Raw genomic sequence first — 461373 nt, 5'->3', positions numbered from 1 at the left:
TCGCCGTTGTGCAGCACCGCGACCACGCCGGTTCCGCCGACGCCCCGGGTGACCGCCCAGGCGGTACCGAGGCGCTTGGCGATCAGGTCGGCCGTGCGGTGCTCGTGAAAGGAGAGTTCGGGGTGTGCGTGCAGGTCCCGGTACACCTCGGCGAGGCCGGGCAGGACACCGTCCACTCCCGTCGGCATGTTCCCCATGTGACAACTCCTTTCGCGACCCGCGCGCCGTGCGCGCGTCGTTCCGCAGCGTGGTCGGACAAAGGATGTACGCGGCAACGGTCTCAACATACTGTGACCCCCGTAGCGGTCGTCGGAAGCGATCGACAAGCATTCGGAGGGGCCATATGAGCGGGATCTGCGAGGGACGCGTCGTCGTCGTGACCGGTGCGGGCAACGGCATCGGCCGGGCACACGCACTGGCGTTCGCGGCCGAGGGCGCCAAGGTCGTGGTGAACGACCTCGGCGGCGCGCGCGACGGTACCGGCGCGTCGGCGGGTCCGGCGCAAGCCGTGGTGGCGGAGATCGTCGCGGCCGGCGGCGAGGCGGTGGCCAACACCTCCGACATCTCCGACTTCGCCGGCGCGGAGGCGCTGATCGGGCAGGCGATCGAGACGTTCGGCCGGCTCGACGTGCTGGTCAACAACGCGGGCATCCTGCGCGACCGGATGTTGACCAACATGTCCGAGGCCGAGTGGGACGCGGTGATCAAGGTCCACCTCAAGGGCACCTTCGCGCCCGCGCACCACGCGGCGGCGTACTGGCGCGGCCTGGCCAAGGCGGGCGAACAGGTCGACGCCCGGATCATCAACACCAGTTCGCCGTCCGGCATCTTCGGCAACGTCGGCCAGACCAACTACGGCGCGGCCAAGGCCGGCATCGCGGGCTTCACCATCATCGCCGCGCAGGAACTGGGCCGCTACGGCGTCACGGTCAACGCGATCGCCCCTACCGCCCTCACCCGGCTGACCGAGGACCTGGCCGGGTTCGCCGACGAGGCCGCCGCCGCGAAGCTCGCCGAACAGCTCGCCCCCGAGCACATCTCGCCGCTCGTGGTCTGGCTCGGCAGCCCCGCCTCCGCCGGCGTCACCGGCCGGGTCTTCTCCGTCACCGGCAGCTCGATCAGCGTCGCCGAGGGCTGGTCCAACGGCCCGACGGTCGACAAGGGCGCCCGCTGGACCCCCGCCGAACTCACCGACGTCATCCCCGACCTGGTCGCCAAGGCAGCCGGCAACGCCGACATGAGCGGCACCCGCAAGTAGCCCTCGGCGACCCGACTCCGCCCGGGCCGCCGCCGACCCCCGTCAGGCGGCGGCCCTTGCCGCACCGAACGGGTCGAGCGGAATGCCCCGGACTTCGACCGCATCGCCGCCGTCACCGGGCAGGCCCTCCAGTGGTACGGCCCCGCACTCGGCAAGTAGTCCCGGACGGGTGTTCGTCCCGTACCTTCTCGCCGTCGTGGAACGTGCGGCGACCCCGCGACCGGTCGTGCCGGTGCGGGGTCGCCGCGTGTGCGGGAGAGGGCCGCCCTGGGCCCGTCCACCGCTACTTGCGCTTGTTGATTTCCGCCTCGAGTTGCGGCATCACCTTGAACAGGTCGCCGACCACGCCGTAGTCGACCAGGTCGAAGATCGGTGCGTCCTCGTCCTTGTTGATCGCGACGATGGTCTTCGAGGTCTGCATGCCCGCGCGGTGCTGGATCGCGCCGGAGATGCCCACCGCGATGTACAGCTGCGGCGAGACCTGGGTGCCGGTCTGGCCGACCTGGTGGCTGTGCGGGTACCAACCGGCGTCGACCGCCGCGCGGGAGGCGCCCACGGCCGCGCCGAGCGCGTCCGCGACCGACTCGATCACGTGGAAGTTCTCCGCGCCGTTGACGCCGCGGCCACCCGAGACGACGATGTCGGCCTCGGTCAGCTCGGGGCGGTCGGACTTCTCGCGCGGGGCGCGCGAGACGACCCTGGTGCCGGTGGCGAGGGCGGTGAAGTCCACCGTCACGGCCTCCACGGCGGGGGTGGCCGGGGCCTCCTCCGGGGTGGCGGCGTTGGGCTTGACCGTGATGATCGGGGTGCCCTTGGTGACGTGCGCCTTGACCTGGTAGGTCGCGGCGAACACCGACTGCTCGGTGACCGGGCCGTCGGCGCCGGCCTCGATGTCCACCGCGTCGGTGATCAGGCCCGACTCCAGGCGCACCGCGACGCGCGCCGCGATCTCGCGGCCCTCGGCGGAGGAGGCGACCAGGATCGCGCCCGGCTCGCCGTTCCCGGCGATCTGGGTCAGCGCGTCGACGGCCGGGGCGACGAGGAAGTCGTCCACCTCGGGGGCGTCCACGACGTAGACCTTCTGCGCGCCGTACTTGCCCAGCGTCTCGGTGGCGCCCTCGGCGCCCTTGCCCAGGAAGACCGCGGACGGCTCACCGAGGCGGCGGGCCAGGGTCAGCAGCTCCAGGGTCGGCTTGCGGACCGCGCCGTCGGCGTGGTCGACGAGAACGAGAATCTCGGCCATGTGGGGTTCTCTCCTTGTCCGGTACAGCCCGGATTTCTCCGGCCGGGTTGCGATGCTCGGTCGCCCCGGGGGCGACCTCCACAAACGTGTCGAAACAGTCCGGTGCTGCTGACCGACTCAGATGAACTTCTTGGCGGCGAGGAACCCGGCCAGCTGCACGCCGCCCTCGCCCTCGTCCTCGACGACCTCGCCCTTGGCGCGCGGCGGGCGCTTGGTCGCGGTGTCCACGATCGACCACGCTGCGGACAGGCCGACCTGGTCCGACTCGATGCCCAGGTCGTCCAGGTCCAGCGACTCCACGTTCTTCTTCTTGGCCGCCATGATGCCCTTGAAGGACGGGTAGCGGGCTTCGCCGGTGCGGTCGGTGACCGACACGACGGCGGGCAGCGTGGCCTCGATCAGCTCGGTGGCCACATCGCCCTCGCGACGGCCCTTGACGGTGCCGTTCTCGACCGTGACCTCGTCCAGGTAGGTGACCTGCGGGACGCCCAGGCGCTCGGCCAGCATGGCCGGCACGACGCCCATCGAGGCGTCGGTGGAGGCCATGCCGCAGACGACCAGGTCGAAGCCGGCCCGCTCGATGGCCTTGGCCAGGATCAGCGAGGTGCCCAGTGCGTCGGTGCCCGCGATGTCGTCGTCGTTGACGTGGATGGCGTTGTCGCCGCCCATCGCCAGCGCCTTGCGCAGCGCGTCCTTGGCGTCGTCCGGACCGACCGTCAGGAACGTGATCTCGGCCTCGACGCCGGACTCCACGATCTTGAGCGCCTGCTCGATCGCGTACTCGTCCAGCTCCGACAGCAGGGAGTCGACCGACTCGCGATCGGTGGTGCCATCGTCGTTGAAGCCCCGGTCCCCGGTCGCGTCGGGTACGTACTTCACGCAGACAACGATTTTCACAACAGTTCTCCTGTGGTCGTCCGGTCACCCAGGTGCCGGTCCGAGGGTGTCATGCCCGTCGACGGGGGCGGCGACAGGCCCACGGTTCCGGCCCCAAGATCCATCAATCTCCGCGCCACGATGCCACGCCCGCGCGAAGGCGCACGCGTGACACAGGGCACATTCAGTTCTGACGGTCCGTCAACTTCTGCTTCGAGAGTACGCGGTCTTGGTAAAGCCGCTGACCACCGACCCGGCCTCGATTCCTCGACACCTCGCGAAGCACCTCTCGGAGCACTCCTCGAATCGATCTTCGAATCGCTCCTCGAGTCACCCTCGGACCGCTATGTTACCGGAGAGTAATACGAGCCTAGTACGGGCTGCTCGCACTTGTCACCGGTGCGCGGACCGAACGAGAGCAAGGTCACCGGGGCACCCAGCTCGGCGGCGACGAATTCCGGCCACTGCGTGGGCTCCGGCGCCGGCCGCAACACCGGCCGCGCGGCGAACATGTGCCCGGTCAGCCGTTCGGCATGCACCAGGTCGGACGACGGGCCCACCGAGGGCTCGACGCCCTCGTACGACCCGGCCACCGCCACACCCGCCCGCCCGAGTACGTCCGCGTGTGTGAGCGCGAGCCCGTGCACTCCCCCGCACACCGCGACCGCGTACCGATGCGCCGGCACGTCGAAGTGTCCGACCCGGAACGCGCCCTGCCAACGCCCGGTCCCGTTGTGCGGGTCCGGCAGCGCGGCGGTCAGCGCCGCGTCCTCGGTGGGCAGCGGCCCCGCACCGTGCCGGGTCGTGTAGGTGCGCAGCACGCCGAGCCGGTACAGCTCCTCGCCCGCCTCGGCGGCCAGCGTCTCGGCGTTCGCGAAGGTCGTGGTCGACCACGTCGTGTACGGATGGAATCCGTGCCATTCGTCCAGCAGCACGCCCTGCGCACCCTCGAAGACCACCGGTCCACGGCGCAGCAGCTCGCGCGCGTACGCGCGATCCACCATCCGCACGGCCCGTCCGAAGCCCAGGAACGCCTCCACACAGGCCGACACGTCCGGACCCAGGGGTGTCCCGAATTCGTCGCTCAGCGCCTCCCGTATGGCCGTCAACCGGCGGCGCAGCAGCCCCGGCGAGGCGCAGTCCCCCACCCGCGGCGCGTCCTGCGGGTGGGCCAGCGCGAACGCCGCGGTCTCGCCCACCCCCATCCCGCACGACCCGTGCCGCGCCGCCCCGCGCGCCAGCTCCCGGGCCCGGTTGGCCGCCGCGTGGTACGGCGTGGTCAACAGCGCCTCCCGGTCCACGGTGAGCAGCGCGAGCGGCTCGGGCACGCCGAGCGCGCGCAGGTGCTCGGCCTCGGCGGCCAGCGCGAGCGGGTCCACCAGCATGAACCGGGACAGGTGGGTGCGGGTGCCCGGGGTGAAGGTGCCCGAGCCGAACTGGGCGAACGTGTGGTGCCGCCCGTCGTCGGTGACCACGTTGTGCGCGGCCTGCGCACCACCGTTGAAGCGCACCACGGCGTGCACCGGCCGCCCCTCCTCGCGCGCTCGCGCGCACAGCCGGTCCACCGTGGTGCCCTTGCCCGCGTCGCCGAACCCCAGGTCGACGACCGCGATATGACGTGCCGTCACAGACGCGTGGTGCCCGCGTCGCCGGTGCCGTCCAGTCCGGGCAGCGAGCCGGAGACGGCCACCGCGCCGCCGGTGCGGGCGTAGGAGGCGAGCGCCTTGGACACGTTGGCGACCTGCGCCGTGGCGCCGACCTCGCGCAGGTGCTCCAGGCCCTCGTCCAGGTCGATCGCGTCCTCGGCGAGGCCGATGGTCAGCGCGATCGTCTCGCAGACGCCGTCCGGGTCGTCGAGTTCGATCACGTTCTGCCGCAGCAGGCCCTTCCACTCGCCGAGCACCTCCGTGTCGCCCACGTACGACGAGCCGGCCGGAAGGATGTAGTAGACCTCGTACATGCGCTGGAGTTCGGCCAGGATCCGCTCGATCGGGATGTCCTCGGCGAGGTCGTCGCCGATGAACTCCTTCACCTCGGCCCGGCGCACCCTGCGGTAGGGCATCTCGTCGCCGATCACGAACAGGTAGCCGCGCTTGCCGCGCTTCTCGTGACAGTCGATCGAGGTGTGCCGGGCCATGAAGTACAGGGCCAGTTCGTACGATTCGCGCTTCTGCCCGCCGCCGCCACCCTCCAGGAGGATGTTGCCGAGCTGGTCGTCCATCCGGTTGTCCGACTCGAACTGGCCTATCTGCAACGGGACTCGGTCGCAGGTGGCGTCGCCGATCGCGCCGAACATGATCTGCGGGTCCTGCACGTAACCCTTGCGCAGCAGCAGGCCGAACAGCTCGGGCAGCTTGGTCTGCAGGGTCTTCGGGACCCGCAACATCGAACCGGTCACGTCGAACAGCACCGAGATGGCCAGCGACGTGGGGTGCTCGTCGCTGTCCCGGCTCTCCCGCACACCCGCCAGGCGCGGGTCCAGGTCGTCGTGCGCCTTCCAGGCGCTGCGCGGTGTGCTGCGCTTGGTGACGTGGTCGTAGTGGAACGCGCTGCGGCCCGAGGCCGCGTTGTAGCTCTGTGCCGCTTCGTAGACGTTGGTGGACCAGTTGCCACTGCCCATGGTGCTCACTCCCCGATCGATCAAGGCGTTGGGATCTGTGCGCGCGAAATCGGCCGGAAGGCCGGCCTCGCGCCGTGCGGAATCGACCGGACTCCGCGCGGTGCGGAGTCGGGTCGAGTCGGCGTCATACCGAATCGACCGGCCGGTTCCGGTCGCGGCGCTGGTCGCCGGTGCGGGCGGTCCCGGCGCCGGCTGCCGGGTCCTTGCTCTCGCGGCGCGTGGGCATCGCGAACGGCCGGAAGCGGCGCGGGCCGTAGAGCTTGCCGAGCAGTTCGTCCAGCTCGCCGAGCAGCTTCCAGGCGTCGTGCGGACGCCGGGCGGGTGCGGGCAGCGAGCAGCCGCGGGCGAAGCGCAGCAGCGGCTTGGGCGCGTCCGCGGCGAGCAGGTCGGTGATGCACCGGGTCGCCATGTACACGTCGGCGGCGGTCTCCGGCGGCTGCTTGCCGGGGATCTCCGGCGGATACAGGTCCGCGTGCCGGTCGATCATCGCCGGCACGTGCTCGACCGCCTTGGCGCGCAGGACCGCCTCCGGCCGGTCGGCGTCGCCCGGGCCGTCGAGCAGCACCGAGTAGCACCAGTCGACCAGGACCAGGCCGTGGTCGCGCGGGTGGATCAGCACGTGGTCGGGGGTGATCGCGCCGTGCACTACGCCGGCCCGGTGCGCGTACCCGATCGCGACCAGCAGGCGACGCCACATCCAGGCCACGTCGCGCGCGTCCAGGCCGTCCGGGTACGCCTCGCGCACCTCGGTCAACGAGCGGAAGCCGCGCACCCGTTCGATGACGTTGGCACGCCGTTCGACGCCGCTCTTGGCGTCCCGGTGCCGAAACGTCTCGATCAGCCGGGGCACGTAGTTCGCGTACTCGGGATCGCCCTCGCGGGCGATCCGCTCCAGCGCGGTGGCCTCGCGCTCCATCAGGTCGTTGTCGCTCACCGACCGCGGCAGCTTGAGCAACGCCCGTGCCTCGCCGTCGTCCTCGGCCCGGTAGCCGACCTTGTACAGCGTGGCTATGTCGCCCCGCGTACGCTCCTCGCCGACCGAGTAGACCCGGCGCTTGGTGGTGATCACCACCTGACGGCCGGTCACGCCGGTGATGTCCTGCTGATAGCGGCTCCACAGCTCGCCCAGGTCGGTGAACGCGCGGGCGGCCTCGGCCCGTCGGTCGGCGGGCGCGGTGTCCGGGTGGAGCAGCCGGGCGAGTTGTCGGTAGGTGCGGTTGCCGGCCCGCAGACAGGCCTCCGGGGTGCCGTCGTAGGGCCCGAAGACGCCTTGCGGGTCCGGCGCCTCGCTCAGCAGGTCGAGCGCGGCCGTGAAGGTCGCGGGGGTGGTCGAGGTGGTGCCGGGCGTCCTTGTCATCGGGAGTCCTCCTCCGGGGACGGGCGCAGCAGCGCCGGGTGCAGCAGACGTGCGGGGCCCGCGCGGTACAGCCGGGCGCGGCGACCGCCGCGAGCCCCGCCGCGCGCGGTGGTGGCGCCGGTGTCCTCGACGAAGCCGGGCACCGACAGCACCTTGCGGTGGAAATTGCCGGCGTGCATGGGCTGTCCCCACACCGCCTGGTAGACCTCGCGCAGCTCGGTGACGGTGAACTCCTCACCCGCGAACGCGGTGGCCAGTGGCGAGTATTCGAGTTTGGCGCGGGCGCGCTCCAGGCCGTCGGCGAGGATGCGCGCGTGGTCGAAGGCCAGCGTGTCCGGATCGACCTCGGCGACCGGCACCCACAGCGCGTGGGCGGCGTCGCCGCCGGCGGTCGGGTCGGGCAGGTCCGGCGCGAAGGCCAGGTGGGCGACCGAGACGATCCGCATCCGCGGGTCGCGCCCGGGCGCACCGTAGGTGCCCAGTTGTTCGAGGTGCACCCGGGCCGGCCGGGCGCCGGCGGCGAGCCCGGTCTCCTCGGCCAGTTCGCGCTCGGCGGCCTCGCCCAGGTCCTCCTCCCGTCGGGTGCCGTCCGCGCCGACCACCGGCCGCACGAAGCCGCCGGGCAGCGCGAGCCGCCCGGCGAAGGGCATCTCGCCGCGCCGCACGAGCAGGACGTGCAGCGCCTTGGCCGGATCCTCGCCGGTACCGTCCGGGTCGGTGCCCGCCCGGCCGGCGCCGCCGAGGGGGCGGATCGTCAGCGCGACGATGTCGACGGTCACCGCGATCGGATCCCAGTCCCTGGGGTCGTAGGACGCGAGCCAGTCGCGTTCGGTGGTGGCGGTGTCGGCCATGTCGCACTTCCCTTCGATGTGCCCGCTGCAACGCAGGTCCGACGCAGCCCCGGCGGTTCACGTTCCCGACACCGACTCGACGGTTGTTCTCCGGTTGAGATGTTCTTACGCTGAGAACAACATACACCGCGACCCGAACACGGGCGAGGGGGTTATCCCTCGAAGAGTCGCCTCCCTCTGGTAGGCATGGGCGATCCATTCGCCGCCCGCGTGCGGGCCACCGGCGGCGGCCCCGAACACCCGAGCAGATGCGGAGAAGGTGGCATGTCCGATATGACCGGTCCCGACATGAACGCCGTCGTGGGCGAGCAGGACCTACTGCTCGTCACGCTCGACGCGCTGCGCTACGACGTGGCCGTCGAGCTAGCCGCCGGCGGCCGACTGCCCAACCTCTCCCGGGTCCTGCCCGAGGGCGGCTGGCAGCGCCGCTACACCCCGGCCAACCTCGCCTTCGCCGCGCACACCGCGTTCCTGGCGGGCTACCTGCCCACCCCGGAGGGCCCCGGCCCGCACCCGCGCCTGTTCGCCGCCCGGCACGGCGACACCGAGTCCACGAACGCGCACACGTGGCTGTTCGACACCCCGGACCTGCCCAGCGCGCTGACCAAGGCGGGCTACCACACCGCCTGCATCGGCGGGGTCGGCTGCTTCGACAAGCAGGGCGCGCTCGACTCGGTGCTGCCGGGGATGTTCGCCGAGAGCCACTGGGACCCCGAACTCGGCGTCACCTCACCGATCTCGTTCGAGGCCCAGGTCGCCCGCGCCGAACTGGTGGTCGGCGGCCTGGACCCGGACCGCCGGCTCTTCCTGCTCGTCGACGTCGCCGCCATCGGCCGGCCGAACTGGTTCCACACCCCGGGCGCCACGGCCGCCGACGGCGACAACCGCGACACCCACGCCGCCGCCCTGGAGTACGTGGACCGGCACATCGGCCGGCTGTTTCGCGCGATGAGCTGCCGCAGGCCCTGCTTCGCGATCGTCACCGGCGACCACGGCACCGCCTACGACGAACGCGCGCAGGCCGCCCGCGAGGTGGAGTGGACGGTCCCGTATGCGCACTTCACGATGAACCCCGGCGAGTGGTGAGCGCCGCCCGGTGCGGGCGCCCCGGAGCCGCTCGTGGATCAAGTTGGCGAACCGAACGCGGATCCGGTAAGTTTTCGCCGCGCAGGCCCCAATAGCTCAGTCGGTAGAGCGTCTCCATGGTAAGGAGAAGGTCTACGGTTCGATTCCGTATTGGGGCTCCAGGCACAGCGAGAGGCCCCCCGGTTCGCCGGGGGGCCTCTCGTGTTTCGCCGATCCGCCCCTCGGGCCGGCCGGGCCGGATCTTTCGCCGACCTTTCACCGGCGCGCGACCGCGAAGCGGCCGCCGAACGGCGGGCTCAGCCGAACCGGGCCGTCAATCGCGCGTCCAGGCCCGCGAGATGGTCCCGCCCGTACGGGCCGTTCTCCAGGCCCGCCAGCAGGGCGGGCGGCAGGTCCTGGGTGTACTGCGCCGAGCAACTCGCCGCCGCCAGCGCGATGGTGGCCACCGTGTCCACGTCGCCGGTGTACGCCACGCATGCCTTCAGCAACGCGGCCGTACCGGTGTGCGCGGCCAGCGCGGTGATCGCCGCCCGGGTGCTGTCCATGCCCGGCGAGCCGACCTTGCCGCGCCACGGCTGCGCCCACACGGCCGGGCCCGTCGAGGCCGGCAGCGTCGCCACCAGCCACATCGGCAGCTCGGCGACCGGGCCCAGGTCGTAGCGGCAGTAGTGCACCGCGAGCGCCGCGGCGGTCGCCGAGGTCATCCCGCCGAGCGTGCGGTGGGTGATCCGGGCCTGGAGGGCGGCGGTGCGGCGCACCTCGGCGAGATCCGGCAGCAGGCCCAGCACGCCCGCACGCATCGCCGCGCCGCTCTTGTCGCTCTCCGGCCGCAACACCTCCAGCAACTCCGTGCCGTCGGCGACTTCCTCCAATACGCCCCGAAATCCCCGCGCGTATCCGGCGCGCGCGTCGCGCTTGTACGCCCGCACGAACAGGTCCGCGAGCGCCGGTATCCCGTGATCGTCGCCGAGCAACCATTCGGCGACCGCGATACTCATCTGCGTGTCGTCGGTGTATCGGCCGGGCAGCACGTCACGATGACGAGGATGCTGCACATAACCGGCGAGTGTGTTGCCTCGCACGACGAACGCGCGATCCGCGTACTCGAACCCGGCTCCGTACGCGTCCGCGACCGCGAGTTCGACCAACATCGAGACCACACCCTCCACTCGGGCGGCCCGCCGTGCACCCGCGGCGACGGCGCCCCACCTCGCCGACTCAAGCCGGTAGAGCGTACCGTGGCCCAGGGGCGGCAACCTGATGGTCCGTCAGCCATCGGGTGGGGAGCCCTGCGTGCGCCGGAGCGCGAGGGCGTACGCCACAATTCGGTACGGACCCGCGCGCACCACCTGTCCCTCTCCGGAGTGATGCTCCTCGCGCCGTGTCCAACTACAAGACGTTTCCGCGCCGCGGCGGATACCGTCAACGATGATCACGCGATCGTCGGGACACACCGGAGGTACCAACCGGCTCGTCCGAACGGGTGATAACGGGTGATGTGGCTCGTTCACACGGCCGCTGGGGATTGCGGCCGGCTCGTCCGAGCGGCGACCGCACCGACATTGCGCGGTGACGGATCGCCCCCGAGGAGGAAAGGTGGGGCGGTGGATCGACCATCGTGGGCGCCGGGCACAGCGTGGGTCCAGGCGTGCCGGGGGGACGGCATGTGCGCCCGGACCACCGTGGGGAGCGCAGGGTGAACGGCGGTACGGACGACGCGCGGGCCGACGGGGCCAGGGCGTCGCTGAGCCGATTCGCCCGCGACTGGGCCCGCACCATCGAGGGCACCAGCTTCGTCCCGTTGAGCGGTGCCGAGATCGAGCAATACCTGCGCGAGCAGGCCGTGCGCCTGGCGCAGGCGCTGCGCACCGAGCCGTTCGACCCGGCCATCGCGCGCGAGGTCGGCGCGTCCCTCGTCGGCGAACACTTCACCGGCAGCGGCACGCTGGAGCGCACGCTGGGCCTGGTCGGCCCCTGGTGGCCCATCCTGCGCCGCGACGCGGTCGGCCGCGGCGAGGACCCCGACGCATACCTGGAGCGGATCGCCGCGCTGATGGGCGCCCTCGCCGCGGGCTACGCGGAGGCGCTGCGCCGGCGCACCCTGGACGAGCAGGAGGCCATCCACGCCGCCGTCCTGGTCGCCCGGGACAGCGCCGAGCACGCACTGCACACGAGTGAAGCGCGCTTTCGAGCGGTTTTCGATCAGGCCGCGATCGGCATCGGGATCGGCGACGTCGACGGCAACGTGATCGACGTCAACCAGGCGATGACCACGATGTTCGCGGCCAGCGTCGAGGAGATGTGCAAGCGGCAGGTCCGCGACTTCATGCACGACGGCGACACCGACCACATGTGGAAGCTCTACGACGAGTTGATCACCGGCGAACGCGACCACTTCGCCCTGGAGAAGCAGTTCGAGAAGGCCGACGGCGAGACGCTGTGGACACACCTGTCGTTGTCCCTGGTCCGCGACTCCAAGGGCAACCCCGAGTACCAGGTCTGCATGCTGGAGGACGTCACCGACCGGCATCGCCTGCACACCCGCCTCCGCCATCAGGCGATGCACGACCAGCTCACCGGGCTGCCCAACCGGGCGCTGTTCGTCGAGCGACTGACCGCCGCGTTCGAACACCCGGGCCCCGGTGACCGGGTCGGCCTGTGCTACCTGGACCTGGACGGGTTCAAGGTGGTCAACGACAGCCTCGGGCACGACGTGGGCGACCAATTGCTGGTCGCGGTCGCCCGACGGCTGAGCCGCTACGCGGGCCAGGCCGGCCACCTGATGGCCCGGATGGGCGGCGACGAGTTCGTCATCCTGGTCGAGCACTCCACCGGCACCGGGCAGGTCGTGGCGCTGGCGGACGGCGTGTTCGCCGCACTGCGCGAGCCGTTCCGGATCCGCGGCCACGACCTGACGGTGACCGCCAGCATCGGCATCGTCGAGCGGCCGGTGGCCGGCACCAGCCCGGCGGACACGCTGCGTGCGGCCGACATAACGCTCTACTGGGCCAAGTCCGACGGCCGCGGGCGCTGGACGGTGTTCGACACCGACCGCAACGACCGCGAGGTGGCCCGCTACACGCTGTCCGCGGAGATGCCCGCCGCACTGCACCACGGCGAGTTCTACGTCGACTACCAGCCGCTCGTCTCGCTCGCCGACGGCGGTGTGCTCGGCGTCGAGGCGCTGGTGCGCTGGCGCCATCCGCGCAACGGCCTGGTCGGCCCGGACCGCTTCATCGGCCTGGCCGAGGAGACCGGGCTGATCGTGCCGCTGGGCATGCACGTGCTGGAGCAGGCCTGCCGCGAGGCGCGCCGCTGGCAGGACCTGGAGCCGGACGGCGCGCCGTTCATCAGCGTCAACCTGGCCGAACGCCAGTGCCGCGAACCGGGCCTGGTCCGCCAGGTGGAGCGGGTGCTGGCCGAGACGGGTCTGGATCCGGGCCGGCTGCAATTCGAGCTGACCGAAAGTCAGATCATGTCCACCGACGGTGGCCCGCTGGAACGACTGCGCGAACTGGCCGCGATGGGCATCCGGATCGCGATCGACGACTTCGGCACCGGCTACTCGAACCTGGCCTATCTGCGCCGACTGCCGGTCTGCGAGCTGAAGATCGCCGGCTCCTTCGTCGAGGGCCTGCGCCAACCCGGCGACTCCGATCCGGTGGACGGCAGGATCGTGGCCTCACTGGTCGAACTGGCGCACGCGATCGGGCTGACGGTGACCGCCGAGGGCATCGAGACGGCGGTCCAGGCGGAGCGGCTGCGGGCGATCGGCTGCGACGCCGGGCAGGGCTGGTATTTCTCCCGGCCCGGGCCGCCGGATCGCATCGAGGGCATGTTGGCGGGGGTCAAGGAGCGCAGTTGACGGTGGGGCCCGCCGACCGGCTCGGCCGGCGGTCCCTGTCGGCGGTGCGGGTGGGTCGGTCGGCGGTGCGGTGTGGGCCGGCGGCGCGCGGTTGCCGGGCGCGGGTCGGGCTGCCCCGGGTGGCGTGGGCGGGTCGAGCCGCTCGAATCGGGCGCGGGTGGGTAGGGGGCGCGCGGGTCGAGCCGCTCGGGCGGGGCGCGTGTGGGTAGGGGGCGCGCGGGTCGAGCCGCTCGGGCGGGGCGCGTGTGGGTAAGGCGCGCGGGTCGAGCCGCTCGGGTGGGGCGTGGGCGGGTGGCGCGCACGGGTCGGCGGCCTGATACCCGTAGTACTTCGGAGCCACTCGGCGGGTGAGCCCCCGGGCGGGACGTCGGCGGGTGGGGACGGCGCCTAGCGTCGGTGTCGGGGGCGCGCTCGGAGCCCGCCCGGACGGCGGAGGTGCGGCGTGCCTAGGGTTGATCTTGTGCGAGGGGAGGGTGGGGGCCGGATCGGGGGCGTGGCGGGCGCGGTGGCGCGCACGCTGCGTACGGACCTGTGGACGGCCACACCCGACCCGCTGCCGCGCGGCTGGCGGGACTGGCAGCCCGCGTCCGCGGTGTTGTTGGTCGTCCTCGCCGTCCCGGTCGGGGTGATCAACATCAACCAGTTGATCTGGCAGTACGGGCTGGGCCTCTGGGCCGGCGTACTGCTCGGCGCGATCCCGCCGGTGGCGGTCGTGGCCGCGATGTTCCGGCCGGTGCAGGCCTGGTGGGCGGTGACCGCGGCGATGGCCGTGGTCGCGTTGGTGGCGAACCCGCACAGCCCGCAGATGTTCCCGTGGACCGGAGCGGGGATCGTGCTGCACGCCGCCGCGGTGTTCCTGGTCGCGCTGCGGGCGCGGCCGCGCGTCACGGTCGAGGTGCTGGCGATCAGCGTGCTGGTCGGGCTGCTGGTCCACGTCGCGTTCCTCTCCCCCATGCACAACCTCGACCTGTATTCGGCCGGGCTGACCCTGACCGTCGCCGCGGTGGTCGGCGCCTCGCTGCGCGGGCGGCGGCAGGCCCGGACCGAGTTGGTGGTCCAGGCCGAACTCACCGCCGAGGAACGGGCCCGGCGCACGCTGCTGGAGGAACGCACCCGGATCGCCCGCGAGTTGCACGACGTGGTCGCACACCACATGTCGGTGATCTCGATCCAGGCCCAGGTCGCGCCACACCTGGTGGACAACCCCTCCGACGCGCTCAAGGAGAACCTGACCGGCATCCGGGCGAACGCGATCGACGCGCTCGTCGAACTGCGCCGGGTGCTGGGCGTGCTGCGCTCCGAGGACGAGTTGTCCGATGCCACGCGGCACACGCCGCAGCCCACCCTGGACCGGCTGGACGAATTGGTCGACAACGTGCGCGGCGCGGGTCTGCGGGTCGACACCCGGATCACCGGCGAGCGACGGGCGCTGCCGCCCGGGGTCGAGCTGTCCGCGTTCCGGATCGTGCAGGAGGCGCTCAGCAACGTGTTGCGGCACGCGCCGGGAGCGGCGACTCGGGTGGAGCTGGGATATCAGGCGACCGGCCTGGCCATCCGGATCGCCAACACCGCGACCGAACCGGCCGACCGGCCCGAGCGGCCGACCCCGCCGGGCGGCGGACACGGGGTGCTCGGGATGCGCGAGCGAGTCGCCATGCTGGGCGGCGAGTTCGCCGACGGGCCGATCCCCGGCGGCGGTTACGAGGTAGTGGCCAGACTTCCGTTGGGGGACGATTCGTGACCATCCGGGTGTTGATCGCCGACGACCAGGTGATGGTCCGGCAGGGCTTCACCGTACTGCTGAACGCGGAGCCCGACATCGAGGTGGTCGGTCAGGCCGTGGACGGCCTCGACGCGGTCGAGCAGGTGGCCGAACTGGCGCCCGACGTGGTGCTGATGGACATCCGGATGCCTCGGCTCGGCGGCATCGAGGCCACCGGGCGGATCACCGGCTCCGCCGACGCGGTGGCCAAGGTACTTGTGCTGACCACGTTCGACCTGGACGAATACGTGTACGAGGCGCTGCGCGCGGGCGCGTCCGGCTTCCTGCTCAAGGACGCCTCGGCCGGGGAACTCGCCCACGCGGTACGGGTGGTGGCGGCCGGCGACGCGCTGCTCGCGCCGAACCTGACCAAGCGGCTGATCGGCGAGTTCTCCCGCCTGGCCGGCGCCCCGCGGGCCCCGCTCAAGGACCGCGTCGGCGACCTCACCGAACGCGAGACCGAGGTCCTGTCCCTGATCGCCCAGGGCCTGTCCAACGCCGAGATCGCCGCCCGCCTGGTGGTGGCCGAGCAGACGGTGAAGACCCACGTCGGCCGCATCCTGGTCAAACTGGGCCTCCGCGACCGAACCCAGGCCGCGGTCTACGCCTACGAAACCGGCCTGGTGCGCCCGGCGGGCTACTGAGCGTGCGCCTGGCGAGGGGTCGAGCGCTCAGCGACTTCGGGGTCGGCGTGCCGAAGTCGGGGGCGCGTGGTGGGCTTCGCGGGTGGGCGTGGGTTGTCGGTCGAGGTGGTTAGCGTGTGCGGCGGTGGAGTTGAGCCACCGTCAATTCGACTATCCCGATGGAGGTTCGCCGTGTTCCGTCAAGGCGACATCCTGTTGCAGCCGATCGGCGAGCGGGCCGTGCCGACCGGCGTCGAGGCGCTGCCGACCAAGCCCCGGGACGCGCGCGGCCGGCTGGTGCTGGCGCTCGGTGAGGGCACCGGGCACGCCCACGCGGTCGTCGGCGAGGGCACCCTCTACCTGGCCCCGGAACCGATGCTGATCGGCCACCTGCACCTGGACGAGGCCACCCGGATCGTGCACGAGGAACACGCCACGATCGACCTCCCCAAGGGCTGGTACCGCGTGGTCCGCCAACGCGAGTACATCCCGGGCGCGGTCCGGATGGTCGCCGACTAGCCGTGTCCGGCGGAACTCGGCGGGGTCGCGCCGCCCGGGCACCCGTCCTTTGGGCTCATCGCTGCACTCGTCTCGCCGCGGCAAGTGCGGCAGGGAGCCCGAAACGCGCATGCCGGGCGTCGTGGTGCTCGGCCCGGGGGGACGCCCCGGAAGGCAGCCCGCGGCCATCCGCCCGTGGGACCCGGCAAGCCGGGCGTGGTGGCGGCCCCCGCCGCGAGCGCGCCGGCGGATCGCCCCCGCCCGCGTGGGTCGGCGTGCCCGTGCATCGGTAGCCTCCGTTGCCCCTTCGCCCGCCGGCGCCGGCCCGAGCACCGGGCGTACGCATCCCGACCCGCCCCAGACGCAACCGCAAGCCATGGGAGACACGATGGCCACGCCGCCCCGCAAGTTGCCCGGGATCGCGCTGCCCCGCAAGGCGGCCGCGCCGCGCCCGCCGGCCCCGCCCGCCGCACCCGCCAACCCGGCGGCCGCCGCCTGGGCGGCACTGCGGGCCCGCGAGGCCGAGGCCGCCCGCGCGGCCGCGCCGGCGCCCGCTCCCCCGCGCCCACGCGTCGCCGCCCCGACCCCGACCTCCGCTCCCGCCGGGACGGCCGCCGACTCGGCGCAGCCTGCCGCCCGAGCAGCGGCACCGGCCACCGCCCGGGCGCATCGCACCCCGCTGCACGCCCCGGCCCGCGCGACCGACGAGCCCGTCCGGATGGTTCCGGAGGGCGCGCGGTCGGCCCCGGCCGGCGAGCGCGGGAGGCCCACCCCGCACCACGCCCCGGCTCCGCGGCACGCTGCCGTGCTCGGCCTGGCCGACCGGTTGGCGCTGGCGGAGGCCACCACGGATTGGGCGCACGTCGCCGCCGCCACCGGCCCCGCCGATCGGCCCGCCGCCGAGGAGGCCATCCGGGCCGTGTACCGGGCCGCGGGATTGCCCGAACCGGAGCGGGTGGTCTGGTACGACTCGCCGCTCGGGGCGGCGGTGGCCGCGGCCGTGGCGGCGGGGAGTTGCAAGCCCGCCGATCTGGCCGCCACCCGGCTGTCGGTGAAGGTGCCCGGCCGCCCGGGCCGTCCCGTGCAGGAACGGCTCTGGAGCGGCCCCTGGACGGCCGCCAAGGCCGAGGCCACCGCGTTGCTGGGCACGGCCGGCTGGGATCTCGCCTGGGCCGAGGGCGCCGATCGGCTGTGGGAGCCCACCCGGCAGCTCACCGAGCGGATCCGCGAGGCCGTGCACTCCGGTGTGGGCGCGTGGGATCCCTCCGTGCGCACCCCCGCCTCGCGCGGTCGGTGGGACGTCGCGGACAAGGTCCGCGCGACCACGCACAGCGCCCTGGGCGGCCAGCACGACGCGGCCTGGCTCGCGGTCTTCGACGGGCTCAAGGAGCGCTTCCCGCAGTTCGACTTCCCGGTCCTGGCCGAACTCGGCGAGGTGGCCCGGCACGTCGGCTGGTGGTGGCCGTACGAGCGGGTCGTGCTGGTCAGCGAGCGGCCCACCACGATGCACCGGGACGACCAGTCGCGGCTGCACAACGGCGACGGCCCGGCACTGACCTACGCCGACGGCTTCGCGTTGCACGCGTGGCGCGGCATGCCCGTCCCGGCCGACTTCGTCGGCGGCCTGGGCCCCGGCGGCAGCCGACTGACCGTGCGCGCGATCCACAACGAGGACAACGCCGAACTGCGCCGGGTGATGCTGGAGATCTACGGCTACGACCGCTACCTGCGCGAGGTCGGCGCCCAGCCGCTGGACCGGGACGAGACCGGCGTGTTGTGGGAGATCGAACTCGACGACGACGAACCGATCGTGATGGTCGAGGTGCTCAACTCCACCCCCGAACCCGACGGCAGCACCCGCACGTACTGGCTGCGCGTACCCCCGGACACCCGAACCGCCCGCGAGGGCGTGGCCTGGACCTTCGGCCTCAGCCCGGAGAACTACCGCCCACTGCGCGAGACCTGACGCCCGATCATCCCGGCCGCACGGTCCGCCGTCGTGCCCGGCACCGCGCCCGCTCACCCCTCAGTGCGGAATCGCCTGCCGCGGCCGGGTGAACGCCAACTCGTCCCGGAAGTCCGCGATCCGGCGCGCGACGTCCCAGATGCTCGCGCTGCCCTCCAACCGCGACAGGTACAACGAGCGTTCGGCCAGGCCGACCAGGTCGACGGTGAAGTACATGCTCATCAACGGGTTGATGAACAGCTCGCTGTTGTCCGTGCGTTCGGTGAAATGCGCGTCGCCGAACCGTCCGTGCAACGCCGAGGCGACCGACCCCTGGACGATGCTCGGGCGCAACGGGGTGATGCGATTCGCATACGCCACCGCGTCCAGGAACAGCGCGCCCTCCCGCGATTCGCGCGGGATCGACAACGCGCCCAGGTAGTGCCCCTCCCGGGTGAGCGCCGCCAGGTTCTCCAGCACCTGCGCATGGCAGATGCCGTGGTAGGCGTCGATGCCGAAGCCGAGCGAGGCGACCAGTCGGGTCGGCACCCGTACGCCGGCCACCGCGGCGAGGCTGGTCATGTCCTCCTCCGGGGTGCCCAACGACGCCTCGTCGCCGCGCATCAGGATGTCGGTGCCGCCGTCCACGAGCACGATCGCGTCCAGGTCCAAGTCCTTGACCAGCCGCCGATACGCGGCCCGCAGCGGTACGACCCCGGTCTTCGCGAACGCGTACACGGTGTCCGTGAAGCCGTTGCGGCCGAGCCAACTCGCCAGGGTGCGCTCCGGGAAGTAGTCGTCGTTGCCGGGCGTGTCCGGCCGCACCGCGGCGAGTCCGGGCAACAGCCGACTCGACGACGGCAACCGGTCCACGGTCACGAACGACAGGTTCGCGTAGTGCACCCGCTTGCCCTGCTCGGCCAGTGCGAAGCCCAGCGGCAGTCCGGAGAACACGTCGAATCCGCCACCCGCCCCCGCGATCAACACGGAGCGGGCGTCCCGTAGGCGGGCGAAGACCGGAGGTTCGGCGAGGGTGAACACGCGCGGACCGTACCAAGGTGATCACGCCGTGCGTCAAGGCGGTTTCGGGGGTTCAGGCCGGACCGCGCGCCGCCGCCCGGTACTCGTCGACGAGCAGGCGTTTGTACAGCTTTCCGGTCGGGTGCCGGGGCAACTCGGCGCGGAAGTCCACCGAGCGGGGGCATTTGTAGTGCGCGATCCGCGCCCGGCAGTAGGCGATCAGCTCGTGCGCCAACTCCGGCCCCGCCGCAGTGCCTTCGGCCGGCTGCACGACCGCCTTGACCTGTTCGCCCAGTTCCGCGTCCGGGACGCCGAACACCGCGACGTCGGCGATCGCGGGATGCAGCGCGAGCAGGTTCTCAACCTCCTGCGGATAGACGTTCACCCCGCCGCTGATGATCGTGTGTGATTGGCGATCCGTCAGATACAGGTAGCCGTCCGCGTCCAGGTGGCCGATGTCGCCCAGGGTGGTCCACCCCCGGCCCGCCGGGTCGCGGCCGGCCTCGGTCTTGGCCGGATCGCGGTGATACGAGAACTGCGGCCCGTCGGCGAAGTAGACGATGCCGTCCCGACCCACCGGCAGTTCGCGGCCCGCGTCGTCGCAGATGTGCGGCGTGCCCAGGATCGCCCTCCCCACCGTGCCCCGGTGCGCGAGCCATTCCTCGGGGGTGCAACCGATGTAGCCGTTGCCCTCGGTGCCGGCGTAGTACTCGTACAACACCGGTCCCCACCAGTCCAGCATGCGTTCCTTGACCTCGGGCGGACACGGCGCGGCGGCGTGCACCGCGTAGCGCAGCGACGAGAGGTCGTAGCGCTCGCGCACCTCGGCGGGCAGCTTGAGCATCCGGACGAACATCGTCGGCACCCACTGGCTGTGCGTCACCCGGTGGCGCTCGATCGCGGCCAGCGCGGCCTCCGGGTCGAAGCGGTCCAGGACGACCACGGTGTGCCCGCCGCGCAGGAACTGCATGCAGTAGCGCAGCGGCGCCGCGTGGTAGAGCGGCGCGGGACACAGGTAGACGTCGCCGCCCTGGCCCGAGGTGTTCATTCCGTACAGCGCACCGATCAGGTGATACAGCGTCAGGGCCGGGCCGGTGCCCAGCGGGTGGTGTGCGCGGTCGGGCAGTACGCCCTTGGGCCGGCCGGTGGTGCCGGAGGAGTAGAGCATGTCCGCGCCCTCGACCTCGGTGGCGATCGGCGTGCTCGAACAGTTGCGGACCGCCACCTCGTACGGTTCGAATCCGGGTGCAGCGCCGTCCAGCATCAGCCACCGCTCCACCCGGGGCGCCCGGTCGCGGATGGCGCTCGCCAGGTCGGCCAGCGCGGCCGAGGAGACGAACACGCGGGCTCCGCAGTTGTCCACGACGTAGGCCAGTTCGTCGGGGTGCAGCCGTACGCCGACCGGCGTGTAGATCAGCCCGGAACGCTGCGCGGCCCACGTGAGCGCGAGGTAGAGCGGATGGTTCTCCAGCGCGATGGCGAGGTGGTCCCCGGGGCGCAGCCCGGCGTCGTACAGCAGGTGGGCGAAGCGGTTGGATTCCGCGTCCAGTTCGGCATAGCGGACGACCCGGCCGGTGCCGGCCATGATCACGGCGGGGCGGTGGGGGTGCGCGGCGGCGATGACACCGGGATGCATGGCGATCCTCGTCTCGGTGCGACGGTGTCCCGCCCCCGAGCCGGGCGCGGGCTCCTGAGCTTCCGTTCGGATGGCGCCGCAGAAGTCTCGCACCGTGCTTGCCCGTATTGAAGAGATCGACCGGTCGGAGCCGGCCGCGCCGGGCTCGCCGTCGGGCGCGGCGCACGCTCAGTGCAGCGGTCGGCCGCCCGTGAAGGCCGGTCCGCGCACCTCGCCGCCCGGTGCCGTGGCCAACTCGCGCCCCAGCCACTCGAACGCGGCCGGCAGGCCCCTGGCCCAGGTGCCGAAGTTGTGCCCGCCGGACGGCTCTATCTGCACCTTCACGGTGTCCGTCGGCCGCATCTTGCGGGCGAACTCGCGCGCCTCCCGGGCCGTCTTGCCCTCGCCCTTGGCCGCGAACAAGTACATCCGTACCGGCGGCCTGCGCGCGTCGTCGATGGTGTGCAGCGGGCTGTTCGCCCGGCGCAGCGCCTCGTCACCCCGGTACAGGTCGCCGGTGGTCATGTCGGTGATCGCCTTGAAGTAGCCGGAGAGGCTGGCCGCTGCGACGTAGCGGTCGGGGTGGCGCAGGGCCAGGTTCACCGAGCAGAAGCCGCCGGTGGAGTAGCCCATCAGGCCCCACCCGGCCGGCGCGGGCGCGGTGCGGAAGTTGGCCGCTATCGCGTCCGGCACGTCCTGGCCGAGATAGGTGTCGGCCCGGGCCCCGCCGGGGGCGTCCACACACTCGCTGTCCCGGCCGGCGATCGGGTTCTGCGCGGCGATCACCACGATCGTCGGCGGCATCCGGCCCGATTCCATCAGCCCGGAGAGCATCTGGTGCACCTTCATCCGGCGCAGCCACGTGTCGGGAGTGCCGGGGAAGCCGGAGGTCAGCTGGATCACCGGAAAGCGGGTGCGGGCGTTCTCCTGGGTGAAGTAGGCGGCGGGCAGGTAGACGAAGGTGTCCAGCTTGTAGCCGGTGCGGGTGCCCTGGATGGTGGTGTTGACCAGCACCCCGTGTTTGGGGTCCGCGCCGCGCCGCCGCGGGTGCGGGGTCCTGGGCTGGTCGGTCAGCGGGGGTTTGGTGACCATGAACGGCAGTCCCTTGCCGTTGTCGTCGGAGAACGGGACGGCCGGTCTGGGGTCGAGGTGCTTGACCTTGACCGTGGACACCGACACGTCCGGCACCGGCGGCCCGTCCGCGATGTGCATCAGGTCGGACAGGGTCGAGTAGAAGTACATCTGTGCGTTGACCGCGGCCAGGATGGTGCAGGTGACCATGAGCTGGGTGAACAGCAGCGTGCAGATCCGGCGGGTGCGCTGGAGCGTGGGGCGGTTCCAGAACCAGATGGTGGCGAAGGCGGTACCGGCGGTGGCCACCGCCATGCCTATGACGAACCACACGCTCGTGATGTCCACGTCCCAGAAGGGGCGCCCCGCCAATACTTGATCCACGCTCCCACTGCCTTCTTCGCCGAGCCCGACCGATGGCGCCGGTCCCGGCGAGCACCCGCACAGTCGCGCCGGGAGCGGAGCAGCCTGCCTGTCTATTTTGTGCCCGGCCACGTCCTGCCGCGTCGATCCCGAGTCCCGAACCGGGTCATTCACAAGTCGCACGCAAGCGGGCCGAGTCCTCCGTGGCCGCAGGGGTGACGGGTACGCGGGTAGGGGCGGCGACGGGTACGCGGGTAGGGGGTGACCACCGCGAACCCTCCCCGTGCGGGGCGATCAGTACGAACGCGGCAATCCGAGGGTGTGCTGCGCCACGTGATTGAGGATCATCTCCCGGCTCACCGGCGCGATTCGCAGCGTCCGGGCCATGCCCCACAGCGGGATCAGGCCGTAGTCGCGGCTCATGCCGTTGCCGCCGTGGGTCTGGATGGCGGCGTCCACCGCGTGGATGGCGGCCTCGGCGGCGGCGTACTTGGCCATGTTGGCGGCCTCCCCGGCGGCCTTGGCCATCGCCGCGCCCGCGTCGTGCAGCCGGGCCGCCCGGGCCGTCATCAACGCGGCCAGTTCGACCTCGATGGCGGCCTCGGCGAGCGGGTGGGCGATCGCCTGGTGGGTGCCGATCGGGCGGCCCCACACCTCGCGGGTGCGGGCGTAGTCGACGGCTCGGCCGAGCGCGTACCGGGCGATGCCCACTCCCAGTGCCGCGCCGGTCACCCGCTCCGGGTTGAGGCCGTGGAAGACCTGGCGCAGCCCGTCGCCCTCGGTGCCGATCAACCGGTCGGCGGACACCGGTACGTCGTCGAGGAAGAGCGTGAACTGCCGCTCGGGCGCCGAGCCTTCGATCGCCAGCGGGGTTGCGCTCAGCCGTGGGTCGGCGGCGTCGACCAGGAACAGCGAGAGCCGGCCGCGACCGGAGCCGGGGTCGGTGCCGGTTCGGGCGACCACCAGGATGGCGTCGGCCTCGTCGACTCCGGAGATGAACTGCTTGGTGCCGCGCAACAACCAGCGGTCGCCGTCCCGGGTGGCCGTGGTGGCCAGGCGGTGGGTGTTGGAGCCGGCGTCCGGTTCGGTGATCGCGAACACGATCTTGCCCAGGCCCGCCGCCAGGCGCGGCAGCCAGGTGCCCTTCTGCTCGGCGGTGCCGAACCGGGTGAGCACCTCGCCGGCGATCGCGCCGGAGACCAGGAGCAGCAGCAACGGGCAGCCGTGCGCGGCCACCTCTTCGCACACGATCGCCAGTTCCACCAGCCCGCCGCCGCCACCGCCGTACTCCTCGGGCAGATTGACGCCGATGTAGCCGTGTCTGCCGAGCGCCTGCCACAACTCGGTGGTGGGTGTGCGGTCGCGGCTGTGCTCGGCGAAGTAGCCGGGGCCGAATCCGTCGGTGATCGCGCCCACCGCCGCGCGCAGGGCCCGGTGTTCGTCGCTCTCCTCGAAGTGCATGGCTCACCCGTCCAACAGCGTCGTGGGGATGTCGGTGTGCCGGGACCGGATGTACTCGGCCAGGCCCTTGGCCTGCGGGTCCGGGCGGGTGGAGGCCGCGACACCCTCGCCGAGCAGGCCCACGATCACGAAGTTGAGCGCGCGCAGGTTCGCCAGCACGTGGCGCTCGATCGGCAGAGCGGCCGCCTCCGGGAGCAGCTCGCGCAGCCGATCCACCGTCAGGTGTCCGCGCAGCCAACGGAATCCGGCATCGTCGCGGGCCCACAGGCCCAGGTTGGCGTCGCCGCCCTTGTCACCGGAGCGGGCGCCGCAGACCAGCCCGAGCGGGACCCGGCGGGTCGGTTCCCCGGTGTGCACGGGTGGTTCGGGCGGCGGGGTCGAATCGGGCAGCGGCGCGGTGTGTTCGGGCGGCGCGATCGGGCGGGACGTGCCGTCCGGCAGCACCACGGTGTGCTCGACCTCGGTCGCCGGGATCCACGCGGCGCGAAAGACGCCGTACGCGGTCTCGGCGGTGGGCGGGGTGGTGGTGTGAAAGCCCGGGTAGCCGGCCAGCGCGAGTTCGACCACCGCGCCGGAGAAGGCCCGGCCGACCTTGCCGGGATCGGGATCCTTGACGGTGACCCGCAGATGCGCGGTGGCCTGCTCGTTGGTCGGCGCGTCGGGTCGGTCGTAGCGCAGCAGCCGCACGTCGACCTCGGCGAACCGGTCCCGGCCCCCGAGCGTGTCGAAGAGCATGCGTTCGGCGTGTGCGGCCTTGGCCTCGATGTCCAGGCCGGTGAGCACCATGGTCATGGTGTTGCGGTAGCCGCCGTGTTCGTTCACGGCGACCTTGAGCGTGGGCGGCGGCGGCAGCCCGCGCACCCCGTGGATCCGCACCCGGTCGGGGCCGGCCCGGTCGAGCGTGATCGTGTCGAAGCGGGCCACCGCGTCGGGGTTCGCGTAGGCGGGTCCGGCGATCTCGTACAGGAGTTGCGCGGTGACCGTGCCGATCGACACCAGGCCGCCGGTGCCGTGGTGCTTGGTGATCACCGACGAACCGTCGGCGGCCACCTCCGCGATCGGGAAGCCGGGACGGCGGGTGTCCAGCGCGAAGTCGGTGGTACGGCCCGGGCGTTGCCGCTGCGGGGGTTCGCCGAACGGGTAGTTGCCGCCGGTGGCCTGGGGGCCGCACTCGATCACGTGGCCCGCGACGATCGCGCCGGCGAGCCGGTCGTAATCGGTGCGCCGCCAGCCGTGCCACCAGGCGGCGGGGCCGACCACCAGGGAGGCGTCGGTCACGCGCGGGCAGACCACGATGTCGGCGCCCTCGGCGAGCGCCTCGGCGATGCCCCAGCCGCCGAGGTAGGCGTTGGCGGTCACCGCGCGCGGCCCGGCGTCGATCCGGTCCAGCACGTCGTCGCCGGTCACGTGGGCGATCCGCGGGGTCAGGCCCAGGCGCTCGGCACTCGCCCGCAATCGCTCGGCCAGGCCCGCCGGGTTGAGTCCGCCGGCGTTGGAGACGATCCGGATGCCGCGGTCCAGGCAGGTGCCCATGACCTCTTCCAGCTGGGACACGAAGGTGCGCGCGTAGCCGGCGGTCGGGTCCTTGGCGCGGGCCTTCCACAGGATGGACATGGTCAGTTCGGCCAGGTAGTCGCCGGTGAGCACGTCGATCGGGCCGCCCTCGACCATCTCGCGCGCGGCGGCCCGGCGATCGCCGTAGAAGCCCGAGCAGTTCGCGATCCGGACCGGGCGGCGGGGGGCGGGCGCGTCGGTCGGGGTGTCGTTCGTCGGCTCGTTCATCGGTTCGCTCGTCGGTTCGCTCGTGGGCATGTTCGTCGGCTCGTGGTTCGGCCCCTCGGTGGGCTCGTTCGTGGGCTCGTTCGTCTGCTCGGCCGTCCTCTCGTTCATCCGGCCGCCTCCGCGTCGGCGGTCACGATGGCCAACACCGCTCCGGCGTCCACCGGTTCGCCGGGGCCGACCGGCAGTCGGCGAACGATGCCCGAGTGTGGTGCGGTCACCTCGTGTTCCATCTTCATCGCCTCCACGGCCAGCACGAGTTGTCCGGCCGTCACGTGTTCGCCCTCGGCCACCGCCACCCGGACCACCGTGCCGGGCATCGCGGCCAACAGCGAACCGGCGGGTTCGGCGGCGGGTTCGGCCGGTTCCGGCAGCCGTGGCAGCTCGGTCAGTTCGCTCGCGCCCAGCGGGCTGTCCAGGTGGATCGTGTCGCCGACCCGATGTACCTCGATCGTGCGCCGCACGCCGTCCGCCGTCAGGTCCACCCGATCCGCGTGGGCGGCGTGAACGACCAGGCCGGGCAGCGGCTTTCCGTCGATCGCGACATGGTCGGGGAGGCGGTAGCACACGACCGCGCGGCCGCCGCCTGCGTCTGCGTAGGTCACCTGCTGGTCGGCGCTGCGGACGTTGCGCCAGCCGCTTGGGATACCGCCCAGGACCGGGGCCGCCGCGCGTCGTTCGGCCTGCCCCGCGAGCGCCGCGGCGGCGGCGTGGATCGCCGGCGCCGCCGGGTCCCCGGCGCACAGTTCGGCGGCGGGATGCCGGTCCAGGAAGCCGGTGTCCGCGTCGCCGGCGACGAATTCGGGCGAGCGCAGGATGCCCACGAGCAGGTCGCGGTTGGTGCGGACGCCGTGCAGCCGGGCCCGGGAGAGCGCGTGGGCGAGCCTGCGACACGCCTCGTCACGGGTCGGCGCGTACGCGATCACCTTGGCCAGCAGTGCGTCGTAGTGCGATCCGACCCGGCTGCCGTCGGCCACCCCGGCGTCCACCCGGATGCCGTCCCGCTCGGCGATGTGGAAGCGGTGCAGCGTGCCGACCGAGGGCGCGTAGTCGCGGATCGGGTCCTCCGCGTACAGCCGGGCCTCGATCGCGTGGCCCGTGGCGACCGGTTCGGTGGGCAGCGGATGGCCCTGGGCGACCAGGAGTTGCAGCCGCACCAGGTCCAGGCCGGTGGTCAGTTCGGTGACCGGGTGCTCGACCTGGAGTCGGGTGTTGACCTCCAAAAGGTGGAACGCGCCGGCCGGGTCGAGCACGAACTCCACGGTGCCCGCCCCGACATAGCCGATCGCCCGACCGGCGGCCACCGCAGCCGCGCACAACCGCTCGCGCAGCGCCGGGTCGACGGCCGGCGACGGGCTCTCCTCGATCAGCTTCTGGTGCCGGCGCTGGATCGAGCAGTCCCGTTCGAAGAGTGCGAGCACCTTCCCGTGGGTGTCCCCGAAGATCTGCACCTCGACGTGCCGGGGGCGCTCCACCAGGCGCTCCAGGAAGACGGTGTCGTCGCCGAACGCGGCGCCCGCCTCGCGCCGCGCGGCGGCCACCGCCTCGGCCAGTGCGGCCGGTTCGTGTACCGCGCGCATGCCTCGGCCTCCACCGCCGAAGGCGGCCTTGACCAGGAGCGGGAAGCCTATCCGGGCGGCCAGTTCGGGTGCGTCGCCGTCCTCGCGGACGATCCCGCCGGGCAGCACCGGCACGCCGGCCGCGCCGAGCAGTTCCTTCGCGGCGAGCTTGTCGCCCATCGCGGCGACGGTCTCCGCCGCGGGTCCCACGAAGACGAGCCCGGTGGCCTCGACCCGCCGCACGAAGTCGGCGTTCTCGGAGAGGAATCCGTAGCCCGGGTGCACCGCGTCGGCGCCGGTGGTGCGGGCCGCCTCGATCAGCAGATCGCCGCGCAGGTAGGTGTCCGCGGCGGCGGCGCCGGGCAGCCGGACCGCCTGATCGGCCGCCGCGACGTGTGGCGAGTCGGTGTCCGGATCGGAGTACACGGCCACGGTGTCGATGCCCATGGCGTGCGCGGTGCGGGCGATCCGGACCGCGATCTCGCCGCGGTTGGCGATCAACAGCCTGCGGATGAGCGGCATACGATCCCCTCGGGGTGCGGGTTCCGGGTCGGTGCGGGGGGGCGCTTGCGCGCCGGGTCGGGTCGGGTCGGGTCGGGTCGGGAACGGATTGGGCTTCTCGGTGGGCGGGTTGCGTGCGGTGCTGTTTGGTCGGGTCCCCAGCGGTGGGTCGTGTGCCGTGCTCTTCGGCCGGGTTCCGGGCGCTCGGGTTGCGCGCGGTGTCTTCGGGCGGCATCACATCGGGCGGCGTCACATGCGGAAGACCCCGTATCCGGTGGTGCCCGCGACCGGTGCCGAGTGGGCCGCGGACAGTGCGATACCGAGCACGGTGCGGGTGTCGCGCGGATCGATCACACCGTCGTCGTAGAGCCGCGCGGTGACGAAGAACGCGTGCGACTCGCGCTCGATCTGCGCCTCGATCGCACTCCGGCGCAGTTCGTCCACCTCCTCGTCGAAGGCGATCCCGCGCGCCGCGGCGGCCTGTCGGCCGACGATGGACAACACACCGGCCAGCTGCGCGGCGCCCATCACCGCAAGCTTCGCGGTCGGCCAGGCGAACAGCAGCCGCGGGTCGAAGGCGCGGCCCGACATGCCGTAGTTGCCCGCGCCGAAGGACGCACCGATGTTCAGGGTCAGGTGCGGCACGGTCGAGTTGGTCACCGCGTTGATCATCTTGGCGCCGTCCTTGACGATGCCGCCCTGCTCGTACGCGGTGCCCACCATGTAGCCGGTGGTGTTCTGCAGGAACAGCAGCGGGGTGTCCGACCGGTTGGCCAACTGGATGAACTCGGCGGCCTTCCTGGACTCCTCGCCGAACAGCACACCGCGCGCGTTGGCCAACACCCCGACCGGGAAACCGTGCACCGACGCCCACCCGGTGACCAGGCTGGTCCCGTAGCCGGGCTTGTACTCGCCGAACCGCGAACCGTCCACCACCCGGGCCAACACCTCGCGCGGATCGAACGGGACGCGCAGGTCCGCCGAGACCAGGCCGAGCACCTCGTCGATGTCGTACAGCGGATCGTCCGCCGGCCGGCTCGGCCCGGGGCCGTGCTTGCGCCAGTTCAGCTCGGAGACGATCCGCCGGCCGATCCGCAGGCAGTCGTACTCGTCCACGGCGTAGTGGTCGGCCAGACCGGACACCCGCGCGTGCATCGCGGCGCCGCCCAGTTCCTCGTCGTCGGCCTCCTCACCCGTGGCCATCCGCACCAGCGGCGGGCCGCCCAGGAACACCTTGGCCTGTCCCGCCACGAGCACCGAGTGGTCGCACAGGCCCGGGATGTACGCACCGCCCGCCGTCGAGTTGCCGAACACCAGGGCAATGGTGGGAATGCCCAGCGCGGACAGCTCGGTCAGGTCGTGGAAGACCCGCCCGCCGGGCACGAACAGCTCGGCCTGGGTGGGCAGATCGGCCCCGCCGGACTCGACCAGGCTGATCACCGGCAGCCGGTTGCGGCGGGCGATCTCCAGCGCGCGCAGGTTCTTGCGCAGCGCGTACGGGTTGAGCGAACCGCCGCGCACCGTCGGGTCGTTGGCGATCAGCACGCACTCCACGCCGGAAACCGGACCGATTCCGGTGACCAGGCCCGCGCCGACGGTGAACTCGGTGCCCCACGCGGCGAGCGAGGACAGTTCGAGGAAGGGCGCGTCCTGGTCGAGCAGCAGTTCGATCCGCTGACGCGCGGTCAGCCGACCCCGCGCCAGGTGCCGTTCGACGTAGCGCTCGCCACCGCCGGCGCGGGCCAGGTCGAGCTGTTCGTGCAGCGCCGCGAGCGCGGCGAGCTGTGCCGTGCGGTTGTCCCGGTAGGTGTCCGACCGGGGATCGAGCCGGGAACGAAGAACGGGCACGAACTCGCCTCCTCGCCTGACGAAGCATGTCGCCGAATCGCGACGGATCGCGACGGTTCTCCATGCATCTCGTGCATCTCCACGCGTGCGACGCATCTCGACGCGTGTCCAAGGCAACTTCCGGATGTTAACGGCCGGTCACTTGGCTACGGAAGGGTCGGTCGATATGCCGCGCGCCGGGCGTCCGCGGTCCCCGGGGCGTGCCGAAGGGGCGAGCCGGACCGGGTGAACCACCTGGACCGAGTGGCCCGGACGAGCCGGATGGGCCGTTCGGGTGGTGGCTCGGGCCGGTTGCGGCCGGTCGTCGGCCATGTGCGTCCTCCGGGCGGGGCGGGTCGGGTGGCGGGCATCGCTCCGGTACCCCCTGGCCGGGAAAACACGACACCGACGCGGCCCGGGAATGCCGCGGGCCGCGTCGGTGCGGAGGTCGAGGTCCGTGTCGGGGTCGAGGTCGAGGTCCGTGTCGGGGTCGAGGTCGAGGTCCGTGTCGGGGTCGAGGTCGGTGTCGGTGTCGGTGTCGAATCCGGATCACCCGTGGTGGTGGCCGTGGTGCCCGTGCCGGCCCGCGTGCGGGTCCGCGGTCTCGGGCTGCCCGTGTCCGGGCCCGCCGGCCGTTGCGGCGGGCTTGCCGGCCTCGACGGTGAACTCGGCGGTCCGCACCACCCCGCCGTGCTTGAAGTCGAGGAAGAACCGGTACGTGCCGACGCTGGGCAGCTCGGTGTGGAAGGCGATCTCCGGGCCGGCCGGGGTCACCCCGTCGCCGGGCGCGCCGCCCGGGTGCACATGCAGGTAGGCGAGGTCGCCCTCGCGCAGCACCACGAGGTGGCCGAACGCGGCGAGGTAGGGCTCCAGGTCCGTGACGGGCCGGCCGTCCCGGGCGACCGAGAGGGTGATGTGCGCACCCTGCCCGGCGGCCGGCGCACCGGCCAGGGTCACCGTGTAGCCGTCCACCTCGGCGGTCGGGGCGGGCGCGGGCAGCGGCACCGGCCGGAAGTCGCCGGCCACGTGCACGTCCACGCCGAGGGTGAGCGGGGTCCCGGTCGCGGCCGGGGCGAAGTCGGTGAAGACCCGGTACGTACCGGCTCGGTCGAGGGTCAGCTCCTGCGTCCAGACGCCGTCCTCGCCCAGTACCGGGTGCACGTGGCGGAAGCCGCTCAGGTCGCGGCGGACCACGATCAGGTGCAGGTCCTTGTCGTGCTGCGGTAGGTATTCGCGCACCGGGGCTCCGTCCGGACCGTCGATGCGGAACGCGAAGGTGCCGGCGGGGGCGGCGACCGGGACCAGCGTGTAGCCGTCACGGGAGACCTGGAGGCCCTCGGGGGTGGTGGCGGCGGCGGCGTGGTGGGCGTGGACGGTCATGGCGATCTCCCGGGCATCGAGCGGTGCGTCCGAGCGGGCCCCGGTCGGGCCGCTCGGTGGCCTTGGTGGCGGCCACATCGGAAATCTATACCCCCATGGGGTATGTCGCAACTGCTGGGAGCGTGATCGGGACCACTTGACGGCTGACACCGTCAGCCGCAGTCGAGCACCGGCTCCGGCCCCGGCTGCCTGCCCCTGAGCACCGCACTCGCGCAGTTCGCTCTGCTCTCCCCGCCGCTGCCGCCGATCCGGCTGGTCGCCCTGGGTGGGGCACCGTCCCGACGCGGCGACCGGGCGGGAAAACGGGATTCGCATCGCACCCGCGATGTCGGATACTGCGGACTCGGCGCCAGGACCACGGGGAAGCGAGGATCGGCGAGATGCACACACTGCTGATGGGGGTGGTCGGCTCGACCGCCTACGGGCTGGCCACGGCAGAGTCGGACGAGGACCTGCTCGGCGTGTACATCGCCGACTCGCGCAAGGTCCTCGGGCTGGACGGCGCCAACGTGACGAGCGGCTCGCGGGTGACCACGAAGCCCGACGTGACGATGCACGAACTGGGCAAGTACTGCGGGCTGGCCCTCAAGTGCAACCCGACGGTGACCGAGTTGCTCTGGCTCCCCGAGTACCGGGTCGAGACCGAGGCCGGCCGCCGACTCCGGGCGCTGCGTGGTGCGTTCCTGTCCACGGAGTACGTACGGTCCGCCTACGGCGGCTACGCCGTCCAGCAGGCCAAGCGGCTGCTCGGCCGGCACGAGGCGGGCAAGGTGGGCTTCTCCGCGGACACGGCCAAGCGCACCGCCAAACACGGCCGACACTGCCTGCGGCTGCTGCTCCAGGCGCGACAGCTGCTGCGCACAGGCGAGTTGCTCCTCGACGTGAGCGCCCACCGCGAAAACCTGTTCGCCGTGGGCCGCTTGGCCGCCGAGGATCCCGCCGCCTTCACGCTGCGCTTCGAACAGGAGAAGGCCACCCTCGACGCCATCGACTCGGTCCTCCCCGACCGCCCGGACCGCGAGGCGATCGACACCCTGATCGTCGACCTCCGCCTGGCCGCGCTCGCGGGCTGAACCCGGCGAGCCTGTTCGCGCTGCACCCCGCGATCACGACGTCGCGGTGTTCGGTGGCCTTCCCACCGGTACGCACCCGCCGGCCGTCCCGATGGGACCATCCGCCCCGTGACCCGGATCACTCTCGCTCGCATGTCACGTTCTCGTGTCCCCTCCCGTTGACGGGGGCGAAGGTTCACGACGATCGAGGGGACCGTGATGAGCGAGCGGATTTTGGTGATCGGGGCCGGTTACACGGGGATGCAGGCGGCCATCGGTACGGCGCGGGCGACCCGCAAGCGGGATGTCGAGGTGACTCTGGTCAACCCCATCGCGCGGTTCACCGAGCGGCTGCGGCTGCACCAGACGGCTTCGGGGCAGGAGCCGGCGGACCTGCGGATCCCCGAGATGTTGGACGGCAGCGGCGTGCGGTTCGTGCTCGGTCTGGTGACCGGCATCGAGCCCGACGCCCGCGAGGTCCGCGTGGACGGGACCCGGGTGCTCGGCTACGACAAGCTGGTCTATGCGCTGGGCGGCATCACCGACACCGGGACGGTGCCGGGTGTGGCCGAGCACGCGTACACCCTCGATACCGCGGCCGAGGCCCGGCGCCTGGCCGAAAGGCTCGCCGAACTGGATGCGACCGGCGGAACCGTGGTCGTCGTCGGCGGCGGTCTGACCGGTGTCGAGGCGGCCGCCGAGATCGCCGAGCGCCACCCGGGGTCGCGGGTGGTCCTGCTGAGCCGGGGCGTACCCGGTTCGATGATGGGCGAGAAGGCACGCGCCTACCTGCACGCCGCGCTGGCTCGTCTCGGCGTCGAGGTGCGCACCGGCGTGTCGATCGACAAGGTGCTGCCGGACACGGTCGAACTGGAGGGCGGCGAGAGCGTGTTCGCCGACGCCTGCCTGTGGACGGCCGGGGTGCGGGTGTCGCCACTGGCCGAGAACGCCGGGTTCACGGTGGACGACCGGGGCCGCATCGTCGTCGACGCGACCCTGCGGTCGGTGTCGCACCCGGACGTGTACGCGATCGGCGACGCCGCCGCCGTCCGGCAGACCTACGGCGTCATCCACGGCACCTGCCAGAGCGGCATCCCGACCGCGCAGCACGCCGCCGACTCGATCGCCCGGCAGGTGCGCGGCAAGGAGCCCGAGCCGTTCCGGTTCGGCTACATCCACCAGCCGGTGAGCCTGGGCCGCAACGACGCGGTGATCCAGTTCACCCGGCCGGACGACACCCCGCGCGGCTTCGTCCTGACCGGCAGGCCGGCGGTCGCCTACAAGGAGTTCGTCAGCAGCAGCCCGTGGAAGGGTCTGCGACTGAACAAGAAGTACGGTGTCCGGGCCGTGTGGTCGCACGGCGGCAAGATCACCCGCAACGCGGAATGATCCCGGCGCATGGGAAGTCACGTGGAAGCGACGAGCATTTTCGAGGAGCACCGGAGCCTGCTGTTCTCGGTGGCCTATCGGATGCTGGGCAGCGCGGCCGATGCGGAGGACGTCGTCCAGGACGCGTGGCTGCGCTGGTCCGCCGCGGACCGTTCACAGCTCACCCAGCCGAAGGCGTACCTGGTACGGATCGTCACCAATCTGGCGGTCGACACGCTGCGCTCGGCGCGGGTGCAGCGGGAGAGCTATGTCGGCCCTTGGCTGCCCGAGCCGATCCTGACCGGCCCGGATATCGCGGAGGACGCGGCCCGGGCCGAGTCCGTGTCTTTGGCCATGCTCGTCGTGCTCGAATCGCTGACCGAGTTGGAACGGGCGGTGCTCATCCTCAAGGAGGTCTTCGGATTTCCCTACGGCGAGATCGCCGAGGCGATCGACCGGTCCGAGGCGACCGTCCGGCAGTTGGGACATCGGGCCCGTTCACACGTCCAGGCCAGGCGGCCCCGGTTCTCCGCCGACCGCGAATCCCGCAGAGTCGTCACCGAGAGATTCTTCGCTGCCTCGATGGGCGGCGACCTGAACGAGTTGATGCAGGTGCTCGCCCCCGATGTGACGATCTGGACCGACGGCGGCGGCAAGGTACGCGCCGCGCTCCGCCCCATCCACGGCGCCGAGAAGGTGGCGGCCTGGCTGATCGGCATCGGCAAGCGCCCCTACCAGGGGGTGGCGCCGGCGGACATGCGCGCCGAGGTGGTGCAGATCAACGGCGAGCCCGCCGTCCTGGCCGTGGGCAACGGACGGCCCATCACGGTGGTCGCGGTCGAGCCGGACGCGGACGGCCGGATCGTGGGGATCCGGGTGATCGCCAACCCCGACAAGCTCGTTCCGGTCGCCGGAGGCATCCGGCACGCACTCTGACTCTGCGTCACCACCCGGAAACCGCGTCGTGAACCCCGGAGCCTGCGCCGCGACCTCCGGTCGGCGAGTTCGCGCGGGTGCGCCGAACACGAATGCGCAACGAGGAGCGAGCGCTCGAAATCTCGGCTGCCCATGTCGTTCGAACACCTGTAGGTTGTGCGCTTCCGGCGGACAGATTCGCCAACGCTCCGTTTTCCTGGGGGATCCCGCACGTCATGACCATGCCGTTCCAGAACGAAACACAGCTGATCATCCGCCAGAACTTCCGCCCGATCGTGAACCAGTACGTGGTGCACCTGGTCGGTCCGGACGGGAAGCACGGACCGGTGATCGCGTTCGCGCAGCAAAAGCGCGGCAAGCTCAAGGAAGAGGTCATCCTCTACACGGATGACACCAAGACCACCGAACTCGCCCGGTTCAAGGCGCGCCAGATGCTCGACGTCCGTGCCCAGCACGACGTGATCGGCGTCGAGGGCAGCAACCTCGGCATGTTCTCGAAGGACTTCAAGAAGTCCCTCCTGCGCTCCACCTGGAACCTGGAACGTCCGGACGCGGCCAAGGCGGTGGGCCAGGAGCGCAGCCTGTTCGGCGCGATACTGCGCCGCGTGTGGGGCTTCATACCCGTGGTCGGCGCGTGGCTGCCGGCGCCGACCTACCACTTCGACTTCGTCGACGAGGGCGGCAACGCGGTGCTGACCGTCGAGCGGCAGATGAAGCTGCGCGACCAGTACCTGGTGAAGCTGCCCGACCCGACCATGGACCGCCGCCTGGCGATCTGCGTCGCGGTCGCGATGGACGCCATCCAGAACCGCTAGGTCCTGTCCGGGACCGGGCGAGGGCCGCGTGGTCGCGCACACACCCCGTGGCGTGCGCGACCGACGACGATGTCTCAGCCCTCGTCCGGCACCAGTACGGGTGTGTCCCGCTTGAGGATCTCGCCGCGGAAGAACGCCGGGCTCACGATCCGACGGATCTCCATCAGTACCGCGCCGAGGACCAACAGGCCGACACCGATGATGAACACGCTGCCCACCCCGGCCACCCGGTTGCCGTCGCCGTAGTTCGGGTCGGCCACGTCCACCAGCGTCTTCATGAAGATCGCGCCCAGCATCAGCCCGCCGAGCGCCGGCATGACGCCCTTGACCATCAGGTCCTCGAAGCTGCGCGAGAGGTCCTTGCGGAAGTACCACACGCAGGAGAACGCGGTCAGCGAGTAGTAGAAGCAGATCATCAGGCCGAGCGCATAGATGGTGTCGGTGAGCACGTTCTCCGACAGGATCGTCATGATCGTGTAGAACGCGCCCGTCGCGACCCCGGCCGAGATGGTCGCGAAGCCCGGCGTCTTGAAGGTGGGATGCACCCGGGAGAACACCTTGGGCACCGCCTCGTACGCACTCATCGACAACAGCGTGCGGGCGACCGGGATGAAGGTGGTCTGCAGGCTGGCGACCGAACTGGCGAGCACCGCGACGAACATCAGGATGCCCAGCCCCGACCCCATCACCGGGTCGGCCAGTTTCGCGAAGATGTTGTCGTCCTCGTCGTTGTTCAGGCCCAGCCCGGTGGTTCCGGTACCCGCGTACATCAGCGTGGCGACGCCGGTCGTCAGGTAGGCCACCACGATGAACAGCACCGAGATGATCGCGGCCCGACCCGGGACCTTGGGGCCGCCGGCGGTCTCCTCGTTGATGCTCAGGGCCGTGTCCCAGCCCCAGTACATGAAGATCGACAACGACAGCCCCGCGGTCAGCGCGGTGAAGCCGCCGTCGATCCCGAACGGGTTGAACCAGTCCCACGAGAACGGGATCGACGTGGGTACGTCGCCGGCCGTGGCCTTGCCGATCGCCATCACGACGAACAGGGCGAGCACCGCGAGTTGCAGTGCGACGAGCACGTACTGGACCCGCTTGGTCACCGTCATGCCGCGATAGCTGATCGCGGTGGCGATCGCGATGAAGACCAGGCACGTGGGCACGTGCACCAGCTTGTTGTCGTCCAGGTCCTTGACCCAGTCGCTGCCGAACGCCTCGCCGAGGGCGAGATAGAAGAACGACGTGCCGATGCCGGCCAGGTTGGACAACACGATGACGGTGGCCATCACCAGGCCCCAGCCGCACATCCAGCCCACCCGCGGGCCGAACGCCTTGACTGTCCAGGTGAACGAGGTACCCGCGTCCGGCACCGCCTTGCTGAGCTCGCGGTAGGCGAAGGCGACGAGCAACATCGGGACGAAGCCGACCAGGAAGATCGCCGGGGCGTGGGTGCCGACCTTGTTGACCGTGGGCCCGAGCGCGCCGGTGAGGGTGTACACCGGCGCCACCGTGGAGATGGCGACGACCACACTCCCCAGCAGGCCGATGGAATTTCGGTTCAGCCCCTTGTCCTTGAGATCGGACTCCGGGAGGTAGTGCGACTCGCCTACCCGGTGGTGCCTATCGCCCTTTTGGCGCACGTGCTCATTGCTCACAAGCGAACAGACTAAGTCAGGATGAAACGACATTTGACCAAGGGGGTCACGAACGATCCGGTGAGTCGCTCATGTCACTCGTTGGCGCTTTTCCGCCCGGCGGACCGGGAGCCGAAGGGGCCGCATCGACGAGCATCCCGGCCGGCAGTTCGGTGACCCCGACCCGGTTGGCGACCGCCGGTGGGCTTCGCCTGACATGCCTTGGCCTCGAACCGGGCGGGGCGCATCCCGACTCGTCCTCGGGATCGGTCCGACCCACCCGTGTCTGCCCGCCTCGCCCGCATCGGTCCCGGTGGCGTCGGGCCCTCAATGGCAACGGGTGGGCTTTGCCGGTTCCTCCGGGAAGGGATGCGTCGTACATTCCGTACCGGCCGGTATGTGGGTGACGGAGAGGGAACACGGTGTCGATCGATCCGCAGCTCGTGGAGTTGTTGAGTGTCATGCCGGAGGATCTGTTCGTGGGCGACGCGGCCACCGCGCGGGCGACCATCGACGCCGGGATCGGCCTGCTTCCGGTGATGACCGAGCTGGCTCGGGTGCACGATCGCACCATCCCGGGCGCCGTCGACGCGCTGCCCGTTCGGGTGTACCGGCCCTCGATGGAGCCCGATCTGCCGGTGACCGTGTTCTTCCACGGCGGCGGGTTCGTGATCGGCGGCCTGGACAGTCACGATGCGCTGGCTCGGCGGATCGCCCGGCACGCCGCGTGTGTGGTGCTCTCGGTGGACTATCGACTCGCCCCGGAACACCCGTTCCCGGCCGCGATCGAGGACGCGCTCGCCGCGTACCGGTGGGTGCTCGACAACGCCGCAGAACTCGGTGCCGATCCGAGCCGGATCGCGCTGGCCGGCGACAGCGCGGGCGCCACGCTGTCCGCGACCACATGCCTGCTGGCTCGCGAACACGGACTTCCGCAACCGGCGTTGCAGATGTTGTGGTACCCGGCGACCGGCGTCGAGGGCACCGCGTCCCGGATCGAGAACGCGAACGCGCCGCTGCTCACCGCCGAGTCGATCGCGTGGTTCATGGAGCACTACCTCGGCGGACGCGGGCTCGACGAACTGGGCCCGTACGCCTCGATCGGCACCATCGCGGACCTGTCCGGCCTGGCGCCGGCGCATGTGGTCCTGGCCGGCCACGATCCACTGCGCGACGAGGGTGCGGACTTCGCCGAGCGGCTGCGCGAGGCGGGCGGCGCGGTCGAGTGCGAACTGTTCGACGACATGGTGCACGGCTTCATGAGCTTCGTGGACCTGGTGCCGCGCTGCGCGGAGTGCGCCTCGGGCTCCTTCGCCGCACTGCACAAGGCGCTGCACCCCTGAGCCGTAGGGCGGCCTCAGCGCGACGGCAGGATCAGCAACTCGTCCGTGCCGGGTCGGCGCAGCACCTCCACGGGATGGCCGTACAGCTCGGACAACACCGGTGCGGTGCAGACCTGTTCGGGCGGGCCGCAGGCGACCAGTCGGCCCCGGGCGAGCAGGGCGATCCGATCCGCGTAGGCGGCGGCCAGGTTGAGGTCGTGCAGCACGATCACCACCGCGTCGCCCCGGCGGGCCCGGTCCCGGGCCAACCGCAGCACGTCCTCGGTGTGCTTGAGGTCCAGGGCGGCGGTGGGTTCGTCGAGGAAGAGTACGGGCGCACCCTGCGCGAGCACCCGGGCGAGCGAGACCCGGGCCCGCTCGCCGCCGGACAGCGAGGGGTACGCCCGGTCGGCCAGGTGCGCCACGTCGGTCTCGGCCAGGGCGCGGGCCACGATCGTGTCCTCGGACTCCTCGCTCGGCAGCCCCGCGTGCGGCGCGCGGCCCATCCGCACCACCTCGTCCACGGTGAACGGGAAGGACAGCGTGACGCTCTGCGGCAACACCCCGCGACGCAGCGCCAGTTCGCGCTGCGAGTAGTCGGACGACGCCCGACCTGCGATCCGCACGGTGCCGTGATGCGGCGTCAGGTCGCCGGTGAGCAGGCCGAGCAGGGTGGACTTGCCCGCGCCGTTGGGGCCGAGCACCGCGACGATCTCGCCGTGGCGCACCGTCAACGAGACACCGTCGACCAGGTTGCGGCCGGCGATGGCGTAGCCGACGTCCTCGGCCTCGACGCCGACCGTGCCGACTTCGGGCGCCGGCGCGAGGGCCGCGATCCGGTTCCGGGCGAGCAGCCTCATCAGGCCCAACCTCCTTGCCGGGAACGGGTCCTGCGCAGCAGCCACAGGAAGAACGGGGCCCCGATCAGCGCGGTGAGCACACCGAGCGGGACCTCCTTGGGCATCGCGACGGTGCGCGCCGCAAGGTCGGCGCCGACGGTGACCAGCGCGCCGAGCACGGCGCTCGCGGGCAGCAACAGCCGGTGTCGCGGGCCGGCGATCAGCCGGATGATGTGCGGCACGACCAGGCCGACGAAGGTGATCACGCCGGCCGCGGCGACGGCCGCGCCGACCAGGGTGGCGCTGAGCACGACCACCACGATGCGCACCCGTTCGGTGTCCACGCCCAGGTGCCGGGCGCCGCGTTCGCCGAGCGCCATGATGTCCAGCGCCCGGGCGTACCGGGGCAGGATCAGCAGGCCGACGATCGCGAACGGGGCGAGCGCGCCGATGATCTTCCAGCTCGCCCCGCCGACGCTGCCCAGGTTCCAGAAGGTGATGCTGCGCAGTTCGGCATCGTCGGCGACGAAGGTGAACAGCCCGATCGCGGCGCCGGCCAGCGCGTTGATCGCGATGCCGGTCAGGACCAGGGTGACCACTTCGGTGCGGCCGTCGGAGCGGGAGAGCAGGTAGACGAAGAGCGTGGTGAGCAGGCCGCCGGCGAAGGCGAACGCGGTCACCGTCCAGGAGCCGAAGGTGGACACGCCCAGCACGATCGCGCCGACCGCGCCGAGCGCCGCACCGGAGGACACCCCGATCACGCCGGGCTCGGCGAGCGGGTTGCCGAACACGCCCTGCATGGCGGCCCCGGCGCAGCCCAGGCACGCGCCGACCATGATGCCGAGCACGATGCGCGGGAAGCGGATGTTCCACAACACGGCCTCGTTGGCTTGCGACACGTGGCCGACGTCCAGGCCGAGATGGTGCAGCACCGAGGAGAGCACCTGGTCGGAGGGAATGTCGAAGGCGCCCATGCCGGCCGAGACGACACTCGTGGCCAGGAGCAGCGACACCAGGGTCGGGATCAGCCAACGGCCGTGTCGACGCGGCGCCGCCGACACCACGACGGTCGCCTTGCCGAGTTCGACCGCCGGCGCCGGTGAACCCGGTTCGTCCGTGGGTTCCTGACGCTCCGTCACCGTGGCCACGGTCTCCCCCGCATCTTCCCGTCGGGTGTCCTCGCGGTCCGGACGAGCCGATTCGGCCCGTCCGACGCTTGCGGACGGCCGACCCGGCCGACCCTAGCCATGCAGCAGATCGACGAGCTTGTTCAGCGCGACACCGGCCGTCGGCCCGCCGCCGCCCAGCTCCAGGTCGTCCATCGCGACGACCTTGCGGTTCTGGCCGGCAGGCGTCTGGGCGACGCCGGGCAGTTTGAGCACGCCGTCGACGCCGCCGACCGACTCCAGGCCCTTCTGGAAGACGAGGATGACGTCGGGCTTGGCCGAGACCATCGCCTCGGGGGTCAGCGCGGCGGACATCTGCACGCCGAGCTCGGTGCCGGTGTCGATGCCGCCGGCGGCGGTGATCATGCTGTCCGGGCCCAGGCCCTTGCCGCCGATCTGGTACAGGTTGGCCTGCCCGCGGATGTAGAGGAACGCCACGCGCGGCTTGGTGGCGGCCTGGGCGCCCTTGGCCTTGGCCGTGGCGATCTCGCCGGCGGTCCGGTCGGCGAGTGTCCTGCCCTTGTCCGGCACGCCCAGCGCGGTGGCGATGGTGGTGATCCGGGTGACCGCGTCCTCGGGCTTGCCGCTGTCCGGGATCAGCACAATCGGCACGCCGGCCGCCTTGAGTTGGTCGATCGCGGTGCGCGGGCCGACCGAGGCGCTGCCGATGGCGACCGTGGGCCGCTGGGCGAGGATGCCCTCGGGGTTGAGGCCGCGCGAGTTGCCGAAGGTCGGCTTGCCCTTGCTCTCCGGCAGGACCGCACCGGAGGTGTCCACGCCGACGACGTTCGAGGCCAGGCCCAGTGCGTAAACGGTCTGCGCGACGTCGCCGCCGAGCGGCACGATCCGGCTCGCGTCCTTGACGGTGACCTTGCCCATCGTGGTGTCCACGGTGGCGGGGAGCACCGAACCCGCCGGGGCCTTGTCGGACTTGCCGTCGGACTTCTTGTCGTCGTCGCCGCACGCCGTGGCGAACGCGGTGACGGCGAGGACGGCCGCGGCCACCTTCAAGCTTGTTCGACGCAGACGCATCAGGCGGCCTTTCGAGCTGTGGAGTGAGCGGACGAGGAGGTTCCGTTCTTAGGCAAGCCTTGCCTTGTCCCACTCCGCAACCTAAAGGTGAGGCTTGCCTAACTTCAAGTCCGGACCGGGTGGACAACGTCACACGCGGGCGGCGGCGCGCTCCCCCGGCGGCGGGCGGGACCAAGCACCCCGCAGCAGGGGGCTCGGCCCTTCGCCCCACGTCCGTCCCGCGTCCGTCCGGCGTTCCCTCCCGCGTCGGTCGATCCAGGTCAGCGCTCGCGCCAGGCGCGGCTGTGCCGGCGGATCTCGGCCGCGGAGAAGTTCTCGTGGTCCTCGCCCCACGCGGTGACGCCGTCGAAGGTCCACTCGGTGAGGCCGTTGACGGTGAACAGGTTCGGATTCAGGAAGAAGCCGAGCCGGTTGCGCATGCGCCCTTCGGCGTGCAGTTCGCGGCCGAGTTCGTCGATTCCCTCCAGCACGATCCGGGTGGCCCAGCCGGTGGCGTCCTCGCGTTCGACCACCTCGCGGCGCCCCTTGGCCAGCTTGGCCCAGGTGCCGTCGCGGAGCAGGTAGCCGTGGATGGACACGCAGCCCGAGCCGAAGTCCATGGTGATGCTGTGGAAGGCGTCCCGCTCCGAGGCGGTCGCGTAGCTGTAGCCGCCTCGCTTGGCCGGCGACTGCATCAGGCCCGGACCGAACTGCGAGCGCGGTCCCCACGAGCGGTCCCGGAAGCCGTACGAGTCGACCCGGATCTCCTCGCCGCGCAGCACCACCGTGCCGGTGTACCGACCGGGCTGATCCACGTGCTTGTCGCCGAGGTAGTGCGGCGGCAGCACGGCGGTGAAGGTCAGGTCGACGTGGATCTCGTCGCCGCCGTCCGGGTCGTCGTAGCCGACCTCGTACACCGCCTGCGGCTGCACACAGCGCACCCGGAACCCGTTCGGCAGCCGCAGGTCGGTCAGGTCCTGGTCGGGGATCGGCAGATGCCAGAAGTTCTTGGCGTAGACCGCCTCGTGCGGGTGCTGTCCGCTGTCGTCCCAGAAGTACGCGCCGCCCGCCGCAACCCCCTGGTTCGCCCGGAAGAACGGATACAGCTGCCCGGACAGCCGCCTTTCCGGAACCGTGAAGGTGAACCAGGAGGTCTCCGACCAGTACGGGTCGTCGCTGGTCGGCGGGTGGAAGCGATCGTCGGGGTGGTGCTCGACATGGTCAGTGGTCATGGCCAACGGGTACTACGGGTACTTGGCCGAGTCAATGATTATTGCCCTCGATCCCCGGCCGTCGATCCCCGGCGAGCGCTCCCGACCGTCGATGCGGCCGGGCGATCCCGCCCGACGATCGCGGCCGGGGACCCCGGCCGGCGATCATTGCGCGAGGTCGACCTCCACGGTGAGCGGACCGTCCGCCGGCACCAGGTCGATGCGGGCGATGTGTCCGGCCGCGCGCAGGTCCGTCTCGACCAGGGCCACCCGGGCCAGTTCGGCCGGGTCGCCGGTGATGGTGACACCCGCGACGGCGGCGCGCATCGAGAGCTGCGCGGCGGACTTGGCCTTGCGCACCGCGGCGATCAGCTCGGACGCGACACCCGGCAGGGCCCGGTCCGCCGCCGGCGGCTGCGGGGCCGGCCACACCGCCCGGTGCACCGATCCGTCCTGCCACCACGACCACACCTCCTCGGTCGCGAACGGCAACACCGGCGCGAGCAGTCGCAGCAGTACCGACAGCGCACTCGCGAGCGCGGCCCGGGCCGACTCGGCACCCGCCGCGGTGCCCGCCTCGCCGTAGGCGCGGGCCTTGACCAACTCGACGTAGTCGTCGCAGAAGTACCAGAAGAACCGCTCGGTCCGGGCCAGCGCCCGGGCGTAGTCGTAGTCCTCGAATGCCTCGGTCGCCGCGCGGGCCACCTCCGCCACCTCGGCGAGCAGGGCCAGGTCCAGCGGTTCGCACACCGCGTCGGGCGCCTCGGCCGCGCCGATCGAGAGCACGAACCGGCCGACGTTGAGCAGCTTGATCGCCAACCGGCGGCCGACCTTCATCTGCCCGACGTCGAACGCGGTGTCCACGCCCGGCCGGCCACTCGCCGCCCAGTAGCGCACCGCATCCGAACCGTGCTGCGCGAGCAGGTCCACCGGAGTGACCACGTTGCCCTTGGACTTGGACATCTTCTTGCGGTCCGGGTCCAGGATCCAGCCGGAGATCGCCGCGTGTGCGAACGGCAGGCTGTGGTTCTCCGCGTCCGCACGCACCACGGCGGAGAACAACCAGGTACGGATGATCTCGTGCGCCTGCGGACGCAGATCCATCGGGAAGACCCGGGCGAACAGGTCGTCGTCGCGACACCAGCCGCCCGCGATCTGCGGCGTGAGCGAGGAGGTCGCCCACGTGTCCATCACGTCCGCGTCGCCGACGAACCCGCCCGGCTCGCCGCGCTGTTCGGCCCGGTAGCCGGGCGGCACGTCGGTGTACGGGTCGATCGGCAGATCCGCCTCGGCCGGGCGCAACGGCGCGTCGTGGCGCGGCTGTCCGGCCTCGTCCAGCGGATACCACAGCGGCACCGGGACCCCGAAGAAGCGCTGCCGGCTGATCAACCAGTCGCCGTTGAGGCCCTCGACCCAATTGTCGTAGCGGACCTTCATGTGCGCGGGATGCCAGGCCAACTCCGCGCCCCGGGCGAGCAGTCGGGCCCGCAGGTCGGCATCGCGCCCGCCGTTGCGCAGGTACCACTGTCGGGTGGTGACGATTTCGAGCGGCTTGTCGCCCTTCTCGTAGAACTTGACCGCGTGCGTGATCGGCTTGGGCTCGCCGACGAGTTCGCCGCTCTCCCGCAACATCGCCACGATCCGCTCGCGCGCGGTGAACACGGTCGCGCCGGCCAGGCGGGCGTACGCCTCGACCGCCTCGGGGGTGTCCAGCCCGGCCGGCGAATCGCTCAGGAAGCGGCCGTCCCGGCCGAGCACGGCCCGGGTGTCCAGGCGCAGTTCACGCCACCAGGTGACGTCGGTGGTGTCACCGAAGGTGCACACCATGGCGATCCCGGAGCCCTTCTCCGGGTCGGCCAGCGGGTGTGCGTACACCGGCACCGGCACGCGGAACAGCGGTGTGCGCACGCTGCTTCCGAACAGGTGCGTGTAGCGCGTGTCGTCGGGATGCGCCACCAGTGCGACGCACGCGGGCAACAACTCCGGCCGGGTGGTCGCGATTTCCAGCGCGTCGCCGGACGGCCCGCGAAACACCAGTCGGTGGAAGGCGCCGGGACGCTCCCGGTCCTCCAACTCGGCCTGCGCGACCGCGGTGCGGAAGCTGACGTCCCACAGCGTGGGCGCCTCGGCCGGGTAGGCCTCGCCGCGCTCCAGGTTGCGCAGGAAGGCCCGTTGCGAGGCGGTACGCGAGACCGCGTCGATGGTCTGGTAGGTCATCGTCCAGTCGACGGACAGGCCGAGCAGGCGCCACAATTCCTCGAACGCCTTCTCGTCCTCGTGCGTCAGTTGTTCGCACAGTTCGATGAAGTTCCGCCGGGAGACCGGGATCTGCTGTTTGCCCGGCTGCTCGGGCGGCACGAAGTCGGCGTCGTACGGCAGCGCCGGGTCGCAGCGCACGCCGAAGTGGTTCTGCACCCGCCGCTCGGTGGGCAGACCGTTGTCGTCCCAGCCCATCGGATAGAAGACCTCGCGTCCGCACATCCGCCGGTAGCGGGCGACGGCGTCGGTGTGGGTGTACGAGAACACGTGTCCCACGTGCAGCGATCCACTGACCGTGGGCGGCGGGGTGTCGATGGAGTAGACCTCGTCGCGGGTCCGGCTCCGGTCGAAGCGGTATACGCCCGTCTCTTCCCAGACGCGCGACCATTTCGCTTCCAGCCCGTCGAGGGTGGGCTTGTCGGGCATGCGGGGGGAACCAGCGGGGGCAACCATGCCCCCGGAGCGTACCGGGAGCCGCGGCCCGACTCGACCCGATTCCCGCGCGGCGGCGTGGCGGCCCGGCGTGGCGGCGTGCACGTGGGTCGGGGGCGACGCGGTGGTGAGGCGGGTCGGCGGAGCGTGCGGCGGGTCGGCGGGCCGCCCTTCGGGGGGTGGGGCGGCCCGCGGACCTCGGTCGGGGTGATCGGCTGGAGCGGTCGATCGGCGGTGGTCGGTCAGGCGTTCGTGCGCAGGGTGCCGACGAACGTGGTCCAGGGGGTACGGGCGATGGTCAACCGGCCCACGGCCGGGTCCTTGCTGTCCCGGACGTCGACGGTGCCGTCCGGGTGCGGACGGATCTCGGTGCAGTCGCCGTTCTGCATGCTGTAGGAGCTCTTGACCCAACGGGACGAGCTGTTCCGGGGCGAGGAGTTCGCGGGCAAGGTGTTCTGGGGCATGGCGTTCTTCCTACTCAGTCGGCGAGTCGCTCCGGTCGAGTGACTCGGTCTGCGAGTTGCTGGGCACTGGCCGCGATGAAGGCCTCGGACTCGACGGGACTGAGTGCGATGCCCCGCAAGTCGGCGAAGACCTTGCCGTAGTGAGCGGTGTCCTGGGCTCTTTCCAGGTACGCGTGGCTGGTGATGTTCTCCAGCGAGACCACTTCCATCCCCGACGGGGGAGGGAATCCGTAGATCGAGAACGGCGTGGGGCCGCCCGGATAGGCGCCTGCCGAAAAGGGTAGTACTTGCACGGTCACGTTCGATAGTTGTGCAATTTCGATCAAGCGCACGAGTTGCTCACGCAGCACCCGTGGGCCGCCTATTTCCTGGCGCAGCGCGGCCTCGCCGATCACCATCAACACCTCCAGCGGCGCGGGTTCCTCGCGGGTGAGCACGCGCTGTCGATCCAGGCGCACCCGGACCCGGGTACGGCACTGTTCGTCGACCGGTCCCACCGTGCCGCCGCGGATCACCGCCGTGGCGTACTCCTCGGTCTGGAACAACCCCGGGACGATGCTGGGCTGGAATCCCAGACAGGACGCCACCTCGGCCTCCAGTCCGATCAAGTCCAGGAAGTCCTGCGGCAGTCGGTCGGCCAGATCGCGCCACCAGCGCTGCCGGCGACCCTCGCGGGCGAGGGCCAGCCAGCCCTCGCGCGCGGCCGGGTCGTGCACCTCGTACAGGTCGAGCAGCGCCTTCAGGTCGAGCGCCCGGATCCCGCTGCGGCCGGACTCGATCCGGCTCACCTTCGCGGGATGGCAGGAGAGGGCGTCGGCGGCATCCTCGAGCAGCAGCGAGGCGTCCTCGCGCAGCCGACGCAGGTTGGCGCCCAGAACGCGCCTGCGCACCGTCGGATATTGCTCGGCGCCCATGTTTCCTCCCGATCCCGCACCGCTCGCGCCGCGGTTCTCCAGGTCGTTCGAGCTTTCTTTCGAGTCGCGTTCGAACTGCGCCGAACTTCTCCGGAACTGCGTTCGAGCTTTTCTTGGGCCTGCTTCGAACCTTTTCGAGCTTCCGCTTTTTCGAGTCTTCGGGGATTCGACCCCGCGAGCCGCCGTCATGGTACTCATATCCGACACGTTGCAAGTCGAGTGAGTTGTTTGACTTGCACTTATTACGCCCACCGAGGACGCTACTTACAGCGACCCCTCGACCACCTGCCGGGGCGCTCGCGAGCGACCGGTCGCGCCTTTTCCCGACCGTTGGGAGGCGAGGGAACATGCTGCAGGAGCAAGACGCCGGCGTGAACCGGGAAGGCATCGCATGGATCAGCGCCGCCACCCGCGATCCGCGCGACACGCGGTACACCTGGCTGACCAACCCCGGAGCACGCCGCGCGGCGGACACGGGCCGGCTGTTCGACGCCGTCGTGATGCGGGCCGAACTGGGTGCCGCCGTACTCGACCTGCTCACCGCCGCGGCCGAACCCACCGGCGCGGTGATCGCCGAGGAGCACGCGGGCAAGTGGGCCTACCTGGTCGGCCCCGGCAGCGCCGAGGTGTGGCTCGCCGCGGTCGGCCCGTCCGACGGCACGCGGTACCACTACGTCGGGCACGGCGGCTGCCTCACCCTGCCCGGCCCGCACCCCCCTCCCGACTCGTCGATGACCTGGATCGTCCGCCCGGGCCTGGGCACCAACCTGACCTGCGTCACCACGTTGGCCGCCGCCTACCTGCACGCCGAATCCACCCACCCCGGCCCCGCCGCCTGACCACCTCCCGGGGGTCACGGGCGCATCCGGACCCACCGCTGCCGCATGCGCTCATCCGGCCCCGGACCACGCGCGGGTTCCGGGACGAACGAAGCGCCGGTCCGCAGCGGCCAGGTCGGCTCCGGGACCGGCAGCGGCCAGGACGGTATCGAGACACCGGGCGGGATCGGCGGCGTAGATGTCGCTGAACCACGCCATGTTGGCCTCCACCACGACCCAGTGCTCCTCGGCGGTGTCGGCCGTACCGGCCAGACCGATGTCCACGACCACCGCGCCGGGCAGGTCGGCATCCGGTCGGTCGAGCAACTCGGCGGCGAAGGACAGGAGTTCGCCGGACCTGGCGTCCTCGGCGAGCGGCAGCGGGTCGAGCCGACCGAAGGTCGCGTAGCGCGAACCGGTGTGCACGGCACCGTCGAGCACGAACAGCCGGTACTCGGCGACGAATGTCCGGATCTCACTGACCAGGACCGGCGTTCCTCCGGGCACGGCCCGCGGCAACCGGGTGCCGTCGGCGTACACAGCCGCCTCGAAGGACTTGTCGCTCGGCGGCTTGACGAACGCCGGCGTGCGCAGCCGGCGTGCCTCGGCCATGGTCGTCGCGACGATCTCGCGCCGCGTCCAGCGCTGGGGCAGCGTGATCAGCCAGTCGTCGGCCGGCTCCAGCAGGGCCACGTCCAGCGAGTCGGCGACCGTGTCGGCGAATCGTGGTCCGCCGTAGTAGGCCGCGGATCCGGCCAGGTCGGGACGCGGGCCGGCGAGCACCGCGACCGACATCCCGCGGGCCGTGGCGGCGCGGGCCAACAGGTCGGCGGTTGTGGTGGGTTGCCGGGACAGGGCCAGGGTCTGGATCACGGTGGCACGTTAGGGCGTGTCGCGCAGTGGGGCGACCGGGTTTCGGACAGGAATCGGGCCAGGGCTCGGTCGGGGGGACGGTGTGTGGGACACGATCGTGGAGGTGGTCGGTCGCCGGCGCGTCCTGCCGCGCTTCGCCGAGGCGGGGTCGGGACCTCGGCCGGGTGAATCGAGTCGGCGACAGTCGCGTTACGGGGAGGTCCGGGGGCGGTGGGTGGGGTGGCGTGGGCGGTAGCGTTTCGGGTCGGGGACGGATGTAGGACGAGAGGGGCGGCGTGAGCAGCGTCGACACGGTGTCGTTGCAGGATCTGTGGGACCGGGTGGTCGGGACCCAACCGGATCCGCCGAGTTGGCTCGCGCTCGTGACCGGGGCGGTCGCGGTCGTGGTGGTGCTGTATCGCCCGACCTGGCGGCCGTTGCGGTCGGTGGTGACGATCGCGCACGAGGGCGGCCACGCGATGGTCGCGCTGCTCAGCGGGCGCCGATTGTCCGGCATCCGGCTGCACTCGGACACCTCGGGCGTGACCGTGTCCGTGGGCAGGCCGACCGGCCCGGGCATGGTGCTCACCGCGATGGCCGGTTACATCACGCCGTCCATCCTGGGTGCGGGCGGCGCGGCGCTGCTGGCGGGCGCGCACATAACGATGGTGTTGTGGGTGGCGCTGGTGCTGCTCGGGCTGATGTTCATCGCGATACGCAACTGGTTCGGCGCGCTGGTGCTGCTGGTGACCGGCGGGGTGATCTTCGCGATCTCCTGGTTGGCCAGTGCGCGGATCCAGGCGGCGTTCGCCTACCTGCTGGTGTGGTTCCTGTTGGTGTCCGGGGTGCGGCCGGTGTTCGAACTCCAGCAGATGCGCAGTCGCGGCCGGGCGCCGTGGTCGGACGCGGATCAGCTCGCCGACCTGACCCGGATCCCCGGCGCGGTGTGGGTCGGCTTCTTCGGGCTGGTCTCGGCCGCGGCCCTGGGCATCGGCGCGGGGTCGCTGCTCACCTGACCCGATCGGCCCGACGCCGGCCGGCTCCACCCGGTGGTGGGGACGGCCGGCGTCGTGCTTCGTGCGGTCGAGGTCTGCTCAGAGCGCGTCGGGCAGCTTCGCGAGCACGCCGTCGTAGATCCGCTTGAGCCCGGCCGGCGCGAAGGTCTTCTCGAAGAAGCCCCCGATGCCCCCGGCTCCGTTCCACACCGTGACGATCTCGACCCGGCTGCCCGCACCGGCCGCGGACACGGTCCAGGTGGTGACCATCGACGAGTTGGCGTCGGTCTCCACCAGCGTCAGGGCGGCCGGCTCGGTGACCGTCACCAGGCAGTCGCGCGAACGCTTGCTGGTGGCCTGCAACCGCCAGTGCGCCACCGTGCCGGCACCCTTGCCGCCCTCGCGCACGTCGTACTCCGAGAAGTGCTCGGTGAGCAGCTTGGGCCGCACGACCGCGTAATCCGCGACGGCCGCGAAAACCGCCTCCGGTTCCGCCGCCACAGTCGTGTGTGCGGTTGCCCTGACCTGCGCCATGACCACTCCTTGCCCTCGATTGCTGTCGGCCGGGTCAAGCAAACCACTCCGCCGCCCGGGCACCGAATCGCACCCGGGTTACCCGCCGGTCCGTACCGGGTCTCAGGCGATCTCCACGCCGAACGAACCGGCCAGCCCGGCCAGGTCGAACTCGTAGCCCTGGCCCTCGGTACGGAACTTCCAACCGGCGCCGTGGCGGTAGAACGTGCCGAGCAGCAACACCCGTTCGACCGTGGCGGCGTCCAGCACCGAGCGGACGAACGAGGTGCCCTGGAACGGTGCCACGTCGATCTCGATCGGCCCGACCGCCGCGAACGTGCTCGTCCCGTCGACCGAGGCCGCGATCGCGACGCGACGTACATCACGTGGCAGCGCATCCAGTTCGAGCGTGACGGTCTGTTCGGCGGGGCCGGATGCGTCCAGGGCGACCACGTCCAGTGGAGCGACCGGCTGGTTCCAGAACACGAAATCGGAATCGCCACGGACCCGTTCGTGCTCGTCCAGCAGGAACGCCACGATGTCGATGTCCTCGTCGGGGCGCTCCCAGGCCCAGGAGGCGTTCAGCGTCCACCGACCGGGCTCGGCGCCGCCGGGCAGTTGCACCGTGCCACCGCGCGGAAGGTTGCCCGCGCTCGTGCCCGCCTCGGTGCCCGAATCCGCGCCGGCCCGCTCCGGCGCCGGCGCCTCGGCCAGTGCGGCATGCCACTGTGCCTCGGTCAGGCAGACCGCGCCGAACGCCTGGGCTCGGGCGATCCGGGGGTCGGCCGCCGCGCCGGGCAACACCACCACGGTGTCCACCGTCGAGGTCAGGTTGATCCGCAGCCGGGCACCCGATTCGAGCACGAGTTGGCGCACCCGGCCGCCCTCGCCGTGCTCGTCCCGACCCTGGAGAACCAGGACCTGACGCACCGTCGGGCGGGCGGACGGCGGGGCCGGGTCGGCGGCGGGCGCGGGTGTGTTCGGCGGGACGACGGCCTCGACCGACGCGGCCGCCGGCGCCGACGGGGCCTCGCCGTCCCGGGAGTCCGGCGCCGGCTCGGTGCGCGGCGCCGGCAACTGCACGACCGTCGCCGATGCGTCGACCGGCGTGCCCGGCCGCACCCGGGCCAACAGCCGCGTGTAGGTGGCCTCGTCGATCACCGGCGTGCCCAGTCGGGCGGCCGCACGGTTCTTGCCGCTGCCGCTGCCCGGGTCGTCGGTCACCAGGACCGAGGTCTTGCCGCTGACCGAAGTCGCCACGTACAGACCGGCCTCGGCCGCCTGCCGCTCCAACTCCGCGCGCGCGTGGCCCGCGCCGCCGGTGAAGGCCACCCGCATGCCCTGGAGCAGGCCGACCGCGAGGTCGAGCCGGCCCGGATTCGTCCACGGGCAGGGCGCCTTCGCCGCGGCGGCCCGCTCCGGGAAGCGCTTGCGCGCGGCGGCCCCGCGACGCAGCCCGGACCCGGTGTCGGGCACGGTCAGCGGCAGCGGCAGACCGGCTCCGGCCGCCTCGTGCAGGCTGTGGCGGAAGATCTCGCCGAGCACCCGGGCGTCGTCCACCGCGTCGTGCGCGCGCAGTTGGCGGACCCGATAGTGCGCCGCGAGGGTGGCCAGCCTGTAGTCGCCGATCGGCAGTTCCAGGTGCCGCGCCAGCGCCATCGTGCACAACCGCCGCTGCATCGGCCACGGCGCGTCCAGGCGGCGGTACTCCGAGGTCAGCATCCCCCAGTCGAACGGCGCGTTGTGCGCGACCAGCACCCGCCCGTCCAGGTACTCGGCCAGGTCGTCCGCGATCCGGTCGAACGTGGGTGCGCCCGCGAGCCGTTCCGGGGTCAGCCCGTGGATGTGCACGGGCCCGGGATCGCGCTGCGGATCCACCAGCGTCGACCACCGGTCGGTCACCGTACCGGCCCGATCGAGCAACTCCACGGCGACCGAGACGATCCGATCCGAACTGCGGAGCCCGGTGGTCTCCACGTCCACCACGGCGTAGTCGCTCGGGTAGTCGGCGGGCCAGTGGGCAAGCGGTGTGACTGTCACTCACGGACCGTACAACGCGCGGGTGGAGGCCGGCGGACGAGGCCCGCAATCCGGGGATGGATCCGGTTTGCCCGCCTCGTCCCGAGGTGCCGCCGGAACCGGCCTACGACTGCGGGGTGGGCTGGTACTTCTCCAGTTCCGGGATGACCTCCTTGCCGAGGATCTCGATCGTCCGCAGGATGTCCCGGTGTTCCAGGAAGCCCCACTGGACGTAGCAGATCAGTTCGTCCACGCCCAGGTCCGCGTAGCGCTTCATCTTGCGGATACAGGTCTCCACGTCGCCGATCACGATCATGTCCGCCGCGTCGAAGGTCTCCACCGGGACGTTGCCCTCGAACATCGGCTTCAGCAGCGGGAAGGTCTTGTCCTGCTCCTCGGGGGACAGGTGCGGCAGTTCCCATTCGAGGGTGAACATCGCGAGGTTCTTGTACCACCACGCAACGGAGTCCCAGACCCGCCGGTCGATCTGCTTGCGCCCGGTCGTGTGCACCAAGGTGTAGGCCGCGACCTTGTTCGTGGTCACGTCGGTGAGCGGTGTCGGGGCCGCCGCCGCGGCGCGGTAGGCGGCGACCTGGGCCGCCATGGTCTCCAGCGGCTGCATGATCGAGAAGGACAACATGCCCAGCCCGTTGCGGCCGGCGATCTCCGCCGAGCCCTGCGAAGTGGCGGCCATCCAGCACGGCGGGTGCGGGTCCTGGAACGGCTTGGGGGTGACCATCCGGCGCGGGAAGGAGAAGCGCTCCGACTCGTACTCGAAGTACTCCTCGCGCCACATGCCGGTGACGATCTCGATCGCCTCGCGCCAGTCGTCCCGCGACCGCGCGATGTCCACGCCGAACGCGGTCTGCTCCATCGGGGTGGATCGGCCGGTCCCCCACTCGACCCGGCCGCCGGACAGGATGTCCACCGTCGCGACCTTCTCCGCGATCCGCTGCGGCGGGGTGAAGCCGAACGGGGTCAGCGTGACGCCGAAGCCCATCCGGATGCGCTCGGTGATCCCGGCCAGGTGACCCAGGAAGACCTCGGAGGCGGGCATGTGCGAGCGGCCCTCGCGGAAGTGGTGCTCCACCGCCCAGACGGTGTGGAAGCCCATCCGGTCGGCCAGCCGGATCTGCTCGACCGCCTCGCGATACGCGCGCTGCTCCTCGCGCCGCTGGCCGTGCGGGTGTTCGCCGTGCCACGGGCGCGGCACGTCCACTTCGTAGAGCACGTCGAGCTTCATCGAGCCACTCCATTTTCGGTATATTGAAAAATGTTTTCGAATCCCGTATTCGTGGTCCCGAGTGTGACCCGCCGAGGTACCGGCCACAAGGTGCCCGCAGGGTCGGAGAGTCGCCGACATGGTTCGTCCCGCCCTCGCCGCCGGTCGTGCGGTCGAGATCCTGAACTTCTTCGCCGCGCACCCGGGCGGCGCATACACGCTCTCCGAGCTGCACACCGCGCTCGGCATCAACCTCGCGTCCGCGCTGTCGGTGCTCCAGGCCCTGGAGGACGCCGGCTACCTGGTGCGGCATCCGCGCCGCAAGACCTACGAGCTGGGTCCGGCCCTGGTCGCGCTCGGCGACGCGGCGCTGCGCGGCAACCCGGCGGTGGACCTGGCCCGGGCCCACCTGCGCGAGTTGGCCGACGAGTTCGACACCGAGCTGATCGCCAGCGTCGCGGTGGGCGACGAGATCGTCATCCTGGCCGTGGAGGGCCGGCCGCAGTTGGCCTCCGCCGACGTCCGGGTGGGTCAGCGGTTGCGCATGGTGCCGCCGCTCGGCCAGGTCTTCCACGCGTGGTCCCCGCCGGCGGAGGTGGACGCGTGGCTGGACCGGCTGGACGAGCGGGTGCGCGGCACGGCCCGGATCCACCTGCCGCCGACGCTGGCGGCGGTCCGCGAACGCGGGTACTCGATCACCCTGGACAGTCCGACCCGCACCCGGATCGGCGACACGCTGGAGCGCATGGCCGAACACCCGCGCGAGGCGACGCTGTTGCGCGACCGATTGGCCGAGTTGGCCGCCGCGCTCGGGGAGGAGGAGTACGAGCTGATCGCGGTGGACCCGGACACCGTCTACGACATCTCGACCCTGGTCGCCCCGGTCTTCGACGCCGCCGGTCGGGTCGCCGTCGCCCTCACCCTCAACGGGCTCAAGGGCGTGACCGGCCGCCGGGTGACGACCCACGGCGAGCGGTTGGCCTCGGTCGCCCGCCTGGTGACCCGACGCTCGGGCGGACGAGCACCGGAGTAGCCCGGGGGGCGCGGCGCCGCGACACGGGTGGCCCCCGGACGTGTGTTTCGTGAGCGTGTCGGGGCGCTCACCGCGTGAGCACTCGCTTATCGTCGGGCAATCCGCACGTAACACGGGGCGGGTTCCTTAACCCGCGCGTAACACCGAGGTATACGCCAGGAAACCCGGGCTGCCCACCCTGACCTGAAACCCCATCAGGCCCACGAGGGAGCCGCATGACCGTCGCGACCGACGCCCTGAACGCCGGAGACACCGCGTGGCTGCTCGTGGCCACCGCGCTCGTGCTGCTGATGACCCCCGCCCTGGCGATCTTCTACGGCGGCATGGTCCGGGCCAAGAGCGTGCTCAACATGCTGATGATGAGCTTCGTGGCGATCGCGGTGGTGACCGTGGTCTGGATCGCCTTCGGCTACAGCCTGGCCTTCGGCGGCGACGTGGGCGGCGGGCTGCTCGGCGATCTCGGCTCCGTGTTCATGGCCGGCACCAAGCCCACCGACCTGCATGGCACGGTGCCCGAGCTACTGTTCATGGCGTTCCAGTTGACCTTCGCGATCCTGACCGTGGCGCTGATCTCCGGGGCGATCGCGGACCGCACCCGGTTCAAGGCGTGGGTGCTCTTCTGCGCGGTGTGGGTCGTCTGCGTGTACGTACCTCTGGCGCACTGGGTGTGGGGGCCGGACGGCTGGATCGCGCACCGGCTCGGCGCGCTCGACTTCGCGGGCGGCCTGGTGGTCGAGATCAACTGCGGCGCGGCGGGCATGGCGGTGGCCCTGGTGCTCGGCCCGCGGATCGGCTTCAAGCGCGACCCGATGCGGCCGCACAACCTGCCGCTCGTGGTGCTCGGCGCGGGCCTGCTGTGGTTCGGCTGGTTCGGCTTCAACGGCGGCTCGGCCCTGGGGGCGAACGGCCTGGCCGCACAGGCGCTGGTGAACACCCAGGCGGCCGGGTGTACCGCGCTGATCGGCTGGCTCGCGGTGGAGAAGCGCCGGGACGGGCACGCCACCACGCTCGGCGCGGCCTCCGGCGCGGTCGCGGGCCTGGTCGCGATCACCCCGGCCTGCGGCGTGGTGGACCTGCCCGGCGCACTGGTGATCGGCCTGGTCGCGGGCGTGCTGTGCAGCTTCGCGGTGGGCTGGAAGCACCGCTTCGGCTACGACGACTCGCTCGACGTGGTCGGCGTGCACTATGTCGGCGGGGTGGTCGGCACGCTGCTGATCGGCCTGTTCGCCGCCGGGGACGTCACCGGCGGGCCGGAGGGTCTGCTGCACGGCGGCGGCCTCGCACTGCTCGGCAAGCAGCTCGTGGCGATCGTGGTGGTGTCCGCGTTCTCCTTCGGCGTCACGTACACGATCGCGAAGGTGATCGACCGCACCATCGGCTTCCGCGCCCACTCCGACCACGAACAGCTGGGCCTGGACCTGGCGGTACACGCGGAAACCGCCTACGACCTCACCGCCTTCGCCGGCACCAAACGCACCCCCGGCCCCACCTTCCGCCCCGCCCCCAAACCCTCCGACGACCTGGACCTGGGCTGAGCCCACCCCCTCCGCCGACACATCACCCGTGCGGGTGGAGATCACCCCTGCCCCCGGGATGATCCAGGACGACGTGCCACGATGCCGCTGTGAAAGGTCATTTTCAGAGGCACTGAAAGCCGGTTCGAGTATTCTATGAAACAGCGCGACCTCCTCAAGAAGATCCGGGAGGCGGCCGCCGGGGCAGGCTTGTCCTACGAGACTGGCCACGGCGGCAACCACGACTGGTTGTCCGTCGACGGCAAGAAGGTCGCCTTTCCCCGCCAAAGCGAGATCAACGAGCTGACGGCGCGGAGCATCCTCAAGTTCTTCGAGGACAAGTTCGGGAAGGATTGGTGGAAGTGACCACATACACCGTGACCGTGCGGCGGTCGGGTGACTGGTGGGCTCTGTTGGTCCCCGAGGCAGGACTGTTCAGCCAGGTCAAGAGCCTGGACCAGGTCGAGGCCATGGTGCGTGACGGGCTGCACGCCCTCGGCTTGGATGTCGACGCGGACTTGACGATCACGTACGACCTTCCGAACGAACTCCAGGCCGCCGTGGACACCTACCACCGCGCCGCGCGAGAAGCCGCTGCGGCCCAGGAGCGCAGCCGGAAAGCCCTGCGCATGGCTGCCGCAAAACTGTCCGATGCCCACGTGACCAAGAAGGATACGGGGCGGCTACTGGGCGTCACGGGCCAACGCATCGGCCAAGTCGTCTGAGCGTGGTCCGACGACCCGTCCGGGGCCCGGCGCGTCAGTTCGACTTGCGCGTCAGGATCGCGGCGGCGAGCACGCAGGTGAGCGCGGCGCTCGCCGGGAGGGCTGCGCGGCGGGCGAGCTGTCGGGTGTTGCGGTGGTCGAGGATGCCGCCGCTGGACTGGATCGAGAAGGCGGACCACACCGACTGGGCCGAGAACGCCGATGCCGCGCTCAGGTAGGAGCCGATCGACGCGGCCGACAGGGCCGAGCCGATCGACCCGAACGACAGCGCGGAGCCGACCGAGCCGATCGACAACACCGAGCCCACCGAGCCGATCGAGAGCACCGAGCCCTCCGACGCGATCGACAACACCGAGTTGTGCGAGCGGCAGGACAGGATCGAACCGTGGGCGTCGACCGTGGAGCGCTTCTTCGTCATCGGCCCAGTCTGCCCGACCCGCCGCGTCCCGGGCGGAAGGTCACATCCGGTCGACCGCGACCACCCGCAGGACCGCGCGTCCGGTCTCGTCCGACTCGGTCAAATCGACCTCGGCGGTGATGCCCCAGTCGTGGTCCTGGGCCGGGTCGTCGAACACCTGACGGACCCGCCATGCGGAGTCCTCCTTGGTGATCTGCATGAGCTTGGGGCCGCGCGCGTCGGGGCCGGTGCCGATCGAGTCGTGCTCGTCCCAGTACTCCTCCAGCGCGTCCTGCCAGCGCTCCGCGTCCCAGTTGCCGTCGCCCTCCTGCTCGGACAGCTCGCCGAGCTGGAAGTAGCGTCGCAGCGCCGCGAGTTCCACCCGACGAAACAGCGCGTTGCGCACCAGCACCCGGAACGCCCGCTCGTTCGCGGTGACCGGCGTGGTGCGGCCCTCGATGTCGTCGAGTTCCTCCTGCGTCGCGTCCGGGTTGGCCAGCTTCTCCCACTCGTCGAGCAGGCTGGAGTCGACCTGGCGGACCAACTCGCCCAGCCACGCGATCAGATCGTGCAGATCCTCGTTCTTCGCGTCGTCCGGCACGGTCTGGTTGAGCGCCTTGTACGCGCTCGCCAGGTAACGCAGCACGATGCCCTCGGTGCGCGCGAGTTCGTACCAGCCGACGTAGTCGCCGAAGGTCATCGCCCGCTCGTACATGTCCCGCACGATCGACTTGGGCGAAAGCGGGTGGTCACCGACCCACGGGTGGCTGCGCATGTAGATCGTGTAGGCGTGTTCGAGCAACTCTTCGAGCGGGCGCGGGTATTGGATGTCGGCGAGCCGCTCCATCCGCTCCTCGTACTCGATCCCGTCCGCCTTCATCTGCCCGACCGCCTCGCCCTTGGCCTTGTTCAACTGCGCGGCGAGGATCTGGCGCGGGTCGTCGAGCGTGGCCTCGACCACCGAGAGCACATCCAACGCGTAGGTCGGCGCCTCCGGGTCGAGCAGATCGAACGCGGCCAGGGCGAACGTGGACAGCGGCTGGTTGAGCGCGAAGTCGGCCTGCAGGTCCACGGTGAGCCGGACGATCCGGCCCTCCTCGTCCGGCTCGGCGAGCTTCTCCACCACGCCGCCGTCCAGCAGCGAGCGATAGATCGCGATCGCCTGCCGAATGTGCCGCAGTTGCTGCGCGCGCGGCTCGTCGTTGTCGGTGAGCAGGTGCCGCATCGCCTCGAACGCGTTGCCGGGCCGGTTGATCACCGCGAGCAGCATCGCGTGGGTGACCCGGAAGCGGGACGCCAGCGGCTCCGGCTCGGCCTCCTGGAGCTTGGTGTAGGTCTCGTCGTTCCAGCCGACGAAGCCCTCCGGCGCCTTCTTGCGGACCACCTTGCGGCGCTTCTTCGGGTCGTCGCCGGCCTTGGCCAACGCCTTGATGTTCTCGATCTCGTACTCGGGGGCCTGCGCGACCACGTTGCCCACGGTGTCGAAGCCGGCCCGCCCGGCCCGCCCGGCGATCTGGTGGAACTCGCGCGCCCGCAGCCGGCGCACCCGCTGGCCGTCGTACTTGGACAGCGCGGTGAACAGCACGGTGCGGATCGGCACGTTGACCCCGACGCCGAGCGTGTCGGTACCGCAGATCACCTTGAGCAGCCCGGCCTGGGCCAGCCGCTCCACCAGCCGGCGGTACTTGGGCAACATGCCCGCGTGGTGCACGCCGATCCCGTGCCGCACCCAGCGCGAGAGCTGCCGGCCGAACTTGGTGGTGAACCGGAACCCGCCGATCACCGACGAGATCTGATCCTTCTCCTCGCGCGTGCACATGTTGATGCTCATCAGCGACTGGGCCCGCTCGACCGCCGACGCCTGGGTGAAGTGCACGATGTAGATCGGCGCCTCACGCGTGGTCAGCAGTTCCTCGATGGTCTCGTGCAGCGGAGTGACCCGGTAGGTGAAGTACAGCGGGACCGGACGCGTGGCCGACTTGACGATCGCGGTGGACCGGCCGGTGCGCCGCTTCAGGTCGCGCTGGAAGTGGTCCATGTCGCCGAGCGTCGCGGACATCAGCAGGAACTGCGCCTTCGGCAGCTCGATCAGCGGGATCTGCCAGGCCCAGCCCCGGTCCGGGTCGCCGTAGTAGTGGAACTCGTCCATCACCACGAAACCGACGTCCGCGTCCGCGCCGTCGCGCAGCGCGATGTTGGCCAGCACCTCGGCGGTACAGCAGATGATCGGCGCGGTCGCGTTGACCGACGCGTCGCCGGTCATCATCCCGACGTTCTCGGTGCCGAACTGGGCGACCAGGTCGAAGAACTTCTCCGAGACCAGCGCCTTGATCGGCGCGGTGTAGAAGCTGCGCTCCTTGCGCGCCATCGCGGCGAAGTGCCCGCCGGCGGCGACCAGGCTCTTCCCCGAGCCGGTCGGCGTGTTGAGGATGACGTTGTTGCCCGAGACCAACTCGATCAGCGCCTCGTCCTGCGCGGGATACAGGGTGAGACCGCGCTCCTCCGCGTACGACGCGAAGGCTTCGTACAGGGCGTCGGGGTCGGCCTCGGCGGGGAGCAGATCGATGAGAGTCACCCGTCTATCCTGCCTGCTCGCGAGCCCGCCCCCGGACGCAACCCGGATTCCGCCGGTACGCGCGCGTCCCGTACACCGCAGCACACCGCAGCCGGAGCACTTCCGGTGACGCGTGTCACATCCGTAGGGTCACCGGGACCGTTGCCGTCGGGGACAGGGGTGCGCGTGAGGCCGGTACGACGAGCGGGTCGGATGGGTCTCGTGGTTCTCCTGGGCCTGGCGTCGACCGGGAGCCTCCTCGGGTGCGCGGCAAGCACCTCGCGGCCGACCACGTTGACCGCGGTCGCGCCGCCGCACAACCCGGAAGCGGATCCCGAAGGAATCAGCTGGACGGTCCGTCTGGGCGGCCGGATCCACCCGCAGCGCACCTACCGCCTGGTCGTCTCGACCGACCCGCACGCGGTCGACACGGTGACCGACGGCGGCGTGGACCCCAACACCTGGGACAGCGGCGTGGTGCACTCCACCGAACACATCGGCCTCCGCCCCTCCGGCCTCCGCGTCGAGCAGGGCATGACCTACTACTGGAGCGTCCGAGTCCAGGACGCCCAAGGCCACGACTCGGGCTGGAGCGCCAGAGAGCAGTGGACGGTCATGCGCCCCTGAAACAATCCGGACCGCCCGGCATTCGAGAACAACCGCAGCCGACAAGCCCAGGCACCCCAAACCCAGCCCGCCCGGCGCTTGAAACAACCGCAGCCCGCAAACCCGGGCACACCAAATCCAGCCCGTCCGGCGCTTGAGGACACGCGAGCCGCAAGCCACCCGACCACCGCAGCCAACGAACTCTGCCGACCCCATCCAGCCCATCCGGCGTCAGCGGCCCAGGGCCCCGGCAGCCGCCCGCAGGGCCTAGCAGACGACCTTGGCCGCTCGCAGCTCCGCCACCTGCTCCGGGTCGAGGCCCAGGTCGGCGAGGATCGCATCCGTGTCGGCTCCGAGCGTGGGAGCCGGCGCGCCCAGCCGCCCGGGCGTCCCGCCGAACAACGTCGGGTGCCGCGGCTGCCGCAGCCGCCCCGCGGTCGGGTGCACGTCGTCCTCGCAGCGCTTGCCGCGGTTGCACATCTGGTAGAGCGCGCTGATGCCCCCGGTCGCCGTGCCGATCCAGCGGGAGATGTCGCCGATCCCGGGTCGCTCGACCTTGATCACGTCGGCGCCCTGATCGGCGAGCAGGGTCACCGCGTACGGACCGGTCGCGGCCGTGGACAGGTCCACGATGCGCAGGCCGGCAAGGGGTCCGTCGATCGGAACACGTTCCATGCTGCCGCTCCCCCTCCGGTGTCGCTCGCGCGACGGCATCCGACGGCTCGGCTGCCCGGATGACGAAAACAGGTTCTCTGTCACAGGTCAAGGCTCTGGTCTGTTGGCGAGGGTCGGCGGAGAATCCGGCAGCGTCCCGGTACTCGGGGCTCGACGCCGATCGACGGAGGATTCGTGACCAACCCGATCGGGCCGCTCACCGCGGCCGACGAAGGCTTTCATCACCAGGTCGCCGAGACGTTCGCGACGGTGGCCACCACCGACCCGTCGTGGACCGAGAAGGTCTGTGCGATGGCCGCGGCCCGGGACGGCAGTCTGCAACTGGGCTTCGGGCTGGGCAAGTACACGAACCGCAACGTGATGGACGGCTACGCGGGCGTCTCGCGCGGGGTCGAGCAGCTCACCGTGCGCGCCTCGCGCCGGTTGTCGCCCGCACCGCACACCACGACGGTGGGGCCGATCCGCTACGAGGTGGTCGAGCCGCTCCGGGTGGTGCGCTTCGTGCTGGAGGCGAACGAGGCCCAGCCGATCGCCTTCGACTGGACCTTCGAGGCGGTCGTCCCGGCGGTCTGCGAGGACCGCACGCACAACCGGCGCGCCTATCGCACCACCGCCGACCTGGTGCGTTATCACCAGACCGGGGTGGCGTCGGGCTGGGTCGAAGTGGACGGCGAGCGCACCGAGATCACCCCCGACACGTGGGTGTCCACGCGGGACCACTCGTGGGGCACCCGCTACGACGTGGGTGCGCCTGCGGCCGACCTGGAGCCGGCCGGGATGCCCGCGTCGATGTCGTTCCGGATGATCTGGGCGCCCATCCTGATGGAGCGTCGGGACGGCAGCCGATACGCGCTGTTCCTGCACTACCAGATCACCAGTGGGCCCGGCTTCGCGCAGAAGCGGGTGATGGGCGGGGTCGAGCACCCAGACGGCCGGGTGGACGAATGGGCGGACCTGGTACCGGACTTGAGCTACGACCCGGTCAACCGGCGGCTGCGCGGAGGGAAGTTGCACGCCACGATGGCGGACGGTTCGGCCCGGCCGCTGGAGGTGGAGGTGGTCTCGGCGACCGGCTTCCACCTCGGCGCGGGACTGTACTTCGGTCTGGACGGCCGACACCACGGCGAGTGGCGGGGCGACCTGCACGTGGAGGGTGAGCGGATCGCGGACTGCTCGACCCCCGAACAGGCCCGCCGGCTGCACCAGATCCGGGACACGGTGGTCCGAGTGACCGACCCGGTCGGCGGCGGGGTCGGCTGGGGGAACTGCCAGCCGATCGTGACGGGCGCGGACCCGGCACTGGGGCTCACCGCGGAGTCCTCGTTCATGTAGGGCGTGGGCGGCGGCCCTCGCGTGGTTGTCGGGTGCGCCGCCTCGGGCGCACGGTGGAGCGGGTGCACGGTGGAGCGGGTGCGCGGTGGTTGGGTGCACGGTGCTGCGGGCGCACGGTTGTCGGGTGGCGCGGTGGCGTGGGTGCCCGGTGTCGAACACGCCGCGGTGGGCCGCGGCTTCTTTCTCGGTCGGTACACCGCTGAACACGCAGCGCGAGCCATACGATGCTGTCGACCTTGATCAGGGGAAGGGACGTCAGCCATGCGCAGGATCCTCATCGTCGGTGCCGGCCAATCCGGGCTCCAACTCGGCCTGGGGTTGCTGGCCCACGGCTACGACGTGACCGTGATGACCGAGCGGACGCCCGACGAGATCCGCGCCGGGCGGGTGACCTCGACGCAGATCATGATGCCGTCGACGATCGCGCTGGAGCAGCCGCACGGCCTGGACCTGTGGTCCGGTCGGGTACCGCCGATTCCCCGGGCCGGGTTCACCATCCCCGGCCCGGACGGCACGCCGGTGGTGAACTGGCTGGGCGACCTGGGTGGCGCGCAGTCGGTCGACCAGCGGATGAAGATGCCAGCGTGGATGGACCTGTTCGTGGCCCGCGGCGGCAACCTGGTGGTGCACCCGGTCGCGGTCTCCGACATCGACTGGTACACCCGCAACTACGACCTGGTCGTGGTCGCCGCCGGCAAGGGCGAACTGGTGTCGATGTTCGACCGGGATCACGACCGGTCCCAATTCACCACCCCACAGCGGCAGTTGGCCGTCGCGTACTTCCACGGCGCGACACCGCGCCCCGAGGTCGGCTACGACGCGCTGCACGTCAACGCGATACCCGGAATCGGCGAGATCATCATGTTCCCGGGCCTGACGCTGACCGGCCCGTGCGACATCATCCTGCTCGAAGCCGTGCCCGGCGGCCCGCTCGACGTGTTCCGCGACGTGCGCGACCCGGACACCCACTGGGCGGTGATGCGGGACCTGGTCCGGCAGTTCGCGCCGTGGGATCACGACCGGATCAGCCGCGCCGAACTCACCGACCCGATGTGCGTGCTCAGCGGCGGCTTCTCCCCCATCGTGCGCAAGCCGATCGCCGAACTCCCCTCGGGTGGGATCGCTTTGGGCATCGGCGACGTCCTGGTCACCAACGACCCGATCAGCGGCCAGGGTTCCAACAACGCCGCGCGGGCCGCAGACCTGTATCTGAACGAGATCGTCGCGCGTGGCGATCGCCCGTTCGACGCCGCCTGGATGCAATCGGTGTTCGACGCGTTCTGGTCCCGCGCCCGACACGGCGTCAAGTTCTCCACCTTGCTCCTGGGCGTGCCCCCGGAGCACGTGCAGATGTTGATGGGCGCGGGCAACACCTGCCCGGCCGTATGCGACGCGGTGATGAGCGCCTTCGACAACCCGGTGGAGTTCGAGGAGTTCATGTACGACCCGGAGAAGACGATGGCGTTCCTGACGAAGGTGGGCGCGCTGTAGGCCGGCCTCTCCGCGCCGACCCGTCGACCACACGCCGAGCGGCGACCGGGCGACGGTACGGCCGGTGACCCCTCGCGCGCCGCGTCGGCCGAGGTGTCACCGGCCGCTCCGCGGCGTGCCCGCCCCACCGGCTCGCCCGGCCCCCAGCAGGCCGCCGGCCGCGTGCGGCGGCCCCGCTCATCCACCCGACGATCAAGAATCGGTAACGGGTCCGAACCGATGTTGGGGCTCCGTTCACCCACCGAAAACCCTGCCGTCGAGTCGTGCACGCCGGCTCCGGACAGGCTCTACGGATCGCCGAAGCCCTGGAGAGCCGTCCCATGCACCCTGACCGCGAAGCCCGATCGCTCCCGATGCCCACCCCGGCGCACCCCGGGCCGGGCCTGGCCGTGACGTCCGTCACCGGCAAGGCGAGCGAACTCGGCCGCCCCGACGGCCAGGGCCCGTGGTGGGCCACCGCGACCGCCGAGATCACCAGCACGAGCGGCAACCCGGTCGCCGGCGCCTGGGTCACCGCCGAGGTCCGCTCCGACGGCCACACCCTGAAACACTTCGGCCTCACCCGCCGCGACGGCACGGTCGACTTCGGCATCCCCGTGCTGTGGAGCAACGACGCAACGGTGACCGTCACCACGGTCCGCCACCTCGAACTCCCCTACCACCCGGCCCTGTCCACCGCCCACGAGGTTCGCATCCAACGCCCCCGACACAACGCCTGACGCCCGACCCGACCCTCGGGAAGCATCCGAACCCGCGTTCCGGGTCGTCATCCACGACTGCGGCAGCCCCCGCGAGTCCGGCGACGAAGTCGCCCGGCACAAAAAAGCCCGACCCGAGAGTTTTCGCTCTCGGGTCGGGATGCCGTCGTGCCCCGGGTGGGGGTGGGGACACGAGCGGCCGGGGATGCGAGATCCCCGAACGGCTACAGACCCTGGGGGGGATTGGGCTGCGCCTGGGCCACTCGGAAAGGGGGGAGTCCCGTTGGTTCCGAATGGACCGTCGTTCTGAAGGCTAGTGAAAACCGTGGCCGAAGAACACCTGTCGACCCGACCGGATTCGTCCCGAGGCAAGGGTTTAAGGCGCACTTAAGGGTCGATCGGGGTCGTGATACCGGGCGGCACATGCACGGTGACTCACAGTGAGAAGATCCCCGCATCCGAGCACTCTCCCCCGCGATCGAACCGAGGTCGGACCGCCCGCAAATCGGGACCCGAACCGAACAACGAACCAGTCGGCAGGCCGACTCCGAACCGGCCGCCGACCACCGACCGAGCGACCCCGAACCGTCGCCGAACCACCCCCGGCCCCGCCCCCGTGCCACTCCCGAACCAACCCCCCGCCCACTCACCCGACCCCCATCCGTCGCCGACCCCGCCCGCCCTTCCCCGCCCGCCGACTGCGCCGGACGACCGCCTCCGTGCGCCCGCCGCCCAGTCGCACGCTGATCTCCGCGCCCCCCAGCACCGACCGACCCAACCCGACCTCCCCGCCCGTGGCCTCGGCAAGGCGCCGGACGATGTCCAGCCCCAGTCCCGTGGAGCCGTCGCCGCCCTGCCCGTGCCCGCGCCGCAGCGCGCTCTCCGGGTCGGCGATCCCCGGGCCGCCGTCGGCCACGAGCAGGATCACCGCGTCCCGACCCGAGTGCAGGGTGACCGAGAACGGCACGCCCTCCTCCGTATGCCGGAACACGTTGCCCAGCATCGCGTCGAGCCCGGCCGCCAGGTCGCCCCGGGGCACCGGAACCCGCACCGGCTGGTCCGCGCCCACCAGTTGCCACGGTCGGTCCTCGTCCTCGGCCAGCGCCGACCAGAAGTCCATCCGCTCGCGCACCACTTCGGCCGCGTCGCAACCCACCGCCTCGATGCTCGCGCTCGATCGCCGTGCCGTTCGGATCAGTTCGTCGACCTCGCGCTCCAACTGCGCCACCGCGTTCCGGGTCTGTTCCGCCACCGGGTCCTCGCCCAGCGCCGCCGCGTTCAACCGCAGCGCGGTCAGCGGGGTGCGCAGCCGATGCGACAGGTCGGCGGCCATCTCCCGCTCGTTGGCCAGCAGTTGCTCCACCCGATCCGCCATCGTGTTGAACGAGGTGGCGGCTTCCTGGAGTTCGGAGGGGCCCTGCGGCGCGATCCTGGCCGCCAGGTCGCCCGTACCCAGCGAACGGGCCGCCGAGGCCAGACCCCGCGCCGAGCGCACCACCTGCGCACCGAGCCGGTCGGCGACCACCACGGAGCCGCCCACCAGCACCACCGCCACGCCGGTGAGCACCATCCAGGCGGTGTTGACGCCGTTCTCCAGATCGCCGTCCGGGACGTACACCTCGATCACGGTGATCCGCCCCTGGTCCAACAGCAGCGGTTGCAACAGCGCCCATCCGCCGCCCGCCCGGACCCGGAACGAACGCGCCGACTCACGCGCGGTGGCCACACTGCGCTCGCCGGCCCGCGGACGACCCAGCACCGAACCGTCCGGCAGGTGGATCGCGATCCGGCCGCCGGAACCGGCCGGCACGCTCGCGATCGCCGGTTCCAGCGCCGCCCGGTCGGTGGTGATCACCAGCGCCGGCTGCAACGCGGCGGCCTGCCGCTCGGCGTCGGTGAACGTACGGTCCGCGGCGATCTCCCGGATCACCAGGACCAGCGGGATCAAGAACGCCAGCGCGACCATCGTGGTGACCGCCAGCGAGACCCGCACCAGCGTTCCCCGCACCCCCTTCGGCGCCCGGGGCGGCTTGCCCTCCCGGCCCCCCGAAGCCTGCGCCCGGCCGCCCGTACGCGAACCCGCCGACCCGTCCCCGCCCGACCCGACCCCCGCGCCCGAGCCCGACGTCGGCCTCACGCCGGCGGCTCCAGTCTCACCCCGACACCCCGCACGGTATGCAGATACCTCGGCTCCCGCGCCTTCTCGCCGAGCTTGCGACGCAGCCAGGACAGGTGCACGTCGATGGTCTGGTCGTCACCGTACGACTGGCCCCACACCTCGGCAAGAATCTCCCGCCGCGGCACCACCGTCCCGGCCCGCGCGGCCAGGAACGCCAACAGGTCGAACTCGCGCCGGGTCAGCTCCAGCTCTTGCCCGTCCAGGTGTGCCTCACGGCGCCTGGTGTCGATCAGCAACCCACCGACCGTGAACACGTCCGGCGTGGTCCGCCCCCTCGCGCGGCGCAGCACGGCCGACAGGCGCGCGCCCAGGTGTTCGCCGGAGAACGGCTTCGTCACGTAGTCGTCGGCACCCGCGTTGAGCAGCCGGACCACCTCGGCCTCGTCGTCCCGTGCGGTCGCGATGATCACCGGGACATCGGATATGCCACGCAACATCTTCAATGCCTCGGAACCGTCCAGATCCGGCAGACCGAGGTCCAGGATGACCACATCGAAGGGGTATTGGGCGACTTCGCGCAACGCTTCGAGAGCCGTTCCGACGCTGCGAACGGCGTGTGAGGACGACGTGAGATAGCGGATCAGCGCCGAACGTACGAATTGGTCGTCCTCGACCACGAGCACCTGTGCCATGGTTCGGAACCGTACCCGTAGTCTCCGATCCGGCCGGCCCGGGAGGCGAACACCGGGGCTGGAACGAAGGCTGGAGGACAGGGCTCGTGCGGAGAACCATCACATCGGTCTCGGTGTGGCTCGCGGTCACCGCGATGGCCGTCGCGCTGTCCTGGTGGGGCGTGCGCAGTGTGTTGCGCGACACCGTGTTCCAGCCGCCGCGGGCACCGACCCTGGTCGCCGGGGACGAACCGCCGCCGACGATGAGTTCTCCGCCGCCGACGTCGGTCGCACCGCCGGCCGGCGAGGCGCCCGACCTGATCTCCGCCATCAACCGCACGCCGCCGCCGACCTCGGCGCCCCCGTCGCCGTCCGCGTCCACCGCCACGCCGTCGCCGAAGCCCGCGACGACGCCGGTCGTACCGCCGGCACAACTTCGGGAGGATCCGCCGGCTCCGGCGGTGCAGAGCTTCGAGGTGCGGGGCGGGCGGGCCTCGTTCCGGTATCAGGCCACGAGCGTGACGCTGATCGCCGCGACCCCGAACCCGGGGTGGTCGGTGAAGGTGTGGCCCGGCGACAAGTGGATCCGAGTGGACTTCGTCAGCAACCGGCGGACCTCGTCCGTGTTCGTGGTCTGGAACGGACACCAGCCGATCGCGTCGACCTACGAGGGTTGAGCCACGAGGACCCGGGTCGCCACCACGGGGCGGATCGGCCGCGCTACCGGTTCTTCCCGACCCTGACGAACTCGGCGAATTCGGCGACGATCGCCTTGTCGAAGGCCGGCAGGTCGTCCGGCTTGCGGCTGGTGATCAGCGTGTTGGTGCCCGCCGTACACACCACCACCGCCTCGTCGACCCAGGTCGCGCCCGCGTTCTCCAGGTCGGTGCGCAGGCTCGGCCACGAGGTGAGCTGCCGTCCGCGCACCACGTCGGCCTCCACCAGGATCCACAACGCGTGGCAGATCGCCGCGACCGGCTTGCCCTCGGCGAAGAACCGCCGGACGAACTCCACGGCCTTCGGCTGCGTGCGCAGGAAATCCGGGTTGGCCAGACCGCCGGGCAGGACGAGCGCGTCGAAGTCGCCGGATCCCACCGCGTCGATCCCGGCGTCCACGTGGAACGCGTCGGCCCGGTCGAGGTGGTCGAAGCCCCGCGCCTCGCCGGCCTTGGTGGAGATCAGTTTCGGCAGGCCGCCGGCCCGTTCCACAGCCTGCCACGGCTCCGTCAGCTCCACCTGCTCGAAGCCCTCGGGGGCGACGAGAAACGCCACGCTCAGACCCTGAAGCTCGGATGCCATGCGGCACATCCCTCCGTGCGGTGCGGCGGCAACGGTTGCCTCGGACCGCCTGCCCTACCGGGCGCACGACAAACGCGGCACGGGCACGACACCGGCGCGGCACGGGCACGGGCACGGCACCGGTCCGGTCCGGTCCGGTCATCGGGCCCGACCACATCCGCAGCCGGGTCGCACCCGGACCGGGCCGGACCGATCCGACCGACCCGGCCTGGGCCATCCGACCCGGCGCCCGACCCCCACCCCGGCGTTCGAGCGCGCTCCGAACCCGCGGCCCGACCGGCTACAGGTCCTCGAGCACCTCGGCCGCCGTCGCCCGCAGCCCCCGAGCAGCCCGGGTCGCGGTGTTGTACGCCTCGTCGCCGCGTCCGTCGGTGAACGCGTTGGCCGCCTGGATCAGGCCCTGTGCGCCCTTGAGTACGTCGACCGCCGCCGCGAGCAGCGCCTCGCCGCGCGCGTCCTGGCCGGCCTCGCCCGCCAGGTGGGCGAGCTGCTGGGTGAGCACGGTCAGCCGCATGTCCACGCCGCGGGCGCCGGACAGCGGGGCCGGCCGCGGATCGCGCACGCTCGGCACGCCCTGGCGCGGGGTCGGCACGCCCTCCGGCGTCCCGCACAGCGGGCACACCTCGCCGAGCGCGAGCAGACCGCGCTCCGGGTGTCTGGGGCACGGCGCCGAACGCGGACGCGCGTCCGCCGCGTCCCGGGCCCGACCGCGCCGCCGCCGGTTCTCGCAGAACAGGCACTTGTCCCGGGCGTCCTCATCGACCGGGCCGTACGGGTGCTCGTTGCACAGCGTGGTCGGCGCGGGCGCGGCCAACTGGCCGAGGAGTCGGCGCGTGTTCGCCAGTTGTTCGGCGATCGCGTCGTATGCCTCGGGCGGACTGGTGTTGCCCAGGAGGTCGACCATCTCCATCAGGTTCTTGGTCGAGCGGACGAGTGCCTTCGTATCAGGTGCCACGCCTATGGACTGTAAATGATCGGCGGGACATCACCGCACGATCAGGACTTCGAGGGTGCGCGGCCCGTGCACCCCCTCGACCCGGTTCAGCTCGATGTCGCTGGTCGCGGACGGGCCGGAGATCCAGGTCAGCGGTCGCCCCGGGGCCAGCCGCTCCAGCGCCTGCGGCACGGACGCGACCACGTCCCGGGCCCGGACCACGCACAGGTGCCAGTCCGGCACCAGGGTCAACGCCCGGCGGCCCTGTCCCGGTCCCGCGTCGAGCACGATCGTGCCGGTCTCGGCGATGGCAACGGCGGCGCCGGTGAGCACGCCGTCCGCGGCGTCCAGGTCGGCGGTCGTGAGATGCGGGAGAGGGTGCTCAGGCCTGTTATTAATAGGATCATCGGACAAATCACCGATCGATCCATACGTCCAGCCGTCCGGTACACACACCCCCGCCGCGAGCCCCGCAGTCCATGCCGCCGGCAGCCCGGCCGGTGTCACCACCCGTCGCGCCCCGCGCCGTTCGACCGCCTCGGCGACCGTGTCCGCGAGCCCGTTCTCGGCGACCTCGTGGACGACCGCCCGGTAGTCGCGCAGATGTTCGGCGAACAGTTCGAGCACGCCCTCGACCGCGTGCGCCCGCGCGTAGTCGCGCGGGACCGGGAACACCTCGTCCCGCGGCACGTCCACCAGCGCCCGCCGCACCCGGTTCAGGATCACGTCGCGCGAACTCATCGCCCGCCCCCCTCGATCTCGTCGGCGCCGCCGTCCTGGATCCGGTCGGCCTTGATCTCGATGCCGTTCGCCTCGATCCCGTCCGTGATCCCGTCGGCTCCGATCCCCTCCGACTCGCCGACCGGGGCCGCGGGCGCCGGACCCGTCGGGTGTACGCCCGCCTGCGACGCGTCCGCGGGGCCGCTCCGCTCCCGCACCCACCAGTCCCGGAACGATTCCGCCGGCACCGGCGGGATCGACCGGCTGTCCGTCCAGGCCGCGCCCGGGCCGGGTGCCCGCTTGGGGATCAGCTTGCGCGAGCGGGCCGCGACCCGCTGTACCCGGCGCAGTCGCCCGGGGTCGTCGAGCACCCACTCGGCCGCCCGCATCGCCGCCTTCTCCGCCCGATGACCGCCGCCCTCGACCACCTTTTCGCGCAGATGCACCAGCACCTCGGGGATGTCGATCGCGACCGGGCACACCTCGTAGCACGCGCCGCACAGCGAGGACGCGTACGGCAGCGACGCGGTCTGCGCGTCCACGTTCCCGGTCGCGATGCCGCCCAGTTGCGGCACCAGGATCGCGCCGATCGGCCCGGGATACACCGACCCGTACGCGTGGCCGCCGGTGCGCTCGTACACCGGGCAGACGTTCAGGCAGGCCGAGCAGCGGATGCAGCGCAGCGCCTGCCGGCCGGTTCGATCCGCCAGCACGTCGGTCCGGCCGTTGTCGAGCAGCACCAGGTGGAAGTCCTGCGGGCCGTCGCCGGGCGTGACCCCCGTCCACATCGAGGTGTAGGGGTTCATCCGCTCGCCGGTCGAACTCCTGGGCAGCAGTTGCAGGAACACCTCCAGGTCGGCCCAGGTCGGCACCACCTTCTCGATCCCGACCACCGAGATCAGCGTGTCCGGGAGGGTCAGACACATCCGCCCGTTGCCCTCCGACTCGACCACCACGAGCGTGCCGGTCTCGGCGACGACGAAGTTGGCGCCGGAGACCGCGACCTTCGCGGACAGGAAGCGCTCGCGCAGGTGTCGGCGCGCGGCCTCGGCCAGCGCGGCCGGTTCGTCGGTCAGGCCGGCCGGTGCCGGCACGCCCCATTCGCCCATCTCGCGGACGAAGATCTCCCGGATCTCGGCCCGATTGCGATGGATCGCGGGCACCAGGATGTGCGACGGCAGGTCCTCGCCCAACTGCACGATCAACTCGGCCAGATCGGTCTCGTAGGCCCGGATGCCCTCGGCGGCGAGCGCCTCGTTGAGCCCGATCTCCTGGGTGACCATCGACTTGACCTTGACCACCTCGGTCTCGCCGGTGGCCCGGACCAGGTCGGCGACGATCCGGTTCGCCTCGGCCGCGTCGGCGGCCCAGTGCACGGTGCCGCCGGCGGCGGTGACCGCGGCCTCGACCGCGAGCAGGTGTTCGTCGAGGCGGCGCAGCGTCCGGTCCTTGATCGCCGCGCCGGCCGCGCGCAGTTCGGCCCAGTCGGCGAGTTCGTCGACCACCAGGGCCCGCTTGTCCCGGATGGTGTGGGTGGCCTTGCGCAGGTTGTGCCGCAGTTGGGCGTCGCCGACCGCGGCCCGGGCCGCCTGCGGGAACGGGGGCATGCCGACGAAGGTGGCGCCCGTCGGCGGGACGGCCTTGCTCATGCCGGCTCCTTCTCGGTGGAGGCGAGGATCTCCGCGAGGTGCAGGACGCGCATCCCGGTGCGTTGACGGTCCATCAGGCCGCCGATGTGCATCAGGCACGAGTTGTCCGCCGCGCACAGCACCTCGGCTCCGGTACCGGCCGCGTGCCGGACCTTGTCGGCGCCCATCGCGGTGGACACGTCCGGGTTCTTGACCGCGAAGGTGCCGCCGAAGCCGCAGCACTCCTCCTCGCCGGGCAGGTCGAGCAGTTCCAGGCCGCGCACCTCGCGCAGCAGCGCGCTCGGCCGGTCGCCGAGCTTCATCAGGCGGCGTGAGTGGCACGTGGGGTGATAGGCGACCCGGTGCGGGAAGTAGGCGCCGACGTCGGTGACGCCGAGCACGTCGACGATGAACTCGGTGAGGTCGTACACCTTCGGGACCACCGCCGCGACGTCGGCGGCGAGGGTGGGGTCCTGGGCTCGGGCGGCGGCACGCGGGTGGTTGTCCCGGATCATCGCGCCGCACGACCCGGACGGAGTGACCACCGCGTCGTAGCCGGCGAAGGTGTCCGCGAACCGGCGGACCATCGGCTCGATCCGCGGGCCGTAGCCGGTGTTCCAGTGCATCTGTCCGCAGCAGGTCTGGGCGAGCGGGAAGTCGACCTCGCAGCCCAGTCGCTCCAGGAGGCGGACGACGGCCTGCCCCGTGCGGGGGTAGAGCGTGTCGTTCACGCAGGTGATGAACAGCCCGACGCGCATGCGGCGGCCTCCTCGTGGTGGGTGGGCGCGGATCGGGAGTCCGGGCCCGGCCTTGTGGCCCCGGTCTGGACTCGGAGTCGGAGTCGGAGTCGGGGTCGGAGTCGGGGTCGGAGTCGGGAAACGTGTGGTCGGACCACAGTGTGGTGTGCACACGGTAAGGGCATGTCATGCTGTGCCACAAGACGCGGGCCCCCGGCCCGCACCCGGAATCGCTCCCGAGGAGCCCCTGTGAACGACGGCCCGGACTGGCGCCCGGTCAAGCGCGTGCGCGCGTTCGAGGAGGTCGTCGCGCAGATCGAGGAGCAGATCTCCACCGGCCGGCTGCGCGCGGGCGACAAGCTCCCGGGCGAGCGGGCACTGGCCGCCGCGCTCGGGGTCAGCCGCCCGTCGGTCCGCGAGGCGATGCGCGTCCTGGAGGCCATGGGCGTCCTGGTCGCCAACACCGGCAGCGGCCCCGAGGCGGGCGCGATCCTGGCCGGATCGGCGGGCCCGGCGCTGACCGGCGTGCTGGGACTGCACCTGGGCCTGGCCAACTTCGCGGTGGACGACGTCGTGGAGACCCGACTGTTGATCGAATCCTGGGCGGTCGAGGCCGCCGCACGGCACGCGAGCGAGGCCGACCTCGACCGGCTGCGCGCGATCGTGGCCGGGATGGACGCGCCGGATGTGTCGGCGGAGCGGTTCAACGAGCAGGACACCGAATTCCACACCGCGATCGCGGAGTTGTCCGGCAATGCGCTGGTCGCCACGTTCATGCGCGCACTGCGCGACACGGTACGTCGGCACCAACAGCGCGCGGTGGCCGAACTGGGCCCGGACACCGGCGCGTTGCGTGCGGATCACCGGGCGATCCTGGCCGCGATCGAGGCCCACGACCCGCACGCGGCCGCCGCGGCGCTGGCCGCCCACCTGCGCCGCGCGTATCCACGGGTGGCACGGATTCGTGCGGACCGACCGGCGGATGGGGATTCGGACTGACGGGGCGTCATGTGCCTTGTGGGGTAAGGCGATCCGTTTTATGAGTGGGTGGGGCGGGCGGGAATCGCCCGTCCTGTGGTTCGGTTCCGGGGAAAGCTTGGAACGGTCTGGTAACCCACCGCGTTCGCCCGGCATACTGCGCGGCAACGTACAGCGCAGGAGGTCGCGAGGATGCTCGGGCACGACCGGATCGACGCGGAGACGTACCACCGGGACATCGTCCCGGGATTGCTCATCGGGGAGCCCGGCAAACGGGCCGAGGCGGGATTGCGCGGGCTCGATCCGCTCGGCATGCGGATCGGCGAAGGTGCGTGGACGTATCGCGCGCACGGCGCACGGCTGCGGATCGTGGAGGGGATCGACCCGGACGCCACGTGTGTGGTGCGGTTGTCCCCCGACGCGTGGACCGACCTGGTCACCCTGCTGCGCACCGCGGCGGCGCTCGCCATCGCGGGCGACGTGCACACCGAACGCGGGAGTGTGCACGAGTTGTTCCGCTGGGAGCCGGTGCTGCGCGCGCTCTATCAGGGCATCGAGATCTATCTTCCGCACGGCAGGGAGGTGTTCGATCGGCACGGTCGACCCGTGGACCCCGCCGCCGAACTGACGCTCGATCACTCGGATCGCGAACTCGCCGACCACTTCGAGGCGACCGGGGTGATGCGGGTGCGCGGGGTGTTCTCTCCCGCCGAGATCGCCGTGTTCGAGGCCGAGGTGGATCGGCTCGCCGCCGAGGCCCGACCGGACGACGACCGGTCCTGGTGGGCGGAGCGCGAGAACGGCGAACAGGTGTTGTGCCGGATCGTCTACGCGAGCGAGCGCTCGGCGCCGATCGGCGCGCTGGCCCACGATCCGCGTCTGGTCCGACTGGCCACGCTGGTGCACGAGGACCTCGCGGCGTCCACCGACCGGATGGAGGGGATCTCGGTCCTGCTCAAGCCGCCCGGTCGGCTCAAGGGCCTGGCCAACATCCCGTGGCACACCGACTGCGGGCTCGGCGGCCATCACATCATGTGCCCGTCGGTGGCCATCGGCATCCAACTGACCGGCTCCTCCGCCGAGAACGGCTACCTGGAGGCGATCCCGGGCTCCCAGGGCCGCACCTGTCCGCAGCCGAGCGCCGCCGAACTCGCCGAGTTGCCGCACCTGGCTGTGCCCACCGATCCGGGCGACGTGACGGTGCACATGACCGACGTGCTGCACGCCTCCCCCGCACCGAGGGGGGTGGGCGGGCGACGCACGATGTACGTCACCTTCCATCCGCCGACCCTGTTCGAGCACGTCGGTCCGGGCGAGGCGGTCAACGACCTGATCCGCAGTCGCAGTGCGGGCGAATTGGAGGCCGGGCTGGGGCGTTGAGCCGGCGGTCGGTCGCGCCGCGGCCGGATCCGCGGCCGGGCTCGGCTCAGCGGTGCGGTGCGGCCGGGACGGCCGCGGATTCCACACTGAGGATGCGGTCCAAATGGGTGATCCGCAGCACCCGCGCGGGCTGCGGGCCGACGCCGCACACCACGACGTCGCCGTCGCGGTCGCGCAAACGGCGGTAGCCGTACACCAGGCTGCCCAGGCCGGACGAGTCGATGAAGGGCACGCCCGACAGGTCGATCCGCAGACTGCGCGCGCCCTCGTCCACGAGCCGGTCCACCGCCCGCCGGAACACCGGCGCGGCCGTCATGTCCATGTCGCCCTGCACGGACACCGTGCCGCCGAGGTCGGCTTCCATCGTGGTGTGCACGATGCACGGCCTGGCCGAGAACGATGTGTGATCGACGTCGTCCGGTGGGAGATCGTCAAGGCTCATGTGGAGCACTCCACCTGATCATGTGTCGGTTCGGTCGCGTACCGCGCGACCGCTCGGTACGGTTCGCACGTCTCGGGAGGAATCTCCGCATCCCTCCCGGAAACGACAGGACCGCATCGGCACCCTACTCGTCGCATCGGCCCCTCGTGGACCGTCTTCCCCTATAGGTGTGATTCCGGCGGAACCCACACCCGCGCGACGTTTCCGGTCGTACGGTGAAGGTTGCGCGAGCGCCGGCGCGAGCCGGCTCGAAACGCACGGACGCAAGGGATTCCCCAGCCATGACCGGACAACGCCCCTCCGGGGACGAGCGCGGCGGCGACACTCGGGAGCCGGCCGCCGAGCGGCGGACCAACGGCTTCAAGCCGCCACGCGTCCCGGACGAGCCCGCGCCGCCCACGTGGTCGCTCGGCGACGTGCTCGACCGGAGCGACACCGGCGTGGTCGTCTTCACGCCCGAGGGCACCGTGTGCTACCTCAACGCCGCGGCCGGGCGACTGTTGCCGGATTGCGCCGTGGGCAGCGCCCTTTCGATGTTGCCCGCGACCGGAACCACGTGGCAGGGCGAGATCTTCGACCGGCGCGTGCGCGGTCGGCGGGCGGTGTTGGCCGACGGTCACTACGCCTGGTACGTACTGGACACCACCGCCGAACGGCGGCGCGAGGACGCACTGTTGGCCGAGCGCAGGCGCAAGGTCTTCCTCGCCGAGGCGGGCCGCATGTTGTCCGCGACCACCCATCCGCGCCGGCTCACCGATCTGGTGACCACGCTGCCGGCGCGCGAACTGGCCGACTGGGTCGCGCTGTCCGTGCCGAGCATGGAGGACGGCCGGCTGCGCACCACCTACGCACCCGCCACCGGCAGCCCGATCGCCCGGGTGACCACGGGTCTGGGCGCCGCGTGGACCGCCCCGGCGGGGGTCGGCCGGGTGCTCCGCACCCGGCGGCAGGAACTGCACCCGCTGATGGACCAGGCGTTGCTCGCCCGACTGGTACCGGACGAGGCGGTCGCCGATCTGGTCGCGGTGGACGCCCGCTGCGCGCTGGTGGTCCCGGTGCACACCGACGACGACGCGCCCTCCGTACTGACGTTCGTGCGCTCGGCGACCTCGGACCCGTTCACCGAGGAGGAGATCACCCTCGCCGTCGACTACGCCGAGCGGGTGGGTGTCGCGCTGCGCACGTCGCGGTTGTACGTCGAACAGGACCGGCGCACCATGCTGTTGGCCCAGGCGCTCGTGCCCGGCCCACTGCCGGAGGTACCCGGTGCCCGGATCGCCGCCCGCTATCGGCCGGTCGCGCTGACCGACGGCCTGGGCGGCGACTTCTACGCCGTGCACCCGACCCCGGTCGACGGCACCTGGGCGTTCTCGATCGGCGACGTGTGCGGACGCGGCACGCCGGTGGGCATGTTCAGCTCGCGGTCGCTGCTGATCCTGCGCACCGCGGCGAGCGCCGGCTGCGCGCCCGCGCACCGCATGGCGCTCCTGGACGCCGAGTTGACCCTCGGCGACCCCTCCCTCGTGCTCACCGCGATCACCGGCGACTGCTCGGTGCACCCGGACGGCTCGGCGCTGATCCGACTGACCTGCGCCGGGCATCCGCCGCCGCTGTGGATGGATCCGGCGGGTCGGGTGCAGGCGATGGCGTTCACCGATCCGCTCGTGGCAGGCATCCCGGGCACCGTGTTCGGCGAGCGGGAATTACCGCTGGCACCGGGCTCGACGCTGCTCCTGTACAGCGACGGGGTCACCGAGGCGCGCGACGCGGACGGCGAGGCGTACGGCGTGCGGGCGCTGCGGCACGACTTGGCGTCCTGCGCGGGCATGCCGGTGGACGCGCTCGTGGAACGCCTGGAACAGCGGCTGATGGTGCACCTGGGCGACGCCCCGGTCGTGGACGACGTGGTCCTGCTGGCCGTTCACATCCCCTACCGGGACGACGACGAGGCGCTGCCGAATCTGGCGGAGCTCGGCCGCCCGGTTCCCGACGAGCATCCGGACGGCGCATGACGCACGTGGTCTCCGACGAACTCGACCTCTTCCTCGCGCACATCGGACGGGCGGACGAGGTCGAGGCACTGACCCTGGTCCGCGACCTGCTCGGCAGGGGGGTGCCCGGCGAACGGGTGTTGACCGACCTGGTGATCCCGGCGCTGCGCACGGTGGGCGAGCGGTGGGCGACCGGCGAATGGACCGTGGCGCGCGAACACGGCGCCTCGCACATCACCGGTCGGGTGGTGCACCTGATCGCGGACGCGACGCCGCGGCCACGCTGCGCGGCCCGGGTCGTGGTGTGTTGCGCGCAGGGCGACTGGCACGGGCTGGCGTCCACGATCCTGGCCGCGCTGTTGCGGGCGCGCGGCATCGAGGCGATGGTCCTGCCGCCGGGCACCGGCGCGGGCGAACTGGCCCGCGTACTGCCCGATGCGGGAGCGGATTCGGTCGCGATCGGCTGCACGGTCTCCACCGCGCTGCCGGGCGCGCGGGCGATGGTCGAGGTGGCCCGGCGGGTCGGCGTACCGGTCCTGGTCGGCGGCCCGGGCTTCGGTCCGGACGGCCGCTGGGCGGGCCTGGTCGGCGCGAACGGCTGGGCGCGGGACGCCCGGCAGGCCGCCGACGTGCTGGCGAGCCCGGACTGGCCCACGATCACCACGCCGGCCCCGCGGCTGCGCCACCTCCCGGACGCCGCCCACGACGGTGTCGGCCTGCTGCGCACCCCGCTGGTCGCCGCGGGCATGGCCGCCCTGGTCCCGATCGAGGGCGAACGCTCGGACAGCACGATGCGGGACGGCCTGGTGACCGCCGTCGACGCGCTCGCGGTCTCGCTCTTCCTCGACGACCATGTGCTCTTCGTCGACTTCACCCGCTGGTTCGCCGACGTCCTGGAGCACCGCCAGGTCAAGCGGGAGGCTCTCGCCGCGGCCTACCGCGCCTTCGCCACGCAACTGGCCCACATGCCGCGAGCGGGCAGCACCCTGACGGCGGCGGGGGCGGTGTTGTAGGAGCGAGGGCGGGGCTCGGCCGGCGGCACGGCCCCGGCGGGTCAGCCCGCGGCGCTCAGGTCCTCGTCCGTGGGGGTGTCCTCGCACAGGGCCTCGTCCAGGTCCGGGTGGACGTCGAAGAGGCGGCGCAGGCCGAGGGCGGTGAAGACACGGTTGACGTGGTGGTCGTTGTTGCTGGGCATGACCAGTCGCAGGGTGCCGCCGGTGGAGCGGAGCAGGCGACGCGCGGCGACCAGGGTGCCGATGCCGGTGGAGTCGAGGAATTCCACCCCGGTGAGTTCGAGGACGATCCGGTGGTCGCCGTCGGCGACCGCGCGTCTGACGTGCTCGCGCAGTTCGGGGACGACCGCGTAGTCGACCTCCCCGAGCACGTGCAGCACGGTCCAGCCCTGGAGATCGTCCTTGATCACCTGAAGAGTCACGCGCCGGCAGTCCCCTCGCCCATGGTGTCCTGAGCCGCGCGACGCAGGATGCCCGCAACGATCGGCGACCCGCCCCCATCGGATGCGCCGACGGATCCGGGGAGGCCCTGGACACGTGGCTCGGGAGCCGGGTGGTCGGCCCGGCCTGTGACCTACCGTAGTGGGCCCCGGGAGCCGGGGCAGTGACGATCCGGTCACGTACGGGTCTCGGTTGCAGCGTACACGGATCGTCGGACGCCGCTCCGGAGCGGCATCCTCCACTTTGCCGACCCACTCGATGACACAACGTCACATCGGACGACGCGCCGAAAAAGTGGGCGATCGGATCGGGAAAGCGCTGCTCAGCGCGTCGTCCACGGCACGTCCGCGACCACCGTGCACGAACCCGGCGCGATCTCGGTGAATCCCGCGTCGCGCACGACCGGCCGACCGCTCGTCGTCAATGCCGGCCACGCGGCCGGTTCGGCGACCCGGACCGCGAGATCGAAGTCACGCTCCGCCCATTCCTTGCGCCCGGCCGGACCCATGCCCAGCCACGCGAGGTGACTGCCGTGCCCCACCTGCGCCATGGCCTTGCCGGCGGTCATCTCCAGCGTCGGGTTCAGCCACAACACGGGCTGCCCGGGCGCGGCGGCGGGCGGCGCGGCCGGTTCGTCCAGGTCGGTGCCCGAGACCTGCAGTTTGGCCAGGTCCTTGGGCCATCCGTCGAGCGGGATCGGCGGGTACACCCGAACCTCCGCCGTACGGTGGGCCACCGTGATGCCCTGCAGCGTGTTCGCCCGCCGCCACTCGCCGCCGCGGGCGCGCCGGACCACCTTGCGGATGCGGTGGCCCTGCCAGGCCTCGACCACGTCGTGCCATTCGCCGTCGGGGTCGGTGGAGCGCGGGTCGGCCAACAGGACCAGGACCGCGCGTGCGGCGGCCTCCAGGGCGTCGGTTCGGGCCGGCGGGTCGTCCTTCTCGATGTGCGCCACGAGGGGCAGGACGTATTCGATGGTGCTCACGGGTCGATCATGCCTTGCTCGTGGCCGCGTGGCCCCGTGGGGAGTCCTGGGCTTCCTGGCCCGGTTGCCGTTGCGGTTCGGTGGGGATTGTTTTGCCCGCCCGCCCACCCGTTGCCTTGGGGGCGGAGGGCTGGGGATTCAGGGCCTCGGGGTTGGCTGTCGGCGCCCCGAGGCCCTTGGCGGCTTCTAGGCTTCCATGGCTCTTGTGGTCAGGAAGCGGGCGATGGTGCCGATGGCTTCCTGGGATTCGGGCATGGTCGGGTCGATCGCGGGCCAGGCGTGCGGGACGTCGGGGACCAGATGGGCCTGGACCGCGACGCCCGCCGTGGCGGCCCGGGCGGCGAACGCGGTGCTGTCGCCGAGCAGGGCCTCGTGGCAGGAGGCCAGGAGCAGGACCGGCGGCAGGCCGGACAGGTCGGCGAACAGCGGGGACGCCAACGGATCACCCGGATCGTGCAGTTGCAGGTAGATCTCGGCGGCCTCGCGCAGCGACTTCTTCGAGATCAGTTGGTCGGTGGCCGCGTTCGAATCGTACGTGGGCTTGGTCACGGTCAGGTCCAGCCACGGCGACAGCAGCACCATGCCGGACGGCAACGGCACCCGGGCGCCCCGGGCCGCGATGGTCAACGCCGCCGCCAGCCCGCCGCCCGCCGAGTCGCCGCCCACGAACGGAGCCGGATGCGTGTCCCCGCTCGTGTCCACGATCGTGTCGTACACGTTCGCCACGTCGTGCAGCGCGGCCGGATACGGCGCCTCCGGCGCGAGGCGGTATTCGACCAGTACCACCCGGGCCCGCGCGGCCAGCGCGAGCCGCGAACCGATGCCCAACCAGCCAGTTGCATCGCCCATCCGGTAGCCGCCGCCATGGAAGTAGAGCAGCGTCAGCGCCGGGTCCGGCACCTCCAAAAACGTGCACGGCACGCCGCCCACCAACTCCTGACGCACCGTCACGCCGGCTTCCGGCTCCTGGCGATACGCCGCGGTGCCTCGCCGCCGCGCGTCCAGTTCGTCCGACGCGGGCCGCCCTTCGCGTACCGGCGGCAGATTCCAACCATCCAGGCCCATCCGTGCCCCTCCCCAACCGAAACCCGAGTGTCCACACACCCGATGCCCACCCGACGGCTGCCCCGATACCGGATCCCACACGCCCGGCAACGGACCGACTGTCCGGGTCCTCACCCGACGGTGCCGTGCGGCCGACAGCCTCGGGGAAACCCGAGTACGGATCAAGTGATTGGCCGGGTTGTGACATGGGGCCGGCGCAATTGGCCGCCGGGTGCACCGTTCGGTTCGTACCATGTGGCGCGCGGGGTCCTTCGAACCGCTCCCGGACCGGCGCCGGGGAATCGGTTGTCGCGAAGACGACAGCAGGAGGGGGGTCCGTCACATGGTGGTCCGGGTGCGTGTTCTCGGCCATGTCTGCGTAGACGGCCCCGCGGGGCGCGCCGCGGAGGATCTCCTGGGCGGCCCGCAGGCCCAACTCGTGTTCGCCGCGCTGGCGCTGGGGCGCCGGCATCCGGTGCCGCGCGAGGAACTGGCCGCCCTGCTGTGGCCCGAGCAGGCGCCCAAGTCCTGGGAGGGTGCGCTGCGCGGCGTGCTCAGCCGGGTGCGCGGCTTCCTGGGCCACGCCGGGTACGACGCCTCGTCGGTGCTGCGCCACCGGGCCGGCTGCTACGTGTTGTCCCTGCCCGAGGGCACCGAGGTCGACGTGGAGGCGGCCGAGAGCGCGCTGATCGAGGCCGAGGCACTCGCGGTGCACGGCGCCTTCGCCCAGGCCCGTTCCCGGGCCCACGACGCGCACGAGATCCTCGCCCTGCCGTTTCTGCCCGGCCAGGACGGCGACTGGGTCAACGAGCGGCGCACCCGCTGGCGCTCGGCCCGGCTGCGCGCGCTCGCCGTGTCGGTGACCACCGAATTGCACCTGGGCCGGGCCGACGCGGCGGTGACCCGCGCGGGCCAACTCGTCGATCTGGATCCGTTCCGGGAGAGCAGCCACCGCCTGCTGATGACCGCACACGCGGCCGGCGGCGACCGGGCGGCGGCGCTGCGTGCGTACGAGCGATGTCGGCGCCTGTTGGCCACCGAGTTGGGTGTGGGACCGTCCCCCGAGACCGAGTCGGCCTTCCTGCGCCTGCTCGGCGACGCCGCGCCGCAACCGCTGCCGGTGCCCGCACCCGCCGCGCGGTTCGCCTCGCCCACGCCCGGCGGGGACGCCCCGCCCGCCCCGGCGCCCACCCGCTCGGCGCACGACGTGTTCCCGCACGGTGCCCCGGGGCCGATCGTCGGCCGCTCCGCCGAACTGCGCCTGCTGGAGGAATCCACCGGGGCCGACGTCGGTTCGCGCGTGGTGCTGGTCAGCGGCGACGCCGGCATCGGCAAGTCCTTCCTGCTGAGTGAATTCGCCACCCGCGCCGGCCGCGACGCACTGGTGCTGACCGGCCGCAGCGACGAGGGCGTGGCGGCGCCGTTCCAACCCTTCGTGACGATGCTGCGCGCGCACCTCGCCGACGTCGCGGCCGACGAGTTGCGCGAGCGCGTCGGCGACCTGGGCGGGGAGTTGCACCGGCTGCTGCCCGAACTGCCCCTGGCGCCGGCCGGCCTGACCCAGCCTCAGGGGCCGCCCGACTCGAACACCGAGCGCTACCGGCTGTTCGAGGCGGTGGCCGGGGTGTTCCGGCACGCGGCCGGCCGGGGCGACCTGGTCCTGCTGCTCGACGACGTGCACTGGTCCTCGACCTCGACCATGCTGATGCTGCGCCATGTGGCCCGGGCCCTGGTCGGCACCCGCGCGGTGCTGGTGATCGCCTACCGCGACACCGGGCTCGGCCCGGTCCACCCGATGACCAGGCTGATCGCCGACCTCTACCGCGACCTGCATCCGCTGCACGTGCCGCTCGGCGGCCTGGACGTGGCAGCCCTGGTCGAACTCGCGCACGTACTGGCCGGCCCGCTGCCGCCGCGCGCGGAGGGCGTCCGGGCGCACGTCCTGCGCGAACTCAGCGACGGCAACCCGTTGCTGGCGACCGAACTGCTGCGCCAGTGGGCGGACGTCAGCGACTGGTCGGCACTGGGCAAGAGCGTGCCTGCGGACGTCCCGCGCCGGGTGCGCAACGTGCTCCGCCAGCGGCTGCTGGGCCTGCCGCAGTCCACCCTGGAGGCGCTCACGGTGGCCGCCGTGGTCGGCCCGGCGTTCGACATCGACCTGGTCGCCGCGGTGCATCCGGGCGGCTTCGACACCGTCGTGGACGCCCTCGACGACGCCGAACGCGCACACGTGGTGCGGGCCGAGGAGACCGACCGCCCGGGCCGCTTCACCTTCGTCCACGCCCTGGTCCGCTCCACGCTCTACCAGGAGTTGCCCACCGCCCGCCGGCTGCAACTGCACCGCAAGGTCGGCCTGGCCCTGGAGGCGCGCGGCGACCGGGACGCGCACCTGCCCGAACTGGCCCACCACTTCCGGCTGGCCTGCCGGTTCGGCGAGGCCCGCCGCGCCCTGGACTACGCCTGGCGGGCGGGCGACGAGGCGCGCGACGGCGGCGCGTTCGAGGTGGCCGCCGAACACTACCGGCAGGCCCTGGAGGTGCTGCCGATGGTGAGCGATCCGGCCCCGGAGACCCGCTGCGACCTGCTGCTCTCGCGCGGCGCCGCGCTGGACCGGTGCGGCGATCGGCGCTGCCGGGAGGTGCTGCGCCGGGCCGCCGAGGAGGCCCGGGCGTTGTCCGACCCGCGCCGGTTGGGCCGGGTCGCGCTCGCCATGGTGCGCCTGGGGCAGGTCTACCAGGTGGGCGTGGACCTGGAGTTGGTCGCGTTGCTGCGCGAGGCGCTGGCGGCGCTGCCGATCGCGTCCGGCCTGCCCGCGGACGTCGCCCTGCGTTCGCTGCTGCTGGCCGCGCTCGCGGTGGCGCTCACCTTCGGGCACGACCGCGAGGCACGGCTGACCATGCTCTACGAAGCGCTGGACACGGCCCGCGAATCGGGCTCGCACGATGCGCTGGCACAGGGCCTGGAGGCGCACCACCTGGCCGCGTCCGGCCCGGATCTGGTCGACGAACGGCTGCGGATGAGCAGCGAGTTGACCGTGCTCTCCGGGCTGACCGGTGATCAGGAATCGTTGTTCCGCAGCCACTTGAACCAGGCCTACGACCTGGTCGTGCGCGGCGCGATCCCGGCCGCCGAGCGCGAGTACGCCCAGGCGCAGCGGGTGGCCCGGCGGCTGCGGCATCCGTGGTTCACCTGGGAGGTGTTGATCTACCGCTGCGGCCTGGAACTGCTGCGCGGGCGAACCGCACGGGCGGCCGACGTCCTGGCCGACGCGCTGCGGTTGGCCCGCCGATCGGGGCTGCCGCGCGAGGCGGTGCGCTCGTTCAACCTCGCGCAGATCCTGGCGGTGCGCTGGGAGCAGGGCCGGTTGGGCATGATGGCGCGCCGGGCCGCGGTGGCCGCGGACTGGTCGCGGGACGTGTCCTGGTGGCGGATCCAGGCGTGCTGGGCGGCGTCCGCGTCGACGGATCCCAAGGCGGCGCGCGAGGAGTTCCACACGTTGTGCGTGCCGGGCTTCGCGGGCATCCCGATGGACCTGCTGTGGACCGGTTCGCTGATGCGGCTGGGCGAGGTCGCGATCGAACTGGGCGATGTGGAACGCGGTCTGCTCGTGAGCGAGGCGCTGACCCCGTACGCTGAGCACCTGGACTGGACCGGCTCCTCGCTCGGCCCGGTGCGCCGGGTGCTCGGCGGGTTGGCCGCGCTCGTCGGCGACGGGGCCGCGGCGCGCACGCAGTTCGAGGCCGCGTACGCCCGGTGCGTCGAGTTGGGGTTGCCCGGACACGCCGAGCGCACGCTCGGGGACGCTGTGCGTCTGCTCGGCGAACCGCTGGACACCGGCGTCTCCTCGCTCCGCTGACTGGCTGTCACCTTGCGCTTTCGCGCTGCTCTGACGCTGTTCTGACGCTGTTTGCCTACCGTTGGTGACGACCCGGTCGGTGTATCGGGTGCGGAACGGGGAGGACGGGGCACATGGGGATTGCGGGCGCCGGATCGGCGGTGGCACACGACGCCGAACGTGGCACGTTCAGTGTGTTGGGTTGGCCGGTGGTGTGCTTCGAATCGTTCCATCGGGTGGAGTTGCCGCGCCGCCTGGAGGGCGGACTGGGCGAACGGGTCGCCTGGGACGTGGCCGGCAAGGCCCCGATCGCGCTGTGCATGCCCAACGGACAGGCGTACAGCTATGTCGAGGACCGCGGCGAGGTGCGGATCGTGCCCGGGGTGAGCGCGGACGCCGAACTGGTGGTCGAGCTCGAATCCGGCGCGTGGCAGGACTACCTCTACGAACTGCGCACCAGCCGGGGGCTGGTCGAGTCGCACGCGGTGCGGTTCGTGCGCGGCGGGTTCGACGACTGGGACGTGTGGGAGCCGGCGATCCGCTGCATGTACTCCGGCACGCCGATCTACCACCCCGAGGCACTGGACCTGCGCGACCTCGCGGATCGGCCGATCGACCTGCACCGGGACTTCACCACCCACGACGACCCCGACGAGATGGCGCATTTCCTGCGGGCCACCGGCTACCTGGTGGTGCGTCAGGTCTTCGACGCGGACCGGGTCGAGGAGTTGGCGGGAGAGGTGGACCGGATCCGGGGTCTGTGCCGCGAGGGCGACCGGGGATCGTTGTGGGCGGACGGGCCCGGCGGGCTGCGCGCACCCTACCGGTTGACCTATCTGGGCATGCGCTCGCCGCGGATCGCCGCGCTGGCCGACGACCCGACCGTACGCATGTTGTGCGGCCTGGCCGGGCAGGACGTGGTCGCGGTGACCGACCGCGACTCCGGACAGATCGCCGTGCTCAAGGAGTTCGGCACCACGCCCGAACCGCTGTCCGTTCCGGACCTGCCCTGGCACAAGGACTGTGCGCTCGGCGGTTGTCCGATCACGTGTCCGCGCGTGCACGTGGGCATCCGGCTGGACGCGGTGAGCCAGGACAGTTCCCAGCTCTACGCGCTGGCCGGCTCGTGGGGCACGGTCGCGCACGAGCGGTACACGCCGGCCCAGTGGGCGGAGTTGCCGGTGGTCGGGATCACCACCGAACCCGGCGATGTGACCGTACACATGGGCTGCGGCCTGCATGCGGGACCCGCGGCGACCGGCCCGGCCCGCCGCCGCACGCTGTACGTGCAGTTCGACAATCCGCGCATCTTCGACGTGACGAACCCGTACGAGACGTACGAGCAGGTGATCCCGGGCTACGGGAACGGCGATCTGCTGACCATGTCGCGGATGTGAGCGGGGCGCGGAGCGGCGGGTAATCGGGCCCGGGTGCGGCGCGGGGCGGTGCGCGGCTCCGGGTCGGTAACGTATCCGGCCTCACGGGGAGGCGTGGATGCGGCGAATCTTGGTGGTCGTGTTATCGGTCCTTGCCGGGCTGCTCGTCGGCGGTGTCGCGGTGGCCGCCGACGGGTCCGGCGGTGTGGCCCCGATGCGTGACTCGGTCAGGGCGGATGCCGGCGCGCAGCCGGTGGTGACCGTCCCGGCCGTGGCGCGGGCCGATGCGCCGGTGAACGTCTACGGCGCCGGCGCACGCGAGTGCACCAGGCGTGGTTGGCGGGTCCAGGTGGGCGTTGCCGTCGGGGACGACCCGAACTTCTGGTCGGTGATCGCGGAGACGTCCGGCGACCGGTGGGCGGCCGGGTTCTGGCAGGACGCGCGGGCGGGCTTCCCGAACGGCACGCATCGGGTGAACGCGGTGTGTCAGAGCACGGACGGCACCGAGCGCGGCGTCGAGATCGGCTCGGGCACCATCGAGGTGTCCACCGAACGTGCGGCCGCCGACGCGGGGTTGGCCATGCCGCCGGTGGTGCGGCAGGGCGATCCGGGCACGATGTTCCTGGTCACGCTCTCCCGTACGTGTGCCGATCCGGTGCTGCGGGTCGGGTCGCACCCGGTCGAGGTGCGTTCGGTGGCCACCCCGCCGCGACCGCTGCGGCCGAGCACGGCCAAGTCCCGGATCGAATACACGCTGCCCGCGGGTCTCGACGTCGGCTCGTACGAACTCGCGGTGTCCTGCGGCGGCACCCCGCTCGCGACCCGGCCGCTGTCGGTGTTCCCGCCCAAGGGCACCCCGGAGCCGGCCGAATCCTCCGACCTGGGCGACCGATCCGCGGTCACCGACGCGGTCCCGCTGCCCTCGGACATCCCCACCGACCCGGGCGCGATCGGGCGCACCGGCCTGCTCGGCGTGCTCCTGGTGCTGCTCGTCGGCCTGCCGACCGAACTGGTCAACAAGACCTGGGAGCACCACCGCGACCGGATCGCCGCGTGGTGGCGCCGGCGCACGAACCGCCCGGCGGGCGCCGGGCCGGGTCCGCTGTCCTGGCCGGCGGGTTCGAGCCCGTGGCATGTCAGCGGGTACGTGCTGATCACCGCCGTGTTGTCGACCGGCGTGGATCCGGGCGCCGGGTGGTCGGTGCGCAGCGGGCTGCTGGCGGTCGCGTTCCTGATCGCCATCCCGGTGATCCTGGTCGCCTACCAGTGGCCGACGGAACGGCTCACCCGTCGGGTCACCCGGGTGCCGGCCACGTTCCGCACCGTCCCGGCCGCACTGGGCCTGGCGGTCGTGTGCACGGCGATCTCGCGCCTGGCCGGCTTCGTCCCCGGCCTGGTCTTCGGCTTGGTCGCGGGCTTCGTCGCGCTGCGCGAACGGCGGGTGGGCCGCAACCAGGACGGCCAGGCCGTGTTGGCGGGCACACTGAGCTGCCTGGTGGTCAGCCTGCTCGCCTGGGGCGGCCTGGAACTCGTGCACGACCGGGCGAGCGCGGCCGACGCCGGGACGGGATGGGTGCTGCTGGACGCGATCGCGGCCACGGTGTTCGTCCTGGGCGTGGAAACCCTGGTGTTCGGCCTGATCCCGCTGCGCGGAACGGACGGCGGACGACTGCGCGCCTGGAACCCGGTCGTGTGGATGGCGGTCTACACGATCGTGGTGTTGTGCTTCGTGCACGTCCTGGTGCTCAACCCCGGCGGCGACGCCTCCGGCCCGGGCGGCCTGATCGCAACCCTGGTGGTGTTCGGCCTGGCCTCCCTCGGCGGCTTCGCCTTCTGGGCCTGGTTCAGCTACGGCCCGACGCCGGCCCCGGTGTCCCCACCGCCGCCGCTACCACCGATCCCGGCCCCACCGGGACCCGCACACCTCCCGATCCCGGCACCGCCGAACACACCGCCGATCCCGGCACCACCGTCGTACCCGCCGGGGCCGCCGACGGGTTCTGGATTCGCGGGCGACAGGTAGGGGCGGCTCGGTCGGGTTCGATCCGGCGTGGGCGCACGAGCCGAGCCCCCGGCCCTACGACACCGCGCCCGCCTGGTGCGACTGTCCTGGCCGAACCCATCCCGACGTGGCGGCCCGGAGGGACCTCAGCGGGGGTTGCGTTTGGTGATCTTGCCCTGGGCGTCGGCTTCGAGGGATGCCTTGCCGGCGGCGTCCGTGACGGTGACCCGGATGGTGAGCGTGCCGGTCGCGGCGTTGGGGTCGAAGGTGATCCGCCACGAGGTGGGGTCGGTGATGCCCAGTTCGGTCTGTGCCTCGCGGACCAGGGCGGGGAGGCGTTCGTAGGGCAGGGCGTTCAGGTCGATCACCGCACCGGGTTGCGGCGGGGTGCCCCGGATGCCGCGGACCGCCATCACGTGTGCGTCGATGCTGAATTCGCCGGCGATGCCCGTGTGCATCCCGGTGATCAGCGAACCGGCGGCGCGTCGCATCTCGCCGTTGTCGAGCATCGATTGCGAGGTCGCCGTCCCGGTGACCGTCGAGGTCGTGGACGAGGACGAGGACGAGTGGCTGCTGGTGGTCGTCGTCGAGGACGAGGAGGACGTCGTGGTGGGGCGGTCGTCCTTGTCGAACAGGTCCGCGCGGAAGAACAGGACCACGGCCGCGGCGCCGAGCAGCAGGCCCGCGGTGGCGAGCAGGCAGAACGCGCCTTCCGCCTCCTTAGGGCCCGCCACGAGGGCGGACTCCGGGGCGGAATCCACCGATTCGGTCACCGCTCGACGGGCCCACTCGCCGGGCGGCGAGGTGAGGATCTTGACGTCCCACGGCTCGTCGCGGCGGTACTCGACCACGATCACGCCGCGCGGCCGGTAGTCGGGGATGTCCACCAGGTTGATGTCCTGGCTCGTCTCGACCCGGTACGCGGGCCGCTCGTCCGGCGCGACGGTCAGTACGAACTCGACCGGCACGTTGGCGGATTCGCCGCCGATGGCCCGGCGGCTCTCGATCACGGCCAGTGCGGGCAGGGCCGGGCTGCGCGGGTTGCGCGCGCGATGGATGCGTCCCGCGACGCTCACGACGACGACGTCGAGTACGAAGAGCCCGACGCCGATCGCGACCACGAGCGGGCGTTCGAGAATGCCCCCGACCACGAAGGCGGCCACCGCGACGCCGATCACGCCCCCGCCGAGAAGTCCACCCGCGGCGGCCTTGAACCGCGTGCCGGCGGAACTCCTACGGGTTTCGATGATCGCCATGGCGGCGATTGTGCCGGGCGCGGATGGACGGCGAAAGGCGCCCGGGCGAAATGCGGATTCCGGCTCCCGGGACGTGGGGAGATCCCCCGAATCATCGCCGCACACCACCCGCCGACAGGCGATCCCCCCACCCCGACGCCACGGCCCCGCCGACGCCACCCCACCCGCGCAGAGGGTCGGGCCGACCCGCTCCGACCCGCCTCAGTGGCGGATCGCGTGGCCGATTTCGGCCTTGGTCGCGTCGGTCAGCTTTCGGTTGCTCTTCGCGGTGCCCTTGGCCTGCTTGCCGGTCTCGACGTTGTCGATGTTCAGCACGATCGCGTCCAGCAGCTTGCCGCCGGCGTCGCGGAACTCGACCGCGATGGTGTAGTCGGCGGTCTTGGTGGTCTTGTTCTCGACGGTGACCTCGGCGGTGGTGCGATCGCCCTCGGTGCGGATCGGGCCGACCGAGACGTCGGCTGTCGCGTCGAGGCCGCCCTTGATCTCGGCCAGTTTCGAAGCCGCCGCCGCGCTCGCCGAGGACAACGCGTCCTTCGCCTCCGATCCGGCCGACTCCAGCGCGGATGCGATCGAGGTGGGCGCCGAGTCGTCGGCACCGCTGCCGTCGTTGTCGTCGCCGCAGGCCGCCGAGGTCAGGGCCAGAGCGGCGGCGATCGACAGCGCGCCGACGGTACGGCCGTACTTGCTCGCCATGGTCGTTGCTCCTCGCCTGGGGCCACGGGGCAAAAGGGGTGCCCGCATACGAAAGGCACGAATGTCCACGCGCCGGCCGGTTAAACGCCCCGCTCGGCCGCCGGGCCGCCGATACGGCCGATGAGCTGGATGCTTACCTCTATGTCAGTACCTGACAAATTAGTAGGTACTTGTGGGAGGGAGAGTGTCGATCAAGCATGGTGCCGGTGGCGGACGCCGCCGCCTCCCCCACCCCACCGACGCTTGGAGAACCCCCGTGAGCGAGCAGCACCCGACCCCCGTGAGCGTCCTCGGCCTCGGTGCGATGGGCCGCGCGATCGCCGACGCGATCCACCGGGGCGGCCACCCCACCACCGTCTGGAACCGCACCGCCGGCCGCGCCGAATCCCTGGTCGCCAAGGGCCTCGCGCTCGCCCCCACCGCGACCGCCGCGATCGAGGCGTCGCCCGTGATCGTGGTGTGCCTGCTCGACGACGCGTCGGTACGCGCCACGCTGACCCCCCTGGCCGACTCGCTGGCCAGCCGCCTGGTGATCAACGTGACCACGATGACTCCGAAGCAGGCCCGGGAGGCCGCCGCCTGGGCCGCCGAGCACGGCATCGAGTACCTTGCCGGCGCGATCATGGCCATCCCGCAGATGATCGGTCTGCCGGTCGCCTCACTGCTCTACAGCGGCTCGACGGCGGCCTTCGACACACATCGTCCGCTGCTCGAACTGCTCGGCGGCGCACGCTTTTTCGGCAGCGACGCGGGGCGCGCCGCGCTGTACGACCTGGCGCTGCTCGGGTCGATGTACGCGATGTTCGCCGGCGTCGCGCACGGCGCCGCGATGGTGGCCTCAGAGGGGTTGCCGACGGCCGAGTTCGTGGCCATGGCCGGGCCCTGGATCAGCGCGATGACCACGGGCCTGCCCAGGCACGCGGAGTACTTCGACAGCGGCGACTACGCCGCCGAGGTACAGAGCCTGGACTTCAACAAGGCGGCCCTCGACACCATCGCCGAGGCGAGCCGAGAGCAGGGTGTCGGCACCGACGTGATCGCCGCCATACAGGCCCTGATCGACCGTCAGGTGGCGGCCGGCCACGGCAAGGACAGCTTCGCCCGGATCTTCGAGAGCATCCGCCGCCCGGCCGACGCACCCTGACCCGAAGCCCGCACGGCTCCCGCCCCAATCCCCGACCCGCGCCCCCCGCCCCGACTCGACTCGACTCGACCCCACTCCGGCCCGATCCCCCGCACCCAACCACGCGGCGGAATCGGGCCTCACCACATCCGGGCCGAAGTCCAACGCACCACGCCCCTTGAATAGTTCACCAGGTTAAGTTACAACACGTAACGTAAATCCCGAGGAGCGCACCCGGCCCCGAGACTCGCCGTCGGATCGAAGCCGCCCACGTCGGCACCCGCGATCCGGCACAAGTAATAGGGAGAACAGCCCATGGCCGATCTGCTGGTACGCGGAGGAACCGTCGTGGACGGAACGGGGGCGGCCCCGATCCGAGCCGACGTGCGCGTCAAGGACGGCGTGATCGTCGAGGTCGGGCCCGACCTGGCCCCGAGCGGCGGCGACGAGCGGGTCGTCGAGGCCGCCGGCGCCTACGTCGCACCCGGCTTCATCGAGGCGCACACCCACGTTGACGGTGCCATGTGGTGGAACCCGGACCTGGACCCGCTGCCCGCCTACGGCACCACCACGGTCGTCTTCGGCAACTGCGGCATGTCGGTGGCGCCGCTCCAGGAGAGCGCACGCGGACCCGTGCTCGACCTGTTCTGCTTCCTGGAGGACCTCCCGCTGTCCGCCTTCCAGGACAAGGTGCCGTGGACGTGGGAGCGCTGGCCCGAGTACAGCAACGCGGTCAAGGGTCAGGCCGTCTCGGTCAACGTGGCCGGCTTTGTCGGGCACCTGACCCTGCGCACCACGGTGATGGGCGCCGAGGCGTCCTGGTCCCGCGCGGCGACACCCGAGGAGATCGCGGAGATGGCCGCACTGCTCGACGAATCGTTGACTCATGGAGCAATCGGTTTGTCGACCAATGTGTTCGACAAGGATCGCTACCTCAAGCCGGTGCCGACCCGGCTGGCCGAGGACGCCGAGTTCGAGGCGCTCGCCGACGTGCTCGCCCGGCACCCCGGCGCGACGCTCCAGATGATCACCAGGTTCAACGAGCCGGAGAGCATCGACGCCGATGTGGAGCGATTCGCCCGAATCTGCAAGCCGCGCGGGATCCGCGCCCAGTGGACCGCGATTCCGTCCACCGTGCGGGAGGACCACCTGCGCGAACAGACGATCGCACTGCATCGACGGCTGCGTGCCGACGGCGTGGACTTCTGGCCCAATGTCCCGCATAAGCCGCTGGAGCCGTTCTTCAACTTCGAGCGCGCGCTCACCTTCCAGCGGGTGGCCGCCTGGAACCACTGGATCAACGGTCCGGCCGAGACCAAGCTCGCCACGCTCGCCGATCCGCAGTGGCGGGCGCAGGCCCGCGAGGACTGGGACAACCGGGTCTCGTCGTCGACATCTCGACTGGATCGCCCCGAGTCGCTGATCTTCGCGATCTCCGAGACCGGCCACGGCCCACTGGACATCTCGCTCAAGGAGTACGCGGACCGGGAGGGACTGCACATCTCCGACGCACTGGCCACCTGGATCGGCAACAACGGCATCCTGTCCTGCCTGCGCGGCATCCCGGACGAGTTCGACGAGCCGGTCGTGGCCGGCCTGTTCAACGAGCCGCACACGCTGACCAACATCAACGACTCGGGCGCGCACCTGCAGCTGTTCTGCGGCTCGGGCGAGAACGTCTACCTGCTCACCCGCTACGTGCGCGACACCGGCCTGATGACGGTCGAGGAGGCCGTGCACAACCTGACCGGCAAGCTCGCCGGCTTCTTCGGTCTGAACGACCGGGGCGTGATCGCCCCGGGCCGGGCGGGCGACCTGGTGGTGTTCGCCCTCGACGAGATCGAGGTGCGGCCCGAGGAGAAGCGGTACGACAACCCCGACGGCTCGTGGCGCTTCACCCGCGGCCCGGCCGGCGTCCGGGCCACCATCGTGCGCGGCGTGCCCACGGTGCTGGACACCGAGCCCACCGGGGAGCGGCCGGGCACGATGGTGGGGCTTGTTTCGTTGCAGAACTGACGGAACGTCACATAAGCGCGTTTACCCTTGGGGTACGGCGGTGGGTCGACCGACCTGCCGCCGTGTCACATTTTTGTGACGATCCACCATAGGCACCGTCAAGGGACGCGAGTCGAAGGGACGCTACGGCCAACGTGATCGATGCCACGGACCGCGTACGGGGAGCGGGACCTGCGGCCTCTTCACAGCAGGCATGCGCGGAGGGCAACCTTGTGGATACGGGCAACCGGGTCCACGGCTGAAATAGACTCGAACAGCGTCCGAATTACGCCGGTTCGAGCAGGACCGGTTCGCCGTGAGTGATCACCGCCGGAAGCGCGATGGCCCTCCGTCTAGGTAGCATCCGCCGAGTGCCGCCCGTTACCGACGGGCACGCCCCCCGACAAAGGTTCTCGATGAGTGACGATTCCCCCTCGCCGGCTTCGGCGGGGTTCGCGCCGAGGCAACAGCCGCGCCTGGCCAAGGGAGCTTCTCCCTGGCTCGTGCCGACGGCTGTGACCGGCGCGTTGACCGGCTTGGCCGCACTGCGCAACCGGCGCTGGGCCTTCGCGGCCGTGCCGACGCTGGCGCTGACCGGTGGCATGTTGTGGTTCTTCCGTGACCCGGAGCGCACCATCCCCGCCGACGGCGTGATCGCCTCGGCCGATGGCGTGGTCCAGAGCATCGACGCCTGGCCCGACGGCCGCACCCGGATCGCGACCTTCATGAGCCCGTTGAACGTGCACGTGAACCGTGCGCCGCTCGACGGCGTCGTGAAGTCCGTGGAGCACAAGGCCGGCGGTTTCGTCCCGGCATTCAACAAGGAAAGCGAGCACAACGAACGCGTTGTGTGGATCTTCGACACCGCGATCGGCGATGTGGAGCTCGTGCAGATCGCCGGCACCGTGGCGCGGCGCATCGTGCCGTATCTGGAGCCGGGTACCGAGGTCGCCTGTGGCGACCGGATCGGGCTGATCCGGTTCGGTTCGCGCGTGGACGTGTATCTGCCGCCGGGCATCGAGCCCGCGGTGACCGTGGGACAACGGACGACGGCGGGAGAGACACGTCTTGACCGGGACTGATTACGACGATACGACCGACCTGGACGCCTCCGAACTGAACATTCTGGGCACCCCGGTCGAGGACGATCCGCAGGCGTGCCTGTCCGCGCGGATCTCGGTCGCCGACGTGCTCACGCTGGGCAACGCGGCGAGTGGCTTCATGGCGATCTACTTCCTCGCCTGTTCGGTCATGGCCGCGCGCGGTGGCGACGTGGGCGTCTCGGCCGAGCGCAGCCTGGCCGCGGCGGTGGTGCTGATGCTGGTCGGCGCGCTGTGCGACCTGTGTGACGGCATGGTGGCGCGCAAGCTGCGGATGTCCTCGCTGGGCGCGCAGCTGGACAACCTCGCGGACGTGATCACCTTCGGCGTCGCACCGGCGTTCTTCGTGGTCACCTGGGCGGCGGTACCGATGAACACCGGGCAGGCGCCCGCCGCCGTCCTGGTGGCGCTGTCGGTGCTGATCGGCGGCGTGTTGCGGCTGGCCAGATTCGCGACCACGCCGGGACGCCCGGGGGTGTTCCAGGGCATGCCGATCCCGATGGCCGCGATGACGGTCGTCTCGATCGTGCTGCTCGACCTGCCGTTCACACCCGCGGCGGTGCTGATCGTGGCCGTGTCCGGACTGATGGTGAGCCGGATCGAATACCCGAAGCCGCAGGGCAACATGGCGATTGTGGTGATGGCCGGGATCGGCCTGAGCATGAGCTGCCTGATCGCCTGGGCCGCCGACGCACCGGGCAGCGAGTGGATGCTCAACATGGGCGCCACGACCCAGGTCACCCTGGCGCTGCTCGTGCCCGCGATGGCGATGGCCCGCAAGGGCGTCGAGCGCATCGGCCTGCGGATGATCCGCTAGCCGAGGCACACCCCGCGTCACCGAAACGCCGTCACCCACCGGGTGGCGGCGTTTCGCGTCGTCCGCGCGAGGCGGGCGGGCGCCGAGCATGCCCTCCCCGGGGCGCGGCGGGCCCCAGCGGGCCCTCCCGGGGCCACAGCGGCCCCGGGCGCGCCCTACCGCATCCGGTGCGCCAGTCCGGTGAAGCGCTTGCCCGTCGAGGCGGTGCGCACCGCCTGGCCCAGCGCACGCCGCGAGCCGACCAGCACCACCAGGCGCTTCGCGCGCGTGATCGCCGTGTAGAGCAGATTGCGCTGGAGCATCATCCAGGCACCCATGGTGACCGGGACCACCACCGCCGGATACTCGCTGCCCTGCGAGCGGTGGATGGTGACCGCGTACGCGTGCGAGAGCTCGTCGAGTTCGGCGAAGTCGTAGTCGACCTCCTCGTCCTCCTCGGTGCGCACGACCAGCTTCTGGTCCTCGGGAGACAGCGCGATCACCACACCGCCGGTGCCGTTGAAGACGCCGTTCGCGCCCTTGTCGTAGTTGTTGCGGATCTGGGTGACCTTGTCGCCGACCCGGAAGGTGCGCCCGCCGAAGCGCTTCTCCGGCAGACCCTCGCGGCCGGGCGTGAGCGCCTGTTGGAGCAGCAGGTTGAGCGCGCCGGCGCCGGCCGGGCCGCGGTGCATCGGGGCCAGCACCTGGATGTCGCGGCGCGGGTCCAGGCCGAACTTGCGCGGGATGCGGCGGGCGACCACGTCGACGGTGAGCGTGGCCGCGTCCTCGGTCTCCTCGGCGGGGAAGAGGAAGAAGTCGGCCAGGCCGTCGGTGATCGGCGGACGGCCCGCGTTGATCCGGTGTGCGTTGGTGACCACGCCGGACTGCTGCGCCTGACGGAAGATCTGGGTCAGCCGTACCCGGGGCACCCGCTCGGCCGCGAGCAGGTCGCGCAGCACCTCGCCGGCGCCCACGCTGGGCAGCTGGTCCACGTCGCCGACGAACAGCACGTGTGCGCCGGCGGGTATCGCCTTGATCAGCTTGTTGGCCAGCAGCAGGTCGAGCATCGATGCCTCGTCGACGACGACCAGGTCCGCGTCCAGCGGCCGGTCCTGGTCGTAGGCCGCGTTGCCGCCGGGCTGGAGCTGGAGCAGCCGGTGCACGGTGGCCGCCTCGCATCCGGTCAGCTCGGCCAGCCGCTTGGCCGCCCGGCCGGTGGGCGCGGCCAGGATCACCTTCGCCCCGCGTGCGCGGGCGAGTTCCACCACGGAGCGCACGGTGAAGCTCTTGCCGCAGCCGGGGCCGCCGGTGAGCACGGCGACCTTGGCGGTCAGCGCCAGTCGTACGGCCTGTTCCTGTTCGGGGGCCAGCGCGGTGCCGGTGCGGGCGCGCAGCCAGTCCAGGGCCCGGGTCCAGTCCAGGTCGGCGAACGCGGCCAGTCGGTCCTCGCGGGCGCCCAGCAGGGTGCGCACCCGGCCGGCGAGGGAGAGTTCGGCGCGGTGGAAGGGCACCAGGTAGACGGCCTGGACGGGATCGCCCTGGGTGCCGGATACGGTGACCGGTCCGGGCAGTTCCTCGCACACCACCCCCTCCTCGCCGACCAACTCGTTCAGGCAGCGCACCACGTCCACGGAGGGCACGTCCAGGATCTTGACCGCCTCGGCGACCAGGACGTCCGCGGGCAGGTAGCAGTGGCCGCTGTCGGTGCCCTCGGACAGCGTGTACTGCAGGCCCGCCTTGATCCGCTGCGGCGCGTCGTGCGGTATCCCCACGGCCTTGGCGATCGCGTCGGCGGTCTTGAAGCCGATCCCCCACACGTCGGCGGCCAGCCGGTACGGCTCGGTGCGCACCACGGTGATCGACGCGTCGCCGTACTCCTTGAAGATGCGCACCGCCGGCGACGTGGAGATGCCGATGCCCTGGAGGAAGACCATCACCTCCTTGATCGCCTTCTGTTCCTCCCACGCGGCGGCGATCAGCTTGGTGCGCTTGGGGCCCAGGCCCGGGACCTGGATGAGTTGGGTGGCGTCCTCGTCGATCACGTCCAGCGAGCGCACCCCGAAGTGCTCGACGATCCGGTCGGCGGTCTTGGGGCCGATGCCCTTGATCAGTCCCGAGCCGAGGTAGCGCCGGATGCCCTGCACGGTGGCCGGCAGCACGGTGCTGAACGACTCGACCTGGAACTGTTTGCCGAACTGCGGGTGGCTGCCCCAGCGACCGCGCATCCGGATCGACTCGCCGGGTTGGGCACCCAGCAGCGCGCCGACCACGGTGAGCAGTTCGGTGCCGTGTCGGCCGGTGTCCACGCGGGCGACGGTCCAGCCGTTCTCGTCGTTCTGGTAGGTGATGCGCTCCAGGACGGCTTCGAGAACGGCGCCTGTCCCGCCCCCCGTTTCGGCGCCGGGCGGCATCCCCGGCAGCGTGCCTGTCATGCCGCCCGAGACTAGCCAACCGCGGTGACAGCAGAACTAGAACACGTTCTCTTTCTGCTCGTCGACACCATTGACTGTGTCACATATCGGCGGTACGTTCCGGGGACTCCATGCTCCGAGCCGCAGGTTCACCGCAGCTCAAAAACCGTGAGGACACACGCATGCCCGTCATCAACGAGCAGGTCGAGATCGCTGCCGCCCCCGAGGCCGTGTGGGCCAAGCTGACCGACTACAGCGTCTTCGGCGAGTGGATGGTCCCGCACGTCGAGTTCCCGGGCGGCGCGCCGGAGAAGCTCGAGGCCGGCGTGACCTACGACGAGAAGATGAAGCTCATGGGCTTCCCGGCGGACATCAAGTGGACGATCAAGGACGTCGAGGCGGGCAAGTCGCTGGCGCTCGACGGCAAGGGCCCGATGGGCGTCATCATGACCGAGGTCTTCATCGTCGAGGCCGCGGGCGAGGGTTCGGTGCTGCGGATCGAGTCCGAGGTCAAGGGCGGCGCGGTGCAGATGATGGCCGGCAAGGTCACCAAGGCCACCCAGGAGGCGCTGATCGAGTCGCTGGCCAAGTTCGCCGCGCTCGTCAAGTAGCCCGCCCGGTCACCCGCACACCCGTCGCCGCCCACCCGGCGACACCCCCACGACGACCATCCACCCGGTGTACCCGCCCGGGCGGGTGGTCGTCGTGCGTACCGGGTCCGCCCACCCGTCGCGCGCGCCTGGAACAATGGCGATCCATCGTCGAGCGCCGCGACCCCTCGGAGGGACCTGACGTGCCGTCAACTTCCGCCCACTTCCCGTGGGCCCTGCACCGGACCAGGCTCGACAACGGTCTGCGTGTGGTGGTCTGCCCCGACGCCACGGTGCCGCTCGCCGCGGTCAACCTCTGGTACGACGTGGGATCACGGCACGAGGTCGAGGGCAAGCACGGCTTCGCCCACCTCTTCGAGCACCTGATGTTCGAGGGCTCCGCGCACGTGGAAAAGGGCGGCCACTTCGCCGCGATCGAGGGGTGCGGCGGCGACGGCATCAACGCCTCGACCAGCCCGGACCGGACCAACTACTACCAGACGGTGCCCTCCGGACAGCTGAACCTCGCGCTGTGGCTGGAGGCCGACCGGATGGGCTCGCTCGCGCTGACCCGGGAGACCCTGGACAACCAGCGCGAGGTGGTCAAGAACGAGCGCCGGCAGCGCTACGACAACGTGCCCTACGGGACCTGGAGCGAGGAGATGATGGCCCTCGCCTACCCCGAGGGCCACCCCTACGCCACCTCCACGATCGGCTCGATGGCCGAACTGGACGGCGCCGAACTCGCCGACTTCACCGCGTTCCACGAGACCTACTACGCGCCGGACAACGCGGTGCTCACCGTGGTCGGCGACGTGCAGCCCGAGCAGGTGGTGGCGCTGGCCGAGAAGTACTTCGGCGGCATCGCCCCGCGCGGTTCCTTCCCGCAGCCCACCCCCGCGCCGCTGCCGCCGCGCTTCGGGGCCGGCCGGCATGTGACGGTGTACCGGGACGTGCCCGCGCCGCGCCTGTTCCTGTGCCACCGCGCGCCGCGCTTCGGCACCCCGGACGCGGCCGCCGCGAGCGTGTTGGCGACCGCCGTCGGCCGAGGTCGGGGCAGCCGGCTGTACCGGGAGTTGGTCACCGCACGCAATCTGGCCCAGGCCTCCGGCGCGTTCCTGTCCGCCTGGAACCACCTGCACTTCGAATCGGTCCTGATGGGCTCGTGCGCACCCAGCGAGGGCGTCGAACCGGACGAACTGCTCGACGCCTACGTCGGGGTCTGCGACGAGGTCGCGCGCGAGGGGGTGACCGAGGCCGAACTCGACCGGGTGCGGGCGGTGTTGTCCGGCGAATGGCTGCGCGAGGTGGCGACCGCCGCCGGCCGGGCCGACGCGATCGGCCGATTCACCACCCGCTTCGGCGACGCGGAGTCGATCCGCGGCCACCTCGACGAGTTGCTCGCGGTCACCGCCGAGGACGTGCACCGGGTCGCCCGCGACCTGCTGCACCCGGACAACCGGATCGTGCTGGAGTTCCGCCCGCAAGCCGCCGAGGCCGGCGCCGACATCGAGACCACCGAGCCGGAGGCCGCCGCATGAGCGAGCACATCGCGACCCGCCACACCCTGGTCGCCGAGCGACCGGTCGGCGCGGCGCCGCGCCCGTACCGCTTCCCCGAGGTCCGCCGGGTCACGGTGGACGGCGGCGAGGTGATCGGCGCACACGTGCCCGGACGCAGCCTGGCCTGGATCAAGTTGGTGATGGAAAGCGGCGCGCTGCACGAGCCGGTCGGCCTGGACGGCCTGGCCCGGATCACCTGCTCGCTGCTCGACGAGGGCAGCCTGGACCGCGACGCGGACGCCTTCGGCCTGGCCATCGAGGCGCTGGGGGCGAACTGGCGGCTGGCCTGCGGGTGGGAGACCCAGGAGGTCGGGCTCGACCTGCCCGCCGATCGACTCGGCGCGGGCCTGGACCTGGTCGCCGAGGCGGTCCGTCGGCCGGCCTTCGCCGACGGCGACGTCGAGCGCTTCCTCGCCGACCACGTGCGCTCGCTGAAGACCTCCTGGGCCCAGCCCGGCACCCGCGCCGGACTCGCCTTCCGGCGGGCCCTGTTCGGCCCGGACAGCCGGCTCGGCGGACTCCTCGGCGGCACCCCCGACACGGCGGTCGCGCTGAACGCCGACGCGATCCGCGGCTTCCACGCGGAGCGGATGACCGCGCCCGGCACCCTGGCGGTGGTCGGCGACCTGGACACGATCGACCTCGCCGCGCTGGGCCGGACCGTCTTCGCGGGCGCGACGGGCACCGCGACGCGGGCCGAGCTCACCGGAACCGCCGACACCCCCTCGACCGGGCGCGCGATCGTGGTGGACCGCCCCGGCGCCGTGCAGTCGGTGCTGCGGATCGGCCACACCGCGCCGCCGCGCTCGACCCCGGACCTGATCCCCATCGAGCTGTTCGCCGACGTGCTCGGCGGCGCCTTCGGCTCCCGGCTCAACCACCTGTTGCGCGAGGTCAAGGGCTACACCTACGGCGCACACGCGAGCTTCGGCCACGGCCGCCGCTCCGGCTCGTTCACCGTCTCCGCGTCCGTGCACACCGAGGTGACCGCCGCCGCGGTCGTGGACACGATCGGCGAGATCCGCCGGATGCACGCCGACGGCGTCACGCCCGACGAACTCGCCGCCACGCGCGCCCACTCGCTCGGCAGCATGCCGATCAACCTGCAAACCCCCGGAGGCATCGGCGGCCGACTGGTCGAGGCGATCGTGCACGGCCTGCCGGACGACCACGTCACCGCCGAATACGCGGAGATCCTGGCCACCGACCCGGAATCGGTCGACCGCGCCGCACACACGCACCTGCGCCCGGACGAACTCGCCGTGATCGTGGAGGGCGACGCGTCCCGCATCGTGCCCGACCTGCGCGCGGCAGGCTTCGAGGTGGTGCTGTCCGAGCTCTGACCCTCCTTCACTCACCCGCCACGTAGACCTGCCGGTATCCGCTCCACACCGCCGGTCCCAAGTCCTGTGGCACATGCGGGGGGAGCGGCCACATCGGGCCGCTCACCTCGCACAGGACCACATGCAGTCCCTCGCCCGCGTCGAACCAGCGCAGGCCCACCGCCCCGGGTGAGCGCAGCAGTTCGGCGACCGCCTCCTCGTGCAGCCAGCGTCCCATCGCCGCGCCCGAGCCGTGCGCGGTCAGGTGCAGCAGCTTGTCGCCCGCCGGGAAGAGCCGACTCGCCGACACGTTGGGCCAGCGGCGGATCTCCCGGCAGTCCAGCCGCGAGGAGGTGACCGCGCCCATCAGTTCGGGCGGCAGCCGCGTGCCGGCGGTGTCGTGCAGCTCGCCGGCGGCGGCGAGCACCCCGACGTGCTTGAGGTCGTACACGGTCAGGTAGCGCGCCGCCGGCGGCCCGGCCTCGGCCTCACCGTTGCCGAACGCCCCGCACAGCACGAAGCGGCGGGCCCGCCGGAAACCGGGCATCCGCAACAGGTCGTCGTGGTGCCGGTCACACCACGGGGAAAAGGTGCCGTCGAGCGCCTCGGGCAGATCCGACCGCAGGTGCAGCAGACCCGCGCCGGTGGGAAAACCGTCCAGGTCCAGACGCGGTATCGCGGGTTGGTCGGACATTGTTTGCGCCTCCCCCGGGTCCCTCACGCTTGGCTGTCCCTGGCGCAGGCGGGCACTGACGGAGGGTCGTAGCCTTGTTACCCACCGGTCGGGGAAAGCATGTCCTCTTTGCCGAACATCCGGGCCGCCTCACGGGCGCTCGGCGTGCCCGCGTCGGGATCGGCGCCCGCGCCCACGAGCGCCGCGACCACTTCGCGCTCGCTCTTGAACACGGCGCCCGCCAGCGGGGTCTGCCCGCGGTCGTTGGCCCGGTCCGGGTCCGCGCCGCGGGTGAGCAACGCGCGGACCGCGTCGGCGTGTCCGTGGTAGGCGGCGAGCATCAGCAGGGTGTCGCCCCGGTCGTTGGCCAGGTTCACCGGCAGGCCCGCGTCCACGTAGCGGCCGAGGGTCTCGGCGTCACCGGTGCGCGCGGCCTCGAACAGTCGCCCGGCCAGCTCCTGGATCGCCTGCTCGTCCGGTTCGGACCGGTGTTCCGGCTGCTGCTCCGGCTGCTGCTCGCTCATGGTCGACCTCCGAGAACACGACGACGTACGGGTGTGGCGGTCGAGCCGACACCGGGCCCGACCGGATCCGAACCTATCGGGTGGCGCGCCGCGGCAACGGCGCCGCCGACCGAGGCGCGCGTGTGAGAATCGGTGCGATCGTGGCCCCCGGATCCCAAGGAGACGGCTCGTGCGCCATCCGCACCACCTCGACCTCGACGCCTACTTCGCCCGCACCGGCTGGTCGGGCGAGCGGGCTCCCACCTGGGCGACACTGCGTTCGCTGCACTTGGCGCACGTGGTCGGCATCCCGTTCGAGAACGTCGAGGTCCTCCTGGGCGGGGTGCCCTCGCTGGAGCCGGCCGACCTGGAGGACAAGCTGGTCCGTCAGGGCCGGGGCGGTTACTGCTTCGAACACAACCTGCTCTTCGCCCGCGTGCTGGAGGAGTTGGGCTTCGGCGTCACCCGGCTGGCCGCCCGGGTGCGGATGGGCTCGGACGAGATCCGCCCGATGACCCACATGCTGCTCTCGGTCGAGGTGCCCGGCGAGGCGCACCCCTATATCGCCGACGTCGGCTTCGGCAGCGGCGGTCTGTTGGAGCCGCTGCCGCTGCTGCCGGGCGTGGCCAGTCCGCAGGGGGCCTGGCGCTACCGGCTGGTGCGCGAGCAGGACCTGTGGCTGCTGCAGACCGTGTACGGCGAGGACGGCTGGTTCACCGTGTACGCGTTCACCCTGGAGCGCCGGGAGTTGGTCGACTTCGAACTGGCCAACTGGTACATCGCGACGCACCCGCGCTCGCCGTTCCGCAATACGCTGCGGGTCCAGTGCAGCGGTCTCCATCGGCGTGCGTACATCGACGGCCGGCGGCTGACCGTGGTGCACAGCGACGGGTCCCGGGAGGAACGCGAGTTGGCGAACGATCACGAGGTGCTGCGGCTCCTGGTCCGCGACTTCGGGTTGCTGCTGCCCTGGGACACCGCCTTCCCCGCGCCGTCGGCGCCGTCCGAGCCATCCGCGCGCGGCGAAGGGCCCCGACGCCCCGAATCCGCCGCGCGAACCGAGGAGAGCTGAGCCATGTCCTTCGACAAGCAGGTGCAGGTCACCGCCGAGCTGTACGACTACATCCTGGACCACTCGCTCGCGCCGGACGAGGTCCAGCGCGGGGTGATCGAACGCACCCGGGAGATGGGCCGGTTCGCCGGCTTGCAGGTACCGGCCGAGCAGGGCGCGCTGTTGACCCTGCTGGCGGGCGTGATCCGGCCGAAGGTCGCGGTCGAGGTCGGCACGTTCACCGGCTATTCGGCACTGTGCATCGCCAAGGGCCTGGCCGAGGGCGGCCGGCTGCTGTGTTGCGACGTGTCCGAGGAGTGGACCGCGATCGCCCGCGAGGCGTGGCGCGAGGCGGGCGTGGACGACCGGATCGACCTGCGGATCGCCCCGGCCCTGGAGACGCTGGACGCGCTGCCCTCGCACCCGCACATCGACCTGGCGTTCCTGGACGCGAACAAGGACGGCTACATCTCCTACTGGGAGGCGCTGGTCCCCCGGATGCGCCCGAACGGACTGCTGATCGTCGACAACGTGCTCTACGGCGGCCTGGTCCTCAAGCCGAGCGGCGACCCGACGCCGGAGGCGGTGGCCGCGTTCAACGCACACGTCAAGGCCGACCCGAGGGTCGAGCCGGTGATGCTTCCGGTCGCGGACGGGATCACCCTGGCCCGGGTGAAGGACCTGAACGAGCTGTGATCCGAGGGCCGGACGGGCCGTCGCCGGCCCGTCCGGTCCCTTCGACCCGTCCGGCGTCTGCGGCCCGTCCGGTGCGCGTGTGCCGTGCGCACACCGCCGGTTCAGCCGCGATCGGCCAGGATCCGGCGCAACCGCTTCGCCTCGCCGACCGCCCGTGAACTCCCCTTCCGGTCGGCCAGCGCGTCCAGCCCCGGGATCGACCCGGCCCGCCCGCCGCCGCTCGCGGCGGTCTCCGCGGCCACCGCCAGGGCGTCCGCGAGGCCGGTCTGCTTCGTACCGGCGAGCAGATCGGGCAGGAAGCCGCTCAGCACGCCCCACACCGCCCGCCCCGCGCCCGCCCGGGCCGCCTCCTGCAACGAGGTGACGACCCGGGTGGTCTTCAGGCCCCGGGTACGCACCGCCTCGCCGATGTCGCGGCCCAGCGCCGCGGTGTCCCACACCTCGCCCCGCGCCGCCAGGGTCACCATCGCGTCCACCGCGGCGGCGCGATCCTCGGCCGTCTGCGCGCCGAGCGCGTAGGCCAGCGCGAGCGACATGCCCGGTCCGAGCGGGCCGTGCGACTCGGCCAGGGCGGGCAGGATCTCCGCGCCTCGGCAGATCCCGTCGATCCCGTGCTGGGTACGGATCGCCACGTGCGCGGCGAGCGCGTCCCGGTCCCGGGGCAACACCAGCGGCCAGCAGTGCAGGTCCGGCTCGATGTTCTCGGACCGTCCGCCGCCGCGCGCGGCGGCCCCCGGGTCGGCCAGGTCGTACAGGATCAGCGCGCTCTCGGGCAGCAGCTCACGATCGCCGGGGGCAACCGAGGCCAGCGGGCCGTCGAAGTACACCCAGCCCCGGTCGCCGTAGGAGAACTCGCGGTGGATCCGGTCGCAGCGCCGCCGCCCGACGACCGCGGCCGGCGGTCCGCCGGCGGCCAGTACCGCGGCCACCCGCAGACCGGCGGGCGAGCCGAGCAGGCCGGCCCGGGCGACCACGGCGGGATCGACGTCGGCGGGCAGCCGCAGCAGCGCCTGGTCGACGTCCCGACGCCACGGGGTGTATCCGGAGGCTTCCCACTGTTCCAGGCCCGCCACGAGGGCCTGGGGGTCCACGAAACCGGTCGCGTCGGCGATTTCGGCCAGGTGCGGGCCGCTGCGTGGCAGACGCAGCCGGGTGCCCACCTCGTACAGGCGCGCGAGCAGGAAGCGTTGGGTGGGTTCGAGTCGCTCGACGTCGACCTTGGCGCCGGGGATCAGTTGGTGGTCGGAGGACTCGGTGCCCTTGCCGAACAGGCTGCGGAACCAGCCCGATCGGGAGCCACCGTAGCCGGTGGCCGCGGCCACCATCGCCCCGATCGCGCCCTGCACCTGGTGGATGAACCACTGCTGCTCGATGATGTGTGCGTGCCGTTCGGTGAGCGGCAGCAGCGCGGTGTGCAACGCCTCGCGGTCGCGGGCGTGTTCCCGCAGCATCGCGGAGACGATCCGCTCCACCGCGAGCGGATCGGTGGCCCGGCCACGCGTGCTCACCCACGGGTTCGGGGTGCCGGCGAACAACACCGCGAGTTCCTCGACCAGTTCGTCGAGCGAGCCGATCGGCGGTGGCAGCTCGCGCACCGGCGGCGGCGCGAGCGGCGGTGCCGAATCCGGCTCGGCGGCCACGCTCTCGCCGATCAGGGCCGCCGCCTCCTGGCGCAATGCCTCGGCCAGCAGCGGCAGTTGTTCGCGCACCTCGTCGAACACCAGGGCGGCCTGGTCCGGGGCCAACCTGCCGACCTGCTTGGCGATCAGGGTGAGTGCGCGCTCCTGGAGGTCGACCGCGGCCGATCCGAACGCGGTGCAGGCACAGGCGAGCAGGGTGCCCGCGTGCTCCGGGTGACGCTTGATCGCCTGGCCGAGCCAGGTGAGTTGGTTGCGGACCAGCTTCTTCTCGCTGCGGAACAGCACCGACCGGCTCGCCTCGGCGAGGCGTTCCGGGTCCAGCCGGCCTGCGGCGTCCAGCCGGCGCAGCACCTCCTGGGCGGTCCCGGCCACCGGTGACGGTGCGTCCGGGAGCAGCCGCAGGTAGGAGTCCACGCGGGCGGCGAGTTCGTCGTCGGTGGGCGCCATCGCATCGTGCACGCGGACGAACGCGCGCAGCGCATTCGGGCGTTCGCCGCGCAGCAGGCGGGAGAGACAGCCGTCCAGGACGGCGTCCCGCTCGATCACCTTCGCGTCGGCGAGTTCGGCCAGCGCGGCGCCCCAGCCGGGCTGCCCGGCCTGCTTCCAGGACTCGTGGTTCTCCAGGTGTGCACCGACGCCGGGAGCCTCGAACAGCGCGGGCAGCAGGTCGGTGAAGTAGGGGTCCTCGCGCAGGCGTTCGGTGAGGGTGCGCCCGACGCTCTCCTGTCCCACCTTCGCCACCCAGCGGACCACGAAGCCGGTCGTGGTCGGCGTGGGCAGACCGCTGCCGCGCACCAGGGCGTCCACCACGTCCCAGTGGTTGCCCCACGTGTCCACGGGCATCTTCGCGGCGAGCCGCTGCACGATGTCCGGTATCCAGGCCGGGTTGCGTTCGGCGAGCAGCGTGTGCACGGCCCGTTCGGCGCCGGGGTCGGTGGTGGTCCAGCTCATGTCCTCGCGGGAGAGCCACTGGGCGATCCCGGCAGGTCCGCCCAGGCAGGCGACGCCGACGTAGCGCAGCGGGCGCATGCCGTGCGAGGTCTCCCGGAACGAGCGGACCGCCTCCTTGTAGTCCGGCAGCAGCTTGCGGCGCTCGGCCTCGGTGCGTCCGGCGAACAGGGCGACGATCGGCGCCGGGTCCTCGCCCGCCCGATCCTGTTCGAGCAGTGCCACGCGCACCTGTGCCCACGTGAGCGGTGGCCGGGCCGGCGGTTCGGTCCCGGCGGGAGCTTGGCTCCCGGTCGTCCTCGGTTCGGTCCCGGTCGTCGGTTCGGTCCCGGTCATCGGTTCGCCTCCTGCGCTGCGGGGGCCGTCGCGGCCGGGTCGACGGCGGCCCGCCCGCGCACGATCTGCGTGGCGAGCAGATGCTTGCAGGGCCCGCGTCCGCCGCGGTACTCGGCCCACCACTGGCACGTGCAACTGCCCGCCCCGGCCAGTCGCAGGCCGTAGGTGTGGTCGCCGCTGCGCACGCTCGCGCTCTCACCGGTCCCGGTCAGTGTCACGGCGCCGGCGGCCACCAGGGCGTGGGCGTCCCGCAGGCGCGGGTTCATCCGCTCCACGCTGCCGGTGTCATAGGGGAGCTCGCGGTGGTAGTAGGCCGCCTCGGCGACGTCGTAGCCGATCCGGCCGCCGGTGCCCAGCCGGACCAGTGCGGCCCGCACCCGGTCGGCGGCGAGCCCGGAGCGGGCGGCCAACTCGCCCACCTCGACCCGGGGTTCCCAGGCCAGCAGCGCCGAGATCAGGTCGGCGTCCGCGGCGCCGGAGTCGGCGGCCAGGCCGGTGAGCACCGCGCCCTCGCCGGAGAAGCCCCGCGCCGGGTCCGGCGAGAGGGTCAGGGTCAGCCGCATGCCCGGCAGTTCGATCTCCCAGGCGGAGGACACCGCGGTGCTGCGGGCGTGCACGGCGGGTCCGTACACGCGCAGCGCGAGGGCGTGGCGCAGCAGCCGGGTCAGCGCCTGGAGCCGGTCCGGGCCGGGCAGGCACACCGCGCCGGGCAGCGGGCGGGCGGTCAGCCGCAGCGAGCGCCCGGCCGGGACCGCCCACAGCGGCTGCCTGGCGCCGCGTGGCAGCGCACGCAGGAAGCGCACCGCCTCACCCGCCGCAAGCTCGGCGCGCAGGTCGAACCCGGCCGAGATCACCTGGACTTCGGCGAATCCGCGCAACCAGCGCTCGGGCAGCGGGACCTTCTTCTCCACGATCGGTCCGTCGAACGTGGTGACGGTGACGTCGTCGGGCCCGACCGCCAGGTGCAGCGGATCGGCGCCGCCGACCTTCGCCAGCGCCTCGCGCAGCGGCGCGTTGACGTCCACATTGGTGGTGCCGGTGCCGAACATCTCGCCGTCGATGCCGGCGGGCAGGACGTCCAGCCGGGCGTGCACGCCGCAACAGGCGGAGAAGGACTCGAAACGCAGGCGGTCGCCGTTGCCGGTGACCACCGGGTCGAGCAGGCCCGGCCGCATCGGCTGGTGGTAGCGGGCCGCCGCGACGTCGGCGACCGCGAGCAGCCCGCCCGCGGCTGCCTCCGGGGCGGTAAGGAAGCCGTCGAAGAAGCGCGGGAAGGGGTTCAGGCCGTGCGAACTCAGGCCGCCGCAGGTCTGCAGGCCGAGCGAGCGTTCGCCGTCGGTGGCGGCCAGGGTGGACGACCGCAGGTAAGTGAAGGAGTGCACCGGGGAGGACATGCGGAAAACGTAGACACCCCGTCCGACAGCGGAGTCGGCCCGGGACGGCGCCTGTTCGGCCGATCGCCCGCCCGGACCGGGACGCGTGCGGAGGGCCTGCGCCACCGACTTCGGGGCGCCGGGCGTCCGTCCGGCCGGTGGCGGGTTCCGGCGCTCCCCGGGTCGCCCGCGCGGCGGCGGATGCGACACGAGTCACGAGGTGCGCGCGTAGCGTGCCCATCGGCTCGTTCGTTCGTCGGAAACATCCGGATTACCCGATGGTAGAGGGGGATTCGGCGTGCCGCGGCATCGATTAGGTGGTATCACCTGTGCGAGCATGGGCGGCTGGGGCCCGGGGCCCGAACATGAGCAGCGAAACTGCGGCACGTGGACGACTCGGGTGGGTGGTGGCACATCGTCAAGAGAGTGCTGTTGTAACCATGATCCGAGGACGCGTGGCAACGCGCCGGCATACTATGCGCTGGTCCATTCAGCCGGAGGTAGCAGATGCCCGCAACGCAGCCGGGGAGCGGCTCGACGGTTCGCCGTATTCTCCTCGGTTCCCAGCTTCGCCGTCTGCACGAAGCGAAGGGGATTTCGCGGGAGGAGGCCGGATACGAGATCCGCGCCTCCGAATCGAAGATCAGTCGAATGGAACTGGGGCGCGTCAGCTTCAAGGAGCGCGACGTGGCTGATCTCCTCACGATGTACGGCGTCGGCGACGAGACCGAGCGGGCGGCGCTCCTGGGCCTCGCGGCGGAGGCGAACGCCCAGGGCTGGTGGCACAACTACAACGACATCCTGCCGAGTTGGTTCCAGGTCTACGTGGGCCTGGAGGAGGCCGCCTCGGTGATCCGCACCTACGAGGTGCAGTTCGTGCCCGGCCTGCTCCAGACGCCGGAGTACGCGCGGGCCGTGGTGATCGCCGGTCAGCCCTCCGCGTCGGCGGCCGAGGTCGACCGCCGGGTGGGCCTGCGGATGCAGCGGCAGTCGATCCTGTACCGCGACAAGCCGCCCAGGTTGTGGGTCGTGCTGGACGAGGCGGCGCTGCGGCGGCCGATCGGCGGTCGGGACGTGATGCGCGATCAGGTCCGGCACCTGATCGAGATGGCCGCCCTGCCGAACGTCACGATCCAGATCATGCCGTTCCGGTTCGGCGCGCACGCGGCCGAGGGCGGCCCGTTCCTGCTGTTGCGCTTCCCGGAGAGCGACCTGCCGGACGTGGTCTACCTGGAGCAGCTCACGAGCGCGCTCTATCTGGACAAGCGCGACGAGGTCGACGCGTACACCGAGGTCATGGACCGGTTGAGCGTGGACGGCATGCCGCCGGACAAGAGTGTGGATCTGCTTCAGCGGATCCTGAAGGAGAACTGACCCGGGTCGCGTGTGGACCCACCCGGGCGGAGCGTCCCGGGCGGGCTTTCACGCGAGCAGGTTGTCGAAGTCCCCGTCCTTGACCCCGAGGATGAGCGCCTCGATCTCGGCGCGCGTATAGATCAACGCCGGCCCGTCGGGGTGGCGCGAATTGCGCACCGCGACGTCGCCGTCCGGCAACGCCGCCATTTCGACGCAATTGCCTTGCGAGTTGCTACGGCGACTCTTCTGCCAGGTGACCCCGTCGAGCGCGGTCGCCGATACCCCGTTGTGCGTTGCCTGCATGACGCTTCTCCTGGACCTCTCGCCGAGCGACCCGACGGCGGTCGCCCGCCCCCCGGTTGCGGCACGTGTCGTTCCTTCGTCCCGGTCCGTCGCAATTTCTTCCAGAACCGGTCCGACTTACGCATGCACGTGCATCTGACCATGCATATGCAGCGTACAACGGTGATGATAGCGCAGCCCGACTTCACTCACACGGGAGGGCTCATGCATTCCTCAAGGTTTCAAAGGAAGCGTAAAAGCTGCTTAAGCGGTGGGGGACGAAACGGGCGTAAGAATGCAGAAAACCCGTCGACGGATCGACGGGTAAACGCTTCGTGGCCCTAACTCGAATACCGCTGCACCGGATACCGCTGGATTCGGTCCGCACCGGATTCGGTTGCCGCTACCGAATGTGAATTAGAACTCTCCGCAAAGCTGCAACGCGAACACCGCGACGCCATGCGGTCCATGCATTGCGGAACGTGTTTGTCAGGCCGGTATCTCGAACATCGCCCAGACGACCTTCCCGGTGCGTCGGCCCATCCCGTCGAGCGGGAACCAGCCCCACGAGTCGCTGAAGCAGCCGACCAGATACAGGCCACGACCGGATTCCTCGTCCTCGCCGCCGGCCTGGGTCTCCGGGAGGCTCTCGCCGGGATCCTGAACCGCACACATCACTCGCTCACCCTTGCGCAGGAGCGCGAGTTGGATGTTGTGCGCGACATCGCCCGCATCATCGCGGCCGGCGCCGAGGCCGTGACACAGCGCGTTGGTGACCAGCTCGGACACGACCAGTGCGAGGTCGTCCTCCAGGCACGCCGCGCCCCAGCCGGCGAGCACCGACTGGGTGAAGTCCCGAGCGGCCTTGACCGACTCGCGGCGGGCGGCGAGGGCTTGTATCGCGATATCGGATGTTGGGCCCATATCCCCGGCCAGAGGCTCCATCCACTGAAACGTCGACGTCCGGAACCCTGCGGGACTCGCGACGGTCATCCGTGCCTCCGAGCGGGTACTGGTCCCCGGCCTGTTGGGAACGCCGCCAGAGGACTCGCCTCACAGAGCGTCCATGCACATGCGCGTGCACATGCACACACTTCATTATGAGGATGCCGACCCCAACTGCAAGACCGGATGCACGTGCATCGACGATTTCTGCGTCTGCACCGCGCCGATGCACGTGCATTTCGATCGACCAAGAGACGCTTTCCGCCCGGTTCCCGGACATATCAGGGAACCGGGCTTTTCCTTCTTTTGGCCATACCTCGGGAATAATCCGGACAAGCTACGCACGCGGTGGCCGGTCGACTCCCGACCGTGCCCGATCGAGCACTCAGGCCGAGGCGCCCGACGGCTCCCTGGGGGCCTCCCGAGCCGGGTCGGGCGTGTCGTTGCCGCGACCTGTGAATTGGATCACCAGGGCGGCACCGGCGAGCAGGAAGACCGCCAGACCGGGACCGAACAGCAGCCACGGCATGACCGAGACCTCGGTGTCCTCGTCCGGAATGCTGTCCGCGTCCTTGAAGGTGTCGATGTTCGCGCCGATGTTCTCCACCAGGGCGTTGAACTTGGCCAGGATGCGGTCCGTCTCGACCAGGCCCTTGCCGACCTTGGGGTACTGCGTGGACAGTTCGGCGGTGAACTGCGGAAGGGGCTTGCGCAGCAGCGCGGCCATCGACGGAAGCGACTTGGTCTTCATCCCGGCCGCCATCTTGCCCAGCGTGTCCAGGTCGTTGTGCGCCTGCTGGTATCCGGCGTCGGTGAAGGTGGGCCGGAACGCGGTGAACATCTTCTCGGACGCCTTGGTCTTGCCGATCACCCCGGTGGCGAAGACGCCGATCACCATGCCCAGACCGACCACCGCCGCCAGCGACAGGCACACCGTGCTCAGCACGAGCCGGTTGCCGATCAGGGAGAACAGCAGGCCGCCCGCGCCGACCACGAGCAACACGATGCCCGGCACCAGATAGAGATAGGTGACCGCGGTGTTGGGTGCGTCCGCCGTCGGGATGTCGTCGGCCTGGCGGAAGTTGCCGGCCTGCGCGTCCATGGTGCCCGCGAGCTTGTTGAACCGGGGCATGATCGTGGGCAGTTCCTTGAGCCCCTTGCCCACCTCGGGTGCGGTCACGCCCATCAGGTTGATCAGCGCCGGCGTCTCGATCCCGGCCTGCTTCGCCAGGCCCGGCAGCGTCTCCGCCTGGAGCTGCGCGAGCATCTGGTTCATCGTGTCCAGATCGGTCCGGCTCTGCGCGATCGCGGCCGGGGTGAAGGCTGGGCGGAAGTCGTTGGTCAGATCGTCGACAGCCTGCGTCTTCTTCGGCAGGCCGGCGGCCAGCGGGAAGATGATCAGGGCCGCACCCAGCAGGGCGATCAGCACCAGCGCCACGTGGCGGTATGCACGCACAGCGGGTTCTCCCTTCGCTTTCCGTTATTCCTCGGATCGTATGGGTGATCGGCTCGATCGCCCCGGACCCGCACGGCGGAAAGCACCTGTTCTCGTTGTTTGTCACTCGGGCAGCCGATCCTCGCAAAGAGCAACCCGCCAGTCAGCTACTGGCAAGTAATGTCATGGGATCGAGATCTCCGGCACATCGCCCGCCCGGCCGGGCGATGCCATGGATCACGCCACCGCCAGGGGCTACGTTTGCGCCGGCCGGCTCGTGCGAGCGGCGAGGTGTGAACGGAGGTCGCCGGTGGATCTTGAACCGACGGAAGATCAAAAGGCGGTACGAGCCGCCTTTTCGGAGTTCTTCGCGGACCGATGCCCCATTTCCGTGGTCCGCGCGGCCGAGCCGCTGGGATTCGCGGCGGACCTGTGGCGGCGGCTCGCCGCGATGGGCGCGCCCGGCATGGCGCTGCCCGAACGGGCCGGCGGTGGTGGAGCCGGCCACTCGGATCTGACCCCGCTGCTGCACGAGGCCGGCCGGGTCCTGGCACCCGTGCCGCTGAGCGGGCACCTGGCCGCGTCCCCGCTGCTGATCGACACACCGTGGTGCGCGGAGGCGGCCGAGGGCACGGTGATCGCGGCGCCCGCGCTGCGGCCGACCGTGGACGGACTGGCCCGCCTGGTGCCCGGCGGCGCGGTCGCGCACGTCGTGGTGGCCCTGGACGAGGACGAACTGGTCGCCGTGCGCGGCGAACCGCCGACGACCGCACCGGTCAACCACGCGTGCGCGCCGCTCGCCGACCGCTACGTGCGCGACGACCGCGGTGGTCGGGTGGTGCTGGCCCGCGGGGACGAGGCGGCACGGCGTTTCGCGATCCTGCGCCGCGAGTGGCAGTTGTATACGGCGGCCACACTGGCCGGACTGGCCGAGCGGGCGTTGGAGCTGGCGGTGGCGTACACGCTGGAGCGCGAGCAGTTCGGCAAGCCGATCGGCGCGTTCCAGGCGATCCAGCAGGGGCTGGCCGACCTGGTCGGGCCGGTGGACGGGATCCGACTGCTGGCCGCGCGGGCCGCGTGGTGCGCCGACGAGGGCGATCCCGCGGAGGCCGGCCGGCTCGCGGTGATGGCGTTCCTGGCCGCGAGCGAGGTGGCCCGCACCACGACGTATCGCGCGGTGCACTTCCACGGCGGATACGGGGTGACCCTGGAATACGACATCCAGCTCTACTTCCGCCGTGCGCGGGGTTGGCCGCTGGTCCTGGGTGACCCGGACGAGGAGTACCAGCGGTTGGCCGACGACCTCTTCGGACCCGTGGGGAGCATCTGATGGACTTTCGACCGAAGGAATCGGTGGAGGAGTTCCGGCGCTGGATCCGGGCGTTCGTCGCGGAGCACCTGACCGAGGACATGGTCGAGCGGGCCCGGCGCACCGGCACGTTCCACGACTGGGAGTTCCATCGCGCGCTCGCCGCGACCGGGGTGATCGCCGAGGGCATGGCCGGCCCCGGGCGCAGCACCGGCCGCGATCCGTTGGAGTTGTACGTCCTGTTCGACGAACTCGGGCTGGCCGACGCACCGTTCTTCGGGCTGGCCAACACGATGCTGGTGGCGGGCATCGTCGAACAGATCGGCAGCGCGTTCCATCTGGCCGAGGTGTTGCCCCGGTTCCACCGCGGCGAGGCGATCGCGGCACTCGGCTACAGCGAGCCGGGATCGGGCTCGGACGTGGCCGCGGCGGCCACCCGCGCGGAGCGCGTCCTGGGCCATCCCGAGGACGAGCCGGTGTGGCTGGTGAACGGGCAGAAGATGTTCACCACGCTCGTGCACGAGGCCGGTTACGTGATCCTGTTGACCCGCACCGACCCGGACGTGGCCAAGCATCGCGGACTGACCATGTTCCTGGTGCCGATGGACCTGCCGGGCATCTCCTTCCAGCCGGTCGAGACGATGGGCGGAGACCGTACCAACATCACCTACTTCACCGACGTCCGGGTGCCCGACCGCTGGCGGCTGGGCGAGATCGACGGCGGGTGGGGCGTGATGAAGGTGGCGCTGGCGTACGAGCGCGGCGTGTTCGGCAACATGAACCAGGGTGTGTCGCTGCTGCGGCGGTTCACCCGGTGGGCGGCCGAGACCGGGGCGATGGACGACACCTCGGTGCGCAAGCGGCTGGCCCGAATCGCGATCGACAACGAGATCACCGGGCTGCTGGCCCTGCGACCGGCGCTGATCGCGAGCGCGGGCGGGCTGCCGACGACCGAGGGCTCGATCGCGAAGTTGTTCGCGAGCGAGGCGTACAACCGCGCCGCCGAGGCATGCCTGGACATGGCCGGGCCCGAAGGACTGCTCGGCGAGCCCGGCGACGCGTGGTTCGTCGACCATGCCGCCCGGGACGCTCCGGTGACCACGATCTACGGCGGCACCAGCGAGATCCAGCGCAACAACATCGCCGAGCACCGATTGGGGCTGCCGCGGGCTCGCTAGGGCCTGTCCGGCGGATCCTGGTGGGGTCGCGGCCGGAAAACGTTCTCCGGTTCCCGGTGCCCGGCACCGGGGGCGTGTCCTCGGTCCCGCGCCGGACACCGCGGCGCGGGATCGAGGACTCGCCCGGGGCCGGGGCCGGCGGATCTCGGGTGTCGGGGGGCGTGTCCCGGCGGTGCGATGCCCGGCGTCCACCGATATGACGGACTCGGATGGCGGGCGGCCGAACGGGTGGCCGGATCGCGGGCCGCTTCATGGCAGACTTCGGCACCGTTCACACCGGTGAGCGAAACGGAGTTTCTGCCATGCGGCCGCTGCACGACGAGGACCCTTCGAGCGTTGGCGCCTACCGACTGGTGAGCCGGCTCGGCGAAGGGACCACGGCTCGGACCTATCTGGGGGCCGCGCCCGACGACACACCCGTCGTCGTGCGGGTGATCCGGGCCGACCTCGGGCGTGATCCCGCCTTCCGGGCCCGTTTCGGCGAAGAGGTGGACGCCGCCCGGCGGTTGCCCGGCCTGGGCACGGCGGTGATCCTGGACGCCGACGTCACCGGGCGCCAGCTCTGGTACGCCACCACGCACATCCCGGGCCCGACTCTGGCGGAGACGGTGCGCCGGCACGGCCCGCTGCCCGGCCATTCGCTGCGCGTGCTCGCCGGCGAACTCGCCGCCGCCCTGGGTCGGTTGCACGCCCTCGGGCTGCACCACGGCGGCCTGGACCCGAGTTCGGTGCTGCTCGGCCCGGACGGGCCCTGGTTGCCCGGGCTGGGGATCGCACACGGGTCGGCCGGCTCGTCGGTGACCGCCGACGGCGTGGTGATCGGCACCGTGCTCGACTCCCCCGGTTTCCGTTCGCCGGAGCAGGTCCGGGATCTGACGGTGGGTCCGCCGAGCGACGTGTTCTCGCTCGGGTCCGTGCTCGCGTTCGCCGCGACCGGCGCGGGCCCGTTCGACCGAGGCGGCGCGGCCGGCTCGGTAGCCGATCGGGTCGCCGAGGGTGACCCCGAACTCGGCGACGTACCCGCGTCGTTGCGCACCCTGATCGCCGCGTGCCTGGTCAAGGACCCCGCCCTCCGGCCCGCGCCGGAGGAGATGGTGCGGGTCGCGGCCGGCACCCCCGGGCCGACCTGGCTGCCCGCGGCAGCCGCCGCGTGGGTGGCCGAACGGGTGGCCAACCCGTGGGAGCCGCCCGAGCCGATGCCCGGCAGCGAGCCGTACGCGCCGGGCACGGTACCGGCCCCGCCACCCGGCAGCGCGCCCACGCCCGCGGCCGGCGCCGAACCCGCCCCGACACCGACTCCGGCGCCGATCCCGACCGAGGCCGCGACCCCGGCGGAGCCGCCGGCCGCGCCCGAGGGCACCGCGCCGTCCGCCCGGCCGGATGCCCCCTCCCACGCCCACCGGTCCGGCCCCCGGGGCAAGCCCCGCCGCGGCTTCCTGGCGGTCGCGGCCGGCGCCGCGGTGCTCGGCGGCGCGGTGGCGGCCTGGGCGCTGAGCCGAGGCGGCGACTCGCCCAAGGCCGCGCCGAAGCCGCCCGTGCCGCCGCCGACGCCGGTCGCCTCGGCCGGCCCGAGCACGCCCTCCTCGGTGCAGGAACTGACCGTGTGGACCACCGAGAACCTGGTGCCCACCGCGCTGCTCGGCGACTTGGGCCTGGAGTTCGGGAAGCGCGGCGCGGGGATCCGGCTGGGCAGCCGGCTCCAGTCCAGGGCCGGCTACACCCAGGCCCTGGAACAGGCGTTGCGCGCCGGGCGCGGGCCGGACGTGTTCGAGTTGGACCTGTCGGCCGTGGCCCGGTTCAAGGCGGCCGACCTGATCATGGACCTGACGCCGCATCAGAGCCGCTTCGACACCAACACCTGGTTCCCCGCCGTGCGCGCCTCGGTCACCTCCGCCGGCCGGATCATGGCGCTGCCGCTGGCCGCCAACGTGCCGGTGGTGCTGTACGACCGGGGGCTGTTCCAGGCCGCTCAGGTGGGCGTGCCCACCGACCGGGTGACCTGGGTCGCGGACCTGGAGAAGTTGCGCCTGGCCAACGCGAGCAACCCCGACTACCGCGCGCTGTACGTACCCGGCGGCGCGTGGCCGATCCTGGCCTCGTGCGTGTGGGAGGACGACGGCACGATCGCCGTCCAGGAGGGCGACGCGTGGCGCGGCACGCTCGACCTGCCCGGCTCGGTCGAGGGGGCCAGGTTCTTCCGTCACCTGCAGTCCTACGCGCCGGACGCGATCGGCGTGGGCAACGACGACCCGTCGATCGTCACCCGGGTGGCCAAGGGCAACGTCGCGTCCGCGATCGCCGACTCGGCGCTGTACGACGCGGTGGTGACGGCCAATCCGGCGCTGCGCGCGGTGCTGGGCGCGTTCCCGATCCCGGGCCGGACGGGCGGCAAACCGGCCGCCGTCGGAGTGCGCGGCACGGTGCTCGCGGTGTCCGCCGGCAGCCTGTTCAAGGAGGCCGCGATGGACCTGCTCGCGCTGATCGCCACCGAGCGCTGGCGCTCACGGATCGCGACCGACGGCCGGCTGGTCCCGGTGCGCACCGGCCTGGACCGGGCGGTGCCGCCGGACAATCCGATGATCCCGGCCTCGATCGCCGCGCTGCCGGTGGGCGGGCGGGCGTTTCCGGTCGCCCCCGGCTGGTCCGAGCGCCCGCTGACCGAGCTTTCCAAGCAGACCTTGGCCGGCGCCGATCCGCTGGCCGCGGCGGCCGCGGCGAACACGATCGTGGCCCGCGAGTTCGGTGTGTCGCCGGCTTGACGGATCTCCCGACCGAGGCGGGTGGGCAGTACACCCAGGGTTTGGGCAAGTTCCACATCCCGCCGATCGAAGGAGCCGCACAGTGCCGTCGTGGAACGACGACCCGCGGGCGTCGGCAGAGCAGGTGACATCGGAGGACGGCGCATCGGCCTACCCACCCCCTCGGCCCACCCATGCGCCGATGGCCGTGCCGCCACCCCCGCAGCCCGTGGACGGATCGCCTGCGCAGCACCCGGCCGGGCGGCGACAGCAAGACCCGGGCGGTGTGCCGCCGCAGCAACGCCCGGGCGATATGCCGCAGCCGCACCATCAGGGCGGGCCCCCGCAGCAGCAGTACCCGGGCGGTGCACCGGGCCCTGTCCCGGCGGTGCGCCGCAGCGGTATCCGGCCGGCCCGCCGCAGTACCCGAACGTGCCGCCCCCGCCGGGCTGCGGACCCGCCCCGCCGCCGCCCGGCGGCGGTTCGTCCCGGGGCAAGATGATCGTGGCCGGTTCGGTCGCGGCGGTCGTCGCGGCCGGTGGCGGTGTCGCCGCGTGGTTGCTCACGCGCGGCGACGACAAGGCCGCCGCGCCCACCCCCGCGCCGAAGCCGACCACATCGGCGCCGCCGCCCCCGTCCCCGCCCACCCCGGAGCCGCCCTCCGGCGAGAGCGCCCGACTGGATCTTCCCGGAACTGTTGCGCTCCTCCCCCGAGACGGCGCGCGATCCGGGCGCGTTCCCGATGCCCGGCCGCAGTGCGGACAAGCCCGGCGTGGTCGGCGTGTGGGGCGGGGCGGTGGCGGTGTCGGCGAAGGGGCTCGCCCCGGACGGGGCCGAGCGCAGCGCGGACGCCGTGATCGGTGCCACCTTCGACAAGGACACCCGGCTCTGATCCCGGCCGGGTAACCCGCCGCCCCGTGTCACCCACACGGCGCAAGAAATCCTCAAGCGTAAGCCCGCCGCGGTGCACCGCGGCGGGCTTCCCGCATTACCCACCCTCCGCGATCGCACCGCCGCCTACCGTCGGGTCACTTCCCCTTCGGGTGACCGGCGGTTTCCGGATTCGGCAGTACATGTCCCGCCGTCGAGTCGCTCTCCGAGCACACGAGGATGCGGTCCGTCATGTCCGGAAGTCCCGATCCCTCCCGGGCCGATCTGCTTCGCGGCAGCCTCACCGCCGTCGCTCCCGCCGCGCACGATCTGGTCTCGCACTTCTACGCCCTGCTCTTCCTGCGCCGGCCCGACCTGCGCGATCTGTTCCCGCCGGCCATGGATCTCCAGCGCGACCGACTGCTCGCCGCGCTGCTGCGGCTGGGCACGGGCGGCGACGAACCGCACGAGTTGCGCCGCTTCCTGCGCCAGTTGGGCCGGGACCACCGCAAGTACGGCGTACTCGACGAGCACTACGACGCGGTCGGCTCCGCGCTGATCGGCGCACTGGCCCGCTACCTGGGCGCCCGCTGGACACCCGAACTCCAGGCCGCCTGGCTGGAGGTGTACACGTGGGCGGCGGCGGTGATGATCGAGGCCGCCGCGGACGACGCCGAGGAGGCCCCGCCCTGGTGGGACGCGGTGATCACCGGCCACGAGCCGCGCGGGCGGGACATCGCGGTGATCACCGTGCAGCCGGATCACCCGCTGCCCTATCACCCCGGCCAGCACGTCACGGTGGAGACCCCGTGGTGGCCGAGGGTGTGGCGGCACTACTCGATCGCCAACGCCCCGCGTGTGGACGGCCGGCTCGAACTGCACGTGCGCGCGGTGCCCGCGGGTTGGGTGAGCAACGCGCTGGTGCACCGTGCCCGGGTCGGCGACCACATCCGGCTCGGGCCCGCACGCGGTGGCCTGGTGCTGCGCGGCGAGACGCTGCGCCGCACGTTGTGCGTCGCCTCCGGGACCGGTCTGGCGCCGATCAAGGCGCTGGTCCAGCACATGGCGCAGCGGCAGTTGGCCAACCGGGCGCACGTGTTCATCGGCGCGAAGTACGGGGTGGACCTGTACGACCTGAACGCGCTGTCCGCGATGGCGGAGGTGTACCCGTGGCTGAACGTGATCCCGGCCGTCACCCACGACCACTCGTTCGCCGGTGATCGGGGCGCACTGCCCGACGTACTGGCCCGGTACGGCCACTGGCACGACCACGACGTGTTCGTCAGCGGGTCGGCGGCGATGGTTCGGGCCACCGCACACCGGCTGACCGGCGAGTTGGGCGTCGCCCCGCAGCGGCTGCACACCGAGAGTCTGGACGAGATCGCCCAGGGTCCGCGGCTGCTCCAGGGCTGCTGAGCTGCGGACATCCGACCGTGGGGGCGTAACGTACGGGGCACCAGGGTCGCGTCCGAGCGACCGGTTCGAACAGCAGCAGGAGCGCCCGCATGGTCAGCAAGCCGCCCGTGGACGACGTCGGCGACGAGGGCCTCGTGGTCGGCCCGCCCAAGGAGTACGCGGCCGGACTGCCGGCCGTCGCCTGGTCGCTGCGCCACGCCGGCCGCCAGATGGGGGTCAAGCGCAGCCTGCTGACCCTGGTTCAGGTCAACCAGAAGCAGGGCTTCGACTGCCCCGGGTGCGCGTGGCCGGAGCCGGACCATCGCAGCATCGCCGAGTTCTGCGAGAACGGCGCGAAGGCGGTCGCCGAGGAGGCCACCGTGCGCCGGGTGGGCGCGGACTTCTTCGCCGCGCACCCGGTCGCCGAATTGGCCGAAAAGTCGGACTACTGGCTGGGCCAGCAGGGCCGGCTGACCGAGCCGATGTACCTCGCCGAGGGCGCCACGCACTACGCGCCGATCTCGTGGGAGGACGCGTTCGGGGTGGTCGCCGAGGAGTTGACGGCGCTGGACTCGCCGGATCGGGCGGCGTTCTACACGTCCGGCCGCACCGGCAACGAGGCCGCGTTCGTGTACCAGTTGTTCGTGCGCGCGTTCGGCACGAACAACCTGCCGGACTGCTCCAACATGTGTCACGAGTCGAGTGGCTCGGCGCTGACCCAGACGCTCGGGGTCGGCAAGGGCAGCGTGTCGCTGGAGGACCTGTATCAGGCCGACCTGATCTTCGTGGTGGGCCAGAACCCGGGCACCAACCACCCGCGGATGTTGTCCGCGCTGGAGAAGGCCAAGCAGGCGGGCGCCTCGATCGTGGCGGTCAACCCGTTGCCCGAGGCCGGCCTGCTGCGGTTCAAGAATCCGCAGAAGGTCTCCGGCATGCTCGGCTCGGGCACCACGTTGACCGACGAGTTCGCGCAGATCCGGCTGAACGGCGACCTGGCGCTGTTCCGGGCGCTGAACCGGCTGCTGCTCGAAGCCGAGGACGCCGCGCCGGGCACCGTGCTCGATCGGGCGTTCATCGACGAATACGCGCACGGCTTCGAGGAGTTCGCGGCGGACGTGCGGACCACGCCGTGGGCCGACGTACTGGAGGCGACCGGGCTCCCCCGCGAGCAGATCGAGCGCATCCATCGGCGGGTGCTCGACTCGCGGCGAATCGTGGTGTGTTGGGCGATGGGCCTGACCCAGCACAAGAACTCGGTGCCGACCATCCGCGAGGTGGTCAACTTCCTGCTCCTGCGCGGCAACGTCGGGCGGCCGGGCGCCGGGGTGTGCCCGGTGCGCGGGCACAGCAACGTGCAGGGCGACCGGACGATGGGCATCTACGAGAAGCCCTCGGCGGCGTTCCTGGACGCGCTGGAGAAGGAGTTCGGCTTCGCCCCGCCGCGCGAGCACGGGCACGACGTGGTGGACGCGATCCGGGCGATGCGCGACGGCCGGGTCGAGGTGTTCGTCGCGCTGGGCGGCAACTTCGTCTCGGCGACCCCGGACACCGCCGCGACCGAGGCCGCGTTGCGGGCCACCCGACTGACCGTGCAGGTGTCCACCAAGCTCAATCGTTCGCATGCGGTCACCGGCCGGCGGGCGCTGATCCTGCCCACGCTCGGTCGCACCGAGCGGGACCAGTTCGTCACCGTCGAGGACTCGATGAGCGCGGTGCACATGTCGCGCGGCAAGCTGCCGCCGGCCTCGCCGCACCTGCGCTCCGAGGTGGCGATCGTCTGCGGGCTCGCCGAGCGGGTGCTGGGTGATCGCGGGCGGGGCGATCGGGTGTCGGTGCCCTGGCGCGACTTCGCGCGCGACTACGACCTGATCCGGGATCGCATCGAGCGGGTGATCCCGGGCTTCACCGACTTCAATCGGCGGGTGCGCGAGCCCGGCGGCTTCGTCCTGCCGCACGGGCCGCGCGACGCGCGGACGTTCCCGACCACGACCGGCAAGGCGAACTTCTCCCGCAACGATCTCGTGGTGCTGCGGGTGCCCGAGGGGCGGCTGATCCTGCAGACGGTTCGCTCGCACGACCAGTACAACACCACGATCTACGGCCTGGACGACCGTTATCGCGGGATCAAGCAGGGCCGCCGGGTGGTCTTCGTGAACCCGGCCGACCTGGCCGCACTCGGCATCGCGGACGGCTCGCTGGTCGACCTGGTGGGCGAGTGGAGCGACGGCACCGAGCGCCGGGCGCCGTCGTTCAAGGTGGTGTCCTACGACACCGCGGTGGGCTGCTGTGCGGCCTACTTCCCGGAGACCAACGTGCTGGTGCCGCTGGACAGCACGGCGGACGAAAGCAACACGCCGACCTCGAAGTCGATCGTGATCCGGCTGGAGCACTCGCGCTGACGCGGCGGCTGGGGTTGTCCTCAAGCGCCGGACGGGCTGAATTCCTGCTCGGCCGGAGCTTGAGGGCTGCGGACTCGGGTGTCCTCAAACGCCGGACCGGCCGGATTCCCGCTCGATCGGGGCCTGAAGGCTGCGGACTCGGGTGTCCTCAAACGCCGGACCGGCCGGATTCCCGCTCGATCGGGGCCTGAAGGCTGCGGACTGCGGGTGTCCTCAAGCGCCGGACGGGCCGGATTGGGGTGTCCGGCGCTTGAGGTCGTGCCACGAAGCCCGTTCTCGGTGGCTCGCTAGCCCTGGAAGCGGGCTGCGAGGACGGCGGCCAGGCGGCGGGAGGCGAAGCCGGTGCCGTGTACGAAGCGGACCACCGGGCCGAAGGTCGCCGCGGCCGGCGGGCCGGTGACGTACAGGCCCGGCACGGTCGTCTCGAAGGCCGCGTCCAGCGCGGGCAGTCCGCCGACCGTGGCGATCCGCCGCCGCACGTGCGGTGCGAGGAAGCCGAGCGCGGCCAGGTCGACCCGGTAGCCGGTCGCCGCCAGCACATGGTCCGTGTGCACCTCGCGCTGGTACCCGGTCCGGTCCCGGAGCAACATCCGGGCCCGTCCGTCCGGCTCGCGGCGGGCCCCGGTGATCGTCTGCGCGTCCCGCACCGGGACCCGCCCGTCCAGCCGATCCCGCAACCACCACGCGGCCGAGGGGCCGAGGATGCGCCGGGCCAGATCGACCCGCACACACGCGGGCAACAGCCGGAAGGCGGCCGGTCCGCGCGCGGCGGCGGCGACCGACCACCCGGCGCCCAGCGGCGAGTCCGGGGTGAGCCGCCGGGCCCGGCCCGGCTCGGGCGGCGCGGCGAAGCGCACCCGCTCGGCCCGGCCGAACACGCGCACCCGCGCGGCGCCGCCCTCGTGCAGCAACGCCGCGCTCTCCAGCGCGGATTGACCCGAGCCGATCACCACGATGTCCCGGTCCGCGCCGAGTTCGGCCAGGTCCGGGTGCTCGGCGGAGTGCGAGACCAGGTCGGCGCCCAGGCGTTCCAGCACGGGCGGCACGTAGCGGTGCGCGGCCAGTCCGGTGGCCAGCACGACCGCGTCGACCTCGACCTCGGTGCCGTCCTCGCGGCCGAGCGCGAAGCCGTGTCCGGCCGGTTCGACGCCGGTGATCCGCACCCGTTCCACACCCGGCACCAACCGGTCGGCGTACCAGCGGCCGTAGGCCGCGAACGTCTCCCGGGGCACCGGCTGATCACCCGTCAGCGGCCGTTCGTCCCGGGCGCGTTGGTAGCAGGCCAGGTCGAATCCCGGCCTCGGTGCGGCGATCGAGGATGCGTCCGGTCGGGATTTGAGCAGCATGCCGACCGGCATATGGCGTCGCCAGCTCTCCATGGGCTCGCCGAACACCCGTGTGGTCACCCCGAGTTGGCGCAGGTGGGCGGCAAGCGAGAGACCGTAGGGGCCGGCTCCGACGATGGCGACGGTCATGGTGTGCGTCCTTCGGGTATTCGGCACGAATTGTTGGCTTATCCGGTGAAAGGTCGGTTCGTGCTGCTAGAAAGGTCCGGACGGGGAGGCAACGACATGGGTGGGCGAGGGGTCGAGCTGGATCGTTCGGTGCCGGCGCTGCTGTTCAAGGTCGGCCGCTATCCGCTGCATCAGGGCTCGGTCGGCGCGGTGCGCTCGCTCGGCCGGGCGGGCATCGCGGTGCACGCGGTGGTCGAGGACGCGTACACCCCGACCGCGCTCTCCCGGCACCTGAGGAGGCGACACGTCTGGCCCACCACCGGTCTGGAGGCCCCGGCGGCCCTGCTGGATCGGTTGTTGCGGATCGGTCGTCGCCTGCCCGCCCGCGCGGTGCTGGTGCCCACCGACGACGAGGCGGCGCTGCTGGCCGCCGGCGCGCAGGACCGGTTGGCCGAGTGCTTCCTGCTGCCGAAGGTCGATCCGGACCTGCCCGCGGGACTGGCCGGCAAGCGCGGTCTCTACCAGCGCTGCCTGGCCCACGGGGTGCCCGCGCCGGACACCCGGTTCCCGGCGGACCTGGACCGACTCGTGTACCACGCGCGGGAGTTGGGGTACCCGGTCGTGGTCAAGAACCTCGCGCCGTGGGATCGACTGCGCGCCCCGGTGGTGGCCGGCACCACGCTCGTGCCCGACGAGCGCGCCCTGCTCGCCCTGGTCGGCGCCCCCCGCGCGGTGTTGTTGCAGGCGTACGTGCCGCGGGCGGTGGCACAGGACTGGATCGTGCATCTGTACGCCGCGCCCGACGGCCGATGCGCGCCGGTGTTCACCGGGCTCAAGCTCCGATCCTGGCCGCCGCACGCCGGAGTGACCACGTACGCACGCGCGTTGGCCAATCCGGGGCTGGCGCGCCGCTCGGCCCGGTTGTGTCGGGCGATCGGTTATCGCGGGCCGGCCGATCTGGACTGGCGGCTGGATCTGCGCGACGGCCGGTACAAGCTGGTCGACTTCAACCCGCGGGTGGGCGCCCAGTTCCGCATGTTCGAGACCGAGCGCGGGCTGGACGTGGTGCGCGCGCTGCATCTGGATCTGACCGGTCGGGCGATCCCGGCGGGCGCCCAGCGCGAGGGCCGGCGCTACGTCGCCGAGCACCTGGACGTCGCGGCGCTGCTCGCCTACCGGGGCCGGACGGGCGTGGCGCGGCCACCCGGATACCCGCCGGTCCGGGGCGGCCTGGAGAGCGCGTGGCTGGCCTGGGACGACCCGCTGCCCGCCGCGGCGGCCGCGGTTCGGGCGCTCGCGACGGCCGTGCGTCGGTACGGGCGCTGAGGGCGGGCGATGACGGCGCCCGGGCGGCTGCGACGCGCGACGGCGGTGCTGCGGGCCGTGCTCCGACGCGCGGTTGCGGCACTCCCGGCCGTGCCGCGACGCGCGGTGGCGCCGGTCCTGCCGCTCGTGCTGCTCGCGGCCTGCGGGACCGGGCCGCCCGGCGGACCGCGGCTGTTGTTCGCCGACGACTTCGCCGGTTCGACGTTGGCCGCCGGGCGCTGGGTGACCTGCTACGACTGGAACGTGGACGGCTGCACCAACGCGGGCAACCGCGAGCAGCAGTGGTACCGGCCCGAGCAGGTCCGGGTGAGCGGCGACCAGGCGATCCTGAGCGCGCGGCGCCGACCCACGCGCGGCTCGGACCACGTCGTGTACCCGTGGGTGTCGGGCATGTTGTCGACCGGGCGGCCGAGTTGGTCCGGCCGTCCGCGGTTCACCTTCACGTACGGCCGGGTCGAGGCCGAGTTGCTGATGCCACGCGTGCCGAACGCGTTTCCGGCGTTCTGGCTGATGCCCGCCTCCCGGTACACGCCGCCCGAGCTGGACGTGGTCGAGTTGATCGGCGCGGACGATCGGGCCCGGTCCACGGTGCACTGGCGCGATGCGAACGGCCGCGCGCAGGCGTGGGTGCACGAGTCGCCGGCGCGCGACTGGTCGGACCGGTTCCACCACTTCGCACTCGACTGGGCGGCGGATCAGCTGACCTGGTCGATCGACGGCGAGCGGGTGTTCACGGTCAGCGATCCGGACCGCATCCCGAACGAGCCGATGGAGGTGCTGTTCACGCTCGCGATGGGTTACCCCGAACCGGTGCCGGAGCACGTGTACGAGGCCGAGCTGCGGATCCGGTCGGTGCGGGTGTGGGCGGCGCCCTGAGGGCGGCCCCGCCGGCGACGGGTCGGTCACCGGGTCACCGGGTCCGGCCGGCCGCCGGATCGCGGTGTCCCTGCCAGGGATCGGGGTGTCCGCGCCGGCGCGCCCGGGTCCGCCGCCAGGCCCGCCAGCCCAGGGTGGGCAGCCCGTCGCGAAACGGCGCGACCCGGGTGCCGGCGCCGGCCAGCCAGGCGTCCAGGCGCCTCGCGTCGGTGTTCGCGCGCACGAGCAGTCGGGAGATCCGCCACGGGTCGTCCTCGCGTGAGCTGTGCGCGTCGCGCACGGCCATCGCGGTGCGATAGCCGGCATGCCGCACCGCCTCCCGCACGGCCGCGTTGTTGTAGCCGAACGGATAGGCGAACGAGGTGACCGGGCGCTCCAGTTCGGCTTCCAGCCGCTCGCGCGAGTCGGTGATCTCGCGGTGCATCAGCTCGACCGGCAGGGTGTCCAACTCGCGGTGCGTACAGCCGTGTGCGCCGATGGTCAGACCCGGCGCGTCGGCGATCCCGCGCAGTTCGTCCCAGGTCAGCATCGCGGCGGGCGGCAGCGCCGGCCGCAGGGTGGGCCACAGCGCGTCGGTGGTGACGTAGAGCGTCGCGGGCAGATTCCGCTCGACCAGTCGCGGCAGCGCGTACCGGGCGAAGTCGGCGTAGCCGTCGTCGAAGGTGATCAGCACGCTGTGTCGGGGCAGATCGCGTCCGCCGTGCAGAGCCTCGGTGAAGCGGTCCAGGTCGACCGGAACGCGGCCGCTGGCCAGGACCCGGTCGAGTTGCCGGCCGAACTCGGCCGGGCCGACCGTGAACGGGGCGATCCACGGCGGCGGGTCGTCGCGCACCGAGTGGTAGAGCAGTACCGGAACCGCGGTCTCGGATCTCATCGCATTTCCCTTCGCGAGCCGTACGTGTGCGCGACGGTGCGGATCAGCGCCGCGGTGGTGGTCAGCGCCGCGAGCGTGCCGAGCACGCGGGGGCCGGAGAAGGCGCCGGCGAGCAGGTACGCCTCGGCGGTCAGCGCGCACAGCGCGGCGCTGCCGGCGATCGAGGTCACCGCCGTCGCGAGCGCCGTGCCGGCGTCCCCGGCGATCGCGTAGCCGGGTCCGACCGCCAGGAAGGCGGCCACCACGAGCGCTCGCAGCGGCTGTCCGGCGGGCAGTGCCGTCGCGCCGAACGCAAGCCAGCCGGCCGCGGTGGGCAGCGCCGCGCGGATCGCACCGGTCACCGCCGGGGCCCGCTTCGGGCCGGGGTGATCCGGATCGGTGCTTCCCGGATCGGGGCGGCCTGTGGCGGTGCGGACCCGATCGGCTCGGCGCGCGGGTCGATCCGGTAGATCACCGCGTCCCGATCGCGCAGGAGCAGGGTGAAGCGCGGCGCCGTGGAGAGCGTGCGATCCATCCGCTCCAGCGCACCGGCCGGCAGCAGCCCGGTCTGTTCGCACTCGGCCCGCTGACCGGCGGTCAGGAACAGGTACGCGGTGCTGCCGGCGTATTCGTCGGCCAGCGCGGTGAGTCCGGCGACCGGGTCGCGCACGACGCCCTCGCGCAGGGTCGGCGTCTCCATCGCGAACCAGCGGTGCTGTTGTCGCTCGTGGTCGGCGTAGGCGCCGGGGAAGTTGTTGGTGGCCGCGACGATCAGATCGCCGGGGGCGGACACCGTGGCCAGCCACCGCCGGGCGGCGATCTCGCCGTCGCCGAAGTGGTTCTGCCGCTCCTTGCCGTAGTAGCCGAACACGAACCCGGTGAGCAGCAGCGCGAACACCACCGGCAGCAGCACCGCGCGCGGGCGCGGGCGACCCCGATCGCCGAACGGTGGCACCAGCCACGAGGCGATCAGGAACGCGACCGCCGGGAGTGCGAACAGGTAGACGCGGAAGATGATTTCGCCGCCGTACGCGCCGGCCGCGAGCAACGGCAGCGGCGCGATCGCCAGCAGCGTGGCGGGCGAGCGACGCAGCCGCGGGCGGCGGATCAGCGCGGCGGCGGCCAGCAGCAGCACGCCGGCGGTCAGCGCCCGATCCACCCGGGCGACCAGCACCTGCCCGGGCTCGGCGCTGCCCAGATCGACCATCCCGGCATGCGCGTTCGCCTCGAAGTCGCCGAACTGGGACCAGGAGGCGCCGAATTGCTCGAAGACGAAGGGCCGGGCCACGGTCAGGTCCCAGACCAGGACGGCGACCGCGGTCAGCGCGAACAGGGGCAGCGCGACCCGGCGATGCACGCGCGAGCAGGCCAGCGCGCCGAAGGCGACCACGAGCATCAGCGGGGTGAGCTGATGCGCCGTCACCACCGCGAGCACGAGCGGCGTGCACAGGGCGAGCGTGCCGAGCGGACGGCGGTCGCGGTCCAGGACCAGCGCCAGGATGCTCACGTAGAGCACGAACGCGAAGGTCTGCGGCGCGAAGTAGTCCTGGCCGACCCACGCGGTGCCGAAGTAGATCCACACCGCCGCCCAGACGGTCCGCCGGTTGCGGGTGAAGGTGCGATAGAGCAGGACCAGCGGGCCGATCAGCAGCAGGTCGAAGGCGAGCGGCGACCAGGTCGCGATGGCCAGCGCGTCGTGCCCGCCGCTGCCGCGGACCACCGCGGCCGCGGCGGCGAAGAAGCCCGGCCACTGGTGATAGGGCGCCAATTCTCCGGCGTGCGACAGGGTTTCGCCGGTGCGCAGGAACTGGTCCACCACCTCGACGTGCTTCCACGCCCACGCGTAGCGCAGATGCTCGTACAGCACCGCGGGGGTCGCATGCAGCATGGTCACCAACGCTGCGGTGTGGAACGCGTATCGGGGCGCCCGGGCGGCGCGGTCGAGCAGGGTCGCGGCGAAGCCCGCGGTGAGCAGGCCCAGCGCGCACCAGTACAGGACCGGCAGCACGTCAAGCAGGCCCAGGCCGCCCATGTGTTCCACCGCGACCGGCATGCGCATCGCGAGCACCCACAGCAGCACCGCGACCGGCAGCGCGAGCAGCCCGAACGCGCGGAAGGCGAGCGCCGCGGCGGTCGCCGGCCGGTCGTTGCCCAGGCCGCGCAGCCGGCCGGTCGCGTAGCCGAGCGCGGTGGTGAGCACGCCCAGGACCAGGGCGGGGATGGTGGCCTTGGGTGGTGCGGCGTCCGGCGCGAACGGCCGGACCAGGGCCCGCGGGATCGTGGAGGCCAGGTAGGAACGCTCGGATGCGAGCGCGGTGTCGGTGCCGGTGTGCCGGCTGACCGCGGCCTTGGACAGGCCCTCGGCCCAGCAGCGGGCCCGGAAGTAGCGCCACGTGGTGCGCGCGGCCGGGACCCGGTGGCGGACCACGGCGGCGGGTTCGTAGCCGAGTGTGCCGCCGCGGTGCCGGGCCGCCGCACGGATGCACAGCTCGGTCTCCTCGCAGCCCAGCGGGCGGGTGCCGACCCGGCCCAGGTCGGTGCGGAAGCCGCCGACGTCGAGCAGCACGCTGCGCCGGAAGGACATGTTGGCGCCGATCAGATTGCGTACCGGCGCGGCGTGTTCGGGCATGCCCCGGTAGGTGCAGCCGACCACCCAGTCGAACTCGGCCGGGAACCAGGCCGGGCGCCCGGTGTCCCAGTTCGGCCGGATCCGGCCGCCGACGCCGAGCACGTTCGGGTCGGTGTAGCCGTCGAGCAGGCGCATGGTCCAGTCGGGTTCGGCCACCGCGTCGTCGTCGAGGAAGGCCACGATGTCGCCGCGGGCGCCCTCGACGCCGGTGTTGCGGGCGCCGGAGAGGCCGCGCCGGCCGCGGTTGCGCAGCACGGTGATGTCGGTGAACTCGCGGGCCGCGCGGGCGGCGAGTTCGTGGCAGTGGTCGGCGACCAGGATCGTCTGGGCCGGTGGTTCGTCCTGGGCCCGGATCGAGGCGAGGGCCGCGCTCAGGTCGTCCCAGCGGTCCATCGTGTAGGCGCAGACGATCACGGTCAGGGTGGGTCGGGGCGGTGTGTGCGCCGCCGGTGGCACCGCCTGCCGGATCGCCGCCGCCCGGGCCCGCCGGACGGCGGCCTCCTCGGCCCGGATGGCGACCCAGGCCAGGCGTCTGGTGCGCGGTGGGGTCTCCGTCATGCGGGCCTCCCGGGGGCGGTGGGCAGCCAGACCCGGCGGGCGGTCAGCAGCGCGAGCGCGGTCGCGGTCTGCGCGCCGAGCCACGCGACGCCGGCGCCGAGCACGCCGAGCACGGGCAGCAGGACGACGGTCAGGGTCAGTACGGCCGTCGCGAGCGCGGCCTGGATGGCGACGACCACGCGCATCCGGCCGAGCACGCGGCATGCGCTGATCGCGGTCGCGACCACCAGGTGCGGCAGGGCGGACAGGGCCAGGAGTTGCAGCAGGGTCGAGCCGTTGCGGGCATAGCCGGGACCGAACACGCGCAGGACCAGCGGCGCGCCGGCGACGAGAGCGGTGATCGCGAGTACGAGCAGTGCTCCGGTGTGGCGGAGTACCCGGCGGCAGGCCGCGGCGAGTCCGACGCCCTCGCCGGCCGCCTCGACCAGCAGCGACGCACCCATGTTGAGGCTGATCAGGTAGAGCGTGTTGGCCACCACCCAGGCGAGCGAGAAGTAGGCGCTCTCCCGGGCACCGGCGTGCTCCAGCACGATGATCGGCGGCAGCGTGGTCGCGGCCAGCCAGCACAGCGTGCCGAGGTAGTCGGCACCGGCGTAGCGCAGGACGGAACGGCCGGGCAGGAACCCGGTACCGTCCCGGGCGGGCGCGGGGCGGCGGCCCGGGAGCAGCCGGGCGAACACCCATGCGTCCACCACAACCAGGGTCGCGACCAGGGCGAGCGTCCAGGACATCAGGATCCCGAGCGTGGGCACGAGTGCGGCGAGCGCGGCGACGAGGACGATCTTGGCGAACGCGAAGCCGCTGTTCTTGCCCACCACCAGCCCCGGGCGGCGCAGTCCGGTGAGCGCGCCGTCCTGGAGCGCGAAGAGCGCGTACGCCACGGTGGTGGCCGTGAAGCAGCAGCCGGCCGCCGGTTCGCGCAGGAAGCCCAGGCCCGGCGCGCACACCGGGATCAGCGCCAGGAAGCCGAGCGCCGCGACCAGCGTGGCGCCGCACGCGGCGGTGTAGGCGGCCAGGATCAGCCCACGCCGATCCTGCCCCGCCCGCGGCAGGAAGCGCACGAGCACATTGCCCAGGCCGAGTTGGCCCAGTCCGGAGAGCAGCATCAGCGCGGACACGGCGGCGTAGCTGCGGCCCACCGTCGCGTCGCCGTACCAGCGGGTGGCAAGTGCCCAGTAGCCGGCGCCGAATGCCGAGGTGACCAGCGAGCCGACGGTCAGCACATGGCCGTTGCGCAGCAGCGGATCCACCCCGAGCTTGCTCGGCCGGCGGAGCTGAGCCTGCGTCACCGGGCCTGCTCCGGTTGCTCCCAGGGCGTGTGCACGCCGTGCATGCGCACGCGTGCGTGCAGGTAGGCGAGCGGACCGGCGGCCAGCGCACGACGTTCGAGCCCGGCCAGGCGGGCGGGCCAGGGGGCCTCGGGCCGGCCGGGCGCGCGGGTGCGGGCCAGCGCGTATCGGATGCCGCCGGGCACGCGGCGGGCGAGCGCGCCGAGGGTGCGCGGCTCGCGCAGCACGGCGGCGGTCAGGTAGGCGCCGAGTCCGGTGCCGTAGCCGCGGACCTGGTGTGCCACCGCGGCGCGATCGGCGCGATGCCGGTGCCAGATCAGCGCACCGGGTTCGTAGCCGATCCGGTGGCCGCGCACGATGGTGCGAAAGAACGCGAGCAGGTCGTCGCCGCCGCGCGCGGGCGTGCCGACCCCGGTCGCCGGGTCGAAGCCGCCCATCGCGCGCAGCACGTCGGCGCGAAAGGCCATGTTCGCGCCCGAGCCGAAGCGGCCGGCGGTGAACGGGAACAGCGGGTCCGCCGGCGGCGCCTTGGCGTCGTACAGCACGGGCTCGAATCCTTTGGCGAAGCCGCCGTGCCGATGCAGCATCAGCTGCGCGGGGGTGCGCAGTTCGGCGGGCAGGATCAGCCCGGTGACACACGCGGGCCGGCCCGCCCGGGCGAAGCCGGCGACCAGCCCGGCGACCCAGCCGGGGTCGGCCAGGACGTCGTCGTCGGTGAAGGCGAGCAGTTCGCCGGTGGCGGCGGCGATGCCCCGGTTGTGCGCGAGCGCCAGGCCGGCGCGGGGTTCGCGGACGTAGCGCACCAGGCCGGCGCAGCCGCCGCGGACCACGCTCGCGGTGCGGTTGGTGGTGGGCGCGTTGTCCACCACGATCAGTTCGATGTCGGGATAGGTCTGCCACAGCAGGGTGCGCAGGCATGCGGCGAGCAGTTCGGGGCGCTCCCGGGTCGCCACGATCACGCTGACCCGCGGCGTTTCCCGGCGTCCGGGCGGTTCGGGGCCGTGGTCGGGCGGGGCGGGAGCACCGAACCGGGTGCAGGCTGCGGCGACGAGCCGGTCCGGGTCGGCGCCGTACGATGCCGGGTCGAGCAGGCCCACGGGGACGCCGTTGTGCCGGACCAGGGCGAGTACGGCGCCGGCGGGGCAGTTCGCCGGCCGGCCGTCGGGGGTGGTGAGCCGGGCGGCGCCGGGGGCGCTCAGGTCGAGCACGCGCACGTGCACCAGGTCGGGCGGGTCGGCGGCGGGCTCGGGATCCGGGTCGGGCGGGTCGGCGGCGGGCTCGGGATCCGGGTCGGGCGGGTCGGCGGCGGGCTCGGGGTCGAACCGGTCGGCCGCGGGTTCGGGTTCGAGCCGGGCGGCGCCGGGTTCGGGGTCGGCGGCCGAGCGACTCGGCGCGGCCGGGCGTGGGATGCACACCGGGGGCGGCTCGGCGGCCGGGTCCGGGCTCGACGTCGGGTCGGTGTGCTCGGCCGGGCGCTGCCTGGGAATCAGCGGCGTCGGGTTCGGGTCCGGGTCGGGTCGCGGGGTCAACCGTCCTCCCCTGTCCGGATCGCCCGCACGCCGCCGCCGTGCTCGCGCAGCACGGTGCGCAGTACCCGGTGTCCGTCGCGCAAGGCGTTGAGGTTGGATCGACCGCTGCGGCGCGGGAGTTCGAGGCTGGGCACCTCGGCGATGCGCAGCCCGGCGCGGAGCGCGCGGACGATCATCTCGGCCTCGATCTCGAAGCCGGTCGAGCGCAGGTCGAGGTGGTCGAGGAAGCATCGGCGGAACGCGCAGAAGCCGTAGCACAGATCGGTGAGCCGGTAGCGGTAGAGCCGGCTCACCAGTGCCATCAGCGCGTGGTTGCCCACGCTGCGCAGCGTGGTCAGGTCGAGCGATCCGCCGCCGCCGACGAACCGGGAGCCCTTGACGAAGTCGTAGCCGTTGGTCAGGAAGTGCACGTAGTGCGGGATCTCCTGCGGCGACATGCTGCCGTCGGCGTCGATGGTGACGATGATGTCGCCGGTGGCGTGCCGGAATCCGGTCCGCAGCGCGCTGCCCTTGCCGGGGGCGGACTGCGGGATGACCCGGGCCGCGGGCAGATAGCGGCGGGTGATCAGCGAGGTGGCGTCGGTGGAGTCGCCGTCGATCAGCAGGACCTCGTCGACGCCTTCGGGTATCTGTTGGAGCACCCAGGGCAGGTTGCGCGCCTCGTTGCGGGCCGGCACGACCAGCGTGACCCGGTCGCGCGGCACCGGGTCCGGTACCGACTGCCCGGCGCGCAGCGGTGTGCTGCCGGGCAGTTCGGCGATCCGGGGCAATGGACGTGTCGCGTGTGCCGTGTGCGTCGTGTCGTGCATGACCGGCCCCCTCCCGTCTGCCGCGCACCCCGGGAGGCACACGGCATCGGGCCGGCGAACCGGCCCGAGATCGGTGACGCCGGGTGCCGATGGCACGACACCCGGTCATCGCTGATCGTGGTTGGGCGGCGAAAGCAGGGTCAATCGGACCGAAGATGCTTTGCCAAGACGTTACGGTTGGGCGTTTTTACCGTCGAATGCCAGTTCGGGGAACTTCTGCGCCTTTCAGGGGGATACAAGTGCTTTTCAGCAGGAGCAGTCGCACGAACAACACTCCCCGCATTCACAACAGTTGCCACAGCAGTCGCAACCGTCGCAGCAGTCCCCGCAGTCGCACTTGTGGCAGCAGCCCTGCCGCTGCTGCCCGGTGCACGGATCCTCGAACGACTCCCGGCAGCACCACTGGCACGTGCAGCACAGCCCGGCCCAGATCGCGCACGCGACGAACACGTTGTGCCCACCGGGCGGCGGAGGCGGCGGGGTCGGCCCACCGGGCGGACCCCACGGGCTGTTCGGGTCGTAGGGGCTGCCGGGCGGTTGCTGGTTCGGCGGCTGCGGGTAGGGCGGCTGCTGGTTCGGCCAGGAGCCCTCCGGCCGCGCGGCCAGGCGCCGTTCGGGCCGCTCGCCGTGCTTGGCACAGCCGTTGCCGTGTTTGCCGCCGACCGAGCAGGACGGCGACTCGACCGGGAAGCCCGCGTGCCGGAAGGACCGGTCGATCGCCTCGTCGATCTCGTGCACGAGCAACCGGTGCACGAGCACGCCGTCGACGAACTCGACCTCGGCCAGCGCGAGTCTGATCCCGGTCGCGGCGTCGCGGCACAACCGGTGCGCCTCGTCCGGCCCGGTCCCGGTGGCGAGCAACGGATTCCACGCCCCGGCCGCCCGGTCGGCGTGGATGTCCTCGACCGCGTCGAGCAGGTGCGCGAGCCGCCCGAACAACCGGCCCGCCTCGGCCAACGACTCGGCGTTGTCCGGGCGTTCGGCCAGCACCGCGGTATGCGCGAACGCGGCGCCGGTCGCGGTCTCGGTGGGTTCGGTCACGGTCAGCACGGACACACCCGGTCCGGCCAGCGCCTCGACCTCGACCTGCCGATCCACCGCCTCGACCATCACGGCCGTGTCGAAGCCGACCTCCAGCGCGGCGTCCGCGCCCTGGCGGGCCCAGCGCTCGGCGACCCGGCGCGCGCCACCGGCCACCGCACGCCGCTTGTACACGCCGTCGCCGTCGTCGATGTGGTCGCGCATCTTCGCCGACGCGAGCACCAGGGACACCGCGCCGGCCAACCGGGCGCCCTCGCCCATCGCGACGTCGGCCCGGCGCATCGCGCGCAGCGGGCACGGGCCCGCCTTGCGCCGGCCGTCCGCCGTGGGGCGCGCGGACTGCGCCTCGACCAGGACCGAGATGATCAGCCCGTCGTAGTTGGTGGCGACCCGAGCCGCCTGTCCGTGGTCGTCCCGCAGCGCGAGACACATGCCGCACAGGTGCGCCATCCACTCGCTCTGCAGCTTCTCCGACAGTCGGTGCCGGCACGGCCGGATGATCCCGAACAACCCCTCGCCCCATTTCACTGCGCCGTTCCGGTCCTCCACAGACGGCTCAGCCTACTGATCACCCGTCACCCCCGTTCGGGATCCGCGCCCGGGCCGGCCGGGGGCCGACGACCGCCCCACCCGTAGGATCCGCAGCGTGAGCGCATCGGTACTGGTCGTCTGCAGCGGGAACATCTGCCGCTCCCCCCTGGTCGAGGCGATGTTGCGCCACCGGCTCGCCGAATCGGCGCTGCCCGCCGAGGTCTCCTCCGCGGGCACCATCGACTGGAACGCCCGGCCGATGGCGGACAACAGCGCGCTGGTGCTGCACGAGTACGGCATCGACCCGGGCCCGCACCGCAGCCGCAAACTCTCCGCCGACCTGCTGCGCGCCGCCGACCTGGTGATCGGCATGTCGCGCGAACACCACTGGGCGATCGACGCACTCGCCGCCGATGCCCTGCCCCGCACCTTCCTGCTCGGCGAACTCGTGCGGCTGGGCGAGCGCTTCGGCCCGCGCGGCGAACTGCCGCTCGCCGACTGGGTGGCCGGGGTCGACGCCCTGCGACCGGCGAACCGGCTGGCCCGGCCGACCGACGAACTCGACGACCCGATGGGCGAACCGCTCGAATCGTTCCGGGTTATGGGCGCCCGCGCGGACGGACTCACCGCACGGCTGGTGGGCCTGCTCGTGGGGTGATGCCCACCCGGCGACGAGCCGAGATCATTCGAACAAATGATCTTTCCTCGCGGCGCGGCAAGGCCCCTGGACCCACCGACCTTTTGGCCTCCCCGTACACTCGCTGTTCCGCCGTGGGGATCGGCGGTACCGGGTGGGGTGGCCATGCGCGACGCAGAGCACGACCGGAACTACCAGGACGACGGCGAGCACGGCGGCTACGCCGACCACGTCCACGGCGGCGACTACGACCGAGACGGCGACTACGAGAGCGAGCACCGGCGCCGGAACGGCTGGGTGTTCCTCGTGTTGGCCCTCTTACTGGTGGTCGGCACGGGTTACGGGGCCTACTCGTTCCTGAAGCAGGACGACCCCTCGCCGACCACGAACGCGGGATCCACGGCGTCCGCGGCGGCCGGCGCCGTGGAGCGGAGTCCGCGCAACGCCGCACGGCGCTTCCTCGGCGAATGGCAGGCGGGCAACTGGACCGCCGCCGGCGCGCTCACCACCGATCCGTCCGCGGCGGGTGCGGCGCTGGTGAGTCTCGACGACGGGCTCCGGGTGGGCAGTCGGCAGCTGACCGTGGGCGAGGCGCAACCCGAACGGCCGGACGGCAACGTCCCGGTGCCGTTCGAGGCCCGACTGACCCTCAAGGGCGCCGGCGAATGGACGTACACCGGCTCGCTCACCGTCGCCAAGGCACCGGGCCGGGGCTACCTGGTCGGCTGGACGCCGAGCGTGCTGCATCCACAACTGACCGCGACCACCCGGCTCAAGCTGGCACCCAACCAGAGCGGCGCCGGCGGCGACGTGTTGCGGGCCAAGGGCGGAGCGGCGCTGTCGCCGACCGAATACCCCTCGCTGGCCGCGATCCGAACCGGCCTGGCGAGCAAGGCCCGGCCCGCCGAGCAGGCCGCGACCGGCGGCACGGTGCTGCTGGTCGACGCGGCCACGAGCGCCACGGTCGGACAACTCGCCACGATCGGCGAGGTGCAGACCGCACCGCCCGCGGACGGCGGCGTGCGGACCACGCTCGACGCCAAGCTGCAGGCGGCGGCCGAGCAGGCGGTCAAGGGCGAGTCGCGGACCACCTCGCTCGCGGCGGTGCGGATCAGTACCGGCGAGATCGTCGCGGTCGCGAACAACCCGGCGGGCGGCCCGAACAACGCGTTCCTGGGCACCACCCCGCCCGGCTCGACGCTGAAGATCGTCTCGGCGGCGACGCTGCTGACCAAGGGCGCGGTCGACCTGGACGACAAGGTCGGCTGTCCCGAATCGGCGAACGCGGGCGGCATGCGGTTCACCAACTCCGAGGGCCGCGCCTTCCCCGAGGGCACCTTCAAGCTCGCCTTCGCCCAGTCGTGCAACACCACGATGGCGAACCTGTCCGGCAAGCTCACCGGCGCCGACCTGTCCACGATCGCGCACGACTGCTTCGGCATCGGCGGCAACTGGAAGACCGGCATCGTCTCGTTCGACGGCCGGGTGCCCGCGGCGACCGACGACACCATGAAGGCCGCGAACATGATCGGCCAGGGCCAGGTGCAGATGAACCCGCTCACCATGGCCTCGGTGGTCGCCACCGCGAAGTCCGGTACGTTCCGCCAACCGCATCTGCTCGTCGACCAGGAGGGCCTGTGGCGGGCCCCGCGCGAACTCGCGCCCGCGGTGAGCAGCCGGCTGCGCACGCTGATGCGGTCCGTGGTCACCGAGGGCACCGCACGCGAGTCGCTCGGCGGGCTCGGCGGCGACGTGGGCGCCAAGACCGGCACCGCCGAGGTCGGCGGCGGCAGGCCGAACAACGGCTGGATGGTCGCCTACCGCGGCGACATCGCGGTCGCGGTCTGGGTCGAGGGCGGCATCACCGGCGGCCGGTCGGCCGGGCCGATCGTCAAGTCGTTCCTGGGTGCGGCGGGCTGAGCGGCCGTAGTCCATCATGGGCAGCGTGAGCGAACACGATCTTGCCGACGAGGGCCCTGGCCGGGCCGAGACCTTCCTCGACCTGCTGCGCTTGGAGCAGATCGAGGAGAACATCTTCCGGGGCTGGTGCCACGCCGGCGCGCCGCTACGCGCGTTCGGCGGTCAGGTGGCCGCCCAGGCCCTGGTGGCGGCGGGCCGCACGGTGGTGCCGGACCGGCACGTGCACTCGCTGCACAGCTACTTCCTGCGCCCCGGCAGCACCACGGCGCCCATCGTGTACCAGGTCGACCGGGTCCGGGACGGGCGCTCGTTCGCGACCCGGCGGGTGACCGGCGTCCAGCACGGCGCGGTGATCTTCACGCTGTCGGCGTCCTTCAAGGTGGCCGAGGAGACCCCCGGGCACCGCCGCGCGATGCCGGACGTCCCGCTTCCGGAGGAGCTCCCGGATCCGTACGAGAAGTTGTCCGCCGAGGAGCGCGCGCACTACGAGGAGTCGCAGACCCGGCTGCTGATGGACCTGCGCTTCGTCCCGGAGGACCGGTCGCCGGGCACCCACATCGTCGACGGCATCCCGCATCAGAGGGTGTGGATGCGGGCCGCCAAGCAGCTTCCGGACGACCCGCTGCTGCACGTGTGCGGGCTGACGTACATGTCCGACCTGACGCTGGCGGGCACCGCGGCCAAGCCGTACATCACCGATCCGTCGAAGCTGCAGATGGCCTCGCTCGACCACGCGGTGTGGTTCCTGCGTCCGTTCCGCGCCGACGAGTGGCTGCTGTTCGCCCAGGCCTCGCCGTCCGCCCAGGACGCACGCGGGCTGGCGATGGGCGAGTTCTACAACCACGACGGAGTGTTGGTGGCGTCGGTGGTGCAGGAGGCGGTGATCCGCCAGCGGTAGCGGCGGGCCCGCCGCGATCTCGGCGGCGTTTCGCTCCTCGCGTGGACGGTCGCGGGCGGGGCGGATCCACCCGGGCGTGGCTCGACCGCACCGCGGCACCGATCACCGCGGCCGGCGTCCGGCATCCGGCGTTCGGCCGGGTGGGCCGGTCACGTCGGCGGGGCGGGCTTTCGGGCCGGGTTCGCACGAGGCCGGGCGAGCGCGCTCACGCCGTGCCGCACACCCGCGCGCACGCCGCCCGCCGAGCCAAGTTGGCGCAGCGCGTACAGCAGCACCGCGATGTCGTCGATCAGGATCGGGTCGGGCAGCAGGTCCACCGGGCTGATCGCATAGATCAGCGCGCCCAGGAACAACGCCCGGTCGCGTGCGCTTGCGTCCGGGCCGCGCACCAGCCGCCAGGTCCGCAGCAGCCTGCGGACCAGGACGACCACGATCACCAGCGTCACGACGAACACGAGCGCCGCGACGCCGATCAAAATCCAGAGCCAGGTGTCCACGTCGGACGTCTGCCCCGTCAGCCGCCGCCCACCCAGACCGTCTTGGCATTGCAGAACTCGCGGATGCCCAGGTGGGCGAGCTCGCGTCCGTAGCCGCTGGTCTTGATACCGCCGAAGGGCAGTTCGGGGTGCGAGGTGACCATGCCGTTCACGAAGACCGCGCCCGCCTCCAACTCCGCCGCGCAGCGCTGCTGTTCGGCCTCGTCGTCGGTCCAGGCGTTCGCGCCCAGGCCGAACGGCGTCGCGTTGGCCAGCGCGATCGCCTCGTCCAGGTCGGCGACCCGGTACAGCCCGGCGACCGGGCCGAACACCTCCTCGCGGTACATCCGCATGTCCGGGGTGAGGTCGGTGACCACGGTCGGCGGGTAGTACCAGCCGGGGCCGGTGGGCCGCTCGCCGCCGCACAGGATCCGGGCGCCCTTGGCCCGGGCGTCCTCGACCTGCTCGGTGACGTCGCGCACGCCCTGCTCCTGGGCGAGCGGGCCCACGTCGGTGCCCTCGGCGGTCGGGTCGCCGACCCGGAGCGCGGCCATGTTCGCGGTGAATGCCTCGGCGAACGCGTCGTGGACATCGGTGTGCACGATGAAGCGTTTGGCCGCGATACAGCTCTGTCCGTTGTTCTGGGTGCGGGCCGTGGTGGCGGTCCTGGCGGCGGCCTCGATGTCGGCGGAGGGCAGCACCAGGAAGGGGTCCGAGCCGCCGAGTTCGAGCACGGTCTTCTTCAGCTCGCGCCCGGCGATGGCCGCGATCGAGCGCCCGGCGCCCTCGCTGCCGGTGAGCGTGGCGGCCACCACGCGCGGGTTGGAGAGCACCCGCTCGACCAGCTTCGACCCGATCAGCAGGGTCTGGAAGGCCCCCTCCGGGAAGCCGGCCCGGGTGAACAGTTCGCCCAGATACAGCGCGGTCCGCGGCACGTTCGACGCGTGCTTGAGCAGACCGGTGTTGCCCGCCATCAGCGCGGGCGCGGCGAACCGCATCGCCTGCCACAGCGGGAAGTTCCACGGCATCACGGCCAGCACCGGCCCCAGCGGCTCGTACCGTACGTACGCCTTCCGGGCGCCGACCGCGTCCGCGTCGGCCGGCTCGTCGGCCAGGAAGTCCGCCGCCCGATCGGCGTAGAACCGACACAGCCGGGCGCACTTGACCACCTCGGCCTCGGCGGCGGCGAGCGTCTTGCCCATCTCCGCCGTCATCATCGCCGCGACCTCGCCCTTCTCCGCGTCGAGCAGATCCGCCGCCCGCCGCATCGCTCGGGCGCGGACGTCGTACGAGTCCCGCCGGTGCGCCCGGAACACCTCGTCGGACCGCGCGATGCGGGCCTCGATCTCCTGTTCGCCGATCTCGGCGAACTCCTCGATCGTCTCCCCGGTCGCCGGATTGACGGACGCGATGGCCATGGACCCTCCAGATACGGCTGATGACTGCGAGGGGCGCGGGCATCGATCGGTGCACCCCGCCGACCCGTTACCCACGCCGCGCCGGCTGACACAACGCCGGGCGGCTGTCGTACCCGGCTGGGATCATCCGCGCCATGAAGGAACAAGTCATCCCGATCCTGCGCGTGGCCGACGCCGCCGCCTCCGTCCGCTGGTACGCCCGCCTGGGCTTCGTCCAGGAGTGGGAACACCGTTTCGAACCGGACCTCCCCGCCTTCGTGGACGTCGCACGCGGCGATGTGCACCTCTTCCTGAGCGAGCACGCGGGCGACGCGACTCCGGACACGCTGGTCTACCTGCGGGTCGGGGACGTGGACGCGGTGGCCCGGGAATTCGGTCTGCCGGTCGAGGAGGCGCCGTGGGCCCGGGAGGTGCATGTGACGGACCCGGATGGGAATCGGGTGCGGGTGGGGACGCCGAGGGAGGAGTGAGCGGGGGTATGGCCGACGATCGGGACCTGGTCCCGAAGCCTCACCCCTCTTCGTCAACGCGAAACGGCAACGCCGGCCCCGGCTTGAGCGCCCGCCAGACGGACAGATCGACGGGGCCTCCGTCGCGAAGCCGGAACATGCCGGCGGTGATTCGCGCGTCCCCGTGCGCCGTCGCCGCGCGGGCGAATCCGGCGCGATCGTCCAGCAGGTGCTCCGCTTCCGCGAACGCCGCCCGGGTGGCCGCCTCGACGGCCTCGGCCTCCCCCGTCAGCCGGTCCGCGACCTTGCGCACCCACGCGTCGAACTCGTCCGGAACCAGGTCGAGAAGCGCGTCGAAGGGGGCGGTCTGCTCGGTGACCTCCGACTCCGCGCAGGCGAGGGCGTACGCGACGTGCGCGGGATCGCGGTCGGCGAAGCGTTGCATGCCCAGATAGCGCCAGATGTCGCGTTCGCTCACCCCGGTGAGAATGCGATGCAGCCGGACGTAGTCCGTGAGCTTGACCTTCACCCGCAGCCCGGACGCGTGGCGCAGCACCCAGCCCTCGGCCGCCGCACCCCCGACCGGCACACCGTCGAGCCGACGATTGTCCTGCGCCGCGCGCACCACCTCGGCCAACGAAGTGGCCGGCCACGAGCGGACGACCCGACCACCCAGGCGGATCCAGGTGTCGGCGTGCGCGGCGAGCGGCTGTTCGATGCCGTCCCGACCCACCACGGCCAACAGGACCAGGGTGTGCTCGGCGCCGTTGTCCACGACGATGCGGTTGTCCGGGTGGATGATCTCGGTGACGTAGCCGACCTCGGGATCGAGCATTGCGCCGGCTCGCTCGTCCAGCCATGCCTGGGCCCAGCCGGCCTGCCGGGACGTGAAGGTCCCCTTGGACGCGGCCCGCCACCGACCGGCGTAGTAAAACACCAGGCCCAGCGAGCCGTCCTCCTTGTCGAAGACCTCGAAGCCGTCGTCCGGCAGCGGCGGCGCGTACGCCTCGCCTCGTTCGTGCTCGGTGTGGCTGAAGAACTTGGGCAGGCTGGGGCCGACGACTCGCCCGGTCGTGTCCTCCAGGATCAGCCCGCGGCAGCGCAGGGTCACCGGCGTCCACCGACGCCCGAACACGCACGTGCGGGTATAGGTGTAGATGGACAACGGGAGTTCCGGATGCCGGCGGCGCACCACCAGGCCGTGGTCGAGGGCCCGGATCAGGTCCTCGTGCCGGAACAGGTCGTCCGACGTGGCGAATTCGGTCATGCGGCGGCAGCGTAACGACGGGGCGTCGGCGGGTTCATCCGATTATTCGGGTGCCTTCGGCTCGTTGCCGGCCAGGACGCCTCGGGCCAGGGCCGCCAAGGCACTCTTGATGCGGTCGGGGGAGATGCCCTGGTCGCGCTGGCGTCGGTAGACCTCCGGTGCCAGTGGCGCGAGCAGGGTGTCGGCGAGTGCCTCGGGGTCCGGGCGGTCCGCCGCCAGGACGCGCACGTGCGTGCACCAGAAGCCGTACGCGCCGGTGCGGTAGCGCGCGCTGCCCGTCTCCGCACCCAGGAGCAGGTGTACGTGCCGCTCCAGCAGGTCGACCATCGCCGCGTAGAAGGCCGCCAGGCGCTCCGCCGGATCGTGCTCGTCCGGGCCCAACGGCGGCGTGCCGCGCAGGATTTCGTGTTGCAACGCGCGCTCGTGCTCGTCCAGCAGGGCGCGCGCGATGGAGGCGCGGTCGGGGTAGCGCCGATACAGCGTGCCGCGGCCGATGCCCGCGGCCTTGGCGATGTCCTCCATGGTGACCTCGGCCGGGTCGCCGGCCGCGAACAGTTCCTCGGCCGCGGCCAGCACGCGAGCCCGATTGCGCGCGGCGTCCGCCCGTTCCCGCGGCGGCCCGGCCCCGTCCGCGGCGACCGCAAGGCCGGTGAGCAAGTCGGTGCGTTTCGTCATGTCCCCACCCTAACCAGCAAGTGGACACGTCGTCCACTTACCCGTTACAGTCGAGCAGACAAGCGGACAGCCCGTCCACTTATTCTCTCGGGAGCACCCATGCCGCACCTCCTGCACCTCGACTCCAGCGCCCGCGCCGACTCCTTCTCCCGGACCCTGGGCGCGGCCTTCGCCGACGCGTGGCGCGCCGCCCGGCCGGACGCCGAGTACACCCACCGCGACCTCACCGCCCGCCCCGTGCCGCCGATCGACCAGGCCTGGACCGAGATCTGCGACACGATGCTGCGCGAGGGGATCACCGAGATCGCGGACTACCCGCAGGCGGTCCGCACGCCCGAGCAGCGCAAGGCGTGGGACACGGTCGAGCCGCTGTTGGCCGAACTGGTCGCCGCGGACGTCGTGTTGATCGGCGCGCCGATGTACAACTTCGGCGTGCCCGCCCAGCTCAAGAGCTGGATCGACCAGGTCACCTTTCCCAAGATGTCGCTGGTGCCGCGCCGCTTCGTGGTGGCCTCCGCGCGCGGCGGCTCGTACCTGCCCGGCACGCCGCGGGCGCCGTTCGACCACCAGACGCGCTACCTCGTCGACTTCTTCACCGGGCACTACGCGATCTCGGACGCGATCGTGCTCGGTACCGAACTGACCAACTCGCTCGTGGACCCCGGGCTCGCCGAGCGCCGGGACCAGCACCTGTCCTCGCACGCGGACGCGCTCGGCCGCGCCGCGGAACTGGGGCGCTCACTCGCGGAGGCGTACTGATGGCCTGGTTGATCCTGCTCGGCGCGGGCCTCGTCGAGGTCGTGTGGTCGCAGAGCATCAAGCCCACCGAGGGCTTCACCAAACCGCTGCCGACGGTGATCTGCGTCCTGCTCGGCGCGACGGCCGTATACCTGCTCTCGGTCGCCATGCGCGACCTGCCGGTGGGGACGGCGTATGCGGCGTTCACCGGAATCGGCACGGTCGGCGCGATCACGCTGGGCATCACGCTCCAGCACGACGCACTGAGCGCGGGCCGGATCGCGGCGCTCGCGCTGATCGTGGGCGGGCTGGTGCTGGCCCGGCTGACCTCGACGGCGTGAGGCCCGGCCCCACAACCCCGGCCCCACAACAAAGGAGGAACAGGATGCAACTTTAGTGACAGCGCTGGGCACGTTCGCGGCTATCGAGCCCACCCGCCCGAGCCGGAGGCTGAGGAGGTGTCAGGATCCCCAGTCAAGGAGCACACCCGCATGTCTCCCGGAAACCGCCGGCGCCCCCCGACCACGACTCCCCCGGCGAACCCGCTCGCCGGGCCGGACGCGTACGAGCGCATCGATCACGACGATCGGGCCAAGGGCAGCGCGGCGAGTTCCCGGGCCCTGACCAAGTGCTACGGCGAGGGCGAGACCCGGGTGGTCGCGCTGGACGAGGTCGACGTGGAGATCGGCCGCGGTCGGTTCACCGCGATCATGGGTCCGTCCGGGTCCGGCAAGTCCACCCTCATGCACTGCCTCGCGGGGCTGGACTCCGTCACCTCCGGGCACAGCTGGATCGGCGACACCGAGATCACCGGGCTCAAGGACAAGGACCTGACCCGGCTGCGCCGGGACGAGATCGGTTTCATCTTCCAGGCGTTCAATCTGCTGCCGACGCTGACCGCGCTGGAGAACATCACGCTCCCGATGGACATCGCGGGCGTCAAGCCGGACCCGGCCTGGCTGGACACCGTGATCGACACGGTCGGTCTGCGCGACCGGCTCAAGCACCGGCCCAGCGAGCTCTCCGGCGGTCAGCAGCAGCGCGTGGCGTGCGCCCGCGCGCTGGCGAGCAAGCCGCAGATCATCTTCGGCGACGAACCGACCGGCAACCTCGACTCGCGCTCCGGCGCCGAGGTGCTCGGCTTCCTCCGCAGCAGTGTGTACGACCTGGGCCAGACCATCGTGATGGTCACCCACGACCCGAACGCGGCGTCCTACGCCGACCGGGTGTTGTTCCTGGCCGACGGCCGGGTCGTGGACGAGATGTTGTCGCCGACCGCGGACACGGTGCTCGCGCGCATGCAGCGCTTCGCCCGCTCCGCGAACTGAGGCGCCGCCATGCTCAAGGCAACGTTTCGCAGTTTCCTCGCGCACAAGGCGCGAATGGTCCTGTCCGCGCTCGCGATCCTGCTGTCGGTCGCATTCGTCGCGGGCACCCTGATGTTCACGGACACGATCGGCAAGACCTTCCACGAGCTCTCCCGCACGGCGGCGGCCGACGTCACGGTCAAACCCGCGTCGGAGTTCCGCGAGGACCGGCTCGGCCGCACCGGCCGGCAGCCGACGGTGCCCGAGAGCACGGTGGCCGCCGTGCGCACGGTGCCCGGGGTCGCCGACGCGCATCCCGACGTCACGGTCACCAACGTGATCATCGTCGACGGCAAGGGCAGGAAGGTCGGCCTGACCTCGGAGCCCCATGTGCAGGCCGCCGATTGGTTCCCCAACAAGCAGTCCCCGGTCCGGCTCGAAAAGGGCCGCGCACCACAGGGCCCGAACGAGATCGTGCTGGACAGCGACGCGGCCGGCCACAACAAGGTCCGGATCGGCGACAGGGTGCACGTGATCGCCGCACCGGGCGCGTTCGACCCGACCGTGGTCGGGCTGGCCGACTACAAGACCATCAACCCGGGCGTGACCCTGCTCTTCCTGGACGGCACCGCCGCCCGCGACCGGCTCCTGGGCAAGCCCGGCGTGGTCACCTCGGTGTCGCTCACCGCGCAGTCCGGCGTCGACCAGAAGGAGCTCAAGGCTCGGGTCGCCGCCAAGCTCGGCCCGGGCTTCGACGTCAGGACCCGGGAGGAGGAGGCCGACGCCGCCTCCGCCGACCTGGGCCAGGCGCTCGACGTGACCAAGTACGCGCTGCTCGGCTTCGCGGGCATCTCGCTTCTGGTCGGCACGTTCCTGATCTTCAACACCTTCTCCATGCTCGTCGCCCAACGCACGCGCGAACTGGGCCTGTTGCGCGCGATCGGCGCCGGTCGGGCCGATGTGAACCGCTCGGTGCTCGTGGAGGCGCTGCTGCTCGCGGTGGTCGGTTCCACGCTGGGCCTGCTCGCCGGCTTCGCACTCGGGCAGGGACTCCTGGCGCTGATGAGCGCGGTCGGCGTCGACCTCAAGGGCACCCCGCTGGAGATCAAGCCCGCGACGCCGATCATCGCGTACACGGTGGGCGTGCTGGTCACCGTGGTCGCCGCCTACCTGCCCGCTCGCCGGGCGGCCCGGGTGAGCCCGATGGCCGCACTGCGCGAGGCCGGCGCCCCGCCGGCGAAGTCGCTGCGCCCACGGGCAATCGGGGGCACCGTGGTCACCGTGCTCGGCGCGATCGCGCTGGCGATCGGCGCCTCCGCGACCAAGCTGGACCCGGCCCACGGGCTGGCCCTGGGAGGCGGCCTGATCGGCACCCTGGTCGGCTTCATCGTGCTCGGGCCGGTGCTGGCCCGCCTGGTGATCCCGTGGCTGGCGGGCACGTTCCCGCGCCTGTTCGGCACGGTCGGCCGGCTCAGCCGGGAGAACGCGCTGCGCAACCCGCGCCGTACCGGCGCCACGGCCGCCGCGCTGATGATCGGCGTCGCGCTGGTCGCCTCGCTGTCGGTGGTGGCCACGTCGATGAAGGACTCGGTGGGCAGGCAGATCGACCAGCGCCTGGGCGCCGACTTCACCCTGGAGAGCAGCGGCGGCCTCGACTTCGCCCCGGACGTGGCGGAGACGGTGCGCAGGGTGCCGGGCGTGAGCGACGTGGTGCGCCGGCGCGAGACCGAGGCGAAGGTCGTCTTCGACGGGTCGAGCGAGACCATCTCGGTGACCGGGGCCGACCCGGGCATCGACGCGATGATGAAACAGAAGTACACCGCGGGCAGCGCCGCCGACGCACTGGCCGCGGGCAGGATCGCACTACCCAGGTCGTACGTGAAGGGTCGTCACCTCGGCGTCGGCGGCACGGTGACACTGCGCACGCCCAACGGGAAGAGTGCCGAGTTGCGCGTCGGCGCGGTGATCGACGACGAAGGCATCGGCCTGGGCAACGCGGGAACCGGCATGGTCGGCCTGGACACGCTGAGCAAGCTGGTCCCGGAGCTGTTCGACTCGGTGATCATGGCCAACACCGCCGACGGATCGAAGAGTTCGCAGGCGCGGGCAGCCCTGGAGGCCGCCCTCAAACCCTTCCCACAGGTGCAACTGCGCGACCAGGCCGACTACAAGCAGACCGTGCAGGACCAGACCAACCTGCTGCTCCAGATGGTCTACGGCCTGCTCGGGCTCGCGATCGTCATCGCGATCCTGGGCGTGGTGAACACGCTGGCCCTGTCCGTGATCGAGCGCACGCGCGAGATCGGTCTGCTGCGGGCGATCGGCATGTCGCGCGTGCAACTGCGGCGGATGATCCGGCTGGAATCGGCGGTGATCGCGGTGTTCGGCGCGGTGCTCGGGCTCGCCCTCGGGGTGGGCTGGGGCGTCGCGGCGCAGCGCATGCTGGCCTCGCAGGGCCTGGACGTGCTGACCATCCCGTGGTCGACCATCGCCGCGGTCGTCATCGGCGCGGGCGCCGTGGGCCTGCTCGCCGCCCTGCTGCCGGCCCTGCGGGCCTCACGGATGAACGTGCTGGCCGCGATCTCCACGGAATGACCACCCTTCGATGATCGACACCACCGCGACCGCCGACGGTCCGCCGGCCCTGCTCGCCGGCGCACCGTCGGCGGTGGTACCGCGATCGCCGGCCGGGCCCGGCTACCGTGGCCGGGTGAGGTTCCGTGCCTGGTCGGCGTCCCGCCGTTCGTTCGGGTTCGACGTACTGGTCGCGGCAATCGCCATCGCACTGGGACTGGCCCTGCGGATGGGACCTCACCCGGGCCCGGTCGACTGGCCGTACGTGCACGAGGCGAGCGCGGTGGTGGCCGGCGCACTGCTCCTGAACCGCAGGCGCGCGGCGTTCGGCTCGGGAATGGCTGTCTGTGCCGTGTCCCTCGTGCATCCGACGCACGCGCTCTTCTTCGCGGCCTACGCCGTCGGGGCCCACGTCGAGGACCGGCGGCGTGCGCTCGCGCTGATCGCCGCTCTGGTGTTGACGACCGCCCGCCCGTGGAGCCACCCGGCCCCGCCGGACATCGTCGGCGGCATGAGCGTCGCACTGGTGCCGGCGCTGCTCGGCCTCCATGTCGCCGCCCGCCGCCGGTTGCACCTGGATCGAGCCGCCCGGGCGGAGCGCGAACGCGAGTTGCTCGTCGAGCGGGTGCGGATGGAGGAACGGGCCCGGATCGCCGGGGAGATGCACGACGTGATCACCCACCGGGTCAGCCTGATGGTGCTCCAGGCGGGCGCCCTGCGCACCCGGGCCCGGGAGGACGACGTGCGCGCGACGGCGGAGGAACTGCGCCTGGTGGGCTGCAAGGCGCTGGAGGAGTTGCGCGGTCTGGTCGCGGTGACCCGATCGGAGCAGCAGGTGGGTTCGGTCGTGGCCGCGCCGCGCGCGGTGCTCGACGTGTCCGATCTGGTGGCCGACTCGCGCTCGGCGGGCGTGTCCGTGGACGTGATCACCCTCGGCGAGCCGCACGCCACCTCGCCGGTGATCGGTCGGGCCGCCTATCGGGTCGTCCAGGAGGCACTGACCAACGTACACAAACACGCGCCGGGCGCAGTGGTGGACGTACGCCTGCACTACGTGGGCGACGAGGTGCAGATCACCGTGCGAAACTCGGCTCCCACCCGGGCCGCCGACATCGCCCTGGGCACCGGTGGCAGCGGTCTGCTCGGCCTGCGCAAGCGGGTCGAGCTGGTGGCCGGCACGCTGCACACCGGACCGCTGCCCGACGGCGGCTACGAACTGCTCGCCGTACTCCCGGCCGGCGCATCGACCACGACCACCGGAGACCCCGCATGATCCGCGTCCTGCTCGTCGACGACGAACGCATGGTGTGTGCGCACCTGCGCACGATTCTCGGCGTGGCCGACGACATCGAGGTGATCGGCGAGGCGTACGACGGCGCGGAGGCGGTCGAGTCGGTGCTGCGCCACCGACCCGACCTGGTGCTGATGGACCTGCACATGCCGGGCGTGGACGGGCTGACCGCGATCGAGCAGATCGTCGACCTGCCGAACGCACCCCGGGTGATCGTGTTGACCACGTTCGGCCTGGAGCAGTACATCCTGCGCGTGTTGCACGCGGGCGCGGCCGGGTTCCTGCTCAAGGACACCCCTCCGGAGGACCTGATCGGCCTGGTCCGGGTCGCGATGGACGGGCACACCGTGCTCTCGCCGGCGGTGACGCGCGATCTGGTCACCGCGTCCTCGGGGCGCAACGCGGCCCGCGAGCGCGCGGCGCTGGCCGTCGCGTCGTTGACCGAGCGCGAGATCGAGGTACTCACCTGCATCGGCGAGGGGCTGTCCAATGCCCAGACCGCCGACCGGCTGTTCCTGAGCGAGACCACCGTCAAGAGCTACGTCTCCCGCATGCTCACCAAACTGGACTGCGCGAACCGCACCCAGGCGGGTTTGCTGGCCTACGACGCGGGCTTGATCCGCCGCTGACCCAAGCACACGGGCCGGCGGGCCGCCGGAGCCGGGCCGGCTCGGTGCGGCAGGGCGGCCTGCTCGGTAACCTCGGAGGCGTCCGGCCCCGGTCGGATCCGTGAACCGAAGGGGTGCGCATGTCGGTGACGCTCACGAAGGGTGGCAACTGCCCCTTGGCGGTGGCCGCCGTGCTGGTGGAGGTCGCCTCCAAGGCGCCCGTGGACGTCTCGGCGCTGCTGCTCGCCGGTTCCGGAAAGGTGCGCTCGGACGCCGACTTCGTCTTCTATAACCAGCCGACCGGCCCCGGCGTGCGGCTTCGCGAGGGCGCACCGGGCCGACCGGCGGCGGTGCAGGTGGACACCGCGGCGGTGCCCGCGGACGTACAGACCATCGTGGTGACGCTGAGCCTGGACGACGGCCCCGGCACGCCGGTCACCTTCGGCGGGACGGCAGCGCCCACCGCGACCGTGCGCGACGCCTCCGGCGAGGCACTGGTCACCTTCACCCCGCACGGGCTGGGCCGGGAAACCGCGCTGGTGATGCTGGAGTTGTACCGACGCGGCGGCGCGTGGAAGGTGCGCGCGGTCGGCCAGGGCTACGCCAACGGACTCGCGGGCATCGCGACCGACTTCGGCGTCGCGGTCGACGACGAACCGACCCCGCCTCCCGGTCGCCCCACGCAACCGCAACCGCAACCGCAGGACCAGCCCCCGCGGCAGGACCGGCCGCAGACCGCGCCGGCAGCCGCGGCACCGACCCAGGCCCCGACGCGCCCGCAGACCCCGGCGCCCGACAATCCACCGCCGACGCCCGATGCCCCGCTGCTTCCGCACGAACCGCCCAGGCCCGCGCCGATCCCACCGCCGGTGCCCCGCCGCCCGGTGACCGTGCAGCCCACCCCGCCGCCGCCGACTCCGGTCCCGCCGCCGACACCTCCGGCTCCGACGCCTGCCGCCGCCCCTGCCCCTGCCCCTGCCCCGACGGTGGCGGCCACCGCCCCGCTCCCGGTGGGCGACACCCACACCGGTGGGCCGATCAACCTCGACAAGGGCCGGGTCAGCCTGCGCAAGGACCAGTCGGTCTCGCTGGTCAAGACCGGCGCACCGCCGTTGACCCGGATCCGGATGGGCCTGGGCTGGGACCCGGCCAAGGCCGGCAGCAGCATCGACCTCGACGCGTCCTGTATCGCGTTCGACGCGCAGGGCAAGAAGATCGTCACCGTCTGGTTCATGAAGCTGTCCGGTCTGGACGGCGCGATCGTGCACTCCGGCGACAACCTGACCGGCGAGGGCGAGGGCGACGACGAGTCGATCGTGGTCCGGCTGGACGCGCTGCCGCCCCAGGTCACCGGACTCGTGTTCACCGTGAACTCGTTCCTGGGACAGAAGTTCACCGAGGTCTCCCGAGCCTTCTGCCGCCTGGTCGACGACACCACCGACGCCGAACTGGTGCGCTTCGACCTGTCCGCCACCGAGCCGCGCACGGGCGTGCTGATGTGCAAGCTGGTCCGCGAGGGCTCGGCCTGGTCGATGACGGCACTGGGCCGTTTCGCCGACGGCCGCACCGTGCGCAAGCTGGTGGACCCGGCCCGCGAGGCGCTCGGCCACTGACCACCATCCGGCACGGATGCGGCGAGCCGGGCGGGGTCACGGACAGCGCTCGCCGTACTTGACCACGCCCACGGTCACCGTGTCCGCGACGGGTTGCCCCTCGGGCGGGCGCTGGGTGCAGACGACCCAGTGCGTCTCGATCAGCACGAGCCGACTCCCGCCCAGGTCCTCCGTCTTGACGTGCGCGTCACCGCGCAACGCCCGGCGCACGACGGTGACGCTGCGGCCGACCAGCTCGGGCATCCGACCGTCGACCACCTTGGGGGCGTCGGTCGGCACGGTGCCGGCCGGGCACTTCTCGTCGTGCCGGACCACGCCCAGCTCGACCGGGAGTTCCTTGGCCAGCGGCCCCGGCCCGGGAGTCTGGTCGCACACCTTCCAGTTGCTGTACACGAACTGCCGTCGGCCGCGCCCGCTCACGTCGTGCGATGTGACGAATCGGTAGCCGGCCCGGCGGGCGCCGTCCCACGCCTGTTGCAGGTCGACACCGACCACGTCCGGCAGCACGTTCTTCGGCACCGGTGCCGGCTTGGGCCGCCGGGTCGGCGGCGCTGCCGACGCCGGCCCGGTGGGTGCCGCCGCGGTGGCCGCGACCCGTACCCCGTCGGCCGCCGCCGATCCGCTGTCGTCCGGGCGGCCCCGGTGCACCAGCCCCACGATCACCAGCACCGCGACGACCGCGCAGATCACCCCGAGCCGCTGCCGCGGGTTCCGCCACCACTTCATGCCCCCACGATGCAGCCGACGGCCGCGAAACGGGGACGATTCACCCCTTGATCACCGGTTCGTGTGGTTCGCACCCGAGTCCGCGCCCGCACCCGAATCCACACCCGAATCCACACTCGAATCCGCGGTCGCCTCCGTGCCCGAATCCGCAGACTCGTCCGCGCCCTCCACACCACCCGCGCCGCTCGGGACCGAACCCGCGCACCCCGCCCGGCCCTCCGCCACGAACAGCTCCCGCAACGCGAACTCGGTCGCCTGCCGCACCATCTCGGCCCGGGACGGACCGGGCGAGCCGATCACGATCCGCGTGGCCAGCCCGTCCAGCAAGGCGTGCAGCCGCAGCACGTACCCGTCCGGGTCCGGGTGCGGCCCGATCATCGCGCGCAGGTCCGCCATCCACGGGCCCTCGATCTCCGCGCTCGCGGCCAGTACCTCCGGGTCGGCCAGCGAGCGTGTCCACACCTCCAGCCACAACGTCCACCGCGAGTCGGCCCGCTCGTCGGGCAGGTAGAGGTCGATGTAGCCGGCGAGCCGTTCGGCGATCGGGACGTCCACGGCGGCGAGCAGTGCCCGGCGGCGCTCGGCGAAGCCCTGTTCGCTCCAGCGCAGCGTCTCCACGAGGAGTTGCTCCTTGGACCCGAAGTAGTACGCGACGTGGCCGCCGCTGATCCCGATCCGCTTGCCCAGGCCGGCCATGGTCAGCTGCGCCAGGCCATGCTCGGCGATCGCGTCCATGGCCGCCTGGAGCACCACCTCCCTGGGCTGTTCCAGCCGCTTGCGCCGTGTCCCCGCCATGCTCAGCACCCCTGGTTCGTTCGACGGCGGACCTCGCCTGCCGCCATGTTAGAACGTCGTTCAATACCGCGCCCGGCGAACCGGCGCCGCCATACTTGCGAGAGGCCCGTCCACCCCGACGAGAGGACCCACCGTGGCACCCCAGCCGCTCACCGACGCCGAATTGACCGAGGCCCTCGCCGATCTGCCGGGCTGGCAGGTCACCGACGGCGAGCTGACCGCGACCTACAAGTGCGCTCGGGCCGACGTGCCCGCGTTCTACGCGACCGTCGCCGCCGCCGAGGACCAGGCGAACCACCACGCCCGGATCACCATCCTGTACGGCACCCTGACGTTCGCCCTGACCACCCACGACGCGGGCAATCGGATCACCGCCACCGACGTCGAGTTCGCCACCCGGGTGGCGTCCTTCGCCGCCGCCCACGACGCACAGAGCGTCACCGCCCAGGGCTGAGCCGACCCCGTCCGCACCCCGCCGCCGCCGATCCGAGCACCCGGGAGCGGCGGCGACGCGGCCGGGACGCACGGGCGCCGACCGTCGTCGGCCCCGTGCCCGCCCAAGCCCGCCCCCGGCCCGCCCGCCGGGCCACACAGCCTTCACTCGGCGCTTCCTGGCCGTTCATCCGGGCGACCCGCGCGCCGCCTAGCCTCCGACCATGAGCACCGACGCATCGGCGTCCCACCCCGTCTCGGCCACCGTCCGCGGCCGGCTTCTCCCGATCGCCGGCGCCGGCGCGGCCGGTTGGCTGATCGGGACGTACGCGATCCGCGCCGCCGCCCAGGGTTCGTGCGACGACTTCGGGCAACGCCGCTGCACGGGAGACGACTTCGGTCCGTCCCTGATCGGCCTGGCCGGCCTGGTGTTGCTGCTCGTCCTGGTCGCCGGCGCGGTTGCGACCATCGCCGGTCGGCGCGGCATACCCGCGTTCGCCGGCGCCCTGCTGTTCGCGGGCACCACAGCCGTCCTGGCCGCGTTCACCGAACCCATCGTCGACGCCGGTTGGTACGTCCCGACCGCGACCGCCGTCGCGCTCGTCGTCCTGCTGCTCACGCTCGCCGCCTTCGGCACGAGCGAACGCGGACCGGCCCCGGGCCCCGCCCCGAACACCACCGACACCGCACAGCCGACCGCGCCGCTGCGCGCCGGGCACCCCGGCACCGGCACCGACGCCCCCGCCGAGCGCCGCTGACCATTCGGCGCCGTGGCGCCGGCGCCATGGTGCCGCTCCGCCCGGATACCCGACCGACCACGGGCGTACGGCTCGCGCGCCCGACCGGCGGACGCGGCCCGGGCGCCCGTCGGCGCAGGCGGTGACGGGGCGGGCGGGGCCGCCCCGCCCGCCCTCACACCTTCGGCTGCTGCTGGGTGATGCAGTGGATGCCGCCGCCGTTGGCGAAGATGTCGCGGGCGTCCACGAGTTCGATCGTGCGGCCGGGGAAGAGCTTGCCGAAGGTCGCGGCGTTCTCCTCGTCGCGCGGGTCGTCGAACGCGCACAGGATCACCGCGCCGTTGGCGACGTAGTGGTTGATGTAGCTGAAGTCGACCCAGTCGTCGTGCGCTTCGAGCACGGTCGGCGCCGGGATCTCGACCACTTCGAGCGCCCGGCCGCGGGCGTCGGTGGAGGCGCGCAGCAGCGCCACGTTCTCCTTGCCGACCTCGTGGTCCGGGTGCGCCGGGTCGGGCTGTACGTGGGCCAGGACCAGGCCCGGGCGGGCGAAGGACGCGACGATGTCGATGTGCCCCCGGGTGCCGTACAGCCCGTAGTCGCGGGTCAGTCCGCGCGGCAGCCAGATCACCTTCCGCACGCCGAGGAACGCCTTCAGTTCATCCTCGACCTGCTCCCTGGTCCAGCCGGGGTTGCGGCCCTCGTCGAGTTGCACGGTCTCGGTGATCAACACCGTGCCCTCGCCGTCGACATGGATGCCACCGCCCTCGTTGACCATCCGCGACGCGTAGCGCCGGGCGCGGGCCGCCTCGATCACCTGCTCGGCGATGTTTCGGTCGTGCTCCCAGGAGGCCCACTCCTGGGCGCCCCAGCCGTTGAAGATCCAGTCGGCGGCGGCCAGTTCGCCCGGCCCGCCGGTCAGGAACGTCGGTCCGATGTCGCGCATCCACGCGTCGTCGAGCGGGCGCTCCAGCACGGTGAGCGGCCGGCCGACGTACCGCGCCACGGTGTCCGACTCGCCGATGTCGGTGATCAGCGTCACCGGCTCGTAGCGGGCGATCGTCTCGGCCACCCTGCCCCACGCGGTCCGCGCCGTGTGCAGGTCCTCCTCGCCGAAGGTCTCGTTGCGGCTGGGCCAGGCCATCCAGGTGCGCTCGTGCGGAACCCACTCCGCCGGCATCGAGAAGCCGTCTGCGGCCGGGGTGTTCGTCATCTCGGAAATCCTTCGGACTCGAATCCGCGGCGGGCCTGCCGGCGGGCGACCGGGGGCCGACCGGGGAGTGCGGGAGACCCGCCGCGCGGACTACGGGACGTGCCCGGGCGCATCGTGGGCGCGCGGGCACAGCGGGAAATGGACCGGTATCACGGGAGGTTCGCGAGCTTCACGAAAGTGCGCAAGACCCACGAAAGTTGCAGGTGTCACGAAAATTCCCAGGTGCTACGAAAATGCGCGAGTATCACGGAAATTCGCGAGCGTCACAGGAAGTACAGGCGGTTCAGCAACACCGATTCGGCGGCCTGCGACATGACCGGTTCGCCGTCCATCGTCACCATTCCGGTGTCCGCGGCGACCCGGACCTCCGCCAGGCGGTTGTTGTGGATCATCGCCGCGGGGCCGATCCCCCTGGTGCCGCGAACGCCCACCCGGCGTCGGCGGGTCGGCATCAGGTCGCCGCCGGTGGCTGCCGCCGCCTGCGAGGTGAAGGCCACCGACAGTTCCGCCGGCGCCGCGCCGTGGGAGCCGAACTGCGGGCCCAGGACCAGCGGTTCGCAGTTGTCGGTGGATGCGTTCGGGTCGCCCACCACGCCGTAGGCCGGGAACCCGCTCTTGAGCACGAGTTGCGGCTTGGCGCCGAACCACTGCGGGTGCCACAACACCAGGTCGGCCATCTTGCCGACCTCGATCGAGCCGACCTCGTGCGCCAGACCGTGCGCGATCGCCGGGTTGATGGTGAGCTTGGCGATGTAGCGCTTGACCCGTTCGTTGTCGTGTCGTTCGTGCTCGGCGCCGCGTTCGAGCTTCATCTTCCCGGCCATCGCGAAGGTGCGTCGCACGGTCTCGCCCGCGCGGCCCATGCCCTGCGCGTCGGAGGACGTGATCGGGATGACCCCGAGGTCGTGCAGCACGTCCTCGGCACCCATCGTGCCCGCCCGGATCCGGTCGCGCGCCATCGCGGCGTCGCCCGGCAGGTCGGTCTTGAGGCCGTGTGCGGACACGATCATGCCGTAGTGCTCGCCCAGGGCGTCGCGGCCGAACGGCAGCGTGGGGTTGGTCGAGGAGCCGATCACGTTGGCCACCCCGGCCATCCGCATCACGTTCGGCACGTGCCCGCCGCCGCACCCCTCGATGTGGTACGCGTGGATGGTCCGCCCGTCCAGCACGGACAGCGTGTCGTCCACGGACAGGCACTCGTTGAGGCCGTCGGTGTGCAACGCGACCTGGACGTCGTGGTCTTCGGCCACCCGCAGTGCGGTGTCCAGGGCCCGGGCGTGCGCGCCCATGTCCTCGTGCACCTTGAAGCCGGACGCACCGCCCTCGATCAGCGCCTCGTCCAGCGGCCCGCGGCCCGAGGACGAACCCCGGGCCAGGAAGGCGATGTTGACCGGCCACGCGTCGAACGCGGAGAACGCGTGCCGCAGCGCCCAGGGCGAGTTCACCCCGACGCCCCACACCGGTCCGAACTCCTGGCCGACGATCGTGGTCACCCCGGAGGCCAGCGACGCCTCCATGATCCGCGGCGACAGCAGGTGCACGTGGGTGTCGATGGCACCGGCCGTGGCGATCAGCCCCTCGCCGCTGACGATCGTGGTCCCGGTGCCGACCACCACCTCGACGCCGTCCTGCGTATCGGGGTTGCCCGCGCGGCCGATCGAGGCGATCCGGCCCTCGCGGATGCCGATCGAGACCTTGCGGATGCCCTGGATCGCGTCGATCACCACGACGTTGGAGATCACCACGTCGCACGTGTCGCGGACCGGGATCGCCTTCAGGTGCAGCCCGTCCCGGGCGGTCTTGCCGAAGCCCGCGAGGAACTCGTCGCCGGGCAGCGCCGAGTCGTGCTCGATCTCGATCACCAGCCCCGAGTCGCCGAGCCGCATCCGGTCGCCGGCCCTGGGGCCGTACGTGGACGCGTAGTCGCGCGGGTCCATCACATCACCACTGCCGCCGCTCACCGGGCGCCACCTTCCTTGCCGTTCCCCGAATCCGACGCCGCGTCGGCGGCGACCGCCGACCCGCCCGGCTCCGCGCCCAGGTATCCGCACGCATGCGCCTTGCGCAGCGCCTCCTCCAGCGCGCCCGGCGCGTCCAGCGGCCCGTCCACGAGCCCCGCGAAGCCGATCGCCACGCGCGCCCCGCCGATCGGCACCAACCGCACCTCGACCGTCGCACCCGGGTCGAAGCGCACCGTGGAGCCGGCCGGGATGGCCAGTCGGCGCCCGTACCCGATCGCCCGGTCGAAGCGCAGCCTCGGGTTGGTCTCGAAGAAGTGGAAGTGCGACGTGACGCTGATCGGCACCTCGGAGGTGTTGGTGACCGGGATCCTGGCCAGGTCGGCGTGCGCGTACGGATCCATCGCCGGCCCGCCGGGGATCACCGCACCCGGCGCGTCGTCGCCCAGCGAGCCGGGGCCGGACACGGGCGCCGCGACCGCGCCGGAGCGCGAACCGTGCCCGTGGCAATGCACCTCGCCCGCCCCCGCCGGCAGCCCCTCGCCGGAGCGGAACGGGTCGGTCACCACCGCCAACCGGGTCGCGTCGTCGAACACCGCCTCGACCTTGACGTCGGCCAGTACGTCCACGACCCCCGGCAGCACGTCGGTCACCCCGAGCACCGAGCGCCCGGCATCGATCGCGTCGGCCAGCCGGGCCCCGTCCCGAGCCGCCTCGCACACGGTGTCCGCGATCAGCGCGGCGGCCTCGGGCACGTTCAGGAGCAGCCCCCGGGCGCGCCGCGCGCGGGCCAGCTCGGCGGCTGTGAAGATCAGCAACCGGTCCCGCTCGGTGGGCGTCAGCCGCATGCGTACCTCCGTATTGAATGGCGTTCAAATCGCATTGAACGCCATTCAATACCACCTGTCAACGCTCGCGCGAGGTGTCGGCCGGCCCGTCCCCCGGCCGCGACGAGGCCCGTCCGAGCCGGGCCGGGTCCGGCGGCTCAGCGGGCCAGGCGCGCCGCCAACCCGTCCAGGAGCAGCCGCAGGCCGGCCTCGAAACCGCGCTCGTCGAGCGTCTCGGGATCGCTCGCGGCCAGCGATTCGGCAAGCGAAGGGTAGTCGGCCCGGTAGTCCTCGACCGGCCGGGCGAAGCCCTCCACGTAGGTCTCGATCACCGAGCCGACCACGAGGTAGTCCAGCGCCGCGGAGACCTCGGCCGCCTCGGCGGGGCTCAGTCCGATCCGGATCAGGGTGCGCGCGGTGGCGTCGTACGCGCCCAGCGCCTGCTCGGTGGACACCGGGCGGCGCGCGATCACCGGCAGCGCCTCGGGGTGGCGCAGGTAGGCCGCCCGGTAGCCGCGGGCGAACGCGGCGATGCCGACCCGCCAGTCCGGGTCCTCCAGCGGCGCACGATCGATCTCCCGGGTTATCACCACGGTGATCGCGTCGAGCAGCTCGTCCTTGGACGCCACGTGGTTGTAGAGCGAGGGCCCCCGGACATCCAGCCGAGTGGCCAGCGCCCGCATGGTCAGCGCACCCATACCCTTCTCGTCGACCAGCTCGACCGCGGCCCTGGCGATCAGTTCGCGGTCGAGTTTGGGGCGGCTGGGTCGACCCATCGTGCGTTCACCTCTGTGCCGTTCGCGAGCACCGCCGTCGGTCACTCTGCGTCGCCAACCTAGCCCGAAGTCGCCTCTTCCCCTACACCCGGTCGGCGGTTAAGGTCCTCAAACTAACTAAGTAAGTTTAACGTCCCCGTTGCGAGGTCCCGATGAACCACGGCACTTCTCGCCCACCGGCGCCGCCCGCGTCGGTGCCGCCCGGATCGACCCCGGTGGTCGATCACGACGCCGAACAACTCGGCGAACTGGGCTACGAGCAGGAGCTCAAGCGCAGTCTCGGCGTGCTGGGCAACCTCGCCATCGGCTTCGCGACCGTCTCGCCCGTCGTGGGCCTGTACGCCGTCGCGCAGGTGGGCACCACCATCGCCGGACCGGCGTGGGTGTGGGTCCTGCCGATCTGCCTGCTCGGCCAGGCGCTGCTGATGTGCGTGTACTCCGAGCTGGCCTCGCAGTACCCGATCGCCGGCGGCGCCTACCAGTGGGCCCGCCGCCTGGTCGGCCCCACCTACGCGTGGCTCGCCGGCTGGGTGGGCATGTGCGCGGTCGTGTTCGCCAACACCACGATCGTCTACCTGGGCGCACCGTGGTTCTTCGCCCTGTTCGACGCCCGGCCCACCCCGGGCCGGATCGTCGTGGTGGCCGCGATCTTCCTGATCTGCTGCACCGCGATCAACGCGTTCGGCATCGACGTGCTGCGCTGGGTGCTCGCGGCCGGCATCGCGGCCGAGGCGCTCGCCTCGCTCGGGGTGGGCCTGGCGCTGCTGCTGCTCTTCCGGGAGAACGGCCTCGGCATCCTCACCGACACGATGGGCGCCGAGGCGCTCTCCGGCGGCTCGACCTTCTCCGCCATGCTGGCCGCGCTCGCGGTCGGCGGCTGGGCGTTCTTCGGCTTCGACGCGTGCGTGTCCTCCTCCGAGGAGACCAGGGACGCCGCCCGGCACGTGCCCAAGGCGATCTGGTGGACGTTGATCAGCGTCGGCGGGCTGGTCGTGCTGAACGCGGTCGCCGCCGAACTGGCCCACCCCGACCCGGCGAAGGTCGTCGCCGGCGAGGACCTCGACCCGGTCACCACCGCCGTGGTGAACTCGTTCGGCTCGTGGTCGGCCAAACCCTTCGTGGTCGTGGTGATCATCGCGTTCGTCGCCTGCGCGCTCGCCTCCCAGGCCGCCGCCGCCCGCTCGGTCTACTCGGTCTCCCGGGACGACGTACTGCCCGGCTCCCGCGCGCTGCGCCGGGTGAGCCGCCGGCAGGCACCCATCGGCGCCCTGGTGATCACCGCCGCGATCAGCTGCCTGGCCCTGCTGCTCGCCCTGAACAGCGCCGCGATCGGCAGCCTGATCACCTTCGGCAGCGCCGCGATGTACCTCCAGTTCCTGCTGATCGCGCTCGCCGCGCTGATCGCCCGGCTGCGCGGCACCTGGACGCCCGGCGGCCTGGTGCGTTTCGGCCGCTGGGGCACCCCGCTGAACGTGCTCGCGGTGGCCTGGCTGGCCTTCGAGTTCGTCAACATCGCCTGGCCGCGCAAGATCCTCGCCCCGCCCGGCGCACCCGCCTACCAGGTCTGGGCCGCGGTGCTCGGCATCGCCGTCGTGGTCGCCAGTGGCGTGCTGTACCTGCTGCTCGCGCGCCCGCAGGACAAGGTGCGGGTGAGCGAGAGCTTCGGCGACCGCGGCATCGAAGCGCAGACCTCCGTTCCGGTAAGGAGCAATGTATGAGCACCGCCGACCTCGTCGTGCTGGACGCACACGTCCTGACGATGGATCGGGACCGACCGCACACCGACGCGGTCGCCGCGCGGGACGGGCGGATCGTCGCCCTCGGCGCCGACGCGCGGGCGCTGATCGGGCCGCGCACCGAGGTGATCGAGGCGAACGGGGACACCCTCACGCCCGGGCTGACCGACTGCCACCAGCACCCGGTGATGGGCGCGGACACCACCCGCGGCGCGAACCTGGTCGGCGCGGTCACCCTGGACGAGGTGCTGCGCCGACTGACCGAACACGCCGCACCGTGCGGGTCGAACGACTGGGTGATCGGATTCGGCGGCGAGTACGCGGCGTTCGCCGGCCGCACCATGCACCGCGACCTGATCGACGCCGCCGTGGGCGGACGACCGGCGTTCGTGTGGATGTCGGACAGCCACACCGCGCTGCTGAGCACGGCGGCACTGCGGCTCGCCGGACTGACCGGGCCGCGCGAGTTCGCCGACCGCAGCGAGATCGTCTGCGACGAGCGCGGCCCCACCGGCGAGTTGCACGAGATGACCGCGTGCCTCCTGGGCTACCGCGCGGTCCCGCCGATGCCGCGCGCCGAACTCCTGTCCCGGGTCGAGGCGTTGTTCGCCGAGCAGAACCGGCACGGGGTCACCGGCGTACACATCCCGGACGACGCGCCGCGCACGGTCGACACCCTGACCGGGTTGGCCGACGCACGGCGGCTGAGCATGCGGATACACCTCGCACCGTGGTGCCCGCCCGGCGACGTGGACGACCTCGCCGAGCGGATCGGCGAACTGCGCTCCTTGGACGGGCTGGTCCGCCTCGCCGCGGTCAAGTTCTTCGTGGACGGCGCAATAGACGGCGGCGGCGCGTGGCTGCACGAGCCGGACTGCTGCGGCCAGTCGCACAGCTCACAGTGGAAGAACTTCGACCGGTACGCCGAGGCGGTCGCGATCGCGGGCCGCGCCGGGCTGCCGGCCTGGACGCACGCCATCGGCGACCGGGCGGTGGCCCGCGCCCTGGACGTGTACGCCCGGCACGGCGCACCGTCCGGCACCCGACACCGGGTCGAGCACGCCGAGTTGCTGAGCGACATCGACGTACCCCGCTTCGCCGCGCTCGACGTGGTCGCCTCGATGCAGCCGACCCACATGGACTGGTCGCTGCCCGACGGTTCGGACAACTGGTCGCGGCGGGTCGGCCCGGAGCGTGCCGAACGGGCCTGGCGCTACGCCGACATCCTGGCCACCGGCGGCCACGTCGCACTCGGTTCGGACTGGCCGGTCGCCGCGTTCGACCCCAGGCGCACCCTGGCCGGCGCGCAACTGCGGCGCCCGGCGGGCGAGATCGGCCGCGCGGCGTACGGCGCCTCGGCCGGCATCTCGGCCCGACGCGCACTGGCCGGGTACACCACGGAAGCGGCGTACTCGGTGGGCGAGGAGACCGTGGCCGGCCGGATCGCGGTGGGCTGCCACGCCGACCTGGCCGTGTTCGGCGGCGACCCGCTCACCTGCCCGCCGGACGACCTGCCGCAGCTCCCGGTCACCGCAACGGTGGTGGCGGGACGGGTGGTACACCGGGCCTGACCGCACGCACGGGACCGCGTCCACCCGGCGCGGTCCCGGCGGGGTCCCGATGCGATCCCGGCGGGGTCCCGATGCGGGACCTGCGCGGGACCGGCCCGGTCCGGGCGCCGTCCCGTACCGACGCGATCTCCCCATGTCGTCCCGGCGCGGGCTCAGGCCCCACCCGTGCGCAGCAATTCCGGCAGGGCACGCATGTCGTCGAAGAGCACCGCACCCGAATCCGCCAGCCGCTCCGCCGTGGTCAATCCGCCGATGTAGCCGAACGCCCGCATCCCGGCCGCCCGCGCCGCGCGCACGCCGTAGGCGCTGTCCTCGACCACCGCGCACCGGGCCGGGTCGGCTCCCATCTCCCGGGCCGCATGCAGGAACAGATCCGGTGCGGGCTTGCCCTCGGCGACATCGTTCGCGCTGAACACCCGGCCCGCGAAGTGGTCGTGCAGCCCGACCAGTTTCAGATTGCGCTCGACGCCCTCGCGCGAGCTGTTCGAGGCGACACACCAGGGCCCGGGTATCTGCTCCAGAGCCTCGACGATGCCGTCCACGGCGGTCAGTTCGGCGTCGAAGGCGGCCAGGTACCGAGGTCGGAACTCGTCGTGCCAGTCCGGGGCCAGTGGGCGGCCCAGGCGTGCCTCGACCAGCGCCGTGTGTTGCTCGCGCGAACACCCGACGAACTGCTCGACGATCTCGGCCTCGGTGAACGTGCAGCCCAACTCGCTCAACACCTGCGCGTCCACCCGAACCGCGATCCGCTCGCTGTCCACGAGCACGCCGTCACAATCGAAGATCACCAAATCGAACCCGGTCAGCGTCATACCCGGCAGCCTACGAGGACCGACCACCGAGCGCGGGAGGGCAGTTGGCGGGCCCGCCCTCCGCTACTCGGCCGACGGCTGCTCCGGAAACAACCGCGCGCTCTGCACCTAGGTCATCGCCGCAACGAAATCGGGGTCCACCAGCCGCCGTTTTATCTCCTCCGGAGTGACCTCCTCGATCCGGGACCGGATCCACCACAGGTTGCCGAACGGGTCCCGAACCCGTCCGACCCGGTCGCCGAAGAACAGGTGGGTGACCTCGGTGACCGAGGTGCCGCCGGCCGCCACCGTGCGGCGGTGCACCTCGTCGGCGTCCTCGACACACAGCCGCAGGAACGCGGGCGGCGCGGGGATCGTGGGGTCGATGTCGAACATGATCACGATCGCGTCGCCGATCCGGACCTCGGCGTGTCCGATCCGGCCGTCCGCACCGACGAACCGGGAGCCCGGCCGCCTGCTCGGCCCGCTGTCCCTGCTCCAGACCCCGCGCGAGTGGCCCGGGAGCGAGTTGTCCGCCCGCCTGGGTGTCAGCGCGCGCACCATTCGGCGCGACATCGAGCGGCGGCGCGAGTTCGGCTATCCGGTCGAGGCCACCCGGGGCACCGACGGCGGCTACCGGCTGGTCGCGGGCACGGCGATGCCGCCGCTGCTGCTCGACGACAAGGAGGCGGTGGCGATCGCGGTCGGCCGGCGGACGGCGGCCGGGGGCGCCGTGGCCGGAATCGAGGAGGCGTCCGTACGCGCGCCGGCCAAGCTCGAACAAGTGCTGCCGTCCCGGCTGCGCGCACGGGTGCGGACCGCCCGAGCTGCGCGAGCACCCGCGTGCGCTGGGCGGTCGGGTCACCCGCGCGGCGGGTGACCCGACGGCCCGAACCCACCCGGCCGCGGCGCGTTCAGCGCCTCGCCCGGATGCTCACCGGCCCTCGAACGGCCAATCGCCACCGTCGAGTTCGCGCCGTTCGTAAGCCGCCACGATCTCCTTCTCGGCGGCGTCCCGACCCTCCCAGTGCGAGCCGTCCACCGACTTGCCGCGTTCCAGGTCCTTGTACACCTCGAAGAAGTGCGCAATCTCGTTGAGTTGGAACGCGGGGACATCGCCGATGTCCTGGATCGGCTGCTTGCGCGGATCGCGGGCGGGCACGCACAGGACCTTCTCGTCCGGCCCCTTCTCGTCGCTCATCACGAACATCCCGACGGTGCGACAACGAATCAGGCAGCCGGGAAAGGTCGGCTCGTCCAGCAACACGAGCACATCGAGCGGGCCGCCGTCGCCGCCCAGGGTGCGATGCACGAATCCGTAGTCGGCGGGATAGGCGGTGGACGTGAACAACATGCGGTCGAGCCTGATGCGTCCCGTGCGGCGGTCCATCTCGTACTTGTTCCGACTGCCCGCGGGAATTTCCACGACGACGTCGAACTCCACGACGGCTCCTTAACGGCCTATGGATCAAGACCCGATATGCGCGGCATTCCGTATTCCTGACGTACCGTCGAGGACCTTCCCATGTCACCGGGCCGTTACGCACGTGAAGCACGGGACAACCGGACCATCGACCCCCCGCGACCACCCGATCGCCTCGACCCTTGACTCGGTCAACTAAGTAAGGTTTCCTGTCCATCGACCCACTCCCGCCTTGCGGGCGCGCCCGAGCCGCGCTCCCCGCGTCCGCACCCTCAGGAGCAGCCGTGATCCGGATCGAGGACGTCGACCGCGTCAGGACCATCACCCTCGACCGCCCCGAAGCGCTCAACGCGTTCAACGAGGCGCTGTACGACGCGACCACCGAGGCGCTGATCGACGCGGCGGCCGACCCGAAGGTGGCCGTGGTGGTGCTGACCGGGGCCGGGCGAGCGTTCTCGGCGGGCACCGACCTGATCGAGATGGCCCAGCTCAACAGCGGGACCAAGATCCGCGGCAAACACGGCTTCGGCGGCATGGTCGACCGGGTCCAGGAGTTCCCCAAGCCGCTGTTGATCGCGGTCAACGGCCTCGGCCTGGGTATCGGCGCGACCATCCTGGGCTTCGCCGACCTCGCCTTCATGGCCGACACCGCCCGGCTGAAGTGCCCGTTCACCTCGCTCGCGGTGGCGCCGGAGGCGGCCAGCAGCGTGACCTTCCCGCAGTTGCTCGGCCGGCAGAACGCGATGTGGGCGCTGCTGAGCAGCGAGTGGCTCAGCGCCGCCGAGTGCCTGGAGATGGGCCTGGTGTTCAAGGTGTGCCCGGCCGACGAACTGCTCGACGTGACGATGCGGCACGCCCGGATCCTGGCCGCCAAGTCGATCCCGTCGCTGATCGAGTCCAAGCGGGCGGTCCTGGAGGGACTCGGCGACCAGGTCGCCCGGGCCCGCCGGCGCGAGGACGCGGCCTTCGGCCGACTGCTCGGCAAGCCAGCCAACATCGAGGCCCTGACCGCCTTCGCCGAACGGCGCGAACCCGACTTCGCGGCGATCGACGCCCGCGAGGGGTGAGGCCGGGAGGGGACGGGCGGGCCCAGGCAAGGACGCGACCGAGGCGGATCGGGCCGGGGCCGGCGCGCCCGAGGCGCCCAGCCGGCTCGAACACCCACGGGTTGTCCGGGTTTGCCGGATGCCTCCGGGACTGCGGAATACTGTCTGCTCCGCACGACCGTCCCAGTCCCCAGGATCAGCGCCACCCATGAGCAGCCCCCAGACCCCAGACAGCGCCGCCGACAACAACAGAGACGCCGGCCCAGGCCCAGGTCCCGGCTCCCATCCAGGTCCCGGCTCCGGCCCTGACTCCGGCCGGGCCCACCCCGGCCCCGAGGGCACCCACCACCTCGGTCACACCCTCAAGCCCCGACACATGACCATGCTCGCGCTCGGCGGCGCGATCGGCGCGGGGCTGTTCGTCAGCACCGGCGCCGGCATCCACAGCGCCGGGCCGGGCATCCTGATCTCCTACGCGCTCGCCTCGGTGCTGGTGCTCCTGGTGATGCGGATGCTCGGCGAGATGGCGGCGGCCGTACCGCGCAGCGGTTCGTTCTCGGAGTACGCGGGGGCCGCCTTCGGGCGGTGGGCCGGCTTCACCGTGGGCTGGCTGTACTGGTGGATGGTCACCATCGTGCTGGCCGTCGAGGCCTCCGGCGCCGCGGCCATCGCGCACGGGTGGGTGCCGGGCATCCCGATCTGGGTGTTCTCGCTGGTGATCATGCTCGTGTTCACCGGCGCGAACCTGCTCACCGTGCGCTCGTTCGGCGAGTCCGAGTTCTGGTTCGCCACCGTCAAGATCCTGGCCATCGTCGGGTTCCTGGTGCTCGGCGTGCTGGCGATCGTGGGATGGCTGCCGGACGTCGATGCCCCCGGACTGAGCAACCTCACCGGCAACGGCGGCTTCCTGCCCCACGGGTGGGACGGGGTGATCACCGGCCTGCTCGCGGTCGCCTTCTCCTTCGGCGGCCTGGAGATCGTCACCATCGCCGCCGCCGAGTCGAACGACCCGACCCGCAACGTGACCCGCGCGGTGCGCACCGCGGTATGGCGGATCCTGCTCTTCTACATCGGTTCGGTCGCGATCATCGCGACCCTGCTGCCGTGGGATTCCGACCGACTCGGCAGCCCGTACGTCTCGGTCCTGGAGGACATCGGCATCCCGGGCGCCGCACACGTGATGGACGTGGTCGTCTTCACCGCGCTGCTCTCCGCGCTGAACTCGATGCTGTACGGCGCGTCCCGGATGGCGTTCTCGCTGTCCCGGCGCGGCGAGGGCCCCCGGCAACTGTCCCGGGTGGCGGGCAACGGCGTCCCGCGGACCGCCGTACTGGCGTCCTCGGCATTCGGCTTCCTGGCCGCGCTGCTCAACGTGTGGTGGCCCGAGCAGGTGTTCAAGCACCTGCTGAACTCGGTCGGCGCGATGCTGCTCTTCGTCTGGTTCGCGATCGCCGCATCGCAGCTGGTGCTGCGCCGCCGGATCGAGCGCGAGGACCCGGGCCGCCTGCTGGTGCGGATGTGGGGCTTCCCGTACCTGACCTGGTTCGTGATGCTCGCCCTCGCGGCGGTGTCGATCCTGATGTTGTTCGACGCCACCGCCCGCCCCCAGTTGCTCTCCTCGGTCGTCGTGGTGGCCGTCGTGCTGGGCTTCGCCCTGGTCCGCGAGGCCCGCCGGCGCGACCTGCGCAGGCGGGCCGGCGGCCGGTTCTGACCCGATGTCGCGCCCGGCCCGCTCCGGCGCTCACAGCCCGGCGCGGGCCAGGGCCTGGAGCTGCTCACTGGTCGGACACCAGTTGGACCGCATCTCGTCGGTCGGCCAGCCCGCCAGGGACGCGCTCGCGGCGAAGTTGGACTGGAGGTAGCCCAGCAGGGTGCGACGCGGGTCCTCGGCCAGCCGAACCGCGTCGTAGGGCAGCGTCGACCGCGAGCCGTCCGGCAGCCAGACCGCCTCGCGCGGCGACAGCGGCTGCTTCTCGACGCCGTCCGGCTTGGGCGCGGCATAGGAGTAGTAGGCCGGATAGGTGACGTTCGGGTCGCCGGCCCAGAAGCCGAACGAGATCACCTCGTGCGAATACGCCTCGGCGGTCACCGGATCCACGCCGCTCATCGGCGGCTCGACCCGCTTGCCGGAGAACCGGGTCAGCGCGAGGTCGAACGAGTGCCAGAACAGCTGTACGGGCGAGGTCTTGCCGTCGAACCAGCCCATGAACTCCTCGAACACGTCCGCCGACCAGGTCAGGATCCGCCAGAAGCGCTGCGCGTACTCGGCCTGGTAGCTCGCGTGCTCGGTGTCCTCACGAAACGGCGTGCTCAGGTGCGGAATGCCGAACGGCTGCTCCAGCAACGGCACGTCGATGCCCAGCTCGGCCAACACCCCGTGCACCGCGACATCGAACTCGGTCACGCTCAGCCCGTCCACGAGGGCGATCTCGCGCACGTCGCCGCGGTCGGTGCGAAAGACCACGCGGTGGTCGATGAAGTCGAACGCGATGTCGAACGCAACGCCCGCCACGGCCATCCGGCGTGTGGTGAAGCCTCGGGCGTCCACCGTGAAGGTGATGTTCCACCAGTGGTTCTGCGGATGACTCGCGGCGAGCTTGACCTTGCCGACGATCTGCGCGAACAGGTGCAGCGTGTCGAGGGTGTCCGCCCACGCGTCGTAAGGGAGTTCGGGAAGCGCAGGCGGCTCGGCGGCCGGCGCCCGATTGCTCGAAGGGATGCCCATGCGCCGATTCTCCCCTCCCGACACCCCATCCGCCCGGTTTTGCTCCGCCGTCCGAGCCGACCCGGGCGATTGCACACCACCCCCCGAACGGGTGAGCGCAGCCGGCGCGTACCCTGCGTGCGACAACATCCCAACCACCTGTACAGGGGCCCTCGTGCGCATTGTCGTCGGTGGAGCCGGCATCGGCGGGCTGGCCACAGCCCTGAGTCTGCACGCGGCGGGTATCACCGACGTGACCGTGTACGAGGCGGTCGAGGAGATCCGCCCGCTCGGCGTCGGCATCGACCTGCTGCCGTACGCGGTACGCGAACTGACCGAACTGGGCCTGTACGACGACGTCGCCGAGATCTCGGTGGCGACGACCGAGTCGGTCCACCACGACCGCTTCGGCAAACGCACACGATCCGAACCGCGCGGGCTGGCCGCAGGCTACGCGTGGCCGCAATTCTCGGTGCATCGTGGCGAGTTGCAAATGCTCCTGCTGCGCGCCCAACTGGCCTGGCTGGGCGCCGAGTCGCTGCGCACGGGCCTGCGGCTGAGCGGATACGCCCAGACCGCCGACGGAGTCACCGTCGAGTTCACCGACCCCGCGGGCAACATTGTCACCGACGAGGCCGACGTACTGATCGCCGCCGACGGCATCGACTCGGCGGGCCGCGCCCTGATGTACCCGAGCGAGGGCCCGCCCACCCCACACGCCCGGGTCCTGTGGCGCGGCGTGTCACCCGCACCGGCCCTGCTCACCGGCCACACCACGATCGTGGCGGGAGACGGCGACCAGACGTTCGTCGCCCACCCCCTGCGAGCAGCCGAGGGCGAACGCCCCGCCCTCCTGAACTGGCTCGCCGAACGCCCCCACCCGGGGCCGCCCACCGAACCCCGCGACTGGCAACAACCGGCCGAACTCGACACGATCCTGGCACACTTCGCCGACTGGGAGTTCGACTGGCTGGACGTCCCGGCGCTGATCGCAAACGCCGACGTCGCGTACGAGTACCCGATGGTCCACCGCGCCCCCCTACCGAGCTGGTCCGACGGCCGCGTGACCCTCCTCGGTGACGCCGCCCACGCCACCTTCCCGACCGGCACCGACGGCGCCTCCCAAGCCATCCTGGACGCCCGCGTCCTGGCCCACGCCCTGGCCACCCACCCCGACCCCCTCGACGCCCTCGCCCACTACGAGGAAGTCCGCCGCCCGGCAACGACACCCCCCACGCCCGACCCAGACGCAAACTCCCTGAACAACCGAGCGTCCTACTCGACAACCACCTCCTGACCGTCCGCACCGACCAGGCCGGCCGAACTCACGTCGAGCCCGTGAGCCCATCGAGCCCGGGCACCAAACATCAGCGAGCCGGCCGCGCCCACATCGCGCTGCGTACACCTCCCGCCCCCGAACACCCCTCCCACCCACCGGCCGCGTAGCGGACGGGCAACCCGGCGCGGAGCGACCGGCCCGACCCGAACGCGGAGCGGACGAGCAACAGGTCGCCAAACCGCCCCCGCCCCCACGACCGACAGTTCGATCAGGTCGAGCCGGCCAAGCAGCCCGAGCCGCCCCAGCAGCCCGACCCAACTACCCCCGCAACGCCTGCCACGCAACTCGAGGCCACCAACCTGGGTTCGCAAGCAGCGCACCCCGCCCGCCACCGCCCCACCGCCCCGCCATCACGGCAGCAAAACGACCTTCCCCACCGTCTTCCGAGCGGTCAACGCCGCATGGGCGTCGGCTGCGTCGGACAGAGCGAACGTCGTCACGGCCGGGCGGAGTTCCCCCGCCGCGGCAGCGGCGAGTGCGGCTTCGGCGAGGGCCTTGATGCCACCCGGCCGGTTCGTCATCCGCGGGCCCAGCGGGTTCTCCACGGTCACGTCGGCGGCGGCCGCGACCTCCGCGAGGTCGGCGATGGGCGTGCCCGAGGACCAGCCGAACGTGACCAACCGCCCACCCCGGCCGAGCAGATCCAGCGCGTCCCGGCCGATCTCGCCGCCGACGCTCTCCAAGACAACCGTGACCGACCGTCCGGCGAGTTCCTCGCGGACCCATCCGGCCCAGTCGGCGGCCGTGTAGTCCACCGCGAGGTCGGCGCCGGACCCACGCACCGCCTCGACCTTGGCCGCACCGCCGGCCGCCCCCACCACCACCGCGCCGACCCGCCGGGCCGCCTGCACCAACAGCGTGCCCAGGCCGCCCGCCGCGGCGGTGATCAGCACGATGTCGTCGGCGGTGATCGCGGCCACCTCCAGGATGCCGAGCGCGGTCCGCCCGGTGCCCACCATCGCCACCGCGACCTCGGCGGAAAGACCGTCCGGCAGCTCCAGCAACGCCTGGTCGTCGATGATCGCGAACTCCGCGTAGCCGCCGTTCCCGTTGCCCAGATGCGCCACCACCCGCCGGCCGACCAGGGTCGGGTCCACGCCGGCCCCGACCGCGTCCACGGTCCCGGCCACCTCACGGCCGAGCGTTGCGGGCAAGTCCGGCTGTGGGAAGGGACCCATCACCTCACCCGAGCGCAACATCACGTCGACAAGGTGAACTCCCGCCGCGGCCACCGCAATCCGCACCTCTCCGGGCCCGGGCTCCGGGGTCGCCACCTCCTCGTATCGCAGGTTCTCGGCCGGACCGAACTCGTTCAAACGAATCGCGCGCATCGAAACACTCCGGGACTTGGTCACAGAACAACGGGAGAACGAAGGAACACGGGAAGAGCAAAAAAGCAGAAGAACAAAGGAACCAAAAATAAAAATCGGGACGAACAACAAAACAGCACCACGACCGAAGGACCACCACCACACCCTCCGATCGAACCCGTAAGCCGAGCCCCCGCTCCACCCTTGCCTCGCCTTGCCTCGCCCCTACCCCCGCCTCGTCACATGCGAACAGTCTCAAACCTCAAGTCCACTTGATGTCAAGCATCCCGCCCGGCAACACGTCGATTCGACCAACCGGCCCCACACCACCCACGTCGCCCCGAACCATCTCCCACCCCGGCCCCGTACCGCCGGCTCGCCATACCGGCATACCGGCATACCGGCATACCGCGATACCGCCGTACCGTGGGCCAATGTTCGATGCCGAGGAAGCCGCCGCCACACTCGTCGCCGCGCTCGCCGCACTGGGCACACCCGAGCGCGCCGAGGCGGAGAAGGCGTACCTGAAGAGCGATCTGACCTTCCTCGGCGTCACCGTCCCGGTGCTGCGCAAGGCGGTGACCTCGGCGGCCCGCGCCCGTCCGGAGCCGTCCCGAGTCGAACTCCTCGCCTGGATCGACGCGTTGTGGTCCCGACCGGTACACGAGAGCCGGTTCGCCGCGATCGAGTTGATGCGGATCCACGTGCGCGTGCTCACCCGCGCGGACCTGCCGCTCGTCGAGCGGCTGATTCGGGACGCGGCGGGCTGGGTGTACGTGGACACCCTCGCGGAGAAGATCGCCGGAGTACTCATGCGCCGGACGCCCGCGGACTTCGGCACCGCCGACGCATGGGCCGCCGACCGGGACTTCTGGGTCCGCCGCGCAGCCCTGCTCAGCCTGCTCCCGGGCGTCCGGGCGGGCGATCCCGACCTGGTCCGGTTCGACCGCTACGCGGACGCGATGCTGGACGAACGGGAATTCTTCATCCGCAAGGCGATCGGCTGGCTGCTCCGGGAGATCTCCAGGCGCGACCCGGCCTACGTGATCGCCTGGACCACCGCACATCGGGCCCGGATGTCCGGGGTGACCTTCCGCGAGGCGGTCCGCCGACTCCCCGCCGCCGACGCGGACCGGTTGCGGGCGGCCGGTTGATCCGCGCCGCCGGGGCGGGCGGCAGGGCAGGATGTGCCGATGACGACTCATCTGGTGGCCATGGGCGGCGGCGGTTTCTCGATGAACGAGGGCCCCTCCGCCCTCGACCGATACGTGCTCGGCCTCGCCGGTCGGGCCCACCCCCGCGTGTGCTTCATACCGACCGCCTCCGGCGACTCGGCCGCCTACGTGGACCGGTTCCTCCGCTCGTTCGGGGAACTCGACTGTACGGCGGCCGAATTGAGCCTGTTCCAGCGCACCGACGTCGATCTCGCGGACGCGCTCGCCGATCAGGACGTGATCTACGTGGGCGGCGGATCCACCGCGAACCTGCTCGCGCTCTGGCGCCTGCACGGTCTCGACGTCGCGCTCGCGGCCCGGGCCGCCGCGGGCGACCTGGTGGTCTGCGGCCTGAGCGCGGGTGCGCTGTGCTGGTTCGAGGGCGGCATCACCGACTCGTTCGGCCCGGACCTACGCCCGCTCGCGGACGGCCTGGGCTGGGTCGCGGGCAGCGTCTGTCCGCACTACGACGGCGAGGCGGGTCGCCGCCCGGCGTATCACGCGGCCCTCGCGGCAGGCGTCCTGCCGCCCGGCTACGCGCTGGACGACGGGGCCGCGATCCACCTCGTCGACGGCGCGGTACACGGCTTCGTCGCCGAGCGGGCCGAGGCGCACGCGTACCGGGTCGAGTGCGACATGAACGGCGTACGCGAGTCCTCCCTGCCGATGATCAGGCTGTGACCTGGATACTTACCATTACTCCGGTACCTGAATTCCAAGTAGGTACTTGAGCAGAAGGCAGCGTGGGAGCAGCATCGATACCGCGAGCCGATCACCCACCACGGCCCCTCCGGGCCTCGGCGCCCCCAGGCTCCCGGTGTCCCGATACACCGCACGCGTCACGTCGTGTCGTGTCGTGTCGTGTCGTGCCACACGTGGCCACATCGCGTCGCACCACGTCGCGTCGCGCGTTCCGGACCATCCCGACAAGGCCCGGACGTGCCCGGCTCGCGCTCCCACCCCTGCCACGGAACGAGTTCGACATGCCTGTCTCCCCTCACCGGCCCGACACCTCCGTGACCGTTCTCGGCCTGGGTGCGATGGGCACCGCACTGGCCGACGCGCTCCTTGCCGCCGGCCATCCCGTCACGGTCTGGAACCGGTCCCCGGCCCGCGCGGACGACCTGGTCGCGCGCGGCGCCATGCGTGCCGACTCGGCTGCCCAGGCCGTCGCCGCGAGTGCGCTGGTGATCGTGTGCGTCACCGACTACGACATCGCGAACGCGATCCTGACCGACGCGAGCACCACCGGCGACGCCGACCCGTGGGCCGGCCGCACCCTGGTCAACCTGACGTCGGACACCCCCGAGCGGGCCCGGGAGGCCGCCGCCTGGGCCGCGAAGCGAGACATCGCCTACCTCGACGGCGCGGTCATGGTGCCCACTTCGGTCGTGGGCACCCCCAACGGCCTTGTGCTCTACAGCGGTTCCCGCGCCGCATTCGAGGCGCACGAGGCGACGCTACGGGCGTTCGGCCCCAACACACCGTTCCTGGGCGAGGATCACGGCCTGGCCTCGGTCTACGACCTCGGCATGCTGGACTTCTTCTACACCTCGATGGCGGGCCTGACCCACGCATTCGGCCTGGTCGGCGCGGACGGCGTGTCCGCACGCGAGTTCCTGCCGTTCGCCGACATCATCTTCGGCATCCTGCCGAACATCATGACCGGCATGGCCGCCGCCATCGACGCCGGCACCCACCCCGGCGACCAGGGCAACCTGACCATGGAAGCCGCGGGCATCGACCACATCCTCACCGCCGCCAAGACCCGCGGCCTCGACGTCGGCGTCCTGGAAGCCGTCCAACACCTCACCACCCGCACCATCACCCGAGGCCACGGAACCAACGGCTTCACCGCCACCATCGAAACAATCCGCAACCCCTGACACCACCACCCCCACCCACATCCCCACCCCGCCCCGCCCCAGCCCCGGCCCCGGCGCGTCAGCGCCCCCGACCCGCGCCGCCCCCGGTGATCGACGCGCGAAGCGCGGAGAGCGGCGGAGCCGCAAAACCAAGACTTCGTGACCCGGAGCGAAGCGGAGGGACACGAAGTCACGAGCGAGGGGCCACTTTTTTCTCGGAGGAGCGAAGCGGAGGAGAGAAAAAAGTGGTGCCTCGCGAGCCGGCGCCGAAGGCGCCCAACAAGCAGCAACGCCACACCCCCGACTCCGGCCGCCCCACCCCTGCACCCCCGACTCAGCCAATGCGACTCGCCACACCCGCGACCCGCCCAGCCCCCCGCACCCCCGCACCCCCGCACCCGCCCGCACCCGCCCGCACCCGCACCCGCACCCGCACCCACCATCAGCCCCCCGCCCCCCGGTCCCGTGCCAGCAGGTCCTCGAAGGTCTCGCGGCGGAGCAGGATGCGCGTACCGCCGTCGCGTACCGCCACCACCGGGGGCCGGCCGACCAGGTTGTACGTGGAGGCCATCGACTGCTGGTAGGCACCGGCGGCAGGCATCGCGACGAGGTCGCCGGGGTGGATGTCCTCGGGCAGATCGACGTCGGCGGTCAGTACGTCGCCGGACTCGCAGTAGCGACCCACGACGGTGACCCGCCGGGTGCGCGCCGCGCCCCGTCGGCCGACCAGGCGCACGGTGGTGCGCGCGCCGTACAGGGCCGGCCTCGGGTTGTCCGCCATGCCGCCGTCCACCGCCACGAAGACCCGGCGTGCGGTGCGCTTGACCACGAGTACCCGGTACAGCGCCACACCGGCGGGACCGGTGATCGCCCGGCCCGGCTCGATGATCAGACGCGGCACGGGCAGTTGGTACAGCGCACACTGGCGGGCCAGTTGCCGGCGCACGTCGACCCCGAACGACTCGATGTCCAAAGCGTGTTCGCCGGGCCGGTAGGCAATCCCGTGACCGCCGCCCAGGTTCAGTTCGGGCAGCACCATGCCGTGTCGGTCGCGCAGCCCGGCCAGGAATCTCACAAGCGTGGCGATCGCCGCCAACCATGGCCGCACCGAGCCGATCTGCGAGCCCAAGTGGCAGTGCAGGCCGCTCAGTTCCAGGTGCGGCTGGGCGACGGCGCGGAGCACGGCGTCCTCCGCGTCGCCCCGGGCGATGGAGAGGCCGAACTTCTGGCCCTCGCCGCCGGTACGGATCGCGTGGTGCGCGCCGGCCTCGATCCCGGGCACCACCCGCACCATCACCCGCTGCCGCTCCCTCGGCGCCACCAGCGCGGCCAACCGGGCGACCTCGGCCGGGTTGTCCAGCACGATCCGACCCACGCCCAGGCGCAGCGCCGCGCGCAGTTCGTCCGGCGACTTGGCGTTGCCGTGCAGGATGATCCGCTCGCCGGGCATCCCGGCTAGCGCGGCGAGCGCCAATTCGCCGGCCGAGCACACGTCGAGCCCGAAGCCCTCCTCGCACAGCGGGCCGACCAGGCCGCGACACAGGAACGCCTTTGCCGCGTAGGCGATTTCGACGCCAGGCAGCGCGCGGCGGTAGGCCCGGCAGGTGTCCCGTACGTGCTGTTCGTCCAGAACGTAGAGCGGCGTCCCGAACCGCTCCGCGAGTTCGGCCATGGGCAGGCCGCCGACAGCGAGATCGGCGCCGTGCGCCCGGGTCGAACGCGGCCAGACAGCCGCGTCCACAACCGGCTCGGCAAACGTGACGGACATGGCACTCCCTTGTACACGAGCGGTAACAGATCATCCGAAAAGGAACAGCACCACAAAAAGCACCGCAACCCCGGCGGAAATCCGCAACATGCCCAGCAACTGCGGGTCCCTCAAGACCCCGGACGACCCGGCTGCCCGGGGCAAGTCGAACGCCCCGGAAGCCGCGGAGGCCCCAAGCGCCCCGGAAACCCTGCACTCCCTGAAAGCCCCGGCACTCGCCTCAAGGCCGCCGATACCACCGATGTCACCGCCGACACCGCCAACACCGGCACCGCCCGCACCGCCCCGATGCGCCCCCGCAGACCCACCCGCAGACGCATCCACAGGCACATCCGCCCGCGAACGCCCCGCCCCGACACGGGCCGCCGGCCGCGCGGCCTCGGCAAGCGCGCCCCCGACCGCGACCGACACCACCGCTTCCCCCGCCACTCCCGACGCACCCGACGCACCCGATCCCCCCGGCACAGCGGCCGCGCGCCCCGCTCCCACCGACGCCTCCCGCCGCACCGGCGGCGCCGAGAGCCCGGGGTCGACCAGCAGGCGTTCACCGCCGACCTCGTCCACGAGCGTGCGCACCGCGCCCGCCCCGAGTCGGATCCACTCCTGCCCGACGCCCAGCACCGCGCGCAACCGCGCCACCGACGTGAACGCGACCACGACCCGGGCGCCCAGGGGATCCCGGCACAGCCGGACCACCCGAGCCCCGTCCACCGACCGCACCGGCACGATCAACACGCGCCGGGCGGTGTTCGTAGTGGCGGGTTCCCCATCGGTGATCAACACATCCGACACGACAGCCTCCGAAGTCCGGCTCCGCGGCCGACCGCGAGCCCCACTTCAGACGCTACGACGCCCCATACCGGGCAACCCCGCCCCTACCGCGCCCTTGACCATCCCCACCCCGTTGTTGACGCCCCCCTGACGCGCCCCCTGACGCCCCCGAACAAAACCCGGGAAATCACCGCACATCAACCTCCGGAAACCGCACTGCCCGTCCGCCCGCCTCCCCTGTGCCGACCTCGACTCGCACAAGCCGACACCCGGCAGCGAAAGGACGGCGCAGATACACGACGGACGAGCCGCACTCCGAACCGGCCACTTCATCCTCCGCGGCCGGCTCGCCCTGGCGGTACCGCCTGTGGTCCCCACCGACCGCACTCCTGTGGATCACGGCGATGATCGTGTACCCATTCCTCGTCATCCGCCGCGAACTCCACGGATCCCGAACCGAAGCCCACGCCGTCCCGAAGCACTGACCCACAGCCTCCCCACCCAAGGCAACAACCGGGCGGGCCGCCGGACGTGCGGATCGACGGACGGGCGAACGCCGGAGCGGGCGGGGCGGGCGAACGCCCGGACATGCGAACCGGCTCGCGAGCGAACGCCCAGGCAGGCGCACTGCCGGGTGAGCGCCGGGCAGGCGGGCCGGTGAGCGGGCGAGCACCCGGGACGGGCGGGCCTGCCGAGTCAGCGCCCGGGCGGGTGGACTGCCGGACGGGTCAACGCCCGGGCCGGGGCTGAGGGCGAGCCACGCCGGGCGAGCCAACACCGGGCGAGCCAACACCGGACGGGCGGCCCTTGGACGGGCGGCCTGCCGGGTTGGTGAGCCCTGAGCAGGCAGTTTGCCAATCGAGTAGGGGCGGGCCGCGGGTCGCGGACGGTCGGCCGTCGCAGTCGCCAGACGGCAGACGGCAGACGGCAGACGGCAGACGGCAAATGCCAGATGCCAGACGGCCAACGAAACCCGCCCTTCCCCGACGAACTACGCCGTCTCCGTCTCCGTCTCTGTCTCCGTCTTTGTCTCCGTCCCCGCCCCCACCCACGTCCAACTCGTCGTCGCCACCAGCGGATCCCCCGGCCGCACCAGCTGCTGCGTCGGGCCGACCAGGCCGTTCGGTGGGCCGGTTTGTGGCTCCACGCACACGTGCTCGGGGGGCAGGTCGTATACCACCATGTAGTCGCAGTCCGAGGTCATCCGCAGCCGCAGCGCACCCGGCCACACCAGCGTCGCGTCCACCCCGCCGGGGGTCCCGTAGCAGTCGTCCCGAGGCCCCGGCAGCGGGGGTATCCGGCGTCCCGTCGGCAGGTAGTCGGCGCCGCGCTCCTCCTGCCACGCGGGCGTGAAGGACAGCTCCAGCTCACCACCGACCGCCAACTGCCGCCGGAACCACGGGTGCCAGCCGGCCTGCGCGGGAAACGTCGCGTCCTCCGACTCGATCCGCAACACCGTGATCAGCCCGTCGGGTATCAAGGTGAAAGTCTGCTCGACTCGGCCCGCGAACGGCCACGGGTCGGTCAGCACGAACTCGAAAGCCGCCGAAGTCGTGTCCCCGTCCACCTGCTTCCAGGACCCCCGATAGCCGAGCCCGTGCAGCGCATGCGGCGCCGCGTCGGCCGGGAACTCGTGGACCGCGCCGTCGAATTCGAACCGGGCGTCGCCCATCCGGCCCACCCACGGCACCATCGGGTAACTGCCCCACTCGGCCGGCCGCTCGCCCTCGGTCCGCAACAGTTCCAGCCCACGCACCCGCAGCGAGCCGAGCCGGCACCCGGCGTCCGGCAGAATCCGCGCCTCGGCACCTTCGGAACGCAACCACACTTCGCCGTCGATCATGGTCGGCAGATTACGCGTAGCGTTCCCGAAGCTGCTTCTTGAGCACCTTTCCGGACGGATTCCGCGGCAGTGCGGAGACGATCTCGATACGCTCCGGAAACTTCTGCCGCATCACTTCCCGAGTGTCCAGGAAATCCCGCACCGTACCCAGATCCGGCAAAATCGCCGGATCCGTCGGCACGATCACCGCGCACACCAATTCACCCCGTTCGGCGTCGGGTAGGCCGATCACGGTGACCTCCGCAATGGCCGGGTGTGCGTCGAGCAGGTCCTCGACCTCCTTGGCGCTGATCGTCTCGCCCTTGCGCAGGATGACGTCCTTGAGCCGCCCGGTGATGTACACGTTGCCGTGCTCGTCCACCCGGCCCAGGTCGCCCGTGCGCACCCGCCCGACCTCGTCGAACACCTCGGCGTCCAGCCTCTTGTCCACGTAGCCGCGCATCACCTGCGGCCCGCGTACCCGCAACTCGCCCTCCACGCCAACCGGCACCTCCGCGCCGTCCGGTCCGACCACGGCGACCTCCACCCCGCGGGTGGGCCGGCCCTCGGCCCGGGCCAGCGCGTCGTCCGGGTCGTCCGGGCCCGCCATGGTCAGGATCGGCGCCTCGGTCATCCCCCATCCGGCCAGGATGCCCACGCCGCCCAGTTCGTTCTTGATCTCCTGGTGCAACCCCGGCGGCTTGGGCGCGCCGCCGCCCGGGCAACTGCGCAGTTCCGGAAACAACGGGTCGCCGGCCGGCCGGCGGCGCTGCGCGGCCAGCCACGCCTGGTGGAAGACGGTGCCCGCGCCGGCCAGCGTGACCCGCTCGCGGCGCAGCAGTTCGGGCGTCTCCTCGGGGTGGAATGCCTCGGTCAGGATCATCGTGACGCCGTGGGTGAGCGCCGCGGTCAACCACGTCGTACAGCCGCCGATGTGCGCGAACGGGAAGACCAGGGCGACCCGGTCCCGCTCGTTCGCGCCGATCCGGTCCGCCATGCCGACGCCCGCGGCCATGATCGTCGCGTCGGTGTGCCGGGCGCCCTTGGGGTCGGCGGTGGTTCCGGACGTGTAGAAGTACCAGCGCACCGGGGCGTCCTCGGGCGTGCCGGGCACGGCCGGCGGGGGCGGCAGTACGGCCGGGTCGCCGGTGGGCAGCGGGTCGTCCAAAACCAGCAGTTCCAGGCCCGGGACCCGGTCGCGCACCCGGCGGGCCAGTTCCGGGTAGTCGTAGCCGCGCCACACCGGCGGCACGATCAGCATCGAGGCGCCGGTCTGCCGGGTGACGAAGACGAGTTCGCGTTCGCGCTGGACGGGCATCACCGGGTTCTGGATCACGCCGAGCCGGGACAGCGCGCCGACCAGGACGACGGATTCGAGCCGGGTGGGCAACTGCCAGGTGACCGTGTCGCCCGCGCCGAGACCCTGAGTGTGCAGGAACGCCGCGGTGGCCTCGGCCGCGTCCCGGAAATCGCGGTGGGTCAGCCGTCGGCCGCGCTCGTCGACCAGCAGTTCACCGTCGGGCGACCGGGCCGCCCGCGCCTCGATGGCCGCCCAGAGGCTCGTATGTGTCACCGTCGTGCCCTCCTCGCCCCGCCCGTCCCGAATACCTATCAGGAACGGTCGCGACCCGACAGAGCACCAACGCCGGGCCCGGCCGGCACCCGCACCCGCACCCGCACTTCAACCCTCGCACCAGCCCGACCAGCACACCAGTTCCGGCTTCCCCGGCCGAGACGGATACTGCGCACAGGCCACACATGCCGCAGAGGCCACACATGCCTCAGGGATCACACAAGTCGCAAGCTCGCACAGATTGGCACAGGCGGCACAGGCGCACCCGCCTCACAAGTACAGAAAATGAGGCGACACCACGATCGCCGAAGGCACCAGCAGCGCCGCCGCGGTCAGCAGCCGCAGCCCGGCGGAGGCAACCGGTGCGCCCACCCGGACGCCGGCGACGGCCAACTCGGGGTGTGCGGTCGCCTGCACCTGATGCACCGTGAGCTCCTCCTGGCGCTGTTGCGGCCACGCGAAGCAGGGACAGAACGGCCCGCCCGCCTGCCCGGGCCCGGACAGCTTGACGATCGCCCGGCGCAGGTTGACCCGGGCGATCGAGCCGCGCACGTCCGCGTCCGCCGCCTTCTCCGACAGTTCCGCCGCGTGGTCGGCCCATTCACCGAAGAACCGCAGCGTCGGATAGGCGTCGGCCAGCGTCTCGGCACAGACCATCCACTGTGCGTCGCGCCGGCGCAGGTGCCCCGCCATGTGGGTGAGCACCGCGTTCAGTTCCTCCGGGCGAAGCAGGTCCAGGGCCCGCGTGGTGGCCTCCACGCGCGGTGGCCGGGACGGCAGCAGCACCAGGCGCGGCGCCTCGTCCTCGACGATCACCAGACGCGGTCGACCGCCGGCCTCCTCGTCCAGGAGCGGCGCGCAGTTCTCCAGCCGGTCCAATTGCACGCGCAGCGCCCGTCGGTAGTCGCGGGTGGCGCCCGCGCCCCGGCGCCAGCCGAGCGCGAGGACCACCAGCGCCAGCACGGCGACCACGATCTGCACGACCAGCGGCACGTGCGGCATGCCGATCCGCGGGTCGAAGCCGGCCGCCCGCATCGGGGCGATCCACAGGTCGGGCGTGTAGACCGGCACGGCCAGCGCGAACGAGGCGAGTACGCCGCCGGCGGCGGCCCGCCAGGCACGTTGCACGTGGCGCGGGCTGAAGCCGCTGCGTTCGGCCCGGCGCAGGACGCGGGGGGCGGTCACCAGGATGGCCGCCGCGAAAGCCGTCAGCACAAGTCCGTACAACACGTCCTCGCCGCCCCTTTCTGGCCTCGTCACCGCCGTGCCCGTTCGGCCCTGCAACGGTTCTAGGCGCCAAGTGGTTTCCGCGTCCAGGAGACAGGCCACATCGGGCGGGTGATTTATTCGGCGGATACCAACCACCCGGTGGTATTGCGGACCCGATGCGAACCCGGATCGAATCGGTGTGGAAACCGAATCGAATTGCATCGTCCCATCTCCACGCGCGTAATTTCGAACCCTTGGGAGTGCCTTCATGCACGAGATCTCACGTTCTGCTGTGATCGCTGCCACACCGGACAAGGTCTGGGCGGTAATCGGCGACTTCGGCGCCCTGGGCGACTGGCACCCGGTGGTGCCGCCCAGCACGATCGAGGGCGGCGGCGACGCCAATACCCCGGGTGCGGTACGGGCGTTCGCAATCGACGGTGACGTGATCTCGCGCGAGGAGCTGCTCAGCCACGACGCTGACGCGCACCGAATGACATATCGCCTGATCCAGGCGCCGTTGGCGGTGAGCGACTACGTCGGCTCCCTCGTGGTGCACCCGCACCCGGACGGCAGCGAAGTGGTCTGGTCGGCCACCTACGAGGCCGACGACGACCTGGTGGAGACCATCGACGCGGTGTTCGCCGACGGCACCTACGGCGCGGGCCTGACCGCCTTGCAGGAGCGCTTCGCGTAGGGCGTGCCCCGGCGCATCCCGGCGGGTCCACGTCCGGCAAGTCCGGACTGGCCCACGTCCCGGTGGATGGCGGGCCCGTCCCGGCGGGCCCGCCTCGGGCGGAGGTGACCCCACCTCGGCCGACGCTCGTCCCGGCAGTTCCCGGCAGCAGCTCCCGCATGATCCCGGCCGGCCCCGACCGGCCCACCGGGATCCCTCAAACCAGGCCGTCCCACCCCGCCTTGCTCCGCCGCGCCGTGCCTCGCCCGCCCCGCCCCGGACCCGCCCGGGACGGCCCCTCGGGCACTCCCGCCCCGGGAGTCGGGAGCGCCCGAGCAGGCGTCACATCCGAGCCTGGCCCACCACCCGCACCCCCTCGTCCGCCGCGCGCCAGGCGACCCGCAGGCATCCGCTCCCGTCGAGCACCGGCACCGGCTCGGACACCGGCACCGGCACCGGGCCGCTCGCCGAGCCCGCGGCGAGTGAGACGAACTCGTTCCACCCGTCGTCCTCCGGCCCGGTCTGATCCCTGACCCACAACCGGCCGTCAGTGCCGCCGACGACGACCACAACCCGACCATCACCCGCGCCGATGGCCCGCACCCCGCCGACGCCGCCGACGTCCCCACCGGTGCTGCCGTCCTCACCGGCCCCACCGGTGCCGCCGGCCCCGCCGTCCCCACCGGGCAGCGGCTCGGGCCCGCTCCAGCCGTCCTTGCCCCGGGTCGAGGCCCACAGCGCTCCGTCGTTGCCGACGACCACGACCTGCACGCGCCCGTCCGCACGCACCGCGAGGGTCGGCGCGCGGTCCCCCCTCGCGCCGTCGAAGGCGTGCTCGAAGTCCTCCCAATAGCCGTCCGGCCCCTGTTGCCGGATCGACCACACCCGGCCCGACGTGGTCACGTGCACGACCACCTGCCGCCCCTCACCGTCCCGGACGCCGGCAATCCCGGCGATCGACCCGCCACCGAGGCGTTCGGCATCGGACCAGCGACCTTCCGGGTCGGCGGTTTCCGACCACACGTGCCACAACGCGCCGTCGGTGCCCTCGTAGAAGACCTCCGGCCGACCCGACGCACCGAAACCGACGATCGGATCGCCGACCAGATTTTCCGCGAGGGTCTGCCCCGCAAGCCAGGTCACGTCGTCGGCGGCCCGGCGCAGCAGGCGCAGCGCGTGTTCCTCGGCGCGGAAGAAGACCATGATCCGTCCGTCGAGGGAACGGGCCGCGACCGGAGCGCCGTCGATCGGCTCCCCCAGGTCGACCCACGGCGTCCATTTCCCGTCCGGCTGCTCGGTGCGCGACCACACGTGGTGCCCACCGGCGTCGTGCACGAAGACCGAGGCCCGCCCGTGTCGATCGATCGCAATGCCGGGAGGCCCCACGATCGTGCCGCCGAGATCGGCCGGCCCGGCCCAACTCGCCGCCCGGGCCACCGGCAGCGCCCCCGCCGACCCGACGAACGCCTGCCGAAACGAACGCCGCCCGAGCGGTACCACGGACGGAACCGCGTCGCCCGCCCCAACACCGGACGTAACCCCGTCCCCAACACCGGACATAACCCCGGACCCGTCGCCGGACGTAACCCCGGCCCCGTCGCCGGTCGTAACCCCGGCCCCGTCACCGACCGCACCGCCGCTCCCATCGCCGGCCGCAACGTCAACGGCACCGACGCCCCCTCCACCGGCCGCATCACCAGCCATGTCGCCGGCCCCATCACCGGCCACATCACCGGCCATGTCGCCCGCCAAATCGACCATCGACACGACGACACCATCCCCCGCCGCCGTGCCGATCACCACCGCACGGGTTCCCCCCGAAGTGACCGCGACCGCCCCGGCGTTCGGCATGTCCACGCTGCCGATCACCGCGCGCGCGATCGGGTCCACGATCCGCAGGTCGCGGGCGCCGCCGGGCACCACGTACAGCCGGGAGCCGTCCGGTGCGACCACCACGTCGGTGGCGCCGCCGTCGATCGTGATCGTGCCGAGGGAGCCCAGCGTGGCCGCGTCCAGGATGTGTACGCCGGCCGCGCCGGCGACGTAGACGGCCGCGCCGTCCGGCGAGCACGCCACGCCCCGAGGCGCCTTGGTCGTGCCGACGACCGTGGCACCGGTGTCGAGATCCAGCCCGATGATCGCATCCACGTCGCACACGCCCAGATAGACCCTGCCCCCACCAGGAGCCACCGCCACCGACGTCACCGAAGTTACCGAAGCCCACGGCGCCACCAAAGAAACCGAAGCCACCGAAGCCGACCGCGCCACCGAAGAAACCGGAGCCACCGGAGCCGACGGCGCCACCGAAGCCACCGAAGCCACCGAAGCCACCGAAGCGGCCAACGGATAACTGCGCACCACCGTGTTCAACGTGGGACTGAGCACCTCGACCGTGCTCGACCCCGAACCCCCTCCGTCGACGGCCGAATGGGACACGAAGTAGACGGCGCTCCCGTCCGGTGCCACGACCGGCAGGTGCGGGCGATCCGCGGCGATCCGGCCCAGCACCACCGGCATCTCGGTGTCGATCACGGTGATCACGCCGTGCTCCGGGGAGGTGACGTACACGGATCCGCCCGGGACCGCGGCCACCCCATGTGCGCCGGGCACGTCGATGGTCGCGAGTGCCGTGCCGGTGACCACGTCCAGGACGGTGACCGTGTCGGATCGGTGGTCGGTGACGTACGACTTGAGCGTCGCGAACGGCGGCGGTCCGCCGGGTATCGCGATCGAGTGGGCCATGGCATGCCTCCGCAGGCGTCGTGGCGGTCCATCGGGTACGTGCTGCCGGCGCTCGGGACAGACCAACAGCACGCGGACGCACTGTCAATGGACCGCCACCGACAGCGACCTCGGTCGGCCGCGCGTATCGCATGGTGAGACGATCGCCGTATGCTTCGGCCACCCCGAACCGATCTTGAGGTAACCATGCATCGCAGCGACACGGACCACGCCGCGGCCGCGCTCGGCATCGACCTGCCCGTCCTGGAGGCGGTCCAGCGCCGGATCCTGTGGCTCGCCACGCGCATCGTCGACTCCGCCAACCACGACCGGCCGAACGCGGACGGCATCAAGGTCGGCGGCCACCAGGCGTCCTCCGCGTCGCTGGTGTCCGCGATGACCGCGCTGTGGTTCGCGCACCTCGACGGCCCGGACCGGATCAGCGTCAAGCCGCACGCGTCGCCGGTCTTCCACGCGATCCAGTACCTGCTCGGCAATCTGGACCGGTCCTACCTGACCACGCTGCGCGCCAAGGGCGGGCTCCAGTCGTACCCCTCCCGGACCAAGGACCCGGACCGCGAATGGGTGGACTTCTCCACCGGCTCGGTCGGCCTGGGCGCGGCGGCCCCGCTGTTCGGCGCGGCCACCCGACGCTACGTGGACGCGCACTTCGGAGCCCGCCCCGCGTCCCGCTTCGTCGCTCTCCTCGGCGATGCCGAGCTGGACGAGGGCAACATCTGGGAGGCCATCGCGGACCCGGCCACCCAGGGCCTGGGCAACGTGATGTGGCTGGTCGACTTCAACCGGCAGTCGCTGGACCGGGTGGTGCCCGGGGTGCGGATCGACCAGTGGCGCGGCCAGTTCGAGGCGGCCGGCTGGCACGTGGTCGAGGTCAAGTACGGCCGCCGGCTCCAGGCCGCGTTCGAGCGACCCGGCGGTGCGGCGCTCAAGGCGTGGATCGACGCGATGCCCAACGAGCAGTACCAGGCCCTGTTCGGCCTCGCCGACAAGGACGTGCGCGCACACTTCCTGGACGGCGCCCCGGCCGACGTCGCGGACACCGTCGCGGACGTGCCCGACGCCGAACTGCACGCGCTGGTCACCGACCTCGGCGGGCACGACATCGCCGCGCTGCTGGACGCCTACCGGCGCTGCGACCAGGTCACCGACCGGCCCAGCGTGGTCTTCGCCTACACCGTCAAGGGCTGGGGCCTGCCGATCGCGGGCAACCCGCGCAACCACTCGGCGCTGCTGAGCACCGATCAGATCGCCACGCTGCGCGCCGGGTTCGGGCTGACCGAGCGCACCGAGTGGGACCGCTTCGACGCCGCCACCCCCGAGGGCATCCTGGCCGGGCAGCGCCGCGAACACCTGGCACGTGCGCCCAAGCCGGGCCCGCTCGGCGTCCCGGTCGCCGCCGCCACCGGTCAGCGGATGACCAAGCCGGTCTCCACCCAGGAGACCTTCGGCCGGGTCCTGGTCGACCTCTCCCGTGACCCGGCGTTGGCGCCCTACCTGGTGACCACCGCACCCGACGTGGCCACCTCCACGAACCTGGCCGGCTTCATCAACCGCACCGGCGTCTTCGCGCCCACCGATCGCCGCGCATGGTCCGGCGAGGGCGCGCTGAAGTGGATCGAGGGCCCGAGCGGGCAGCACATCGAACTGGGCATCTCCGAGATGAACCTGTTCCTGCTGCTCGAACAGCTCGGCCTGGCGGGCGACTTGTCCGGGCAGCCGCTGATCCCGATCGGCACGGTCTACGACCCGTTCGTGTGCCGCGGCCTGGACGCGTTCATCCACGCCGTCTACTCCGGCTCGCGGTTCATCGTGGCCGGCACCCCCTCCGGCGTCACGCTCGCCCCCGAGGGCGGCGCGCACCAGTCCACGATCACCGCGTCGATCGGGCTCGAACTGCCCGGCACCACGCTGATCGAGCCCGCGTACGGCACCGCGCTGGACTGGCTGCTGTGCGACGCGGTGGGCCGGATCGCCGGCGGCCCGGACCACGGCGTCGAACCGGACAACGGCGCCTACTACTTCCGGCTCACCACCCGGCCGATCGATCAGGCGCCGTTCGAGGCCGCCCGGACCCGACTCGGCGACGCGCTGCTGCGCCGCCAGGTGCTCGCGGGGGCGTATCGGCTTCTGGAGGCGCCCGATCTGCCGGGCGCGCCGAGCGTGTACCTGGCCGCCTCCGGCGCGGTGTTGCCCGAGGTGCTGACCGCCGCCCACGAGCTGCGCGACGAGGGCATCGCCGCGCACGTGGTGGACATCACCTCGGCCGACCGGCTCTACGGCGCCTGGCAGCGCACCCTGCGTCAGGGGGTGCGCACCGCGACCACGCCGTCCGCGCCGGGGGCGCTGCGCACCGCGTTCCCGCATCGGGCGCCGGTGGTCACCGTGCACGACTCGTCCTCGCACACGCTCGCCTGGCTCGGCTCGGCGCTCGGCGTGCCGAGCGTGCCGCTGGGTGTGGACCAGTTCGGCCAGACCGGCCGAATCGAGGACCTGTACGAACTGCACGACCTGCTGCCCGGTTCGATCGTCAACGCCGCGCTGGCCGCGCTCTCGCTCGCCTGACCGCACCCTCACCCGACCGAACCGCCGCCTGCCCGGCCGGACCCTCGCCCGGCCGGGCCGCCGCCCGACCGAATCGCCGTCCGACCCCCGCCCGCCCGAACCGCCGCCGGCCGCCGACCCGGGGCCGGCGGCCGCCCCGCCCGCCCCGGCTCGCTCACGCGTACGGTATGCCTGCTGACGGAGCGTCCGACGATTCGAGGAGCTGTGCATGCGACGCGGGGGCATGGGACGACGGTGGAGCACCCGGGCGGCGGCGGGCCTGATCGCCGCCGTCGTCCTGACGGGGTGCTCGTCCGACTCCGGCGACAAGAACGACAAGGGCGACCAGGACAAGAAGGCGGGCGGCACGGGCGCGCCGTCCGGCGGCGCCGCCGCGCCCGGCGGGAAGGGCGACCAGGATCCGAAGGCGGTCTGGGCCGCGCTGCTGGCCGCGACCACCACGCAGCAGGTGGTCGAGTACCACGGGGTGCGGACCTCGACCGGTGACACCGCCAAGGAGCAGACGGTCCGCGAGGACCTGTGGTCCTGGTACGACGCCGCCGGCAAGGCGGCGTTCACCGACCGCGCGTACCAGGTCGCCGCGGACGCGCCGGTCAAGCGCGCCTCGTGCGAGGCGGGCCGGGAGTGGAGCTACAACAACGCGCTCAAGCAGTGGACGGACACCAAGCGGCCGTGCGTCGTGGACTGGCCCGCGAGGGCAAGTACGTCGGTGACGGCATCCTGCCGACCGGGCTGACCGCCGAGCAGGCCAAGACCTTCGCCGGCCAACTCGACGCCACGCCGGGCTGGTTGACTCCCTCGGCGGTGGAACCGGCGCAGCAGAACGGCAAGTCCTACCTGCGGCTGACCGTGGACCTCAAGCCGCAGCCGAGCGGCTCCGGTTCGAGTGTGAACACCGAGCTGCTGCTCAAGGCGTTCCGCGCCACCGTCGCCGACTTCACCAAGGGGCCCTACCAGATCGAGAACTTCGGTCGGCAGAGCGGTTCGCCGGTGCGCGCGGTGTTCTGGCTCGACCCGGCCACGCACCTGCCCGCGTACTCGGAGGTGAGCACGACGGTGGTGGACAAGGGCGTGGCCACCGGCGCGGTTCGGCATCTGCGCACGGAGTACCTCTTCGGCGCGCCGGCGCCCAAGCCGGATCGCGGCACGCTGGTCCCGGTGCCCGCCCCGAGTTGGCCGGAACAGGGCACGAAGCCGCCGCAGGTCTGAGCGCCGGCACGACGCGCGAAGGGCGGGTCCGGGATCCGGACCCGCCCTTCGCGGTGTGCTCGGCGTGCGGTGTGCTCAGCGTGCGGCGAGCGCCGCGAGCGGTTCCCGAACCGGGTCGAGCACCGCGCTCAGCCACGCGGTGTGTTCGTGCGCGGCCAGCCACGCGTCCAGCTCGGCCAACGGCACGTACGCGACGTCGTCGACCTCCTCCGGGTTGAGCCCGAGGTCGTCACCGGCCAGGCCGACGAAGAGGTGATTGAACTCCTTCTCGACCAGGCCCGAGACCTCGTCGGTGACGTCGTAGGTCACCAGGCCGGCCGATTCGAGCACGGTGGGCTTGACGCCCAGCTCCTCGGTCAGTCTGCGCAGCACCGCCTCCCTGGGCTCTTCGCCCGGGAAGGGGTGGCTGCAACACGTGTTGGACCATCGGCCCGGCGAGTGATACTTCGTCAGCGCCCGACGCTGCATCAACACCCGGCCCTCGTCGTCGAGGAGGAAGACCGAGAACGCGCGGTGCAGTTGGCCCGGCGGCTGGTGAGCCTCCAGTTTCTCCGCGAGGCCGATCGTGTTCCCTTGTGGGTCCACCAACTCGACCATGACCCGACCGTCCGGCTGCTCCTGCGCCATGTGCTCTCCCTGCTGTTCGGCATTGCCTGCACAGTATCCGGCGGGCGAGTCACGGGTCCGCGATACCGCGCCGACGCCCGCCCCATCGTTGTCCGGCCCACTACATCGTTGTCTGTACGGCGGAATCCCACCTGCCGACGATCCCCCGGCGGCCTGCGCGGGACAGGCTGGTGGGGGTCCGTTCGCCGGCGCCCTCGTCCCACCGGGGCGTCCGGCCGGGCGCCCGCTCCCGCTCCCACTCCCGAGGAGGAGATCGCCGTGGTCGTCGCCATGATCGTGGCCTGCGAGGTGGGCTTTTGGGTGTTGATCGCCCTGGGCCTGCTGAGCCGCTACGCACTGCGTCGCCGTCGGCTGAGCAACGTGTTCCTGTACGGCACGCCGCTGCTGGAGGTGATCCTGCTCGTGGTCGCCGTGGTGGACCTGCGCGGCGGCGCCACCGCCGGGGCGCGGCACGGGATCGCCGCGTTGTACATCGGGACCACCGTGATGTTCGGTCACCGGGCGATCCGGTGGGTGGACCAGCGGGTGGGCTATCACTTCCTCGGCGGACCGCTGCCGTGGCGACCGCCGAGGCGCGGCATGGACCGGGTCCGCTACGAGGCGACCGAGTTCGCCCGCACGCTGGGCGCGATGGCGATCGCCGGTGCGCTGCTGGGCCTGCTGATCCTGATCACCGGCGACGCGGAGCGGACCGAGGCGCTGACCGGATTCTTCGGCGCACTCGGCGCGATCACCGCGATCTCCCTGGTGATCGCGGTGGTGGGCGTGTTCGAGGCCTTCGGCAAGCCGCCCAAGCCCAAGCCCGCGCCGCGCAGGCTGCGCGATCGCGTACACGCCTGACCCGCCCGGCGCACGGGTCCCGGTGCCGGTCCGGATCCCGGTCGCGCAGCCCGGACAGACCTCGGCCCCGGAACACGTGGGAGATGTTCCGGGGCCGAGGCACAAACGGTGGTGGGCGTTCAGCCCATCATCGCACCGGCCATGTTCGCCGCACCGGCAAGGAAGTCGGCCGGCGCCGCGGAGTCGCCGCCCCGGGCGTGGTGCGACTGCTCCTCCGGGCCGCAGTCGTCGCTCGGCGCGTGGTGCGGCGGCGGCGGGAGCTCGGGCGGACAGTCGTCGACCGGGGGAGCGTGGTGCGGCGGCGTGGGGTTGCCCGGGTGCCCATGGGGCGTCGGGGTGACGTGGTCGCTACCGTCGGCGTTGATGCAGGTGTTGCCGAAGGTCGGGTTCAGCGCCGCGATGATGTTGACGCTGTTGCCGCACACGTTGATCGGAATGTGCACCGGCACCTGGATGTTGTTGCCGGAGAGCACGCCGGGCGAGTCCACGGCGGCGCCGTCCGCCTCGGCCGACGCGAACGCCTGGCCCCCCATCGCAACCGAACCGCCGAGAATGGCGGCGGTGACGACCGCACCCTTGGTGAGCTTGTTCACTGGTAGTTATTCCCATCGATCGATAGACGGTGGAACCGAAGTTCCGGGACGTCCAACGCCCGAGGGGGCGGACCGGTGACGGGGGGCGCGCGAACTTCCCCCGTACGTAGCAACCCGCGCGTGACGAGAGGTCGAAACGCGCTACCGACGGGGGAATCCGGGCACCGCACGCAATCGGCTCAACGAGCCGGGTGTCGCTCGATCACGCGCGGGCGATTGCCTCGTGATGGTGAATCACCTCGGCGACCAGGAAGTTGAGGAACTTCTCCGCGAAATCGGGGTCCAGCTTGGCGCTCTCGGCCAGTGCGCGCAGGCGACGGATCTGCACCGCCTCGCGGGCCGGATCGGCCGGCGGCAGCTTGTGCTCGGCCTTGAGCACGCCCACCCGCTTGGTGCACTTGAACCGCTCGGCCAGCAGATGGATCAGGGCGGCGTCGATGTTGTCGATGCTGTCCCGCAGGTCGAGCAGCTCGGCGGGCTTGTCGGGCGCCTCGCCCGACGTTTCGTCAGTGGTTCCGTTGGCCATAACGGGTGACCCTACCCGGCGACGTCACACCGGCGAACGGACGGCGTTCCGGAGCCGCGGGCGAGCCTCCCGAGGCGCTCGCCGTCGTCGCCTCATCGCGTGATCGGGGGAAATGTCACCACCTGTCATCTCTCGTTCTGCCAGGTGTCACATCGCCACCTGCGGGGGACCCTCTGAGTACGGTCCGCGCCGTCGGCTGTCCCTGCTCCGGCGCAACGATCGTTCGGCGGTGCTCAAGGGGATGCGGCCGGGGCTGCGGTAGGGGGCGAGCGACATGATGGAGGAAGTGCGTCTGACGCCGAGCGAGCGGCGGATGCTGGAGGAGATCGAGTACGAACTGCGCAAGGACCAGGAACTGGATCTCGCGCTGCGTACCATGCGCCCTTCCCGCAACCGCCGACGGACCGGCGCACGCGGCCGTGTCGTTCCGGGCGCGGGCTCGATGCCGGCCTCGAAGCGGGCCCGCCGCGGGCTGCGTCGACCGACGCTCTCCGGCACCTGGCACGTGCTGCTGGTGGTGGTGCTGTGCGCGGCGGTCTTCGCGGCCCTGGCCACCACGTCCGGCGTCTACCTGCTGGTGATCGCGTTCGCGCTGATCATCATGGGCTGCACCACCACGCTGGTCTGGCTGTGCGTGACCTTCCTGTTGCGGCGCGGCGGCAAGACCTGACCGCACCTCGTTCGACCCGGGCCCGGTCCAGGCATGGGTGACGACACCGGTCAGCGGGCCCGGTGGTTGCGGCTGCCGGTCACCCGGCTGAGCCCGCGCCCGCGTGCCGCGACCATCAGCGTGCCCGCCGGGGCCGCGACGCCGAGCATCAGGGCCGCGTCCAGCGCGCCCATGCCCCCCTGGCCGATCGAGTAGAACACCAGCGCCAGCGCCGCGAACATGCACATCAGCACCGCGGCGGTCATCCGCTCGGCGCGGCGCCCCCGGGTGAGCAGCCACAGGCAACCGACCAGACCGACGCACAGCGTGACCAATGCGGCGATAGCGGTGGTGGTCATCGCGCCTCCTCGTCGTGCTTGCGACCCCGGACGGGCCCTGTCCGACCGATTACCCCAGGTGATCGCGTCGAAGCCGCAATCCCACCGGAATCGAATCCTAACCGGCACCTACCCCCATGGGGTATATGATCGGCGACGTGACACTTACCGCACCCCCATGCGGGGGCATCGCCCGACTGGAACTGCTCAGGCGCCTGGGCACCGCGACCGTCCGGATGACGCTCGTCATGGAGCGCTGCTGCCGCGCCTGCCCCCGCCACCCTGCGTAATGCCGCCGTGACACCTGCGTCGAACGCGGGGGACGGCCGCGCGGTCCACTCCGGGCGGCATCGCCTCCGGCCACCACGGGCGGCCGCCGCGGGCCGGCCGCCGCGCCGCGGCGGGCCCCGACCAAGTGTTCGCATCCGGGCGGGAGTTCGATCTCGGCCGGGGCTTCCGACCCCGGCCGGCGGTTCGGCTGCGATCGACGGGCTCCGATCGCGGTGTCAGCCCCGATCGGGCGTGAAGAACGGCAACACCCGCTCCTCGCCCGTCGGCCGCAGGTCCACCCGTACCCGCATGCCCGAGTGGATCTCGGTCGGTTCCACCTCGACCAGATTGGTGAGCATGCGATAGCCCTCGTCCAGGTCCACGATCGCCACCGCGTACGGGTCGCCGACTTCGCGCGCGGCGGGCCGGCGCACCACGGTCCAGCTGTACACGCTGCCGCGCCCGGCGCTGGTGGCCCACTGCAACGCGCGCGACGAGCAGCCGCGGCACATCTCGGTGGGGGCGAAGTTCGCCGTCTCGCACGCGCTGCAACGCTGATAGCGCAACTCCCCCGATTCCGGGGGCACCCGCATCGACGCGGCGGGGGTCACGGGTACACCGATCTGCGGTCCCAACACGGGTGTCACGGCCTTTCCGTTCGGTCGTACTTGCTCCGGCCCGTCGATGTTCGAAACGAGCGTCGCTGCATGCTCGCGCACCAAGCACGCGGTTGCCGAATCGGCCGCGACCCGGTTCCCGTTCGCCGCTCGCACCCCCCGTGGGGAGGACGTCGACAGGACTTCTCGGCCAAGTCGGGGACAGCGCTTGCGTGATTGGCGCAGGATGGGTAGCGCAAGTGATCCGCCACGGCGCGTAATCGTTCCGCGCGGGCTCGGGGTGGGGACGCACGGCAGAGAGGTTGCGCGATGAGGGCACCACGCATGGCACCGCGCCCGGGTGACCTGGGGCGCGAGAACACACCCGACCCCGTTGTCCGGACGGAGCCCATGCCTCTCGTCGAGCGCGATTTCATCCAACGCGAACTCCGCGAGCATCTGGCCGCGGTCCGCGACACCGGCGAGGGTCGGGTCGCGGTGGTCACCGGCCAGGCGGGCATGGGCAAGTCCGCCGTACTCGAATGGGCCCGGTACACGGCCGAGTCCGAGGGCTTCACCGCGCTCCACGTGATCGGCTACGACCTGGAGAAGGTCCGGGTCTACGGCCTGGTGAAGCGGCTGTTCAAGGACCTGTCCGCGCTCACCCTCGAGGCCCGGAAGGAACGGCTCGGCGAATGGTACGGCATCCTCGGGCCGATCTTCGGCGGTCCGCGCCAACCCGGGGAGGCGCCGGACACCGAGGACGTGCTGTCCGCCCTCGACGCCGTCGTCCACGGCTACGTGAGGGAGCGTTCGCCGCTGATCATGGTCATCGACGACGCGCATTGGGGCGACCCCTCGTCGATGGAGTGGCTTGCTCAATTCGCCATCAAGGTGCGCGATTTCCCGATCCTGATCGTGGTGTCCTACCGTCCGGACGAGTACGTCCCCGCTCTGGAGCCATCGCTGCGCGCGCTCGACGACGTCGCCGGTCGAACGGCGACCAAGTTGAAGCCGTTGGGCCTCGAGAGCACCGCGGCGGTGGTCCGGCACCGTTTCCCCGACCGGCCGGTCGACGACGCGTTCGCCGAGCACTGCCATCTCTGTTGCGGCGGAGAGCCGCAGACCCTGCGGGAACTGCTGCGGTTCGTCGAGTCGTCCCGGATCGAGCCGCTCGCGTCCTCGCTGCCCCGGCACGGCGTCGCGATGGAGCAGCACGCGGCCCTCGCGTACGTCGACAAGCACTTCAGGAAGCGATTCTCCCGGCTCGCGGCGGACTCCCGCACGCTGGCGCGGGCCGCCGCGATCCTGACGCCGCACGTGACGATCGATCGCGCGGCCCGGCTCACCGGGTTGAGCCGGGAGGCGATCATCGCCGCCGCCGAGGACCTGTACCGGCAGGAGATCCTCACGTCGGTCGACGACCCGCGCTCGAACTGGGGTTTCACCCACCCGCTGGTCCGACTCGCGGTCTACCGCCACTGCTTCGAGGCGAACGAGCGCAGCGCGATGCACCACGAGGCGGCCCGGCTGTTGCGCGCGGACCGCTTCTCCGCGCAGACCGCGGCCACACACGCGCTGAAGGTGTTCGGCGTCCGGGACGAGTGGGCGACGAACGTGATGGTGGACGCGGCCCGCGAGTGTCTGGCCTCCGGTGTGCCGAAGGCCGGCGTGACCTACCTCGAACACGCGTTGACGCAGCTCGCGCCGAAGCACATGCACGCCTGGCTCTACTACAACATCGGCCGCGCGCTCTTCGTCAACGACCCCACCGCCAGCCTCGAACCGCTGACCAAGGCGCTCCAGGCGGCCGACGAACCGGGCTCGGAGCTGCGCACCCACATCGTCGTCGAACTCGGCCGCTCGTACGCGTTCAGCGGACAACTACCCAAGAGCATCGCGCTCTTGGAGCGAGAGATCCAGATCACCCCGGTCGGGAAACGGCCGAGGCTGTACGCCGACCTGTTCATGTGGGCCGCGTTCTGGGAGGACGACGCCGGCTTCGCCTCACGCGCGCACAACCTGCAGCGCTTGACCGTACGCCTGAACACCGAGGGCGCCACGACCCGGACGAACTACTCGCTGTTCGCTCTGGTCGCCTGGTACGGAGTGCTCACGGGACGGCGGTTGCAGACGACCACCAAGTTCGCCCGCGCGGCGCTGGGACCGGAGGCGGCGAACAAGGAGCGCCCCGGATTCAGTTGGGTCGAGGACGGCTGGGGCTTCGAGATCCCGATGGTGCTCACCCTGACGTTCATCTACTGCGACCTGTTCAAGGAGGCACACGAACTCCTGGAGAGCGGCATGGCCGAACTCCGGGACAACGGTCGCCAACGCGCGCACCTGTCCTACGGCCACGCCTTTCGGGCGATGTTGTCCTACCGGATGGGCAAGCTCAAGGAGGCCCGCAAGCAGGCCGAGACCGGTTTGGACATGGCCCTCAAACTGGGCGAGGGCACGCCGTCGCGGTGGTACGCGGCCGGTGTGCTGATCCAGACCCTGATCGCGCTGGGCGATCTCGACGAGGCCGAGAAGATCGCGCACCGGATCGGCTTCGACGATCCGGCGAAGGCCGAACAGGCCACCCGCGTCCTGCCGGTCCCGGCCATCGTGCTCGCCGAACTGCGGATCGCCCAGGGCAGGCACGACGAGGTGATCCAGCCGCTGACCGAACTCGGCGCCCGGCTGCGCGCCCGCGGCATGGACAACCCGGCGTGGTGTCCGTGGGGCCTGCTGCTGGCCGAGGCGTTGAACGCCGAGGGGCCACAGCAGGACAAGAAGCTGGCTCGCGAGGTGGCCAAGCAGGCCGTCGCCCGGGCGGACACGTTCTACGCCCCGGTGGCCGCCGGCCAGGCCAAACGGGTGGCCGGGATGATCGAGGACAACGTCGACGCCCAACAGGCGCTGTGGGACGCGGCGGTCGCCCTGGAGGGCGTCGGCGCCAACTACGAATACGCCAAGGCGCTGCTCGCCTACGGCGACCGGCTGCGCAAGGACGGCCACAAGCCGGATGCCATCGGCGAGTTGGAGCGGGCCCGGGACACCGCGATGGCCTGTGGCGCGATCCCGGTGCAGACCCGGGCCGCGGCGATGGTGGAGGCCCTGGTCGGTGCCACCGCGCTGCCGCCGGTCGACCACGAGCGCGCGGATGCGGACGAGTGGGTGGACGAGTACACCGGCGGATACAGCCCGTTCGGAATCCCGCATCGCGAGGAGGCCCGCCCCGACGCGGACGGCGATCGTTCCGAGACCTGGCCGTTCCGCGAGGGCCCGACCCGTCGGCCGGAGCCGGAGTAGCCGCGCGCGGACCCGGCCGCGCACCGGCGACGGGGAAACCGGATCGGGACGCGAACGCACCGGCGATCGGCGGCGGCGCGCGGTCCCGGTACGGTAGCGGGGTGATCGACACTGCTGCTTCCTCCCCCGTTGGTGCCGTCGCCGCTGGTCTCGCGACGATCGCCGCAGACGGCACCGTCCTGGACACCTGGTACCCCGCACCCGAGCTGACCTCGGGCGACGTCGATGGCAAGGCCGAGACCGTTCGCCTGTCCGCCGACGAGGCGATCGAGGCGCTCGGCGCCGACGCCGCGGCCGGCCTGGGCACCGACGCGGTGCGCGGGGTCGAGGTCGTCGCCGTGCGCACGGTGATCGCGTCCCTGGCCGTCGGCCCGGTGGACACCCACGACGCGTACCTGCGGCTGCACCTGCTCAGCCACCGCCTGGTCCGCCCGCACGGGCAGAGCCTGGACGGGCTCTTCGGCGTGCTCCCGAACGTCGCGTGGACCAACCTGGGCGCGGTCCCGGTCGACGGCGTGGACGCCGCCCGGCTGCGGGCCCGGGCCGCGCGGGTGCCGTTCGAGGTGGCCGGCGTGGACAAGTTCCCCCGGATGACCGAGTTCGTGGTGCCCAGCGGCGTGCGCATCGCCGACACCACCCGGGTCCGCCTGGGCGCGCACCTGGCGCCCGGCACCACCGTGATGCACGAGGGCTTCTGCAACTTCAACGCGGGCACCCTGGGCGCGTCGATGGTCGAGGGCCGGATCAGCGCGGGCGTCGTGGTGGGCGACCACAGCGACATCGGCGGCGGCTCGTCGATCATGGGCACGCTCTCCGGCGGCGGCAAGGAGACCATCTCGGTCGGCGAGCGCTGCCTGCTCGGCGCCAACGCGGGCATCGGCATCTCGCTCGGCGACGACTGTGTGGTCGAGGCGGGCTGCTACATCACCGCCGGCACCCGGGTGACCACCCCGGACGGCAAGGTGGTCAAGGCCGCCGAGCTCTCCGGCCGGGACGGCCTGCTCTTTCGCCGCAACTCGGTCACCGGCACGATCGAGGCGATCGCCCGGACCAAGTCGTGGGGCGCGCTGAACGAGGAACTGCACAAGAACGACTGACCCGCTCCCGGGCGGGGCCGGCGGAATCTCCGCCGTCCCGCCCGGGGTTGCTCACTCGCCGGTCGGGTCCGGGGCTGCCCGGGTGCCCCCTCCCCGGTCGGGGCGGGAGCCGCCCACTCGCCGGCTCACTCCTCGACCAGGTCGGCCGGCTTGGCACCGGTGGCCACGGCGCGGATCACCTTGCCGGTCGGCGTGCGCGGCAGCGGGTCGGTGCGCAGTTCCCAGTGCGCGGGCACCTTGAAGTGCGCCAGGCGCTCCGCGACGTAGGCGCCGAGCAGTTCGGCGGTGAGCGCCGCACCGGGCGCGGGCACCACGATCGCCTTGACCTCCTCGCCCCACTCCGGATGCGGCACGCCGACCACCACCGACTCGGCCACGTCGGGGTGTGCGTCCAGGCAGTGTTCGATCTCCGCCGGGTAGACGTTCTCCCCGCCGCGCAGGATCAGGTCGCTGCGCCGGGTGGCCAGGTAGAACCGGCCGTTCCGGGTGTAGCCGAGGTCGCCGGTGCGCAGCCGGCGGTCCGGCGTGAGCGCCTTGGCGGTGGCCTCGTCGTTGCCCCAATAGCCGAGCATCACCAGCGGGCTACGGATCCACAGCTCGCCCTCCACGCCCTCCGGCTGCCGCCGACCGTCCCGGTCGTGGACGGTCACCTCCACGGTCGGCACGGCCGCCCCGATCGCGCCCGGCTCGTCCTGGAGTTGCGCGGCGCCCGCGGTGGTGGCCACCCCGCCGGACTCGGTCAGCCCGTATCCGACGCCGAGCGCGCCCTTCGCGTTCGGGAACACCTCCTGGAGCCGGCGCACCAGTTCGGGGGAGAAGGCCGCACTGCCGCCGCCCAGCCGGGTGATCGAGGACAGGTCGTACGTCGGGGTGTCCGGGTGATTGGCGACCCGCCAGCCCAGCGTGGGCACCAGCGACCACGTGGTGCAGCGCTCGCGCTCGATCAGGTCGAGCAGTCGGGGCACCTCGAACCGGCCGCTGTAGAGCACCATGGTCTGCCCGCCGGCCAGTGCGGCCACCGCGCCCGCGAGCAGGCCCGAGACGTGGAAGAACGGGCTGTTCACCAGCCACCGTCCGGGCGGCGCCTGGGCGAGCGCTTCGGCGGGTACGTGTGCGGTCGCCCGGGCGGCGAGCAGCGCCTGGAGGTTCTGCATCGCGACCACGTTGCGGTGGGTGAGCACGGCGCCCTTGGGCCGGCCGGTGGTGCCGGAGGTGTACAGGATCAGTGCGGGGTCGTCCTCGTCGGCGGCGCCCGGCGGCAGCTCGGCATCGGGCGCGTAGGCGGCCAGGGCGGCGCACTGGGCCTCGATCTCCAGTACCGGCACACCCAGGCTCCGCTCGGCCTCCGACGCCCCGCCCAGGCGCTCCAGCCGACGCCGGTCGGCGATCAGCAGCGCGGGGGTGCAGTCGCGTACGCCGTGGCGGATCTCGTCGGCGGCCCACCATCCGTTCATGCCGACGGTGATCGCGCCCAGCGCCGCGGCGGCCTGAAACACCGTCAGCCACTCGGGCCGGTTCGCGGCCAGGATCGCGACCCGATCCCCCGGGCCGATCCCGTATCGCTCGCGCAGCGCGAGTGCGGTCGAGGCGATGTCACGCACGTGTTCGGCGAAGCCGATCCGGCGGTCCTCGTACACGAGGTACTCGCGGTCGCCGAACCGACGGGCCCGCTCGACGAACGCGGTGATCGACCGTGGTCGATCGGCCAGAACGCGCAACGGCACGCCGAGCACGTCCTCTTCGACGAGCGCGAACGGTCCGCCGGGGGCGGTCAGGGCGAGAAGGGCGGCGTCGGGTGCGGGCGCGGCGGAGTTGGTGGTGGCCATGGGGCGGACCCTAGAACTGCTTGACCGAGTCATTCAAGTGAGCGGGGGTGTGATCTGACACGTGTTCAGGTGGCAGGTGCGTGGGGGCGAGGTGCGGCCGACCCACCCGACGGCGGCACACCACACCGGTGGCCACGGGACCCGAGCAGGTCGCCCCGGGGCCCGGGAAACCGCGACCTCCGCACCGAACGCAACGGGTGAAGCGGGTGGGCACACACCTGGACCGGGCCGAATCGCGACCGCAGCCGCACCGCGGAGGCGGCCGACGGCACACCCGCGCTCGGGTCAGTCCCTGGGCGCCATCATCGGCATCAGCGCGTTGTCGACCAGGGATTCGATCTCGACCCGGGACATCGGCACGCCGGTGAGGGTGAACCGCTGGCACAGCACGGAGGGCCCGGCGAGCACGCATTCGGGGGCGAGCGCGCCCGTGCGGGCCTCGCCGCGGGCGATCGCGTCGGTGATCAGCTCCACGAGGAGGGACTGCCAGGGCCCGATCACCCGGTGCTCCCACATCTCGGCGAACTCGTGGTGTCGGCACATCTCACCGCTGAGCACCCGCATGCCCAGGCCGAGCGCTCCGTGCATGCCGTGGGCGACGGTCTCCAGGTAGATCACCAGGTCGGCGCGCAATTCGCCGGGCAGCGTCAACGATTGCGGATCGGGCAGCGCGGCGGAGAGTGCGTCGGCGACCATGCCCATCTTGTCCGCCCAGCGGCGATACAGGGCCGACTTGCCGGTTCCGGCTCGGGTCGCGACACCTTCGAAGGTCAGCGCGCCGTAGCCGCGCTCACCGAGCTCGGCGAGCACCGCCTCGGTGATCGCTCGCTCCAGCGTGACGCCGCGCTTTCGGGGCCGCTGTCTGTAGTCGGTGACCAGCAGGGCTGTCTCGACTTGACCCGCGCGTACTCCTGTGCTCACTCTCGCCTCCGCTCGCCATGGTACAGAAAACGTTTGCGTTCTCTAAGGCGAAAGCCCTAGATTCGCGTAGAGAACGCTCACGTCCACTAGTAATGCGAGGCAATCCATGACGACGGCACCTTCCGAGGTCGCCGGCTCGACCGGATCCCCGTCCGTCGACGCGCCCCACGCGCGCCGCGGATTGGCCTTGGCCCTGTTGGCAGGGGCCCAGTTGATGATCGTGCTCGACGCGACCATCGTGAACATCGCCCTGCCCGACATGGGCAAGGCGCTCGACATCAGCGAAACATCGCTCTCGTGGGTGATGAACGCGTACATGCTGACCTTCGGCGGCCTGCTGCTGCTGGGTGGTCGGCTCGGTGACCTCTTCGGCCGACGCCGCCTGCTGGCGCTCGGCCTGATCGTGTTCACCGTCGCGAGCCTGCTCGGCGGGTTCGCCACCAGCGAGGCGCTGTTGCTGGCCGCGCGGGCCCTGCAGGGCGTCGGTGGCGCGATGGTGGCCCCCGCGGTCCTGTCGCTGGTGACCACCACCTTCGAGGAAGGCCCCGAGCGCAACAAGGCGTTCGGCGTCTATGCGGCGGTGTCGGGCATGGGTTCGGCGGTCGGCCTGCTCATGGGTGGCCTCCTGGTCGAGTACCTGTCCTGGCGCTGGGTCATGTTCGTCAACGTGCCCATCGGCATCGCGCTCGTCGCGGCGTTGCCGCTGGCGATACCCGACGACGCCAAGACCGGCGAGAAGGCGATCTGGCGCGGCCGGTTGGACATCCCCGGCGCGCTGACCTCCACCCTCGGCGTGACCGCCCTGGTCTACGGCGTCATCCGCGCCGCGGAGAAGAGCTGGACCGACGGGCTCACGGTGGGTTCGCTGATCGTCTCGGCGGTGCTGCTCGCGGCCTTCATCGCGATCGAGCTTCGGGTCGAGCGGCCGCTGATGCCGATGCGGCTGTTCCGCAACCGCAACCGCTCGGCGAGTTACGTGGTGATGGCGCTCGCGGCGGGCGGCATGATGGGCGCGTTCTTCTTCATCACGCTCTACATGCAGATCGTCGCGGGCTACTCGCCGATCAAGGCCGGTCTGGCCTATCTCCCGCTGTGCGCGGGCGTGATGGTCTCGGCCCAGTTCACCAGCGTGATGCTGCCCAAGATCGGGCCGCGGGTGTTGCTGACCGTGGGTCCGATCCTGGCCGGTCTGGGTCTGTTCTACCTGTCCCTGCTCGAGGTCGACTCGACCTACGTCGTGGGCCTGCTGCCCGCGATGCTCGTGTTCGGTCTGGGCATGGGTCTGATCTTCGTCGCGATCATGGCCACCGCGGTGGCCGGGATCGCCCCGGAGGACGCGGGGATCGGCTCCGCGATGCTCAACGTCACCCAGCAGGTGGGCGGAGCGGTGGCGATCGCGGTGCTGACCACGATCTACACGAATGCCCGGGACGACGAGTTCAAGCACCAGTTCGGCAAGCTCGGCGAGAAGGCGATCAACAACGAGGCGGTCCGCAACCTGGCCCTCACCGAGGGCTACACGGCCGGCTTCCTGACCGCCTCGATCCTGCTCGGCATCGCCGCCGTGGTCGCCGTGACGGTGCTGCGGGTCGGTAAGTCCGACCTGCCCACCGACGCTCCCGGCGGCCTGCACTAGGCCGACTTGCAGACATACTGACAAACCGTCAGTACTGCGACACCCGGGCCCGGTTCGATCCGAACCGAGCCCGGGTGTTCGCGTCCGTGTCCGCCATGCGTCCGATTCGGACCGATCGGAGCGGGAATTTCCGCTTCTGTGGCCACTCTTCGTGATCGGCGTCTGGGGGAATCCCCTGTGTTTCGGCCGAAGCGGGACGCGGCGTGGGCGGCAGACCGGGCAGGCGGGTACCCTGCGACAGGCAGCGGGTGCTCCACCCCGGGGCACCTCTATCGCGACGACGGGACGACCGGCGCCGTGGCACTCCTCCCGCCTGTTCCTGTCGAAACGGCCGCTCGGCGGGGATGATGGGCGGTGGGGCGACTTCGGGGGGATTGTGACGGAACACGGATGGCCGGGTGAGCCACCGGCCAAGGGGGATCCGGAACGGATCGGTCCCTATGTGGTGCTCGGCCGACTCGGTGCCGGTGGCATGGGCCGCATCTATCTGGGGCGTTCGCCTTTCGGGCGACTCGTCGCGATCAAGACGATCCGCTCCGAGCTGGGCGGCGACCCGGGCTTTCGCGCGCGCTTCGCGCAGGAGGTGGCCGCGGCCCGCCGGGTCAGCGGCGTGTTCACCGCCGCCGTGGTCAACGCCGACCCGGACGCCGCGGTGCCCTGGCTGGCCACCGCGTACGTGCCCGCGCCCTCGCTCGAATCCCTGGTCCGCGCATGCGGCCCGCTGCCGCCGCGCGCGGTGCGCTGGATGGCCGCGGGCATCGCCGAGGCGCTGGAGTCCGTGCACGCCGCCGGACTGGTGCACCGCGACCTGAAGCCGTCCAACGTCCTGGTGGCCAGCGACGGGCCCAAGGTGATCGACTTCGGCATCTCGCGCGCCGCCGACTTCGGTTCGCTCACCATGACCGGCGTCGCGGTCGGCACACCGGCCTACATGTCGCCGGAACAGGCGCAGGGCGTCCGCGACATCACTCCCGCCAGCGACATGTTCTCGCTCGGCGCGACGCTGGTGTACGCCGCGACCGGGCATTCGCCCTACCCCGACCGCAAGCCCGCCGAGGCGCTGTTGCGCCTGGTCACCGGCTCCCCCGACCTGGACGGGCTGCCGCCGGAGCTGACCGGCCTGGTCAACCTGTGCATGCAGCGCGCCGCGGAACACCGGCCGAGCCCGACCCAGTTGCTCAACCAGCTCGCGCCGCTCCTGGACGACAGCGACGCGGACAGCCAACTGCCGGACAACGCGTCGGCGATGGTGCAGCGGTTCGAGAGCCAGTACCGGCCGACCATGGGCCCGCGCACGCCGCCCGTGCGCGAGGTGGTCGAGCCGGAGCGTCCCGAGGTGCCGGAGAACGTGCGCCCGGACCCGAACAACATGGGCAAGCTGCCGAACCAGGTGCGCGAGGAACCGCGCCCGGCACCGCGCCCCGAGCCGCACCGGCCCGCGCCGCCACCGCCGCAGCGCCCGCCGACCAACCCGACCCGCAAGCCGCCGCCCCGGCCGCCGGTGCCGCCGACGAACACGCCGGTGACCGGGCAGCCGGGCGGCCCACGACCGGCCGGGCGGCAGGTGTCCACGTCGTCCCCGTCGCCGGCGCTGCCGACCGAACGGGTGGCCAGGCCGCCGGCGCCGATACCCAACTCTCCGGTCACGTGGCCGGAGGGCGGGCCCGACGTGCCGCGCCAGCACCCCACTCCGCCGCGCACCCCCACCGGCGGTCTGGAGACCTCGCCGGTATGGCGGTTCACCGCGACCGGGGAGATTCTCACTCCGCCGGTGCGCGCGGGTTCCGGTCGGACCGCCCGCGTCCACGTGCACAGCAACGACAACGGGCTGCACACCCTGCATCTGGCCACCCGCGAGTGGCGGTTCGACTCGTCGGGCTGGTCGCACCCGCCCGCCGTGGACGGCGAGCTGATGTACCTCAGCAGCCAGGACAACCATGTCTACGCCCTGGAGCTGACCTCGCGTCAGTGGCGCTGGAGCTTCCCCACCGGCGGCGAAGTGGTGGCCGCCCCCGTGGTCGCCGACGGCACCGTGTACTTCGGCTCCAGCGACAACGCGCTGTACGCCGTGGACGCGGCCACCGGCCGATGTCGCTGGCGCTTCCCCACCGGCGGCTGGGCCACCTCGCCCACCGTCGTGGACGGCACGGTCTACTTCGGCTCCAGCGACCGCTGCGTGTACGCGCTGGACGCCGCGACCGGCTGGTGTCGGTGGCGCTTCGCCACGGGCGGCTGGGTGTCCTCGCCGACCGTGGCGAACGGCATCGTGCACGTCGGCAGCACCGACCAGTACCTGTACCTGCTCAACGCCACCGACGGCGCGATGCGCGGGTGGTTCGGCGCGGGCGGCCCGGTCGCCCAGCCCGCCACGGCCGGCAACCTGTCCTTCTTCGGCAGCGGCGACGGCGGGCTGTACGCGGTCGACGTCAACACCACGCGCTGCGTGTGGCGGTTCGGCGCCGAGGGGTGGGTCACCTCGCCGGTGGTCGCCGACGACATCGTGTACGCGGGCAGCAGCAACGGCTCGGTGATAGCGGTGGGCCAGGGCGGCGAACCCCGCTGGCGCTTCACCACCGGCGGCCGGGTGACCTCGCCGGTCGTCGCCGACGGGCTGCTCTTCGTGGGCAGTGCCGATCGGCATCTGTACGTGCTCGACGCGGCCACCGGAAAGGGCCCCTCGGTGGCGACGCCCACCGGCTGATCACGACGCGGCCTCGTTCGACTCCCCTCGGGCGGGTCCACATCGTCGATCACGTTAAGGTAACAAAACTACCGATCGCTCGGGAGTCGTCGTACAGTCTCCCGCGCCGGAGTCGATCGGGTGCGCTGCACCGCCCACGAGCGACTCCGGCACGACCGCACCACCGCGCCCGGCCGGCCCGCACACTCGGGGCCGGCCCGGAAAACAAAACGATCTCGGAGCCGAATACCTCGAACCACGGTTCGAGACCCTCGACTCCGAGATCGTTTCCGCGTGTTCCCTGCGGTCAGCGGGCACCGATGGGGGTGTAGTCGCGCAGCGCGACGCCGGTGTACACCTGGCGCGGGCGGCCGATCTTCGCCTTCGGGTCGGCGATCATCTCCTGCCAGTGGGCAATCCAGCCCGGCAGCCGACCGATCGCGAACAGCACCGTGAACATCTCGGTGGGGAAGCCCATCGCCCGGTAGATGAGGCCGGTGTAGAAGTCCACGTTCGGGTAGAGCTTGCGCTCGACGAAGTAGTCGTCGGCGAGGGCGCGCTCTTCCAACTGCATCGCGAGGTCGAGCAGTTCGTCCTTCTTGCCCATCCGGGACAGGACGTCGTCGGCGGCCTTCTTGATGATCGTCGCGCGCGGGTCGCGGCTCTTGTACACCCGGTGGCCGAAGCCCATCAGGCGCACGCCGTCTTCCTTGTTCTTCACCTTGTTCACGAACGAGTCGATGTCGCCACCGTCGTTCTTGATCTGCTCCAGCATCTCCAGCACCTGCTGGTTGGCCCCGCCGTGCAGCGGACCCCACAGCGCGTTGATGCCGGCCGAGATGGACGCGAACATGTTCGCCTGGCTGGAGCCGACCAGTCGCACCGTCGAGGTCGAGCAGTTCTGCTCGTGGTCGCCGTGCAGGATCAGCAGCTTGTCGAGTGCGTCCACCACGACCGGGTCGGCCTTGTAGGACTCGGCCGGGACCGCGAAGGTCATTCGCAGGAAGTTCTCGACGTAGCCGAGCGAGTTGTCCGGGTAGAGCATCGGCTGGCCGACCGACTTCTTGAACGCGTAGGCCGCGATCGTCGGCAGCTTCGCCAACAGCCTTATCGCCGAGAGCCGGACCTGCTCCTCGTCGAACGGGTTGTGGCTGTCCTGGTAGAACGTGGACAGCGCGGACACCACGGACGACAACATCGCCATCGGGTGCGCGTCGCGCGGGAAGCCGTCGTAGAACCGCTTGACGTCCTCGTGCAGCAGGGTGTGCTGGGTGATCTCGTCGCGGAAGTTGTCCAGCGCGCTCGCGGACGGCAGTTCGCCGTAGATCAGCAGGTACGCCGTCTCCAGGAACGTACCCTGCTCGGCGATCTGCTCGATCGGGTAACCGCGGTAGCGGAGGATGCCCTCCTCGCCGTCGATGAAGGTGATCGCCGATTTACACGCGGCGGTGTTGACGAACCCTCCGTCGTAGGTCACCAGCCCCGTCTTGGCGCGAAGTGTCGAGATGTCCACGGCGGTGTCGCCGATGGTGCCCTCGACCAGCGGAAGGGTGTGCTCGTTTCCTTGGTGGCGCAGTACTACCGAGTCCTCGCTCATGGGGGTCCCCTACTTCTCGGCTCAGGCTCCGGCAGCCACCCGGATCGTGTCCGTGCGGTTCCGGTCTTTGTGACATGTGTGCATCAGTACGAATAGCAGGCGCGCGAGGCGACCCCGCAGCCACCTCCCACACGAGCGACAAACCGTGAGCCGCGTCACCTGACCCAGGGTGGCGGGTCGTGGTGCCCGGAGTCATCGTCGCAACGGTGCACGCGTTTGGGCTTCCCGCTACGAGTGTCACCCATGCGGCGCCATGATGAGGGCACACGATCCGGTGGTTCGGGGGGACGTTGCGTGACCGATGTCAGGAGGCGGGGCCCGGCCCCGCTGGACGCGTACGATCCGCGCCGGATCGGCCCCTACCGGGTGCTCTCCCGGCTCGGTCGGGGCGGCATGGCCCGGGTCTTCCTCGGCCTGTCCCCCGCCGGACGCCTGGTCGCGATCAAGACCATCCTGGCCGAGCTGGACCACGACCCGGACTTCCGCCGCCGCTTCGCCCGCGAGGTGCACGCGGCCCGACTGGTCAGCGGGGTGTTCACGGCCGCGGTGGTGGCCGCCGACCCGGAGGCGGCCCGGCCGTGGCTGGCCACCGCGTACGTGCCCGCGCCGTCGCTGCGCGAGGTTGTCGACGAGTGCGGCCCGCTGCCGCCGGACGCGGTGCGCTGGCTGGCCGCCGGCGTGGCCGAGGCGCTCGGCGCGATCCACGGCGCCGGCCTGGTGCACCGCGACCTGGCGCCGGGCAACATCCTGGTCACCCTGGACGGCCCCAAGGTGATCGACTTCGGGCTCGCGCTGGCCGAGGACCAGGACACCGTCAACCTGGTCGGCACGATCGCGTACATGGCCCCCGAACAGATCGAGGGCGAGTCCGGCACCGTGCGCTCGGATGTGTACGCGATGGGCGCCACGCTGCTGTTCGCGGGCACCGGTCACGCACCGTACGAGGGCAGCGCGATGCGGGTGATGAACGCCGTGCGCACCCGCGACCCGGACCTGACCGGGCTGCCGGACGCGCTGCTGCCGCTGGTCGAGTCGTGCCTGCGCCGCCGCGCCGACCGACGGCCGACGTCGGACCGGGTGCTCGCCGACTTCGCCGACCTGCTGAGCAGCCGCCGGCGACCGCACGAGGCGGCCACGTGGCTGCCGGGCCCCGTGCTCGATCTGCTCCACGAGCAGGAGCGGCGGCTCGGGCGTTGGTCGCGTGGACCCGCCGACGAATCGGCCGGCGGCTCCGCGCGTCCGGCGTCCGAGCCGGAACCCGCGCGGGCCCCCTCCGCCGAGCGCCCGCGCCCGACCCGACCCGCACCCCGGCGGTCCGCCGAACCCACCGTGGACCGGCCCGCACCGGCCCCGACCAAGCGCTACACCGAGGACCCGTACGCTCGCGCGCCGATGCTCGACCGGATCCACTACGCGGTGGGCGACACGGGCGCGGCGACCGTGTCCGCCTCGTCGCTGTCCGAACCGGCCCTGCGCCGCTGGCACACCGTGCTGGCACCGCTGGTCGGGCCCGCGTTGGGCGCCGGGTACTACGGGCCGCGTCGCTCCGCGGTCCGCTTCGGGATGCTCGGCGGCCGAGCGACCGTGATCCGGCGCACCGCCGCGCACGCGCTGGTCCTGATCGCCCCGGCCCGGCTCGACGCCGGATCGGCCCCGCCGGTCGGGCCCCGGCACGCGCTCGCCCTGGGCGCGGCCCCGACCGAGCCGGCCGACCCGGATCACCCGGCCGGCCGGCTCGTGCCCCGGCTCGACCCTGCGGTGCTCGACGCCGAGCTTGCCCGCCGCGAGGTCGGGCTGCGGCAACGCGCCGGCCGGCATCCCGACGTGCTGACGGACGTGCTCTCGGCGGTGCTCACCCGGCCGGAGGAGACGTTCGCGCTGTCCGAGGCGGACGGCGTGCCCGATCCGGACGCGGTGCTGTGGGGCCTGTGCGAGCTGGTCGGCCCGCTGCTCCCGTACCCGCTGTCGTTCTCCACGCTGAGTGCGCCGGAGCCCGCGGACGAACCCCGAGTGGTGGTGCACCGCCGGTGGCCGGCCGACGACCCGCGGGGCACCCGGCGGCAACGGATCGTCCCGGGCGAGCAGCTGTACTCGATGGGCGACGTGCACCGCGCGGCCGCGGAGGCCCTGGTGCGCTGCTACACCGGTCCGCACCGGGCCGCCATGCCGGCCGCGCTGAGCCCGGCCGGTCCGTTCCGCTCGGCCGAGCCCACCGCCCGCTCGCAAGCCGTCCTACGCGCCCTGGAGGGGCGTTAGGAGCCGTCCACCCGCAGCGGCCTCCCGGCGGCCTACTCCGGCGGCCGGAGCAGCCCGGCGGTGAGTCCCTCCAACAGGCCCCGGCCCAGGTCCTCGCCGAGCGCCGCCGCGCCGCGCAGGTCGGTCACGAAGGCGCGCAGCGCCCGGAAGGTCTCGCCGTACGCGCGCTGCCGGGCGGGCGGCAGCAGCGGGATCTCGATCCGGCGCACGTCGACCCGAACGATGCTGGACCCGTAGCCGGCCCGCTTGGCGTGGGCCGGGTCGGTCAGGAACCCGGCCAGGAACCACGGATCGAGCGTGGCCGGATCGGGACGCAGCAGGTGCAGGTTGGGACCGAGCACCGCGTCCTGCTCGGCGGGGCCGGCCACCCGGACCGCGCCCGCCCAGCCGCTCTCGCCGCTGCCGAGCAGGGTCGGCACGATCACGTCGCCGGCCCGGATCCGCGGATGTTGCGCCTCGTCCGCCTCGGCCACGGACAGCCGCGCGCTCGGCGGGACGGCGGCGGCGAGGTCGGTGGTGGTGAGCATCGGCACGGTCGGTCCGGTCGGCGTCTCCTGGCCGCCGCGGCCGGAACGGGAGGCGCTGCGGTACAGGGTGATCGCGCCGGTGCGGGCCAGGTCGGCGAGTGCGACCGAGCGCCAGGTCGGCGCGCCCGGCTCGGCGGCGGGCACGGCCGGCACCAGCCCCGGGAGCCGGGTCAGCAGGGCGAGCAGGCGTTCCCGGGTGTCGTGCACCCGCTCGGCCACGTTCAGGTCGGCGCGTTCGGGCAGGTTGTGCGCCGGGGTCACATCCACGTTGTCGTCGAGCAGTTCGATCAGCGGCACGGCGCGGTGTCGACCCGGCACCTCGGCCAGGCCGCCCGGGTCGGTGCCGAACTCGCGCCAGGCGGCCACGGTGGCCTCCGCTCGGGCCGGGTCCTCGATCGCGGCGAACAGCACGTGTGAGGGCATCAGCGTGCCGGAGGGCCGTTCCAGGATCCACAGATGCAGGGCCACCCCGAACGGCGGCGCGGCACCCGCGGGCAGCGCGATCACCGCGCGCAGCGCGCCCCGGCGCAGCAGTTCGGCCCGGATCCGGCGCCCCGAGCCCCGGGCCGCCACGGCCGGCGGCATCAGCAGCACCACCCGGCCGCCGACCCCGGTGTGGGCGAGCGCGTGTTGGACCCACGCGAGTTCGGACTCGGTGCGCGGCGGCAGGCCGTACTCCCAGCGCGGGTCGTAGGCAAGCTCGTCGTGGCCCCAATTGCGGTCGTTGAACGGCGGGTTGCCCACGATCGTGTCGAACGGCTCGCCGGGCCACGCGTCCGCGCGCAGCGCGTCCCCCTCGGCGATGGCGATGTCCACGTCCGGTCCCGCGTCCGGGTGCAGCGCGATCCGGGCCCGGACCAGTCGGGCCAGGGCCGGCGCCTCGGTCTGCCCGCGCAGCGTGCGGGCGGACCGTACGAAGCCGAGCAACAGATCGCCGTGTGTGGTCGCCGGGTTCAGCACCGAGGTCGCGGATTCGCGCCCCACGCCCGCGAGTTCGGCGATCAGTGCGACGGTGGCCGCGGGCGTGACGCCGCCGGGGCCGGCCGCCGATTCGGCGAACCGGGCGTAGAGGTCGGCGAACACCGCGGGCGCCCCGCGGGTGTCGGCCAGATCGGTCGCGGCGCGCAGCAGCGCCGCGTGCGGGCCGGCCGGCGCGGGTGAGCCGGCCAGCAGGTGGTCACCGACGTCGGCGAGCCGCTCGGGGATGTCGCCCGAGGCGGCGACCATGCGCCACAGGTGCTCCTCGGGGGCCACCTCGGCGATCTTGCCCTGTGCCCGCAACCAGCTCTCCACCTGGGACAGCGCAAAGGTGGGGCTCGCGTCGCTGCCGCCCACGGGCCGCGGGAAGTCGTCGAAGCGCCGACGCCAGTTGCTCACGGCGGCGCGGCCGACACCCGCGATGCGGGCGATCTCGGCAGCGGTGACCTGGGGGCTGGTGGACACCGTCTCCTCCTCATGGCCGGGGGTGTGAACCTTCCGGAGTTAACCATAGAGAGGCGACGCAATGTGCGAGCAAAGCTGTTGTTGACAGCGTTCACAGGCACTGCTTGTATTGACCCCGACAGCACGGGGCATCCCCGGAAACCACGCACCGCACTGTCGTCCCCCACGCTCGGCCGTTCGGGCCGACCGACCCGATCGGCGCCGTCCGGGCTTCGAACCCGCAGCGCCATCGAACCCGCAGTGCCACCGAAGGGAATCCCTCATGTCCGCGCTCGCTCCCCGGCCGACCGTCCCGCCGCTGTCCGCTTCGACCGCGACCCCGCGGGGACGTCGCCGCGGCCTGATCACCACCGTGGCCGTCGCCGCGACGATCGCCCTGACCGGCTCGCTCGCCGCCTGCGGACCCGAGAAGAAGGAAAAGGGCAAGGCGGCCAGTGTCGCGGTCGAGTCGCCCAAGGCCACCGGCGCGGCCGACGTGAGCGCGGCGCCCAAGGGCGAATCCCCCAAGGCGGACGACAAGGGCGACGGCAAGGGCGAGGGCAAGGGCGGCGCCGACAAGGCCGCCCAGGACCTGCTGGCCCACCTCAAGACCACCAAGCACGGCGGCCTGGTGTCCGAGGTCCGGATCGCGAAGCAATACGACCGCTACGAGATCACCGTCAACACGACGCTGCCCGCCGAGGTCTCCATCACCGAGGACATCAAGGGTGCGAACGCCCGGATGGACAAGGGACAGAAGCTCGCCGTCGAGGCCATGCACTGGGCGCAGGACTCGTCGAGCCTGAACATCTCCTCGGTGTCGGTGCTCGACAAGGAGAAGGGCACCGCCGGCATCGAGAACGGCGCGGAGAAGGACACCGACAGGGCCGGCTCGCAGAAGTACGCCGCCGATCTGCTCGCCAAGCTCAAGACCACGACGTACGGCTCGCTGGTCACCAAGGTCCGGATCGCCAAGACCTACAGCGGCTACGACATCGCGGTGCTCACCACGCTGCCGGCCGAGGTCTCGCTCTCCGAGAACCTGTCCGCCGAGTCCGCCCGGATGGACAAGGGCGGCAAGCTCGCCACCGAGGCCAAGCAGTGGGCGGAGAGCAACACCACCCGCAAGGTCTCCTCCGTCGAGGTCCTCGACGTCGAGAAGGGCACCGCAGGGATCGAGAACCTCGGCTGACGCATGCTCGGCCCCGCAGGGGCGCCGAGGACGTTCATCCGAACGAAGACTTTCATCCGGGGGGATGAGGGGTGGGGACGCGGGGGCGGGGTGCCATGGGGCGCCCCGCCCCCGCGGCATGCGCGGCACGCGGTATGTCGTGCGCCGCGTCGTCGCGCCACGGGACCACCGGGTTCACGGGCTCACAGGTTCACGGGCTACCGGGCTACCGCCACGGCAGGTCGGCAAGCGCCGGCGCGGCGTCGTCGCGCAGGACCGTGCCTTCGATCAGACCGTACGGCCGGTCGGTCGCGTGGTAGACCTCGCCCGCGTCGGGCCGGCCGAACGCGCTCGGGTCCACCGGCACATGGTGCTTGTTCGGCAATTCCAGGCGCACCTCGACCAGGTCCCCCTGCTCGGTCAACACCGCCTCGCCCATCGCGTACAAGGTCTGTTGCAGGGACAGACTGTGCGTCTCGGCGAACGTCCGCAACAACGTGTCGCGGGCCGCGCCGAACGACGCGTCCCAGTCGGTCGACGCGTCGCCGTCGCGCCGATGCCGCCAGCTCGCGTGCACGTTCGTGGCCAGCACCCGGTCCCAAGTCGGCGCCAGCGTGGTGTAACGGTCCGTCAGAAAGCCGTGGAATTCCGACCCGGTGGACTTGAGCACGGTGACGTCCGCGAGACCCGAGCAGATCTCGGTGCCGGCCGGCCCGTGCAGGACACCCGCGTACCGGGAGCCGGCCGCCCGGGTCCACGCGTGCGGATGCGGTCCGTGGTCGGTGGGGATCCGGATCCAGGGATACTCCAGGACGCGCACGCGCGCGGTGTCGATCGGGTCGTACGCGTCGACGAAGTGCCGGGCCAGACGCAGCCCGAACGCCTCGATCGCGGGCAGCGGTTCGTCCTGCGCGAAGGCGAACACCACGGCGCGCATCGTGTCGGTCGGGATCACGTGGGCGTTGTCGCCGCGCAGATGGGTGTCCGCGAGGTCGCCGGACAGCGACACGGACACGTTGAGATCGCACAGTTCGTGCTCGGTCGCGGTGGTCCGGGTGACCCGGACCAGTCGAACCTCGGCCTTGCCATATCGATTCGGCCCCAGAACGATCGCCATCGGTTCAGCTCCCTCGCCGTGCGGGGTGATGTCGCCCGGTGTCACCGCGTTTTCGCCGTGAAGCCAGGCCCTCTCCGGCGGATCCTGCCCGGCGCGCGGAGCATGGTCAAAGACGCGAATCCGGACATGTCACGGTGATCCGCGGATGTCGCGGCGCAGGTGGCGGGCGGGCGACGGGCCGGTCCGGGTCCTCGGTGGGGCCTCGCCTCGAAGGGTAGGCTGCGGCACAGTCCGCGGGGAGGCGAGACAGACAGGGCCGGTGGTATGCCCTGGGGCCGCTCCCTGCCTTGGCACAGCACGCACGTAGAGGGGGCGGCAGTCATGGATCCGCTGAAGCCGGGCGATCCCGGGGTTGTCGGGCGGTACCGACTGTCGGCCCGACTGGGTCAGGGCGGCCTGGGAACGGTGTTCCTCGGGCGCGCACCCGGCGGTGACCACGTCACGGTCAAGCTGGTGCGGCCGGATCTGGCGTCCGACAAGACATTCCTCGAACGTTTTCGCAAGGACGTCACGACCGCGCAGGAGGTCGGCGGTACCCACGTCGCACACGTCCTGGACGCGGACCCGGACGGCACACCGCCGTGGCTGGTGGTCGAGCATGTGGCCGGCCCGTCCCTGGAGGCGGCGGTCGCGGCGCACGGACCGCTTCCGGAACACACGTTGCGCGCGCTCGGCGCGGGGTTGGCCGAGGGACTCGCGGCGATCCACGAGGCCGATCTGACGCACCGTGACCTCAAGCCCGCTAACGTGTTGCTCGCGGCGGACGGGCCGCGGGTCGCGGACTACGCGCTGGCCCGGGCACTCGGTTCGGCCGGGATGACCCGGACGGGCGTCGTGGACGTACCCGGGCTGCCCGCGCCGGAGCAGGTCACCGGCGGCTCCATCGGCCCGGCGATCGACGTGTTCGCACTGGGCGGCGTGCTGTGTCACGCGGCCGGCGTGGCGCCGTTCGGTGCGGGGACGGTCGCCGAGATCGCGCAGAAGGTCGTGCGCGAGATGCCGGATCTGACGGAACTCCCGGACTGGCTGCGCGAGATCGTCGCCGACTGCCTGAAGAAGCGCCCCACCGCACGGCCTTCGGCGGCCGACCTGGTGGCCCGGTTCGCTGCCGCGGAGCCGGGGGCGGACTGGCTTCCGAAGGAGGTGGCTGCGCTCGTCGCACTCGCCGCTTCCGCGGGTGTCGGTTCGGATTCGGCTGCTGCCGACGGTGCCGCGGCGGAGCCCGGCGACGGGGACGAGGCGGAGGAGTCGGAGGAGTCGGAGACGGCCGAGGTGCCGGTGGCGGACGCGCCGGCGACCGCGGAGCCGGGCGACGCGGACCCGATGCCGGCGGCGATACCCGCGGCCGGGGACGAGGACACCGACGACGACGCGACACCCGTGGCCACGCCCGCCGTGCGCGCAGGCGGGGACGGCGCCGGGAAGGCGGGCGCAGACGCGGCCGATGCGAAGCCGGCGGTGGCACCCGCGGCGTCCACAGGCAAGGGTCGCGATGCGAAGCCGGCGGCACCCGCCGTCGAGGCCGACGACGACGCGACTCCGGTGGCCACGCCCGCCGTACGAACGGGCAAGAAGGGCACCGGGAAGCCGGCCGCGAAGGCCGGCGCCGGCAAGGCCGAGGACGGGGCAAAGTCGGTCGCGCCTGCGACCGAAGGCGAGGCCGGGGCCGAGGCCGCCGACGCGACTCCGGTCGGCACACCCGCCGCGCGGGCGGCCGAGAAGGCTGCCGGCAAGCCGGCGGCCGGCCCCGCCGCAGCGGCCGACGACGACGCGACGCCGGTGGCGACGCCTGCGGTGGGCACCGGCAAGAAGGGTGCCGGGAAGTCCGCCGGGAAGTCCGGCACAGCGGACGACGCGAAGCCGGCGGTACGTACGGGCGGCGACGGCGACGCGAAGCCGGCCGTCGCACGGGGCGAGGCCGACCCGGACGCGGATGCGACAACTCCCGTGGTGACGCCCGCCGTTCGGATCGGGAAGGACGACGAGTCGCCCGCGGCGGACAAGCCCGCGGCCAAGAAGCCCTACGACGGCGGCGCGCCGGTTCGGTTGCCGGCCGTCCGGCGCGGCACCGACGACGAGAGCGTCAAGGGCGCCCGGGACTCGGCGGCGCCGGCGCCTGCCGGCACGGACGACGCGACGGTGCGGGTCGCCCCCGAGTCCGGTGCGCCCGCGCCCGGACGCACCGGCGACGAGACCGTCAAGGTCGCCCACGGAGCTGCGCCGCAGGCGACTCCGCGCCTGAACACGTGGGACGAAATGGTGCCCGCCGCCCCGCCGATCCCGGCCGGCGCGGCGCCCGTCGCGGCCGCGCCCCAGGCGTTGCCGCTCCCGACCGGAACGCCGTTCCCGTCGGCCTCCGCACCGGCAGCCGACCCACGCCCGGCGAACCCGGTGGTCTGGCACGCGGTGATCGCACTCCTGGGCGTGACCGCGGTCGGAATAGGGCTGTTCCGGTTGACCGACTCCGCGTGGCGGGATGCGCAGAACGTCGTCATGGGCGTGGTCCTGCCCGGCATCTCGGTGTTGGCGGGCGTGGCCGGCCTGGCCTCGCTGGTCCTGGCCGTGCTCGGCGCACGCGCCGAGGCCGCCGGCTCCCCACCCTCTCCCGCCACACCCGAACACTCCCCGGCCGACTCGAACCACGCCGGATAGCCCCACCCCGACCTCACCGGGGCCCGCCGGCCAACCGGCGGGCCCTGCTCTACCCCACGACCCCGCACCGAACCGCGGACCGGCCACCCCTCGACCGTCGCGGGACACGCCGGTCGTCCCGGGAGTTCCCCGACGTGCGGCAAGAGGGCGGGAAGGCACGGGTTCAGGTTCGGGTGGATCCGGGGGGCCACAGTACGTGGATCCGTTTGCCGGCGGAGCGGGCCTTTTCGACCATCTCCGCGGTGCCGCCGCGGGCTCGGTCGGGGCGGCCGTCCCAGACCGCGAGCACCACGTCGACCGCCGCCAACAGTGCCTCGTTCGCCGCGGCGTAGGCGTCCCCGGAGGCTCGGCTGAACGGCATCACCCGGACCTCGGCGGCGGCCGCGATCAGTTGCTCGAAGCTCGCGCGGTACTCCGGGGCGACCTTGGCCTCGCGGTAGTCCGCCGACGGCAGCAGTGCCACCAGCCGGCCGCCCAGGTCCAGCACGGCGTGCGCGAAGATCGCGTCCGCACCGGCCGCGAGGCAGCTGTAGCCGACGAGTTCGTCCGGCGCGATCCCCGCCAGCAGGTCTCGGACGGCCCGGTCGACCAGCGGTACGGTGCCGGCCGAGATGTTGATGTGGCCCGTGATGCCAATGCTCGTCACGCGCTTCCGTCCTGATCGAAACGGTTGAGGGAAGCCCCCATTCTTTGCCCGATCACCCCGGATTTCAGCCGGAGTCGCCCGATACTCGGAGAACTTCGACGACGCGGATCGTCGAGCGGCGGTGTCGGGCGGGCCCGGTGGCCTCCGCGACGGCCGCTTCGTCGACGCGCGCACCGGCACCCAGGGGGCTGCATGCACCGGAGATCCCGCCGAATCGCGACCACGGCCTCCGCGGTCGTCCTGGCCGCGACCCTGGTCGCCTGCTCCGGCGGGTCGAGCCGCCGACCCGCCGACCCGGCACCTCCCGGCGCCGACCCGCTGATCTCCGGTGCGCATCCGGCCAGGCCGGAGGACTACCCCAAATCCTCCGTCGCCCCGCCCTGCGATCCGCGGGAGAGCCTCACCCCGCCCGCCGCGCTGCCCGCTCCCGGGCGAATGCCTGCCGGGTCCACGATGGACGCCATCCACCGACGCGGACACCTGATCGTCGGTGTGGACCAGAACACCCGATTCTTCGGCGAGTTGGACCGGCGCACCGGCCTGATCAAGGGCTTCGACATCGAGATGGCCAAGGCCCTGGCCCGGGCGATCTTCGGCGGCGCCGACGACGCCGCGCGCATCCGGTACAAGGTGATCACCCAGGCCCAGCGGCCCCAGGTGTTGCGGTCCGGCGAGGTGGACGTGGTGATCGACACGATGACCATCACGTGCGAACGCAGGCTCGAAGTGGCCTTCAGCAGCGACTACTACACCGATGGCCAGCGCGTGCTGGTCCGGACCGACTCCGGCGTGCAGGGGCTCACGGATCTGCGCGGCAAGCGGGTGTGCACGGTTCGTGGCACCACCTCGATCGTGTTCCTGCGCGACGATCCGGCGGGGGTGTTGCCGTACGCGGTGGAGAACTGGACGGACTGCCTGGTCGCGTTGCAGCAGGGCGAGGTGGACGCGGTCTCGACCACCTCCGCGCTGCTTCAAGGACTTCAGGCGCAGGACTCGGACACCAAGGTGGTCGGTCCCGCGTTCAGCGACGAACCGCACGGGATGGCCTTCCCGCTACCGCACCAGGATTTCGTGCGATTCGCCAATGGGCTGCTGGAGCAGATGAAGCGGGACGGCTCGTGGCAGCGGCTGTACGACACGTGGCTGCGCGGGCCGTTGGGGCCGCAGCCCCCGCCGCGCGCGAGCTATGCCGGCTGAGCGATCGCCGGCCCGTCCGCGCCCTGTTCGCCGGCCGACGACCCGTGCGATCGCCTGCTCGCCCGCCGGGCCGTCGCCCCCTCAGCCGTCCGGTTGTTCGCCGGTCAGGGTCGGCCGCAGGGTGTCCAGCACGCTCGGATCCTCGATGGTGGAGGGCGGTTCGGGCCGCCTGCCGTCGGCGATGTCGCGCATCGTGCGGCGCAGGATCTTGCCCGACCGGGTCTTGGGCAGCGCGGGGACCACGTCCACTCGACGCAGGGCCGCGACCGCACCGATCGTCTCCCGCACCCGGAGCACCAACTCCGCGGCCACCTCGGCCGGTTCCCGGTCCACTCCGGCCTTGAGCACGACCAGGTCGCGCGGCACCTGACCCTTGAGTTCGTCGGCCACCCCGATCACCGCACACTCGGCCACGTCCGGGTGAGCGGCCAGGACCTCCTCCATCGAACCGGTGGACAACCGGTGGCCGGCGACGTTGATCACGTCGTCGGTGCGGCCCATCACGTACACGTAGCCGTCCTCGTCCTTGCGCCCGCCGTCGCCGCTGAGGTAGTAGCCGGGGTAGGTGCTCAGATAGGAGGCGACGCAGCGCTCGTCGTCGCCCCACAGCGTGGTCAGCGTGCCGGGCGGCATGGGCAGTTTGAGCACGACCGCGCCGTCCACGCCGGGCGGCACCTCGTTGCCCCGCGGGTCCAGGATCCGCACGTCGTAGCCGGGCACCGGCAGGGTCGGCGAACCGGGTTTGGTCGGGTGCGGCTCCAGGCCCATCGGATCGGCCACGATCGGCCAGCCGGTCTCGGTCTGCCACCAGTTGTCCACCACGGGGATGCCGAGCAGGTCGCCGGCCCAGCGGTAGGTCTCCGGGTCGAGCCGTTCACCCGCCAGGAACAGCGTGCGCAGCGCGGAGAGATCGTGTCCCGCGCGCAGTTTCCCGTCCGGGTCCTCCTTCTTGATCGCCCGGAACGCGGTCGGTGCGGTGAACAGCATGGTCGCCCGGTGCTCCGCGGCCACCCGCCAGAACGCGCCCGCGTCCGGCGTGCCGACCGGCTTGCCCTCGTACAGCACCGAGGTGCAGCCGGTGAGCAGCGGCGCGTAGACGATGTACGAGTGGCCGACCACCCAGCCGACGTCGGAGGCGGTCCAGCTCACCTCGCCGGGCCGCACGCCGTAGACGTTCTCCATCGACCAGCGCAGCGCGACCGCGTGCCCGCCGTTGTCGCGCACGATGCCCTTGGGCAGTCCGGTGGTGCCGGAGGTGTAGAGGATGTAGAGCGGATCGGTCGCCGCGACCGGCACGCACTCGGCGGGCTCGGCCGTGGCCATCGCGGTGTCCCAGTCCAGGTCCCGCTCGGTCAGATCCGCGGTCAACTGGGGGCGTTGCAGGACCACGACGCGTTCGGGGCGATGGCTCGCCTCGGCCAGGGCCGCGTCCACGAGCGGCTTGTAGGCGATCGTCCGGGTCGGCTCGATCCCGCAGGACGCGGCCACCACGACCTTGGGGCGGGCGTCGTCGATCCGCACCGCCAATTCGTGCGCGGCGAAGCCGCCGAAGACGACCGAGTGCACCGCGCCGAGCCGGGCGCAGGCCAGCATCGCCACCACGGCCTCGGGCACCATCGGCAGGTAGAGCACCACCCGATCGCCCCGGCCCACCCCGAGCCCGCGCAGCACACCGGCGAACCGCGCGGTCAGGTCCAGCAGTTCGGCGTAGCTCAGGGTGCGCCGTGTCCCGGTCACCGGTGAGTCGTACACGATCGCGGCCTGTTCGGCCCGCCCGCCCGCGACATGGCGGTCCAGCGCGTTGAAACAGGTGTTCAGCGTGCCGTCCGGGAACCAGCGGTACAGCGGCGCGGCACTGTCGTCCAGTGCCCGGGTGGGCGGCGTCACCCAGTCGATCGCGGCGGCGGCCTCCAGCCAGAAGCCGTCCGGATCCTCCAGGCTGCGCCGATGGGCCCTCTCGTACGCCCCGCCGGTGTCGCGGCTCATTCGCGGTTCCTCCCGGTAGTCCCGGGGCGGCACCGGGTGACCGTGCCGCCCGCCGGCAGGATCCCGACGCGGCGGCACGAAGTCAAGGCGGCCGGACCTGCGTTCGAAGCCCTTCGGCCGGTCAGGTCACCGGGTTCAGGGTCGTGGTGATGCTGGACACGGTCGGCATCGCGTCCTGTCCGCCCTGTTTGCCGGCGTCGATCGCGGCGTCGAGGTCGTAGCCGTTACGGGCCCCGAGTTCGTTCTCCACGAGTTGGGACAGCAGTTCGTTGGCCGTGCCCTCGAGCGCGGCCACGGCGGGCGCGGTGGCGATCTCGACGACGCGCGCCATGAGTTCCTCTTCGAGTTCCTTGAAGATGCGTTTGACCGCGGTGCGCACGATGGCCACCTCGGCGAGACCGGCGATCGCGGACAGACCGAGGGTGAAGGTGGCGGCTGCCGCCGCGGCGGCGATCGCGTCGGCCAGGATGATCAGTTGGGCGATCGCTCTGCCCTTGGCGACCTCGATCACCACCGCCGCCGCGTCCAACGCCTTGGCCAACATCCGGGCGCCCTCGGCCAGATCGTGCAGGTGTTCGTTGTTCAGCTTGCCGAAGTGCGCCTCGAACGCCTCGGCGGCCATCCCGCTGGTGCCGGACAGGATCCAGGCCGCGCCGTTCTTCCCGTCGGCTCTGGCCTCGTCGATCTCGTCGGCGAACTCGCGATACGCCTGCGCCAGTTCCTTGAACTCGTCCTCGTCGAGGTTGGGCCAGTCGACCCCGATGACGTCCAACGCCGTGTCCAGATAGCCCGGTATGGTGATGCCCACAATCGACCCCCGTCGTCGTCGCGCACGCCCGAACCGGAGGGCGCGCCGTCTCGACGTTACGCCCCTTCCCGGTCCGGTACATCGATTCGCGGCATCCTCGATCCGGATCCCGCGCCCGTCGAAATCCCGTCACCGTGCCGGGGGTTCCAGGCGCAGACCGACCACGCCCCCGGCCATGCCCAGCACGATGTAGCCCTGCACCGACACCGCGATCCCGGTCACCGGCGCGCCCAGGTTCAGATCGACGGCCGTGTCGTCACCCGGTCGGCGCAGCCGGACCAGGCCGTCCGCCCAGGCCGCCGCGATCAGCACGCCCTCGGTGGTCTGTTCGCAGGCCAGCGCGGTCACCGCGGTCGCCCGGGCGTCGAGCGGGTCCGGCGCCGGCTCCGCGCCCGGGCTCCACATCCGCACCCGGCCGTCCCGGCCGCCGCTGATCAGCAGCGGCGGCTCGCCGTCCGAACCGGTGCGCACCGCGGCGAGTGCGGTGACCGGGCCGGTGTGCAGCGGAGCGGACAACACTCCGCGCGGCGGTGGTTCGCCGCCGGGCATGCCCGGCGGCGAACCGTGGCACCAGACACCGCCCTCGACGTCGCCGACCGCCGGCAGCGGATGTGCGCACAGCACGGTCAACTCGGCCCCGCACGTGTTGACCAGACGTTGGAAGGCGGCCTCCAGCGCGCCGCGCGGGCCGTGGTAGGCGGCCTCCAGGACGTCCACGCCGCCCCACCGGTTCAGCGTGGTGACCCGGCCGCCGTAGGTGCTCGCGAGCGCGCGCAGCGGGATGGGCCCGGAGTCGGCGACGACGCGGCCGGCGATCGTGCCGTCGGCGCCGGCGACGGCGCGGATCACGCCGGTGTCGTCCACGAGCAGCACCCGGCCGGCCAGGCCGCCGCGGCCCGCGGTCGCCGCCAGGACCGGGCCCGGCCAGCGGTCCGGGCGGTGTGCGTCGCCGTCGCCCCAGCGGGCCCACTCGGCCCGCCAGCCCGGCGCGGTGGAGCGTTCGGCGAGCATGCGCGCGGCGGCGTCGTCACGGCCGAGCCGGTGTACCGAAAGCAGCGCCGCGCGGGCCGCCGGCGTGGGGTGCCCGAGCAGCGTGCCGAACGCGCCGCGGAACGCGGCCTGGGCGGGCTGCGCCCACTGCCCGGTGGCCACCAGCGCGGTGGCCACCGTCTGCGGCCGGGCCAGCGCCTGCACGATCGGATCGGCGGCGAGCGCCGCGGCGTCGCCGATCCGCACGCTGTGCGCCAGGATCGCCGAGACACGCTCCTCGCCCGCGTCGTACAGCCCCGCGAGGTCGGTGATGCCCGCGTCCGCCGCGTGCCGCAGCGCGGCGTGCACCCGGGCCGGGCGGCCGGGTTCGGCGCCCTCCGGGCGTCGCCCGAGGACGAAGGCGGCGAGCGGCCCGGCCGGCAGCGCCCACGTGTCGCCGCCCTCGAACACCGCGGGCAACACGCGCGTCGCGTGCTCGATCGTCGCGGCGGCGGACCGCGGGCCCGGCGCCGGGTACAGCGTGGTCAGCGCCCGTTCCCACTGACCGGCCGACAGCGGCAGGTCGAGGCCGGCCAGGGCGGCCACGGCCGCGCGCACGTCCTCGGGCAGCGTCGCCCACCAGGCCCGGTGGATGTGCGCCGCCCGCTCCGGCAGATCGCCCGGCACACCGTCGCTCGGTGTCGCGGACAACCCTCCCCCGGCCACGCGGGCGGCCAGTCGGGCCAGGCCGGGGTGCGGAAAGGCGGCTTCGGCGCCGAACGGCGAGGCGAGGGGCGATCCGGTCGCGAGTTCGGCGTACCAGCGCTCGAACCGACCGGGGTGGGTCCAGCGGGGTTCGTCCAGGTCCAGCGTGGCGGGTGCGGCGACGCGGGTGAAGGCCGCCCGGGTATCCGGCCGCGCGCACTCCACCAGGAGGCGCACGTGCGGCAGTTCGAGCAGCGGGTCGAGTAACTCGGCCACGATCCGGACGCCTTCCCCGGGCAGGCCGGGTACGCCGGCGTGGTCCGGGTCGGCGACCGCGATCACCGTGCGCCGCGGGTCGAGCGCCACCGCGGCGATCAGTTGGCGGGGGGTGCGGGCGGCGACGCCCAGGTGGGCGGCCAGTTCGGCGACGACGCCGGGCATGGTGAGGGTGTGCACCGGCACGAAGGCGTGCAGTCGGCGGGCGGGCGGCGTGTCGTCCGTACCGGTGGCGGCGTACAACCAGGCCAGCAGGTGCGACTTGCCCGCACCCGACGAGCCGCGGACCAGGCACAGCCGGGGCGACCGCTCGTCGTCCAGCCAACCCAGCAGCGCACGGGCGGCCGGCTGTCGGCCGGCTCCCATGTGCGGCAGTCGATGCCCGTCGTTGTCGACCACGGTGTCCGTCCCCCGATTCATGCCGCACGCTGCCCGTCAGCGATGGTCGCCCTGCTCCGCGACGTGTGTCATCAGGGCCCGGACGCCGTCCTCCCGCGACTGCGCGCTCTCCCCGTAGCCGAAGCTGTGGGTGAACTCGGCGTGTGGAAACAGTCGGCCCATCCACAGCGCACAGTAGTGGCCCGGCATCAGGCAGGGCTCCAGCTCGCAGTACACCCGCAAAACGTCCTCGGCCGGCACACCCCCGGCCGACAGGCGGTACCACAGCAGTTCCTCGGGGTGCGGCAGTCCCGGGCCGGACGCCTCGGTCACGATTTGCTTGTTCCCGTCCGCGTCCACGATCTCGAACGCGGCCGAACCGGCGATGTTCAGCGGGAGTCGCACATCGTCGAGCACCCTGGGCCACCACGCCTCGCGCTCGGCGAACGCGTCCGGGTCCAGTGCGAGCAGTTCCTCGCGCAGTTCGCGAAACAGCGGGAAGCCCTCGACCGGCTCGTCCACCGCGGCGATCCGGGGCAATGCCTGATCGAGCGTCAGCAGCCCTGCGGCGAACGCCTCCACGCTGCTCGCCACGGGCATCTCCGGCAGGTCGACGCCCAGGAACAGGGCCCGCACCGATCCGTCGGCAGCGACGTAGAGCTCCGCGCCCTGATCGGTGCCGAGCCGGACCCGCTCGCGCACCGCGGGATCGGGCAGCGACTCCCCGACCGCGTCGGCGAACGCCCCGAGCGTCGACGGGTGTTCGTCGTCCGCGCCGATGAAGTACGCGCCGACCTGCACGGGCATCGGCACACCGGCGAGCTGCGCCGAGGCGGAAAAGCGCAGTCCGTCCCGGCCGAAGCGTTGATGGAGGGCGGCGGAAAGGTCGGAGTTCATGATGATTCGAGTATCCCTCTTTCGACTTTCGACGGCGGGCCCGAGGTACGGCCGGACGGCCGTGCGATCAGCGCAGCGGATACAGGCCGTCGACGTACGAACCGAAATAGGAAATCCACAGGCTTTCCCCGCGATACGGGATCGGATCGAGCGGCTCGATCCGATCCCGAATGGATTCCGCGGCGCGGCGGTACTCCTCGTTGCCCGGGCCCGTACTCCCCGGTTCCGTGCGCGGGGTCTGCGTCCACAGCAGATACAACATCGTGCACAACGAGGAGAGGTCGCCGTTGATCTCGCAATACTCCGATCCGCCGTCCGCGAAGGCGTGGATCCGGCCGGTATCCAGTTGGAGGAAGATGTACCACTGCTGGATTCCGCCGAGGACGAGCACCGGGCCGACGCCGTCGAGTTCCGGCAGGTCGACCCCGTCGTCCGGGTTGCCGAGGTCGAGCAGGCGCGACGGCTGCGCGCCGGGTTCGCCGGCCAGGGCCGGGGCCATCTGGAACAGCCCCTGCGGGATCCCCACGTCGCACAGGAAATCCAGGTCCTCGACCCGCCCCGGGACCTCGGCGAGTTCGGCGCGCGAGGCGCGCACCACCCGGCCCTCGGGGAAGACCTCCAGCAGTCCGCGGCGGTCGATGTCGAAGATCATGAATCACTCCAGCTGTGTCCGGCGCTTCCGGCCCCTTCCCGGGCCTTCGAGCCGCCTGCCCGGGCCGTCGAACCGTCCGCCGCCGTTCCGGCGGGTGCGAACCTGCGGATGCCTACGGATGGCTACGGATACTGGTACGTGTATACACCGGCCAGCGGACCGGTGTTGCCCGCGGCGTGCTGCTGCTGGAGGTCGTGCATGTACAGGTTGAAGGGGCCGTTGCGGTCCGCGCCGTCGAGCCGTCGCGAATCGAAGTCGGCGACGTGGCTCACCTCCAACGGGGCGTTTCGGCCGCTGCCGTTGAGGTGCATGTCCACCCAGATGTCGCACCCGGCGCCACCGGTCTTCGGGAAGGGTTGGCACGGTGCCCGCTCGGTATACAACCGGGTGACGTCGTTCTGCATGCCGTTGTGCACCATCGGCAGGCCGATGGCCCGCTCGGAATGGCCGCCGTTGTTGCCGCTGCTGCCCACCAGGATGAAATCGCCGCCGCGTCCGGAGGGGTCCTGGTAATACAGCGAGGCGTAGTTGTTGCCGCCGTAGTCGTTCTGCGCCCGGCGCACGTCCTCGACGGCCTGGGACAGGTCCGTGGGATGTTGCAGGGGCTGCGATTGCACCGGGGTGCGCGGCGTGGCATTCCCGGTGTTGTCCTGCTCTTCCTTCGCGTACTTGTCGTACCGGCCCTTGCCGCCCGGCACCGGCACCCGTTTCGGCTTGCCGCGCGGGGTGACCTCGGGATTTCCTTCCTTGTCGGTCTTGATGTTGACCTTTATCGTGCCGTCCGGATTCAGCACCCGGTCGATACCGGAATTGCCGGCCCCCGGTCGGGCCGGGACGAGTTTCCCGTCGACCAGTTGATGGACCCGGCCGTCCTCGTCGACGAAGTACACCGGTGTCCGGCCCTGTCCGGGCCGATTCTGTCCGGAGCCGCCCGGGTTCTTGCCGTCGCCGGCGCCGGTGGGGCTGTCGTTGCCGCCGGGCTTCTTCGCGTCCGGGCCGCCGATCCGCTTGCCGAACCGCTTGAGGTTCGCCTCCTCGGTGGCGGTCGTGCGCTTGGCGCCGGTGCGCACGTTGCCGGCGGTCTTGGCCACGGCCTGCTGGAGCGCGCCGCCCGCGCGGGAGTGGCCGGTGGACAACGGCTCGAAGACCTTGCCGAAGGTCTGGCCGAGGCTGTCCTTGTTCCAGAACGAGCCCTTGGCCTGGAGTACGCCGGCCAACTTGGTGTGCGCGGCCTCGATCCGGGCGGCGGAGGCGTCGATGCCCCGGGCGCCGGACTCCACGTGTTCGGGCACGTGCTTGAATCCGTTGGCGCCCGTGGGCGGCGGACCGGCCGGCTTGCCGCCGGGGGCGCCGCCGTCCGTGCCCGGTGGGCCGCCGGGTTTGCCCGAGGTGTCGCCGGCGCCGGGCCGCTTGGGCGCTTTGGGTACGGCCGCCGGTGCGTCGCCCGGCTTCGACGCGCCGGGCGCGTCGTGCCCGCTGCCCGCATCGCCGCCCTTCGGACCCTTCGTGGTCTTGCTCATCGCCGATCGCCTCCCCGTGGGCCGTCGCGCGCGTTCGACGCTCCGGGAGGAGGCGGGCTCGACCCGCCGTGCTGCGCGCGTACGCGGGCGATCCATCGATCGGGCCGCCGCACGAACTACCCCCGTAGTGACCGAACGACGGTGTCAAACCTACGTTCGGTGTCCCGCGAGGCCAACCGGGTTCGAGTCAAGTAATGCAAAGCGGAGGGAAGTTCGGGGGATTCCCTCACGTCGCGCGAACCGGCCGCGACGGGCCCGCCCCGCGCGCGGCCCGGCGCGGCCGGAGATGCCTCGGCCCCGACGTCACGCCCGCCCGGCAGCGCCACGACTACCGGACGCCGCCCGCGATCGTCGCGGACTGGACGCCGGGGGTGGACGGATGAGAGCGTCGGCGGCCCGGACCACCCGAGATGCCGGAACCCGACCGCGGTGCCCGGCGCTCGATCGCGGTCCCGGCACGTCCGGGACCGCCCGCCCAAGCGGAGGCAGCAGATGACCACGCCCGGTGCGTCGGAACGGCCGTCCGAAGTCGTCCTGGAGCCGTTGCGGCGCCATCTCAGGCATGCGTCCGGCGAGTTCTGGATCGGCCCAGGCTGGTACCACCTCGCCCTGCGCTGCCACGAGGCGCTGGTCGCGGAGTTCCCCCACTACGAACTGCTCGCCGTGAAACAGAAATGGGCGGCCCTGACCGTCCAGGCCTTCCCCCGACCGTGGACACCCAACAGTGCCGACTGGACATCGGCGGAGGCCACCCGACTCCGCGTCGTGACAGCCGAGTTCAATCGCCTTTCCCGAACCGTCTGCGAGAACTGCGGTCGCCCCGGCTCGCTTCGCACCACCCGACACCTGCACCTGACGCTGTGCGACGACTGCGAGACGTCGGTACCGCCCGGCGGACTGTGGCGGACCACGCCCTGACGCTCCGGCTCCGGCGCGCAGGTTCCCTTCTTGCCACGACTGCGGGCGCGGTGGCCGGCCACCGCGCCCGCGACCGGCACGACTCCCGTCGGGCGGGCCTCGATTCGGCGCCCCGATGCCGTCGGCCGCGCCCTCTCGGCGTCGTCCCCGCCCGGCCCGAGCGCGTCGCTACAGGCGGTCGTACCAGCCCGGGTGGCTGTTGTGCAGGGCGGCCAGCGCCAGGATTATGCGGGCGTCGACCCGGCCTGGGGGTAGTTCGTAGGAGTCGGTCGTGCCGACGCTGCCCAGGTATTCGAAGACGCGGGTGCCGTCGTGGCGCCAGATCGTGCGCAGCGGCAGCCGCGGGGCCTTGCCGCCGAGCACGGCCACGGCCATCATCAGGCCCCACAGCGGAGACAGCGCCCACCACGCGATCCAGCCGAACGTGGTGCCCTTGGCCGCGTGCAGCGTGGGGCCCTCGGCCGGGCGGATCGTCCAGGAGGTGCGGCGCAGTCGGCGGATGCTGCCCTGTTCGCGATGCACCGTGGCCAAATGTTCGCCGGCCGGTCCGGTGATGCTGTAGACCGCGTAGTCGCCGGCGGTCGAGTACGTGCCCACCGCGGCGATCCGGTGCCGGCGTGCCCGGTCGGCCCACAGGGTCAGGTGGCGGGAGGGGGAACTGCCCATGCCGTCGGTGGGTGCGGCCTCGATGTAGGCGATGTCCTCGTAGTGCCGTTCACCCTGTGGGCGGACCCGGACGATCGGGCCGACCCACGTGTGTTCGGGAACGTCCCTGGCTTCATCAGCCTGGAGCGCGCGGCGTACCTCGATTGCGGCACCCGCGCCGGTGTGAAGCGCGACGGTCATGTGCGTCCAGAGTTCGGTAAACGGCCGGTCTGAACAGCAGGGTAGACAGCCTGGCGACTCCGTGGGGAGCGAGGGAGCGAGAAGCCCGCCACAGCACGGACCGACCGGCCGGCGAAGGCCGGTCCGGTCGGTCCGATGTCGTCATGTCCGGGTGATTGTCGGGGATTTACCCGCGCCGACCCGAGTCGAGCGCGAAGTCCGCGCGGTGGTCGACGGCCCAGCTGCGGAAGCTGCGGCCGGGCTTGCCGGTGATCGCCTCGGTGGTGCCGGACAGCGGCTCCGGATCGACGGCGGACTCCCACAGATCCAGCAGCGCGTTCGCGTAGCCGGGGTCCATGTGGCGGGTCAGTCCGGCGAGCGCCTCGTCACGGGTGACCTCGGTGAACGGCAGGTCGCGGCCCAGGACATCGGCCAGGATCGCGATCTGCTCGACGAAGGACATCGATTCGGGGCCGTTCAGGTCGAGCGTCTCGCCGAGGTGGTCGCCGGCCAGGAGCACCGCGGTCGCCACGTCGGCGATGTCGTCCTCGTGGATCGGGGCGATCTGGGCGTTCGGGTAGGGCAGTTGGATGCTGCCGGTGCCCATCAGCTGGTACTTCCAGCCGATCGAGTTGCCGGCGAACGCACCGGGGCGGAGCACCGTGTACGGGATTCCGGACTCGGCGACCGCGACCTCGACCGTGTGGTGGCTCGCCGCGAGCGGGTTGCTCTGCGGGTCGGGGGTGTTCGTCGAGGACGAGGACAGCAGCACGATGTGCCGGATGTCGGCGGCCTGGGCGGCCTTGACGAAGTCGGCGATGCCGGCGGCCTCGGCGTAGAGGAAGACGCTGGTGATGCCCCGCAACACCGCGGCGGCGTTGTCGGGTTCGCGCAGCGAGAGGCGGACGGCTTCGACACCGGCGGTCGGTTCGAGTTCGGTCGGGTCGCTGCTCGCGATCCGGACGGAGTGGCCGGCGGCGACGAGGCGGGTGATGACACCGCGCGCGACACTGCCGCGGGCTCCGGTGACGAGGATGGTCGTGCTGGTCATGGTGACTCGTTCCTTGCTGGTTCGATTGTGTGGCCGGGGGTTCGGGAGGTGCGCGGCGATCGGCTCTCGGTGCTTTGTGCGCGGGCTCACGCCTCGTGCGGCCTGGCGTGCCGAGGGAGCAGGAATACCAGGCCGGCGGCGAGCAGGCCGAGGCAGGCCACCGCAAGGGCGCCGAAGGACATCGCGGTGGAGGCGGTGTGGTGTTCGGCGAGTTGGAAGAACAAGGTGGTGATGCCGGCCGCGCCGAGGGCGCCGGCGAGTTGCTGCATCGCGGACAACGAGCCGGAGGCGCTGCCCAGTTCGTGCTCGGCGACGCCGGCCAGGATCACGTCGAACAGAGGGGCGAACACGGCGCCCATCCCGATACCGGCGACGAACAGCGGGGCGATCAGGGCGACGCTGGTGGTGTCCGAACCGTAGTGGGCGACCACGGCGGCGAGGGCGACCAGGCCGACCATGTGCACGCCGACGCCGATCAGGAGCAGGTTGCGGCCGAGCTTGGCCATCACCTGGAAGCCGGCGATGGAGGCGACCACGATGCCGACCGCGATCGGGGCGAGGGTGAGGCCGGCCCGGAGCGGGCCGTAGTGCAGGTGCAGTTGCACGAACAGTGAGGTGATCAGCATGAATCCGGTGGTGCCGGCGAAGAAGGCGAGGCCGAAGAGCATGCCGGACTTGTACGCGCGGTTGCGCAGCAGCGTGGCCTCGATCAGCGAGTGCGTGCTGCGGCGTTCACGCAGGATGAATCCGGCGAACGCGGCGACACCGGCGGCGAGGCAGCCGAACGACCACAGCGGCCAGTCGGCTTCGGGGCCCTGGATGAGCGGCAGGATGATCAGCGTGGAGGCGGCGGTCAGCAGCGCGGCGGCGGCGAGGTCGATCCGCACCGCGGGGTTCGGGTCGTCCCGGGGGATGTAGCGCAGGCCGCCGAGCACGGCGGCGAGGCCGAGCGGGACGTTCATCAGGAAGATCAGCCGCCAGCCGGTGCCGAACAGGTCGAGGTGGATGAGCGCGCCGGCCAGGATCGGGCCGCCGACGGCGGACAGGCCGAGCACGGGACCGAACGCGGCGAACGCCTTGCCGGTCTCGCCGGGCGGGAAGACCGACTTGAGGATGCCGAAGCCCTGCGGGATCAACAGGGCGCCGAAGGCCCCCTGGGCGACGCGGGCGGCGACGAGCAGTTCGGGCGAGGGGGACAGCGCGCAGAGCAGGGACGCCGCGGCGAAACCGCCGGCGCCCAGCAGGAACAATCGGCGTCTGCCCCAGCGGTCGCCGAGTCTGCCACCGACCACGAGCAACACGCCGAACGCGAGCGTGTAGCCGGAGGCGAGCCACTGCAACAGCGAGGCGCCGCCGCCGAGATCGTCCCGCACGGAGGGGCCGGCGACGTTGGTCACGGTGCTGTCGAGCAGGTCCATCACCTCGGCGACGAGCACGATCGCCAGGATCACCCAACGCCGGGCGTATGCGGCCGGGAGCGGGGTCTCGGCGGCGGCGGGCGCGGCCGGGTCGGCGGTCGGCTTCGGCGCGATGTCGTCGAGTGCGTCGGCGGTGGTGGGTGCGGGTGCGGGGGTCATCGGTACTCCTCGGATCGGGGCCGCGCGGCCCCTGACGAGGCGATGGATGCGGCGGGGTGAGCGGTGTGTCGAGCTACGTTCGCTACGAACGCCGTTCGTTACGAACAATGTACGTAGCGAACAGCGTTCCGTCAACGCCTATACTCGGGGCATGGCGAAATCACCCGGCGAACCGCGCCCGTCCACCCCTTCCGCACCGGTCAGTCGGCGGACCCGACCGGCCAAGGCAGCACTCAGCGCGGACGCACTCGTGTCCGCCGCGCTGGCGATCCTGGACGCCGACGGCCTGGACGCGGTGACCATGCGCCGGGTCGCGCAGGCGCTCGACACCGGCGCCGCCTCGCTCTACGTGTATGTGGCCAACCGCGACGAGCTGCTCGCGCTGATCTACGACCGGGTGCTCGGCGAGATCCCGCTGCCGAGCGTGGCCGCGGTCGGCGAGCCGTTCCCGAACTGGCGCGCGGAGCTGACCACGCTCATCCGGACGGCGATCACCGTGCTGGGCGGCCATCGCGGGATCGCGACCGTGGCACTGGGCGACGTACCGACCGGTCCCAACGCGCTCGCGCTGGCCGAGGCGATCCTGGGACTACTGGCCGGCGCGGGCATCGACGACCTGACCCGCTCCCTCGCATTGGATCTGATCAACCTGCACATCACCGCCGCGGCGGCCGAGGAGTCGGCGTACGCCGCCAAGGGCGCCGAGGGACAGACCGAGGAGAGCGCGGTCGCGGCGATGGACGAGGCGTTCGGGCGGTTGTCCGCGACGGACTACCCGCACCTGGTCTCAATGCGCGCGACGCTGACCGCGGGGTCCGGCGACGAACGCGACGCCTGGGGCATCGAGGTCCTGCTCAACGGCATCCTGGGCACCCCGGCCCGCGGCTGACCCGACGCCGGGCCGCCGCCGGTGCGGGCCGGATCCCACCCGGTTGGACCACGGCACCACCGAGCGGCGATCTCCGGTATAGCTGTCGGGTCGTCAGATCCCCTCGACCCGAGGATCACCCGTGTCCGATGCCTGGTCCCTCGCCCTGCTCATCGGTGGGATCGTCCTCCTGGGTTCCTCGGTGCAACGCCTCACCGGCATGGGCTTCGCCCTGGTCGCGGCGCCCGGCCTGGTGCTACTGCTGGGACCGGCCCAGGGCGTGGTGCTGTGCAACGGCGGTTCGGGGGTGGTCGGCGCGATCGGGCTGGCCGCCTCGTGGCGCCGGGTCCGGCTCGCCGCGATGTTGCCGCTGGTCGTCGCGGCGGCGTGCACCGTACCGCTCGGCTCCTGGGTGGCCACCCGGCTGCCCGAGCCCTGGCTGCTGGTGGGCATCGGCGCGGCCGTCTGCCTGGCCGTCGGCTTCGTCATGCGCGGCGTCCGGATACCCGCCCTGCGCGCCCGCAGGGGCGCCGTGATGGCCGGCGCCGCGAGCGGCTTCATGAACTCCTCGGCCGGCGTCGGCGGCCCCGCGATGTCCCTGTACGCACTCAACGCCGGTTGGACCGCCGCCGAGTTCGTGCCCAACGCACAGTTCTACGCCGTCGTGGTGAACGCCTTCTCCCTCGCCGCCAAGTCACCCCCGCACCTGACCACCCCGGCCTGGGCCGCCGTCGTCACGGCCCTGCTCGCCGGCGCCGCGATCGGCCACTTCCTCGCCGCCCGCACCCCCGAACACCAGGCCAAACGCGCCGTCCAATGGCTGGCCCTCACCGGCGGCGCCACAACCCTGACCAAGGGCCTGTGGACCCTGTGACACCGAATCGGCACGGGCCTCAGGCCACTTGAAAGGACACGTCGCCGATGTTCACGGTCACGTCGAGGCGACCGCCCAACGCAGCCGCGTACGAGCGCAGGGTCTCCAACTCCATGGCGTCGAGGTCCCCGGTCTCGATCTGGGAAACGCGCGATTGCGACACGCCGAGCACGGCCGCCACCTCTGCCTGCGTCTTCCCCAACGCCTTGCGGAGTTCCTTCAGATGGAAACCGACGACGTAGGCGTCCGGGTCCGCCCGGGCGCGTGACCGCACGCCCGGGTCGGCGAGCGTGGGGTTGACTCGGTGGGCATCGGCCTTGACGTCCTGCCAGCGGCGTGCGGGACTCATGATCGCTCCTCCTTCCGCTCCTCGCGGTACTCCCGATAGCGGGCTTCCGCGAGCGGGATCGCTTCCTGGTACCAACGCGACCACTGACCGGCCTTGTCGCCGGCCACGAGGAAAATCGCCTGTCGATCGGGATCGAAAACAAACAGTATGCGAATCTCGGTGCGGCGCCGGGATGCCGGGCGTCATTCCTTGAGGTTCGGCAGGCGACTCCCTTGCAAGGTATCCACGAGCGAACGACCCGGAGTCGGCCCACGCCGAGCCAGGAGATCGATGGCCTCCACGATCAGGGCCGCCGATTCCGCATCGGTCTCGCACAGCTTCAGGAACCAGCTCTCCACCGGTTCGAGCAGGCAGATTTCCCATGACACCGAACAAATATAACCCACGTGTTATACCCATCGCCTCCTACGAGTGCACACATGAGGAGGGCCACGTCGTCGTTGTGGTGTCGTGAGCGCATCCGACGTGGGCAGATCATCAGAATGACGGTCATGGAAGATCTCGCGGAACCCGTGCCTCCCGCTCCGCACCGTCCCACCCCCGGTGGGGTGGTTCGTACCGCGGCGGAGGTGGAGAAGCTTCGGGGCGTGCGGCGGATGAAGGTGATCGCCACCGGGTTCCTGGTGTTCGCGATCGTGTTGTACGTGCTCGCGCGGTGGGCCGAGGCGCGGGGGGCCGGGGCCTGGGCCGGATATGTGCAGGCCGCGGCGGAGGCCGGGATGGTCGGCGCGATGGCCGACTGGTTCGCGGTGACCGCGTTGTTCCGCCGGCCGCTGGGGCTGCCGATTCCGCACACCGCGATCATCCCGACCCGCAAGGACGCGCTGGGGCGCAATCTCGGCGAGTTCGTCGGGGAGAACTTCCTCTCCGACGCCGTGGTGCGGCAGCGGTTGCGCCGGATGGACGTCTCCCGGCGCGCCGGCACCTGGCTGGCCGCCCCCGGGCACGCCGAGCGGGTCACCGACCAACTGGGCGTACTGGCCCGCGCGGCGCTGACCGTGCTGCGCGACGAGGACGTGCAGAGCGTGTTCGGGCAGGCGATCACCCGTCGGGTCTCCGCCCAGGCGGTGGCCCAGCCGATCGGCGAACTGCTCGACCGGCTGGTGCGCGACGGTGCACATCGGGGCCTGGTGGACCTGGTCGCGACGAAGGCGCACGACTGGCTGGAGCACCACCGCGAGGCCGTCCTGCGGGTGGTCGACGAGGAGTCCCCCGGCTGGTCGCCGCGCTTCCTGGATCGGCAGATCGCCAACAAGGTGCACCGCGAACTGGTGCGATTCGCGGGCGCGGTGCGGGACGACCCGGGGCATCCGGCCCGGGTCGCGGTGGACAACTTCCTCGCCGAGGTGGCCCGCGACCTTCAGCACGATCCGGCGATGATCGCCCAGATAGAGAGGCTGCGGGATCGCACCGTCGCGCACCCGGCGGTCCAGGAGTTGATCGCATCGGTGTGGGGCGCCGCCCGGGCGATGCTGGTCGAGGCCACCGAGGACCCGGACAGCGAACTGCGCAGCCGGGTCAACGCCGCCGTGCGCTCGCTGGCCGGCCGGCTGGCCGAGGACTCGCGCGTGCGGGGCAAGGCGGACCGCTGGATCGAGCAGGCCGCCGTGTACGTGGTGACCACCTACCGCGACGAGATCACCGCGCTGATCACCGACACCGTCGGCGCCTGGGATCCGAAGGAGACCAGCCGCAAGATCGAGATCAACGTCGGGCGCGACCTCCAGTTCATCCGGATCAACGGCACCGTCGTCGGCGCCCTGGTCGGCCTGCTGATCCACACCCTGACCCGGGTACTGAGCTGAAGCCCGGGCGGGCACCCACCCGCCCGGAACACCGCGCAGGCCCCACCCGACCCGCGAACCGACCCGCACCCGCGCGCCGGCCCCGACCCCGGGGCACCCCCGGCGCCCGACCCACCCGCCTACCCGGACAGTTCCTCCGCCCGCGCCTTGGCCGCCCGCAGGTCCACCTTGCCCGCCGCCGTGCGCGGGATGGACTCGACGAAGTGGATGCGCTTGGGCGTCTTGTAGCCCGCGATCTGCGTGCGGGCATGCGCCGTGATCGCCTCCGGCGCGGGCGCGGTGCCCTCGCGCAGCACCACGAGCGCGGTGACGGCCTGTCCGAAGCGCGGGTCCGGGACGCCGACCACGACCGCGTCGAACACGTCCGCGTGCGACTTGAGCGCGCCCTCCACCTCGTCCGGATAGACCTTCTCGCCACCGGTGTTGATGGTCGCGCTGCCGCGCCCGAGCAGGATGATGCTGCCGTCCTTCTCCAGCTGCGCGAAGTCGCCCGGCAACACCCAGCGGCGCCCGGCCGCGTCCTTGACGAAGGTGGCCCGGGTCTTCTCCTCGTCGCCGTGATAGCCCAGCGGGATGTGCCCGCTGACCGCCAGTCGGCCGACGTCGCCGGAGCCCGGCTCGACCGGCATCAGGCGGTCGTCGAGCACGGTCGTGGTCGCCGACGAGGCGAACCGCGTGCCCGTGCCCGGCGCGCCGGTCTGCCGGGTCGCGGCGCCCGTCTCGGAGGCACCGAAGCTGTCGATCACGAAGACGCCGGCCTGTTCCAGGGCGGTGCGCACCGCGGTGCTCATCGGCGCCCCGCCGTTGCTGATCGCCTTGAGCGCGGACAGGTCGTAGGTGTCCGGGTTGGCCGCGAGCCAGTCCGCCAGCGGCCTGCCCATCCCGTCGCCGACCACCGCCATCGACAACGCCCGCTCCCGGGCCGCCAGCGCCATCACGGTGTCGGCGTCGAAGGCGCGCCCGGTCCACATCAGGAACGTGTTGCCCATGTAGAAGGTGTTCCACATCGACCACTGCCCGCCGCCGTGCATCATCGGCGCCAGGCCCAGCGTGGTCATCCCAGCCGACTCCCGCACCGTGTCCGCGAGTTCGCCCGGCGTCTCCAGCTTGGGCCGAGCGCCGCGACCGGCCTGCAGGGCCGCGAAGAAGATGTCCTCGCCACGCCACAACACACATTTGGGCATGCCGGTGGTCCCGCCGGTGTACAGGCCGTACAGGTCGTCCCCGCTGCGCGCGCCGAAGCCGCGTTCGGGCGAGGCCGCGGCGAGCGCGTCCTCGTAGGCCACCATGCCCTCGGCCGGTTCGGTCGAGCCGTCCTCCAGGATCAACACATGCCGCAGCGCCGGGAAATCGGCCCGGATCGCCTGCGTCGCGCCCGCGAACGACCGCTCGGCGACCACCGCGACCATGCCCGAGTTCTCGTACAGGTAGCGCAACTCCGCTTCGACATAGCGGTAGTTGATGTTGATCGGCACGGCCCGTGCCTTGTGACAGCCGATCATCGCCTCGATCCACTCGGCGCGGTTCCACGCGTGGATCCCGACGAAGTCGCCGGGCTCGATCCCGGCGTCGAGCAGGTGGTGTGCGACGCGGTTGGCCCGCTCGTCGAGTCCACGGTAGGTCAGTCGCACCTCGCCCGCGATCAGCGCGGTGCGGTCGGGAATCGCGTCCACCACGATCTCGAAGAGGTCGGCGAGGTTGAACGACGGGCTGACGGGCGTCATGGTCGGCTCCCACGGCGGATGAACGGGCGCTTCCGAAGCCGGATCCGAACACGGATCCGGTCCGGGTCGAAGCAGGGTCGAGTCAACTTACCCTTGACTCGATCAAAAGAATAGGTTCGCCATGATCCGGCAAAGCGCTGTCGGGGCCTCCCCTCCGAGCGGTACTTTCGCGCCTGGAAAGTCCCGAAATCACCGGCGGCTCCACACCCGTGCGTCCGCACCGGCCCGCGCACCCGCACGTACCCGCACGCCCGCGAAGGCCCGCGAAGACCCGCGCGTCCAGGCACGCCACGCACCCAGCTCCGGGGGGAGACATGCGCGTTTTGGGGGGACGGTACGAACTGGCCCAGCCGGTCGGCCACGGCGGCATGGGCGTGGTCTGGCGCGGCGTCGACCGCGAACTCGGCCGCACCGTCGCGGTCAAGGTGTTGCCCGCCGAACTGACCCGGCAGCAGGAGTTCCGGGACCGGTTCCGGCGCGAGGCCCGCACGGTCGCCGCGCTCTCGCACCCGGGCGTCGCCACGCTGTACGACGTCGGCGAGGACACCACGGACGGCGAACCGACGCCCTTCCTGGTGATGGAGTTCGTCGACGGTCGCACGCTGGCCGAGGCGCTGCACGAGGGCCCGCTGCCGATCGGCCGTACCGTGGCGATCGCCCGTGACGTGGCCGACGCGCTGGTGCACAGCCACGGCCACGGCGTCGTGCACCGCGACCTCAAGCCGGCCAACATCATGCTGACCTCGTCCGGCCGGGTGAAGGTGCTCGACTTCGGCATCGCCAAGGTGCTCGCGGAGACCACCACCCGGCTCACCGCGACCGGGATGACCGTGGGCACCCCCGCCTACCTGTCCCCGGAGCAGATCGAGGGCCGGGACGTGGACGCCCGCACCGATCTGTACTCGCTCGGCGCGCTGATCTACGAACTGCTCGCCGGACGGCCTCCGTTCCTGGCCGACTCGCCGTTCGCGGTGATGCACCAGCACCTCGCCAAGCCGCCCACCCCGCCGTCCGCGATGCGCCCGCAGGTGCCCGAGGACCTGGACGCGCTGGTGCTGCGCCTGCTGGCCAAGCACCCCGACGACCGGTTCCCGACCGCGAGTCGGCTGCTCGCGGCGCTGGAGGACATCCGAACCCGATCGGCGTCGGGCACACCCGCCCCCGACACCACCCGCAACCCGAACGTCGCCCGCCCGACGAGTCGCGCGACCGAACCGACCACCGAACCGACCCCGACCCCGACCCCGGCCCCGGTCCCGGACACCGCCGGCGACCGAACGCCGGCGCCCCCTCCCCCGGCCTCGCCCGCACCGGGTCCGCCCCGAATGCCCGGCATCCCGCCGTCCGTCGGCTCGGCGCCGCAGCGGTCCGGCGGCGGCCCGTGGGCGATCCGGTTCCGGCTCACCGGCGACGGTCTGCTCGCGGTCGCCGGTGGCGCGCTGCTGGCGGCCACGTGGCTGAGCGTGCGTCCGGACGGGTTCAAGGGCTTCAACCAGCTGTGCCCGGCCGTCGCCGTGCTCGCCGCCGCCGCGCTGCTGTGGTCGGCCCGACTGGCCGTGCTGCTGGTGTGGGGGCCGCTCGCCGTACTGGCCGCGGCGCTGTTCTCGCCGCTGTATCGCCGCGCCTACCGACGACAGACCTTCACCGCCTACGGCGACTCCGACCACTGGAACGCGAGCGATCTCACCAGCCAGGAGTTCGCCGGCATCGCATCGTTCGCGCTGCTCGCGCTGATCTTCCTGGTCGCCTTCCTGCGCCGGCGGGACACCCCCGGCCTCTACATCGCGGCGTTCTGGCTGTTCGCGGCCCTGACCGGCTGGTCGTGCTCGTCGATGGGCGACGAGCACATGATGGTCGCCCTGTGGATCGCACTCGGCGTGCTGGCCGCGGTCGAACTCGCCCGGGAGATCCGGGGCCGGCGGGTGCCCGCGTCGGCGCCGAGATTGCCTCGGCATCCGATGCAACCCGGCTGACCGCTCGTGCGTCGACATGATGAGGACCCGCCGGGGGATTGCCGTCCCTGACCCGGCGGGCCCGTTTCATGCCGAAGTCTTCCGATGGCACATCAGGTGCCCTTGAACTCCGGGGTCTTCTTCTCCGCGAAGGCTCGCGGACCGATCTTGGCGTCGTCGCTCATGAACACCCGCATTCCGATCTGCGACTCCAGCTTGAACGCATCTTCCTCGGTCAACTGGTCGGTTTCACGCAGAACGCGCAGGACTGCCTGAACGGCGATCGGACCGTTGGCGGCGATCTGGTGGGCGATCTCCTTCGCCTTCTCCAGTGCGCCGCCATCCGGCACGACGTGCCCGATCAAACCGAGTTCCTTGGCCTCGGGCGCCTTGATGTGGCGGCCCGTGAGCAGCAGGTCGGCGGCGACAGTGTACGGAATCTGACGGCGCAGGCGCACCGCCGACCCGCCGAGCGGGAACAGACCCCAGCGGACCTCGGACACGCCGAAGCGCGCCGACTCGCCGGCCACCCGGATGTCGGTGGCCTGAAGGATCTCGGTGCCGCCCGCGATGGCGGGACCCTCGATCGCGGCGATCAGGGGCTTGGTGAGGGTGAAGCCCTTGAGACACCACTTCATCACGGACATGTCCATGGCCGGCCTGCCTTCGCCGCCCTTGAACGCGTCGCCCGGCGCACGCCGGCTCATCGCCTTCAGGTCGGCGCCCGCGCAGAACGCGCCGCCGGCACCGGTGAGGATGGCGACCCGGATCTCCGGGTTGTCGTTGACCTCGTCCCAGGCGGCCTCCAGGATCTCGATCATCTCGCCGGTGACCGCGTTCCGGGCCTCCGGGCGGTTCATCGTGATGATCAGGACGTGGCCGTCCCGCTCGACCAGGGCGTGGGGTTCGCTCATGTTCTGTTCGTCTCCAGGAATCACAGGGATGCGGCGCCGGCGCGGCCGGGCCGAAGGCGGGGTCCGGTCGGCCGGATCAGGCGAACTCGCCCGCGGCCGTGGCGGCGAAGCCGGCGCCGATCCGCAGCGCCTGCTCGGTCGCGCCGCCGAGCGAGAGTTCGAGCTGCTTGGCGTGGTTGAAGTAGCGGTGCACGAAGTGTTCCTCGGCCACGCCCATGCCGCCGTGCACGTGCACCGCCGCATGGGCCACGCGGTGTCCGCCGTCGGCCGCCCAGAACTTCGCGGTCGCGATCGCCTCGCCCGCGTCCAGTCCCTCGGCGACCTGCCAGGCGGCCTGCCACGTGGTCAGCCGGATGCCCTCGACGTCGATGTACGCGTCGGCGAGCCGGTGGCCCACCGCCTGGAAGGAACCGATCGGGCGCTTGAACTGCACGCGCTCGCTCGCGTACTTCGCGGTCTCACGCATCGCCTTCTCGGTCACCCCGAGCTGGGTCGCGCACAGCGCCAGGGTGGCCCGGTCGCGCAGGTCGAGTGCCGCGTCGGGACCGCCGAGCGGCGTGCCCACGGCGTGCTCCAGGGTGACCAGCCCCGCGATCTCCTTGGCCGTGGTCAGCTGGGCCTCGATCCGCACACCCGCGGCCTTCGGGTCGACCAGGAACACCGCGGCGTGGCCGTCCGCGTCCGCGGACACCAGGATCAGGTCGGCGACGGTCGCGGCGGGCACCCCGGTCTTGACCCCGTCGAGGCGCCAGACCCCGTCCGTGTGCACCGCCTTGGTGGCGGGCGCGGCACCGTCCCGGCCGAACGGCTCGGCGAGCGCGTAGGTCAGGATCCGCGAGCCGTCCACGGCACCCGGCAGCCAGGCCGCCTTCTGTTCGTCCGTACCCAGCCGGTTCAACATCGAGGCGGCCACCGCGATCGAGGGCCCGAACGGCACCGGCGCGAGCGTGCGGCCGATCTGTTCCAGGATCAGGCACTGCTCGAAGACGCCGTAGCCGGAGCCGCCGAACTCCTCCGGCAGCCCGATCCCGAGCAGGTTGGCCTTGGCCAGCTCCGCCCACAGGTCGCGGTCGAAGCGCGGGGCGCCCTCCTGCTCGACCCTCTTGTCCAGCGCGGTGAGCGCCTCGTGGGTGACCCGCTCGCCGAGGATCCGCCCCGCCAGGCCCACCAGGTCCTGCTGTTCTTCCGTGTAACCGAAGTCCATTTCACCTGTCCTTGTCAGCGTGGTGACGGCGGGTCAGCGGGGCGGTCGGGGCAGGCCGAGGCCCAGCATCGCGATCATGTCGCGCTGTACCTCGTTGGTGCCGCCGCCGAAGGTGAGGATGAGCGCCGTGCGGTGCATCTTCTCCAGCCGGCCGCGCAGCACCGCGCCGGGCGAGTCCTGCTGGAGGTAGCCGTCCTCGCCCATGCACTCCATCAGCAACCGGTAGGCCTCGGTGGCGAATTCGGTGCCGAAGATCTTGGTCGCCGACGCGTCGGCGGGGCCGACCTTGGTGCCGTGGTCGACCGACCAGGCGATCTTCCAGTTGACCAGCTTGAGGAACTCGACCTTGGCGTGCACCCGGCCGAGGTTGGCCTGCACGTGCTCGCGGTCGATCACCCGGGAGCCGTCCGGCAGCACGGCCCGCTCGGCCCAGCGCCGGGTCTCGTGCAGCGCGAGCTGGATGGCCGCGGCCGAACACAGCGCCACCCGCTCGCGGTTGAGCTGGCCGGTGATCAGCTTCCAGCCGCCGTTGAGTTCGCCGACCATCGCCGACGCGGGCACCCGCACGTTCTCGTAGAAGGTCTGCGACGTGGTCTGGCCGCCCATGGTCTTGATCGGGGTCCAGGAGAAGCCCTCGGCGTTCGTGGGCACCAGGAACATGGTCAGACCCTTGTGCCGCGGCGCGTCGGGGTCGGTGCGCGCGGCCAGCCAGACGTAATCCGCGACGTGGATCAGCGAGGTCCACATCTTCTGGCCGTTGATGATCCAGTCGTCGCCGTCCCGAACCGCCTTGGTGGTCAGCGCGGCCAGGTCGGTGCCCGCGCCCGGCTCGGAGTAGCCGATCGAGAAGTGCATGTCGCCGGCGAGGATCCTGGGCAGGAAGAAGTCGCGCTGCTCCCGCGTGCCGTACTCCATCAGTGTCGGGCCGACGGTGTTGATGGTCAGGAACGGCACGGCCGCGCCGGCCAGGGTGGCCTCGTCGGTGAAGATCAGCTGTTCCAGCATCGTGCGGTCCTGGCCGCCGTACTCCTTGGGCCAACCGATGCCCAGCCAGCCGTCCTCGCCCATCTGCTTGACGACGCGGCAGTACGCGCCGTCCTTGCCCATCAGGCTGGTCTCGCCCGCGGCCTGCTCGGCCCGGATCTCCGGGGTCATGATCCGCGCGAAGTACTCGCGCAGTTCCCGCCGCAGGTCCTCCTGCTCGGGTGTGTAGGCGATGTGCACGTGGTCTCCCTGGTAGCCGTGGAAAGCACTGACAGCCGGTGGTCGATCGCCGGTTGCCGGGACGAAAAGCCGGTCGCCGGGGGCGCGGCGCGGGCGGGGCGCCGGCCGGATCAGCCTCTGGGCAGGCCCAGGATGCGTTCGGCGACGACGTTGAGCTGGATCTCCCGGGTCCCGCCGCCCAGCAGGACGGCCGGCAGCGAGAGGTAGGCGGTGAGCAGTTCGCCTCCGAGGTCGTCGTGGTGGGTGCCGGCCGCGCCGATCCGGTCCAGGCGGGCGGTGACCACGGCCCGCTGGTGCTCGGTGACCGCGAGCTTGAGCACGCTGGAGGCGGCGCCCGGGTTGAGCCCGGACAACTGCTGGAGCGTCGAGCGCAGGGTCAGCGCACGCAGCGCGAAGTGCTCCGCCGCGAAGGTGCCCAGCCGGCTCGCGAGCGCGTCGTCCGCCGCGGCGGCGGTCTCGCCGATGTCGTCGAGCAGCCTGCCGAACGCCTGCATGCCCGGGCCGCCGGCGATCATCACCCGCTCGTTGGCCAGTGTGGTGCGGGCGATCCGCCAGCCCGCGTGCACCTCGCCGACCACCTGGTCGTCGGCCACGAACACGTCGTCGAGGTAGACCTCGTTGAACTCGGACTGGCCGTTGGACTGCTTGAGCGGGCGCACGTCGATGCCGGGCGTGGCCATGTCCACGATGAAGTAGGTGATGCCCTTGTGCTTGGCCGCGTCCGGATCGGTGCGCGCCAGGCAGATGCCGAAGTGCGCCTCGTGCGCCTTGGAGTTCCACACCTTCTGACCGTTCAGCCGCCAGCCGCCCTCGACCTTCGTGGCACGGGTGCTCAGCGACGCCAGGTCGGAGCCGGCGCCCGGCTCGCTGAACAGCTGGCACCAGATGATCTCGCCGCGCAGCGTGGCCGGCACGTAGGCGTCTCGCTGCGCGTCGGTGCCGTGCTCCATGATCGTGGGCAGTGCGAACTCGCCGATGATCGTGCTCGGTGGGGTCAGCCCGATGCGGGCGAACTCCTGCTGGATGACCACCTGTCGGGCCGGGCTCGCGGCGATGCCGTACGGCTTCGGGTAGTGCGGCGAGACGTAGCCGAGTTCGGCCAGGCGCCGCCGACGGGCGGGCTCGGCGAGGGCGTTCGCCTCGGCCAGGTGCGCGGCCACCTCGGCCCGGAAGGCGGCGATGTCGCCCTCGTCGAGTTCGAGGTCGAAGCGTCGGGTGGGGCCGCCGCCGACGCTCGCCAGTGCGGCGCGGCCCAGGTGTGCGGTCCACTCCCCCGCCGGGCCCAGCCACTGGGCCAGGAAGACCGCGCGGCGCCAGTACAGGTGGATGTCGTGTTCCCAGGTGAAGCCGATGCCGCCGAGCATGGTGATGCAGTCGAGGGCGATCTCGCGGGCCGCCGGCAGGCAGACCACGGCGGCCTCGGCGGCGGCCAGGCGCAGTTGCTCGTCGGCGTCCGCGACGGTGTCGTCGGCGGCCCGGGCCCCGTCCCAGGCCGCGGCCGTGGCCAGTTGCAGCCGGGTGAACAAGGTGGCGGCCTTGTGCTTGATCGCCTGGAACGAGCCGACCGCGACGCCGAACTGCTCGCGGATCTTGACGTAGGCGAGCGCGGTCTCGAAGCACCAGCGGGCCACGCCGACCGCCTCGGCGGCGGCGAGCACGGCGGCCAGGTCGCGCACGTTGGCGGCGTCGATCCCGGTCAGCACCCGGGATGCGGTGATCTCCAGCCCGTGCGTGCGCACCCGGGCGACGCCGCGGGCGAGGTCGACCGGGTCCAGCGGGAGCACCTCGACGGTCTCCTCGCCGGCGGGCTCGACCACGAACCAAATCTGCTCGTCCCGCTCGGGGTCGCCGTCGATCCGCGCGCCGAGCAGCAGGTGGGTCGCGCCGACCGCGCCCAGGACCGGTTCGGCGGCGCCGTCGATCGCCCAGCCGGCCCGGGTCCGGTGCGCGGTCAGGCTCGGCGCGATGGCGACCGCGCCGGTGGCGCCCTCGGCGAACCGCGGCAGCAGCGCCTTGCCGACCTCGGGGCCGGCGCAGCGGGCCAGGATGGTGCTGGTCAGCACGGTGGGCAGGTACGGGCCGGGCAGCAGGCCGCGGCCGGCCTCCTCCAGGGCGACGGCGAGCTCGAGCACGCCCGCGCCCGCGCCGCCGTGCTCCTCGGGCAGGTGGACGGCGGTCAGGCCCTGGCCGACCAGCGTGCCCCAGCAGTCCGGGAGGGCACCGGCGGAGAGTTCGTCGGCGGCTCGACGGGTGGCCTCGATCGAGGCGTGGCGAGCGACGAAACCGGCGACCGATTCCGCGAACGCCCGATGCTCGGTGGCGAATCCGATCGGCACTGTGTACTCCCTCACCAATACTTGTCTCGATCAAGTAAGCGGACAGGCTACCTGACTGGATCCGGCGTCGCCAGATCCGCGTCCGCACGCGCGGTCGGCGGCCCGGATGGCGAACCGGCCGCCGAGCGCACACCCGAGCCGCCGGCGCGGGGGCGGGGGGCGGTGGTCAGCTCGGGCGCGTGGACGGCAGGCCGAGCTTGCGATGATCCCAGGACACGACCCGGTCCGGGACGACCTTGATCACCACGCGCTTGTTCAGCATCATCTCCACGGCCGGGCGCATCTCCTCGGTGTACGGCGCCGCGTAGCGACCGAACACGCTCACCCCCAGCTCCCAGATCCGCTCCGGCTCCTCGACCACCTCGGCCTTGCCGACGATGGACACGCCGCGCAGCTCCTCGTAGTACTCGCCCGCCTCGACCAGGCACGTGATGGTCGGGTTACGGCGCACGTTGAGCACCTTCTGCGCACGGGCCTTGCTCTCCAGGGCGACCTCGCCCTCCAGGAAGCCGTACCACATGCCGATCGAGTGGATGCTGCCGTCGGCGTTGAGCGTGGACATGGTCATCGAGTGCCGCTCGGCCAGGAACGCGGCCACCTCCTCGTCCGTCATCCGGACCCGATCGCGCTGCTTGACGCCGTGGCCCATGTGCTCGCCCATGCCGAACTCCTTCGTTCTCGCCCGCCGGGGATTTTTATTGCCTGGGTCAAACATTGCCACGGCGCGAGGACGATTGACAGACCGTCAGTTCCGCTGCCGACCAACTCCCGAACCATGATTGACAGTGCGTCAGGTCCTGCCTAGCGTCGGCGCCATGACCCGAACCGACGACTCCGAGGTGCCCGACTACCCGGCCCGACTCCGGCTCGACGGACGCGGCGTCGTCGTGCTCGGCGCAGGCCAGGGCATCGGCCGACAGACCGCGCACGCGCTCGCCCAGTCCGGCGCGCGGGTGTTCGCGGTGGACCGCGAACCGGACCTGGCGAAGGACATCGCCGCGGAGGTCGACGGCATCGCCTGGTCCGGCGACGCCACCTCGCGCACGGACGTGACCCGGCTGTGGGCCGACGTCCAGGCGCGGCTGGGCCGAGCACACGCGATCGTGGACATCATCGGCATGAGCAGGTACGCCGACCTGCTCTGCACCACCGACGAGGACTGGACCTGGCACCAGGACATCGTGCTGCGACACGCGTTGCTCGCCCTGCAACTGGGCGGCGCGCACCTGGCCGCACACGGCGGCGGCGCGATCACCTTCGTGGCCTCGGTCTCCGGCCTGACCGGCGCCCCGATGCACGCGGCCTACGGGGCGGCCAAGGCGGGCCTGATCTCACTGGTCCGCTCGGCCGCGGTGGAACTGGGCCCCGCCGGCGTCCGGGTCAACGCGGTCGCCCCCGGCGTGGTCTGGACCCCCCGCGTCTCCGCCTACCTCGGCGAACCGGGCCGCGCCGCCAACGCCGCCAACGCCCCCCTGCGCGACGTGGCCCTGCCCGCCGACATCGCCGGCCCCCTCCTCTTCCTCACCAGCGACCTCTCCCGCTACGTGAGCGGCCAGACCCTGACGGTGGACGGGGCGGTGAGCGCCAAGTTCCCATATCCGCTGCCGGACATGGACGCGGCGCCGCACTGAGGGTGGCGTAGGGGGATCCCTCATTCGGATGGACCCGGAAGGCGCGTCCTGAGGAACGAACGTGTCCGAGGCATTGATCGACATCGACGACGAGGCATTGGCCGTAGTCGCTCGAATGCTGGGCACCACGACGACGCGCGACACGATCAACACGGCCCTACGACGAATGGCCGCCGCCGAAATCGAGCGTCGCACGGTAGCCATCGAGCGGATAAGAGAACTGGTCGCAGAGGGTGCCTTGAACATGGAAGTGCTCGGGCTGCCCGAAGAGTACGGGCCCCCGCAGGAATCGCAGTGAGCCAGGATCCATACCTTGCGGACACCTCGGCGCTCGTGCGCTTCTACCGCGGGCAGACCAGCGAAGCATGGCATCAGCCATTCGCGGCCGGACGCGTCGGCCTGTGCGAACCGATCCGACTTGAGTTCCTCCGTGGCACGGGTGGACAGGCGGCGTGCGAGGCCCTCGACAAGCTCACGAAGGAGATGCTGCCCCACTTTCACTTACCTGATTCGGTATGGACCGACGCCGCAGCGTTACACCTGCGTCTCAGGGAGAAGTCGCAGCATGAATGCGCAAGCGTCGTGGACCTCGTGGTCTCGATCACGGCGGCTCGACACAACCTCGTACTGCTGCACGCGGACCGCGACTTCGAGGTCATCGCCCAGCTCACCGGCCAACCCGTCGTACGGATCGACCACCGCTGACGCTCACCTGAGAGGATGCCGAGGAGGCTGACGGCAGCAAGTGGAGCGAGGAGTACGCGGTGTCCGATGTACGGCGTGTAGGGGTGGTAGGGGCCGGGCTGATGGGGTCCGGGATCGTCGAGGTCTGTGCCAAGGCCGGGCTGGACGTGTTGGTGGCGGAGACGAGCAAGGCCGCGGCGGAGGCCGGGCAGGCTCGGGTGACCAAGTCGATCGATCGTGGGGTGAAGGCGGGCAAGCTCGCCGAGGCCGATCGGGACGCGGCGCTGGCCCGGATCACCTACACCACCGACCTGGGCGACTTCGCCGATCGGGACATGGTGATCGAGGCCGTGGCCGAGCTCGAAGAGCTCAAGACGCAGATCTTCGCCACGCTGGACAAGGTCGTGGTGCGCGAGGACGCGATCCTGGCTTCGAACACGTCCTCGATTCCGATCATGAAACTCGGCATGGCCACGGCCCGGCCGCAGCAGGTCGTCGGCATCCACTTCTTCAACCCGGTGCCGGTGCAGAAGCTGGTCGAGCTGGTGCCCTCGCTGCTCACCGACGAGACGACGGCCGCCCGCGCGGAGGCGTTCGCGGGCGAGGTGCTGGGCAAGACGGTGATCCGTTCGCAGGACCGCGCCGGCTTCGTGGTCAACTCGCTGCTCGTGCCCTATCTGCTCTCCGCGATCCGGATGTTCGAGTCCGGCTTCGCCTCGGCGGAGGACATCGACAACGGCATGGTGCTCGGCTGCGCGCACCCGATGGGGCCGCTGCGGCTGACCGACCTGATCGGTCTGGACACGATCAAGGCGGTCGCGGACAGCCTCTACGACGAGTTCAAGGAGCAGCTGTACAGCTCGCCGCCGCTGCTGCTGCGCATGGTCGACGCGGGGCTGCTCGGCAAGAAGACCGGGCGCGGGTTCTACCAGTACTGAGTCCGGCCGGTCCCGGGTCCGGACCCCGAACACAGCTCAGGGCGGCCCCGCACGGGACCGCCCTGAGCTGTGTACGAGGAGGCTACGAAGTCCGCGCCCCGACCTTGTCGATCCGTACCGACGTCGACTCCGAGTCGGACTCGGAGGCGATCGCCTCCGCGACCGCCGGCGCCCCCGGCTTCCCGGAGACCTCGGCACCCGCCGCGGGTGCCTGCGGTTCGGCCTTGGCCACCACCACCGCCTGCGCGGTCTGCAGCGGGACCTCCTTGATCAGCAGCACCGCGACCAGCGCGAGCAGGCCGAACGGGGCCGCGAACAGGAAGATGTCGCCGACCGCGTGGCCGTACGAGGCCTCCACGATGCCACGCGCCGGCTCCGGCAGGTGGTGCACGTTCGGGATCCCGGCCCCGCCACCCGCCCCGGACTTCAGCCCGGCGTCGGACAGGTAGCCGGTGACCTTGGTCGCCATCACCGCGCCCAGCGCCGAGACGCCGACCGCGCCGCCCAGGCTGCGGAAGAACGCGACGACCGAACTGGCCGCGCCCAGCTGGTGGATCGGCACCGCGTTCTGCACCGCGAGCACCAGGTTCTGCTGGAGCGCCCCGACGCCCATGCCGAGCAGGAACATGTACCCGCCGAGCACCCACAGGTTGGTGTCCGCGCGGGCGGTGCTCATCAGACCCAGGCCGATGGTCAGCGAGATGCCGCCCATCACCAGGTAGCGCTTCCAGAATCCGGTCGCGGTGATCAGCTTGCCGACCACGGTCGAGGCGAGCACCAGGCCGCCGATCATCGGCAGCGTCATCAGACCGGAGACGGTCGGCGACTTGCCGCGCGCGATCTGGAAGTACTGGCTGAGGAAGACCGACGAGCCCATCATCGCCAGACCCACCGCGAGGCTGCCGAGCACGGCGAGCACGATGGTGCGTTCCTTGAACAACCACAGCGGGATGATCGGTTCCTTCGCCCGGCCCTCGACCCGGATCGCCAGTGCGATCAGCAGCAGCGAACCGAGCACCATGGCGGCGGTCTGCCAGGAGATCCAGGCGTAGTTCTTGCCCGCGAGCGAGACCCACACCAGGAGCACCGAGACACCGGCGCTGATCAGCGTCGCGCCCAGGTAGTCGATGCTGACCTCACGCTTGACCACCGGGAGCTTGAGCGTCTTCTGCAGGATCACGATCGCGGCCACCGCGAACGGCACGCCGACGTAGAAGCACCAGCGCCAGCCCAGCCACGGAGTGTCCACGATGACACCGCCGATCAGCGGACCGCCGACGGTGGCGAGCGCGAACGTGGCGCCGAGGTAGCCGCTGTACCGACCGCGCTCGCGCGGCGAGATCATCGCAGCCATGATCACCTGCGCGAGGGCGGTGAGGCCGCCGACGCCGACGCCCTGGATCACCCGGCAGCCGATCAGCATGCTCGTGTTCTGCGAGAGGCCGGCCAGCGCGGAGCCCGCGACGTAGATCACCAGGGCGAGCTGGACCAGCAGCTTCTTGCTGGTCAGGTCCGCGAGCTTGCCCCAGATCGGGGTGGTCGCGGTCATCGCCAACAGCGTCGCGGTGACCACCCAGGTATAGGAGGTCTGGCTGCCGTGCAGGTCGGAGATGATCCGCGGCAGCGCGTTGGAGACGATCGTGGACGACAGGATCGCCACGAACATGCCCAGGAGCAGCCCGGACAGGGCCTCCATGATCTGCCGATGCGACATCGGCTGCGCCGCCACGTCCGCGGCCGGTGCGTCGGTCATACCTTCCCCTTTGCTCTGCTTGCCTCGGATGCTCTGCGCCCGGACGCGGCTTCCCCACCCCCGACACTCGTTGCTTGGTACAACCATAGCGTCCTTTGTTGCTGCAAGCAACTTTCAAGAGATGGTCAAGTCGGCGCGCCTCAGCGTGATCGAGTGATCACGCAAATAGCATCACCGCATGGCAAAGACCCCTCGATCCGGCGCAGCGGGCGGCAACATCGGCGGCGTGTCCTACCGCACGATCGGCATCGCGGCGATCGTCGTCCTGGCCGTCTGGTTCGTGCTGGCCAACACCGATTCGGCGACGATCCGGTTCTGGATCCCCACCGTCGAAGCGCCGATCTGGATCGTCCTGGCCGGCACCTTCGCGGCGGGTGCGCTGACCGGCTGGTGGGTGAAGGGAAACCGCGCGTGAGCGGCCCGATATCCTGGGCCGCATGCTTCGCTCCAGGCTGCGTCCGGCCGTATCCGTGGCGAGCCTGGTGACCGCCGGCGTGCTCGTCGCCGGTTGTTCGAGCACCGGTTCGCCGACCGCCGAGCCCACCTCGGTCACTCCCACCGGCTCGGGGACCACCCCGGTCGGCGCCACCGTGTGCGCCGGGATCCTGCCGACCTCGGCGGTGACCGCCGTGCTGCCGGCGGCGCCCGCGTTCACCAGCGAGGACCAGCCGCCGCTGGAGCACTATCCGGTGCTGCGCTGCCAGGTCTCCGCGGGTGATCAGTCCTTCATCGGCTCGGCGTACCTGTTCAACATGGCGGGCGCCGAGCGGGTGCAACTGCCCGGGTTGACCACGACCGGGTCCGCCCCGCTGGGCGACAAGGACCACGATCTGTACGGCATGGCCGGTGCGGACGACGCGTGGCTCGTGCAGAACTGCAAGGTGCAGAACGTCGAGCAGCCGGTGCCGATGCTGGTGCGCGCCCGCACGATCGGACCGGCCGGCGCGCCGGCTCCGCCGGACCGGCGGCAGCAGTTGGCCGATCTGGCCGTCGACCTCGCCAACGGCGTGGCCAAGGCGGCCGGGTGCGATGCCAAGCCGACGCCGCGGCCCGGCCCGATAAAGCCCGCGGAAGAGCCGAAGCCGATCACCGACGCGCCCGTGTGCGGCATGCTCGAACCCGCCGCGCTCGGCCCGCAGGCCGCCGGCGAACAGCGCGCCCGCTGGACCGCCTCGGCCACTCCCGAGGGGCCCGGCGCGATCCAGGGCTGCGATCTGTTCCTGGACGGCAAGCGGGTGTTGTCCTTCGCCATCGTGCACGGCTACCTGGCTCCCGGCGCGGAGATCCCGGGCGAACGCGCCGCCCTGTCCGAGCGGCTGCCCACCGGCGGCGTGCCCAACGACGCCCAACTCGCGGGCACCGTCGAGGGCAAGGTGCTGGGCATGTGCGACGGCCACACCGTCGCCTACCAGCTCAGCCGGCACAACGGCGAGGATCCCCCCGGTCGGACCCTGGGCCAACCCACCGAGACGTTCTTCAAGGACTTCGCGAACGGCGCCTCGCGCTGGGGCTACAAGTGCGAACCCATCGCCCCGAACGCCGACTGGCAGATCCGCCGCTGATCGACGACGGGGCCGCCGCACGGTATGCGTGCGGCGGCCCCGTCGTCGATGCGCCCGGTCGTGTCGGTGACCCGCGGCAGCCTGCCGATCCGGCCGGATCGCGGCGCCGGCCGTCCCTCACGTGGGTGACGCCCGGCCCGGCACGACCGAGTCGCGCCAGGCCCGGGTCACGCACGCAGGCGACCGCCCGTCAGCGCACCCCCGCCGACTCCCGGGTCGGCGCCGGCAGCGACTGCGGTTGGGCGGTCTTGCCCTGTCCGCCGCCCTGTTCCGGCTTCGGCTGCTCCCCGCCCGCGGGCGGGAGGTCGGCCAGGAACTTCTTCTCGACGTCCGGGTTCTCCTTCAGGTAGGCCTTGACGCCCTCGGCGGCGGCGTTCGGCTTGCCCTCGAAGTCGACGAAGACCTTCTTCTCCAGCGGCCCGAGCACCGAGTCGTCCAGCTTGAGGTTCTTCACCCAGGTGTTCACCTGCGGGAAGTCCTTCGCGAAGCCCTTGCGACCGATCGAACTGATCCAACCCGGCGCACCGTAGGACTGCTTCGGGTCGGCCAGCGGCTTGATGTCGTACTTCGTGTACGCCCAGTGCGGGCGCCACATCGTCACCACGATCGGCTTGCCCGCCGCCATCTGCCGGTCCAACTCGGCGATCATCGCGGGTGTACTGCTCTTGACCAGGTCGAAGTCGAGCCCGTACTCCGGGATCAGCTTCTTCTCGGTCAGGTCCATGATGTTCGCGCCCGGCTCGATGCCGACGATCCGGCCGCCGAACTCCTTCTCGTGTCCCTTGAGATCCTCGACCGAGTTGTAGGGGAGGTTCTTCGGGACGGCGAGCTGCACGTCGACGTTGTCGTACCACTGCCCGATCTCTTCGAGCTTGGGCCCGTACTCGTCCATGTACTTCTTGTGCAGCGTGGGCAACCACGCGTCCAGGAAGAGGTCGATGTCGCCGCGCGCGATGCCCTGGAACAGCGGGCCCACGTCCAGTTGCTTGAGCGTCACGTCGTAGCCGCGCTTCTCCAACAACTGCTTGTACATGTGGGTGACCACGACGTCCTCCTCCCACGGGATCCAGCCGATCGTGATCTTCTTTCGACCGTTGTCCGTGGCGCCGAGGCCGAAGCCGCCCAGCAGACCCGCGACGAGCGCGACCGCGACCACGCCGCCGACCGCGACGACCGGGCGCGGACGCCAGTCCAGCAGCCACTTGGGCGTGAAGCCGTCGGCCGAACGCTCGGTCGCCGAGCGCTTGGCCCGGGCCTCGACCCGCTGTCCGGCCGCACTGACCGTACGGTCCAGGTAGATCGCGAGCACGACCACCGCGACACCGGCCTCGACGCCCAGGCCCACGTTGTTGTTCGACAGCGCGCCGAACACCTCGCTGCCCAGGCCGCCCGCGCCGACGATGCCGGCGGTGACCACCATCGACAGCGACAACATGATGACCTGGTTGACGCCGGCCATGATGGTCGGCAGCGCGAGCGGGAACTGGATGTCCTTGAGGATCTTCCACTCGCTCGTGCCGAACGCCTCACCGGCCTCGACCATCTCCGCGTCGACGCTGCGGATGCCCAGTTCGGTCATCCGCACGCCCGGCGGCAGCGCGAAGACCACGGTGGCCACGGCGCCCGGTACCGCACCGATACCGAAGAACGTGATCGCCGGGATCAGGTACACGAAGGCGGGCATCGTCTGCATGAAGTCCAGCACCGGCTTGACCACGGTGCCCACCGCGCGGCTGCGCGCGGTCAGGATGCCCAGCGGGATCGCGATCAGCAGCGCGACCGCCGCCGAGACCAGCACCAGGGCCAGCGTGGACATCGCCGGCTGCCACATGTCCAGGCCGTCGATGAGCAGGAAGCCCACCGCCGCGAGCAACCCGAACAGCAGGCCCCGCACCGCCCAGCCGATGGCCGCGAACAGCACGACCACGGCCGGCAGCGGCGAGTCGGTCAGCCAGTCGGCGAGGTGGGTGATCGCGCCGCCCACCACGCTCTGGATGAAGTCGAACAACCACGAGAAGTGGTCGCGCATGAAGTCGACCAGGCTCTCCGCCCAGTCGCCCAGGTGAATCCTAGGCATGGTCAGGCACCTCGCCCTCGGGCACGACCCGCTCGCCGGCCGGAGCCGGCACCCGCGGGTCGATCGGGACGGACCGCTCCGCGGCGCCGGCGGGTATCAGCTTCTCCGAAGGCCCCGCGGGCACCAGCATCTTGACGCTGCCCGTGTCGGTCACGCCGAGCGTGCCGCCCTCGGTGTCGCCCGATCCGCCCTGCGCGGCGTTGCCGAGCGCGGCCAGCAGGCTCACCCGGGGGATCACCCCGACCAGTCGCATCGCCTCGTCCACCACCGCGAGCGGCAACCTGCTCTCCGCGCACGGCGTGAACAGCTCGGCGACCGGGGTCTGCGGGGTCACCGTGACCACGTCCAGGGTCGGATCGGGCCGGATGCTCCGGTCGCCGATCCGCGCGGCCTCGGTGACCGCGGCGTCGGTGACCGCGCCCAGCAGTCGGCGGCCGTTCTCGCGCGAGTCCACCACGAAGGCCGCCGTGGTCTGCGCCTCGCGCATCGTGCGCATCGCGACCCGGGGCCCCTCGCCGCACGTCACCGTGGCGCGCGAGTCCTCCATGATCGAACCGGCGGTCAGCACCCGGGTACGGTCCACGTCCGCGACGAAGGACGCCACGTAGTCGTTGGCGGGGTCGGTCAGGATGTCCTCGGCGGTGCCGATCTGGACCACCCGGCCGTCACGCATCACCGCGATCCGGTCACCGAGGCGCATCGCCTCGTTGAGGTCGTGCGTGATGAACACGATGGTCTTGTGCAGCTTCTCCTGGAGTTCCAGGAGTTGATCCTGCATCTCGCGCCGGATCAGCGGGTCGAGCGCGCTGAACGACTCGTCCATCAGCAGGATGTCGGCGTCCGTGGCGAGCGCGCGGGCCAGGCCGACCCGCTGCTGCATGCCGCCGGACAGCTCGCCCGGCGCGGACTCCTCCCAGCCGGCCAGGCCGACCAGGGCCAGAGCCTCGCGGGCTCGTCGATCGCGCTCGGCCGCCGGCACCCCCTGCACGGACAGCCCGTAACCGGCGTTCTCCAGCACCGTGCGATGCGGGAACAGCGCGAAGTGCTGGAAGACCATGCTGATCCGCCGGGCGCGCACGTCGCGCAACTCCTTGGCGGGCAACGAGGTCAGATCCCGGTCGTCGATGTACACGGCGCCGGCGGTGGCGTCCAGGAGACCGTTGAGCATCCGCAACAGCGTCGACTTGCCCGAACCGGACAGGCCCATCACCACGAAGATCTCGCCCTCGGCGACGTCGAACGAGACGTCGATGACGGCCGGGGTGGCATTGCTCTTGCGTACGTCGTCACGGCTCTCGCCGGCGCGGAGTCGCCGGACCGCATCGTCGGCGCGCCGGCCGAAAATCTTGTACAGGCCTTCGGCCCTGAGTCTGGACACACATACCTCGTCATTAGGGCCGCGGGGGAACGGAACCGTTGACTTCGGTTCCGGGCCGGAGCACCGCCGTGATGAGGGCACCGGCGCCGCGGGCTGTGGACGCGGGAGTACGGCCGCCGCAGAAACGTCACGGCAGCGGCGCACGTCCGGGGTCGAACGCCTTTTTCCGGGGCGGGCCCGGAGAAAGTTGTATCCCGCATTTGTTACCGGGCGTGACTTGCCCGAGCCATTCCGATGAGAAACATATGGAGATTCTCATCTCATGAACGCGTTCGCATATGTCCGAATCAATCCATGGATCACCCGATTTCAAGCGGCCTTTCGGCCGTGATCCCGTGGTGATCATGACGTGATCACATCGACATATTCATACCTCTCGGTCATCGAACGCGTACCCGACGCCGAAACGTCGACGTCCACCGTCGCACACGAACCGGCCATCGCCCGAATGGCCGTGGCGCGGCCGGGGCGCACATGCCCCATAGGGGTGACGTTCCCGCATTCTCCAGGTGACACAACGTCACCACGCGGTAACGTCCCGGCGCGAGAACGCAGACGGCGAACCCCACTGTTGCACGCCCCCCTACCGATGGAGCCTTCCGTGTCACGCTTGCTCGACGTCAGCCCCGAGGTCCGCGCCGAGATCGGCGACGACGAGGCCGCCCGCCTGGTGGCCGGGGAGACCGGCCCCCAGACCTACGCGTGCGCCTCGTGCCGCGGCGAGGGCGACACCACCTCCGTGGAGACCAGCGCGCTGTTGTACCTGGCCGAGGAGACCGCGGTGCTCGCGTTCGCGCACACGCGCTGCATCCCCTCGCAGGTGATCCCGGTGTCCGAGGCGGCGGTCGAGCCGCTGCTCGCGGCACAGGCCAATCCCGGGCTCGCGGTGCAGACGGTGGTGCCGGGCGGGCCGGTGCCGATCTCGATCACCGGCAGCATGGTGGTGTGCGCGGGCGTGACCTACGCGGCGCTGGTGGTCGAGCCCGGGGCGGCCGTGGCCCGCCCGGGCACCCCCGGTGCGCAGGACGAGTTCCTCTCCCTGCTCGGCGAGCGCGGGTTCGCGCCGATCGCCACGCCGGACGAGACCCTGCCGCCGCTGCTCGGCGGCTGGTCGGTGCAGATGACCGACGGCTACCTGACCGCGGTGCTCTTCCCGGGCGCGGGTGGCCGGACCGAGGCGTGGTGGCAGGCGCAGACCCCGGCCGAGGTGCCCGAGGCATGGCTGAACGCGGCCAAGACGCACGGCGTGGTGCTCCTGTTCGCCGCCCCGGTGGGCACGATCGGCATCCACACCGGCAACGACGAGTTGGCCGCCGCGCTGAGCGAGGCGGGTCGGCGCAACCTGCTGGCCGCCGGATCCGTGCCGGTCAGCGGCATCTGAACGAGTTCGGCGCGTCGATCCGGCGGGGCGGCCGGGCGGGCGTCGCGGACACGGGCGGGAGGCGGCCGATTCCGAGCCGCCTCTCGCACTCCGATAGCGTGCCTGGCCTATGGAGCACTACGACGCGGCCTACGGCGACGAACTGGTTTCCCACGACCGGCGGCACATCTGGCACCCGTACGCGAGCACCGAGGGCGACGCGCCGCTGTTCCCCGTGGTCGGCGCCGACGGGGTTCGGCTGCGGCTCGCCGACGGTCGCGAGCTCGTCGACGGGATGTCCTCGTGGTGGGCGGCGATCCACGGCTACAACCACCCCGTGCTGAACGCCGCCGCGCACGCGCAGGTGGACACGATGGCGCACGTGATGTTCGGCGGACTGACCCACCCGCCGGCCGTGCGGCTCGCCCGGCGGCTGGTGGAGATCACCCCCGAGCCGCTGAACAAGGTCTTCTTCGCCGACTCCGGCTCGGTCGCCGTCGAGGTGGCGCTCAAGATGGCGCTGCAATACCAGCGAGGGCGCGGGCGGCCCGAACGCACCCGGCTGCTCACCGTGCGCGGCGGGTATCACGGCGACACCTTCGGCGCGATGTCGGTGTGCGATCCGGTCGGCGGCATGCACCACCTGTTCTCCGGGGTGCTGCCGGCCCACCTGTTCGCGCCGATTCCACCGGCCGGGTTCGACACCGCACTGCGCACCGAGGACACCGCGGCGATCGAGGATCTGCTGGATCGGTACGGCTCGACGATCGCGGCCGTGGTCCTGGAGCCGATCGTGCAGGGCGCGGGCGGAATGCGCTTCCACTCCCCCGCGTATCTGCGCCGGATCCGCGAACTGTGCACGCGCTTCGGGGTGTTGCTGATCGCCGACGAGATCGCCACCGGCTTCGGCCGGACCGGCGCGTTGTTCGCGTGCGAACACGCGGGAATCGCACCGGACATCATGTGCCTGGGCAAGGCACTCACCGGCGGCTACCTGACCATGGCCGCAACGCTGTGCACCGACGAGGTGGCCGAGACCATCTCCCGCGGCGAGGGCGGCGCATTCATGCACGGCCCCACGTTCATGGCCAATCCGCTCGCGGCGGCGATCGCCGGAGCAAGCGTGGACCTGCTCCTGTCCACCCCCTGGCGGGAACGCATCGCCGCCGTCTCCGAGGGCCTCCACACCGGCCTGGCCCCGGCCCGCGACCTCCCCGGCGTGGCCGACGTCCGCGTCCTCGGCGCCATCGGCGTAATCGAACTCGCCGCCCCCGTGAACATGGCCGTCGTGCAACCCGCCTTCGTCGAACAGGGCGTCTGGATCCGCCCGTTCGGCAAACTCGTCTACACGATGCCGCCATACGTGATCACCCCGGAAGACCTGAGCAAGATCACCCGAGCCATGGTCGAAGTAGTCCGCACCCACACCTGATCCCCACCGCACCCCCACACCGACCCACCAAGCCACGCCCACCCCCCGGCGGTCAACGCCCCGGACCCAGCCCGCCCCCGTAATCGACGCGCGCAGCCCGAAGAGCCGCGCACCCGCAAGCATCGACGGCGCAACCCAACGCCGAACGCACCCAACGGGTCAGGCCACGGCTCGGCGCGTCAGCGCCCCCGACCCAGCCCACCCCAGTGATCGACGCGCGCAGCCCGAAGAGCCGCGCACCCGCAAGCATCGACGGCGCAACCCAACGCCGAACACACCCAACGGGTCAGGCCACGGCTCGGCGCGTCAGCGCCCCCGACCCAGCCCACCCCAGTGATCGACGCGCGCAGCCCGAAGAGCCGCGCACCCGCAAGCATCGACGGCGCAACCCAACGCCGAACACACCCAACGGGTCAGGCCACGGCTCGGCGCGTCAGCGCCCCCGACCCAGCCCACCCCAGTGATCGACGCGCGCAGCCCGAAGAGCCGCGCACCCGCAAGCATCGACGGCGCAACCCAACGCCGAACACACCCAACGGGTCAGGCCACGGCTCGGCGCGTCAGCGCCCCCGACCCGGGCCACCCCAGTGATCGACGCGCGAAGCGCGGAGAGCGGCGGAGCCGCAAATTGTGGACGGTGTGGCCCGGAGCGAAGCGGAGGGACACACCGTCCCGAGCGAGGGGCCACTTTTTTCTCGGAGGAGCGAAGCGGGGGAGAGAAAAAAGTGGTGCCTCGCGAGCCGGCGCCGAAGGCGCCCAACAAGCAGCAACGTTGCGCCCGCGACTCCGGCACCCCCGCCTCGCCACACCCGCGACCCCGGCCGCCCCGGCCTTCCACACCCCGCGACCCCGGTGGGCCGGGCCTGCCACGCCCGCGACCCCGGCCGCCCCGGCCTTCCACACCCGCGACCCCGGCCGCCCGGGCCTGCCACGCCCGCGACTCCGCTCGGCCGGCCCCGCAGCCCCCACCTCACCGCACCCCCGCATCCCCGCACCCCCGCCCCCCACCTCACCCCACCCTCCCTCGACATCCCCGCAACACACCCCCGCAACCGGCGGGCGTTCCGGTCGTTGGGCCTGGTGTGTTCAGTTTCGACGACTCCATCAGCAGCCGGGCCCTCGGCCATCCCGTAGTCGCCGTCGGGGCTCCCGCGGCGCCCACCCATGACGTTCTGACACCGATCTACAACGCGCTGGAGACCGAGTGGCGGCGGATGTTCCGCGCCGTCCCGCACGAGCGCTCGAACGAGGACTTCGCGGCGAGCCGGCCGTCCTACGGCCCGCCCGCGGCGATCAGCCACTCGTACGCGCAGGATCCACCGTTCCCGAACTTCTCGCTGCCCACCCAGGGCGGCTACACCACGTACGGCCGGCATCGCGGCGCCTCCCTGGTGCCCGCCCAGCCCGCACGCGTCCCCGGCCCGCACGTCCCCGGCGGGCACGGCCACCTGCCGCTCTAGTGCGCCCGCGCCTGGGAAACAACGGGAAACACCGAGGAGGGCCCGAACGCCGCCGGCGTTCGGGCCCTCCTCGTGGGTACGGTCAGCGACCGGCCTCAGCAACCAGCCTCAGCAACCGACCTCAGCAACCAGCCTCAGCAACCAGCCTTAGCAACCGACCTCAGCAACCGGCCTCAGCAACCAGCCGCAGCAACCGGCCTCAGCGACCGGTCTTGTTGCGACCGCGCTTCTCCCTGACCTTCATCCGGATCTCGATCGGCGTGCCCGGGAAGCCGAACTCCTCGCGCAGCCGGCGCTCGATGAAGCGGCGGTAGCCGGCCTCCAGGAAGCCGCTGGTGAACAGCACGAAGCGCGGCGGCTTGGTGCCCGCCTGGGTGCCGAACAGGATGCGCGGCTGCTTGCCACCGCGGATCGGGTGCGGGTGGGAGGCCACCAGCGTGCCCAGGAACGCGTTCAGCTGGCCGGTGGGGATGCGCTTCTCCCAGCTGGCCAGCGCGGTCTCGATGGCCGGGACCAGCTTCTCCATGTGTCGGCCGGTCAGCGCCGAGACGTTCACCCGAGGCGCCCAGGTGACCTGGACCAGGTCCTGCTCGATCTCGCGTTCGAGGTAGTAGCGGCGCTCCTCGTCCATCAGGTCCCACTTGTTGTACGCGATCACGATCGCGCGACCCGCCTCGACCGCGAGCGAGATGATCCGGGTGTCCTGCTCGGTCAGCCGCTCGCTGGCGTCGATCAGGATCACCCCGACCTCGGCCTTCTCCAGCGCGGCCGTGGTGCGCAGCGACGCGTAGAAGTCGGCGCCCTGGGTCAGGTGCACCCGCCGGCGGATGCCCGCGGTGTCGATGAACTTCCAGGTCTTGCCGCCGAGCTGGATCAGCTCGTCGACCGGGTCGCGCGTGGTGCCCGCGACCTTGTCCACGACCACCCGGTTCTCGCCGGCGACCTTGTTCAGCATGCTCGACTTGCCCACGTTCGGGCGGCCGAGCAGCGCGACCCGGCGCGGGCCGCCCTCCAGCACGCCGAAGCGCTGCGCGGGGGCCTCCGGCAGGATCGCCAGCGCCGCGTCGAGCAGGTCGCCGCTGCCTCGGCCGTGCACGGCGGAGACCGGCCAGGGCTGGCCCAGGCCGAGCGACCACAGCGCGGCGGCGTCCGCCTCCTGCGCCATGTTGTCGACCTTGTTGGCGGCCAGCACGACCGGCTTGCCGGACTTGCGCAGCACCCGGACGACGGCCTCGTCGCTGTCGGTGGGGCCGACGATCGCGTCGACCACGAACATCACCGCGTCCGCCGAGTCGATCGCGTACTCGGCCTGGACCGCGACCGACAGGTCGATCCCGACCACGTCGCGCTCCCAGCCGCCGGTGTCTACCACGGTGAACCGTCGGCCGTTCCAGGTGGCCTCGTAGTACACGCGGTCGCGGGTCACCCCGGGGGTGTCCTCCACGACCGCCTCGCGGCGCCCGATGATCCGGTTGACCAGCGTGGACTTGCCCACGTTGGGGCGGCCCACGACGGCGAGCACCGGCAGCGGTCCGCCGGACTCGTCACCGTGCTCGCCCCGGTCGGGGGTGTCCCCTTCCGGGTCGACCCATTCCTCGGGGTCGTAGCCCGCCTCCCACGCCTCCGGGTCGAAGGCGCCCTCGGTCGTGGCGTCGGCGTGCTGCTCCATGGGGGTGTTCCTCGTTCGGGTAGCGGTACGGGTGAAGATCGTGGTCAGCCGGCGCGGCCGGTCATCCGCTCGGCCTCGCGCAGGTGCGCGGTGAGCCGTTCGACGATGCGGTCGGACGCGGCCTGGACGGCCTTGCGGGTGGCCCGGCGGTCGGCGTTCTCGACCGCCTGGAAGGGCTTGCCGTAGACCACGTCGATCCGGGAGCGCAGACCCGGCAGTGCACCGATCGAGGATCCCCGCGCGCCGGTGCCGAGGCACGCCACCGGGACGATGGGTGCCCCGGAGCGCAATGCCAGATATGCAAGTCCATTGTGCACTGCCGAGAAGTCGGCCTGTCCCCGTGTGCCCTCCGGGAACACGCCGAGTGCGCCGCCGCCCGCCAGTACGTCGAGCGAATCGGTGATCATCTTGCGGTCGGCGACTCCGCGCTGGACCGGGATGTGGCCGATCCCGCGCAGTACCGGGCCCAGCGCGCCGGTGAACATCTCGCGCTTGACCAGCACCTGCGTGGGCCGCGGCGCGAACGCGAAGAGCATCGGCCCGTCGACGAAGTTGGCGTGGTTGCCCGCCAGGATCACCGGGCCGGCCATAGGCACGTGCCATGCGCCCAGCGCGCGCACCCGCCAGAAGCTGCGCAGCAGCGGTTCGCCGATGAAGTGCGCGGCCCCGGCGAGCGGGGGCTTCGAGGTGCTCCCGAAGGCCGCGGTCACCGCACGTGTTCCGCGACCAGGGCGAGCAGGTGGTCGACCACCTGGTCGCGGTTCAGCTCGGTGGTGTCCACCAGGATCGCGCCCTCGGCCATCCCGGCGGGCGCGACCGCGCGACCGGAGTCCAGCGCGTCCCGGCGGGCCAGGTCGGCCCGGGTCGCCTCGACGCTGGTGGCCTGCGTACCGGTCAGCTCGGCGTTGCGGCGTGCGGCGCGGGCCGCCTCGGATGCGGTCAGGTAGACCTTGACCGCCGCGTCGGGCGCCACCACGCTCGCGATGTCGCGGCCCTCGACCACGATGCCGCCCGCGCCGATCACGGCCCGCTGGAGGTCGACCAGGCGGGTGCGCACCTGCGGCACGGCGCTGACCGCGCTGACCGCCTTGGTCACCTCGTCGGTACGGATCGGGCCGGCCGCGTCCCGACCGTCCACCGTGATGGTGGGGCCGTCCGGCGCGGTCCCGGAGACGATCTGCGGCTTGTCCGCGACGGCGGCCACGGCGGCGGGGTCGTGGATGTCGATGTCGTTGCCGAGCATCCACCACGTCATCGCCCGGTACATCGCGCCCGTGTCCAGGTAGCGCAGGCCCAGCCGGGCGGCGACCGCGCGGGAGACGCTGGACTTGCCGGACCCTGACGGACCGTCGATGGCGACCACGACGGTCGCGAGCGGCGTACGGGCTTCCACGGTCGCCGACCTTTCGCTTGTTGCCGGCACGGGGGCCGTCACGGGTATTGCCGAACCGGGCGGCGCAGTCGAGGCCGCGGGGCGATAGGACACCGCCCGAGGGTACCGTCACGGATAGCCTTGATCGGTTCCCCCATTATTCCGTCACCCGCCCCTTGGAGTTCCCGTCGTGCGTACCGCCGCCGTGGTCGGCACCGGACTGATCGGCACATCCGTCGCACTCGCGCTGACCGCCCGCGGGGTCACCGTGTATCTGCGCGACCGGGACAGCACCGCGGTACAGACGGCGGCGGCGATGGGCGCGGGTCTGGAGGCGACGCCGCCGGAGCCGGTGGACCTGGCGGTGCTCGCGGTGCCGCCGGGGCGGATCGCCGAGACGCTGCGGCTGGTGCAGGCGGAGCGGCTCGCGCTCGGATACACCGACGTGGCCAGCGTCAAGGAGCAGCCGCTCCGGGAGATGGCGGAGCTGGGCTGCGACGCGACGTGCTACATCGGCGGCCATCCGCTGGCCGGGCGCGAGCGCTCCGGGCCACTGGCGGCGCGGGCCGACCTGTTCGACGGCCGGCCGTGGGTGCTCACCCCCTCGTCCGAGACCGACACCGAGACGCTGAACCGGGCGCTGGAGTTGGTGTCGTTGTGTCGCGCCGTGCCGGTGGTGATGGCGCCGCGCGATCACGACCACGCGGTCGCGCTCGTCTCGCACGCGCCGCACCTGGTGTCCGCGCTGATGGCCGCGCGCCTGGAGCACGCGCAGGACACCGACACCCGGCTCGCGGGCCAGGGGGTGCGGGACGTGACCCGGATCGCGGGCTCGGATCCGCGGTTGTGGATCGACATCCTGGGCGCCAACGCGAACGCGGTCGCGGACGTGCTGGCCGGGCTGGCGACCGACCTGGACACCGTGGTGGGCGCGTTGCGCTCACTCGGCGCGGAGGACGAGGCCAAGCGCGAGCTGGGTGCGCGCGGCGTGGAGGCGCTGCTGCGGCGCGGCAACGCGGGGCACGGCCGGATCCCGGGCAAGCACGGGCAGCCGGCCGCCCGGTACGAGGCCGTCCCGGTGGTCGTCCCCGACCGGCCGGGCGAGTTGGCCCGGCTGTTCGCCGACGTGGACCGGGCCGAGGTCAACATCGAGGACATCCGGATCGACCACGCCCAGGGTCGCCCGGCCGGTCTGGTCGAGCTTCAGGTGGACCCGCGGCGGGCCGAGGCGCTGACGACGGCGCTACGGGCCGGCGGCTGGACCGTACAGCGCTGAACCCGGGTCCGCCCGCCGGTGCCGCCCATCGGCCCGGCGGGCGTCCCGACGCGTACGCGGCGGGCCCGCCCGGGCGGCCCGCGCGGCGCCGCCGACCGGCCTCGGCCGGCCCGTGCGGCCGGCGCCGCCCGCCGAGTTCAGCGCGGCGGGTTCAGCGCGGCGGGTTCTGCTCCGCCCAGCGGCGTCCGAGTTCGGTGCGGAAGTCCTCGCCCCATTGGGAGTTCAGCAGGATGTCCTCGATCAGCGGGTTCGGCGAGCGGTCCCGGCGGTCGGAGAGCACGCAGATCGCGATCTGGCGCAGCACACCCTTGGTGTCGGTCTTGGGTGCCAGCACCACCACGAGCAGCTGTTCGAGGAGCTTGCGGATGCGTTTGTCGCCCGCGCCGGCCGCTTCGAGGCGGTCGCCGAACTGCTCGGCGTCCAGCAGGGTTTCGCGCATCGCCAGCAGGTCGCCCGGGTTCCACGCCTCCGGCGCGAGCTGCCGGCGGCGCTGTTCCAGGCGCGTGGTCAGCCGGTCCGCGATCACCGGCAACACCCGCAGGTCGGCGAGCCGCAGCGCGACCGCGAGCGTGACGATGTTGTCGATGCCCGCGACCTCGGTCTTGGCCGCGCCGCCGCCGAGTGCGCGTTCGCGCAGCGTGGGCTTGTCCGGGAGCCGCTTGACCGCGCGCCGTATCTTGTCCACCTCGGTGTCCGGGATGTCGTACTCGGCCCACGCACTCCACGGCGCGTTCCCGGCACTGGCGGGCAGCGCGCCCGGCGTCGGCGGGCTCCCCGTCGCGCCGCCGACGCCGCGCTCCGGGTCCGCGTCCGGGTCGGTGTCCGGGTCGTCATCGGTGAGCGGCAGCGCGGGTATCGGCAGTTCGCCGCGCTCCTCCTCGAAGCCCGGCCACGGCCCGGTGAAGGCGTCCTCGATCTCCTCGAACACCGCGCCGTCGTCGGCGTACCAGATCACGTCCGGGGTCTCGGTCGGCTCGGGCGGCTCGACCGCGCGCACCGGCTCGGTCGCCCGCGCCGGCTCCGGCGGCGTCTTCGCGGCCACCGTCGGGCGGGGCACCCGCTCCTTCGCGGAGACCGTCGTCCGGGCCGGTTCCGCCGTGTACGGAAAGGCCGGCTCCTCCTCGGCGGCGCCGGCCACCGTGACCACCCGCGGCTCGCGCCCGACCCGCTCGGCCCGCTCCGTGCGCTCGATCCGCTCCGCCCGCTCGACGCGATCGGTCCGCTCGACGCGATCGGTCCGCTCGGTCCGCTCGGTCCGCTCTGTTCGCGCCGTCGACTCGACCCGGGCCGTGCGGGTCGGCGTCGGTGCGGTTTCCGCCGGCTCGGCGGCCGGCACCCGGGGCGCGGCGGTCCACCGGCCCAACCGGGTGCAGATCTCCCGCGACCGCTCCTCGGCCCGCTCGTGCGGGAGCCGGCGCAGGTCGAGCATGCCCTCCAGGAGTTGGTGCACGCCCGACCAGTCGGTGTCGATGTACCGGCTCACCAGCAGCGCCGCCGCGTGCGCGTGCACATCCGAACCCGCCTTGGGCTCGTCCCTGGCCAGCAGCCGATAGCGGCCCGCCCACGGCTGCGCGTCCCGCGGCCGGCGCGGCAGCACCACGAACCTCGGCTTGGCCGAGTGGTCCAACGTCTCGAACGTGGAGAACGTGAAGGCCCCCGGAACCAGCCGCGGCAGCAGATCGGAGAGCCCCCACAACACCGGCACCGGGTCGATCCCGACGTCCGCCTGCTGAAACGAGAAGAACCGGCTCGGATGCCGCAGCACCGCGGCCACCGCGACCTCCAGCAGGTGGGCCTGGTCACGGGCCCGCCCACGCAGCCGTTCGGCGTGCCCGTCGAGCGCCGCCTCCACGACGTCCCGGGCGAGCGGGGCCAGTCCGTAGCCGCGCGGGATGTCCTCCAGGGCCGGCTCGCCCGCCCACACCGCTTCCTGGGTGAGCACCAGCGCACGATGCGGGCCCAGGTCACGGCCCGGGTCGAGGAGCACGCGCGCGTTGTTGCCCTCGACCACGTACTCGCGTCGGATCACCGCGGCGCCCCGACCGGTGTGCACCAGCGCGACGCTGGTCACCGGCGCCCCCCGGTCGTCCACGTCGACCGCCACATGCTCACGCAAGTCGTCGTGCCAACCCAGGAGTTCGTCCCGGGACACCGACGACGCGATCGGCCCCAGCCCACGCCCACCGAGCAGGCTCTCGTCCTGACGTCGGTAGACGATCTGCCGAAACCCGCCCGCGTCGGCAGCGACCGGCGGATGGTTCCCTCGCGGCTGCGCCGCCCGTGGCGTCATGGCTGGCTACGCTTCCATCCTGTCATGGCGTGATGCCGAGTTCCTCGAACAGGAGCCGGCCGCATTCGCGCTGGAGCAGCCCGTAGCAGTCGGTGGTGGACATCGCACGCACCAGGATGCGTTGGTACGGCGTCCAGTCTCCGTCGAACGTGCGAAGTCGCATGACCGTGCCCGCCAGGCCGGCGACGAAGTGCGGAAAGCGGTCGCTGTCCTGGGCGACCATCCGCGCCATCTTCTCCAGCAGGACGTGCAGCAGTTCCTCCTCCACGTCGCACCCGGCGAGGACGGGTATGCCCTCGTGCAGTCGGCCGAGGATCTCGCCGTAGGCGCGCAGGGAGCGCCATTCGCGGCGGGGATTCGCGTACTCGCGATCGACCTCCACGGCCAGGCGCCAGATCACCGCTTCCAGCAGTGGCGGCTCGACGAGCAGCAGGGCCGCCGCGAGCGAGCCGGTGTCGGCGCGATCGATCGCCCTGCCGACCCTGGGCGTCTCCTGGCCGCCGTTCTCGGCCATCAGTTCGGCGGCCTGCCTGAGCGCCGTCAATCCGTCCCGGGTCGCCATCAGTTCGTCCCACACGTCCCAGTCCCACGTGCCCCGCGCGGACCGGGCCGAAGGGTCCTGCGGCAGTCCGGGGCGGCCCATCGGCCCGCCGACGCCGGGGCGGGTCGGCTCGGTGGACGCCGGGCGGGTCGGCCCGGACACGGTGGGACCACTGCCGACCCGGCCGGTCCACGCCGCCAACCTGTCCTCCAGGTCCCCGGCTTCGGGAGCGTCCCGCCCGGCCCACGCGTAGCCGCCCGCCCGGTCCGGCGCGTCCGGATCGAAGTACCGGCCCGATCCGCCCTGTTCACCCTGTTCGAATTGCTCGTCGTGCTCGTCGTGCTCGTCGTGCTCCTGGGTGAACGTGTCCGTGTACTCGACCGTCCCCAGGTCCTGCGAATACCCCAGCTTCGACCACCCCACGACCGGGCTGTCCACCCCGCTCGCCGGGTCGTCCCGGGACGTCGGGCCGGCCGCCGGCGTCGGGGGCGTGGCCCCGCGGGCGAGGCCGACCACGTGGTCGGCGCGGTCCAGGTTCGACGCGTGGGTGCCGACCGCGTCGTCGACTTCCCGCAGCGTGCCCAGCATCTCGTCCCACGACCACGCGCAGTAGCGGCTCACCAGGATCCGCGCGGCCCGGCGGAACACGTCCTGTCCAGGCTCGGCGCGCGGGTCGATCCGGACCCGGTTGGCCGGCTCCGGGGTGTTGGGCCAGCGCGGCACCAGCACGAAGCTCGGCTTCATCGCCGCGTCGCTGGTCTCGTACGTGGAGAAGGTCCTGCCGCCCGGCGCCACCCACCGGGCCAGGTCGAACACTCCCCACAGCAGCGACACGACGCCTTCGCCGACATGCTCGGTGAGCAGCGTGAACTTGTGCCCTTCGTTGCGCATCACCGCCGCGAGCACGACCTCGACCAGTTCCGCGTTCTCCCGCGCCTGCGCGCGGATGGTCTCGTGCACGTCGGCGCGGTACGCCTCCGGGCGGATCGACACCGCGCCCAGCGCCGCGTCGTCGCGCACGTCCGAGCTCGGGATCCCCGATCCGGTCAGCCCGCCGCCATAGCGGTCGTGCAGCCACACCGCCGCCAGCATGGTGTGCGGCCGGATCATCCGCTCCGGGTCGAGCAGCACGTGTGCGTTGTTGCCGGGCCGGTTGCTGGCGTGTATCGCGGCCTCGCGCAGGATCAACGCATGCCGCTCCCCCGGCAGGTGCACCTGGCACATGCTCCATTCGGGGGTCTCCGGCAGCGAACGGTCCATCGAGACATGGCTGTTCAGGCCGCGGTCCCACTCCTGGACCAGCTCGCGGTCGAGCGAGCCGGCGACCGGGCCCATGCCCTGGCGGCCGAACAGGTCCCCGTAGCTCCAGCGGTACACGACCTGGTCCAGCGGATCCCGCTCGTCCGCTCCGGTCTCCCACGCCATCTCACACCCCCACGCGCTCGACCCCGGCCTGATCGAGCATGTCGCACATCGCCAGGATCGACACGACGGGTTCGAGAACACGACGCGGCCGGATGCCACCGGGGAAGCGGCCGTCCCGATCGCGCGCACCGGTGGCCGACACGAAATGCATCGTGCAGCGCCGGAATTCCTCGAACGGGCTGAGCCAGGCCACCGCGTCGTGGGCGTACAGGAACGAGTACACGTCGCGGCTCTCGGCGGCCACCCGTGCCGGATCCACCCGACCGGGCCTGGGCGGGTGCGAGCCCAACCAGGCGTCCACGGGCGGCTCGAACCGGATCAGGTCGGACTTGGTCACCGCGACCGCGACCGGCTGGCCGAGCAACTCCGCGGTACGCGGCAGCCGGTCCATCACCGCGGCGAAGGTCCGGTCGCCCCGGCGGACGCCGGGCGCGTCCTCGCCGTCGCCGGTCAGCCGGCGCAACTCGGGCAGGTCGACCGCGACCACCGGGTCCACCACGAACACGAACGCGTCGGCCGCAGCCAGGAATTGCATCTCCCGACCACCCCTGGCCAGGTCCTCGCCGCTGACGTCGAAGAAGGCGATCGGCCGGGTCCGGCCGGCCGAGCGCAGCAGCAGCGCGTCGGCGAACTGGACCAGGTTGCCCTGGTGGTTGACCGTGGTCGCGAGCATCGTCCCGCGCTGGAGCGGGTCGACCCGGGTGCGCAGGTAGTCCTGATGCTGGTCGGGATCCACCGGCGCGTGCGTCACGCCGTACGGACGCAATCCGCCGGCGTCGATCTCGGCGATCATCGCGGCGAGCAGGTGCGTCTTGCCGGAGAGACCGTCACCGATCAGCCCGATCACCAGCGGCGGTTCGTGGATCAGGTAATTGGTCGGCAGGTAGTGCTCGCGCTCCTCGTCCCCGGCCGGGTTGGGGCAGCGCATGAAGGTCGCGCGCAGCCGGTCGTGCCGCTTGACCGGGTCGGTGACCGTACTCAGGTCCACCCGTTCGTAGCGCAGCCGGTCGTCGCGCTCGTAGAGGTCGTTCTCGTTCCACCGGATCAGGTCCAGGCAATAGGGACAGCGCACCTCGGGTCGATTCGGGTCGATGGGGCCGGTCGCCGGGCCGGCGGCCGGTGGTGCGGTGGAGGACGGTGTCCGCGGCGGCACGCGCGGCATCTCGCGGGTGCCCGGCTCCGGCGGCTCCGCTCGGGCCGCACGCGGCTCGGGCCGTTCACGCGGCTCCCGCGGCTGTTCACGCGGTTCGCGCGGCTGTTCACGTGGCTCGCGCGGTTCGCTCGGCTTGGTCCGGGCCTCCCGACGGGCGCCGAGCGCGTCCAGCCGGCCCCGGATCTCCTCGACCCGGGTCCCCTCGGGCAGCGTGTGCACCTCGGTGGGCACGTTGAGCAGCCGGTGGAAGCCCGCCCACCCTTCGGCCACGTAGTACTTCACCATCCGCCGGGCGAGTTCGCGATGCGCGTCGAACGGCTCGTCGCGTCCGGTCAGATCGACCCGCACCCGGGTCCCGGGTCCGGCGCCGGGCACCCGGGGCAGGGTGACGAACCGGGGTGCGCCCTGGGGGTCGGGAGCCGTGTCGTCGACCTCGAAGGTGGAGAACGTCCACGGCCCCGGCAGCAGCGCGGTGAGCAGGTGTTGTAGGCCCCACAGCAGCGCCGTGGCGTCCTCGGCGGTGGCCGGCAGCAGGGCCACCTTGGCCCGGGGCCGGCGCAGCACCGCTGCGGTGAACACCTCGAGCGGGTCGCCGAGCCGGCGGGCCCGCTCGTGCAGGCCGCCGGCGGCGAGTTCGAACGCCTCGGCCAGCCGCTCGTCCGCGAGCGGCTGGAGGCCGTAGCCGGCCGGGGTCCGGTCCGGGTCGAGCGCGCCGGGGGCACGCGCCTCCAGCGCGCCCCACGCGATGGCGTCGAACGGCGCGATGCTGTCCCGGGGGCCGACCAGGACGTGCGCGGAGTTGTTCAGCCGCTGCCGGCGCGCGTCCGCGGTGAACGCGCGGCGCACCAGGGCGACGCCCAGCGGGGTGTCGAGCAGACACACGCTGGAGGCCGGGCAGGCGGGGTCGCCGTAGTCCATCGTGACCGCGTCGGCCAGCCGGGTGCGGGTGTGCCAGCCGAAGAGTTCGTCGCGGCTCAGGGACGTGGCGACCGGGACGATGCCGCGGCGCCCGAGCAGCCCGTCGGGGTCCCAGCGGTACACGATCTGATGCAACATCAGCCGACCTCACCTGCCGTCGCGTTCAACTCGGTTGGTTCTTTCCGAAGAGCCGGAACCGGCCCGGCCTCGGCTCGGACACCGGCGGATTCGCCGGTTTGGGCGGGATGCCGGCCGGCGGCGGGACGAAGGCGGACCGCGGGCCGTCGGACGCGGCCGTCGGCGACGGCTGCCCCTCCAGCGGCATGCGCTGCCGTTTGCGCTCCAGGGCCGCCTCGTAGCCGCGCCGGCCCTCGGCGAGCGGGTCGTACTGGGCATGGCCGTGCACGTACGGGTCCGGTTCGGCGAGCCGACGCAGCACCTCCGCCGCGCCCGGCCGGCGCTGCGCGTCCGGCTCGAACACCCCCTGGAACAGGTCGAGCAGTACGCCCTGGCTCTCCACACCGACCGGGATCATGCCCTGGCGGACCGGGCGGGAGGTGGTGACGTGGTAGGCGACCTGCGCGGCCGACCACAGGTCGTCGCGCGGGTCGGCGGGTCCGGGTCCGCGCAGTGGGCCCGGCGCGGCCCACAGCGCGGTGCCCAGGCTGCTGCGCGGCTCGCCCGCGAGGGCGGCGTGGTCGAAGTCGGCGATGTACAACCGGCGCTGCTCGCGCTGCCAGCGCACGCTGGTGGGGGTCAGGTCGCCGTGCACGACGCCGGCCGTCTCCAGGTGGCGGACGGTACGAAAGAGCGCCCGCCGAAAGGCGTCCTGCTCCTCGGTCAGCAGCTTGCCCACCACGTCCTCGGCCGGCGGGCAGGGCACCGCCTCCAGCAGCAGGAACGGCTCGACGCCGTCGAAGTCGTGCCCGGCGATCCGGGCCAGCTCACGCGGATGGCCGGCCGGGCCGAACGTGCGCGCGAGCCGCAGCAGCACCCGGATCTCGGTCTCCAGGCCCGCCTCCGCGCCGACCCGACGACGTGCGTCCAGTGGCCCCAGGCGCTTTTGCACGAACGTGCTGCCGTCCTCCACGTCCCGCACGTCGCGGACCCGAAAGGGGCGGCCGGGAGCGACCGGCCGGTCCGGGCCGAACTCGACGCGGCGTTCCACCGACCGGCCCTCGGGATCGGTGTATCCGAGCTTCTCCTCCCGGGACTCGCCCACCGCGCTCACCAGGCCCGTCCGTCGTCGTGGCCGGCGGTCGATCCGCCCGCGTGGTCCGGACCGCCGCCGGGGGCGCCGTCGACGCTCTCCTCCCACATCCGGGCGTCGTCCACCGAGCCCGGCAGCAGCGGCAGCAGGCGCAGCACGCCGGCCATCCGACCGGCGCCGGTCCACACCAGTTCGTGGTCCATGAGGTGGCCGTCGCCGCGCTCGCGCAGCGCCTCGCGGACCGCCGGGCGCACCCCGCGCGGCGCGAAGCGCACACTGCGGATGTGCGTGGGGACGTGGTCGAGCAGCATCAACTGGTCGGTCGCGCACAGTTGGAGCATGGACCGGTCCGCGGGCTGGGCGAGCAGCCCGGCGATCCGGTCCGCGTCGCCGCCGGCCGCGTTCCCGACATGCGGGCGGTCCTGGGTACGGCGGGCGAACGGCGGCGCGGCCTGGATCCCGTGGTGCGCGAGGTGGTCGGCGTACGAGCGCAACACACGCCGCAGTTCGCGTTCCGTGCCCTGCCTCGACGCCTCCGCCGGGTCCCCTTCGAGCAGCGACCACATCGGTTCGAACGCGGCGTGCAGTCCGTCCACCAGGTCGCCGAGCACGACGTCGTACAGGCTCGGGCCGGCGCTCGGCGGCGGCGTCGAGGGCGGCGCGGGCCGACCGGGGCTCGGCGCGGTGCCGGTGCCGTACCCGGTCACGGCCGACTCGGGTGCCGCCGACTCGCCCACGAGCTGCCGCTCGATCGCGGTCGCGTTCTCGGCGAGGACCTTGGCGCTCTCCTCCAGCAGCGCGGCCAGCACGATCGCCCGGTCCACCGCCTCGCGGCGCGGAGCCGCCAGCGCCCAGTCGTTCCACACCGTGCGCACGAGCAGCGCGTGCAGTGCGTGCAAAGCCCGACCGGCCGCGCGGAGCGCCAGCGTGCGCTCCCAGCGCCGCACCCGCACCGTCCAGTCCACGCCGGGCAGCACGAGGAGCACCGCCAGGCCGAGCACGAGGGCCAACGGGCCGACGCCGGTCGGCGGCCCCCAGGCGCGCCCGGCGAGCAGCCCGCCGACCGCGCCGACCAGCGCGACCAGGCCGGCCGCCACGATCATCGACAACGCCTCGGCGGGCAACATCGCGCCGCCCTGGCGATCGGGGCGGCGCAGCGCGACCAGGGCAGACCCGAACACCGCGAGCAGCACCGCGAGCACGGCGCCGAGCACCGCGAAGGCGGGCCACAGCGCGGTCAGGAACGAACCGGCCAACAGCCCGCCGACGACCCCGACATGCGCCGGACCGAGCGGGAACGCGGCCGGGCGCAGGTAGTGCGCGAGGAAGCCGTCCGAGCAGGTCTGGTCCACCTCGTACGCCCGCGACGCGCCCGCGCCGGGGCTGATCCGGTCGGCCAACTCGCGCAGCCGCTCGGCCAGTCCGCGCAACCCCTCGGGTCGGTCGAAGGCGGCGGCGGTGCGCTCGCGCAGCGCGCCGGCCACCGAGGTGACGCTCAGTCCGGGCGGCTCGGGGATCACCACCCCGACCTGGTCCAGCCAGGCCCGTCCGTCCGCGTCGAAGCCGGCCGCGCCCTGGCCCACGGTCTGCCGGACCAGGTCCCGATATTCGCCCAGCGCGGTCGCGGCATCGGCGATCCGGGCGTGGATCGGCGGTTCTTCGCGACCCGCCGAGCCGTACAGCGCGAGCGGACCGGCCAGCGCCGACAGGCTCCGTTGCGCGTGCCCGAAGCCCTGGTCGGCGTGCGCCCACCGGGCGCCGAGCGGGCTGTCGGCGCGCACACATTCGCGGACGCCGCCGGTGGCCGCGGCGAGTCCGGCGCCCTGGCCGTCGGCGAGGGCCGCGAGCGGCTCGGGCCACGGCTCGTCCACCCCGCCCTCGGCGCCGACCAGCCGCTGTGCCGCGCGGATCCGGGCCCGCTGTACCGCATCGTCGCGGATCCGGTGCACGAACGCGTTCAGTCCCGGCGCGGCGATCGAGCGAGGCATCTCGGTCACGCCGGTCAGCACGTGGTCGAAGACCTCCGGTTCGGTGAGCACGTCGACCAGCGGCGCGAGCGCGTCCGCGTCGTCCGGCCGCAGGGTGGTGCCGGGCGCCCGGCCCGGCGCCCAATCGGTGCCCCGGACGTCGCCGACCCACAGCGTGGCCGCGTCGCTGCCCACGAGTTGGCCCGGGCGGCGCAGGACGACAGAGCCGTCCACGGGCGAGCCGACCGCGACGCACACGACCTTGATGTAGTCACTGGCGAAGATGCGTTCGTACGCCCGCCGGTGGGCGACCAGTTCGTCCACGGAGTCGAGCACGAGCACCCGGTCGGCGGCCACGTTCAGGGTCCCGGCGGGTACCCGGGTACGCGCGTACGCGGTCTGCACGTCGGCGAACCGCCGGGCCGCCATGACCGCCTCGTATTCGGTGCGCAGGTCGACGACGACCACCAGCGGGCGCGGCACGCCCGCGTCGACGGAGTCGGTCACCAGCCACCTCCGGGCAGCTCGCGGTCGTCGTGCTCGTCCGGCAGCGGCAGGGTTCGGTCCAGGCCGTCCAGGCGCACCGTGCGGTCCTCGGGATCCGCGTCGCCGCGCTCGCGCGGGTCGCGCGGGTCGAACGGGCCGCGCGCGTCCCGGGCGCGGTACGGGTCGTGCGGATCGCCCGCGCCCCGGGCGGGCGGCGGTACCCGGGTCTCGCGCGGCTCCCCCGGATCGTAGGGATCGTAGGGGTCGTACGGGTCGCGTCGGGATCGCCGCTCGGCGGTCGGCGGCCGGGCCGGGCCGTCCCGATCGTCGCGACCGCGGTCGCGCTGCTCGGGCTTGTCCGGGTTCGGCCGGCGCGGGTCGCGAGTCTCCGGCACCTCGTGCGGGTCGCGCTCCTGTCGCCACTCCTGCGGATCACGCGGCGCGCGGTCCCGCCACTGCGGCGGACCGCCCGGCTCGTGCTCGTCCCGCCACTCCCGCGGGGCCCTCGGCCCCCTCGGCTCGCGGCCGTCCCGCCGATCCGGGTCGTCCTTGTCGAACACCGGACCGCGCGGCTCGCGCCCGGCCCGCCGCTCCCACTCCCGGTCGTCCCGATCGCTGCGGTCGTCGCGGGTCTGCCGCGGCAGTCGGGGGTCCCGGCGCTCGGCCCGGTCCTCCGGCTCGTCCCGGTCGTCGCGCACCCGCTCGGCCGGCCGCCGCTGCCATCCGGAGTCGCGCTCGTCCCGCTCCCGGTCCCGGTCCCGCGTTCCCCGAGCACGCAGGTCGCCGCCGAACCCGTCGTGACCCGAGACCGGATCGTCGTACTCCAGCTCGCGCAGCGAATCCCGGGTGCTGCCCTGGTGGGGGAAGGACAGGTCGAGTGCGGCGGGCAGGGTGACCTCCCACAGCCGCAGCAGCTCCTCCGCCCAGCCCCGACTGCGCTCCGGCAGCCGGTCGCGCAGTTCCTTGAGCACCCTGACCTGCCGCGGCGCGACCTCGTGCACGAAGTGCCGGTACAGCGGCGAGGGTTCGCGCACCCGCGAGCCCAGGCCCTCGGGGTAGGTGAGCATCAGCTGCTTGGCGAACTCCCGGCGCACCGCCGCGTCGTCGGTCAGCGTCCACTCCTCGTAGGCGCGCAGCAGGCTGCCCCACGAGGAGGCCCGGTCGAACGGGCGCAGCGGCAGCTTCATCACGGTCGGACCGTGCGGCAGCCGGATGTCGATCACCTCGGGCGAGGACCGGTCCCCGCGCGCGACCTCGATCTGTCCGTTCCACATCGCGCACAGCAGCCGGTGCAGGATGTACGCCCGGTGTCCCTCGGTGGTGGCCAGCCAGTCGTAGGTGAAGCCCAGCCGCTGGCGCCACTTGAGGAAGTCGACCGGATCCTGCCGGTCCAGCGAGCGCGACCACTGCGCGAGCACCTGGCGCACCTCGGGCACCTCGGTCAGGCTCATCGCACTGCGGAAGAGCACCACCACGATCGATTCCTGTTCGACCGCGCGGAACTCGATCTTGCGGGACGGCTCGTTGGGGATGTTCAACATGCGTTCCAGGTACTGCCGCACCTCCATGTCGTGCGAGGTGCCCGGGTGGGCGATCAGCACCTTGAGTTCGCCGCTGCCCTCGGGCGAGAAGCCGTTGGGCAACATGCCCGCGAGCTTTTGCACGAACTGTTCGAGGTCCTCCTCGCCCACCGCGGCGCCGCGCCGGGTCGCCGCGCGGGTGAGCAGGTCGCGCACCGGCGGCAGCAGCGGCTGCGCGTTGAGCTCGCCGGCCTGCACGAACAGGGTCTTGACCTGCTGCTTGATCTGGTCGCGCACGTAGTTGACGGCGACCGGGCCGCCCTCGCGCTCCTCGCCCAACTCGTAGGCGCGCTGCCAGATGCCCGCGCCGAGCAGCTTGCCGACGATCTGCGCGGCACCGGACGTCTCGGGCAGCCGCTCGCGATCCACGAAGCGGCGCAGCACCTGGCGGTAGAACGACTCCAGGTTTCCCTGCGGCGGCAGCAGGTAGGAGACCCCGGAGCGCTGCCGGTACAACTCGCGGGTGGCCCGGCCGAAGTTCGCCTCCTCCTGGTCGCGGTGGTCGTTGAAGGCCTGCCCCAGGCCGTCCACGACGTGCCGCAGGTAGACCATCTTGCGGTCCCACACCTCGGCCTGAGCGCCCCACTGGGCATGCCAGTTGCGCCGCGAGCGCCACTCGAACCACTGCTGCTGAGCGCTCAGCGCACGCTGCACCTCGGGATCGCCCCACTTGGCCTTGACCACCCCGCCCGCGCGGTCCTTGATCGCCGGTATGTGCGGCGCGTTCACGGTGATCCCGGGCGGTGGCGTCGGCTCGGTGCTGCAGTGCGCGAGCAGCCCGGCCACCCCGGGCCGGTCCGTGTCGCTGTACAGCCGCCGGTCGCCGAAGAGCACCCGGCGGGCCCGGAACAGGTCGCCCTCGGACAGCAGTTGCCGAATCCCTCGGGCGTGGTTGAACTCCTCGGCCAACTGTGCGGTGTGCGCCCGCAGTTGGGCCTCCTGCTGGCGCAGCGCCTGCTCCATCGCCCGGGTTCGCGCGTTGAGCGCCTGCATGATGCCCGCCGCGCCCTTGGCCGGCGACGGGTCGGCGACGTGCGGCGGTGCGCACAACCACAGTTCGCCCAGGCCGGACACCGACATGAAGGACTTGATCTGCTCCAGGTTGGCCTCGGAGGACACCCGCACGTCCGAGGTCAGCTCGCGTACGGCCTGGGCGAGCATCCGGCCGGCGACGATGTCGGCGAGTTCGTCCACCGGCACGGTCATCGAGGCGACCAGGCTGGTGGACACCCCGCACGCGCCGATCCCGCTCGGCGCCGGGACCTCGCGGCGGACCCCCTCGTTGATGAAGCTGTCCGCGAACGACTGGTACAGGTCGCCCTGGATGACCGCGTTCTCCAACTCGGGCCCGCCCGGGTTGAGTCCGGTGCCGATCAGCGACATGACCAGGGAGACCACCGAGCGGTGCAGGTCCTCGCGCTCGATCCCACTGGTGCGGCTGAACAGGAAGCCGGTCTGGACGGTGCCCGCCTTGAGCCGGGTGGACTCCAGACCGGGATAGCGCACGGCCAGGTTGCCCGCCGGCGCGCCGAGCCCGGTGTCGAGTTCCTCCTGGGCGTACTGCCCGTTCTGGTCGTCGACCAGTTGGAACAGGTCCAGGAGCGCCCGGCCGGCGTTGAGCACCGCGGGGCGACCGCCGCCGCGTTCCTCGTCGAAGGCGGACGGCATCAGCACCAGCGGATAGATCTTGATGCCGTCGTAGCCCTGCGAGAAGGCCTCGCCGATCAGGTGCAGGTAGTCGTAGAAGATCCCGCACCCGGTGCCGCCGGCGATCGAGAAGGCGACGAACACGTCGCACGTGTTGCGGTTGTTCTGGCTGCCGCTGAGCGCCATCAGGTGGTCGTTGCCGTTGCTGATCAGGCCGACCGCACGACGCAACGGGTCCATCGCGGGCGCGAGTCCGTGCCGGAAGGTCTCGAACAGGGCCGCGCGCCCGACGGTGGGCAACTGCCCCGCGCCGCGCCGCAGCGGCGTCACCCGCGGCTCGCCCTCGCGGGCGGGCAACCACGGGATGGTCTCCTCCGCCGCGTTGATCCGCAGCGAACGGGCCACCTCGGGATAGGTGTTCAGCGGCGGCACCAGCTGGGTGGTCAGGTGTGCGTTGCGGTCCGCGGCGGCCCGGTGCGCGGGCGGCGCGGCCCGCAGCCGCTGGCGCTGCAACTCGTTCTCGTTCAGGTCGGCGTAGACGAACTGGATGCAGTTGGGCAGTTGGTACGGAGCCAGTTGGCCGCCGAGCCGCTGCATCAGGCCGGTGCCGTCGGCACCGCACAGTTCCTCGCGCAGCCGTCGTTCGAGTTCGGCTCCGATCAGACATCCGGTACCGCCCAGCCCCACGAACAGCATGGACTGGTGGATGGACATGCCCCTGCGGCCTTGCGCTGCCACGGGCCCTCCTCGAAAAGTGCGTGACGTGCGAGTTCAGGTGCCGGGACCCCGCATCCCGACCGGTACCGCAACAGCACTAGCGCGGGGGGCCGTAGCCGAACGTGGTGTCGTCGGGGCCCGCGCCCGGCCCGGGATCCGCGGCGGGTCCCGAACCGTAGGGGCCGTACGGGTTGTACGGCCGGTCCGATCCGTAGGCATCCTCGCCGTACGGCCGCGGGGGCGCGGTCGCGGGCGCGGCGGAGCCGTACCGGCCGTAGGGCTCACCCGACCCGGAACTCCCCCCGGCGGGCGGCTCGTTCCGCACCCGGTCGTCCGTGAAGCCGAGCGCGAGCCCGGGCTCGATCTCGGTCGGCCGACCCGTGTCCAGGTGCAGGTGTGCGCCGAGCGGGGTCTCCACGTCCATCGTGCCGGTCGCCGCGGTCCGCCGCACGATCCACGCGGTTCCGGGCTCGTGCTGGTACAGCGGAATCAACTGGGGCGGGAAGCCGGTGGTGTCCAACCGGAACCACATCGCCTCGGCGCGCTCGTCCAGCGGCCGGGTCTCCACGCCGATCGGCTGCCCGTCGCGGTACAGGCGCAGCGCGATCGGTCCGATCCGGCGTGCCCGCTTGCGCCGCTTGGCGAGGTAGCCGAGCAGGCCGAGCAGCAGTGCGATCAGCACGATGCCCCCGATCACCAGCCACAGGTACTCGTCCCAGAACCCGGGCGGCGGTTCGACGGTGACGGTGCGGGTGGTCTCGAAGAGCACCTTGTCGCCGTCACTGGTGTCCAGCACCCGGACCCGGCCGGTGTGGTCGCCCTTGGCGATGTCCTTGCCGAACGCGAGCTCGAACCCGAACTCGTCGGAGCCGGCCGTCACCCGCTGCTCGGCGCCGGTGATCCGCAGGCCGGTGCCGGCCGGGAAGTCGGCGACCACCCGCAGGGTGTGCGGCCTGGTGTCGTTCACCTTCCAGGACACGGTGCCGGCGACGCTGCCGCCGGGTTCGATGGTGCCGTCGCCCCACTTGATCTCGGCCGAGACCGCGGCCGGTCCCCCGCCGAGGGTGACCGTCTTGACCTCCCGGGTGCCGGCCACGCCCGGTGCGCTGATGGTGCCGGTGAAGCTGACCTGGCCGGTGACCCCGCCCGGGATCCGGTAGTCGCTGAAGAACTCGCCCTTGTCGCCGGGCCGGAGCGGGATGTCCGCCTTGAGGCCCGGTCCCTCGACGTGTCCGGAGACGGTGACGCCCTTGAGCGCGGCCGGATCGGTCAGGTTCTTCTCCCGGGACTGCAGGAAGACGCTGAACTTGACCGGTTCGCCCGCGCTCGGCTGGGGCGGGTTGAGCTGGACGTAGGACTTGACCACGCCCTGCCACAGCGCGGCCGCGCTGACCGGCCCGGAGAAGCCGTCCGGCGCCTTGAGGTGGATCCGCCACTTGCCCGCCACGGGATCGGTGATCCGCAACGTCTCGGTCCGCGAGCCCTGCCCGCGCTGTTCGGTGCCGGGCGCGTTGTCGACCCGCTTGCCGTCCGGATCGAAGAACGTGGTCTCGATCCGCTCGTTGGCCTTCTGCACCTGGATGACCACGTCGGTGGCGATCGCCGGGATCGTCACGTTCAGGTCGGCCTCGCCGTTCACCTCGGTCGAGTCGGTCTGGGTGACACCGGCGCAGCGCGCGGTCCCGAACGCCTTGCGCAGGGTCTGCACGACCTCGCCGGAGTCCTTGACCGTGACCGCCGTGGGCTTGTCCTCGGGCCGTTGCGAGCACATCGACGGCGCGCCGCCGTCCGCCATCCGGGACAGTTGCGCGGCGTCGATCGCGCTGCCGAATCCCAGTGGCCAGATCTGTACGCCCGCCGCCTTGGCCTGGGCCAACGCGGCGGTCAGGCTCTTGTCCAGCTCGCCCGGGATCCGTGCGGCGTCGTTGCCGTAGCCCTCGCCGGGCGAGACCGCCATCGCGCCGTCGGTCAGCACGAACAGGACCCTGGGCTGCCCGGCGGGACTCGCCGCCAGCATGCTCACGCCCTGCCTGATCGCGGCCGGGATGTCGGTGTTGTTGCCCTCCTGATCGGTGCGCGCGTGCAGCCTCTCGGCGCACTTGGCCGCCGCCGGATCGGACACCACGGTCATCGGACAGACCACGTCCACCGCCGGTTTCACGCCGGCCCCGCTGCCGAAGCCGACCACCCCCACGCGCGAGTCGGGCGAGAGTTCGCCGATCGCGGCCAGCGCCGCGGCGTCCTTCTCCCGGTCCAGGTCGGCGCCCTTGAGACTGCCGGACTCGTCGACCAGGATCGCGTAGGAGATCGGCGCGACCTTCAGGCTCGGATCGCCCACCGTCGGGTCCGCCGCCCGGGCCGTGTTGGGCGTCGACGCCAGGGCGAGCACGCCGAGCAGAGCTGCGGTGGCCAACCGTCGTGGACGCCGTGTGGAGGGCGCCGGCCGTGGCGCTCCCCGGCGGACAGGCAGCACCAAAGTGGTGTCCCCCCTGCTGTCGGCCCCGCGGGCGCGAGGCACACCTCGGGTATTCGGCAACGTTCTAGCAGCAACGAGGGGGGTTGCGGGCACCGATCGCGATCACTGGGACACGCTCGGTTCCGAACCGTTATTCAGCCAGGGCCCGGGCACCCCCGTGCGGGCTTCCACGATGCACCATCGGGCAGGCCGACGGAACCGAAACGACCGGATACGAACAACGGCCGCAGCAGTTCCACCCGTAAGTGGAACTACTGCGGCCGTCAAGGCAGTTGGCTGCCGATGCCGAATGCGACGAGATTGCCGCCCGAATCCGGCCCTGGGCCGTGTCCGACCTACAGGTCGACCTGGCGGAAGAGCAGGCCGATCTCGTCGTTGGACAACCGGCGGGTGCGGCCCGGCTTCTGGTCGCCCAGCTGGATCGGACCGAACTGCGTGCGCACCAGCCGCTCGACCGGGAAGCCCAGCTCGGCCAGCATCCGCCGGACGATGTGCTTGCGGCCCTCGTGCAACACCACCTCGACGAGGAAGTTGTTGCCGACGCTGTCCACGATCCGGAAGCTGTCGGCGCGCGCGACGCCGTCCTCCAGTTCGACCCCGGCCTTGAGCTTCTTGCCCAGGTCGCGCGGGATCGGGCCCTGGATCGAGGCGAGGTAGGTCTTGCGCACCTCGTACCGGGGGTGGGTGAGCCGGTTGGACAGCTCACCGTGGTTGGTGAGCAGGATCAGGCCCTCGGTCTCGGTGTCCAGTCGGCCGACGTGGAACAGGCGCTGCTCGAACTCGGTGATGTAGTCCGCGATGGTGAACCGGCCGTCCGGGTCGAACATGGTGGACACCACGCCGGTCGGCTTGTTGAAGGCGATGTAGGTCTCGGCCGGGCGGGTCGGGATGCGCATCCCGTCGACCTTGATCTCCACCGTGTCCGGGTCCACCCGCTTGCCCTGCTCGGTGACCCGCTCGTCGTTGACCTGGACCCGGCCGGCCTCGATCAGGTTCTCGCAGTGCCGGCGGCTGCCGATGCCCGCGTCCGCCATCACCTTCTGCAGGCGGACGCCCTCCTGCTTCTCGCGCTCGTTGCGCTCGGTGGAGCGCATCGTGGTGGGACGGCGGTCCGGGCGGCCGGTGCTCGCCGACGGGCGGCGGTCCTTGCCACCCGCCGCGCCCGACTTCGGCTGCCCACCCGCGCCGCCTCGACGATTGTCGTCGGCGACCCGGCGGGGCTGCGGAGTGTTGCTGCCGCGCCCGGTGCCCCCGCGCTTGTTCACCGAGCGTTCGTTGCCTCGGTCGTTGCCGCCGGAGCCTTGCCTGTTGGTGGGTGCCATCAAACTTCCGTTGTCGTCTCGCCGTCGTCGGGGTCGGCGTGCACCGCCCCGGTATCCCTCCCAGTATCCCCGGTCCGCGCAACCGGGGACGCCGCGCGGTGCGGGAAGCCGTCCAAAGGCCCCTCGCCCTCCGCCTCCAGTGCCTCGATCTCGGGCAGGAAAGGGGCCAATTCCGGCAACTCGTCGAGCGAGCGCAGGCCCATCCGCTCCAGGAAGAACTCGGTGGTGCGGTAGAGCGTGGCCTGGGTCTCGTATTCGATGCCGTACTCCTCCACCAGCCCGCGGGCCAGCAGCGTGCGCATCACGCCGTCGCAGTTGACGCCGCGCACCGAGGAGATCCGACCCCGGCTGACCGGCTGGCGGTAGGCGACCACGGCGAGCGTCTCCAGTGCGGCCTGGGTCAGCTTGGACTGCTGCCCGTCCAGCACGAAGCGCTCGACGGCGGCGGCGTGCTCGGGGCGGCTGTAGAACCGCCAGCCGCCGGCCACCTCGCGCAGGTCGAAGCCGCGCCCCTGGGCGGTGTACTCCAGCGCCAGCGTGCGCAGTGTGGCGCGCACGTCGGCGAGCGGGTGGTCGAGCACCTCGGCGAGCAGATGTTCGGAGACCGGCTCCTGGACCACCATCAGGATGGCCTCCAGCGCCGCCGGGAGCGGACTGTCCGACACCGGCAGGGCGGGCGGCGGGGTCTTGCCCCGGGCGGCCCGCGGAGCGGGCACGGCGGCCTCGGCGGGCGTCGGCCGCTCGGACCGCGGCGTCGGGGCGTGCCCGGCCCCCGGCTCCGGCCCGGGCTCGTCGGCCGGCTCGATCCAAAATCCCTCGTCGCCGCTCACGCGTCCTCCTCGCCCTCGCGCAGCACCGTGTCGAACTCGTCGAACTCGACACCGACCACCACGTCCTCGTCCGTCCCGGCCGTCCAGCGCACGGTCAGCTCACCCAGCGCCTCGACCTGGTCGAACCCCACCGCCAACTCGCGAAAGAGTTCGAGCAGCACCAGGAACCGGGCGATCACGTGCAGCGTGTCCGGCGCGTCCTCGGCCAGCTCGGCGAACGTCGCGCTGCCGGTGCGGCGCAGCCGCTCGACCACTATCGCGGCCTGCTCGCGCACGCTCACCCGCTGTACGTGGATGTGCTCGATCGAGACGATCCGCGGCGCCTTGGGGGTCATCGCCCTGGCCGCCAGCCGGGCGAACCGGTCCAGGGACGTGGTGATCACCACCTCGGGCAGCAGGCCCCGGTAGCGCGGCTCCAACGGCACCTCGCGCGGGTGACGGCGGGACTCCTCGGCCCAGCGGTCCTCCAGGATGCCCGCGATCTGCTTGTACGCCCGGTACTGGAGCAGCCGCGCGAACAGTATGTCCCGGGCCTCCAACAGGGCCAGGTCCTCCTCGTCCTCGACCTCGGCGACCGGCAGCAGCCGGGCCGTCTTCAGGTCGAGCAGGGTCGCCGCGATCAGCAGGAACTCGGTGGCCTGACCCAGGTCCCAGTCCGGGCCCTGGGCCCGGATGTGGGCGATGAACTCGTCGGTGACCCGGGACAGCGCAACCTCGGTGACATCCAGCTTGTGCTTGGCGATCAGGCCCAGGAGCAGATCGAACGGGCCCTCGAAGTTGGCCAGGTTGACCCGGAAGCCGGTGCCGTCGTCCGCCGGGAGCCCGGGGCCGGGAGCCGGGGCGGAGGCGGGCGCGGGGCTCGGGTCGGGGCCGGGTGCGGGAGCGGCCTGCGGGCCGGGCCGCGGAACCGGCTCCGGCACCGCCTGCGCAGCCGATGCGGGCGGCCCCTCGGCAGCGACGGGCCGGCCCGGGCCGCGCCCGAGCGTGCGTCGGGAGGAGGCGGGACCGTTGGTGTGGGACATGGTGCGCTCAATGGTGCGGGCCGCGACTGCGGGAAACGGCACGGACCCGCCGGGCGGTGGTCCGAATTGGGCCACTCGGGGGACCGGCGGGTCCGTCGAGACTTCGCGAAGCGGGGTTCGCTCGAATGTCGCTCAAGAGCCACGCAGTCGACGGACGAGAATGCTCGCCTCACCGCGCGCCTCCAGGTCGGCCAGGACCACCGCGACCGCCTCACGCACTATCCGACCGCGGTCCACGGCCAGGCCGTAGTCGCCGCGCAGGCTGAGGCGTGCGTGTTCGAGGTCCATCAGTTCCTCGGCGGACACGTAGACGGTGATCTTCTCGTCGTGTCGCTCGCGCCCGCTCGGGCGGCGCTGCGCACGGGTACGGCGGTGTGCCGGGCGCGCGTTCGGGTCGACACCCGCGGCGGCGGACATCGAGGACGCCCCCGACGGTGTGGGCGCCTCGCGGCGGCCGGGCACGGGATGTTGCACGGCGTGCTGTTCGGCCTCGCCGGGACCGCCGTCCGAACCGGACGACTCGTGTCGTTCGGTGCTGTCGGAACCTGCTCCGACCGGCGGAACCTGCGCGGGTACGGTGCCGCGGGGCTCTGCCGAATCCCCGCCGGCGCTCTGCTGCTGTTGCCGCAGCATGGCGCCACCGGTGGTCCGGAACAGCTCGTCGGCACCCGGGAGACTCACTCGGCGCGACACCGGGCGAGCACCTCCCTGGCCAGTTGGCGATAGGCGGCTGCGCCCACCGAGTTGGAGGCGTACGTGGTGATCGGTTCGCCCGCGACGGTGGTCTCGGGGAACCTGACGGTGCGTCCGATCACGGTGTGGAAGACCTGGTCGCCGAACGCCTCGGTGACGCGGGCCAGCACCTCCCGGCCGTGCACGGTGCGCACGTCGTACATCGTCGCCAGGATGCCGTCGAGCACGAGGTCGGGGTTGAGCCGCTCGTGCACCTTCTCGATCGTCTCGGTCAGCAGCGCGACCCCGCGCAGTGCGAAGAACTCGCACTCCAGCGGCACGATGACGCTGTTCGCCGCGGTGAGCGCGTTGACCGTGAGCAGACCGAGCGAGGGCTGACAGTCGATGATGATGTAGTCGTAGTCGTTGACCAGCGGCCGGATCGCGCGCGAGAGCGTGGTCTCCCGGGCCACCTCGGTGACCAGCTGCACCTCCGCCGCCGACAAGTCGATGTTGCTGGGCAGCAGGTCCATGCCGGGGATGATCGTCTTCAGCAGGACGTCGTCCGCGCTGAGATGACTTTCCATCAGCAGGTTGTAGACCGTGAGTTCGAGTTCCATGGGGTTGACGCCCAGGCCCACCGACAGTGCGCCCTGCGGGTCGAAGTCCACGAGCAGCACTCGTCGACCGTACTCGGCAAGCGCGGCACCCAGGTTGATGGTCGACGTGGTCTTGCCGACGCCGCCCTTCTGGTTGCACATCGCGATGATCTTCGCCGGGCCGTGTTCGCTCACGGGCGCCGGAATCGGGAAGTACGGGAGGGCGCGGCCGGTGGGTCCGACCCGCTCACGGCGTTGCGTGGCGGCGTCGGGGGCGAGAGTCGCGGCGTACTCCGGATCCGGTTCGTAGTCCGCGTCGGGGTCGAACGGTCCGCCACGCAGTTCCTCGGCGTAGCGCAACTCGTCGTCGTAGTAGTACATATCGTAGGCGTACTCGTGCGCGTCCGGACCATCGAGCCCGTCTTGCCCGGCCTGACCGGCCGGGGCCGTCTGGCCCGCCTGGACGGCGCTTTCCGTGCGCGCCCCCTGCTGGTCCTGCGGGCCGTCGGCGGGCCCGTAGGAAGAGGTAGTCGGCGCTGCACGGCCCGGCGCCGCCCCTGGCTGGGCACCCCCGGGAGCAAATGTCGACTCGTTCACAAGTCGTCTTACCTCCTTGCCGACCAGGTCATTTCTTGCTTCGTCAGCCTGAATCCTTGCCGACGGATCGCGACTCTATGGCGTTGCGGACGGTCGCAGCAAGGCGAACCGCCCGACGCATGCAACATGTGAGGCGATCTAGTCAAGCGCCCGAGGGTGGGATCCTGCGTACACCTGACGAGGTCCGTCGGGGGTTTCGCGCCCGTAGACCCGGGTCGTGGACACCGAGGAATGACCCAGGAGTTCCTGGACGACCCGGACATCGGCCCCACCGTCGAGCAAATGCGTGGCGAACGAACGCCGCAGCGTATGCGGGGAGATGGGGTCCGGCAGCGCCGCCCGCGTGGCGGCCTTCCTGAGCACGACCCAGCCGCTCTGCCGTGACAATCCGCCGCCTCGCGCGTTGAGAAAGACGGCGGTGCCGCCGCACCCGGCGGCGGCGAGTTCGGGGCGGGCCCGGACCAGGTACACATCGAGCGCGTCCAGGACGGACGCACCGAGCGGCACCACCCGCCGGCGACCACCCGGGCCGGCCAGGCGGATGGTCCGGGCGGCCAGGTCCAGGTCGTCCAGGTCCGCGCCGACCGCCTCCGACACCCGCGCGCCGGTGCCGTACAGCAGTTCGAGCAGCGCCCGGTCGCGCGGCCCGTACGGTGCGGCACCCGTCGAGGCGGCGGCGAACAGCGCCTCGACCCGCTCGACCGACAGCGCATCGGTGCGGCGCGGCGGCGGCGCGCCCGGATGCACGTCGTGCGCGACGTCGACCGCGACCAACCCCTCGCGCAGCGCGAACCGATGCAGCCCGCGCACCGCGACCACGGCCCGGGCGACCGACGCCTCGGCCGGTCCCGCGGCCCGCAACCCGTCCACGAACGCGGTCACGTCCTCGCCCCGCACCTCCGCGAGCGCGCGCACCCCGCAGGCATGCAAATAAGAGAGGTAACGTCGAAGATCCCGCCGATAGGCAAGCAGCGTGTTCCGCGCCACCCCACGCTCACCCGTCACATGGGCCAGATAGGCCCCGACCACCGCATCCACAGCCCCATTCTGCCCCCCAAAACACCACATGCCGTACACCCACGCCATTGGGGATGTACGGCATGCAACGCCCTACGCAAACGCCAACCATCACGACCCACGAGCCACAGACCCCGGCCTGAAGCCAACCCGAGACCCGCAACCCTCACGCCCGAGCAAGCCAACCCAGCCCGTCCGGCGCTTGAGGACACCCGAGACCGCAACCCCCAAGCCCGAGCAAACCAACCCAGCCCGTCCGGCGCTTGAGGACACCCGAGACCCGCAACCCTCAAGCGCCGGCCGAGCAAATCCAGCCCGTCCGGCGCTTGAGGACAAGTAGCCCAGGCCAACCGATCCAGCCCGGCCGGCGCCTGAGGCCATGCGCGTGAGGCCGACCGTCAGCCCAGGATGTCGTCCAACGACACAGCCGGCAGGCCAAGCGCCTCGCCGACCGCAGCGTTGGTGAGCCGACCCTCGTGCGTCGACAGACCGAGCGCAAGCGCCCGGTCGGCCTTGGCCGCATCGCGCCAGCCCCGGTTCGCCAGCTGCACGATGTACGGCAGCGTCGCGTTGGTGAGCGCGTAGGTCGAGGTGTGCGGCACCGCGCCCGGCATATTCGCGACGCAGTAGAAGATCGAGTTGTGCACCTTGTACACCGGGTCGTCGTGCGTCGTGGCGTGCGAGTCCTCGAAGCAGCCGCCCTGGTCGATCGCGATGTCGACGAGCACGGAGCCCGGCTTCATCCGCGACACCAGCTCGTTGGTGATCAGCTTCGGGGCCTTGGCGCCCGGGATCAGCACCGCGCCGATGACCAGGTCCGCGTCCAGCACGGCCTTCTCGATCTCGTACGTGTTCGACGCGACGGTCTGCAGGTGGCCCTGGTAGATCCGGTCGGCGTCGCGCAGCGCCTGGATGTTGCGGTCCAGCAGCAGCACCTCGGCCTGCATGCCCAGGGCGATCGCCGCCGCGTTCATGCCCGAGACGCCGGCGCCGATCACGACGACCTTCGCGGCGTAGACACCGGAGACGCCACCCATCAGGGTGCCGCGACCGCCGCCCTGCGCCATCAGGTGGTACGAGCCGACCTGCGGCGCGAGCCGACCGGCCACCTCGGACATCGGAGCGAGCAGCGGCAGTGCGCCGTTGGGCAGCTGCACCGTCTCGTACGCGATGGACGTGGTGCCGGCGTTGAGCAGGGCCTCGGTGCACTCCTTACCCGCGGCGAGGTGCAGGTAGGTGAAGAGCGTCTGGTCCTTGCGCAGCCGTCCGAACTCCGACGCGATCGGCTCCTTGACCTTCAGAATCAGGTCGCCGGTCGCCCAGACGTCGTCCGCCGTGGGGAGAATGGTCGCCCCCGCGGCCACGTACTCCTCGTTCGGGATGGACGAGCCGACGCCCGCGTCGTGCTCGATGTAGACCTCGTGACCGTTGCGCACGAGCTCGTGCACGCCGGCGGGCGTGATCGCCACGCGGTACTCGTGGTTCTTGACCTCGCGGGGGATACCGACCTTCACGGCTATCAAGTCCTGTCGACAGAGGGTTGGGCACCAGCGAGCCCGGGCATGCGAATGCACGCCGTACCTCGTGGTGTTCCTAGCTTAGTGCGGCTGGAACGCCCCGCCAACCTTACAAAGTGGCAGTGAGGGGGCTACCGCTTGTCTATTTCGTAGGTTGCGCCCGAGATAAGGGACGAGAGCGAGTACCCGCGGCGGCGCTATTCGTCACCCAGAAAGCGGCGGACCTCGTCCACTTCCGGCGCGCCCGCGTCCACGAGCAGGGCCAATGCCTCCCGGCGGCGCGAACGGGCGTCCCGCACGTCGCCGGCTTCGAGTGCCAGCTCGGCGCTCTGCAACAGGGCGAGTGCCTCCAGGCGCTCGTCGCCCGCCGCCCGAAACGCCTCCATCGCGTCCCGGTAGACCGCGAGCGCCTCCTGCGCCCGCCCCGCCTCGCCGAGCACGGCGGCGATGTCGGTCAGCACCCGGCCGATGTCGGCGGGGTTGCCGATCCTGCGGCGCACCCCGAGTGCCGCCCGGTGGTCGCGGACCGACTGTTCGAATCGGCCCATCCGCGCATGCAGCCGGCCCAGGTGGGACAACACCCGCGCCTGGCCGGCCGCGTCGCCGATGGTGCGGCGCAGCAGCAGCGAGCGGTCGTACCAGTCCGCGGCACGTTGCAGGTCGCCCAAGTCGGCGTAGGCGTTGCCGAGGTTGACCATCGCGCGGCCCTCGCCGGCCGGATCGCCCAGTCCGCGGGAGACCTCCAGGGCCGCGCGGTAGCAGGACAGCGCCTCCTCCAGTTCCTGGCGCGCGACGTGCAGGTTGCCCAGGTTGAGCAGGGCGACCGCCTCCTGCCGGCCGGAGCCGGCCCGGCGTGCGGTGGTCAGCGCGAGTTCGTGCAGTTCGCGCACGTCGCTCCAGTGCGCCCGGCGATCCAGCAGCCGGGTCAGCACCGAGACCAGCCGGCGGGTGGCCGCGTCCAGGCCGGCGGCCGCGGCGACCCGGGCGGCGGCCAGCAGCTCCGGCCGCTCGTCGCGCAACCACGCGCGGGCCTCGTCGGCGGACTCGAAGCGCACGTCGGCGCCCGGGTCCGGGCCGTCCGCGCCGACGATGATCCGCTCGGCCGAGCGGGCCAGCCGCACGTACCGGTCGAGCAGGCGCACCCGTGCGTTGCGCCGCTCGCCGGGCCGCTCCTCCGCGTCCAGGCGTTCCTGTACATAACCGCGTACCAGGTCGTGGAAGCGGAAGCGGCCGGGCACCGAGCCCTGTTCCAATAGGTGCAGCTCGCGCAGCTCGACCAGCGACCGGGTGGCCGCGTCGGGCCCGCAGTCGGCGAGCGCGGCGGCGGCGTCCGCGCCGAACTCGCGCCCGGGCACCAGCGCGAGCAGCCGCAGCAGCCGCGCGGCGGAAGGCACCAGTTCGCGGTGGATCAGCGAGAAGCACGCCCGCACCGCGAGGTCGTCACCGGCCTGCTCGCGCAACCGCAACCGTTCGGCCCGCAACCGGCGACCCACGTCGGCCATCGCGTAGCGCGGCCGGGCCCGCAACCAGGCACCGGCCATCCGCAGCGCGGCCGGGTGGAAGTCGCACAGGGCGGCCAACTCGTCCGCGGCACGCGGATCGCACGCGACCCGGGTGTGTCCGGCCAGGTTGCCGAGCAGTTCGGCCGAGGCGCGCCCGTCCAGCATGTCCAGCGCACAGGTGCGCACGGCCGCGGCCCGGCCGAGGCCGGTGAGCGGGGACACCGAGGTGATCACCACGAGCGTGGTGGGACTCTCCGGGAGCAGCGGGCGCAGCTGCGCGGTCCCGGTCACGTCCTCGAGCAGGATCAGGAAACGTTTCCCGTCCAGGTGCTCCCGAAAGAGCCGGATCCGCTCCTCGTGCGCGGAGGGTATGGCCACCGTGCCCAGCGCGTACAACAACGATTCGAGCACGTCGCCGGGCGGGATCAGCTCACCGCGCGGCCCGGTGAGCCGGGCGTACAGCCGGCCGTCCGGGAAGTGCGGGGCCAGCCGGTGGGCGAGCCGGACGGCGAACTCGGTGCGGCCCACGCCGACCGGTCCGGTGATCGCGACCACCCGGTCCCGGGGCAGCCACACCGTGCGGGTGGTGCCCGGATGCTCGGGGTCGGTCGGCGCGAGCTGCGCCGGGATCGCCGCGCCGGGTCCGGTCACCCAGCTGTAGAGGGTGTCGAGTTCGTCGGTGCGGCCGACGAAGTCGGGCCCTCCGGGCGGAAGTTGGTCCACGATCGCGGGCAACGCCTCGACCGGCGCGCGCATTCCGGGGACCAACCCCTCGGCCGTCGCGCACCCGACCCCGGACTCCCCGGTCACCGCCACCGCAGACGCCCCCTGTCTCACCCACACCCATCGCGCAGATTACGGCCACGCACCGGCTCGGGAGGTCCGACTCGCCAACCCCGAGGCGCCAATTCCGCAGCCGTGCGACCCCGAGGCGACGAGTGGGGGGTGGGCACAGGAGTCCCCGGCCCACCGAGATCCGCCGGACACGGCCCGGACGCGACCGCAGCCCGTCAGTAGGGCCGAGCAGGCCAGGGCGCATCCGCCGCCCGGAGCGCGTCCAGGCCGTCCCCGGCCAACGCGGCCGAGAGCGCGAGGGCGCCCGACACCAGTATCGGGTTGTGCAGTTCGCCCGCGAGGATCCCGGCGAGCGCCTCGTCCAGCGGCAACCAGGCCAGTTCCATCCCGACCTCCTCGTGCTCGACCGCGAACCGCTCGGCCCGCGACTCGGCCAACCCGCGGGCGAGGAACACCCGGATCGCCTCGTCCGACGAACCGGGCGTCGTGTAGAGGTCCACCAGCACATTCCAGGTGCCGGCCTCGTGGTGGGCCTCCTCGAACAACTCCCGCTGGGCGGCGTGCAGCGGGTTCTCCCCCGGCACGTCCAACAGTCCGGCCGGGATCTCCCACAACTTGTGCCGCACCGGGTGGCGATACTGGCGCAGCACCAACAGCCGGCCCTGGTCGTCCAGCGCCACCACACCCACCGACCCGGGATGGTCCAGGTAGTCGCGCCGCGCACTGCTGCCGTCCGGCATCTCGACCACGTCGCTGCGCATCGACCAGACCCGCCCCTTGAACGGCGTCTCGCTCTCCGCGACGGGCCACGCCTCGGCGGTGTCGACGATCCTCGCCCGAGTGCCCGGGTCGTTCACGATGCGCTCCCCTTCAACAGCCGCCGGCCGAATACCGCCGTCCCCATCCGTCAGCCTAATGCTCCCGGATCACCCCACCCGGCTCCGACAAGCCAAAGCCTGGGCACAGCCCGCACCCGGACGCGTGCCGATGGTTCCCGGCCCCCGGATCGGTCGGTGCATCGCCCTGCACCCATCCGTCGCCGCGGGCGGTCGTCATGATGCCTCCGAAGGCCGATCAACCACCGCAGCACGTACATCGAACGCAGCGCCGAACAGCCCGCCCTCACCCGCGCCCTCCGCAGCCGACGGCACCCGGAGCCGCACCGCGACCAATTTCCCTCCGGCGGCCCGCATCCAGGTGAACCCGTCGGCAAGCCCGAGCACGATCGCCAGCCCACGCCCACACTCGAAGTCGAGGCCGGGGTCGGGGTCGGGGTCGGCGGCCCGAATCCTCGGACACGGCATGGGGTCGTAGTCCCAGACCGCCATCTCGAACTCCCGCCGCTGCCACGTGAGAATCAGCCGACACTCCTGCGGCGCGCCCACCTGCGGCCGCGCGTGCACGACGGAGTTGGTGACCAACTCGGACACGATCAGCAGCGCCCCGTCCCGGACCCGCTCCGGGAAGCCATGCCCTATGCAGAAGCCCCGGACGAGACCACGAGCCGTCTTGACGGAGTGGACGGACAACGGAAGGTCGAACTTCTGGGCACACGGCTGCACGGCAGCTCCCGAGATGTGACGCCAAGGGGAAGTGTTCGGACATCACTCACCGCTTCCACGCGCATGCAGTGAGTGGCATGAATCACCATCCTCTGATTCATGAAACACGTCAAGTCTCTGAAACAAAGCGGCCGTTACTCGCGTACGAACGTGCCCGCGTAGCACACTGTTCGCCGAGGAGGACCATGACCATCACGACGGAAGACCAGTTCAATCTCGGAGTGGAACTCCGACGGCTGCGCACGGGGGCGGGGCACACGGTCCGAAGCGCGGCACCGCTGGTCGGAGTGTCGGGTGCGTCGATCAGTCGCATCGAGAACGGGCAACGCACCTGCTCCGACGACGAGATCGAAAAGTTTTTGGCCACCTATCAGGCGTCGGCCGAGCAGCGCGCACAGGTTCTGCGACTACTGGAGGCGGCCAAGGCCGGCAGCGCCATCGACGAGGGGGCCTGGTGGTCGCGATTCGCGGACGTGCTTCCCGCGGGACTCCTGGAGCACATCAAGCTGGAGGACCGCGCCCGGTCTTCGACCGAGGTGCAGATGACGATCGTTCCCGGGTTGTTGCAGACGGAACGGTATGCGCGGTGGATCACGAACCGCACATACGTCGGTCCTTCGGCGGACGAAGTGGTGCTGGCGAGATTGGAGCGGCAGGCTCGTTTGACGGCCGATCCGCCCCTCGATTTCACGGCGATCATCACCGAGGCTTGTCTGCGAACGGAGGTCGGCGGCCCGCACCTGATGCGAGATCAGATGAAGCGCCTCGTCGAACTTGCGGGGCGGGACAACATCGAGATCATCGTCATCCCGTTTGCAAGTGCGGCAGACGCGGCACTCGCGTCCACTTTCACCCTGTTCGAGGAAGTGGGGAGTGGACGGCCCAACGGGCTGCCCGCCAAGAGTGCTCTCGCCGAAGAAGGCGCCATCGTCATTCGCGCGATCACCTGGGATCGGGCATACGTGGAGCGGGCGCGAGGCGTGATCAAGCACCTCCGGCAGGCGGGGCTCGAACCGGACCAGTCCATCGAGATGATTCAGCAGTACGTATCGATTTGGGGAGAACGTGATTAACGAACTCGGGAAGCACGCCTGGCGCACTTCTTCGTACAGCCAGAACGACGGTGCGTGCGTCGAGGTCGCGCCCGATCGCGACGTCGTTCGCGCGCGGGACTCGAAGGTGGCCCCGGGCCCGGTGCTGGGCTTCGGCGAGGCGCCCTGGGCGCGCTTCGTGAGTGCGCTGAAGTAGCGGCCGTCCCGACCCGACAACCCGAGGAGCCACCCGCCCCGATGATCGGGCGGGTGGCTCCTCGGCGTCGGTCTATCGGCCCGGCGGCCTGTCGGTCGGGTGCCGGCGATGCGTCAGGAGGTGGTCTCCGGGACGCGGTCCTCGCCCTTGATACGGCGGACCGCGGCCGCGACCAGGCCCGCGAAGAGCGGGTGCGGGCGGGTCGGGCGGGACTTCAGTTCCGGGTGGGCCTGGGTGGCGATGAAGTACGGGTGCTGCTCGCGCGGCAGTTCCACGTACTCCACCAGGCGGCCGTCGGGCGAGAGGCCGGAGAAGACCAGGCCGGTCTGCTCCAGCTGCCCGCGGTAGGCGTTGTTGACCTCGTAGCGGTGCCGGTGCCGCTCCTCGGACTGCGCCGTGCCGTACACCTCGCGGGCGATCGAGCCCTCGGCCAGGTCCGCCGTGTACAGGCCGAGCCGCATCGTGCCGCCCAGGTCGCCCTGGCCCGCGACGATGTCGAGCTGGTCGGCCATGGTCGCCACCACCGGGTGCGCGGCCTCGGGGTCGAATTCGAGCGAGTTCGCCCCGGCCAGGCCCGCCAGGTTGCGCGCGGCCTCGATCACCATGCACTGCAGGCCCAGACAGATGCCCAGGGTCGGGATCCGGTGCTCGCGGGCGTACGCGATCGCCTGCACCTTGCCCTCGACGCCGCGGTCGCCGAATCCGCCGGGAATCAGCACCGCGTCGCAATCGCCGAGTTCGCGCGCGGCGCCCTCGGGCGTCGCGGTGTTGTCCGACGTCACCCACTTGATCCGGGTCCGCACGTTGTTCGCGAAGCCGCCCGCGCGGATCGCCTCGGTGACCGAGAGGTAGGCGTCGGGCAGGTCGATGTACTTGCCGACCAGCGCGACGGTGACCTCGCGCTCGGGCTGGTGCACCCGGCGCAGCAGGTCGTCCCACTGGGTCCAGTCCACGTCCCGGAAGTTCAGCCCGAGCCGGCGCACCACGTACGCGTCCAGGCCCTCGGAGTGCAGGACCTTGGGGATGTCGTAGATCGACGGGGCGTCGATGGCCGCGACCACGGCCTCCTCGTCCACGTCGCACATCAGCGAGATCTTGCGCTTGATGTCCTGCGGCACGGCCCGGTCCGCCCGCAGCACGATCGCGTCCGGCTGGATGCCGATGCTGCGCAGCGCGGCGACCGAGTGCTGGGTCGGCTTGGTCTTCAGCTCGCCCGAGGGGCCGATGTACGGCAGCAGCGAGACGTGCAGGAAGAACACGTTGTCCCGGCCGACCTCGTGCCGGACCTGGCGGATCGATTCGAGGAAGGGCAGCGACTCGATGTCGCCGACGGTGCCGCCGACCTCGGTGATCACGATGTCCACGTCGTCCACGGCCATGGCCCGGATCCGCGACTTGATCTCGTTGGTGATGTGCGGGATGACCTGCACGGTGTCACCGAGGTACTCGCCGCGCCGCTCCTTGGCGATGACCGTCGAGTAGACCTGACCGGTCGTCACGTTGGCCGAGCCGTGCAGGTCGACGTCGAGGAAGCGCTCGTAGTGGCCGACGTCCAGGTCGGTCTCGGCGCCGTCGTTGGTGACGAACACCTCGCCGTGCTGGAACGGGTTCATCGTCCCGGGGTCGACGTTCAGGTAGGGGTCGAGCTTTTGCATCGTGACCCGCAGGCCGCGCGCCTTGAGGAGCGCTCCGAGGCTCGACGCGGTGAGCCCCTTGCCGAGCGAGGAGGCAACGCCTCCGGTGACGAAAAGGTGCTTCGCCTGCCGGGTGCGACTGGGCGTCTGAGGCACTGCCAAGGAGGGGCTCCCGTGGTTGCGATCGAGGGGATTTCGAAGGGGATGCTGCTGGGCCGATGCGGGCCCGGAACAGTCCCACCAAGTCCACGGGATACCAGCCTAACAGCGTCCGGGGTCGAGGTCCCGCACCCGGTGCGGAACAACTGCGACACCCTACGGCGATTGCCCAGAGTGACAACGCACGGGAGATTCCGGGCACATGCCGTCGGATCGGCCGAGTCGGATTCGACACAGAGTCAACGATCGGTTCGGCGAAAGCAGGCACGTTTCAGCACCCGCGGCGCACTATGCTACGCAGGCGGCGCACGAGCCTCTCTCCGTTCGCCGACACCTGCGCGCAGCGGAAACCACGCGCGCGACGGGTGCGCGTCCCCCGGATCCCGACGGGACGACATTTCGGGAGCACCGGTCGATTCGACCACCGTTTGGGCGGTCGATCACGCGCGCGTGGTGCACTCTGGAATGAATCGATCAACCGTCGATCAGAACATGTCGATCGGCGAGCGCGGTACGCACACGAACACAGCACGCGCGAGCCAAGGCTCGTGCAAGCCGGCCCCTCAGCCGAACCCGGTACGCACGACGGGACGACCGGCACCATCAGGACGACCAGGAACGGAAAGCGTTGCCCGTGACCAGCCGCATCGAGGACTACGCCCTCATCGGGGACATGCAGACCGCCGCTCTCGTGGGCCGTGACGGTTCCATGGATTGGCTCTGCCTCCCCCGCTTCGATTCCCCCGCCGTGTTCGCGGGCCTGCTCGGCAGCGAGGAACACGGCTCATGGCGGGTCGCGCCGCTCTCCGGCGGTCCCGCGACACGCCGCCGGTATCGCGGCGACTCGCTGATCCTCGAATCGGAATGGGAGACCCCGCGGGGGACCGTTCGAGTGATCGATTTCATGCCTCCGGCGGACGCACTGGTCGGCGCGCCGGTCGTGGTGCGGATCGTGGAGGGCGTATCGGGCCGGGTTCCGGTCCGCTCGGAGCTGCGCATGCGGTTCCACTACGGCAAGGTCGTGCCGTGGGTGCGCCGCGAGGCGGACGGCCGCACCGTGGCGGTGGCCGGCCCGGACGCGGTGTGGTTCGCCAGTGACACCGAGACCTACGGGCGCGGATTGACCACCTATTCGGACGTCACCCTCGGCGAGGGCGACCGGGTCACCTTCACCCTCACGTGGCACCCCTCGCACGTCGAGGGCCCGCTGCCCACCGACGCGCTCGCGGCGCTGGCGGACACCGAGGCGTTCTGGACCGACTGGATGACCCGCTGCACCTACCGGGGCCCGTGGCGCGAGCCGGTGGTGCGCTCGCTGATCACGCTCAAGGCGCTCACCTACGCGCCGACCGGCGGGATCGTCGCGGCGCCCACCACGTCGCTGCCCGAGGACGTGGGCGGGGTGCGCAACTGGGACTACCGCTACACGTGGCTGCGGGACGCGGCGATGACCCTGGGCGCGCTGCTCAAGACCGGATTCGTGGACGAGGCCAAGGCCTGGCGCGAGTGGCTGCTGCGGGCGGTCGCGGGCGACCCGGAGAACCTGCAGATCATGTACGGCGTGGGCGGCGAGCGCCGACTGACCGAGTACGAGGCGACCTGGCTGCCGGGCTACGAGGGCTCGCACCCGGTCCGGATCGGCAACGCCGCCGCCGAGCAGTTCCAGCTCGACGTCTACGGCGAGGTGGTCGACGCGCTGCACCTGGGTCGGGTCTCCGGCATGGAGGGCAACGACCACGCACACGCGCTCCAGCTCAAGCTGATGGACTACATGGAGCAGCACTGGCGCGACCCGGACGAGGGCATCTGGGAGGTCCGCGGGCCGCGCCGGCACTTCGTGCACTCCAAGGTGATGGCCTGGGTCGCGGTGGACCGCACCATCAAGATGCTGGTGGACGAGCCGATGGCCTCGGACACCGAGAAGATGCTCGAACACCTCAGGGGGGTGCGCGAGGAGATCCACCGCGAGGTGTGCGCGTACGGGTACGACGCGGACCGCAACACCTTCACCCAGTACTACGGCTCGACCGAGTTGGACGCGTCGCTGCTGCTGATCCCACAGGTGGGCTTCCTGCCGCCGGAGGACAAGCGGGTGATCGGCACGATCGAGGCGATCCAGCGCGAGTTGACCGAGGACGGCTTCGTCCGCCGCTACCCCACCAACGGCACCAGCGTCGGCCTGGACGGCCTGCCGGGCGACGAAGGCGCCTTCCTGGCCTGCTCGTTCTGGCTCGCCGACGACCTGGCGATGATCGGCCGGGTGGAGGAGGCACGCGAGCTGTTCGAACGCCTCCTCGCGCTGCGCAACGACCTGGGCCTGCTCGCCGAGGAGTGGGACCCGCGGCTCCAGCGCCAGGTGGGCAACTTCCCGCAGGCGTTCAGCCACGTGCCGCTGATCGACACGGCCCTGCGGCTGACCGCGACGATGCGCGCCGAGGCGTCCGAGCAGGACTGATCGCGGCGACGCGGTCGGCGGCGCGCGGCGACGGGACATCGCGCGGGCGGAAGGCGCGGACGGGGCGGGTTCGGTGGGCGCGCTGTGCAGGTGTGCGCACCGGTTCCCGGTGGTGTCTCCCGACACCATGACCCGCGAACGTTCCACGACCACAGCGACGGGCGGCGAGCCGATCGGCTCGCCGCCCGTCGCGTCGTTCGCCGTCGCTGCCGCGGGCCGGCGGCGGCGCCCGCTCGACTACGCGACCGCCGGGGCGTTCCTCCCGGACGTGGGCTCCTGTCCGGGCCGGCGGCGGCGCCCGCTCGCCCCGGGCGCAGGCGACTGCGAGACGGTCGGTGATTCGCGCCGCCGGTCGGGCCGGCGTTCGGCAGGCTGCCGGGCCACGCTCGTGCTCGCGCCGGGCCGTCGGGCTCCTGGGCTACCCGGCGGGCCGCGACCGGCCGGGTGAGGGAGCGGGTGTGGTGGCGCGTGCGGGCCCCACGAGGGGGCCCGGCGTCATACCGGGCCGAGTTCCTCGTAGATGCTCAGGACCTGGGCGATGGTCTCCCGCTCGTCGGGCCAGGTCGCGGCCTGGGCCCGGCCCGCCTCGACGAGTTCGGCGCGCCGGTCGGGGTCGTCGAGCAGGTCGCGGACCGCCGCGGCGAGTTCGTCGGGCCGACCGGGCGGGACCAGTACCGCCGCGTCGCCGACCAGTTCCGGGATGCCGCCGACGTGCGTGGCGACCAGTGCCACGCCGGTGCGCAGTGCCTCCTGGGCGACCAGCGCCCGGGCCTCCCAACGGCTGGGCAGGACCGCGAGATCGGCGGCACCGAGCAGGTCGGCCACGTCCGCACGATGACCCAGCAGGCGAACCGGCAACGACTCGGCGTCGATCCGGTCTTGGAGCGATTCCCGCAGCGGCCCGTCTCCGGCGATCACGAGCAGCGGCACCGGTTGTTCGTCCAGCCACTGCCGCGCGGCGTCCAGGAGCACCGGGTAGTCCTTCTGCGGGGCCAACCTGCCCACGGCCACCAGCAGCGGCCGGTCGCCCGCGTCGAATTCGGCCCGCACCGCGGCCCGGTCCCGCTCGGCCGGCGGCAGCGGCGGGGCCGATACCGGCCCGAGCCGGGCATCCCGCGCGCCGACCTGCCTGGCCCGGTCGACCAGATCGGTCGAGGCGCCCAGGACGACGTCGGCGGCCCGTACCGCCCGGCCCTCCAGCACCCGGGTCAGCGCACCCTTGGCACCACCGACCAGGACGGCGTTGTGCAGGGTGAGCACCAGCGGCCTGCGGCGTACCCGATGCCGGCCGAGTGCGTTGCCCGCCGCCAACCCGGCGCGCAGCCCGTGCGCGTGCACCACGTGCGCGGGCGCGCAGGCCGCGCGCAGCTCACGCAGCGCCGCCCGATCGGTGGGCCGGGGGGCCGAGCCGATCTCGACCGCCCGAAATCGCGCGCCGGTGCCCGCGAAGTCGAAGTGCTCCTCGGTCGAGGCCGGGCCGCACACGGTCACCGCGACCCCGCGCCCGACCAGGCCGGCGGCCAGCGAGCGCACGTGCGCGCCGATCCCGCCGGTGGACGTGGCCAGGACAAGGACGGCCCGCAGCCGGGCCGGCTCGGTGCGCTCTCGCGACTCAGTCGTCGTGTCCACGTCGCTGCTCCCCTTCCGATTCGGCCGCCCGCCGCCCGCGCAGCGTGGCCCTGACAGCCTCGCCGACGGTCACGGATACGACTCCCGCGAACACCAGGGTGCCCACGATGGCGGCAACCGCCGCGATGATCAACGTGAAGACGATGCCGCCGGTCCCGAATGCCCGCGACGCCCCGAACCCGGCCGCCCCGCCGGCGAACGCGGCCACCACCGCCCAGGCCGCCGGCTTGGCCATCGTCGCCCCGGCCAGTGCCCGCGGGCCGGCCGTGCGGACCACGGCATAGGCCAACAGCACCCCGGCCACGGTCATCCCGATCGAGTTGCCCAGGCCGAGCGCGGCCACCGTCCAGCGGGCGGGCAACGCGAAGGCGAGCGCGACGTCGGCGACCACGACCACCCCCCACCCGGCCACCACACAACCGGCGGCGGCGCGACCGTGGCCGGAGGCGTTCAGCGCGCGGCCCAGGTGCGCGGTCAGCGCGTACCCGATCAGTCCCGGCGCGAACGCGGCCAGCGCCCAGGCCATGTGCTCGGGCTCGGTGGAGCCGGCCATGAACAGCGCGAAGAACCGCCCCAGCGGCGCGGCGGCGGCCAGCAGCAGCGCGGTGCCCGCCGCGCCGACCAGGAGCACGGTGCGGGTGGTCGCGGCGACCGCGTCCGCGAACGCGTCCCGGTCGCCGTCGTGCGCGTGCGCGCTCAGGCGCGGGAAGGCGGCGGTGGCGATCGGCACCGCGAGCACCGCGTACGGGAGCAGGTAGACCATCCACGTGGTCTGGTAGACGACCAGTGATCCGTGCGTGCCGCGCCCGTTGGCGAGCAGGATCACCGCGATCGTCGCGGCCTGCTGGGCGATCAGCGTCGCGACGCCGGCCAGCGCGAGGGTGCGTACCCGGTGGGCCACACCGTCCGGGAAGCGCAGCGTGGGGCGCAGCCGCAGGCCGGTCGAGCGCAGCGGCACGACGGTGACCAGCGCGAGGGCCAGGACGCCGGCGGTGGTGCCGAGCGACAGGGTCAGTTCGGCGCCGCGCGGCAGGGTGGCCGGGTTGTCCAGGTCGACGTCGTACCGGTTCGCGAAGAGCAGGTAGCTGCCGGCCACGACCAGGCTGGACACGAGCGGCGCGAGCGTCCCGGCCAGGAACCGGTGATGGGCCTGGAGGATGCCGCCGGCGACCACGGCGATCCCGTACAGCAGCACCTGCGGCACGAACACGAGCAACATCCGGGACGCGACGTCCGCGACGCCGGGGCCGTCCGCCTTGCCGGCCAACAGCAGTTCGGCGATCGGGCGGGCGAGCAGCGCGCCGAGCAGCACGATCGGGGTCAGCACCAGGACGACCCAGGTCAGCAGCGCGGACGCGATCCGCCCGGCGTCCTCGCGCGCACCCTTGGCCACCGGCCCGGCCAGCACCGGCACCACCACGCTCGCCAGCGCCCCGCCGGCGACGATCTCGAAGACGATGTTGGGCACCGAGTTGACCGTGCTGTACGCGGTGCCCAGGACGGTGTCGCCCACCGTCCCGGAGAACACCAACTGCCGCCCGAACCCGGCCAGCCGGGCGAACACGGTGACCACGGCCATCAACGCGGCGGCACCGGCGATGCCCCGGACGACACCACGGGCCCGGGTGGCGCCGGGGGGTGGGGCGTCGGGTCCGGTGTCTCGGGGCGCGGCCTCGGACCCGGTCTCGACGGGCGGGATGTCGGGCCCGGCGTCGGGGGACGCGCCCCGGGACCCGTTCGCGCCCGGCGCCGCGTCGGGGCCGGTCTCCGCGGGCAGGGCGTCGCGGGACGCACCCCGGGAGCCGGTCCCGCCGGGCACGGCGGCGGATCCGGCGTCGCGGGGCGCGCCCCCGGACCCGGTCTCGACGGGCGTGCCGTCCGCCTCGCTGCCGTTCGATCGGCGCGGGCCGCCTCGGGTGGCCGTCACCCGTCGACCGGACCCGTCGGAAGCGAAGAGCGGGTCCGGTCGGTCGGGGCGGCACGTCGGGTCGGCACGCCTCGCGTACCGCTCGTCGGCCCACCCCGGCGCACGCCCACAGGCCATCGGTCGTTGCCGGTCATGCCGGTGCGACGGCTCCCTCGGCGGCCGGCAGGCCGGGTGCCGGGGTCGCGGCGGGCGGGCGGCGGCCGAGCATGTCGATCGTGTTCAGCGGCCGGTTGCCGGCGATGACCTTGGTGAAGCTGACCTTCTCGCTGGCCGCGGTGAACGCGCCGAGTACGAGCACCTTGGCCAGCAGCCCCTTGCGCCCGGAGCCGGCCGCGAGGGCCACGCCCAGGGCCGCGCCCAGCGCGTTCGCGCCCGCGTCGCCGAGCATCGACTTCTCGGCCAGGTCCTCCGGCAGCAGCGCCGCCGCCGCGCCGACCGGGGCCGCCGCGAGGGCCGCCGCCGGGCCGCCCCGGAGCAGCCGCGGCGCGCCCGCGATCAGCACCGCCTTGGCCGCGCGGCCCGGCCGCAGGTCGAACAGGTTGATCAGGTTGGCCGTACCCGCGACGACCACGCCCGCGAGCAGCTTGTCCAGCGGCCGCCGCTGCACGAGCGCGCCCGCCGCGAGGCCGGCCACGCCGAGTCCGACGATCTTGACGCCACCGCTGGTCAGTTCGCCCTTGGCGAGCGCGCCGAGGTGGCCCTTGAACCCGCGCCGATCGCTCGACCCGGCCATGTCGTCGTACGTGCCGAACCCGGCCCCCGCGACCGCCGCCAGCACGCCGGCCGCCCGCCACCGACCGGGCACCCCCGGAGCGCACACGGCGGCGACGGCCGTGCCGACCGCCGTCGCGGGCCCTTCGAGCAGGGTCAGCACCTCGCCGCGGTGGTTGCGCCGCTCCCACAGCGCGGCCTCGCCCGGCGGGCGGCGGGTCAGCGCGGCGTACGCGGCCCGGGCCGCTCCGGTCGCGGCCAGCGCGGTCACCAGGCGGCCCGGCCGGCAGCGGCGGGCCGCGACCGGGGCCCCGGCGCGGTCGGCGACACGGGCGGGGGCAGCGGCCTTCGTCACGACGTCTCCTTCTTCGGCAGCTCCGGCAACGGACCGTCGGTGGTGCCCGTCGTCCCGTATTGGCCGGAAGTACCCTGCTTGTCCTCGACCACCAGGGACCACACGACCGCGACCTGACCCACGGGCGTGTCGGCGGTGTCCACGGTGGAAACGGCCTTGGCGGTCTGATCGTTACGGCGCAGCGCCCAGATCACGCCGTTCTCCTGCGCGGCGGACGCGGCACCGGCCACGACCGTACCGTCGTCGCCGGTGTCCAGGGCGCGCGCGAGCGAAAGATGGATGTTGTTGATCCGACCCGGATCGTCCCCGCCGGTGGCCCCGGACGGCGCGACGATCACGACCAGGTCGGCGCCGGTGGCGGGGTTGTCCTTGACGTCGACGAAGCCGGCCTCCTTGAGCTTGGTCAAGGTCTCGGTCGCGGCCTGCGTGTTGTGCGTCGCGGGGGTGGTGGTGCCGTTGTTCTGGTTGGTGTTCTGGCCGGGCGTGCCCTGTCCCGGGGTGCCCTGCCCCGGCGTCTGGCCGCTCGGCGGCGCGGACGTGGTTCCGGCACCGGTCGGCGGCGTGCCGGACGCGGGCGTTCCGGTGGGCGGCGTGCCGGCCGGCGTACCGCTCGCGGGCGGCTGGGTCGAGGACCCGCCGGGCGTACCGGTCTGCGCCGGCGGCAGCGTCTCGGTGATCGCGCCCGCCAGCACCCGCGCCGCCCGATCGGTCGCCGACCCGGTCGGGAAGGCGGCGGCGTTGGCGCCGAGCGCGGTGACCAGTTCGGCCTCGCGCTTGGGGTCGGTCCACGCGCCCTTGATCCCCACCTGGCCGGTGACCGTCGCGGACGCGCTGTCGAGCAGCTTGACCATGCTGTCGGTCAGCTTGGTGTCCGCGCCGGGCAGCGCGACCACGACCGCCTTGTGGCCGGCGAGCTTGCCCTTGACCAGCTCGGGCCCGACGGTGTTCATGATGCCGTTCAGGTACCGGGTACCGGCGTTTGCCCGATCGAGTTCGCGACGCAGCCCTTCGTTGTTCCGGGCCAGGTCCTGGACCTGCGTGTCGAGCCCGGTGACGGCCGCCTCCTTGAGGAAGGACGCGCCGAGTACGAGCCCGACCGACAGGGCCAGGAAGACCGCGATGATGGAGACGACGTGATATCTGAAGTCGATCAACTGAACAGTCCCTGGAGCCAGTAGACGAAGGCGTCCCACTGTGCCCCGAACACGTGGAAGTACGCGCGCCCGAGCGGGGTGACCCGCACGGTGACCGCGATGGTGACCAGCGCGGCGAGGCACAACATGAGCAGCGAAGTCGTGGAGATGCGGCTGCGGTACAGACGGCTGACGCCCTTGGCGTCCACGAGCTTGCCGCCCACCCGCAGCCGCGTGAGGAAGGTGCTCGCCATGCCGGCCCGGCCCTTGTCCAGGAACTCGACGAGCGTGAGGTGCGTACCGACCGCGACGATCAGGCTCGCGCCGCCGTCGTCGGCGAGCAGCATCGCGATGTCCTCGCTGGTCCCGGTGGCGGGAAAGGCGATCCCGTCCACACCGAGTTCGTCGAGGCGTTCCATCCCGGGTGCGCGCCCGTCGCGGTACGCGTGCACGATGATCTCCGCGCCGCAGCGCAGCGCCTGATCGGACACCGAGTCCATGTCGCCGACGATCATGTCGGGCTTGTAGCCGGCCTGAAGCAGCGCGTCGGCGCCGCCGTCCACGCCGATCATCACCGGGCGGTACTCGCGGATGTACGGTCGCAGCGCGGCGATGTCCTCGCGGTAGTGGTAGCCGCGGACCACGATGAGCACCTGACGGCCGTCGATCCGGGTCCGGATCTCGGGGACGCCGACGCCGTCGAGGAGCAGTTCGCGCTCCTCGCGGATGTACTTGAGGGTGTTCTCGGCGAACGCCTCGATCTGCTCGGACAGCCCGGCACGGGCCTTCTCCATCGCCGCCGCGACCGATTCCGCGTCGAGCAGGGTGCCGACGGCGATCGGGTCGTCGCCGCGATAGAGCACGTTGTCCTCGACCCGGACCAGCTCACCCTCGCGGATCCGGTCGAGCACGCTCCCGCCGACGGCGTCCAGGAGCGGTACGCCCGCCTCCACGAGCAGCTGCGGCCCGATGTTGGGGTAGCGCCCGCTGATGCTCTCGGCGGCGTTGACGACGGCGGCCGGTCGGCACTTGACCAGCGCCTCGGCGGCGACCCGGTCGAGGTCGCCGTGGTTGATGATGGCGATGTCCCCGGGCCGAAGCCGCTTGGTGAGGTCCTTGGTACGCCGATCGACCCGGGCAAACGAACCGGTGACCTCGGTATGCCGTCGACGACGAAGCGCGGGAATCCTCACCGGCGCAATCCTGCCATGCGCGATATTTCTCGGCGGCCTCCGGCCGCTCCGGGAAACGGCCCTTCGGGCCGCTACGGCGGCTCCACCGCTCTCCTCGCAAGCTCGTCGATCCCCGGTCGACGATCAAGTCGTGGGCGCTGACGCGCCGGGAGGGCGCCGAATTCGCAGCAGCCCAGGGCTGAGGGGCGGTCGAGACCGCGAGGGCGACCCGGCCGACGTGGCCTGCGTCACGACGCGAGACGCCGGCGAAATCGGAGCGCGGCTGTTACATGACGACAAGGGTGCGGTGAAGCGGGATGCGGTGGGGGTGGGGGTGGGGGTGGGGGCGACCCTCCTGTCCGAATACGCCCGACACACCAGCACCCCGCCGCGCGACCTGATGTCGCCGCCGGCCGAGCACGCCGCCGACCGACCCGAGCGGGATCGCGGGTCGTGTTCGGGCGGGTGTGCGGTCGGTGTGTGGACCGGGTGATCGGGGGGCTCGGGGGGCGGCTGCTCGGGCGGCGGGCACGGTTGCGGTGGGTGCACCTGGTGTTGGGGGGTGCGTTGTTGACGCCCTTTCATCTCGCCGCGCTCACCGTGCTCACGGCCACCGGGCTGCTTCGGGGCACGCCGGCGGAGCCGCTCACCTCGCAGTTCCTCGCGCTGGCGTTGGCGCTGCCGTTCGTGGCCGTGGCCGGCCTGGTTCCGTTCGTCCGCACGCTGGAGGGTGGCGCCGCGCGGGTGTTGTGCGCGCCGGACGGCGAGGTGCTCGGCGCCCCGGCGATCGGTGCGGCGGCGCGGCGGCGGGCCTCCGCGTGGTTCACGTTGCATGCGCTGCTGGGCGGTGTGGTCGCCGGTGTCTCGCTCGCCGCGCCGCCCGGGGGTGTGGTGTTGCTGGTACTGCCGTCGGCCCCGGCGCTCGCCGAGGTGTTTCCGTGGGCCGAACCGGCACACGCGCTCCCGATCGCCTGGATGCCGGTCGGCCTGGCGCTGCTGCTGCTTCCGCTGCCCGTATCCGCCGCCGCGGGCTCCTGGTTGGCCCGGATCGCCCCGACCCCGCTCGGCCCGACCCCCGCCGACCGCCTCGCGCTCGCCGAGCAACGCGCCGAACGCCTCGCCGAACGCGCCCGGATCGCCCGTGACCTGCACGACTCGGTCGGCCACGCGCTCAGTGCGGTGGGCATCCAGGCGGCTGCCGCGGGTCGGCTCCTCGACCGTGATCCGGCCTTCGCCGCCCGGGCGTTGGCGGCGATCGAGGACACCGCCCGCGATGCGGTCGCCGAACTCGACCACGTACTGGGCCTGTTGCGCGAGGAATCCGACCCGGCAGCGCACCGGTACCGTCCCTGGCCGACCTGACCGACCTGATCGCCCGCACCCGCGCGGCCGGCGCCGAGGTCGACCTCGACCTCGAACTCGGCCCGGCAGGCGGGCCCGACGGCCTGCCGCGACCGGTCTCGCGCGAGACGTACCGCATCGTCCAGGAGGGCTTCGCGAACGTATTGCGGCATGCCGGCGAGGTCCCGATCCGGCTTTGCATCGCGGCCGACGACGGCCGATTGGCGATCGACCTGAGCAATCCCACCGGCGCGGCCCGGGCCACCCGACCGGGCGGCGGACGCGGCCTGCGCGGCGCCGCCGAGCACGTCACCGTACTGCGCGGCACCTTCACCGCCGGCCCCCGCGACGGCCGCCGGCAGCTGGCCGCCCGCATACCCCTGGAGAAACACGTCCACGCGATCCGTACCGTGGCCCGCGGCGACTCGCTGCTCTTCCCCGCCGCGATCCGGGACTTGGCTCTCGCCCACTGCCCGGAACGCACCCACAACACGGAACTGCGCACCCGAATCGCCCGACTCACCCCGCGCGAGCAGGAGATCCTGCGCCTGATCACCGCCGGCCTGGCGAACACCGAGATCGCCGAACGCACCGCGCTGGGCCTGGAAACGGTGAAGACCCATGTGGCCCGGGTACTCGCCAAGCTCGGCGTCCGCGACCGCACCCAGGCGGTGATCGCGGCGTACGAGAGCGGGTTCGCGGCGACGGGTCGGGGGCGGGCCGACGGCTGGGGATAGTCACGCGTCGGGCCGGGACGGGCGGCGTAGGCTCTTGCGCAGCTGGTACGAACGAGTGCCGAGGGGCCGCACACCCGGGGACAGCACCTCGACCGGCTCGGCGGCGGCCGTCCGGAACGCCGCGTATGCCTGTTCGTCGGTCCACTCGGTGTAGACCATTCCCCGGGTGCCGTCCAGGTTGACGTGCACGTGAGTGGCGATGCGGCCCGGGACCTGCTCGCGCACCGCTGTCCCGAGCACGAGTTCGGCCCAGTCGCGGGTGGCCTGTGCGTCGTCCGCCTCGATGTCGTCGATCACGATCAAGGCGGCCGATGCCGGGAGTTCGGGATGGATTGTGCTGCCGGCCAGGCGATAGCGGATCACGCCCGGACGCTCGATGCCGGGTACCACCTCGTCGATGCCGCGAACCAGCTTCGGGCGTGTGGTCCGGACGAAGGCCCGATGGTCGTCGTCACCGGTCCACTGGGCGTAGTTCAGCACGCGCTCACCGTCGGTGCTCACGAAACAGTTGAGGGTGAGAAACCCGGTGGGCCACGGAACGCCCTCCCACTCGGCGATGGTCGCGTCCACTGCGGCGCGCTGACGCTCCGGCGTATGCACGATCCAGGGGCTGACCAGGATCGTGCCCACATCGGATCGACGGACCCGGGGCAGCGGGTGGTACGGGGAAGTGGTCACGAAAACTCCTCGACCTCGACGGCAGGACCCGCACCACCCTGCAACTTCAAGCGCTCTTGAGGTCAACCCCGGACCGGGCCACGAGCCGGGTGCCGGGCGGCGCCGGTACAGCCGAGACGGGCACTGGCGGGGACCGTTTTCGCAGCCCGGTGCAGGCGGGGCCCTGTCGGTGCCGGCCGGTACCTTCCGCACACCCGAACGGCGGCGAGGAACGAACCCGCAATCGAAAGGCGTTGGAGCCTTGTCCATGTGGTTGACGCTGGTGAAGATCGAGCCCGCCCTGCTGGATGAAGCACGGGAACGTCCCGACCCGGTCGGCGAGTTGCGCAATTCCCGTAGCCGGGACGACGTACACGGCGAGGACTACCTCCTCCTGTGTGGCATCGCCGAGGGCCGGGCCGAAGTCGAGGAGGGCACGGCCGAGTGGATGAACGCGTATCCGGCCTTGGCCCGGGCGACCGGCAACGCATGCACCACTGCCGAGGCATCCGGCCCGGGCCACAAGGCGGCCTTCGTCCTGACTCCGGAGGAGGTCGCACACGTCGCCGCAGGTCTCGCCGACGAAGGCTGGACCCGCTTCCTGGAAATCGCCCGCTTCTACGTCGCGGCCGCCACCGAGGGCAGCGCCGTCGTCGGGGAAGTGACGTAGGGCACGTGCGGGGTCGCCGCCGACACGGTCCGCGAACCCACGAACACCGATGTGGTGACGCGACGCGAACTCGGCCATATCAAGCGGATCGGCGCAGCGCTTGCCGCGGCGGCGTCGGCGCCGGATTCCTCCGAAGCGTTGCCGTCATGCCCGCAGTACGTCCGGGCACCGCGCCTCCGGCGTCAATTCGCCGGCGGGTTCGACTCGCCGCGCACTACCCTGCGCCGGGAACACGGACCGGATCACCGCCCTCCCCCATCCGCCGCAACGAAACGCGGCCCGGCGGGACCGGCGCGACAGCGCGGCGCGGTCGTCGAGAATCAGCGGAAGGACGGACGAATGGTCACGGAACCGGCCGGCTTCTACACCGGAATCGTCGCGGAGTCCTACGCGCCTTTGAAGTCCTTCTCCCCGGACCCCGACACCTACGCCGCCTTGGTCTGCGAAACCGGCTCTCCGGCCCTGGAGTTGGGCTGCGGAGACGGCGATCCGCTGCTCGCCCTTCGACGGCGCGGCCTGGACGTCGAAGGTGTCGACTCCTCCGCCGACATGTTGGCGCGCTGCCGGCGTCGGGCCGACGAAGCGGGTATCACCGTCACCCTCCATCATCAGCGCATGGAGGCGCTCGACCTGCCCCGCCGTTTCCGGACGATCTTCCTGGCCGGGCCGACCTTCAATCTCCTCCCGGACGACAGCACCGCCATCGCCGCGCTCGACGGCATTCGCCGCCACCTGGCCGACGGCGGTTGCGCGGTGATCCCACTGCACGTCCCCTCCCCCGGTCCCGCCGATCGGATCGGCGAAGTGCGTACCGCCACCGCCGATGACGGCGCGGAGTTGCGGTTCTGCCTGGTCTCCGAAGAACGCAACGAGACCCTCCGAACCCAGACGTCCCTGCTGCGCTACGAACGCCACGCCCAAGACGCGAGCACCGTCGTGGAACGCCCCTGGCTGCTGCACTGGTACACCCGCTCCGGATTCGAGGCACTCGCCGCATCCGCCGGGCTGACCACGGTGTCCGTCACGGATGCGGAAGGAAACGCCGCCGAGGACGACGCCGACTCCACGGTCTTCCGACTGCGCGCCGACCGGCGTCGATAGTGCCGCGACCGGCAACGTGCGCCGAGCCGGGGTCCGCGAAGTCGGGCCGGAGCGGCGCATCGTCCGCGGCATGCGCTCGGGCCCGTACGTGGTGCGAGGTGATGCGCCGTTCGCCCCAAGGGTGTTCACGGCTGCCGTGATCATCGGCGCTAAACTGCGGCCACTGTGCGGGCTCGGGGTTCGCCCGGGTTCACCAGAGGAGCACGACCACATGATGGGGCCGGCCCATTCCCTGTCCGGAGCATGCGCGTGGATGGCCGCCGGCGCCGCCGCGGATGCCTATGGCCGACCGATGCCCTGGCCCGTCCTGGTGGTCGGCGGGCTGATCTGCGCGGGCGCCGCGCTCGGCCCGGACCTGGATCACAAGGCCGCCACCGTCTCCCGCTCGTTCGGGCCGATATCCCTGATCCTCTGCGGCCTGGTCGACGCCCTGGCCACCGCCACCTACCGGGCCACCCGCAAGAAGGGCGACCCCCGCCGCAGCGGCGGCCACCGCACGCTCACCCACACCTGGGTCTGGGCCCTGCTCGTCGGCGTCGGCGCGTCCGCGATCTGCGCCTACGGCGGCCGTTGGGGCGTACTGGGCGTGCTGTTCGTCCACATGGTGCTCGCCATCGAGGGCCTGCTGTGGCGCCAGGCCCGCTTGCACAGCGACATCCTGGTCTGGCTGCTCGGCGGTACGAGCACCTGGATGCTGGTCGAGATCCTGAACCGGCCCGGGAACGGCTCGAATTGGTTCTTCACCGAGCCGGGTCAGGAGTACTGGTGGGTCGGCCTCCCGATCGCACTCGGCGCGCTCACCCACTGCATCGGCGACGCGCTCACCGTCTCCGGCTGCCCGATCCTGTGGCCCATACCCATCGGCCGCAAGCGCTGGTACCCCCTGGGCCCACCCAAGTCCATGCGCTTCCGTGCCGGCGCCAAGGTCGAGGTCAAGGTCCTGATGCCGCTCTTCATGGCCGCCGGCGGCCTGGGCGCCGCCGGCGCACTCGGCTACCTCGGCTGACCCTTCCTCCCCGAGAAGGTCGCCCCGACATCCGACATCCGCCGCGTCCGGCACACCGAACCCGGGCAGCCGGGCACTGCCCGGGCGTCCTGCCGGACCGGTCCGCCCCGGGGGTAGACCTCGGGGGCGGGCCCGGCCCGCGCAGCGGCCGAACCATCAATACCCCGCCGGCGCCGGCCAGTGGCGCTCCACCCCGATCGCCTCCAACTCCGCCGCGAACTCGTCGAACAACGCCGCGTCTTCCCGGACCGCATGCGGCTCGACGCCCCGCTCCAGGCAGTAGGCCGCGAGGTGGCCGACCACCTCGCCGATGTTCCATTCCACCGGATGCAGCCGGTAGCAGCCGTTGGAGATGTGCGTCGTACCGATGTTCTTGGCCGCCGGCAGCAGGTTGCGCATCCGGATCGGCAGGAGCGCACCGAGCGGGATCTCGAACGGCACGCTGGCCACGTCGATGTAGTTGTCGCCGCCGGTCGAGGGGTGCAGGTCGATCCGATAGGCGCCCACGCCCACCGAGTCCGGGAAGTGGTGGATCGCGTGGACGGCGCACCTCGCATCTACGACAGCCTGACGGACACCCCGGACGCGACCTGCTGAGCCGGCGGGCGCGGGCGGGCGGGCACGGGTAGGGCGGCGCGGCGCGGGCCGTGCGAACGGGACGACGCCGCCTGCCGGGCCTGTCGGCGGGGCTGATCGGCGCCCCGTCGGAGGTGCCCGGCCGGGGGATGCGGGGAAGCGGGGCGGCGGCGGACTCGGGGCCGCCGCCCCGGTCTGGGGACCGATCAGTTGTAGGTCAGGGGCGGGGTGAGCGGGGTGCGGGTGACGCAGTACCAGCTGGGCCACGACCCGGTCGGGAACAGCACCCGCAGGCTCCAGTTGCTCGGCGACGGCGGAGTGCCGGTGAGCACCGCGTTCAGCGGTTGGCCGGGCGAGATGGTGCCGCTGACCTTCGGGATCGCGCCGAGGTTGAGCACCGGCGAGGACGCCGGGTAGGGCGGGTTGATCGCGCCGTCGTAGACGACGCCGCCACTGGGCCCGTTGAAGAGCACGGTGGTGTTGATCGAGTTGGCGGGGAAGCCGATCGGGATCGTCCGGGCGATGCTCACCTTCAGCACACCGCCACCGGTGGAGTACGTCACCTTCGCGGTGAACGCTCCACCCCTGGTGTCCACGCAGTTGTACGGGGACGTCGACGGCCCGCCGGCGGAGGCGCTGCCGACGAATGCGGTCAGGGCGGCGAGTGCGCCGGCGGTGGCGAGCGCAGCGAACTTGGCTGACCTGGCGCGTTTGGACATACCTGTCTCCTGGGTTGGTTTCTGGGCTGGACCCGAACCGTGCGGAGGAGCAGAAGTACACCGGGTGCGACACCCGTCACGCGCGACCCAGTAGAACAACCCGAGCCCCGGCCGACAAGCAAACACAACGACATGGCGCGATTTGGCAAGTGGGGCGGCGGCGGGGGCGTTGGGCGGGGGGACTCATCATCGGGCGGGGGCGCGGGGGCTGCGGGCGGGGCGGCCGGGGTCGCGGGGGCTGCGGGGCGGGGCGGCCGGGGTGGTCGCGGGCGCAGCGGGCCTGGGCGGCCGGGGGCGCGGGCGCAGCAGGCCCGACAAGCGGGGGGCGGGCGCAGCAGGCCCAGCCGACCGGGGGCGCGGGGGCAGCAAGCCAGCCGGAGTCGCGGCACGAAGAGCCCGACCAATCGGGGTCGCGGGCGTGGCAGGCCCAGCCGACCGGAATCGCGGGCGTGGCAGGCCCGACCAACCGGAGTCGCGGGGGCGGCGAGCCCGGGCAGCCGGAGTCGCGGGCACAGCGGGCCCGGGCGGCCGGGGACGCGGGCACAGCAAGGCCCGGCTGGCCGGGGACGCGGGCGTGGCGGGCCCAGCCCACTGGGGTCGCGGGCGCAGCAGGCCCAGCCGACCGAAGTCGCGGGCGCAGCAGGCCCGACCCACCGGGGACGCGGGCACAGCAGGTCGGGCGGCCGGGGACGCGGGCGTGACAGGACCGACCCACCGGCGTCGCGGGCGCAGCGGGCCCGACCCACCGGAGTCGCGGGCGTGGCAGGCCGGGCGGCCGGGGCGCGGGCGTGTGACAGGACCGACCCACCGGCGTCGCGGGCGCAGCGGGGCCGACCCACCGGAGTCGCGGGCGTGGCAGGCCGGGCGGCCGGGGCGCGGGCGTGTGACAGGACCGACCCACCGGCGTCGCGGGCGCAGCGGGCCCGACCCACCGGAGTCGCGGGTGTGGCGAGGCGGGGGTGCCGGAGGCGCGGGAGCGGCGTTGCTGCTTGTTGGGCGCCTTCGGCGCCGGCTCGCGAGGCACCACTTTTTTCTCTCCCCCGCTTCGCTCCTCCGAGAAAAAAGTGGCCCCTCGCTCGGGACGGTGTGTCCCTCCGCTTCGCTCCGGGCCACACCGTCCACACTTTGCGGCTCCGCCGCTCTCCGCGCTTCGCGCGTCGATCACTGGGGGCGGGCTGGGTCGGGGGCGCTGACGCGCCGAACCGCAGCCCGACACCGTTGGGCACCTTTGGCGCCGGATCGCGAGGCCCGCCTCAGGGGGCCGCGCCGAGCCGTAGCCCGACACCCTTGGGCGACTTCGGCGCCGGATCGCGGGGCCGCCTCGGGGGCCGCGCCGAAGCGTAGCCCGACCCCGTTGGCGCCTTCGGTGCCGGCTCGCGGGGCCCGCCTCGGGGGCGCCGGCGCGTCAAAACCGCAGGCCGGCGGCCTCGGGGAGGCACGGTCGCTCACCGCGGCCAACCCACCTGACGGCGGGCAGCCACGCCGGGGGGCGCGGGGCCGGGGCAGGTCGCCTCGGTGCCTGTGAAGCCGCAGGCTCCGCGCCGAACGCAACGGGTGGAACGGGTGGGTGCACGACTCGGCCAATCGAGACGCGAGCGCGACGAACCCGCTCGAAGGCCCGCGATCCCTCACAGCCACGCAACGGGTGGGCCCGACGACCACCCGCGCAACCGACCCGCTGCCGCAACGAGCCCGCCCGTCCTCCGCGACCCGTCATGGCCGAGCGCACACCAGGCAGGCCCAACCATCGCCCGCGCGACCCACCCGCCGCCGCAGCCACCACGCCCGGGTCGACAGAGCCCATCAGGGCCATGTGGCCACGAGCATCTCAGTCTTCGCGTTTGGCCCCCGCGGCCGTGGCCAGGAGTTCCTCCGCGTGGGCTCGGCCCAGTTCGGAGTCCTCCAGGCCGGCCAACATGCGGGAGAGTTCGCGGACGCGGGCGGCGTCGTCGAGGGTGACCACGCCGGAGCGGGTGACCGTGCCGTCGCTGGACTTTTCGACCACCAGGTGACGGTCGGCGAAGGCGGCGACCTGGGGGAGGTGGGTCACCACGATCACCTGGGCGACCCGGGCCAGGCGGGCCAGCCGGCGGCCGACCTCGACCGCGGCCTTGCCGCCGACGCCCTGGTCGACCTCGTCGAAGACGAAGGTGGGGACCGGGTCGGCGCCGGCGAAGACCACCTCGACCGCGAGCATCACGCGGGAGAGTTCACCGCCGGAGGCGCCCTTGGCCAGGGGGCGTGGCGGTGCGCCCGGGTGCGGGGACAGTTGCAGTTCGACCTCGTCCACACCCATCGGGCCGTAGGCCAGGACACGATCGCCCACCGGCAGGCCGTCCGGGTCGTCCACGCCGGAGATCGCCACGCCCACACGCGCGTACGGCATCGCCAGCGCGGTCAGCTCGCCGGTGACCGCCGCCGCGAAGCGCTCCGCCGCGGCGTGCCGGGCCGCCGACACCTCGCTCGCCAGCGTCGCCAACTCGCCCCGCAGCGCGTCCCGTTCGGCGGTCAGCTCCTCGGTGCGGTCGTCGTCGCCGTCCAGCTCGGCCAACCGCGCGGCCGAGCGCTCGGCCCAGGCCAGCACCTCGTCGATCGACTCGCCGTACTTGCGGGTCAACGCGGACAGCGCCGCCCGCCGCTCCTCCGCCGCCGCGAGCCGGACCGGGTCCGCGTCCACGCCGGCCGCATAGGACGCCAGCTCGCCCGCCACGTCGGACACCAGATACCCGACCTCGCCGAGCCGATCGGCCAACGCCGCGAGCGCCGGGTCGTGTGCGCGTACCGCCTCCACCGCGCGGTGTGCGGCGCCCAGCAGCGTCGAGGCGTCCACCGCGTCCGTACCGGTCTCCGGGTCGCCCAGCAGCGCCTCGTGCGCCGTGGTCGCCGCGGTGCGCAGCGCGTCGGCGTGGCCCAGTCGCAGGGTTTCCGCGGCGAGTTCGGCATCCTCGCCCGGTTGCGGCACCACCTGCTCGATCTCGGTCAGGCCGAATCGCAACAGATCGGCCTCCTGCGCACGTTCGCGCGCCCGGGTGGTGATCTCGGTCAGTTCCGCGCTCACCTCGCGCAGCCGTCGGTAGACCCCGCCGTACGCCTTCAACGGCACCGACACCGCCTCCCCGGCATACCGGTCCAGCGCGCCGCGCTGCCGGGCCGGGCGCAGCAGCCGCTGCTGGTCGGTCTGGCCGTGCACCGCGATCAGGTCGTCGGCCAGGTCGGTCAGCAGCCCGATCGGCGCCGCCCGGCCGCCCACGTGCGCGCGTGAGCGACCCTCGGCCGAGACGGTTCGCGCCAGCAGCAGTTCGCCGTCGTCCACCTCGGCGCCCGCCTCGGCGGCCCGACGCCCCGCGGGCGAGTCCGCCGGCACGCTGAGCCGCCCCTCCACCAGGGCCTTCCCCGTCCCGTTGCGCACCAGCCCGGCATCGGCTCGCCCACCGAACAGCAAGCCCAGCCCGGTCACCACCATCGTCTTGCCGGCGCCGGTCTCGCCCGTGACCACGGTGAAGCCCGGCGCGAGCTCGACTACGGCGTCTTCGATGACACCCAGACCCTGTATCCGCATCTCTTCGAGCACGGGACGACACTACGAGGTCGCGGGGACTCCGCGCGAAGAACGCAGTTCAACGGCGTGTGTCCATCGTGTGTTCAGCACACCATCGGACGACCGCGGCGCCGATCCGGAGCCGATGCGGCGGCCTACTTGCGCCCACGCCATCCCTTGACCGGCAACGCGAACTTGGCCACCAGTCGATCCGTGAACGGCGCCCGGTGCAACCGCGCCAACCGCACCGGCTGGGTCCCGCGCCGCACCTCCACCCGCGCGCCCGCAGGCAGCTGTACGGTCCGCCGACCATCGCACCACAGCGCACCCGGCGGTGTCTCCGGAGCCAGTTCGAGCGCGAGCACCGAGTTCGGTGAGACCACCACCGGCCGCGCGAACAGCGCATGCGCGCTGATCGGCACCATGATCAGCGCCTCCACCTCGGGCCACACGATCGGCCCGCCACCGGAGAACGCGTACGCGGTCGAGCCGGTCGGCGTCGCGCACACCACCCCGTCGCAGCCCCAGCGGGACAGCGGCCGGCCGTCCACCTCGGCGACCAGTTCGAGCATGCGCTCGCGCGAGGCCTTCTCGATCGCGGCCTCGTTCAGCGCCCAGTTGGTGTGCACGATCTCGCCGTTGACCCGGACCACCACGTCGAGCGTCATCCGCTCCTCGACGTCGTAGTCGCGCGTCACGACCCGCTCCACCACATCGTTGAGGTCCTCGCGCTCGGCCTCGGCCAGGAAGCCGACCCGGCCCAGATTGACCCCGAGCATCGGCACCGCCGCATCGCGCACCAACTCCGCGCCGCGCAGCAGCGTGCCGTCGCCGCCGAGCACGATCGCCAACTCGCAACCCTTGGCCGCGTCCGGCTCCACGGACACCACGACCGCGCCCGGCAGGGCCAGGTCGTCCGCCTCGTGTTCGAGCACCCGCACGCCCAGGCCGGCCCCGATCAGCCGTTCCACCACCAGCCGTGCGCTACGCAGTGCCGCAGGTCGGCCGGTGTGCGTCACCACCAGTACCGTGCGATCGCTCATGCCCGTATCCCCTCGTCCGCATCAGATCGACCGCAGCCGTACCCGTACGCCGTGACGCTATCGTGCACGCCGCTCACCGAGGCCCCTCGGCGACCGCCCGATCGACGTCCGCGGGGTCCAGCTCCGGCGCACCGGCCCGCATCCACAGGAAATACTCGACGTTGCCCGACGGACCCGGCAACGGCGACGCGGTCACCCCGAGCACACCCAGGCCCGTCTTGGCGGCCTGCTCCGCCACCGTGCGCACCGCCTCGGCCCGCAGCGCCGGATCGCGCACCACCCCACCCGCGCCGAGCCGCTCGCGCCCGACCTCGAACTGCGGCTTGACCATCATCACCAGATCCGCGTCCGGCGCCGAACAGCGCACCAGCGCGGGCAGCACCAGCCCGAGCGAGATGAAGGACAGGTCACCCACCACGAGATCGGCCGCCGGCCCCACCTGATCCGGCGTCAGCTCACGCACGTTGGTCCGGTCCCGCACCGTCACCCGGTCGTCGCTGCGCAGCACCCAGGCCAGCTGCCCGTAACCCACGTCCACCGCGACCACGTGCGCCGCACCCGCGCGCAACAGGACGTCGGTGAAGCCGCCGGTGGAGGCGCCCGCGTCGATGCAGCGCCGCCCCTCGACGGTGAGGCCGAGCGGGGTGAACGCGGCGAGCGCGCCGGCGAGCTTGTGCCCGCCGCGCGAGACGTAGTCCGGATCACCCTCGTCGGCCGCGACCACCACGGCCGCCCCCGCGTCGACCTGGGTGGCGGCCTTGGTCGCGGTCTGGCCGGCCACCGTCACCCGCCCGGCCGCGATCAGTTCGCTCGCGTGGTCCCGGGAGCGAGCGAGTCCCCTGCGCACCAGCTCGGCGTCGAGCCTGCGTCGTGCCACCGGTCGTGCCTGCCGTTCCTTGGTTGTGCCGAAGTCGTCGACGAGGACCCGCCCCGCGTGTGTGCGTCCCTCGCCCGGGGTCGTGGATCCGGACCCACCGGTCCGGTCTCGCCCTACCGGTCCAGTTCCGCCAGGGTGTCCCGCAATCCTCGGTGCACATCCTCGTACACCGACCCGTGCGCCTCGGTGGGCAGGTCACCCACACGGCTCAGGGTGGCGAGTACCGCGTCCACATGCGCGTCGCCGGAGGGCGCGGGCGGTTCGACGTCGAGCGGCCCGATCACCGGGACCGCCGACGGCACGCCGAGCCCGTCGGGCGCACCGCCGCCCGCGATCGGCGCCGGACCCGCGCCCGCCTCGCCCGCCTCCTCGGTCACGCTCGAACTCACGACTGCCCGTCCGCGTCCGCGGTCGGCGCGGTGGGCTTGCGGATGGCCTTCTTGGCCGGCGCCGCCTTCTTCGTGGCGGCGGTGCCGTTCGTCTTGCGCGCGGGCTTGCGCGGACCGGCCGCCGGCGTCGTCGCGGCAGCGGGCCGGGACGCGGGGGTCTTCTTCGCGGCGGCCTTCTTCGCAGCGGGCGGCTTCGCAGCCGGCGGCTTCGCGGCAGCCTTCTTCGCGGCCGGCGCCCCGGCGTCGACGGCGGGCCGGGCGATCGGCGCATCCGCCGGCGCACCGGCGCGCGAGGCGGCAGGCGGCGTGGCCGGCCGGCCCGCCGACCCCGCACCCGGACCCGCCGCCGGGCGAGCCGTGCGCGGCGTGGACGCGCGCGCCAGCCGGTGCTCCAGGTCGGTCACCCGGCTCTTCAGCCGAGCGATCTCCTCCTCGGCCTTGACCAGGTCCTTGGTCCACGGCTTCGACCGGGACAACGCCTTGTCCACCTCGCCGCGCACCACACCCACGAGCAGGTCCCGGTTCGCCTTGCCGGTCTCGTACAGCTCCTCGGCGACCTGCTGCACGTACTGCGGCAACGCCTGGGCCTGATCGGGCACCTGCTCCAGGTCCAGACCGCTGCGCTCGACCAGGGCCTTGGCCACCTCGGTGACCCGCTGCCGGGTCATCTCGGTCAGGCCACTGGCGATCTGGAGGTAACTGCGCACGACATCTCGCATAAACGGCACCCGCCTTCCTGCTCGGGCCGCCCGTATGCGTGCCTGTGCGGCGATACGAACGGCGATGATCGGTCTGCTCCGACGCTACCCTCTCCACCGGCGCTGGACCGGAAGCAACGACATGCCACACCCACGAACAACGGCGAACCCCCGACCCGGACCGGCGACCGCCGCCGGCCCGGACCCGGCCCGAACCCGCGACGGGCGACGCGAGGGCGACCGGCACCGGTATCGCCGAACCGCCGGTGGGGTACGGTCGCCAACCGGATCCCACGGAAGGAACGCCGCGCATGGCCACCGTCGAAGAGTGCCGCAGGGCCCTCGAGGAACTGTCCGCCAAAATGGGCCGAGCCGAGGGCGACACCCGCAAGGCCGCCCAGCTCGACCGCAGCCTCAGCTGCCGCGTCACCGACCTCGACGTCACCTTCTCCGGACAACTGCGCGACGGCGCACTGCACGACATCGACACCGAACCACGCTCCGACAAGGCGCAGATCCGCCTCACCATGACCGGCGACGACCTGGTCGCACTCGTCGCCGGCGACCTCAACTTCGCCGCCGCGTGGGCCAAGGGCCGGGTCAAGCTGGAAGCCTCGCTCAAGGACCTGCTGGTCCTGCGCAAACTGCTCTGAGCACACCGGCTTCCAGGGCGCGCCGGCACCGCGAGCAACCACCCGACCCGGCCGGCCCCGCATCCGCCACCCGCGCCGCTACCAGCCCAGGCGCGCCGCGACGCCCTCGGTGTCCACCGGCGCATCCACCGCCCATGCCGCCGCACACGCCGCCCGCAGCCCGTCGATGCGTTCGCCCGAGCCCTCCACCGCCAACGCACCCTCGGCCACCCGCGCCGACCAGCCGCCGCACACCCACGCGTCACCCTCGTGCCGGGCCGTCACCGGCGCGGCCAGCAACGCCCGCAGGTCCTCCGCCACGAACGTCGGCCGCTGCCCCGCCCCGGCCGCCAGCAGCGCCTGCGCCGTGGTCACCCCGGTGAGCACCAACAGGCTGTCCACACCCCCGTTGCACGCGCCCTCGATGTCGGTGTCCAGCCGATCGCCCACCACCAGCGGCCGACGCGCGCCGGTCCGCAGGATCGTCTCCCGATGCAGCGGCAATTCGGGCTTGCCCGCGACCACCGGCTCGACCCCCGTCGCCGCCCGCACCACACCGACGAGCGCACCGTTGCCCGGCGCGATCCCGCGCTCGGTCGGAATCGTCAGATCGGCATTCGAGGCCACCCAGAACACCCCGCGCGCCACCGCGTACGAAGCCTCCGCCAACGCCTGCCACCCCACGTCGGCCGCGAACCCCTGCACCACCGCGGCCGGCTCCTCGTCCGCCGAGCGCACCGGCCGCAGCCCGTGCTCGCGCAACGCGACCTCCAGGCCCTCACCGCCGACCACCAGCACCGCCGCGCCCTCGGGCACCCGCTCGGCCACCACCCGTGCCGCGGCCTGCGCCGAGGTCACCACGTCCTCCGGCTGCGCCGCGATGCCCAGCTCGACCAGATGCTCGGCCACCGCCTTGGGCGGACGCGACGCGTTGTTCGTGACGTACGCGAGCCCCATCCCGCGCCGGCGCGCCTCGCCCAGCACCTCCACCGCGTGCGGTACGGCCCGCGCACCGGTGTACACGACACCGTCCAGGTCGAGCAGCGCGACGTCGTACGCCCGCGCCAACTCCCCCGCATCCGCGGCCCCGTCCGAACCACCCGTCGCCGCCGATACCGATCCGTCCGGCGATCCGTCCGCCGATCCGGCTGCCGAGGTCTGCTTGCTCACGCGTCGTCGCTCCTGTCGTCCATGTCCCCGCCGTCCTTGCCGATCGTCCCGTACGCACCCGCCCGCGCGCGCAACGTGGCCCGCGCCTGGACCAGCGCGGTCCGGTAGTGCTTGGTCTCCGGCCGCATCGCCACCGCGAGCGCCAGATGCTCCACCGCGGTCTCGAAGTCGCCGAGCCGCGAGGCGGACAGTCCCCAGCCGAACTGCGCGTAGTCGTCCGCCGGATCCGACTCGGCCACCGCGCGAAAGTGCCGCAGTGCCTCGTCGTGTCTGCCCGAGTCGAACCACGCCCGCGCCAACGCCTCACGCACACTGCGCGATTCCGGCGCCGCATCCGCCGCCCGCGCCAGCAACTGCGCGGCGGCGGCCGGATTACCCGACGCGAGCAGCTGCACCCCTCGTCGATACCAGTCGTACACATCGCCCGAGGGCGCACCGTTCACCCCGTCGGCTCCCTGAGCCATCGCCATGATGCCCTCCCGCACCTCGACCACGCGCCGGTCACCAAAATCCGGCAACCGCCGACATCGGATGTCCTGATCTTGCCCGGGCTCGGGCCCGTAACATTCGGCCATGGACGACGCAGTGCCGAACGGGCTCGATCTGGCCCCCTTCCGCGGGCTTCGCTACGACCCGGAACGCGTCGGGGACGTCGCGTCGGTGACCTCGCCACCGTACGACGTGGTCGAGCCCGGCGGCGTGCCCGCGCTGGAGGACGCCGACCCGCACAACATCGTGCGACTGGTCCTCCCGCGCAGCGCCGAGCACGCGGGCAGCACCTTGCGCACCTGGTTGGCCGAGGGCGCGCTGCGCCCCGACCCGCTGCCCTCGTTGTACGTATACGAACAGCGCGATCACAACTCGATCCAGCGCGGTCTGATCGGCGCGCTCTCGCTCGACTCCGCCGTCCTGCCGCACGAGGACGTGATGCCCGGCCCGGTCGCCGACCGGGCGGCGCTGATGAGCGAACTGTCGGCCAACCCCGAGCCGATCCTGCTGGTGTACACCGGCGGCGGGCGCGCCTCGGACATAGTCGAACAGACCACCCACCAGCCGCCCCTGGTCGGCCTGCGCACGCCGGACGGCATACGTCACCGATTGTGGGGACTCACCGATCGCCACGCGCTCGCCGGGATCCGCGAGGATCTCGCGCATCGCAAGGCACTGATCGCCGACGGCCACCACCGCTGGGCCGCCTACGCCAGGATGCGCGAGCGCGCCCACGCGGACGGCCGCGGCGACGGCCCCTGGGACCGCGGCCTGGTCCTGCTCGTGGACACCGTGCGCCACCCGCTGCGGGTCGGCGCGATCCACCGCGTACTGCCCAAGCTGCGTCCGGCCGACGCCCTCGACGCCCTCGCCACCTACGGCGACGCAGGCGCCGGCGCGTTCCTGGCCCGTCCCCTCGACGGCACCCTGCCCGCCGCCCTGTGGGCACTGGACCAAGCCGTCGGCCCGGCCTTCCTGCTCGCCGGCGACCGCCGCTTCCACCTGCTCACCGGCCCGGACCCGGACCTGCTCGACATCGCGATCCGCGCCGACCGCCCGCGCACATGGCGCTGCCTCGACGCCACCGTCCTGCACGCGGCCCTGCTCGACCACGTCTGGCACGTCCCCGACAACTGGGACAACATCACCTACGTCCACGATGCGGCCGCCGCCGTCCGCCAGGCCAACCACACCGGCGGCACCGCGATCCTGCTGCGCCCCACCGACGAACGGGTGGTCCGCGAACTCGCCGAGCAGGACGTCCGCATGCCCCGGAAGTCCACCTCCTTCGGCCCGAAGCCGGCCACGGGACTGGTACTGCGGAGCCTGGACCTACAGGAGTAGTGACGGGCCGGGGCCGACGCCGGGTCGGCGTGCGACCTCTCCTGGACCTCTTCCGGACACATCCGATCACGTGTGTTCGCCGCCCACCCCCGTAACGCAGGAAGGGCCCGGCACATTCGTGCCGGGCCCTTCCCCACATCGGCTCACCGCCACCGACCTCGCGGCGGCGCCGAATCAGTCCTTCGCGTCGACGACGGGCTCGGCCTTGTCGGCCTTGTCGGCGCTGTCCGCCTCGGCGTCCGCGGCGTCGACGGCCTCGGGAGCGTCGTCGTCCGCGTCGTCCGCGTCGTCTTCGACCCGGTCCTCGTCGCCGTCGAAGTCCTCGTCCTCATCCGTGGCATCCTCGGCGTCCGCAACCGCGTCCGCCGCCGAGTCCTCGATGTGGTTCTCGTCCTCGTCGTCCTCCGCGTCCGGGTCGAGCGCGTCGGTGAAGTCGAGGCCGTCGAGTTCGGCGACCCGCTCGGCCGCACCGGTCTCACCGGTGGTGTCCGCCTCGGCGGCCCGACCGAACCAGTCGCGCGCCTCGTCGTCCCGGCCCACGGCCGCCAACGCGTCGGCATAGGCGAACCGCAGGCGCGCCACCCAGGGGTTGGTCGACGCCGAGTTCAGCTCCGGCACCTGCAACGTGACGACGGCCGCGTCGAGCTGGTCCAGGTCGCGCCGCGCACCGGCGGCGACGATCCGCAGCTCGATCTGCGCGGCCTTGTCCAGTTCCTTGACCTCGTCCGCGCCCGCCATCTGCAGCGCCCGCTCCGGACGGCCCAGCCCGCGCTCGCAGTCGGCCATCACGGCCCAGTGCTCGCTCGAACCGGTCATCCGCCGCGCCGCACGCAGCTCGGACAGCGCCTCCGCATACGCACCGGCCATGTACGCCGCGATCCCGGCCGCCTCCCGCACCGCGGCGACGCGCGACGCGAGCCGCAGCGCGACCTTGGCGTACTTGTAGGCCAGCTCCGGGTCCTCGTCGACCGTACGGCCGATCATCACCAGGTTGCGCGCGACCTCGTCCGCGAGGGTCTTGGGCAGTCCACGCAGCTCCTGGCGCGCTTCCGCACCGAGCTCCTCGGCCTGCACGTCCTCGGGGATGAACATCCGCTCGACCGGCACGTAACCGGGCTCGTCCCGACGATCGAACGAGGGACGCGACCCACCGCGGTCGTCCCGGTTGCCATACGACGGACGGCTGTTGCCCCGGTCCCGGTCCCCGAACGAGGGGCGCCCACCACGGTCGTCCCGGTTGAACGCGGGACGCGAGCCCCCACGGTCACCACGGTCGCCGTACGACGGACGCGAGCCACCACGGTCGTCGCGGCCGGGCCGGTCGGAGCGCTCCGGACGATCCGACCGGAACGGCGGACGCGAGCCACCGCGGTCATCGCGCGCCGGCCGGTCCGAACGCTCCGGACGGTCCGAACGGAACGGTGCGCGCGAGCCGCCACCGGAACGGTCGTCACGGTTGAACGCGGGACGCGAACCCCCACGGTCGTCACGGTTGAACGGCGGACGCCCGGCACCGCCACGGTCGTCCCGACCGCCACTCGCCGGACGACCCGAACCCCGGTCGTCCCGACGCGGCGCCGGACGACGCTCGTGGAACGGCTGCCGCGCGCCGGGCTGACCGTTGTAGGTCGGCCGGCTGCTGGCGCCGTCCTTGTAGTCACGGTCTCCGAACTCCCGCTCCTCACGAGCGGGCCGGTCGGAGCGCTCGGGCCGGTCGGAGCGGTACGGCGGACGCGAGCCACCGGCACCACCACGGTCGTCCCGGTTGAACGACGGACGACGATCCCCGCCCCGCTCCTCGCGGAACCCGGGCCGGTCGTCACGACCGGCCGAAGGCCGACGATCCCCACCGCGGTCGTCCCGGTTGAACGGCGGACGCCCGGCACCACGGTCGTCGCGCGCCGGACGGTCCCCACGATCCGAACGCGACGGCAGCCGCCCACCGGCGCCGCCACGGTCGTCGCGGTTGCCGAACGAGGGGCGCGAGCCACCACGGTCGTCGCGGCCGGGCCGGTCGGAGCGCTCCGGACGGTCCGAGCGGTACGGCGGACGCGAGCCACCGCCGGAACGGTCGTCACGGTTGAAGGAAGGACGCGAAGCGCCACCACGGTCGTCCCGGTTGAACGACGGACGACGATCCCCGCCCCGCTCCTCGCGGAACCCGGGCCGGTCGTCACGACCGGCCGAAGGCCGACGATCCCCACCGCGGTCGTCCCGGTTGAACGCGGGACGCGAACCACCACGGTCGTCGCGGTTGCCGTACGACGGTCGGGAGCCACCACGGTCGTCACGGTTGAACGGAGGACGCGAGCCACCGTCGCGGTCCTCGCGGCTCGGCCGCGAGATCGCGTGGTCGCCACGTGCCCCGTAGGACGTACGCGACTGGCCCCGGTCACGCTCGGGACCATCCGCCCGGAAAGGCGCACGCGAGCCATCACGGTCGTCGCGGCCGGGCCGGTCGGAGCGCTCCGGACGGTCCGAGCGGTACGGCGGACGCGAGCCACCGCCGGAACGGTCGTCACGATTGAAGGAGGGACGCGAAGCGCCACCACGGTCGTCGCGACCACCGGACTGCGGACGCCCAGCGCCTCGGTCGTCACGGTTGAACGGAGGACGCGAGCCACCACGGTCGTCGCGGTTGCCGTACGACGGGCGCCCGCCACGGTCGTCGCGAGCGGGCCGGTCCGAACGCTCCGGACGGTCCGAGCGGTACGGCGGACGCGAGCCACCGCCGGAACGGTCGTCACGATTGAAGGGGGGACGCGAAGCGCCACCACGATCGTCCCGACCACCGGACTGCGGACGGCCACCGGACTGGGGGCGGCCAGCGCCCGCACCACGGCTACCGCCGCGGTCGTCACGATTGAACGGAGGACGCGAACCGCCACGGTCGTCACGGCTGCCCTGATCACGACCACCGGAAGCCGGACGGCCACCGCGATCGTCACGGTTGAACGGCCGGCGATCACCACCGCCACCGCCCCCCGAGTACTGCGATCCACTGGGACGGCGACTCGGCCGTCCCTCGGAGGGGGGATTGGACATGGGATTTGCTCCTCGTGATCGTCGTACGGGTACGCAGTCGCCTGTGGCTCGACCACCATTGTCCCGTATGACGAACGAAGTCGGCGCACCCGACAGTGGCCATGAACCCCTGTGAACAGGGGTCGCCACGGTAAATAAATCCGGATAAAAAAATAAGGGGCCCCACCGGGGTGGGGCCCCTTACTCACGTAGATTCCGGCGGCGTCCTACTCTCCCACACCCCTTCGAGTGCAGTACCATCGGCGCTGGAGAGCTTAGCTTCCGGGTTCGGAATGAGACCGGGCGTTTCCTCTCCGCCAAGACCACCGGAAAACCATCGAACCCAACAATAGGGTCGTTCGGTGAACCAGAAATCACATGCGGTGATTCAATTATCAAAACGGGTTCCCCGAAACCGATTGCGGTTCGGGAACCACACAGTGGACGCGTAGCAACTGAGGACAAGTCCTCGGCCTATTAGTACCGGTCAGCTCCACCCCTTACAGGGCTTCCACACCCGGCCTATCAACCCGATCGTCTCTCGGGGGCCTTACCCAACCGAAGTTGGTGGGAGTCCTCATCTCGAAGCAAGCTTCCCGCTTAGATGCTTTCAGCGGTTATCCCTCCCGAACGTAGCCAACCAGCCATGCCCTTGGCAGAACAACTGGCACACCAGAGGTTCGTCCGTCCCGGTCCTCTCGTACTAGGGACAGCCCTTCTCAAGACTCCTACGCGCACAGCGGATAGGGACCGAACTGTCTCACGACGTTCTAAACCCAGCTCGCGTACCGCTTTAATGGGCGAACAGCCCAACCCTTGGGACCTACTCCAGCCCCAGGATGCGACGAGCCGACATCGAGGTGCCAAACCATCCCGTCGATATGGACTCTTGGGGAAGATCAGCCTGTTATCCCCGGGGTACCTTTTATCCGTTGAGCGACGGCGCTTCCACAAGCCACCGCCGGATCACTAGTCCCTGCTTTCGCACCTGCTCGACCTGTCGGTCTCACAGTCAAGCTCCCTTGTGCACTTACACTCGACACCTGATTGCCAACCAGGATGAGGGAACCTTTGGGCGCCTCCGTTACCCTTTAGGAGGCAACCGCCCCAGTTAAACTACCCATCAGACACTGTCCCTGATCCGGATCACGGACCCAGGTTAGACATCCAGCACGACCAGAGTGGTATTTCAACGATGACTCCACGAACACTGGCGTGTCCGCTTCAAAGTCTCCCACCTATCCTACACAAGCCGAACCGAACACCAATATCAAACTATAGTAAAGGTCCCGGGGTCTTTCCGTCCTGCTGCGCGAAACGAGCATCTTTACTCGTAGTGCAATTTCACCGGGCCTGTGGTTGAGACAGTCGAGAAGTCGTTACGCCATTCGTGCAGGTCGGAACTTACCCGACAAGGAATTTCGCTACCTTAGGATGGTTATAGTTACCACCGCCGTTTACTGGCGCTTAAGTTCTCAGCCTCGCCCCGAAGAGCTAACCGGTCCCCTTAACGTTCCAGCACCGGGCAGGCGTCAGTCCGTATACATCGTCTTACGACTTCGCACGGACCTGTGTTTTTAGTAAACAGTCGCTTCTCGCTGGTCTCTGCGGCCACCACCAGCTCGGAGAGCAAGTCTCCTCACCAACAATGGCCCCCCTTCTCCCGAAGTTACGGGGGCATTTTGCCGAGTTCCTTAACCACAGTTCACCCGAACGCCTTAGTATTCTCTACCTGACCACCTGAGTCGGTTTGGGGTACGGGCCGCCACGACACTCGCTAGAGGCTTTTCTCGGCAGCATAGGATCATCCACTTCCCCACAATCGGGTCGGCATCAGGTCTCAGGCTCGTGTTGTGCGGATTTGCCTACACAACGCCCTACACCCTTACCCCGGGACTACCACCGCCCGGGCTGGACTACCTTCCTGCGTCACCCCATCGCTCACCTACTACCCGATTGGTTCGGCGGCTCCACCAAAACCGTTCACCCGAAGGATCCCGGCGGCTTCACGGCCTTAACATCACGAGGTTCAGCGCTGGCGCATCGTAGCGGGTACGGGAATATCAACCCGTTGTCCATCGACTACGCCTGTCGGCCTCGCCTTAGGTCCCGACTTACCCTGGGCGGATTAGCCTGCCCCAGGAACCCTTGGTCATCCGGCGCACACGTTTCTCACGTGTGATTCGCTACTCATGCCTGCATTCTCACTCGTGCAGCGTCCACCGCTGGTTTCCACCGCGACTTCACTCGCTGCACGACGCTCCCCTACCCATCCGTACGCCTGAACCACGAAGGCTTGGCTATATGCACGAATGACACGACTTCGGCGGTGCGCTTGAGCCCCGCTACATTATCGGCGCGGAATCACTTGACCAGTGAGCTATTACGCACTCTTTCAAGGGTGGCTGCTTCTAAGCCAACCTCCTGGTTGTCTCTGCGACTCCACATCCTTTCCCACTTAGCGCACGCTTGGGGGCCTTAGTCGGTGCTCTGGGCTGTTTCCCTCTCGACCACGGAGCTTATCCCCCGCAGTCTCACTGCCGCGCTCTCACTTACCGGCATTCGGAGTTTGGCTTATCTCAGTAACCTGGTGAGGCCCATCAACAATCCAGTGCTCTACCTCCGGCAAGAAACACACGACGCTGCACCTAAATGCATTTCGGGGAGAACCAGCTATCACGGAGTTTGATTGGCCTTTCACCCCTAACCACAGGTCATCCCCCAGGTTTTCAACCCTGGTGGGTTCGGGCCTCCACACGGTCTTACCCGCGCTTCACCCTGCCCATGGCTAGATCACTCCGCTTCGGGTCTTGGGCGCGCGACTCAATCGCCCTGTTCGGACTCGCTTTCGCTACGGCTACCCCACACGGGTTAACCTCGCCACACACCGCAAACTCGCAGGCTCATTCTTCAAAAGGCACGCAGTCACGGCCACCCACGACTAAACGCGGATGACGACGCTCCCACGGCTTGTAGGCACACGGTTTCAGGTACTATTTCACTCCCCTCCCGGGGTACTTTTCACCTTTCCCTCACGGTACTAGTCCGCTATCGGTCACCAGGGAATATTTAGGCTTAGCGGGTGGTCCCGCCGGATTCACACGGGATTTCTCGGGCCCCGTGCTACTTGGGAAATGCGCAAGCAAGCCGCACATGTTTCGTCTACGGGGGTCTTACCCTCTACGCCGGACCTTTCGCATGTCCTTCGACTACATGTACGGTTTCTGACTCGCCGACCGGCCGGCAGACCGATCAAGCACACTCCCACGACCCCGATCACGCAACCCCTGCCGGGTATCACACGTGACCGGTTTAGCCTCATCCGATTTCGCTCGCCACTACTCTCGGAATCACGGTTGTTTTCTCTTCCTGCGGGTACTGAGATGTTTCACTTCCCCGCGTTCCCTCCACACACCCTATATATTCAGGTGCGGGTGACAGCCCATGACGACTGCCGGGTTTCCCCATTCGGACACCCCCGGATCACAGCTCGGTTGACAGCTCCCCGGGGCCTATCGCGGCCTCCCACGTCCTTCATCGGTTCCTGGTACCTAGGCATCCACCGTGCGCCCTTAACAACTTGGCCACAGATGCTCGCGTCCACTGTGCAGTTCTCAAACAACAACCGATTCCCACAGACACCATGGCCACGCCTACCAATCTTGCGACTGGCGGTTCGAAGACCGTCCGAGGATCGGAACCTTCCCGAGACAACAGACCAGCCCCAACAGCCCGAAGACTGTGGGGCCGGGCCCATTCCCTCAGGACCCAACAACGTGCCCGACCCGCTCCCTTACCCGCCATCGCTTTCCACGCCCTCGCGGGCAGTACTTGCGAATCAGGGTCCAGTCACGGACCGAATAGTCAACGTTCCACCCATGAGCAACCGTGTGACACAGATGGTCACATTCGGCTATGTGCTCCTTAGAAAGGAGGTGATCCAGCCGCACCTTCCGGTACGGCTACCTTGTTACGACTTCGTCCCAATCGCTGGTCCCACCTTCGACGGCTCCCCCTCTTGCGAGTTGGGCCACCGGCTTCGGGTGTTACCGACTTTCGTGACGTGACGGGCGGTGTGTACAAGGCCCGGGAACGTATTCACCGCAGCAATGCTGATCTGCGATTACTAGAGACTCCGACTTCACGGGGTCGAGTTGCAGACCCCGATCCGAACTGAGACCGGCTTTTTGAGATTCGCTCCACCTCGCGGTATCGCAGCTCATTGTACCGGCCATTGTAGCACGTGTGCAGCCCAAGACATAAGGGGCATGATGACTTGACGTCGTCCCCACCTTCCTCCGAGTTGACCCCGGCAGTCTCCTGTGAGTCCCCATCACCCCGAAGGGCATGCTGGCAACACAGAACGAGGGTTGCGCTCGTTGCGGGACTTAACCCAACATCTCACGACACGAGCTGACGACAGCCATGCACCACCTGTACACCGACCAAAAGGGGCACCTGTCTCCAGATGTTTCCGGTGTATGTCAAGCCTTGGTAAGGTTCTTCGCGTTGCGTCGAATTAAGCCACATGCTCCGCCTCTTGTGCGGGCCCCCGTCAATTCCTTTGAGTTTTAGCCTTGCGGCCGTACTCCCCAGGCGGGGAACTTAATGCGTTAGCTGCGGCACGGACGACGTGGAATGTCGCCCACACCTAGTTCCCAACGTTTACGGCGTGGACTACCAGGGTATCTAATCCTGTTCGCTCCCCACGCTTTCGCTCCTCAGCGTCAGTATCGGCCCAGAGACCCGCCTTCGCCACCGGTGTTCCTCCTGATATCTGCGCATTTCACCGCTACACCAGGAATTCCAGTCTCCCCTGCCGAACTCTAGCCTGCCCGTATCGAATGCAGGCTCGGGGTTAAGCCCCGAGTTTTCACATCCGACGCGACAGGCCGCCTACGAGCTCTTTACGCCCAATAATTCCGGACAACGCTCGCACCCTACGTATTACCGCGGCTGCTGGCACGTAGTTAGCCGGTGCTTCTTCTGCAGGTACCGTCACTTTCGCTTCTTCCCTGCTGAAAGAGGTTTACAACCCGAAGGCCGTCATCCCTCACGCGGCGTCGCTGCGTCAGGCTTTCGCCCATTGCGCAATATTCCCCACTGCTGCCTCCCGTAGGAGTCTGGGCCGTGTCTCAGTCCCAGTGTGGCCGGTCGCCCTCTCAGGCCGGCTACCCGTCGTCGCCTTGGTAGGCCACTACCCCACCAACAAGCTGATAGGCCGCGGGCCCATCCTGCACCGCCGGAACTTTCAACCCCCCACCATGCGGAGGAGGATGTTATCCGGTATTAGCTCCGGTTTCCCGAAGTTATCCCAGAGTGCAGGGCAGGTTGCCCACGTGTTACTCACCCGTTCGCCACTCATCCACCCCGAAGGGCTTCAGCGTTCGACTTGCATGTGTTAAGCACGCCGCCAGCGTTCGTCCTGAGCCAGGATCAAACTCTCCATTGATGTTCACCGGTAATCCGGTGGAACACAATAAGTGAGCGGCGACTCTCCCGAAGGAATAATCCAGGTATGTCGCCGGCGTCCTTGCTGTGACCTGGGCCCACTGACAGGACCCAGGATTTTCTTCAAAGGAACCACCAACACTGACCGCTGCTCCCCGAGTGGGAAGACGCTCAGCGCCGGGGGTGTTTCTTTGGCGTTGACTTTTGGCACGCTGTTGAGTTCTCAAGGAACGGACGCTTCCTTCGGTGCGGAATCAACCGCGCCCTCCGGGCGTTTAACGTTCGGTGTTTCTTTTGTTTCGCTTTCGCTTTTCCAGCTTAGCACACCGTTTCGGCGGCTTCGCTTTCCTCGCTTTCGGCTTCCACCGCGTTTCCGCGTTTTCCGCCTCCCGGACTCTAGCAGATCTTGCGACCCGCTTTTCGTCCTTCGCTTTGTGCCTTCCGCTTTCGAAACTTGCGTTTCTTCCGCTTCCGGCCCGCCGAGCCTAGCAGACCCGTTTTCCCGCCTCCACCGACTCCGCATGATCAATCCTGCGGCGCCGGCGGCCTGCGAGCCGCGCGTCGTGCTCCGGATCTCTCCGGTACTCGATGCCTCAACCTTACCAGGTTTCCGCCATAATGCCGAATCTCATTCCAAGGAATGTGATTCCCAGTAATAAATGGCAGCACAAATAAAACCCCCGGAATTTGGATGATCAAATTCCGCGCGCTTCACAAAGGGCCTTGTGTGTATCACTGGTTCCACTGGTTCACGCCCGTCACGGAGACACCACAGGGACGGAACGGCCGAAGGCCGTCCGTTTCCGGATGGATCGTGTTGGGGTGTGAGTCGCGGTGGGATCGGCCATCGCGCCGGTGTTGAGGGCGCGCCTGTCCGGATCTCCCGAAGTTGCGACTCGTACGAGCTTAAACCACCCTCTTGGACGGGTCAAGCCGGTCCCCTATACCCAGTGGAACGGGTCGGGAACCGGCTCGACGAGTGATCCGACGATGTGGCTGATGGACCATCAACTGCCTTGTGTCAGGCGGTGATCTCCGCCGCGGCGAGGTTGCGCTTGCCGCGGCGGAGCAGGGCCCAGCGGCCGTGCAGCAGGTCGGTCGCGGCGATCACCGCGTCCTCGTCGGTCACCTTGGCGTTGTTGAGGTAGGCGCCGCCCTCCTTGATGGTGCGCCGGGCACCGCCCTTGCTCGGGGCGAGGCCGGTGGCCACCAGGGCGTCGACCACCGTCGGGCTCTCCGTCAGTTGTGCGCCGGGGAGTTCCGCGACCGCCGAGCGGAGCGTCGCCTCGTCCAGCGCGGTCAGGTCGCCCTGGCCGAACAGTGCCTTGCTGGCCTCGACCACCGCGGTGCACTGGTCGGCGCCGTGTACCAGCGTGGTCAGTTCCTCGGCGAGGGCGCGCTGGCCGATGCGGGCGGCGGGGCGCTCCTCGCTGTCTCGTTCGAGGGTCTCGATCTCCTCGCGCGAGCGGAAGCTGAAGGTGCGCAGGTAGCGCGACACGTCACGGTCGTCGGCGCCCAGCCAGAACTGGTAGAAGGCGTACGGCGTGGTCAGCTCGGGGTCGAGCCAGACCGTGCCGCCCTCGGTCTTGCCGAACTTGCTGCCGTCCGCCTTGGTGAGCAGGTTGGTGGTCAGCGCGTGTGCCTGGCCGTGCGGCTCGTTGCCGGTGATGCGGCGGATCAGGTCGAGGCCGGCAGTGATGTTGCCCCATTGGTCGCTGCCGCCGATCTGGAGCGTGCAGCCGTGCCGCCGGTAGAGCTCGACGAAGTCGTAGGACTGGAGCAGCACGTAGCTGAACTCGGTGTAGCTCATGCCCTCGCCGGCGAGCCGGGACTTCACCGTCTCGCGCGCGAGCATCTGGTTGACGCTGAAGTGCTTGCCCACGTCGCGCAGGTACTCGACGATGCTCAGCTGCGAGATCCAGTCGTGGTTGTTCGCCATCACGGCGGTGTTCGGCTCGGTGCCGTCGAAGTCGAGGAACGCGGAGAGTTGGCCCCGGATCCGGTCGGTCCAGGTCTCGACGGTGGCGACCTCGTTCATCGCGCGCTCGGCCGAGGGCTTGGGGTCGCCGATCAGACCGGTGGCGCCGCCGACCAGGGCGATCGGGCGGTGGCCGAAGAGTTGCAGCCGGCGCAGGGTCAGTACCTGGGTGAGGTGGCCGACGTGCAGGCTGGCCGCGGTCGGGTCGAACCCGCAATACGCCGTGACGGGACCGTCCGCGAACGCCTTCTTGAGCGCGTCCTCGTCGGTGGTCTGGGCCAGCAGGCCCCGCCACCGCAACTCGTCGACGATGTCCGTCACAGTGCTCGGTCTCCTCGGTCGATACAACGGATACAACGGATACAGCGGATACGGATACGCGGATACGGCCGGCGCGGCCGCATGCGGCAGGTGCAGCGGGTGCGCGCATTCGGCCGGTACAGCGGTTACAGGGTGCCCGACGCGCCGCCCTGTGCGCTAACCGCTTTGGCTGCCGGCTTCGGCGGCCGGCTTGGCGGTGCGCTTGCGGGGTTGGTGGGCCCGGTACGGGCTGACCGTCGGGTCGCCGTCGATGTGGAAGCGCCACGGTTGGGTGGCGCCGCCACCGCCGACGCCGGTGCGTGGGCCGGTTCGGATGGCGGTGCGGGCGGGTGGTGTGCCGAACAGGACGCGCACCGGGCCGGTGGGGTCGCAGACGTCGGTGCCGTCCTGGGTGCGATCCAGCGCCAGCGCCATGGCCAGGCGGGCGGGGCCGCTCGCGAGGTCGGTGTCCTTGCGGGTGGTGGGGCGGCGGGCGCGGGCCAGGGCGGTTCCGGCGGTGATCTCGCCACCACGCAGCAGCACCCCGGAGGCGCGGCCGGGTGGGCCACAGACCAGGTTCGCGCAGTAGTACATGCCGTACGTGAAGTAGACGTACAGGTGTCCGGGTGGGCCGAACATCGTCGCGTTGCGGGCGGTCCTGCCACGGAAGGCGTGCGAGCCGGGGTCGTTGGCGCCGTCGTAGGCCTCGACCTCGGTCAGCCGCAGCTCGACCGGGCCGGCCTCGGTCTCGTGTACGACGGTTCGGCCGAGCAGATCGGCTGCGACGGCCAGGACCGGGCGGTCGAAGAACGAGCGCGGCAGCGGTTCGGTGGGATCGACGGGATCGGCGGTGGAGGCACGCATGACGAGCCAGCTTAGAGCGGCCGGGCACGCGTGATGGAATGGGCCGTCGGGACGATCATCGGGGAGGACATGTGGTGTTCAAGAAGTTGATGGCGAGTATGGGTGCGGGGAGCGCCTCGGTGGAGACCGAGCTGCACTCCGCCGAGACCATGCCGGGCGCTGTGGTCGAGGGACGGATCCGGGTCCAGGGCGGCAAGGTCGACCAGCGGATCGAGGGCTTGTTCGTCGGCTTCCAGGCCGTCGTCGAGGTGGAGACCCAGGACGGCGAGCAGCGGCGGAACGTCGAGTTCGGCCGGCATCAGGTGGGCGGCGGGTTCGACCTGCGCGAGGGCGCGACGCACGATCTGCAGTTCCGGCTGCCGGTGCCGTGGGAGACGCCGCTGACCACGTTCCGCGGGGTGCAGCTGCGCGGGACCACGATCGGCGTGCGGACCGAGTTGGCCATCGATCGGGCGATCGACAAGGGCGACCTCGACCCGATCGCGGTGGGCCCGTTTCCGGCGCAGGCGTTGATCCTCGACGCCTTCGGGAACCTGGGCTTCCACTTCAAGGCCGCCGACCTGGAGCAGGGGCACATCCGCGGGGTCGATCAGCGGTTGCCGTTCTACCAGGAGATCGAGTTCGCTCCGCCGCAGGCGTATGCGCGCGGCATCAACGAGGTCGAGTTGACCTTCGTGTCGGCCGAGCACGCGACCGAGGTGATCCTGGAGATCGACAAGAAGGGCGGCGCGCTCTCCGGCGGGAGCGACGCGATCCGGCGGTTCACCGTGAACCACGGCACCGCGCAGCAGACCGACTGGAACGCCTATCTGCACGGCTGGTTCCAGGAACTGGGGCAGCGCCGCGGCTGGTTCTAGCACGAAGGTGTCCCCTGCCGGAGCGGGTTCGTCCGGCAGGGGCGGCGGCCCGGTGCGTCACGCGTCCAGGAGGGCGTGGACCCGGGCCGCCCAGTCCGCCTCGAATTTCGCCCGCGGCATGCCGGTCGCCTTGCCGATCGCCGCGTCCACGGCGGCCGGGGCCGGGTCGGCGTAGACGGCGGTGACGAAGCCGTACACGGCCAGGGTGCCGCCGATCTCCTCGATCCGGCGGATCGCCAGGTGGGCGAGCTCGTACGCGGCGGCGTTGCCGACCGTGTCGGCCTGGTAAAGCTCGTTGTCCGTGGGCAGTTTGCCGGTGAAGCGGTTCGCGGCGAGGTAGGTCCTGGCCTCGTACAGCTCGTCGGTGCCGAGCAGGGTTCGGCCGCGCAGCGCGAGCCAGTCGGCGAAACCCTCGACGACCCAGACGGGTTGGTCCTGGTTGGGCACCTCGTTGCGCAGCGGGGTGACCAGCGCGTGGGCCATTTCGTGGCGCAGCAGTTCGCCGAGCCGCTGCGGGTTGGGCGAGGTGAACCAGCCCGAGGTGGTGTCCAGGACGATCCGGGAGCCGCCGAAGCGCCCCTTGCCGGCCGGGTCGATGGTGCGCAGCGCGTAGGTCAGGCCGGATTCCTCACCGTGTTCGCCGGTGCGTCCGCCGTACAGCCGGTAGAAGGTGTCGCGGTCGGCGACCGGGACGATCACGAAGCCGGGTGCGGTGCCGGGCGGTCCGCCGTCGGCCCAGGTCTCGATGTCGGCGCGCGCGGCCTCCTCGGCGTCGTCGGCGAGTCGGTCGGCGCCGGCGGAGGTGGCCGGGTCGGCGAGGACGACCACGTGGGCGCGGCGGACCACGGTCAGGTCGGCGTGGTCCCATGGGGCCGGGTAGTCCCGGGCGTATGCGTAGCCGGCCCCGTCGTAGGGGGTGCCGTCGACGGCGGAGATGAGCAGCGGGGCATCGGGGCCGGCCCGGACCACGGTCCAGCGGTAGCCCTCGCCAACGGTCGCGGTGTCGGCGGTCGAGATCCGGTGGTCGAAGGAGATGTCCACGTAGGCGGTGATCCGCTCGTCGGTGGCGGGCATGGTCTGCACCGTCTCGACGCGGTAGCCGACCTGGTCGAAGGACACCCGACCGAGGTTGGCGAACAGCCGCCGTTGGCCGGCGACCAGGTCGGGGACGTCCGGGTCGAGGTCCGCGGTGAATGCCTGCTCGTCCCGGCCGATCAGCGCCTTGGTGCGGCGGTCGGCCAGGGTCTGGATGTCGGCGGTGGCGATCGCCGGGCCGTGGGCGGGGGCCACCGGTGTCGCGGTGCCCGGGCGTGGGCCGAACGCGCCGTCGGTGTTGCGCGGCTTCGCGCTGCCCGGTCCGCTGAGGGTGACGCCGAAGACGATCAGGGCGGTGAGCGCGAGCAGCAGGGCGATCAGCGGTGCGGCGAGTCGGCGCGCGACGGATCGCGGCCGGGCCGGTGCGGCCTCGGGTATCGCCTTGTCCGTGATGTCGACTCGGTCGACGGCCGCGGCGGATATGCCGGACGGGGCGTCGTCGGCGGCATCGCCGGTGTCGTGCGTCGGCTGGGTCACCCCGGATGCCTCCCCCCTGTTGGCGCGAGGATACCTATGTGATCTTCGCCGGTTTGGCCGACGGTGAGAATAGGCTCGTTCGGACGAGGCGCCCGGCAGGCGGCCGGGTGCCACCGAGCACGATCGGAGCCTCGCGTGACCGAGCCCAACAAGCCCTCGATGCCCTACGACTACCTGCCGGAGCGGCCCTCCTTCGCGGTCACCAGCCGGGATCTGTCGGACGGTCCGACCCTGCCGACCGCTCAGGTCAGCGGTGTGATGGGGGCGGGCGGCGAGGACATTTCGCCGCAGTTGTCCTGGTCCGGCTTCCCGGCCGACACCAAGAGCTTCGCGGTGACCTGCTTCGACCCGGACGCGCCGACGCACAGCGGTTTCTGGCACTGGGTCGTGGTGGACATCCCGGCGGGCGTCACCGAGTTGGCGACCGGCGCGGGCGCACCCGACGGCAAGGCGCTGCCCTCGGGTGCCTTCCACGTGCGCAACGACACCGGCGGTCCGGGCTATGTCGGTGCCGCCCCGCCGCCCGGGCACTACCCGCACCGGTACGTCTTCACCGTGCACGCGCTGGACGTGGACAAGCTCGGCGTGGACGAGAGCGCGACGCCGGCGTTCGTGGGCTTCAACCTGTTCTCGCACACGCTCGCGCGCGCGGTCCTGGTGAACACGTACGCGCAGTGATCGTGGCGCCGCGCGCGGGCTGATCACAATCGGCCGGCCCGGCGCGAATTCCCGTCCGGTAATTGCGTTGTCCCGGTGATCGTTCAAAAGGCACAGTGGTCGAGTTGTCCGTACTGACGGTTCGTCGAGTCGAAGGGTGCGCATGAGCGTCGCAGCACCGCCCCAAAGCTGAGCGCGTGGTCGCGCCCGGCCGGTTCGGTGCGCGTCCGGGTGTGCTCGCTCGTCCCCTCGTCGACCAGGTGAGGGGAGGTCGCATGCGGGAGACGTTGGTGCTGAACGCGACGTACCAGCCGCTGGCGACGGTGTCGTTCAAGCGCGCGCTCGTGTTGGTGCTGCAGGAGAAGGCCGTCGTCGAGCACGTGGATCCCGGCCGGGTGGTGCGGGCCGCGACTGCCGAGTTCCCGTTGCCGCGGGTGATCCGGTTGCTCAAGTTCGTCCGGGTGCCGTTCCGACAACAGGCCTCGTGGTCGCGTCGGGGTGTGCTGCTCCGGGACAACCGGCGCTGCGCGTACTGCGGTGGGCGGGCGACCACGGTGGACCACGTGCTGCCGCGTTCGCGTGGTGGCGCGGACTCGTGGCTGAACACGGTCGCCGCGTGCGGGAGCGACAATCAGCGCAAGGCGGCCCGGACGCCGGCCGAGGCCGGGATGCGGCTGTTGTTCCAGCCGTACGAGCCGTCGGCGACCCGGGCGCTGGTGCTCGCGTTCGGCGTGGCGGACGTCGAGGGCGCGCAGTGGCTCGCCGAGCCGGTACGGCCGCCGGTGCTTGCGATGGGCGCCTGACGCGGGTGCCCGGCGAGGATCCGACGGAAGCCGCCGGGGGATGCGAATCCCCCGGCGGCTTCGGGTCTTTCCGGTCCTTCGGGTCCTTCGGCTTTCGGGTCTTTCGGCGGTCAGACGGTTTTGCGGACCCAGGCCGCCCAATCGGTGCGGAGTCGGTCCGGCGTGATGCCGAAGGACGCGGTCAGCGCCTCGTCCGTGGAGCCGTATCGGCCGCTGACGCTGTCCGTGTAGAAGGCGCACACCCGCTCCGCGCCGAAGGTCTTGGCCAGGTAACGCAGCATCAGGTGGGCCAGGTTGTAGGCGTTCTCGACCCGGTCCTCGTCGCTGGTCTCGAAGTCGCCCTCGGCGGGCAGTTCGCCGGTGAACCTCCCCCGGTCGATCAGCGCGCGGATGTTGCGGGTGACCACGGGCGCGAGCGGCCGGTCGGCCTCCGCCTGCCAGTCGGCGAACCCTTCGGCCAGCCAGGTCGGCAGTTCGGCGCCGCGGCCGGGTCGGGCCAGCGGGGCGACCAGGGCGTGCGTCATCTCGTGCCGGAGCAGGATCGGCGCGAACGCCGCGTCGCCGGCGAGTTGGTCGTCGTCCACGACCATGCGCACGCCGCCGATGGACCGGTCGGTCCCGGGCATGGCCAGTGCGTAGCCCGCCGCCCACTCCTGCACGTCGCCGCTGCTGTACAGCTTGCCGAAGGACGCCCGGGACGAGGTCAGCACGAGGGCGAAACCGGGCGAGGTGCCGGAGCCGCCCTTCCAGGCGCCGAGCGTGTACACGGCGGCCTGTTCGGCCAGATCCGCGTTGCGGCGCAGGGCGGCCGCGTCCTGCCCGGGGCCCATCAGCACCACGTGTGGGCGCCGTTCGACGCGCATGTCCCACAGATCCCACGCGGCGGGGTAGCCGGCGAAGCCGGACTTGGTGTCGTCGTCGGCGGCGCCGTCCAGGCCGATGAGGGTGCACGGGTCGTCGGGGCCGGCGCAGCGGGCCTTCCAGACGTAGGTCTCCGGAACGGGGCCCAGGTCGACGCCGGTGATGGCGTGTTCGAAGGCGACGTTCAGGCTCACGGTCACCGGCCATGCGGCGGCGGTGCCGGCCTGCTCCGCGCTGGAGCCGTCGGCGGTCACCGTCGTGCCGGCGCCGACCGGCCGCCAGCGGGCGGTGTCGAACGGAACCTTGCGCAGGTTGGCGAACAACCGGCGCTGACCGTCGAGCAGGGTGGTGTCCTGCCGGTCGACACGGGCCAGGAAGGCGGTTTCGTCACCGCGCTCGAAGGCCGCCGATCGGGTGGTTACCAGGGCTGCCACCCGGGCGTACACGCGGGTGCTGATCCGGTTCGAGTACCCGCTCGCGTCGGCGGCGGGCGCCCCCGGGTCGGTGGTGCCGGACGCGGAGCGGTCGATGGCCGGAGCCGACGCCGATCGGTCGTGGCCGAGCAGCCGTTCGGCGGTGTCGAGCCCGGCGAGCCGGCCGCCGGCCGACACCGCGCCGAGCACGAAGGAGAGCGAGAGCAGGCCGCCGAGCAGTGCGACGCAGATCGCCCACGGTCGGGAGCGCCGTGGTTCGACGGCGTCCGGCCACAGGCCGTACGGGTCGTACGGGTGCACGTCAGTTGCCCACCTTGGTCTTGACGTACTTGGCCCAGTTGCTTTCGAAGGTGTCCCGGTCCAGGCCGGTCGCCTCCTTGAGCGCGGCGTCCAGGGCGGCCGGGGTGGAGTCCTTGTACACCGCGACCACGAACACGTCGGCCTTGGCCGCGCCGTACTTCTCCGCGATGTAGCGGATGGCGAGCATGCTGTAGTGGTAGCCGACGGTCGAGGTCTTGGCGTCGGGCGAGTTGACCTCGGTGTCGGTGGGCAACCTGCCGCTGAACTTGCCCGCCCGGACCTGGTCGCGGGCGTCCGGCTGGAACCACTCGGCGAGCGAGAGGTCGGTCCAGGCGAGGTACTCGGCGAAGCCCTCGGAGACCCACAGCGGCGGCCCGTCGCCGCCTCGCTCGAACTCGGCGACCATGGCGTGACCGAGCTCGTGCCGCATCAGGTGCATCTGCTGTTCGCCGTCGCCCTTGGTGAACATGCCGTCCGAGCCGTCCAGGGTGATCCGGCTGCCGGCCATCGGCTGGTCGCGGCTGACCGGGCGGGCCGGCGGCATCGTGCGGCACACGCCGGTGACGTTGGGCAGGTCGTTGCCGGACAGCGCGCGGGTGAAGGTGTCGTGGTCGGGCGTGACGTAGACGACGTAGCGCTGCGGCGTGATGGCCGGGCCCTTCCACACCGCGAGGTTCTTCTTGAGCGCGCTCTCCGCACGATCGGCCCAGGCCGCGGCCTTGGCCTTGTTCTTGACGGGCACGGCGAGGAGCACGTGCGGGCGTTCGATCAGCGCGAGTTCGCCCTCGTCCCAGGGCGCGGGGTAGGCGTTGCCGCCGCCGCGGGTCGAGGCGCCGGTGATCTTGGTGATCACCAGCGGGGCGCCGACCGAGGCGCGAGAGACCGTCCAGATGTAGCGCTCGGCGATCGGCTCGCTGTCCACGCCGGTCACCTGGTGGGCGAATACGACGTTCACGTCCCGGGTGAGCGGGCCGGCGTCGGTGCCGGCGTCGATGTACGCCGTGGGTGGCCGGAATTCGACGCTCGTGAACGGGAACAGCCGAAGGTTGGCGAACACCCGGCGCTGTGCGGCGATCAGTTCGGTGGCGGCGGGGTCGATGCCGGCCACGAACGCGTCGGCGTTGCCGGACTTGAGGGCCTGGGTGCGGTTGTCGGCCAGGAAGGCCACGTCGGACGTCGCGATCCGGGTGACCGGAGCCTTGTCCTCGGTCTTCGCGGAGGTCTCGGCACCGTTCTGCTCCGCGATCGGCGCGGCGGCCGGGGAGGGCGGTGTGTCGAAGACGCCACCGATGGCGAGGGACGCGAGCAGCGCGAGGATCGCGAGCACGCCACCGGCCGCGGCGAGCAGGTGCCGGCGGGCGTTGCGGCGCTGCTGGTCGGGCGGGGGAATGAAGGGGAGGGGTCCGTAGAAACCGACCTGGGAGGGGAATTCGGGCGTTTCGGGGTTCGGTGCCGGCGGGGGTGTGGTGGGTATCGGGGGCGGCGCGGGCGAGGCTGACGACGCGGAAGCTGCGGGCGCCGCGGATGCGTCGGGCATCCGGGGCGCGGCGGGCCCCTCGGGCGATTGCGGCGCTGCGGGTGCCTGGGGTATCGGGGTAGCCGCAGGCGCGGCGGGCCCCTCGGGCGATTGCGGCGCTGCGGGTGCCTGGGGTATCGGGGTAGCCGCAGGCGCGGCGGGCCCCTCGGGCGTCTGCCGCGCCGCGGGTGCCTGGGGTGTCCGGAGTGCCGGAGGGGCGGTGGACGCCTCGGCTGCTTCCGGGGTTTCGGCGGGTGTCGTCGGTGCGGTGGACACGTCGGGTGAGTCGGGCGTCGCTGTGACGGGCTCCGCCGCGTCGGGCGTCCGGGCGCGGCCGTCGCCGATGGCGTCCCGGCCGGGTATCGCCTCGGGGTGAGCCTCGGCCGTTCCGATCTCCCGGACCTCGGGCCGTGGTTCGTGCTCGTTCTCGGATTCGGTGGGTCCGCCGGTCGATGCGCCGCGCGGCGGACGTGCGCCGTCGGCGGCAGTGGGCATGTCGGACATGCCAGTCCTCCCCTGGACCGCCGGCCCGATGATTCCGCCCCGGCCCCGGTCGGCGATCCGATCATGTGTTCGCCGAGGTTATCCACGCCCGGCCCGTCCCCGGCAAGGGGGGCCCGGGAACGGTCACATGCCGCACCCGCGATCGATCAACCGTTTGTCTCGGCCCGTACGTTCCGACCTTCGGTCAGGAGGTGCTGCCCGCTCCGACGGTGTCCGGGTCGGGGCCCGCCGTGGGGGTCGGGTCGGTGAGGTCGAGGACGTGCCAGGAGTCGGGGATGCGGTAGCCGGGCACGTCGTAGGAGGCCATCGGGTCGGCGGCCAGGCCCTCGACGCGGGTGGACGAGCCGTCCGGGTGGGCGAGTTCCTCGGTGTACCGGAAGTGCAGGTGGCCGTGCGCGGCCAGGGTGGGCCGGTAGGCGTCCACGAGGCGCTGGACGCGTTGCTGGTTGGGCAGGCAGCGCGGGTCGTCCTTGCGGTTGAACTCGGGCGCGGTGCGCAGCGGCTTGTCGTGGGTGAGCAGGATGTCGACCGGCGCCGGGTCGGTCAGGATCGCGTCGACGTCCGCGTCGGTGGCCTGTTCCTCGGGGAACCACAGGGTGCCCGCGAAGTCGGGTACGTCGCCGGGCGGCCGACCCGCGCCGCGCCGGAAGCTCTCCTTGCGCTGCGCCTTCTCGTGGCGCCGGCGCTCCTCGGCGAGCCGCTGCTCGCGGTCCAGCGAGAGGGCACCGCCGAAGGCGAGGAAGTGCGTCCCGCGCCAGGACCAGCGGTGCCCGCGCGGCGCGTAGCGCACCCGGGGGCGCACGACCACAAAGCCGTGTTCGTCCCGCTGGTCGCCGTAGGACTCCATCAGCAGCGAGGTCTTGTCGTGGTTCCCGTCCAGGAAGTACACGTCGACGCCGCGCGAGCGAGCGGAGCGGTTGACCGCGTCCAGGTAGCGGACGCCGGACGCCTCGTGCTCCCAGAAGCCGAAGTCGCCGAGTTGGAAGATCAGATCGACGTCGAGTTCCGCGGCGGCGTCGAGCAGCCGCCGCACGTGTCCGGTGTTGCCGTGCGTGTCTCCGGCCAGCAGGATCCGCATCGTGAGCCCCCGCCCTTCCACCCCGATTGCGCGTGCGTCCACGCCCCCGAAATCCATCATCGGCGATCGGGCGGCGGCTCGTCCGGGGTATTTCCCCAGGACTTGGGGACGCCAGGGCCTGTCCAACAGGCCCTACGCGCCCGGTGGCACGAACGGCAGGCCGAGGGGCGCGCCCGCGGTGATCAGCCGGTCCACCGCCGCGTTGTCCAGGTGGTCGGCGACCAGATCGCCCAGCGCGTCCAGCCGGTTCTGCCGGGCCGCCTCGAAGGAGGTGTCGGGCGAGACGAGGAACCGCCGGCCGGCCAGTTCGGCGGTCCGGGTCAGGAACGCCCGGCGGAAGCCGTCGTTCTCCAGGGCGCCGTGCCACAGCGTGCCGGTCACCGCGCCGACCCGACAACCGTCCAGCGCGGTGCCGTCGGCGCCGGTGAACACCGGCTCGCCTGCCTCGACGTCGACGATGCCGTGATGGATCTCGTACCCGGTCACCGGCTCGCCGGCGGCGAATCCGCGCGGGCGGGCCAGCGTCTTGTCGGCGGCGAAGCGTATCCGGACCGGGAGCAGGCCCAGGCCCGGCACGGTACCCGCGCGGCTCTCCACGTCGTCGTGGATCTCGTGGCCGAGCATCTGATAGCCGCCGCAGATCCCGAGTACCGGTCGCCCCTCGGCGGCGCGGCGGGCCAGCGCGGTATCCAGGCCGCGCTCGCGCAGCCAGGCCAGGTCGGCGACGGTGGCGCGGGTGCCGGGCAGCACCACCAGGTCGGCGTCGGCGATCTCGCCCGGTGTGCTCACGAAGCGGACCACGACGCCGGGTTCGACCGAAAGCGCGTCGATGTCGGTGAAGTTGCTGATCCGCGGCAGTCGGAGCACCGCCACCCGCAGGACATCCGCGCCGAGCGGCGGTTGTGGCGTGCCCCGGTCGGCGTCGAGTGCGAGCGAGTCCTCCACGTCCAGCCACAGGCCGCCCAGGAAAGGCAGCACGCCCAGGACCGGACGTCCGGTGAGTTCGCGCATCCGGGTCAGCGCCGGGTCGAGCAGGCGCGCGTCGCCGCGGAACTTGTTGATCACGAAGCCGCAGACCAGCGCCTGATCCTCGGGTGAGAGCAGCGCGAGGGTGCCGAAGAAGGACGCGAAGACGCCGCCCCGGTCGATGTCGCCGACCACGAGCACCGGCAGGTTCGCGGCCCGGGCCAGGCCCATGTTGGTGATGTCCCGGTCGCGCAGGTTGATCTCGGTCGGGCTGCCCGCGCCCTCGCACACCACCACGTCGTAGCGGGCCCGCAGATCGGCCAGCGATTCGAGCACGGCCTCGAACAGACGCGGCTTCAGGTCGCGGTAGTTCAGCGCGCCGACCTCGGCGATCGGCTTGCCCAGCAGCACGACCTGACTGCTCATCAGCCCGCCGGGCTTGAGCAGCACCGGGTTCATCACCGCCTCCGGCTCGATCCGCGCGGCGGCGGCCTGCATCGCCTGGGCGCGACCGATCTCCGCACCGTCGACGGTGACCATCGAGTTGAGCGACATGTTCTGCGCCTTGAACGGCGCGACCTTGACGCCCTCACGAACGAGCCGTCGACACAGCCCGGCGACCACGACGCTCTTGCCCGCGTCGGAGGTGGTGCCGGCCACCAGGAGGGCGCCGTTCATCGATGTGCCTTTCGACGGACCGTTCGGGGACGCGACGCGGTGCGCGCGGCGGCGACGGCGACGGCCAGGGCCGCCGAGGCCAGGCCGACCGTGGCGGAGAGCCGGTTCGCGCGGTCGATGTCGGTGGGGCCCGGCGGCGGGCCGTCGCCGAGCGTGGGGCGGTCCTCGGTGCGGCCGGCGTAGACGTTGCGGCCGCCCAGGCGTACGTCCAGCGCGCCGGCGGCGGATGCCTCGCAGCGGCCCGCGTTGGGGCTGGGATGGCTGCCGCCGTCCCGACGCAGGACGACCCACGCGCGGGCCGGGTCGCCGCCGACCACCGGGGCGGCGGCGACGGTGAGCAGGCCGGTGAGGCGGGCGGGCAGCCAATTGGCCGCGTCGTCGAGGCGGGCCGAGGCCCAGCCGAAGTTCTCGTACCGTGCGCTGTGGTGGCCGACCATCGCGTCGAGGGTGTTGATCGCGCGATAGCCCAGGAGGCCCGGGATGCCCGCGACGGCGCCCCAGAACAGCGGGGCGACCACGGCGTCGGAGGTGTTTTCGGCGACCGATTCGACCACGGCGCGGGCGATGCCCCTGTCGTCCAGGCGGGCCGGGTCGCGGCCGACCAGGCGGGGCAGCGCGGCCCGGGCGGCGGGCAGGTCGCCGGCCACCAGCGGGGCGGCGATCAGCCGGGCCTCGCGGCGCAGGGTGGTGCCGCCGAGGACGGCCCACGTGCATCCGGCGGTGACCACGGCGCCGGCGAGCGGGCGGCCGGCGACCGAGCGGCGCAGCCCGAGGCCGAGGCCGACGGTGCCGGCGACGCACAGCGCCGTGTGCGCGACGCCGCGGGCGCGGTCGTCGCGGTACAGGGCCCGTTCCAGCCGACCGGCCGCGCTCCCGAAGCCGGCCACGGGGTGGCCGCGACGGGGGTCTCCGAAGGCGGCGTCCAGGAGGACACCTGCGGCGAGGCCCACGGCGCGGGACGTGACTGGCATGCCGGGCATCGTTTCACGAGGCCGCGAATCCCCCGCGGGCGGCTCGGGACTTGCCCCCGGCCACCACTGCGGCTTCGCCGCTCCCGGGCCCACGACCCAAGGCTTCGCCGATCGCGGCCCCTTGCGCCGGCTCCCCGACCCCGCCCGCCCGGCGCAACCCGCCCGCCCCGCCCGGCCGCTGCCCGACCACCCGTTCCGCCCGCTCCGCCCGGCAGCTCCCCGACCACCCATTCCGCCCGGCGCAATCCGCCCGCCCGCCCCGCCCGGCCGCTACCCGATCGCCGGTTCCGCCCGGCGTGGTCTCCGCACGAGTTCGCCGCCGCAGTTGGGGCACGCGTCGTCCATCGCGGCGCTGCACGGTTCGCAGAAGGTGCACTCGTACGAGCAGATCCGGGCCGGGCCGTCGGCCCCGAGTGCCACGTCGCAGCGTTCGCACCGTTCGCGCATCTCCAGGGCCATCCGGCCACCTCCCCGGTGGGGCTGTTAGAGGAGGTCAGGGTAGCCGGAGCGGCGTCAGAGCAGCAGTCGAACGACCGCGATCAGGCCCACCACGACGATCACCGCACGCAGTGCCGTGGGCGGCAGCCGGCGGCCGACCTTGGCGCCGATCTGGCCGCCGATCACCGAGCCGATCGCGATCAACAGAACCACCCACCACGCGACGTCGGCGACGAGCATGAACACGATCGCCGCGACGCCGTTGACGATGCCGGCGAGCACGTTCTTCACCGCGTTCATGCGTTGCAGGTTCTCCGCGATGAACACGCCGAACAGCGCGAGCAACAGGACACCTTGGGCGGCGCCGAAGTAGCCGCCGTAGATGCCGGTCCCGAACACGGCCACCCACAACAACGGGCCGCCGTGCCGCGGCGCCTCGCCGGCCGAGCCGTTCTCGGCCCGCCGGGCCGCGAGCCGCTTGGCCAGGCGCGGTTGCAGCACCACGAGCACCAGCGCGAGCACGATCAGCACCGGCACGATCGCCTTGAAGGCGTCGTCGGGCAGCGTCAGCAGCAGGATCGCGCCGGTCAGGCCGCCGAGCAGGGAGGCGAGCCCGAGGCGGATCAACCGGGGCTTTTGGCCGACGAGTTCGCGTCGGTATCCGATCGCCCCGCTGATCGAACCCGGCACCAGGCCGATCGTGTTCGACACGTTGGCGGTGACCGGCGAATACCCGAAGGCGAGCAACACGGGGAAGGTGATCAGCGTGCCGGAGCCGACCACCGTGTTGATCCCGCCGGCCGCGATGCCCGCGGCGAAGATCGCCAAAGCTTCCAACCAGCTCATGTCCACCCGCTTCGCCGCGATGATCCTGGCACCCGGGGGGACGTCGGTCCCCCGTGGCCGCAACGCCAGAGATCATCGCGGCACGCCAGTGATCATCGCAGCCGCGGGCCCTACCTCAGCGCGGCGGGCGGTGGCCCCGCTCGATGTGCGGGGGTTCGACGTCGGCGGCCGGCGGACCACCGCGGCGCGGCGGCTCGATCGGAGCCTGCGCGGGCACGGCCGGCGGCTCGGCGGGCGGGCGCGGTGCCGACGAGGCGCCGTTTCCGGCCGGCGGCTTGCGTACGGGCGCGGCGGGAGTGCCCGAGCCGGGCCAGGCCGGCTCCTCCTCGACCGGCACCTGCGGTACGCGGTGTGCCGGGCCGGAGCCGTTCGAGGACAGGTTGCCGACCGCGTCGCCGATGCCCTCCAGGGCGCGGGTGACCTCGCTGGGCAGGATCCACAGCTTGTTCGAGCTGCCCTCGGCGATCTTCGGCAACATCTGGAGGTATTGGTAGGCGAGCAGCTTGTTGTCCACCTCGCCCGCGTGGATCGCCTCGAAGACGGTCTCGATCGCGCGCGCCTCACCCTCGGCCCGGATCACCGCGGCCTGGCGCTCACCCTCGGCGCGCAGCACGGCGGCTTCCTTGTCACCTTCGGCGGTGAGCACCTGCGAACGCTGGTGGCCCTCGGCGGTCAGGATCGCCGCGCGCTTGTCCCGCTCGGCGCGCATCTGCTTCTCCATCGAATCCTGGATGGAGGGCGGCGGCTCGATCGCCTTGAGCTCGACCCGGTTGACCCGGATGCCCCAGCGCCCGGTCGCCTCGTCGAGCACGCCGCGCAGCCCCGCGTTGATCTCCTCGCGCGAGGTGAGCGTCTGTTCGAGGTCCATGCCACCGATGATGTTGCGCAGCGTGGTGATGGTCAGCTGCTCGATCGCCTGGATGTAGTTGGCGATCTCGTAGGTGGCCGCGCGTGGGTCGGTGACCTGGAAGTAGATGACGGTGTCGATCTGGACCACGAGGTTGTCCTCGGTGATCACCGGTTGCGGCGGGAAGGGAACGACCTGTTCACGCAGGTCGATCATCTGCCGGATCCGGTCGATGAACGGCACGAGGATGTTGAGTCCGGCGTGCAGCGTGCGGGTGTAGCGCCCGAAACGCTCGACGATGGCGGCACTCGCCTGGGGGATCACCTTGACCGTCTTGACCAGGGCGACGACCACCAGCAGTACGAGTACGACCAGGACGATGACGGCGGTGGCCTTCACGATCTCTCCCGAGGTCCTGCTTGCCTGCGGCTGCCTTTGAAAACCAAGGCTGTATCGAGCCTAGGGGTTCGCGGGCCCACGTGGGACGTCAACACGATCGGCGCAACCGATCGGGCGTCACATCACCACGGCGGTCGCGCCCACGATGTCCGCTACGTCCACCCGGGTGCCGGGTTCGAACACGGCGGTGGCGTCCAGACTGCGGGCCGACCAGACCTCGCCGGCCAGCTTGATCCGGCCGCCGTTCTCGTCGACGCGCTCCAGGACCACGGCGCTGGTGCCCTTGAGCGCCTCGATGCCGGTGCGTGATCCGGGTGTGTTGTCGTGCCGGACCACGATGGGTCGTACGAACACGAGCAGCGCGATCGACACGACCGCGAACACGATGCTTTGGATCAGGAAGTTGCCGCCGGCTCCGCCGGCCGCGGCAGCCGCGGCGGCCCCGATCGCGAACATGCCCATCTCCACGAAGGAGGTGAGCACGCCGAAGATGCCGAATGCCCCGACCGCGATGAGCCACCACATCCATGCGTCCACGGGTTCATCGTAGATCGTGGACGCTGTGGGCAGGAGGGGGTTCTCGGACGAATGATCAGCCCGGGATCGGCCGCGGAAGTCAGCCCTGCGCGTCCGGCGCCTCCGGCATCGGCAGCCCGCGCGCGGACCAACGCCCGTACTGCTGCTCGACGATCAGCGGCAGACCGAAGCAGTGCGAGAGGTTGCGCGAGTTGAGCGTGTCGGCGATCGGGCCGGCTGCGAGCACCCGTCCCTGACGGATCATCAGGATGTGCGTGAAGCCGGGCGGGATCTCCTCGACGTGGTGGCTGACCAGGATCATCGACGGCGCGTACGGGTCGGCGGCCAGCGTGCCGAGCCGGCGGACCAGGTCCTCGCGCCCGCCCAGGTCGAGCCCGGCGGCCGGCTCGTCGAGCAGCAGCAGCTCGGGGTCGGTCATCAGCGCACGGGCGATCTGTACCCGCTTGCGCTCGCCCTCGGAGAGCGTGCCGAACCGGCGCTCGATGTATTCGGCCATGCCCAGCTGGTCGAGCAGTCGGCGGGCGCGCTGCTCGTCCTCGGCGTCGTAGCGCTCGTGCCACTTGGCGGTCATCCCGTAGGCCGAGGTCAGCACGATGTCCAGGACGCGCTCGCGGCGGGGCAGCTTGTCGGTGAGCGCGGCCGAGGCCATCCCCACCCGCGGGCGCAGCTCGAACACGTCGACCGTGCCGAGCTTCTCGCCCAGCACGGCGACCGTGCCGGTGGTGGGGAACAGATAGGTGGACGCCAGTTGCAGCAGCGTCGTCTTGCCGGCGCCGTTGGGGCCGACGACGATCCAGCGTTCGCCTTCCGCGACCGACCAGGTGACCTGGTCCACCAGAGGGCGACCGTCGCGCACCACCGATACGTCAACCAGTTCGAGAACGTCGCTCATCGCCTGCCAGCTCCCCATCGTGCGCTACGCCGCCGGACGGCATCCCGTTGTGTGGGATCACCGCCTCGCTCCGTGGTCCGCGTTGTTGCACCCGGTCCGGGAGAAACCTATGACACCGAGCGACCTCAGGTCGTGTCCGGGAGCGTTGTGACGCCCCTTACGCTTGTCCGCATGCTTGCCGAACCTCGCTCCGGACTTCTCGTCGCATGGGGCAATGCCCTGCTGACCGGGCACGTTCCGCCGGACGACGCGGTGTCCGAGATCGTCGGAACGGACGAACCGCATCGGGTGACGGGCGTGCCGGGCGAAGCTGTGCCGGTCGGCCTGTCGCTGGCGCTGGGCCGGTTGCGGGCGCTGGGCGTGACGGGTCTGCGACTGGCCCTGCCGGTGTCCGGCGATCCACTGGCACTGCCCGGCCCACCCGCCTTCAACGACCTGGCACTGGACGCGGGCGAGGCGGCGATCACGGTCGGCGCGCCGGGCGTCGCGTACGGCCTGGTGCCCGAGGTGACCCGGCACGGCTCGATCGGCGACGCGACCGTACGGGTGGCCTGGCGCATGGTCGAGGTGACCGACCGGCCCGCCCCGGGGCCGTTCCTGGCCGAGGCGGAGCGCGAACTGGCCGAGGCGATGCGCGACGCAATCCAGGACCTGACCCGGCTGGACGTGGCCGGCAGCGGCCCGGCGGCGCAGCGTGCCCTCGCCGCGCTGTACCGCAAGGACTCGGACACCAGGGTGGCGCCCGGCCATCCGGGGCGGGCGGGCCGGGTGCTCGACCAGGCCCGCCGGATCCACGCGGTGCTGAGCGTGGCCGGTCGCGAGGACGGCGCCGCGGTCAGCGCCGCCGAGATGGCCGCCCGGCTCGGCGCGCTCGCCCCGCTGGAGCGGGCCTGCCGCCGGGCGATGGTGGCGGCGTACGGCGCGGCCCTGGAGCCGGACCGGGCCTGAGCCGAGCACGAACAGGAGTAGGACCAGGAGCAGAAGCAGAAGCAACGCTAGCTGCCGCGCTTGCGCTTGGTCTTGGGGTCCAGGCGCCGGAGCATGAGCAGCGCGATCAGGCCGTAGACCGCGATCTGGCCGGCCAGGATGCCGATGTTGCGGTACCAGACCTTCGGGTCGTGCTTCCACAGCGGATCGGGCGACTCGCCGGGTTTGCGCGGCAGTTGGGTGGCCAGATCTATCGTGCTGCCGGCCGCGGCGAAGGCCCAGCGGGCCGGGGCCAGCCAGGAGATCTGCTCGATGCCGGCCTTGCCGTTGAGCGGGAACAGGCCGCCGCACAGCACCACTTGCACGATCGCGATCACCACGAGCAGCGGCATCGCCAACTCCGCGCTGCCGATCGACGCGGAGACCACCAGGCCCACCGCCATCGCCGCTATCGCGGACAGCACCACCGCGATGCCGATCTCGATGATCGGCGGGCTGATCACCACGCCCTCGGCGGGCAACTTCTGCCCGACCAGTGCGACCGCGGTCAGCACCACGCCCTGGATCGCGGAGATCAACCCGAGCACGATGATCTTCGAGCCGAGGTAGGCGGACACCGAGAGCCCGGCGCTGCGCTCGCGCCGATAGATGGCGCGCTCCTTGATCAGTTCGTTGACCGCCGTCGCGGTGCCCATCAGGCCGCTGATCACGAACAGCACGAGCAGCTTGGTGGTCGCCTCCTGGTTCGAGCCCGGCGGCGCCCCCTCCGGGCTGACCAGCTTGCCGGGGATCACCCGGCACAACATGCCCAGGAACAGCGGCGCTATCGCCAGCAGCGCCAGGTACTTGCGGTCCGAGGAGATCACCGCGAGGTAGCGCCGGGAGAGCGTGGTCAGTTGGGAGAACCAGCCCTGCGGCTTGGGCGGCTTCGCCTGCGGTCGCTCGCCCTGTTCGGCGTGCGCGCGGTCGCGACCGACCTCTATGTACCGGCCGTACAGCTCCGAGCGGCGGAACGGACCCTCGTAGTCGCGGTCCGGCTCGTCGTCGAACATCTTGAAGACCTCGGGCCAGTCGCCCTTGCCGAAGAACGGCAGCGCCTCGTCCGGCGGTCCGAAGAAGGCGATCCGACCGCCCGGGGCGAGCACGAGCACCCGGTCGCAGACGTTGAGGCTGCGGGTGCTGTGGGTGACCACGATCACCGTGCGGCCGTCGTCCGCGAGTTCGCGCAGCTTTTCCATCACCGAGCGTTCCAGGCCCTCGTCCAGGCCGGACGTCGGCTCGTCCAGGAAGAGCACGGACGGCTTGGTGAGCAGCTCGACGGCCACGCTCACCCGCTTGCGCTGGCCGCCGGAGAGACTGCTGACCTTGGTGTCGGCGTACGGCGACGTGGCGCCGCGCGGCATCTTGTCCAGGCTCAGCTCGCCGATCACCTCCTCGACCCGTCGCTCGCGCTCGGCCGCCTCGGTGTCCTCGGGGAAGCGCAACTGCGCGGCGTAGCGCAGCGCGGTGCGGGCGGTGAGCTGGGCGTGCAGGATGTCGTCCTGCGGCACCAGGCCGATCCGCTGGCGCAGTTCGGCGTTGTTCGCGTACAGGTCGCGGCCGTCGTAGAGGATCTTGCCGCTGGCGGCGCGGCGGCTGCCGGTGAGCGCGCCCAGCAGGGTGGACTTGCCCGCGCCCGAACCGCCGACGATGGCCAGCAGGTTGCGCTCGGCGAGCGGGAAGGAGACGTTGTCGAGCAGGACCCGTTTGCCGGCCGTGACGGTGAGGTTCTGCACCTCCAGCGACACCTCGCCGGTGTCGATGAACTCGCGCAACTCCTGGCCGTCGAGCCGGAAGGTGGCGTGCCCGATGCCGACCAGGTCGGCTTCGCCGAGCAGCGCGCGCTCGATCGGCTGCCCGTTGAGGAAGGTGCCGTTGTGGCTGCCGAGGTCGACGATCTCGCGCCGGCCGCCCGGTGTGGTGCGCAACTCCGCGTGGTGCCGGGAGACCATCAGGTCGGTGAGCACCAGGTCGTTGTCCAGCGCGCGGCCGATCCGCAAGGTGCGCACCGGCAGCGGGATGACCATGCTCGGCGCCCGGTCCACGCTGGGGCGCGGATCCGCGTGCGGCCCGGCGCCGATCTGTGCGCGGCCCAACGGGCGGGCGCGGTCCGGCACTTGCCGAGGCGGCTCGGGCACGTAGGGCGGCTCGGGGGTGTACGGCGGCTCGCCCGCGTGCGGTGGTTCGGCGCGGCGCGGCGGCGGTTCGCTGCGGCGCGGCGGCTCGGGAATCTGCACGTGGTCGTGGTGTGCCACGCGCGGCGGCACCACCTCGGTGACGTTCGCCTCCGGCGCGAGCCGCAGCGGGTCGCCGTCGTCCGGGTCGCCGAGCAACACCTCGCAGCCTCGGCCCACGACCACGCGGTGCACCCGATTGCCGCGCATCCACGAGCCGTTGACGCTGTTGGTGTCGACGAACTCCCAGCCGTCCGAGCCCACCCGCAGGACCGCGTGTTGGCGCGACACCCGGCGATCGTCGAGCACGATCGCACAGGACGGGTCGCGACCGACGACGTGTTCGCGCCCCGGATCCAGGATCACGGGCGCTCCGACGCTGGTGCCGACGGTCAGGTGCGGCACTGCCGGTCCTTCTGGCGTATAGCTGTCCCCCACCCTTCGAGAGTGTAGGGACGCACGGGCCTCACGGGCAGCCTTTCCGGTGCGGAAGCGTACGGAACCACTCCGAAGGGCGATTACAACATCAACTTCTCCGTCCGTATGCTCCTTCGTCCAGCCGGTTGTCCGGCCGTTGTGCCGCTCACCGGGGGGCAGTCCGGCCGAATCCGTTGACGCGCGGGGCGGGGCGCTCGATAGTCGAGTTTGTCCCGCTCATCCGGCAGCCGGGTCGCACGTGACAGGAGCGGTCGTGTCCTGGAACCAGCAGCACAACGCACCACAGCACGCTCCGCCTCCGGACCGGCCACCGGCCGGCCCCGCGTCCTGGGGCGGCGTGACGCCGTGGCTGCACGCGCTCGGCGCGGTGCTCGCCGCGTTCGTGGCGATGGCCGTCGCGGCGTGGGCGGCGCTGTGGCTGCTGGGCGCAAACGACCTGGGATCGGGCACGATGCCCGCGCTGATCGCGGCGGTGATCGCGCTGGCCGTGGGTGGCACGGTCGATCTCGAGGGGGCCGAACAAACCGGCCGGGGTGACGACATCCTCAGCCAACTCACCGGCGACGTCTCGCTCGCGCAGGGCAGCGGCAAGGTCGACATCATGCTGCTGGGCATCGGCCTGATCGGCGCGCTCGTGCTGGGCTGGTTGTTCCTGCGCCCGCTGCGCCACCGACTGGTGATCGGCGCGCTGGATCTGATCGTGCACGGCGTGCGGGTCCTGGTGTTCACCATGGCCGCGCTCGGCGTGGTGGTGTCGATGGGCAAGCACTCGCTGCCGATCGATCAATTCGTCTCCCGGGTCGGCAACGCCCAAGCGCAGGACCTGATCGGCATCTTCGACCTCGGCGCGGCGGCCAGGTTCGAGACCGATGTGAGCGGCACGCTCGTCTTCGGCGCGTTGTGGCTGCTGATCACCCTGGTGGCCACCGTCGCGGTGTCCGCGCGCGGGCCGCTCCCGGTCAAGTGGCTGCGGCACCGCGCGGTGCTGCGGGCCCCGGTCGCCGGTCTGCTCGCGGTACTGATCGCCGCGGTGGTCACCGGAATCGTGGGCACCCCGTTCGTGGCCGCCGCCGCGCCCGCGCCGAAGCGGATGATCGGCGGCATGTTGTTCGCGCTGCCCAACGCGGTCTGGTTGTTGGCCTCGCTCGGCCTGGGCATCCCGTGGAAGACCACGACCAGCGCGCCCACCGAGGTCGGCGGCTTCTCCTTCGGTCTGCCCGGCCCACTGGGCAAGCTGGTCAAGGCCTCCGCCGGGGACGGCCTGCCGATCCGGATCGACCGGCTGGCCGAGTTGGACTCGCGGGCCTGGTTCGTACCGCTGTTCTCCGCGCTGCTCCTGTTGCTCGGCGCGACCGTGATGGCGATGCGCGCGCCCGCGTCGGTGCGCCCGCATCAGCACGCGTGGCGGTTCGCGGTCACCCTCGCGGGCGGGCTGCTGGTGGTCGCCTACCTGATGCAGCTCCAGCTCAAGGTCGCGGTGAGCATCCTGGGCGGGGTGGTGTCCCCGGGCGCGTCGGTGTCGCTGCACGCGGACTATCTGTGGACCGTGCTGCTCGGCCTGCTGTGGGGCGCGTGTGCCGGCTTCATCGGCGGCGCGATCGCGGACTGGGTGCGCTACCGCCAGGCCGGCACCACCGCCCCGGCGGCGGCCTCGGGGCCGCCACGACCCACCCGCGCCGCGCCGCAGCAGCGGTACCCGCAGAGCGCGCCGTATCCGCAGGACCGTCCGGCGCACCCCGGTGCGCCGAGCGGGCCCGGGGCGCCCGCGCCGCCGGGTCCGCCGTATTCGAACAGGCCCGCCCCGGCGTACCGCCCGCCGCCCCCGCCCGATCCGCAGGCGCCGACCCGGGACGGCCCCTGGCCTGGGTAGATCGCGCCCGCGCGTGGATCGGCCCGGTGTTCGTACCGTGGACCGGTGAGGCGCGCGCCCTCGAACGGCCGGTACCGTGAAGCATCATGAATGCGCCGCGCACCCTTCTCGTCAAGATCTTCGGCAAGGACCGGCCGGGGGTGACGTCGAGCCTCTTCGAGATCCTGGCCGGCCACTCCGTCGAGGTCGTCGACGTCGAGCAGACCGTCACCCGGGGCCGGCTCACGCTGTGCGTCCTGATCACCACGCCGACCGACGAGGGCCGGCTGCGGGCCGGCGTGCACCGCTGGGCGGACGGTGAGCGGCTGGAGGCGGAGATCCTCTCCGGCGTCGGCGACAACCGCCCGCGCGGCGAGGGCCGCTCGCACGTGACCGTCCTGGGCCACCCGCTGGAGGCCGCCGCGTTCGCCGGGATAGCGCACCGGATCGCGGCCACCGGCGCCAACATCGACCGGATCTTCCGCCTCGCCAAATACCCGGTGACCGCGATCGAGCTCCAGGTCTCCGGCGTCGAGACGGACAAGCTGCGCCTGGAGTTGGCCACCGAGGCCGCCGAGCGCCGGGTGGACGTCGCGGTCCAGCCCTCCGGCCTGCGGCGCCGGGCCAAGCGGCTGATCGTGATGGACGTGGACTCGACCCTGATCCAGGGCGAGGTGATCGAGCTGCTGGCCGAGCACGCCGGCTGCCTGGACAAGGTGGCCGAGGTGACCGCCGCCGCGATGCGCGGCGAATTGGACTTCGCCGAGTCGCTGCGGGCCCGCGTGGCGCTGCTCGCCGGGCTGGACGAGGACGCCATAGGCAAGGTCCGCGAGCAGGTCGTGCTCACCCGCGGCGCGCGCACCCTGGTCCGCACGCTCAAGCGGCTCGGCTACAAGGTGGGCATCGTCTCGGGCGGATTCACCCAGGTCACCGACGCGCTCGTGGAGCAGCTCGGGCTCGACTACAGCGCGGCCAACACCCTCGAGGTGGTGGACGGCAAGCTCACCGGGCGAGTGGTCGGCGAGATCGTCGACCGGGCGGGCAAGGCCCGGCTGCTGCGCCGCTTCGCGGCCGAGGCGGGCGTGCCGTTGACCGCCACGGTCGCCATCGGCGACGGCGCCAACGACCTGGACATGCTCAACGCCGCGGGTCTGGGCGTGGCCTTCAACGCCAAGCCGGTGGTCCGCGAGGCCGCCGACACCGCGGTCAACGTGCCGTTCCTGGACACCGTGCTGTTCCTGCTCGGCGTCACCCGCGACGAGATCGAGGCGGCGGACGCCGCGGATGTGCCCTACGGCCGACCGGATGCGTCGGCCGGGCCCGCCTCGGAGCAGTCGTCCTCGAACGCCGGACGGGCTTGACCGGCCTGTCCTGAAACGCCGGACGGGCCGAGGAGGCTTGTCCAGGCTTGTCCTCGGCGCCGAGCAGGCTCGAAAGGCCTGTCATCGAACGCCGGACGGGCCGGAAGGGCCGGTCCTCAAGCGCCGACCGGGCCGTCGATCGCCCGGATCGGCGCTTGAGTCGTGGTCGTCTTCGCCCGTGCTCGGTCAGGACTCCGGCGTGGTGAAGCGGGTCAGGTGGGCCGAGCGTTCGCGCAGGTCGGCCCAGGGGGTGTGCAGGCTCAGCACCGCGACCGCCGAGGTCGGGTACTTCTCCCGCAGGCGCACCAGCGTGTCGTCCTCACCGCTGCCCGCCAACGCGTTGACCAGCGTGGCGACGCCCGGGTTGTGCCCGATCAGCAGCAGCGTGTCGACCTCGTCGGGGGCCTCCTGGACGAGGTACAACAGGGCCTGCGGGCTCGCCTCGTAGACCCGCTCGTCGTAGACGGTGTGCGGCTTGTGGTCGTAGACCCTGCTCACGAGACGCCAGGTCTCCCGGGTGCGCACGGCCGGCGAGCACACCACCAGATCGGGGGTGATGCCCTGGTCGAGCAGCCGGTGCCCGGTCTCGGCGGCGTCCTTGCGGCCGCGTTCGGCGAGGGGTCGCTCGTGGTCCGGCCCGTCGGGCCACTCGGCCTTCGCGTGCCTCATCACCACAAGATTGCGCTGTCGGTGGGATGCCATGGGTTCAGCCTCTCAGACATCGGCCGTTGTGCACTGCGGGTCGGCACCGCAGGACTCGATGGACGGGAACCGGGCGTGCCGACCGGACCGGACACGCACGACGGGTCGGGACCGAGTATCCGGTCCCGACCCGCGCTTTCCTCGGATCTACAGGGTTGTCGTGGTCACGGTCGTCGTCGGGATCCCGCCGGCGACCGTGCGCTTCCCGGTCAGCCGACCGGCGGGCGCGGGATCCGGCGCGAGCCGGACACGTTCTCCTCGTACCGGGCGCCGCCCTGGTGGACCGGCTCGTACGTCGGCGTGGCGTAGCCGTTCGCCGAGGCGTACGCGGGGACCGGCTCGCCGGCCGGGGCCGGCAGCTCGACCGCCTCGTCGCCGTGGTCCATCTGCGGCAGCCACCCGAGCCAGCGGGGCAGGTACCAGTTGTGGTCGCCGAGCAGGGTCATCACGGCCGGCAGCAGCAGACCGCGGATGATCGTCGCGTCCAGCAGGACCGCGACCGCCAGGCCGACACCGAACTGCTTCATCGACTGCATCGACAGGGTGCCGAAGACCGCGAACACCGCGACCATGATCGTCGCCGCGCTGGTCACCACACCGGCGGTGGTGCGGATGCCGTGCGACACGGCCGACTTGGTGTCCATGCCCTTGTCGTACGCCTCGCGGATTCGCGAGACCACGAACACGTGGTAGTCCATCGACAGGCCGAACAGGATCACGAACAGGAACATCGGGATCCAGGAGACGACCGCGCCGGGTGCGTCCGTGCCCACCAGCGCGTCGCCGTAGCCGTGCTGGAAGACCAGGGTCATCACACCGTAGGCGGCGCCCACCGACAGCAGGTTGAGCACGATCGCGGTGACCGCGATGGCGATCGAGCGGAACGAGACCAGCATCAGCAGGAAGGCGAAGCCGAGCACGAAGGCGAAGATCGGCAGCCGCGCGTCGTCGAGCTTGTCGTTGAAGTCCTTGGAGCCGGCGGTGTTGCCGGTCACCGGGGCGTCCACGCCGTCCAGCTTGCCCAGCGTGTTCGGGATGACCTTGCCGCGCAGCGTGGACAGCGCCTTGTCGCTGGCCGAGTCGTTGCCACTGCCGGCGAGCGGGACCGAGATCTTGAAGACGTTCGTGCTGCCCTGCCGCTCGACCTCGATCGGCTCGTGCATCTGCCCGGTGGCGACCGCCTCACGGCGCAGGTTGTCGAAGGCCGCCGCGAGCTTGGGATCGTCCGGGTTGTTCGCCTTGACCACGATCTGGGCGGGCGCCGGACCGCCGGGGAACGCCTTCTCGATGTGCTGGTAGGTCTGCACGATGGACAGCGAGGTCGGCAGCTCCTTGTCGATCGGCAGTTCGGAGGTCTTCATGCCGATGGCCGGGACGGTCAGCGCGATCAGCAGACCGCCGGCGAGCACCGCGGTGCCCTTGGGGCGGCTGAGCACGACGCCCAGGATCTTGCCCCACGCCTTGCTGCCCTCGGTGGGGCGGCGCATCTTGGCCAGCCCGGGGATCTTGCCCAGGTCCACCCGGTCGCCCAGCATCGACAGGATCGCGGGCAGCACGGTGAGCGAACCGAGTACCGCGGTCAGCACGACCAGGATGGTCGCGGAGGCCATCGACTCGAACTCGCTGAGCCCGGACAGGAGCATGCCGGCCATCGCGACGATGACGGTGATGCCGGAGATCAGTACGGAGCGTCCGGACGTGGCGGCGGCGATCCGCAGTGCGGTCTCCGCGTCGCGGCCCTTGGCCCGCTCCTCACGCTCGCGGCGCAGGTAGAACATGCAGTAGTCGACGCCGACGGCCAGGCCGATCAGCAGCATCACCGACTGCGCGTTGTCGCCGACCGGCATCAGGTGGCTGCTCAGTGCGAGCAGACCGCCCGCGGCCACGAATGCGGTCAGGGCCAGGGCCACCGGCAGCAGCGCGGCGACCACGGCGCCGAACGCGACGAGCAGGATGCCCAGGGCGAGCGGGACGGCGGTCCATTCGGCCCGGGTGAAGTCCTTGGCGATGGTGTCCTGGAACCACTTGTCGCCGCTCGCGTCACCGAACTGCTCGACCGTCACGTCCGGGTGCGCCTTGCGGGCCTCGGCCACCGCGTCCAGGACGGGCTGGATGTTGTCGACGGCCTTGTCGTCCTCGCCCACCATGTCGAACTGGATCAGCACCGAGTGCTTGTCCGAGGAGATGCCGCCCTCACCGGCGTACGGAGAACGCATGTGCTGGGTGGCCGGGCCCTGGTCGCCCTTGACCTGCGTGGCGTTGACCCGGTTGATCACATCGTCGACGGCGGCGCGGAACTTCGCGTCCTGCGCGACGAGCTTGTCGCTGCTGACCAGGACCATCTCGCCCGCGGGCTCCTTGATCCCCGCGTCGTCGATGATGCGCGCGGCCCGCCCGGACTCCCCCACGCCGCGCTCGGCGTCGGTGATCTCCCGCGATCCGCTCATGTTGCCGATGACGACGGCGAGGACCACGAACAGCAGCCACCCGAATACCGCCGTCTTGCGATGCTGTGCACTCCAGCCACCGATCGAGGCGGCGAAATTGCGCCTGGATGCCATTGGTCCCCGCTCCTGTGTTCTCCGCTTCGCCGAGGGTCTTCCTCGACACACACGAAGGTATTGGCGGGCAACCGGGGGTCACATCCTGCGGACCGGTGTCTTGATCGGGGGGCAGGCACCCCTGCGTAGTAGGGCTGGCCCCACCCCTGAGAAGGAGCGCGCCGGTGATCAGTCGGGGCATAACGAGATGCGTGTAAGGGGAAGCTTCTGCACCCATCTCTCTGACCTGCGCAAACGCCGTATGGAGCACTCGGGGGGAAGATCCACTCGGCGAGGGTCTACACGTGTGTGCAACGCCCGGCGGTCGATGCGGAGTTCCCGCCTGCCCCACCCCCGCCCGACACCGCGGCCCGGCCCGAGCCGCCCCACCGGTCGGTCCGGCGGGGCGGATCTGCGAAACTCGTCCCCATGGCTGCTACATCTGGCGAATCCTCCAAGGAGCGGTACGAGCGGGCCATGGCCGCTCGCAAGGCCCGCGAGGAGCGCGCCCACGCGGAGGAAGTCGCGCGGTCGAACGCGCGCAACGAGATCCTCGCCCGCAAGGCCGCCGAATCCGGCGCGACCGACGAGATCCGCCAGACGGTGCTGGCGCCGCCGGACCCGAACAAGTCCTCCGCCAGGCAACTCGGCGGCATCCTGGGCATCATGCTGCTGATCACCGTGCTGATCGGCATCGCCGCGACGATCGCCGCCGCGACGGGCTGAGGTTTTCACCCACCCGCCCACCCGTGTCGTTCGCGACCGAGGCTGCGGTTTCACCGGCGGCGGCGCACCTGCCTCGGCCTCGCGGCCCACGCTCCACAACGACACAGCCCGACCACCGCGACCTGGTGGCCGGGCGATCGGGCTGTGCAAAGGGGTCGGCGGCGCAGCCGCCACCGCGCGCAGCGCGGATGAGGGTCAGGCGCCGATGGCGTGCAGGCCGCCGTCGACGTGGATGACCTCGCCGGTGGTCTTGGGGAACCAGTCGGACAGCAGCGCACACACGCCCCGGGCGGCCGGGTCCGCGTCGCGCAGGTCCCAGCCGAGCGGGGCCTTCTCGTTCCAGACACCCTCGAACTTCTCGAAGCCGGGAATGCTGTTCGCGGCCATCGTCTTGACCGGGCCCGAGGAGATCAGGTTGACCCGGATGTTCTTCTCGCCCAGGTACTTGGCCAGGTAGCGCGAGGTCGATTCGAGCGCGCCCTTGGCGACGCCCATCCAGTCGTAGCCCGGCCACGCCACCTGCGCGTCGAAGTCGAGGCCGACGACCGAGCCACCGGCGCCCTCGTTCGCCTCCATCAGCGGCAGGCACGCCATCGTCAGCGACTTCAGCGAGTACGCCGACACCTGCACGGCCGTGGCCACGTCGGCCCACTCGGTGTTGAGGAAGTTTCCGCCGAGCGCGTCCTTGGGACCGAACGCGATCGAGTGCACCACGCCGTCGAGCGAGGGCACGTGCGCACGCACGTTGTCCGCGAGCGCCGCGAGGTGTTCGGGGTTCGTCACGTCGAGCTCGATCACCGGGGCCGGCTTCGGCAGCCGGTTCGCGATCCGGTTGACGAGCGAGAGCCGGCCGAATCCGGTCAGTACGACCTCGGCGCCCTCCTCCTGGGCCCGCTTCGCGACGTGGAAGCCGATCGAGGCGTCGGTGATGACGCCGGTGACGAGAATGCGCTTGCCCGCAAGCAGGTCGCCCATGAGTTCAGTGCCCCATTCCAAGTCCGCCGTCCACAGGGATGACGGCTCCGGTGATGTACGACGCGGCGTCCGAGGTGAGGAACTTGACCACGCCGGCGACCTCGTCCACGTCGGCGTAGCGCGCGAGCGGGATCTCCTTGAGGATCTGCGCCTTGCGCTCCTCGCCGAGCACCTCGGTCATCGCGGTGTCGACGAAGCCCGGCGCCACCACGTTCGTGGTGATGTTGCGCGATCCCAGTTCCCGCGCGATCGAGCGGGCGAAGCCGACCAGGCCGGCCTTGGAGGCCGCGTAGTTGGCCTGCCCCGCCGAACCGAGCAGCCCCACCACCGACGAGATCAGCACGATGCGACCCTTGCGGGCCCGCAACATGCCCTTGCTCGCCCGCTTGACCACCCGGAACGTGCCGGTGAGGTTGGTGTCGACGACGCTGGTGAAGTCCTCTTCGCTCATCCGCAGCAGCAGCGTGTCGCGGGTGATGCCGGCGTTGGCGATCAGCACCTCGACCGGGCCGTGGGCGGCCTCGATCTCCTTGAACGCCTGCTCGACCTGCTCGCCGTCGGTGATGTCGCAGCGCACACCGAGCAGGCCCTCCGGGGGCTCGCCGGAGCGATACGTGATCGCGACCTTGTCGCCGTCGGCGGCGAAGGCCCGGGCGATGGCCAGGCCGATGCCCCGGTTTCCTCCCGTGACCAGTACGGACCGGCTCAACGGATCACTCCTCTGTCGTCTGTCGTCCTCGAACGTCCTCGGCCGCGTCGGCGCGCGGGCCGTCGGCTTACGTCACGATGACGCTATCGGGCTACCCCGGGGTAAGGGGAATCCGGTCCGGGACAGCGTCGGCCGATCGATCGTTGTGGGAACCCGACAAGAGCGCACGGTAACCGGAACGACCGGTTCCACCGACCGAATCCGGCCGGCCTGTGCCCGGCAGGTTTCGTTCCGCTTGTCGGGGCGCAAGACCCGTCCGAGCGCAGGACCGGCCGACCGGGCCGGCCGGAATGTCGGCGACATCGTGTCTGGTTGACTGAACGATGCGAGCCGACAGGCCGAACGTATGGAGGAATGGGTGCCCAACGAGATCGATCCGACGTTCCTCGCCTATCCCCTTCGGGAGCTGGCCGCCGCGGCCCTGTCCCGAGCCGGGGAACTGGGCGCCGAACACGCGGACTTCCGCTTCGAGCGGGTGCGAGACGCGTCCTTCCGGTTGCGCGACGGGCGGACCGACTCGTCCGTGGACACCACCGACGTGGGCTTCGCGGTCCGCGTCGTGCACGACGGGGCGTGGGGCTTCGCGGCGGGCGTCGACCTGACCCCGGAGGCCGCGGCCCACGTCGCGGAGCAGGCCGTGGCGGTCGCCCGGGTGTCCCGCTCGGTGAGCGAGGCGGCCGGCGCGGGCGAGACGGTGGCGCTGGCGGAGGAGCCGGTGCACGCCGACGAGACGTGGATCTCGGCGTACAAGGTCAACCCGTTCGACGTACCCGAGGCCGAGCGGATAGCCCTGTTCGCCCGCTGGAGTCGGGAACTGCTCGCCGCCGACGGCGTGGACCACGTGGACGCCTCCTGCATGGTGGTTCAGGAGAACAAGTTCTACGCCGACTCGGCCGGCACCTCGACCACGCAGCAGCGGGTCCGGATCCACCCCCAGCTGACCGTGATCGCGGTGGACCGCGAATCCGGCGCGTACGAGACGATGCGCACCATCGCGCCGCCGGTCGGCCGCGGCTGGGAGTACGTCAAGGGCGAGGGCTGGGACTGGGACGAGGAGCTGGCGTCGTTGCCGGAACTGCTCGCCGAGCGGGTCAAGGCGCCCAGTGTCGAGGCGGGCGAGTACGACCTGGTGATCGACCCGAGCAACCTGTGGCTGACCATCCACGAGTCGATCGGGCACGCCACCGAGCTGGACCGGGCGCTGGGCTACGAGGCCGCCTACGCGGGCACCTCGTTCGCCACCTTCGACAAGCTGAACAAGCTGCGGTACGGCTCGCCGGTCATGCACGTCACCGGCGACCGCACGGTGCGGCACGGTCTGGCCACCATCGGCTTCGACGACGAGGGCGTCGCGACGCAGAGCTGGGACCTGGTCACCGACGGCATCCTGACCGGTTACCAGCTGGACCGGCGGATGGCGCTGATGCAGGGCCTGGGCCGGTCCAACGGGTGCGCCTACGCGGACTCCCCCGGCCACGTGCCGGTACAGCGGATGGCCAACGTCTCGCTGCAGCCGGGCCATGACGACCTGTCCACCGCCGAGCTGATCGGCCGGGTGCACCGGGGTCTGTACATCGTCGGCGACAAGTCGTGGTCGATCGACATGCAGCGGTACAACTTCCAGTTCACCGGCCAGCGCGCGTATCTGATCGAGGACGGCCGGATCGTCGGCCAGGTCAAGGACTTCGCCTACCAGGCGACCACGACCGACTTCTGGGGCTCGATGGAGGCCGTCGGCGGCCCGGGCACCTACGTCCTCGGCGGTGCCTTCAACTGCGGCAAGGCGCAGCCCGGGCAGGTCGCCGCGGTCAGCCACGGCTGCCCGTCGGCACTGTTCCGCGGTGTGAAGGTCCTCAACACGGTTCAGGAGGCGGGTCGATGAGCAGCGGGCAGACCGTGGTGACGCGGCCGAACGAGACCGTCGAGCGCGCGCTGGCGCTGTCCGAGGCGGACGGCTGCGTGGTGATCGCCGAGGAGACCTCGGCGGCCAACCTGCGCTGGGCGGGCAATGCGCTGACCACCAACGGCGAGACCCGCGGCCGGCGGGTGACCGTGGTGGCCACCGTCGCGGGCACCCAGGGCACCGCGTCCGGGATCGTCTCGCGCAGCGGCGTGACGGTGGATCGGCTGGAGGGCCTGGTCCGGGCCGCGGAGGCGGCGGCGCGGGACGCCGGCCCGGCCGAGGACGCGCGTCCGCTGCTCGCCGCCGGCGGCGGCCCCGACGGCGGCTTCACCGAGGCACCGGCGCAGACCTCGATCGGCGTGTTCGCGGACTTCGCGCCCGAGTTGGGCGCCGCGTTCGGGCGGGCCCGGGAGAGCGACCGGCTGCTGTACGGGTTCGCGTCGCATCAGCTGACCTCGACCTATGTGGGCACCTCGGCCGGGCTGCGGCTGCGGCACGACCAGCCCACCGGGCACGTGGAGTTGAACGCGAAGTCGGGCGACCTGACCCGTTCGGCGTGGTCCGGCATGCCCACCCGCGACTTCCGTGACGTGGACCTGGCCGCGATCGACACGGACCTGGCGCAGCGGTTGTCCTGGGCAAAACGCACGATCGACCTGCCGGCGGGCCGCTACGAGACACTGCTGCCGCCCACGGCGGTCGCGGACCTGATGGTCTACATGTACTGGCAGGGCAGCGCCCGGGACGCGCACGAGGGCCGCACGGTCTTCAGCAGGCCCGGTGGCGGCACCCGGATCGGCGACCGGCTCAGCGAACTGCCGCTGACGCTGTACAGCGACCCGGGCTACCCGGGGTTGGAGAGCGCGCCGTTCACCATCGCGCACGCCTCCGGGGACGCGTCCTCGGTGTTCGACAACGGACTCGCGCTGACCCGGACGAACTGGGTCACCGACGGCGTGCTCACGTCGCTGCTGACCAACCGGCACACCGCCGAGCTGACCGGGCTGCCGGTCGCGCCGGAGATCGACAACCTGATCCTGGACGGGCCGGCCGACGGCCCGAGCCTGGCGGACATGGTCGCCTCGACCGAGCGCGGGCTGCTGCTGACCTGCCTGTGGTACATCCGCGAGGTGGATCCGCAGACGCTGCTGCTGACCGGGCTCACCCGGGACGGGGTGTACCTGGTCGAGGGCGGCGAGGTGGTCGGCGCGGTGAACAACTACCGCTTCAACGAGTCGCCGGTGGACGTGCTCGGGCGTGCGGTCGAGGTGGGGCGTACCGAGCGGACGTATCCGCGGGAGTGGGGCGACTGGTTCACCCGTGCGGCGATGCCGCCTTTGCGGGTCCGCGATTTCAACATGTCCTCGCCGAGTCAGGCGCAATAGCCTGCGATCGGCCTGCGGCCGGCTCGGCGGCTTGGGCAGGACGGCCTGCGACCGGTTGTCCTCAAACGCCGGACGGGCTGGAATTCGGCTCGGTCCGCGGAAGCAGCGGCGGTCCGCGGGACGCCGGGTGGGTTCCGGCTTGGTTTTTGGTTGCGGTGTGCCGGGTGGGGTTGGTCGAGTCCGCCCGGCATGCCGTCGCAGCGGAAAATCGCTGTCCCTGTGCGGGGCTGCGTGCTTTCGTTGGGGTTCATCATGAACATCGTCAAGATTTCGAAGTATCTGTCCCGACACCTGCGGCATCAGCCGGAGCGGCTCGGGATCACGCTGGACGAGGCCGGCTGGGTCGACGTGGACGTGCTGCTCGCGGCGTGCAATGCCCGCGGGATGGCGCTGACCCGGGCACAGTTGGCACAGGTCGTCGAGGAGAACGACAAGCGACGGTTCGCCTTCTCCGCGGACGGCACCCGGATCCGGGCCAGTCAGGGGCACACCGTCGCGGTGGACCTGGGTCTGGTCGAGACCGTGCCGCCCGCCGTGCTCTACCACGGCACCAACCCCGAGAGCGTGCCCGCGATCCTGGTCGAGGGCCTGCGGCCGATGGCCCGGCACGACGTACATCTGTCCGCCGACACCGAGACGGCGCGCCGGGTGGGTGCGCGGCGCGGCCGACCGGTGCTGTTCGTGGTGCGGGCCGAGCGCATGGTCGCGGCCGGCCATGTGTTCCGCCGCTCGGACAACGGCGTGTGGCTGGTCCCGGCGGTGCCGCCGGAGTTTCTGGAGCGGCTCGACTGACCCGTTCCACCGTCCGCCATGCGGGTCAGTTTGCGGCAAAGGTCCTGCCCCCGGTCTCCGTGCGGCCCACCTGCGGGCGTACCGTGAAGAGCCGGGACGAGTGTGTGGGCACATGGTCGGAGACGGTGGAGTCGTGAAGAACGCCAAGGGCTCGGTGTACCAGATCAGTGGTGCACGCAAGGGGCTGACCGAGGACGTGGCCGGGCGCCAGCGCCGCTACGTCATCTCGATGTCCATTCGTACCGTGTGCTTCATCGCGGCGGTGTTCACCCCGTCGCCGTGGCGGTGGATATTGGTCGCGGGCGCGCTCTTCCTGCCCTACATCGCGGTGGTGCTGGCCAACGCCGGTCGCGAGCCCACATCGAACGCGCCGGTGCAGGCCCAATTCGTGCCGCCGCTGCCGCCCAAGGCGCTGGAGCCGCCGCCCGGAGCGGTGCTCACCAGCGCCGAACGGGAGACCGTGCACACCCATTCCGAAGACTCCTGGACGATGCCCGTCGGCTCGCCCTCGACCGCCGGCCCGGAGTCCACCGACCGTTCCTCGCACACGAATTCGGATACGCACGGTAACCCCGGGGGTGCCGACCGAGGCCGCGTGGGCGACCCGGCGGGTGCCCCTTCGCAGTCAGCAAAAAATTAGCGGGAAGCGCTACGCGGGTTGGTGCTTCAACCGCATGCAGGACGTGCCATACTTCGAAACGTGCTCCGTATCCCCCGTCGGAGCGACCGACGCGATGCCGGGCGGCTCCCCCCGTGGCTGCCCGGCATCGCCCGTGTCCGGGTCGTTTGACTGTCAGGCAAGTCGACGCGTACACGGTTACCGCACCAGCCTGTTGCTTACTGAGCGCAGCGCTCCGGTTGGTGCCTGACGCAGGGTCAGCTGCCCGTTCGACGCACCGCATCCGGGCGGCCGACCCCGTCTGCGACACTGGTCGACATGTTCCCCACCCCCAGCGACCCCGGCCGTGCGATCTGTTCGGCGAAGGGTTGTCGCGCCGACGCCGTGTGGGTCCTGGCGTGGAACAACCCCAAGCTGCACACCCCGGAGCGGCGCAAGACATGGCTCGCCTGCGACGAGCACCGTGAGCATCTGTCCCAGTTCCTGGCGATCCGCGGATTCCTCAAGGACACCGTGGCGTTCGCCGAATGGCACGACCCCCAGCCCCCGGCCGGATCGGCCGATTCGGCCGGCGACGGCTCCTGAGCGACCCGCGCCGGTCGCCGGGCCGAGCGATCCGAGCGATCCACGGTGATCGCCGGACTGCCGGGTCCAACTCCCTTGCCGACTCGGCGGGTTGATCGGGTTCGGCAGGCGCGACCCGGTGCCGGCACGCGCGGACCTCTGGAGCGGATCGAGTCGACCGCGCCCCGGTGGGGATGCCCGGAGGATCCCGCACATCGGCGCGTGACAGCCCGAAGAGCGCGTCCGGCACGTGATGTTCGCGATCCCGCGGCGCGGGCGCGCAGACCGGCGTCAGGCCGCCTGCTCAGCCGCCGATGGCCGACATCGGCCGGTCCGGCTGGAGGAACTGCGGGTCGTCGATGCCCGCACCGGCCTTCTTCGTCCACATCGCGACCCGCCAGCGGTCGGCGATCTCCTCGTCGTCCGCGCCGCCGCGCAGCGCGGCCCGCAGGTCGGACTCCTCGCGGGCGAAGAGGCAGTTGCGGATCTGCCCGTCGGCGGTCAGCCGGGTCCGGTCGCACGCCCCGCAGAACGGGCGGGTCACCGACCCGATCACGCCCACCGTGCCCGGACCGCCGTCCACGAGCCAGCGCTCGGCCGGGTTGCTGCCCCGCGCGTCCTCCGGGTCGAGCCGGAACGCGCCACGCAGCGCGGCCAGGATCTCGCCGGCGGTGATCATCTCGGTGCGCTTCCACCCGTGCTGCGCATCCAGCGGCATCTGCTCGATGAAACGCAGCTCGTAGCCGCGTTCGAGACACCATGCGAGCAGCGCCGGGGCCTCGTCGTCGTTGACCCCGCGCATCAGCACGGTGTTGACCTTGACCGGCCCCAGGCCCGCGTCCACGGCCGCGGCGAGCCCGGCGAGCACGTCCGCGTGTCGGTCCCGGCGGGTCATCGCCTTGAACCGCACCGGGTCGAGGGTGTCCAGCGAGACGTTGACCCGGTCCAGGCCGACGTCGCGAAGTGTCCCCGCCAGCCGGGCCAGACCGATCCCGTTGGTGGTGACGGAGAGCGTGGGCCGCGGCTCCAGGGCCGCGGCGGCCCGGATGATCTCCACCAGTTCGCGGCGCAGCAGCGGCTCGCCCCCGGTGAATCGCACCTCGCGCACACCCAGCAGGGTCACCGCGATCCGGACCAGGCGGGAGATCTCCTCGCCGGTCAGCAGCTCGGGCTTGGCCAGCCAGTCCAGCCCCTCTTCCGGCATGCAGTAGGTGCACCGCAGGTTGCAGCGGTCGGTCAGGGACACCCGCAGGTCGGTCGCCACCCGGCCGAAACCGTCGACGAGTCCTCCGGTGCGGTGGTTCGTGTTCACCTTCGACCCCCTTCTCCTGGTTTCGGCACACCTTCAGCGTTCCGGCAAGTTTCCCAGGTTACGCGGGTTGCTCCGGTCGGCAGGTCCACCAGGTTACGAACGGGGCGCCCGATCGGTTGCAGTGGCGTATCCCACACAGGCATCGACAACCGTGAGTCGAATACCGGACGTGATCCACGAGAGGATCCAGGCTCACTACGAGGAGGCTTCACCGGTGAGACACGCAGCGGGCAGCGGTCCACAGCCCGACGAAGGGGGCACACCCGACGGAGCGCACTTCCTGGACACCTCGTGGCAACAGCACAGCATGGGCCCGACCGGCCCACCGGGCGCATCCGGCGCATCGGGCACACCGGGCGCTCCCGGCGCGTTCGACGTGCCGACCACGCCGGTCCCGGCCGACTGGTACCAGCGCGAGCAGCCGGCCGCCGCTCCCGCACCGACCCCGGCCGGGCCGGCGCGGCCCACCCGCGACGACGACCCGGAGCCGCCGCGGCGCAGCCGACGCGGATTGGTCGTGTGGGGTCTCGCGGGCGCCCTGGTGCTCGGCGGGGCCGGCGTCGGGGCGGTGCTGTTCCTCGGAGGTGGTGACGACAAGAAGGATCGGGCGAACTCGGTGGGCGCTTCGTTGCCCCCCGCCCAGACGGCCGTGGCGCCCACCGGCTCGGCCCCCACGACCGCCCCCACCACGCAGCCGCCGTCGTCGACCCGGCCGCCGTCGTCGTCGAGCAAGCCGCCGAGCTCGTCCGCGACCGCGAAGCCGCCGGCCAACGACGTGGACGCGCCCAAGGACCCCAAGGCGCTCAAGCCGGCCGCCTACGCCGCATGGAAGAAGATCGACGCCGCGATGGCCGCGGAGGGCATCACCCTCAACCTGAACTCCGGCAAACGCGGCTGGGCCCACCAGCAGAGGCTGCTCGACGAGAAGATCGCCGCGGTCGGCTCGCGCGAGGAGGCGCTGCGCTGGGTGCTGCCGCCGGATAAGTCGATGCACGTCCAGGGCGTCGCGGTGGACATCTACCCGGCCAACGCCCAGGCCTGGCTCCAGGCCAAGGGCAGCAAGTACGGCTGGTGCCGGATGTACGACAACGAGGAATGGCACTTCGAGTACAACGCCTCCTACACCTCCGGCTGCCCCAAACGCCTCCCCAGCGCCACGGACGGCTGACCGGGCCGTGTCCGGCGGATCCCGGTGGATCGGGTCGCGGGCGCGGTGTCGGGCGGCGCGGCCCCGCCGGGATCCGCCGGGCACGTGCGCGGGGCCATGGGAGTGACCCCGCGACACTCGGCCCCGGTCCGATCGTTGTACGCCGTGTCCGCCGACGAGTCTCGGTGGGCGCGGCGTCGGGGCGTGGGATCTCGGGGCCGTCGTAGCGGAGAGGCTCTCCCGTGCGAGGTTCGGCCCTGATCGCCCCCAGCCCCGATCCCCATCACCGCCGTCCGTTCGGCATGGTGCGGCTGCCCTATCCGGTGGCCGAGGCGGCACGGCCCGCCCCCGTCGCCCTCCCGCCCGCACGACGACCGCTCCCGGCCCGGCCGCAGCCCTGGTACCGGGCGGACTGGCGCTGAAGCGCTCCCGAGCGGCCGGTCAGGGCTTGTACGGCAGCGAGGGAACGTCGTAGCAGTTCGTGGTCATGTCCGGTACCTGGCCGACCCAGCCGCCCGGCGCGGCGTCCTGCCAGCGGGCCACGTCGAAGCAGGTGCGGGTGGGCGCGGCGACCTTGTCGACCGGTTCGGCCTTGAAGTCGACCGGGATCAGCAGTCCGTGCGCGTCGTAGCCCTCGGGGCGGTTGACGAAGCCTTCGACGCACGCCCGGGTGACGTTCGCGCCGCACGAGGCGATCGCGTCGGTGAGCCACATCGCCGAGGCCCAGCCCTCCAGTTCCCACTGGGAGAGCTTGTCCTCGCGGTCGGGGTGGTACTTCTTCATCGCGGCCCGGAACTCGGCCACCGCGGGGTGCGCGGTGTCCGTGTAGCTGCGGCTGTTGCCCGTCGCGTAGATGCTGTTGCGGCACGTCGGGGACGCCTTGAAGTCCTCGCCGACGCGCGCGTTCCAGTTCTGCACGTTGGTCACCTTCGCGGTCACCCGCAGACCGGCGCCGTCCATCGCCTTGCACAGTTCGACGTTGCCGCGGGTGTCCACCGCGTCGAAGACGATGTCGACGCCCTTGCTGCGCATGTCCACCACCGCGGCGGCGAAGTTCGGCAGTGCGAAGTCGACCTGCTTGTCGAGCACGGTGTAGCCCTCGGCACGCAGGCCGTCGGCGACGGTCTGCGCGTAGCGCGCGGAGTCGGCCTGGTTGTACGACACCACGGCGGCGGTGCGCGCGCCGAGCTTGTCCTTGAAGTAGCGGTAGACCTCGGTGCTCGCGTACAGGTCGCCGTTCCAGCCGACCCTGCCCTCGCGCGGGGCCCGCGATCCGTAGATCGAGTACAGGTGCGGGTAGGTCTCGTACGCGGTCCCGATCGGTTGACCGCCGACGTCCGGAACGCCCTTGCCGCTGACGTATCCGGCGGCGTTGTAGCTGTAGATGCTGTTGCCCGCGAAGGCGAACACCTTGTCGTCCTCGACGAGTTTGCGGGCGCAGCGCTGGTTCGCCACGCCGTATCCGGTGTCGTCGCACGCGGACACCTCGATCCTGCGTCCGTTCACCCCGCCGCGGTCGTTGAGCGCCTTGAACCAGGCCTGGGCGCCGTACATCGGCCCGGAGAAGGTCTCGTTGCCCAGGATGCCCTGCACGGTGTCGATCATCCCGACGGTGATCCGGGTGGGGGTCACGCCCACGTCGGACGCGGTGTTGGCGTTCGGCGCGGACGCGCCGGTGCCCACCGGGGCCGGCTCGCGGTCGTGGAAGTCGCGTTCGGGCAGCCGCGAGCCGCACGCGGTCAGTACGCACAGCAGCAGGGCCGCGAACAGGGCCACCGAGGCGCACGGCATGCCCCGTCGGTGGAAACGACGATGCATGCGTGCTCCTCGGTGGCCCGGGGGTGGCGAATGTCCGCCCGTTCGGGGTCTGCGGTCAGGCCTTGGGGCAACCCTCGACCACGGTGCCCGGCTTGAGCGCGGAGACCAGCGTGCAGACGGTGCTCAGGCTGACCTTCCAGGTGCCGTCCTGCTTGACGGCCTGACCGGTCTGGCCGGGCAGCGCCGGGGTGCCGGCGAGCAGGATGTCGAACGACACGGCCGCCTTCTCACCGCTGATCTTGACCGCGGTGGTCTTGGACGTGACCTGCTTGGCCAGCGGGTCGTTCGCGAGCGTCTCGACGAGCGTGCCCACCTGCGCCGAGTTCTCCAGGACCGCCTTGCGGTCGGCGAGCGGCGTGGCGTTGTCGAACAGCTTGTCCCAGTTGTCGGCGACCTTCTTCTCCTCGCCGGTCAGCGTGGTGCCGCCGGCCGGCGGAGCGCTGGATGCGCCACCGGGTGCGGCCGGCGTGCTCGCGGTGGTCGCGGGCGTCGTCGCCGCGGGGGCGACCGGCGCGGACGCCGACGGCGTCGACTTGGCCTTGTCGTCCTTCTTGTCGTCGTCGTCGCTGCACCCGGACATCACCAGCACCGCCGCCACCGGCAGGGCCAGCCATGCCCGACGCGCCCCCTTGCGACGACCGACGCCGGTGCCCGTTGTCGCCCGCTCGTTGATCATGTCCACGCTCACGTGCATTCACCACCCGTTCCGCCGGTCGCCCGGCGTCGTGTTGCTGTTGATGTAGCCAGGTAGTACCTGGGTTACCGGCAAGTCATGTTGCCACGTGCGACTCGGTATCCAATCGTGTTCCGGCCCGTATGACCAGATCCCGGCGAACTACGCTGAGGCACGGATACGCGATCGGGCGGACTCGACGGGTGGACCCTATGGCAGGTTCGACGGACTCGGCAGGTTCCACGGGAAAGGCGAACTCCCTTATCGAACGACAGCGTACGACCGACGCGGCAGCGACCATGGAGGGTTTGCGGCGGTTGTTGCGCACGCACGGCGGCTGGCTGGTCGGGCTGTGCGGCGCGCTGCTGTGCGCGCTGGGCTGGTATGGCGTGTCGGGTGAACGGTACGAGGCACGCCAGTTGCCCTATCTGGCCTCGGCGACCATTCCGGGTGCGGCCCTGATCGTCGCGGGCGCGGTGCTCGCGGTGGGCACCCGGCGCGGTGCGGCGGGCGAGTCGGGCGCGGTGGACGCGGAACTGCGGTCGATGGTGGGCCGGCTGTACGAACTGCTGGTCGAGCCGGTGCCCGCCGACTCGGCGCAGGAGCCGCCCACCGCGGCGGCGTGGGTCACGGTGCCGGGCGGCGCGCGGTACCACCGGCCCGAGTGCTCGCTGGTCCGGGGCAAGAACGGGGTGTCCGCCGTGGACGAGACGACGGCGCGGAACAAGGACCTGCGGCCGTGCCGGCTGTGCGACCCCGGGACCGGTTCGGCGCAGACCGGGTCGGGGGTCGCCGGGTCGCAGTCGGGGTCCGGCGCGGCCGACGGGTCGGCGGAGCGGCGCGATCCCGGGGACACCGGCGCGAGCGGCCCCGACGGGCCGATCGCGCCCGCGACCGGCGGCTGAGCGTCGTGCTCACTCTGGAACTGGCCCTGGCCGGACTGGGCGTGGGCGCGATCGCGGCGCTCTCGGCGGTCGGGATGATCACCTCCTACCGGGCGACCGGCGTGTTCAACCTGTCCTTCGGCGCGCTCGCGATGATCGTCGCCTACCTGGTCTGGCAACAGGTCCGGGTGTGGGGCTGGCCGCTGTGGGCGGCCGTGCTGCTCGACGTGGGCGTGGTGGCGCCGGCGCTCGGACTGGTCCTGGAGCGCTTCGTCTTTCGCGGGCTGCACCGCGAGGGGGCGGGCCCGGCCCGGATGCTGGTCGCCTCGCTGGGCGTGTTCGTACTCCTGGTCGGCGTCGCGACGCTGACCTGGGGCACCCAGGCCCGCCTGGACCCGCCGTCGATCGTGCCGACCGGGTCGGTCGCGCTGCCCGGCGACACGTCCGTGCCCACCGGCACGCTCGTCGAACTGGGCGTGGTGATCGCGGTCGCCGCGCTCGTGGCCGGCGGGACCCGGTACACCCGCTTCGGCGTGCGGCTGCGCGCGGTGGTGGACCGGCGCGCACTGGCCGAGCTGGCGGGTGTGCCGGCCGACCGGGTGGCCGCGGCGGGCTGGGCCTTCGGGTCGATGCTGGCGGGGTTGACCGGGGTGCTGCTGGCACCGCACCTACGGCTGGACCCGTACGGACTGACCCTGCTCGTGCTGGAGACGATCGGCGTCGCGGTGGTGGCCCGGTTGGCCAGTCTGCCGGTGGCGATCCTGGCGGCGCTGGCGATCGGGGTGGGGCAGAGCGAGCTGTCCCGGCTGGAACTCGACTCGTGGGGGCTGGTCCAGGCGCTCCAGGCGAACCTGTTCGTGGTGGTGATGCTGGTCGCGCTGCTGGTGCTGCCGCGGATGATCGAGGTCGGGGGCCCGGACGCCACCCGGGCGGCAACCCGGATAGGGACGGGACACGGGGAGAGTGCGCCGGCGGGCTGGTGGGTGCCGTTCGTCGCGGTCGCCGCGGCGCCGCTGGCCCTGAGCGCGGAGCACCTGCGGATCGCCCAGCAGGTGCCGGCGCTGGCGATCGTGTTCGTGTCGCTGGTGATGCTCACCGGGTACGCGGGCCAGATCTCGCTCGGCCAGGCCGGCTTCGCGGGTCTGGGCGCGCTGCTCGCCGGGCAGCTGATGGGCCGGCATGTCCCGGGCCTGGTCGCGCTGTTCCTGGCCGCGCTGCTGGTGGTGCCGGTCGGCCTGTTGACCGGGTGGCCGGCGATTCGGCGACGCGGGTTGACACTGGCGCTGACCACGTTCGCGGTGGCCGCGGTGGTCAGCCGGTTCGTCTTCGCCCAGCCGCGCTTCAGCACCGACGCGGTGCTCGATCACCCATCGCCCTTCGAGGGCGAACGTGCCTTCTACGCACTGGAGTTGGTCTGCCTGGGACTGGTCCTGCTGGTGATCCGCCGGCTGCACGTGAGCCGACTCGGCCGAATGCTGGTCGCGGTCCGCGACCACGAGCGCGGCGCGGCGGCGGCCGGTGTGGACGTCTCCTCCGCCAAGGTCTTCGTCTTCGCGGTCGGCGCCGGCGTGGCCGGCCTGGGCGGCGCGCTGCTCGGGATGGGCGGCCGGGCCTTCGACGCGGCGGCCTTCGACCCGGTCCTGGGCCTGGTCTGGTTCGCGGCGGTGGTCGTCTTCGGCGTGGACAGCGCGGCAGGCGCGGTACTGGCCGCCGGCCTGGTGGTGGCCTTGGACGCGGCCACCACGGCCGGCATGTCCACCATCGTGATCGGCGCCCTGGCCGTACTCCTGTCCCGGATGCCGGGCGGTGTCCCGGCCACGGTCCTGCGCCTGGCCGCGGGCCACCCGCCCGCGCCGACAGAGCCGATCCCGGTCCGCCTCACCCCACTCGGCCGAACCCTGCGCGCCCGGGTGCGCCCGTGAACGGGAACACGGAACCGACGCGCCCGGAGCCGGACGGCGGTGGGTCGGCGGGGGCGAACGGGGCCTCGGGGCCGGGGCGTTCGGACTCGGACGGCGGTGGATCGGCGGGGGCGAACGGGGCCGTGAACGCGGCCTCGGGAGCGACGCGGTCGGAGGCCGACGACGGTGGGTCGGCCAGGGCGAACGAGACCGTGAACGCACCCTCGGAATCGACGCGTTCGGAGCCTGACGACGACGGGCCGACGGAGGCGAACGGGCCCGCGAACGCGCCCTCGGGAGCGACACGGTCGGAGGCCGACGACGGTGGGTCGGCCAGGGCGAACGAGACCGTGAACGCACCCTCGGAATCGACGCGTTCGGAGCCTGACGACGACGGGCCGACGGAGGCGAACGGGCCCGCGAACGCGCCCTCGGGAGCGACACGGTCGGAGCCCCACGGCGGTGGGCCGACCAGGGCGAACGAGAGCGCGAACGCGCCCTCGGGAGCGACACGGTCGGAGCCCCACGGCGGTGGGCCGACCAGGGCGAACGAGACCGTGAACGCACCCTCGGAATCGACGCGTTCCGACCCCCACGACGACGGGTCGGCGGGTGGGCTGCGGGCCGAGGGCATCGTGCGGCGGTTCGGCGGGTTGCGGGCCGTGGACGGGGTGGATCTGGTCGTGCCGGCAGGCGCGGTGACGGCGGTGATCGGGCCGAACGGGGCGGGCAAGAGCACCCTGTTCGACTGCCTCGCGGGTGGTCGGGTCGATGCCGGTCGGGTGTACCTGGACGGCCGGGACGTCACCCGGCTGCCGGCGCATCGGCGCGCCCGGCTCGGGTTGGCCCGTACGTTCCAGGTGGTGTCGGTGTTCCCCAGTCTGTCGGTGGTGGACAACCTGCGGGTGGCGGCGGAGAACCGGAACGGGTCCTCGGCCGCGGCCCGACTGCTGGGCCTGCCCGACCGGGCCCGGGGGCGGACCCGAGTCGCGGTCGAGGCGGCGCTGCGCCGCCTCGCGCTGACCGAGCACGCGCGCACCCCGGCGAGCGAACTCCCGGTCGGGATACTGCGCATGGTCGAACTGGCCCGCGCGCTCGCGTCGTCCCCGTCGGTGCTGCTCCTGGACGAGCCGGCCAGTGGCTTGGACGACGCACAGACCGACCGGCTGCGGCACGAACTGCGCGCGCTGGCCGCCGACGGCCTGGCCATCCTGCTGGTCGAACACGACATGGACCTGGTCTTCGGCGTCGCCGACACCGTGCACGTGATGGCCGCGGGCCGGATCGTGGCGGCCGGCACGCCGGACGAGATCCGCGCCGACGAGCGCGCGCGGGAGGTGTACCTCTGATGCCGATCGCCCTGTCCGTAACCGGACTTCGGGTTCGCTACGGTCCGATCGAGGCGCTGCACGGCGTCGACCTGGAATTCCCGGCGGGTGCGGTGACGGCCCTGGTCGGCCGCAACGGCTCGGGCCGCAGCACGCTGCTGAACACCCTGGCCGGGCTGGTCCGTCCGAGCGCCGGCCGGGTGCTCTGGAACGGGGCGGACATCACCGGGTGGCCCGCCGACCGGCGGGCCCGCGCGGGGCTGACCCTGATCCCCGAACGCGGCGGCGTGTTCGCCGGCCTGACCGTGGCCGACAACCTGAAACTGTTCGCCGACGGCGGCGACATCGGGCCCGCGCTGACCGCGTTCCCGATCCTGGCCGACCGACTGACCCAAAAGGCCGGCACCCTCTCCGGCGGCGAACAGCAGATGCTCGCGGTCGGCCGCGCCCTGCTCACCCCCGCCAAGCTCCTCCTCCTGGACGAACTCAGCCAGGGCCTGGCCCCGCGCGTCGCCGCCCGGCTCTACGAGGTCGTCACCACCCTGGCGAACACCGACCGCACGGTGATCCTGGTCGAACAACACACCGGCGAGGCCCTGGACCGCGCCGAAGTCGTCTACGCCCTCAGCCGAGGCACCATCACCTTCCGCGGCGACCCGACCGAATACCGCAACCGCCCGAACACCTCGCACCGCACCTAACCCTCGCCCGGCCGCAGCTCATGGCACCCGTGCGCGGGACGCGGCGCGCGTACGCCGCCCGTTGCGCACCGCGTACTCGTACTCCACCATCCGGCCCGCGCCTCCTCACCAATCGGAACCCGGCGCTGCGATCGGAAAGATTCCCCGGGGCCGGCCGGGCGGAACTCCATCCGGACGCCACTGCCGGCGGATAGCGTCGGCGGTGTTCACGGCGAAGGGGGACTCGTGACCACGACGGATCGTACGGTTCCGCCCCGCGTGGCAGCGGCGGAACGGGTCGCCGCCGAGGCGGGCTTCAAGCAGAGTTGCGTCCCGGAAGTGGGCAGGCTGCTCGGCCTGGCCGCCGCCACGAAGCCGCACGGGGTCATCGCGGAGAGCGGCACCGGCTCGGGCGTGGGCACGGCCTGGCTGCACAGCGGCCTCGGCGCCGATGCCCGCCTGGTGACGGTGGAGCGTGACGAGGAACTGGCCCGTCGAGCGGCCGGTGTCTTCGCGGACGACGACCGTGTCGCCGTTCTGACCGGGGACTGGCGGCTGCTGGAGCAACACGCCCCCTTCGACGTCTTCTTCTGCGACGGTGGCGGCAAGCGTGACGACCCCGAGAGAGTCGTCGAACTGCTTGCTCCCGGTGGCCTTCTCATCCTGGACGACTTCACCCCCTCGCCCCATTGGCCACCTCGTTTCGCCGGCGAAGTGGACGAACTGCGCCTGTTCTACCTCACCCATCCAGCCCTGAACGCCACCGAAGTACTCACAACCCCGTTCGTCTCAACGGTCGTTGCGGCCCGCCGCCCCTAACCGGCAAGGCCACAGGGATCCTCGACCACGCCCCGAGAGCCGGCCTACCACCCCAACGCACACCCTCGTGATCACCACGAACGCGTCGGGCACCCCCGGAAAGCCGCCCTCCCCACAGCTCCCCGCATCGCGAGCCTTCACAAAGCACGACCCACCCGGCCGCAACTGCTCCACCCATGCGCACGAGAGGCCCACTGAACGCGCAGGTGGCGATCAGTCGTCCGCTGCGTACCAGGCGTCGGCAGCGCTGAACTCCCGCCACCCGTCCGGCTCCTGACGGTAGTAGCGAGGGGCGAATACGTGCCAGCGGCACGCTCGTCACGGTGGCTCACAGGCACAGCAACCAGCCCGCGTCCGCGCCCTTCTCGGCCATCGCGGCCCGCCGGGCCCGAGTCTCGCCGATATCAGCTCGCACGCCCGCGCTGCTCGCCCTCGACAGCCGGCCCGCCGGTGGTCGTCGACCCGACTCGAAGGCCGACGGCTCAGCGTGGCATCACCTTCCCGCGCAGCACCACCGCGCGGGGGTCGGCCAGGACGGCGACGTCCGTGCGGGGGTCGGCCGCGTAGACGACCACGTCGGCGGAGGCGCCCTCGGCGATCGCGTCGCGGCCGAGCCAGGTGCGGGCGGACCAGCACGCGGCGGAAAGCGCGTCGGTCGCGGGGATGCCGGCTGCGACCAGTTCGGCCACCTCGTCGGCGACCAGGCCGTGCGGCAGCGAGCCGCCCGCGTCGGTGCCGACGAAGATCGGGATGCCGGCGTCGTGTGCCGCCCGGACCGTGGCATAGCGGTTCGCGTGCAGCGCGCGCATGTGCGCGGCGTAGGTCGGGAACTTGCCGGCCGCGCGGTCGGCGATGCCGGGGAAGGTGGCGATGTTGACCAGTGTCGGCACGATCGCCACGCCACGCTCGGCGAACAGCGGGATCAGGTCCTCGGTCAGACCCGTGGCGTGCTCGATGCAATCGATGCCCGCCTCGACCAAATCCGGGAGCGAGTTCTCGGCGAAGCAGTGTGCGGTGACCCGGGCGCCCTCGGCGTGCGCCGCGGCGATCGCCTCCTTGAGCGCGTCCAGTGGCCACAGCGGGGACAGGTCGCCGGTGTCCCGGTCGATCCAGTCGCCGACCAGCTTGACCCAGCCGTCGCCGCGGCGAGCCTCCTGGATCACGAACGCGGTCAGGTCGCCGGGCTCGATCTCGTGCGCGTAATTGCGGATGTAGCGCTTGGGCCGGGCCAGATGGCGCCCCGCGCGGATGAGCCGAGGCAGGTCCTCCCGGCCGTCGATCCACCGCGTGTCGGCGGCCGAGCCGGCGTCCCGCAACAGCAGCGCGCCGGCGTCCCGGTCGGTCTGCGCCTGGCGTTCGGAGGTGGCAGCGTCGACGGCCCCGTGCTCGTCGATCCCCACATGGCAGTGCGCGTCGACCAGGCCGGGCAGTACCCAGCCCTCCAGCGTCGCGTCGACGGCGAGCGACGCCGGCCGATCGAAGGTGATCCGGCCGCCGACGATCCACATCTCGTCACGAACTTCGTCCGGGCCGACCAGAACGCGACCCTTAACGTGCAACACGGTCATGCCGAGACCCTACGGGCAGCCCCACGGATCGACCCACCCACCAACCGTAAACACGCATCCCACCCGACGTACGTACGAAGAACCGGCCGCGTAGCGGACGAGCAACACCGCTGCGGAGCACCGGCCCAACCCGACCGCGAAGCGGACGCGCAACCCACCGCACCAAGACCAACAACCCGACCCGGGCACCCCCACGCAAGCAGAAACACCTCCGCCGCAACAACACACCGCCACGGACTCGGCCCGCTCAAGCCAAGCAGAACCGGCCGCGTAGCGGACGAGCAACACGGATGCGGAGCACCGGCCAACCCCGACCGCGAAGCGGACGCGCAACCCACCGCACCAAGACCAACGACCCGACCCGGCACCCCCCGCGCAAGCAGAAACACCTCCGCCGCAGCAACACACCGCCACGGACTCGGCCCGCTCAAGCCAAGCAGAACCGGCCGCGTAGCGGACGAGCAACACGGATGCGGAGCACCGGACCAACCCCGACCGCGAAGCGGACGCGCAACCCACCGCACCAAGACCAACGACCCGACCCGGCCACCCCCGCGCCGCGCCGCGCCGCCCCACCCCACCCCGGCCCGCCCCACCCCACCCCGGCCCACCCCGCCCCGCCCCGAGTTCACCGCCGGCCCAGGACTCCGCGCTGCACCGCCGCAGCCACCGCTGCCGTGCGCGAGTCGACGCCGAGCTTGGCGTAGATGTGCACCAGGTGGGACTTGACGGTGGCCTGGCTCAGGAACAACGCCTTGCTGATCGCCAGGTTGGACAGCCCGTCCGCGACCAGCGCCAGCACCTCGGTCTCGCGGGTGGTCAGCGTCGGGAGCGGATCGCGCAGCCGGCTCAGCAGGCGACCGGCGATCCGCGGCGCGAGCGCCGATTCGCCGGCCGCTGCGGTACGTACCGCAGCAGCCAGTTCCTCGGGCGGGGCGTCCTTGAGCAGGTAGCCCAGCGCCCCCGACTCGACCGCCGCCAGGATGTCCGCATCGGTGTCGTACGTGGTCAGCACCAGGACGTGCGGCGCGTCCGGCAGGGCCGTGATCGCCGCCGTGGCCGCGTTCCCGTGCATCCCGCCCGGACGGAACCGCAGGTCCATCAGCACCACGTCGGGCGCCAGCGATCGGGCCAACTCGATCGCCCGCTCGGCCGTGTCCGCCTCCCCCACCACCGCGAAGTCCGGCTCCGCCGCCAACACCGCCCGCAGCCCCGCCCGCACGATCGGATGGTCGTCGGCCAGCAACAGCCGAATCACCGCGCCGACCCACCCTGCACCGGAAGCGACACCGCCCCTGACGCCGACGCCGACGCCGGCCCTGACTCCGCTCCTGCCCCCGACTCCGCCCCCACCCCCGGCACCGGCACCGCCCCCACCCCCGGCACCGGAAACGTAACCGCGATCGCCGCCCCCTGCGCCGGCCCCGACTCCACCGTCAGCACCCCGCCCAACTCCGCCGCCCGAGTCCACATCGCAGCCAGCCCGAACCCGGTACCGGCCGACCCGCCCCCACCATCCTGCCCGGCTCGCCCGACTCGCCCTGATCGCCCGACTCGCCCCACCCGCCCCACTCGCCCGGCCGGATCGAAGCCCCGCCCGTCGTCCACCACGTCCAGCGTCACCGAGGCATCCATGTGGCTCAGCGTCACCTCGGCCCGGGACGCCCCCGCATGCCGCACGGTGTTGCCCAGCGCCGATTGGGCGATCCGCAGCAGCGCCACCTCGACGGCCGTCGGCAGTCCCACCGCATCGCCCGTGCTGTGGAAACGCACGTCCAACTCCGCCTCGGCCGCGGTCCGCGCACACAACCGCTCCAGCGCCGCCGGCAGCGAGGACCCGTCCAACTCCGGCGGAGCCAGCGCCCGGACGAACCGGCGCGCCTCGGCCAGGTTGTCGGTCGCAGTGATCCGGGCGAGCCGTACGTGCCGGTCCGCGGCGAGCGGATCGGCCGGCAGCGCCCGCTCCGCCGCGCGCAGCAACAGCTGGATGCTGCTGAAGCCCTGTGCGAGCGTGTCGTGGATCTCCCGGGCCAACCGCTCACGCTCCGCAAGCACCCCGGCATGCCGCTCGGCCGCGGCCAGCGAGGCGCGCGCCGCGACCACGTCCTCCACCAGCCGGCGGCGCTCCTCGCTCTCCCGGTGCAACGCCTGGTAGCCCAGTACGGTCGCCATCGCCACCGCCGCGCCCAGCCCCGGACCGAGCACCATGCCCACCGCCAACCCGCCGCGATGCACCGCGTAGCCCACGATCGCGAGCACCGTCAGCCCGGCCACCGCCGGCACCGCGAGCCGCACCGGCAGCAGGTGCGGGACCAGGAAGAACAGCGGGAACGCGAACCAGATCCCCTCCGCCGTCAGCGCATAGAAGCCGCCCCAGGCCAGCGTCAGGCACCCCAGCCAGACCATCGAGGCGCGCCGCGAAGGCCCCACCGACGGCAGCAGGTTGCCGGCCGCGTACACCCCCGCCGTGGCCACCGCGCCGAGCACGATCAGCGCGGTCCGGCCGCCGGACGCGTCCGCGCCGGATGCCTCCGTGCCGATCAGTGCGCGCAGTGCCGCGACGACGAGGAGCAGCAGCACGAGCCCATGCATACAGGCGCGGAGCGCGCGGGGGACCGGGGTCGGCGTGATGGTGGGGTACATATCGGGTCAAGGGTAAGCGGGGCGGGTGTAGCCGGCATCGATCGAAAGGTTGATCCGGGGGCGGACAGCTCGATCGATGACGCTGCGGTTGTCGAGGACGAGAGTTTGGTTGTCCCCAACCGCCGGACGGGCTGGAAGCTCCGTTCCCGGACCTTCCGTACGCAGATCTTCCGTCGAGGAGGCCCCGACCCACCGTGTTCGTCGCGCTGCGAGACCTCATGTTCGCCCGAGGGCGGTTCGCCCTGATGATCGTCACCGTGGTGTTGATCACCGCCCTCGTCGGCCTGGTGTCCGGACTGACCGTCGGGCTCGGGCGGGCCAATACAGCGGCCGTCGACGCGCTGCCCGCCGATCGGCTCGCGTTCGCCGCGCCCGCGTCCGGGCAGGGCGTCTCGTTCGCGGACTCGGCCGTGGACGAGAGCCAGTGGCGGCGCTGGGCCAAGCAGCCGGGAGTGCGCTCGGCGGCGCCGCTGGGCATCGCGATGACCCGGCTCGGCGTCGGCGAGCGGACCACTGCCGCCGCCGCGTTCGGCGTCGAGCCCGCCGGGCCGCTCGCGCCGCGGGCACTGGCACCGGGCACCGTCGTACTGTCCCGACCGCTGGCCGAGGATCTGCATGTCGGGGTCGGCGCCCGGCTGAGCGTCGGCGCCGACACGTCTTTGACCGTGGCGGCCGTGGTGTCCGGGTCCTCGTACAGCCACGCGCCGGTCGCCTGGACCACCCTGGCCGACTGGCAGCCACTGCGCCCGGGACCGCAGCGCGGTGGGCCGCACGCGACGGTGATCGCGCTCGACCTGGCCGACGCGCACACCGCGGCGGCCGACCGCGCGATCGGCACCCGCACCACCTCGATCGGCGACGCCCGGCGCGCGATCGGGTCGTTCACCGCCGAGAACGGGTCGCTGCAACTGATGCGCGGTTTTCTGTTCGCGATCTCGGCGCTCGTGGTCGGCGCGTTCTTCACGGTGTGGACCATCCAACGGGCCGGCGACGTCGCGGTACTCAAGGCGCTCGGCGCGCCCACCGGCTATCTGCTCCGGGACGCACTCGGCCAGGCGTTCGTGGTGCTGCTGGTGGGAACCGCCCTGGGCACCGGGGCGGCCGCGCTGTTCGGCGCCGTCGCGCCGGCGGGCGTGCCGTTCGTGGTGGACACGTCGACCACGCTGCTCCCGGCGGCCGTACTGATCGTGCTCGGCATGGTCGGTGCCGCGCTCGCCATCCGTCGGGTGACCGCCGTCGATCCGCACACCGCGCTGAGCGGCACCCGATGAGCCGTACGACCCGGTCCGGAGCCGGGCGGCCAACCACGCGCCACAGCGCCGCGTACTGCGGCCCGCGCCGCGCCACACCGCCGAGCCGGAGCCGCCGGCTCAGCCGCCCGCCGCACGGCACCCCATCCGTCTCCATAACCGTGTCCACGGCCGTCTCCAAAACCGTGTCCACAGCCGTATCCCCAACCGGCACCGGCGAACCCGAGAGGCACCCGATGCGCCCGTCCCCCGGTCTGGAACTCGCCGACGTCACCCTCACCCATCCCGACGGCGACTCCCGGGTGACCGCCCTGGATCGGGTCTCGCTGTTCGTGCCGCCCGGCACGCTGACCGCCGTGGTCGGGCCGTCCGGGTCCGGCAAGTCCAGTCTGCTGGCCGTCGCCGCGACGCTGACCCGGCCGGACTGCGGCAGGGTGGCGATCGCCGGTCGGGACATCGCGGCGCTGTCCGCCGCCGAGCGCGCCCGGTTGCGCCGGACCACGATCGGGATCGTGTTCCAACAGCCGAAGCTGCTCGCGTCGTTGACCTGCGTCGAGCAGCTCCAGGTGATGGCGCACCTGGCCGGACGCAGCCCCCGCCGAGCCCGCGGCCGGGCGCTGGACCTGCTCGACCGGGTCGGCCTCGCGGCGCACGCCGAGCACCGCCCACAGCGGCTCTCCGGCGGCCAGCGGCAACGCGTGAACATCGCCCGGGCCCTGATGAACGAGCCGAGCGTGCTCCTGGTCGACGAGCCCACCAGCGCCCTCGACCACGAACGCGGCGCCGCGATCGTGGCGTTGCTCGCCGAGCTGACCCGGGCCGACGGCACGGCCACCGTCCTGGTCACCCACGATCACAGCCATCTCCCGCACGCGGACCGGACGTTGGAGCTGATCGACGGTCGCCTGGGCACACTCGCCGCGAACCGCTGAGGCCGAGAGCGGCTGAGGCCGCGTACCGCCGAAGTCGCGCGCTACTGAGGCCGAGAGCTACTGGGGCCGCGTACCGCCAAGGCTGCGCGCCACCAAGACCGCGCGCCACTGAGGCGGCGAACCACTGAGCCCGCGAGCCACTCAGGCCGCACCCGAAGACGACCGCCGCACCGCCCTCGCCACGACCCCACCGACGCCGTGACCGAAACCGTCTACGCCCCGTGGCCCACGCCCACGCCTACGCCCCCGCCTCCGGCCGCCACGCGCTCGACCCCGACCGCCCCCGCTCGTCCTGCGGCTGCCACGCACTCGACCCGGATCGCTCCCGCGCCCCGCCCTGCTCCGCGTCCGGTCGCCACGCGCTCGACCCGGTCGAGGTGCCGGGCAGGCTCGGCGAGCCCGGACCGTCCGGACCGCCGGGAATCACCGGCCAGTTCGGGTCGACCAGTGCGCCGCCGTCCGGGTTCCGGCGGTCGAAGTACTGCTGGAGCGAAGCCGCCTGCTCCGCGTACCAGCGGGCCTGCTTCTCGTGCAGCACATCCAGCGAGTCGGCGGCCAACTCCGGGAATCGCGCGCCCAGATCCTGGGCGAGCAGCAGACACGCGAGCGCATCGCCGTCGGCGGTGTGCGCATCGGTCAGCACCACCTCGTAGAACGCACTGGTGGCGGCCAGCGTGCGCTTGCCCCGGCGGTAGCGGTCCAGTTGCTTGTCAATCACCAGCGGGTCGATGATCGGTGCGGTGTACGGGAGTTGCGGCAGATTGTGCCGATGCAGCTCGGTTTGCAGCATGGTCAGGTCGAACGGCGCGTTGTAGATCGCGATCGGCGTGCCCGCCGCGAGGTATTCGGCCATCGCTGTGCCGATCTCGGCCAGGCAAAGGGCGGGTTGGCGTCCTTCGGCCCGGGCCCGCTCGGTGCCGATCCCGTGGATCGCGGTCGCCTCGGCCGGGATCTCCCGCTCGCCCGGGTCCAGCAGCCAGGACCGCCGGGTGCCTGCCGAGTCGACGAGGGCGGCGGTGACGATGAAGTCCGTGCGCGGGTCCACGCCGGACGTCTCCACGTCGAAGGCGGCCATCGGCCCGCGATGCCAGCCGTCGTGATTGCCGCGTGGCGGCGCGGCGGGCTTGGGCTCGCCGCACGTCGCGCAATAGGTCACCCACTTGCCGTCGTTGCGCACCAACAGGCCGTCGCCGGCCTTGACGTAGGTCGTGCACGTGGCACAGGTCGCGCCGAACTTGTTCGTAGCCATGGGGTGCTCTTTTCCGATCTCGGATCAGATTCACGTCTTCACTGCGCGAAACGACTGCGCGAAACGCTAGTGCCCGGGTACGACGCGATCCGCTCGCCAAGTGGCCAACTCGCGCGGCAACGGGCGTTCGACGGTGGTCCACGCGGTGCTCGTGAGCAGGTACAGGCCGGCCGCGAGCGGCACGAAGGCCGCGGTGAGCACCGTGCCGAACGGCATCCACCGCACCAGTGCGGGGGCGTCCGGGACGGCCGCGGCGGCGCGGTGCCGCGCATACGCCACACCCGCGAGCAATGCCAACAGGCCGACGAGCACGAGCGTGTGCGGTCCACCGAGCCCGGCCACCGAGCCGGCCACCGGGAGCAGGTCCAGCGGCGCGCCGGCCGGCGTGTGTTCCAACAGGGCCCGGTCGCCGCTGAACAGACGGTACGTCAGGAACAGGAACGGCAGACCGGCCCCGGATGCCGACGGGATGCCGGCGAACATCGAGGTGCCGGACTGCCGGTGCAGCGCGGCCAGTTCCCGGGCGAGCCGCTGCGGATCCTCGGCGTGCCTGTCGCGCAGCCGGCGGGCCTGCATATCCGTGTTGCTCGTCCGCTACGCGGCCGGTGCTGCTTGGGTTGGCCGCGACGCGTCGGTGGCGGAGGGGTGTTGGTGTGACCGAGGTGAAGCCGCCGGGGGTGAACCCGCCTGGGATGCCGGCGGTGGGCAGGAACGCCGCAGCGATTCCGGTGCCCTTCCGCCGGTGGGACCGCCCGAGCCGAGTCGAGTTGTACGTGGTGGTGTGGTGGGGTGCACGTCCGCTTCGCGGCCGGGGTTGGTTCGGTGCTCCGCATCCGGTTTGCGCGTCCGCTACGCGGCCGGTGCTGCCTGGGTCGGCCGCGACGCGTCGGTGGCGGAGAGGCGTTGGTGCGACCGAGGTGAACCCGCCCGGGATGCCGGGCGCGGGCAGGAACGCCGCGCCCGGCTCGCCCCGCGGCCGCGTAGCGGACGTGCAACACGGATGCGGAGCACCGAACCCAACCCCGGCCGCGTAGCGGACGAGCAACACGGATGCGGAGCACCGAACCCAACCCCGGCCGCGTAGCGGACGTGCACCTCGGCCCGGGCCTGGGCGTAACCGAGCAGGACGATGGCCGGTCGCACGCACGCGGTGAGCACGACCACGCGCCGGCCATCGAACCGGTGCGAGCAGCGGCGCGAGCGCGTCCGCGAGGGTGAGCAGGGCGTCGTGCGCGACACCGAGAACGGGGATGGATGCCGGCATGGGAAGGGCCGTCCGTGACGCGGGAATCAGGGCTGCGTCAGGCGGCGTGCCGAACCTTCGGAACACGAGTCGCATCGCACCATGGGCACAACGCCGCGCATCGCACCGTCGGCACAACGTCGCATCGACCCGTCGGCACAACGCCGCATCGCACCATCGGCACAACGCCGCATCGACCCGTCGGCGCAACAGCGAAGTCAGCAGGCCGCCCGGGCCCGTTCCCGCTGCTCTCGGCCCCGATCGCCCCGTCCCGTCGGGATCACGGGAGGGCAGGAAGGCCGGCCGATCGGCCTGATCGCGCCACGCCGCACCACGCGCCCGCGCCCGCTCGCCGGACGGCGCCCATGGAAGGGCGCTGTGGGCCGGCGCGAGCACCACGGTCACCGCGACGGCGACCAGTTCGGGCAGTGACCCGTCCACGAACAGCCCGAGGCCGATCAGCGCGAGCAACGTCGCGGACAGCGACGGCGATGCGGTGGCGGGGTCCGGGCGGTGCATGGGCGCGGTTCCCATCGAAGCGGCATCGGGTGCGGGGTGAGCACGGACACACGTTCGTGCCAGGATGACCCCCGTGCGCGTGCTGCTAGGGGACGGCTTCGGGGTGACGTCACGTCAGATCGCGATGGCGATCGGGCGATCAGGGCAGGACGTGGCGGTGCTCGCGCCGCCCGGTCGGCCGGCTTTCGGCCGCCCGCGGTCGGTGGTGGCGGTGCACGAGGTGCCGGCCTTCGGCGCGGATCCGTGGGCGTGGCTGGCTCGGACCGAGGCGGTGCTGCGCGCCGAGCCGCACGAGGTGCTGCTGGCCACCAACGCGCACGTCGCGGTGCTCGCCCGCGAACCGGATCGCATCACCGCGCACGGTGTGGCCCTGGCCGTACCGCCGTTCGCGGCGCTGCGCCGGGTCGCGGATCGGGCCTCGGCGGCGAGCACGCTGACCGAGATCGGGATGCCGCAGCCGGCCGGGACGGTGGTGGTGCACACCGCCGAGGAGTTGCGTCAGGTCGCCGATCCGCCGCTGTACGTGAAGACGCTGCCGGCGGTGTACCGGGTCGAGCGACGCGAGCAACTGCTGCGGCTGGCCGACACGTTGGAGCGGGACGGGGCGTTCCTGGACGGGGCGGGCGTGCTGGTCCAGGAGCCCGCCGAGGGCCCGGTCCTGTCCGCCCAGGCGGTCTTCGAGCACGGTCGACTGGTCGTGCTGCACGCGTACGAACATCTGCACGGGACCGCGGTCAAGCGCAGTCTGGTGCTTCCCGAGGTGCGCGAGCAGGTCGCGATGCTCGGCGGCCATCTCGGCTGGCACGGCGCCCTGTCGGTGGACGCGGTGCGGACCGCGCACGGACCGGCCTGGCTCGACGTACGCCCCCATCTGACCGAGCCGGGCAATGCCGCGGCCAGCGGCACCGACCTGGTCGCGGCGCTGATCGCGGTCTCCCGAGGCGAGGCGCCGGCCTCGATGCCGTGGGGCCGCCCGGACGTGCGCACCCGGCAGGCTCCCGGCGCGCTGGCGAGCGCCGCGCGGGCGGGCCGGCGCCGGGCCGGGCGCGAACTGCTCCGGATCGTGCTGCGCCGGAGTCCGTACCGGGACGCGGTCGAGGAGACCCTGAGCCTGCGCCGCGAACCGCGCCGGATCGGCGGCTCGCTCCTGCGGACCACCGCGCTGCTGGCCGCTCCCGCCCGCGTCCTGGCCCGGATCGACGCGCGACAGGCCCAGGACGCCCTGTCCCCCGCCGGCTGGCGCCGCATCCTCGCCGGCGCACCACCACGCGTGCCCTGATCGGGCGCCGGGACGTCAGCCCAGCAGGGATTCCACCAACGCCCGCACCGACAGCACGAACAGCCGATCACCGTCGGTGACGTTGCTCAGGCTCGCCGCCAGTTCCGGATCCTCCAGCGCCAATTCGCCGCGCCAGTGATCCACGGCCGGCGGTTCGGCCGCGCTGTTCTCCAGGGCGCGTTCCAGCATCACGAAGCCGGCGATCTGGTACTGCACCGCCTGGACCGCCTCGCCCGCCCGGGCGCCGCGCAGCCCGGCCGCCGTCATCTCGTGCACCAGTGCCTTGCGGGCGGGCAACATCATCAACGATTCCAGACCGCGTTCGCGGACCAGGCCGACCAGGTGCGGACGGTCCAGGATCATCCGCCGACACGATCGAGCGATCGACACCACCCGCTCGACCGGCGTGCTCCCGTCCACCGAGATCGCGCCCATGTCCGCGATCACCCGGTCCACCAGCTGGTCCACCAGCACGTCGCGGTTGCCCACGTGCCAGTAGATCGAGGTGACGGCGACGCCCAACTCGGCGGCCAGTTTGCGCATGCTGAGGTTCTCGATACCGGATTCCATGACGAGACGCATGGCGGTGTCGAGCACGGTGTCTCGCGTGATCCTGTCCATCACGTCCCATTCTCGCGTCCGAACGGGTCCGCCCGATACACGGGCAACCGCGCCGCAGGTCTTTACCTCGCCGACCCACCGGTGTAACAGTGTTACAGAGCAACCGGCACCACCGCGCACGGAACCGGGGAATCGGTCCGCGCGCAGCCCTCGCACGAGCGGAAGAGGTGAGGTACGTGGCACGCATTCGGTACGGAGCCCGGCCGGCGGAGACGCTGAAGAAGTCCTCCCGGGAACGGTCCAGCCTCCCGGAGATCTGGTCCACCGGCGTGATGGCGATCTGGGAGACCGACCCCGAGGTGATCGCGGCGATCCTGCCGCCGCCGCTGGTCCCCGCGGACCGGCCGCTGGTCCGGGTGAACATCTCCGCCTGCGACATCAACGGCCACCCGCTCGGCGCGGGCGCGGTCGCGGTCCGCTGCAAGCACGGCGACATCGAGGGCGACTACACGCTCACCATGCCGATGACCACCGAGCGCGCGGTGATCGGCGGTCGCGAGGTATTCGGCGAGCCGAAGAAGCTGGCCGACGTCAAGGTCGAGCGGGACGGCGACCGGATCGTGGCCACCGTGAACCGGATGGGTGTCACCTACGTCGAGGTGCGCGGCACGGTGGTCGAGGAACTGGCCACGCCGGAGCCGCGACAGACGCTGAGCTTCTACTACAAGTTCCTGCCCGCCGTGGACGGCGACGGCTTCGACGCCGACCCGATGCTGGTGCACGTCACCCGCAACGAGCGCACCCGCAGCGCACACCGCCTGGACGGCGAGGTGATCCTGCGCGACTCGGACTTCGACCCGGTCGCCGACCTGCCGGTGCGCAAGCTGATCTCGATCACGCTCAGCGAGCGCACCTCGGACCAGCAGGGCTTCGTCGCCGAGCACGTCAAGGCCGATCTGGTGTTGCCCTACATCCACCAGCGCTACGACGACGTGCAGCAGATCACCGACGACCCGCCGCCCGCGAAGTAGCTCCCCGGCAGGCAGGGCAAGGACGCCACGCACGCCAGGCACACCAGGCGGGACAGGCACGGCAGCGACGACAGCAAGGGATCGGGACACATGCTCCAGGAATTCGACGGCAGAGTCGCCGTCGTCACCGGTGCCGCGAGCGGTATCGGGCTCGCGATGGCCGAGCGGTTCAGCGCCGAGGGCATGAAGGTCGTGCTCGGCGACATCGAGCAGGGCGCGCTGGACAAGGCCGTCGCGCGGATCACCGACGCGGGCGGCGACGCGATCGGGCACGTCGTGGACGTGTCGGTGCGCGAATCGGTGTTCGCGCTGGCCGACGCCGCGTTCGAGCACTTCGGCGCGGTGGACGTGCTGTGCAACAACGCCGGGATCGGCTCGGGCTCCGAGGGCAAGATGTGGGAGCACGATCCCAAGGACTGGGACTGGTGCTTCGCCGTCAACGTGTTCGGCGTCTTCAACGGCATCCAGGCGTTCGTACCGCGGATGCTCGCGCAGAACACGCCCGGGCACATCGTGAACACCTCCTCCGGCGACGGCGGCATCGCGCCGCTGCCGAACGCGTCGGTGTACGCCACCACCAAGGCCGCGGTGGTGACGATGACCGAGGCGCTGTACGCACAACTCGGCCAGGTGCACGCGCAGTTGGGGGCGTCCGTGCTCTTCCCCGGCCCCAAGATGTTGCGCACCGGCCTGTGGGAGTCCTACCGCAACCGGCCCGAGCGGTTCGCCAAGTCGGTGCCGCGCAAGACGCCGTACAACACGCTCGACGCGTGGGAGAAGGCGATGCGCGACGCGGGGCAGGAGATCGAGTTCACCCCGGTCGAGTCGGTCGCGGCCGACGTGCTCGACGGCATCCGGGAGAACCGGTTCTGGATCCTGCCCGCCAGCGAGCACAGCGACGGACAGATCACCGCGCGGTCGCAGAGCATGCTCGCCCGCAGCAACCCCTCGTACCTCGAAACCTTCGTGCTGGACAAGTGAGTGACGATGACTGAGCACACCGAGCGGAACAGGCCCACCGGGCCCGACGAACTCACCACCCCCTACACGATCATCTCCTCGGACACCCACGCCGGGCTGCCGACCGAGTTGTACCGCGACTACCTCGCCACCAAGCACCACGCGGCGTTCGACCAATTCATGTCCGAGCGCGAGGCACAGCTCAAGGCGATCACCGACCTGGGCGTGCGCAACGAGGACTTCGCGGCGAACTGGTTCGAGACCAACGAGGAGGTGCTGCGCAGCGGTTGGGAAGTGGACCGGCGCGACCTGGAGTTGGACAAGGACGGTGTGGTCGGCGAGGTGATCTTCCCGGACGCCGACGCGGTCGAGTCGCGAACGTGCGTGCCGTTCGGCGCGGGCCTGGGCCTGTCCGGCGACATGGATCCCGAACTGGGCCTGGCCGGCGCGCAGGCGCACAACCGCTGGCTGGCCGAGCTGTGCAAGACCAGCCCGGAGCGGCGGCGCGGGGTCGCGCTGATCCCGATCACCGCGGCGATCGAGGACGTGCTCGCGGAGATCCGCCGGATCAAGGCGGACGGCCTGGGCGCGGTGATGATCCCGGCGATGTGGATGAATCAGACGCCCTACCACGACCGCAAGTACGACCCGGTGTGGGCGCTGTGCGAGGACCTGGAGCTCCCGGTGGTCACCCACTCGGGGCCGGCCGACCGCGAGGCGTACGGGAACCACCTGGGCATCTACGTCACCGAGGTCACCTGGTGGCCCTCCCGGCCGCTGTGGTTCCTGCTGTGGTCCGGCGTGTTCGAGCGTTTCCCGCGGCTGCGGTTCGGGGTGACCGAGGCGGGTTGCTGGTGGGTGGGCAACCTGCTGTGGTTCACCGACCGGCTGCTGCTGGGCTCGCGCGGCGCGGCCAAGTTGGCCGGGTTCGAGGAGATCAAGCTGCTTCCGAGCGAGTACTTCGACCGCAACTGCTTCATCGGCGCGTCCAACACCAAGCGGCGCGAGATCGGAATGCGCTACGAGATCGGTGTCGGCAACATCTGCTGGGGTAACGATTTCCCGCACCCCGAGGGCACCTGGCCCGAGACGCTCAACATCCTGCGCAAGACGTTCTCCGACGTGCCCATCGCCGAGACGCGCGTGATGCTCGGCGAGGCGGTCGCGGACGTGTACGGCTTCGACCTGGCCGCCCTCAAGCCGCACGCCGAGCGGGTCGGGGTCACCCCCGCGACACTCGGTCAGGTGAACGAGGACGGGTCGGCGAAGGACCTGACGACCAAGTGGGCAGCCGCCGCCGAGATCGGCCGGCACTGGCTCACCGGACACGACACGGGCGCCGCGATCAACCCCAACGCGGAAGCCCTGGAGGTCTGATCCCCCATGACTGACAGCACCACCCCGCTCTCCGTCCCGAGCGGCCCCCCGACGGGCGATCACCCCGAGCGGTACACGGTGATCTCGGCCGACTGCCACGGCGGCGGCGAGATCCACGGCTATCGCGACTACCTGCCCGCGCGCCTGCACGCCGAGTTCGACGCGTGGGTGAGCGGCTACGAGATTCCCTACGAGGACCTCAAGGGCGATCTGGGTCCGCGCAACTGGGACTCCGACCGACGCATGCGCGACCTCGAAGCGGACGGGGTGGTGGCCGAGGTGATCTTTCCCAACACCGTGCCGCCGTTCTTTCCCAAGCCCTCGCTCACCGATCAGCCGCCGGCCGCGAACGCGGGCGACCTGGCGCTGCGTTGGGAGGGGCTGAAGGCACACAACCGCTGGATGGTCGACTTCTGCGCGGCGACGCCCGGACGCCGGGCAGGCATCGTGCAGATCATGCTGCACGACATCCCGGCGGCGGTGGAGGAGATCCGCTGGGCCAAGGAGGCCGGTCTCACCGGCGGCGTGCTGCTGCCCGGCACCCCGCCCGGCTCGGGCCTGGTGCCGATGTTCGACTACGCGCACTACGAGCCGCTGTGGCGGGTGTGCGAGGAGTTGGGCATGCCGGTGAACCACCACACCGGCTCGGCCGCGCCGCCGGCCGGGGACACCGACGTGGACAAGGTGGTGTTCCTGACCGAGGTGTCCTGGTGGGCACACCGCGCGTTCACCCACCTGGTGGTCTCCGGTGCGATGGATCGCCACCCGAGCCTCCAGTTCGTCTTCACCGAGCAGGGCACCGCCTGGATCCCGGAGGAGACCCGCCGGCTGGACTACTACTGGCACCGGATGAGCACCGCGGTCGGCTCCCAGGAGTACGAGTGGGGCAGTGCGCTGGTGGGCCGGATGGAGCTCAAGCCCAGCGAGTACTGGGCCCGGCAGTGCCACGTCGGGGCCAGCTTCCAGCGCCCGGCCGAGGCCAAGCTGCGCTACCAGGTGGGCGTGGACCGGATCATGTGGGGCAGCGACTACCCGCACAAGGAGGCCAGCCATCCGTTCAGCCGCGAGGCGCTCCAGCTGACCTACAACGGCATCGACCCGGTCGAGGTCGCGGCCATGGTCGGCGGCAACGCGGCGAAGCTGTACGGCTTCGACCTCGCGGCGCTGGCCCCGATCGCGGCGAAGGTGGGCCCCCGGGTCGACCAGGTGTGGGCACCGCTGGCGCCCGAGGACATCCCGGTCGGCGCGGACAAGTGTCCGGCGTTCGTGGGCGCCGCGGGCATCAAGCCGTAACCGCGCCCGCCACGCGGCGCTCCCGGCGTCCGGGGACCGGAACGTTTCGTTCCGATCCCGTCGACGCCGGGAGCGCCGCGGCATCCGTGCAGGTGTGACGCCTTGCACAGGGCCACCAACCGTCGGGCCGGCGATTTTTCCGGTGAATTCGGTCGACACGCTTTAGAGTCCGAGCCATGACTCGACCGGACTGGGCTCCAGAGCACATCGACATCACGCGCGCCAGCGTGGCCCGCGTCTACGACTACGCGCTCGGCGGCGCGCACAACTTCGCGGTCGACCGCGAGGCCGCCGAACTGGTCACCCAGGCGATGCCCGAGCTGCGCGACGTGCTGCGCGGGAACCGGGTGTTCCTCACTCGGGCAGTACACCACCTGCTGGACCTGGGCATCCGGCAGTTCCTGGACCTGGGCTCGGGCATCCCAACGGTGGGCAACGTGCACGAGATCGCGCACAAGGCCGATCCGGACGCGCGGGTGGTCTACGTGGACAACGATCCGGTCGCGGTCGCGCACAGCCAGGCCCTGCTCGCGAACAACCCGAACGCGACGGTGGTCGGCGCCGACCTGACCGATCCGGCCAAGGTGATCGACTCGCCCGAGGTGCGCAAGCTGATCGACTTCTCCCAGCCGGTCGGCGTGCTGATCGTGTCGGTTCTGCACTTCCTGCCGGACGAGGCGGACCCGCCGGGTGTGGTGCGCCAGTACATGGACGCGACCGTGCCCGGCAGCCACCTCGCCCTCTCGCACGCGCACCGCAGCGAGGAGCGCCCGGCCGGGATGGACCGCGCGCTCAGCGAGTACTCGTCCAACGTGCAGCAGATGCACGCCCGTTCGCACGACGGGATCCTGGCCATCTTCGGCGGCCTGGAACTGCTGCCCGCCCGCCTGGTCCCGGTGGACGTGTGGGGCCCCGAGGGCCGGCTGGGCGACCCCGCGGTGAAGCTGCCTCAGCTGGCGGGCGTCGCGGTCAAGGCCTGAGCGGCCGGCACCGGGTTGTAGAACTCGCGCTGGCCGACCACCAGGCCGTCCCGGAAGGCCAGCACGGCGATGTAGGTGTTCGCGTAGGCGCGGTCGGTGGGCCTGGCCCGGCCCTGGCCGGTGAACTCCACGATCACGGTGTCCGGGTCCACGCAGTCGTGGACCCGGGTCACCGTCAGGCGCAGCTCGAAGATGCCGAGCGCGACCTCCAGGTACGCGTCCACCGCCGTCTTGCCCTCGATCCGCACCGGCGGGTCGGCGTAGGGGAATTCGAGCACGACGTCCGGGTGGTAGCAGGCCACCTGGGCGCTTCGGTCGCCCGCGCTCACCGCCGCGAGCAGCCGCTCGGCGATCCGGACGTGGTGCGCGCGTCGCGTCCGGGCCTGTTCGGGGTCATTCGCATCCATGGCCGCAGCCTGACCCACAACGGTTGCCGAGGGAAGATCACGCGGTGGCGGGTCGTCCCTCCCAGGCCGGCACCGCACGGGTCTCCGGCAGCGCGGTGAAGCACGCCACGCTGAGCACCGCGGCCGCCGCGAGATAGGCCGCGACGCTCCACGGGGTGCCGTCGCCCCGGGCCAGTTCGGTGGCCACGATCGGGGTCAGCGCACCGCCGAACACACCGCCCAGGTTGTACGCGGTGGACGCGCCGGTGCACCGCACGCGCGGCTCGAACAGTTCGGACAGGTAGGTGCCGACCACCGAGAACATGGTGATGAAGGCGATCAGCGTGCCCAGGCAGGCCAGCGTCATGCACACCGGCTCACCGGTGGCCAGCAGCCCCAGCATCGGGAACGCCCACAACCCCATCGCCGCACAACCCGCCACGCACAGCGGCTTGCGCCCGTACCGGTCGCCCAGCAGCGCGAACAGCGGCGTGGCCACGGCCTTGCCGACCACGGCGACCATGATGCACGCGAGCATCGTGGTGCGCCCGACCGCCAGCTTGTCGGTGGCGTAGTGCAGCGACCAGGTCGTGGTCAGATAGAACCCCACGTAGCCGCAGGTCAGTGCCCCGGCGACGAGCAGGATCAGCCGCCAGTGCCCGCGCACCACCTCGGTGAACGGGCTCGCCGAAAGCCCGTTCGCGGCGGCCAGTTCGACGAACGCCGGGGTCTCCTCGATCGAGGCGCGCAGCAGCAGTCCGCCGGCCGCGAGCACGCCGGCGAACAGGAACGGCACCCGCCAGCCCCAGGACTGGAACTGTGCGTCGCTCAGCGCCCCGGACAGGGTCAGCATGAGGCCGTTGGCGAGCAGGAACCCGATCGCGGGGCCCGCCTGCGGGAAGCTGCCCCACAGCGCACGGCGTCCCGGGGGCGCGTGCTCGGCCGCCAGCAGCACCGCGCCGCCCCATTCACCGCCGACCCCCAGCCCCTGGCAGAAGCGCAGCAGCACGAGCAGGATCGGCGCGGCCAGACCGATCCGGTCGTAGGTGGGCAACACCCCGACCAGCACGGTCGCGATGCCGGTCAGCAGTAGTGAGCCGACCAGAACCGGACGCCGCCCGCGCCGGTCGCCCAGCCGGCCGAACAACACCGAGCCCAGCGGTCGCGAGACGAACCCGACCGCGTACGTGGCGAATGCCGCGAGGGTGCCCGCGATCGGCGAGAAGCCGGGAAAGAACAGCGGCCCGAGCACCAGAGCCGCGGCCGTGCCGTAGACGAAGAAATCGTAGAACTCGATCGACGTGCCGGCGAAGGACGCCGCCGCGATCCGGACCATGGAGACATTTCGCGTCACACCCGGCCCAACGATCGGGTGGGAGTGTAGTCACCCGTGCGGGCGTCACCCGTCCGGGGCGGTCTGCCGTGCCTGTCCGTGCGTGTCGCGGCGGCCCGGCGTTCGGGCGTCGCCCAGGTCCGCCAGCCACGGCGCGCCCGCGTCGTCGCCCACGTGTCCCAGCGCCCAGGCCGGGTTCTGGCACATCGCGGTCTGCACGATCTGGGTGCCCGGCAACGTCACCGGCCAGCACAGCAGATGCCCGGCCAACCACCAGAACTTGCCGAGCACGGCCACCGAGAGGTCGTCCTCGCCCGGCGGCCGGTCCCGGTACTCGTGCCGGTACCAGGTGCGCACCACCTGCGGCCAGGTCTGCTCGGCGATCACCGTGCCGTCCCGATCGCGCAGCGGCCCGTTGCGAAACGACACGTCCCGGGCGATCCGGTGGGTCACCCGCAGGCCCAGCGCACGCCGCACGGGAGTGAGCAGGATGGTCACCCCGCCGCACACCGACCAGGTCAGCATCGACGGCCACAGGCCGAACACCAGGAACAACACCGCACCGGCCGCGCCGAGCGGCAGGCCGACCGCGCGGGCCGCGACCGGCTCCGCGTACACCTTCAGCGGTGTGACCGGGACCCGGAAGACGGTGCCGGGCGTGGTGGCATAGCGCGACTCGTCGAAGTCGAGTGCGCGCGCCCGGCGATACGTCCGGGTCTGGAACCACGGCAGGGCCAGGGACAGCACCGCGCCGGCAACACCGAGTACAAACCAGGGCAGGGACACCTCGGGCAGTTCCATCGCCACGTCACCCCTTCGCGCGCGTCGATGTCTCCACGGTCGCCCATGGCGGCCCCCGGCGGAAGACCACGGCTTCGACAAGTGGCAGAAAATGCGCGGCTCCGCCCGGCTCGACCCACGGCCCGGCCCTTCGCCCGATTCACCCCACCCGCGCCGTCACCGGCGGCGGTAGCCGGTCACACCGTGGATGCGGGCCAGGTGTTGGCGCAGCGTGGCCACCCGGGGGTGTTGCGGGCCCAGGCGGTGCTCCTGTTCGGCGAGCAGCGGCACCAGCACCCGCTCGGACTGGTACGGGTCGCCCAGCGCGGCGAGCAACAACCCGATCCGCTCGCGCAGGTCGTACCCCTGGTACACGTCGGCATCGGGCACCCGCCGATGCAGGTCCAGCAGCCGTCGGTACTCGCCGAGCGCGGCGGGCAGTTCGCCCAATTCCTCCAGACACGCCGCGACCTGTCGGCCGTACTCCATCGCCTCCGCGTCGAGCGGCCCGCCGGACGCCGCGAACACGCCCGCGATGTACCGCAACTCCGGGAGCGCGCGCCGGAACTGACGGTCCGCCAACAACGTGTCGGCGAGCGCTTGGCGCAACCCCAGGACGAGCGGGTCGTGTTCGCCGTGCCGGGCGATGGCCACCGGCAGGGCCGCGCCGAGCACATCCACGGCCTGGGTCAGCGCGCCCTCGCCGAGCAGCCGGTTGGCCTCGTCGAGCGCACTGCGCACATCCGGCACGGGCGGCGCGGCGGAGGGCACCGCGGCCCAGTCCGGGTCCGGGCGCGGCGGATGGGCGGCGGGGCCGGCGCTCATCGCCCACGGCGGCGCCGGCCGGTCGGGCACCGCCGCGCGTACCGGTCCGGGCAGGCCCGGCAGCGGCTGCGGTGCGGCCGGGAAGCGCAGCGGGCGGGTCGGGTCCATCGGCGCGGTGGGCGCCAGCGCGTCGCCCTTGCCCACGGGCAGCAGTGGCACCAGCAGCCGGTAGACCTCCTGCGCGTTCGCGGGCCGCTGATCGGGCTGCTTGCCCAGCAGGTGCAGCACGAGCCGGTCCAGCCCGGCGGGAATGTCCGGGCGTCGCGCGCCGAGCGGCTCCGGGGTGCCGTTGAGGTGGCCGAGCATCACCGAGGCCATCGTCGGCCCGGCGAACGGCGCCTGCCCGGCCAGCATTTCGTAGAGCAGGCAGCCGAGCGCGTACAGGTCGGTGCGCGGCTCGACGATGCCGTTCATCTGCTCGGGCGCCATGTACGCGGGCGAGCCCGGCATCGCACCGGTCGTGGTCAGCTTGGTCGACTCCGGGTCGAGCACCGCGGCCACACCCAGGTCGAGCACCTTGACCGTGCCGTCCCGGCGGACCATCACATTGCGCGGCTTGAGGTCGCGGTGCACGACCGGCACCGCGTGCACCGCGGCCAGCACCGAACAGATCTGCGCGGCCACCGCGACCGCCCACTCCCACGGCACCGGTTGGTTCTCGGCGATCAGGTCGGCCAGGTCGCAACCGTCCAGGAGTTGCATCACCAGGTACAGGTCGCCCTCGTCGGTGCCGCCGTCGAACACGGTGACCAGGCCCGGGTGATCGATGCCCGCGGTGACCCGGCACTCGCGCAGGAAGCGCCGTTCCATCGCGCCTCGGTCACCGGCGGCGTCCACCAGGTCGGTGCGCAGCAGCTTGACCGCGACCCGCCGCTGCAAAGTCTGGTCGTACGCCTTCCAGACCTGCCCCATGCCGCCGCGGCCGATCGCCGCGGACAGTTCGTAGCGGCCCGCGATCACGCGTCCGGGAATGCTCATCGGGATCCTCCGGGGTTGCCGCCGCCGTCCTGTTCGCGCAGCCGTTCGCTCAGTCCCTGCAACCGGGCCCGGGCCCGCGCGGCGGGATCGTCCGGCGGCAGCGGGCCGGCGGCGGCCGGCGGAGCGACCGGGCCGCGCGGGTCGGCGGGCCCGGCGGCCGGACCGGTTCGCAGATAGCCCGGCGGGGTCTGCGGCGGCGGGGCCGGCCGGTAGGGCATCGGCTGCGGAAGCGGGTGCGGAAGCGGCCCGACGGGTGCCTGCTGCCACGGCGCGTATCCGGCCTGCGCATGCGGCTGGTGTGCGCGCATCGCCTTGGCCCAGCGGGCCGACCCGACACACCACCAGACCGGCACCGCGACCATCAGCACGAGCAGCATGATCGTCCCGACGTCGTCCAGGATCGTCTGCGGTTCGGGCCCGCCCGCCACCTTGCGCGCGCGCTCCTCGTCATCCGACTCGCTGCCCACGACCAGGCACACGAAGGCCAGGACCACGCCGACCGCCACGCCGGTGAGGATCACCCAGTCCCAGCGCCTGCGGGTGCGCACACCCGACACGAGCGGGGGGACCCAGGCCAGCAACCCGATCGAGACGAACGGCAGGACGGCGAGCCCGATGAGCCCGAACCAGTGACCGGCGGTACCGCGTCGACCGGGCACCGGATCGCGCGACGGACCTTCCATGCTGTGTGACTCCCGAGGCTGTGTGACTCCCGAGGCCGGCCGACTCCCCGCACGGGGTGAATCGATGCCGCGTCCGCAGCCGGTCCACCGGGAGTCGCGGGCGATGGACCGGGAGACGGCGTGCCGGAAGCCTATCGGCGGGACCGACCGGCCAGCTGCCGACCCGGAAAGCGGGGCGTCACGACCGGTATCGGGTTCTCGGCCGGGTCCCGGAGTGCGGCACCCCTGCCGCTCGCGAGGCCGGCCGCGCCCTCGACAGCCGGCGACATCCGGCGGCGTCCGGCCCGCCGCACGTGCAGCACCGCTTCGCGCGCCGCCCGCACGCACCCGGCGGGACACACCGGGCACGGCGAGGGGTACCGTGCTCGGGTGTACCGCTTCCTGCTGACCCCGCGCTGGATCGCGATGGCGCTGCTCGTCCTCGTGCTGGTCCCGATCATGGTCGAGCTCGGTTTCTGGCAGTTCCACCGGCACGAGCACAAGGTCGCGCACAACGACCTGATCAGTGCCAACATCGAGCGCGAGCCGGTGCCCGCGGAGTCGATCCTCGCCGTGGGCCGCAAGTTGCCCGGCGATCTCCAGTGGCGCCGGGTCACGGTGACCGGCATGTACGACACCGAGCACGAGATGCTCGCGCGCAACCGGTCACAGGACGGCGTGCCCGGCTTCTACGTGGTCACCCCGCTGATCACCGCCGACGGCCGCGCCCTCCTGGTCGATCGGGGATGGGTGAAGAACCCGCCCACCGCGAGCGAACGGCCCGAGGTGCCGCCGGCGCCGAGCGGTCGGGTCACGGTGACCGGCCGGCTGCGTCCGGACGAGACCCGCAAGGACTCCGGCATCCGCGACCTCGCGCTGCCCGACGGCCTGGTGATGCGGATCTCCGGCTTCGAGCTGGCCGCGAAGTTGCCGCACCCGATCCTCGGCGGCTACGTCGAACTCACCGAGCAGACCCCGATGGCCGCGAAGGCGCCGGCGCTGATCCCGGAGCCGGACGACGAGGACCTGGGCCCGCACCTGGCCTACGCGGTGCAGTGGTGGATCTTCGCGTTCGCGCTGGTGGCGATGTTCGTCAAGCTGGTGCGCAGCGAGGCCAAGGAGCTCGAAAGCGAACTGGCCGCGCTGGACGAGGAGGCCGCCTCCGCGTCCGACGAGCCGGCCACGGTCTGAGCGGCGGCGCCCCGGGCGCGGCGGCGCAGGCGGGTCACAGCCCCTTGACCAGCTCCGGGAGCACCTCGCCGATCGGCTCGCGGATCACCGCGTCGGCGACCCGGTCGTAGGGCGTCTCCCCGGCGTTGACGATCACCAGCCGGGCGCCCGCCTCCTGCGCCACCCGGCACAGCGACGCGGCGGGCTCGACCTGGAGCGAGGTGCCGATGGCCAGGAACACGTCACCGACCTGCGCGGCGATCGCGGCCCGCTCCAGCACGCCGTGGTCCAGCCCCTGACCGAACATGATCGTCGCGGTCTTCTGGATCCCGCCGCAGCGCACGCAGCGCGGGTCGTCCTCGCCCATCGCCACCCGCTCCAGGGCCGCGTCCAGGGTCGTGCGCGCGTCGCAGTCGGTACACACCACGTAGAACATGGTGCCGTGCAGTTCGATGATCTTCTCCGGGGCGGTGCCCGCGCGCCGATGCAGGCCGTCCACGTTCTGGGTGATCAACGCGTTGAGCCGACCGGCCCGTTCCAGGGCGACCAGGGCGGTGTGTCCCGCGTTCGGCCCGGCCAGACGCGCGGGGTTGTCCCGGCGCAGCAACCACGAGCGGCGGCGGATGTCCTCGTCGCCCATGTAGTAGCCGTAGGTGACCAGCTTCTCCGCGTCGGGGTCCTTGGTCCACACGCCCTGCGGGCCCCGATAGTCGGGAATGCCGGAGTCGGTGGAGATGCCCGCACCGGTGAGCACGGTCACCCCGTCGTCGGCCCCCCGGATCCACTCCCGCACGATGTCGATCTGCTCGGTCATGCCACCGAGGGTAGCGACCGGCCGACCTGACGACCTGTCATTTACCCCGTGCCGGGGCCGGCAGCGGGCAGGATGGGTGGCATGGATCTTGGACTGCGCGATCGCGTATATCTGGTCACCGGCGGCACCCGCGGCCTCGGCTTCGCCACCGCCCGCGCGCTGGTGGACGACGGCGCCCGGGTGGTGGTCACCGGGCGGGACGAAAAGCGCGCGACGGAGGCCGTCGCCGCGCTGGGCGGCCCCGAACAGGCGCTCGGCATCGCCGCCGACAACGGGGACAGCGGTACCGCCGAGCGGCTGGTCGCCGCGGCGCTGGCCCGGTTCGAGCGGCTCGACGGTGCGCTCGTGAGCGTCGGCGGGCCGCCCGCCGGCGCGATCACCGCGATCGAGGACGACCAGTGGCGGGACGCGTTCGAATCGGTGTTCCTGGGCGCGGTCCGACTCGCCCGGGCGACCGCCTCCGCGCTGGGCGACGGCGGTTCGATCGGCTTCGTGTTGTCGTCGTCGGTGCGCCAGCCGATCCCCGGGCTCGGCGTCTCCAACGGCCTGCGCCCGGGGCTGGCGATGGTGGCCAAGACGCTGGCCGACGAGCTCGGCCCGCGCGGCATCCGGGTGTTCGGGCTGCTGCCCGGCCGGATCGACACCGACCGGGTGCGCGAGTTGGACGACCTGAGCGGCGACGCGGAGGGGACCCGGGCCCGACACGCCGAGTCCATCCCGCTGGCCCGCTACGGCACCCCGGAGGAGTTCGGCCGGGTGGCCGCGTTCACGCTGTCCCCGGCCGCGTCCTACCTGAGCGGCGTGATGATCCCGGTCGACGGCGGCCTGGCCCGCTCGTTGTGACCCGACCGGGTCCGGGATCCGAGCCCGGGACCCGATCCCGACGGGCCCGGGAGACGTCCCGGGCCCGCTCGCCCGTACCACTCCGGGCCCAGCCCGGGTACTACTCCAGGTGCCGCTTGGGCAGGCCCCGGCTGGTCCGCAGGGTCAGCACCGTGGGCAGCGTGGACAGGCCCACCGCCTCGCGCGCGTTGGGCAGCACCCGGTCGCGTACCGAGCCGATCAACGCGCGGGGTTCGGCACCGGGTTCGGCCCGGACCAGGACCCGCAGCGTGGGGCCGTGCCGACGGCGGACCAGATGCGCCGAAACGTGTTCGACGCCGTCCACGTAGGACAGGTCGTCCTCGATCGCGTCGGCGAGCGCGTTGCCGGACACGGTCAGCGTGTCCGCCTCGTCGCCCACCATGCCGAACCCGGTGCCCAGCCCGGACGGACCGTCGCCGGCCGCGTCCGTGGTGTCCCGGACCCGCAGCGACCGCACCGGCCGCCGGCCGAACTGCGCGAACAGCCACCACAGCGCCAGCAGCAGGAGCAGTCCCGGCGCGCCGAAGGCGACCCACCACCACCAGTTGTGGTCGGTCAGCCGCTCGGCCTGACTCGTGGTGATGAACGGCTTGTCCGCCGTGCGCACCAGATCGGGATACCAGCCCCGACCGCGCGCGGCGACCGCGAGGCCGCCCGCGATCAGGCCCAGCCCGACGAGGACCAACAGGATCCGGTTGCAGACCGTACGCATGCCCGCCTCACCTCCCGCTCACGGGCTGAAGGCGCAGATCCACGCGAGGCACCCGGGCCAGCGTGAGCGCGTTCGCGCGTTCCTCGAGTCGTTCGATCAACTCGTCGTGCAGGTCGTCCGGGTCGCGGAAGTGGTAGTCCACCCGCAGCACCGCCTTGCGTCGGCCCATCCGCACCCGCGCGTCCAACACGCCCGAGGAGGCCAGCGCGGTGTGCCGCAGGAACGAGGCGGCGGTGCGCCGGGTCATGTATACGGTCATCGCGTCGCCCGGCGAGCGCAGCCGCAGCAGACTGCGCCGGCCCGGAGTGACCGCGAGCACGATCAGCCACAGGCCCAGCACCGCGGCGGTCAGCCCGGCGACGATGGTCCAGTTGTCCCGCCACTCGTGCGTCTGGGCGCGCTCCAGCAGGTCGCGCGACCAGCGCGGGGCCCGGTCGATCCGGGCCGTCACCCCGATGTACAGCGCGGTGCCCGCGACGCCGGCCGCGAGCAGGGCGACCAGCCCGGCCGGGAAGCCGCGCGGGGACCAGGCCCGGCGCACCTTGGCGCCGTCACCCCAGTCGTCGGTCGCACCCGCCGACGTCTCGGCCGGCGAGGCACCCGAGGGCGCCTCCGGTGCAGCCTCCAGGCTCACTCCACTCTCCTCTTGCCGTGCCCCCCACGGGTCAACCGGCCGACCGTCACGTCCACCCGCACCACCGGCATCCCGGTCAGGTGCTCCACGTCGGCGCGCACCCGCTGCCGGATCATCCGGACGATCTCGACCACCGGCCCGGGGTAGGGCACGTCCACGTCGAGGTCGACCGTCGCATGGTCGTGATGCATGGTGGCGCCCGCGCGCGGGGCGCGCAGCACGGTGTCCGGCGCGGCCTCGGTGGTGGCCGCACGCGCCGCGCGGGCGGCGATCTTCTCCACCACGCGCCCGCCGATCTGGAGTACTCCGCGATGCGCGGCCGGCGCCAGGCCCTCCGCCGGTACCGCGCGCATCAGCGCCGCCGGTTGCGCGAGCTGAACAGCTCGCCGAGGTCCAGGTCGCCGTCCAGGAAGCGGCCGACCAGGAAGCCGACCACCCCGAGCGCGGCGACCAGGAGAAAGGCCCCGAACCCGCCGAGCGCGGCGGCCAGGCCGAGGGCCATGCCGACCAGCAGGCCGACCATGGGTGTAGTCATTGGCGAACGACTCCTCACTGAACCGACCATTGGTTGTTGTCGACGGTTGTCGTCGACCCCCGTCGGATCGGGTGCCGAAGGGCCGTACGGACTCCGGCCGGCCGCCGCACACCCCGCCCGCTACTCGACGCGCGGGTTGTTGCGCCGTCGATGCCGCTCCGCCAACTGCCGCCAGAGCCGGCCCGGCAACCGGCCGCGGCGATAGACCGTGGTCTCCGCCGCGGCCCCGGAGCGAACCGGCGCCGGAGGCCCGGCCGCGTCGATCAGCGCTCTGAACCGCTCCAGCCCGGCGACGAATTCCTCCGGGTCACCCCCACGATCGGGATGGCTCGCGCGGATGAATTCCCGGTATTCGCGCAGCAGCTGTCGCCGCGCGTCGTCGCCGGGCCCGACCGTCACTGAAGCTGGCGCTCCTTGGAGTCGTCTCCGTCGTATTCGATGTGGATGTCGTCCACCGCGATGTTGACCTCGACCACTTCGAGCGCGGTCATCCGCTCGACGGAGTCGATCACATTCTCGCGGACCGCCTGCGCCAATTCGGCGATGGGCACGCCGTAATCCACGACGATGTTGAGATCCACGGCACACTGCCGCTCGCCCACCTCGACGCTGACGCCCTGCGCCACGTTGGGCTTGCCCCCCGGAATGCGCTGACGCACCGCTCCGAACGCTCGGGCGGCGCCCCCACCGAGCGCGTATACGCCCGGGATCTCGCGGGCGGCGATGCCCGCGATCTTGGCGACCACGCCGTCCGCGATGGACGTGCGGCCCTTGTCGGTGGCCAGCTTGACGACCTCCGTGGAACGAGCGCCGCCCGCCGGCGAACGCTCCTCGTCCTTCTGGAGCGCCTGCGAGCCGGTCCTGCCCTGGGTCGTTGTGTCCGCCATCGGCGCACTTCCTTCCTCGACTGCCCGAACCATGCGACCGGAACCCCACTCGGTCCCGCCTGACATCGGTGCCCGTTGCCGGGTTCACCACACCTGTACGACACACACACCGGGCGAACGTCACGCGTCGATCGGAGGATGTTTCGCGGAATCCGACGCTATCCCGCCGGAGGCCTCCATTCACGTACCCGGACCTGCGGCTCGCCGTAGAGCGGCGGTTCTCGTGTTGTGCCCCCCGGGCGCAGTACGGTCGCCGGGTTGGGACGAGGAGGGAAGCCGATGGCCGACGAGGCCGTGCTCGACGAGGGCACCCTGGTGGTGCGGGCTCAAGAGGGCGACGCCGAGGCATTCGAGGTGCTGATGCGTCGGCACGGTCGATCCCTGTACACGCTCGCCTTACGCATCCTGGGACGCCCCACGGACGCGGAGGACGCGGTCCAGGAGGCGTTCATCAGCGCGTGGCGCCGACTGCCCGGGTTCCGTGCCGAGTCGTCGTTCCTGACCTGGATGTATCGCATCGTCACCAACCGCGCGTTGAACATCGCCCGGACCAGGCGGCCCACGGTCGGTCTGGACCAGGTGCCGGATCGGGCGATAGAGCAGATGGCGGACAATCCGGAGCGACGAGCGGAGGGGTCGGCGGCGCTCAAGGCGCTGCAGCAGGCGATGACCACGCTCACCGAGGAGCAGCGGGCCTGTTGGGTTCTGCGCGAGTTGCACGGGCAGAGCTACGACGAGATCGCGGCGGCCGTGGGAATCGGGGCGAACGCGGTCCGAGGCAGGATCTTCCGAGCACGACAGACCCTGGCGGAGGCGATGCGGCCGTGGACGTGACGAACGAGGCGGGCAGCGGGCCCGACGCACTGCGGCTGCCGTCTGCGGCGGAACTGCTCGCGGCGACCCGGCACACCTCGGCGGAGCCGGCCACGGCGGCGGCCCCGTCGGCGGGCGCCGCGGCGAACGCCGATCCGGATCCGGATCTGCTGCCGTGCGGGCGAGATCCCCGGGCGGTGCTCGAACACGCCGCCGCGGGCGAGTCGGACGAGCACGAGCGCTCGTGTCCCGAATGCCAGGCGCTGCTGCGCGACCACTCGGTGCTCGACCAGGTCACCCGCGAATGGGCCGAGTTGCCGGTGCCGGTGCCGGACGACCTCGGCGCGCGGGTGATGCGCCTGGTCCGGGCCGAGCTGCACACCGGCCGGTTGCTGCCGCTGGGCGAGCCGGACGAGCAGTTGACCCTGACCGAGACCGCCGCGGCGCGTACGCTGCGCGCGGCGGTGGACGCCGAACCCGGCGTGCAGGCCCGCAGTTGCCGGATCCGGCCGTACGAGAACCGGGCGGGCGCCGCGGTGCCGGGACCGGTCACCGTGCGGTTGTCGGTCGGCGTGCCCTACGGCGAGCCGATCCACGCGCTGGCCGATCGGCTGCGCGAGCGGGTGCGCCGGGCCGCGAGCGAACGACTGGGGTTGGAAGTGGCGAAGGTGGACGTGGACGTGGTGGGCCTGGAACCGGCCGCCGGGGCCGGGGAGGCGGACCGATGACACAGCCCGCGACGCGCATCTCGCGCGAGATGTCCATCCTGGCCCGGACCACCGCCGGCGGCGCGGCGCTGGCGGTGCCGGGTGTGGTGGACCTGCAACCGGGTCTGCTGGACGCGGTCGCCCAGGTCTCCGGCGGGCTGATCCCGGGCCGGGTCCCGGGGGTGACCACGCGCGTGCTCGACGGAGTCCTGCACGTGGACGTGCAGTTTCGCGCGGCGGCGGACCATCGGGTGCTGGACGTGGCCCGCGCGGTGCGCGCGGCGGTCACCGCCGAGGTGGGCCGGCAGACCGGGCACAAGCGGGTGGTGGTGCACATCCTGGTCACCGACGCGGGGGTGTGAACCAGGATTTCCGCGGCCGGCGCCGGGCCGCCCCGGCCCGGACATGCGAACACGGCGAGGGCCCGAAGGGCGGAAGCCGGGCGGGTCGGCCCGCAGGGCGGATGCCGAGCGGCCCCGCCGGGATCCGCCGAACCGGTCCCGGGTCAGACCCCGGCGAGGCTGTACGAGGGCCGCTCGTTCAGCGCGGCCGGATCGTGTCCGGGCAGGTGACCGTAGGCGCCGATGATGCCGCCGATCTCCTCGGTGGCGGTCAGCGGCCCGGTCGCGTCGGCGGCACGCGGCACGCGTCCGTGGCCGATCAGCTGGAGCCACTTGTTCAGCGGCAGCCGGGCTCGCTCGTACACCTCCAGGGCCTCGGTCGGGTCCTGGTACGAGGCCAACGAGCGGGCCAGCACCCGCGCGTCCACGATCGACTCGGACGCACCGCCGAGCACGTAGGGGTACATCGGGTGGGCCGCGTCGCCGAGCAGGGTGACCCGGCCGAACGACCACTGGTCCAGCGGCGGTCGGGTCACCAGGGGATAGCCCGACGCCTCGGTCGGTGTGCCGACCATCGCGCCGATGTCCGCGCCCGCGATGCTCCAGCCGCGGAAGACCCGGGTGAGCCGGCGCAGGTCCGCGGGACCGTTCCAGCCGGTGTCGCCGAGTTCGCCGGCCGATTGCCGATCGGGCAGCTCCGCGAGCCAGTTGGTGAGCGTGGTCCCGTCCCGCGGGTCGATCGGCTTGATCGGGTGCGCCATGAAGCGCGCCTCGCCGTGCGCGGTCATGATCATCGTGTGTCCGTCGGCGAACGGTGCGCAGCGGGTGGTGCCGCGCATCAGGATGCGCGGCTGCGCGACCGGCACGCCCTCGTCCGGCAACAGCGTCGCGCGGGTCGTCGAGTTGATCCCGTCCGCCCCGATCAGCACGTCGGCCCGCTCCTGCCAGGGCCGGCCCTCGCCGTCCACGAAGTACGCGGTCACGCCGTCGTCGTCCTGGTCGAATCCGGTCAGTCGCGATCCGGTGCGTACCGCCGGCCGGCCCAGTCGCTGGTAGACCGCGCGCAGCAGGGCGACCTGCAACTCACCGCGGTGCACGGACAGATGCGGCCACAGGAAGCCGGCCCGCTGGCCGCGCGGTTCGAGCACCACGCGCTTGGCCGCCCGATCCGGATAGGCCACGCCGGACAGTGGCACGCCCAGGTTGGCGATCGGATGGTAGAGGTCGAGTTCGGCGAGTTCGCGCACCGCGTGGGGCAGGAGGCTGATCCCGAGCCCGAGGGGCCGGATTCTCAGTGCCGCATCGATCACCGTCACGTCGGTGATGCCCGCGTCGTACAGGCTCAGTGCCACAGCCAGTCCACCTATGCCGCCGCCGGCGACGAGAACACGCACGTAGAAAGCCCCTCTTGCCAACCATTTGGAATATCAACACACTACCTGCCGTCCCGAGCTGCGGTCGGCCGACGCGCGGCTCACCCGGCCAACACCTCGGGATCCGCCGATTCCGCTTCCCGGTCCCGGAACTGACGGTGGTACAGGTCCGCGTACAGTCCGTTCCGGACGAGCAACTCGGCGTGCGTGCCCCGCTCGACGATGCCGCCGCCGTCCACCACCAGGATCAGGTCCGCGTCGCGCACGGTGGACAACCGGTGGGCGATCACCAGCGCGGTGCGGCCCTCCAGGGCGGTGGCCAGCGCCTGCTGCACCGCCGCCTCGGACTCGGAGTCCAGGTGTGCCGTCGCCTCGTCGAGCACCACCACGCGCGGTGACTTGAGCAGCAGTCGGGCGATCGCGAGCCGCTGCTTCTCTCCGCCGGACAACCGGTGCCCGCGTTCGCCGACCACGGTGTCCAGCCGATCGGGCAACTCGGCGACCAGATCACCGATGTTCGCCCCACGCAGCGCGGCCCACAGCTCCTCTTCGCTCGCGTCCGGCTTGGCGTAGAGCAGGTTGCCCCGGATCGTGTCGTGGAACATGTGCGAGTCCTGGGTGACCACGCCGACCGTGTCCCGCAGCGAGTCCAGCGTGACGTCGCGCACGTCGTGGCCGCCGATCCGCACCGACCCCTCGGTCACGTCGTAGAGCCGGCCGACCAGCGAGGTGATCGTGGTCTTGCCCGCACCCGAGGGGCCGACCAGGGCCACCACCTGACCGGGCTCGGCCCGGAAGGACACGTCGTGCAACACCGGTTCGGAGCGGCGCCGATCGAGCACCGCGACGCTCTCCAGCGAGGCCAACGACACCTGGTCCGCACCCGGGTAGGCGAACCCGACGCCGTCGAACTCGACGGTGGCCGCGTCCGCCGGCAGCGGCTGGGCATCCGGCTTGTCGGCGATCATCGCGGGCAGGTCGAACACCTCGAAGACCCGCTCGAAGCTGACCAGCGCGGTCATCACGTCCACCCGCACGTTCGCCAGCGCGGTCAGCGGCCCGTACAGCCGGCCCAGCAGCACGGTGAGCGCGACCAGCGTGCCCACCGTCAGCCGCCCATCCACGGCCAGATGCCCGCCGATCAGGTACACCAGCGCGGTCGCCAGCGAGGCGACCAGGGTCAGCGCGGTGGCGAACACCCGGTTCACCAACGCGATCCGGATGCCGATGTCGCGCACCCGGGCGGCCCGGCCGGAGAACAGCGCGTCCTCCTCCTCGGGCCGGCCGAAGATCTTGGCCAACATCGCGCCGGAGACGTTGAACCGCTCGGTCATCACGGTCGACATCTCGGCGTTCAGCTGCATCTGCTCGCGCGTCATGGTCTGCAACCGGCGACCGATCCACTTGGCCGGCAGCAGGAACAGCGGGAGCAGGATCAGCGAGATCAGGGTGATCTGCCAGGCCAGGTAGAACATCGTGCCCGCGACCAGCACCAGGCTGACCAGGTTGGACACCACGCCGGCCAGGGTCGAGGTGAACGCGCGCTGCGCGGAGAGCACGTCGTTGTTCAGCCGCGAGATCAACGCGCCGGTCTGGGTCCGGGTGAAGAACGCGATCGGCTGCCGCTGCACGTGTGCGAACACCCGGCTGCGCAGCTCGTAGATCGAGCCCTCGCCGATCCGCGCCGAATACCACCGCTCGGCCAGGCCGAACCCGGCGGCGAGCAGCGCGATGCCCGCCACCACCATCGCGAGCACGGTCACCAGGTGACCGTTGCCCTCGAGTACCCCGTCGTCCACGATCCGCTGCGCGAGCAGCGGCGGCACGATGGTCAACACCGCGCCGATCACGACCAGGATCAGATACGCGGTGATCTGCCGCGCGAAGGGTCTCGCGAACTCGCCCACCCGCCGAACCGTGCCGGGCGCGAGCTTGCGCTCGACCACCGACGCGTCGCGCGTGTAGGACCGCAGATTCATGCCCATCGGGCCGCCGCCACTCATCACGCCTCGCTCCCGTACATATCGAATGAAGACAACAAAATCCTGAGTCACACTCAGCACTTCGTGTACAGGAACACCGGCACGAGTCCGCTTAGTCCCGGCCCCGCCCGGCCTTTCGGGCGCAGGCGGCGGCTCGGGATGTGACGTGGGTCTCGCCGTGCGCCCGCTATCCGCGCGTCACTCGCCCGTCCCGGCGAGGTCGCGCAGTCGGCGGGCCTGGGCCGCGCGTTCGGCGGCGCGCTGTTCGTCGTACGTACGCGCCGAAGCGCCCGCGAGCAGGGCCTTCGTCTCGATCACCGCGTCGCGCGGCGCGGCCAGCAGCGCGGCCAGCAGGTCGCGCGCGGCGCCGTCGAGATCCTCGCGCGGCACCGTGAGCGTGGCCAGTCCGGACGCCACCGCCTCCTGGGCGCCGACCCAGCGCCCGGTGACGCAGATCTCCAGGGCGCGGGCATACCCCACGAGGTCGACCAACGGCTTGGTCCCGGCCAGGTCCGGGACCAGACCGAGCGCGGTCTCGCGCATCGAGAACCGCGCATCGTCGGCGCACACCCGCAGATCGCAGGCCAGCGCCAGCTGGAACCCGGCGCCCACCGCATGCCCCTGCACGGCGGCGACGGTGATCAGATCGGGCCGCCGCCACCACGTGAACGCCTCCTGGAACGAGGCGATGGTCGCGTCGAGTTCGTCGTCGCTCGCCCCGGCCAGGGTGACGAGATCCGACTCCCCCGGGATGCCTCCGCCACCGGGGAACATCCGCCGATCCAGGCCCGCGGAGAAGGAAGTGCCCTCCGCGCGCAACAGCACGGCCCGGACGTCACCGGGCAGGTCGCGACCGACTGCGGCGAGCGCGCGCCAGAGCGCGGGAGTCTGCGCGTTGCGCCGGTCGGGGTTGGTGAGGGTCACCACCGCGAACGAACCTTCGATCACGACCGAAAGGTCCTGCCGTGCCGCGTGGCCGGCACTGCCGACCCCGCCGCCGTTGTTGTCCGTGCCGCCGTTGCTGTTCGTACCATCGAGCTGATTCGCCACCGCGTCCACGGTCCCTCCCGTGTTCGGGTCGCTTCCGTCGAACGACCACGCGCCCGACGTTACCGGTCGGTCACATGGTCGTTCGACGGACGGTGCGGTGTTGCCGATCCTCCGGAGCTCGACCTCAGGACGAGGACGACGCGGCGGTCTTGGCCTTGCCCCGCGTTGCCCCACCCCTGCCCCGGAGGGTCACCCCGGACTCGCTGAGCATCCGATGCACGAAGCCGTAGGAACGGCCCGTCTCCTCCGCAAGGGCGCGGATGCTGGCACCGGAGTCGTACTTCTTCTTGAGGTCAGCCGCGAGCTGCTCGCGCGCGGCACCGGTCACCCGGCTGCCCTTCTTCAGAGTCTCGGCCACACGTGCCTCCTCATAGGAAGTGCGCTCTGGAATCCCATGATCACCCCTGAGGCATGGCATGGCCAGTGATTCCACCAGGCCCGAAGGCTTGATCATCGCGGCGCGTGGCCTCATGCACACAAAGATCACCCGAGCGGAATCGCGCCTTCCCGTGCCGAATGCTTGACCGAATCCTGTGTCCGCCGACAAAGGCGCTGGTCACCCATGAGATTCGCGACCTTGCTCTGCGTCGCCGTCGAGGCCGGTGACCGGAATCACCTACAGACCGGAACGATGGCTTCCTCTTGTGAGGGTTTCGTGGTGAAAACCCGTCGGGGGGACGAAAGCGATCACCCCGTCGGGTTGCCGATTAAGGCAACCCGACGGGGTGATGGGGGTTCCGGGTGTCCGGGCGCGGCGCCCGATGGATCAGGCAAGCGCGACCAGGTCCGCGTAGTCCTCGTTCCACAGGTCCTCGACGCCGTCCGGGAGCAGGATGATCCGCTCCGGCTGGAGCGCCTCGACCGCGCCCTCGTCGTGGGTGACCAGGACGACGGCGCCCTCGTAGGTGCGCAGCGCGTCCAGCACCTCGGCGCGGCTGGCCGGGTCGAGGTTGTTGGTGGGCTCGTCCAGGAGCAGCACGTTGGCCTTGGAGACCACCAGCGTCGCGAGGGCGAGCCGGGTCTTCTCACCGCCGGAGAGCACCCCGGCCGGCTTGTCCACGTCGTCGCCGGAGAACAGGAACGACCCCAGCACCTTGCGCACCTCGACCAGGTCGAGGTCGGGCGAGGACGAGCGCATGTTCTCCAGGACCGTGCGCTCCGGGTCGAGCGTCTCGTGTTCCTGCGCGTAGTAACCCAGTTGAAGCCCGTGGCCGGGTTCGATCTTGCCGGTGTCCGGCGCCTCGACGCCGCCGAGCAGCCGCAACAGCGTGGTCTTGCCGGCGCCGTTGAGGCCCAGGATGACCACCCGCGAGCCCTTGTCGATGGCCAGGTCGACGTCGGTGAAGATCTCCAGCGAGCCGTACGACTTGGACAGGCCGGTCGCCATCAGCGGGGTCTTCCCGCACGGCGCGGGCTTGGGGAAGCGCAGCTTGGCGACCTTGTCCGACTTGCGCTCGCTCTCCAGCCCGGAGAGCAGCTTCTCGGCGCGCCGGGCCATGTTCTGCGCGGCCACCGTCTTGGTCGCCTTGGCCCGCATCTTGTCCGCCTGCGAGAAGAGCTGATCGGCCTTCTTCTCCGCGTTGGCCCGCTCGCGCTTGCGGCGGCGCTCGTCGGTCTCGCGCTGGAGCTTGTAGGCGTTCCAGCCGACGTTGTAGATGTCGATGGTGGTGCGGTTGGCGTCAAGGTAGTACACCTTGTTGACGACCGCCTCCATCAGGCCGACATCGTGACTGATCACGATGAAGCCGCCCTTGTAGGTCTTGAGGAAGTCGCGCAGCCACCCGATCGAGTCCGCGTCGAGGTGGTTGGTCGGCTCGTCCAGGAGCAGCGTGTCCGCGTCCGAGAACAGGATCCGGGCCAGCTCGACCCGGCGTCGCTGACCACCGGAGAGGGTGTGCAGCTCCTGGCCCAGGATCCGGTCCGGCAGACCCAGGCTGGCGGCGATGGTGGCCGCCTCGGCCTCGGCCGCATAGCCGCCCTTGGTCAGGAACTCGGTCTCCAGCCGCGAGTACTTGCGCATCGCCTTCGCGGCGGTCTCGCCGCTCGCGCTGGCCATCAGGCCCTCGGCCTCGCGCATCCCGGAGAGCGCCACGTCCAGCCCGCGTGCGGACAGGATCCGGTCCCGGGCGAGCACGTCCAGGTCGCCGGTGCGCGGGTCCTGCGGGAGGTAGCCGACCTCGCCGGTGCGGGTGATGGTGCCGGACGCGGGCTGGGTCTCCCCGGCGAGCGTCTTGGTCAGGGTGGTCTTGCCGGCGCCGTTGCGGCCGACCAGGCCGATCCGGTCGCCGGCCGCGACCCGGAAGGAAGCCGGTTCGAGCAGGATGCGGGCGCCGGCACGTAGTTCGACGTTGGTTGCGTTGATCATGAAGGACTGGACTCCCGGTCGGGGACTGACGAAGACGGACGGTCGTGCGGGGCTCGCGGGGAAGCCACACCGCTCTAAGGCCGCTCGCGGGGATATCCAGAGAAACCGACCATGCACCCGAGTCTACGGGAGCGCTCGCGGCGGATTTCCGGGCGTCCTGCGGGCGCGAGGGCGGCCCGGGCCATAAAAAGCCGAAAAGGGGATATCCGTCAGTCGCCATCCTTCACGCCCCTCGCCTCCTCGCACATCCCTTCACCTCCCCTTCGCGTCCCCAGGCGGTGCCCGATGCAGTTCGACGACGACGCCGATCTCGACACGTCACAGATCGAGGACAGCCGCGGCTCGGGCGGCGGCGGGCTGCGCCGACCCGGGCTCGCGGTGGGCGGCGGCGCGGCGGGGCTGATCGCGGTGGTGCTCGGCCTGATCTTCGGCCTGAGCCCGGACCAGCTCGGCCTGAGCGACGGCGGCGGCTCGGCCCCGGCCCCCGCGGACAACCGCGCCGTCGAGGACTCGTGCCGCAAGGGCACCGACGCCAACGCGCGCGACGACTGCCGGATCGTGGGGGTGGTCAACAGCGTGCAGACGTACTGGGCGAGCGAGTACCGGAGCCGGGGCACGACCTACAAGCCGGCGCCGACCCGGTTCTTCACCGGCAGCACCTCGACCGCGTGCGGCGGGGCGACCTCGGCGGTGGGCCCCTTCTACTGCCCGGGCGACCGCAAGGTCTACATCGACCTGGGCTTCTTCGACGAACTGCGCGGCAAGTTCGGTGCCAAGGGCGGACCGTTCGCCGAGGCGTACGTGCTCGCCCACGAGTACGGCCACCACATCCAGGACCTGACCGGCCAGATGGCCAAGGTCGGCAACGACCGCGAGGGCCCGCAGAGCGGCTCCGTCCGCCTCGAACTCCAGGCCGACTGCTACGCGGGCGTCTGGGCCAAACACGCGACCACCACCCCGCAAAGCAACGGCCGCCCCCTGATCACCCAGCTCACCGACCAGGACATCGCCGACGGCCTCGACGCCGCAGCAGCCGTGGGCGACGACCGCATCCAACAACAATTCCAGGGCCGAGTAACCCCGGAAACCTGGACCCACGGCTCCGCAACCCAACGCCAACAATGGTTCCGCCAGGGCTACACCACAGGCGACCCCACCAAATGCGACACCTTCACATCCCGCCTCTAACCTCCCCCACCCCAACCCGACCGGCACTCGAAGCCAACCCACCCCGACCGGCACTTGAGGCCACTCAGCCGGGCCGGCGCTCGAGGCCACCCAGCCCGGCCGGCGTTTGAGGCCAACCCAGCCCAACCAAGACGCAACGCCTGCCGAACACAAATTCAGCCCGGCCGGCGCTTGAGGCCACTGAGCCCGGCCGGCGCTTGAGGCCATTCAGCCCGGCCGGCGCTTGAGGCCATTCAGCCCGGCCGGCGCTTGAGGCCATTCAGCCCGGCCGGCGCTTGAGGCCATTCAGCCCGGCCGGCGCTTGAGGCCATTCAGCCCGGCCGGCGCTTGAGGCCATTCAGCCCGGCCGGCGCTTGAGGCCATTCAGCCCGGCCGGCGCTTGAGGCCAACCCAGCCCAACCAAGACGCAACGCCTGCCGAACACAAATTCAGCCCGGCCGGCGCTTGAGGCCACTGAGCCCGGCCGGCGTTTGAGGCCAACCCAGCCCAACCAAGACGCAACGCCGGCCCCTACCCCATGCACCCCGCCGCACAACGCCGCCCCAACCAACCCGCGCGCCACGCGCCCGAGTTCACTCCACGGTCTTGACGTCGCACCAGACCACCTTGCCGTCCGGCACGGGATAGCTGCCCCACTCCTCGGCCATCGCGTCCACCAGCAGCAACCCGCGCCCGTGTTCGTCGAGCAGGTCCACCGCGTCGCCCGGCGACGGGAGCGCCGCGTCGTTGTCCACGACCGCGATCCGGATCGAGTTCTCCCGCCGCAACACGGCCAGCGCGACCGTATGACCTCGCGTCGAGTGTTTGACCGCGTTGGTCACCAGCTCCGACAGGAGCAGTTCGAGGGTGTCGACGGGTGCGCCGGGAACCCGCTCGTCGAGCACCCGACGCAACGCGTGCCGCGCTCGTGGGACCGCTTCCACGGTGGCCGTCAACCGCAGTGACAGGAGCAGCGGGCCGGCCGAAGACTCCCCGGATCGCGGCGATGATGCGGTTTCGCCCACGTCTCCCCCTGCTCTCCCCTGGTGGCACGGATGAGGCGGCCGGAGCCATCGGCGACCTTTGTCCAAACTAGCCGCCACTTGTCCCCGCTGTTGGTGAGATCGACTTCTTTCCCCCCGGTGAAACGTGGCGCGGCCCGGCGATGGACGCGCGACCGGCGCTCGATCGGCGCGCGTCACCGACAAAGGCGCCGTCGGGCGCCCCGGACGCGGTTCCCTCCCGGTTCGGCGGGGTAGCGATTCCCGACGACAGCCGCTCCGAGCAGCGCGCCGGGGCCGCCGCGTGACTCGTATCGCACGGCCCGGGACGGGGCTCGGGGAACCAACCGATCCGCCGCTTCGTCCCGCAAGCAGATGGCAACGGCCCGGACACCCGGTGCCGGCTCGCCACCCGGCCGCTAACGTCGGGGGTACCGACCGCGTCACGGAGGACCTGCATGCAGCCCCGGCTCCAGGCCACTCTGGCCGATTTCGTACCGGCCCTGCGCTTCGTCGCGCCCGAACTCGTCGCGGACTACCTCGAACACGAGGATCTGCCCGCTGCGTGGTGGATGAGCGTGCCCGTAGTGCGGGCCGCGGACACCTTCGGCCGGGACGAGCTCCCGGGGCGGCTCGCCGATCTGGCCTACACCGAACTTCGACACCTGCGCCTGGGCGACCTGCTGCCCGGGGCGTGGCTGGCCCGCAACGGCTTCCGGCTGTCCCAGTGGCCCGACGGCGCCCGGACGAACGTGATGGTGCGCACGCCGGACTGGGCGGACCTGCTCACCACCACCGTGCGCGAGGTCGGCGACTGGACCCAGATCGGCACCTCGACGGTGCGGCCGCTGGTGGCCCGGCTGTTCGAGGAGGTGCTCGGACTACTGCCCGCGGACGACGAATCGGTGAACGTGGACGCGGTGTTCGGCGCACCCGACACCGCGGCGAGCGAGCCCGTACCGGCACTCGCATCGGCGTCCGCGGTCGAGGAGCAGCCGCGACTTACCCCGACCGAGCCCGACCCGGAGCCGGAGCCCACTCCCGAGCCGGTGCCCGTCGCGTCGAGCACCGCGATCCCGGCCGCGCCGGCGGACGGCGACTGGGACAACCCGGACGACTGGGGCGACCTGGACGAGGACGAACTGCGCCCGGTCAAGCTGCCCGAGCCGCTGACCGCCGAACTGGGCACGGTGGTGCGCTGGTTGGCCGCCCAGGCGCCGGATGTACCGCTGATGGCACAACTCGCCCAGGTCACCCTGGAGACCGCAGCGGTGGTCGGTCTGGAGGATGCCTCGGACGAGGTCCGAACGGCGCTCACCGCGCTGCTCACCCAGGTCCCGTCCGGGCTGCGTGCCTCGCTCGTGATACCGCCGACGCCGGCGGCCGCACCGGAGGCGTCCGAGACGGACGAAGCCGCAGCCGAGCCGAGCGGGCCGCCGGCGGCGACGCCCGAGCCGGCGACGGGCCGCGACGCGTACGGCGAGGTCCCGCCGCCCACCCGGGCCGACGTGGCCCCGGCCGCGCCGGCCGGCCGCAAGCCGACGGCCAAGGCCGAACCCCGAGCCGAGTCCGCGTCGCACTCCCTCGCCGGCGGGTCCGACGAGTCCGGCATCGGATCGGGATCCGGCAGCCGTCGGGAGCCGGCGATCCGGACCGAGGACACCACCGAGGACGCGCCGCCGCGCGCCGTGTCCGCCGAGCCCGCGACCGAGGGCGACCTGCCCGGCCTGGACGCGTTCGGCGAGACGCCGCCGATGACGGTCGCCGACATCCCGCTCCGCACGATCAAGGACCGCGGGCCGACCGGCCCGGCGCCGAAATCGAAGGTGAAGTCGGACCCGAAGTCGAAGTCGAAGCCCTCCGCGGCCGATTCCACCGAGAGTGCTGCCACCGAGGACCTCGGGCAGGACGCGTTCGGCGAGGTCCCGCCGCCCACCGCGGGCCGGCTGCCGGCGGTCGGCGAGTCGGACGTGGCACGCACGCCCGAGGGCCTGCGCATCCCGCCCCGACCGAGTCACCCGCCGCGCACCGCGCCGGCCCCGACGTCCGTCGCGGAGCCGGCCGCCGGTGCGACCGTCGCCGAGGTACCGTCCGTGCCCGCGCCGCCGGACCACTCGGCCGTGCCGCGGACCAACCGGGGTACCAAGGCCGCCGCCGCCGACCCCGAGGCCACCGTGGAGATGGTGCCGGGCTCGCTGCCCGGAACCCAGGACGCCACGATGCTCGTCGACCGGCCGCTGCCGCGCGCCGGCGAACCCGGCGGCGGCGACCTGGTCGCCGTCCTGGGGTCGTGGTTCACCGCCGCCGAACCGCAGCGCAAGGTCCTCGCCCGAGATCGCCTGTTCACCGACTCGCCGCGTGAACTGGAGTCGCTGGCAGCCGAGTTCGGCACCTCCCCGGCCGAGGTCAAGGTCCTGGAGCGGGACCTGCGGCGCAACCTGGACGAGCGGATCGCCCGCTCGGAGGGCGCGCCGGTCCGGGTCCACCTGAGCTTCGTCCGGGACCGACTCGGCGTGCTCACCACGGTGTCCGAGCTGCGCACGCTGCACCCCAAGCACACCGAGACCGTGCCGGGCCTGGAGATCCAGGTGTGGCAGGTGCTGCGCGGCCTGCTCGGCCTGCACACGTCGGTGGACGGCTGGCTGTCCGGCGCGCCGCTCGGCGAGTTGTCCGACCGCACCCAGAGCACGCTGGACGCGGCCTGCGCACACGGCCCGGTGCCGCTTCGGGCCCTGCAGCGCGACCTGGCCGCGATGGGTATCCGCGAGCCGCTGCAGACCGCGTGGATCAGCCGGCTGGACGGCTTCCAGGTGGAGAACGGCCACGTGCTCTCCCGCTCGGCGGACACCCTGGAGCGGCCGGCCCAGAAGCAGCAGCAGTCGGCGCCGATCGGTGATCCGTCCTGGACCGCGGGCTGCTTCCGCGAGGACAACGGCGCGTGGGCGTTCCGAGTGGACGTGTCCACCGCGATGATCGAGGGCGAACCGGTCAAGCTGCCGGTCGCGTTCGCCCAGGCCCTGGGCGTCACCCCCGGGGGTCAGGTCCGCCTGCACCACGGGCACGGCCCCGCCGCGCTGCGTTGGTCCGACACGCCCTACCTGGTGTCCCTGCGCGCCATCCTGGCCGGCCTGACCGCGCACGAGGGCGACATGGTCTTCATCTCGTCGATCCACCAGGGCCGACTGGAGGCCCGCCTGGTCCGCGGCGACGCCACGGTCCGCCTGCCCCGCTGGGCCCGCGCCCTACGCCACACCGGCGTGGACCCGGTCCCGGAACAGGTCAACCTCCCGGAACTCCTCGGTGCCCGAATCGGCCTCGAGCCCGGCATCGACCTCAAGGCCGTCCTGCAACGCCTCCAACAACGCGGCGACACCGACGTCCTCGAACTCCTCGGCGTAACCCAACCCCGCCCCTGACAACAAGCAAAAGCGCCGGGTGGGCCGACATCCGTCAACCCACCCGGCGCTTTGCACACCCACCCAAACCCAACGGCGCGGCGCATCCGCAGCCACGCCGGCCGACCAACCAGCCCGGCCGGCGTTTGAGGCCACCCCAACCAAACCAAAGCCCGACGCCGGCCGAAAGCAATCCAGCCCGGCCGGCGCCGGAGGCCGCCCAAGCCGCAGGCCAAGCCGTCGAGCCCGGCCGGTTCGAGGCCGAAGGGCCCCGCCGGCCCGGGAGGCTACAGGTTGAACCCCAGCGCGCGCAGCTGCTCGCGTCCGTCGTCGGTGATCTTGTCCGGCCCCCACGGCGGCATCCAGACCCAGTTGATCCGCATGTCCGCGACGATCCCCTCGGTCGCGGTCCGCGTCTGATCCTCGATCACGTCCGTGAGCGGACACGCCGCACTGGTGAGCGTCATGTCGATGGTCGCGATGTTCGCGTCGTCGACGTGTACGCCGTACACCAGACCCAGGTCGACGACGTTGATCCCGAGCTCGGGGTCGACGACGTCGTACATGGCCTCGGTGACGTCCTCCGGCGTAGCCGCGGGACGCGCCTGCGTCTCGGTCATTTCTGCCCTTCCGTCGTCTGCAGCGCCTGCGCGGTGGCGTCCTTGAAGGCCATCCACCCCAGCAGCGCGCACTTCACCCGCGCCGGGTACTTGCTGACGCCGACGAACGCCACGGCGTCCTCCAGGACGTCCTCGTCCGGCTCGCCCTGTCCCTTGGACTGCATGAGCGCGAGGAATTCGTCCCCGGCGCGCATCGCGTCCTCGATGGTGTGCCCGATCACCAGGTCGGTCATCACGGACGCGCTGGCCTGGCTGATCGAACACCCCTGGCCCTCGTAGCTGACGTCGAGGACCTTCTCGCCGTCCAGCTTCACGCGCAGCGTGACCTCGTCCCCACAGGTCGGGTTGACGTGGTGGACCTGGGTGTCGAACGGGTCCCGCAGCCCCTTGTTGTGGGGGTGCCGGTAGTGATCCAGGATGATTTCCTGGTACATCCCGTCAAGCTTCATCTCTTCGCCTCCCGCCCCGTTCAGCCGAAGAACTGTCGAACATGTTCCAGCCCGGCCACGAGCGCGTCGACCTCGGCCGGAGTGGAGTAGAGGTAGAACGAGGCGCGTGTGGTCGCCGGCACGCCGTAGCGCAGGCACACCGGACGGGCGCAGTGGTGACCCACCCGGACCGCGATGCCCTGCTCGTCGAGCACCTGACCCACGTCGTGCGGGTGGATGTCGCCGAAGGTGAAGGAGATCGCCGCACCGCGCGCCACGTTGTCCGCCGGGCCGATGATTTTCAGGCCCTCGACGGCGTTGAGCGCGTCGATCGCGTACCCCGTGATCGCGTGCTCGTGCGCGGCGATTCGATCCATGCCGATCGCCGACAGGTAGTCGATCGCCGCACCGAGCCCGACCGCTTCCGCGATCGGCGGGGTGCCGGCCTCGAACTTGTGCGGCGCGGGCGCGTACGTGGACGCGCTCATCGTCACGGTCTCGATCATCTCGCCGCCGCCCAGGAACGGCGGCAGCTCCTCCAGCAGGCCCAGCCGGCCCCAGAGCACGCCGATGCCGGTCGGGCCGCACATCTTGTGGCCGGTGAACGCGACGAAGTCGGCGCCCAGAGCCTGTACGTCCAGCACGGTGTGCGGCGCTGCCTGCGACGCGTCGACCACGACCAGGGCGCCGACGTCGTGCGCGCGGCGCACGATCGGCTCCAGGTCGTTGACCGTGCCGAGGATGTTCGAGGTGTGCACGACCGAGACGACCTTGGTCTCCTCGGTGATCACCTGCTCGATGTTCGACAGGTCGAGCCGGCCCTCGTCGGTGAGCCCGAACCACTTGAGCTTGGTGCCGGTGCGCTGCGCGAGCAGCTGCCACGGCACGATGTTCGAGTGGTGCTCCATCTCGGTGATCACCACGTCGGCGCCCACGCCGACCTTGAACGGCTCGTCCGCCCAGGTCAGCATGTTGGCCACGAGGTTGATCGCCTCGGAGGAGTTCTTGGTGAAGATCACCTCGTCCCGGCTGGGCGCGTTGATGAACTCCGCGACCTTGTCCCGGGCACCCTCGTACAGCGCGGTGGCCTCTTCGGCCAGCACGTGCACGCCTCGGTGCACGTTCGCGTTGCTGTTCGCGTAGTACTGCGTCATGGCGTCGATCACCTGGCGCGGGGTCTGCGACGTGGCCGCGTTGTCCAGATAGACAAGCGACCGGTCGCCGTGCAGGAGCCGTTCGAGGATCGGGAAATCCTTGCGGATCGCGTCCGTGTCGAGCAGCCCCGGCAGGTGCACTGTCATGCAGTCTCCCCCTTGCCGGTGTACGCCTCGTAGCCTTCGTCCTCGAGCTTGTCCGCGAGTTCGGCGCCGCCGGACTCGACGATCCGGCCGCCTGCGAAGACGTGCACGTGGTCGGGCTTGATGTACTTCAGGATGCGCGTGTAGTGGGTGATCAGCAGGGTGCCGATCTCGCCGGTCGCCTGCACCCGGTTGACACCCTCGGACACCACGCGCAGCGCGTCGACGTCCAGACCGGAGTCGGTCTCGTCGAGGATGGCGATCTTCGGGCGGAGCAGCTCCAGCTGAAGGATCTCGTGGCGCTTCTTCTCGCCGCCGGAGAAGCCCTCGTTGACGTTGCGCTCGGCGAAGGCGGGGTCCATCTGGAGGCGCTCCATGGCCTCCTTGACCTCCTTGATCCACAGCCGCAGCTTGGGGGCCTCGCCACGGGTGGCGGTGGCGGCGGTGCGCAGGAAGTTGGACACCGAGACGCCGGCGACCTCGACGGGGTACTGCATGGCCAGGAACAGGCCGGCGCGGGCCCGCTCGTCGACGGTCATGGACAGCACGTCCTCGCCGTCGAGCAGCACACTGCCGCCGGTGACCTTGTACTTCGGGTGGCCCGCGACCGAGTACGCCAGGGTGGACTTGCCGGAGCCGTTCGGGCCCATGATGGCGTGGGTCTCGCCCTGCTTCACGGTCAGGTCGACGCCGCGAAGGATCTCGCGCGGACCGTTCTCGGCGTCCACACTGACGTGCAGGTCGCGGATCTCAAGCGTTGCCATAACGGACTCAGGACTCCTGGTTCACTTCGACATAGACGGCGCCGCCGTCGATCTTCACGGGGTACACGGGGACCGGCAGGTTGGCCGGGGGGCCCGAGGGGCGGCCGGTGCGCAGATCGAAGCGCGAGCCGTGCAGCCAGCACTCGATCGCGCAGTCCTCGACCTCGCCCTCGGACAGCGACACGTTGGCGTGCGAGCACACGTCGTTGATCGCGTACACGTCGCCCTCGGTGCGCACGAGGGTGACCGGGACCTCGTCGAGCACGACGCGCAGCGGCGTGTCCTCGTGCAGGTCGGTCTCGGCGCAGGCCTTGAGATAGCTCATCGGGCGCCGCCTTCGAGGCGCGCCTCGATCTGCTTCATCAGCCGCTCCTGGAGGTCGGCGAGGCCGACCCGGGAGATCACCTCGGCGAAGAAGCCGCGCACGACCAGCCGGCGGGCCTCGTCCGCCGGGATGCCGCGCGACTGGAGGTAGAAGAGCTGCTCGTCGTCGAAGCGCCCGGTCGCACTGGCGTGCCCGGCGCCGGCGATCTCGCCGGTCTCGATCTCCAGGTTGGGCACCGAGTCGGCACGCGCGCCGTCGGTGAGCACCAGGTTGCGGTTGAGCTCGTAGGTGTCGGTGCCTTCGGCGGCGGCCCGGATGAGCACGTCGCCGATCCACACCGTGTGCGCGTCCGCACCCTGGAGCGCGCCCTTGTAGGTGACCAGGCTGCGGCACTGGGGCACGTCGTGGTCGATGAACAGCCGGTGTTCCAGGTGCTGGCCGGCGTCGGCGAAGTACACGCCGTACAGCTCGGCGTCGCCGCCCGGGGCGTCGTAGACCACGCGCGGGAACAGCCGGACCAGGTCGCCGCCGAGGGTGACCACGACCGACGTGAAGGACGCGTCCCGACCCACCCGGGTCAGGTGCGAGGCCACGTGCACGGAGTCGGCGTCCCAGTCCTGGATCGAGACGACCTTGAGCCTGGCGCCGTCGCCGACGATGAACTCGACGTTCTGCGCGTAGGTCGCGGAGCCGCTGTGGTCGAGCACGACGGTCGCCTCGGCGAACCGCTCGACCTCGATCGTGACGTGCCCGAACGCGGTGCCGCCGGCGCCGTGCAGGGTGACCACGACCGGCTCGGCGAGCTGGATGTCCTTGCCGACCACGACGAGCGTGGCCTTCTCGAACGAGCTGTACGCCTGGGCCGCGACCCGATCGACGGGCGCGCCCGCGCGGCCGATCCGCGCGTCGGAACGGTCCACCGTCTCGACGGTGACGCCCTCGGGCGCGGTCACCGAGACGGTGACCTCGCCCCGGTCGCCGCCCGCGGCGGTGCCGTCGTGCAGGCCGCGCAGGCGGGCCAGCGGGGTGAACCGCCAGTCTTCCTCGCGGCCGGTGGGCACCACGAAGTCGGCCACGTCGTAGGACGCGACGGCGACCTGACGCGCGTCCGCGGGCTGGGCGACCGAGCGGCCGGTGCCGGGGCCGGCGAGCACGTTCTCGGCCCCGGCCTCGCGCACGGCGATCGATCCGGCGGTCGTGCTACCGGGAGTGTTGGTGTTCGCAGCCATGGACTAGCCCACAGCCCCTTCCATCTGAAGCTCGATCAGGCGGTTCAACTCGAGGGCGTACTCCATGGGCAGTTCGCGCGCGATGGGCTCGACGAACCCGCGCACGATCATCGCCATGGCCTCGTCCTCGGTCATGCCGCGGCTCATGAGGTAGAACAGCTGGTCGTCGGAGATCTTCGAGACGGTCGCCTCGTGACCCATCGACACGTCGTCCTCGCGGACGTCGACGTACGGGTAGGTGTCCGAGCGGCTGATCGTGTCCACGAGCAGCGCATCGCACTTGACCGACGAGGTCGAACCGTGCGCACCCTCCTCGATCTGGACCAGACCGCGGTAGGAGGTGCGGCCACCGCCGCGCGCGACCGACTTGGACACGATGTTGGACGACGTGTTCGGGGCGCAGTGAACCATCTTCGAACCGGCGTCCTGGTGCTGGCCCTCGCCCGCGAAGGCGATCGACAGCGTCTCGCCCTTGGCGTGCTCGCCGAGCAGCCACACGGCCGGGTACTTCATGGTGACCTTGGAACCGATGTTGCCGTCGATCCACTCCATCGTGGCGCCCTCGTGGGCCACCGCGCGCTTGGTCACCAGGTTGTACACGTTGTTCGACCAGTTCTGGATGGTCGTGTACCGCACCCGGGCGTTCTTCTTGACGATGATCTCGACCACGGCCGAGTGCAGCGAGTCCGACTTGTAGATCGGCGCCGTGCAGCCCTCGACGTAGTGCACGTGGGAGCCCTCGTCGGCGATGATCAGCGTGCGCTCGAACTGGCCCATGTTCTCGGTGTTGATCCGGAAGTAGGCCTGGAGCGGGATCTCCACGTGCACGCCCGGCGGGACGTAGATGAACGAGCCGCCGGACCACACCGCGGTGTTCAGCGCGGAGAACTTGTTGTCGCCGGTCGGGATGACCGAGCCGAAGTACTCCTTGAACAGCTCCGGGTGCTCGCGCAGCCCGGTGTCGGTGTCCAGGAAGATGACGCCCTGCTCCTCCAGGTCCTCGCGGATCTGGTGGTAGACGACCTCGGACTCGTACTGGGCGGCGACGCCCGCGACCAGGCGCTGCTTCTCCGCCTCCGGGATGCCGAGCCGGTCATAGGTGTTCTTGATGTCCTCGGGCAGGTCCTCCCACGAGGCGGCCTGCTTCTCGGTCGAGCGCACGAAGTACTTGATGTTGTCGAAGTCGATCCCGGAGAGGTCGGAGCCCCACGTCGGCATCGGCTTCTTGCCGAAGAGCCGAAGGCCCTTCATGCGCTGCTTCAACATCCACTCGGGCTCGGACTTCTTCGCCGAGATGTCCGCGACGACCTCTTCGGAGATGCCTCGTCGCGCCGAGGCACCGGCGGTGTCCGAGTCGGCCCAGCCGTACTCGTAGGTGCCCAGGCCCTCGAGCTCGGGGCGAGCGTCGGTGGTCATGAAGTAGTCCTCCCGGAAGCCGGGGTGGCGTCGGTCGATTCCCGCAGACGGGAAGGGCCCCGGCGCGGCGGATTCTTGTCTTCGCTGTTCTTGCGACCGGACGAGCCGGCCGTCAGGCCGGACGAAACGGCCTTCGGGCCGGACGAGCCGACCCTGCGGCCGGTCGGACCGGCCGATTCAGCCTGTACAGCAGGAACGTGCGTGGTGCAGACGCCGTCGCCGTGGGCGATCGTCGCCAGCCGTTGCACGTGCGTACCGAGAAGGCGTGCGAACACCTCGGCCTCGGCCTCGCAGAGCTGCGGGAACCGCTCGGCGACGTGAGCCACCGGACAGTGGTGCTGGCAAAGCTGCTCTCCGCCGGGTGCGGGCCGCGCACTCGCGGCATACCCGTCGGCGGACAGCGCCTCGGCCAGCGCCCGGGCCCGCTCCCCGGGGGGTGCGGACTCGACCGAGGGACGATACCTCTCCTCGCGCGCGGCAAGCCGCTCGCGGGCGAATTTCGTCACTGCCTCATCGCCGAGGTGCTCGGCCACGAAGCTCAGCGCATCCGCCGCCAGCTCGTCGTACTCCTGGTGGAAACCGGAGCGACCGACGTCGGTCAGCGCGAACACCTTGGCCGGGCGACCCCGGCCTCGGCGCCCGTAGACGCGCTGCTCGGTGGCCTCGACGACACCCTCGGCGACCAGTGCGTCCAGATGGCGACGCACGCCCGCCGGGGTCAGCTCCAGTCGCTCGGCCAGGTCCGCCGCGGTGGACGGGCCGTGGTCGACGATCGAGCGGGTGACCCGGTGCCGGGTGCCCTCGTGACCGTCATGCTCGGGCGTGCCGACAGCCGCGGCGGGGGTCCGCCTCGGTGCCTCTTCGCTCGTTCGCATGTATTCCACAACACCATTGTTGCGTTAATCGGTCCCCAGGCCAAACGGCGATCACGTGCGGTCCGTCACTTAGGTGTGCCTAACAACACACCTCGCGTCGCACCCGGCCCGACCTGCGGATTTCCTGACGGCACGTCAGATGGGTCGATCCGGACGACCCCGCCACGAGGGGTGCCGAGACCTTTCTAGACTGACTCGTCATGGACTCCTCGCCGCCGGCAGTCGCGATCACGGGCCTGGTCAAGCGCTACGGCGACAAGACCGCCGTGGACGGGCTCTCGCTCACCGTCGAACGCGGCCAGGTGACCGCGGTGCTCGGCCCCAATGGTGCCGGCAAGACCAGCACGATCGAGATCTGCGAGGGCTACCGGCGCGCCGACGCGGGCGAGGTGCGGGTGCTCGACCTGGACCCGGTGCGCGACGCCGCCGCGCTGCGGCCCCGGATCGGGGTGATGTTGCAGTCGGGTGGCGTGTACTCGGGGGCGCGCGCCGAGGAGATGCTTCGCCACGTGGCGAAGCTGCACGCCCACCCCCTGGACGTGTCGATGCTGATCGAGCGGCTGGGCCTGGGCTCGTGCGGGCGGACCACCTACCGGCGGTTGTCCGGCGGACAGCAGCAGCGCCTGGCGCTCGCGCTCGCCGTGGTCGGCCGCCCCGAGCTGGTCTTCCTGGACGAGCCGACCGCCGGACTCGACCCGCACGCCCGGCACGCCACCTGGGACCTGGTGCGCGAGCTGCGCGGCGACGGAGTGAGCGTGGTGCTGACCACCCACCTGATGGACGAGGCCGAAAGGCTCGCCGACGAGGTGGCGATCGTGGATCGGGGCCGGGTGATCGCGTCCGGCTCGCCCGAGGCGCTGTGCCACGACGGCGCGGAGAACTCGCTGCGCTTCGCCGGACCACCCGGCCTGGACCTGGGCTCGCTGCTGAACGCGCTGCCGGAGGGCGCCAAGGCGCTGGAGGTCTCCCGCGGCGCGTACCGGATCGAGGGCGACATCGACCCGCAGCTGCTGGCCACGGTGACCTCGTGGTGCGCGCAGCACGGGGTGATGCCCGAGCGGCTGACGGTGGAACGACGCAGCCTGGAGGACGTGTTCATGGAGCTGACCGGACGGGAGCTGCGGAGTTGAGCGCGGTGGCGAAGGCTGCGGTATCGAAGGACGGGACGCGCGGTACGTTCGCGCCCGCGCCGGGGGCGGCGCCGCTGCGCCGGATGATCCTGGCGCAGAGCGCGCTGGAGACCCGGATGTTGTTGCGCAACGGCGAGCAGCTGCTACTGACGGTGATCATCCCGACGCTGCTGCTGGTGGTCTTCTCCTCGGCGGACATCGTGGACACCGGAGACGGCGAGCGGGTGGACTTCCTGACCCCGGGCGTGCTCGCGCTGGCGGTGTTGTCGACCGCGTTCACCGGGCAGGCGATCGCGACCGGGTTCGAGCGCCGCTACGGCGTGCTCAAGCTGCTCGGCTCGACGCCGCTGCCGCGGTGGGGGCTGATGGTCGCCAAGACGGCCTGCGTGGTCCTGGTGGAGGTCCTCCAGGTGGCGCTGCTCGTGGTGATCGCGCTGGCGCTGGGCTGGTCGCCGCACGGCAATCCGGTGTGGGTGCTCCTGCTGCTCCTGCTGGGCACCGCGGCCTTCTCCGGGCTGGGCCTGCTGATGGCCGGGACACTGCGCGCCGAGGCCACGCTGGCCGGCGCGAACCTGGTGTTCATCCTGCTGCTGCTGGGCGGCGGGGTGATCGTGCCGCTGGACAAGTTCCCCTCCGGGGTCGAGCACACGCTCGCGCTGCTGCCGATCTCGGCGCTGTCGGACGGGCTGCGGGACGTGCTCCGGGACGGATCGGGGCTGCCGCTGGGTGACTTGGCGATCCTGGCGGTCTGGGCGGTTTTGGGCCTGGGCGCGGCGGCGCGCTTCTTCCGGTGGGAGTGAGGTCCGCGAGCGCGGCGGATGCGGTGCGGGATCGGCATCGGTCGACACCCCTGGTGCGCTTGTGAATTCATTCACGACGTAGCATGTCGCGCATGAGTCTGCAGGCCGTCTCCCCCCTCGTCGCCCGCCGGGTGTTCCTCGCGAACCTGGTGGCGCAGATCGGCATCGTCGTCACGGGCGGTCTCGTCCGACTCACCGACTCGGGCCTGGGGTGCGACACCTGGCCCCGGTGCGACAAGGACACCAGCAACTGGACGCCGCACCAGGCGGTCAGCCACCACGCGTACATCGAGTTCGGCAACCGCATGCTGACCTACGTGGTCGGCGCGATCGCGGTGGCCTGCGTGGTGGCCGCATACCGGCTGACCGTGCGCCGCAAGGACATCACCACGCTGGCCTGGATCCAGATCGGCACGGTCGTCGGCCAGGCCGTCATGGGCGGCATCACCGTGCTGACCGACCTGCACCCGATGGCGGTGGCCGGTCACCTGCTCCTGTCCATGCTGCTGATCGCCTCGGCGGTCGCGCTGTACGAACGCGGCGGCGAGGGCGACGCGCCGGCCCGGCTGCTGGTGCGCCCGGAAATCCGCTGGTTCGGCTACGGCACGCTGGCCGTGGCCGGCGCGCTGGTCGTGATCGGCACCGTGGTCACCGGGTCCGGGCCGCACGCGGGCGACCTCAAGGCCAAGCGCTTCGACGTGAACATCGACCAGGTGGCCTGGCTGCACGCCGACCTGGCCTTCCTGCTCCTGGGCGCGGCCGTCGCCCTGGCCCTGGCCCTGCGCGTCACCGACGCCCCCGCGGACGCCCAGCACCGCATCTGGTGGCTGCTGGCCGTGCTGGTCCCGCAGGGCCTGATCGGCTACATCCAGTACTTCAACGGCCTCCCCGAGTGGATGGTCCTCACCCACATGCTCGGCGCCGCCCTCACCGTGGTCACCGCCACCCGCGCCCTGTTCGGCCTGCGCGTCCGCGGCGACGCATCGCCCGAAGCCGAGGCCGGCCACTTCGACGACGCCGAACTGCGCGAACCGGTCGCCACCCGCTACTGACCGTCGGGCGTCGGCGCGGAAACGGGTCGAACCCTCGCGGGTTCGACCCGTTTCGATGTTCCCGACCTCCCGGGTCAGCGGGTGGGGACCGCCAACAGGAGGGCGAAGCGCTCCCGGGGGTCGGTCCACCAGTGGCGGATGGTGAAGCCTGCCGTGCCGAGTTCGGCTTCCAGCGGGGTACGGCGGAACTTGGTGGAGATCTCGGTGCGCAGCAGTTCGTCGCGCGCGAAGTCGACGGAGAGGTCGAGGGTCGGGATCTTGACGGTCTGGTCGACGCGGGAGCGCAGGTGCATCTCGATGCGCTCCGCCTCGGCGTTCCACAGGGCGACGTGATCGTAGGCATCGGGGTCGAAGTCGGCGTCGAGTTCGCGGTTGAGCACGTGCAGCACGTTCTTGTTGAAGGCGGCCGTGACGCCCTGGCTGTCGTCGTAGGCGGCGACCAGCACGCCGGGGTCCTTGACCAGGTCGACACCGAGCAGCAGGGTGTCGTCGGCGCTCAGGGCACGGCGCAGGATGCGGTAGAAGTCCACGCGCTGGGCCGGGTCGAGGTTGCCGAGCGTGCTGCCCAGGAAGCTGAGCAGGCGGGGGCCGGGTTCGTCGGCGAGGGCCAGGTCGTGTTCGAAGTCGGTGACCGTGGCCGCGACCCGCAGCGCCGGGTAGTCGCGGCACAGCGCTTCACCGGCCCGGGTCAGCGCCGAGTCGCTCACGTCCAGCGGCACGTAGCGGTCCAGCGTGCCGGCGGCGGTGAGCGCGTCCAGGAGCAGCCGGGTCTTGCGGGAGGAACCGGAGCCGAGCTCGATCAGGGTGTGGGCCCCGGTGGCGGCGGCGATCTCCTCGGCACGCCGGGTGAGGATCTCGTGTTCGGCGCGGGTGGGGTAGTACTCGGGCAGGTGGGTGATCTCCTCGAACAACTCGCTGCCGCGCGCGTCGTAGAACCACTTCGGCGGCAACGACTTGGTCGGCGCGGTGAGGCCCCGGAGCACGTCGGCGCGCAGGGTGGTGTCGAAGTAGTCGGCCGGCAGCCGGTGGTCGAGGGTGAAGCGGCTGTTCATGGGACGCCGTTCCTGTGGGGCGGATGACGGACGTTGTGCCTGTGCGGCGGATGGCGGACGTGCGGCGACGGCCCGTACGGGGCGGATCGCGGCGATGCGGACACCGCTGCGGGTGGCCACGAGGAGGGAACGATCGGGTACCTCGACCCACGCGCCCCAACCGCCGACCGTGTCCTCGTCGGGCTCGGAGGCGACCAGGACCCGCCCGGGGGCGGTGCGGTACCAGAGGGTGTCCCCGTATCGGGTGGCGAAGACGGTCGCCCCGTCGGTGAGCAGCATGTTGAGCCGGGCATTCGGGCGCACCTCGGCGATCCCACGCACCAGCGAGGCCAGCGCCCCGCCGACGGGCTCGCGCCGGCGGACTCGGCGCGCGAGCATGGCCCACAGCAGCGCCGAGTCGCAGCGCGCCTCCAGGGTCAGCAGGTCGGCCGGGTCGAGCGCGGGCCCGATCGGCAACCGGGTCCAGTCCGGGATCGCGCCGTTGTGGCTGAACAGCCAGTGGCCGTCCCGATACGGCGCTGCCGCGGCCTCGTCCTGACTGGTGCCGGCGGTGGCGCTGCGCACGGCGGCCAGGAACGCGCCGCTGCGCACGGTGCGGGCCAGGTCGGGCAGATTCGGGTCGGCCCAGATCGGCAACGCCCGCCGGTAGCGGGCGGGTTCGACGTCCACGACGGCCTCGGCCGCGTCGCCGGGCGCCGCTTCGGCCGATCCGCCCGGGTACCAGCCGAAGCCGAAGCCGTCCACGTTGACCGTCCCGTAGCGCTGCCGACGCGGCGCCCAGGACTGCTCGTACAAGCCGTGCGCCGGGTCCGTCAGCACCTCGGCGAGGGTGATCTCCGGTCCCAGATAGGCCAGATGACGGCACATCAGCGCGCCTCCCGGGGCGCCGCGTCGCGGGCGGTCCGGAAGCCGGCGAAGATCTGCCGACGAATCGGCAGGTCCCAGTTGCGGAACGTGCCTCGAGCGGCCACCTCGTCCACGCCGAACGCGCCACCGCGCAGCACCTTGTGGCCGGGGCCGAAGAACACCTCGGAGTACTCCCGGTACGGGAACGCCGCGAACCCGGGATAGGGAAGGAAATCGGAGGCGGTCCACTCCCAGACGTCGCCGAGCAGCTGCCGGGCCCCGCACGCCGCGGCACCCGCCGGGTACGCGCCGGCGGGCGCCGGTTGCAGGTGCCGTTGGCCGAGGTTGGCGTGTTCGGGGGTGGGCTCCGCGTCACCCCACGGATACCGCCGCGAGCGCCCGCCGGCCGGATCGTGCCGGGCCGCCTTCTCCCACTCGGCCTCGGTCGGCAACCGCCGACCGGCCCAGCGCGCGTAGGCGTCGGCCTCGTACCAGCACACGTGCAGGACCGGTTCGTCGGGCGGCACCGGTTCGGTCCGGCCGAACCGCCGGCGCAGCCATGTGTCCCCCTCGCGCCGCCAGAACAACGGCGCGGTGAGGTCGGCCTCCTGTCGGTGTCGCCAACCCTGCGGACTCCACCAACGCTCGTTTGCGTACCCGCCGTCGGCGATGAACTCCTGGTAGGCCGCGTTGCTCACCGGCACGGTGTCCAACCAGAACTCCGGTACGTCCACGATGTGCGCGGGTCGTTCGTTGTCCAGCGCCCACGGGTCGGTGTCGGTGCCCATCTCGAACGGTCCTGCGGCGACCAGGACTTCCCGCGGCAGGGCATCCGCTTCGGTCGCTCCGGGCGGCGCGGGCGCGTCCAACACCGGTTTCCCGAGTCGCAGTTGGTGGGTGGCCAGCATGGTCTCGTCGTGCTGTTGCTCGTGCTGGGCGAGCATGCCGAACACGAATCCCTGGGCCAGGAGCGGGTCGCCGCCGGTGCCGAGGTCGACGGATTCCAGTACGCGCGAGGTGTGTTCGCGCACCATCCCGACGTATTCCCGGGCCTGCTCGGGCCCGAGCAGGGGCAGCGCGGGCCGGTCGGCACGCGGGTGTCGGAATGCGTCGTACAGCGGGTCCAGGTCCGGACGCAGCGCCGGTTCACCGCCGGCCCGGCGGACCAGCCACAATTCCTCCTGATTGCCGATGTGCGCCAGGTCCCAGACCAGCGGCGACATCAACCGGGAGTGTTGGGCGGTCAGTTCCTCGTCGGTCAGGCAGTCGGTGAGGGCCAGCGTCCGGCGTCGGGCCCGGGCCAGCGCCTCCCGGGCTATCGTCCGGCGGTCGGCGACCGGGGGCTCGACGTGCGCGTCGGTCGGCTCTGCGGGTCGCGTGGATCGGGTGGGCCGGCCGGCTTCAGTCGGTTGTGCGGCCTGCGACCTCGCTCGCCGGGACCGCTTCGACTGCTTCGACGCCTTCGGCGACTGCGATGGCTTCAACGACTTCATCGACTGGTCCTTTCCAGCAGGTCGTCCGCGGGACATCGGCCCCGTTCGGCGTAGCGCCTGGTGAATTCGGCGACGGCCGCACGGAGCGGGCCGGGGGCGCCGTTGTCGGAGAGGGCGTTCTCGGTGGCCGCGAAGCACGCCCGAATCGCCTTGCCGAGTACCGGGTCGGCGGGCCCGAGTCGGGCGGCCCGGCTCCAGACCGAATCGGTCGGCACCGCCGAGCCGTTCGGGCACAGCGGCTCGGTCGCCTCCCAGGCCGCCTCGGCCGCGACCGGGTCGTCCAAGAGGGTGGCGGCCATCGCGGCGGGAACGACCCAGTCGTCACCGCACTGGGCGTCGATCATCCGCAACTCCAGCCAGCCGCGCGGGCGGACCGGCGGGAAGAGCGTGGTCAGGTGGTAGTCGAGATCCTCCAGGGTGGGTGGACGCACTCCGGGTGCGCCGCGCAACCAGGAGCGGAAGGTCAGCCCCTCGGGTGCGGTCCAGCCGTCCGTCGAACTGCCGCGTACACACAGCAGCGGGGCGTCCAGCGCGTAGCACGCCCATGCGGCGCGCGGGTCGGGGTCGGCTCCCGGCGGCGGTTCCGGCGGCCGGGTGCGGCCGGGGTCCATCCGGGCCCAGACGAGTTGGCGGGTCGACCGCCATCCGGTCGGTTTGCCCTGCCACAGCGGGGAGTTGGCGAATGCGGCGACCAGTACGGGGCCGAGTCGGTGGGTCAGTTCCCAGCGCGATCGGTAGCCCCGGCGGCCGTCGCCCTCCTCTCCCGCGTCCAGGTTGATCTGCACGGACGCGGTGCCGCGCATCATCATCCGGCCCCATCCGCCGTCCCGGTCGAAGTACGCCTCCATGGCCCGGTAGCGGGGATGGTCCACGATCCGTGGCGGGTCCTGATACGGCTCCAGGCCGTGGCCGGCGAGCACCAGTCCGCTCGCCGCCAGCGCCTGTGCCAGGGCGGCCGTGTCGGCCCGGAGGTCCTGGGCGCATCGGGCGAGCGAGGTGGCGGGCGGTGAGCTCAGCTCGACCTGCCCACCCGGCTCGCGGGTCAATCTGCTGCCGAACGGCAGCCCCTGCGCCTTCACCGGGGCCAGGGCTTCGTCCAGCCGTTCCGGCGCCACCTCCCGGCGGGCGTCGGCGCCGTCGTGCACGATCCATTCCAGCTCGATCCCGACCCGTGCGGGTGGGCCGGTCTTGAAGCACACGCCGTGCACGTGGGCCTGTGCGTCGTCCTCCTTCAGAGCGGTAGCCATCGCCCTCACTCCTTACGGTCCATCGTGTGGTCCCGGGTCCGGTCCCGGGCGAGGTCCCCGGTTCGGTCCCTCATGTCACTTTCCCGCTCTGCTGTACCCGGCGAACAAGACCGGAACACCCGTACCCCCGTGAACCCCGAACCACGCCCACATGACGCCCGAACACCCCCGGGACGAGACCACCTGGTTGCCCTGGCTACACCCGGGCGAAATCCGCAGGTGGCGCGCGGGGGGCACGGGCCCGGGTGCGGGGCGCGGGGTATCGCTCGACACGGGGGTGCAGGTCGTCGGCCATCCGCCCGGTCCCGGGCCCGGGCCCGGGTCCGCCCGCCCGGCCGGCCGGCCGGCCGGCCGGCCGGCGATCATCGGTCCGTGCGACGACGCGACCGGTGCTGGACAACGCCGTGCGCGTGCCCTGTCATGGTGCGATGACCGCCGCGCAGCCGACGCCGACCCCGATGCCGCCCATCGACCTGGACGGCTACACCGGCAGACACGAGCACGACCATCCGTTGCACCGGGAGCGCGGGTTCGCCTTCTTCGCGCCGGCGCCCGAGGGCGCCGCGGAGGATCCGGGTCACGGATTCGAAGCGGCCCGCCGCGACAGGCTGCTCTTCGACCTCGCCGCCTGGCACCACGACGTCGCGCCGACCTACGTTCGGGCCCGGGCCGCGGAGGACCGGGCGCACGAGGCGGTGCGGGTCAGGGACGAGGATCCGAGCGACGAGCGCCACGACGAGGCGGTGCGGGCGGTCCGGGCGTACGCATGCGCCCGCTCCGACCTGCTCGTACTCCTCGACCGGCAGCCGATCCCGCGCGGCGGCGAGCCCCTCTACGAGCGGTACGTCCCCGAACGGACCCGGATCGATCCGAGCACCCTGACCCCCGAAGCCGACCTCCGCCGCCGAGTGGGCCTGCTTTAGGACGCGCATGTGGTGGTGATCGACGGGTGGCCCGGGTGAGGCGCTCGATCCCGGTGAGGCGCCCCCCGCAGCGGACATGAGGAGGACGCGTTGGAGCGACGGAAGTTGTTGGCGATCGGGGCGGGGCTGGCGGTCCTACCCGCCTGGTGGGCCGTGCGGCAGGTGACGAACGGAGCCGAGGAGGACTGGCACACCGACACCGCACCGCTGGAACGGGCGTTCCCCCTGCTCGGCGCGCTCACCGACGCCAAGTGGGTCAGCAGCCGGGACAACGAGCGGGACCTACCGTCGCCGGACCTGGTGCTCTCCGGCTTCGCCCGGCTGACCCCGGGGAAACTCGCCGAGCTGACGGCGGCCCACCCCTTCGTCTCCGAGGGGCCGGCCGATGACTTCTCCTCCTGGTTCGAGAAGTCGCTCGCGGGCGAGGGGCCGAAGAACCCGCAGTGGATCCGTTCGCACGAACTCGACCGCGACGGCAACGGCTACTCCACCAAACTCTGGTTCGACCGGCGCAGCGACACCGTCCGATTCCGGGCCCTCAACCCGTACGGAGGGCCCGGGTGATACCGGGAGAGAGGATCGAGGACGCGGTGCCGGTCGCGCACGGCTCACGACGGCCCGGTCACTCAGCCCTGTGAGCCGCCCAGTTGCAGGCCCGCCATCCGGGACCACTCGTACTTGGTCGTGCGCACCTTCGCCGCGAGGTCGTTCGGGAACTCCTCGTGCAGCGTGACGCCCGCCTTGGCGATGGCCGCACGCGCGATGTCCGGGTCGCGGACGACCTGGTCGCCCCACGCCCCGTCGGTCCCGACGAGCACGATCCGGGTCGCGTCGCGCCCGACGTACTCGACGATCGCGTCGCCCCCGCCGCCGTGTGCGGCGGTGAAGCGCTCGATGTGCTTGGCGATCCTGCGCACCTGTCGCTCGACCCGCGCATCCGGGGAACCCGGGTCCGGCGTGGCCGTCGTGGTCTCGGTGTCCGTCATGGCGCCCACATTACCGAGGGCGCGCCGCCGGATCCGGGCGAATGCGCGTGGTCCGGATCACGTCACCCGCAATCGCGCGGATCAACCGGACCGGATCGGATCGAAAAGCCGGACCGCACCAGCCGAATCGGATCAGAACAACAGCGGGTCGACCGCCACCGCGACGAACAGCAGCGTCAGGTAGGTGATCGACCAGTGGAACAGCCGCATCTCCTTGAGCTTGCCACCCGTGATCTCGGCCTTGGCCCGACGCTGGAGACCGTGCGCCTCCCACAACCACGCGATGCCCAGCAGCGCCGCCGCGATCGGGTAGAGCGGGCCGGTGTCCGCGGCCGGCCACAGCAGCATCGAGACGCCGACCATGACCCAGCTGTAGGCCACGATCTGGTTCGCCACGACCTTGTTGCCCGCGACCACCGGCAACATCGGCACGCCGGCGTTGGTGTAGTCGTCGGTGAACTTCATCGACAGCGGCCAATAATGCGGCGGCGTCCAGAAGAAGATCACCGCGAACAGCACCACCGGGGCCCAGTCCAGCGAATTGGTCACCGCGGTCCAGCCGATCAACACCTGCATGCAGCCGGCGATGCCGCCCCACACGATGTTCTGCGGCGTGCGCCGCTTGAGCAGCATCGTGTAGACGACCACGTAATAGAAGATTGCGAAGACCGAAAGCGCCGCGGACAGCGGATTGACCAGGAACCAGAACCACGCGGTGGAGACCACGCCCAGCACGCTCGCGAACACGATCGACTCGCGCGGCGACACCATTCCGGTGACCAGCGGCCGGCGTTCGGTGCGGTGCATCAGCCGGTCGATGTCCCGGTCGAGGTACATGTTGAAGGCGTTCGCGCTGCCCGCCGAGAGGTACCCGCCGAACACGACCAGGAGCACCAGACCCAGGTCCGGCAGGCCGTGCGCCGCAAGGAACATCACCGGAATCGTGCTGATCAGCAGCAGTTCGATGATGCGCGGCTTGGTGAGGGCCACGAATGCGAGAATCCGGGCCATCGGCGGGCGGGCGCCGGCGGGCGCATTTCCCACCAGCCCGGCCGGTCGGGATTCGACGGCTGTCACGAACACCCCATCAGCAGCGTTTTCGGCCGGGCCCGGGTGTCGCCCGGAAGCCGGTTTGCTCGTCAATATGTAAGCGGTATGCAAGCGGCGTCGGAGCGTCCAGGCCCGGACCCACTAGCAGGAAACTGTAGTCCCTCACCAGGGGCACAAACCCTCGGGGGCATGCCCGCGGCACCGCCGGGTAGCCGAGACGAAGGTCGTCGTGCGTCCGGCCTCGTGCCCACCGTGCGTCGCACCCGGCCCCCACGTATCTCCCGTCCTGTCCACAAGGTGAACGTCACCACCCGCGTGGGCGTCCTCCGAGCGAGGGACCATGTCACCCCCGGTAGGCTCGGCCACGTGCCTGAGGCGCCGGGGCGAAGGTCCCGAGCCGGCCGCTTTTATTCGGCCTATCCCGGAAGACCCCGGAAGGAGCCCTGAACAGGGTGAGCACCAAGCCGACCCCCGACAACAGCTCTCTCGACTGGAGCGACCTCGACAAGCGAGCCGTCGACACCGCTCGCGTGCTGGCGATGGACGCCGTTCAGAAGGTCGGTAACGGCCACCCCGGAACGGCCATGAGCCTGGCCCCCGCGGCCTACCTCATCTGGCAGAAGTTCCTGCGCCACGACCCGACCGACCCGGACTGGACCGGCCGCGACCGTTTCGTGCTGTCCCCGGGCCACACCAGCCTGACCCTGTACACGCAGCTCTACCTGTCCGGCTACGGCCTGACGCTGGACGACCTCGCGTCGTTCCGCACCTGGGGCAGCCGTACCCCGGGCCACCCCGAGCACGGCCACACCGCCGGCGTCGAGACCACCACCGGGCCGCTCGGCCAGGGCGTGGGCAACGCGGTCGGCATGGCGATGGCCGCCCGCTACGAGCGTGGCCTGTTCGACCCCGACGCCGCCCCCGGCACCTCGCCGTTCGACCACACCATCTGGGTGATCGCCTCCGACGGCGACCTGGAAGAGGGCATCTCCGCGGAGGCCAGCTCGCTCGCCGGTCACCAGAAGCTGGGCAACCTCGTCGTGGTCTACGACGACAACCACATCTCGATCGAGGGTGACACCGAGACCGCGTTCAGCGAGGACGTCCTCGCCCGCTACGCGGCCTACGGCTGGCACACCATCCGGGTCGAGCCGCAGGCCAACGGCGACATCGACGTCGAGGCGCTGCACGCGGCGCTGGCGGCGGGCAAGGCGGAGACCGGCCGGCCGACCATGATCGGCATGCGCACGATCATCGCGTGGCCCGCGCCGAACGCGCAGAACACCGGCAAGGCGCACGGTTCGGCGCTGGGCGCCGAAGAGGTCGCGGCCACCAAGAAGGTGCTGGGCTTCGACCCGGCCAAGGACTTCGAGGTCGCCGACGACGTGCTCGCGCACGCCCGCAAGGTCGTCGACCGCGGCCGCGCCGCGCACGAGGCGTGGAAGAGCGACTTCGCCAAGTGGGCCGAGACCAACCCCGAGCGCGCCGCCGAGCACGCCCGGATCTCCGCCCGTCGGCTGCCCGACGGCTGGGAGAAGGTGCTGCCGGAGTTCGAGGCCGGCAAGCCGGTCGCCACCCGCAAGGCCTCCGGCAAGGTGCTCGCCGCGCTCGGCGCGGTCATCCCCGAGCTGTGGGGCGGGTCGGCCGACCTCGCCGAGTCGAACAACACCACGATCGACGAGGGCAGTTCGTTCCTGCCCGAGGGCAACCCGCTCAAGGGCGCGAACCCCTACGGCCGGACCGTGCACTGGGGCATTCGCGAGCACGCCATGGGTTCGACCATGAACGGCATCGCGCTGCACGGCGGGACGCGCATCTACGGCGGCACGTTCCTGGTGTTCAGCGACTACATGCGCCCGGCCGTGCGGCTCGCCGCGCTGATGAAGCTGCCCACGACGTACGTGTGGACGCACGACTCGATCGGCCTGGGCGAGGACGGTCCGACCCACCAGCCGATCGAACACATCGCGGCGCTGCGCGCGATCCCCGGCCTGGACGTGGTCCGCCCGGCGGACGCGAACGAGGTCGCGGTGGCGTGGCGCAAGATCCTGGAGACCACGGACCGCCCGGCCGGCATCCTGCTCACCCGCCAGGACGTACCGACCTGGGACCGCACCGAGTTCGGCTCGGCCGAGGGCACCGCGCGCGGTGGTTACGTGCTGGCCGAGGCGTCCAGCGGCACCCCGCAGGTGATCCTGATCGGCACCGGCTCCGAGGTGCAGACCGCGGTCGCGGCGCGCGAGGTGCTGGAGGCCGAGGGTGTGCCGACCCGGGTCGTCTCGCTGCCCTGCCTGGAGTGGTTCAACGAGCAGGACCAGGCGTACCGCGAGCACGTGCTGCCGCCGTCGGTCAAGGCGCGCGTCTCGGTCGAGGCCGGCATCGCGCAGGGCTGGCGCGAGCTGGTCGGCGACACGGGCCGGATCGTCTCGCTGGAGCACTTCGGCGCGTCGGCGGACTACAAGAAGCTGTTCGCCGAGTTCGGGCTGACCCACGAGGCGGTCGTTTCGGCCGCTCGGGAATCCCTGGCGCACGCCGGTAGCTGAAGATCACGTAACCCTGTGGGCGGTGTCGGGTGGCAACACCCGCCCGACACCGCCCACGCCGGGCGCCGATCCGCCGCCCACGAGGCGGCCGGGTCCGGCCGCCGACTCGATAAGGAGCAAAGTGTCATGACGGAACCCCTGCGTCGCCTGTCCGCCGAGGGCGTGGCCGTGTGGCTCGACGACCTGAGCCGGGCGCGGCTGGAGTCCGGCAACCTGCAAGAGCTGGTCCGCGACCGCGAGGTAGTGGGTGTCACGACGAACCCGGCGATCTTCCAGAAGGCGATCTCCGGCAACGACATCTACGACAATCAACTGCGCGAGCTCGCCGTGCGCGGCGTCACCGTCGAAGAGGCCGTGCGGATGATCACCACGGCCGACGTGCGCCAGGCGTGCGACGTGCTGCGCCCGGTCTACGACGCCACCGAGGGCCGCGACGGCCGGGTGTCGATCGAGGTCGACCCCCGCCTCGCGCACGACACCGAGACCACCAGCGCCGAGGCCCGCCAGCTGTGGTGGTTGGTGGACCGACCCAACCTGTTCATCAAGATCCCGGCCACCAAGGCCGGCCTGCCCGCCATCTCGCAGGCTCTCGCCGAGGGCATCAGCGTCAACGTCACGCTGATTTTCTCGCTGGAGCGCTACCGCGAGGTGATGGAGGCGTACGTCGAGGGCATCGAGCGCGCCCGCGCCGCCGGTCTCGACCTCTCCGAAATCGAGTCCGTCGCGTCCTTCTTCGTCTCCCGCGTGGACACCGAGATCGACAAGCGCCTGACGGCGCTCGGCACCGACGAGGCCAAGAAGGCGGCAGGCAAGGCGGCGGTCGCCAACGCGCGACTGGCCTACCAGGCGTACGAAGAGGTCTTCGGTACCGAGCGCTGGCAGGCCCTCGCCGCCGCCGGCGCCCGACCGCAGCGTCCGCTGTGGGCCTCGACCGGCGTCAAGGACCCGGCGTACCGCGACACGATGTACGTGGACGACCTGGTGGTCAAGGGCGTGGTCAACACGATGCCCGAGGCCACGCTGAACGCGGTCGCCGACCACGGCGACATCACCGGTGACACCGTGCACGGCACCTACGAGGCGGCTCGGGCCGACCTGGACGCGATCGCCAAGCTCGGTATCTCCTACGACGAGGTCGTCGAGCTGCTCGAAGAGGAGGGCGTCGAGAAGTTCGAGACCTCCTGGAACGAGCTGCTCGCGTCCGTGCAGGGCGAGCTGGACCGGCTGGCCAAGGAGCGCTGACCCTCCGCCGCACGACCGCAGGACCCGGTCGGCCTCCCTCGCCGACCGGCGCAGCACCCCTTCGTCCCGTCGCCGCCGAACGTGACCCGTTCGGCGGCGGCAGGACGGATACTCCACGCAATCAGGGCATGATTTCAGCACACTCCCACCCCATTAATAGGAGGGCTGACCGCCCGTGGTACACGCAAACGACGAACGCGTGACCGCCGGCGGCGTGGACGTCACCGTTTCCGGTGACCTATCGCACGCCGCCGCAGTCGCCGAAGTCATCACCGCCTGCGTCGTGGACAAGGTGCCCGCGCGCCTGGTCGCCTCGGACGCCACGCTGTGGGGTCCGGAGGCCGAGTCGCTGGCCGCGATCCGCCTGGGTTGGGTGGATCTGCCCGCCTCCTCGCGCGCGTTGCTGCCGCAACTCGCCGAACTGCGCGAGCGCCTGAGCGCCGAGGGCCTGGACCACGTGGTCCTGGCCGGCATGGGCGGCTCGTCGCTGGCGCCCGAGGTGATCACCGCCACCTACGGCAAGAAGCTCACCGTGCTGGACACCACCGACCCCGCCCAGGTCCGCCGCGCACTCGGTGAGGATCTGGAGCGCACCGTCGTGGTCGTCTCCAGCAAGAGCGGCGGCACCGTGGAGACCGACAGCCACCGCCGCGCGTTCGAACAGGCCTTCCTCGACGAGGGCCTCACCAACGACCAGTTGGCCGGCCGGATCGTGGTCGTCACCGACCCCGGCTCGCCGCTGGAGAACACCGCGCGCAACGCCGGCTACACGATCGTGCTCGCCGACCCCAACGTCGGCGGTCGCTACTCGGCGCTGACCGCGTTCGGCCTGGTGCCCAGCGCACTGGCCGGCGTGGACGTCGAGCAACTCCTCGACGACGCCGCCGCGCTGGCACCCACGCTCGCCGGCGACCGGGACAACCCGGGCCTGCTGCTCGGCGCGGTGCTCGGCGCCGCCGCCAACCACGGCCGGGACAAGCTCGTGCTCGCCAACACCGGCGACATCGTCGGCTTCGGCGACTGGGCCGAACAGTTGATCGCCGAGTCCACCGGCAAGCAGGGTCGCGGCATCCTGCCGGTCGTGGTCGAGGACGTGGACGCGCCCGGCTTCGACCACGCGGTGGGCGCCGACGCGGTGCGTACCGTGATCGGCGACGAGGACATCGACCGGCCCGAGGCCGACCTGCGCGTGTCCGGCCCGCTGGGCGCGCAGTTGCTGCTGTGGGAGTACGCGACGGCGGTTGCCGGCCGGGTGATCGGCATCGACCCGTTCGACCAGCCGAACGTGCAGGAGTCCAAGGACAACACCGGCGCGCTGCTGACCAAGGCGGGCGACGACGGTCCGCTGCCCGTGGGCACGCCCGCGTTCGTCGACGGCGCGGTCGAGGTGCACGGCGACGCCGCGCTCCTGGACGGGGCGAGCGACCTCACCGGTGCGCTGCGCGCGCTGCTCGCGGCGGTGCCGGACAACGGCTATGTCGCGGTGATGGCCTACCTGGACCGGCTCGGCGACACCGACGCGCCCAAGCTGCGCCCGCTGCTGGCCGAGGCACAGGGCGGCGAGCAGGTCACCTTCGGCTGGGCGCCGCGATTCCTGCACTCCACCGGCCAGTTCCACAAGGGCGGGCCCGCGGTCGGCGTGTTCCTCCAGATCACCGGCGCGAACGCCGAGGACCTGGACGTGCCGGCCAAGCCCTACAGCTTCGGCCGCCTGCAACTGGCCCAGGCGCTCGGCGACCTCGGCGCGATCACCTCGCGCGAGCGCCCGGTGCTGCGCCTGCACCTGACCGACCGCGCGGCCGGACTCGGGCAACTGCTCGACGCCGCCCGCGCCCTCGCAAACGGAGCGGCTCGATGAGCCCCAAGGCCACCAAGTCCAAGCCGGCCGTGTGGCCGGAGAACCCGCTGCGCGACCCGCAGGACCGCCGGCTCCCGCGCATCGCCGGCCCCTCCGGCCTGGTCATCTTCGGCGTCACCGGCGACCTGTCCCGCAAGAAGCTGATGCCGGCGATCTACGACCTGGCCAACCGCGGCCTGCTGCCGCCGGGCTTCGCGCTGACCGGGTTCGCCCGGCGCGACTGGGAGAACCAGGACTTCGCCCAGGTCGTCTACGAGGCGGTCAAGGAACACGCCCGGACCCCCTTCCGGGAAGAGGTCTGGCAGCAGCTGTCCGAGGGATTCCGGTTCGTCCAGGGCGAGTTCGACGACGGCAAGGCGTTCGACCAGCTGCGCCAGACGATCGACGAGCTGGACGAGCAGCAGGGCACCCAGGGCAACCACGCCTTCTACCTGTCGGTGCCGCCGAAGGCCTTCCCCGAGGTGGTTCGCCAGCTCAAGGAGCACGGGCTCGCCGACCCCAAGGCCGACTCGTGGCGCCGCGTGGTGATCGAGAAGCCGTTCGGGCACGACCTCAAGAGCGCGCGCGAGCTGAACAAGGTCGTCGACGAGGTCTTCCCGCCCGAGGCGGTCTTCCGGATCGACCACTACCTGGGCAAGGAAACCGTCCAGAACATCATGGCGTTGCGTTTCGCCAACACCATGTTCGAGCCGCTGTGGAACCGGTCCTACGTGGACCACATCCAGATCACCATGGCCGAGGACATCGGCATCGGCGGCCGGGCCGGGTACTACGACGGCATCGGCGCCGCGCGCGACGTGATCCAGAACCACCTGCTCCAACTGCTCGCGCTGACCGCGATGGAGGAGCCGGTGTCCTTCGACGCCGAATCGCTGGTCGCCGAGAAGCTCAAGGTGCTCAGCTCGGTCAAGCTGCCCGACGACCTGTCCCGCGGCACCGTCCGGGCCCAGTACACCCGCGGCTGGCAGGGTGGTGAACTGGCCAAGGGCTACCTGGAAGAGGACGGCATCCCGCCGGACTCGCGCACCGACACCTACGCCGCGATCAAGCTGGAGATCGCCAACCGCCGCTGGGCGGGCGTGCCGTTCTACCTGCGCGCGGGCAAGCGGCTCGGCCGCCGGGTCACCGAGATCGCGGTGGTCTTCCAGCGCGCGCCGCACCTGCCCTTCGACGCCACCGCGACCGAGGAGCTGGGGCAGAACGCCCTGGTCATCCGGGTGCAGCCGGACGAGGGCATGACGGTGCGCTTCGGCTCCAAGGTGCCGGGCACCGCGATGGAGGTGCGCGACGTGAACATGGACTTCGCGTACGGCGAGTCGTTCACCGAGTCGAGCCCGGAGGCGTACGAGCGACTGCTGCTCGACGTCCTGCTCGGCGACGCGCCGCTGTTCCCGCGGCACGAGGAGGTCGAGCTGTCCTGGAAGATCCTCGACCCGATCGAGGAGCACTGGGCGCAGCACGGCAAGCCCGAGCCCTACGTGTCCGGGACCTGGGGTCCCGACGCGGCCGACGAGATGCTCGCACGTGACGGACGGAGCTGGCGCCGCCCATGATGATCGATCTGACGGACACCAAGTCGAGCAAGATCAACGCCGCACTGGTGGAGGCCCGCCGCGGGATGGGCAGCCCCACCCTGGGCATGGTGCTCACCCTGGTCATCGTCACCGACGAGGCCAACCAGTACGACGCGATGAAGGCCGCGGGCGAGGCCGCCCGCGAGCACCCGTCGCGGATCCTGGTGGTGATCGGCCGCCCCGGCCAGGAGATCGCTCCGCGCCTGGACGCCGAGGTCCGGGTCGGCGACTCGGGCGTGGGCGAGACCGTACTGCTGCGCATGCACGGCGAGTTGGCCGATCACGCCGAGTCGGTCGTGCTGCCGCTGTTGCTGCCGGACGCGCCGGTCGTGGTGTGGTGGCCCGGGCGGGCGCCGGAGGTGCCCAGCAAGGACCTGCTGGGCGCGCTGGCCACCCGTCGGGTGACCGACGCCGCCGCGCCGCCGCGCCGGGCCGATGTGCTGCGGCTGCGGGCGAGCGCGTACACCCCGGGCGACACCGACCTGGCCTGGACCCGGACCACGCCGTGGCGCAGCCTGCTGGCCGCGGCGCTGGACCAGAAGTACAGCCGGATCCTGGGCGCGAAGGTCGGCGCGAAGGCGGGCAACCCGAGTGCGGAACTGCTCGCGCTGTGGCTCACCGACCGGCTCGAGGTCGACGTGGAGCGGGTGGAGACCGGTGGCCCCGGGATCACCTCGGTGACGCTGGTGACCGAGGACGGCGAGATCGTGATCGACCGCCCGGACGGGATGATGGCGTCGCTGTCCTCGCCCGGCCAGCCGGACCGCGTGGTCGCGCTCAAGCGCCGCGAGGCCTCCGACCTGGTCGCCGAGGAACTGCGCCGGTTGGACCCGGACGACGTGTACGCGGCGACGCTGGCCCGAGCCGCGTTGGAGGCGGCGCGGGTGCCTTCCGCGGCCTCGTTCACCGAGTCGCCGGTGTCCCAGACGCCGGTGCAGGACGTGGAGCGGATCGAGGAGGGCGAGGCGCCGCTGCGCCGGCCGGCCAAGGAGGTCGGTACGGCTCCGCCACTCAAGCGCACGTCCGGGGCGGCGGCCGGCAAGCGGGTCGCGACCCGCAAGGCGGTCGACAAGAGCCAGGGCAAGGCCGCCGCGGCCAAGCCCGCGGCGCCGCGGGCCGCCCGGAAGAAGAAGGGCGACGGCGCGTGAGTGCTCACGGCCCGGTCCGGGTGCACGCCGACACGGCGCTGATGGCCAAGGCGGCCGCGACCGGACTGATCCAGCGGGTCGCGGACGCGCAGGCCGAGTTCGACGTGGCGCACATCGTGCTGACCGGTGGTCGCAACGGCAACGCGTTGCTGCACGAGTTGTCGCTCACGCCCACGCTGGGCGCGATCGACTTCGACCGGCTGCACATCTGGTGGGGTGACGAGCGTTTCCTGCCGGCGGGTCACCCCGACCGCAACGAGACGCAGGCGCGCGAGGCGCTGCTCGACACGGTCCCGGTGCTGCCGGAACTGGTGCACCCGATGCCGACCAGCGACGGTCCGGACGGCGACGACGTGGACGCGGCGGCGCGGCGGTATGCGGCGGAGCTGGCCGCCGCCGCATCGGACGGCGCGGCCGTGCCGGCCTTCACGCTGGCCATGTTCGGGGTCGGCCCCGACACGCACGTGGCGTCGCTCTTCCCTGGCTTCGCCGCCACGACGGAGTCGACGCGCACGGTGGTCGCCGTACGGGAGGCCCCCAAGCCCCCGCCGACCCGGATCACCCTGACCTTCCCGGCGATCCGAGCAGCCCACGAGGTGTGGCTGCTCGCCGCGGGCGAGGACAAGGCCGACGCGGTCGCGACGGCCCGGGCTTCGTCCGACGCGACGAAGACCCCGGCGGCCGGGGCCTACGGCACGGGCGCCACGTTGTGGCTGCTCGATCGAGCGGCGGCGTCGAAACTGCCGGACTGAATCGGCGTCCCCCGGTCAGCGGTTCCTGTTCCCGCGTGCCGCCGGGCCGGCCCCTCCCGTCGTGGGAGGGGCCGGCCGAGGTCGGTGGCTCCGACCGATCAGGAGTGCCAGATCTCCCTGATGTCGGTGATCTGGTTCGCCGTGTTCACGGTGATGTCGTACACGCCGAACGCCGAGCACGTGTTCGCGCCGTCGCCCTGGTGGGTCAGGCACTTGTCGATGTGGTCCCAGACCTGGCCGAGGTACTCCGCCTTCTTCGGCGGCGGGCCGGCCAGGGTGCCGGTGGCCCCGGGCGCGAACAGCAGCGGCGTCTGCTCGGCGCCGATCGCCTCGAAGTGGCCGTCGTTGGGGTCACAGACGAACTTGGTGTTCTTGTAGTACAGCGAGTCCTTGGTGGGCCGCTTGATCGGTTGCACGACCTTGTGGCCGGGCTTGGGCGTGTACGGCGCGCAGTCGCCACCGGGTTCGGCCGACCCGCCGCCGGCCGACGGCTTGGCCGACTTCGGCGCCTGGGTGCGCGCCGGGCCGGAGGCGGTGGGACTGCCGCCGGGCGCGGGTGCCACGACCGGCGCCGTGACGGCCGGCGTGTCGGCCGCCTTCGGCCTGTCCTTCTTGTCCTTGTCGTCCGCGTCGCACGCGACCAGCGTGAGCGCGGCGACCGTCGCGGCGGTGATTCCGCCCCACATCCTGCGAGTCGTCGGATACATCGAACCCCCTGTGCGCCGGGCGCGGAACGCCCGTACTTCGATGGAACTCGCACACATTAGCGATCTTGGAATCGTGCGGACGCAAAACCAACACGCGTAAGGTGAAGGCAATCCCAAGATCTGCGCCGGTTCGGGCAAAATCGCGCTCGGTGGATAGCCCCTCACCGAACGGACGCGCCGGCCGTGGCCGGATCCGTACCCGTTCGGCCCCGTCGGCGGCCCGCTCGCGATAGCGTCACGCGGAGGTCTTCGGGACCAGAGGCGAGGTGGGACCCGTGCGGTTCGGATGGCTGCGGCGCCATGAGCGTCACCTGGAGGAATACCGGCACCGGCGCGAGCAGGAATCGCCGTGTCCGGGCCGAGCCACGCCCGAACCCCCGCCCGCCGCGCCGTCCTTCGCCGAATTCGCGCGCCGGGACGGACACAATCCGGCCGAACCGGAATCGAATCCGCCGGGAAGCGCCGGCCCACCGGCCGAGTCCGACGACGCCGAGGCCACCCGGGCGCGGATGCTCACCGAGAAGGCGCAACAGCTGACCCGGGCCGGCCGGCACGCGGATGCGGCGGCGCCCGCCCGCGCCGCGGTCCGGATGCTGGGCGCGCTGGCCGCGAAGGACCATCGTCGGCACGGGCCCGCGCTGGTCGGCGGGTTGCGCGCGTTCGCGGCCGTGCTGGCGGCGGACGGCCGGGCCGAGGACGCGGTCAAGGTCGCCGCGAGCGCCGCCGAACACGCACGCCGGCTGGCCGCGCTCGACCATCGCGCGCACCGCCCGCTGCTCGCCGTGGCACTGCGCGAACTCGGCGCCCGGCTCGGCGACCACGGCGACGAGTCGGCCGCGCTGGGCGCGCTGCGCGAGTCGGTACAGGTGTTTCGTACGCTCGCCGCCCAGGCGCCCGAGCGACATCGCGCCGAACTCGCCCTGTCCCTGGACGAACTCGCCGGCCGACTGGCCGCCACCGGAGCCGGCGACGCCGCCCTCGCCGCCTTCACCGAGGCCGAGCGCCTGCTCGGGATCGGCCCGCCGCAGGCCCATCAGGCCGCCGTACTGCTTCGGCACGCGACCCTGCTCGCCCGCCTGGGCCGGGGCCCCGAGGCGATCGCGCTGGCCGGCGAGGCGGTCGAGGTCCGCCGCGGCTACGCGAGCGCGGAACACGCGCCCGCCGGCCGTCGTGAGGACGAACTCGCCGCGTCGCTGCAGAGCCTGGGCCTGCTGCACAGCGCCGGCGGTGCGCACGACGAGGCGGTGGACGCGCTGGAGGAGGCGGTCCGCCTGCGGGCGAGACGGGTGCGGGCCGACCCGGTGTTGGCCCGCCGTCCCGAAGTCCCGGTCACCTACGCGCTGTACGGCATCGTCCTGGTCGCCGCGGGCCGCCCCGCCGACGCGGTCCCGCCCCTGGCCGCGGCGCTGGGCGTGGGCACCGCGCTGAACCTGGACCGGGTCTCCGACCTGGCCGGGGACACCCTGGTCCGGGCGCATCGCGCCGACCCGGACGCGGTCCGCAGCCGCTGGATCGCGGCCACCGGCGAGGAACTGCCCGCCTGGATCGAACGCGGCCAACGCCCGCTCCCCCAGCAGGCCAACCGTCGCCAGGTGCACCGCCCCGAACCCCAGGAGGCACTGCGGGCCCGCGACTGACGACGCGTGGCCGGCTCGGGGCGGCGCGGGCCGGCACACGACGAAAGAGCCGCCGGGAGCGTCGACACACCCGAGGGTGTGTCGCGACTCCCGACGGCTCTTCCCATCACGGCCTACGGCCGCACGCGTGGGTCGAAACTCACGGACTCACGGACGGACTCGCGAACTCAGAGCTCGCCGCGCAGCTTCGCCAGCGCCTCGGCGAGGATCGCCTCGCCGTCGGCATCGCTGCGACGCTCACGCACGTAGGCGAGGTGCGTCTTGTAGGGCTCGGTACGCGGGGCGTCCGGCGGGTTGTGCTGGTCCTGCCCGGCGGGCAGGCCGCAGCGGGGGCAGTCCCACGTCTCGGGGACCTGAGCGTCGGTCGCGAAGCTCGGCTGCGTCTCGTGCTTGTTCGCGCACCAGAAAGAAATACGGAGACGTGGGGCTGCTTCGCCGCGCTCTGCTTCCCCCATCGGGCCGGCGCCGACCCGACTCCCACGGATGGCGTTGCCACTTGCCACGGTAAAAACTCCCCTTGGTCCTTGAGGTCGCGCCCCCGTTGCGCGGCTTGGCGTCCAGTGTACGTGCGCCTCGCGCAAGGTTGAACCGAGCGGTGGGCCTTTTCCGACAGTCCGTCAGAAAGGCCACCGCGCGGGTGGAAACAGCGGCCGAACCGGCGCTGTCAGTACGTGTTCTTGAGCAGCAGACCGAGTACGACGATCGTCACGAACCAGCACACACCGACGATGATGGTCATGCGGTCGAGGTTCTTCTCGACGACGGACGAACCGCCGAGCGAGGAGGACATGCCGCCGCCGAACAGGTCGGACAGGCCGCCGCCCTTGCCCTTGTGCAGCAGCACCAACAGCACCATGAGCAGGCTGAAGACGATCAGGGCGATCGAGAAACCGGTGACCACGGCCGGGCCCAACTCCTTCTGGCGGAACGCGGGGGCCGGGGATTCCCGGCCATCGGACAGAGTACGCTGCCGCGCCCCGCAAGTGGGAGCCGTACGGCCCTTCGGCTAATCCGGCGGATCATACTATTACGGCCCACCCGGCTCGGGCCGCTCCCCCTCCGGCGCGTGCCCACGAGGCCCCTCGGCCGGTTCGTCGACGGGCTCCGCGCCGCCCGGCTGCACGTCTCCGGTGTCCTCGACGTCCACCTCGTGGCCGCTGCCGCCGACGAGCGCACCCGTGCTGGTCAGCGGATGCCCGGGGCCCGCGCTCCGTGGCGCCCGGGCCGTTCCCGTCCGGCGAACGGTCACCTTGTTGTCACCACCCGCGACGATCGCGCCGGTGTTGCTCACCGGGCCGCCGGACAGGCTGATCCCGTCGTTTCCGCGCGGCTCGCTCTCGTCCGGTTCGTCGGTGTTCGATGCGGCGGTGTTCACGTGGTACCTCCCGCTGTCGATCGTGCGCCCGATCCGGCTCCGCCGGAACCCCGTACGGACGCCTGGATGCCTCGGCCGGCGACGATCGCACCGCTGTTGTTCAGGTCGCCGGCGACGTTCTGGATGATCCCGTTGTTCAGGACCAGTTCGTTGCGTTGGCGGTACTCGGTCACGTCCACGTTCCGACGCTGGAGGAAGTCCAGCACGAAGACGGTGAACTTGCGCTCGATCAGCTTGAGGTACTTCTCCGCGTCCGAGTTCTGGAAGAACGTGGCGTAGTTCGCCGAGGCGCCCAGCTCGCGCACCGACGCCCGGGCCCCCCGGTCCACCGGGAGGTTGCGCAGCGTGCGCTCCTCGGCCGCGCGCAGATTGCCCGCCCGGCGCCACCACGACGCCCACACCCGCATCAGGCGACCGGCCGAGGAGATCATCAGCCCCGGCGCCTCCAGCAGCGAGCGGCCGAACGCGCCCCACAGCGTCGCCGCGTCCGCGGTGTGCAGCCACTCGTCCGCCACGTGGAACTCGGGTCGGATCGGCGGCAGCACCAGCTCGTGCAATTCGGTGTACAGCAGTCGGCCGTCCATCGTGAAGCGGATCAGCACCGACACCACCACCTCCTGCGACCACGTACCCACCCGCACGCACAGGTAGCGCCGGGTGGCCTCGGCCGGGGGCGGCACCGGGCCACCGGTCACCCCGCTGCTGAACTCGTGCATCTGCACGCTCAACCCGGACAACCGGTGGCGGCCCTCCTCGGACCGGGCCAGTTCCTCGAACGACGAGCAGATCGCACCGGTGAGCTCCTCGACCGTGAACGGGGTGAACCCGTTCTTCGGCTGCTTGCCCACGGGCGGCGCGTCCAGCACGGACGGCTCGGCCCCGCGCAGCTCGACCGGGAAGGTCCAGCTCTCCACCAGTTCGCCCGCGCCCACGAACGGCAGGTAGCCGCTGTAGCGCACGCTGGACGGAATCGGCACCGTGGACGGGAATACCGCCTCCGGGACGGCCGGCGCATGCGTCGGCCGCGGCGGCAGCACCTCAGCCAACGCGCCCTGCAAAGCCCCCGGCCAGGGGTCCCCGGCAGCGTCCGCCGGCGGCCCGGTCGGCACCCAGGTCCGCCCCGGTCCCAGATCCGTGACCACGGTGGCCCGCTGCTGCATGCGCTCGATCCACACCACGAAGACCACGACCGCATAGGTCGGCAGCACCGTCACCGCCAGGGTCTCGCCGTCCGGGAAGCCGGTGTCCCCGCCCGCCACGTACAACATCAGCCCGAACAGCAGCGCCGCCACCCAGGACACCTGCGCCGCCGCCCGGGTCCGGAAGTCGCGCACGCCGCCCCCGCCGGCGACCCCGGCCCGCACCGTCAGCAGCCCGACGAAGACCACGATCGCGAGCCAGAACAACCCGGGCGCGAAGCCGAAGCCGATCAGGAACATCACCGCCGGCACCAGGAACGCGATCACGTCGCGCAGGATGCGCCGCCGCCGTGCGGCCAGCGCGTGCTCCAGGACCGCCTGTTCGTTGTACCCGTAGGACGGCGCCCGATCGCGGTGCGCGTTCTCCCACAGTTCCTCGATCACCCGGGCGGCGAACCGCTCGTCGATCTCCGCGCCCGTGCACAGATACCGCGTGGCACCGGTATCCCCGGTTGTGGACATGTCTGGAAATGACACCCGGACCCCCTGGGGTCGACCGGCCGAACCACCCTGTAGGGGCGACTACCGGCCACTTGGCGATGACTTATGGTCAGTCACCCGTTACGGGAGCGGCAAGCGGAATGGAAATAGTTGCGACGGGTTTATGAGGAACGAGTGATTCCGGCCGGCACGCCCGGCCACGAGCCCGACCCGGACATGCCGAGGGCCCGGAGCGGCATTCCGCTCCGGGCCCTCGCCACACGTTTCGACCGGACGGCCGCGACCGTCAGTCGGCCTTCTTCTCGTGGTAGCGGACGATCTGCGCGAACTCCTCGGCGGCCAGGCAGGCACCGCCGACCAGTCCGCCGTCCACGTCCGGCTGCGCCATCAGCCCGGCCACGTTGCCGGCCTTCATCGAGCCGCCGTACAACACCCGCACCCGGTCCGCGAGTTCCGGCGAGTACAGCTCGGCGAGCTTGGCCCGGATCGCCGAGCACACCTCCTGCGCGTTCTCCGGCGTGGCCACCTCGCCGGTGCCGATCGCCCAGACCGGCTCGTACGCGATCACCACGGACTCGGCCTGCTCCGCCGTGATGCCCTTGAGCGCGCCCTCGACCTGCGCGAGCGTGTGGGCCACGTGCCGGCCCGCCTTGCGCACGTCCAGGCCCTCGCCGACGCACACGATCGGGACCAGGCCGCTGCGATAGGCGGCGTGCGCCTTCGCGTTCACCACGGTGTCGTCCTCGGCGTGGTACTGCCGCCGCTCGGAGTGGCCGACCAGCGCATAGGTGCAGTTCAGCTTGGCGAGCATGGACCCGGCGATCTCGCCGGTGTAGGCGCCGCCGGCGTGCTGCGAGATGTCCTGCGCGCCGTAGCTGAAGCGGAGCTTGTCCGCGTCCACCATGGTCTGCACCGAGCGCAGGTCGGTGAACGGCGGCAGCACCGCGACCTCGACCCGGTCGAAGTCCTTGTCGTTCAGGGTGAACGCGAGCTTTTGCACCAGGGAGATGGCCTCGAGGTGGTTGAGGTTCATCTTCCAGTTGCCCGCCATCAGCGGGATGCGGCCGGTGCCGTTGTTGAGCGCAGACATCGGGATCAGCCCTCCAGGGCTTCGAGACCGGGCAGGGACTTGCCTTCGAGGTACTCCAGGCTCGCGCCGCCGCCGGTCGAGATGTGACCGAAGGCGTTCTCGTCGAAGCCGAGCGTGCGCACCGCCGCGGCCGAGTCGCCGCCGCCGACCACGGTGAACGCGTCGGAGTCGATCAGGCCCTGCGCCACCGCGCGGGTGCCGTGGCTGTACGGCTCCATCTCGAACACGCCCATCGGGCCGTTCCAGAAGACCGTCCGGGCGTCGGCGAGCTTGTCCGCGAACAGTTCGCCGGACGCCGGGCCGATGTCCAGACCGAGCCGGTCGGCGGGGATCGCGTCGGTGGAGACCACCGCGTGGTCCGCGTCGGCGGAGAACGCGGTGGCCGCGATCACGTCGACCGGCAGCACGAACTCCACGCCGCGCGCCTCGGCCCGGGCCAGGTACTCGCGGACCCGGTCGAGCTGGTCCTTCTCCAGCAGCGACTTGCCCACCTCGTGGCCCTGCGCGGCCAGGAAGGTGAACACCATGCCGCCGCCGACCAGGATCCGGTCGGCCTTGTCGAGCAGGCTGTCGATGACGCCGAGCTTGTCGGACACCTTCGACCCGCCCAGGATCACCGCGTACGGACGCTGCACGTCCTCGGTGAGCCGCTTGAGCACGTCCAGCTCGGTGGCGATCAGGCCGCCGACCGCGTGCGGCAGCCGGGCCGGCACGTCGTACACCGACGCGTGCTTGCGGTGCACCGCGCCGAAGCCGTCGCCCACGTACACCTCGGCGAGCTCGGCGAGGCGGTCCGCGAACGCGCCGCGCTCGGCGTCGTCCTTGGCCGTCTCGCCCGGGTTGAAGCGCAGGTTCTCCAGCAGCGCGACCCGGCCGTCGGCGAGCCCGCCGACCGTGTCCCGGGCGCTGTCGCCGACCGTGTCGGTCGCGAACGCCACGTCGGCGCCGAGCAGTTCACCCAGTCGCGCGGCAACCGGCGCGAGCGAGAACTGCGGCTCGGGGGCGCCCTTGGGCCGGCCCAGGTGCGAGCACACGATCACCCTGGCGCCGCGGGCGACCAGGGCCTCGATGGTCGGCACGCTCGCCCGGATCCGGCCGTCGTCGGTGATGCGCCCGCCGTCGAGCGGGACGTTGAGGTCGGCGCGTACCAGGACGCGCTTACCGGATACCTCGATGTCGTCGATGGTCTTCAAGTTCGACTCGTCCTCGGATGTCGAAGAAACGGGTGGGGGTAGCCGAGAAACGGGCCCGGGTGACGGCGTGTCACCCGGGCCCGCATCGTCAAGCGTTGTCCATCGGTGCGTGGTGCCGCACCGTCAGAGCTGACCACCGATGTAGCCGACCAGGTCGACCAGGCGGTTGCTGTAGCCCCACTCGTTGTCGTACCAGCCGACGACCTTGACCTGCTTGCCCTGGGCCATGGTCAGGCCCGAGTCGAAGGTGCACGAGGACGGGTCGGTGACGATGTCCGAGGAGACGATCGGGTCCTCGGTGTAGGTCAGGTAGCCCTTGAGCGAGCCCTCGGCGGCCTTCTGGAAGGCGGCGTTGACCTCGTCGCGGGTCACCTCGCGCTCCAGCTCGACGACCAGGTCGGTGACCGAGCCGGTGGGGACCGGGACGCGCATGGCGATGCCGTCCAGCTTGCCCTTGAGCTCGGGGATGACCAGCGCGGTCGCCTTGGCGGCACCCGTCGAGGTCGGGATGATGTTGGTCGCGGCGGCCCGCGCGCGGCGCAGGTCCGAGTGCGGGAAGTCCAGGATGACCTGGTCGTTCGTGTACGCGTGGACCGTGGTCATCATGCCCTTGACCAGACCGAAGTTCTCCAGGAGAACCTTGGCCATCGGCGCGACGCAGTTGGTCGTGCAGGAGGCGTTCGAGATGATCGTGTGCGCGGCGGCGTCGTACTTCTCGTGGTTGACGCCCATCACGATCGTGACGTCCTCATTCTTGGCCGGAGCCGAGATGATGACCTTCTTGGCGCCGGCCTCGATGTGCTTCTTGGCCTTCTCGGCGTCCGTGAAGATGCCGGTGGACTCGATCACGATGTCCGCACCCAGCTCGCCCCAGGGCAGCGCGGCCGGGTCACGCTCGGCGATGACCTTGAAGGTCTTGTCGCCGACGGTGATCGCGTCGTCGGTGTAGGTGACCTCCTGGCCGATGCGGCCGAGGATGCTGTCGTACTTCAGCAGGTGGGCCAGGGTCGCGATGTTCGTGAGGTCGTTGACCCCGACGATCTCGAAGTCCGCGCCCGAGGCCAGCGCCGCGCGGAAGAAGTTGCGGCCGATACGGCCGAATCCGTTGATGCCTACCCGGATCGTCACGAACCGATCTCCTCTGTCGAACGCCGAATGCCCTGATGGTGAATGGCCGAGGAGATGGTCAGTGGAATCTGCGATATCCCCGGCCATGTCCGACCCTACCGTGACGCCCCGGGCACCTTCACGCAGGCTTGCTGCACAAGATGCCCAGGGCGGGACGGATGATCGCAAAAGCGGATCGGCGGGCGATCTCGGGCGGAGCTACTTCTCGCCGACGGACTTGGTGATGCCGAAGGCCGCGACGGCGCCGAACACGAAGACGAGGAAGTCGAACGGCTCCAGGCCGTCCTTCCAGCCCTGGATGATGTCGCTGCCGAAGTCGGAGACCACGTCGAGCACCGAGATGTTCAATTCGTCGGCGCCCGCCAGAGTGATCGCGGTGAGTTGCCCCAGCATGATCCCGACCAGCGCGAGCACGATCGCCACGATCGGCAGTACCGGGTTGGCGCCCCCGACCCGACCCATCGCGAGACCGATCAACGCCGCGACACCCACCCCGAACCAGGTGCTCTGGATCTCCAACGACTTGACGATCACGCCGTACACACCGGCGCCGACCAACATCGCCACCACCCCGGCCGCGACGGCCAGGCCCGGGTTGCCGACGCGGCGCGGCGGCTGCGGCGGCGGCCCGCCGTACGGCCCCGAGCCGAACGGCCCGGGCGGACCCGGCTGTTGTTGCCCCCACTGCCCCGGGCCGGGTTGGCTCGGCGGCGGCCCCCAGGGACCGGGTGCGTTGTTGCTCAAGGCGATTCCCCCCGACAAAAAAGTGGCACACGCCGGAACTCGCGTGTGCGCACAGACGTTAATGGCCCCCGGCGGAGGAGTCTCCGCCGGGGGCCGGCGTTGCGCTATCGGTTTTCACCCGTCAGCGCGTCGCAATCGTGCGCGCCTACTTGTACAGCTCCCGCAGGATCCGGTCGACGAACACCTTGCGGTCGTCCGCGGTGGCCAGCTGCTCCAGGCCGAAGCCGATGAGCATGGTGTCGTCGGTGGCGATCACCGACGAACCGAACGCGGCCTGGCTGCGCGTGAAGCCGACGAGCGAGCGGTCACCGGGCGGCGGACCGGCCAGGACCCACGGGCCCAAACCGGTCTCGAAGCCCTCGGCGTCCAGGACGCCGGCCGTGGTGGTGACCTTGGTGTCGTCCACGAACAGGCCGGTGCCACCGGTGTTCGCGTCGCTCACGTACGAGATCGAGACCTCGATCTTCTTGCCCGCGTACGCGGACAGGTCGAAGGCGACCGGCTTCCAGCCACCCGAGTTGCCGGTGAAGGAGTTCCACGCGCCGGTGGTGCCGGTGCTCAGGCACGTGGGGGTGGTCACCGTCAGGTAGTGCCGCAACTGCGTGTGGGTCCTGACGAAGTCGCCACCCTCACAGGACGTGGGCGGCTCGGTGCCGGTGCCACCGTTGAGGTCGGGCAGCGTCGTCCAGTCCTCGGCACCGACCGTGTGCGCCTCCACGATCGCGTGGTCCCAGTTGGCCTCGGTGTCGTACGAGAACTGCGCGGTCAGCTTCGCCGCGTCCGCCGCCGTCACTCCGGTGAGGTCGATCGTGCGGGTCAGTCGCTTGTACGCGTTGTCCGAGTGCAGGCCGTTGATGTACCACGAACCCTCGGCCGGCGAGTACGGCCCGGACGTGTTGCCCGAGTAGGTCGCCACCGAACGGCTGTCGAACATCGGGAACTGGTCCGGCGTCAGGATCGCGCTGGTGGGCAGGAACCCGCCCGCCTCGTTCAGCGGGTTGGACGCGGTGCCCGGCAACGCCTTGTCGATGCCCTCGAACGGCGCGGCCGCGCCGACCACCCCGGTGGCGCCGTTGGTCGCCGACCGGTCGTACGCGCCCAGCCAGTACTGGGTGAAGTCGTCCGAGACGATCAGGCAGTCGCCCGCCGGATCGGCGGTGACCTTGCAGGGCTGGTCCGGGTGGCCGTTGAGGCCGTAGTAGATGCCGCCGCCCGCCGCGCTGCGCAGGGGACCGTAGTAGCCCGCGGTCTCACCGAGGTAGGCCAGCTTGCCGCCCTCGTTGAGGAAGTCGCGCACGTTCACGGTCAGATCCTGGACCGCGGGGGTGACCTGCGCGTCCCGCACCGGCCGGCCGCGGAAGTCGGTGATCTCCCGGGCCGCGTCCTGGGTCAGTCGGTTGTCGCCGAGATACCAGAACACGCCCTTGAAGTGCGAGAGCACGCCGAGGTGGTGCGGTGTGCCGAGCCTGTCCACGTCGTAGACGGCCGCCTTGATGCCATTGGCCGCCAGTGCGTCCACATACTGCTGGGCGTACTTGGGGCCGACCGTGTTCGGCGGGTAGGTCGGGTTGACACCCTTGTAGTCCTCGTTCGCCAGGACCAGCGTCTCGGTCTTCTCGGCGATGCCGCTCTCCACCGTGAAGGTGAAGCGGTCACTGGAGACCTTGCCGGTGCCCGCCTTGTCGCCGGTGAACCACACCTCGATCCGGTCACCGGTGCGCACGTTCTTGATGTCGCCCCGGTATTCGGCGTAGTAGGCCGAGCCCTGTTCGCCGTACCGCTCGCCGCCCTTCCACTCCTTGACGCCCGCGGTCCTGGCCGGGCCGCCGTTGACGCGGTAGTTGAGCTTGCGGTTGGTCAGCGAGCGCTTGGCGATCACCGCGACGGTCTGGTCGTCGTGGTCCTCGGCATAGGAGTGCTCGAACCGGTCGGCCACCAGGTCGGGGGCGTTGCGACCGACCGAGGAGACCGGATCGTCCGGGTCCTTGGCCGACTTGGCCACCGACAGCGCGAACGCCCGGTTCTTGGCGTACTCCATCGCGACCAACGTCTCGTCGTTCGGGAACTCGAAGATGCTGCCGCAGTTGTCCTCCGTGTACGGGTCGTCCGGCAGGTAGCCGGCGGCCGTCACGCACGTGGACATCTCCGGGGTGAACGACAACGTCTTGTACGCCTCGTTCATCTGCCCGTCGGTGTCGCCGTTGGTCACGTACAGCTCGGCGGACAGGTCCGGGTCGTAGTCCGGGACCGCCGGGTGCGCGTCGTCGCCCGCGAGCGCGATCATGATCTGGTCGTCGGGGCTGGGCGTGGCCACCTGCGAGCCGACGCCGTACAGGATCAGCTGCGCGGCGGAGTGGTAATTGACCACGAACTCCGCCTTGATGTGCTTGGCGAAGCCCTCGATCGCCCGGGTCTCCGGCTCGGAGGAGGGCGCGGGCCCCCGGTAGGTCTCGTTCAGCGGGTCGGGCGAGGAACCCTCGTTGTCGTAGCCCCACTTGTAGTCGAAGTTGCGGTTGAGGTCGACACCGTCGCCGGCGGTGATCACACCGTCGCCGTTGTTGTCGCGCAGGTTCTTGCGCCACAACCGCTGGTCGGTCTCGAAGGTCCAGTCGTAGCCGTCGGGGTTGGCCGAGACCACGAACCACAGCTCGTTGTCCGAGACCAGCTTGGTGGCCTCGTCGTCCTTGCCGTAGCCCTCCACGTAGTGGTGCACGAGCCGGCGGGTCATCTCCGGCGTGATCCACTCACGGGCGTGCTGGTTGGACATGTACAACACGCCGGGCTTGGAGCCGTCGGCACTGGTACGGACGTTCTTGGTCACCTTGACCGCGAGAATGTCCTGACCGAGCACGGTCTTGCCGATGCTGACGGTCTTGGCGATGTCGGGGTGGTCCTTGGCGAGCTGGACCAGCTCCGCGCCGAGGCCGCCCGGGCCGCTGTACTTGCGGAAGACACCCGCGTCGGCCGCGGCCGATCGCTTCTGCGCCCGGGACTTGGCCTCCACGGAGATGCCGGCGGCACGCAGCTTGGCGGCCTGGGCATCGCTCAGGATCACCTCCAGCTCGGCCTTGCCGTCGGCGGCCCTGGTGGTCCGGGTCTCGTGCCGGTCCACGCCCAGGTCGAAGATCTGCTTCACCTGTGCCGCGTCGGCCGTGATCGTGTAGGACTGCGGACCTGCTTCGCCCGCCGGAGGAAGTTTCGCTTCCGGCGGCGCGCTGGTCACTTCGGGGTACGAGACCGGATTATCGGCGGGTGCCGCGGTGCTCGCCGGCGCTGCGGTCAACAGACCGAGCGCCAGTGAGAGCGCCGCGATTCCCGTGGTGCCGATCCGGACTCGTGTGGTGGTGCCCCTGGAACGATGACGCCTCATCGACCCCCCAGTCGTGGGTTCGGCGTGCATAGGGACGGCGCAAAACCACGACCTCAAGGTACGGAACGTGACTCCTGCGCCCGGGTGTTGCGCATGCTACGGCAACTACCGTGTGGTACACGAGACCTGACGCACGGTCATATTCGGTCAATGCTACGCGCAGAGATTCCGCATTGTGATCAGAACCAGTCGGGACACCACGGTTCGCGCGGCGTCCGCAGCAGCGCCTCGGCCCGCTCCGCCGCACCGGGTGTGCGCTCGGAGATCCGGCCGGTCACCGCGAGCCGCACCGGCGAGCCCGCACCCAGGTACAGCGCCCCCAGCGTCGAGGCGCCCAGGACCAGATCCGCGGGGTCACCGGTCGGCACACACCGCGCCTCCTCGGCCGCGCCGTCGATCGCGAACCGTCCCGCCGCGTAACCCAGATCGTCGTGCACCTCGACCACGAGCCGATCGCGCGCACCGTAGGTGCGGGCCGAGAACGCGGCGGGCGCGTCCAGGATCCGCGCCCACACGAAGTCCCGGCGCGACTGCGTGGTGATCGCCCGCGGATCCTCCACGAGCAGCGGCAACAACTCGTCGGGACTGCGGTCGGGACCCTCGACCCGGTTGACGTAGTCGACGTTCGCGCAGAATCGCCACAGCGCGATCTCGGCCGCCGGGGTGAGCGCGAGCAGCGAGTCCACGGTCAGCGTGACCTTGGGCACGAACTCGTCCCAGTGGTCGTCGGTGCGATAGCCGACCAGGCCGGCGACCTTGCCGGACGGGTCGCGGTACACCGCGTGGAAGCGCGGCGGGCTCGGGCTCATCGGCGAGGGCACCAGCCCGGTGTACATCTGCCACCACATCGCGGTGCGCTCGATCGCCCCGGCCCGCAGTCGGCGGAACTCCTCGTGCAGCGGCGGCCCGACCTCGGCCACCTCCTCGGGGGTGGCCAGCGTGATCCGGGCCCCGGCCTCGACCGGCGCGTCCGGCGCGAAGTCGGTGCGCAGCGTGTCCAGGGTGAACTTCTGGTACTCGGTGGCCACACCGAAGCCGAACCGGCCGTAGATCCGGTACTCGGCGGCGATCAGGATGGCCACCGACTCGCCGCGCGCGGCGGCGTCCGCCAGATCCAGGCCCATCATCTTCGTGAGCAGGCCCTGCCTGCGGTGCGTCGGCGAGACGGTGACGTTGGTGATCGCCGACGCCGGCACTATCGCCCCGCCGGGCACGGTCAGACCGGTGGCGAAGCTGCGGAAGGTGCCGACGCAGCGACCGCCGTCGAAGGCGCCGCGCGTACGGGCGAAGTCGGCCCGCTCGCGCCAGTGCTCGATCCGCTTCTCCCGGTTCTCCTCGGTGTCGTCCGGGACCCGGAGAAAACCGATGCCGACGGCGGCGGTCCAGGGGATGATGTCGTCTTCGCCGATCGTGCGGATTTCCACTGCGGTGGTTCCTTCCTCGCATGCGCGGCCTTCCCCCGACAACGGACGAAGGCGCCGACCCGGAGACCCTATGTCTCCGGTTCGACGCCTTCGAATGGTTTTCGCCGGCGCACGTCGGCCCCGGGGCCGGTCAGGACACGAGTATGTCCACCGACAGGCCCGCATCGGTGCCGGGCATGCCCAGTTCGCCCGCACGCTTGTCGGCCATCGCCAGCAACCGGCGGATCCGACCCGCGACCGCGTCCTTGGTCAGCGGCGGCTCGGCCAGCCCGCCCAGTTCCTCCAGGGACGCCTGCTTGTGGTCGAGCCGCAGCTTGCCGGCCGCGGCCAGGTGCTCCGGAACCTCCTCGCCGAGGATCTCCAGGGCCCGCTGCACGCGCGCGCCCGCCGCCACGGCCGCGCGGGCCGAGCGGCGCAGATTCGCGTCGTCGAAGTTGGCCAGCCGGTTCGCGGTCGCCCGCACCTCGCGGCGCATCCGCCGCTCCTCCCAGGCCAGCACGCTCTCGTGCGCACCGAGCCGGGTGAGCAGCGCGCCGATCGCGTCGCCGTCGCGGACCACCACCCGGTCCACGCCGCGCACCTCGCGCGACTTGGCCGCGAGACCGAGCCGACGGGCCGCGCCGACCAGCGCGAGGGCCGCCTCCGAACCGGGGCAGGTCACCTCCAGGGCCGAGGAGCGGCCGGGCTCGGTGAGCGAGCCGTGCGCCAGGAACGCGCCGCGCCAGGCGGCCTCCGCATCACACGTCGCACCGGAGACGACCTGCGGCGGCAGGCCCCGCACCGGACGCCCGCGGGCATCCAGCAACCCGGTCTGCCTGGCCAGCTGGTCGCCGCCGACCGCGACCCGCACCACGTACCGGCTGCCGCGCCGCAGCCCGCCGGGGGCCACCACGACCAGGTCCGAGCTGTGCCCGTAGACCTCCAGGATGTCCTTGCGCAGGCGGCGCGCGGCCATCGCCGTGTCCAACTCCGCCTCGATGACGATTCGCCCGCCCACGATGTGCAGTCCGCCCGCGAAGCGCAAGAGCGCGGAGACCTCCGCCTTGCGACAGCACGACCGGGTGACCGGGAGGCGGCTGAGCTCGTCCTTCACTGCTGCCGTCATCGCCATGAAGCGATCCTTTCACGATCGACGAAGATCCGGCCGTAGGCTGCGGCCAACCGTTCGGGGTCGTGTCGCGCGGTGCCGTCGACCGCCGAAACGGGGGCCAGGTGGATGTGTCCACCGAGCGCCGCCGTGGCCCGTTCCAGGCCCGGTACGTCCTCCACACGGTCGCGGTCGCCGAGGACGATGTCAAAGGTCAGTCCGGGAGCATGGGCGGCCAGCACCTCCAGGTGCTGCTGCGGCGAGAAACCCGCCGTCTCGCCCGGCTGCGGGGCCAGATTCAGCGCGAGCAGCCGCCTGGCCTTGGTCTCCACCAGGGCCGTCGCCAACTCGGGAACGAGCAGGTGGGGCAGCACAGAGGTGAACCACGAACCGGGCCCGACAACCACCCAATCGGCGTCACGAACCGCCGCGACCGCCTCCGGCACGGCGGGCGGATCACTGGGCAGCAGCCGGATTCCGCGCACGTCGCCCGGCGTCACCGCGACCTGCGCCTGCCCGCGCACGACGGACATCTCGTCCGGCCGGGCCGGGTCGTGCCCGGCCACGTCCGCCTCGATGTCCAGCGGGACCGCCGACATCGGCAGCACCCGCCCGTGCGCGCCGAGGAGGCGACCCATCCAGTCCAGGGCCGCGATCGGATCGTCCATCAGTTCCCACAGGCCGACCAGGAGCAGATTGCCGACCGCGTGCCCGTTCAGCTCGCCCTCGCGGCGGAACCGGTGCTGGATGACCCGACTCCAGGTCACCCCCCACTCGTCGTCGCCGCACAGCGCGGCCAGCGCCATCCGCAGATCGCCGGGCGGCAGCACGCCCAGGTCCTTGCGCAACCGCCCGCTGGAGCCGCCGTCGTCGGCGACCGTGACGATCGCCGTCAGTTCGTCGGTGAGCCGGCGCAGTGCCGCCAGCGAAGCCGCAAGCCCGTGTCCGCCGCCCAAGGCGACCACCTTGGGGCCGCTCATTCCCTGCCCATGTCGCGGTGCACGAGCACGGTGTCCAGGCCGTCCTCGGTGAGCCGGCGGGCCAGTCGTTCGGCCATCGCCACACTGCGGTGCTTGCCACCGGTACAGCCCACCGCGAGCGTCACATAGCGCTTGCCCTCGCGGCGGTAGCCCTCGGTGACGATGTGCAGCAGCTCGGCGTACCGGTCCAGGAACTCCTTGGCGCCGGGCTGGTCGAACACGTACCGGCTGACCGCCTCGTCCATGCCGGTGTGCGGGCGCAGCTCCGGGATCCAGTGCGGGTTGGGCAGGAAGCGGCAGTCGACGACCAGGTCGGCGTCCACCGGCAGGCCGTATTTGAAGCCGAAGGACATCACCGTGGCGCGCAGCTGCGGCTCGCCGGAACCGGCGAACCGGTCGTCCATCCGCGCGCGCAGCTGGTGCACGTTGATGTCGGACGTGTCGATCACCAGGTCGGCCTCGCCGCGCAGCTCGCGCAGCAGTTCGCGTTCGCGGGCGATGCCGTCCGGGATGCGCCCGTCGCCCTGGAGCGGGTGCGGCCGGCGCACGCCCTCGAAGCGCCGCACCAGGACGTCGTCGGCGGCCTCCAGGAAGACGATCCGACGCACCACGCCGGCCGCGTCCAGCTCGCTCAGCGCCGAGCGCAGGTCGTCGAAGAAGGTCCGACCGCGCACGTCGACGACGACCGCTATCCGCGCGACCGCGCCCTGGGTCCGCGCGCCGAGGTCGACCATCGCGGGGATCAGCGACGGCGGCAGGTTGTCCACCACGAACCAGCCGAGGTCCTCCATGCCCTTGGCGGCGGTGCTGCGACCGGCGCCGGACATGCCGGAGATGATCACCAACTCCGGGGTGCCCTCGACCGCCGTGCTCGTGACCTCGGTACTCATGCGTCCCCCCGGTGCGTACCGCACCTACGGCTGGGCGAGTTCAACGCTTCCTCCTGCTGGTTCCTGCCTCGGGGGTACAACCGGGACCGCCTCGTCGGCATCGACGGCCTCGTCGACCACAACGTCGGCGTCGTCTTCAATGATCTCGCCCGTCGCGGTGTTCACCGCCGGTGCCGAGGGCGCCCGCGTGGCGAGCGCCGCCACGATCGCCGCCGCGGTGGCGCGGCCGATGCCGGGTACCTCGGTGATCTGCTCGATGCCGGCCGCGCGCAGCCGCTTGAGCGAGCCGAAGTGGGCGAGCACCGCCTTGCGGCGGGTCGCGCCCAGACCCGGGACGTCGTCGAGCGCACTGGCCGTCATCGCCTTGGACCGTTTGGACCGGTGGTAGGTGATCGCGAAGCGGTGCGCCTCGTCCCGGATCCGCTGGAGCATCAGCAGCGCCTCGCCGCTGCTGCGCGGGAGCACGACCGGGTCGTCCTCACCGGGCACCCACACCTCTTCGAGCCGCTTGGCCAGCCCGCACACGGTGACGTCGACCACGCCGGCCTCCTCCAGCGCCCGCACGGCGGCGGCGACCTGGGGTTGCCCGCCGTCGACCACGATCAGCTGCGGCGGGTAGGCGAAGCGCTTGGGCCGGCCGGTCTCCGGGTCGATCGGGCCGGTGTGCTCCGCGCCGTCCGCGCCGTCCGCGTCCTCGGCACCGGCCGCCGCCGCATCGGCGGCCGCGTCGCGCGCGAGATCGGACTTGTAGCGCCGGAACCGCCGGGTGAGCACCTCGTGCATCGCCCTCGGGTCGTCCTGGCCCTCGAAGGTCTTGATCGCGAACCGCCGGTACTCGCTCTTGCGCGGCAGCCCGTCCTCGAAGACCACCATCGAGGCGACCACCTCGGTGCCCTGCAGATGCGAGATGTCGAAGCACTCGATGCGCAGCGGCGCGGTGTCCATGTCCAGCGCCTCGGCCAGTTGCTGGAGCGCGAGCGAGCGGGCGGTCAGGTCGCCGGCCCGGCGCAGCTTGTGCAGGTTCAGCGCCTGTGCGGCGTTGCGTTGCACGGTCTCCTGGAGCGACTTCTTGTCGCCGCGCTGCGGCACCCGCAGTTCCACCCTGGCGCCGCGCAGTTCGCACAACCACTGGCTGAGCGCCGCGGTGTCCGCGGGCAGCGCGGGCACGAGCACCTCGCGCGGCACGGCCTCGCCGCGCTGCTCGCCGTAGAGCTGCTGGAGGAAGTGTTCGACCAGGTCGGCGGTGTCCACGTCCTCGACCCGCTCGGTGACCCAGCCGCGCTGTCCGCGCACCCGGCCGCCGCGCACGTGGAAGATCTGGACGGCGACCTCCAGTTCGTCCTCGGCCAGCGCGATCACGTCCGCGTCGGTGCCGTCGCCGAAGACGATCGCGTTCTTCTCCAGGGCCCGGGTCAGCGCCGTTATGTCGTCCCGCAGCCGGGCCGCCTTCTCGTACTCCATCGCCTGCGCGGCCTGCTTCATCTCCCGCTCGACGCGCTTGATGTAGGGCCCGGTGCGGCCGGCCATGAACTCGCAGAAGTCCTCGGCGAGCGCGCGGTGGTCCTCGGCGGAGATCTTCCCGGTGCACGGCGCCGCGCATTTGCCGATGTAGCCGAGCAGGCACGGGCGGCCGACCTGGCGGGCGTTCTTGAACACGCCGGCCGAACACGTGCGCACCGGGAACACCCGCAGCAGCAGGTCGAGCGTCTCGCGGATGGCCCACGCGTGCCCGTAGGGCCCGAAGTAGCGCACACCCTTGCGGTGCGGGCCGCGCATCACCTGGGCGCGCGGGAACTCCTCGTTGAGCGTCACCGCGAGCGAGGGGTAGCTCTTGTCGTCGCGGTATTTGACGTTGAAGCGCGGGTCGAACTCCTTGATCCAGGAGTACTCCAGCTGGAGCGCCTCGACCTCGGTGCCGACCACGGTCCAGTCCACCGCCGCGGCGGTGGTGACCATGCTCTGGGTGCGCGGGTGCAGGTGGGCCAGGTCCTGGAAGTAGGACGAGAGCCGGGCGCGCAGGTTCTTCGCCTTGCCGACGTAGACGACGCGCCCGTGCTCGTCGCTGAACCGGTACACACCGGGCGACGTCGGGATCTGGCCGGGAGCGGGCCGGTACGACGACGGGTCCATTTCTCCACCCTATGTGCTGGCTCCAACAGATTTTTGCGGTCAACCCACGACGATCTCGCCGTTCGCGACCGTGATCGGCAGCGGCGTCAGGCCGCGCTTCGCGGGTCGGCGCACGACGGAGCCGTCGTTCATCGAGAACTGGCTGCCGTGGCACTGGCACTGGATGACACCCTGGTCGACCTTGGTGACCAGACACCCCTGGTGCGGACAACGGGCGTCGAACGCCTTGTAATCGTCCTTGGCGGGCTGGGTCACCACGATCGAGGTGTCGGTGTAGACCTTGCCCTTGCCGACCTTCACATCCTCGGAGCGACCCACCGTGACCGGTCCGTCGAGCAGCTTCTTCTCGTGCGGCGATGCGGGCTGGTTCTCGGTGGTGCACGCGCTCAAGCCGAGTCCGGCGGCGCCGACCGCGCCGACCACCGCGGCCCCGCGCAGCAGGGTGCGCCGGTCCGGTCCGTGCTCGGCGACGCCTTCGCGCGCGGTCTCGGGCCGGGGCTGCTGCTGCGGGGTCATGCGGGATCTCCTTGGGAACGGTGACACCGGTGGCGTGGCCCGGACCGGCCACGCCACCGTGCGGCCGGTCAATCCTCGCACCCGGCCCGGACTGCGCTTACGTCACCGTCGGTCGTACAGCACGCTCTGGAGGAACTTGCCGGTGTGGCTGCCGGCCACCTCGGCGACCTCCTCGGGAGTGCCCTCGGCGACGACCAGACCGCCGCCGCTGCCGCCCTCGGGGCCCAGGTCGACGACCCAGTCGGCGGTCTTGATCACGTCGAGGTTGTGCTCGATCACGATCACCGTGTTGCCCTTGTCGACCAGGCTGGTCAGCACGCCGAGCAGCCGGCGGATGTCCTCGAAGTGCAGGCCCGTGGTCGGCTCGTCGAGCACGTAGACCGTCTTGCCGGTGGAGCGGCGCTGCAGCTCGGAGGCCAGCTTGACGCGCTGCGCCTCGCCGCCGGAGAGCGTGGTCGCGGGCTGGCCGAGCCGCACGTAGCCCAGGCCGACGTCGTTGAGCGTGCGCAGGTGCCGGGCGATCGCGGGGACCGCCTCGAAGAAGGCCAGGCCCTCCTCGATCGGCATGTCGAGCACCTCGGAGATGTTCTTGCCCTTGAAGTGCACCTCCAGGGTCTCCCGGTTGTACCGCGCGCCGTGGCAGACCTCGCACGGCACGTAGACGTCCGGCAGGAAGTTCATCTCGATCTTGATGGTGCCGTCGCCCGAGCAGTTCTCGCAGCGGCCGCCCTTGACGTTGAAGGAGAACCGGCCCGGCAGGTAGCCGCGCACCTTGGCCTCGGTGGTCTCCGCGAACAGCTTGCGCACGTGGTCGAACACGCCGGTGTAGGTGGCCGGGTTCGAGCGCGGGGTGCGCCCGATCGGACCCTGGTCCACGTGCACGACCTTGTCCACCAGCTCGGTCCCGGTGATCCGGGTGTGCCGACCGGGCACCAGGCGCGCGCCGTTGAGTTCGCGCGCCAGGTGCGTGTACAGGATGTCGTTGACCAGGGTGGACTTGCCCGAGCCGGACACGCCGGTGACCGCGGTGAACACGCCCAGCGGGAACGCCACGCCGACGTCCTGGAGGTTGTTCTCCCGGGCGCCGTGCACGACCAGGCGACGCTTCCTGTCCGGCACCCGGCGCTCGGTCGGCGTGGGGATCGACTTGCGGCCGGAGAGGTAGTCGCCGGTCGCCGAGCGCTTGTTCTTGAGCAGCTCCTTGTAGCTGCCGGAGTGCACCACCTCACCGCCGTGCTCGCCCGCGCCGGGACCGATGTCCACGACCCAGTCGGCGATCCGGATGGTGTCCTCGTCGTGCTCGACCACGATCAGCGTGTTGCCCATGTCGCGCAGGCGGACCAGGGTCTCGATCAGCCGGTGGTTGTCCCGCTGGTGCAGGCCGATGGACGGCTCGTCGAGCACGTACAGCACGCCGACCAG

The 461373-nt window shown here is 71.7% G+C and carries 376 protein-coding genes, 1 tRNA gene, 3 rRNA genes and 4 pseudogenes (2 of these 384 cut by a window edge); 155 read left to right on the top strand and 229 right to left on the bottom strand.

What is annotated here, in order from left to right:
* Nucleotides 1-188, bottom strand: partial view of an amidohydrolase gene (locus tag ACZOOI_RS23980; protein WP_465281273.1) — the start only. It extends 1021 nt beyond the left edge of the window; 188 of the gene's 1209 nt are visible here — the first part of the coding sequence; its start codon is at nt 186-188; its stop codon lies beyond the left edge, outside the window.
* A gap of 155 nt (nt 189-343) precedes the next feature.
* Here ACZOOI_RS23980 and ACZOOI_RS23975 point away from each other — a divergent pair, with 155 nt between their 5' ends.
* A complete protein-coding gene (locus ACZOOI_RS23975; protein ID WP_465277747.1) occupies nt 344-1258 on the top strand; it encodes an SDR family oxidoreductase in 915 nt (304 codons plus the stop codon).
* Between the two features lie 283 nt (nt 1259-1541).
* On the opposite strand, the gene ACZOOI_RS23970 is transcribed toward ACZOOI_RS23975, so the two are convergent.
* From ACZOOI_RS23970 to ACZOOI_RS23945, 6 genes are all read right to left on the bottom strand, one after another.
* A complete protein-coding gene (locus ACZOOI_RS23970) occupies nt 1542-2501 on the bottom strand; it encodes an electron transfer flavoprotein subunit alpha/FixB family protein (RefSeq protein ID WP_465277746.1) in 960 nt (319 codons plus the stop codon).
* Nucleotides 2502-2618: 117 nt separating this feature from the next.
* The gene (locus tag ACZOOI_RS23965; RefSeq protein ID WP_465277745.1) at nt 2619-3380 is read right to left on the bottom strand and encodes an electron transfer flavoprotein subunit beta/FixA family protein; all 762 of its coding nucleotides are present in this window, start codon (nt 3378-3380) and stop codon (nt 2619-2621) included.
* A gap of 341 nt (nt 3381-3721) precedes the next feature.
* Nucleotides 3722-5005 carry an adenylosuccinate synthetase gene (locus tag ACZOOI_RS23960; RefSeq protein WP_465277744.1) on the bottom strand — a complete coding sequence of 428 codons (1284 nt, stop codon included), beginning with the start codon at nt 5003-5005 and terminating at the stop codon, nt 3722-3724.
* A complete protein-coding gene (locus ACZOOI_RS23955; protein WP_465277743.1) occupies nt 5002-5997 on the bottom strand; it encodes a hypothetical protein in 996 nt (331 codons plus the stop codon). Before ACZOOI_RS23955 ends, ACZOOI_RS23960 begins: the two co-directional genes overlap by 4 nt.
* Nucleotides 5998-6121: 124 nt before the next feature.
* Nucleotides 6122-7354 (bottom strand): lipopolysaccharide kinase InaA family protein, encoded by a 1233-nt coding sequence (locus ACZOOI_RS23950; RefSeq protein ID WP_465277742.1) that lies wholly within the window; start codon nt 7352-7354, stop codon nt 6122-6124.
* Nucleotides 7351-8205, bottom strand: coding sequence for an NUDIX hydrolase (locus tag ACZOOI_RS23945; protein WP_465277741.1), 855 nt, complete (start codon nt 8203-8205; stop codon nt 7351-7353). Before ACZOOI_RS23945 ends, ACZOOI_RS23950 begins: the two co-directional genes overlap by 4 nt.
* 288 nt (nt 8206-8493) lie before the next feature.
* Here ACZOOI_RS23945 and ACZOOI_RS23940 point away from each other — a divergent pair, with 288 nt between their 5' ends.
* Nucleotides 8494-9291 (top strand): STM4013/SEN3800 family hydrolase, encoded by a 798-nt coding sequence (locus ACZOOI_RS23940; RefSeq protein WP_465281272.1) that lies wholly within the window; start codon nt 8494-8496, stop codon nt 9289-9291.
* An 85-nt stretch (nt 9292-9376) separates the two neighbouring features.
* A tRNA-Thr gene (locus ACZOOI_RS23935) sits at nt 9377-9452 on the top strand.
* 135 nt (nt 9453-9587) lie between these two features.
* On the opposite strand, the gene ACZOOI_RS23930 is transcribed toward ACZOOI_RS23935, so the two are convergent.
* Complete coding sequence (locus ACZOOI_RS23930; RefSeq protein WP_465277740.1) at nt 9588-10442, bottom strand: ADP-ribosylglycohydrolase family protein; 855 nt, start codon at nt 10440-10442, stop codon at nt 9588-9590.
* Between the two features lie 545 nt (nt 10443-10987).
* On the opposite strand from ACZOOI_RS23930, the gene ACZOOI_RS23925 reads away from it, so the two are divergent.
* From ACZOOI_RS23925 to ACZOOI_RS23905, 5 genes are all read left to right on the top strand, one after another.
* Nucleotides 10988-13156, top strand: a complete 2169-nt coding sequence (locus tag ACZOOI_RS23925; protein ID WP_465277739.1) for a putative bifunctional diguanylate cyclase/phosphodiesterase — start codon at nt 10988-10990, stop codon at nt 13154-13156.
* A gap of 484 nt (nt 13157-13640) precedes the next feature.
* Nucleotides 13641-14897: a sensor histidine kinase gene (locus ACZOOI_RS23920; RefSeq protein ID WP_465281271.1), complete on the top strand. Its 1257-nt coding sequence runs from the start codon at nt 13641-13643 to the stop codon at nt 14895-14897.
* Nucleotides 14894-15562 carry a response regulator gene (locus ACZOOI_RS23915; RefSeq protein ID WP_465277738.1) on the top strand — a complete coding sequence of 223 codons (669 nt, stop codon included), beginning with the start codon at nt 14894-14896 and terminating at the stop codon, nt 15560-15562. The genes ACZOOI_RS23920 and ACZOOI_RS23915 overlap by 4 nt, the downstream gene beginning before the upstream one ends.
* Before the next feature lie 171 nt (nt 15563-15733).
* Nucleotides 15734-16060, top strand: a complete 327-nt coding sequence (locus ACZOOI_RS23910) for a hypothetical protein (protein ID WP_465277737.1) — start codon at nt 15734-15736, stop codon at nt 16058-16060.
* An 811-nt stretch (nt 16061-16871) separates the two neighbouring features.
* A complete protein-coding gene (locus ACZOOI_RS23905; protein ID WP_465281270.1) occupies nt 16872-18005 on the top strand; it encodes a DUF6745 domain-containing protein in 1134 nt (377 codons plus the stop codon).
* Between the two features lie 60 nt (nt 18006-18065).
* On the opposite strand, the gene ACZOOI_RS23900 is transcribed toward ACZOOI_RS23905, so the two are convergent.
* From ACZOOI_RS23900 to ACZOOI_RS23865, 8 genes are all read right to left on the bottom strand, one after another.
* On the bottom strand, nt 18066-19025 hold the full coding sequence (locus tag ACZOOI_RS23900; RefSeq protein ID WP_465277736.1) for a DUF1152 domain-containing protein: 960 nt from the start codon (nt 19023-19025) through the stop codon (nt 18066-18068).
* Nucleotides 19026-19077: 52 nt separating this feature from the next.
* Nucleotides 19078-20640 carry an AMP-binding protein gene (locus tag ACZOOI_RS23895; protein ID WP_465277735.1) on the bottom strand — a complete coding sequence of 521 codons (1563 nt, stop codon included), beginning with the start codon at nt 20638-20640 and terminating at the stop codon, nt 19078-19080.
* Nucleotides 20641-20808: 168 nt separating this feature from the next.
* A complete protein-coding gene (locus ACZOOI_RS23890) occupies nt 20809-22074 on the bottom strand; it encodes an alpha/beta hydrolase (RefSeq protein ID WP_465277734.1) in 1266 nt (421 codons plus the stop codon).
* Nucleotides 22075-22347: 273 nt separating this feature from the next.
* The gene (locus ACZOOI_RS23885; RefSeq protein ID WP_465277733.1) at nt 22348-23514 is read right to left on the bottom strand and encodes an acyl-CoA dehydrogenase family protein; all 1167 of its coding nucleotides are present in this window, start codon (nt 23512-23514) and stop codon (nt 22348-22350) included.
* A 3-nt stretch (nt 23515-23517) separates the two neighbouring features.
* Nucleotides 23518-25296, bottom strand: a complete 1779-nt coding sequence (locus ACZOOI_RS23880; RefSeq protein WP_465281269.1) for an acyclic terpene utilization AtuA family protein — start codon at nt 25294-25296, stop codon at nt 23518-23520.
* A 104-nt stretch (nt 25297-25400) separates the two neighbouring features.
* Nucleotides 25401-27374, bottom strand: a complete 1974-nt coding sequence (locus ACZOOI_RS23875) for an acetyl/propionyl/methylcrotonyl-CoA carboxylase subunit alpha (RefSeq protein ID WP_465277732.1) — start codon at nt 27372-27374, stop codon at nt 25401-25403.
* A gap of 228 nt (nt 27375-27602) precedes the next feature.
* Nucleotides 27603-29201 (bottom strand): acyl-CoA carboxylase subunit beta, encoded by a 1599-nt coding sequence (locus ACZOOI_RS23870; RefSeq protein ID WP_396007265.1) that lies wholly within the window; start codon nt 29199-29201, stop codon nt 27603-27605.
* Nucleotides 29202-29729: 528 nt separating this feature from the next.
* Nucleotides 29730-30560: a hypothetical protein gene (locus ACZOOI_RS23865; protein WP_465277731.1), complete on the bottom strand. Its 831-nt coding sequence runs from the start codon at nt 30558-30560 to the stop codon at nt 29730-29732.
* A 380-nt stretch (nt 30561-30940) separates the two neighbouring features.
* Here ACZOOI_RS23865 and ACZOOI_RS23860 point away from each other — a divergent pair, with 380 nt between their 5' ends.
* From ACZOOI_RS23860 to ACZOOI_RS23845, 4 genes are all read left to right on the top strand, one after another.
* The gene (locus tag ACZOOI_RS23860) at nt 30941-31633 is read left to right on the top strand and encodes a nucleotidyltransferase domain-containing protein (RefSeq protein WP_465277730.1); all 693 of its coding nucleotides are present in this window, start codon (nt 30941-30943) and stop codon (nt 31631-31633) included.
* A gap of 198 nt (nt 31634-31831) precedes the next feature.
* Complete coding sequence (locus ACZOOI_RS23855) at nt 31832-33001, top strand: NAD(P)/FAD-dependent oxidoreductase (RefSeq protein ID WP_465277729.1); 1170 nt, start codon at nt 31832-31834, stop codon at nt 32999-33001.
* A gap of 9 nt (nt 33002-33010) precedes the next feature.
* Nucleotides 33011-33916 carry an RNA polymerase sigma-70 factor gene (locus ACZOOI_RS23850; RefSeq protein WP_465277728.1) on the top strand — a complete coding sequence of 302 codons (906 nt, stop codon included), beginning with the start codon at nt 33011-33013 and terminating at the stop codon, nt 33914-33916.
* Between the two features lie 215 nt (nt 33917-34131).
* Nucleotides 34132-34731, top strand: a complete 600-nt coding sequence (locus tag ACZOOI_RS23845; RefSeq protein ID WP_391587098.1) for an LURP-one-related family protein — start codon at nt 34132-34134, stop codon at nt 34729-34731.
* A gap of 74 nt (nt 34732-34805) precedes the next feature.
* On the opposite strand, the gene ACZOOI_RS23840 is transcribed toward ACZOOI_RS23845, so the two are convergent.
* Nucleotides 34806-36368 (bottom strand): APC family permease, encoded by a 1563-nt coding sequence (locus ACZOOI_RS23840; RefSeq protein ID WP_465281268.1) that lies wholly within the window; start codon nt 36366-36368, stop codon nt 34806-34808.
* Nucleotides 36369-36784: 416 nt separating this feature from the next.
* Here ACZOOI_RS23840 and ACZOOI_RS23835 point away from each other — a divergent pair, with 416 nt between their 5' ends.
* Nucleotides 36785-37705 carry an alpha/beta hydrolase gene (locus tag ACZOOI_RS23835; RefSeq protein ID WP_465277727.1) on the top strand — a complete coding sequence of 307 codons (921 nt, stop codon included), beginning with the start codon at nt 36785-36787 and terminating at the stop codon, nt 37703-37705.
* A gap of 14 nt (nt 37706-37719) precedes the next feature.
* Here the strand turns inward: ACZOOI_RS23835 and ACZOOI_RS23830 are convergent, their stop codons facing one another.
* From ACZOOI_RS23830 to ACZOOI_RS23800, 7 genes are all read right to left on the bottom strand, one after another.
* Nucleotides 37720-38544, bottom strand: coding sequence for a heme ABC transporter ATP-binding protein (locus ACZOOI_RS23830; RefSeq protein ID WP_465277726.1), 825 nt, complete (start codon nt 38542-38544; stop codon nt 37720-37722).
* Nucleotides 38544-39662: a FecCD family ABC transporter permease gene (locus ACZOOI_RS23825; RefSeq protein WP_465277725.1), complete on the bottom strand. Its 1119-nt coding sequence runs from the start codon at nt 39660-39662 to the stop codon at nt 38544-38546. The genes ACZOOI_RS23830 and ACZOOI_RS23825 overlap by 1 nt, the downstream gene beginning before the upstream one ends.
* Before the next feature lie 102 nt (nt 39663-39764).
* Complete coding sequence (locus ACZOOI_RS23820) at nt 39765-40694, bottom strand: heme/hemin ABC transporter substrate-binding protein (protein WP_465277724.1); 930 nt, start codon at nt 40692-40694, stop codon at nt 39765-39767.
* Nucleotides 40695-40981: 287 nt separating this feature from the next.
* The gene (locus ACZOOI_RS23815) at nt 40982-41932 is read right to left on the bottom strand and encodes a DUF7065 domain-containing protein (RefSeq protein WP_465277723.1); all 951 of its coding nucleotides are present in this window, start codon (nt 41930-41932) and stop codon (nt 40982-40984) included.
* 144 nt (nt 41933-42076) lie between these two features.
* A complete protein-coding gene (gene valS, locus ACZOOI_RS23810; RefSeq protein WP_465277722.1) occupies nt 42077-44596 on the bottom strand; it encodes a valine--tRNA ligase in 2520 nt (839 codons plus the stop codon).
* 248 nt (nt 44597-44844) lie between these two features.
* Nucleotides 44845-45066, bottom strand: coding sequence for a DUF397 domain-containing protein (locus tag ACZOOI_RS23805; protein WP_465277721.1), 222 nt, complete (start codon nt 45064-45066; stop codon nt 44845-44847).
* Between the two features lie 14 nt (nt 45067-45080).
* A complete protein-coding gene (locus ACZOOI_RS23800; protein ID WP_465277720.1) occupies nt 45081-45980 on the bottom strand; it encodes a helix-turn-helix domain-containing protein in 900 nt (299 codons plus the stop codon).
* 347 nt (nt 45981-46327) lie between these two features.
* Between ACZOOI_RS23800 and ACZOOI_RS23795 the strand changes: the two genes are divergently transcribed.
* Nucleotides 46328-46819, top strand: a complete 492-nt coding sequence (locus ACZOOI_RS23795) for a hypothetical protein (protein ID WP_465277719.1) — start codon at nt 46328-46330, stop codon at nt 46817-46819.
* A gap of 51 nt (nt 46820-46870) precedes the next feature.
* Here ACZOOI_RS23795 and ACZOOI_RS23790 read toward each other — a convergent pair whose 3' ends face one another.
* Nucleotides 46871-47671: an ATP-grasp domain-containing protein gene (locus ACZOOI_RS23790; protein ID WP_465277718.1), complete on the bottom strand. Its 801-nt coding sequence runs from the start codon at nt 47669-47671 to the stop codon at nt 46871-46873.
* 275 nt (nt 47672-47946) lie between these two features.
* On the opposite strand from ACZOOI_RS23790, the gene ACZOOI_RS23785 reads away from it, so the two are divergent.
* Nucleotides 47947-48666: a M50 family metallopeptidase gene (locus ACZOOI_RS23785; RefSeq protein WP_391587086.1), complete on the top strand. Its 720-nt coding sequence runs from the start codon at nt 47947-47949 to the stop codon at nt 48664-48666.
* Between the two features lie 78 nt (nt 48667-48744).
* Here ACZOOI_RS23785 and ACZOOI_RS23780 read toward each other — a convergent pair whose 3' ends face one another.
* The 3 genes from ACZOOI_RS23780 to ACZOOI_RS23770 all read right to left on the bottom strand — a co-directional run bounded on the left by ACZOOI_RS23780 (nt 48745) and on the right by ACZOOI_RS23770 (nt 52420).
* The gene (locus ACZOOI_RS23780) at nt 48745-49179 is read right to left on the bottom strand and encodes an SRPBCC family protein (protein WP_396007247.1); all 435 of its coding nucleotides are present in this window, start codon (nt 49177-49179) and stop codon (nt 48745-48747) included.
* 102 nt (nt 49180-49281) lie between these two features.
* Nucleotides 49282-51198, bottom strand: coding sequence for a TerD family protein (locus ACZOOI_RS23775; protein WP_465277717.1), 1917 nt, complete (start codon nt 51196-51198; stop codon nt 49282-49284).
* 103 nt (nt 51199-51301) lie between these two features.
* Nucleotides 51302-52420 (bottom strand): LLM class flavin-dependent oxidoreductase, encoded by a 1119-nt coding sequence (locus ACZOOI_RS23770; protein ID WP_465277716.1) that lies wholly within the window; start codon nt 52418-52420, stop codon nt 51302-51304.
* A 118-nt stretch (nt 52421-52538) separates the two neighbouring features.
* On the opposite strand from ACZOOI_RS23770, the gene ACZOOI_RS23765 reads away from it, so the two are divergent.
* The 4 genes from ACZOOI_RS23765 (at nt 52539) to ACZOOI_RS23750 (ending at nt 55671) form a co-directional block, all read left to right on the top strand.
* Nucleotides 52539-53432 carry an IclR family transcriptional regulator gene (locus tag ACZOOI_RS23765; protein WP_465277715.1) on the top strand — a complete coding sequence of 298 codons (894 nt, stop codon included), beginning with the start codon at nt 52539-52541 and terminating at the stop codon, nt 53430-53432.
* Nucleotides 53433-53647: 215 nt separating this feature from the next.
* Entirely contained in the window at nt 53648-54967 is a 1320-nt protein-coding gene (locus ACZOOI_RS23760; RefSeq protein ID WP_465277714.1) for an ammonium transporter, read from the top strand.
* A 135-nt stretch (nt 54968-55102) separates the two neighbouring features.
* Nucleotides 55103-55312: a hypothetical protein gene (locus tag ACZOOI_RS23755; protein WP_465277713.1), complete on the top strand. Its 210-nt coding sequence runs from the start codon at nt 55103-55105 to the stop codon at nt 55310-55312.
* Nucleotides 55309-55671, top strand: a complete 363-nt coding sequence (locus ACZOOI_RS23750; protein WP_465277712.1) for a hypothetical protein — start codon at nt 55309-55311, stop codon at nt 55669-55671. Before ACZOOI_RS23755 ends, ACZOOI_RS23750 begins: the two co-directional genes overlap by 4 nt.
* A 34-nt stretch (nt 55672-55705) precedes the next feature.
* Here ACZOOI_RS23750 and ACZOOI_RS23745 read toward each other — a convergent pair whose 3' ends face one another.
* Both ACZOOI_RS23745 and ACZOOI_RS23740 read right to left on the bottom strand, forming a co-directional pair.
* Nucleotides 55706-56089 (bottom strand): hypothetical protein, encoded by a 384-nt coding sequence (locus tag ACZOOI_RS23745; protein WP_465277711.1) that lies wholly within the window; start codon nt 56087-56089, stop codon nt 55706-55708.
* Between the two features lie 40 nt (nt 56090-56129).
* Nucleotides 56130-58691 (bottom strand): DEAD/DEAH box helicase, encoded by a 2562-nt coding sequence (locus ACZOOI_RS23740; protein ID WP_465281267.1) that lies wholly within the window; start codon nt 58689-58691, stop codon nt 56130-56132.
* A gap of 144 nt (nt 58692-58835) precedes the next feature.
* On the opposite strand from ACZOOI_RS23740, the gene ACZOOI_RS23735 reads away from it, so the two are divergent.
* On the top strand, nt 58836-59249 hold the full coding sequence (locus ACZOOI_RS23735; protein ID WP_465277710.1) for a glycoside hydrolase family 78 protein: 414 nt from the start codon (nt 58836-58838) through the stop codon (nt 59247-59249).
* 246 nt (nt 59250-59495) lie between these two features.
* Here the strand turns inward: ACZOOI_RS23735 and ACZOOI_RS23730 are convergent, their stop codons facing one another.
* On the bottom strand, nt 59496-59903 hold the full coding sequence (locus ACZOOI_RS23730; protein WP_465277709.1) for a CoA transferase: 408 nt from the start codon (nt 59901-59903) through the stop codon (nt 59496-59498).
* Nucleotides 59904-60077: 174 nt separating this feature from the next.
* Here ACZOOI_RS23730 and ACZOOI_RS23725 point away from each other — a divergent pair, with 174 nt between their 5' ends.
* The 3 genes from ACZOOI_RS23725 (at nt 60078) to ACZOOI_RS23715 (ending at nt 63445) form a co-directional block, all read left to right on the top strand.
* Entirely contained in the window at nt 60078-61235 is a 1158-nt protein-coding gene (locus tag ACZOOI_RS23725; RefSeq protein ID WP_465277708.1) for an Rv3169 family protein, read from the top strand.
* 261 nt (nt 61236-61496) lie between these two features.
* The gene (locus ACZOOI_RS23720) at nt 61497-62726 is read left to right on the top strand and encodes a styrene monooxygenase/indole monooxygenase family protein (RefSeq protein ID WP_465277707.1); all 1230 of its coding nucleotides are present in this window, start codon (nt 61497-61499) and stop codon (nt 62724-62726) included.
* Nucleotides 62727-63046: 320 nt separating this feature from the next.
* On the top strand, nt 63047-63445 hold the full coding sequence (locus ACZOOI_RS23715) for a hypothetical protein (RefSeq protein WP_465277706.1): 399 nt from the start codon (nt 63047-63049) through the stop codon (nt 63443-63445).
* Between the two features lie 625 nt (nt 63446-64070).
* Here ACZOOI_RS23715 and ACZOOI_RS23710 read toward each other — a convergent pair.
* Both ACZOOI_RS23710 and ACZOOI_RS23705 read right to left on the bottom strand, forming a co-directional pair.
* Entirely contained in the window at nt 64071-65432 is a 1362-nt protein-coding gene (locus ACZOOI_RS23710; RefSeq protein ID WP_465277705.1) for a sensor histidine kinase, read from the bottom strand.
* A gap of 125 nt (nt 65433-65557) precedes the next feature.
* The gene (locus ACZOOI_RS23705) at nt 65558-66235 is read right to left on the bottom strand and encodes a response regulator transcription factor (protein WP_465277704.1); all 678 of its coding nucleotides are present in this window, start codon (nt 66233-66235) and stop codon (nt 65558-65560) included.
* Nucleotides 66236-66321: 86 nt separating this feature from the next.
* Between ACZOOI_RS23705 and ACZOOI_RS23700 the strand changes: the two genes are divergently transcribed.
* Nucleotides 66322-66891 (top strand): hypothetical protein, encoded by a 570-nt coding sequence (locus ACZOOI_RS23700; protein WP_465277703.1) that lies wholly within the window; start codon nt 66322-66324, stop codon nt 66889-66891.
* A 43-nt stretch (nt 66892-66934) separates the two neighbouring features.
* Here the strand turns inward: ACZOOI_RS23700 and ACZOOI_RS23695 are convergent, their stop codons facing one another.
* The 5 genes from ACZOOI_RS23695 to ACZOOI_RS23675 form a co-directional block, all read right to left on the bottom strand.
* Nucleotides 66935-67492 (bottom strand): type 1 glutamine amidotransferase domain-containing protein, encoded by a 558-nt coding sequence (locus ACZOOI_RS23695; protein WP_465281266.1) that lies wholly within the window; start codon nt 67490-67492, stop codon nt 66935-66937.
* Between the two features lie 301 nt (nt 67493-67793).
* Nucleotides 67794-68468, bottom strand: coding sequence for a hypothetical protein (locus ACZOOI_RS23690; RefSeq protein ID WP_465277702.1), 675 nt, complete (start codon nt 68466-68468; stop codon nt 67794-67796).
* Between the two features lie 30 nt (nt 68469-68498).
* Complete coding sequence (locus ACZOOI_RS23685; RefSeq protein ID WP_465277701.1) at nt 68499-69188, bottom strand: LutC/YkgG family protein; 690 nt, start codon at nt 69186-69188, stop codon at nt 68499-68501.
* Nucleotides 69185-70816: a lactate utilization protein B gene (locus tag ACZOOI_RS23680; RefSeq protein WP_465277700.1), complete on the bottom strand. Its 1632-nt coding sequence runs from the start codon at nt 70814-70816 to the stop codon at nt 69185-69187. The genes ACZOOI_RS23685 and ACZOOI_RS23680 overlap by 4 nt, the downstream gene beginning before the upstream one ends.
* Entirely contained in the window at nt 70813-71553 is a 741-nt protein-coding gene (locus ACZOOI_RS23675) for a (Fe-S)-binding protein (protein ID WP_396007230.1), read from the bottom strand. Before ACZOOI_RS23675 ends, ACZOOI_RS23680 begins: the two co-directional genes overlap by 4 nt.
* A 228-nt stretch (nt 71554-71781) precedes the next feature.
* On the opposite strand from ACZOOI_RS23675, the gene ACZOOI_RS23670 reads away from it, so the two are divergent.
* Together ACZOOI_RS23670 and ACZOOI_RS23665 are read left to right on the top strand one after the other, a co-directional pair.
* Complete coding sequence (locus tag ACZOOI_RS23670; protein WP_465277699.1) at nt 71782-72531, top strand: FadR/GntR family transcriptional regulator; 750 nt, start codon at nt 71782-71784, stop codon at nt 72529-72531.
* A gap of 171 nt (nt 72532-72702) precedes the next feature.
* A complete protein-coding gene (locus ACZOOI_RS23665) occupies nt 72703-73890 on the top strand; it encodes a phytanoyl-CoA dioxygenase family protein (RefSeq protein ID WP_465277698.1) in 1188 nt (395 codons plus the stop codon).
* Nucleotides 73891-73936: 46 nt separating this feature from the next.
* On the opposite strand, the gene ACZOOI_RS23660 is transcribed toward ACZOOI_RS23665, so the two are convergent.
* Nucleotides 73937-74332, bottom strand: a complete 396-nt coding sequence (locus ACZOOI_RS23660) for an STAS domain-containing protein (RefSeq protein ID WP_465277697.1) — start codon at nt 74330-74332, stop codon at nt 73937-73939.
* Nucleotides 74333-74613: 281 nt separating this feature from the next.
* Here ACZOOI_RS23660 and ACZOOI_RS23655 point away from each other — a divergent pair, with 281 nt between their 5' ends.
* Nucleotides 74614-76344, top strand: a complete 1731-nt coding sequence (locus ACZOOI_RS23655) for a PP2C family protein-serine/threonine phosphatase (protein ID WP_465277696.1) — start codon at nt 74614-74616, stop codon at nt 76342-76344.
* Nucleotides 76341-77336: a cobalamin B12-binding domain-containing protein gene (locus ACZOOI_RS23650; protein WP_465277695.1), complete on the top strand. Its 996-nt coding sequence runs from the start codon at nt 76341-76343 to the stop codon at nt 77334-77336. Before ACZOOI_RS23655 ends, ACZOOI_RS23650 begins: the two co-directional genes overlap by 4 nt.
* Before the next feature lie 41 nt (nt 77337-77377).
* On the opposite strand, the gene ACZOOI_RS23645 is transcribed toward ACZOOI_RS23650, so the two are convergent.
* From ACZOOI_RS23645 to ACZOOI_RS23635, 3 genes are all read right to left on the bottom strand, one after another.
* Nucleotides 77378-77758, bottom strand: coding sequence for an STAS domain-containing protein (locus tag ACZOOI_RS23645; RefSeq protein ID WP_396007225.1), 381 nt, complete (start codon nt 77756-77758; stop codon nt 77378-77380).
* Nucleotides 77759-78099: 341 nt separating this feature from the next.
* On the bottom strand, nt 78100-78762 hold the full coding sequence (locus ACZOOI_RS23640) for an aminoacyl-tRNA hydrolase (protein ID WP_465277694.1): 663 nt from the start codon (nt 78760-78762) through the stop codon (nt 78100-78102).
* 186 nt (nt 78763-78948) lie between these two features.
* Nucleotides 78949-79827, bottom strand: coding sequence for an alpha/beta hydrolase (locus ACZOOI_RS23635; protein ID WP_465277693.1), 879 nt, complete (start codon nt 79825-79827; stop codon nt 78949-78951).
* A gap of 334 nt (nt 79828-80161) precedes the next feature.
* Here ACZOOI_RS23635 and ACZOOI_RS23630 point away from each other — a divergent pair, with 334 nt between their 5' ends.
* The 3 genes from ACZOOI_RS23630 to ACZOOI_RS23620 all read left to right on the top strand — a co-directional run bounded on the left by ACZOOI_RS23630 (nt 80162) and on the right by ACZOOI_RS23620 (nt 87040).
* Nucleotides 80162-83662 (top strand): ATP-binding protein, encoded by a 3501-nt coding sequence (locus ACZOOI_RS23630; protein ID WP_465277692.1) that lies wholly within the window; start codon nt 80162-80164, stop codon nt 83660-83662.
* Nucleotides 83663-83775: 113 nt separating this feature from the next.
* Nucleotides 83776-85038, top strand: coding sequence for a phytanoyl-CoA dioxygenase family protein (locus ACZOOI_RS23625; RefSeq protein ID WP_465277691.1), 1263 nt, complete (start codon nt 83776-83778; stop codon nt 85036-85038).
* Nucleotides 85039-85135: 97 nt separating this feature from the next.
* A complete protein-coding gene (locus ACZOOI_RS23620) occupies nt 85136-87040 on the top strand; it encodes an FGLLP motif-containing membrane protein (RefSeq protein WP_465277690.1) in 1905 nt (634 codons plus the stop codon).
* Nucleotides 87041-87165: 125 nt separating this feature from the next.
* Here ACZOOI_RS23620 and ACZOOI_RS23615 read toward each other — a convergent pair whose 3' ends face one another.
* Nucleotides 87166-88275, bottom strand: a complete 1110-nt coding sequence (locus tag ACZOOI_RS23615; protein ID WP_465277689.1) for a hypothetical protein — start codon at nt 88273-88275, stop codon at nt 87166-87168.
* A gap of 201 nt (nt 88276-88476) precedes the next feature.
* Nucleotides 88477-88968: a hypothetical protein gene (locus tag ACZOOI_RS23610; protein ID WP_465277688.1), complete on the bottom strand. Its 492-nt coding sequence runs from the start codon at nt 88966-88968 to the stop codon at nt 88477-88479.
* Nucleotides 88969-89224: 256 nt separating this feature from the next.
* Here ACZOOI_RS23610 and ACZOOI_RS23605 point away from each other — a divergent pair, with 256 nt between their 5' ends.
* From ACZOOI_RS23605 to pssA, 4 genes are all read left to right on the top strand, one after another.
* Nucleotides 89225-90112 carry an NAD(P)-dependent oxidoreductase gene (locus ACZOOI_RS23605; RefSeq protein ID WP_465277687.1) on the top strand — a complete coding sequence of 296 codons (888 nt, stop codon included), beginning with the start codon at nt 89225-89227 and terminating at the stop codon, nt 90110-90112.
* A 294-nt stretch (nt 90113-90406) separates the two neighbouring features.
* On the top strand, nt 90407-92107 hold the full coding sequence (locus ACZOOI_RS23600; RefSeq protein ID WP_465277686.1) for an N-acyl-D-amino-acid deacylase family protein: 1701 nt from the start codon (nt 90407-90409) through the stop codon (nt 92105-92107).
* A 395-nt stretch (nt 92108-92502) separates the two neighbouring features.
* Nucleotides 92503-93168, top strand: coding sequence for a phosphatidylserine decarboxylase (locus ACZOOI_RS23595; RefSeq protein ID WP_391587052.1), 666 nt, complete (start codon nt 92503-92505; stop codon nt 93166-93168).
* Nucleotides 93155-94003: a CDP-diacylglycerol--serine O-phosphatidyltransferase gene (pssA, locus tag ACZOOI_RS23590; protein WP_465277685.1), complete on the top strand. Its 849-nt coding sequence runs from the start codon at nt 93155-93157 to the stop codon at nt 94001-94003. Before ACZOOI_RS23595 ends, pssA begins: the two co-directional genes overlap by 14 nt.
* Nucleotides 94004-94158: 155 nt before the next feature.
* Here pssA and recD2 read toward each other — a convergent pair whose 3' ends face one another.
* On the bottom strand, nt 94159-96414 hold the full coding sequence (recD2, locus tag ACZOOI_RS23585) for an SF1B family DNA helicase RecD2 (protein WP_465277684.1): 2256 nt from the start codon (nt 96412-96414) through the stop codon (nt 94159-94161).
* Between the two features lie 161 nt (nt 96415-96575).
* Here recD2 and ACZOOI_RS23580 point away from each other — a divergent pair, with 161 nt between their 5' ends.
* The 3 genes from ACZOOI_RS23580 to ACZOOI_RS23570 all read left to right on the top strand — a co-directional run bounded on the left by ACZOOI_RS23580 (nt 96576) and on the right by ACZOOI_RS23570 (nt 99888).
* Nucleotides 96576-97004 (top strand): type II toxin-antitoxin system Rv0910 family toxin, encoded by a 429-nt coding sequence (locus ACZOOI_RS23580; protein ID WP_465277683.1) that lies wholly within the window; start codon nt 96576-96578, stop codon nt 97002-97004.
* A 182-nt stretch (nt 97005-97186) separates the two neighbouring features.
* Nucleotides 97187-98524, top strand: coding sequence for a M16 family metallopeptidase (locus ACZOOI_RS23575; RefSeq protein ID WP_465277682.1), 1338 nt, complete (start codon nt 97187-97189; stop codon nt 98522-98524).
* Nucleotides 98521-99888: a M16 family metallopeptidase gene (locus ACZOOI_RS23570; protein ID WP_465277681.1), complete on the top strand. Its 1368-nt coding sequence runs from the start codon at nt 98521-98523 to the stop codon at nt 99886-99888. The genes ACZOOI_RS23575 and ACZOOI_RS23570 overlap by 4 nt, the downstream gene beginning before the upstream one ends.
* A gap of 7 nt (nt 99889-99895) precedes the next feature.
* Here ACZOOI_RS23570 and ACZOOI_RS23565 read toward each other — a convergent pair whose 3' ends face one another.
* Both ACZOOI_RS23565 and ACZOOI_RS23560 read right to left on the bottom strand, forming a co-directional pair.
* Nucleotides 99896-100561: a hypothetical protein gene (locus tag ACZOOI_RS23565; RefSeq protein ID WP_391587046.1), complete on the bottom strand. Its 666-nt coding sequence runs from the start codon at nt 100559-100561 to the stop codon at nt 99896-99898.
* 77 nt (nt 100562-100638) lie between these two features.
* Nucleotides 100639-101064 (bottom strand): ankyrin repeat domain-containing protein, encoded by a 426-nt coding sequence (locus ACZOOI_RS23560; protein ID WP_465277680.1) that lies wholly within the window; start codon nt 101062-101064, stop codon nt 100639-100641.
* A 169-nt stretch (nt 101065-101233) separates the two neighbouring features.
* Between ACZOOI_RS23560 and ACZOOI_RS23555 the strand changes: the two genes are divergently transcribed.
* A complete protein-coding gene (locus ACZOOI_RS23555; RefSeq protein ID WP_465277679.1) occupies nt 101234-102115 on the top strand; it encodes an arylamine N-acetyltransferase family protein in 882 nt (293 codons plus the stop codon).
* A gap of 3 nt (nt 102116-102118) precedes the next feature.
* Nucleotides 102119-102790: an O-methyltransferase gene (locus ACZOOI_RS23550; RefSeq protein ID WP_465277678.1), complete on the top strand. Its 672-nt coding sequence runs from the start codon at nt 102119-102121 to the stop codon at nt 102788-102790.
* A gap of 101 nt (nt 102791-102891) precedes the next feature.
* Here ACZOOI_RS23550 and ACZOOI_RS23545 read toward each other — a convergent pair whose 3' ends face one another.
* Both ACZOOI_RS23545 and ACZOOI_RS23540 read right to left on the bottom strand, forming a co-directional pair.
* Complete coding sequence (locus tag ACZOOI_RS23545) at nt 102892-105603, bottom strand: hypothetical protein (RefSeq protein ID WP_465277677.1); 2712 nt, start codon at nt 105601-105603, stop codon at nt 102892-102894.
* 107 nt (nt 105604-105710) lie between these two features.
* Nucleotides 105711-107108: an SWIM zinc finger family protein gene (locus ACZOOI_RS23540; protein ID WP_465277676.1), complete on the bottom strand. Its 1398-nt coding sequence runs from the start codon at nt 107106-107108 to the stop codon at nt 105711-105713.
* Nucleotides 107109-107594: 486 nt separating this feature from the next.
* On the opposite strand from ACZOOI_RS23540, the gene ACZOOI_RS23535 reads away from it, so the two are divergent.
* On the top strand, nt 107595-108461 hold the full coding sequence (locus ACZOOI_RS23535; protein ID WP_465277675.1) for a helix-turn-helix domain-containing protein: 867 nt from the start codon (nt 107595-107597) through the stop codon (nt 108459-108461).
* A gap of 48 nt (nt 108462-108509) precedes the next feature.
* Here ACZOOI_RS23535 and ACZOOI_RS23530 read toward each other — a convergent pair whose 3' ends face one another.
* The 3 genes from ACZOOI_RS23530 to ACZOOI_RS23520 form a co-directional block, all read right to left on the bottom strand.
* On the bottom strand, nt 108510-108746 hold the full coding sequence (locus ACZOOI_RS23530) for a DUF397 domain-containing protein (protein WP_020554482.1): 237 nt from the start codon (nt 108744-108746) through the stop codon (nt 108510-108512).
* Between the two features lie 468 nt (nt 108747-109214).
* Nucleotides 109215-109649: an ATP-binding protein gene (locus ACZOOI_RS23525; RefSeq protein ID WP_391587040.1), complete on the bottom strand. Its 435-nt coding sequence runs from the start codon at nt 109647-109649 to the stop codon at nt 109215-109217.
* 406 nt (nt 109650-110055) lie between these two features.
* The gene (locus ACZOOI_RS23520; RefSeq protein ID WP_465277674.1) at nt 110056-111126 is read right to left on the bottom strand and encodes a hypothetical protein; all 1071 of its coding nucleotides are present in this window, start codon (nt 111124-111126) and stop codon (nt 110056-110058) included.
* Between the two features lie 289 nt (nt 111127-111415).
* Here ACZOOI_RS23520 and ACZOOI_RS23515 point away from each other — a divergent pair, with 289 nt between their 5' ends.
* From ACZOOI_RS23515 to ACZOOI_RS23490, 6 genes are all read left to right on the top strand, one after another.
* Nucleotides 111416-112435, top strand: coding sequence for an acyl-CoA dehydrogenase family protein (locus ACZOOI_RS23515; RefSeq protein WP_465277673.1), 1020 nt, complete (start codon nt 111416-111418; stop codon nt 112433-112435).
* Nucleotides 112435-113592: an acyl-CoA dehydrogenase family protein gene (locus tag ACZOOI_RS23510; protein ID WP_391587037.1), complete on the top strand. Its 1158-nt coding sequence runs from the start codon at nt 112435-112437 to the stop codon at nt 113590-113592. Before ACZOOI_RS23515 ends, ACZOOI_RS23510 begins: the two co-directional genes overlap by 1 nt.
* A 302-nt stretch (nt 113593-113894) precedes the next feature.
* The gene (locus ACZOOI_RS23505) at nt 113895-116351 is read left to right on the top strand and encodes a serine/threonine-protein kinase (RefSeq protein WP_465277672.1); all 2457 of its coding nucleotides are present in this window, start codon (nt 113895-113897) and stop codon (nt 116349-116351) included.
* A gap of 676 nt (nt 116352-117027) precedes the next feature.
* Nucleotides 117028-117222: a hypothetical protein gene (locus ACZOOI_RS23500; RefSeq protein ID WP_465277671.1), complete on the top strand. Its 195-nt coding sequence runs from the start codon at nt 117028-117030 to the stop codon at nt 117220-117222.
* A gap of 230 nt (nt 117223-117452) precedes the next feature.
* Complete coding sequence (locus ACZOOI_RS23495; protein WP_465277670.1) at nt 117453-118616, top strand: globin domain-containing protein; 1164 nt, start codon at nt 117453-117455, stop codon at nt 118614-118616.
* Between the two features lie 89 nt (nt 118617-118705).
* A complete protein-coding gene (locus tag ACZOOI_RS23490; protein WP_465277669.1) occupies nt 118706-120994 on the top strand; it encodes an FdhF/YdeP family oxidoreductase in 2289 nt (762 codons plus the stop codon).
* 287 nt (nt 120995-121281) lie between these two features.
* On the opposite strand, the gene ACZOOI_RS23485 is transcribed toward ACZOOI_RS23490, so the two are convergent.
* Nucleotides 121282-122469, bottom strand: coding sequence for an FAD-dependent oxidoreductase (locus tag ACZOOI_RS23485; RefSeq protein ID WP_465277668.1), 1188 nt, complete (start codon nt 122467-122469; stop codon nt 121282-121284).
* Nucleotides 122470-122565: 96 nt separating this feature from the next.
* Here ACZOOI_RS23485 and ACZOOI_RS23480 point away from each other — a divergent pair, with 96 nt between their 5' ends.
* Nucleotides 122566-123774: a carboxylate--amine ligase gene (locus ACZOOI_RS23480; RefSeq protein WP_465277667.1), complete on the top strand. Its 1209-nt coding sequence runs from the start codon at nt 122566-122568 to the stop codon at nt 123772-123774.
* A 9-nt stretch (nt 123775-123783) separates the two neighbouring features.
* On the top strand, nt 123784-124650 hold the full coding sequence (locus ACZOOI_RS23475) for a glycoside hydrolase family 16 protein (RefSeq protein ID WP_465277666.1): 867 nt from the start codon (nt 123784-123786) through the stop codon (nt 124648-124650).
* A 34-nt stretch (nt 124651-124684) separates the two neighbouring features.
* Here the strand turns inward: ACZOOI_RS23475 and ACZOOI_RS23470 are convergent, their stop codons facing one another.
* The 7 genes from ACZOOI_RS23470 to ACZOOI_RS23440 all read right to left on the bottom strand — a co-directional run bounded on the left by ACZOOI_RS23470 (nt 124685) and on the right by ACZOOI_RS23440 (nt 133886).
* Nucleotides 124685-125524, bottom strand: coding sequence for a polysaccharide deacetylase family protein (locus tag ACZOOI_RS23470; protein ID WP_465277665.1), 840 nt, complete (start codon nt 125522-125524; stop codon nt 124685-124687).
* Nucleotides 125521-125865, bottom strand: coding sequence for a hypothetical protein (locus tag ACZOOI_RS23465; RefSeq protein ID WP_465277664.1), 345 nt, complete (start codon nt 125863-125865; stop codon nt 125521-125523). Before ACZOOI_RS23465 ends, ACZOOI_RS23470 begins: the two co-directional genes overlap by 4 nt.
* Nucleotides 125862-128690 (bottom strand): glycosyltransferase, encoded by a 2829-nt coding sequence (locus ACZOOI_RS23460; protein ID WP_465277663.1) that lies wholly within the window; start codon nt 128688-128690, stop codon nt 125862-125864. Before ACZOOI_RS23460 ends, ACZOOI_RS23465 begins: the two co-directional genes overlap by 4 nt.
* On the bottom strand, nt 128687-129979 hold the full coding sequence (locus ACZOOI_RS23455; protein WP_465277662.1) for a lipopolysaccharide biosynthesis protein: 1293 nt from the start codon (nt 129977-129979) through the stop codon (nt 128687-128689). The genes ACZOOI_RS23460 and ACZOOI_RS23455 overlap by 4 nt, the downstream gene beginning before the upstream one ends.
* A complete protein-coding gene (locus ACZOOI_RS23450; protein WP_465277661.1) occupies nt 129976-131508 on the bottom strand; it encodes a glycosyltransferase family 2 protein in 1533 nt (510 codons plus the stop codon). The genes ACZOOI_RS23455 and ACZOOI_RS23450 overlap by 4 nt, the downstream gene beginning before the upstream one ends.
* The gene (locus tag ACZOOI_RS23445; RefSeq protein WP_465277660.1) at nt 131505-132317 is read right to left on the bottom strand and encodes a glycosyltransferase family 2 protein; all 813 of its coding nucleotides are present in this window, start codon (nt 132315-132317) and stop codon (nt 131505-131507) included. Before ACZOOI_RS23445 ends, ACZOOI_RS23450 begins: the two co-directional genes overlap by 4 nt.
* 246 nt (nt 132318-132563) lie before the next feature.
* Nucleotides 132564-133886 (bottom strand): DUF5685 family protein, encoded by a 1323-nt coding sequence (locus ACZOOI_RS23440; RefSeq protein WP_465277659.1) that lies wholly within the window; start codon nt 133884-133886, stop codon nt 132564-132566.
* A 118-nt stretch (nt 133887-134004) separates the two neighbouring features.
* On the opposite strand from ACZOOI_RS23440, the gene ACZOOI_RS23435 reads away from it, so the two are divergent.
* The 3 genes from ACZOOI_RS23435 (at nt 134005) to ACZOOI_RS23425 (ending at nt 137344) form a co-directional block, all read left to right on the top strand.
* Entirely contained in the window at nt 134005-134547 is a 543-nt protein-coding gene (locus tag ACZOOI_RS23435) for an arsenate reductase/protein-tyrosine-phosphatase family protein (protein ID WP_465277658.1), read from the top strand.
* Nucleotides 134548-134691: 144 nt separating this feature from the next.
* On the top strand, nt 134692-136446 hold the full coding sequence (locus ACZOOI_RS23430; RefSeq protein WP_465277657.1) for a penicillin-binding transpeptidase domain-containing protein: 1755 nt from the start codon (nt 134692-134694) through the stop codon (nt 136444-136446).
* Nucleotides 136447-136462: 16 nt separating this feature from the next.
* Nucleotides 136463-137344 carry an acyl-CoA thioesterase gene (locus ACZOOI_RS23425; protein WP_396007191.1) on the top strand — a complete coding sequence of 294 codons (882 nt, stop codon included), beginning with the start codon at nt 136463-136465 and terminating at the stop codon, nt 137342-137344.
* Nucleotides 137345-137493: 149 nt separating this feature from the next.
* Here the strand turns inward: ACZOOI_RS23425 and ACZOOI_RS23420 are convergent, their stop codons facing one another.
* Together ACZOOI_RS23420 and ACZOOI_RS23415 are read right to left on the bottom strand one after the other, a co-directional pair.
* Nucleotides 137494-137841, bottom strand: a complete 348-nt coding sequence (locus ACZOOI_RS23420) for a YkvA family protein (RefSeq protein ID WP_465277656.1) — start codon at nt 137839-137841, stop codon at nt 137494-137496.
* Between the two features lie 17 nt (nt 137842-137858).
* Nucleotides 137859-139238 carry an NADP-dependent succinic semialdehyde dehydrogenase gene (locus ACZOOI_RS23415; RefSeq protein WP_465277655.1) on the bottom strand — a complete coding sequence of 460 codons (1380 nt, stop codon included), beginning with the start codon at nt 139236-139238 and terminating at the stop codon, nt 137859-137861.
* A 134-nt stretch (nt 139239-139372) separates the two neighbouring features.
* Between ACZOOI_RS23415 and ACZOOI_RS23410 the strand changes: the two genes are divergently transcribed.
* Nucleotides 139373-139708: a glyoxalase superfamily protein gene (locus ACZOOI_RS23410; RefSeq protein ID WP_465277654.1), complete on the top strand. Its 336-nt coding sequence runs from the start codon at nt 139373-139375 to the stop codon at nt 139706-139708.
* Between the two features lie 40 nt (nt 139709-139748).
* Here ACZOOI_RS23410 and ACZOOI_RS23405 read toward each other — a convergent pair whose 3' ends face one another.
* Both ACZOOI_RS23405 and ACZOOI_RS23400 read right to left on the bottom strand, forming a co-directional pair.
* Entirely contained in the window at nt 139749-140954 is a 1206-nt protein-coding gene (locus ACZOOI_RS23405) for an RNA ligase (protein ID WP_465277653.1), read from the bottom strand.
* Nucleotides 140955-140996: 42 nt separating this feature from the next.
* Complete coding sequence (locus tag ACZOOI_RS23400) at nt 140997-141629, bottom strand: TetR/AcrR family transcriptional regulator (protein WP_465277652.1); 633 nt, start codon at nt 141627-141629, stop codon at nt 140997-140999.
* Nucleotides 141630-141728: 99 nt separating this feature from the next.
* On the opposite strand from ACZOOI_RS23400, the gene ACZOOI_RS23395 reads away from it, so the two are divergent.
* From ACZOOI_RS23395 to ACZOOI_RS23365, 7 genes are all read left to right on the top strand, one after another.
* Nucleotides 141729-142388: an FMN-dependent NADH-azoreductase gene (locus tag ACZOOI_RS23395; RefSeq protein ID WP_465277651.1), complete on the top strand. Its 660-nt coding sequence runs from the start codon at nt 141729-141731 to the stop codon at nt 142386-142388.
* A complete protein-coding gene (locus ACZOOI_RS23390; protein ID WP_391587013.1) occupies nt 142388-142708 on the top strand; it encodes a DMT family transporter in 321 nt (106 codons plus the stop codon). Before ACZOOI_RS23395 ends, ACZOOI_RS23390 begins: the two co-directional genes overlap by 1 nt.
* A 150-nt stretch (nt 142709-142858) precedes the next feature.
* Nucleotides 142859-143695: an ABC transporter ATP-binding protein gene (locus ACZOOI_RS23385; RefSeq protein ID WP_465277650.1), complete on the top strand. Its 837-nt coding sequence runs from the start codon at nt 142859-142861 to the stop codon at nt 143693-143695.
* Nucleotides 143696-143704: 9 nt separating this feature from the next.
* Nucleotides 143705-146269 carry an ABC transporter permease gene (locus ACZOOI_RS23380; RefSeq protein WP_465277649.1) on the top strand — a complete coding sequence of 855 codons (2565 nt, stop codon included), beginning with the start codon at nt 143705-143707 and terminating at the stop codon, nt 146267-146269.
* A 10-nt stretch (nt 146270-146279) separates the two neighbouring features.
* Nucleotides 146280-147521, top strand: coding sequence for a sensor histidine kinase (locus ACZOOI_RS23375; protein WP_465277648.1), 1242 nt, complete (start codon nt 146280-146282; stop codon nt 147519-147521).
* Nucleotides 147518-148168, top strand: coding sequence for a response regulator (locus ACZOOI_RS23370; protein WP_396007183.1), 651 nt, complete (start codon nt 147518-147520; stop codon nt 148166-148168). The genes ACZOOI_RS23375 and ACZOOI_RS23370 overlap by 4 nt, the downstream gene beginning before the upstream one ends.
* Nucleotides 148169-148287: 119 nt before the next feature.
* A complete protein-coding gene (locus ACZOOI_RS23365) occupies nt 148288-149760 on the top strand; it encodes a TerD family protein (protein ID WP_465277647.1) in 1473 nt (490 codons plus the stop codon).
* Nucleotides 149761-149796: 36 nt separating this feature from the next.
* Here ACZOOI_RS23365 and ACZOOI_RS23360 read toward each other — a convergent pair whose 3' ends face one another.
* Both ACZOOI_RS23360 and ACZOOI_RS23355 read right to left on the bottom strand, forming a co-directional pair.
* Nucleotides 149797-150486, bottom strand: a complete 690-nt coding sequence (locus tag ACZOOI_RS23360; RefSeq protein ID WP_465277646.1) for a hypothetical protein — start codon at nt 150484-150486, stop codon at nt 149797-149799.
* A 51-nt stretch (nt 150487-150537) separates the two neighbouring features.
* Nucleotides 150538-151281 (bottom strand): TetR/AcrR family transcriptional regulator, encoded by a 744-nt coding sequence (locus ACZOOI_RS23355; RefSeq protein WP_465277645.1) that lies wholly within the window; start codon nt 151279-151281, stop codon nt 150538-150540.
* A gap of 133 nt (nt 151282-151414) precedes the next feature.
* Between ACZOOI_RS23355 and ACZOOI_RS23350 the strand changes: the two genes are divergently transcribed.
* The gene (locus tag ACZOOI_RS23350; RefSeq protein ID WP_465277644.1) at nt 151415-151735 is read left to right on the top strand and encodes a 4a-hydroxytetrahydrobiopterin dehydratase; all 321 of its coding nucleotides are present in this window, start codon (nt 151415-151417) and stop codon (nt 151733-151735) included.
* Nucleotides 151736-151937: 202 nt separating this feature from the next.
* Nucleotides 151938-152471, top strand: a complete 534-nt coding sequence (locus ACZOOI_RS23345; RefSeq protein ID WP_465277643.1) for a hypothetical protein — start codon at nt 151938-151940, stop codon at nt 152469-152471.
* Between the two features lie 154 nt (nt 152472-152625).
* Here ACZOOI_RS23345 and ACZOOI_RS23340 read toward each other — a convergent pair whose 3' ends face one another.
* From ACZOOI_RS23340 to ACZOOI_RS23325, 4 genes are all read right to left on the bottom strand, one after another.
* Nucleotides 152626-153660, bottom strand: a complete 1035-nt coding sequence (locus ACZOOI_RS23340) for an agmatine deiminase family protein (RefSeq protein WP_465277642.1) — start codon at nt 153658-153660, stop codon at nt 152626-152628.
* Between the two features lie 263 nt (nt 153661-153923).
* The gene (locus tag ACZOOI_RS23335; protein ID WP_465281265.1) at nt 153924-155597 is read right to left on the bottom strand and encodes an urease subunit alpha; all 1674 of its coding nucleotides are present in this window, start codon (nt 155595-155597) and stop codon (nt 153924-153926) included.
* 20 nt (nt 155598-155617) lie between these two features.
* Entirely contained in the window at nt 155618-156466 is an 849-nt protein-coding gene (gene ureA, locus ACZOOI_RS23330; protein WP_465277641.1) for an urease subunit gamma, read from the bottom strand.
* 137 nt (nt 156467-156603) lie between these two features.
* Nucleotides 156604-157221: a TetR/AcrR family transcriptional regulator C-terminal domain-containing protein gene (locus ACZOOI_RS23325; protein ID WP_465277640.1), complete on the bottom strand. Its 618-nt coding sequence runs from the start codon at nt 157219-157221 to the stop codon at nt 156604-156606.
* 215 nt (nt 157222-157436) lie between these two features.
* Between ACZOOI_RS23325 and ACZOOI_RS23320 the strand changes: the two genes are divergently transcribed.
* Nucleotides 157437-158939: an APC family permease gene (locus tag ACZOOI_RS23320; RefSeq protein WP_465277639.1), complete on the top strand. Its 1503-nt coding sequence runs from the start codon at nt 157437-157439 to the stop codon at nt 158937-158939.
* A complete protein-coding gene (locus tag ACZOOI_RS23315) occupies nt 158936-160528 on the top strand; it encodes an amidohydrolase (RefSeq protein WP_465277638.1) in 1593 nt (530 codons plus the stop codon). Before ACZOOI_RS23320 ends, ACZOOI_RS23315 begins: the two co-directional genes overlap by 4 nt.
* 152 nt (nt 160529-160680) lie before the next feature.
* On the opposite strand, the gene ACZOOI_RS23310 is transcribed toward ACZOOI_RS23315, so the two are convergent.
* Together ACZOOI_RS23310 and ACZOOI_RS23305 are read right to left on the bottom strand one after the other, a co-directional pair.
* Nucleotides 160681-161340, bottom strand: a complete 660-nt coding sequence (locus ACZOOI_RS23310) for an HAD family hydrolase (protein ID WP_465277637.1) — start codon at nt 161338-161340, stop codon at nt 160681-160683.
* A gap of 108 nt (nt 161341-161448) precedes the next feature.
* Nucleotides 161449-161715 (bottom strand): VOC family protein, encoded by a 267-nt coding sequence (locus tag ACZOOI_RS23305; RefSeq protein WP_465277636.1) that lies wholly within the window; start codon nt 161713-161715, stop codon nt 161449-161451.
* Here ACZOOI_RS23305 and ACZOOI_RS23300 point away from each other — a divergent pair.
* A pseudogene (locus tag ACZOOI_RS23300) lies at nt 161714-162172 on the top strand (helix-turn-helix transcriptional regulator); the annotation flags it as partial. The gene ACZOOI_RS23305 and the pseudogene ACZOOI_RS23300 sit on opposite strands and share 2 nt — an antisense overlap.
* A gap of 81 nt (nt 162173-162253) precedes the next feature.
* On the opposite strand, the gene ACZOOI_RS23295 reads toward ACZOOI_RS23300, so the two are convergent.
* Nucleotides 162254-162763 (bottom strand): inorganic diphosphatase, encoded by a 510-nt coding sequence (locus ACZOOI_RS23295; RefSeq protein ID WP_465277635.1) that lies wholly within the window; start codon nt 162761-162763, stop codon nt 162254-162256.
* Between the two features lie 263 nt (nt 162764-163026).
* Between ACZOOI_RS23295 and ACZOOI_RS23290 the strand changes: the two genes are divergently transcribed.
* Nucleotides 163027-163809 (top strand): enoyl-CoA hydratase/isomerase family protein, encoded by a 783-nt coding sequence (locus ACZOOI_RS23290; RefSeq protein WP_465277634.1) that lies wholly within the window; start codon nt 163027-163029, stop codon nt 163807-163809.
* Nucleotides 163810-163996: 187 nt separating this feature from the next.
* The gene (locus ACZOOI_RS23285) at nt 163997-165499 is read left to right on the top strand and encodes an amino acid permease (protein WP_465277633.1); all 1503 of its coding nucleotides are present in this window, start codon (nt 163997-163999) and stop codon (nt 165497-165499) included.
* Nucleotides 165500-165529: 30 nt separating this feature from the next.
* Here ACZOOI_RS23285 and ACZOOI_RS23280 read toward each other — a convergent pair whose 3' ends face one another.
* Complete coding sequence (locus tag ACZOOI_RS23280) at nt 165530-166513, bottom strand: DUF5996 family protein (RefSeq protein ID WP_465277632.1); 984 nt, start codon at nt 166511-166513, stop codon at nt 165530-165532.
* Between the two features lie 154 nt (nt 166514-166667).
* Here ACZOOI_RS23280 and ACZOOI_RS23275 point away from each other — a divergent pair, with 154 nt between their 5' ends.
* Complete coding sequence (locus ACZOOI_RS23275; RefSeq protein WP_465277631.1) at nt 166668-167789, top strand: FAD-dependent monooxygenase; 1122 nt, start codon at nt 166668-166670, stop codon at nt 167787-167789.
* A 392-nt stretch (nt 167790-168181) separates the two neighbouring features.
* Here ACZOOI_RS23275 and ACZOOI_RS23270 read toward each other — a convergent pair whose 3' ends face one another.
* Nucleotides 168182-169162: a zinc-binding dehydrogenase gene (locus ACZOOI_RS23270; protein WP_465277630.1), complete on the bottom strand. Its 981-nt coding sequence runs from the start codon at nt 169160-169162 to the stop codon at nt 168182-168184.
* A 413-nt stretch (nt 169163-169575) separates the two neighbouring features.
* On the opposite strand from ACZOOI_RS23270, the gene ACZOOI_RS23265 reads away from it, so the two are divergent.
* The 3 genes from ACZOOI_RS23265 (at nt 169576) to ACZOOI_RS23255 (ending at nt 172241) form a co-directional block, all read left to right on the top strand.
* Nucleotides 169576-170295 carry a DNA alkylation repair protein gene (locus ACZOOI_RS23265; protein WP_465277629.1) on the top strand — a complete coding sequence of 240 codons (720 nt, stop codon included), beginning with the start codon at nt 169576-169578 and terminating at the stop codon, nt 170293-170295.
* A 39-nt stretch (nt 170296-170334) separates the two neighbouring features.
* Nucleotides 170335-171036 (top strand): Type 1 glutamine amidotransferase-like domain-containing protein, encoded by a 702-nt coding sequence (locus tag ACZOOI_RS23260; protein WP_465277628.1) that lies wholly within the window; start codon nt 170335-170337, stop codon nt 171034-171036.
* Between the two features lie 302 nt (nt 171037-171338).
* A complete protein-coding gene (locus ACZOOI_RS23255) occupies nt 171339-172241 on the top strand; it encodes an NAD(P)-dependent oxidoreductase (protein WP_465277627.1) in 903 nt (300 codons plus the stop codon).
* Nucleotides 172242-172662: 421 nt separating this feature from the next.
* Here the strand turns inward: ACZOOI_RS23255 and lysA are convergent, their stop codons facing one another.
* From lysA to ACZOOI_RS23230, 5 genes are all read right to left on the bottom strand, one after another.
* On the bottom strand, nt 172663-173988 hold the full coding sequence (gene lysA, locus ACZOOI_RS23250) for a diaminopimelate decarboxylase (RefSeq protein ID WP_465277626.1): 1326 nt from the start codon (nt 173986-173988) through the stop codon (nt 172663-172665).
* A gap of 30 nt (nt 173989-174018) precedes the next feature.
* Nucleotides 174019-174780, bottom strand: coding sequence for an SAV_915 family protein (locus tag ACZOOI_RS23245; protein WP_465277625.1), 762 nt, complete (start codon nt 174778-174780; stop codon nt 174019-174021).
* Between the two features lie 970 nt (nt 174781-175750).
* Nucleotides 175751-176602, bottom strand: coding sequence for an aldose epimerase family protein (locus ACZOOI_RS23240; RefSeq protein ID WP_465277624.1), 852 nt, complete (start codon nt 176600-176602; stop codon nt 175751-175753).
* A gap of 10 nt (nt 176603-176612) precedes the next feature.
* The gene (locus ACZOOI_RS23235; RefSeq protein WP_465277623.1) at nt 176613-178154 is read right to left on the bottom strand and encodes a class I adenylate-forming enzyme family protein; all 1542 of its coding nucleotides are present in this window, start codon (nt 178152-178154) and stop codon (nt 176613-176615) included.
* A gap of 270 nt (nt 178155-178424) precedes the next feature.
* Nucleotides 178425-179384: a M48 family metalloprotease gene (locus ACZOOI_RS23230; RefSeq protein WP_465277622.1), complete on the bottom strand. Its 960-nt coding sequence runs from the start codon at nt 179382-179384 to the stop codon at nt 178425-178427.
* Nucleotides 179385-179631: 247 nt separating this feature from the next.
* On the opposite strand from ACZOOI_RS23230, the gene ACZOOI_RS23225 reads away from it, so the two are divergent.
* Nucleotides 179632-180060, top strand: a complete 429-nt coding sequence (locus tag ACZOOI_RS23225) for an SRPBCC family protein (protein WP_465277621.1) — start codon at nt 179632-179634, stop codon at nt 180058-180060.
* Between the two features lie 321 nt (nt 180061-180381).
* Here ACZOOI_RS23225 and ACZOOI_RS23220 read toward each other — a convergent pair whose 3' ends face one another.
* On the bottom strand, nt 180382-182781 hold the full coding sequence (locus tag ACZOOI_RS23220; protein ID WP_465277620.1) for a DUF8189 domain-containing protein: 2400 nt from the start codon (nt 182779-182781) through the stop codon (nt 180382-180384).
* Nucleotides 182782-182967: 186 nt separating this feature from the next.
* Here ACZOOI_RS23220 and ACZOOI_RS23215 point away from each other — a divergent pair, with 186 nt between their 5' ends.
* From ACZOOI_RS23215 to ACZOOI_RS23205, 3 genes are all read left to right on the top strand, one after another.
* On the top strand, nt 182968-185343 hold the full coding sequence (locus ACZOOI_RS23215; protein WP_465277619.1) for a transketolase-like TK C-terminal-containing protein: 2376 nt from the start codon (nt 182968-182970) through the stop codon (nt 185341-185343).
* 208 nt (nt 185344-185551) lie between these two features.
* Nucleotides 185552-186079 (top strand): hypothetical protein, encoded by a 528-nt coding sequence (locus ACZOOI_RS23210; protein WP_465277618.1) that lies wholly within the window; start codon nt 185552-185554, stop codon nt 186077-186079.
* On the top strand, nt 186016-186552 hold the full coding sequence (locus ACZOOI_RS23205) for a hypothetical protein (RefSeq protein ID WP_465277617.1): 537 nt from the start codon (nt 186016-186018) through the stop codon (nt 186550-186552). Before ACZOOI_RS23210 ends, ACZOOI_RS23205 begins: the two co-directional genes overlap by 64 nt.
* Before the next feature lie 75 nt (nt 186553-186627).
* On the opposite strand, the gene idi is transcribed toward ACZOOI_RS23205, so the two are convergent.
* A complete protein-coding gene (idi, locus tag ACZOOI_RS23200; protein WP_465277616.1) occupies nt 186628-187179 on the bottom strand; it encodes an isopentenyl-diphosphate Delta-isomerase in 552 nt (183 codons plus the stop codon).
* A 258-nt stretch (nt 187180-187437) separates the two neighbouring features.
* On the opposite strand from idi, the gene ACZOOI_RS23195 reads away from it, so the two are divergent.
* On the top strand, nt 187438-188019 hold the full coding sequence (locus tag ACZOOI_RS23195) for a hypothetical protein (protein ID WP_465277615.1): 582 nt from the start codon (nt 187438-187440) through the stop codon (nt 188017-188019).
* A 119-nt stretch (nt 188020-188138) separates the two neighbouring features.
* Here the strand turns inward: ACZOOI_RS23195 and ACZOOI_RS23190 are convergent, their stop codons facing one another.
* Nucleotides 188139-188612 carry a chaplin gene (locus ACZOOI_RS23190; protein ID WP_465277614.1) on the bottom strand — a complete coding sequence of 158 codons (474 nt, stop codon included), beginning with the start codon at nt 188610-188612 and terminating at the stop codon, nt 188139-188141.
* A gap of 202 nt (nt 188613-188814) precedes the next feature.
* Complete coding sequence (locus ACZOOI_RS23185) at nt 188815-189138, bottom strand: chorismate mutase (protein WP_465277613.1); 324 nt, start codon at nt 189136-189138, stop codon at nt 188815-188817.
* Between the two features lie 274 nt (nt 189139-189412).
* On the opposite strand from ACZOOI_RS23185, the gene ACZOOI_RS23180 reads away from it, so the two are divergent.
* Entirely contained in the window at nt 189413-189808 is a 396-nt protein-coding gene (locus ACZOOI_RS23180) for a hypothetical protein (RefSeq protein WP_465277612.1), read from the top strand.
* Nucleotides 189809-189858: 50 nt separating this feature from the next.
* Here the strand turns inward: ACZOOI_RS23180 and ACZOOI_RS23175 are convergent, their stop codons facing one another.
* Entirely contained in the window at nt 189859-190146 is a 288-nt protein-coding gene (locus ACZOOI_RS23175; RefSeq protein WP_465277611.1) for a hypothetical protein, read from the bottom strand.
* Nucleotides 190147-190631: 485 nt separating this feature from the next.
* A complete protein-coding gene (locus ACZOOI_RS23170) occupies nt 190632-191042 on the bottom strand; it encodes a Zn-ribbon domain-containing OB-fold protein (protein ID WP_465277610.1) in 411 nt (136 codons plus the stop codon).
* Nucleotides 191043-191402: 360 nt separating this feature from the next.
* Here ACZOOI_RS23170 and ACZOOI_RS23165 point away from each other — a divergent pair, with 360 nt between their 5' ends.
* Together ACZOOI_RS23165 and dapD are read left to right on the top strand one after the other, a co-directional pair.
* Complete coding sequence (locus tag ACZOOI_RS23165; RefSeq protein WP_465277609.1) at nt 191403-194288, top strand: ATP-binding protein; 2886 nt, start codon at nt 191403-191405, stop codon at nt 194286-194288.
* Nucleotides 194289-194389: 101 nt separating this feature from the next.
* Nucleotides 194390-195385: a 2,3,4,5-tetrahydropyridine-2,6-dicarboxylate N-succinyltransferase gene (dapD, locus tag ACZOOI_RS23160; protein ID WP_396007147.1), complete on the top strand. Its 996-nt coding sequence runs from the start codon at nt 194390-194392 to the stop codon at nt 195383-195385.
* 125 nt (nt 195386-195510) lie between these two features.
* Here dapD and ACZOOI_RS23155 read toward each other — a convergent pair whose 3' ends face one another.
* Together ACZOOI_RS23155 and ACZOOI_RS23150 are read right to left on the bottom strand one after the other, a co-directional pair.
* Nucleotides 195511-197211, bottom strand: coding sequence for a class I adenylate-forming enzyme family protein (locus tag ACZOOI_RS23155; protein ID WP_465277608.1), 1701 nt, complete (start codon nt 197209-197211; stop codon nt 195511-195513).
* A gap of 285 nt (nt 197212-197496) precedes the next feature.
* Nucleotides 197497-198132: a TetR/AcrR family transcriptional regulator gene (locus ACZOOI_RS23150; protein ID WP_465277607.1), complete on the bottom strand. Its 636-nt coding sequence runs from the start codon at nt 198130-198132 to the stop codon at nt 197497-197499.
* A 106-nt stretch (nt 198133-198238) separates the two neighbouring features.
* Between ACZOOI_RS23150 and ACZOOI_RS23145 the strand changes: the two genes are divergently transcribed.
* Complete coding sequence (locus tag ACZOOI_RS23145; RefSeq protein WP_465277606.1) at nt 198239-199768, top strand: MFS transporter; 1530 nt, start codon at nt 198239-198241, stop codon at nt 199766-199768.
* A gap of 376 nt (nt 199769-200144) precedes the next feature.
* Complete coding sequence (locus ACZOOI_RS23140) at nt 200145-202469, top strand: outer membrane protein assembly factor BamB family protein (RefSeq protein ID WP_465277605.1); 2325 nt, start codon at nt 200145-200147, stop codon at nt 202467-202469.
* A 286-nt stretch (nt 202470-202755) separates the two neighbouring features.
* On the opposite strand, the gene ACZOOI_RS23135 is transcribed toward ACZOOI_RS23140, so the two are convergent.
* Nucleotides 202756-204045 carry a citrate synthase gene (locus tag ACZOOI_RS23135; protein ID WP_020555562.1) on the bottom strand — a complete coding sequence of 430 codons (1290 nt, stop codon included), beginning with the start codon at nt 204043-204045 and terminating at the stop codon, nt 202756-202758.
* 294 nt (nt 204046-204339) lie between these two features.
* Here ACZOOI_RS23135 and ACZOOI_RS23130 point away from each other — a divergent pair, with 294 nt between their 5' ends.
* Nucleotides 204340-206301 carry a protein kinase domain-containing protein gene (locus tag ACZOOI_RS23130; RefSeq protein ID WP_465277604.1) on the top strand — a complete coding sequence of 654 codons (1962 nt, stop codon included), beginning with the start codon at nt 204340-204342 and terminating at the stop codon, nt 206299-206301.
* A gap of 32 nt (nt 206302-206333) precedes the next feature.
* On the opposite strand, the gene ACZOOI_RS23125 is transcribed toward ACZOOI_RS23130, so the two are convergent.
* Entirely contained in the window at nt 206334-208271 is a 1938-nt protein-coding gene (locus ACZOOI_RS23125; RefSeq protein ID WP_465277603.1) for an N-6 DNA methylase, read from the bottom strand.
* 262 nt (nt 208272-208533) lie between these two features.
* Here ACZOOI_RS23125 and ACZOOI_RS23120 point away from each other — a divergent pair, with 262 nt between their 5' ends.
* Entirely contained in the window at nt 208534-209442 is a 909-nt protein-coding gene (locus tag ACZOOI_RS23120) for a hypothetical protein (RefSeq protein WP_465277602.1), read from the top strand.
* A 205-nt stretch (nt 209443-209647) separates the two neighbouring features.
* On the opposite strand, the gene pucL is transcribed toward ACZOOI_RS23120, so the two are convergent.
* The gene (pucL, locus tag ACZOOI_RS23115) at nt 209648-210538 is read right to left on the bottom strand and encodes a factor-independent urate hydroxylase (RefSeq protein ID WP_465277601.1); all 891 of its coding nucleotides are present in this window, start codon (nt 210536-210538) and stop codon (nt 209648-209650) included.
* A gap of 321 nt (nt 210539-210859) precedes the next feature.
* Here pucL and ACZOOI_RS23110 point away from each other — a divergent pair, with 321 nt between their 5' ends.
* Nucleotides 210860-213190 (top strand): protein kinase domain-containing protein, encoded by a 2331-nt coding sequence (locus ACZOOI_RS23110; RefSeq protein ID WP_465277600.1) that lies wholly within the window; start codon nt 210860-210862, stop codon nt 213188-213190.
* 163 nt (nt 213191-213353) lie between these two features.
* Here the strand turns inward: ACZOOI_RS23110 and ACZOOI_RS23105 are convergent, their stop codons facing one another.
* Nucleotides 213354-213836 (bottom strand): hypothetical protein, encoded by a 483-nt coding sequence (locus ACZOOI_RS23105; RefSeq protein ID WP_465277599.1) that lies wholly within the window; start codon nt 213834-213836, stop codon nt 213354-213356.
* 192 nt (nt 213837-214028) lie between these two features.
* Here ACZOOI_RS23105 and ACZOOI_RS23100 point away from each other — a divergent pair, with 192 nt between their 5' ends.
* Nucleotides 214029-215033, top strand: coding sequence for a glutamate ABC transporter substrate-binding protein (locus tag ACZOOI_RS23100; protein WP_465277598.1), 1005 nt, complete (start codon nt 214029-214031; stop codon nt 215031-215033).
* An 81-nt stretch (nt 215034-215114) separates the two neighbouring features.
* Here the strand turns inward: ACZOOI_RS23100 and ACZOOI_RS23095 are convergent, their stop codons facing one another.
* From ACZOOI_RS23095 to ACZOOI_RS23070, 6 genes are all read right to left on the bottom strand, one after another.
* Nucleotides 215115-217019, bottom strand: a complete 1905-nt coding sequence (locus ACZOOI_RS23095) for a propionyl-CoA synthetase (RefSeq protein WP_465277597.1) — start codon at nt 217017-217019, stop codon at nt 215115-215117.
* 121 nt (nt 217020-217140) lie between these two features.
* Nucleotides 217141-217827 (bottom strand): WXG100 family type VII secretion target, encoded by a 687-nt coding sequence (locus tag ACZOOI_RS23090; RefSeq protein WP_391586956.1) that lies wholly within the window; start codon nt 217825-217827, stop codon nt 217141-217143.
* Between the two features lie 129 nt (nt 217828-217956).
* Nucleotides 217957-220197 carry a hypothetical protein gene (locus tag ACZOOI_RS23085; protein ID WP_465277596.1) on the bottom strand — a complete coding sequence of 747 codons (2241 nt, stop codon included), beginning with the start codon at nt 220195-220197 and terminating at the stop codon, nt 217957-217959.
* A 15-nt stretch (nt 220198-220212) separates the two neighbouring features.
* Entirely contained in the window at nt 220213-221052 is an 840-nt protein-coding gene (locus ACZOOI_RS23080; RefSeq protein WP_465277595.1) for a nucleic acid/nucleotide deaminase domain-containing protein, read from the bottom strand.
* A 67-nt stretch (nt 221053-221119) separates the two neighbouring features.
* Nucleotides 221120-221704, bottom strand: a complete 585-nt coding sequence (locus tag ACZOOI_RS23075; protein ID WP_465277594.1) for an SUKH-4 family immunity protein — start codon at nt 221702-221704, stop codon at nt 221120-221122.
* 122 nt (nt 221705-221826) lie between these two features.
* On the bottom strand, nt 221827-223224 hold the full coding sequence (locus ACZOOI_RS23070) for a hypothetical protein (protein WP_465277593.1): 1398 nt from the start codon (nt 223222-223224) through the stop codon (nt 221827-221829).
* A 492-nt stretch (nt 223225-223716) separates the two neighbouring features.
* On the opposite strand from ACZOOI_RS23070, the gene ACZOOI_RS23065 reads away from it, so the two are divergent.
* Entirely contained in the window at nt 223717-224142 is a 426-nt protein-coding gene (locus ACZOOI_RS23065; RefSeq protein ID WP_465277592.1) for a hypothetical protein, read from the top strand.
* 168 nt (nt 224143-224310) lie between these two features.
* Here the strand turns inward: ACZOOI_RS23065 and ACZOOI_RS23060 are convergent, their stop codons facing one another.
* From ACZOOI_RS23060 to ACZOOI_RS23050, 3 genes are all read right to left on the bottom strand, one after another.
* The gene (locus ACZOOI_RS23060; RefSeq protein ID WP_465277591.1) at nt 224311-224988 is read right to left on the bottom strand and encodes a hypothetical protein; all 678 of its coding nucleotides are present in this window, start codon (nt 224986-224988) and stop codon (nt 224311-224313) included.
* 166 nt (nt 224989-225154) lie between these two features.
* Nucleotides 225155-226018 (bottom strand): SDR family oxidoreductase, encoded by an 864-nt coding sequence (locus tag ACZOOI_RS23055; protein WP_465277590.1) that lies wholly within the window; start codon nt 226016-226018, stop codon nt 225155-225157.
* A gap of 86 nt (nt 226019-226104) precedes the next feature.
* Nucleotides 226105-227595 carry an MFS transporter gene (locus tag ACZOOI_RS23050; protein ID WP_465277589.1) on the bottom strand — a complete coding sequence of 497 codons (1491 nt, stop codon included), beginning with the start codon at nt 227593-227595 and terminating at the stop codon, nt 226105-226107.
* Between the two features lie 151 nt (nt 227596-227746).
* On the opposite strand from ACZOOI_RS23050, the gene ACZOOI_RS23045 reads away from it, so the two are divergent.
* Both ACZOOI_RS23045 and ACZOOI_RS23040 read left to right on the top strand, forming a co-directional pair.
* Nucleotides 227747-228484 (top strand): TetR/AcrR family transcriptional regulator, encoded by a 738-nt coding sequence (locus tag ACZOOI_RS23045; RefSeq protein WP_465277588.1) that lies wholly within the window; start codon nt 227747-227749, stop codon nt 228482-228484.
* Between the two features lie 121 nt (nt 228485-228605).
* Nucleotides 228606-229337: a sulfite exporter TauE/SafE family protein gene (locus ACZOOI_RS23040; protein ID WP_465277587.1), complete on the top strand. Its 732-nt coding sequence runs from the start codon at nt 228606-228608 to the stop codon at nt 229335-229337.
* Nucleotides 229338-229356: 19 nt separating this feature from the next.
* On the opposite strand, the gene ACZOOI_RS23035 is transcribed toward ACZOOI_RS23040, so the two are convergent.
* The 3 genes from ACZOOI_RS23035 to ACZOOI_RS23025 are packed head-to-tail and all read right to left on the bottom strand — an operon-like array spanning nt 229357 to nt 230054.
* Nucleotides 229357-229686 carry a helix-turn-helix domain-containing protein gene (locus tag ACZOOI_RS23035; RefSeq protein WP_465277586.1) on the bottom strand — a complete coding sequence of 110 codons (330 nt, stop codon included), beginning with the start codon at nt 229684-229686 and terminating at the stop codon, nt 229357-229359.
* A complete protein-coding gene (locus ACZOOI_RS23030) occupies nt 229683-229841 on the bottom strand; it encodes a type II toxin-antitoxin system RelE/ParE family toxin (RefSeq protein ID WP_465281264.1) in 159 nt (52 codons plus the stop codon). Before ACZOOI_RS23030 ends, ACZOOI_RS23035 begins: the two co-directional genes overlap by 4 nt.
* 27 nt (nt 229842-229868) lie before the next feature.
* Nucleotides 229869-230054 carry a hypothetical protein gene (locus tag ACZOOI_RS23025; protein ID WP_465277585.1) on the bottom strand — a complete coding sequence of 62 codons (186 nt, stop codon included), beginning with the start codon at nt 230052-230054 and terminating at the stop codon, nt 229869-229871.
* A gap of 123 nt (nt 230055-230177) precedes the next feature.
* Here ACZOOI_RS23025 and ACZOOI_RS23020 point away from each other — a divergent pair, with 123 nt between their 5' ends.
* A complete protein-coding gene (locus ACZOOI_RS23020; RefSeq protein WP_465277584.1) occupies nt 230178-231491 on the top strand; it encodes a DUF445 domain-containing protein in 1314 nt (437 codons plus the stop codon).
* A 119-nt stretch (nt 231492-231610) separates the two neighbouring features.
* Here ACZOOI_RS23020 and ACZOOI_RS23015 read toward each other — a convergent pair whose 3' ends face one another.
* Nucleotides 231611-233215: an acyl-CoA synthetase gene (locus ACZOOI_RS23015; RefSeq protein ID WP_465277583.1), complete on the bottom strand. Its 1605-nt coding sequence runs from the start codon at nt 233213-233215 to the stop codon at nt 231611-231613.
* Nucleotides 233216-233529: 314 nt separating this feature from the next.
* Between ACZOOI_RS23015 and ACZOOI_RS23010 the strand changes: the two genes are divergently transcribed.
* Entirely contained in the window at nt 233530-235188 is a 1659-nt protein-coding gene (locus tag ACZOOI_RS23010; RefSeq protein ID WP_465277582.1) for a protein kinase domain-containing protein, read from the top strand.
* A gap of 92 nt (nt 235189-235280) precedes the next feature.
* Here ACZOOI_RS23010 and ACZOOI_RS23005 read toward each other — a convergent pair whose 3' ends face one another.
* From ACZOOI_RS23005 to ACZOOI_RS22985, 5 genes are all read right to left on the bottom strand, one after another.
* Complete coding sequence (locus ACZOOI_RS23005; RefSeq protein WP_391586941.1) at nt 235281-236081, bottom strand: crotonase/enoyl-CoA hydratase family protein; 801 nt, start codon at nt 236079-236081, stop codon at nt 235281-235283.
* 76 nt (nt 236082-236157) lie between these two features.
* A complete protein-coding gene (locus tag ACZOOI_RS23000; RefSeq protein ID WP_465277581.1) occupies nt 236158-237285 on the bottom strand; it encodes an acyl-CoA dehydrogenase family protein in 1128 nt (375 codons plus the stop codon).
* 33 nt (nt 237286-237318) lie between these two features.
* Entirely contained in the window at nt 237319-238509 is a 1191-nt protein-coding gene (locus ACZOOI_RS22995) for an acyl-CoA dehydrogenase family protein (RefSeq protein ID WP_465277580.1), read from the bottom strand.
* Between the two features lie 110 nt (nt 238510-238619).
* Nucleotides 238620-240845 (bottom strand): acyl-CoA dehydrogenase, encoded by a 2226-nt coding sequence (locus tag ACZOOI_RS22990; protein WP_465277579.1) that lies wholly within the window; start codon nt 240843-240845, stop codon nt 238620-238622.
* Between the two features lie 166 nt (nt 240846-241011).
* Complete coding sequence (locus ACZOOI_RS22985; protein ID WP_465277578.1) at nt 241012-241506, bottom strand: pyridoxamine 5'-phosphate oxidase family protein; 495 nt, start codon at nt 241504-241506, stop codon at nt 241012-241014.
* A 154-nt stretch (nt 241507-241660) separates the two neighbouring features.
* On the opposite strand from ACZOOI_RS22985, the gene ACZOOI_RS22980 reads away from it, so the two are divergent.
* From ACZOOI_RS22980 to ACZOOI_RS22965, 4 genes are all read left to right on the top strand, one after another.
* On the top strand, nt 241661-242476 hold the full coding sequence (locus ACZOOI_RS22980; protein ID WP_465277577.1) for an SDR family NAD(P)-dependent oxidoreductase: 816 nt from the start codon (nt 241661-241663) through the stop codon (nt 242474-242476).
* A 61-nt stretch (nt 242477-242537) separates the two neighbouring features.
* Complete coding sequence (locus ACZOOI_RS22975) at nt 242538-242774, top strand: type II toxin-antitoxin system VapB family antitoxin (protein ID WP_465277576.1); 237 nt, start codon at nt 242538-242540, stop codon at nt 242772-242774.
* The gene (locus tag ACZOOI_RS22970) at nt 242771-243181 is read left to right on the top strand and encodes a PIN domain-containing protein (protein ID WP_465277575.1); all 411 of its coding nucleotides are present in this window, start codon (nt 242771-242773) and stop codon (nt 243179-243181) included. Before ACZOOI_RS22975 ends, ACZOOI_RS22970 begins: the two co-directional genes overlap by 4 nt.
* Nucleotides 243182-243240: 59 nt before the next feature.
* Entirely contained in the window at nt 243241-244098 is an 858-nt protein-coding gene (locus ACZOOI_RS22965; RefSeq protein ID WP_465277574.1) for a 3-hydroxybutyryl-CoA dehydrogenase, read from the top strand.
* A gap of 115 nt (nt 244099-244213) precedes the next feature.
* Here the strand turns inward: ACZOOI_RS22965 and ACZOOI_RS22960 are convergent.
* A pseudogene (locus tag ACZOOI_RS22960) lies at nt 244214-245812 on the bottom strand (MDR family MFS transporter); the annotation flags it as partial.
* A 217-nt stretch (nt 245813-246029) separates the two neighbouring features.
* Here ACZOOI_RS22960 and ACZOOI_RS22955 point away from each other — a divergent pair.
* Both ACZOOI_RS22955 and ACZOOI_RS22950 read left to right on the top strand, forming a co-directional pair.
* A complete protein-coding gene (locus ACZOOI_RS22955; protein ID WP_396007114.1) occupies nt 246030-246266 on the top strand; it encodes a LapA family protein in 237 nt (78 codons plus the stop codon).
* A gap of 22 nt (nt 246267-246288) precedes the next feature.
* Nucleotides 246289-247413 (top strand): hypothetical protein, encoded by a 1125-nt coding sequence (locus tag ACZOOI_RS22950; protein ID WP_465277573.1) that lies wholly within the window; start codon nt 246289-246291, stop codon nt 247411-247413.
* Between the two features lie 190 nt (nt 247414-247603).
* Here the strand turns inward: ACZOOI_RS22950 and ACZOOI_RS22945 are convergent, their stop codons facing one another.
* Entirely contained in the window at nt 247604-249490 is a 1887-nt protein-coding gene (locus ACZOOI_RS22945) for an ABC transporter permease/substrate binding protein (protein WP_465277572.1), read from the bottom strand.
* On the bottom strand, nt 249483-250868 hold the full coding sequence (locus tag ACZOOI_RS22940) for a quaternary amine ABC transporter ATP-binding protein (RefSeq protein WP_465277571.1): 1386 nt from the start codon (nt 250866-250868) through the stop codon (nt 249483-249485). The genes ACZOOI_RS22945 and ACZOOI_RS22940 overlap by 8 nt, the downstream gene beginning before the upstream one ends.
* A 601-nt stretch (nt 250869-251469) precedes the next feature.
* On the opposite strand from ACZOOI_RS22940, the gene ACZOOI_RS22935 reads away from it, so the two are divergent.
* The 3 genes from ACZOOI_RS22935 (at nt 251470) to ACZOOI_RS22925 (ending at nt 255120) form a co-directional block, all read left to right on the top strand.
* Complete coding sequence (locus ACZOOI_RS22935) at nt 251470-252249, top strand: hypothetical protein (protein ID WP_391586929.1); 780 nt, start codon at nt 251470-251472, stop codon at nt 252247-252249.
* Between the two features lie 109 nt (nt 252250-252358).
* On the top strand, nt 252359-253660 hold the full coding sequence (gene bioA, locus ACZOOI_RS22930) for an adenosylmethionine--8-amino-7-oxononanoate transaminase (RefSeq protein WP_465277570.1): 1302 nt from the start codon (nt 252359-252361) through the stop codon (nt 253658-253660).
* A gap of 1082 nt (nt 253661-254742) precedes the next feature.
* A complete protein-coding gene (locus ACZOOI_RS22925; protein ID WP_465277569.1) occupies nt 254743-255120 on the top strand; it encodes a hypothetical protein in 378 nt (125 codons plus the stop codon).
* 199 nt (nt 255121-255319) lie between these two features.
* On the opposite strand, the gene der is transcribed toward ACZOOI_RS22925, so the two are convergent.
* Genes der through cmk form a run of 3 tightly spaced genes read right to left on the bottom strand, consistent with a single transcriptional unit; the run spans nt 255320 to nt 258182 of the window.
* A complete protein-coding gene (gene der / locus ACZOOI_RS22920; protein WP_465277568.1) occupies nt 255320-256789 on the bottom strand; it encodes a ribosome biogenesis GTPase Der in 1470 nt (489 codons plus the stop codon).
* Nucleotides 256790-256833: 44 nt separating this feature from the next.
* Complete coding sequence (locus ACZOOI_RS22915) at nt 256834-257499, bottom strand: lysophospholipid acyltransferase family protein (RefSeq protein ID WP_465277567.1); 666 nt, start codon at nt 257497-257499, stop codon at nt 256834-256836.
* Nucleotides 257496-258182: a (d)CMP kinase gene (cmk, locus tag ACZOOI_RS22910; RefSeq protein WP_391586924.1), complete on the bottom strand. Its 687-nt coding sequence runs from the start codon at nt 258180-258182 to the stop codon at nt 257496-257498. Before cmk ends, ACZOOI_RS22915 begins: the two co-directional genes overlap by 4 nt.
* A 169-nt stretch (nt 258183-258351) precedes the next feature.
* Between cmk and ACZOOI_RS22905 the strand changes: the two genes are divergently transcribed.
* Nucleotides 258352-259437, top strand: coding sequence for a prephenate dehydrogenase (locus tag ACZOOI_RS22905; protein ID WP_465277566.1), 1086 nt, complete (start codon nt 258352-258354; stop codon nt 259435-259437).
* 151 nt (nt 259438-259588) lie between these two features.
* Here the strand turns inward: ACZOOI_RS22905 and ACZOOI_RS22900 are convergent, their stop codons facing one another.
* From ACZOOI_RS22900 to ACZOOI_RS22820, 17 genes are all read right to left on the bottom strand, one after another.
* Nucleotides 259589-261727, bottom strand: coding sequence for a hypothetical protein (locus ACZOOI_RS22900; RefSeq protein WP_465277565.1), 2139 nt, complete (start codon nt 261725-261727; stop codon nt 259589-259591).
* 22 nt (nt 261728-261749) lie between these two features.
* Nucleotides 261750-263693, bottom strand: coding sequence for a hypothetical protein (locus tag ACZOOI_RS22895; protein WP_465277564.1), 1944 nt, complete (start codon nt 263691-263693; stop codon nt 261750-261752).
* A gap of 1 nt (nt 263694) precedes the next feature.
* A complete protein-coding gene (locus ACZOOI_RS22890; protein ID WP_465277563.1) occupies nt 263695-265902 on the bottom strand; it encodes a TRAFAC clade GTPase domain-containing protein in 2208 nt (735 codons plus the stop codon).
* A gap of 25 nt (nt 265903-265927) precedes the next feature.
* Nucleotides 265928-266995: a protein kinase domain-containing protein gene (locus tag ACZOOI_RS22885; RefSeq protein WP_465277562.1), complete on the bottom strand. Its 1068-nt coding sequence runs from the start codon at nt 266993-266995 to the stop codon at nt 265928-265930.
* Nucleotides 266992-269448 (bottom strand): hypothetical protein, encoded by a 2457-nt coding sequence (locus ACZOOI_RS22880; RefSeq protein WP_465277561.1) that lies wholly within the window; start codon nt 269446-269448, stop codon nt 266992-266994. Before ACZOOI_RS22880 ends, ACZOOI_RS22885 begins: the two co-directional genes overlap by 4 nt.
* Nucleotides 269445-273392, bottom strand: coding sequence for a tubulin-like doman-containing protein (locus tag ACZOOI_RS22875; RefSeq protein ID WP_465277560.1), 3948 nt, complete (start codon nt 273390-273392; stop codon nt 269445-269447). Before ACZOOI_RS22875 ends, ACZOOI_RS22880 begins: the two co-directional genes overlap by 4 nt.
* 76 nt (nt 273393-273468) lie before the next feature.
* Nucleotides 273469-275784 carry a VWA domain-containing protein gene (locus ACZOOI_RS22870; RefSeq protein ID WP_465277559.1) on the bottom strand — a complete coding sequence of 772 codons (2316 nt, stop codon included), beginning with the start codon at nt 275782-275784 and terminating at the stop codon, nt 273469-273471.
* A 398-nt stretch (nt 275785-276182) separates the two neighbouring features.
* Nucleotides 276183-277169 carry a pseudouridine synthase gene (locus ACZOOI_RS22865; RefSeq protein ID WP_391586915.1) on the bottom strand — a complete coding sequence of 329 codons (987 nt, stop codon included), beginning with the start codon at nt 277167-277169 and terminating at the stop codon, nt 276183-276185.
* Nucleotides 277169-277999 carry an SMC-Scp complex subunit ScpB gene (scpB, locus tag ACZOOI_RS22860; RefSeq protein WP_465277558.1) on the bottom strand — a complete coding sequence of 277 codons (831 nt, stop codon included), beginning with the start codon at nt 277997-277999 and terminating at the stop codon, nt 277169-277171. The genes ACZOOI_RS22865 and scpB overlap by 1 nt, the downstream gene beginning before the upstream one ends.
* Complete coding sequence (locus ACZOOI_RS22855; protein ID WP_465277557.1) at nt 277996-279021, bottom strand: segregation and condensation protein A; 1026 nt, start codon at nt 279019-279021, stop codon at nt 277996-277998. The genes scpB and ACZOOI_RS22855 overlap by 4 nt, the downstream gene beginning before the upstream one ends.
* A gap of 132 nt (nt 279022-279153) precedes the next feature.
* Nucleotides 279154-279714: a hypothetical protein gene (locus ACZOOI_RS22850; protein ID WP_465277556.1), complete on the bottom strand. Its 561-nt coding sequence runs from the start codon at nt 279712-279714 to the stop codon at nt 279154-279156.
* Nucleotides 279699-280673 carry a ParA family protein gene (locus tag ACZOOI_RS22845; protein ID WP_020555592.1) on the bottom strand — a complete coding sequence of 325 codons (975 nt, stop codon included), beginning with the start codon at nt 280671-280673 and terminating at the stop codon, nt 279699-279701. The genes ACZOOI_RS22850 and ACZOOI_RS22845 overlap by 16 nt, the downstream gene beginning before the upstream one ends.
* A 354-nt stretch (nt 280674-281027) precedes the next feature.
* Nucleotides 281028-281927: a tyrosine recombinase gene (locus ACZOOI_RS22840; protein ID WP_465277555.1), complete on the bottom strand. Its 900-nt coding sequence runs from the start codon at nt 281925-281927 to the stop codon at nt 281028-281030.
* Between the two features lie 377 nt (nt 281928-282304).
* Nucleotides 282305-283420 (bottom strand): alanine dehydrogenase, encoded by a 1116-nt coding sequence (gene ald, locus ACZOOI_RS22835; protein ID WP_465277554.1) that lies wholly within the window; start codon nt 283418-283420, stop codon nt 282305-282307.
* A gap of 200 nt (nt 283421-283620) precedes the next feature.
* A complete protein-coding gene (locus ACZOOI_RS22830; protein WP_465277553.1) occupies nt 283621-285681 on the bottom strand; it encodes a tetratricopeptide repeat protein in 2061 nt (686 codons plus the stop codon).
* A gap of 254 nt (nt 285682-285935) precedes the next feature.
* Nucleotides 285936-286577, bottom strand: coding sequence for an NUDIX domain-containing protein (locus ACZOOI_RS22825; RefSeq protein ID WP_465277552.1), 642 nt, complete (start codon nt 286575-286577; stop codon nt 285936-285938).
* A gap of 195 nt (nt 286578-286772) precedes the next feature.
* On the bottom strand, nt 286773-287282 hold the full coding sequence (locus tag ACZOOI_RS22820; RefSeq protein WP_465277551.1) for an ATP-binding protein: 510 nt from the start codon (nt 287280-287282) through the stop codon (nt 286773-286775).
* Between the two features lie 185 nt (nt 287283-287467).
* On the opposite strand from ACZOOI_RS22820, the gene ACZOOI_RS22815 reads away from it, so the two are divergent.
* The gene (locus ACZOOI_RS22815) at nt 287468-288355 is read left to right on the top strand and encodes a helix-turn-helix domain-containing protein (RefSeq protein ID WP_465277550.1); all 888 of its coding nucleotides are present in this window, start codon (nt 287468-287470) and stop codon (nt 288353-288355) included.
* Complete coding sequence (locus ACZOOI_RS22810) at nt 288348-288530, top strand: DUF397 domain-containing protein (protein WP_465277549.1); 183 nt, start codon at nt 288348-288350, stop codon at nt 288528-288530. Before ACZOOI_RS22815 ends, ACZOOI_RS22810 begins: the two co-directional genes overlap by 8 nt.
* A 113-nt stretch (nt 288531-288643) precedes the next feature.
* Here ACZOOI_RS22810 and ACZOOI_RS22805 read toward each other — a convergent pair whose 3' ends face one another.
* The gene (locus ACZOOI_RS22805; protein WP_465281263.1) at nt 288644-290320 is read right to left on the bottom strand and encodes a CTP synthase; all 1677 of its coding nucleotides are present in this window, start codon (nt 290318-290320) and stop codon (nt 288644-288646) included.
* Nucleotides 290321-290957: 637 nt separating this feature from the next.
* On the opposite strand from ACZOOI_RS22805, the gene ACZOOI_RS22800 reads away from it, so the two are divergent.
* Nucleotides 290958-292778 (top strand): glycoside hydrolase family 15 protein, encoded by a 1821-nt coding sequence (locus tag ACZOOI_RS22800; protein ID WP_465277548.1) that lies wholly within the window; start codon nt 290958-290960, stop codon nt 292776-292778.
* A gap of 495 nt (nt 292779-293273) precedes the next feature.
* Here ACZOOI_RS22800 and ACZOOI_RS22795 read toward each other — a convergent pair whose 3' ends face one another.
* The 5 genes from ACZOOI_RS22795 to steA all read right to left on the bottom strand — a co-directional run bounded on the left by ACZOOI_RS22795 (nt 293274) and on the right by steA (nt 299726).
* Nucleotides 293274-294407 (bottom strand): glycosyltransferase family 4 protein, encoded by a 1134-nt coding sequence (locus tag ACZOOI_RS22795; protein ID WP_465277547.1) that lies wholly within the window; start codon nt 294405-294407, stop codon nt 293274-293276.
* Complete coding sequence (gene murJ, locus ACZOOI_RS22790; protein ID WP_465277546.1) at nt 294391-296334, bottom strand: murein biosynthesis integral membrane protein MurJ; 1944 nt, start codon at nt 296332-296334, stop codon at nt 294391-294393. Before murJ ends, ACZOOI_RS22795 begins: the two co-directional genes overlap by 17 nt.
* A gap of 130 nt (nt 296335-296464) precedes the next feature.
* Nucleotides 296465-297400: a hypothetical protein gene (locus tag ACZOOI_RS22785; RefSeq protein WP_465277545.1), complete on the bottom strand. Its 936-nt coding sequence runs from the start codon at nt 297398-297400 to the stop codon at nt 296465-296467.
* The gene (locus tag ACZOOI_RS22780) at nt 297397-298554 is read right to left on the bottom strand and encodes a copper transporter (protein WP_465277544.1); all 1158 of its coding nucleotides are present in this window, start codon (nt 298552-298554) and stop codon (nt 297397-297399) included. The genes ACZOOI_RS22785 and ACZOOI_RS22780 overlap by 4 nt, the downstream gene beginning before the upstream one ends.
* Entirely contained in the window at nt 298551-299726 is a 1176-nt protein-coding gene (steA, locus tag ACZOOI_RS22775) for a putative cytokinetic ring protein SteA (protein ID WP_391586897.1), read from the bottom strand. Before steA ends, ACZOOI_RS22780 begins: the two co-directional genes overlap by 4 nt.
* Nucleotides 299727-300248: 522 nt before the next feature.
* Here steA and ACZOOI_RS22770 point away from each other — a divergent pair.
* Nucleotides 300249-301067, top strand: a complete 819-nt coding sequence (locus tag ACZOOI_RS22770) for a sensor histidine kinase (protein ID WP_465277543.1) — start codon at nt 300249-300251, stop codon at nt 301065-301067.
* A 200-nt stretch (nt 301068-301267) separates the two neighbouring features.
* Nucleotides 301268-301783, top strand: a complete 516-nt coding sequence (locus ACZOOI_RS22765; RefSeq protein WP_465277542.1) for a helix-turn-helix transcriptional regulator — start codon at nt 301268-301270, stop codon at nt 301781-301783.
* Here ACZOOI_RS22765 and ACZOOI_RS22760 read toward each other — a convergent pair whose 3' ends face one another.
* Nucleotides 301784-302461, bottom strand: coding sequence for an antibiotic biosynthesis monooxygenase (locus tag ACZOOI_RS22760; protein ID WP_465277541.1), 678 nt, complete (start codon nt 302459-302461; stop codon nt 301784-301786).
* Nucleotides 302462-302702: 241 nt separating this feature from the next.
* On the opposite strand from ACZOOI_RS22760, the gene ACZOOI_RS22755 reads away from it, so the two are divergent.
* From ACZOOI_RS22755 to ACZOOI_RS22745, 3 genes are all read left to right on the top strand, one after another.
* The gene (locus ACZOOI_RS22755; protein WP_465277540.1) at nt 302703-303110 is read left to right on the top strand and encodes a hypothetical protein; all 408 of its coding nucleotides are present in this window, start codon (nt 302703-302705) and stop codon (nt 303108-303110) included.
* Nucleotides 303111-303449: 339 nt separating this feature from the next.
* The gene (locus tag ACZOOI_RS22750) at nt 303450-304211 is read left to right on the top strand and encodes a class I SAM-dependent methyltransferase (protein ID WP_465277539.1); all 762 of its coding nucleotides are present in this window, start codon (nt 303450-303452) and stop codon (nt 304209-304211) included.
* Nucleotides 304212-304422: 211 nt separating this feature from the next.
* Entirely contained in the window at nt 304423-305217 is a 795-nt protein-coding gene (locus ACZOOI_RS22745; RefSeq protein ID WP_465277538.1) for a metal-dependent hydrolase, read from the top strand.
* Nucleotides 305218-305373: 156 nt separating this feature from the next.
* On the opposite strand, the pseudogene ACZOOI_RS22740 reads toward ACZOOI_RS22745, so the two are convergent.
* The 7 genes and pseudogenes from ACZOOI_RS22740 to ACZOOI_RS22710 all read right to left on the bottom strand — a co-directional run.
* Nucleotides 305374-305736: pseudogene (locus ACZOOI_RS22740) on the bottom strand (FAD-dependent oxidoreductase); the annotation flags it as partial.
* A gap of 263 nt (nt 305737-305999) precedes the next feature.
* Nucleotides 306000-306512: a hypothetical protein gene (locus ACZOOI_RS22735; RefSeq protein ID WP_465277537.1), complete on the bottom strand. Its 513-nt coding sequence runs from the start codon at nt 306510-306512 to the stop codon at nt 306000-306002.
* Nucleotides 306513-308340: 1828 nt separating this feature from the next.
* Complete coding sequence (gene recN / locus ACZOOI_RS22730; RefSeq protein ID WP_465281262.1) at nt 308341-310071, bottom strand: DNA repair protein RecN; 1731 nt, start codon at nt 310069-310071, stop codon at nt 308341-308343.
* A 134-nt stretch (nt 310072-310205) separates the two neighbouring features.
* Entirely contained in the window at nt 310206-311093 is an 888-nt protein-coding gene (locus tag ACZOOI_RS22725; protein ID WP_465277536.1) for an NAD kinase, read from the bottom strand.
* A 73-nt stretch (nt 311094-311166) separates the two neighbouring features.
* Nucleotides 311167-311970 (bottom strand): TlyA family RNA methyltransferase, encoded by an 804-nt coding sequence (locus ACZOOI_RS22720; protein WP_465277535.1) that lies wholly within the window; start codon nt 311968-311970, stop codon nt 311167-311169.
* Nucleotides 311971-312083: 113 nt separating this feature from the next.
* Nucleotides 312084-312359, bottom strand: a complete 276-nt coding sequence (locus tag ACZOOI_RS22715; protein ID WP_465277534.1) for a hypothetical protein — start codon at nt 312357-312359, stop codon at nt 312084-312086.
* The gene (locus tag ACZOOI_RS22710) at nt 312356-313078 is read right to left on the bottom strand and encodes a hypothetical protein (RefSeq protein WP_465277533.1); all 723 of its coding nucleotides are present in this window, start codon (nt 313076-313078) and stop codon (nt 312356-312358) included. The genes ACZOOI_RS22715 and ACZOOI_RS22710 overlap by 4 nt, the downstream gene beginning before the upstream one ends.
* A 290-nt stretch (nt 313079-313368) precedes the next feature.
* Here ACZOOI_RS22710 and ACZOOI_RS22705 point away from each other — a divergent pair, with 290 nt between their 5' ends.
* On the top strand, nt 313369-313710 hold the full coding sequence (locus ACZOOI_RS22705; RefSeq protein WP_465277532.1) for an alkyl sulfatase C-terminal domain-containing protein: 342 nt from the start codon (nt 313369-313371) through the stop codon (nt 313708-313710).
* Nucleotides 313711-313788: 78 nt separating this feature from the next.
* Here the strand turns inward: ACZOOI_RS22705 and ACZOOI_RS22700 are convergent, their stop codons facing one another.
* A complete protein-coding gene (locus tag ACZOOI_RS22700; protein ID WP_465281261.1) occupies nt 313789-314757 on the bottom strand; it encodes an HAD-IIA family hydrolase in 969 nt (322 codons plus the stop codon).
* Between the two features lie 98 nt (nt 314758-314855).
* On the bottom strand, nt 314856-315329 hold the full coding sequence (locus tag ACZOOI_RS22695; RefSeq protein WP_391586880.1) for a tetratricopeptide repeat protein: 474 nt from the start codon (nt 315327-315329) through the stop codon (nt 314856-314858).
* A gap of 103 nt (nt 315330-315432) precedes the next feature.
* Between ACZOOI_RS22695 and ACZOOI_RS22690 the strand changes: the two genes are divergently transcribed.
* Complete coding sequence (locus tag ACZOOI_RS22690; protein WP_465277531.1) at nt 315433-316692, top strand: DUF1015 family protein; 1260 nt, start codon at nt 315433-315435, stop codon at nt 316690-316692.
* A 174-nt stretch (nt 316693-316866) separates the two neighbouring features.
* Here ACZOOI_RS22690 and ACZOOI_RS22685 read toward each other — a convergent pair whose 3' ends face one another.
* From ACZOOI_RS22685 to ACZOOI_RS22660, 6 genes are all read right to left on the bottom strand, one after another.
* The gene (locus ACZOOI_RS22685; RefSeq protein WP_465277530.1) at nt 316867-317784 is read right to left on the bottom strand and encodes a tetratricopeptide repeat protein; all 918 of its coding nucleotides are present in this window, start codon (nt 317782-317784) and stop codon (nt 316867-316869) included.
* 2146 nt (nt 317785-319930) lie between these two features.
* A 5S ribosomal RNA gene (gene rrf / locus ACZOOI_RS22680) occupies nt 319931-320047 on the bottom strand.
* A gap of 126 nt (nt 320048-320173) precedes the next feature.
* Nucleotides 320174-323302 (bottom strand): 23S ribosomal RNA (locus tag ACZOOI_RS22675).
* Between the two features lie 342 nt (nt 323303-323644).
* Nucleotides 323645-325168: ribosomal RNA gene (locus tag ACZOOI_RS22670) — 16S ribosomal RNA — on the bottom strand.
* The 16S, 23S and 5S rRNA genes sit together here, the layout of an rRNA operon.
* 1020 nt (nt 325169-326188) lie before the next feature.
* On the bottom strand, nt 326189-327466 hold the full coding sequence (tyrS, locus tag ACZOOI_RS22665; RefSeq protein WP_465277529.1) for a tyrosine--tRNA ligase: 1278 nt from the start codon (nt 327464-327466) through the stop codon (nt 326189-326191).
* Between the two features lie 156 nt (nt 327467-327622).
* The gene (locus tag ACZOOI_RS22660; protein WP_465277528.1) at nt 327623-328309 is read right to left on the bottom strand and encodes a DNA-3-methyladenine glycosylase; all 687 of its coding nucleotides are present in this window, start codon (nt 328307-328309) and stop codon (nt 327623-327625) included.
* Between the two features lie 71 nt (nt 328310-328380).
* On the opposite strand from ACZOOI_RS22660, the gene ACZOOI_RS22655 reads away from it, so the two are divergent.
* A complete protein-coding gene (locus ACZOOI_RS22655) occupies nt 328381-329166 on the top strand; it encodes a sporulation protein (RefSeq protein WP_465277527.1) in 786 nt (261 codons plus the stop codon).
* A 57-nt stretch (nt 329167-329223) separates the two neighbouring features.
* On the opposite strand, the gene ACZOOI_RS22650 is transcribed toward ACZOOI_RS22655, so the two are convergent.
* Nucleotides 329224-330738, bottom strand: coding sequence for a hypothetical protein (locus tag ACZOOI_RS22650; RefSeq protein ID WP_465277526.1), 1515 nt, complete (start codon nt 330736-330738; stop codon nt 329224-329226).
* Between the two features lie 135 nt (nt 330739-330873).
* On the opposite strand from ACZOOI_RS22650, the gene ACZOOI_RS22645 reads away from it, so the two are divergent.
* Together ACZOOI_RS22645 and ACZOOI_RS22640 are read left to right on the top strand one after the other, a co-directional pair.
* Complete coding sequence (locus ACZOOI_RS22645) at nt 330874-331416, top strand: YbhB/YbcL family Raf kinase inhibitor-like protein (protein WP_465277525.1); 543 nt, start codon at nt 330874-330876, stop codon at nt 331414-331416.
* Between the two features lie 254 nt (nt 331417-331670).
* Entirely contained in the window at nt 331671-332198 is a 528-nt protein-coding gene (locus ACZOOI_RS22640) for an HNH endonuclease (protein WP_020556146.1), read from the top strand.
* A gap of 110 nt (nt 332199-332308) precedes the next feature.
* On the opposite strand, the gene ACZOOI_RS22635 is transcribed toward ACZOOI_RS22640, so the two are convergent.
* The 10 genes from ACZOOI_RS22635 to ACZOOI_RS22590 form a co-directional block, all read right to left on the bottom strand.
* Nucleotides 332309-333793, bottom strand: coding sequence for a peptidase MA family metallohydrolase (locus ACZOOI_RS22635; protein WP_465277524.1), 1485 nt, complete (start codon nt 333791-333793; stop codon nt 332309-332311).
* 1 nt (nt 333794) lies between these two features.
* The gene (locus ACZOOI_RS22630) at nt 333795-335330 is read right to left on the bottom strand and encodes a hypothetical protein (protein WP_465277523.1); all 1536 of its coding nucleotides are present in this window, start codon (nt 335328-335330) and stop codon (nt 333795-333797) included.
* Nucleotides 335331-335997: 667 nt separating this feature from the next.
* Nucleotides 335998-336933, bottom strand: a complete 936-nt coding sequence (locus ACZOOI_RS22625) for a metallophosphoesterase family protein (RefSeq protein ID WP_465277522.1) — start codon at nt 336931-336933, stop codon at nt 335998-336000.
* Between the two features lie 90 nt (nt 336934-337023).
* Nucleotides 337024-338535, bottom strand: a complete 1512-nt coding sequence (locus ACZOOI_RS22620) for a cobyric acid synthase (RefSeq protein WP_465277521.1) — start codon at nt 338533-338535, stop codon at nt 337024-337026.
* Entirely contained in the window at nt 338532-339506 is a 975-nt protein-coding gene (locus ACZOOI_RS22615) for a cobalamin biosynthesis protein (RefSeq protein ID WP_465277520.1), read from the bottom strand. Before ACZOOI_RS22615 ends, ACZOOI_RS22620 begins: the two co-directional genes overlap by 4 nt.
* A gap of 270 nt (nt 339507-339776) precedes the next feature.
* The gene (locus tag ACZOOI_RS22610) at nt 339777-339965 is read right to left on the bottom strand and encodes a DUF1272 domain-containing protein (protein ID WP_465277519.1); all 189 of its coding nucleotides are present in this window, start codon (nt 339963-339965) and stop codon (nt 339777-339779) included.
* Nucleotides 339966-340019: 54 nt separating this feature from the next.
* Nucleotides 340020-340790: a sulfite exporter TauE/SafE family protein gene (locus ACZOOI_RS22605; RefSeq protein WP_465277518.1), complete on the bottom strand. Its 771-nt coding sequence runs from the start codon at nt 340788-340790 to the stop codon at nt 340020-340022.
* A 115-nt stretch (nt 340791-340905) separates the two neighbouring features.
* Nucleotides 340906-342036, bottom strand: coding sequence for an SPFH domain-containing protein (locus tag ACZOOI_RS22600; protein ID WP_465277517.1), 1131 nt, complete (start codon nt 342034-342036; stop codon nt 340906-340908).
* Between the two features lie 117 nt (nt 342037-342153).
* A complete protein-coding gene (locus ACZOOI_RS22595) occupies nt 342154-342561 on the bottom strand; it encodes an NfeD family protein (RefSeq protein WP_465281260.1) in 408 nt (135 codons plus the stop codon).
* A 91-nt stretch (nt 342562-342652) separates the two neighbouring features.
* Nucleotides 342653-343465: an ABC transporter ATP-binding protein gene (locus ACZOOI_RS22590; protein WP_391582467.1), complete on the bottom strand. Its 813-nt coding sequence runs from the start codon at nt 343463-343465 to the stop codon at nt 342653-342655.
* Nucleotides 343466-343636: 171 nt separating this feature from the next.
* Here ACZOOI_RS22590 and ACZOOI_RS22585 point away from each other — a divergent pair, with 171 nt between their 5' ends.
* Entirely contained in the window at nt 343637-344413 is a 777-nt protein-coding gene (locus ACZOOI_RS22585; RefSeq protein ID WP_465277516.1) for a hypothetical protein, read from the top strand.
* A gap of 47 nt (nt 344414-344460) precedes the next feature.
* Here the strand turns inward: ACZOOI_RS22585 and ACZOOI_RS22580 are convergent, their stop codons facing one another.
* Nucleotides 344461-347010 (bottom strand): FHA domain-containing protein, encoded by a 2550-nt coding sequence (locus ACZOOI_RS22580; protein WP_465277515.1) that lies wholly within the window; start codon nt 347008-347010, stop codon nt 344461-344463.
* Between the two features lie 286 nt (nt 347011-347296).
* On the opposite strand from ACZOOI_RS22580, the gene ACZOOI_RS22575 reads away from it, so the two are divergent.
* Together ACZOOI_RS22575 and serB are read left to right on the top strand one after the other, a co-directional pair.
* A complete protein-coding gene (locus tag ACZOOI_RS22575) occupies nt 347297-348913 on the top strand; it encodes a streptophobe family protein (RefSeq protein ID WP_465277514.1) in 1617 nt (538 codons plus the stop codon).
* Between the two features lie 86 nt (nt 348914-348999).
* Nucleotides 349000-350253, top strand: coding sequence for a phosphoserine phosphatase SerB (gene serB / locus ACZOOI_RS22570; RefSeq protein ID WP_465277513.1), 1254 nt, complete (start codon nt 349000-349002; stop codon nt 350251-350253).
* Nucleotides 350254-350439: 186 nt separating this feature from the next.
* Here the strand turns inward: serB and ACZOOI_RS22565 are convergent, their stop codons facing one another.
* Both ACZOOI_RS22565 and ACZOOI_RS22560 read right to left on the bottom strand, forming a co-directional pair.
* On the bottom strand, nt 350440-350955 hold the full coding sequence (locus ACZOOI_RS22565) for a SixA phosphatase family protein (RefSeq protein ID WP_465277512.1): 516 nt from the start codon (nt 350953-350955) through the stop codon (nt 350440-350442).
* Between the two features lie 209 nt (nt 350956-351164).
* Nucleotides 351165-353516 carry an MMPL family transporter gene (locus ACZOOI_RS22560; protein WP_465277511.1) on the bottom strand — a complete coding sequence of 784 codons (2352 nt, stop codon included), beginning with the start codon at nt 353514-353516 and terminating at the stop codon, nt 351165-351167.
* A 408-nt stretch (nt 353517-353924) separates the two neighbouring features.
* On the opposite strand from ACZOOI_RS22560, the gene ACZOOI_RS22555 reads away from it, so the two are divergent.
* On the top strand, nt 353925-354221 hold the full coding sequence (locus ACZOOI_RS22555) for a hypothetical protein (RefSeq protein WP_391582474.1): 297 nt from the start codon (nt 353925-353927) through the stop codon (nt 354219-354221).
* A gap of 195 nt (nt 354222-354416) precedes the next feature.
* Here the strand turns inward: ACZOOI_RS22555 and fabI are convergent, their stop codons facing one another.
* Nucleotides 354417-355196 carry an enoyl-ACP reductase FabI gene (gene fabI, locus ACZOOI_RS22550; RefSeq protein ID WP_465281259.1) on the bottom strand — a complete coding sequence of 260 codons (780 nt, stop codon included), beginning with the start codon at nt 355194-355196 and terminating at the stop codon, nt 354417-354419.
* 4 nt (nt 355197-355200) lie between these two features.
* A complete protein-coding gene (gene fabG, locus ACZOOI_RS22545) occupies nt 355201-355905 on the bottom strand; it encodes a 3-oxoacyl-[acyl-carrier-protein] reductase (RefSeq protein WP_020556165.1) in 705 nt (234 codons plus the stop codon).
* 358 nt (nt 355906-356263) lie between these two features.
* Here fabG and ACZOOI_RS22540 point away from each other — a divergent pair, with 358 nt between their 5' ends.
* The 5 genes from ACZOOI_RS22540 to ACZOOI_RS22520 all read left to right on the top strand — a co-directional run bounded on the left by ACZOOI_RS22540 (nt 356264) and on the right by ACZOOI_RS22520 (nt 361189).
* Entirely contained in the window at nt 356264-357787 is a 1524-nt protein-coding gene (locus tag ACZOOI_RS22540) for a TldD/PmbA family protein (protein ID WP_465277510.1), read from the top strand.
* Complete coding sequence (locus tag ACZOOI_RS22535) at nt 357784-359193, top strand: metallopeptidase TldD-related protein (protein WP_465277509.1); 1410 nt, start codon at nt 357784-357786, stop codon at nt 359191-359193. The genes ACZOOI_RS22540 and ACZOOI_RS22535 overlap by 4 nt, the downstream gene beginning before the upstream one ends.
* A 252-nt stretch (nt 359194-359445) precedes the next feature.
* On the top strand, nt 359446-359985 hold the full coding sequence (locus ACZOOI_RS22530) for an RNA 2'-phosphotransferase (RefSeq protein WP_465277508.1): 540 nt from the start codon (nt 359446-359448) through the stop codon (nt 359983-359985).
* 133 nt (nt 359986-360118) lie between these two features.
* Nucleotides 360119-360625, top strand: a complete 507-nt coding sequence (locus tag ACZOOI_RS22525) for a DUF3099 domain-containing protein (protein ID WP_465277507.1) — start codon at nt 360119-360121, stop codon at nt 360623-360625.
* Between the two features lie 297 nt (nt 360626-360922).
* Entirely contained in the window at nt 360923-361189 is a 267-nt protein-coding gene (locus tag ACZOOI_RS22520) for a hypothetical protein (RefSeq protein WP_465277506.1), read from the top strand.
* 283 nt (nt 361190-361472) lie between these two features.
* On the opposite strand, the gene moaA is transcribed toward ACZOOI_RS22520, so the two are convergent.
* Nucleotides 361473-362480 carry a GTP 3',8-cyclase MoaA gene (gene moaA, locus ACZOOI_RS22515; RefSeq protein ID WP_465277505.1) on the bottom strand — a complete coding sequence of 336 codons (1008 nt, stop codon included), beginning with the start codon at nt 362478-362480 and terminating at the stop codon, nt 361473-361475.
* 214 nt (nt 362481-362694) lie between these two features.
* On the opposite strand from moaA, the gene ACZOOI_RS22510 reads away from it, so the two are divergent.
* On the top strand, nt 362695-363648 hold the full coding sequence (locus tag ACZOOI_RS22510) for a D-alanyl-D-alanine carboxypeptidase family protein (RefSeq protein ID WP_465277504.1): 954 nt from the start codon (nt 362695-362697) through the stop codon (nt 363646-363648).
* A 420-nt stretch (nt 363649-364068) separates the two neighbouring features.
* Here the strand turns inward: ACZOOI_RS22510 and ACZOOI_RS22505 are convergent, their stop codons facing one another.
* Complete coding sequence (locus tag ACZOOI_RS22505) at nt 364069-365445, bottom strand: ABC transporter substrate-binding protein (protein ID WP_465277503.1); 1377 nt, start codon at nt 365443-365445, stop codon at nt 364069-364071.
* Nucleotides 365446-365500: 55 nt separating this feature from the next.
* Nucleotides 365501-366133: an MTB12 C-terminal domain-containing protein gene (locus ACZOOI_RS22500; RefSeq protein WP_465277502.1), complete on the bottom strand. Its 633-nt coding sequence runs from the start codon at nt 366131-366133 to the stop codon at nt 365501-365503.
* Between the two features lie 284 nt (nt 366134-366417).
* On the opposite strand from ACZOOI_RS22500, the gene ACZOOI_RS22495 reads away from it, so the two are divergent.
* The 5 genes from ACZOOI_RS22495 (at nt 366418) to ACZOOI_RS22475 (ending at nt 371730) form a co-directional block, all read left to right on the top strand.
* A complete protein-coding gene (locus ACZOOI_RS22495) occupies nt 366418-367023 on the top strand; it encodes a hypothetical protein (protein WP_465277501.1) in 606 nt (201 codons plus the stop codon).
* 5 nt (nt 367024-367028) lie between these two features.
* The gene (locus ACZOOI_RS22490; RefSeq protein WP_465277500.1) at nt 367029-368924 is read left to right on the top strand and encodes a branched-chain amino acid ABC transporter permease; all 1896 of its coding nucleotides are present in this window, start codon (nt 367029-367031) and stop codon (nt 368922-368924) included.
* Nucleotides 368925-369460: 536 nt separating this feature from the next.
* Complete coding sequence (locus ACZOOI_RS22485; protein WP_465277499.1) at nt 369461-370252, top strand: ABC transporter ATP-binding protein; 792 nt, start codon at nt 369461-369463, stop codon at nt 370250-370252.
* Nucleotides 370252-370932, top strand: coding sequence for an ABC transporter ATP-binding protein (locus ACZOOI_RS22480; protein WP_465277498.1), 681 nt, complete (start codon nt 370252-370254; stop codon nt 370930-370932). The genes ACZOOI_RS22485 and ACZOOI_RS22480 overlap by 1 nt, the downstream gene beginning before the upstream one ends.
* 258 nt (nt 370933-371190) lie before the next feature.
* Nucleotides 371191-371730: an O-methyltransferase gene (locus ACZOOI_RS22475; RefSeq protein WP_465277497.1), complete on the top strand. Its 540-nt coding sequence runs from the start codon at nt 371191-371193 to the stop codon at nt 371728-371730.
* A gap of 482 nt (nt 371731-372212) precedes the next feature.
* Here the strand turns inward: ACZOOI_RS22475 and ACZOOI_RS22470 are convergent, their stop codons facing one another.
* The 3 genes from ACZOOI_RS22470 to ACZOOI_RS22460 all read right to left on the bottom strand — a co-directional run bounded on the left by ACZOOI_RS22470 (nt 372213) and on the right by ACZOOI_RS22460 (nt 375941).
* Nucleotides 372213-373298, bottom strand: coding sequence for an amidohydrolase family protein (locus ACZOOI_RS22470; RefSeq protein ID WP_465277496.1), 1086 nt, complete (start codon nt 373296-373298; stop codon nt 372213-372215).
* A gap of 628 nt (nt 373299-373926) precedes the next feature.
* Nucleotides 373927-374556: a response regulator gene (locus tag ACZOOI_RS22465; RefSeq protein WP_391582490.1), complete on the bottom strand. Its 630-nt coding sequence runs from the start codon at nt 374554-374556 to the stop codon at nt 373927-373929.
* Nucleotides 374553-375941, bottom strand: coding sequence for a sensor histidine kinase (locus ACZOOI_RS22460; protein ID WP_465277495.1), 1389 nt, complete (start codon nt 375939-375941; stop codon nt 374553-374555). The genes ACZOOI_RS22465 and ACZOOI_RS22460 overlap by 4 nt, the downstream gene beginning before the upstream one ends.
* Nucleotides 375942-376135: 194 nt before the next feature.
* On the opposite strand from ACZOOI_RS22460, the gene ACZOOI_RS22455 reads away from it, so the two are divergent.
* Together ACZOOI_RS22455 and ACZOOI_RS22450 are read left to right on the top strand one after the other, a co-directional pair.
* Nucleotides 376136-377212 (top strand): ABC transporter permease, encoded by a 1077-nt coding sequence (locus ACZOOI_RS22455; RefSeq protein ID WP_465277494.1) that lies wholly within the window; start codon nt 376136-376138, stop codon nt 377210-377212.
* A 215-nt stretch (nt 377213-377427) separates the two neighbouring features.
* A complete protein-coding gene (locus ACZOOI_RS22450) occupies nt 377428-378123 on the top strand; it encodes an ABC transporter ATP-binding protein (protein ID WP_465277493.1) in 696 nt (231 codons plus the stop codon).
* A gap of 238 nt (nt 378124-378361) precedes the next feature.
* Here the strand turns inward: ACZOOI_RS22450 and ACZOOI_RS22445 are convergent, their stop codons facing one another.
* Together ACZOOI_RS22445 and ACZOOI_RS22440 are read right to left on the bottom strand one after the other, a co-directional pair.
* Nucleotides 378362-379372: an exonuclease domain-containing protein gene (locus tag ACZOOI_RS22445; RefSeq protein WP_465277492.1), complete on the bottom strand. Its 1011-nt coding sequence runs from the start codon at nt 379370-379372 to the stop codon at nt 378362-378364.
* 66 nt (nt 379373-379438) lie between these two features.
* Nucleotides 379439-379948 carry a hypothetical protein gene (locus tag ACZOOI_RS22440; protein WP_465277491.1) on the bottom strand — a complete coding sequence of 170 codons (510 nt, stop codon included), beginning with the start codon at nt 379946-379948 and terminating at the stop codon, nt 379439-379441.
* 1259 nt (nt 379949-381207) lie between these two features.
* Between ACZOOI_RS22440 and ACZOOI_RS22435 the strand changes: the two genes are divergently transcribed.
* Entirely contained in the window at nt 381208-382413 is a 1206-nt protein-coding gene (locus ACZOOI_RS22435) for an ATP-grasp domain-containing protein (protein WP_465277490.1), read from the top strand.
* A 15-nt stretch (nt 382414-382428) separates the two neighbouring features.
* Here the strand turns inward: ACZOOI_RS22435 and ACZOOI_RS22430 are convergent, their stop codons facing one another.
* On the bottom strand, nt 382429-383034 hold the full coding sequence (locus ACZOOI_RS22430) for a TetR/AcrR family transcriptional regulator (RefSeq protein WP_396011980.1): 606 nt from the start codon (nt 383032-383034) through the stop codon (nt 382429-382431).
* A gap of 176 nt (nt 383035-383210) precedes the next feature.
* Between ACZOOI_RS22430 and ACZOOI_RS22425 the strand changes: the two genes are divergently transcribed.
* From ACZOOI_RS22425 to ACZOOI_RS22405, 5 genes are all read left to right on the top strand, one after another.
* Nucleotides 383211-384005 carry an acetoacetate decarboxylase family protein gene (locus ACZOOI_RS22425; protein ID WP_396011981.1) on the top strand — a complete coding sequence of 265 codons (795 nt, stop codon included), beginning with the start codon at nt 383211-383213 and terminating at the stop codon, nt 384003-384005.
* 90 nt (nt 384006-384095) lie between these two features.
* Nucleotides 384096-384986 (top strand): SDR family NAD(P)-dependent oxidoreductase, encoded by an 891-nt coding sequence (locus ACZOOI_RS22420; protein ID WP_465277489.1) that lies wholly within the window; start codon nt 384096-384098, stop codon nt 384984-384986.
* Between the two features lie 6 nt (nt 384987-384992).
* The gene (locus ACZOOI_RS22415) at nt 384993-386342 is read left to right on the top strand and encodes an amidohydrolase family protein (protein ID WP_465277488.1); all 1350 of its coding nucleotides are present in this window, start codon (nt 384993-384995) and stop codon (nt 386340-386342) included.
* A 6-nt stretch (nt 386343-386348) separates the two neighbouring features.
* Nucleotides 386349-387635: an amidohydrolase family protein gene (locus tag ACZOOI_RS22410; RefSeq protein WP_465277487.1), complete on the top strand. Its 1287-nt coding sequence runs from the start codon at nt 386349-386351 to the stop codon at nt 387633-387635.
* A gap of 176 nt (nt 387636-387811) precedes the next feature.
* A complete protein-coding gene (locus ACZOOI_RS22405) occupies nt 387812-388615 on the top strand; it encodes an SAM-dependent methyltransferase (RefSeq protein WP_391582502.1) in 804 nt (267 codons plus the stop codon).
* On the opposite strand, the gene ACZOOI_RS22400 is transcribed toward ACZOOI_RS22405, so the two are convergent.
* The 5 genes from ACZOOI_RS22400 to ACZOOI_RS22380 all read right to left on the bottom strand — a co-directional run bounded on the left by ACZOOI_RS22400 (nt 388585) and on the right by ACZOOI_RS22380 (nt 393600).
* Entirely contained in the window at nt 388585-389022 is a 438-nt protein-coding gene (locus tag ACZOOI_RS22400; RefSeq protein WP_465277486.1) for a nuclear transport factor 2 family protein, read from the bottom strand. The genes ACZOOI_RS22405 and ACZOOI_RS22400 overlap by 31 nt on opposite strands.
* Before the next feature lie 37 nt (nt 389023-389059).
* On the bottom strand, nt 389060-390337 hold the full coding sequence (locus tag ACZOOI_RS22395; protein ID WP_465281258.1) for an MFS transporter: 1278 nt from the start codon (nt 390335-390337) through the stop codon (nt 389060-389062).
* Nucleotides 390338-390400: 63 nt separating this feature from the next.
* Nucleotides 390401-391141 carry a hypothetical protein gene (locus tag ACZOOI_RS22390; RefSeq protein WP_465277485.1) on the bottom strand — a complete coding sequence of 247 codons (741 nt, stop codon included), beginning with the start codon at nt 391139-391141 and terminating at the stop codon, nt 390401-390403.
* A 150-nt stretch (nt 391142-391291) separates the two neighbouring features.
* Entirely contained in the window at nt 391292-392917 is a 1626-nt protein-coding gene (locus ACZOOI_RS22385) for a serine/threonine-protein kinase (protein ID WP_465277484.1), read from the bottom strand.
* Nucleotides 392914-393600, bottom strand: coding sequence for a hypothetical protein (locus ACZOOI_RS22380; protein WP_465277483.1), 687 nt, complete (start codon nt 393598-393600; stop codon nt 392914-392916). The genes ACZOOI_RS22385 and ACZOOI_RS22380 overlap by 4 nt, the downstream gene beginning before the upstream one ends.
* 369 nt (nt 393601-393969) lie before the next feature.
* Here ACZOOI_RS22380 and ACZOOI_RS22375 point away from each other — a divergent pair, with 369 nt between their 5' ends.
* On the top strand, nt 393970-394770 hold the full coding sequence (locus tag ACZOOI_RS22375) for an SURF1 family cytochrome oxidase biogenesis protein (protein WP_465277482.1): 801 nt from the start codon (nt 393970-393972) through the stop codon (nt 394768-394770).
* 34 nt (nt 394771-394804) lie between these two features.
* Here ACZOOI_RS22375 and ACZOOI_RS22370 read toward each other — a convergent pair whose 3' ends face one another.
* A complete protein-coding gene (locus tag ACZOOI_RS22370; RefSeq protein WP_465277481.1) occupies nt 394805-395563 on the bottom strand; it encodes an SIR2 family NAD-dependent protein deacylase in 759 nt (252 codons plus the stop codon).
* A gap of 81 nt (nt 395564-395644) precedes the next feature.
* On the opposite strand from ACZOOI_RS22370, the gene ACZOOI_RS22365 reads away from it, so the two are divergent.
* A complete protein-coding gene (locus tag ACZOOI_RS22365; RefSeq protein ID WP_465277480.1) occupies nt 395645-396406 on the top strand; it encodes an SDR family oxidoreductase in 762 nt (253 codons plus the stop codon).
* Between the two features lie 100 nt (nt 396407-396506).
* On the opposite strand, the gene ACZOOI_RS22360 is transcribed toward ACZOOI_RS22365, so the two are convergent.
* From ACZOOI_RS22360 to ACZOOI_RS22335, 6 genes are all read right to left on the bottom strand, one after another.
* Nucleotides 396507-397139, bottom strand: coding sequence for a hypothetical protein (locus ACZOOI_RS22360; RefSeq protein WP_465277479.1), 633 nt, complete (start codon nt 397137-397139; stop codon nt 396507-396509).
* Between the two features lie 7 nt (nt 397140-397146).
* Nucleotides 397147-397773: a DUF6286 domain-containing protein gene (locus ACZOOI_RS22355; protein ID WP_465277478.1), complete on the bottom strand. Its 627-nt coding sequence runs from the start codon at nt 397771-397773 to the stop codon at nt 397147-397149.
* Nucleotides 397770-398126, bottom strand: coding sequence for an Asp23/Gls24 family envelope stress response protein (locus ACZOOI_RS22350; RefSeq protein ID WP_465277477.1), 357 nt, complete (start codon nt 398124-398126; stop codon nt 397770-397772). The genes ACZOOI_RS22355 and ACZOOI_RS22350 overlap by 4 nt, the downstream gene beginning before the upstream one ends.
* Nucleotides 398126-398308 (bottom strand): hypothetical protein, encoded by a 183-nt coding sequence (locus ACZOOI_RS22345; RefSeq protein ID WP_078977717.1) that lies wholly within the window; start codon nt 398306-398308, stop codon nt 398126-398128. The genes ACZOOI_RS22350 and ACZOOI_RS22345 overlap by 1 nt, the downstream gene beginning before the upstream one ends.
* Before the next feature lie 120 nt (nt 398309-398428).
* The gene (locus ACZOOI_RS22340) at nt 398429-398707 is read right to left on the bottom strand and encodes a hypothetical protein (protein ID WP_360305301.1); all 279 of its coding nucleotides are present in this window, start codon (nt 398705-398707) and stop codon (nt 398429-398431) included.
* The gene (locus ACZOOI_RS22335; RefSeq protein WP_465277476.1) at nt 398704-399195 is read right to left on the bottom strand and encodes an Asp23/Gls24 family envelope stress response protein; all 492 of its coding nucleotides are present in this window, start codon (nt 399193-399195) and stop codon (nt 398704-398706) included. Before ACZOOI_RS22335 ends, ACZOOI_RS22340 begins: the two co-directional genes overlap by 4 nt.
* Nucleotides 399196-399474: 279 nt before the next feature.
* On the opposite strand from ACZOOI_RS22335, the gene ACZOOI_RS22330 reads away from it, so the two are divergent.
* The 3 genes from ACZOOI_RS22330 to ACZOOI_RS22320 are packed head-to-tail and all read left to right on the top strand — an operon-like array spanning nt 399475 to nt 401077.
* Nucleotides 399475-400029 carry an RNA polymerase sigma factor gene (locus tag ACZOOI_RS22330; RefSeq protein ID WP_396011993.1) on the top strand — a complete coding sequence of 185 codons (555 nt, stop codon included), beginning with the start codon at nt 399475-399477 and terminating at the stop codon, nt 400027-400029.
* Nucleotides 400020-400736: an Asp23/Gls24 family envelope stress response protein gene (locus tag ACZOOI_RS22325; RefSeq protein ID WP_465277475.1), complete on the top strand. Its 717-nt coding sequence runs from the start codon at nt 400020-400022 to the stop codon at nt 400734-400736. The genes ACZOOI_RS22330 and ACZOOI_RS22325 overlap by 10 nt, the downstream gene beginning before the upstream one ends.
* Nucleotides 400733-401077: an Asp23/Gls24 family envelope stress response protein gene (locus ACZOOI_RS22320; RefSeq protein WP_465277474.1), complete on the top strand. Its 345-nt coding sequence runs from the start codon at nt 400733-400735 to the stop codon at nt 401075-401077. The genes ACZOOI_RS22325 and ACZOOI_RS22320 overlap by 4 nt, the downstream gene beginning before the upstream one ends.
* Before the next feature lie 143 nt (nt 401078-401220).
* Here ACZOOI_RS22320 and ACZOOI_RS22315 read toward each other — a convergent pair whose 3' ends face one another.
* From ACZOOI_RS22315 to ACZOOI_RS22295, 5 genes are all read right to left on the bottom strand, one after another.
* Nucleotides 401221-402450, bottom strand: a complete 1230-nt coding sequence (locus ACZOOI_RS22315) for an FAD-dependent monooxygenase (RefSeq protein WP_465277473.1) — start codon at nt 402448-402450, stop codon at nt 401221-401223.
* A gap of 80 nt (nt 402451-402530) precedes the next feature.
* Nucleotides 402531-404432 carry an ABC transporter ATP-binding protein gene (locus tag ACZOOI_RS22310; RefSeq protein ID WP_465277472.1) on the bottom strand — a complete coding sequence of 634 codons (1902 nt, stop codon included), beginning with the start codon at nt 404430-404432 and terminating at the stop codon, nt 402531-402533.
* Between the two features lie 177 nt (nt 404433-404609).
* Nucleotides 404610-405359: an enoyl-CoA hydratase/isomerase family protein gene (locus ACZOOI_RS22305; RefSeq protein WP_465281257.1), complete on the bottom strand. Its 750-nt coding sequence runs from the start codon at nt 405357-405359 to the stop codon at nt 404610-404612.
* 226 nt (nt 405360-405585) lie between these two features.
* Nucleotides 405586-405819: a helix-turn-helix domain-containing protein gene (locus ACZOOI_RS22300; protein WP_391582519.1), complete on the bottom strand. Its 234-nt coding sequence runs from the start codon at nt 405817-405819 to the stop codon at nt 405586-405588.
* Between the two features lie 408 nt (nt 405820-406227).
* The gene (locus ACZOOI_RS22295) at nt 406228-407826 is read right to left on the bottom strand and encodes an ABC-F family ATP-binding cassette domain-containing protein (protein WP_465277471.1); all 1599 of its coding nucleotides are present in this window, start codon (nt 407824-407826) and stop codon (nt 406228-406230) included.
* A gap of 285 nt (nt 407827-408111) precedes the next feature.
* Here ACZOOI_RS22295 and ypfJ point away from each other — a divergent pair, with 285 nt between their 5' ends.
* The gene (gene ypfJ / locus ACZOOI_RS22290) at nt 408112-409014 is read left to right on the top strand and encodes a KPN_02809 family neutral zinc metallopeptidase (protein ID WP_465277470.1); all 903 of its coding nucleotides are present in this window, start codon (nt 408112-408114) and stop codon (nt 409012-409014) included.
* A gap of 572 nt (nt 409015-409586) precedes the next feature.
* Here ypfJ and ACZOOI_RS22285 read toward each other — a convergent pair.
* Nucleotides 409587-409949, bottom strand: a complete 363-nt coding sequence (locus ACZOOI_RS22285) for an ATP-binding protein (RefSeq protein ID WP_465277469.1) — start codon at nt 409947-409949, stop codon at nt 409587-409589.
* A gap of 503 nt (nt 409950-410452) precedes the next feature.
* On the opposite strand from ACZOOI_RS22285, the gene ACZOOI_RS22280 reads away from it, so the two are divergent.
* The gene (locus ACZOOI_RS22280; protein WP_465277468.1) at nt 410453-413410 is read left to right on the top strand and encodes a hypothetical protein; all 2958 of its coding nucleotides are present in this window, start codon (nt 410453-410455) and stop codon (nt 413408-413410) included.
* Nucleotides 413411-413676: 266 nt separating this feature from the next.
* On the opposite strand, the gene ACZOOI_RS22275 is transcribed toward ACZOOI_RS22280, so the two are convergent.
* From ACZOOI_RS22275 to ACZOOI_RS22240, 8 genes are read right to left on the bottom strand one after another with little or no spacing between them, the layout of a single operon-like run.
* Nucleotides 413677-414009, bottom strand: a complete 333-nt coding sequence (locus ACZOOI_RS22275) for a metal-sulfur cluster assembly factor (protein WP_355541487.1) — start codon at nt 414007-414009, stop codon at nt 413677-413679.
* Entirely contained in the window at nt 414006-414458 is a 453-nt protein-coding gene (gene sufU / locus ACZOOI_RS22270) for a Fe-S cluster assembly sulfur transfer protein SufU (protein WP_391582525.1), read from the bottom strand. Before sufU ends, ACZOOI_RS22275 begins: the two co-directional genes overlap by 4 nt.
* Nucleotides 414459-414478: 20 nt before the next feature.
* The gene (locus ACZOOI_RS22265; protein WP_465277467.1) at nt 414479-415738 is read right to left on the bottom strand and encodes a cysteine desulfurase; all 1260 of its coding nucleotides are present in this window, start codon (nt 415736-415738) and stop codon (nt 414479-414481) included.
* Nucleotides 415735-416499 carry a Fe-S cluster assembly ATPase SufC gene (gene sufC / locus ACZOOI_RS22260; RefSeq protein ID WP_391582527.1) on the bottom strand — a complete coding sequence of 255 codons (765 nt, stop codon included), beginning with the start codon at nt 416497-416499 and terminating at the stop codon, nt 415735-415737. Before sufC ends, ACZOOI_RS22265 begins: the two co-directional genes overlap by 4 nt.
* Nucleotides 416500-416506: 7 nt before the next feature.
* Entirely contained in the window at nt 416507-416824 is a 318-nt protein-coding gene (locus tag ACZOOI_RS22255; RefSeq protein WP_360305273.1) for a non-heme iron oxygenase ferredoxin subunit, read from the bottom strand.
* A complete protein-coding gene (gene sufD, locus ACZOOI_RS22250; RefSeq protein ID WP_465277466.1) occupies nt 416821-418053 on the bottom strand; it encodes a Fe-S cluster assembly protein SufD in 1233 nt (410 codons plus the stop codon). The genes ACZOOI_RS22255 and sufD overlap by 4 nt, the downstream gene beginning before the upstream one ends.
* A gap of 3 nt (nt 418054-418056) precedes the next feature.
* Entirely contained in the window at nt 418057-419469 is a 1413-nt protein-coding gene (gene sufB / locus ACZOOI_RS22245; RefSeq protein ID WP_020553549.1) for a Fe-S cluster assembly protein SufB, read from the bottom strand.
* The gene (locus ACZOOI_RS22240) at nt 419466-420344 is read right to left on the bottom strand and encodes a helix-turn-helix transcriptional regulator (RefSeq protein ID WP_465281256.1); all 879 of its coding nucleotides are present in this window, start codon (nt 420342-420344) and stop codon (nt 419466-419468) included. The genes sufB and ACZOOI_RS22240 overlap by 4 nt, the downstream gene beginning before the upstream one ends.
* Before the next feature lie 200 nt (nt 420345-420544).
* On the opposite strand from ACZOOI_RS22240, the gene ACZOOI_RS22235 reads away from it, so the two are divergent.
* From ACZOOI_RS22235 to ACZOOI_RS22225, 3 genes are all read left to right on the top strand, one after another.
* Complete coding sequence (locus tag ACZOOI_RS22235) at nt 420545-421474, top strand: ABC transporter ATP-binding protein (RefSeq protein ID WP_465277465.1); 930 nt, start codon at nt 420545-420547, stop codon at nt 421472-421474.
* Nucleotides 421475-421557: 83 nt separating this feature from the next.
* Entirely contained in the window at nt 421558-422274 is a 717-nt protein-coding gene (locus ACZOOI_RS22230) for an ABC transporter permease (RefSeq protein ID WP_465281255.1), read from the top strand.
* A 92-nt stretch (nt 422275-422366) separates the two neighbouring features.
* On the top strand, nt 422367-423326 hold the full coding sequence (locus tag ACZOOI_RS22225) for a COX15/CtaA family protein (protein ID WP_465277464.1): 960 nt from the start codon (nt 422367-422369) through the stop codon (nt 423324-423326).
* Nucleotides 423327-423400: 74 nt separating this feature from the next.
* Here ACZOOI_RS22225 and egtD read toward each other — a convergent pair whose 3' ends face one another.
* The 4 genes and pseudogenes from egtD to egtA form a co-directional block, all read right to left on the bottom strand.
* Entirely contained in the window at nt 423401-424378 is a 978-nt protein-coding gene (egtD, locus tag ACZOOI_RS22220) for an L-histidine N(alpha)-methyltransferase (protein WP_465281254.1), read from the bottom strand.
* Between the two features lie 147 nt (nt 424379-424525).
* Nucleotides 424526-425245: pseudogene (gene egtC, locus ACZOOI_RS22215) on the bottom strand (ergothioneine biosynthesis protein EgtC); the annotation flags it as partial.
* A complete protein-coding gene (gene egtB, locus ACZOOI_RS22210) occupies nt 425245-426717 on the bottom strand; it encodes an ergothioneine biosynthesis protein EgtB (RefSeq protein WP_465277463.1) in 1473 nt (490 codons plus the stop codon). The gene egtB and the pseudogene egtC, both read right to left, overlap by 1 nt.
* Nucleotides 426714-427964, bottom strand: a complete 1251-nt coding sequence (gene egtA / locus ACZOOI_RS22205; RefSeq protein ID WP_465277462.1) for an ergothioneine biosynthesis glutamate--cysteine ligase EgtA — start codon at nt 427962-427964, stop codon at nt 426714-426716. Before egtA ends, egtB begins: the two co-directional genes overlap by 4 nt.
* 428 nt (nt 427965-428392) lie before the next feature.
* On the opposite strand from egtA, the gene ACZOOI_RS22200 reads away from it, so the two are divergent.
* Both ACZOOI_RS22200 and ACZOOI_RS22195 read left to right on the top strand, forming a co-directional pair.
* The gene (locus tag ACZOOI_RS22200) at nt 428393-428887 is read left to right on the top strand and encodes a hypothetical protein (RefSeq protein ID WP_465277461.1); all 495 of its coding nucleotides are present in this window, start codon (nt 428393-428395) and stop codon (nt 428885-428887) included.
* Nucleotides 428888-428977: 90 nt separating this feature from the next.
* Nucleotides 428978-429451 (top strand): hypothetical protein, encoded by a 474-nt coding sequence (locus ACZOOI_RS22195; RefSeq protein ID WP_465277460.1) that lies wholly within the window; start codon nt 428978-428980, stop codon nt 429449-429451.
* A gap of 62 nt (nt 429452-429513) precedes the next feature.
* Here the strand turns inward: ACZOOI_RS22195 and ACZOOI_RS22190 are convergent, their stop codons facing one another.
* Nucleotides 429514-429873, bottom strand: coding sequence for a hypothetical protein (locus tag ACZOOI_RS22190; RefSeq protein WP_465277459.1), 360 nt, complete (start codon nt 429871-429873; stop codon nt 429514-429516).
* Nucleotides 429874-430005: 132 nt separating this feature from the next.
* Nucleotides 430006-430950 (bottom strand): heme o synthase, encoded by a 945-nt coding sequence (locus ACZOOI_RS22185; RefSeq protein ID WP_391582536.1) that lies wholly within the window; start codon nt 430948-430950, stop codon nt 430006-430008.
* Nucleotides 430951-431375: 425 nt separating this feature from the next.
* Between ACZOOI_RS22185 and tkt the strand changes: the two genes are divergently transcribed.
* From tkt to pgl, 6 genes are all read left to right on the top strand, one after another.
* A complete protein-coding gene (tkt, locus tag ACZOOI_RS22180; RefSeq protein WP_465277458.1) occupies nt 431376-433466 on the top strand; it encodes a transketolase in 2091 nt (696 codons plus the stop codon).
* Nucleotides 433467-433592: 126 nt separating this feature from the next.
* The gene (gene tal, locus ACZOOI_RS22175) at nt 433593-434708 is read left to right on the top strand and encodes a transaldolase (protein ID WP_465277457.1); all 1116 of its coding nucleotides are present in this window, start codon (nt 433593-433595) and stop codon (nt 434706-434708) included.
* A 175-nt stretch (nt 434709-434883) separates the two neighbouring features.
* Nucleotides 434884-436566 (top strand): glucose-6-phosphate isomerase, encoded by a 1683-nt coding sequence (locus ACZOOI_RS22170; protein WP_465277456.1) that lies wholly within the window; start codon nt 434884-434886, stop codon nt 436564-436566.
* Nucleotides 436563-438119, top strand: coding sequence for a glucose-6-phosphate dehydrogenase (gene zwf, locus ACZOOI_RS22165; RefSeq protein WP_465277455.1), 1557 nt, complete (start codon nt 436563-436565; stop codon nt 438117-438119). Before ACZOOI_RS22170 ends, zwf begins: the two co-directional genes overlap by 4 nt.
* Complete coding sequence (gene opcA, locus ACZOOI_RS22160) at nt 438116-439288, top strand: glucose-6-phosphate dehydrogenase assembly protein OpcA (RefSeq protein ID WP_465277454.1); 1173 nt, start codon at nt 438116-438118, stop codon at nt 439286-439288. The genes zwf and opcA overlap by 4 nt, the downstream gene beginning before the upstream one ends.
* The gene (gene pgl, locus ACZOOI_RS22155; RefSeq protein WP_465277453.1) at nt 439285-440040 is read left to right on the top strand and encodes a 6-phosphogluconolactonase; all 756 of its coding nucleotides are present in this window, start codon (nt 439285-439287) and stop codon (nt 440038-440040) included. The genes opcA and pgl overlap by 4 nt, the downstream gene beginning before the upstream one ends.
* Before the next feature lie 98 nt (nt 440041-440138).
* On the opposite strand, the gene ACZOOI_RS22150 is transcribed toward pgl, so the two are convergent.
* Nucleotides 440139-440747 carry a hypothetical protein gene (locus ACZOOI_RS22150; protein ID WP_465277452.1) on the bottom strand — a complete coding sequence of 203 codons (609 nt, stop codon included), beginning with the start codon at nt 440745-440747 and terminating at the stop codon, nt 440139-440141.
* 275 nt (nt 440748-441022) lie between these two features.
* Between ACZOOI_RS22150 and ACZOOI_RS22145 the strand changes: the two genes are divergently transcribed.
* Nucleotides 441023-442384 carry a hypothetical protein gene (locus tag ACZOOI_RS22145; protein WP_465277451.1) on the top strand — a complete coding sequence of 454 codons (1362 nt, stop codon included), beginning with the start codon at nt 441023-441025 and terminating at the stop codon, nt 442382-442384.
* Nucleotides 442385-442551: 167 nt separating this feature from the next.
* Here the strand turns inward: ACZOOI_RS22145 and ACZOOI_RS22140 are convergent, their stop codons facing one another.
* The 16 genes from ACZOOI_RS22140 to uvrA all read right to left on the bottom strand — a co-directional run.
* Nucleotides 442552-442839 (bottom strand): RNA polymerase-binding protein RbpA, encoded by a 288-nt coding sequence (locus ACZOOI_RS22140; RefSeq protein WP_020553570.1) that lies wholly within the window; start codon nt 442837-442839, stop codon nt 442552-442554.
* A 209-nt stretch (nt 442840-443048) separates the two neighbouring features.
* A complete protein-coding gene (gene secG / locus ACZOOI_RS22135; RefSeq protein WP_026218871.1) occupies nt 443049-443285 on the bottom strand; it encodes a preprotein translocase subunit SecG in 237 nt (78 codons plus the stop codon).
* Between the two features lie 126 nt (nt 443286-443411).
* The gene (locus ACZOOI_RS22130) at nt 443412-443759 is read right to left on the bottom strand and encodes a hypothetical protein (RefSeq protein ID WP_465277450.1); all 348 of its coding nucleotides are present in this window, start codon (nt 443757-443759) and stop codon (nt 443412-443414) included.
* A complete protein-coding gene (locus tag ACZOOI_RS22125) occupies nt 443756-445420 on the bottom strand; it encodes a hypothetical protein (protein ID WP_465277449.1) in 1665 nt (554 codons plus the stop codon). The genes ACZOOI_RS22130 and ACZOOI_RS22125 overlap by 4 nt, the downstream gene beginning before the upstream one ends.
* A gap of 265 nt (nt 445421-445685) precedes the next feature.
* Nucleotides 445686-446489: a triose-phosphate isomerase gene (tpiA, locus tag ACZOOI_RS22120; protein ID WP_465277448.1), complete on the bottom strand. Its 804-nt coding sequence runs from the start codon at nt 446487-446489 to the stop codon at nt 445686-445688.
* Between the two features lie 5 nt (nt 446490-446494).
* Complete coding sequence (locus tag ACZOOI_RS22115) at nt 446495-447682, bottom strand: phosphoglycerate kinase (protein WP_465277447.1); 1188 nt, start codon at nt 447680-447682, stop codon at nt 446495-446497.
* A 123-nt stretch (nt 447683-447805) separates the two neighbouring features.
* Entirely contained in the window at nt 447806-448810 is a 1005-nt protein-coding gene (gene gap / locus ACZOOI_RS22110) for a type I glyceraldehyde-3-phosphate dehydrogenase (protein ID WP_020553576.1), read from the bottom strand.
* A 198-nt stretch (nt 448811-449008) separates the two neighbouring features.
* Nucleotides 449009-449554, bottom strand: a complete 546-nt coding sequence (locus ACZOOI_RS22105) for a hypothetical protein (protein WP_465277446.1) — start codon at nt 449552-449554, stop codon at nt 449009-449011.
* Nucleotides 449555-449699: 145 nt separating this feature from the next.
* A complete protein-coding gene (locus ACZOOI_RS22100; protein WP_465277445.1) occupies nt 449700-452924 on the bottom strand; it encodes a M14 family metallopeptidase in 3225 nt (1074 codons plus the stop codon).
* 179 nt (nt 452925-453103) lie between these two features.
* Nucleotides 453104-454348 carry a GNAT family N-acetyltransferase gene (locus ACZOOI_RS22095; RefSeq protein ID WP_465277444.1) on the bottom strand — a complete coding sequence of 415 codons (1245 nt, stop codon included), beginning with the start codon at nt 454346-454348 and terminating at the stop codon, nt 453104-453106.
* Nucleotides 454349-454478: 130 nt separating this feature from the next.
* On the bottom strand, nt 454479-455459 hold the full coding sequence (gene whiA, locus ACZOOI_RS22090; protein WP_020553580.1) for a DNA-binding protein WhiA: 981 nt from the start codon (nt 455457-455459) through the stop codon (nt 454479-454481).
* On the bottom strand, nt 455450-456415 hold the full coding sequence (locus ACZOOI_RS22085) for a gluconeogenesis factor YvcK family protein (protein WP_465277443.1): 966 nt from the start codon (nt 456413-456415) through the stop codon (nt 455450-455452). The genes whiA and ACZOOI_RS22085 overlap by 10 nt, the downstream gene beginning before the upstream one ends.
* Nucleotides 456412-457305 (bottom strand): RNase adapter RapZ, encoded by an 894-nt coding sequence (rapZ, locus tag ACZOOI_RS22080; protein ID WP_391582553.1) that lies wholly within the window; start codon nt 457303-457305, stop codon nt 456412-456414. The genes ACZOOI_RS22085 and rapZ overlap by 4 nt, the downstream gene beginning before the upstream one ends.
* 24 nt (nt 457306-457329) lie before the next feature.
* On the bottom strand, nt 457330-459435 hold the full coding sequence (gene uvrC, locus ACZOOI_RS22075; protein ID WP_465277442.1) for an excinuclease ABC subunit UvrC: 2106 nt from the start codon (nt 459433-459435) through the stop codon (nt 457330-457332).
* 39 nt (nt 459436-459474) lie between these two features.
* Entirely contained in the window at nt 459475-459951 is a 477-nt protein-coding gene (locus ACZOOI_RS22070) for a Rieske (2Fe-2S) protein (protein ID WP_396005692.1), read from the bottom strand.
* 102 nt (nt 459952-460053) lie between these two features.
* A protein-coding gene (gene uvrA / locus ACZOOI_RS22065) for an excinuclease ABC subunit UvrA (RefSeq protein WP_465277441.1) crosses the window boundary here: on the bottom strand, nt 460054-461373 show its end. Its footprint extends 1527 nt past the window's final position; the window shows 1320 of its 2847 coding nt (coding positions 1528-2847); the start codon falls outside the window, past its right edge — the gene reads right to left on this strand; the stop codon is at nt 460054-460056.

The organism is Embleya sp. L77 (assembly GCF_055557415.1).
Note: the sequence above shows the minus strand (reverse complement) of the source record. Positions and strands in the feature narration are given on the sequence as shown.

Bases quoted from the DNA above. Each gene is read 5' to 3' on its own strand.
- fabI (WP_465281259.1), bottom strand. From the start codon at position 355,196: ATGGGCGACCTGCTTGCGGGCAAGCGCATTCTCGTCACCGGCGTCATC.
- ACZOOI_RS22660 (WP_465277528.1), bottom strand. From the start codon at position 328,309: ATGCGTGCCTCCACCGCCGATCCCGTCGATCCCACCGAACCGCTGCCG.
- ACZOOI_RS22890 (WP_465277563.1), bottom strand. From the start codon at position 265,902: ATGTTGCATCAGATCGTGTACCGCTGGGACCCCGACGGGCTGCTCGGG.
- ACZOOI_RS23255 (WP_465277627.1), top strand. From the start codon at position 171,339: ATGCCTGTCTCCCCTCACCGGCCCGACACCTCCGTGACCGTTCTCGGC.
- ACZOOI_RS23015 (WP_465277583.1), bottom strand. From the start codon at position 233,215: ATGACGCCCGTCAGCCCGTCGTTCAACCTCGCCGACCTCTTCGAGATC.
- ACZOOI_RS22420 (WP_465277489.1), top strand. From the start codon at position 384,096: ATGCTCCAGGAATTCGACGGCAGAGTCGCCGTCGTCACCGGTGCCGCG.
- ACZOOI_RS23955 (WP_465277743.1), bottom strand. From the start codon at position 5,997: ATGGGCAGTGGCAACTGGTCCACCAACGTCTACGAAGCGGCACAGAGC.
- ACZOOI_RS23930 (WP_465277740.1), bottom strand. From the start codon at position 10,442: ATGTTGGTCGAACTCGCGGTCGCGGACGCGTACGGAGCCGGGTTCGAG.
- ACZOOI_RS23005 (WP_391586941.1), bottom strand. From the start codon at position 236,081: ATGAGCGAACCCCACGCCCTGGTCGAGCGGGACGGCCACGTCCTGATC.
- ACZOOI_RS22985 (WP_465277578.1), bottom strand. From the start codon at position 241,506: ATGGGCGAGCACATGGGCCACGGCGTCAAGCAGCGCGATCGGGTCCGG.
- ACZOOI_RS23400 (WP_465277652.1), bottom strand. From the start codon at position 141,629: ATGACGAAACGCACCGACTTGCTCACCGGCCTTGCGGTCGCCGCGGAC.
- ACZOOI_RS23060 (WP_465277591.1), bottom strand. From the start codon at position 224,988: ATGACCGTCGCGCTTCACACCGGCGCGGGTGCCGCAATCGAGGTACGC.
- ACZOOI_RS22495 (WP_465277501.1), top strand. From the start codon at position 366,418: ATGGAGGGTTTGCGGCGGTTGTTGCGCACGCACGGCGGCTGGCTGGTC.
- ACZOOI_RS23335 (WP_465281265.1), bottom strand. From the start codon at position 155,597: ATGGACCCGCGCGACTACGCGTCCACGTACGGCCCCAGGGCCGGCGAC.
- sufC (WP_391582527.1), bottom strand. From the start codon at position 416,499: ATGGCAACGCTTGAGATCCGCGACCTGCACGTCAGTGTGGACGCCGAG.
- ACZOOI_RS22590 (WP_391582467.1), bottom strand. From the start codon at position 343,465: ATGAGCGACGTTCTCGAACTGGTTGACGTATCGGTGGTGCGCGACGGT.
- ACZOOI_RS22950 (WP_465277573.1), top strand. From the start codon at position 246,289: ATGCTTCGCTCCAGGCTGCGTCCGGCCGTATCCGTGGCGAGCCTGGTG.
- ACZOOI_RS22585 (WP_465277516.1), top strand. From the start codon at position 343,637: ATGCTTGCCGAACCTCGCTCCGGACTTCTCGTCGCATGGGGCAATGCC.
- ACZOOI_RS23495 (WP_465277670.1), top strand. From the start codon at position 117,453: ATGTCCGGAAGTCCCGATCCCTCCCGGGCCGATCTGCTTCGCGGCAGC.
- ACZOOI_RS23010 (WP_465277582.1), top strand. From the start codon at position 233,530: ATGCGCGTTTTGGGGGGACGGTACGAACTGGCCCAGCCGGTCGGCCAC.
- ACZOOI_RS22815 (WP_465277550.1), top strand. From the start codon at position 287,468: ATGACCATCACGACGGAAGACCAGTTCAATCTCGGAGTGGAACTCCGA.
- ACZOOI_RS22470 (WP_465277496.1), bottom strand. From the start codon at position 373,298: ATGACCGTGTTGCACGTTAAGGGTCGCGTTCTGGTCGGCCCGGACGAA.
- ACZOOI_RS23175 (WP_465277611.1), bottom strand. From the start codon at position 190,146: ATGACCACCACCGCTATCGCCGCATTGGTCACGCTGTGCGTCGGTCTG.
- ACZOOI_RS22745 (WP_465277538.1), top strand. From the start codon at position 304,423: ATGATGGGGCCGGCCCATTCCCTGTCCGGAGCATGCGCGTGGATGGCC.
- ACZOOI_RS22735 (WP_465277537.1), bottom strand. From the start codon at position 306,512: ATGTCCAAACGCGCCAGGTCAGCCAAGTTCGCTGCGCTCGCCACCGCC.
- sufB (WP_020553549.1), bottom strand. From the start codon at position 419,469: ATGACCACCGACGCTCGCCCCGAGCTCGAGGGCCTGGGCACCTACGAG.
- ACZOOI_RS22480 (WP_465277498.1), top strand. From the start codon at position 370,252: ATGCCGATCGCCCTGTCCGTAACCGGACTTCGGGTTCGCTACGGTCCG.
- ACZOOI_RS23345 (WP_465277643.1), top strand. From the start codon at position 151,938: ATGAGCACCGACGCATCGGCGTCCCACCCCGTCTCGGCCACCGTCCGC.
- lysA (WP_465277626.1), bottom strand. From the start codon at position 173,988: ATGTCCGTCACGTTTGCCGAGCCGGTTGTGGACGCGGCTGTCTGGCCG.
- ACZOOI_RS23735 (WP_465277710.1), top strand. From the start codon at position 58,836: ATGGGTCTCGTGGTTCTCCTGGGCCTGGCGTCGACCGGGAGCCTCCTC.
- ACZOOI_RS22450 (WP_465277493.1), top strand. From the start codon at position 377,428: ATGCGCCCGTCCCCCGGTCTGGAACTCGCCGACGTCACCCTCACCCAT.
- ACZOOI_RS22520 (WP_465277506.1), top strand. From the start codon at position 360,923: ATGTTCCCCACCCCCAGCGACCCCGGCCGTGCGATCTGTTCGGCGAAG.
- tal (WP_465277457.1), top strand. From the start codon at position 433,593: ATGACGGAACCCCTGCGTCGCCTGTCCGCCGAGGGCGTGGCCGTGTGG.
- ACZOOI_RS23470 (WP_465277665.1), bottom strand. From the start codon at position 125,524: ATGAGATCCGAGACCGCGGTTCCGGTACTGCTCTACCACTCGGTGCGC.
- ACZOOI_RS22630 (WP_465277523.1), bottom strand. From the start codon at position 335,330: ATGCCCGACGCATCCGCGGCGCCCGCAGCTTCCGCGTCGTCAGCCTCG.
- ACZOOI_RS23375 (WP_465277648.1), top strand. From the start codon at position 146,280: ATGATCGACACCACCGCGACCGCCGACGGTCCGCCGGCCCTGCTCGCC.
- ACZOOI_RS23675 (WP_396007230.1), bottom strand. From the start codon at position 71,553: ATGCGCGTCGGGCTGTTCATCACCTGCGTGAACGACACGCTCTACCCC.
- ACZOOI_RS22385 (WP_465277484.1), bottom strand. From the start codon at position 392,917: ATGAGCATTCCCGGACGCGTGATCGCGGGCCGCTACGAACTGTCCGCG.
- ACZOOI_RS22280 (WP_465277468.1), top strand. From the start codon at position 410,453: ATGCAGCCCCGGCTCCAGGCCACTCTGGCCGATTTCGTACCGGCCCTG.
- ACZOOI_RS23445 (WP_465277660.1), bottom strand. From the start codon at position 132,317: ATGCACGACACGACGCACACGGCACACGCGACACGTCCATTGCCCCGG.
- ACZOOI_RS22395 (WP_465281258.1), bottom strand. From the start codon at position 390,337: ATGGTCCGGATCGCGGCGGCGTCCTTCGCCGGCACGTCGATCGAGTTC.
- ACZOOI_RS23770 (WP_465277716.1), bottom strand. From the start codon at position 52,420: ATGAAGCTCGACGTGCTCTACGAAGTGGACGTGCCGCGCCCGTGGCAC.
- ACZOOI_RS23940 (WP_465281272.1), top strand. From the start codon at position 8,494: ATGAACGCCGTCGTGGGCGAGCAGGACCTACTGCTCGTCACGCTCGAC.
- ACZOOI_RS23325 (WP_465277640.1), bottom strand. From the start codon at position 157,221: ATGGGTCGACCCAGCCGCCCCAAACTCGACCGCGAACTGATCGCCAGG.
- ACZOOI_RS23075 (WP_465277594.1), bottom strand. From the start codon at position 221,704: ATGATCTTCGACATCGACCGCCGCGGACTGCTGGAGGTCTTCCCCGAG.
- ACZOOI_RS23600 (WP_465277686.1), top strand. From the start codon at position 90,407: ATGGCCGATCTGCTGGTACGCGGAGGAACCGTCGTGGACGGAACGGGG.
- ACZOOI_RS22695 (WP_391586880.1), bottom strand. From the start codon at position 315,329: ATGGCGATGGCTCAGGGAGCCGACGGGGTGAACGGTGCGCCCTCGGGC.
- ACZOOI_RS23780 (WP_396007247.1), bottom strand. From the start codon at position 49,179: ATGGCGCAGGTCAGGGCAACCGCACACACGACTGTGGCGGCGGAACCG.
- ACZOOI_RS23625 (WP_465277691.1), top strand. From the start codon at position 83,776: ATGGGGATTGCGGGCGCCGGATCGGCGGTGGCACACGACGCCGAACGT.
- ACZOOI_RS22415 (WP_465277488.1), top strand. From the start codon at position 384,993: ATGACTGAGCACACCGAGCGGAACAGGCCCACCGGGCCCGACGAACTC.
- ACZOOI_RS23550 (WP_465277678.1), top strand. From the start codon at position 102,119: ATGTCCTTCGACAAGCAGGTGCAGGTCACCGCCGAGCTGTACGACTAC.
- valS (WP_465277722.1), bottom strand. From the start codon at position 44,596: ATGCCCGACAAGCCCACCCTCGACGGGCTGGAAGCGAAATGGTCGCGC.
- ACZOOI_RS23895 (WP_465277735.1), bottom strand. From the start codon at position 20,640: ATGCATCCCGGTGTCATCGCCGCCGCGCACCCCCACCGCCCCGCCGTG.
- ACZOOI_RS23815 (WP_465277723.1), bottom strand. From the start codon at position 41,932: ATGACCACTGACCATGTCGAGCACCACCCCGACGATCGCTTCCACCCG.
- ACZOOI_RS23760 (WP_465277714.1), top strand. From the start codon at position 53,648: ATGACCGTCGCGACCGACGCCCTGAACGCCGGAGACACCGCGTGGCTG.
- ACZOOI_RS22460 (WP_465277495.1), bottom strand. From the start codon at position 375,941: ATGTACCCCACCATCACGCCGACCCCGGTCCCCCGCGCGCTCCGCGCC.
- ACZOOI_RS22265 (WP_465277467.1), bottom strand. From the start codon at position 415,738: ATGACAGTGCACCTGCCGGGGCTGCTCGACACGGACGCGATCCGCAAG.
- ACZOOI_RS22275 (WP_355541487.1), bottom strand. From the start codon at position 414,009: ATGACCGAGACGCAGGCGCGTCCCGCGGCTACGCCGGAGGACGTCACC.
- ACZOOI_RS23745 (WP_465277711.1), bottom strand. From the start codon at position 56,089: ATGACGAAGAAGCGCTCCACGGTCGACGCCCACGGTTCGATCCTGTCC.
- der (WP_465277568.1), bottom strand. From the start codon at position 256,789: ATGGAGCAGCACGCCGACGCCACGACCGAGGGCGCCTTCGACCCGGAG.
- ACZOOI_RS23095 (WP_465277597.1), bottom strand. From the start codon at position 217,019: ATGAGCCGCGACACCGGCGGGGCGTACGAGAGGGCCCATCGGCGCAGC.
- ACZOOI_RS23020 (WP_465277584.1), top strand. From the start codon at position 230,178: ATGGAAGATCTCGCGGAACCCGTGCCTCCCGCTCCGCACCGTCCCACC.
- ACZOOI_RS23070 (WP_465277593.1), bottom strand. From the start codon at position 223,224: ATGAGCAAGACCACGAAGGGTCCGAAGGGCGGCGATGCGGGCAGCGGG.
- ACZOOI_RS23615 (WP_465277689.1), bottom strand. From the start codon at position 88,275: ATGGCGATCATCGAAACCCGTAGGAGTTCCGCCGGCACGCGGTTCAAG.
- ACZOOI_RS23355 (WP_465277645.1), bottom strand. From the start codon at position 151,281: ATGGCGGGGACACGGCGCAAGCGGCTGGAACAGCCCAGGGAGGTGGTG.
- ACZOOI_RS22855 (WP_465277557.1), bottom strand. From the start codon at position 279,021: ATGTCCCACACCAACGGTCCCGCCTCCTCCCGACGCACGCTCGGGCGC.
- ACZOOI_RS22640 (WP_020556146.1), top strand. From the start codon at position 331,671: ATGCGGGAGACGTTGGTGCTGAACGCGACGTACCAGCCGCTGGCGACG.
- ACZOOI_RS23215 (WP_465277619.1), top strand. From the start codon at position 182,968: ATGCATCGCAGCGACACGGACCACGCCGCGGCCGCGCTCGGCATCGAC.
- ACZOOI_RS22240 (WP_465281256.1), bottom strand. From the start codon at position 420,344: ATGCGAACGAGCGAAGAGGCACCGAGGCGGACCCCCGCCGCGGCTGTC.
- ACZOOI_RS23720 (WP_465277707.1), top strand. From the start codon at position 61,497: ATGCGCAGGATCCTCATCGTCGGTGCCGGCCAATCCGGGCTCCAACTC.
- ACZOOI_RS22610 (WP_465277519.1), bottom strand. From the start codon at position 339,965: ATGGCCCTGGAGATGCGCGAACGGTGCGAACGCTGCGACGTGGCACTC.
- ACZOOI_RS23430 (WP_465277657.1), top strand. From the start codon at position 134,692: ATGCGCGACGCAGAGCACGACCGGAACTACCAGGACGACGGCGAGCAC.
- ACZOOI_RS23535 (WP_465277675.1), top strand. From the start codon at position 107,595: ATGCCCGCAACGCAGCCGGGGAGCGGCTCGACGGTTCGCCGTATTCTC.
- ACZOOI_RS23085 (WP_465277596.1), bottom strand. From the start codon at position 220,197: ATGAATCGGGGGACGGACACCGTGGTCGACAACGACGGGCATCGACTG.
- ACZOOI_RS23000 (WP_465277581.1), bottom strand. From the start codon at position 237,285: ATGGACTTCGGTTACACGGAAGAACAGCAGGACCTGGTGGGCCTGGCG.
- ACZOOI_RS23220 (WP_465277620.1), bottom strand. From the start codon at position 182,781: ATGGCCCACTCGATCGCGATACCCGGCGGACCGCCGCCGTTCGCGACG.
- ACZOOI_RS22100 (WP_465277445.1), bottom strand. From the start codon at position 452,924: ATGAGGCGTCATCGTTCCAGGGGCACCACCACACGAGTCCGGATCGGC.
- recD2 (WP_465277684.1), bottom strand. From the start codon at position 96,414: ATGACAGGCACGCTGCCGGGGATGCCGCCCGGCGCCGAAACGGGGGGC.
- ACZOOI_RS23410 (WP_465277654.1), top strand. From the start codon at position 139,373: ATGAAGGAACAAGTCATCCCGATCCTGCGCGTGGCCGACGCCGCCGCC.
- ACZOOI_RS22350 (WP_465277477.1), bottom strand. From the start codon at position 398,126: ATGCGCGCGGTACCGGCGGAGGGCCTGGCGCCGGCCGCGCATCGCGGA.
- ACZOOI_RS23570 (WP_465277681.1), top strand. From the start codon at position 98,521: ATGAGCGAGCACATCGCGACCCGCCACACCCTGGTCGCCGAGCGACCG.
- ACZOOI_RS23380 (WP_465277649.1), top strand. From the start codon at position 143,705: ATGCTCAAGGCAACGTTTCGCAGTTTCCTCGCGCACAAGGCGCGAATG.
- ACZOOI_RS22365 (WP_465277480.1), top strand. From the start codon at position 395,645: ATGGATCTTGGACTGCGCGATCGCGTATATCTGGTCACCGGCGGCACC.
- ACZOOI_RS23390 (WP_391587013.1), top strand. From the start codon at position 142,388: ATGGCCTGGTTGATCCTGCTCGGCGCGGGCCTCGTCGAGGTCGTGTGG.
- ACZOOI_RS23365 (WP_465277647.1), top strand. From the start codon at position 148,288: ATGTCGGTGACGCTCACGAAGGGTGGCAACTGCCCCTTGGCGGTGGCC.
- ACZOOI_RS22530 (WP_465277508.1), top strand. From the start codon at position 359,446: ATGAACATCGTCAAGATTTCGAAGTATCTGTCCCGACACCTGCGGCAT.
- ACZOOI_RS22140 (WP_020553570.1), bottom strand. From the start codon at position 442,839: ATGGGGGAAGCAGAGCGCGGCGAAGCAGCCCCACGTCTCCGTATTTCT.
- ACZOOI_RS23875 (WP_465277732.1), bottom strand. From the start codon at position 27,374: ATGCCGCTCATCCGCAGGCTGTTGATCGCCAACCGCGGCGAGATCGCG.
- ACZOOI_RS22125 (WP_465277449.1), bottom strand. From the start codon at position 445,420: ATGTCCACAACCGGGGATACCGGTGCCACGCGGTATCTGTGCACGGGC.
- ACZOOI_RS23265 (WP_465277629.1), top strand. From the start codon at position 169,576: ATGTTCGATGCCGAGGAAGCCGCCGCCACACTCGTCGCCGCGCTCGCC.
- ACZOOI_RS22430 (WP_396011980.1), bottom strand. From the start codon at position 383,034: ATGGACAGGATCACGCGAGACACCGTGCTCGACACCGCCATGCGTCTC.
- ACZOOI_RS23210 (WP_465277618.1), top strand. From the start codon at position 185,552: ATGCGACGCGGGGGCATGGGACGACGGTGGAGCACCCGGGCGGCGGCG.
- ACZOOI_RS22345 (WP_078977717.1), bottom strand. From the start codon at position 398,308: ATGACTACACCCATGGTCGGCCTGCTGGTCGGCATGGCCCTCGGCCTG.
- ACZOOI_RS23565 (WP_391587046.1), bottom strand. From the start codon at position 100,561: ATGTCCGACCAACCCGCGATACCGCGTCTGGACCTGGACGGTTTTCCC.
- sufU (WP_391582525.1), bottom strand. From the start codon at position 414,458: ATGAAGCTTGACGGGATGTACCAGGAAATCATCCTGGATCACTACCGG.
- ACZOOI_RS23225 (WP_465277621.1), top strand. From the start codon at position 179,632: ATGCACGAGATCTCACGTTCTGCTGTGATCGCTGCCACACCGGACAAG.
- ACZOOI_RS23120 (WP_465277602.1), top strand. From the start codon at position 208,534: ATGTCCGCGCTCGCTCCCCGGCCGACCGTCCCGCCGCTGTCCGCTTCG.
- ACZOOI_RS23425 (WP_396007191.1), top strand. From the start codon at position 136,463: ATGGGCAGCGTGAGCGAACACGATCTTGCCGACGAGGGCCCTGGCCGG.
- ACZOOI_RS23635 (WP_465277693.1), bottom strand. From the start codon at position 79,827: ATGGGCCTGGATGGTTGGAATCTGCCGCCGGTACGCGAAGGGCGGCCC.
- ACZOOI_RS22505 (WP_465277503.1), bottom strand. From the start codon at position 365,445: ATGCATCGTCGTTTCCACCGACGGGGCATGCCGTGCGCCTCGGTGGCC.
- ACZOOI_RS23490 (WP_465277669.1), top strand. From the start codon at position 118,706: ATGGTCAGCAAGCCGCCCGTGGACGACGTCGGCGACGAGGGCCTCGTG.
- ACZOOI_RS23530 (WP_020554482.1), bottom strand. From the start codon at position 108,746: ATGCAGGCAACGCACAACGGGGTATCGGCGACCGCGCTCGACGGGGTC.
- ACZOOI_RS23415 (WP_465277655.1), bottom strand. From the start codon at position 139,238: ATGGCCATCGCGTCCGTCAATCCGGCGACCGGGGAGACGATCGAGGAG.
- ureA (WP_465277641.1), bottom strand. From the start codon at position 156,466: ATGCGGCTGACGCCCACCGAGCGGGACCGGTTGCTGATCTTCACAGCC.
- ACZOOI_RS22320 (WP_465277474.1), top strand. From the start codon at position 400,733: ATGACACAGCCCGCGACGCGCATCTCGCGCGAGATGTCCATCCTGGCC.
- ACZOOI_RS23050 (WP_465277589.1), bottom strand. From the start codon at position 227,595: ATGACCCCCGCACCCGCACCCACCACCGCCGACGCACTCGACGACATC.
- ACZOOI_RS22955 (WP_396007114.1), top strand. From the start codon at position 246,030: ATGGCAAAGACCCCTCGATCCGGCGCAGCGGGCGGCAACATCGGCGGC.
- sufD (WP_465277466.1), bottom strand. From the start codon at position 418,053: ATGGCTGCGAACACCAACACTCCCGGTAGCACGACCGCCGGATCGATC.
- ACZOOI_RS23460 (WP_465277663.1), bottom strand. From the start codon at position 128,690: ATGACGGAGACCCCACCGCGCACCAGACGCCTGGCCTGGGTCGCCATC.
- ACZOOI_RS23045 (WP_465277588.1), top strand. From the start codon at position 227,747: ATGGCGAAATCACCCGGCGAACCGCGCCCGTCCACCCCTTCCGCACCG.
- ACZOOI_RS23830 (WP_465277726.1), bottom strand. From the start codon at position 38,544: ATGAGGCTGCTCGCCCGGAACCGGATCGCGGCCCTCGCGCCGGCGCCC.
- ACZOOI_RS23885 (WP_465277733.1), bottom strand. From the start codon at position 23,514: ATGCACTTCGAGGAGAGCGACGAACACCGGGCCCTGCGCGCGGCGGTG.
- egtA (WP_465277462.1), bottom strand. From the start codon at position 427,964: ATGGCTACCGCTCTGAAGGAGGACGACGCACAGGCCCACGTGCACGGC.
- ACZOOI_RS22945 (WP_465277572.1), bottom strand. From the start codon at position 249,490: ATGCCTAGGATTCACCTGGGCGACTGGGCGGAGAGCCTGGTCGACTTC.
- ACZOOI_RS23595 (WP_391587052.1), top strand. From the start codon at position 92,503: ATGAGTGACGATTCCCCCTCGCCGGCTTCGGCGGGGTTCGCGCCGAGG.
- ACZOOI_RS22615 (WP_465277520.1), bottom strand. From the start codon at position 339,506: ATGCCAGTCACGTCCCGCGCCGTGGGCCTCGCCGCAGGTGTCCTCCTG.
- tpiA (WP_465277448.1), bottom strand. From the start codon at position 446,489: ATGTCTGCGCTCAACAACGGCACCGGCCGCATCCCGCTGATGGCGGGC.
- whiA (WP_020553580.1), bottom strand. From the start codon at position 455,459: ATGGCGATGACGGCAGCAGTGAAGGACGAGCTCAGCCGCCTCCCGGTC.
- ACZOOI_RS22685 (WP_465277530.1), bottom strand. From the start codon at position 317,784: ATGTTCATCCCCGAGGACGTGCAGGCCGAGGAGCTCGGTGCGGAAGCG.
- opcA (WP_465277454.1), top strand. From the start codon at position 438,116: ATGATGATCGATCTGACGGACACCAAGTCGAGCAAGATCAACGCCGCA.
- ACZOOI_RS23135 (WP_020555562.1), bottom strand. From the start codon at position 204,045: ATGAGCGAGGACTCGGTAGTACTGCGCCACCAAGGAAACGAGCACACC.
- ACZOOI_RS22555 (WP_391582474.1), top strand. From the start codon at position 353,925: ATGGCTGCTACATCTGGCGAATCCTCCAAGGAGCGGTACGAGCGGGCC.
- ACZOOI_RS23685 (WP_465277701.1), bottom strand. From the start codon at position 69,188: ATGAGTTCGCGCGACGTGATCCTGAACCGGGTGCGGCGGGCGCTGGTG.
- ACZOOI_RS23730 (WP_465277709.1), bottom strand. From the start codon at position 59,903: ATGGAACGTGTTCCGATCGACGGACCCCTTGCCGGCCTGCGCATCGTG.
- ACZOOI_RS23860 (WP_465277730.1), top strand. From the start codon at position 30,941: ATGCACACACTGCTGATGGGGGTGGTCGGCTCGACCGCCTACGGGCTG.
- ACZOOI_RS22690 (WP_465277531.1), top strand. From the start codon at position 315,433: ATGGACGACGCAGTGCCGAACGGGCTCGATCTGGCCCCCTTCCGCGGG.
- ACZOOI_RS23405 (WP_465277653.1), bottom strand. From the start codon at position 140,954: ATGACCGAATTCGCCACGTCGGACGACCTGTTCCGGCACGAGGACCTG.
- ACZOOI_RS23360 (WP_465277646.1), bottom strand. From the start codon at position 150,486: ATGAAGTGGTGGCGGAACCCGCGGCAGCGGCTCGGGGTGATCTGCGCG.
- ACZOOI_RS23285 (WP_465277633.1), top strand. From the start codon at position 163,997: ATGAGCAGCCCCCAGACCCCAGACAGCGCCGCCGACAACAACAGAGAC.
- ACZOOI_RS22225 (WP_465277464.1), top strand. From the start codon at position 422,367: ATGAGTCTGCAGGCCGTCTCCCCCCTCGTCGCCCGCCGGGTGTTCCTC.
- ACZOOI_RS23525 (WP_391587040.1), bottom strand. From the start codon at position 109,649: ATGGGCCCAACATCCGATATCGCGATACAAGCCCTCGCCGCCCGCCGC.
- ACZOOI_RS22895 (WP_465277564.1), bottom strand. From the start codon at position 263,693: ATGGCGTGGGAGACCGGAGCGGACGAGCGGGATCCGCTGGACCAGGTC.
- ACZOOI_RS23110 (WP_465277600.1), top strand. From the start codon at position 210,860: ATGGATCCGCTGAAGCCGGGCGATCCCGGGGTTGTCGGGCGGTACCGA.
- ACZOOI_RS22400 (WP_465277486.1), bottom strand. From the start codon at position 389,022: ATGGATGCGAATGACCCCGAACAGGCCCGGACGCGACGCGCGCACCAC.
- ACZOOI_RS22360 (WP_465277479.1), bottom strand. From the start codon at position 397,139: ATGCGTACGGTCTGCAACCGGATCCTGTTGGTCCTCGTCGGGCTGGGC.
- ACZOOI_RS23370 (WP_396007183.1), top strand. From the start codon at position 147,518: ATGATCCGCGTCCTGCTCGTCGACGACGAACGCATGGTGTGTGCGCAC.
- ypfJ (WP_465277470.1), top strand. From the start codon at position 408,112: ATGCAGTTCGACGACGACGCCGATCTCGACACGTCACAGATCGAGGAC.
- ACZOOI_RS22980 (WP_465277577.1), top strand. From the start codon at position 241,661: ATGACCCGAACCGACGACTCCGAGGTGCCCGACTACCCGGCCCGACTC.
- ACZOOI_RS23305 (WP_465277636.1), bottom strand. From the start codon at position 161,715: ATGTTCGACATCGACCCCACGATCCCCGCGCCGCCCGCGTTCCTGCGG.
- ACZOOI_RS23755 (WP_465277713.1), top strand. From the start codon at position 55,103: ATGAAACAGCGCGACCTCCTCAAGAAGATCCGGGAGGCGGCCGCCGGG.
- ACZOOI_RS23660 (WP_465277697.1), bottom strand. From the start codon at position 74,332: ATGAGCCTTGACGATCTCCCACCGGACGACGTCGATCACACATCGTTC.
- ACZOOI_RS23560 (WP_465277680.1), bottom strand. From the start codon at position 101,064: ATGAGCGAGCAGCAGCCGGAGCAGCAGCCGGAACACCGGTCCGAACCG.
- ACZOOI_RS23100 (WP_465277598.1), top strand. From the start codon at position 214,029: ATGCACCGGAGATCCCGCCGAATCGCGACCACGGCCTCCGCGGTCGTC.
- ACZOOI_RS22560 (WP_465277511.1), bottom strand. From the start codon at position 353,516: ATGGCATCCAGGCGCAATTTCGCCGCCTCGATCGGTGGCTGGAGTGCA.
- recN (WP_465281262.1), bottom strand. From the start codon at position 310,071: ATGCGGATACAGGGTCTGGGTGTCATCGAAGACGCCGTAGTCGAGCTC.
- ACZOOI_RS23185 (WP_465277613.1), bottom strand. From the start codon at position 189,138: ATGGCCAACGGAACCACTGACGAAACGTCGGGCGAGGCGCCCGACAAG.
- ACZOOI_RS22620 (WP_465277521.1), bottom strand. From the start codon at position 338,535: ATGAACGGCGCCCTCCTGGTGGCCGGCACCACCTCCGACGCGGGCAAG.
- ACZOOI_RS23650 (WP_465277695.1), top strand. From the start codon at position 76,341: ATGACGCACGTGGTCTCCGACGAACTCGACCTCTTCCTCGCGCACATC.
- ACZOOI_RS22310 (WP_465277472.1), bottom strand. From the start codon at position 404,432: ATGAGTGGCGGCGGCCCGATGGGCATGAATCTGCGGTCCTACACGCGC.
- ACZOOI_RS23055 (WP_465277590.1), bottom strand. From the start codon at position 226,018: ATGACCAGCACGACCATCCTCGTCACCGGAGCCCGCGGCAGTGTCGCG.
- ACZOOI_RS22370 (WP_465277481.1), bottom strand. From the start codon at position 395,563: ATGACCGAGCAGATCGACATCGTGCGGGAGTGGATCCGGGGGGCCGAC.
- ACZOOI_RS23315 (WP_465277638.1), top strand. From the start codon at position 158,936: ATGAGCACCGCCGACCTCGTCGTGCTGGACGCACACGTCCTGACGATG.
- ACZOOI_RS23715 (WP_465277706.1), top strand. From the start codon at position 63,047: ATGCACCCTGACCGCGAAGCCCGATCGCTCCCGATGCCCACCCCGGCG.
- ACZOOI_RS22380 (WP_465277483.1), bottom strand. From the start codon at position 393,600: ATGGAAGGTCCGTCGCGCGATCCGGTGCCCGGTCGACGCGGTACCGCC.
- egtD (WP_465281254.1), bottom strand. From the start codon at position 424,378: ATGAACAGCCGCTTCACCCTCGACCACCGGCTGCCGGCCGACTACTTC.
- ACZOOI_RS22710 (WP_465277533.1), bottom strand. From the start codon at position 313,078: ATGCGAGATGTCGTGCGCAGTTACCTCCAGATCGCCAGTGGCCTGACC.
- ACZOOI_RS23145 (WP_465277606.1), top strand. From the start codon at position 198,239: ATGACGACGGCACCTTCCGAGGTCGCCGGCTCGACCGGATCCCCGTCC.
- ACZOOI_RS22085 (WP_465277443.1), bottom strand. From the start codon at position 456,415: ATGAGCGGCCCCAAGGTGGTCGCCTTGGGCGGCGGACACGGGCTTGCG.
- ACZOOI_RS23620 (WP_465277690.1), top strand. From the start codon at position 85,136: ATGCGGCGAATCTTGGTGGTCGTGTTATCGGTCCTTGCCGGGCTGCTC.
- ACZOOI_RS22830 (WP_465277553.1), bottom strand. From the start codon at position 285,681: ATGCGCGCGCCGGTCGAGGCGTTGCCCGCGATCGTGGACCAACTTCCG.
- ACZOOI_RS23800 (WP_465277720.1), bottom strand. From the start codon at position 45,980: ATGGGCGCCGAGCAATATCCGACGGTGCGCAGGCGCGTTCTGGGCGCC.
- uvrC (WP_465277442.1), bottom strand. From the start codon at position 459,435: ATGGACCCGTCGTCGTACCGGCCCGCTCCCGGCCAGATCCCGACGTCG.
- ACZOOI_RS23795 (WP_465277719.1), top strand. From the start codon at position 46,328: ATGCTGCAGGAGCAAGACGCCGGCGTGAACCGGGAAGGCATCGCATGG.
- ACZOOI_RS23395 (WP_465277651.1), top strand. From the start codon at position 141,729: ATGCCGCACCTCCTGCACCTCGACTCCAGCGCCCGCGCCGACTCCTTC.
- ACZOOI_RS23165 (WP_465277609.1), top strand. From the start codon at position 191,403: ATGCCTCTCGTCGAGCGCGATTTCATCCAACGCGAACTCCGCGAGCAT.
- ACZOOI_RS22070 (WP_396005692.1), bottom strand. From the start codon at position 459,951: ATGACCCCGCAGCAGCAGCCCCGGCCCGAGACCGCGCGCGAAGGCGTC.
- ACZOOI_RS22605 (WP_465277518.1), bottom strand. From the start codon at position 340,790: ATGAGCTGGTTGGAAGCTTTGGCGATCTTCGCCGCGGGCATCGCGGCC.
- ACZOOI_RS22565 (WP_465277512.1), bottom strand. From the start codon at position 350,955: ATGGCATCCCACCGACAGCGCAATCTTGTGGTGATGAGGCACGCGAAG.
- ACZOOI_RS23765 (WP_465277715.1), top strand. From the start codon at position 52,539: ATGGTTCGTCCCGCCCTCGCCGCCGGTCGTGCGGTCGAGATCCTGAAC.
- ACZOOI_RS22865 (WP_391586915.1), bottom strand. From the start codon at position 277,169: ATGGCACCCACCAACAGGCAAGGCTCCGGCGGCAACGACCGAGGCAAC.
- ACZOOI_RS23845 (WP_391587098.1), top strand. From the start codon at position 34,132: ATGACCATGCCGTTCCAGAACGAAACACAGCTGATCATCCGCCAGAAC.
- ACZOOI_RS23180 (WP_465277612.1), top strand. From the start codon at position 189,413: ATGATGGAGGAAGTGCGTCTGACGCCGAGCGAGCGGCGGATGCTGGAG.
- ACZOOI_RS22845 (WP_020555592.1), bottom strand. From the start codon at position 280,673: ATGTACTACTACGACGACGAGTTGCGCTACGCCGAGGAACTGCGTGGC.
- ACZOOI_RS23665 (WP_465277698.1), top strand. From the start codon at position 72,703: ATGCTCGGGCACGACCGGATCGACGCGGAGACGTACCACCGGGACATC.
- ACZOOI_RS23945 (WP_465277741.1), bottom strand. From the start codon at position 8,205: ATGGCCGACACCGCCACCACCGAACGCGACTGGCTCGCGTCCTACGAC.
- ACZOOI_RS23280 (WP_465277632.1), bottom strand. From the start codon at position 166,513: ATGGGCATCCCTTCGAGCAATCGGGCGCCGGCCGCCGAGCCGCCTGCG.
- ACZOOI_RS23510 (WP_391587037.1), top strand. From the start codon at position 112,435: ATGGACTTTCGACCGAAGGAATCGGTGGAGGAGTTCCGGCGCTGGATC.
- ACZOOI_RS22705 (WP_465277532.1), top strand. From the start codon at position 313,369: ATGGCCACCGTCGAAGAGTGCCGCAGGGCCCTCGAGGAACTGTCCGCC.
- pucL (WP_465277601.1), bottom strand. From the start codon at position 210,538: ATGGCGATCGTTCTGGGGCCGAATCGATATGGCAAGGCCGAGGTTCGA.
- ACZOOI_RS23480 (WP_465277667.1), top strand. From the start codon at position 122,566: ATGGGTGGGCGAGGGGTCGAGCTGGATCGTTCGGTGCCGGCGCTGCTG.
- ACZOOI_RS23855 (WP_465277729.1), top strand. From the start codon at position 31,832: ATGAGCGAGCGGATTTTGGTGATCGGGGCCGGTTACACGGGGATGCAG.
- ACZOOI_RS22330 (WP_396011993.1), top strand. From the start codon at position 399,475: ATGGCCGACGAGGCCGTGCTCGACGAGGGCACCCTGGTGGTGCGGGCT.
- ACZOOI_RS22230 (WP_465281255.1), top strand. From the start codon at position 421,558: ATGATCCTGGCGCAGAGCGCGCTGGAGACCCGGATGTTGTTGCGCAAC.
- ACZOOI_RS23065 (WP_465277592.1), top strand. From the start codon at position 223,717: ATGACCACGCCCGGTGCGTCGGAACGGCCGTCCGAAGTCGTCCTGGAG.
- ACZOOI_RS22440 (WP_465277491.1), bottom strand. From the start codon at position 379,948: ATGCAGGCCCGCCGGCTGCGCGACAGGCACGCCGAGGATCCGCAGCGG.
- ACZOOI_RS22445 (WP_465277492.1), bottom strand. From the start codon at position 379,372: ATGGCTACGAACAAGTTCGGCGCGACCTGTGCCACGTGCACGACCTAC.
- bioA (WP_465277570.1), top strand. From the start codon at position 252,359: ATGGAGCACTACGACGCGGCCTACGGCGACGAACTGGTTTCCCACGAC.
- ACZOOI_RS22595 (WP_465281260.1), bottom strand. From the start codon at position 342,561: ATGTGGTGGCTCATCGCGGTCGGGGCATTCGGCATCTTCGGCGTGCTC.
- ACZOOI_RS23240 (WP_465277624.1), bottom strand. From the start codon at position 176,602: ATGATCGACGGCGAAGTGTGGTTGCGTTCCGAAGGTGCCGAGGCGCGG.
- ACZOOI_RS23270 (WP_465277630.1), bottom strand. From the start codon at position 169,162: ATGCGCGCGATTCGTTTGAACGAGTTCGGTCCGGCCGAGAACCTGCGA.
- ACZOOI_RS23655 (WP_465277696.1), top strand. From the start codon at position 74,614: ATGACCGGACAACGCCCCTCCGGGGACGAGCGCGGCGGCGACACTCGG.
- ACZOOI_RS23385 (WP_465277650.1), top strand. From the start codon at position 142,859: ATGTCTCCCGGAAACCGCCGGCGCCCCCCGACCACGACTCCCCCGGCG.
- ACZOOI_RS23580 (WP_465277683.1), top strand. From the start codon at position 96,576: ATGCCCGTCATCAACGAGCAGGTCGAGATCGCTGCCGCCCCCGAGGCC.
- ACZOOI_RS23880 (WP_465281269.1), bottom strand. From the start codon at position 25,296: ATGAACGAGCCGACGAACGACACCCCGACCGACGCGCCCGCCCCCCGC.
- egtB (WP_465277463.1), bottom strand. From the start codon at position 426,717: ATGAAGTCGTTGAAGCCATCGCAGTCGCCGAAGGCGTCGAAGCAGTCG.
- ACZOOI_RS22335 (WP_465277476.1), bottom strand. From the start codon at position 399,195: ATGGCGGACACAACGACCCAGGGCAGGACCGGCTCGCAGGCGCTCCAG.
- ACZOOI_RS23950 (WP_465277742.1), bottom strand. From the start codon at position 7,354: ATGACAAGGACGCCCGGCACCACCTCGACCACCCCCGCGACCTTCACG.
- ACZOOI_RS23705 (WP_465277704.1), bottom strand. From the start codon at position 66,235: ATGGCACAGGTGCTCGTGGTCGAGGACGACCAATTCGTACGTTCGGCG.
- ACZOOI_RS23805 (WP_465277721.1), bottom strand. From the start codon at position 45,066: ATGCCCCAGAACACCTTGCCCGCGAACTCCTCGCCCCGGAACAGCTCG.
- ACZOOI_RS23155 (WP_465277608.1), bottom strand. From the start codon at position 197,211: ATGGCCACCACCAACTCCGCCGCGCCCGCACCCGACGCCGCCCTTCTC.
- ACZOOI_RS23540 (WP_465277676.1), bottom strand. From the start codon at position 107,108: ATGTCCTCCCCGGTGCACTCCTTCACTTACCTGCGGTCGTCCACCCTG.
- ACZOOI_RS22295 (WP_465277471.1), bottom strand. From the start codon at position 407,826: ATGATCAACGCAACCAACGTCGAACTACGTGCCGGCGCCCGCATCCTG.
- ACZOOI_RS22200 (WP_465277461.1), top strand. From the start codon at position 428,393: ATGACCGCCGCGCAGCCGACGCCGACCCCGATGCCGCCCATCGACCTG.
- ACZOOI_RS22410 (WP_465277487.1), top strand. From the start codon at position 386,349: ATGACTGACAGCACCACCCCGCTCTCCGTCCCGAGCGGCCCCCCGACG.
- ACZOOI_RS23035 (WP_465277586.1), bottom strand. From the start codon at position 229,686: ATGAGTCCCGCACGCCGCTGGCAGGACGTCAAGGCCGATGCCCACCGA.
- ACZOOI_RS22725 (WP_465277536.1), bottom strand. From the start codon at position 311,093: ATGAGCGATCGCACGGTACTGGTGGTGACGCACACCGGCCGACCTGCG.
- ACZOOI_RS23850 (WP_465277728.1), top strand. From the start codon at position 33,011: ATGGGAAGTCACGTGGAAGCGACGAGCATTTTCGAGGAGCACCGGAGC.
- zwf (WP_465277455.1), top strand. From the start codon at position 436,563: ATGAGCCCCAAGGCCACCAAGTCCAAGCCGGCCGTGTGGCCGGAGAAC.
- ACZOOI_RS23475 (WP_465277666.1), top strand. From the start codon at position 123,784: ATGACGGCGCCCGGGCGGCTGCGACGCGCGACGGCGGTGCTGCGGGCC.
- ACZOOI_RS23505 (WP_465277672.1), top strand. From the start codon at position 113,895: ATGCGGCCGCTGCACGACGAGGACCCTTCGAGCGTTGGCGCCTACCGA.
- ACZOOI_RS23610 (WP_465277688.1), bottom strand. From the start codon at position 88,968: ATGGCGAGCAAGTACGGCCGTACCGTCGGCGCGCTGTCGATCGCCGCC.
- ACZOOI_RS23260 (WP_465277628.1), top strand. From the start codon at position 170,335: ATGACGACTCATCTGGTGGCCATGGGCGGCGGCGGTTTCTCGATGAAC.
- ACZOOI_RS23970 (WP_465277746.1), bottom strand. From the start codon at position 2,501: ATGGCCGAGATTCTCGTTCTCGTCGACCACGCCGACGGCGCGGTCCGC.
- ACZOOI_RS23865 (WP_465277731.1), bottom strand. From the start codon at position 30,560: ATGACCGTCCACGCCCACCACGCCGCCGCCGCCACCACCCCCGAGGGC.
- ACZOOI_RS23485 (WP_465277668.1), bottom strand. From the start codon at position 122,469: ATGACCGTCGCCATCGTCGGAGCCGGCCCCTACGGTCTCTCGCTTGCC.
- ACZOOI_RS22405 (WP_391582502.1), top strand. From the start codon at position 387,812: ATGACTCGACCGGACTGGGCTCCAGAGCACATCGACATCACGCGCGCC.
- ACZOOI_RS23080 (WP_465277595.1), bottom strand. From the start codon at position 221,052: ATGAACTCCGACCTTTCCGCCGCCCTCCATCAACGCTTCGGCCGGGAC.
- rapZ (WP_391582553.1), bottom strand. From the start codon at position 457,305: ATGAGTACCGAGGTCACGAGCACGGCGGTCGAGGGCACCCCGGAGTTG.
- idi (WP_465277616.1), bottom strand. From the start codon at position 187,179: ATGGCGCAGGAGCAGCCGGACGGTCGGGTCATGGTCGAGTTGGTGGAC.
- ACZOOI_RS22750 (WP_465277539.1), top strand. From the start codon at position 303,450: ATGGTCACGGAACCGGCCGGCTTCTACACCGGAATCGTCGCGGAGTCC.
- ACZOOI_RS22150 (WP_465277452.1), bottom strand. From the start codon at position 440,747: ATGTATCCGACGACTCGCAGGATGTGGGGCGGAATCACCGCCGCGACG.
- ACZOOI_RS22190 (WP_465277459.1), bottom strand. From the start codon at position 429,873: ATGACGGACACCGAGACCACGACGGCCACGCCGGACCCGGGTTCCCCG.
- ACZOOI_RS22255 (WP_360305273.1), bottom strand. From the start codon at position 416,824: ATGAGCTATCTCAAGGCCTGCGCCGAGACCGACCTGCACGAGGACACG.
- ACZOOI_RS22235 (WP_465277465.1), top strand. From the start codon at position 420,545: ATGGACTCCTCGCCGCCGGCAGTCGCGATCACGGGCCTGGTCAAGCGC.
- ACZOOI_RS22900 (WP_465277565.1), bottom strand. From the start codon at position 261,727: ATGACGCCACGGGCGGCGCAGCCGCGAGGGAACCATCCGCCGGTCGCT.
- ACZOOI_RS23975 (WP_465277747.1), top strand. From the start codon at position 344: ATGAGCGGGATCTGCGAGGGACGCGTCGTCGTCGTGACCGGTGCGGGC.
- ACZOOI_RS22535 (WP_465277509.1), top strand. From the start codon at position 357,784: ATGAGCAGCGGGCAGACCGTGGTGACGCGGCCGAACGAGACCGTCGAG.
- ACZOOI_RS23340 (WP_465277642.1), bottom strand. From the start codon at position 153,660: ATGACGAACACCCCGGCCGCAGACGGCTTCTCGATGCCGGCGGAGTGG.
- ACZOOI_RS23310 (WP_465277637.1), bottom strand. From the start codon at position 161,340: ATGACGCTGACCGGGTTCGATTTGGTGATCTTCGATTGTGACGGCGTG.
- ACZOOI_RS23680 (WP_465277700.1), bottom strand. From the start codon at position 70,816: ATGAGCAAGGCCGTCCCGCCGACGGGCGCCACCTTCGTCGGCATGCCC.
- serB (WP_465277513.1), top strand. From the start codon at position 349,000: ATGAATGCGCCGCGCACCCTTCTCGTCAAGATCTTCGGCAAGGACCGG.